The sequence below is a fragment of the Mesorhizobium sp. YM1C-6-2 genome, assembly GCF_003666685.1.
In the GTDB taxonomy this organism is placed as follows: Bacteria; Pseudomonadota; Alphaproteobacteria; order Rhizobiales; family Rhizobiaceae; genus Mesorhizobium_K.
The window spans coordinates 220,357-611,849 of record NZ_RCIZ01000003.1; the positions used below are offsets into that span (position 1 = coordinate 220,357).

At 64.6% G+C, this 391,493-nt stretch carries 424 protein-coding genes, 3 tRNA genes, 1 pseudogene and 1 riboswitch (1 of these 429 running past the window's edge); of the genes and pseudogenes, 208 read left to right on the forward strand and 220 right to left on the reverse strand.

What is annotated here, in order from left to right:
- The 3 genes from glmM to D8676_RS09730 form a co-directional block, all read left to right on the forward strand.
- A protein-coding gene (gene glmM, locus D8676_RS09720; RefSeq protein WP_121580677.1) for a phosphoglucosamine mutase crosses the window boundary here: on the forward strand, positions 1–865 show its 3' portion. The gene continues 488 nt to the left of window position 1, outside the view; the window shows 865 of its 1,353 coding nt (coding positions 489–1,353); the start codon falls outside the window, past its left edge; its stop codon occupies positions 863–865.
- A 71-nt stretch (positions 866–936) separates the two neighbouring features.
- Positions 937–1,338 (forward strand): peptide-methionine (R)-S-oxide reductase MsrB, encoded by a 402-nt coding sequence (gene msrB, locus D8676_RS09725; protein ID WP_121580678.1) that lies wholly within the window; start codon positions 937–939, stop codon positions 1,336–1,338.
- A gap of 54 nt (positions 1,339–1,392) precedes the next feature.
- On the forward strand, positions 1,393–3,030 hold the full coding sequence (locus D8676_RS09730; RefSeq protein WP_121580679.1) for a GMC family oxidoreductase N-terminal domain-containing protein: 1,638 nt from the start codon (positions 1,393–1,395) through the stop codon (positions 3,028–3,030).
- 3 nt (positions 3,031–3,033) lie between these two features.
- On the opposite strand, the gene D8676_RS09735 is transcribed toward D8676_RS09730, so the two are convergent.
- Together D8676_RS09735 and D8676_RS09740 are read right to left on the reverse strand one after the other, a co-directional pair.
- Complete coding sequence (locus D8676_RS09735; RefSeq protein ID WP_121580680.1) at positions 3,034–3,990, reverse strand: hydroxymethylglutaryl-CoA lyase; 957 nt, start codon at positions 3,988–3,990, stop codon at positions 3,034–3,036.
- Between the two features lie 101 nt (positions 3,991–4,091).
- The gene (locus D8676_RS09740) at positions 4,092–5,108 is read right to left on the reverse strand and encodes a Gfo/Idh/MocA family oxidoreductase (RefSeq protein ID WP_121580681.1); all 1,017 of its coding nucleotides are present in this window, start codon (positions 5,106–5,108) and stop codon (positions 4,092–4,094) included.
- Positions 5,109–5,233: 125 nt separating this feature from the next.
- Here D8676_RS09740 and uxaC point away from each other — a divergent pair, with 125 nt between their 5' ends.
- From uxaC to uxuA, 10 genes are all read left to right on the forward strand, one after another.
- A complete protein-coding gene (uxaC, locus tag D8676_RS09745; RefSeq protein WP_121580682.1) occupies positions 5,234–6,643 on the forward strand; it encodes a glucuronate isomerase in 1,410 nt (469 codons plus the stop codon).
- 37 nt (positions 6,644–6,680) lie between these two features.
- Positions 6,681–7,658, forward strand: coding sequence for a TRAP transporter substrate-binding protein (locus tag D8676_RS09750; protein ID WP_121580683.1), 978 nt, complete (start codon positions 6,681–6,683; stop codon positions 7,656–7,658).
- A gap of 127 nt (positions 7,659–7,785) precedes the next feature.
- Positions 7,786–8,322 (forward strand): TRAP transporter small permease, encoded by a 537-nt coding sequence (locus tag D8676_RS09755; protein WP_121580684.1) that lies wholly within the window; start codon positions 7,786–7,788, stop codon positions 8,320–8,322.
- A gap of 1 nt (position 8,323) precedes the next feature.
- Entirely contained in the window at positions 8,324–9,604 is a 1,281-nt protein-coding gene (locus tag D8676_RS09760; RefSeq protein WP_121580685.1) for a TRAP transporter large permease, read from the forward strand.
- A gap of 9 nt (positions 9,605–9,613) precedes the next feature.
- Positions 9,614–10,381 carry a FadR/GntR family transcriptional regulator gene (locus D8676_RS09765; protein ID WP_121580686.1) on the forward strand — a complete coding sequence of 256 codons (768 nt, stop codon included), beginning with the start codon at positions 9,614–9,616 and terminating at the stop codon, positions 10,379–10,381.
- A 26-nt stretch (positions 10,382–10,407) separates the two neighbouring features.
- A complete protein-coding gene (gene kduI, locus D8676_RS09770; RefSeq protein WP_121580687.1) occupies positions 10,408–11,256 on the forward strand; it encodes a 5-dehydro-4-deoxy-D-glucuronate isomerase in 849 nt (282 codons plus the stop codon).
- Positions 11,253–12,017: a 2-dehydro-3-deoxy-D-gluconate 5-dehydrogenase KduD gene (kduD, locus tag D8676_RS09775; RefSeq protein WP_121580688.1), complete on the forward strand. Its 765-nt coding sequence runs from the start codon at positions 11,253–11,255 to the stop codon at positions 12,015–12,017. Before kduI ends, kduD begins: the two co-directional genes overlap by 4 nt.
- An 11-nt stretch (positions 12,018–12,028) precedes the next feature.
- Positions 12,029–12,364 carry a cupin domain-containing protein gene (locus D8676_RS09780; RefSeq protein WP_245426691.1) on the forward strand — a complete coding sequence of 112 codons (336 nt, stop codon included), beginning with the start codon at positions 12,029–12,031 and terminating at the stop codon, positions 12,362–12,364.
- 5 nt (positions 12,365–12,369) lie between these two features.
- Positions 12,370–13,833: a mannitol dehydrogenase family protein gene (locus tag D8676_RS09785; RefSeq protein ID WP_121580689.1), complete on the forward strand. Its 1,464-nt coding sequence runs from the start codon at positions 12,370–12,372 to the stop codon at positions 13,831–13,833.
- A gap of 12 nt (positions 13,834–13,845) precedes the next feature.
- Positions 13,846–15,024 (forward strand): mannonate dehydratase, encoded by a 1,179-nt coding sequence (uxuA, locus tag D8676_RS09790; RefSeq protein WP_121580690.1) that lies wholly within the window; start codon positions 13,846–13,848, stop codon positions 15,022–15,024.
- A gap of 8 nt (positions 15,025–15,032) precedes the next feature.
- On the opposite strand, the gene D8676_RS09795 is transcribed toward uxuA, so the two are convergent.
- Both D8676_RS09795 and D8676_RS09800 read right to left on the reverse strand, forming a co-directional pair.
- Entirely contained in the window at positions 15,033–15,974 is a 942-nt protein-coding gene (locus tag D8676_RS09795; RefSeq protein ID WP_183097048.1) for an ROK family protein, read from the reverse strand.
- Entirely contained in the window at positions 15,967–16,752 is a 786-nt protein-coding gene (locus D8676_RS09800) for a 6-phosphogluconolactonase (protein WP_121580692.1), read from the reverse strand. The genes D8676_RS09795 and D8676_RS09800 overlap by 8 nt, the downstream gene beginning before the upstream one ends.
- A 130-nt stretch (positions 16,753–16,882) precedes the next feature.
- Between D8676_RS09800 and D8676_RS27910 the strand changes: the two genes are divergently transcribed.
- Positions 16,883–17,170, forward strand: coding sequence for a KGG domain-containing protein (locus tag D8676_RS27910; protein ID WP_348629009.1), 288 nt, complete (start codon positions 16,883–16,885; stop codon positions 17,168–17,170).
- Between the two features lie 114 nt (positions 17,171–17,284).
- Here D8676_RS27910 and D8676_RS09810 read toward each other — a convergent pair whose 3' ends face one another.
- Entirely contained in the window at positions 17,285–18,304 is a 1,020-nt protein-coding gene (locus D8676_RS09810) for an LLM class flavin-dependent oxidoreductase (protein ID WP_121580694.1), read from the reverse strand.
- A gap of 175 nt (positions 18,305–18,479) precedes the next feature.
- Here D8676_RS09810 and D8676_RS09815 point away from each other — a divergent pair, with 175 nt between their 5' ends.
- Positions 18,480–19,511 carry a histone deacetylase family protein gene (locus tag D8676_RS09815; protein WP_121580695.1) on the forward strand — a complete coding sequence of 344 codons (1,032 nt, stop codon included), beginning with the start codon at positions 18,480–18,482 and terminating at the stop codon, positions 19,509–19,511.
- Positions 19,512–19,846: 335 nt separating this feature from the next.
- Here D8676_RS09815 and D8676_RS09820 read toward each other — a convergent pair whose 3' ends face one another.
- From D8676_RS09820 to D8676_RS09840, 5 genes are all read right to left on the reverse strand, one after another.
- Positions 19,847–20,359 (reverse strand): prepilin peptidase, encoded by a 513-nt coding sequence (locus D8676_RS09820; protein ID WP_121580696.1) that lies wholly within the window; start codon positions 20,357–20,359, stop codon positions 19,847–19,849.
- Positions 20,356–20,898, reverse strand: coding sequence for a tetratricopeptide repeat protein (locus D8676_RS09825; RefSeq protein ID WP_121580697.1), 543 nt, complete (start codon positions 20,896–20,898; stop codon positions 20,356–20,358). The genes D8676_RS09820 and D8676_RS09825 overlap by 4 nt, the downstream gene beginning before the upstream one ends.
- Positions 20,899–20,988: 90 nt before the next feature.
- On the reverse strand, positions 20,989–21,921 hold the full coding sequence (locus tag D8676_RS09830) for a type II secretion system F family protein (RefSeq protein WP_348629010.1): 933 nt from the start codon (positions 21,919–21,921) through the stop codon (positions 20,989–20,991).
- Positions 21,922–21,949: 28 nt separating this feature from the next.
- The gene (locus D8676_RS09835) at positions 21,950–22,921 is read right to left on the reverse strand and encodes a type II secretion system F family protein (RefSeq protein ID WP_121580698.1); all 972 of its coding nucleotides are present in this window, start codon (positions 22,919–22,921) and stop codon (positions 21,950–21,952) included.
- Positions 22,921–24,300, reverse strand: a complete 1,380-nt coding sequence (locus D8676_RS09840; RefSeq protein ID WP_121580699.1) for a CpaF family protein — start codon at positions 24,298–24,300, stop codon at positions 22,921–22,923. Before D8676_RS09840 ends, D8676_RS09835 begins: the two co-directional genes overlap by 1 nt.
- A gap of 217 nt (positions 24,301–24,517) precedes the next feature.
- On the opposite strand from D8676_RS09840, the gene D8676_RS09845 reads away from it, so the two are divergent.
- The 11 genes from D8676_RS09845 (at position 24,518) to D8676_RS09895 (ending at position 33,742) form a co-directional block, all read left to right on the forward strand.
- Positions 24,518–25,516: an acyltransferase gene (locus D8676_RS09845; RefSeq protein ID WP_121580700.1), complete on the forward strand. Its 999-nt coding sequence runs from the start codon at positions 24,518–24,520 to the stop codon at positions 25,514–25,516.
- A 365-nt stretch (positions 25,517–25,881) separates the two neighbouring features.
- Complete coding sequence (locus D8676_RS09850) at positions 25,882–26,058, forward strand: Flp family type IVb pilin (protein WP_121581072.1); 177 nt, start codon at positions 25,882–25,884, stop codon at positions 26,056–26,058.
- 74 nt (positions 26,059–26,132) lie between these two features.
- Complete coding sequence (gene cpaB / locus D8676_RS09855) at positions 26,133–26,999, forward strand: Flp pilus assembly protein CpaB (protein WP_121580701.1); 867 nt, start codon at positions 26,133–26,135, stop codon at positions 26,997–26,999.
- A gap of 30 nt (positions 27,000–27,029) precedes the next feature.
- On the forward strand, positions 27,030–28,505 hold the full coding sequence (locus D8676_RS09860; RefSeq protein ID WP_121580702.1) for a type II and III secretion system protein family protein: 1,476 nt from the start codon (positions 27,030–27,032) through the stop codon (positions 28,503–28,505).
- Positions 28,492–28,788, forward strand: coding sequence for a hypothetical protein (locus D8676_RS09865; protein WP_121580703.1), 297 nt, complete (start codon positions 28,492–28,494; stop codon positions 28,786–28,788). Before D8676_RS09860 ends, D8676_RS09865 begins: the two co-directional genes overlap by 14 nt.
- A 51-nt stretch (positions 28,789–28,839) precedes the next feature.
- Positions 28,840–30,288: a pilus assembly protein TadG-related protein gene (locus D8676_RS09870; RefSeq protein ID WP_121580704.1), complete on the forward strand. Its 1,449-nt coding sequence runs from the start codon at positions 28,840–28,842 to the stop codon at positions 30,286–30,288.
- Between the two features lie 4 nt (positions 30,289–30,292).
- On the forward strand, positions 30,293–30,820 hold the full coding sequence (locus D8676_RS09875; RefSeq protein WP_121580705.1) for a TadE/TadG family type IV pilus assembly protein: 528 nt from the start codon (positions 30,293–30,295) through the stop codon (positions 30,818–30,820).
- A 46-nt stretch (positions 30,821–30,866) separates the two neighbouring features.
- Positions 30,867–31,454, forward strand: coding sequence for a TadE/TadG family type IV pilus assembly protein (locus tag D8676_RS09880; protein WP_245426692.1), 588 nt, complete (start codon positions 30,867–30,869; stop codon positions 31,452–31,454).
- Complete coding sequence (locus D8676_RS09885) at positions 31,451–32,608, forward strand: response regulator/pilus assembly protein (RefSeq protein WP_121580706.1); 1,158 nt, start codon at positions 31,451–31,453, stop codon at positions 32,606–32,608. The genes D8676_RS09880 and D8676_RS09885 overlap by 4 nt, the downstream gene beginning before the upstream one ends.
- Positions 32,609–32,621: 13 nt before the next feature.
- Entirely contained in the window at positions 32,622–33,188 is a 567-nt protein-coding gene (locus D8676_RS09890) for a L,D-transpeptidase (protein ID WP_245426693.1), read from the forward strand.
- Positions 33,185–33,742 carry a hypothetical protein gene (locus tag D8676_RS09895; protein ID WP_121580708.1) on the forward strand — a complete coding sequence of 186 codons (558 nt, stop codon included), beginning with the start codon at positions 33,185–33,187 and terminating at the stop codon, positions 33,740–33,742. Before D8676_RS09890 ends, D8676_RS09895 begins: the two co-directional genes overlap by 4 nt.
- A 335-nt stretch (positions 33,743–34,077) precedes the next feature.
- On the opposite strand, the gene D8676_RS09900 is transcribed toward D8676_RS09895, so the two are convergent.
- On the reverse strand, positions 34,078–34,641 hold the full coding sequence (locus tag D8676_RS09900) for a hypothetical protein (RefSeq protein ID WP_121580709.1): 564 nt from the start codon (positions 34,639–34,641) through the stop codon (positions 34,078–34,080).
- A gap of 392 nt (positions 34,642–35,033) precedes the next feature.
- Between D8676_RS09900 and D8676_RS09905 the strand changes: the two genes are divergently transcribed.
- Together D8676_RS09905 and D8676_RS27020 are read left to right on the forward strand one after the other, a co-directional pair.
- Positions 35,034–35,189, forward strand: coding sequence for a DUF1778 domain-containing protein (locus D8676_RS09905; protein WP_121580710.1), 156 nt, complete (start codon positions 35,034–35,036; stop codon positions 35,187–35,189).
- 255 nt (positions 35,190–35,444) lie between these two features.
- Positions 35,445–35,738 (forward strand): hypothetical protein, encoded by a 294-nt coding sequence (locus D8676_RS27020; protein WP_147448181.1) that lies wholly within the window; start codon positions 35,445–35,447, stop codon positions 35,736–35,738.
- A 14-nt stretch (positions 35,739–35,752) separates the two neighbouring features.
- Here D8676_RS27020 and D8676_RS09910 read toward each other — a convergent pair.
- Positions 35,753–35,828: transfer RNA gene (locus tag D8676_RS09910), tRNA-Ala, on the reverse strand.
- Between the two features lie 299 nt (positions 35,829–36,127).
- Between D8676_RS09910 and D8676_RS09915 the strand changes: the two genes are divergently transcribed.
- Both D8676_RS09915 and D8676_RS09920 read left to right on the forward strand, forming a co-directional pair.
- On the forward strand, positions 36,128–36,418 hold the full coding sequence (locus D8676_RS09915) for a YggT family protein (RefSeq protein ID WP_121580711.1): 291 nt from the start codon (positions 36,128–36,130) through the stop codon (positions 36,416–36,418).
- 2 nt (positions 36,419–36,420) lie between these two features.
- Entirely contained in the window at positions 36,421–36,756 is a 336-nt protein-coding gene (locus tag D8676_RS09920) for a DUF167 family protein (RefSeq protein ID WP_121580712.1), read from the forward strand.
- A 632-nt stretch (positions 36,757–37,388) separates the two neighbouring features.
- On the opposite strand, the gene ppa is transcribed toward D8676_RS09920, so the two are convergent.
- Positions 37,389–37,916, reverse strand: a complete 528-nt coding sequence (gene ppa, locus D8676_RS09930) for an inorganic diphosphatase (protein ID WP_121580713.1) — start codon at positions 37,914–37,916, stop codon at positions 37,389–37,391.
- A gap of 230 nt (positions 37,917–38,146) precedes the next feature.
- Here ppa and D8676_RS09935 point away from each other — a divergent pair, with 230 nt between their 5' ends.
- The gene (locus D8676_RS09935) at positions 38,147–38,830 is read left to right on the forward strand and encodes a ceramidase domain-containing protein (RefSeq protein WP_121580714.1); all 684 of its coding nucleotides are present in this window, start codon (positions 38,147–38,149) and stop codon (positions 38,828–38,830) included.
- A gap of 16 nt (positions 38,831–38,846) precedes the next feature.
- Here the strand turns inward: D8676_RS09935 and D8676_RS09940 are convergent, their stop codons facing one another.
- The 4 genes from D8676_RS09940 to D8676_RS09955 all read right to left on the reverse strand — a co-directional run bounded on the left by D8676_RS09940 (position 38,847) and on the right by D8676_RS09955 (position 41,662).
- Positions 38,847–39,353 (reverse strand): GNAT family N-acetyltransferase, encoded by a 507-nt coding sequence (locus tag D8676_RS09940; protein ID WP_121580715.1) that lies wholly within the window; start codon positions 39,351–39,353, stop codon positions 38,847–38,849.
- A 148-nt stretch (positions 39,354–39,501) separates the two neighbouring features.
- The gene (locus tag D8676_RS09945) at positions 39,502–40,140 is read right to left on the reverse strand and encodes a TPM domain-containing protein (RefSeq protein ID WP_121580716.1); all 639 of its coding nucleotides are present in this window, start codon (positions 40,138–40,140) and stop codon (positions 39,502–39,504) included.
- A complete protein-coding gene (locus D8676_RS09950; protein ID WP_121580717.1) occupies positions 40,141–41,007 on the reverse strand; it encodes a YgcG family protein in 867 nt (288 codons plus the stop codon).
- 22 nt (positions 41,008–41,029) lie between these two features.
- Positions 41,030–41,662: a LemA family protein gene (locus D8676_RS09955; protein WP_121580718.1), complete on the reverse strand. Its 633-nt coding sequence runs from the start codon at positions 41,660–41,662 to the stop codon at positions 41,030–41,032.
- Between the two features lie 130 nt (positions 41,663–41,792).
- Between D8676_RS09955 and D8676_RS09960 the strand changes: the two genes are divergently transcribed.
- From D8676_RS09960 to D8676_RS09980, 5 genes are all read left to right on the forward strand, one after another.
- Positions 41,793–42,068, forward strand: a complete 276-nt coding sequence (locus tag D8676_RS09960; RefSeq protein WP_245426695.1) for a hypothetical protein — start codon at positions 41,793–41,795, stop codon at positions 42,066–42,068.
- Positions 42,069–42,113: 45 nt separating this feature from the next.
- Entirely contained in the window at positions 42,114–42,998 is an 885-nt protein-coding gene (gene pdxY, locus D8676_RS09965) for a pyridoxal kinase PdxY (protein ID WP_121580719.1), read from the forward strand.
- 1 nt (position 42,999) lies between these two features.
- The gene (locus D8676_RS09970) at positions 43,000–43,758 is read left to right on the forward strand and encodes a DUF429 domain-containing protein (protein ID WP_121580720.1); all 759 of its coding nucleotides are present in this window, start codon (positions 43,000–43,002) and stop codon (positions 43,756–43,758) included.
- A 50-nt stretch (positions 43,759–43,808) separates the two neighbouring features.
- Positions 43,809–44,465, forward strand: a complete 657-nt coding sequence (locus tag D8676_RS09975) for a carbonic anhydrase (RefSeq protein WP_121580721.1) — start codon at positions 43,809–43,811, stop codon at positions 44,463–44,465.
- A gap of 87 nt (positions 44,466–44,552) precedes the next feature.
- Positions 44,553–46,601 (forward strand): M3 family metallopeptidase, encoded by a 2,049-nt coding sequence (locus D8676_RS09980; protein WP_121580722.1) that lies wholly within the window; start codon positions 44,553–44,555, stop codon positions 46,599–46,601.
- 6 nt (positions 46,602–46,607) lie between these two features.
- On the opposite strand, the gene D8676_RS09985 is transcribed toward D8676_RS09980, so the two are convergent.
- Complete coding sequence (locus tag D8676_RS09985; RefSeq protein ID WP_121580723.1) at positions 46,608–47,144, reverse strand: helix-turn-helix domain-containing protein; 537 nt, start codon at positions 47,142–47,144, stop codon at positions 46,608–46,610.
- An 85-nt stretch (positions 47,145–47,229) separates the two neighbouring features.
- On the opposite strand from D8676_RS09985, the gene D8676_RS09990 reads away from it, so the two are divergent.
- Positions 47,230–47,907 carry an alpha/beta hydrolase gene (locus D8676_RS09990; protein ID WP_121580724.1) on the forward strand — a complete coding sequence of 226 codons (678 nt, stop codon included), beginning with the start codon at positions 47,230–47,232 and terminating at the stop codon, positions 47,905–47,907.
- Here the strand turns inward: D8676_RS09990 and D8676_RS09995 are convergent.
- Positions 47,904–48,212, reverse strand: coding sequence for a hypothetical protein (locus D8676_RS09995; RefSeq protein WP_245426697.1), 309 nt, complete (start codon positions 48,210–48,212; stop codon positions 47,904–47,906). The two genes, D8676_RS09990 and D8676_RS09995, sit on opposite strands and share 4 nt — an antisense overlap.
- 170 nt (positions 48,213–48,382) lie before the next feature.
- Here D8676_RS09995 and typA point away from each other — a divergent pair, with 170 nt between their 5' ends.
- The 6 genes from typA to D8676_RS10025 all read left to right on the forward strand — a co-directional run bounded on the left by typA (position 48,383) and on the right by D8676_RS10025 (position 58,650).
- The gene (gene typA / locus D8676_RS10000; protein WP_121580726.1) at positions 48,383–50,209 is read left to right on the forward strand and encodes a translational GTPase TypA; all 1,827 of its coding nucleotides are present in this window, start codon (positions 48,383–48,385) and stop codon (positions 50,207–50,209) included.
- A gap of 61 nt (positions 50,210–50,270) precedes the next feature.
- Positions 50,271–50,630: a hypothetical protein gene (locus D8676_RS10005; protein ID WP_121580727.1), complete on the forward strand. Its 360-nt coding sequence runs from the start codon at positions 50,271–50,273 to the stop codon at positions 50,628–50,630.
- A 123-nt stretch (positions 50,631–50,753) separates the two neighbouring features.
- Complete coding sequence (locus tag D8676_RS10010; protein ID WP_121580728.1) at positions 50,754–51,368, forward strand: LysE family translocator; 615 nt, start codon at positions 50,754–50,756, stop codon at positions 51,366–51,368.
- Between the two features lie 154 nt (positions 51,369–51,522).
- Positions 51,523–56,298, forward strand: a complete 4,776-nt coding sequence (locus D8676_RS10015; RefSeq protein WP_121580729.1) for an NAD-glutamate dehydrogenase — start codon at positions 51,523–51,525, stop codon at positions 56,296–56,298.
- The gene (locus D8676_RS10020) at positions 56,298–57,200 is read left to right on the forward strand and encodes a serine hydrolase domain-containing protein (RefSeq protein WP_121580730.1); all 903 of its coding nucleotides are present in this window, start codon (positions 56,298–56,300) and stop codon (positions 57,198–57,200) included. The genes D8676_RS10015 and D8676_RS10020 overlap by 1 nt, the downstream gene beginning before the upstream one ends.
- A 70-nt stretch (positions 57,201–57,270) precedes the next feature.
- Positions 57,271–58,650: an MFS transporter gene (locus tag D8676_RS10025; RefSeq protein WP_121580731.1), complete on the forward strand. Its 1,380-nt coding sequence runs from the start codon at positions 57,271–57,273 to the stop codon at positions 58,648–58,650.
- Here D8676_RS10025 and purH read toward each other — a convergent pair.
- From purH to htpX, 4 genes are all read right to left on the reverse strand, one after another.
- A complete protein-coding gene (gene purH, locus D8676_RS10030; protein ID WP_121580732.1) occupies positions 58,647–60,263 on the reverse strand; it encodes a bifunctional phosphoribosylaminoimidazolecarboxamide formyltransferase/IMP cyclohydrolase in 1,617 nt (538 codons plus the stop codon). The genes D8676_RS10025 and purH overlap by 4 nt on opposite strands.
- A 117-nt stretch (positions 60,264–60,380) precedes the next feature.
- Positions 60,381–62,090 carry a heparinase II/III family protein gene (locus D8676_RS10035; protein WP_121580733.1) on the reverse strand — a complete coding sequence of 570 codons (1,710 nt, stop codon included), beginning with the start codon at positions 62,088–62,090 and terminating at the stop codon, positions 60,381–60,383.
- A gap of 136 nt (positions 62,091–62,226) precedes the next feature.
- Entirely contained in the window at positions 62,227–63,615 is a 1,389-nt protein-coding gene (locus D8676_RS10040) for an RsmB/NOP family class I SAM-dependent RNA methyltransferase (protein ID WP_245426698.1), read from the reverse strand.
- Positions 63,612–64,619, reverse strand: coding sequence for a zinc metalloprotease HtpX (htpX, locus tag D8676_RS10045; RefSeq protein WP_121580735.1), 1,008 nt, complete (start codon positions 64,617–64,619; stop codon positions 63,612–63,614). Before htpX ends, D8676_RS10040 begins: the two co-directional genes overlap by 4 nt.
- Before the next feature lie 104 nt (positions 64,620–64,723).
- On the opposite strand from htpX, the gene D8676_RS10050 reads away from it, so the two are divergent.
- The 5 genes from D8676_RS10050 (at position 64,724) to D8676_RS10070 (ending at position 69,759) form a co-directional block, all read left to right on the forward strand.
- The gene (locus D8676_RS10050; RefSeq protein WP_121580736.1) at positions 64,724–64,939 is read left to right on the forward strand and encodes a DUF1674 domain-containing protein; all 216 of its coding nucleotides are present in this window, start codon (positions 64,724–64,726) and stop codon (positions 64,937–64,939) included.
- A 99-nt stretch (positions 64,940–65,038) separates the two neighbouring features.
- Positions 65,039–65,908 (forward strand): transglutaminase family protein, encoded by an 870-nt coding sequence (locus tag D8676_RS10055; RefSeq protein WP_121580737.1) that lies wholly within the window; start codon positions 65,039–65,041, stop codon positions 65,906–65,908.
- Positions 65,909–65,964: 56 nt separating this feature from the next.
- Entirely contained in the window at positions 65,965–66,408 is a 444-nt protein-coding gene (locus tag D8676_RS10060) for a thermonuclease family protein (protein WP_121580738.1), read from the forward strand.
- A gap of 328 nt (positions 66,409–66,736) precedes the next feature.
- The gene (locus D8676_RS10065; protein WP_245426700.1) at positions 66,737–68,140 is read left to right on the forward strand and encodes a TadE/TadG family type IV pilus assembly protein; all 1,404 of its coding nucleotides are present in this window, start codon (positions 66,737–66,739) and stop codon (positions 68,138–68,140) included.
- A gap of 350 nt (positions 68,141–68,490) precedes the next feature.
- Positions 68,491–69,759 (forward strand): cyclopropane-fatty-acyl-phospholipid synthase family protein, encoded by a 1,269-nt coding sequence (locus D8676_RS10070; protein WP_121581075.1) that lies wholly within the window; start codon positions 68,491–68,493, stop codon positions 69,757–69,759.
- Positions 69,760–69,845: 86 nt separating this feature from the next.
- Here the strand turns inward: D8676_RS10070 and D8676_RS10075 are convergent, their stop codons facing one another.
- Entirely contained in the window at positions 69,846–70,598 is a 753-nt protein-coding gene (locus tag D8676_RS10075) for an MOSC domain-containing protein (RefSeq protein WP_121580740.1), read from the reverse strand.
- The gene (acs, locus tag D8676_RS10080) at positions 70,595–72,550 is read right to left on the reverse strand and encodes an acetate--CoA ligase (protein WP_121580741.1); all 1,956 of its coding nucleotides are present in this window, start codon (positions 72,548–72,550) and stop codon (positions 70,595–70,597) included. The genes D8676_RS10075 and acs overlap by 4 nt, the downstream gene beginning before the upstream one ends.
- Before the next feature lie 288 nt (positions 72,551–72,838).
- On the opposite strand from acs, the gene D8676_RS10085 reads away from it, so the two are divergent.
- The 3 genes from D8676_RS10085 to D8676_RS10095 all read left to right on the forward strand — a co-directional run bounded on the left by D8676_RS10085 (position 72,839) and on the right by D8676_RS10095 (position 74,975).
- Positions 72,839–73,111: an aspartate-semialdehyde dehydrogenase gene (locus D8676_RS10085; RefSeq protein WP_121580742.1), complete on the forward strand. Its 273-nt coding sequence runs from the start codon at positions 72,839–72,841 to the stop codon at positions 73,109–73,111.
- A 126-nt stretch (positions 73,112–73,237) separates the two neighbouring features.
- Complete coding sequence (locus D8676_RS10090; protein ID WP_121580743.1) at positions 73,238–73,708, forward strand: hypothetical protein; 471 nt, start codon at positions 73,238–73,240, stop codon at positions 73,706–73,708.
- Positions 73,709–73,868: 160 nt separating this feature from the next.
- Positions 73,869–74,975 (forward strand): ABC transporter substrate-binding protein, encoded by a 1,107-nt coding sequence (locus D8676_RS10095; RefSeq protein ID WP_121580744.1) that lies wholly within the window; start codon positions 73,869–73,871, stop codon positions 74,973–74,975.
- A 78-nt stretch (positions 74,976–75,053) separates the two neighbouring features.
- Here D8676_RS10095 and D8676_RS10100 read toward each other — a convergent pair whose 3' ends face one another.
- Positions 75,054–75,713 carry a YggS family pyridoxal phosphate-dependent enzyme gene (locus D8676_RS10100; protein ID WP_121580745.1) on the reverse strand — a complete coding sequence of 220 codons (660 nt, stop codon included), beginning with the start codon at positions 75,711–75,713 and terminating at the stop codon, positions 75,054–75,056.
- 146 nt (positions 75,714–75,859) lie between these two features.
- On the opposite strand from D8676_RS10100, the gene leuS reads away from it, so the two are divergent.
- The 3 genes from leuS to D8676_RS10115 are packed head-to-tail and all read left to right on the forward strand — an operon-like array spanning position 75,860 to position 80,011.
- Complete coding sequence (gene leuS, locus D8676_RS10105) at positions 75,860–78,490, forward strand: leucine--tRNA ligase (protein ID WP_121580746.1); 2,631 nt, start codon at positions 75,860–75,862, stop codon at positions 78,488–78,490.
- Complete coding sequence (gene lptE / locus D8676_RS10110; RefSeq protein WP_121580747.1) at positions 78,477–79,025, forward strand: LPS assembly lipoprotein LptE; 549 nt, start codon at positions 78,477–78,479, stop codon at positions 79,023–79,025. The genes leuS and lptE overlap by 14 nt, the downstream gene beginning before the upstream one ends.
- A gap of 17 nt (positions 79,026–79,042) precedes the next feature.
- A complete protein-coding gene (locus D8676_RS10115) occupies positions 79,043–80,011 on the forward strand; it encodes a tripartite tricarboxylate transporter substrate binding protein (RefSeq protein ID WP_121580748.1) in 969 nt (322 codons plus the stop codon).
- 16 nt (positions 80,012–80,027) lie between these two features.
- Here D8676_RS10115 and D8676_RS10120 read toward each other — a convergent pair whose 3' ends face one another.
- A complete protein-coding gene (locus D8676_RS10120) occupies positions 80,028–80,834 on the reverse strand; it encodes a fumarylacetoacetate hydrolase family protein (RefSeq protein ID WP_245426703.1) in 807 nt (268 codons plus the stop codon).
- Positions 80,835–80,842: 8 nt separating this feature from the next.
- Positions 80,843–81,499, reverse strand: a complete 657-nt coding sequence (fsa, locus tag D8676_RS10125) for a fructose-6-phosphate aldolase (protein WP_121580750.1) — start codon at positions 81,497–81,499, stop codon at positions 80,843–80,845.
- Positions 81,500–81,591: 92 nt separating this feature from the next.
- Between fsa and D8676_RS10130 the strand changes: the two genes are divergently transcribed.
- Positions 81,592–83,787: a primosomal protein N' gene (locus D8676_RS10130; protein ID WP_121580751.1), complete on the forward strand. Its 2,196-nt coding sequence runs from the start codon at positions 81,592–81,594 to the stop codon at positions 83,785–83,787.
- Between the two features lie 4 nt (positions 83,788–83,791).
- On the opposite strand, the gene D8676_RS10135 is transcribed toward D8676_RS10130, so the two are convergent.
- Positions 83,792–84,313 (reverse strand): class I SAM-dependent methyltransferase, encoded by a 522-nt coding sequence (locus D8676_RS10135; protein WP_183097050.1) that lies wholly within the window; start codon positions 84,311–84,313, stop codon positions 83,792–83,794.
- A 135-nt stretch (positions 84,314–84,448) separates the two neighbouring features.
- Between D8676_RS10135 and D8676_RS10140 the strand changes: the two genes are divergently transcribed.
- The 7 genes from D8676_RS10140 to D8676_RS10170 all read left to right on the forward strand — a co-directional run bounded on the left by D8676_RS10140 (position 84,449) and on the right by D8676_RS10170 (position 90,249).
- Positions 84,449–84,844: a DUF4345 family protein gene (locus D8676_RS10140; protein ID WP_121580753.1), complete on the forward strand. Its 396-nt coding sequence runs from the start codon at positions 84,449–84,451 to the stop codon at positions 84,842–84,844.
- Positions 84,845–85,079: 235 nt separating this feature from the next.
- Positions 85,080–85,640, forward strand: a complete 561-nt coding sequence (locus D8676_RS10145) for a F0F1 ATP synthase subunit delta (RefSeq protein ID WP_121580754.1) — start codon at positions 85,080–85,082, stop codon at positions 85,638–85,640.
- Positions 85,640–87,169: a F0F1 ATP synthase subunit alpha gene (gene atpA / locus D8676_RS10150; RefSeq protein ID WP_121580755.1), complete on the forward strand. Its 1,530-nt coding sequence runs from the start codon at positions 85,640–85,642 to the stop codon at positions 87,167–87,169. The genes D8676_RS10145 and atpA overlap by 1 nt, the downstream gene beginning before the upstream one ends.
- A 15-nt stretch (positions 87,170–87,184) precedes the next feature.
- Positions 87,185–88,069 carry a F0F1 ATP synthase subunit gamma gene (locus D8676_RS10155; RefSeq protein WP_121580756.1) on the forward strand — a complete coding sequence of 295 codons (885 nt, stop codon included), beginning with the start codon at positions 87,185–87,187 and terminating at the stop codon, positions 88,067–88,069.
- A gap of 57 nt (positions 88,070–88,126) precedes the next feature.
- On the forward strand, positions 88,127–89,599 hold the full coding sequence (atpD, locus tag D8676_RS10160; protein ID WP_121580757.1) for a F0F1 ATP synthase subunit beta: 1,473 nt from the start codon (positions 88,127–88,129) through the stop codon (positions 89,597–89,599).
- A gap of 6 nt (positions 89,600–89,605) precedes the next feature.
- Positions 89,606–89,854 (forward strand): hypothetical protein, encoded by a 249-nt coding sequence (locus D8676_RS10165; protein WP_121580758.1) that lies wholly within the window; start codon positions 89,606–89,608, stop codon positions 89,852–89,854.
- Positions 89,851–90,249: a F0F1 ATP synthase subunit epsilon gene (locus tag D8676_RS10170; protein WP_121580759.1), complete on the forward strand. Its 399-nt coding sequence runs from the start codon at positions 89,851–89,853 to the stop codon at positions 90,247–90,249. Before D8676_RS10165 ends, D8676_RS10170 begins: the two co-directional genes overlap by 4 nt.
- Positions 90,250–90,400: 151 nt before the next feature.
- Here D8676_RS10170 and D8676_RS10175 read toward each other — a convergent pair whose 3' ends face one another.
- Genes D8676_RS10175 through D8676_RS10205 form a run of 7 tightly spaced genes read right to left on the reverse strand, consistent with a single transcriptional unit; the run spans position 90,401 to position 97,007 of the window.
- Positions 90,401–91,384, reverse strand: a complete 984-nt coding sequence (locus D8676_RS10175) for a 2-dehydropantoate 2-reductase (protein ID WP_121580760.1) — start codon at positions 91,382–91,384, stop codon at positions 90,401–90,403.
- On the reverse strand, positions 91,384–92,904 hold the full coding sequence (locus D8676_RS10180; RefSeq protein WP_245426705.1) for an acyl--CoA ligase: 1,521 nt from the start codon (positions 92,902–92,904) through the stop codon (positions 91,384–91,386). Before D8676_RS10180 ends, D8676_RS10175 begins: the two co-directional genes overlap by 1 nt.
- Positions 92,897–93,601: a fumarylacetoacetate hydrolase family protein gene (locus D8676_RS10185; protein ID WP_121580762.1), complete on the reverse strand. Its 705-nt coding sequence runs from the start codon at positions 93,599–93,601 to the stop codon at positions 92,897–92,899. The genes D8676_RS10180 and D8676_RS10185 overlap by 8 nt, the downstream gene beginning before the upstream one ends.
- Positions 93,602–94,354 carry an ABC transporter permease subunit gene (locus D8676_RS10190; protein WP_121580763.1) on the reverse strand — a complete coding sequence of 251 codons (753 nt, stop codon included), beginning with the start codon at positions 94,352–94,354 and terminating at the stop codon, positions 93,602–93,604. It abuts the gene before it with no gap.
- 24 nt (positions 94,355–94,378) lie between these two features.
- The gene (locus tag D8676_RS10195; RefSeq protein WP_121580764.1) at positions 94,379–95,182 is read right to left on the reverse strand and encodes an ABC transporter ATP-binding protein; all 804 of its coding nucleotides are present in this window, start codon (positions 95,180–95,182) and stop codon (positions 94,379–94,381) included.
- A gap of 1 nt (position 95,183) precedes the next feature.
- Complete coding sequence (locus D8676_RS10200; protein ID WP_121580765.1) at positions 95,184–96,008, reverse strand: ABC transporter permease subunit; 825 nt, start codon at positions 96,006–96,008, stop codon at positions 95,184–95,186.
- Between the two features lie 3 nt (positions 96,009–96,011).
- Positions 96,012–97,007 carry an ABC transporter substrate-binding protein gene (locus D8676_RS10205; RefSeq protein WP_121580766.1) on the reverse strand — a complete coding sequence of 332 codons (996 nt, stop codon included), beginning with the start codon at positions 97,005–97,007 and terminating at the stop codon, positions 96,012–96,014.
- A gap of 163 nt (positions 97,008–97,170) precedes the next feature.
- Here D8676_RS10205 and D8676_RS10210 point away from each other — a divergent pair, with 163 nt between their 5' ends.
- Both D8676_RS10210 and D8676_RS10215 read left to right on the forward strand, forming a co-directional pair.
- Positions 97,171–97,863: an FCD domain-containing protein gene (locus tag D8676_RS10210; RefSeq protein WP_121580767.1), complete on the forward strand. Its 693-nt coding sequence runs from the start codon at positions 97,171–97,173 to the stop codon at positions 97,861–97,863.
- A gap of 123 nt (positions 97,864–97,986) precedes the next feature.
- Positions 97,987–99,228: an MFS transporter gene (locus tag D8676_RS10215; protein WP_121580768.1), complete on the forward strand. Its 1,242-nt coding sequence runs from the start codon at positions 97,987–97,989 to the stop codon at positions 99,226–99,228.
- Here the strand turns inward: D8676_RS10215 and D8676_RS10220 are convergent, their stop codons facing one another.
- The 6 genes from D8676_RS10220 to hemC all read right to left on the reverse strand — a co-directional run bounded on the left by D8676_RS10220 (position 99,229) and on the right by hemC (position 105,217).
- Positions 99,229–99,954 (reverse strand): glutamine amidotransferase, encoded by a 726-nt coding sequence (locus D8676_RS10220; RefSeq protein ID WP_121580769.1) that lies wholly within the window; start codon positions 99,952–99,954, stop codon positions 99,229–99,231.
- Positions 99,954–100,442, reverse strand: coding sequence for a TerB family tellurite resistance protein (locus D8676_RS10225; RefSeq protein WP_121580770.1), 489 nt, complete (start codon positions 100,440–100,442; stop codon positions 99,954–99,956). Before D8676_RS10225 ends, D8676_RS10220 begins: the two co-directional genes overlap by 1 nt.
- 25 nt (positions 100,443–100,467) lie before the next feature.
- Entirely contained in the window at positions 100,468–102,036 is a 1,569-nt protein-coding gene (locus tag D8676_RS10230; protein ID WP_121580771.1) for a heme biosynthesis protein HemY, read from the reverse strand.
- A 9-nt stretch (positions 102,037–102,045) separates the two neighbouring features.
- Positions 102,046–103,458, reverse strand: a complete 1,413-nt coding sequence (locus tag D8676_RS10235) for a mitofilin family membrane protein (RefSeq protein WP_121580772.1) — start codon at positions 103,456–103,458, stop codon at positions 102,046–102,048.
- 86 nt (positions 103,459–103,544) lie between these two features.
- Positions 103,545–104,282 (reverse strand): uroporphyrinogen-III synthase, encoded by a 738-nt coding sequence (locus tag D8676_RS10240; protein WP_121580773.1) that lies wholly within the window; start codon positions 104,280–104,282, stop codon positions 103,545–103,547.
- 5 nt (positions 104,283–104,287) lie between these two features.
- On the reverse strand, positions 104,288–105,217 hold the full coding sequence (gene hemC / locus D8676_RS10245; RefSeq protein ID WP_121580774.1) for a hydroxymethylbilane synthase: 930 nt from the start codon (positions 105,215–105,217) through the stop codon (positions 104,288–104,290).
- A 115-nt stretch (positions 105,218–105,332) separates the two neighbouring features.
- Between hemC and tsaD the strand changes: the two genes are divergently transcribed.
- The 5 genes from tsaD (at position 105,333) to D8676_RS10270 (ending at position 108,892) form a co-directional block, all read left to right on the forward strand.
- Positions 105,333–106,418, forward strand: coding sequence for a tRNA (adenosine(37)-N6)-threonylcarbamoyltransferase complex transferase subunit TsaD (gene tsaD / locus D8676_RS10250; protein ID WP_183097076.1), 1,086 nt, complete (start codon positions 105,333–105,335; stop codon positions 106,416–106,418).
- On the forward strand, positions 106,415–107,395 hold the full coding sequence (locus tag D8676_RS10255) for an NAD(P)H-dependent glycerol-3-phosphate dehydrogenase (protein ID WP_121580775.1): 981 nt from the start codon (positions 106,415–106,417) through the stop codon (positions 107,393–107,395). Before tsaD ends, D8676_RS10255 begins: the two co-directional genes overlap by 4 nt.
- A 22-nt stretch (positions 107,396–107,417) precedes the next feature.
- Complete coding sequence (locus D8676_RS10260; protein WP_121580776.1) at positions 107,418–107,723, forward strand: YciI-like protein; 306 nt, start codon at positions 107,418–107,420, stop codon at positions 107,721–107,723.
- A gap of 71 nt (positions 107,724–107,794) precedes the next feature.
- Positions 107,795–108,220: an EVE domain-containing protein gene (locus tag D8676_RS10265; protein WP_121580777.1), complete on the forward strand. Its 426-nt coding sequence runs from the start codon at positions 107,795–107,797 to the stop codon at positions 108,218–108,220.
- 18 nt (positions 108,221–108,238) lie between these two features.
- Positions 108,239–108,892, forward strand: a complete 654-nt coding sequence (locus D8676_RS10270; RefSeq protein ID WP_121580778.1) for a methyltransferase — start codon at positions 108,239–108,241, stop codon at positions 108,890–108,892.
- 950 nt (positions 108,893–109,842) lie between these two features.
- Here D8676_RS10270 and gcvA read toward each other — a convergent pair.
- Positions 109,843–110,763, reverse strand: a complete 921-nt coding sequence (gene gcvA, locus D8676_RS10275; RefSeq protein WP_121581077.1) for a transcriptional regulator GcvA — start codon at positions 110,761–110,763, stop codon at positions 109,843–109,845.
- 129 nt (positions 110,764–110,892) lie between these two features.
- Here gcvA and D8676_RS10280 point away from each other — a divergent pair, with 129 nt between their 5' ends.
- On the forward strand, positions 110,893–111,120 hold the full coding sequence (locus tag D8676_RS10280; protein WP_121580779.1) for a hypothetical protein: 228 nt from the start codon (positions 110,893–110,895) through the stop codon (positions 111,118–111,120).
- A 106-nt stretch (positions 111,121–111,226) separates the two neighbouring features.
- Here the strand turns inward: D8676_RS10280 and D8676_RS10285 are convergent, their stop codons facing one another.
- On the reverse strand, positions 111,227–111,832 hold the full coding sequence (locus D8676_RS10285) for a L,D-transpeptidase family protein (RefSeq protein ID WP_121580780.1): 606 nt from the start codon (positions 111,830–111,832) through the stop codon (positions 111,227–111,229).
- A 97-nt stretch (positions 111,833–111,929) separates the two neighbouring features.
- On the opposite strand from D8676_RS10285, the gene D8676_RS10290 reads away from it, so the two are divergent.
- Together D8676_RS10290 and D8676_RS10295 are read left to right on the forward strand one after the other, a co-directional pair.
- Positions 111,930–112,613, forward strand: a complete 684-nt coding sequence (locus D8676_RS10290; protein ID WP_121580781.1) for a response regulator transcription factor — start codon at positions 111,930–111,932, stop codon at positions 112,611–112,613.
- A 169-nt stretch (positions 112,614–112,782) separates the two neighbouring features.
- Complete coding sequence (locus tag D8676_RS10295) at positions 112,783–113,235, forward strand: cyclic nucleotide-binding domain-containing protein (RefSeq protein WP_121580782.1); 453 nt, start codon at positions 112,783–112,785, stop codon at positions 113,233–113,235.
- Positions 113,236–113,390: 155 nt separating this feature from the next.
- On the opposite strand, the gene D8676_RS10300 is transcribed toward D8676_RS10295, so the two are convergent.
- The 5 genes from D8676_RS10300 to rpsU all read right to left on the reverse strand — a co-directional run bounded on the left by D8676_RS10300 (position 113,391) and on the right by rpsU (position 120,828).
- A complete protein-coding gene (locus tag D8676_RS10300; protein ID WP_121580783.1) occupies positions 113,391–114,197 on the reverse strand; it encodes an exodeoxyribonuclease III in 807 nt (268 codons plus the stop codon).
- A gap of 104 nt (positions 114,198–114,301) precedes the next feature.
- A complete protein-coding gene (locus D8676_RS10305; RefSeq protein ID WP_245426741.1) occupies positions 114,302–114,886 on the reverse strand; it encodes an outer membrane lipoprotein carrier protein LolA in 585 nt (194 codons plus the stop codon).
- A gap of 319 nt (positions 114,887–115,205) precedes the next feature.
- Positions 115,206–117,866: a DNA translocase FtsK gene (locus tag D8676_RS10310; protein WP_121580784.1), complete on the reverse strand. Its 2,661-nt coding sequence runs from the start codon at positions 117,864–117,866 to the stop codon at positions 115,206–115,208.
- A 152-nt stretch (positions 117,867–118,018) separates the two neighbouring features.
- Complete coding sequence (locus D8676_RS10315) at positions 118,019–119,983, reverse strand: autotransporter domain-containing protein (RefSeq protein WP_183097051.1); 1,965 nt, start codon at positions 119,981–119,983, stop codon at positions 118,019–118,021.
- A 584-nt stretch (positions 119,984–120,567) separates the two neighbouring features.
- Positions 120,568–120,828: a 30S ribosomal protein S21 gene (gene rpsU / locus D8676_RS10320; protein ID WP_121580786.1), complete on the reverse strand. Its 261-nt coding sequence runs from the start codon at positions 120,826–120,828 to the stop codon at positions 120,568–120,570.
- A 422-nt stretch (positions 120,829–121,250) separates the two neighbouring features.
- On the opposite strand from rpsU, the gene D8676_RS10325 reads away from it, so the two are divergent.
- Positions 121,251–121,556, forward strand: coding sequence for a hypothetical protein (locus D8676_RS10325; RefSeq protein WP_121581079.1), 306 nt, complete (start codon positions 121,251–121,253; stop codon positions 121,554–121,556).
- Between the two features lie 130 nt (positions 121,557–121,686).
- Here D8676_RS10325 and D8676_RS10330 read toward each other — a convergent pair whose 3' ends face one another.
- The 3 genes from D8676_RS10330 to D8676_RS10340 form a co-directional block, all read right to left on the reverse strand.
- Positions 121,687–123,069 carry an ammonium transporter gene (locus D8676_RS10330; protein WP_121580787.1) on the reverse strand — a complete coding sequence of 461 codons (1,383 nt, stop codon included), beginning with the start codon at positions 123,067–123,069 and terminating at the stop codon, positions 121,687–121,689.
- A gap of 31 nt (positions 123,070–123,100) precedes the next feature.
- On the reverse strand, positions 123,101–123,439 hold the full coding sequence (locus D8676_RS10335; protein ID WP_121580788.1) for a P-II family nitrogen regulator: 339 nt from the start codon (positions 123,437–123,439) through the stop codon (positions 123,101–123,103).
- 221 nt (positions 123,440–123,660) lie between these two features.
- Positions 123,661–124,536 (reverse strand): acyl-CoA thioesterase II, encoded by an 876-nt coding sequence (locus D8676_RS10340; RefSeq protein WP_121580789.1) that lies wholly within the window; start codon positions 124,534–124,536, stop codon positions 123,661–123,663.
- Between the two features lie 80 nt (positions 124,537–124,616).
- On the opposite strand from D8676_RS10340, the gene D8676_RS10345 reads away from it, so the two are divergent.
- Positions 124,617–125,873 carry a ubiquinone biosynthesis hydroxylase gene (locus tag D8676_RS10345; protein WP_121581080.1) on the forward strand — a complete coding sequence of 419 codons (1,257 nt, stop codon included), beginning with the start codon at positions 124,617–124,619 and terminating at the stop codon, positions 125,871–125,873.
- Positions 125,874–125,986: 113 nt separating this feature from the next.
- Positions 125,987–126,916 carry a TIR domain-containing protein gene (locus D8676_RS10350; protein ID WP_121580790.1) on the forward strand — a complete coding sequence of 310 codons (930 nt, stop codon included), beginning with the start codon at positions 125,987–125,989 and terminating at the stop codon, positions 126,914–126,916.
- A 126-nt stretch (positions 126,917–127,042) separates the two neighbouring features.
- Here the strand turns inward: D8676_RS10350 and D8676_RS10355 are convergent, their stop codons facing one another.
- Complete coding sequence (locus D8676_RS10355; RefSeq protein WP_121580791.1) at positions 127,043–127,399, reverse strand: YciI family protein; 357 nt, start codon at positions 127,397–127,399, stop codon at positions 127,043–127,045.
- Between the two features lie 191 nt (positions 127,400–127,590).
- On the opposite strand from D8676_RS10355, the gene D8676_RS10360 reads away from it, so the two are divergent.
- Positions 127,591–128,016: an OsmC family protein gene (locus tag D8676_RS10360; RefSeq protein ID WP_121581081.1), complete on the forward strand. Its 426-nt coding sequence runs from the start codon at positions 127,591–127,593 to the stop codon at positions 128,014–128,016.
- A 115-nt stretch (positions 128,017–128,131) separates the two neighbouring features.
- Positions 128,132–128,719 carry an MgtC/SapB family protein gene (locus D8676_RS10365; RefSeq protein WP_121580792.1) on the forward strand — a complete coding sequence of 196 codons (588 nt, stop codon included), beginning with the start codon at positions 128,132–128,134 and terminating at the stop codon, positions 128,717–128,719.
- A 19-nt stretch (positions 128,720–128,738) separates the two neighbouring features.
- Here D8676_RS10365 and D8676_RS10370 read toward each other — a convergent pair whose 3' ends face one another.
- Positions 128,739–129,056 carry a hypothetical protein gene (locus D8676_RS10370; RefSeq protein WP_245426708.1) on the reverse strand — a complete coding sequence of 106 codons (318 nt, stop codon included), beginning with the start codon at positions 129,054–129,056 and terminating at the stop codon, positions 128,739–128,741.
- Between the two features lie 9 nt (positions 129,057–129,065).
- On the opposite strand from D8676_RS10370, the gene D8676_RS10375 reads away from it, so the two are divergent.
- The 3 genes from D8676_RS10375 (at position 129,066) to leuC (ending at position 131,863) form a co-directional block, all read left to right on the forward strand.
- Positions 129,066–129,632, forward strand: coding sequence for a MarR family transcriptional regulator (locus D8676_RS10375; protein ID WP_245426709.1), 567 nt, complete (start codon positions 129,066–129,068; stop codon positions 129,630–129,632).
- 64 nt (positions 129,633–129,696) lie between these two features.
- A complete protein-coding gene (locus D8676_RS10380; RefSeq protein ID WP_121580793.1) occupies positions 129,697–130,191 on the forward strand; it encodes a redoxin domain-containing protein in 495 nt (164 codons plus the stop codon).
- 259 nt (positions 130,192–130,450) lie between these two features.
- Positions 130,451–131,863, forward strand: a complete 1,413-nt coding sequence (gene leuC / locus D8676_RS10390) for a 3-isopropylmalate dehydratase large subunit (protein ID WP_121580795.1) — start codon at positions 130,451–130,453, stop codon at positions 131,861–131,863.
- 62 nt (positions 131,864–131,925) lie between these two features.
- On the opposite strand, the gene D8676_RS10395 is transcribed toward leuC, so the two are convergent.
- Positions 131,926–132,237, reverse strand: a complete 312-nt coding sequence (locus D8676_RS10395; protein ID WP_121580796.1) for a hypothetical protein — start codon at positions 132,235–132,237, stop codon at positions 131,926–131,928.
- A 147-nt stretch (positions 132,238–132,384) separates the two neighbouring features.
- Here D8676_RS10395 and D8676_RS10400 point away from each other — a divergent pair, with 147 nt between their 5' ends.
- Together D8676_RS10400 and D8676_RS10405 are read left to right on the forward strand one after the other, a co-directional pair.
- Complete coding sequence (locus D8676_RS10400) at positions 132,385–133,584, forward strand: GGDEF domain-containing protein (RefSeq protein WP_121580797.1); 1,200 nt, start codon at positions 132,385–132,387, stop codon at positions 133,582–133,584.
- A 120-nt stretch (positions 133,585–133,704) separates the two neighbouring features.
- Positions 133,705–134,910 (forward strand): GGDEF domain-containing protein, encoded by a 1,206-nt coding sequence (locus D8676_RS10405; protein WP_121580798.1) that lies wholly within the window; start codon positions 133,705–133,707, stop codon positions 134,908–134,910.
- Here D8676_RS10405 and D8676_RS10410 read toward each other — a convergent pair.
- Genes D8676_RS10410 through D8676_RS10420 form a run of 3 tightly spaced genes read right to left on the reverse strand, consistent with a single transcriptional unit; the run spans position 134,897 to position 137,596 of the window.
- Positions 134,897–135,808: a hypothetical protein gene (locus tag D8676_RS10410; RefSeq protein ID WP_245426711.1), complete on the reverse strand. Its 912-nt coding sequence runs from the start codon at positions 135,806–135,808 to the stop codon at positions 134,897–134,899. The genes D8676_RS10405 and D8676_RS10410 overlap by 14 nt on opposite strands.
- Positions 135,805–137,124 (reverse strand): hypothetical protein, encoded by a 1,320-nt coding sequence (locus D8676_RS10415; protein ID WP_121580799.1) that lies wholly within the window; start codon positions 137,122–137,124, stop codon positions 135,805–135,807. Before D8676_RS10415 ends, D8676_RS10410 begins: the two co-directional genes overlap by 4 nt.
- Before the next feature lie 55 nt (positions 137,125–137,179).
- Positions 137,180–137,596, reverse strand: a complete 417-nt coding sequence (locus D8676_RS10420; protein ID WP_121581084.1) for a hypothetical protein — start codon at positions 137,594–137,596, stop codon at positions 137,180–137,182.
- Between the two features lie 399 nt (positions 137,597–137,995).
- Between D8676_RS10420 and sdhC the strand changes: the two genes are divergently transcribed.
- From sdhC to D8676_RS10445, 5 genes are read left to right on the forward strand one after another with little or no spacing between them, the layout of a single operon-like run.
- Entirely contained in the window at positions 137,996–138,394 is a 399-nt protein-coding gene (sdhC, locus tag D8676_RS10425; RefSeq protein ID WP_121580800.1) for a succinate dehydrogenase, cytochrome b556 subunit, read from the forward strand.
- Entirely contained in the window at positions 138,391–138,783 is a 393-nt protein-coding gene (gene sdhD, locus D8676_RS10430) for a succinate dehydrogenase, hydrophobic membrane anchor protein (protein ID WP_183097052.1), read from the forward strand. Before sdhC ends, sdhD begins: the two co-directional genes overlap by 4 nt.
- A gap of 1 nt (position 138,784) precedes the next feature.
- Positions 138,785–140,617, forward strand: a complete 1,833-nt coding sequence (gene sdhA, locus D8676_RS10435; RefSeq protein ID WP_121580802.1) for a succinate dehydrogenase flavoprotein subunit — start codon at positions 138,785–138,787, stop codon at positions 140,615–140,617.
- 16 nt (positions 140,618–140,633) lie between these two features.
- A complete protein-coding gene (locus D8676_RS10440) occupies positions 140,634–141,413 on the forward strand; it encodes a succinate dehydrogenase iron-sulfur subunit (protein WP_121580803.1) in 780 nt (259 codons plus the stop codon).
- A 2-nt stretch (positions 141,414–141,415) separates the two neighbouring features.
- On the forward strand, positions 141,416–142,048 hold the full coding sequence (locus D8676_RS10445) for a DUF480 domain-containing protein (RefSeq protein ID WP_121580804.1): 633 nt from the start codon (positions 141,416–141,418) through the stop codon (positions 142,046–142,048).
- Positions 142,049–142,060: 12 nt separating this feature from the next.
- Here D8676_RS10445 and D8676_RS10450 read toward each other — a convergent pair whose 3' ends face one another.
- From D8676_RS10450 to rplS, 5 genes are all read right to left on the reverse strand, one after another.
- Complete coding sequence (locus D8676_RS10450) at positions 142,061–142,690, reverse strand: class I SAM-dependent methyltransferase (RefSeq protein ID WP_121580805.1); 630 nt, start codon at positions 142,688–142,690, stop codon at positions 142,061–142,063.
- Entirely contained in the window at positions 142,687–143,511 is an 825-nt protein-coding gene (locus D8676_RS10455; RefSeq protein WP_121580806.1) for an amino acid ABC transporter permease, read from the reverse strand. Before D8676_RS10455 ends, D8676_RS10450 begins: the two co-directional genes overlap by 4 nt.
- A gap of 2 nt (positions 143,512–143,513) precedes the next feature.
- On the reverse strand, positions 143,514–144,056 hold the full coding sequence (locus D8676_RS10460) for a GNAT family N-acetyltransferase (RefSeq protein WP_245426713.1): 543 nt from the start codon (positions 144,054–144,056) through the stop codon (positions 143,514–143,516).
- Positions 144,037–144,828, reverse strand: a complete 792-nt coding sequence (locus D8676_RS10465) for a transporter substrate-binding domain-containing protein (protein ID WP_121580807.1) — start codon at positions 144,826–144,828, stop codon at positions 144,037–144,039. Before D8676_RS10465 ends, D8676_RS10460 begins: the two co-directional genes overlap by 20 nt.
- A gap of 218 nt (positions 144,829–145,046) precedes the next feature.
- Positions 145,047–145,571 carry a 50S ribosomal protein L19 gene (rplS, locus tag D8676_RS10470; protein WP_121580808.1) on the reverse strand — a complete coding sequence of 175 codons (525 nt, stop codon included), beginning with the start codon at positions 145,569–145,571 and terminating at the stop codon, positions 145,047–145,049.
- Between the two features lie 331 nt (positions 145,572–145,902).
- On the opposite strand from rplS, the gene D8676_RS10475 reads away from it, so the two are divergent.
- The gene (locus D8676_RS10475; protein ID WP_121580809.1) at positions 145,903–146,658 is read left to right on the forward strand and encodes a sulfite exporter TauE/SafE family protein; all 756 of its coding nucleotides are present in this window, start codon (positions 145,903–145,905) and stop codon (positions 146,656–146,658) included.
- On the opposite strand, the gene trmD is transcribed toward D8676_RS10475, so the two are convergent.
- Positions 146,640–147,341, reverse strand: a complete 702-nt coding sequence (gene trmD, locus D8676_RS10480; RefSeq protein ID WP_121580810.1) for a tRNA (guanosine(37)-N1)-methyltransferase TrmD — start codon at positions 147,339–147,341, stop codon at positions 146,640–146,642. The two genes, D8676_RS10475 and trmD, sit on opposite strands and share 19 nt — an antisense overlap.
- Positions 147,338–147,940, reverse strand: coding sequence for a ribosome maturation factor RimM (gene rimM, locus D8676_RS10485; RefSeq protein ID WP_121580811.1), 603 nt, complete (start codon positions 147,938–147,940; stop codon positions 147,338–147,340). Before rimM ends, trmD begins: the two co-directional genes overlap by 4 nt.
- A 74-nt stretch (positions 147,941–148,014) precedes the next feature.
- Here rimM and D8676_RS10490 point away from each other — a divergent pair, with 74 nt between their 5' ends.
- The 3 genes from D8676_RS10490 (at position 148,015) to D8676_RS10495 (ending at position 149,802) form a co-directional block, all read left to right on the forward strand.
- Positions 148,015–148,947: a tyrosine recombinase XerC gene (locus D8676_RS10490; RefSeq protein ID WP_121580812.1), complete on the forward strand. Its 933-nt coding sequence runs from the start codon at positions 148,015–148,017 to the stop codon at positions 148,945–148,947.
- Between the two features lie 122 nt (positions 148,948–149,069).
- Positions 149,070–149,207 (forward strand): hypothetical protein, encoded by a 138-nt coding sequence (locus D8676_RS27270; protein WP_183097053.1) that lies wholly within the window; start codon positions 149,070–149,072, stop codon positions 149,205–149,207.
- A 109-nt stretch (positions 149,208–149,316) separates the two neighbouring features.
- Positions 149,317–149,802 carry a class I SAM-dependent methyltransferase gene (locus D8676_RS10495; RefSeq protein WP_121580813.1) on the forward strand — a complete coding sequence of 162 codons (486 nt, stop codon included), beginning with the start codon at positions 149,317–149,319 and terminating at the stop codon, positions 149,800–149,802.
- 10 nt (positions 149,803–149,812) lie between these two features.
- Here the strand turns inward: D8676_RS10495 and D8676_RS10500 are convergent, their stop codons facing one another.
- The 4 genes from D8676_RS10500 to D8676_RS10515 form a co-directional block, all read right to left on the reverse strand.
- Positions 149,813–151,651: a mechanosensitive ion channel domain-containing protein gene (locus D8676_RS10500; protein WP_121580814.1), complete on the reverse strand. Its 1,839-nt coding sequence runs from the start codon at positions 151,649–151,651 to the stop codon at positions 149,813–149,815.
- Positions 151,652–151,761: 110 nt separating this feature from the next.
- Positions 151,762–152,022, reverse strand: a complete 261-nt coding sequence (locus D8676_RS10505; RefSeq protein ID WP_121580815.1) for a DUF2312 domain-containing protein — start codon at positions 152,020–152,022, stop codon at positions 151,762–151,764.
- A gap of 123 nt (positions 152,023–152,145) precedes the next feature.
- Positions 152,146–152,454 carry a DUF1244 domain-containing protein gene (locus D8676_RS10510; RefSeq protein WP_121580816.1) on the reverse strand — a complete coding sequence of 103 codons (309 nt, stop codon included), beginning with the start codon at positions 152,452–152,454 and terminating at the stop codon, positions 152,146–152,148.
- A 15-nt stretch (positions 152,455–152,469) separates the two neighbouring features.
- Positions 152,470–153,276: an N-formylglutamate amidohydrolase gene (locus D8676_RS10515; RefSeq protein ID WP_121580817.1), complete on the reverse strand. Its 807-nt coding sequence runs from the start codon at positions 153,274–153,276 to the stop codon at positions 152,470–152,472.
- A 286-nt stretch (positions 153,277–153,562) separates the two neighbouring features.
- Here D8676_RS10515 and D8676_RS10520 point away from each other — a divergent pair, with 286 nt between their 5' ends.
- The gene (locus tag D8676_RS10520) at positions 153,563–153,988 is read left to right on the forward strand and encodes a DUF1036 domain-containing protein (RefSeq protein WP_245426743.1); all 426 of its coding nucleotides are present in this window, start codon (positions 153,563–153,565) and stop codon (positions 153,986–153,988) included.
- Positions 153,985–155,460: a pyruvate kinase gene (gene pyk, locus D8676_RS10525; RefSeq protein ID WP_121580819.1), complete on the forward strand. Its 1,476-nt coding sequence runs from the start codon at positions 153,985–153,987 to the stop codon at positions 155,458–155,460. Before D8676_RS10520 ends, pyk begins: the two co-directional genes overlap by 4 nt.
- Here pyk and D8676_RS10530 read toward each other — a convergent pair.
- The 3 genes from D8676_RS10530 to ykgO all read right to left on the reverse strand — a co-directional run bounded on the left by D8676_RS10530 (position 155,435) and on the right by ykgO (position 157,356).
- On the reverse strand, positions 155,435–156,493 hold the full coding sequence (locus D8676_RS10530) for an alpha/beta hydrolase (protein ID WP_121580820.1): 1,059 nt from the start codon (positions 156,491–156,493) through the stop codon (positions 155,435–155,437). The two genes, pyk and D8676_RS10530, sit on opposite strands and share 26 nt — an antisense overlap.
- 52 nt (positions 156,494–156,545) lie before the next feature.
- The gene (locus tag D8676_RS10535; protein ID WP_121580821.1) at positions 156,546–157,151 is read right to left on the reverse strand and encodes a hypothetical protein; all 606 of its coding nucleotides are present in this window, start codon (positions 157,149–157,151) and stop codon (positions 156,546–156,548) included.
- A 79-nt stretch (positions 157,152–157,230) separates the two neighbouring features.
- Complete coding sequence (ykgO, locus tag D8676_RS10540; protein WP_121580822.1) at positions 157,231–157,356, reverse strand: type B 50S ribosomal protein L36; 126 nt, start codon at positions 157,354–157,356, stop codon at positions 157,231–157,233.
- Positions 157,357–157,539: 183 nt separating this feature from the next.
- Here ykgO and D8676_RS10545 point away from each other — a divergent pair, with 183 nt between their 5' ends.
- Positions 157,540–157,950 (forward strand): lysozyme inhibitor LprI family protein, encoded by a 411-nt coding sequence (locus D8676_RS10545; RefSeq protein WP_121580823.1) that lies wholly within the window; start codon positions 157,540–157,542, stop codon positions 157,948–157,950.
- Positions 157,951–158,007: 57 nt separating this feature from the next.
- Here the strand turns inward: D8676_RS10545 and D8676_RS10550 are convergent, their stop codons facing one another.
- The 3 genes from D8676_RS10550 to D8676_RS10560 all read right to left on the reverse strand — a co-directional run bounded on the left by D8676_RS10550 (position 158,008) and on the right by D8676_RS10560 (position 159,867).
- Positions 158,008–159,096 (reverse strand): 5-(carboxyamino)imidazole ribonucleotide synthase, encoded by a 1,089-nt coding sequence (locus D8676_RS10550; protein WP_121580824.1) that lies wholly within the window; start codon positions 159,094–159,096, stop codon positions 158,008–158,010.
- The gene (purE, locus tag D8676_RS10555; protein ID WP_121580825.1) at positions 159,093–159,590 is read right to left on the reverse strand and encodes a 5-(carboxyamino)imidazole ribonucleotide mutase; all 498 of its coding nucleotides are present in this window, start codon (positions 159,588–159,590) and stop codon (positions 159,093–159,095) included. The genes D8676_RS10550 and purE overlap by 4 nt, the downstream gene beginning before the upstream one ends.
- Positions 159,591–159,663: 73 nt before the next feature.
- Complete coding sequence (locus tag D8676_RS10560) at positions 159,664–159,867, reverse strand: YdcH family protein (protein WP_121580826.1); 204 nt, start codon at positions 159,865–159,867, stop codon at positions 159,664–159,666.
- Positions 159,868–160,107: 240 nt separating this feature from the next.
- Here D8676_RS10560 and D8676_RS10565 point away from each other — a divergent pair, with 240 nt between their 5' ends.
- Positions 160,108–160,287, forward strand: a complete 180-nt coding sequence (locus tag D8676_RS10565; protein WP_121580827.1) for a DUF465 domain-containing protein — start codon at positions 160,108–160,110, stop codon at positions 160,285–160,287.
- 149 nt (positions 160,288–160,436) lie between these two features.
- On the opposite strand, the gene D8676_RS10570 is transcribed toward D8676_RS10565, so the two are convergent.
- From D8676_RS10570 to D8676_RS10580, 3 genes are all read right to left on the reverse strand, one after another.
- On the reverse strand, positions 160,437–161,156 hold the full coding sequence (locus D8676_RS10570) for a pentapeptide repeat-containing protein (RefSeq protein WP_121580828.1): 720 nt from the start codon (positions 161,154–161,156) through the stop codon (positions 160,437–160,439).
- Between the two features lie 68 nt (positions 161,157–161,224).
- A complete protein-coding gene (locus D8676_RS10575; RefSeq protein ID WP_121580829.1) occupies positions 161,225–162,493 on the reverse strand; it encodes an MFS transporter in 1,269 nt (422 codons plus the stop codon).
- Positions 162,494–162,588: 95 nt separating this feature from the next.
- On the reverse strand, positions 162,589–162,783 hold the full coding sequence (locus tag D8676_RS10580; protein ID WP_121580830.1) for a DUF1192 domain-containing protein: 195 nt from the start codon (positions 162,781–162,783) through the stop codon (positions 162,589–162,591).
- 104 nt (positions 162,784–162,887) lie between these two features.
- Between D8676_RS10580 and D8676_RS10585 the strand changes: the two genes are divergently transcribed.
- A complete protein-coding gene (locus tag D8676_RS10585; RefSeq protein WP_121580831.1) occupies positions 162,888–163,901 on the forward strand; it encodes an NAD(P)H-quinone oxidoreductase in 1,014 nt (337 codons plus the stop codon).
- 85 nt (positions 163,902–163,986) lie between these two features.
- Here D8676_RS10585 and D8676_RS10590 read toward each other — a convergent pair whose 3' ends face one another.
- On the reverse strand, positions 163,987–165,144 hold the full coding sequence (locus tag D8676_RS10590) for an acyl-CoA dehydrogenase family protein (protein WP_245426716.1): 1,158 nt from the start codon (positions 165,142–165,144) through the stop codon (positions 163,987–163,989).
- A 206-nt stretch (positions 165,145–165,350) separates the two neighbouring features.
- Between D8676_RS10590 and D8676_RS10595 the strand changes: the two genes are divergently transcribed.
- A complete protein-coding gene (locus tag D8676_RS10595) occupies positions 165,351–166,046 on the forward strand; it encodes a helix-turn-helix domain-containing protein (RefSeq protein ID WP_121580832.1) in 696 nt (231 codons plus the stop codon).
- Here D8676_RS10595 and fliQ read toward each other — a convergent pair.
- The 30 genes from fliQ to D8676_RS10745 form a co-directional block, all read right to left on the reverse strand.
- A complete protein-coding gene (gene fliQ, locus D8676_RS10600) occupies positions 166,043–166,309 on the reverse strand; it encodes a flagellar biosynthesis protein FliQ (RefSeq protein WP_121580833.1) in 267 nt (88 codons plus the stop codon). The genes D8676_RS10595 and fliQ overlap by 4 nt on opposite strands.
- Before the next feature lie 34 nt (positions 166,310–166,343).
- Positions 166,344–166,742, reverse strand: a complete 399-nt coding sequence (flgD, locus tag D8676_RS10605; RefSeq protein WP_121580834.1) for a flagellar hook assembly protein FlgD — start codon at positions 166,740–166,742, stop codon at positions 166,344–166,346.
- Entirely contained in the window at positions 166,739–167,221 is a 483-nt protein-coding gene (flbT, locus tag D8676_RS10610) for a flagellar biosynthesis repressor FlbT (protein ID WP_121580835.1), read from the reverse strand. The genes flgD and flbT overlap by 4 nt, the downstream gene beginning before the upstream one ends.
- A complete protein-coding gene (flaF, locus tag D8676_RS10615; RefSeq protein ID WP_121580836.1) occupies positions 167,218–167,565 on the reverse strand; it encodes a flagellar biosynthesis regulator FlaF in 348 nt (115 codons plus the stop codon). Before flaF ends, flbT begins: the two co-directional genes overlap by 4 nt.
- A gap of 23 nt (positions 167,566–167,588) precedes the next feature.
- Positions 167,589–168,635, reverse strand: coding sequence for a flagellar hook-associated family protein (locus tag D8676_RS10620; protein WP_121580837.1), 1,047 nt, complete (start codon positions 168,633–168,635; stop codon positions 167,589–167,591).
- Positions 168,636–168,639: 4 nt separating this feature from the next.
- Entirely contained in the window at positions 168,640–170,097 is a 1,458-nt protein-coding gene (flgK, locus tag D8676_RS10625; protein ID WP_121580838.1) for a flagellar hook-associated protein FlgK, read from the reverse strand.
- 37 nt (positions 170,098–170,134) lie between these two features.
- Entirely contained in the window at positions 170,135–171,394 is a 1,260-nt protein-coding gene (locus D8676_RS10630) for a flagellar hook protein FlgE (protein ID WP_121580839.1), read from the reverse strand.
- Between the two features lie 190 nt (positions 171,395–171,584).
- Positions 171,585–172,253, reverse strand: coding sequence for a response regulator transcription factor (locus D8676_RS10635; RefSeq protein ID WP_121580840.1), 669 nt, complete (start codon positions 172,251–172,253; stop codon positions 171,585–171,587).
- Positions 172,254–172,498: 245 nt separating this feature from the next.
- Positions 172,499–173,839: a flagellar hook-length control protein FliK gene (locus tag D8676_RS10640; protein ID WP_183097054.1), complete on the reverse strand. Its 1,341-nt coding sequence runs from the start codon at positions 173,837–173,839 to the stop codon at positions 172,499–172,501.
- A gap of 8 nt (positions 173,840–173,847) precedes the next feature.
- Complete coding sequence (locus D8676_RS10645; protein WP_121580842.1) at positions 173,848–175,134, reverse strand: chemotaxis protein MotC; 1,287 nt, start codon at positions 175,132–175,134, stop codon at positions 173,848–173,850.
- Positions 175,131–176,345 carry a MotB family protein gene (locus tag D8676_RS10650; protein WP_121580843.1) on the reverse strand — a complete coding sequence of 405 codons (1,215 nt, stop codon included), beginning with the start codon at positions 176,343–176,345 and terminating at the stop codon, positions 175,131–175,133. Before D8676_RS10650 ends, D8676_RS10645 begins: the two co-directional genes overlap by 4 nt.
- Positions 176,342–176,962 carry a hypothetical protein gene (locus D8676_RS10655; protein WP_121580844.1) on the reverse strand — a complete coding sequence of 207 codons (621 nt, stop codon included), beginning with the start codon at positions 176,960–176,962 and terminating at the stop codon, positions 176,342–176,344. The genes D8676_RS10650 and D8676_RS10655 overlap by 4 nt, the downstream gene beginning before the upstream one ends.
- The gene (gene fliF / locus D8676_RS10660; protein ID WP_121580845.1) at positions 176,959–178,596 is read right to left on the reverse strand and encodes a flagellar basal-body MS-ring/collar protein FliF; all 1,638 of its coding nucleotides are present in this window, start codon (positions 178,594–178,596) and stop codon (positions 176,959–176,961) included. The genes D8676_RS10655 and fliF overlap by 4 nt, the downstream gene beginning before the upstream one ends.
- A gap of 294 nt (positions 178,597–178,890) precedes the next feature.
- Complete coding sequence (locus tag D8676_RS10665) at positions 178,891–179,886, reverse strand: flagellin (RefSeq protein WP_121580846.1); 996 nt, start codon at positions 179,884–179,886, stop codon at positions 178,891–178,893.
- 399 nt (positions 179,887–180,285) lie between these two features.
- The gene (locus D8676_RS10670; protein WP_121580847.1) at positions 180,286–181,275 is read right to left on the reverse strand and encodes a flagellin; all 990 of its coding nucleotides are present in this window, start codon (positions 181,273–181,275) and stop codon (positions 180,286–180,288) included.
- A gap of 278 nt (positions 181,276–181,553) precedes the next feature.
- Positions 181,554–182,645: a flagellin gene (locus D8676_RS10675; protein WP_121580848.1), complete on the reverse strand. Its 1,092-nt coding sequence runs from the start codon at positions 182,643–182,645 to the stop codon at positions 181,554–181,556.
- A 193-nt stretch (positions 182,646–182,838) separates the two neighbouring features.
- The gene (fliP, locus tag D8676_RS10680; protein WP_121580849.1) at positions 182,839–183,570 is read right to left on the reverse strand and encodes a flagellar type III secretion system pore protein FliP; all 732 of its coding nucleotides are present in this window, start codon (positions 183,568–183,570) and stop codon (positions 182,839–182,841) included.
- Positions 183,567–184,085, reverse strand: a complete 519-nt coding sequence (locus D8676_RS10685) for a flagellar basal body-associated FliL family protein (protein ID WP_121580850.1) — start codon at positions 184,083–184,085, stop codon at positions 183,567–183,569. The genes fliP and D8676_RS10685 overlap by 4 nt, the downstream gene beginning before the upstream one ends.
- Entirely contained in the window at positions 184,085–184,801 is a 717-nt protein-coding gene (gene flgH / locus D8676_RS10690) for a flagellar basal body L-ring protein FlgH (protein WP_121580851.1), read from the reverse strand. The genes D8676_RS10685 and flgH overlap by 1 nt, the downstream gene beginning before the upstream one ends.
- Positions 184,798–185,394: a MotE family protein gene (locus D8676_RS10695; RefSeq protein ID WP_121581087.1), complete on the reverse strand. Its 597-nt coding sequence runs from the start codon at positions 185,392–185,394 to the stop codon at positions 184,798–184,800. The genes flgH and D8676_RS10695 overlap by 4 nt, the downstream gene beginning before the upstream one ends.
- Before the next feature lie 8 nt (positions 185,395–185,402).
- Positions 185,403–186,671, reverse strand: a complete 1,269-nt coding sequence (locus D8676_RS10700; protein WP_183097055.1) for a flagellar basal body P-ring protein FlgI — start codon at positions 186,669–186,671, stop codon at positions 185,403–185,405.
- On the reverse strand, positions 186,668–187,138 hold the full coding sequence (flgA, locus tag D8676_RS10705) for a flagellar basal body P-ring formation chaperone FlgA (RefSeq protein ID WP_121580852.1): 471 nt from the start codon (positions 187,136–187,138) through the stop codon (positions 186,668–186,670). Before flgA ends, D8676_RS10700 begins: the two co-directional genes overlap by 4 nt.
- A gap of 4 nt (positions 187,139–187,142) precedes the next feature.
- Positions 187,143–187,931 carry a flagellar basal-body rod protein FlgG gene (flgG, locus tag D8676_RS10710; protein ID WP_121580853.1) on the reverse strand — a complete coding sequence of 263 codons (789 nt, stop codon included), beginning with the start codon at positions 187,929–187,931 and terminating at the stop codon, positions 187,143–187,145.
- 27 nt (positions 187,932–187,958) lie between these two features.
- Positions 187,959–188,279 carry a flagellar hook-basal body complex protein FliE gene (locus tag D8676_RS10715; RefSeq protein ID WP_245426718.1) on the reverse strand — a complete coding sequence of 107 codons (321 nt, stop codon included), beginning with the start codon at positions 188,277–188,279 and terminating at the stop codon, positions 187,959–187,961.
- Complete coding sequence (gene flgC / locus D8676_RS10720) at positions 188,276–188,692, reverse strand: flagellar basal body rod protein FlgC (RefSeq protein WP_121580855.1); 417 nt, start codon at positions 188,690–188,692, stop codon at positions 188,276–188,278. The genes D8676_RS10715 and flgC overlap by 4 nt, the downstream gene beginning before the upstream one ends.
- A 2-nt stretch (positions 188,693–188,694) precedes the next feature.
- The gene (gene flgB, locus D8676_RS10725; protein ID WP_121580856.1) at positions 188,695–189,075 is read right to left on the reverse strand and encodes a flagellar basal body rod protein FlgB; all 381 of its coding nucleotides are present in this window, start codon (positions 189,073–189,075) and stop codon (positions 188,695–188,697) included.
- A 63-nt stretch (positions 189,076–189,138) separates the two neighbouring features.
- Complete coding sequence (locus D8676_RS10730; RefSeq protein WP_121580857.1) at positions 189,139–189,795, reverse strand: hypothetical protein; 657 nt, start codon at positions 189,793–189,795, stop codon at positions 189,139–189,141.
- A complete protein-coding gene (fliI, locus tag D8676_RS10735; protein WP_121580858.1) occupies positions 189,773–191,176 on the reverse strand; it encodes a flagellar protein export ATPase FliI in 1,404 nt (467 codons plus the stop codon). Before fliI ends, D8676_RS10730 begins: the two co-directional genes overlap by 23 nt.
- 10 nt (positions 191,177–191,186) lie before the next feature.
- On the reverse strand, positions 191,187–191,909 hold the full coding sequence (flgF, locus tag D8676_RS10740; protein WP_121580859.1) for a flagellar basal-body rod protein FlgF: 723 nt from the start codon (positions 191,907–191,909) through the stop codon (positions 191,187–191,189).
- A gap of 5 nt (positions 191,910–191,914) precedes the next feature.
- A complete protein-coding gene (locus tag D8676_RS10745) occupies positions 191,915–193,723 on the reverse strand; it encodes a DUF1217 domain-containing protein (RefSeq protein ID WP_121580860.1) in 1,809 nt (602 codons plus the stop codon).
- Between the two features lie 160 nt (positions 193,724–193,883).
- Here D8676_RS10745 and motA point away from each other — a divergent pair, with 160 nt between their 5' ends.
- From motA to D8676_RS10775, 6 genes are read left to right on the forward strand one after another with little or no spacing between them, the layout of a single operon-like run.
- On the forward strand, positions 193,884–194,759 hold the full coding sequence (gene motA / locus D8676_RS10750) for a flagellar motor stator protein MotA (protein ID WP_121580861.1): 876 nt from the start codon (positions 193,884–193,886) through the stop codon (positions 194,757–194,759).
- Positions 194,760–194,766: 7 nt separating this feature from the next.
- Complete coding sequence (locus tag D8676_RS10755) at positions 194,767–195,699, forward strand: FliM/FliN family flagellar motor switch protein (protein ID WP_121580862.1); 933 nt, start codon at positions 194,767–194,769, stop codon at positions 195,697–195,699.
- Between the two features lie 30 nt (positions 195,700–195,729).
- Complete coding sequence (fliN, locus tag D8676_RS10760) at positions 195,730–196,119, forward strand: flagellar motor switch protein FliN (RefSeq protein ID WP_121580863.1); 390 nt, start codon at positions 195,730–195,732, stop codon at positions 196,117–196,119.
- Positions 196,120–196,144: 25 nt separating this feature from the next.
- The gene (locus tag D8676_RS10765; RefSeq protein ID WP_121580864.1) at positions 196,145–197,158 is read left to right on the forward strand and encodes a flagellar motor switch protein FliG; all 1,014 of its coding nucleotides are present in this window, start codon (positions 196,145–196,147) and stop codon (positions 197,156–197,158) included.
- 14 nt (positions 197,159–197,172) lie between these two features.
- The gene (flhB, locus tag D8676_RS10770) at positions 197,173–198,252 is read left to right on the forward strand and encodes a flagellar biosynthesis protein FlhB (protein ID WP_121580865.1); all 1,080 of its coding nucleotides are present in this window, start codon (positions 197,173–197,175) and stop codon (positions 198,250–198,252) included.
- Entirely contained in the window at positions 198,249–198,698 is a 450-nt protein-coding gene (locus D8676_RS10775; protein ID WP_121580866.1) for a hypothetical protein, read from the forward strand. Before flhB ends, D8676_RS10775 begins: the two co-directional genes overlap by 4 nt.
- Before the next feature lie 33 nt (positions 198,699–198,731).
- Here D8676_RS10775 and D8676_RS10780 read toward each other — a convergent pair whose 3' ends face one another.
- Both D8676_RS10780 and D8676_RS10785 read right to left on the reverse strand, forming a co-directional pair.
- Complete coding sequence (locus tag D8676_RS10780; protein WP_121580867.1) at positions 198,732–199,511, reverse strand: LuxR C-terminal-related transcriptional regulator; 780 nt, start codon at positions 199,509–199,511, stop codon at positions 198,732–198,734.
- Positions 199,508–200,215, reverse strand: coding sequence for a helix-turn-helix transcriptional regulator (locus D8676_RS10785; protein ID WP_121580868.1), 708 nt, complete (start codon positions 200,213–200,215; stop codon positions 199,508–199,510). Before D8676_RS10785 ends, D8676_RS10780 begins: the two co-directional genes overlap by 4 nt.
- A 391-nt stretch (positions 200,216–200,606) precedes the next feature.
- Here D8676_RS10785 and D8676_RS10790 point away from each other — a divergent pair, with 391 nt between their 5' ends.
- The gene (locus D8676_RS10790) at positions 200,607–201,290 is read left to right on the forward strand and encodes a D-lyxose/D-mannose family sugar isomerase (protein ID WP_121581089.1); all 684 of its coding nucleotides are present in this window, start codon (positions 200,607–200,609) and stop codon (positions 201,288–201,290) included.
- 93 nt (positions 201,291–201,383) lie between these two features.
- On the opposite strand, the gene D8676_RS10795 is transcribed toward D8676_RS10790, so the two are convergent.
- Positions 201,384–201,971 (reverse strand): hypothetical protein, encoded by a 588-nt coding sequence (locus D8676_RS10795; protein WP_121580869.1) that lies wholly within the window; start codon positions 201,969–201,971, stop codon positions 201,384–201,386.
- A gap of 165 nt (positions 201,972–202,136) precedes the next feature.
- Complete coding sequence (locus D8676_RS10800; RefSeq protein ID WP_121581090.1) at positions 202,137–202,697, reverse strand: hypothetical protein; 561 nt, start codon at positions 202,695–202,697, stop codon at positions 202,137–202,139.
- Between the two features lie 40 nt (positions 202,698–202,737).
- Between D8676_RS10800 and D8676_RS27025 the strand changes: the two genes are divergently transcribed.
- The 8 genes from D8676_RS27025 (at position 202,738) to D8676_RS10835 (ending at position 210,716) form a co-directional block, all read left to right on the forward strand.
- Complete coding sequence (locus D8676_RS27025) at positions 202,738–203,139, forward strand: hypothetical protein (protein WP_147448182.1); 402 nt, start codon at positions 202,738–202,740, stop codon at positions 203,137–203,139.
- Positions 203,140–203,308: 169 nt separating this feature from the next.
- The gene (locus tag D8676_RS10805; RefSeq protein ID WP_210210721.1) at positions 203,309–205,084 is read left to right on the forward strand and encodes a peroxidase family protein; all 1,776 of its coding nucleotides are present in this window, start codon (positions 203,309–203,311) and stop codon (positions 205,082–205,084) included.
- On the forward strand, positions 205,081–205,977 hold the full coding sequence (locus D8676_RS10810) for a hypothetical protein (RefSeq protein ID WP_121580871.1): 897 nt from the start codon (positions 205,081–205,083) through the stop codon (positions 205,975–205,977). Before D8676_RS10805 ends, D8676_RS10810 begins: the two co-directional genes overlap by 4 nt.
- Positions 205,974–207,314, forward strand: coding sequence for an NADH:flavin oxidoreductase (locus D8676_RS10815; RefSeq protein ID WP_121580872.1), 1,341 nt, complete (start codon positions 205,974–205,976; stop codon positions 207,312–207,314). Before D8676_RS10810 ends, D8676_RS10815 begins: the two co-directional genes overlap by 4 nt.
- On the forward strand, positions 207,315–208,862 hold the full coding sequence (locus tag D8676_RS10820) for a hypothetical protein (protein WP_121580873.1): 1,548 nt from the start codon (positions 207,315–207,317) through the stop codon (positions 208,860–208,862).
- Positions 208,863–208,875: 13 nt separating this feature from the next.
- Positions 208,876–209,298 (forward strand): hypothetical protein, encoded by a 423-nt coding sequence (locus D8676_RS10825; protein ID WP_121580874.1) that lies wholly within the window; start codon positions 208,876–208,878, stop codon positions 209,296–209,298.
- 296 nt (positions 209,299–209,594) lie between these two features.
- Entirely contained in the window at positions 209,595–210,026 is a 432-nt protein-coding gene (rnk, locus tag D8676_RS10830; RefSeq protein WP_245426721.1) for a nucleoside diphosphate kinase regulator, read from the forward strand.
- A gap of 141 nt (positions 210,027–210,167) precedes the next feature.
- Positions 210,168–210,716 carry a nucleoside-diphosphate kinase gene (locus tag D8676_RS10835; protein ID WP_245426722.1) on the forward strand — a complete coding sequence of 183 codons (549 nt, stop codon included), beginning with the start codon at positions 210,168–210,170 and terminating at the stop codon, positions 210,714–210,716.
- A gap of 54 nt (positions 210,717–210,770) precedes the next feature.
- Here D8676_RS10835 and D8676_RS10840 read toward each other — a convergent pair whose 3' ends face one another.
- The gene (locus tag D8676_RS10840) at positions 210,771–211,094 is read right to left on the reverse strand and encodes a protamine-2 (modular protein) (protein ID WP_245426724.1); all 324 of its coding nucleotides are present in this window, start codon (positions 211,092–211,094) and stop codon (positions 210,771–210,773) included.
- A gap of 268 nt (positions 211,095–211,362) precedes the next feature.
- A tRNA-Met gene (locus D8676_RS10845) sits at positions 211,363–211,439 on the reverse strand.
- 293 nt (positions 211,440–211,732) lie between these two features.
- Between D8676_RS10845 and D8676_RS10850 the strand changes: the two genes are divergently transcribed.
- Positions 211,733–212,686: a Gfo/Idh/MocA family oxidoreductase gene (locus D8676_RS10850; protein ID WP_121581093.1), complete on the forward strand. Its 954-nt coding sequence runs from the start codon at positions 211,733–211,735 to the stop codon at positions 212,684–212,686.
- 2 nt (positions 212,687–212,688) lie between these two features.
- Here D8676_RS10850 and D8676_RS10855 read toward each other — a convergent pair whose 3' ends face one another.
- Both D8676_RS10855 and mnmA read right to left on the reverse strand, forming a co-directional pair.
- The gene (locus tag D8676_RS10855) at positions 212,689–213,069 is read right to left on the reverse strand and encodes a DUF1232 domain-containing protein (RefSeq protein WP_121580876.1); all 381 of its coding nucleotides are present in this window, start codon (positions 213,067–213,069) and stop codon (positions 212,689–212,691) included.
- 10 nt (positions 213,070–213,079) lie between these two features.
- Positions 213,080–214,282, reverse strand: coding sequence for a tRNA 2-thiouridine(34) synthase MnmA (gene mnmA, locus D8676_RS10860; protein WP_121580877.1), 1,203 nt, complete (start codon positions 214,280–214,282; stop codon positions 213,080–213,082).
- 259 nt (positions 214,283–214,541) lie between these two features.
- On the opposite strand from mnmA, the gene D8676_RS10865 reads away from it, so the two are divergent.
- Positions 214,542–214,817 carry a DUF1153 domain-containing protein gene (locus D8676_RS10865; protein ID WP_121580878.1) on the forward strand — a complete coding sequence of 92 codons (276 nt, stop codon included), beginning with the start codon at positions 214,542–214,544 and terminating at the stop codon, positions 214,815–214,817.
- 106 nt (positions 214,818–214,923) lie between these two features.
- On the opposite strand, the gene D8676_RS10870 is transcribed toward D8676_RS10865, so the two are convergent.
- Positions 214,924–215,367 (reverse strand): paraquat-inducible protein A, encoded by a 444-nt coding sequence (locus D8676_RS10870; RefSeq protein ID WP_121580879.1) that lies wholly within the window; start codon positions 215,365–215,367, stop codon positions 214,924–214,926.
- Positions 215,368–215,422: 55 nt separating this feature from the next.
- Positions 215,423–215,800, reverse strand: a complete 378-nt coding sequence (locus D8676_RS10875) for a flagellar export protein FliJ (RefSeq protein WP_121580880.1) — start codon at positions 215,798–215,800, stop codon at positions 215,423–215,425.
- Positions 215,801–216,231: 431 nt separating this feature from the next.
- On the opposite strand from D8676_RS10875, the gene ctrA reads away from it, so the two are divergent.
- Positions 216,232–216,927 (forward strand): cell cycle two-component system response regulator CtrA, encoded by a 696-nt coding sequence (gene ctrA / locus D8676_RS10880; RefSeq protein WP_121580881.1) that lies wholly within the window; start codon positions 216,232–216,234, stop codon positions 216,925–216,927.
- A gap of 81 nt (positions 216,928–217,008) precedes the next feature.
- On the opposite strand, the gene D8676_RS10885 is transcribed toward ctrA, so the two are convergent.
- Together D8676_RS10885 and D8676_RS10890 are read right to left on the reverse strand one after the other, a co-directional pair.
- Positions 217,009–217,377: a response regulator gene (locus D8676_RS10885; protein WP_121580882.1), complete on the reverse strand. Its 369-nt coding sequence runs from the start codon at positions 217,375–217,377 to the stop codon at positions 217,009–217,011.
- Between the two features lie 210 nt (positions 217,378–217,587).
- A complete protein-coding gene (locus D8676_RS10890) occupies positions 217,588–218,217 on the reverse strand; it encodes a histidine phosphotransferase family protein (RefSeq protein ID WP_121580883.1) in 630 nt (209 codons plus the stop codon).
- A gap of 300 nt (positions 218,218–218,517) precedes the next feature.
- On the opposite strand from D8676_RS10890, the gene D8676_RS10895 reads away from it, so the two are divergent.
- Both D8676_RS10895 and D8676_RS10900 read left to right on the forward strand, forming a co-directional pair.
- Entirely contained in the window at positions 218,518–219,099 is a 582-nt protein-coding gene (locus tag D8676_RS10895) for an EipA family protein (protein ID WP_121580884.1), read from the forward strand.
- A 188-nt stretch (positions 219,100–219,287) separates the two neighbouring features.
- Complete coding sequence (locus D8676_RS10900) at positions 219,288–220,526, forward strand: hypothetical protein (RefSeq protein ID WP_121580885.1); 1,239 nt, start codon at positions 219,288–219,290, stop codon at positions 220,524–220,526.
- Here D8676_RS10900 and D8676_RS10905 read toward each other — a convergent pair whose 3' ends face one another.
- The 4 genes from D8676_RS10905 to D8676_RS10920 all read right to left on the reverse strand — a co-directional run bounded on the left by D8676_RS10905 (position 220,527) and on the right by D8676_RS10920 (position 223,320).
- Entirely contained in the window at positions 220,527–221,327 is an 801-nt protein-coding gene (locus D8676_RS10905; RefSeq protein ID WP_121580886.1) for an RNA methyltransferase, read from the reverse strand. It abuts the gene before it with no gap.
- Between the two features lie 114 nt (positions 221,328–221,441).
- Positions 221,442–221,738, reverse strand: coding sequence for a metalloregulator ArsR/SmtB family transcription factor (locus tag D8676_RS10910; protein WP_121580887.1), 297 nt, complete (start codon positions 221,736–221,738; stop codon positions 221,442–221,444).
- 164 nt (positions 221,739–221,902) lie between these two features.
- On the reverse strand, positions 221,903–222,676 hold the full coding sequence (locus tag D8676_RS10915) for a HugZ family protein (protein ID WP_121580888.1): 774 nt from the start codon (positions 222,674–222,676) through the stop codon (positions 221,903–221,905).
- A 107-nt stretch (positions 222,677–222,783) separates the two neighbouring features.
- Positions 222,784–223,320 (reverse strand): N-acetyltransferase, encoded by a 537-nt coding sequence (locus D8676_RS10920; protein ID WP_121581094.1) that lies wholly within the window; start codon positions 223,318–223,320, stop codon positions 222,784–222,786.
- A 273-nt stretch (positions 223,321–223,593) separates the two neighbouring features.
- Here D8676_RS10920 and D8676_RS10925 point away from each other — a divergent pair, with 273 nt between their 5' ends.
- The gene (locus D8676_RS10925; RefSeq protein WP_121580889.1) at positions 223,594–224,586 is read left to right on the forward strand and encodes a glutathione S-transferase family protein; all 993 of its coding nucleotides are present in this window, start codon (positions 223,594–223,596) and stop codon (positions 224,584–224,586) included.
- A 12-nt stretch (positions 224,587–224,598) separates the two neighbouring features.
- Here D8676_RS10925 and D8676_RS10930 read toward each other — a convergent pair whose 3' ends face one another.
- The gene (locus D8676_RS10930; RefSeq protein ID WP_245426726.1) at positions 224,599–225,102 is read right to left on the reverse strand and encodes an NUDIX domain-containing protein; all 504 of its coding nucleotides are present in this window, start codon (positions 225,100–225,102) and stop codon (positions 224,599–224,601) included.
- Positions 225,103–225,164: 62 nt separating this feature from the next.
- Between D8676_RS10930 and D8676_RS10935 the strand changes: the two genes are divergently transcribed.
- On the forward strand, positions 225,165–226,139 hold the full coding sequence (locus tag D8676_RS10935) for a metallophosphoesterase (protein ID WP_121580890.1): 975 nt from the start codon (positions 225,165–225,167) through the stop codon (positions 226,137–226,139).
- Between the two features lie 9 nt (positions 226,140–226,148).
- Here the strand turns inward: D8676_RS10935 and D8676_RS10940 are convergent, their stop codons facing one another.
- The 5 genes from D8676_RS10940 to D8676_RS10960 form a co-directional block, all read right to left on the reverse strand.
- The gene (locus D8676_RS10940; RefSeq protein WP_121580891.1) at positions 226,149–226,757 is read right to left on the reverse strand and encodes a hypothetical protein; all 609 of its coding nucleotides are present in this window, start codon (positions 226,755–226,757) and stop codon (positions 226,149–226,151) included.
- A 140-nt stretch (positions 226,758–226,897) separates the two neighbouring features.
- On the reverse strand, positions 226,898–228,568 hold the full coding sequence (leuA, locus tag D8676_RS10945; RefSeq protein ID WP_183097078.1) for a 2-isopropylmalate synthase: 1,671 nt from the start codon (positions 228,566–228,568) through the stop codon (positions 226,898–226,900).
- A gap of 315 nt (positions 228,569–228,883) precedes the next feature.
- Positions 228,884–229,966: an AbrB family transcriptional regulator gene (locus tag D8676_RS10950; RefSeq protein WP_121580893.1), complete on the reverse strand. Its 1,083-nt coding sequence runs from the start codon at positions 229,964–229,966 to the stop codon at positions 228,884–228,886.
- Between the two features lie 67 nt (positions 229,967–230,033).
- Entirely contained in the window at positions 230,034–230,936 is a 903-nt protein-coding gene (locus D8676_RS10955; protein ID WP_183097079.1) for a cation diffusion facilitator family transporter, read from the reverse strand.
- A 28-nt stretch (positions 230,937–230,964) separates the two neighbouring features.
- Positions 230,965–233,154, reverse strand: coding sequence for an anthranilate synthase (locus D8676_RS10960; RefSeq protein WP_121580895.1), 2,190 nt, complete (start codon positions 233,152–233,154; stop codon positions 230,965–230,967).
- A gap of 402 nt (positions 233,155–233,556) precedes the next feature.
- On the opposite strand from D8676_RS10960, the gene D8676_RS10965 reads away from it, so the two are divergent.
- A complete protein-coding gene (locus tag D8676_RS10965; protein WP_121580896.1) occupies positions 233,557–235,272 on the forward strand; it encodes an APC family permease in 1,716 nt (571 codons plus the stop codon).
- Between the two features lie 59 nt (positions 235,273–235,331).
- Here the strand turns inward: D8676_RS10965 and D8676_RS10970 are convergent, their stop codons facing one another.
- On the reverse strand, positions 235,332–236,390 hold the full coding sequence (locus tag D8676_RS10970; RefSeq protein ID WP_121580897.1) for a succinylglutamate desuccinylase/aspartoacylase family protein: 1,059 nt from the start codon (positions 236,388–236,390) through the stop codon (positions 235,332–235,334).
- Between the two features lie 558 nt (positions 236,391–236,948).
- Between D8676_RS10970 and D8676_RS10975 the strand changes: the two genes are divergently transcribed.
- The 6 genes from D8676_RS10975 to D8676_RS11000 all read left to right on the forward strand — a co-directional run bounded on the left by D8676_RS10975 (position 236,949) and on the right by D8676_RS11000 (position 239,606).
- Entirely contained in the window at positions 236,949–237,272 is a 324-nt protein-coding gene (locus D8676_RS10975) for a metalloregulator ArsR/SmtB family transcription factor (protein ID WP_121580898.1), read from the forward strand.
- Positions 237,269–237,700: an SRPBCC domain-containing protein gene (locus D8676_RS10980; RefSeq protein WP_121580899.1), complete on the forward strand. Its 432-nt coding sequence runs from the start codon at positions 237,269–237,271 to the stop codon at positions 237,698–237,700. Before D8676_RS10975 ends, D8676_RS10980 begins: the two co-directional genes overlap by 4 nt.
- A gap of 91 nt (positions 237,701–237,791) precedes the next feature.
- Positions 237,792–238,157 (forward strand): DoxX family protein, encoded by a 366-nt coding sequence (locus D8676_RS10985; protein WP_121580900.1) that lies wholly within the window; start codon positions 237,792–237,794, stop codon positions 238,155–238,157.
- Between the two features lie 72 nt (positions 238,158–238,229).
- On the forward strand, positions 238,230–238,691 hold the full coding sequence (locus tag D8676_RS10990) for a DUF1801 domain-containing protein (RefSeq protein WP_183097056.1): 462 nt from the start codon (positions 238,230–238,232) through the stop codon (positions 238,689–238,691).
- Positions 238,692–238,762: 71 nt separating this feature from the next.
- Complete coding sequence (locus D8676_RS10995; protein ID WP_121580901.1) at positions 238,763–239,149, forward strand: VOC family protein; 387 nt, start codon at positions 238,763–238,765, stop codon at positions 239,147–239,149.
- A 43-nt stretch (positions 239,150–239,192) separates the two neighbouring features.
- Positions 239,193–239,606 carry a DUF1801 domain-containing protein gene (locus tag D8676_RS11000; protein ID WP_121581097.1) on the forward strand — a complete coding sequence of 138 codons (414 nt, stop codon included), beginning with the start codon at positions 239,193–239,195 and terminating at the stop codon, positions 239,604–239,606.
- Positions 239,607–239,759: 153 nt separating this feature from the next.
- Here the strand turns inward: D8676_RS11000 and D8676_RS11005 are convergent, their stop codons facing one another.
- From D8676_RS11005 to epmA, 9 genes are all read right to left on the reverse strand, one after another.
- A complete protein-coding gene (locus tag D8676_RS11005) occupies positions 239,760–240,653 on the reverse strand; it encodes a carbohydrate ABC transporter permease (RefSeq protein ID WP_121580902.1) in 894 nt (297 codons plus the stop codon).
- Between the two features lies 1 nt (position 240,654).
- Complete coding sequence (locus D8676_RS11010) at positions 240,655–241,506, reverse strand: sugar ABC transporter permease (protein ID WP_245426745.1); 852 nt, start codon at positions 241,504–241,506, stop codon at positions 240,655–240,657.
- Positions 241,507–241,761: 255 nt separating this feature from the next.
- Entirely contained in the window at positions 241,762–243,081 is a 1,320-nt protein-coding gene (locus D8676_RS11015) for an ABC transporter substrate-binding protein (protein WP_121580904.1), read from the reverse strand.
- A 72-nt stretch (positions 243,082–243,153) separates the two neighbouring features.
- Positions 243,154–244,218: a sn-glycerol-3-phosphate ABC transporter ATP-binding protein UgpC gene (gene ugpC / locus D8676_RS11020; protein WP_121580905.1), complete on the reverse strand. Its 1,065-nt coding sequence runs from the start codon at positions 244,216–244,218 to the stop codon at positions 243,154–243,156.
- 321 nt (positions 244,219–244,539) lie between these two features.
- On the reverse strand, positions 244,540–245,940 hold the full coding sequence (locus tag D8676_RS11025) for a patatin-like phospholipase family protein (protein ID WP_121580906.1): 1,401 nt from the start codon (positions 245,938–245,940) through the stop codon (positions 244,540–244,542).
- 103 nt (positions 245,941–246,043) lie between these two features.
- On the reverse strand, positions 246,044–246,532 hold the full coding sequence (locus D8676_RS11030; protein WP_121580907.1) for a GNAT family N-acetyltransferase: 489 nt from the start codon (positions 246,530–246,532) through the stop codon (positions 246,044–246,046).
- Positions 246,533–246,746: 214 nt separating this feature from the next.
- The gene (locus D8676_RS11035; RefSeq protein ID WP_121580908.1) at positions 246,747–248,126 is read right to left on the reverse strand and encodes an FAD-containing oxidoreductase; all 1,380 of its coding nucleotides are present in this window, start codon (positions 248,124–248,126) and stop codon (positions 246,747–246,749) included.
- Positions 248,123–248,584 (reverse strand): DUF4126 family protein, encoded by a 462-nt coding sequence (locus tag D8676_RS11040; protein WP_121580909.1) that lies wholly within the window; start codon positions 248,582–248,584, stop codon positions 248,123–248,125. The genes D8676_RS11035 and D8676_RS11040 overlap by 4 nt, the downstream gene beginning before the upstream one ends.
- Positions 248,585–248,698: 114 nt before the next feature.
- The gene (gene epmA, locus D8676_RS11045; protein WP_121580910.1) at positions 248,699–249,751 is read right to left on the reverse strand and encodes an EF-P lysine aminoacylase EpmA; all 1,053 of its coding nucleotides are present in this window, start codon (positions 249,749–249,751) and stop codon (positions 248,699–248,701) included.
- Positions 249,752–249,985: 234 nt separating this feature from the next.
- Here epmA and efp point away from each other — a divergent pair, with 234 nt between their 5' ends.
- The 6 genes from efp (at position 249,986) to D8676_RS11075 (ending at position 254,676) form a co-directional block, all read left to right on the forward strand.
- Positions 249,986–250,552: an elongation factor P gene (gene efp, locus D8676_RS11050; protein WP_121580911.1), complete on the forward strand. Its 567-nt coding sequence runs from the start codon at positions 249,986–249,988 to the stop codon at positions 250,550–250,552.
- Between the two features lie 155 nt (positions 250,553–250,707).
- Positions 250,708–251,343: a type B chloramphenicol O-acetyltransferase gene (gene catB / locus D8676_RS11055; RefSeq protein WP_121580912.1), complete on the forward strand. Its 636-nt coding sequence runs from the start codon at positions 250,708–250,710 to the stop codon at positions 251,341–251,343.
- Between the two features lie 119 nt (positions 251,344–251,462).
- A riboswitch (TPP riboswitch) is annotated at positions 251,463–251,573 on the forward strand.
- Entirely contained in the window at positions 251,563–252,174 is a 612-nt protein-coding gene (locus D8676_RS11060; RefSeq protein WP_121580913.1) for a YkoF family thiamine/hydroxymethylpyrimidine-binding protein, read from the forward strand. Its footprint overlaps the riboswitch before it by 11 nt.
- Positions 252,175–252,210: 36 nt before the next feature.
- Positions 252,211–252,972, forward strand: a complete 762-nt coding sequence (locus tag D8676_RS11065; RefSeq protein WP_121580914.1) for an ABC transporter permease — start codon at positions 252,211–252,213, stop codon at positions 252,970–252,972.
- Positions 252,959–253,699, forward strand: a complete 741-nt coding sequence (locus D8676_RS11070; RefSeq protein WP_121580915.1) for an ABC transporter ATP-binding protein — start codon at positions 252,959–252,961, stop codon at positions 253,697–253,699. Before D8676_RS11065 ends, D8676_RS11070 begins: the two co-directional genes overlap by 14 nt.
- Positions 253,696–254,676: an ABC transporter substrate-binding protein gene (locus D8676_RS11075; RefSeq protein ID WP_121580916.1), complete on the forward strand. Its 981-nt coding sequence runs from the start codon at positions 253,696–253,698 to the stop codon at positions 254,674–254,676. Before D8676_RS11070 ends, D8676_RS11075 begins: the two co-directional genes overlap by 4 nt.
- Before the next feature lie 78 nt (positions 254,677–254,754).
- Here the strand turns inward: D8676_RS11075 and D8676_RS11080 are convergent, their stop codons facing one another.
- The 7 genes from D8676_RS11080 to D8676_RS11110 form a co-directional block, all read right to left on the reverse strand.
- On the reverse strand, positions 254,755–256,434 hold the full coding sequence (locus D8676_RS11080; RefSeq protein ID WP_121580917.1) for a formate--tetrahydrofolate ligase: 1,680 nt from the start codon (positions 256,432–256,434) through the stop codon (positions 254,755–254,757).
- Between the two features lie 362 nt (positions 256,435–256,796).
- Positions 256,797–257,993, reverse strand: a complete 1,197-nt coding sequence (locus tag D8676_RS11085; RefSeq protein WP_121580918.1) for a DUF2333 family protein — start codon at positions 257,991–257,993, stop codon at positions 256,797–256,799.
- A gap of 39 nt (positions 257,994–258,032) precedes the next feature.
- Positions 258,033–259,319 carry a DUF6638 family protein gene (locus tag D8676_RS11090; protein WP_121580919.1) on the reverse strand — a complete coding sequence of 429 codons (1,287 nt, stop codon included), beginning with the start codon at positions 259,317–259,319 and terminating at the stop codon, positions 258,033–258,035.
- Positions 259,320–259,383: 64 nt separating this feature from the next.
- Complete coding sequence (locus D8676_RS11095) at positions 259,384–259,800, reverse strand: DUF559 domain-containing protein (RefSeq protein ID WP_121581098.1); 417 nt, start codon at positions 259,798–259,800, stop codon at positions 259,384–259,386.
- A 58-nt stretch (positions 259,801–259,858) separates the two neighbouring features.
- Positions 259,859–261,769: an AAA family ATPase gene (locus tag D8676_RS11100; RefSeq protein WP_121580920.1), complete on the reverse strand. Its 1,911-nt coding sequence runs from the start codon at positions 261,767–261,769 to the stop codon at positions 259,859–259,861.
- Between the two features lie 51 nt (positions 261,770–261,820).
- A complete protein-coding gene (locus tag D8676_RS11105) occupies positions 261,821–262,969 on the reverse strand; it encodes a hypothetical protein (protein ID WP_183097057.1) in 1,149 nt (382 codons plus the stop codon).
- A gap of 51 nt (positions 262,970–263,020) precedes the next feature.
- Positions 263,021–264,109, reverse strand: coding sequence for a hypothetical protein (locus tag D8676_RS11110; RefSeq protein ID WP_121580921.1), 1,089 nt, complete (start codon positions 264,107–264,109; stop codon positions 263,021–263,023).
- A gap of 284 nt (positions 264,110–264,393) precedes the next feature.
- On the opposite strand from D8676_RS11110, the gene D8676_RS11115 reads away from it, so the two are divergent.
- The 5 genes from D8676_RS11115 to D8676_RS11135 all read left to right on the forward strand — a co-directional run bounded on the left by D8676_RS11115 (position 264,394) and on the right by D8676_RS11135 (position 268,368).
- Positions 264,394–265,338, forward strand: a complete 945-nt coding sequence (locus tag D8676_RS11115) for a choline ABC transporter substrate-binding protein (RefSeq protein WP_121580922.1) — start codon at positions 264,394–264,396, stop codon at positions 265,336–265,338.
- Between the two features lie 189 nt (positions 265,339–265,527).
- Positions 265,528–266,376, forward strand: a complete 849-nt coding sequence (gene choW / locus D8676_RS11120; protein WP_121580923.1) for a choline ABC transporter permease subunit — start codon at positions 265,528–265,530, stop codon at positions 266,374–266,376.
- A complete protein-coding gene (gene choV / locus D8676_RS11125; protein WP_121580924.1) occupies positions 266,373–267,554 on the forward strand; it encodes a choline ABC transporter ATP-binding protein in 1,182 nt (393 codons plus the stop codon). The genes choW and choV overlap by 4 nt, the downstream gene beginning before the upstream one ends.
- Before the next feature lie 53 nt (positions 267,555–267,607).
- The gene (locus tag D8676_RS11130) at positions 267,608–267,922 is read left to right on the forward strand and encodes an antibiotic biosynthesis monooxygenase (protein WP_121580925.1); all 315 of its coding nucleotides are present in this window, start codon (positions 267,608–267,610) and stop codon (positions 267,920–267,922) included.
- Between the two features lie 20 nt (positions 267,923–267,942).
- A complete protein-coding gene (locus D8676_RS11135; RefSeq protein WP_121580926.1) occupies positions 267,943–268,368 on the forward strand; it encodes a DUF1810 domain-containing protein in 426 nt (141 codons plus the stop codon).
- Positions 268,369–268,374: 6 nt separating this feature from the next.
- Here D8676_RS11135 and D8676_RS11140 read toward each other — a convergent pair whose 3' ends face one another.
- The 3 genes from D8676_RS11140 to D8676_RS11150 all read right to left on the reverse strand — a co-directional run bounded on the left by D8676_RS11140 (position 268,375) and on the right by D8676_RS11150 (position 270,346).
- Positions 268,375–268,890: a hypothetical protein gene (locus tag D8676_RS11140; RefSeq protein ID WP_121580927.1), complete on the reverse strand. Its 516-nt coding sequence runs from the start codon at positions 268,888–268,890 to the stop codon at positions 268,375–268,377.
- Complete coding sequence (locus tag D8676_RS11145; protein ID WP_147448183.1) at positions 268,887–269,222, reverse strand: hypothetical protein; 336 nt, start codon at positions 269,220–269,222, stop codon at positions 268,887–268,889. The genes D8676_RS11140 and D8676_RS11145 overlap by 4 nt, the downstream gene beginning before the upstream one ends.
- Before the next feature lie 179 nt (positions 269,223–269,401).
- Complete coding sequence (locus D8676_RS11150; RefSeq protein ID WP_121580929.1) at positions 269,402–270,346, reverse strand: AraC family transcriptional regulator; 945 nt, start codon at positions 270,344–270,346, stop codon at positions 269,402–269,404.
- Between the two features lie 232 nt (positions 270,347–270,578).
- Here D8676_RS11150 and clpS point away from each other — a divergent pair, with 232 nt between their 5' ends.
- On the forward strand, positions 270,579–270,884 hold the full coding sequence (clpS, locus tag D8676_RS11155; RefSeq protein ID WP_121580930.1) for an ATP-dependent Clp protease adapter ClpS: 306 nt from the start codon (positions 270,579–270,581) through the stop codon (positions 270,882–270,884).
- Between the two features lie 102 nt (positions 270,885–270,986).
- On the opposite strand, the gene betC is transcribed toward clpS, so the two are convergent.
- The 6 genes from betC to D8676_RS11185 form a co-directional block, all read right to left on the reverse strand.
- Entirely contained in the window at positions 270,987–272,501 is a 1,515-nt protein-coding gene (betC, locus tag D8676_RS11160; protein ID WP_121580931.1) for a choline-sulfatase, read from the reverse strand.
- 230 nt (positions 272,502–272,731) lie between these two features.
- Complete coding sequence (locus D8676_RS11165) at positions 272,732–273,100, reverse strand: DUF2019 domain-containing protein (RefSeq protein WP_121580932.1); 369 nt, start codon at positions 273,098–273,100, stop codon at positions 272,732–272,734.
- A gap of 488 nt (positions 273,101–273,588) precedes the next feature.
- A complete protein-coding gene (locus tag D8676_RS11170) occupies positions 273,589–275,655 on the reverse strand; it encodes a hypothetical protein (protein WP_121580933.1) in 2,067 nt (688 codons plus the stop codon).
- Positions 275,656–278,481 (reverse strand): DUF4159 domain-containing protein, encoded by a 2,826-nt coding sequence (locus D8676_RS11175; RefSeq protein ID WP_121580934.1) that lies wholly within the window; start codon positions 278,479–278,481, stop codon positions 275,656–275,658.
- On the reverse strand, positions 278,481–279,395 hold the full coding sequence (locus tag D8676_RS11180; RefSeq protein ID WP_121580935.1) for a DUF58 domain-containing protein: 915 nt from the start codon (positions 279,393–279,395) through the stop codon (positions 278,481–278,483). Before D8676_RS11180 ends, D8676_RS11175 begins: the two co-directional genes overlap by 1 nt.
- Positions 279,396–279,426: 31 nt before the next feature.
- The gene (locus tag D8676_RS11185) at positions 279,427–280,434 is read right to left on the reverse strand and encodes a MoxR family ATPase (protein WP_121580936.1); all 1,008 of its coding nucleotides are present in this window, start codon (positions 280,432–280,434) and stop codon (positions 279,427–279,429) included.
- 147 nt (positions 280,435–280,581) lie between these two features.
- Between D8676_RS11185 and D8676_RS11190 the strand changes: the two genes are divergently transcribed.
- From D8676_RS11190 to D8676_RS11200, 3 genes are read left to right on the forward strand one after another with little or no spacing between them, the layout of a single operon-like run.
- The gene (locus tag D8676_RS11190; RefSeq protein ID WP_121580937.1) at positions 280,582–281,223 is read left to right on the forward strand and encodes a DUF1285 domain-containing protein; all 642 of its coding nucleotides are present in this window, start codon (positions 280,582–280,584) and stop codon (positions 281,221–281,223) included.
- Positions 281,220–281,855 carry a CoA pyrophosphatase gene (locus tag D8676_RS11195; protein ID WP_121580938.1) on the forward strand — a complete coding sequence of 212 codons (636 nt, stop codon included), beginning with the start codon at positions 281,220–281,222 and terminating at the stop codon, positions 281,853–281,855. Before D8676_RS11190 ends, D8676_RS11195 begins: the two co-directional genes overlap by 4 nt.
- Positions 281,852–283,117: a CCA tRNA nucleotidyltransferase gene (locus D8676_RS11200; protein WP_121580939.1), complete on the forward strand. Its 1,266-nt coding sequence runs from the start codon at positions 281,852–281,854 to the stop codon at positions 283,115–283,117. The genes D8676_RS11195 and D8676_RS11200 overlap by 4 nt, the downstream gene beginning before the upstream one ends.
- Positions 283,118–283,192: 75 nt before the next feature.
- On the opposite strand, the gene D8676_RS11205 is transcribed toward D8676_RS11200, so the two are convergent.
- From D8676_RS11205 to hemF, 4 genes are all read right to left on the reverse strand, one after another.
- Positions 283,193–283,378, reverse strand: coding sequence for a DUF1059 domain-containing protein (locus D8676_RS11205; RefSeq protein ID WP_121580940.1), 186 nt, complete (start codon positions 283,376–283,378; stop codon positions 283,193–283,195).
- Positions 283,379–283,516: 138 nt separating this feature from the next.
- Positions 283,517–283,780: a DUF1344 domain-containing protein gene (locus tag D8676_RS11210; protein WP_121580941.1), complete on the reverse strand. Its 264-nt coding sequence runs from the start codon at positions 283,778–283,780 to the stop codon at positions 283,517–283,519.
- 287 nt (positions 283,781–284,067) lie between these two features.
- Positions 284,068–285,846, reverse strand: a complete 1,779-nt coding sequence (locus D8676_RS11215) for a DEAD/DEAH box helicase (RefSeq protein WP_121580942.1) — start codon at positions 285,844–285,846, stop codon at positions 284,068–284,070.
- Between the two features lie 151 nt (positions 285,847–285,997).
- Positions 285,998–286,912 carry an oxygen-dependent coproporphyrinogen oxidase gene (hemF, locus tag D8676_RS11220; protein WP_121580943.1) on the reverse strand — a complete coding sequence of 305 codons (915 nt, stop codon included), beginning with the start codon at positions 286,910–286,912 and terminating at the stop codon, positions 285,998–286,000.
- A gap of 109 nt (positions 286,913–287,021) precedes the next feature.
- On the opposite strand from hemF, the gene D8676_RS11225 reads away from it, so the two are divergent.
- The gene (locus D8676_RS11225; protein ID WP_121580944.1) at positions 287,022–287,279 is read left to right on the forward strand and encodes a hypothetical protein; all 258 of its coding nucleotides are present in this window, start codon (positions 287,022–287,024) and stop codon (positions 287,277–287,279) included.
- A 27-nt stretch (positions 287,280–287,306) separates the two neighbouring features.
- Here the strand turns inward: D8676_RS11225 and soxR are convergent, their stop codons facing one another.
- Positions 287,307–287,792: a redox-sensitive transcriptional activator SoxR gene (soxR, locus tag D8676_RS11230; protein ID WP_121580945.1), complete on the reverse strand. Its 486-nt coding sequence runs from the start codon at positions 287,790–287,792 to the stop codon at positions 287,307–287,309.
- A 158-nt stretch (positions 287,793–287,950) separates the two neighbouring features.
- On the reverse strand, positions 287,951–288,406 hold the full coding sequence (locus tag D8676_RS11235) for a tRNA (cytidine(34)-2'-O)-methyltransferase (protein WP_121580946.1): 456 nt from the start codon (positions 288,404–288,406) through the stop codon (positions 287,951–287,953).
- Between the two features lie 284 nt (positions 288,407–288,690).
- Here D8676_RS11235 and D8676_RS11240 point away from each other — a divergent pair, with 284 nt between their 5' ends.
- The 8 genes from D8676_RS11240 to D8676_RS11275 all read left to right on the forward strand — a co-directional run bounded on the left by D8676_RS11240 (position 288,691) and on the right by D8676_RS11275 (position 296,913).
- A complete protein-coding gene (locus tag D8676_RS11240) occupies positions 288,691–289,119 on the forward strand; it encodes a hypothetical protein (protein ID WP_121580947.1) in 429 nt (142 codons plus the stop codon).
- Between the two features lie 39 nt (positions 289,120–289,158).
- Positions 289,159–291,030 (forward strand): ABC transporter ATP-binding protein, encoded by a 1,872-nt coding sequence (locus D8676_RS11245; protein WP_121580948.1) that lies wholly within the window; start codon positions 289,159–289,161, stop codon positions 291,028–291,030.
- Positions 291,027–292,895 carry an ABC transporter ATP-binding protein gene (locus tag D8676_RS11250; RefSeq protein WP_121580949.1) on the forward strand — a complete coding sequence of 623 codons (1,869 nt, stop codon included), beginning with the start codon at positions 291,027–291,029 and terminating at the stop codon, positions 292,893–292,895. The genes D8676_RS11245 and D8676_RS11250 overlap by 4 nt, the downstream gene beginning before the upstream one ends.
- A gap of 25 nt (positions 292,896–292,920) precedes the next feature.
- Positions 292,921–293,220, forward strand: coding sequence for a DUF6665 family protein (locus D8676_RS11255; protein ID WP_121580950.1), 300 nt, complete (start codon positions 292,921–292,923; stop codon positions 293,218–293,220).
- 296 nt (positions 293,221–293,516) lie between these two features.
- The gene (gene petA, locus D8676_RS11260) at positions 293,517–294,080 is read left to right on the forward strand and encodes a ubiquinol-cytochrome c reductase iron-sulfur subunit (RefSeq protein WP_281034280.1); all 564 of its coding nucleotides are present in this window, start codon (positions 293,517–293,519) and stop codon (positions 294,078–294,080) included.
- A 13-nt stretch (positions 294,081–294,093) separates the two neighbouring features.
- Positions 294,094–295,395, forward strand: a complete 1,302-nt coding sequence (locus tag D8676_RS11265; RefSeq protein WP_121580952.1) for a cytochrome b N-terminal domain-containing protein — start codon at positions 294,094–294,096, stop codon at positions 295,393–295,395.
- A 13-nt stretch (positions 295,396–295,408) separates the two neighbouring features.
- Complete coding sequence (locus D8676_RS11270) at positions 295,409–296,272, forward strand: cytochrome c1 (protein WP_121580953.1); 864 nt, start codon at positions 295,409–295,411, stop codon at positions 296,270–296,272.
- A 95-nt stretch (positions 296,273–296,367) separates the two neighbouring features.
- Positions 296,368–296,913, forward strand: a complete 546-nt coding sequence (locus D8676_RS11275) for an adenine phosphoribosyltransferase (protein WP_121580954.1) — start codon at positions 296,368–296,370, stop codon at positions 296,911–296,913.
- Positions 296,914–296,956: 43 nt separating this feature from the next.
- On the opposite strand, the gene D8676_RS11280 is transcribed toward D8676_RS11275, so the two are convergent.
- The 7 genes from D8676_RS11280 to D8676_RS11310 form a co-directional block, all read right to left on the reverse strand.
- On the reverse strand, positions 296,957–297,427 hold the full coding sequence (locus D8676_RS11280) for a MaoC family dehydratase (protein WP_121580955.1): 471 nt from the start codon (positions 297,425–297,427) through the stop codon (positions 296,957–296,959).
- Positions 297,424–297,885 (reverse strand): MaoC family dehydratase, encoded by a 462-nt coding sequence (locus D8676_RS11285; RefSeq protein ID WP_121580956.1) that lies wholly within the window; start codon positions 297,883–297,885, stop codon positions 297,424–297,426. The genes D8676_RS11280 and D8676_RS11285 overlap by 4 nt, the downstream gene beginning before the upstream one ends.
- A gap of 84 nt (positions 297,886–297,969) precedes the next feature.
- A complete protein-coding gene (corA, locus tag D8676_RS11290) occupies positions 297,970–298,944 on the reverse strand; it encodes a magnesium/cobalt transporter CorA (protein ID WP_121580957.1) in 975 nt (324 codons plus the stop codon).
- A 164-nt stretch (positions 298,945–299,108) separates the two neighbouring features.
- The gene (locus D8676_RS11295) at positions 299,109–300,731 is read right to left on the reverse strand and encodes a heme peroxidase family protein (RefSeq protein WP_121580958.1); all 1,623 of its coding nucleotides are present in this window, start codon (positions 300,729–300,731) and stop codon (positions 299,109–299,111) included.
- Between the two features lie 385 nt (positions 300,732–301,116).
- Positions 301,117–302,220 (reverse strand): redox-regulated ATPase YchF, encoded by a 1,104-nt coding sequence (gene ychF / locus D8676_RS11300; protein ID WP_121580959.1) that lies wholly within the window; start codon positions 302,218–302,220, stop codon positions 301,117–301,119.
- Positions 302,221–302,298: 78 nt separating this feature from the next.
- Positions 302,299–303,027, reverse strand: coding sequence for an aminoacyl-tRNA hydrolase (pth, locus tag D8676_RS11305; protein ID WP_121580960.1), 729 nt, complete (start codon positions 303,025–303,027; stop codon positions 302,299–302,301).
- Positions 303,028–303,051: 24 nt separating this feature from the next.
- A complete protein-coding gene (locus tag D8676_RS11310) occupies positions 303,052–303,699 on the reverse strand; it encodes a 50S ribosomal protein L25/general stress protein Ctc (RefSeq protein WP_121580961.1) in 648 nt (215 codons plus the stop codon).
- A 317-nt stretch (positions 303,700–304,016) separates the two neighbouring features.
- Here D8676_RS11310 and D8676_RS11315 point away from each other — a divergent pair, with 317 nt between their 5' ends.
- The gene (locus tag D8676_RS11315; RefSeq protein ID WP_121580962.1) at positions 304,017–304,781 is read left to right on the forward strand and encodes a sulfite exporter TauE/SafE family protein; all 765 of its coding nucleotides are present in this window, start codon (positions 304,017–304,019) and stop codon (positions 304,779–304,781) included.
- 44 nt (positions 304,782–304,825) lie between these two features.
- Here D8676_RS11315 and D8676_RS11320 read toward each other — a convergent pair whose 3' ends face one another.
- From D8676_RS11320 to lgt, 6 genes are all read right to left on the reverse strand, one after another.
- Positions 304,826–305,761, reverse strand: coding sequence for a ribose-phosphate pyrophosphokinase (locus tag D8676_RS11320; protein ID WP_121580963.1), 936 nt, complete (start codon positions 305,759–305,761; stop codon positions 304,826–304,828).
- 115 nt (positions 305,762–305,876) lie between these two features.
- Entirely contained in the window at positions 305,877–306,446 is a 570-nt protein-coding gene (locus tag D8676_RS11325; RefSeq protein WP_121580964.1) for a hypothetical protein, read from the reverse strand.
- Positions 306,447–306,556: 110 nt separating this feature from the next.
- Entirely contained in the window at positions 306,557–307,708 is a 1,152-nt protein-coding gene (locus D8676_RS11330) for a Xaa-Pro peptidase family protein (RefSeq protein WP_121580965.1), read from the reverse strand.
- Positions 307,708–308,496 carry a peptidoglycan editing factor PgeF gene (pgeF, locus tag D8676_RS11335; RefSeq protein WP_121580966.1) on the reverse strand — a complete coding sequence of 263 codons (789 nt, stop codon included), beginning with the start codon at positions 308,494–308,496 and terminating at the stop codon, positions 307,708–307,710. Before pgeF ends, D8676_RS11330 begins: the two co-directional genes overlap by 1 nt.
- 89 nt (positions 308,497–308,585) lie before the next feature.
- The gene (locus tag D8676_RS11340) at positions 308,586–309,674 is read right to left on the reverse strand and encodes a class I SAM-dependent methyltransferase (protein WP_121580967.1); all 1,089 of its coding nucleotides are present in this window, start codon (positions 309,672–309,674) and stop codon (positions 308,586–308,588) included.
- Positions 309,671–310,525, reverse strand: a complete 855-nt coding sequence (gene lgt / locus D8676_RS11345; protein WP_183097058.1) for a prolipoprotein diacylglyceryl transferase — start codon at positions 310,523–310,525, stop codon at positions 309,671–309,673. The genes D8676_RS11340 and lgt overlap by 4 nt, the downstream gene beginning before the upstream one ends.
- A 137-nt stretch (positions 310,526–310,662) precedes the next feature.
- Between lgt and D8676_RS11350 the strand changes: the two genes are divergently transcribed.
- From D8676_RS11350 to D8676_RS11360, 3 genes are all read left to right on the forward strand, one after another.
- Positions 310,663–310,977, forward strand: a complete 315-nt coding sequence (locus D8676_RS11350; RefSeq protein ID WP_121580968.1) for an accessory factor UbiK family protein — start codon at positions 310,663–310,665, stop codon at positions 310,975–310,977.
- Between the two features lie 313 nt (positions 310,978–311,290).
- Positions 311,291–311,791, forward strand: coding sequence for a YbjN domain-containing protein (locus D8676_RS11355; RefSeq protein ID WP_121580969.1), 501 nt, complete (start codon positions 311,291–311,293; stop codon positions 311,789–311,791).
- Positions 311,792–311,798: 7 nt separating this feature from the next.
- Entirely contained in the window at positions 311,799–312,158 is a 360-nt protein-coding gene (locus D8676_RS11360; protein ID WP_121580970.1) for a tRNA-binding protein, read from the forward strand.
- Here the strand turns inward: D8676_RS11360 and D8676_RS11365 are convergent.
- The 3 genes from D8676_RS11365 to D8676_RS11375 all read right to left on the reverse strand — a co-directional run bounded on the left by D8676_RS11365 (position 312,155) and on the right by D8676_RS11375 (position 316,591).
- The gene (locus tag D8676_RS11365; RefSeq protein ID WP_121581101.1) at positions 312,155–313,162 is read right to left on the reverse strand and encodes a glycosyltransferase family 1 protein; all 1,008 of its coding nucleotides are present in this window, start codon (positions 313,160–313,162) and stop codon (positions 312,155–312,157) included. The two genes, D8676_RS11360 and D8676_RS11365, sit on opposite strands and share 4 nt — an antisense overlap.
- A 176-nt stretch (positions 313,163–313,338) precedes the next feature.
- Positions 313,339–315,138 carry an NAD(P)/FAD-dependent oxidoreductase gene (locus D8676_RS11370; protein ID WP_121580971.1) on the reverse strand — a complete coding sequence of 600 codons (1,800 nt, stop codon included), beginning with the start codon at positions 315,136–315,138 and terminating at the stop codon, positions 313,339–313,341.
- Between the two features lie 157 nt (positions 315,139–315,295).
- Positions 315,296–316,591: an ATP-binding protein gene (locus D8676_RS11375; protein ID WP_245426749.1), complete on the reverse strand. Its 1,296-nt coding sequence runs from the start codon at positions 316,589–316,591 to the stop codon at positions 315,296–315,298.
- A gap of 306 nt (positions 316,592–316,897) precedes the next feature.
- On the opposite strand from D8676_RS11375, the gene cls reads away from it, so the two are divergent.
- A complete protein-coding gene (cls, locus tag D8676_RS11380; protein WP_121580973.1) occupies positions 316,898–318,337 on the forward strand; it encodes a cardiolipin synthase in 1,440 nt (479 codons plus the stop codon).
- Positions 318,338–318,362: 25 nt separating this feature from the next.
- Here the strand turns inward: cls and D8676_RS11385 are convergent, their stop codons facing one another.
- Positions 318,363–319,082, reverse strand: a complete 720-nt coding sequence (locus D8676_RS11385) for a response regulator transcription factor (RefSeq protein WP_121580974.1) — start codon at positions 319,080–319,082, stop codon at positions 318,363–318,365.
- Positions 319,069–319,608 carry a MarR family transcriptional regulator gene (locus D8676_RS11390; protein WP_121580975.1) on the reverse strand — a complete coding sequence of 180 codons (540 nt, stop codon included), beginning with the start codon at positions 319,606–319,608 and terminating at the stop codon, positions 319,069–319,071. Before D8676_RS11390 ends, D8676_RS11385 begins: the two co-directional genes overlap by 14 nt.
- A 250-nt stretch (positions 319,609–319,858) precedes the next feature.
- Between D8676_RS11390 and D8676_RS11395 the strand changes: the two genes are divergently transcribed.
- Both D8676_RS11395 and D8676_RS11400 read left to right on the forward strand, forming a co-directional pair.
- Complete coding sequence (locus D8676_RS11395; RefSeq protein ID WP_121580976.1) at positions 319,859–320,752, forward strand: branched-chain amino acid aminotransferase; 894 nt, start codon at positions 319,859–319,861, stop codon at positions 320,750–320,752.
- 143 nt (positions 320,753–320,895) lie between these two features.
- The gene (locus D8676_RS11400; protein WP_121580977.1) at positions 320,896–321,180 is read left to right on the forward strand and encodes a hypothetical protein; all 285 of its coding nucleotides are present in this window, start codon (positions 320,896–320,898) and stop codon (positions 321,178–321,180) included.
- A 77-nt stretch (positions 321,181–321,257) separates the two neighbouring features.
- Here D8676_RS11400 and D8676_RS11405 read toward each other — a convergent pair whose 3' ends face one another.
- The gene (locus D8676_RS11405; protein ID WP_183097059.1) at positions 321,258–322,250 is read right to left on the reverse strand and encodes a pyridoxal-phosphate dependent enzyme; all 993 of its coding nucleotides are present in this window, start codon (positions 322,248–322,250) and stop codon (positions 321,258–321,260) included.
- Between the two features lie 125 nt (positions 322,251–322,375).
- Here D8676_RS11405 and D8676_RS11410 point away from each other — a divergent pair, with 125 nt between their 5' ends.
- Together D8676_RS11410 and D8676_RS11415 are read left to right on the forward strand one after the other, a co-directional pair.
- Entirely contained in the window at positions 322,376–322,864 is a 489-nt protein-coding gene (locus D8676_RS11410) for an Lrp/AsnC family transcriptional regulator (protein ID WP_121580979.1), read from the forward strand.
- 90 nt (positions 322,865–322,954) lie between these two features.
- Positions 322,955–323,596, forward strand: coding sequence for an MBL fold metallo-hydrolase (locus D8676_RS11415; RefSeq protein ID WP_121580980.1), 642 nt, complete (start codon positions 322,955–322,957; stop codon positions 323,594–323,596).
- A 62-nt stretch (positions 323,597–323,658) separates the two neighbouring features.
- Here the strand turns inward: D8676_RS11415 and D8676_RS11420 are convergent, their stop codons facing one another.
- From D8676_RS11420 to D8676_RS11435, 4 genes are all read right to left on the reverse strand, one after another.
- Positions 323,659–324,063 carry a BA14K family protein gene (locus D8676_RS11420; RefSeq protein WP_121580981.1) on the reverse strand — a complete coding sequence of 135 codons (405 nt, stop codon included), beginning with the start codon at positions 324,061–324,063 and terminating at the stop codon, positions 323,659–323,661.
- 175 nt (positions 324,064–324,238) lie between these two features.
- Positions 324,239–324,451 carry a cold-shock protein gene (locus D8676_RS11425; RefSeq protein WP_121581102.1) on the reverse strand — a complete coding sequence of 71 codons (213 nt, stop codon included), beginning with the start codon at positions 324,449–324,451 and terminating at the stop codon, positions 324,239–324,241.
- Between the two features lie 395 nt (positions 324,452–324,846).
- The gene (locus tag D8676_RS11430; RefSeq protein ID WP_121580982.1) at positions 324,847–325,260 is read right to left on the reverse strand and encodes a hypothetical protein; all 414 of its coding nucleotides are present in this window, start codon (positions 325,258–325,260) and stop codon (positions 324,847–324,849) included.
- A gap of 161 nt (positions 325,261–325,421) precedes the next feature.
- Positions 325,422–325,634, reverse strand: a complete 213-nt coding sequence (locus D8676_RS11435; RefSeq protein ID WP_121580983.1) for a cold-shock protein — start codon at positions 325,632–325,634, stop codon at positions 325,422–325,424.
- Between the two features lie 384 nt (positions 325,635–326,018).
- Between D8676_RS11435 and D8676_RS11440 the strand changes: the two genes are divergently transcribed.
- On the forward strand, positions 326,019–326,417 hold the full coding sequence (locus tag D8676_RS11440) for a Kazal-type serine protease inhibitor domain-containing protein (RefSeq protein WP_121580984.1): 399 nt from the start codon (positions 326,019–326,021) through the stop codon (positions 326,415–326,417).
- Between the two features lie 59 nt (positions 326,418–326,476).
- On the opposite strand, the gene D8676_RS11445 is transcribed toward D8676_RS11440, so the two are convergent.
- Positions 326,477–328,675, reverse strand: coding sequence for an esterase-like activity of phytase family protein (locus D8676_RS11445; RefSeq protein WP_121580985.1), 2,199 nt, complete (start codon positions 328,673–328,675; stop codon positions 326,477–326,479).
- A gap of 305 nt (positions 328,676–328,980) precedes the next feature.
- Between D8676_RS11445 and D8676_RS11450 the strand changes: the two genes are divergently transcribed.
- Positions 328,981–329,676 (forward strand): DUF1013 domain-containing protein, encoded by a 696-nt coding sequence (locus D8676_RS11450; RefSeq protein ID WP_121580986.1) that lies wholly within the window; start codon positions 328,981–328,983, stop codon positions 329,674–329,676.
- A gap of 79 nt (positions 329,677–329,755) precedes the next feature.
- Here the strand turns inward: D8676_RS11450 and D8676_RS11455 are convergent, their stop codons facing one another.
- The 4 genes from D8676_RS11455 to D8676_RS11465 form a co-directional block, all read right to left on the reverse strand.
- A complete protein-coding gene (locus tag D8676_RS11455) occupies positions 329,756–330,178 on the reverse strand; it encodes a GFA family protein (RefSeq protein WP_121580987.1) in 423 nt (140 codons plus the stop codon).
- Positions 330,179–330,263: 85 nt separating this feature from the next.
- On the reverse strand, positions 330,264–330,983 hold the full coding sequence (locus D8676_RS11460; protein WP_121580988.1) for a YafY family protein: 720 nt from the start codon (positions 330,981–330,983) through the stop codon (positions 330,264–330,266).
- A gap of 179 nt (positions 330,984–331,162) precedes the next feature.
- Positions 331,163–331,336 (reverse strand): hypothetical protein, encoded by a 174-nt coding sequence (locus D8676_RS27275; protein WP_183097060.1) that lies wholly within the window; start codon positions 331,334–331,336, stop codon positions 331,163–331,165.
- 108 nt (positions 331,337–331,444) lie between these two features.
- Positions 331,445–332,230: a glucose 1-dehydrogenase gene (locus D8676_RS11465; protein ID WP_121580989.1), complete on the reverse strand. Its 786-nt coding sequence runs from the start codon at positions 332,228–332,230 to the stop codon at positions 331,445–331,447.
- Between the two features lie 174 nt (positions 332,231–332,404).
- Between D8676_RS11465 and D8676_RS11470 the strand changes: the two genes are divergently transcribed.
- The 4 genes from D8676_RS11470 (at position 332,405) to D8676_RS27280 (ending at position 334,970) form a co-directional block, all read left to right on the forward strand.
- Positions 332,405–332,704: a hypothetical protein gene (locus D8676_RS11470; protein ID WP_121580990.1), complete on the forward strand. Its 300-nt coding sequence runs from the start codon at positions 332,405–332,407 to the stop codon at positions 332,702–332,704.
- Positions 332,705–332,988: 284 nt separating this feature from the next.
- Positions 332,989–333,648 (forward strand): peroxiredoxin, encoded by a 660-nt coding sequence (locus tag D8676_RS11475; protein WP_121580991.1) that lies wholly within the window; start codon positions 332,989–332,991, stop codon positions 333,646–333,648.
- Between the two features lie 75 nt (positions 333,649–333,723).
- Positions 333,724–334,755 carry an MBL fold metallo-hydrolase gene (locus D8676_RS11480; RefSeq protein ID WP_121580992.1) on the forward strand — a complete coding sequence of 344 codons (1,032 nt, stop codon included), beginning with the start codon at positions 333,724–333,726 and terminating at the stop codon, positions 334,753–334,755.
- Positions 334,756–334,808: 53 nt separating this feature from the next.
- Positions 334,809–334,970, forward strand: a complete 162-nt coding sequence (locus D8676_RS27280; protein WP_183097061.1) for a hypothetical protein — start codon at positions 334,809–334,811, stop codon at positions 334,968–334,970.
- 57 nt (positions 334,971–335,027) lie between these two features.
- On the opposite strand, the gene D8676_RS11485 is transcribed toward D8676_RS27280, so the two are convergent.
- From D8676_RS11485 to D8676_RS11515, 7 genes are all read right to left on the reverse strand, one after another.
- Entirely contained in the window at positions 335,028–335,927 is a 900-nt protein-coding gene (locus tag D8676_RS11485) for a fructose bisphosphate aldolase (protein ID WP_121580993.1), read from the reverse strand.
- 128 nt (positions 335,928–336,055) lie between these two features.
- The gene (locus tag D8676_RS11490; protein WP_121580994.1) at positions 336,056–337,252 is read right to left on the reverse strand and encodes a phosphoglycerate kinase; all 1,197 of its coding nucleotides are present in this window, start codon (positions 337,250–337,252) and stop codon (positions 336,056–336,058) included.
- A gap of 109 nt (positions 337,253–337,361) precedes the next feature.
- A complete protein-coding gene (locus D8676_RS11495; protein ID WP_121580995.1) occupies positions 337,362–339,218 on the reverse strand; it encodes a potassium/proton antiporter in 1,857 nt (618 codons plus the stop codon).
- Positions 339,219–339,376: 158 nt separating this feature from the next.
- Positions 339,377–340,282, reverse strand: coding sequence for a bestrophin family ion channel (locus tag D8676_RS11500; protein WP_121580996.1), 906 nt, complete (start codon positions 340,280–340,282; stop codon positions 339,377–339,379).
- 110 nt (positions 340,283–340,392) lie between these two features.
- On the reverse strand, positions 340,393–341,403 hold the full coding sequence (gene gap / locus D8676_RS11505) for a type I glyceraldehyde-3-phosphate dehydrogenase (protein WP_121580997.1): 1,011 nt from the start codon (positions 341,401–341,403) through the stop codon (positions 340,393–340,395).
- A gap of 150 nt (positions 341,404–341,553) precedes the next feature.
- The gene (gene tkt, locus D8676_RS11510; protein ID WP_121580998.1) at positions 341,554–343,605 is read right to left on the reverse strand and encodes a transketolase; all 2,052 of its coding nucleotides are present in this window, start codon (positions 343,603–343,605) and stop codon (positions 341,554–341,556) included.
- Positions 343,606–343,708: 103 nt separating this feature from the next.
- The gene (locus D8676_RS11515) at positions 343,709–344,608 is read right to left on the reverse strand and encodes a LysR family transcriptional regulator (protein ID WP_121580999.1); all 900 of its coding nucleotides are present in this window, start codon (positions 344,606–344,608) and stop codon (positions 343,709–343,711) included.
- Between the two features lie 99 nt (positions 344,609–344,707).
- Here D8676_RS11515 and D8676_RS11520 point away from each other — a divergent pair, with 99 nt between their 5' ends.
- From D8676_RS11520 to D8676_RS11545, 6 genes are all read left to right on the forward strand, one after another.
- Positions 344,708–345,700 carry an aldo/keto reductase gene (locus tag D8676_RS11520; RefSeq protein ID WP_121581000.1) on the forward strand — a complete coding sequence of 331 codons (993 nt, stop codon included), beginning with the start codon at positions 344,708–344,710 and terminating at the stop codon, positions 345,698–345,700.
- A gap of 183 nt (positions 345,701–345,883) precedes the next feature.
- Entirely contained in the window at positions 345,884–346,156 is a 273-nt protein-coding gene (locus tag D8676_RS11525; RefSeq protein ID WP_121581001.1) for a DUF4164 domain-containing protein, read from the forward strand.
- Positions 346,157–346,160: 4 nt separating this feature from the next.
- Entirely contained in the window at positions 346,161–346,529 is a 369-nt protein-coding gene (locus D8676_RS11530; protein WP_121581002.1) for a cell division protein ZapA, read from the forward strand.
- 137 nt (positions 346,530–346,666) lie between these two features.
- On the forward strand, positions 346,667–347,311 hold the full coding sequence (locus D8676_RS11535) for a bifunctional DNA primase/polymerase (RefSeq protein WP_245426728.1): 645 nt from the start codon (positions 346,667–346,669) through the stop codon (positions 347,309–347,311).
- A 6-nt stretch (positions 347,312–347,317) separates the two neighbouring features.
- A complete protein-coding gene (locus D8676_RS11540; protein WP_121581003.1) occupies positions 347,318–349,453 on the forward strand; it encodes a glycosyltransferase in 2,136 nt (711 codons plus the stop codon).
- A 64-nt stretch (positions 349,454–349,517) separates the two neighbouring features.
- On the forward strand, positions 349,518–351,092 hold the full coding sequence (locus D8676_RS11545) for a glycosyltransferase (protein WP_121581004.1): 1,575 nt from the start codon (positions 349,518–349,520) through the stop codon (positions 351,090–351,092).
- Positions 351,093–351,166: 74 nt separating this feature from the next.
- On the opposite strand, the gene rpoH is transcribed toward D8676_RS11545, so the two are convergent.
- Together rpoH and D8676_RS11555 are read right to left on the reverse strand one after the other, a co-directional pair.
- Entirely contained in the window at positions 351,167–352,078 is a 912-nt protein-coding gene (gene rpoH / locus D8676_RS11550) for an RNA polymerase sigma factor RpoH (protein ID WP_121581005.1), read from the reverse strand.
- A gap of 204 nt (positions 352,079–352,282) precedes the next feature.
- Positions 352,283–353,323 carry an RluA family pseudouridine synthase gene (locus D8676_RS11555; protein WP_121581006.1) on the reverse strand — a complete coding sequence of 347 codons (1,041 nt, stop codon included), beginning with the start codon at positions 353,321–353,323 and terminating at the stop codon, positions 352,283–352,285.
- Between the two features lie 20 nt (positions 353,324–353,343).
- On the opposite strand from D8676_RS11555, the gene D8676_RS11560 reads away from it, so the two are divergent.
- The 4 genes from D8676_RS11560 to D8676_RS27030 all read left to right on the forward strand — a co-directional run bounded on the left by D8676_RS11560 (position 353,344) and on the right by D8676_RS27030 (position 354,754).
- A complete protein-coding gene (locus D8676_RS11560) occupies positions 353,344–353,724 on the forward strand; it encodes a fimbrial protein (RefSeq protein ID WP_121581007.1) in 381 nt (126 codons plus the stop codon).
- Between the two features lie 10 nt (positions 353,725–353,734).
- Positions 353,735–354,127: a VOC family protein gene (locus D8676_RS11565; RefSeq protein WP_121581008.1), complete on the forward strand. Its 393-nt coding sequence runs from the start codon at positions 353,735–353,737 to the stop codon at positions 354,125–354,127.
- A gap of 90 nt (positions 354,128–354,217) precedes the next feature.
- Positions 354,218–354,292 (forward strand) — tRNA-Glu (locus D8676_RS11570).
- A 204-nt stretch (positions 354,293–354,496) separates the two neighbouring features.
- Positions 354,497–354,754, forward strand: coding sequence for a hypothetical protein (locus D8676_RS27030; protein ID WP_147448184.1), 258 nt, complete (start codon positions 354,497–354,499; stop codon positions 354,752–354,754).
- A gap of 55 nt (positions 354,755–354,809) precedes the next feature.
- Here the strand turns inward: D8676_RS27030 and D8676_RS11575 are convergent, their stop codons facing one another.
- Positions 354,810–355,391 carry a cupin domain-containing protein gene (locus D8676_RS11575; protein WP_121581104.1) on the reverse strand — a complete coding sequence of 194 codons (582 nt, stop codon included), beginning with the start codon at positions 355,389–355,391 and terminating at the stop codon, positions 354,810–354,812.
- 155 nt (positions 355,392–355,546) lie between these two features.
- Here D8676_RS11575 and D8676_RS11580 point away from each other — a divergent pair, with 155 nt between their 5' ends.
- From D8676_RS11580 to D8676_RS11600, 5 genes are all read left to right on the forward strand, one after another.
- Positions 355,547–356,029, forward strand: a complete 483-nt coding sequence (locus D8676_RS11580) for a fasciclin domain-containing protein (protein WP_121581105.1) — start codon at positions 355,547–355,549, stop codon at positions 356,027–356,029.
- Positions 356,030–356,056: 27 nt separating this feature from the next.
- Positions 356,057–356,278 (forward strand): DUF378 domain-containing protein, encoded by a 222-nt coding sequence (locus D8676_RS11585; protein ID WP_121581009.1) that lies wholly within the window; start codon positions 356,057–356,059, stop codon positions 356,276–356,278.
- Between the two features lie 59 nt (positions 356,279–356,337).
- Positions 356,338–356,820: a TspO/MBR family protein gene (locus D8676_RS11590; RefSeq protein WP_121581010.1), complete on the forward strand. Its 483-nt coding sequence runs from the start codon at positions 356,338–356,340 to the stop codon at positions 356,818–356,820.
- Positions 356,817–357,326 (forward strand): hypothetical protein, encoded by a 510-nt coding sequence (locus D8676_RS11595; RefSeq protein WP_121581011.1) that lies wholly within the window; start codon positions 356,817–356,819, stop codon positions 357,324–357,326. Before D8676_RS11590 ends, D8676_RS11595 begins: the two co-directional genes overlap by 4 nt.
- 268 nt (positions 357,327–357,594) lie before the next feature.
- Positions 357,595–359,139, forward strand: coding sequence for a cache domain-containing protein (locus D8676_RS11600; RefSeq protein ID WP_121581012.1), 1,545 nt, complete (start codon positions 357,595–357,597; stop codon positions 359,137–359,139).
- Positions 359,140–359,779: 640 nt separating this feature from the next.
- Here D8676_RS11600 and D8676_RS27285 read toward each other — a convergent pair.
- Positions 359,780–359,947 carry a hypothetical protein gene (locus D8676_RS27285; RefSeq protein WP_183097062.1) on the reverse strand — a complete coding sequence of 56 codons (168 nt, stop codon included), beginning with the start codon at positions 359,945–359,947 and terminating at the stop codon, positions 359,780–359,782.
- A 105-nt stretch (positions 359,948–360,052) separates the two neighbouring features.
- On the opposite strand from D8676_RS27285, the gene D8676_RS27035 reads away from it, so the two are divergent.
- From D8676_RS27035 to D8676_RS27290, 3 genes are all read left to right on the forward strand, one after another.
- Positions 360,053–360,400: a hypothetical protein gene (locus tag D8676_RS27035; protein ID WP_147448185.1), complete on the forward strand. Its 348-nt coding sequence runs from the start codon at positions 360,053–360,055 to the stop codon at positions 360,398–360,400.
- Positions 360,401–360,426: 26 nt separating this feature from the next.
- Positions 360,427–360,957 carry a DUF488 domain-containing protein gene (locus D8676_RS11610; RefSeq protein ID WP_121581106.1) on the forward strand — a complete coding sequence of 177 codons (531 nt, stop codon included), beginning with the start codon at positions 360,427–360,429 and terminating at the stop codon, positions 360,955–360,957.
- A 138-nt stretch (positions 360,958–361,095) separates the two neighbouring features.
- Complete coding sequence (locus tag D8676_RS27290) at positions 361,096–361,263, forward strand: hypothetical protein (RefSeq protein WP_183097063.1); 168 nt, start codon at positions 361,096–361,098, stop codon at positions 361,261–361,263.
- Between the two features lie 15 nt (positions 361,264–361,278).
- On the opposite strand, the gene D8676_RS11615 is transcribed toward D8676_RS27290, so the two are convergent.
- Positions 361,279–361,518, reverse strand: a complete 240-nt coding sequence (locus tag D8676_RS11615) for a hypothetical protein (protein ID WP_121581014.1) — start codon at positions 361,516–361,518, stop codon at positions 361,279–361,281.
- A gap of 241 nt (positions 361,519–361,759) precedes the next feature.
- Here D8676_RS11615 and D8676_RS11620 point away from each other — a divergent pair, with 241 nt between their 5' ends.
- Positions 361,760–362,056 carry a hypothetical protein gene (locus D8676_RS11620; protein ID WP_121581015.1) on the forward strand — a complete coding sequence of 99 codons (297 nt, stop codon included), beginning with the start codon at positions 361,760–361,762 and terminating at the stop codon, positions 362,054–362,056.
- A gap of 684 nt (positions 362,057–362,740) precedes the next feature.
- Positions 362,741–363,151 (forward strand): GFA family protein, encoded by a 411-nt coding sequence (locus D8676_RS11625; RefSeq protein WP_121581016.1) that lies wholly within the window; start codon positions 362,741–362,743, stop codon positions 363,149–363,151.
- Positions 363,152–363,258: 107 nt separating this feature from the next.
- Here D8676_RS11625 and D8676_RS11630 read toward each other — a convergent pair whose 3' ends face one another.
- Both D8676_RS11630 and D8676_RS11635 read right to left on the reverse strand, forming a co-directional pair.
- The gene (locus D8676_RS11630; protein WP_121581017.1) at positions 363,259–363,540 is read right to left on the reverse strand and encodes a hypothetical protein; all 282 of its coding nucleotides are present in this window, start codon (positions 363,538–363,540) and stop codon (positions 363,259–363,261) included.
- Between the two features lie 210 nt (positions 363,541–363,750).
- Entirely contained in the window at positions 363,751–364,008 is a 258-nt protein-coding gene (locus D8676_RS11635) for a hypothetical protein (protein ID WP_121581018.1), read from the reverse strand.
- Between the two features lie 167 nt (positions 364,009–364,175).
- On the opposite strand from D8676_RS11635, the gene D8676_RS11640 reads away from it, so the two are divergent.
- Positions 364,176–364,472 (forward strand): hypothetical protein, encoded by a 297-nt coding sequence (locus D8676_RS11640; protein ID WP_147448186.1) that lies wholly within the window; start codon positions 364,176–364,178, stop codon positions 364,470–364,472.
- Positions 364,473–364,893: 421 nt separating this feature from the next.
- On the opposite strand, the gene D8676_RS11645 is transcribed toward D8676_RS11640, so the two are convergent.
- Positions 364,894–365,202, reverse strand: coding sequence for a hypothetical protein (locus D8676_RS11645; protein ID WP_121581020.1), 309 nt, complete (start codon positions 365,200–365,202; stop codon positions 364,894–364,896).
- Between the two features lie 130 nt (positions 365,203–365,332).
- On the opposite strand from D8676_RS11645, the gene D8676_RS11650 reads away from it, so the two are divergent.
- From D8676_RS11650 to D8676_RS11670, 5 genes are all read left to right on the forward strand, one after another.
- Positions 365,333–365,911 carry a hypothetical protein gene (locus tag D8676_RS11650; protein ID WP_147448187.1) on the forward strand — a complete coding sequence of 193 codons (579 nt, stop codon included), beginning with the start codon at positions 365,333–365,335 and terminating at the stop codon, positions 365,909–365,911.
- A 1-nt stretch (position 365,912) separates the two neighbouring features.
- The gene (locus D8676_RS11655; RefSeq protein ID WP_121581022.1) at positions 365,913–366,605 is read left to right on the forward strand and encodes an SOS response-associated peptidase; all 693 of its coding nucleotides are present in this window, start codon (positions 365,913–365,915) and stop codon (positions 366,603–366,605) included.
- Positions 366,602–366,865, forward strand: coding sequence for a hypothetical protein (locus D8676_RS11660; protein ID WP_121581023.1), 264 nt, complete (start codon positions 366,602–366,604; stop codon positions 366,863–366,865). Before D8676_RS11655 ends, D8676_RS11660 begins: the two co-directional genes overlap by 4 nt.
- On the forward strand, positions 366,866–367,048 hold the full coding sequence (locus tag D8676_RS11665) for a hypothetical protein (protein ID WP_121581024.1): 183 nt from the start codon (positions 366,866–366,868) through the stop codon (positions 367,046–367,048).
- 147 nt (positions 367,049–367,195) lie between these two features.
- Complete coding sequence (locus D8676_RS11670) at positions 367,196–367,468, forward strand: hypothetical protein (RefSeq protein WP_121581025.1); 273 nt, start codon at positions 367,196–367,198, stop codon at positions 367,466–367,468.
- Positions 367,469–367,567: 99 nt separating this feature from the next.
- On the opposite strand, the gene D8676_RS11675 is transcribed toward D8676_RS11670, so the two are convergent.
- On the reverse strand, positions 367,568–368,425 hold the full coding sequence (locus D8676_RS11675; protein ID WP_147448188.1) for an RNA ligase family protein: 858 nt from the start codon (positions 368,423–368,425) through the stop codon (positions 367,568–367,570).
- Positions 368,426–368,530: 105 nt separating this feature from the next.
- Here D8676_RS11675 and D8676_RS11680 point away from each other — a divergent pair, with 105 nt between their 5' ends.
- Positions 368,531–368,746 carry a DUF3606 domain-containing protein gene (locus D8676_RS11680; protein WP_121581107.1) on the forward strand — a complete coding sequence of 72 codons (216 nt, stop codon included), beginning with the start codon at positions 368,531–368,533 and terminating at the stop codon, positions 368,744–368,746.
- Positions 368,747–369,436: 690 nt separating this feature from the next.
- Here the strand turns inward: D8676_RS11680 and D8676_RS11695 are convergent.
- Both D8676_RS11695 and D8676_RS11700 read right to left on the reverse strand, forming a co-directional pair.
- Positions 369,437–370,180: a DUF1236 domain-containing protein gene (locus D8676_RS11695; RefSeq protein WP_121581029.1), complete on the reverse strand. Its 744-nt coding sequence runs from the start codon at positions 370,178–370,180 to the stop codon at positions 369,437–369,439.
- A 54-nt stretch (positions 370,181–370,234) separates the two neighbouring features.
- The gene (locus D8676_RS11700; protein ID WP_121581030.1) at positions 370,235–370,540 is read right to left on the reverse strand and encodes a DUF1236 domain-containing protein; all 306 of its coding nucleotides are present in this window, start codon (positions 370,538–370,540) and stop codon (positions 370,235–370,237) included.
- A 427-nt stretch (positions 370,541–370,967) separates the two neighbouring features.
- Between D8676_RS11700 and D8676_RS11705 the strand changes: the two genes are divergently transcribed.
- From D8676_RS11705 to D8676_RS11720, 4 genes are all read left to right on the forward strand, one after another.
- Entirely contained in the window at positions 370,968–371,438 is a 471-nt protein-coding gene (locus D8676_RS11705) for a hypothetical protein (RefSeq protein WP_121581031.1), read from the forward strand.
- Between the two features lie 68 nt (positions 371,439–371,506).
- A complete protein-coding gene (locus D8676_RS11710) occupies positions 371,507–371,734 on the forward strand; it encodes a hypothetical protein (protein WP_121581032.1) in 228 nt (75 codons plus the stop codon).
- Positions 371,735–371,809: 75 nt separating this feature from the next.
- Positions 371,810–372,010, forward strand: a complete 201-nt coding sequence (locus tag D8676_RS11715) for a hypothetical protein (RefSeq protein ID WP_121581033.1) — start codon at positions 371,810–371,812, stop codon at positions 372,008–372,010.
- Positions 372,011–372,211: 201 nt separating this feature from the next.
- Positions 372,212–372,439, forward strand: a complete 228-nt coding sequence (locus D8676_RS11720; protein WP_121581034.1) for a hypothetical protein — start codon at positions 372,212–372,214, stop codon at positions 372,437–372,439.
- A 765-nt stretch (positions 372,440–373,204) separates the two neighbouring features.
- Here D8676_RS11720 and D8676_RS27295 read toward each other — a convergent pair.
- The 3 genes from D8676_RS27295 to D8676_RS11740 form a co-directional block, all read right to left on the reverse strand.
- A complete protein-coding gene (locus D8676_RS27295) occupies positions 373,205–373,369 on the reverse strand; it encodes a hypothetical protein (RefSeq protein WP_183097064.1) in 165 nt (54 codons plus the stop codon).
- 810 nt (positions 373,370–374,179) lie between these two features.
- Positions 374,180–374,695, reverse strand: a complete 516-nt coding sequence (locus D8676_RS11735) for an Hsp20/alpha crystallin family protein (protein ID WP_121581037.1) — start codon at positions 374,693–374,695, stop codon at positions 374,180–374,182.
- A gap of 95 nt (positions 374,696–374,790) precedes the next feature.
- A complete protein-coding gene (locus D8676_RS11740; protein ID WP_121581038.1) occupies positions 374,791–375,267 on the reverse strand; it encodes an Hsp20 family protein in 477 nt (158 codons plus the stop codon).
- Between the two features lie 229 nt (positions 375,268–375,496).
- Between D8676_RS11740 and D8676_RS11745 the strand changes: the two genes are divergently transcribed.
- Entirely contained in the window at positions 375,497–375,715 is a 219-nt protein-coding gene (locus tag D8676_RS11745) for a hypothetical protein (protein ID WP_121581039.1), read from the forward strand.
- A gap of 189 nt (positions 375,716–375,904) precedes the next feature.
- Here D8676_RS11745 and D8676_RS11750 read toward each other — a convergent pair whose 3' ends face one another.
- On the reverse strand, positions 375,905–376,183 hold the full coding sequence (locus D8676_RS11750) for an usg protein (RefSeq protein ID WP_121581040.1): 279 nt from the start codon (positions 376,181–376,183) through the stop codon (positions 375,905–375,907).
- A gap of 14 nt (positions 376,184–376,197) precedes the next feature.
- Entirely contained in the window at positions 376,198–376,548 is a 351-nt protein-coding gene (locus D8676_RS11755; protein WP_245426730.1) for a hypothetical protein, read from the reverse strand.
- Positions 376,549–376,891: 343 nt separating this feature from the next.
- Between D8676_RS11755 and groES the strand changes: the two genes are divergently transcribed.
- The 4 genes from groES (at position 376,892) to D8676_RS11780 (ending at position 380,820) form a co-directional block, all read left to right on the forward strand.
- Complete coding sequence (gene groES / locus D8676_RS11760) at positions 376,892–377,206, forward strand: co-chaperone GroES (RefSeq protein ID WP_121581041.1); 315 nt, start codon at positions 376,892–376,894, stop codon at positions 377,204–377,206.
- 55 nt (positions 377,207–377,261) lie between these two features.
- On the forward strand, positions 377,262–378,890 hold the full coding sequence (groL, locus tag D8676_RS11765; RefSeq protein WP_121581042.1) for a chaperonin GroEL: 1,629 nt from the start codon (positions 377,262–377,264) through the stop codon (positions 378,888–378,890).
- A 76-nt stretch (positions 378,891–378,966) separates the two neighbouring features.
- Positions 378,967–379,191: a hypothetical protein gene (locus D8676_RS11770; RefSeq protein WP_245426732.1), complete on the forward strand. Its 225-nt coding sequence runs from the start codon at positions 378,967–378,969 to the stop codon at positions 379,189–379,191.
- A gap of 963 nt (positions 379,192–380,154) precedes the next feature.
- The gene (locus tag D8676_RS11780; protein WP_183097066.1) at positions 380,155–380,820 is read left to right on the forward strand and encodes an outer membrane protein; all 666 of its coding nucleotides are present in this window, start codon (positions 380,155–380,157) and stop codon (positions 380,818–380,820) included.
- Between the two features lie 718 nt (positions 380,821–381,538).
- Here D8676_RS11780 and D8676_RS27305 read toward each other — a convergent pair.
- Positions 381,539–381,862 (reverse strand): hypothetical protein, encoded by a 324-nt coding sequence (locus D8676_RS27305; RefSeq protein WP_183097067.1) that lies wholly within the window; start codon positions 381,860–381,862, stop codon positions 381,539–381,541.
- 356 nt (positions 381,863–382,218) lie between these two features.
- Here D8676_RS27305 and D8676_RS11790 point away from each other — a divergent pair, with 356 nt between their 5' ends.
- The gene (locus tag D8676_RS11790) at positions 382,219–382,401 is read left to right on the forward strand and encodes a hypothetical protein (protein ID WP_121581046.1); all 183 of its coding nucleotides are present in this window, start codon (positions 382,219–382,221) and stop codon (positions 382,399–382,401) included.
- 136 nt (positions 382,402–382,537) lie between these two features.
- Here D8676_RS11790 and D8676_RS27310 read toward each other — a convergent pair whose 3' ends face one another.
- Both D8676_RS27310 and D8676_RS11800 read right to left on the reverse strand, forming a co-directional pair.
- The gene (locus tag D8676_RS27310) at positions 382,538–382,750 is read right to left on the reverse strand and encodes a hypothetical protein (RefSeq protein ID WP_183097068.1); all 213 of its coding nucleotides are present in this window, start codon (positions 382,748–382,750) and stop codon (positions 382,538–382,540) included.
- Positions 382,751–383,043: 293 nt separating this feature from the next.
- Entirely contained in the window at positions 383,044–383,337 is a 294-nt protein-coding gene (locus D8676_RS11800) for a hypothetical protein (protein WP_121581047.1), read from the reverse strand.
- Between the two features lie 331 nt (positions 383,338–383,668).
- Between D8676_RS11800 and D8676_RS11805 the strand changes: the two genes are divergently transcribed.
- Both D8676_RS11805 and D8676_RS11810 read left to right on the forward strand, forming a co-directional pair.
- Complete coding sequence (locus tag D8676_RS11805; protein ID WP_121581048.1) at positions 383,669–383,953, forward strand: PRC-barrel domain containing protein; 285 nt, start codon at positions 383,669–383,671, stop codon at positions 383,951–383,953.
- 59 nt (positions 383,954–384,012) lie between these two features.
- Positions 384,013–384,294, forward strand: coding sequence for a hypothetical protein (locus D8676_RS11810; RefSeq protein WP_121581049.1), 282 nt, complete (start codon positions 384,013–384,015; stop codon positions 384,292–384,294).
- A gap of 456 nt (positions 384,295–384,750) precedes the next feature.
- Here D8676_RS11810 and D8676_RS27315 read toward each other — a convergent pair whose 3' ends face one another.
- The gene (locus tag D8676_RS27315) at positions 384,751–384,903 is read right to left on the reverse strand and encodes a hypothetical protein (RefSeq protein ID WP_183097069.1); all 153 of its coding nucleotides are present in this window, start codon (positions 384,901–384,903) and stop codon (positions 384,751–384,753) included.
- Positions 384,904–385,882: 979 nt separating this feature from the next.
- Between D8676_RS27315 and D8676_RS11815 the strand changes: the two genes are divergently transcribed.
- Complete coding sequence (locus tag D8676_RS11815; RefSeq protein WP_121581050.1) at positions 385,883–387,994, forward strand: catalase; 2,112 nt, start codon at positions 385,883–385,885, stop codon at positions 387,992–387,994.
- Positions 387,995–387,997: 3 nt separating this feature from the next.
- The gene (locus D8676_RS11820; RefSeq protein ID WP_183097070.1) at positions 387,998–388,606 is read left to right on the forward strand and encodes an isochorismatase family cysteine hydrolase; all 609 of its coding nucleotides are present in this window, start codon (positions 387,998–388,000) and stop codon (positions 388,604–388,606) included.
- A gap of 46 nt (positions 388,607–388,652) precedes the next feature.
- On the opposite strand, the gene D8676_RS11825 is transcribed toward D8676_RS11820, so the two are convergent.
- Entirely contained in the window at positions 388,653–389,567 is a 915-nt protein-coding gene (locus D8676_RS11825; protein ID WP_121581052.1) for a hypothetical protein, read from the reverse strand.
- A 149-nt stretch (positions 389,568–389,716) separates the two neighbouring features.
- The gene (locus D8676_RS11830; protein WP_121581053.1) at positions 389,717–390,214 is read right to left on the reverse strand and encodes a ferritin-like domain-containing protein; all 498 of its coding nucleotides are present in this window, start codon (positions 390,212–390,214) and stop codon (positions 389,717–389,719) included.
- A gap of 395 nt (positions 390,215–390,609) precedes the next feature.
- Between D8676_RS11830 and D8676_RS11835 the strand changes: the two genes are divergently transcribed.
- Positions 390,610–391,077: a hypothetical protein gene (locus D8676_RS11835; RefSeq protein ID WP_348629011.1), complete on the forward strand. Its 468-nt coding sequence runs from the start codon at positions 390,610–390,612 to the stop codon at positions 391,075–391,077.
- Between the two features lie 160 nt (positions 391,078–391,237).
- Positions 391,238–391,420: pseudogene (locus D8676_RS11840) on the forward strand (ATP-dependent DNA ligase); the annotation flags it as partial.
- Between the last annotated feature and the right edge of the window lie 73 nt (positions 391,421–391,493).

Sequence of the window (391,493 nt, forward strand, 5' to 3'; positions counted from 1 at the left end):
CGCCAAGCGCACGCTGCCCAAGTCGATGTCGCTGGCGGGACTCAGGGTCGTCGTCGACTGCGCCAACGGGGCCGCCTACAAGGTGGCGCCGGAAGCACTCTGGGAACTCGGCGCTGAGGTCGTTTCGATCAATGTCGAGCCCAACGGCTTCAACATCAACCATGAGTGCGGCTCCACCCATCCGGAAGGCTTGTCGAAGAAGGTGCACGAGGTGCGCGCCGACATCGGCATCGCGCTCGACGGCGACGCCGATCGCGTCGTCATCGTCGACGAGAACGGCGAGGTCATCGACGGCGACCAGATCATGGCGCTGGTGGCGGAAGCCTGGCACAAGTCGGGCAAGCTCGCCGGCGGAGCTGTGGCGGCGACGGTCATGTCGAATCTCGGCCTCGAACGCTTCCTCTCCGGCATCGGGCTGGAACTGCACCGCACCAAGGTCGGCGACCGCTATGTCGTCGAGCACATGCGCGCGCATGGGCTGAATGTCGGCGGCGAGCAGTCCGGCCATATCGTGCTTTCCGACTTCTCCACCACTGGCGACGGTCTGGTGTCGGCGCTGCAGGTGCTCGCCTGCATCAAGCGGCAGGGCAAGCCCGTCAGCGAGGTCGCCAAGAAATTCGAGCCGGTGCCGCAGCTTCTGAAGAATGTCCGCTTCTCCGGCGGCAAGCCGCTTGAAGAGGCGCGGGTCAAGGCGGCGATCGAGGAGGCGCGCAACCTTCTCGGCCAGTCGGGCCGGCTGGTGATCCGCCCTTCCGGAACAGAACCGCTGATCCGCGTGATGGCGGAGGGCGACGATCCAGGCCTGGTCAGGCGCGTGGTCGACGACATCGTCGGCGTCATCTCCGAGACGCGCAGCGCCGCCTAGCCGCGGGCATTCCTGCTTTGCAGAACCGCCGTCTGCGCCCTACATTGGGCGCAGCACGAAGGGAGCACGCCATGGATGCGAAAACCTATCCCGTCACTCATACGGATGCCGAATGGCGCGCCAGGCTGACGCCGGAACAGTACCAGGTGATGCGCAACCACGGCACCGAGCGGCCCGGAAGCTGCGCGCTGCTTCACGAGAAGCGGGCCGGCACGTTCAGTTGCGCCGGCTGCGACCAGCCGCTGTTCGAATCCAAGCTGAAGTTCGAAAGCGGCACCGGCTGGCCGAGCTTCAACGACCCGGTCCCCGGCTCCGTCGAGACCACGACCGACCGCAGCTATGGCATGGTCCGTACCGAGGTTCATTGCGCGCGCTGCGGCAGCCATCTCGGCCACGTCTTCGAGGACGGCCCGCCGCCGACCTATCTGCGCTACTGCATCAACGGCGTCGCGCTGAACTTTCAGGCGACCTGAGCATGCCGGGGAGGGTGGGGGCCGACGCGATCACGCTGCCAAGGGTGGGCTAGCATGCCCCGTCTTGCAGGCGTCGATGCTGACGTCGAATACGATTATGTCGTGGTCGGCGCGGGTTCCGCCGGCTGCATCCTGGCGAACCGGCTTTCGGCCGATCCGAAGAACCGCGTCCTCGTGCTGGAGGCGGGCGGGCGCGACAATTGGGTGTGGTTCCATATCCCCGCCGGCTATCTCTTCGCCATCGGCAATCCGCGCGCCGACTGGTGCTTCCGCACCGAGGCGGAGCCCGGCCTCAATGGCCGCAGCCTCGCCTATCCGCGCGGCAAGGTGATCGGCGGCTCGTCGGCCATCAACGCGATGATCTACATGCGCGGCCAGGCCGGCGACTACGACCACTGGCGGCAGCTCGGCCTCACCGGCTGGGGCTGGGACGACGTGCTGCCCTATTTCAAGAAGCACGAGGACCATTTCCTCGGCGCGAGCGACGCGCACGCCGTCGGCGGCGAGCTGCGGATCGAGCCGCCGCGCGTGAAGTGGGAGATATTGGAGGCCTATCGGGAAGCGGCGGCAGAACGCGGGATAGCTGCGATCGACGACTTCAACTGCGGCGACAATGCCGGCTCCTGCTACTTCCACGTCAACCAGCGGCGCGGGCTGCGCTGGTCTTCCGCGACCGCCTTCCTGAAGCCTGTGCTGTCGCGACCGAACCTTCATCTCCTCACCGAATGCCATGTCGAGAAACTGGCCTTCGAGGGGACACGCGCCAGCGGCGTCACCGTCCGGCACAAGGGAGCGACGCATACCGTCAGATGCCGCGGCGAGGTCACCCTCTCGTCCGGCTCGATCGGCTCCGTGGAGATCTTGCAGCGGTCGGGCATCGGCCCCGCCGACGTCCTGCGACAGGCCGGCGTCGAAGTGCTCAGGGAGATGCCGGGCGTCGGCGCCAATCTGCAGGATCATCTTCAGCTTCGCATCATCTACAAGCTTTCCAACGCCCGCACGATGAACGAGACCTATCACTCGCTCGTGCGCCGCGGGTGGATGGGCGTCGAATATGCGCTGTTCCGGCGCGGGCCGCTGACCATGGCGCCGTCGCAACTCGGCGTCTTCGTGCGCTCGGAGCCCGAGCGCGAGCGGGCCAACCTGCAGTTCCACATCCAGCCGCTGTCGCTCGACAAGTTCGGGGATCCTCTGCATCGGTTCCCCGGCCTCACCACCAGCGTCTGTAACCTGCAACCGGAGAGCCGCGGCATGGTGCGCATCCGTTCCGCGGATCTCCACGACAAGCCGTTCATCGCGCCGAACTATCTGTCGACGGAGGAGGACCGGCGCGTCGCGGCGCAGTCGATCCGCATCGCACGGCAGATCGCCAGGGCGCCGGCGCTCGATCGCTACAGGCCGGAGGAGTTCCTGCCCGGCCCCGGCGTACCCGACGAGGACGAGGCATTGGCGAAGGCGGCGGGTGACATCGGCACGACGATCTTCCATCCGGTCGGGACGGCGAAGATGGGACTGGCGAGCGATCGTGGCGCGGTCGTCGACGAGCGCCTCAGGGTGATCGGGCTCGGCGGCTTGCGCGTGGTCGACGCGTCGGTGATGCCGACGATCACCTCGGGCAACACCAATTCGCCGACGATGATGATCGCCGAGAAGGGCGCGTCGATGATCCTGGAAGACGCGCGCCAGGCCTGACCGTCAGGAAGCCACCTTCTGCTGGCGCTCGGGCGCAGGCAGGAGCACGTTGCCGCGGCCGGCGCGCAACAGCGCGCTGTCGAGCGCATGCGGGATGAACTCCTTGTGCACCCTGGCCACGTCGAGCAGCTTGTCGAGATCGATGCCCGTCTCGATGCCCATGCCGTGCAGCATGTTCACCATGTCCTCGGTCGCGATGTTGCCGGTTGCGCCCGGCGCGTAGGGACAGCCGCCCAGCCCGGCGACGCCTCCGTCGAAGCGGCTGACGCCCGCCTCCAGCGCGGCAAGCGTGTTCGCCAGAGCCATGTCGCGGGTGTTGTGGAGGTGCATGTTGAACGCCACCTCCGGATATCTCGCGACCATGTGCGAAACGACGTCGTGGACCAGCTTCGGGTTGGCGACGCCGATCGTGTCGGCGATCGAGATTTTGCGGACGCCAAGCTCGACGTAGCGGGCGGCGATGCGATCAAGCTGGTCCAGTCCCACCTGCCCTTCGAAGGGGCAGCCGAGCGCGCAGATCATGCTACCGTAGATCGTGAAGCCGTCTTCGGCCGCCAGCCTGGCCATGCCGGCGATCTCCTCGAGCGTCTGGTCGATCGACCGGTTGCCGTTGGCGCGGTTGTGGGATTCCGTCACCGACAGCATGAAGGAAACGCCGTCGATGCGGTCGCGGAAGCGGCGGGCGCGCTCCAGCCCGCGCATGTTCGGCACCAGCGCGCGATAGCTGACGCCGGGCACGATATCGATGCCGGCGACCACATCCTCCGCGTCCACGAATTGCGGGATGGCCTTCGGGTGCACGAAGGACGTCACCTGGATCGCCGGCAGGCCGGTGCGCGACAGCGCGTTGATGACCCTGATCTTGGTCTCGGTCGGGACGAACTGTTTTTCGGACTGGAAGCCGTCGCGCGGACCGACCTCCATGAGGTGGACCTTCTTGACCTTGTCCGTCGCAAGCATCGTCAGAACTCCCGACACGTCTCTGTTCCGGTCATATGGTGTCGAGCGCAGCGATGCAAAGGCGTGTTGCCGGAAGATCGACCGGCTGTCGGGGCCCAGCGTCAGACCTCGGCGCGTTCGCCCGTCTCGGACGAACGCAATATCGCGGCGATCAGGCGGTGCACCTTCAGCGCTTCGCGGCCGGTGACGGCGGGGTCGCGATCCCCTTCGATGGCGTCGAGGAAATCTTCGATAACGGCCCGGTGGTGATGATGCGGAAAGGCCATCGGGTCCGCGCCGGCGCCGCCGCCGAGCGCGCCGTCGTTGACGATCTCCTCGGTGCCGTCGTGGAAATGGGCGATCATCTTCGCGCCCTCGATGCGCGCCATGCCCTTGGTGCCGATGATGTCGACCGCGTCGGGAATGCCGGGATAGGCCGAGGTCGTTGCGCTGATCGCGCCGATGCCGCCATCCTCAAATCGGGTCGCGGCAAAGGCGAGGTCTTCCGTCTCCATCCTGTGCACCGGGCTGGTCGCGGCATAGCCGGTCACCTCGACCGGCAGGCCGGCCAGCGAGATCATCAGGTCGAGCGTGTGGATCGCCTGGGTGAGCAGCACGCCGCCACCGTCGCGCGCTCGCGTGCCGCGGCCGGGCTGATCGTAATAACTCTGCGGGCGCCAGTTGTAGAGCCGCGCCGAGGCGCTGACGATGTCGCCGAGGCGGCCCTCGCGGATGAGGCCGGCAAGTGCCGTGCTGATCGGGCGGAAGCGGTGCTGCAGAACGACGCCGAGCTTCACGCCGGCGTTTTCGGCAACGGCGACGAGGTCCTCGGCACGCTTGAGGCTGATCTCCAGCGGTTTTTCCAGCAGAACATGTTTGCCGGCTAGGGCCGCGCGGCGGACGAGATCGAGATGCGTGTTCGGCGGCGTCAGCAGCAGCACGGCGTCGATGGAAGCATCGGAGAAGATGGCGTCGGCGCTGTCGGCGAGAGCGAAGCCGTAGGTCTCAGCGAAGGCCTTCCGGCGCTGGGCACTTGGACTAAAGGCTGCCTTGACCTGGACGCGTTCTTTCAGATCCTGAAGGCTCCTCGCATGGGGCGCCGACGCCATGCCGAGCCCGATGATGCCGATCTTCCTCATGCGATGTTCCTCCGAGGCCGGCACGATAGCTTCCCGAAAGTCATCATACAACCTTGTGATTTTTGTATGTTGACATTGCCGTAAGCTCGCCAATACGGTTGCGCCCGGGGAGGAAGTCTGGACCGATGGGCGCATTGATCGCCGACGATCTTCTGTTTCCGGCCGAAGCGGGCCCGCGCCAGGTGGCGCGCGATCTCTACGCCGCGGTCAGGAATCTGCCGATCGTCAGTCCGCACGGCCACACCGATCCCAGCTGGTATGCGCTCGACGAGCCTTTTCCGGATCCGGCGCAGCTTCTGATCGTGCCCGATCACTACATTTTCCGCATGCTGTTCAGCCAAGGCATCCGGCTGGAGGACCTTGGCGTGCCGACGCTGGACGGCTCGCCGGTAGAGACGGACGGCCGCACCATCTGGCGGCGTTTCGCCGAGAACTATTTTCTCTTTCGCGGCACGCCGACCCGGCTCTGGTTCGACTACACGCTGGAGCATCTCTTCGGCATCGCGGAGCCGCTGTCGGCCGCCACCGCGGACGCGCACTACGACAGGATCGCGGCGCTGCTTGCGACCGACGACTATCGTCCGCGCGCTTTGTTCAAGCGCTTCAACATCGAGGCGATCGCCACCACCGAGGGCGCGCTCGACGATTTGAAATGGCATCGGATGATCCGCGACAGCGGCTGGGACGGGCGCGTGGTGACGGCCTACCGGCCCGATGCCGTGGTCGATCCTGATTTCGAAGGTTTTGCCGCCAATCTCGACAGGCTCGGCGAGATCACCGGCTCCGACACCGGCACATGGTCGGGCTATCTTGATGCCCACCGACGGCGGCGCGCCTATTTCAAGGAGTTCGGCGCGACGTCGTCGGATCACGGCCATCTGACAGCAGAGACGGCGAACCTGTCCGACGCAGCAGCGGCGGAACTGTTCAACCGCATCCGGCGCGGCTCGGAAGACGAGCGCGAGCGGCGGCTCTTCCGCGCACAGATGCTGACCGAGATGGCGAAGATGAGCCTCGACGACGGGCTGGTCCTGCAGATCCATCCGGGCTCCTGGCGCAACCATTCGCCGGCGATGATGCAGAGGTTCGGACGCGACAAGGGTTTCGACATACCGACGCGTACCGACTACGTCGCGGCGCTGAAGCCGCTGCTCGACGCGGTCGGCACGGAGCCCCGCCTTTCCGTCATCGTCTTCACGCTGGACGAGACGAGCTATGCGCGCGAACTCGCTCCGCTCGCCGGCGTCTATCCGGCGCTGAGGCTCGGGCCCGCATGGTGGTTCCACGACAGCCCCGAGGGCATGCGCCGCTTCCGCGAGATGACGACGGAGACGGCGGGTTTCTACAACACCGTCGGCTTCAACGACGACACTCGCGCCTTTCCATCCATACCGGCCCGTCACGACGTGGCGCGCCGGGTCGATTGCGCATTTCTCGCACGCCTCGTCTCGGAGCATCGGCTGAGGGAGGACGAGGCGCACGAGCTTGCGCAGGAACTGGCCTATACGCTGGCGAAGAAGGCGTACCGGCTCTAGCGGGCAATGGCGCCCGACATGCAAACGGGAGGAGACCATGTTGCATTTCACGAAACTGGCAGGGACGGCGCTTGCCGCCGCGACCTTGCTGGTCGGGGCGGCCAATGCCCAGACGGTGCTGCGTTCGTCCGACACGCATCCCGACGGCTATCCGACCGTCGAGGCGGTGAAGTATTTCGGCGACCTGATCAAGGAGCGGACCGACGGCCGCTATTCGGTCGAGGTCTATCACTCGGCTCAGCTCGGTCAGGAGGCCGACACGATCGAGCAGGTGCGCTCGGGCGTCATCGACCTCAACCGCGTCTCGATGGCGCCTTGGAACAGCCTGGTGCCGCTGACCATGATCCCGTCGCTGCCCTATCTCTTTACCTCGCCGGACCATGCACGCAAGGTGATGGCGAGCGAGATCGGCGACGAGATCGCCAAGGGTTTCGAGCAGCACGGCGTGGTCGTCATCGCCTATTATGACGGCGGCTCGCGCTCCTTCTACAACTCGAAGAAACCGGTCAACACCGTTGCCGATCTGGCCGGCCTGAAGTTCCGCGTCATCCAGTCGGACGTCTTCGTCGACATGGTCGGCGCGCTCGGCGCCACCGCCACGCCGATGCCTTATGGCGAGGTCTATTCCTCGATCGAGACGGGCGTCATCGACGGCGCGGAGAACAACTTCCCGAGCTACGAGTCGGCGAAGCATTTCGAGGTTGCGAAGAACTATTCGCTCGACGAGCATACCATCGTGCCGGAGGTGTTCGTGATGTCGAAGATGGCATGGGACAAGCTCAGCGACGAGGATAAGGCGATCTTCCGGCAGGCCGGCAAGGAGTCCATGGAGAAGCAGTGGGAGCTGTGGGACGCCCGCGTCGCCGAATCCCGCAAGATCGTCGAGGATGCCGGTTCGCAGATCACCACCCCGGACAAGCAGCCCTTCATCGACGCGATGAAGCCGGTCTACGAAAAGTACGTCAACACGCCGGAGCTGAAGGATCTCGTCGCCCGCATCCAGGCGGTGAAATAGTACCGGAAAGGTCCGGGCCCCGGGTGGAAATCCTGGCCCGGACCTTTCTTCCGTCCACGTTTCCAGGAGCGGACCAGTGCAAGAACCGATCAGCGCAGCCGAGCCGGACTTGACCCAGCGCCCACGCATGGCCGCCGTCGGCCGCACTCTGACCTTCCTGTCCAACGCGGCGCTCTATGCCGCCGGCGCCGGGCTCGTCGCCATGACGCTGATCGTCGGCTGGCAGGTCTTCCTGCGCTACGTGCTGAACTGGAGCAATGCCTGGACCGAGCTCTCGTCGATCATCATCATGAGCTGGTTCATCTTCCTCGGCGCGGCTGTCGGCGTGCGCGAGAACTACCATCTCGGCTTCGATGTGCTGCTCTATGTGCTGCCGCCCGGCTCGAAGAAGGTGTTGCGCACCCTGTCCGACCTCGTCGTGTTTGCCTTCGCCTTCGGCATGATCTGGTACGGCATCGTGCTGATGCGGCTGCAGTGGGAGGAGGTCATGCCCGGCCTCGGCATATCGGGCTCGTTCAAATACATGCCGCTGACGGGGGGCGGCGTGCTGATCCTGTTGTTCTCGCTGGAGCGGATCGTGCTGCGCTGGTCCGGGGTGGATGTCGACCACGACGCCGAAGCGGACGACGAAGTGCCCTCGCTGGCCCAGGTCAAGGAGGCCTGAGATGGCGTCGCTCATCCTGTTCGGCGTCTTCACGCTCTTGATGCTGATCGGCACGCCGATCGCCTTCTGCCTGGGCGCCGCCAGCTTCGCGGCGATCCTCTATATGGGCCTGCCGCCGCTGGTCATCTTCCAGCAGATGAATTCGGGCATGAGCGTCTTCACGCTGCTTGCCATCCCCTTCTTCATCTATGCCGGCGACCTGATGGTGCGCGGTGGCATCGCCCAGCGCATCGTCGCCTTCGCCGGTTCGCTCGTCGGGCATCTGCGCGGCGGGCTCGGCCAGGTGAACATCGCGGCGTCCACCCTGTTCGGTGGCATCTCCGGCTCGGCCGTGGCGGAGGCGGCCGCCGTCGGCGGGCTGATGATTCCGCAGATGAAGGCGCGTGGGTATGGAGCCGACTACGCGGTCAACGTCACCTCGATGGCGGCGCTGATCGCACTCCTGCTGCCGCCCTCGCACAACATGATCATCTATTCGATCTCGGCGGGCGGAAAAATCTCGATCGCCGACCTCTTCACCGCCGGCATCATCCCTGGCCTGCTGCTTGCGGCTTCGCTGATGGTGACAGCCTACGTCGTCGCCCGCAGGCGCGGCTATCCGACCGAAGCCTTTCCAGGCTTTGCGCGGGTTGGCTGGTTCCTGCTCAATTCGCTGCCGGGACTGCTGCTGATTGGCATCATCTTCGGCGGCGTCCGCTCGGGCATCTTCACGGCGACGGAAAGCTCCTGCATCGCGGTCTTCTACGCGGTGCTGGTCACGATCACCGTCTACCGCTCGCTCGGCTGGCGCAATTTCGTCGACGCCACGCTGGGCGCCGTGCGCACCACGGCGATGATCCTGCTGATCATCGGAACGGCGGCGTCCTTCGCCTGGTTGATGGCCTATCTCAGGATACCCGCCCTGCTGATCGACTGGATGGGTACGATCTCGGAAAATCCGCTGGTCGTCCTGCTCCTGATCAACGTCATCCTGCTCCTGCTCGGCACCTTCATGGACATGGGGCCGACGATCATCATCGCGACGCCGATCTTTCTGCCGGTCGCCGCGCATTACGGCATCGACCCGGTGCATTTCGGCGTCATCCTGATCCTCAATCTCGGCATCGGCCTGAACACGCCGCCGGTGGGTGCGGTGCAGTTCGTCGCCTGCGCGGTCGGAAAGATCACGGTCTGGGAAGCGATGCGCTCGATCTGGCCGTTCTACGCGGCGGGAATCGTGGTACTCGGGCTCGTCACCTACATCCCGGCGCTGTCGCTCTGGCTGCCCGGCGTGTTCAAATAGGAGACGGACATGGCCGACGCCGCCCCGGAGATCCGGATCGAACGCAAGCCCAAGCTCTCGGAGCATGTGGTGTCGGCGCTGCGCGACCAGATCTTGGGCGGGCAGATCCAGCCGGGGCAGAAACTGCCGACCGAGGGCCAGATGACCGAAACCTTCGGGGTCAGCCGCACCGTGATCCGTGAGGCGATGGCAAGCCTTGCCGCGGACGGGTTGGTGGAGTCGCGGCAAGGGGCCGGCGTGTTCGTGCTTGAACATCCGACCCTGGCCTTCGGCTCGTTCAACCAGGATATCAGGAAGGTCAGCCAGGCGATCAACGTGCTTGAAGTGCGCATGGGCATCGAGATAGAGAGCGCCGGACTGGCGGCACAGCGCCACAACGCCGCGCAGGAGGCCCGCATCCAGGAGGCCTTCTTCGAATTCGAGCGGCTGCTCAATCTCGGCGAACCGACCGGGAAGGCCGATTTCGCCTTCCACCGCGAGATCGCATCGGCGACCAACAATCCTTTCTATGTCGAGATAATCGATGCGCTCGGCGACCGCACCATACCCTGCGACCGGAATTCGCCCTGGTATTCGGTGGAGGTGCTTTCGACCGAATATCTGACCGGCCTGCAGAGGGAACATCTGCTGATCCTCAAGGCGATCTCGGCGAGCGACGCCGACGCAGCCCGCGCGGCCATGCGCGCGCATCTCGTCGCCGCGCAGCACCGCTACCGGCAACGGCTGACCAGCCAGCAGGCGGAATATCTGGCCGCCATGCGGACCAAGGCGATCTGACAAGCAAGGAAAGCAACACCAGCGACATGCCAGACCACACCGACTACACCTCCCGCTACGCCATTGATCCGCAGGCCGGAGCCGCCATGGCGACCGACGAACTGCGCAGCAACTTCCACATCGGCGACCTGTTCCAGCCGGGGTGCGTGAGCCTGACCTATACGCATTACGACCGGATGATCGTTGGCGGCGCGATGCCGGCCGGCGAGACGCTGGAGCTTGCAGCGATCAAGCCCACCGGCACGAAGAACTTCCTCGACCGACGCGAGCTGATCGCGGTCAATATCGGCGGGGCCGGTACCGTAGAGGCCGGCGGCGAGACACACCGTCTTGCCGCGCGCGACATGATCTATGTCGGCATGGGTACGGAGGCGGTGCTCTTCTCTTCCGACGAGGCGTCGTCGCCGGCGAAGTTCTATCTGCTCAGCGCGCCGGCCCACCAGGCGCATCCGACAAAGGTCATCCGGATCGGCGACGCCAAGCGGCTCGACCTCGGCAGCCAGAAGACCTCGAACGAGCGCTCGATCTTCCAGTTCATCCATGCTGAGGGGGTAAAAACCTGCCAGCTCGTCGTCGGCATGACGCAGCTTGCCGAGGGGTCGGTCTGGAACACGATGCCGGCGCATGTGCACGACCGCCGCATGGAGGTCTATCTCTACTTCGACCTGCCGGATGCGTCGCGCGTCTTCCATCTCATGGGGGAACCCGACGAGACGCGCCATCTCGTCATGAAGAACGAGGAGGCGGTGCTGTCGCCGCCCTGGTCGATCCATTCCGGGGCCGGCACGTCGAATTACGCCTTCATCTGGGCGATGGCCGGCGACAATGTCGACTACACGGATGTCGACCCGGTGCCGCTGGAAATGCTGCGATGACCGATCTGTCGGCCTTCGGCCTTACCGGTAGGCGCATCGTCGTCACCGGGGCCAACACCGGCATCGGGCAAGGCATATCGCTTGCGGTGGCGCGAGCGGGCGGCGCCGTGGTCGGCGTTGGCCGTTCATCCATGGCGGAGACGGCGGCGCTGGTGGAAGCAAAGGGCGGCGTCTTCACACCCGTCTCCTGTGACCTCGGCGATCATGCCGCGGCAGGTGCGATGCTCGACGAGGTCTGGCAAACGGCCGGCCCGGTCGACGGGCTTGTCAACAATGCCGGCATCATCCGCCGCGCCGACGCCGTGGATTTTTCCGAAACGGATTGGGACGACGTCATGGACGTCAACCTGAAGTCGCTGTTCTTCCTTTGCCAGGCTTTCGCGCGAAAGGTGCTGGCGGCCGGACGCGAGGGGCGCATCGTCAACATCGCCTCGGTGCTTTCATTCCAGGGCGGCATTCGCGTAGCATCCTACACGGCGTCCAAGCATGGCGTGGTCGGCATCACGCGGCTGCTGGCTTGCGAATGGGCGGCTAACGGCATCAACGTCAATGCGATCGCGCCCGGCTATGTGGTCAGCAACAACACCGAGGCGCTGCGCAACGACCCCGACCGCAGCGCGGCGATCCTCGGCCGCATCCCGGCGGCCCGCTGGGGCAGGCCCGAGGATATCGGCGACGCGGCGGTCTTCCTGCTGGCGCCGGCCTCGGCTTACATGCACGGGGCGGTGGTGCCTGTCGACGGCGGCTGGCTGGCCAGATAGGAGTTCTTGACGTGACCGAGCCGACGCTCTTCTCCCAGCCTGACGCAAAACCGTGGACGCCGACGCCGGACGGCAACCGCCGACGGGTGATCCTGCACACGGAAGAGCTGATGATGGTCGAGTTCGATTTCGACAAGGGCGGCGTCGGCGCGCTGCATTCGCATCCGCATGTCCAGTCGAGCTATGTCGCGGAGGGGCGCTTCGAGGTGACGATCGACGGCAAGTCCGACATCGTGGAAAAAGGCGGCGCCTACATCGTTCCGTCGGGTCTGGTGCATGGCGTCAAGGCGCTGGAGGCCGGCCGGCTCGTCGACACCTTCACGCCGCACCGCGCCGATTTTCTGTAGCCACCATGTCCGAACGCCTGTCAGACAAGACGCTGAAGAGGCTGCCGTCGTCGGCGGCGGTCCCAGCCTATGACCGCGCCGCGGTAACGCCCGGCATCGTGCATCTCGGCGTCGGCGCCTTCCACCGCGCCCACCAAGCGGCCTATGTCGACGACTGCCTCGCCGCCGGCGAAACGAACTGGGGCATCGTCGGCGCCTCGCTGCAGAGCGCCTCGACCCATGATGCGCTGGAGCCGCAGGACGGTCTCTACACGCTGGCCGAGCGCGGCAGCGCCGACGAGAAGCTGCGCGTCATCGGCTCGATCGGAACGGTCCTCGTCGCGCCGCGCGATCCGGCGAGATTGCTCGACGCGCTGACCGATCCCGACATCCGCATCGTCACGTTGACGATTACGGAAAAAGCCTATCTGCGCGGCGCGTCGGGCAGGCTCGATGAGAACCATCCCAGCATCGTCGCCGACCTCGCCGACCCTGCGCGGCCACAGACAGCGCATGGTTTCCTGGTCGAAGCGCTGGCGCGCCGGCGGGCGGCCGGTACAAGACCTTTCACAATCCTGTCCTGCGACAACCTTCCGTCCAACGGCAAGACGCTGCACCGGCTGCTGGTGCGGTTCGCGGCGTTGCGCGAGGCCAAGCTCGCCAGCCATGTCGAAAGCGTGTCCTGCCCGTCGAGCATGGTCGACCGCATCGTGCCGGCCACCACCGATGCCGACCGAGCCCGTATCTCGGCGACGCTCGGCGTCGGGGACGCCTGGCCTGTGATGACCGAGCCGTTCAGCCAATGGGTGATCGAGGACGATTTTTCGGCCGGGCGGCCGGACTGGGAAAAGTTCGGCGTCGAGATGGTGCGCGACGTCCGTCCCTTCGAGGAGATGAAGCTGCGCCTGCTCAACGGCGCGCATTCCTCCATCGCCTATCTCGGCCTGCTTGCCGGTCACGACACGGTGGCAAAATCCTTCGGCGATCCGGCCATCCGCCGCTTCGTGCAGGCGCTGTGGGCGGAAGCCGCACCGACGCTTCCCGGGGATGCCGGCCTCGACCCGAAGAGCTACGCGGCGGCGCTCACCGACCGCTTCGACAACACCGCGCTTCAGCACCGTACGGCGCAGATCGCCAATGACGGCAGCCAGAAGCTGCCGCAGCGGATCATCGGTTCGGCGCTCGACCGGCTGGCCGCCGGCACCGGTGCCAATCATCTGATGCTGACTGTCGCGGCATGGATCCGCGCGGCGGAACTGCGCGGCACGACGCTTCCGTCGGGCCATTTCACCGATCCGCTCGATGCAAAGCTCGCCGAGATCGCCGCCGCGAAGCAGCCGCCCGCAGACACCGTGGCGGCCATCTTCGACCTTGCGGGTCTTGCCAGCGGCAGTCCCCACCGCGCCGCGCTCGAAGCATTGGCGTCCCGGCATCTCGACAAGCTGCGCGGCGGCGACGTAAGAGCCGCGCTCGCAGCGTTCCAGATTTGAAGGAAGATCCGCTTGAAACAGACTTGGCGCTGGTTCGGTCCAGACGATTCCGTTCTCCTCTCGCATGTGCGACAGGCCGGTGCGACTGGCGTGGTGACGGCGCTCCATCATCTCAATGACGGCCGCGCCTGGCCGGAGGACGAGATCGCCAAGCGCAAGGCCGAGATCGAGGCCGCGGGGCTGGTTTGGTCGGTGGTCGAAAGCGTCATCGTGCATGAGGACGTGAAGACCCGCAGCGGACGCCACCGCGAGCTTATCGACAACTACAAAACCTCGATCCGCAACCTGGCACGGGCTGGCATTAAAACGATCTGCTACAATTTCATGGCGATCACCGACTGGACGCGCACCGACCTCGACTATCGGATGTGGCATGGCGGCACGGCGCTGCGTTTCGACATCGTCGATTTCTGTGCCTATGACGTGCTTGTGCTGAAACGCGCCGGTGCGGAGGCCGAGCATCCACCCGAACACATCGAAGCTGCGAAGGTTCGACTGGCGGCGATGAGCGTGAGCGATCTCGCGCGGCTCGAGGCGAACCTTATCGGCTGGGTGCCAGCACGCGAATTCATCTTCGACCGCGAAAGCTTCCGGCGCGCGCTCGACGTCTATAGGGAGATCGCGGTCGAGGATTTCAGGCAGAACCTCTTTGCGTTCCTGCGCGAGATCGTGCCGGTCGCGCAGGAGGAAGGGGTCAGGATGGCGATCCATCCCGACGATCCGCCTTTCCCGATCTTCGGTCTGCCGCGGGTGGTCAAGGATGCCGACGATGCGGCGGCGCTGCTCGCCGCCGTCCCATCTCCGTCGAACGGGCTGACGCTCTGCACCGGCTCCTACGGTGCGAACCCGCGCAACGATCTGCCGGCGATGGCACGGCGCTTTGCCTCAGACATCCACTTCGCCCATCTGCGTAACGTGACCAAGGAGGCCGATGGCTCCTTCCACGAGGCCGAGCATCTCGAAGGCGACACCGACATGGTCGCGGTGGTCGACGCGCTGCTTGCGGAGGAGCGGCGGCGCAAGGCGGAAGGCAGGGCGGACTGGGAAATCCCGATGCGGCCCGACCACGGCCACGCCATCGTCGACGACATCGGCAAACAAGTGAACCCGGGCTATTCCTGCATCGGCCGCCTGAAGGGGCTGGCCGAGCTTCGCGGCATCATGCGCACGCTGGAGACGCTGCGGGCCTGAGTCCCTGCTCAGGATCTGACGGGCGCGGCCCGGTGGGCCAGGGCAGCAACGCCGATCGCGCAGGCCTTGTCGCCGAGCATGGCCGGCACGATGGGCAGGTCGCGCGCAAGGTCGGCGAAGATGAAAGGCCGCGTCAGCTCGCCGAGCCGTTCGTTGATCTCAGGGTTGCTGCCGATGCCGCCGCCGATCACCATGAGTGACGGGTCGAGTATGTTGACGAGCTGGCCGAGATAAGAGGCGATCGACAGCAGCGAATTCTCCAGCAGCCTTTCCGCGCGCGGATCGGCGGCCGCTGCCTCGATGAGCTGGCGCGCCGTAGCGTTTCGGTCGCCGACAAGCACGCCGTAGCGCTCGCCCAGGCCCTTGCCGCTGGCGAAGACTTCGATGTTCTGGCGGACCTCTATGTCCTGGTCCGGGCCGCTCCATGCCACCAGCTCGGCGCCGGCGAAGTGGATGGCGAAGCCGCGTGCGCCGCCATAAGGCTTTCCGCCGATGACGAGCGTATGCGACATGCCGGTCGACAGGGTGACGTAGACGAAGATGTCGGCATTGCCGCCGGCGCCGATCCAGCCTTCGGCAAAGGCTGCGGCTCGCACGTCGCTCTCGAGATAGACCGGGCCGAAGGCAGACAGCGGCGTGCGGTAGTCGAGACCGCGCCATTCGAAATTCCACGCCGATTCCGGCTCGCCCTCATTGCTGACCAGTTCGGGCAGGCAGACGCCGACCGGGCAGGCCTCGCCGCGCGTCAGCTCGCCGGCCTCGCGCTGCGTCTCGGCCGCCATCGCGACGACGAGGTCCAGCACGGCGGCCCCGCCTTCCGCGCAAGGTGTCGTCCGCGTCTTCTCGATCAGCACCGCTCCGTCGGCGATGCGGACGAGGCAGGCCTTCGTCTTGGTCCCGCCTACATCGACGCCGATCGCCCAGGCATCGCCCGGAGAAAGGTCAGCCATAGGCGGCGGCCCTGTCCGCATGGAACTCGGCCTGCCGACATTCGACCACGATCGTCGCCGGCCAGGATGGATCGTAGAATCTGGCGTCGGCGATGCGCCTGTAGGCGGTGCGCTTGGCTTCGCCCCAGACGATCATGGCGACAGACTTCGACAGCTCGGCGATGGAGCCGATGCCGATGGTGACGCCGTGCGTCGGCACTTCGTCGAGCGATCCGAAGTCGGGGAAGGTAGCGAGGTTGTCGCGGCGTGTCTGTTCGGCGAGCTTGACGATGCGGCTGCGGCTGTCGCGGGCGGAGCCCGGCGGGTTGAAGGCGATATGGCCGTCGCCGGCGCCGGAAGCGAGCAGGAAGAGATCGACGCCGCCGGCGTCGGCGAGGCGCAGATCGTAATTCGCAGCATCCGCAGGATCGGGCGTCCAGAAATTCCGTGCCTGGATGCGCAAGGCCTCCGGCAGGCCGGCATTGATGCGCTCCAGAATCTCGCGCTCGCCGAAACCGCGGCAGGAATAGTGCGCCGATGCATCGGGCGGCGAGAGGGCGCCGCCGGGCCCGGCAAGCAGATATTCGTCCATCATGGCGATGACGAGATGCGAGCAGTCGACTGACTGGTCGGCGAGCCTTGCCGCGAGCGCCTCGTAGACCGGCATGGCGCTGCGCCCGCCCGGACAGCCCAGCACATAAGGGCGGCCGGCGTCGCCGGCGTCGCGGATGCCGGCGTCGATCCGCTCGGCAAGGTGCGCCCCGATGCCTGCCGGCGTCTCGTGTATATAAGTCTTCATAGGAACTCGCGTCGCCCCTCCACACGCCTGCTATAGCGGGAGACGGCAGCCGCGCCAACCTTGCTGCCGGCATCGCCGACCCGGTCGCAAGCCGCCCGCGAAGACGGACGGCAGCCGGAACGTGCAGAACATGAGTTTCATCCGGAACACATTGCATCCCGAGGAGTTGGATTCGTGGACGCGGGGCGAAGACCCTAGGAGAAAGACAATGCCCCACAAAGGCGGAAATCAGGATCGCAACGACAAATCACGCCAGCAGGGCGGCGGCCACATGGATGACGACAAGCGCCGCAGCTCGCAGCAGCAGGCGGAAGGCGGCGCAAGCCGCCAGCAGGGTGGCCATCGCGGCGGCAGCGGGAACTTTGCCGAGGATCGCGAACGGGCATCCGAGACCGGACGCAAAGGCGGCCAGCGTTGAGTGCCAGCGTTGAAAGACGTCGGGCCCTGAAGACATCAGGGCCCGACGTCTTTATGTCCGAAAATGCCGCGCGAATTGAGGGACGCTCTGCTTGAGCGCCCGACCTCTGTTCCGTCAGCGCCAGCCCAGGCCGGGCGCGACGTGGGTCAGAATGGCTTCCATGACATGCGCGTTATAGTCGACGCCTAGCTGGTTGGGCACGGTGAGGAGCAGCGTGTCGGCTTCGGCGATGGCCTCGTCGCCCTTCAACTGCTCGATCAGAACGTCGGGCTCCGCGGCGTAGCTGCGACCGAACACAGCGAGTTTTTCCGGCTCTATGTAGCCGAAATGATCGACGCTCTCGTCGCGCCCGAAATAGGCGCGGTCACGGTCGTCCACCAGCGCGAAGATGCTGCGGCTGACCGAGACGCGCGGCTCGCGCGCATGGCCGGCTTCCTTCCATGCCTTGCGGAAGAGGCGGATTTGCTCGGCCTGCTGGATGTGGAAGGGCTGACCGCTCTCGTCGAACTTCAGCGTCGAGCTCTGCAGGTTCATTCCGAGCTTGGCCGCCCATTCGGCGGTGGCATTGGTGGCTGCGCCCCACCAGATGCGTTCGCGCAGGCCCGCCGAATATGGCTCGACGCGCAGCAGGCCGGGCGGGTTCGGGAACATCGGCCTTGGATTGGGCTCGGCAAAACCCTCGCCTTTCAACACCTCCAAAAATACTTCCGCGTGGCGGCGGGCCATGTCAGCGTCGCTTTGGCCCTCCGGCGGGGCGTAGCCGAAATAGCGCCAGCCATCGATGACCTGCTCGGGCGAGCCGCGGCTGATGCCGAGCTGCAGACGCCCGCCGGCGATGAGGTCGGCCGCGCCGGCGTCCTCCGCCATGTAGAGCGGGTTCTCGTAACGCATGTCGATGACGGCCGTGCCGATCTCGATGCGGCTCGTCCTGGCTCCCACCGCCGCCAACAGCGGGAACGGCGAGCCGAGCTGGCGGGCAAAGTGATGCACGCGGAAATAGGCTCCGTCCGCGCCGAGCTCCTCGGCGGCGACGGAGAGCTCGATCGACTGCAGCAGCGCGTCGGATGCCGAGCGCGTCTGCGACTGGGATGAGGGCGACCAGTGGCCGAACGACAGGAAACCAATCTTTTTCATGAAAAAAGCTTGGCACGGACAGCCTGTGCCGCACAACATCGGCGATAGCCGTGACCGGTGAAGGCACCGTCAACGGGCCGGATACGCCGGATCGGTCGTCGTATCCGCGAGACGCGCTTGCACATTCCTTGCCGGCGTGGCTTAGGGTCCCCAGCCATTACGGGAACGGGACTTCATGAAGACGATCTACTCGCCGCTGCACGCCGGTCATTCGGGCACGATGGAATTGGTGGGCGGGTCGATCGTGCCCGGCTTCGAGATGCCGTCGCGCGCCGAATACATTCGCGCGCGGGCAGAAAGCGAGCGCCTCGGCCCCATCCTGCCGCCGGCGGAGCACGGCATGGAAGCCGCCGCCCGCGTCCATGCGCGGGACTATCTCGATTTCCTGCCGACCGTCTGGCGGCTCTGGACCGAATCGGGACGGGAGGGTTCGGCGCTGCCCTACACCTGGCCGATCCGGGGCCTGCGCGCCGATGTCCGGCCGCAGACGATCGACGCGCTGCTGGGCTTCTATTCCTTCGACGGCGGCGCGCCTTTCGTGGGGGGCACGTGGACGGCGATCAAATCGTCCTACGACGTTGCGCTGACGGCGGCTGCCCTCGTCCAGGGCGGCGAACGCTCGGCCTTCGCGCTCTGCCGGCCGCCGGGGCACCATGCCGGCGACCGCTTCATGGGCGGCTATTGCTACATCAACAACGCGGCCGTCGCGGCACAGTGGTATCGCGACCAGGGTGCAAAACGCGTCTCGATCCTCGACGTCGACTACCACCACGGCAACGGGACCCAGCAGATTTTCTACGCGCGCGGCGACGTGCAGGTGCTGAACCTGCATGGCGACCCGATGACCGAATATCCGTTCTTCCTTGGCCATGCCGACGAGACGGGCGAAGGCGAAGGCGCCGGCGTCAACGTCAACTATCCGATGCCCCTGGACACCGGTTGGGACCGTTGGAGCGCGGCGCTCGAGGACGCCTGCCGGAAACTCGCCGCCTATCGGCCGGAAGTCGTCGTCGTCTCGCTCGGCGTCGACACGTTCGAGAAGGATCCGATCAGCAAGTTCAAGCTGAAGACCGAGGATTATCCCAAAATCGGCCAGCGCATCGCCGCGCTCGGGCTGCCGACGCTCTTCGTCATGGAGGGCGGCTATGCGGTCGAGGAAATCGGCGTCAACGCGGTCAACGTCCTGACCGGGTTCGAAGGCGACTAGGCCGGAGGCCCATGGAGCCATCAAACCATGGATGACGCACCCGGCTGCGCACCTCGTCGCCTCCAACGGCCCGCATGTGATATGAGCAGCTTCGAACCCTGGCGCAGAAGCGGACGGCTGCGTTGCGCCGTCATTTCGGCCGGTACGGCGGCATTAAGTGCTTTCCTGAGCGGACATATTCAGACAGGGAGGAGGCACGATCACTCTGATGTCGTACAGTAATGTCGCTCCACGTACCTGATACTGGAATGCGCTCAATCGGTCGGCCGTCGCCTTCAAAATCCTCTTCGAGCCGCCGACATGCCGCGAATTGGTCTTGATGACTTTGGAGGTTTTCAAACCATCGCCGATCCGGCGCGCACGATCTGCAGCGCCAGAACAACGATCAGGCTCACCGAAATTGGCACTCCGAATGGCACCACCTGGTTGCGATCGAAAAACTGGATGTATCGGCGGAACACGCCTTCCGGCAGAAGGACCGGGTTCTTGATGATCAACGCCGTCACGGCGGCCGCGACCAGGAGCACGACAGAAAACAGAAGAAGGTCGCCGCCCCCGATCAGGATGGGCGAGACTGCCAGGAACTTTACGTCGCCCGCCCCTATCTTTCCCGCCATCCAGAACGGCATCAACAGGCAAAACAGAACAAGCGCGGCGATGATGCCAAGGCCGACGAGCCAAGGATCCGCACCCCCGAGCCAGCCCACGACGATTGTCAGAATTCCGAGAGCCAGCATAGCGAGAACGTCGTCGTTGCCGATCTTCTGCCGAGTGAAGTCGATCACGGCGATCTTGCAGAGCAGCGCGATCAGCACGAGCTTCGTACAGATGAGGAACGCCAGCATCATCCCTGGCGTTCTATGTTGTTTACGGAGGAGGCAAGGAGCTCGAGATTGTTCTTTACCGTCGGGTCGTTGGGCGCGAGTTCATAGGCCTTGAGGAAGTTCTTCCTCGCATCCTGCAGCTTGCCGCGCAGCAGATAGGAATAGCCGAGGTTGTTGTAGTATTCCGGCGTCGCGCCAATATAGCGGAAGGCCTGCCGGTAGGCCTTCTCGGACAGGTCGAAGCGGCCGATCCGGTCGCAGGAGGCGGCGAGCCCGAGCCATGCGACGCCGTCATTGGGCGCCAGCTGTACCGCCTTGTAGAAGAGCGCTCCCGAGTTGCCGTAATTCTCCGAGCGGAACTGGTTCTTCGCTTCGGCGACAGCCTGGTCGGAGGCGTAGTATTCGACCGGCGCGATGGTCTGCAGCCCCGCGAAGGTGTCGCCGAACGCGGTCATTTCCGACGGGCTCGGTTCATTGGTGCGCACGATGCCGTCGCCGGCACCCCCCGTCTGGCAACCGGCAAGCGCTATGGCCAACATCAGCGTCGGCAGCAACTTGCGCATAAGAACCGGACCGGTTCGACCGGACCTCTCCCCCTTCTGCCGTTTCATAGCGCCACATCCCCTCGTGACTGTCTAGAACTAGAAGAAAACCTAGAAGAAAACGCCCTTCATCCTCAGGATCACCGGCAGCATGACGATCATCAGGACGACGGGAAAGACACAGAGCCCCAGCGGCAGCACCATCTTGACCGGCAGCGCATTCGCCTTCTCCTCGGCCCGCAAGATGCGTTGCGTGCGCATCTCGTCGGAATAGACGCGCAGCGCCTCCGTCAGGCTGGTGCCAAGCTCCTCAGACTGCCGGAACAGGACGGCCAGCGAGCGCGCCTCGTCGATGCCGATGCGGTCGGCGAGTTCGCGCAGGGCATCGCGAAGCGGCTTACCCGCGCGCATCTGCAGCGTCATAATCGCCAGCTGTATTCCCAGCACCTTGTGCGTGCCGGCAAGCTCGTTGCTGACCCGCTCGACCGAGGCTTCCAGACTCATGCCGGCGTCAGCGCAAGTGAGCATCATGTCCATGAAGTCGGGAAAGCCGCGCCGGTACCTCTGCTTCTGGGCGTTCTCGAAGCGGTCGAGCGCGATGCTCGGGATGACGATGCAAGCCAGCCCGAACAGGAAGGCGCCGGCGAAAGGAAGGAAGGCCGGCAATTGCGGCGGCAGCACTCGAGACAGGATGAAATAGGCCAGGACAAAGCCGAGCGCGACGGAGCCGATGCGGATCACCGCATAGAAAGCCGGCGCGCTCTGCTGGTGGAAGCCGGCGCGGAACAGCTTGGCCTCGAGAGCGTCGGGCTGGCCTGTCTCCAGCGCCTTGAAGTAGGCGTCGACCGGCCGACGTGCGGCGATTTTCGTCAGTTCGGTCCGCGCCTCCAGCGAGCGCCGGTTCCGGATACCCTCGGCATGCAGTTGGTCGGCAATCCGGCGCCTGGTCTGAACTGCCGGCAGTATCACCGTCGCGACCGCGACAACCATCAGCGCGGTGGCGCTGAAAATCGCCGCCGAAAACAGGAAGCCGGAACCCAGCAATGAAGACAGCGTTTCGATCTCGCCTCTCCTAGAAATCGAAGTTTACCATCCGGTACATGATGAAGTCGCCAAGCAGCGCCCAGATGCCGAAGATCGTGAACACCGGGAAGATCAGCGGGTTTCCCCAGACTTCGCCGTAATAGGAAGGGGCGATAAGGGCCAGAATTCCGAACATGACGAGCGGGAAAAGCGAGATCATGATCGCGGACAGGCGCCCTTCGGCCGACAGCGACCGGATCTTCAGGCGCAGCTTGCGCCGCTCGCGCAGAACCTTGGCCAGATTGTCCAGGATTTCGGTCAGGTTGCCGCCGGTCTTGGCCTGGATCGAAAGCGAGACAGAGAGCAGGTTGAGGCCTTCGAAGCCTACGCGCTCGGACAGCTTGCGGGCAGCCTGCTCTAGGCTGAGGCCGAAGGTTATCTCGTCCGAGACGATGCCGAATTCGGTACCGATGGGGTCGGGCATTTCCCGCGCCACCAGCGCAATGGCAACGGTTGCAGGATGCCCGGCGCGCAGCGAGCGCACGATCATGTCGAGCGCATCGGGAAGCTGACCCTCGAACTTCCTGACGCGACGATTGCGCGCGCGTCGAAGCCACAGCAGCGGAATAGCGCAAGCAACGACCAGGAAGATAGCGACGACGACCGTGAGCGAAAAGGAGAACAGAACGCGCATCGCAACGGCGATCAAGGCGCCCGCCGCGACGAAGACCAGCGCAAAGGCCATCGGACTGCCGGTGACGCCCGACTGCGTGTAGAGCTGGTTCAGCCACACTATGCCGAACGCGAAGTCTCCGTCAGCCGTCAGGCCCCGCTCTCGCAGCAGGTTCTGCAGCGTCTGCTCGGCGGGCGTCTCATCGGCAAGCTGGCGCACGCGGCGGTTGATCGTTCCGATTTTCGCCCGGCGGCCCGCATAGCCGAGATAGAGGGCCTCGATCGCCAGGATTGCCGATGCCGCCGCCATGGCGAGCACCAGGTAGAAGAGCGCCTGACCGGAGATCATCACAAAGCGACCTGCGGATTGAAGGCATCCCGCGCGAAGTGATGCCCCAGGATAGCGGCCTCCTGGGCAAAGCGGGGACGCACGCCGGTCGCCCGGAACTCGCCGATGATGACGCCCTCCTCGGTCACGTCGCGGCGGATGAAGTGATAGATCTCCTGCAACTGGATGACCGACCCTTCCATGCCTGTGAGCTCCGAAATCGACACGACGCGTCGGCCGCCGTCGGAGAGGCGCTGGGTCTGCACGATGACGTCGATCGCCGAGGCGATCTGCGCGCGGATAGACTCCTGGCTCATCGCCGTGCCGGCCATGCCCACCATCTGCTCCAGGCGTGACAGCGCATCGCGCGGCGCGTTCGCGTGGATCGTCGTCATCGAGCCTTCGTGGCCGGTGTTCATGGCCTGCAGCATGTCGAAGGCTTCCTCGCCGCGTACCTCGCCGACGATGATGCGGTCGGGGCGCATGCGCAGCGCGTTCTTGAGCAGCTCGCGCTGGCGCACCTCGCCCTTGCCCTCGACGTTGGGCGGGCGGGTCTCGAGACGCCCGACATGCGGCTGCTGCAACTGCAGTTCGGCAGCGTCCTCGATGGTGATCAGCCTCTCCTTGGGCGAGATGTAGCTGGAGAGAGCGTTGAGCAATGTCGTCTTGCCGCTGCCGGTGCCGCCCGACACCAGGATCGATTTCTTCGACCGCACCGCTATGCGCAGCATCTCGATCATAGGCGGCCTGATCGAATTGAACTCGACGAGCCTCTCCAGCGAATAGGGGCGGCGTGAGAACTTGCGGATGGAAACCAGCGGCCCGTCGATCGACACGGGACGCACGGCGACGTTGACGCGGGAGCCGTCGGCGAGGCGTGCGTCGACCATCGGCGCGGATTCGTCGACACGTCGCCCGACTGCCGCCACGATCTTGTTGACGACCCTCAGCAGATGCGCCTCGTCGCGGAAGCGGATGCCGGTTTCCTCCAGCACGCCGCGCCGTTCGACGAAGACGCGCCGGTGAGTGTTGATGAGGATGTCGGCGATCGAGTCGTCCTTGAGCAGCGGTTCTATCGGCCCGAGCCCAAGCATCTCGTCCGCCGTGTCGGTTGTCAGCTGATCGAGCTCGCGGGCATTGAGGGCGACGGCGGCAGCGCGCACGAAATCGCGCACTATGGGCCGGATCTCGTTCAGGATCTGGTCGCGCGTGGCCGTTTCAAGGATCGCCAGGTTGAAGCGGTCAATCAGGTGCCCATGCAACTCCACCTTCAGGTGGAGCAGCGGATCCTCGGCGAGGTCTTCCCGCAGATCGTGATGGACTTGAGGCGCAGCAGCAACAGCGTCAACGTGCGGCTCGGTCCGCACATCCACCTGACCCCTGGTAAATCTCCCAAACATTTGCGCAGCCACCCAGACGCGCTTACCCCGCAGGCAGCCTCATGCATTTTGCCACCGGCTGCAAGGATTTGTTAACGGTAAAGTTAACTTGTCTCTTCTTGCATCGCTAGGAATACACTGCAGGGCACTTGTTGCGGCATCGGCGAACTTGTGGGAGACTTAAGAATTGGGGATTGGGGGATGTGCCGATGACTTTCGTCATCGCCTCCGTGAGGGCATGATCTGGTCGCTGCAGACGCTGCGTTTCGCCGCCGCTCTGATGGTCGTCTATGTCCACGCCGCACAGACCGCGTTTGCGGCTACCGGCTCGAATGGTTTTCTGCCTCAGGAATTTCAGATTGCCGGGCGGGCCGGCGTGGATATCTTCTTCGTCATTTCCGGTGTCATCATCACCCGGACGGCCCTTGGCCTGACCTGGCAGTCGTTTGCGTGGAAGCGGGTAAGGCGCATCATACCGATCTACTTTCTGGCTTGCATCCCGGCAATGTTTATCGCCGGCCGTTCAGGCATCGAGTGGCGGGAACTGATCGCGACTTTCCTGCTATGGCCGGCCACGGACGTGATGACCGTGCCAATCCTGCCGGTGGCATGGACATTGTGTTTCGAGGCGCTGTTTTATATCGCATTCGCAATTGTCTTGTTTGATGGGCGATTGCTTTATGCCGTGCTCGGCATTTTCGCCGGATCAATGCTGCTCAGACCTTACGGCCCCGTGTTCCAGTTCCTCGGCAACCCTCTCATCTTGGAGTTTATGATGGGCATGGCATTGGCCTATCTGCCGATGAAGCGAGCCGCCATTTGGGGCATTCCCATCGGAGCAATCCTGCTTGTGGCCGTGGGCTTTGCAGGAGTTGCGCCAACCGGCGGAACCATGGAATTTCTCGTCGGCGAGGACGGCTTTCAGAGGGTGCTGGTCTATGGCATTCCGTCGGCCATGATCGTCTGTGGCGTAATGCAGGTCGAGACGAAGGAGAGTTTCTGGACCGAAATGGGCGACGCGTCCTATTCCTTGTACCTCACACATACTTTTCTGGTCAGCGCGCTTCTGACTCTATGGATGACCTATCCGTTGCCGCCCGACCTGATCATCGGCTTCGTCGTGCTAGTGTGCGTAGTTTTCGGGTGGAGGGTGCATGTGAGATTCGAGGCACCCCTCATGCTCCTGCTCAAGCCGGGCACCGCGGTCGCGTCCGAAACCCCACAAGCCGCACACTAGCGTGTGTATGGCGGCGGCGAACGACAAGAAATTTACAGCCATCCACGAACTAAAAGTGATCTCTAGGTGCACGTTAACCGACGACGTTCTTGGCGACGAGATCTCGATTACTGCATCTTCTTTCCATTAATAGCCGATACATACCTCTTTTTGGGGTCTGATGTGACATTTTGGTTAAAGCGACAGAATCCAGAAGCAATTCATTAACTTACGGGCAAAGGCAACTTGTCCGCAGCCGGCAGCGACGCTGCACAAAAGACTTAAGCAATCGTTAAATTATTGACTTCTGATTAAAACCGCGTCCACGATTTGGGCTGGGACGAGGTGGTCCCGTCTGTGTTCAAGTGGGTGAAAGGGGAATGGGCATGCGTAAGGTCATGGAAATCGCCAAGCGGTTCCGTCGCGAAGAAGACGGCGCCGCGATGATCGAATACACGGTTCTGCTAGGCATCATCACCGTCGCCGTCATCGCGACGATCATTCTCGTCGGCACCTGGGTGTCGGGGGAATGGACGGATCTTGAGGCCGCCCTTCCGGCCTGAATTCAACGTGCCGAGCCCGGATTTGGTTCGGGCTCGGCCAACGAAAAAATCGGGTCATCCCCAGGGGGCTAGGGATGCGTGCCAACACAATCATCATGATCGTACTCGCCGGCGTGTTCGGCGTGCTTGCGGTCGTTCTCGCCAACATGTGGCTGGCCGACCAGCGCGTCGCTGCCGCGGCAACCGCGCCCGACGCGCAGCGCGACACCATCGTGGTCGCCCGCGTCGCGCTGAAGTTCGGCGATGCGCTGACATCGGACAATCTGCGTGAAATCGCCTGGCCGTCCGGCGCCTTGCCGGTCGGCGCCTTCCGGACCCGCGACGAGGCGCTCGCCGGCGAGGGACAGCGCCAGGTGCTGACGCCTATCGGCGTCAATGAACCCGTGCTGACCTCGAAGATCACCGGGCCGGGCCAGCGCGCGACGCTGTCGGCCGTGCTGGCCGACGGCATGAAGGCGATGTCCATCCGCGTGAACGACGTTCTTGGCGTCGCCGGCTTCGTGCTGCCGGGCGACCGCGTGGACATCCTGCTCACGCGCAATATCCGCAACGTGCAGGGCGGCGAGGAAGCCTTCGTCGACGTGCTGCTGCAGGGTGTCAGGGTGCTGGCGATCGATCAGGTGGCGGACGAGAGCGAGGAGAACCCGACGGTCGCCAAGGCGGTCACGCTCGAAGTCTCGACCAAGGATGCGCAGAAGCTGACGCTTGCGGCCGGAATCGGACAATTGTCGCTGGCCCTGCGCGAGGTGGCATCCGACAAGGGAGAAGAAACCGACCGCATCACCACCGCCGACTTGGTGAGCGCCATGCGCTTGGAGCCGGTGGCGGCGCCCGCGGAACCGGTCGACGTGGTGAAGGTGCAGGAGCCGCCGTCGCGCGCCAGCGTCAGCGTCTACCGGGGCATCGAGGTCGAAGTCTATGAGGTTCCCAGGACAAGATAACGAGGCGGGAAAACGGCGGGGGTCGGAACTATGGATACGGGCAGTAAGGGTGGATCGCTTCCCAGGCCAGGCTGGATCTTCGCCGCCTGCGTGTTTGTGCTGCTGGCGCTGGCGGGCAATGTCCAGGCCGCCGACCGCAAGATCGACGTGTCCTCGCCGAAGGTCCACCGGCTATTCATCCCGATGTCGCAGTCGGTCACCGTGGAACTCAACCGCAATCTCGGCGACATGGTCGTCGCCGACGCCAAGATTGCTGATGCGCAGCCGATGACGGACCGCGTTCTCTACGTCATCGGCAAAGGCGCCGGCACCACGACCGTCAACCTGTTTTCGGACGAGAAACGCTCGCTTGGGGTGCTGGAGATCGAAGTCGGCGTCGATGTGGACGACATGGCGCAGGCAATCAGGCAGGTGGCGCCCAGATCGAAGGTCACGGTCGGATCGGTGAATGGCAAGGTCCGCCTCGGCGGCCGGGTCAAGGACGGCGCGACGCTGGCCGCCATCCTCGACGTCGCCAACCAGTACGGTCCCGACGCAGTCATCAATTCGGTGACGGTGGAGGACAGCCAGCAGGTGAACCTGGAGGTGCGCGTTCTGGAGGTGGCCAGGAACGCCGGGCGTGAGGTCGGCGTCGGATGGCGGTTCGGCAGGAAACTCACCGACTCCGAAACCGGGATTACGGTGCCTGATCCTAGTTTCGGTCAGCCGGCACAGGGCTCAATAGGATTGAGCGACCTGTTCGCCACGTCCAATGCGCCGTTCGCTACAATCATCGCCAACGTGATCGACGCGGGTGTAAATGTCGATGTCATCATCAAGGCACTTGAAGACAAGCGATTGGCACGTCGGCTGGCCGAGCCAAACCTGACTGCGCTTTCAGGCGAGACGGCGAGCTTTCTGGCCGGTGGCGAAGTGCCTATTCCTGTGGCGCAAGAAGACAACGAGATCAGCATCGAGTTCAAGGAATACGGTGTGAAACTCAACTTCACGCCAGTAGTGCTCGAAGACAGCAAGATCAACCTACGACTGAACCCTGAGGTCAGCGAGGTCGACCCAACCGTCACCATCCGCGCCGATCGCATTGAAATCCCTGCCTTCACGACGCGTAAGGCTTCGACTGTGGTCGAGCTGCGCGACGGGCAGAGCTTCGCCATTGCCGGCCTGCTGCAGTCGCATAACCGCAAGCTGCAGAGCCAAATCCCCTGGCTCGGCCAGATCCCGGTGCTCGGCGCCCTCTTCCGTTCGTCGAGCTACATCAAGAACGAGACGGACCTCGTCATCATCGTGACGCCGAGGCTGGTGCGTCCTGCCGGACCTGGCGAACAGCTCGCGACGCCGCTCGACAAGACGAGGCCGGCCAACGACCCCGAATATTTCCTGCTCGGCGAGCTCGAGGTGACCAAGGACATGGTGCGCTCCTACCAGCAGGGCAAGGGCGTGGTGGGGCCGTACGGGCACATGCTCGACGTTCGGTCGAAGGACAAGATGATCTATGCCAAGGAATAGCGCACTCCCGATCCTGATCGGCATAGGCCTGCTTTCGGGCTGCGCCGACTATCTCAACCGCTACGATACGGTGACGCTGGCGGCGGGCGACGCGCAGAAGCACAATTTCATGATGCAGACAAAGGATCCGTTCAATCCGGCATCGAACGACACGGCGATCCCGACCGACGGCGAGCGCGCCAGCGATGCCGTCAACCACAGATACAAGAGGATGCTGCAGCCGGGGGCGGCGCCACCGCCGGTAAGCATCATCGTCAATACGGGTCAGGACAGCGCGAACTGAGAAAGAAATTCGGACGACCGGGTGGGGCTCCGGTCCGAATGGGTGGTAGCCATGCTGAGGGTGGTCAACAGGTTCTGGCGGGACGAGCGCGGCATTGCGCTCATCCTGGTCAGCATCATGCTGCCGGCGATCGTCGGCTTCGCGCTGCTGGCGATCGACATGAGCCGGGCGAACAATCTGCACAACGATCTGCAGAAGGCGGCGGATGCGTTCGCGCTTGCGGCGGCCGCGGAGCTGGATGGACAGTCGGACGCACATACTCGGGCCGAACTGGCTTTGGCGACATTGGTCGACAATACACACCGCTTCTCGACGACCAACACGCAGACGCCCCTCACATCCGACAACATCTCCTGGGTCTTCCTGAAGAACATCCCGGCCAATGACGCGACCTTCCTGAACCCTACAACCGGTGTCGACGGGAACGGCGTGAACCACAAATCCTCCGGCCCCGACGAAACACGATTTATTCTCGTGAACGTCAACCCGACCGACTTTGCGAGCATCTTTCCCGCTTCTTTCCTCACCAACGATGTGAATTCCAACGCCATGGAGATTGGCGCGACTGCCGTCGCGGGCTTCGGGAGCTCGGTGTGCGAATACACACCGATGTTCATTTGCAATCCCTATAACGACATGGACAAGCTTGCCGAAGCCATGGGTGGGGACGAGCGTGACATGATGATCCTCAAGAAGCAAAACGGTGGCAACAACGCACAGTATGGGCCGGGCAACTACGGATTTCTCAAGACGCCCGACGGCAGCGGCGCCACGCCGGACATTACCGAGATGTTCGCGTCGACTAGGCCCGAGGTATGTTACGCACAGAATGGCGTTGAAACCAGCCCCGGCAACGTGCCCCCGGTCAACGATGGCATCAACGTGCGGTTCGACATCTATCCGAATGGGAACAAGTACGACCCGGCCATCTACCCGCCGGCGCCGAACGTCATAAAGGGCATGTCCGTCAAGAAATCCGGCAAGAATTGCAGCTACGAGACGCCGAAAGGTGCGGACGCTTCGAAATACATGGCAATGCCGCGCGACACCTGCCTGATTGGAGGCACATGCGCAGCCACCGGTAGCGACCGGCTGGGCGACGGAGCCTGGAACCGAAGTGCCTATTGGTCGGTCAATCATCCGTCGACCGCTTGGCCCGGTGAGCTTTCCGCGAACGCCAGCAGGTATCAAGTCTACCAGTGGGAGGTTGGCCACCCCACCAGCCACGGCACGGAAGCAACTCAGCCGCAATGCAATTCCCCTACAACCGACGTCAGGCGGCGGCTGATTTACGTCGCCGTTATCGACTGCAAGGCAAATCCTGTCGGAGGCGGCAGTACGGCCGTTCCCGTCGAAGCTTTTGCCAGCTTCTTTCTCACGGAGCCGGCCGGCGGGCCTCCGAATGCAGACATCTATGGCGAGATCGTCGATATAACAACATTCGGCAATGGACAGACTCTCGCAAACTTCCAGCGGGACGATGTGCAGCTTTACAGGTGACCGCATGAGAACGGTCCTGCAGCATTTGAGTATTTTCGGACGGGAAGAACGAGGCGCCGTCCTCGTCGAGATGACGCTGATCACCCCGCTCATGATCGCGCTGTCCGCCGGGGTGTTCGAATTCGGCAATCTCATTCATCAAAAGCTGCTGATCGAAACTGGCTTGAACGATGGTGCCCGATATGCGGCCCGCTGCAATCCCGACTTCTACGAAGCCAAGGTCGGCGAGACGATCTTCTCCTGCGAGCAGATAGCCGCAAACATAGCCTCCACAGGAACATGGGATGGAAGTGGTGGCTCGCGCGTTGCTGGCTGGACCGCTGCAGATGTTTCCGTCGACAGAGATTATCTGGATATCCCGGTGACCACAGATGCAGCCGGAAACCAGAACTACCGAAGCGCAACGGCGAGCGTCCGCACGGTGCGCGTTAGCACATCTTTTGAGTACGAGGGCACATCGCTCCTTTCGTACTTAGGCCTCAATCCGATCACGCTCACCGGCGCTCACGAAGAAAGGGTGATTGGGTGGTGAGATGAATTTGCTTGTCCGGTTTCAAAGGGATGAATGTGGGGCCGCCATGGTCGAGATGACCATCGCGATTGTCTTGCTCCTAACGCTCACACTTGGCTTCGTGGATCTCGGCAACGCCTACTATCAATGGAACGCGGCGACGAAGGCCGTTCAGGCCGGCGCCAGGATGGCGTCGATCTCGAACCCGATCGCGCCCGCTATCTCACAAGCTGGACCGATTGCCGTTGCAGGGGGGACAATTCCTGTCGGTTCCTACGACTACGTCTGCGATGGATCGACTTCGACCTGTGCGTGCACCGGAGTCAGCTGCGTCAACGGCGCCTGGGTAGCAGCCAATTTCAACCGCATCTATGCCGGTGACGACGGCGCTTGCGGCCCGGTTGCCGGCAACCGTCCTGGCATGTGCGACTTCTATCCGTTTCTCCAGCCCGCGAATGTGGTGGTTCGCTACACTGCGACGGGCCTCGGCTACCAGACGCGCCCCAACGGCTCGATACCGAGCATCACGGTCAGCCTGCAGAACGTGAATTTCCGTTTCTTCTTCCTGAGCGGACTGCTCGGGTTCAACACCATCACCATGCCGGCGATGCTGAGCACCGTGACAGGCGAAGACATGAGAAGCACCGCTCCATGAATGCGATCAGCCAGAAAGTCCTGCCGACCCGCCGGAAGCGGATCGCGCTCTATTCGTCGGATACGCAGTTCCGCCGAGAGGTGGCCGTGCGCCTGGAGTCGCTGGCGATCTACGATGTGCAGGTCGCCGACGCGACAGCGTTCCTGCGCGGCGCCGCTCCAGACGCCAAGCCGACCGTGATCATCCTGGATGTCGGCGACGGCGAGATCCTCCTGGAGCCGGCGCTGTCGACGGCTCGGGCAAGCTGGGCGTCGATCCCGCTGATCGCGGTTTCGGCGGAACTCGCGCCCGACCGCATGCGCAACCTGGTGCGGATCAACGCCTCGGACTGGCTGCACAAGCCGCTCGACGGCAAGGACCTGCTCAACGCGGTCACCTTCCACGACAGCGGCAGCCACGCATCCAGAAGCAGGGTGGTGACGTTCGTCTCGGCCAGCGGCGGAGCAGGCGCCACGACCCTGGCGCTTTCAGCGGCCAAGCATATCGGCGATAAGTCCGCACAGCATGCCGCCGGCACATGCCTGGTCGACCTCGATTTCCAGAGCGCCAGCTGTGGTGCCTACCTCAACCTGTCCAATCAGTTCGACATCGAGGGCATCATCGGCCAGCCCGACCGGCTCGACGTCGAGTTGATGGACGTGATCAAGCTGACGCGCCAGCCCGGCTTCACCATCTATTCGTTTGAGCGGCCGAGTCTGCCGTTCGAGCCGACCGGCCGCGATTTCGTGCTCAAGCTTCTCGACCTGGTCGCCTACCGTTTCGAAAACGTGATTGTCGACCTGCCCAACCTCGAGACGCCTTGGCAAAGTTCCGTCTTGTCGACGAGCGACGAGATCTTCGTCGTCTTCGAACTCAACGTTGCGTCGCTGCGCCAAGCCAAGAGGCTCTACACCAGAATCCGCGAGATCAAGGGCAATACCGCTTCCGTCACGCTCGTGGCGAACAAGCACAAGCGCAAGCTGTTCGGGAACCATTTCTCGAAGGGCGAGCTCGAGAAGATTTTCGCCGCCAAGCACATCAAGACGGTGGCATTCGATCCCGACCTGATGTCGGATGCCCTGAACCGGGCAATGCTGCCGGTCGAAATACACCGGCGGGCAAGGCTCAACCGCGATCTCAAGCGCATCTTCGAGGAGCGCGTGGATGCTTCCTAGGAGACGCCATTACTTGGCCGCCGTCTTGCCGTGCGTCTTCTGGATGTGGCCTGCCGCGCTGGCCTCCGCGGTCGAGTTGAAACCAGTTCTTGCCGCGGCCAAGTCGCGGCCGAAACTGCCGGGTATGGGTCCGAGCTTCCGGCAACAGGTCGAGTTCCCCACCGGCGAGGCGGCAGGGACGATCGTCATCCGCAAGAACGCCAGGGCGCTCTATCTGGTCACGGGAGCCAATCGCGCCTTGAGATACAGGATCAGTGTCGGACGGGAAGGCTTCCTCTGGACAGGCGTCGTCAAGGTGGGGGCAAAGCAGGAATGGCCGGAATGGCGACCGCCGCTTGAGATGCGCGATCGGCAGCCGGGCCTGCCGGAAATGGTGCCGTCAGGTCCATACAATCCCCTCGGAGCGCGGGCGCTCTATCTGCATGACAAGGGTAGAGACACGCTCTACCGGATTCACGGGACCAACGATCCGAAGGGGGTCGGCTTCGACGGCACCTCGGGATGTTTCCGGCTGACCAATACCGACATACTGGATCTCTATCGGCGCGTGGAAGTCGGAGCCAAGGTTGTGGTGGAATGACGACCATTTCGGACAGCCCGACCCCGCGGATCGACGAACCTCGCGTCATCAGGCACAGGGCCTACGTCACGCCGGCGGTGGTGATCCTGCTCGTGGCAGCAACGCTGACGTTCCTCAACCTTGCGGCCGCGGTCTATACGTTCCGATCGACCGGCGACCTCATCGCGATCGAGAACCGCCTCGACGAGTTGAAGGCGTTCGAAGACCGCATCGCCGGCCAGCTGGACCGGATGAATTCCGGCATCCAGGCTAGGCTGGAGATGCTGCAAAGCGATTTTCGAGGCGAGCTCGGGGGCTTGCGGGACGAGGCCAGCCGCCTCGCCACCATTCCTCTGGTTTCCGACCAGACCGAAGAAGCCATCCAGAGCGATCTGCCGGAGATAGCACCCGCGCCGGTCCTGGAACAGGCAGCTGAGATCGAGCAGGAGGCTGTCGCCGAGGCTCCGGCGCCACAGCCCAAGCGCGCGGCACGCATGAGCACGGCAGAGAAACCGCCGGCCTATGAACGGATCCAGTCCCAGGACGGAAAGGTCTATTATCGCAAAGTGCAGTGAACAAAGCCTGGGCTGGAAGCGTGCGACCAGCGTCGCGATCGTTGCGGTGGCGCTGTCGGCGGCGAGCGCGCCGGCTGTTGCCGAGCCGCATTGTCTGCGCGTCGTGAACGTGGACTTCTGGGATGTCCTCTACATACGCGCGAAGGATTCCCACCGGTCGAAAGCGGTCGGCGCGATAGCTCCGGATCACGACGGGACAATTGAGCTCACCGGCCCCTGCATGCCGCAGGGCCAGTCGCCGGAACGGCAATGGTGTCCCGTCCACTATTATCCGCTGCCGTCGGTCCGAATATCGGGCTACGTGAAGGCCTATTTCACGACGGCCACGGCGTGTCCTAAAGGTTTTTCTGGAGCATCCTGACGCGCAGAGAAACCGCTGCGGAACGTTCGTTCAGGTGCTTCAGGACCGCCAGGTGGCACAGCACGCAGCTGGCGATACCGCCGCACAGAAGCAGGAGCTGGACGGGCGAAAACTGCGCTATCCAGGTGACCGCCCAGTTTCCTGATGAGGCGGGCACTGCGGCAAGGCTCGACACTTTCGCCTGGCTTGCCATCACGAAAGACGCAACAGCCACCAAAAGCGCGATGTGATTGCTGAGGAACGAGTAGGACCGCCACCTGCGTGACCAAGCAACCAGCACCACGATTGCGGCGATGAGGAGAAGTGCGAGAAAGTGGCTGGAGATGGACCCGCCGATGCTTGTTTCGACGGTCTGCCACATTCTGCCGAAGGCGGCACGCATTTTCAGCCAGACTTCCCATGCCAGGGGGCTTGCGGGATCCGTGCCCAGCCACAGCAGCGCACATCTTTCCGCCGCCAGCACACCAACCAGCGTAAGCGGAAAAATCGACAAGAGAATCCGAGTGGCCTGCATGATGGCAGATTGCGCGATTGGCATTAAATAAATGCTAATGACTTATTCTGTGTCCTTCCGCACGGAGTTGCCCGTTGCGAACTGAAACGGGCACGACTGGCTTTACCTTGTGCCGGCGTCAGTTCCAACCTGAAGCGGAAACGAGCGAGAGCTTATCTCGCCAAGGACCTGCCGGGGGCTTCCAGCATAACATGATCTTATTCCCTACAGGATAGCGGCCCATTAACCGATGTCCGCTAACCGGTGTCGGCCATTTTCATCTTTCCGCCAGAAGCCGCCGTTTCTCCAACGGCCCCACTTCCGACACCTCAACATCTAGCGCTTTTGCGGACGATGCGGCACATCGCCGAAGATGCGGAGCGTCAGCAAGAGCATGTGTTTGATAGATTTCTCCCGAGTGAACACGGGAGATCGCCATGCGCCTCGCAACCGCAATGATCGAGGACATCAAGGTTCGGGTTTCGGCTGAACAGAAGCGGGCGCTGCGGGCCGCCGCGGTGAAGCAGGGCCTGACCCTGTCACAGTATGTCCGCGAGGTGGCGACCAAGGCTGCGGCGAGGGCTGCAGCGTGAGCCACGACCTAACCCTTATGGCACTCTGGTGTCGTCACAAAGCCGACTGCCGTCCGATCAGCGGCACCGTCGCCGATGCTCGCGCCGGCCGCCTGCCTGGCGTCGAACCCCTTCCCACAGGCTTCGGCCATCGTATTGTCGATAAGGCTGTCGCGCTCTCGGCTATGCATAGGAGGGCCGCCTGATGGCTTTCATCTTCAACGCTATGAAGGGCGAGACACCTGCGCCAGGAGACGAGCAATTGTCGACTCGCTCATGACGCCCGATCCTGGCGTGCCGCGCAATGTCGGCGAGGGCATTGCCGCAATTGGAAAGGCGCTGAGCGGATATTTCGCGAACAAGGCTCTCCACAAGAAGGAGATGGAACTGCAGTCCGGAGCGGATGCGCGCTGGAACGAGATGGTGGCGGCCTTGCAGGGACCGTCAGCCTTTCCGTCAGCGCCTGGCTCGCCGACTTCCACGCCGTCACCGCAAACAGGCAATGCCTCCAGCCCTGCTGCGCAGGCGCCTGGGGGACTTCCAGGGCAACGGCGTCTTCAAAAACAATGACTAGATACCGCCGTTGGTGGAGCTGAGGGGGATCGAACCCCTGACCTCGTCATTGCGAACGACGCGCTCTCCCAGCTGAGCTACAGCCCCGTCCGACGGATGGCGCATTTATCGACCGGCCTCCCCGCCTGTCAAGCATTGCTCGTGCTCCAGCGATGGTCAGGTGTATCGATCCGATGGAGCCGGTGCGAAACTTGGAAGCGGCTTCGGGCTTCCAGCCCTTGCCGCTTCGCCGGGCAATGGCTAAATGTCGCGGGTCCCAGGGTATGATCCCGAAGGGCCGCGTTGGCGAAACGCCAGGACCGGCTTTCCGGGGGATCATGCCGATCCAACCGATTTGCCGCATTTGTGCTGCGCGGCCTCGCTGCAAGATGCTCTAGGAGACCGGCATGCTCGCCCTCATCAAGACGATCGATCTGGCGCTCTATCTCTACTGGTGGATCATCATCGCCTCGGCGATCTTCTCCTGGCTCTACGCCTTCAACGTGGTCAATCCACGCAACCAGTTCGTCGGTTCGGTTGGCAACATGCTGTTCCGCCTGACCGAGCCGGCATTGCGGCCGATCCGCCGCTACATGCCTGATCTCGGCGGCATCGACATCTCGCCGATCGTGCTGCTGCTCATCATCTACTTCGTTCGCGAACTGCTCTGGTCGACGATCGCGCCGCTCTTCGTCTGAGCGTGACCGCCTGCTATCGGACGCGGCCGGACGGCCTCGACCTTTTCGTGCGGCTGACGCCGAAATCCTCGGTCGAGGCAATCGACGGCTTGCAGGAGACCGCGGATGGCGCGACCCATCTTGCGGTGAGGGTGCGCCCGGTGCCGGAAAAGGGGGCGGCCAACGCGGCGTTGGAGAAGCTCCTCGCCAAGCGTCTCGGACTTCCGAAACGGGCGGTCAGCGTCGTCGCCGGATCGACGTCGCGGCTGAAAACCGTTCGCCTGACGGGAGATGCGGCAGAGCTCGCAGAGGCGGTGGACGCAGCGATCCGGCTGGCGGAGCAAGGAAAGGGACGCTAGCCTTGTCCGGTCGCTGACGCGAAAGCGAGGTGCCCCCGATGACCAGAACAGGGATTGCAGCCGGCCTTCTCGCCGGTCTTTGCCAGGCTGCGTTGGCCGGCGAGATATCGAACGCCTACACGGACATAGACGTCGAAAAAGGCTGCTCGGTCTTCGCCGCAAGCGAGGAAGAAGGCCCGTTCGCCAATCTCATCTGCAACGGCTGGCAGGGCTATCCGGTGCTGATCTTCTCCGGCGACCTGCGCGAATCCGTGTTTTATGGCTTTCCGCCCGGCACCGATCTGCCCTGGGAGAGTTTTTCGGCCTTCAACTCCACCGGCGGCAGGATCGAATGGCGGATAGAGAAGGACGGCCAGCGCTCGGTTCCCTTCGCGACGATCCACCGCTGGTTCGTCAATGCCGATCCGGAGAACCCCGACAGGCGGACCGAGGTGCTCGTCGTCGAAAAAGTCGGCCAGGTCGACAAGCGTGACGGATGCGCGGTTGGGCTGGTGCTCGCCACCGGCAACCCGCAGGCCAACGAGGCGGCGCGCAGGATCGCCGACGAGCGGGCGCGGCATTTCGACTGCGGGACCGACAAGCCGGCGGTGGTCGGCGCCGGCGTGCCGGACTTCACCAGCAGCGGGAACGGATTATTTCTTGGCCCGTTCGATCGCGTCGGTGATCATCTTCTTGGCGTGCGTGCTGTCGTACCAGCCGCCGATCTTCACCCATTTGCCGGGCTCGAGATCCTTGTAGTGCTCGAAGAAGTGCTGCACCTGCTGCAGGGTGATGTCGGGAAGGTGCGTGTATTCGGTGACATTCTCGTAACGCAGCGTGAGCTTCGGTGACGGCACGGCGATCACCTTCTCGTCCTCGCCGGCATTGTCCTCCATGATCAGCACGCCGATCGGCCGCACATTGATGACGCAGCCCGGCACCAGCGCGCGCGTGTTGCAGACCAGCACGTCGATCGGGTCGCCATCGCCCGACAGGGTGTGCGGCACGAAACCGTAATTGCCGGGATAGCGCATGGAAGTGTGCAGGAAGCGGTCGACGAACAGCGTGCCGGCCGCCTTGTCCATCTCGTATTTGATCGGCTCGCCGCCGATCGGGACCTCGATGATGACGTTGACGTCGTCCGGCGGGTTCTTGCCGCTGGGGATCGCTTCGATGCGCATGCGTTGTGCCTCACTTGATGGCGGATGGATACAGGCAGGCCGTGCCGAGCGCAATGCAGCTTGCTGCACTGCGAAACGGCGAAAGGTCGCGTCTCCCGTAAGAATGCGGCGCTATTCAGGCCTTCCCTCGCGTCATTCTTCAAGCCGGCTTGGAGGCAGCTCGGGCATGGCCGAATCGCGTTTAAAGTGTATCACTTTCCGGTCTGAGCCACGCCATCGGGGAGCCTGGAATGGACCGGTTGTTCGCGACGCTGGATATCTATTGCGAGCGCACGGAGGCAGGCCTGTGGGCGGAGCCGGTCAATGCGCTCACCAATCTCCTGATTCTCGGCGGCGGCTTCTTCGGCTTGGCGCAGGTGCGTTCGAGGCAGGCCGGCATCTACGCCGAAATCCTCTGCTGGTGGGTCGTCGCGATCGGGCTCGGCTCGTTTCTCTTCCATACCACGGCGATCGAACTGACCAAATGGGCAGACATCATTCCGATCGCCACGTTCACGCTCGCCATGGCGATCTTTTGTCTACGCCGTTTCGCCGGCCTGAGCGCGCCGAAGACCGTGGTCTATTTCGTCTCGTATTTTGCGGTCATCTCAGTCGTCACCTGGCTCATCCCCGCATGGGTGAGCGAGGCCACCAACGGCACGATCGCCTATCTCCCCGCGCTGGCCGGCTACGCCTTCTTCGGCGTCGTGGCGCTCCTCCACGGCAGCCCGGCCGGATGGTATTGCATCGCCTGCGCGGTGATCCTTTTCGCCGGTTTCGTCTTCCGCGCGATCGATCAGGACATCTGCCAGGCGTTCCCGCTCGGCACGCATTTCATGTGGCACGTCCTCATCGCCCTGATGCTGTCCGTGAACCTCATGGCGGTCGCGAAGTACGGCGCGCCGCGCAGGCCGGCGGCAGGCGATCGCAGGTAGGAAGGGCGGCCGGGGCTCAATCCCAGACGAAGGCGACCTTCTTCAGCGCCTTCTGGTCGAAGACCTCCACGCCTTCGGCGATGTCGCGGCCGCCGGCGCCCTCGTAGAAGGAAAGCGCGCCGACATTTTCCTCCAGCGCCCAGACCACCAGTCCGCGCAGGCCGGAATCGGCGAGCTTCTTGCGCGCCGTGGCGAACAGCCGGCTGCCCAGCCCGATGCCCTGGTATTCGGGGCGAAGATAGAGCTCGTAGATCTCGCCCTGCTGCGACAATTCGCGGGCGCGGTTCCTGCCGATGGTGGCGTAGCCGGCGAGCTTGCCGCCGATCTCGACGACCAGCACGGTGGCCGAACGGCGTATCGCGTTCGCCCACCAGTCGGGCCCGCGGCGGTTGATCATCCTGGTCAGCGCGCGATGCGGGATGATGCCGCTGTAGGCGCCGCGCCATGCATCCTGGTGCACGTCGGCGATCGCCGCAGCGTCATTCGGTTCGGCCTTCCTGATGTCGATCGTCAACGTCTTCATGATTTGTTAACCATAAACGCTGCCTCGACTCCCTGGCAAGCGGCTAGAGAGCGATCCCCTAAAAGCGGAAACGGTTCTCGAAGCGGATCGCTGCTCCGCGGAGGGAAGCCTGCCCGCCAGCCTGCGCCGGAAAACGCCGGATGGGAAATCAGATTTCGACGAGATGGTCGTCGAGTTCGTTGACGTCGCCCGGCCGTATCGGGAAATGCTCGGCGAGCAGGGCGCCGACGGCGGTCACGGCGGTGACGAAACCGTCGGCAAGCCTGCCGTTCCTTGCGTCGTCGACCAGGCCGGCGACGATCGAATCCCACATGTCCTGCGGCACCTTGGCGTCGATGCCGGCGTCCGCCACGATCTCGGCATAGCGTTCCGCCAGCGAGACGAAGATCAGCACGCCGGTCCGCTCGGCGGTCAGGTGCACGTTGCGTGCGAGGAACTGCTTCAGCGCGTTTTCATGTGCGCGTCCGTATTGCCAGCGCCGCGGCGCCAGCCGGATGCGCAGGCCGGGCAGGATATAGATGAGCGCCAGCGCTGCCGCGAGCGCCAGGAGCTGGGCGCTGACGAAGATCGGCAGGCGCATGGAAAACCACCAGGTCTCCAGGAGGAAGGCGACGGCCAGGCTGATCACCAGGATAGACACGGTGACCAGCATCGCCGCCGAAAAGAAATAGCCGTCGCTGCGGCGCGCCACGACGCAGTAGATCTCGCCCGCAGTGGAGGCCTCCGCGATGCGGATCGCCTCGGCGATGCGGGCGTGTTCCTCTTTGGTCATGGTCTCGTCAGCCATCTACCAGCTCCCTGACGATCCACCGCCGCCAGACGATCCGCCGCCACCTGAAAATCCGCCACCCGACGATCCGCCCGACCAGCCGCCGCCGCCCGAATATCCGCCTCCCGACCAGCCTCCGCGCGACGCGCGACGTCCGCTCGAATTGTAGTTGAAGGTCATGCCGAGCCATTCGTAGCGGCCGGGACCGATCTTGCGGCCGAACATGCGGGGCAGGATCGCCATGGCGAAACCGCCAAAAAAGATCGTCGCCCAGACGATGAAGAACAGCACGACGATGATCGTGTCCGGGTCCCATCCCGCTGTCTGCTGATTGCGCTCGGCGCGCGCTTCGAGCTCGGCCGCATTGCCTTCGAGCACCATGATGATGTCGTCGACCGCCTTCGAGATGCCGCCGGAAAAGTCGCCGGCGCGGAAGGCCGGCACCATCGTGTTCTCGATGATGAGCTTGGAATGAAGGTCGGTCAGCGTGCCTTCCAGCCCGTAGCCGACCTCGATGCGCATTTTCCGATCGTCGCGGGCCACGAGCAGCAGGATGCCGTTGTCCTCGCCCGCCTGGCCGAGGCGCCAGGCGCGGAAGAGGCGGTTGGCGTAGGGTTCGATCGCCTCGCCGCCGAGGCTCGGAATGGTGGCGACCACGATCTGGTCCGACGACTTCTGCTCGAACGCCTGGAGCTTCTGGACGAGCGCCGTTTCGGCGACAGGATCGATCAGCCCGGCGTCGTCGACGACGCGTCCGGTCAGCGCCGGCAGGTCCTGGGCAAAGGCCGCGAGAGGCAGGAAGAGCAAGGCAAGCAGCGCAAAGCCCAAGGCGCTGAGCCTGCCTGCCGTGCGCTGCGCCCGGACGCTGGATGCCGCCGAATTCATGGCTGGCTTCGCCGCCTAAGGCTCACCCGCCCTGCTGCTGGGTTCCGAAATCCACCTTCGGCGGCTGCATGGCGTCGTCGGAGACGGTGAAGTTCTGGAAAGGCTCGTTGCCGAACCAGAGCGTGTTCCAGAGGATCGACGGGAAGGTCCTGAGCGACGTGTTGTAGACCCGGACCGCCTCGATGTAGTCGCGCCGCGCCACCGCGATGCGGTTCTCGGTGCCTTCGAGCTGCGCCTGCAGGGCGAGGAAGTTCTGGTTCGCCTTGAGGTCGGGATAATTCTCAACCACGGCCAGCAGCCGCGACAGCGCGCTCGTCAGGCCCGACTGGCTGTCCTGGAAAGCCTTGAAGGCCTCCGGATCGGACAGCATTTCGGGCGAGACCGTCACCTGCGTCGCCTTGGCGCGCGCCTCGACGACGCTCTCCAGCACTTCCCGCTCGTGCGAGGCATAACCCTTTACCGTCTCGACCAGGTTGGGGATGAGATCGGCGCGGCGCTGGTACTGGTTCAGCACCTCGCTCCACGCGGCCTTGGCCTGCTCTTCCAAGGTGGGAATGGTGTTGTAGCCGCAGGCGGACAGCAGCGGCAACGCGAAGGCCAGGACGAAGATGGCCGGCAGCAGGCGCAGGGGGGATGATGTCTGGGGGGCAAGCATGGGGTTCCCTCGGGTTGCAATCGAACCGGCAACACGTTTAGCACGACCACCGGCCCGAATGACAGTTGCACAAACCGACGGTTGCACTGTCCCCGGCACTGTGAATGCTAGGCCTCATGCGGCAAAACCGATGAAAGAGGGACCCGGCATGGCGAAGGACCGCGACAGCGAGCAAACGGCCGAATCGCGGCGCATCCTGGACCGCGTCTCGCGCGAGGCGGAAAGCGGCGGCCGCTCGGTGATCGACCGTGCGGCGCGGAGGGCGCGCGATCATGTCACCGCCGCCGATGTGGACCACGAGGATTGGGTGGAATATTGGGGGACGCGGATCGGCAGGATACTCGGCCTCGTCCTGCTCGTCGGACTGATCGTGTGGCTTGTGCTTTATCTTGCGCAAGGTGAGTAGCTTGGGGCGAATGGCCGACGGCGAGTAGTTGGGGCGGATGGCGCAATGAACGGCAGTGCAGTCGAGACGCCGCGGGCGGTGATTGTCGTTTCGAGCCATGTGGCGCGCGGCTCTGTCGGCAACCGGGCGGCGGTCTTCGCGCTGGAGACGCTCGGGCACCCGGTCTGGGCTGTGCCGACCGTCGTGCTGCCCTGGCATCCCGGCCACGGCCCGGCGACGCGCATCGTACCCGATGCGGACCAGTTCTCGGCCTTCATGAAGGATCTCGAACGCGCACCGTGGCTGGGCGAGGTCGCGGCAGTGCTCTCCGGCTATCTCGGCGATGCCAGACAGGCTGCAGACGTCGCCGCCCTCGTGCGTCGGGTCAAGGCGGGGAACCCGAACGCGCTCTACATCTGCGACCCGGTGATGGGCGACGCCGGCGGGCTCTACGTGCCGCAAGCGACCGCGGAGGCGATGCGCGACCTCCTGTTGCCGCTTGCCGACATCGCCACGCCCAACCGCTACGAACTCGAATGGGTCGCGGGGGCGAAGCTGGAAGATCTGTCTTCCGCCATCGCCGCCGCGCTCGATCTTGGCCCGCCGCGCATGCTGGTCACCTCGGCGCCGGCGCTGATGGCGGGCGGCATCGGCAATCTGCTGGTCACCCCGGACGAGGCGCTGCTCGCCGAACACCGCCAGATTCCCGGTCCGCCCAACGGGCTAGGCGACCTCACCGCCGCCGTGTTCCTGGCACGGCTGATGGCAGGCCAGCCCGACGCCAAGGCGCTGCAGACGACGACGGCCGCCGTCTATGAGATCCTTGCCCGTACGGCCAAGCGCGGCGGTGACGAGTTGCAACTCGAGACCGACGCGCGCAGCCTGTCGCAACCGATGGCGATGGTGCAGCTCCGCCATCTCACCCACCCCGGCGCGAACAGGCGGGCGTGATATGTCCTGCTGCGTCGGGGTAGACGGCTGTCCCGGCGGCTGGATCGCGGTCTGGAGGCCGGATGGCGGCGAGGCGGCGGTGCGGGTGTTTCCGGCCTTCGCCGATCTGATCGCCTGCGTTGCGGGCGACGCGACCATCGCCGTCGACATGCCGATCGGCCTGCCGGAGTTTTCGCGGCGGGGCGGACGCGGACCGGAGGCGCAGGTGCGGCCGCTGCTCGGGCAACGGCAGTCGAGCGTCTTTTCCATCCCGTCGCGCGCCGCCGTCTATGCGGAGACGGCTCCGTTCACCACGGTCGCGGCATCGTATGCCGCGCATCGGCGGGCGAGCGAGGTCGCCCGCCGCACCTCCGATCCGCCGCGCGGCGTCTCGATCCAGGCCTTCGGCATCTTTTCCAAGATCCGCGAGGTGGATGCATTGCTGCGTGAGCGCCCCGATTTGCGCGAACGCATCTTCGAATCGCATCCCGAAGTCGCCTTCATGCGCCTGAATGGCGGCATTCCCATGCGGTTGCCCAAGAAGATCAAGGGGATGGTCAATCCTGATGGCATGGAGGAGCGCAAGGCGCTGCTTTGCAGCCTCGGCTACCAGCGAACGTTTCTGGACGGGCGGCCGCCCCCCGGCGCGAAACCCGACGATTTCCTCGACGCGGCCTGCATGATGCTGGTCGCAGGCCGCATCAGGCGCGGCGAAGCCGTGTCATTCCCGGATCCTCCGCAGGGCGACGCGCTCGGCATTCCCGTTGCGATCCGCGCGTGACCTGCACTTTTTGTTGCAGTGCGAAAAGAATTGGCGTTTAAGTGCGGTTCATGGCTCATCTCCCCGACCATCTGCTCGCCGGCTACCGCAGCTTCATGAACGGGCGCTATGCCGCCGAGAGTGGGCGCTATCGCTCGCTCGCCCGCGACGGCCAGACGCCGGAAACGATGGTGATCGCCTGCTGCGACTCGCGCTCGGCGCCGGAGGTGATCTTCGATGCCGGACCGGGCGAGCTTTTCGTGCTGCGCAACGTCGCCAACCTCGTGCCTCCCTATGAGCCGGACGGCGAGTTCCACTCCACGTCCGCAGCGCTGGAATTCGCCGTACAGAGCCTCAAGGTGAAGAACGTCGTGGTGATGGGGCACGGCCGCTGTGGCGGCATCAAGGCTGCGCTCGAGTCCTCCGCCGGGCCGCTGTCGCCGGGCGACTTCATCGGCAAGTGGATGAGCCTGATCGGCCCGGCGGCCGAAACGGTCGCGAGCAGCACGCTGATGACCCAGACAGAACGCCAGACCGCGCTCGAGCGCATTTCGGTCCGCTATTCGCTCGCCAATCTCAGAACCTTTCCCTACGTCAAAGCGCTGGAAAGCGAGGGAAAGCTGACGCTTTTCGGCGCCTGGTTCGACATCTCGGCCGGCGAACTCTGGGCGATGAACCGCGAGACCGGCGATTTCGAGCGGCCGGACGAGGCCCGGGACGGGATCTGAGACGAGCCTGGGAGCCGCCACCGGTTGCGGCGCACGGCAGGCGCGCCTACATCGGTGTCCGTTCCTCGCAGTTCGGAAGACCTCTCCATGACCAAGATCGTCGATCTCGACCGTCATCCGCTCACCCATTGGGAGGGCCCGCTCGGCCTGCCCGATTTCCCTGGCATCGACGATGATGGTTTCGGTCCGGTCTTCGACGCTGCGCTTGCCGCGCATCAGGCCGACATCGATTCGATCGCGGGCAATCCCGAAACGCCGACGATCGAAAACACCTTCGCCGCCATCGAGCTTGCCGGCGATCCGCTCGATCGCGTCTCGTCGATCTTCTGGTGCAAGGCCGGCGCCAACACCAATGACGCGATCCAGGCGATGGAGCGCGAGATCTCGCCGAAGATGTCCAGGCATTTCTCGGCGATCTCGATGAACGAGAAACTGTTCGCGCGCATCGACGACCTCTATCAGCGCCGCGCCGCGCTGGATCTGAATCCCGAGACGCTGCGGCTGGTCGAAAAGAGCTGGAAGCGCTTCGTCAAGTCGGGCGCCAAGCTCGACCCGGAAGGCAAGAAGCGGCTTGCGGCGATCAATGAGGAGCTCTCCTCGCTCGGCACCACCTTCAGCCAGAACGTGCTCGCCGACGAAAAGGAATGGGTGATGTTCCTCGGCGCGGACGACCTCGCCGGCCTGCCCGATTTCCTGAAGAGCGCCATGGCGGGCGCAGCCGAGACGCGCGGCCGCAAGGGCGAGTACGCCGTCACGCTTTCGCGCTCGATCTACGAGCCGTTCACCACCTTCTCCGAACGTCGCGATCTCAGGGAGAAGGCGTTCAAGGCCTTCGCGGGCCGCGGCGAGACGGGCGGGGCGACCGACAATGCAGCCGTCGTCAGGAAGATGCTGGCGTTGCGGGCGGAGAAGGCGAAGCTGCTCGGCTATGACAGCTTCGCCGCACTGAAGCTCGACGACACCATGGCCAAAACGCCGAAGGCCGTCTTCGATCTGCTCGAACCCGTCTGGGAGAAGGCGCGCGAGAAGGCGGCGGCCGACGAGGCCGAGCTGCAGCGTCTCGCCGTGGCAGCCGGCAGCAACGAAAAGCTCGCCGCCTGGGACTGGCGTTTCTACCAGGAGCGGCTGCGCGCCGAGAAATACGCCTTCGACGAGGCCGAGCTGAAGCCCTATCTGCAGCTCGAAAAGATCATGGAAGCGTGCTTCGACGTGGCGACGCGCCTCTTCGGGGTCAGCTTCGCCGAAAAGGAAGGCGTTCCCGCCTGGCATCCCGATGTCCGCGTCTTCGAGGTGCTGAATGCCGACGGCTCGCGCCGCGGGCTGTTCCTCGCCGACTATTTCGCGCGGCCCTCGAAGCGTTCCGGCGCCTGGATGAGTTCGCTGCAGTCCGGCTACAAGCTCGGCCACGGCTCGACGCCGATCATCTACAACATCATGAATTTCGCAAAGCCGCGGGAAGGCGAGCCGGCGCTGCTCTCGCTCGACGAGGCAAAGACGCTCTTCCACGAGTTCGGCCATGCGCTGCACGGCATGCTGACCGACGCATATTGGCCCTCGCAGTCGGGCACGTCGGTGTCGCGCGACTTCGTCGAACTTCCCTCGCAGCTCTATGAGCACTGGCTGACGGTGCCCGCGGTGCTCGAAAAATATGCACGCCACTACAAGACAGGCGAGGCGATGCCCAAGGCGCTGCTCGACAAGATGCTCGCCGCCACCACTTTCGACGCCGGCTTCCGCACCGTCGAGTTCATCTCCTCGGCGCTGGTCGACATGGCCTACCATTCGCAGAAGGAAGCGCCCGCCGACCCCCAGCAATTCGAGGCCGAGACGCTGAAGAAGCTCGGCATGCCGGATGCGATCGTGATGCGCCACCGCACCCCGCACTTCGGCCATGTCTTCTCGGGCGACGGCTACTCGGCCGGCTACTATTCCTACATGTGGTCGGAAGTGCTCGACGCCGATGCTTTCTCGGCCTTCGAGGAGACGGGCGATCCGTTCAATCCCGATCTCGCCGACAGGCTGAAGAAGAACATTTACGCGTCAGGCGGTTCGGCTGATCCGGAAGTGCTTTACACAGCCTTCCGCGGCAAGATGCCGACGCCCGACGCGATGATGGTCAAGCGCGGCTTGGCCTGAGCAGCGTTACTGGCCGTCGGCAGGCGCAGCCTGCCTGGCCAGTACTTCCTCGTAGGCTGCCCGCAGGCCGGCGCGGACCGAGCCCGGCCGTAGCGGATCGAGCGATCCGGTCGGGTGGTCGAGATGTTCCTCGCGCAGCTCGGCCATGAACTTTTCCCACAGTTCCGGGCCGCCCGCCTCCATGAGCTGGGCGCGGATGGACAGCGGCTCGCTCGCCGGCAGCCATTTGCGGCCCCAGGCGCCGAGATGCGCCATGATCGGCACCAGGGCGATCGCCATTTCGGTCAGGCTGTAGACGGCCTTCTGCTTGTGGGTCGGGTCGTCCATCTTGGTCAGCAGGCCGAGTTCCACCAGCGTCTTCAGCCGGTCAGCCAACATGTTCGATGCGATGCCTTCCTCCGAGCGCAGCAGGAGTTCGCGAAAATGCCGGCGTCCGCCGAAGATCATGTCGCGCAGGATCACCAGGGACCATTTGTCCCCAAAAACCTCGACCGCGAGATTGATGGGGCAGCCCGATCGATGGGCGTCGTTCGATTTTTTCATATGCGCGCAATAACCGGTTGCAAATCCTAATCACCGATATAATAATCGAACTGGTTACAAAATGCAATCAGATTGAGGAGCGAAGATGGCGACATTTGTCGTGGCGCATGGTGCCTGGGCGGGCAGCTGGGCGTGGATGCGCGTGGCGGACCGTCTCCATGCAAGGGGACATCGCGTGTTTGTCCCGACACTGAGCGGGCTCGGCGAACGGTCGCATCTCCCCGCAAGCTCCATCAATCTCACGACCCATATCGGCGACGTGGTCAACGAGATCCGCTGGAAGGACCTCGACGGCGTGGTGCTGGTCGGCCATTCCTATGGCGGCTTCGTGATCACCGGCGTGGCGGAGGAGATAGCCGGGCGCATCGCGTCGATCGTCTATGTCGACGCCTTCATTCCCGGTAATGGCCAGGCCTTCGCGGATTTTTCGCCGGAATGGAACCTTCCGCCGGACGCGCTGATTCCTGCGCCACCGGCCGTCATCGGCGATTATCGCGACGAGGCCGATCTTCTGTGGGTGAACGAGAAGGCGACGCCACAGCCGGCAGGAACCTTCACGGAGCGTGCCCGCGTCACCGGCGCCTATAAAACCATTCCCAGCAAGACCTTCGTTCAGGCGACCGGCTGGGACAGCCCGTTCAGGGAGGCCGTCGAGGCGTTTCGCGCGGACGCCGGCTGGCGCGTCCATGAGGTGGCATGCGGCCACGACATCGCGATCGAGGAGCCCGACGAACTGACCGGAATCCTGGAGAGGTCCGCCTAGCGCTTCGGATAGCAGGCGAGTGGGATGTCGGGCCAGACGGCCTTGTCGCAGCCGGCATCAGCCTGCTGCTGCTTGAACGACGCGCTGGTCGGCCCGGTCACCATGGGGTCCACGCCGTAAGGCGCGTCGGAAAAAGCTTCCTCGGCCGGGGTCAATTGCGTCAGGCCCGCCGGGGCGTCGATATATCTCGTGCCGGTGGAATGCGCGACGCCTGCCGCGAGCAGCACGGCCAAGGTCGCCGTCGCCGCGGTCGCCCTGAAAATCCTGGAAAACGCCATGGTCATGCCCGTTAACTTTTCCAGCATCGAAACGATCCGCATCGGTTAGCTTTTTATTATCGTCGCCAAATGGCTAATTTTCGGTAACCACCAGCCTTAACCAGGGCCCTTTCGCATCTGCGAAAAAACCTGTATGAGCCGCCCAACCAAACTCGCGGCGCAGGAAGCATGCGCTGCCTCGCTCCCGAGACCACAACATGAATCTTAGAAACATCGCGATCATCGCGCATGTCGACCATGGCAAGACGACGCTGGTTGACGCGCTCCTGAAACAATCCGGCTCTGTCCGCGAAAACCAGCGCGTCAATGAACGCGCCATGGACTCGGGCGACATCGAAAAGGAACGCGGCATCACCATCCTCGCCAAGGCGACCTCGGTCGACTGGAAGGACACCCGCGTCAATATCGTCGACACGCCGGGCCACGCCGATTTCGGCGGTGAGGTCGAGCGTATCCTCAACATGGTGGACGGCGCCATCGTGCTGGTCGATGCCGCCGAAGGCCCGATGCCGCAGACCAAGTTCGTGGTCGGCAAGGCGCTCAAGGTCGGCTTGAAGCCGATCGTCGCCATCAACAAGATCGACCGGCCCGACGCGCGCCATGTCGAGGTCATCAACGAGGTGTTCGACCTCTTCGCAGCCCTCGACGCCACCGACGACCAGCTCGATTTTCCGATCCTCTACGGCTCAGGCCGCGACGGCTGGATGGCCGAAAGCCCTGAAGGACCCAAGGACCAGGGCCTCGCGCCGCTGTTCGATCTCGTGCTCAAGCACGTGCCCAAGCCCAAAGTGGAGCCCGGTCCCTTCCGCATGATCGGCACCATTCTGGAAGCCAATCCGTTCCTCGGCCGCATCATCACCGGGCGCATCGCCTCCGGTTCGCTGAAGCCGAACCAGGCGGTCAAGGTGCTGCATCATGACGGCACGCTCCTGGAAAACGGCCGCGTCTCCAAGATCCTTGCCTTCCGCGGGTTGGAACGCCAGCCGATCGACGAGGCCCAGGCCGGCGACATTGTCGCCATTGCCGGGCTGCAGAAAGGCACCGTCGCGGACACGTTCTGCGATCCCGCTGTGACCGAGCCGCTGGAGGCGCAGCCGATCGACCCGCCGACCGTCACCATGTCGTTCATCGTCAACGACAGCCCGCTTGCCGGCACCGAAGGCGACAAGGTGACCAGCCGCGTCATCCGCGACCGGCTGCTGCGCGAAGCCGAAGGCAATGTCGCCCTGAAGATCGAGGAATCGGCGGACAAGGACAGCTTCTACGTCTCCGGCCGCGGCGAGTTGCAGCTTGCCGTGCTGATCGAGACCATGCGCCGCGAAGGCTTCGAGCTTGCCGTTTCGCGCCCGCGCGTCGTCATGCAGAAGAGCGAGAACGGCGAACTGCTGGAGCCCGTCGAGGAGGTCGTCATCGACGTCGACGAGGAGCATGCCGGCGTCGTCGTGCAGAAGATGAGCGAGCGCAAGGCCGAGATGGTCGAGCTGCGTCCTTCCGGCGGCAACCGCCAGCGGCTTGTCTTCCATGCGCCGACGCGCGGTCTGATCGGCTACCAGTCCGAGCTCCTGACCGATACCCGCGGCACGGCGGTTATGAACCGGCTGTTCCACGCCTATGAGCCTTACAAGGGCGAGTTGCCCGGCCGCACCAATGGCGTGCTCATCTCCAACGAGCAGGGCGAATCCGTCGCCTATGCGATGTGGAACCTCGAAGATCGCGGCCCGATGATCATCGACGCTGGCGTCAAGGTGTATCAGGGCATGATCATCGGCATCCATTCGAGGGACAACGACCTCGAAGTGAACGTGCTGAAGGGCAAGAAGCTCACCAATATCCGCGCTGCCGGCAAGGACGAGGCGGTGCGCCTGACGCCGCCGGTGCGCATGACGCTGGAGCGCGCGCTCGCTTGGATCCAGGACGACGAACTGGTCGAGGTGACGCCGAAGACCATCCGCCTGCGCAAGCTCTATCTCGATCCCAACGAGCGTAAGCGCTTCGAGAAGCAGAAGATCAGCGGCGCGGCCTGACCTTCACAGGGAACGCGACATGACTTAACTCCGTTCGGCGGGCGCCGAACGGAGTTTTTTCATGCCCAGCCCCACCTACGAATTGTTCGCCGAGGCGATGGCGGCGCGAAGGCCAGTGGTCTGCATGTACCAGGGCCATCCCCGCGCGATCTGCCCGATCATCCTCGGCCATACCGACGGAGCCGAGAAGGCGCTGACCTGGCAGTTCGAGGGAAGCGGCAGTGGCGGATCAGTGCGCGGGCAGTGGAAATGCCTGTCCCTGGCGGCGGTGAGCAAGGCCGAGATCGCCGATGGTCCCTGGCGTTCCGGTCGCGAGCACGGCCAAAGGCAGAGCTGCGTCAAGGACGTCGATCTCGACGTCAATCCGGACAGCCCCTACGAGCCGAAGCGACGGCTGCCAAGGATGCGCGTGGTCAAATAGGCGCCTGGCGTTGTCCCCAATGCGCCGGCAGCGCAATCGTCTCCGCTGGCCCGTGCGACGCGGCCAGGCTGCGCCCTTGGCCGCGAATGAAAAGCAGCTAGGATGGAAGAAGGAGGACACCCGATGGCGTTTAGCTCGCTTCTCATCTTCGCCGGCGCGCTGCTCGTCGCGGCCGGCTCGCCCGGTCCGTCGATCGCAGCGCTCGTCGCCCGCGTGATCTCGAAGGGTTTTCGCGACGTCTTCCCGTTTCTCGCCGCCATGTGGATCGGCGAGGCCATCTGGCTCTCCATGGCGGTGTTCGGCCTCGCCTTCGTGGCGCAGACCTTCCATCTCGCCTTCGTCGTCGTGAAATGGGCGGGCGTCGCCTATCTCGTCTATCTCGCCTGGAAGATGTGGACCGCACCGGTCGCCGTCGGCGACGCCGACATGCCTCGCGAGGATTCGTCGGCCAGGCTTTTTCTCGCCGGTATGGCCGTCACGCTCGGCAATCCGAAGATCATGATGTTCTACCTGGCGCTCCTGCCAACCATCATCGACCTGGGCGCGGTCACCCTGCTCGGCTGGGCCGAACTGACGCTGACGATGGCCATCGTGCTGATCGCCATCGATCTCACCTGGGTGCTTGCGGCGGCGCAGGCGCGCAAGCTTCTGCGGAGCAAGCGTGCCATGCTGATCGCCAACCGCATCAGCGCCGCGACCATGGGCGGAGCGGCGGCCGCGATAGCCGCGCGTTCGTGAGGCCATGAAGCAGCCGTCATAACCGGTTCATCTGCCATCTGCATTTTCGAGCCGCCGGCGCGTCCGGCCGAATTCGCGGCTGCATTTGGCTTTAGCCAGTCGCCAAAAGTCCGCCTTCTGCTACGATGACGGGAAAAGCATTTCGGAGGATTCGATGGACACCGTTCGCGCCAAACCGGCAGCCGCAACCCTGAAGGCCGCGAGGTCCTCCAGGGCAGGCGGCCTTGCCGCCTATCTGCTTGCGCGCGCGCCTGCCGAAGACGCCGCCGCCTATGAGCCGAAGGTGCTGGCCAGGGCGATGGCGCTTGCCGAGAAGGCGGTGCTTTCCCATCGCCGGGGCGAAAGCGTGATCGCCATCGATACCGATCCGGGCATCGTGCGCAACGACCGCCCGCTCACTGCCATTACCGTCGTCAACGACAACATGCCGTTCCTGTTCGATTCGGTGCTCGGCGAGATAACCGACACCGCCGGCGAGCCGACCTTCGTGATCCATCCGGTGGTCGGCGTCCGCCATGCCAAGCAAGGCGTCAGCGAAATCATCGCCGATGGTCCCCGGGACAAGGATGTCGACCGCGTCAGCGTCATCCATATCCATATCGGCGCGCTGTCGGCCGACGAGGCGGAGGGCCTGAAGGAGCGTCTCGGCCGGGTGCTGACCCAGGTGCGCGCCGCAGTCGGCGACTGGAAGCCGATGCTTGCGCGGCTCGACCGCGCCATCTCGGAATTCCGCTACCAGCCGATCCCGCTCGCCAAGGATGACGTCGCCGAAGCGATCGCCTTTCTCGAATGGCTGCGCGACGACAATTTCACCTTCCTCGGCATGCGCGAGTTCCGCTATTCGGGCGGCGAGAAGAGCGGCACGCTGGCGCGCTCGACGAGTCCGGGCCTCGGCATTCTCGCCGATCCTGACGTGCGGGTGCTGCGCCGCGCCGAGGGAGAAGCCACCACGGCCGAGATCCGCGCCTTCCTGCACGGTCCCGATCCGCTGATCGTCACCAAGGCCAACGCCAAGTCGATCGTCCACCGCCGCGCCTATCTCGACTACATCGGCATCAAGACTTTCGACAGGAAGGGCGCGCTCACCGGCGAGTTGCGCGTCGTCGGCCTGTTCACCTCGACCGCCTACACGCGTTCGGTGATGAAGATCCCCTATCTGCGTTCCAAAGCCGAGGCCGTGATCAAGAAATCCGGCTTCGACCCGCACGATCATTCCGGCAAGGCGCTGATCAACGTCCTCGAAAGCTACCCGCGCGACGAGCTTTTCCAGGTCTCCGTGCCGACGCTGCGCAAGCATGCCGAAGCCATCCTCGGCCTCGTAGAGCGCCCGCGCGTCAGGGCGCTCTACCGGATCGACCAGTTCGACCGTTTCGTCTCGGTCATCGTCTTCGTGCCGCGCGATCGCTACGATTCGGTCGCCCGCGAGAAGATCGGCGCCTATCTCAAGACGGTCTTCGAAGGGCGTCTCTCCGCCTACTATCCGGCCTTTCCCGAAGGCGGCCTGGCGCGCGTCCATTTCATTATCGGCCGCTCCGGAGGTAAGACGCCCAAGGTCGAGCCGGAGGTCATCGAGGAGGCTATCCGCGACATCGTCCGGACCTGGGAGGACGCAGTGCGCGAGGCGGCGCTCGGTTCGGGCGCCGACCTGTCGCTGCTCGCAACTGCGGGGCGGTTTCCCGAGAGCTATCGCGGTTCGTTCACAGCAAGCGAGGCGCTCGCCGATTCGCGGCGCGTCGCTTCAATAGGTCCGCAGCAGCCGATCGCCATCGACTATTATCGCGAACCAGGCCATCCGCCCGAACAGGCCTCGCTGAAGATCTACCATCACGGCAAACCGGTCTCGCTGTCGCGACGCGTGCCGGTGCTGGAAAACATCGGCTTCAAGGTCATCAGCGAGCGCACCTTCGAGATCGCCGGAGGTCCGGACGGGCCGGTCTTCATCCACGACATGGAGCTCAAAAACGCTTTTGGCGGACCGATCGACCTTTCCGACGGCGGCAAGCTCTTCGAGCAGGTGTTCCTGTCGGTCTGGCGGGGCGAGGCCGACAACGACAGCTACAATTCACTCGCCCAGACCGCCGGCCTCGGCGCCTCGGCGATCGGCGTGCTGCGTGCCTATGGCCGCTATCTCCAGCAGGCGGGCATCCCGCAGAGCCAGGGGTTCATCGCCGCGGTGCTCAACCGCTATCCCGACATCGCACGCGGTCTCCACGGGCTCTTCGTCGCCCTGCTCGACCCGGCGGCCGGCAAGGAGGGCGGGGTGACGGCGAGGCACCTCAAGGCCAAGATCAAGGACGCGCTGGAAGACGTACCCAACATCGACGACGATACGATCATCCGCCGCTACCTCAATCTCATCGAGGCTTCGCTGCGCACCAACCACTTCGTGCCCGGCCTGCGTGAAAAGGGCCAGTCGCTGGCGATCAAGTTCGACTCGCGCGCGATCGACGGCCTGCCCGAGCCGCGGCCGTGGCGCGAGATCTTCGTCTACGGCTCCGACGTCGAAGGCGTGCATCTGCGCTTCGGATCGGTCGCCCGCGGCGGCCTGCGCTGGTCGGACCGCGCCCAGGACTACCGCACCGAGGTGCTAGGCCTCGTCAAGGCGCAGCAGGTGAAGAACGCCGTCATCGTGCCGGTCGGCGCCAAGGGCGGCTTCTATCCGAAGCGCCCGACCGCCGGCCTTTCGCGCGACCAAGTCTTCGAGGCCGGCCGCAACGCCTACGTCAACTTCATCTCCAGCCTGCTTTCGGTGACCGACAACATAGAGGGCAGCGAGGTGGCGCCGCCAGAGGATGTCGTGCGCCGCGACCCCGACGATCCCTATTTCGTCGTCGCCGCCGACAAGGGCACGGCGACCTTCTCGGACACCGCCAACGCCATCAGCCAGAAGCACGGCTTCTGGCTCGACGACGCCTTCGCGTCAGGCGGCTCGGCCGGCTACGACCACAAGGGCATGGGCATCACCGCCAAGGGCGCGTGGGAGGCCGTGAAGCGGCATTTCCGCGAGATGAACCGCGACATCCAGACGTCGCCCTTCACCGCCGTCGGCGTCGGCGACATGTCGGGCGACGTGTTCGGCAACGGCATGATGCTGTCCGACCAGACGCGCCTGATCGCCGCCTTCGACCATCGCGACATCTTCATCGACCCCGATCCCGACCCGGCGGTCTCCATCGCGGAGCGCCGGCGCCTGTTTGCGCTGCCGAGATCGTCCTGGCAGGACTACGACAAGTCGAAGCTCTCCCCGGATGGCGTCGTCGTCTCGCGCAGCCAGAAGTCGGTGACGCTGCCGGCCGCCGCCGCAGCGGCGATCGGCCTCGAAAAGACGGTTGCCTCGCCGGTCGAGATCATGAAGGCCATCCTTCAGGCGCCTGTCGATCTCCTCTGGTTCGGCGGCATCGGCACCTATGTGCGCGCCTCCACCGAGACCAACCAGGACGCCGGCGACCGCGCCAACGACGCGATCCGCGTCACCGCCGCCGAGGTCCGCGCCAAGGTGATCGGCGAGGGCGCCAATCTCGGCGTCACCCAGCGCGCCCGCATCCAGTTCGGCCTGCTCGGCGGCGCCTGCAATTCCGACGCCATCGACAATTCGGGCGGCGTCAACTGCTCGGACGTCGAGGTCAACATCAAGATCGCGCTGGCCTCGGCCATGCGCAGGAACGCGCTGGCGCGCCCGGCGCGCGACAAGCTGCTTGCCGACATGACCGGCGAGGTATCGCGGCTGGTGCTTTCCAACAACTACCAGCAGACGCTCGCGGTCTCCGTCGCACGCAAGGCCGGCATGGCCGATTTCCCGCACCATGCCCGCTTCATGACGACGCTCGAGGCGCGCGGCCTGCTCGATCGCACGGTCGAGACCCTGCCGTCGCCGGCCGCGCTCGCCGAACGCGAGGCTCGCCGCGAGCCGCTGACGCGCGCCGAACTCGGCGTGCTGCTCGCCTACGGCAAGATCGTGCTCTTCTCCGACATCGTCGCCAGCGACGTGCCCGACGATCCGCATTTCGAGCGTGATCTGCTCGCCTATTTCCCCGACCGCATGGAGAAGAAGTTCGCCGCCGACATCGCCTCGCACCGGCTGCGCCGCGAGATCATCGCGCGGGTCGTCGCCAACGATCTCATCAACCGCGGCGGGCCCTCCTTCGTCACGCGGCTCATGGATGCGACCGGGCGCGGTGCGCGCGAGGTCGTCCGCGCCTTCGCGGTCGTGCGTGACGGCTTCGGGCTGCCGGCGCTCTATCGCGAGATCGACGCGCTGGACAATAAGATCGACGGCCAGATGCAGCTCGACCTCTATGCCGCCGTCGGGCGGTTGGTGCTGACGGCCAGCGCCTGGGACCTCAAGAACGGCGACGGCAGCGCAGCGCTCGGCACGCAGATCGCAGCGCTCGGCCAGGCTCGCAAGCAGCTCGAGCCGAAGCTCCTCTCGCTGCTGCCTGAGTTCACCAGGGACCGCGTCACCGCGCGCCGGCTGACGCTCGTCGAGGCCGGCACTCCGGAGGAGCTTGCCGGGCGACTGGCGCTGCTCGACGCATCGGCCCTGATCCCCGATATCGCGCTGGTCGCGGAGCAGGCGAAGTCCGATCTGGCCGCTGCCGCCAAGGCTTTCTTCGCGATCACCGACGCCTTCCGCATCAGCCGCATCGAGGACGCTGCCGCCGACATCTCCACGTCCGACTATTATGAAGGCATGGCGTTGTCGCGCGCCGGAGACACGATCGGCGCGGCCCGCCGCGGCATGGCCGTCGCCGCGCTCACCGGCTTCGGCAAGAAGGGCGATCCGGTTGCCGCCTGGCTCGAAGCGGGCGGCGAGCGCATCGCCAAGGCGCGGGAGCGGCTGGTGGCCCTCACCGAAGGTGGCGATATCACCGTGTCGCGGCTGACCGTCGCGTCCGGCTTGATGAGCGATCTGGCCGAGCCGCGAGGCTGATGAACGGCAAGCAGAGCTTGCATTCGGCCTGGATCGGAAGCGACGGTCCGGTGGGTGTCGCCGGATCGGCCACGTCGCTGTTTCCGTGGTGGAGCTTCACCAAGACCGTGCTTGCCATCGCCGCGCTCCGGCTGGTCGAGCAGGGGCGCCTCGATCTCGATCTGCCGCGGCCGGGAAAGCCATACACGCTGCGCCAGCTCCTGCAGCACCGTGCAGGCGTCCCGGACTACGCTTCGCTGGCGGTCTATCAGGAGGCGGTTGCGCGGGAGGAAACCGCCTGGTCCCGCGACCGGATGCTGGCGGAAGCCGGCGCGGCCCGGCTGGAGTTTCAGCCGGGTATGGGCTGGGCCTACAGCAATATAGGCTACATGCTCGTCTGCGACGCGATCGAAGAGGCAAGCGGTCTTCCGCTTGCGACCGCTCTTTCGGAACTCGTGCTCGATGTGCTCGTGCTGCCGTCCGTCAGGCTTGCGGACGCGCCCGGTGATTTCGAGGATGTGTTCTGGCCGGAATTGCGCCGCTATGACCCGCGCTGGGTCTATCACGGCTGCCTGATCGGAACACCGGTCGACGCAGCCCGGCTGCTCCACGGCCTGTTTTCCGGACGGCTCCTGCGCTCCGATACGCTGGACCAGATGACGAAGCGCCATCCCCTCGGCGGGGCCTTGCCAGGGCGGCCTTGGACCGATCGCGGTTACGGGCTGGGCGTGATGTCGGGGCAGGTCGGCGGTGCGGGCAGCGCCGTCGGGCATTCCGGCAGCGGGCCGTTCAGCGCCAACGCCGTCTATCATTTCCCTGATGGCCCCCAGGCCGTCTCGGTTGCGACCTTCACGCATGGTTCCGATGAAGGTCCCGCTGAATTCGAGGCGGTTTCAAACGCGCTTCGCCGATCACAGCAATAGCCGTTCATTTGCGCCGTTCCAAAAAACATGCAGACATGCCGCGGGTCGCTGGCGGGCGGCAGGAGGGACGATGACCGATACGACTGTGCAGCACGCCTCGCGGCGCGGCATCTGGGGCTGGATGTTCTTCGACTGGGCGGCGCAGCCATTCTTCACGGTCGTGACCACCTTCATCTTCGGTCCCTATTTCGTCTCGCGCATGGCGAGCGATCCGGCCGCCGGCCAGGCCGCCTGGGGCTACGGCATCGCGGCCGCCGGCTTCGCCATCGCCATCCTGTCGCCAGTGCTCGGCTCGATCGCCGACCAGACCGGCCCCCGCAAGCCGTGGATCGGCTTCTTCGCGGCGGTCAAGATATTCAGCCTGTGCATGCTCTGGTTCGCCGCGCCGGGCTCCAGCCTGTTCTGGGTAGTCTTCTTCTTCTCGCTCGCTTCGGTCGCGGCGGAGTTCTCGACCGTCTTCAACGATTCCATGATGCCGCGTCTGGTGCCGAAGGCCGAGATCGGCCGCATCTCGAACATCGCCTGGGGGCTCGGCTATCTCGGCGGCATGATCGTGCTGATCTTCGTGGTTGCCTTCATGGCAGCCTCACCGGAGACCGGCAGGACCATCATCGGCGCCGCTCCCGTCTTCGGCCTCGACCCTGTCCTCGGCGAGGACGCGCGCGCCACCGGGCCGCTGTCGGCGGCCTGGTATCTGATCTTCATCCTGCCGATGTTCCTCTTCACGCCGGATGGCATGAAAGGCATACCGATTCGAGCCGCCGTGCGCGCCGGCCTCGCCGAACTCGCCTCGACCATCGGCGAGGTGCGCCGGCGCAGCGGCATATTGAGGTTCCTCATCGCCAGGATGATCTACCAGGACGGCGTCGCGGCGCTGCTGGCGCTCGGCGGCGTGTTTGCTGCGGCCATGTTCGGCTGGTCGATCACCGAGATCGGCATTTTTGGCATCATCCTGAACGTCGTCGCCATCTTCGGCTGTCTGGTCGCCAGCCGGCTCGACACCGCGCTCGGTTCCAAGCACGTCGTGGTGACGTCGCTCGTGATGCTCATCATAGCCACGCTCGGCGTCGTCTCGACCGGCCCGGGCTTCACGCTGTTCGGCGCCTTGCCGCTTCCGGGGGCCGACTCCGGCGGTCTGTTCGGCACGCCGGCGGAAAAGGCCTACATCCTCTACGGTCTGCTCATCGGCCTTGCCTTCGGCCCGGTGCAGGCCTCGTCACGCTCCTATCTGGCACGCAGCGTTACTGCCGCCGAGGCCGGCCGCTATTTCGGCATCTACGCGCTCGCCGGCCGCGCCACAAGCTTCCTGGCGCCCTTCATGGTTGCGACCGTCACGGCGCTGACGAACTCGCCGCGCCTAGGCATGGCGATGATCCTGCTGTTCCTTCTTGGAGGGTTGGCCGTGCTCTGGCCGACGCCTTATCCGGCGGACAAGGTGAGGGACAACTAGTGCCTGAAATGCCTGGTCCCGGTGAACACCATGGCGATGCCATGTTCGTCCGCCGCGGCGATCACCTCGTCGTCGCGCATGGAACCGCCCGGCTGGATCACCGCCGTCGCGCCTGCCTCAACCGCTGACAGCAGCCCGTCAGCGAAGGGAAAGAAGGCGTCCGACGCGACCACCGAGCCCCTGGTCAGCGGTTCGGCCAGCCCGGCGGCCTCCGCCGCGTCGAGCGCCTTGCGCGCCGCGATGCGCGACGAATCCACCCGGCTCATCTGGCCGGCACCGATACCGACGGTCGCCAGGTCCTTGGCATAGACGATTGCATTCGACTTCACGTGCTTGGCCACGCGGAAGGCGAATTTCAGGTCGGCCATCTCTCTGTCGGTAGGCGCGCGCCTGGTCACCACCTTCAGCTCGAGGTCGTCGACCACGGCGTTGTCTCGGCCCTGCACCAGCAGTCCGCCCGCCACCGACTTCACGCCGATGCCCGCCGCGCGTGGGTCGGGCAGCCCGCCCGTCACCAGCAGCCGCAGGTTCTTCTTTGCGGCGACGATGCCTCTCGCCTCCTCGCTTGCGTCCGGCGCGATGATCACCTCGGTGAAGGTCTTCACGATCTCCTCCGCCGCCTCGGCATCGAGCAGCCGGTTCAGCGCGACGATGCCGCCAAAGGCCGAGACCGGGTCGCAGGCGAGCGCCTTGAGATAGGCCTCCTTCAGGCTGGCGCCCTCGGCGACGCCGCAGGGATTGGCGTGCTTGATGATCGCCACCGCCGCCGTGCGCTTCGGGTCGAACTCGCCGGCCAGCTCGAAAGCGGCGTCGGTGTCGTTGATGTTGTTGTAGGAGAGCTGCTTGCCCTGCAACTGCCGCGCCGTCGCCACGCCCGGCCGCTTCTCGCCAGTGACGTAGAATCCCGCCTGCTGGTGCGGGTTCTCGCCATAGCGCATGACGCTGTCCAGCCTGCCGCCGAAGGCGCGCCAGGTCGGATGCTCGACCGCGAGTTCGTCGGCGAACCAGCCCGAGATGGCCGCGTCATAGGCGGCCGTGCGCGCGAAGGCCTTCGCCGCCAGCCTCTGGCGGAATTCCAGCGACAGGCTGCCGAAATTCATCTCCAGCGCATTGAGCACCGAGGCGTAGTCCTCGGGGTCGGTCACGATCGCGACATAGGCGTGGTTCTTGGCCGAGGCGCGCACCATGGCCGGTCCGCCTATGTCGATGTTCTCGACAACGGAGGCATAGTCGGCGCCGGACTGCCTGACTTCCTCGAACGGGTAGAGATTGACCACGACGAGATCGATAGGCTCGATGCGGTGTGCCTTCATGGCCTCCGCGTGTTCCGGATCGTCGCGTATGCCGAGCAGGGCACCGTGCACGGAAGGATGCAGCGTCTTCACGCGACCGTCCATGATCTCGGGAAAGCCGGTTATATCAGACACGTCGCGCACGGCGATGCCCGCCGCCTGGATCGCCTTTGCCGTGCCGCCCGTCGACACCAGCTCGATGCCAGCCTTTGCCAGCGCCGCGGCGAATTCCGTCAGTCCTGTCTTGTCCGAGACGGACAGAAGCGCGCGGCGCACCGGAACGAGATCGGGTGCGGGAATCTTCTTCGAGGCGACCGCCATGCCGGGCCTTTCAGGCTGCTGCCGTAAAAATGGTTCGTCTGTAACCAGAATGGTGCGCCTACCGGCTCGGAGCGCGGAAATCAAGGAGCAGGCGCCGAGCGGTCGGGTGTTCTGCCGCTATCCCGCCATATGCGTTCGGGTAAGCTGCCAATGCACCTCCTGCAGGTCGGACGCCTTGAAGGCGAGGACGAGCTGGCGGCTGTGCCTGGGGCCGCCGAGACCGGCGAAATAGATCGATTCCTCGATCTCGGGCGCGATCTCGCCGCAGGACATGACCCAGCGATCGGCGTTCGGCGCGGTCAGCACCAGGCGCTCTTCCTCGTCATGGAACAGCTCGACATCCGGATGCAGATGGAAGCGTATCGTCACGAAGTCGCGGCCGTTGTTGCGGGCCGTCGCGCCGCCGCTGCGCAGGAAGCGGTCGATGCCGGCCAGCACATTGCCGTCGGAAGACAGCGAAAGCTCGCGCTCGTGATAGAGCGAGAAGCGGGCGACATAGCCGTCGTGGCTGGCGATGAAGCCCTGCATGCCGGGCTGGTCGGTGCGCCGGCAGGGCACCTGCCGCGGTCCGCCGATCAGCGGCGGGCTCTCCACGTCGTTGATGCGCAGCGAATGGTTGAAGCGCGCCGAGGAGGTGTCGTTGAGCGTCGCCGTGGAATGCGCCGCGGTGGCGCGCGCCAACGGCCGGAATTCCGCGGCGCCATAGGTGTCGACGCCGCAATTGACGACGAAATGCTGCCGCCCCGACGACATCTCGAAGGACAGGCATCCGGCATGCGCAGCGTTGGAGACGTCGACCGGCGGCGGCGGTCCCGTGTCGGCGATGACAGTCGTGCCGCCCATCGACAGCCGCTCGTAGCCGGAATGCGGCGCATGCAGCAGCGGCGCGCCCTCGGTGTCGTCGTGGCGCAGGATCGCAGCGATGCGGTCGTGGATCGTGGCGCCCATGCCGTTGAAGCGGGCAAGCGCGCCGTCCTCGTGGCGGAAGAAGCGCAGCGCCGGCAACATTCGGTCGACCGCATTTATAAGTGCCGCAGGCGGTGTCTCGGCCTGGTTGGCGTAGGTGTAGCGTAGCGGCAGCAGGTCGGCGAGCAGCTCCATCAGGGTCAGCGGGTTGCGGGAGATGTGCCCGCCGTCGGGCAGGATCTGGCGGTCGAGCTCCTCGGCGAGGTGACGCGTCGCGTTGCGCAGCGCAGAAGCCGGGGCCGGCAGTGACAGGGCTGAGAAGGCGAGCGCGATCCTGGCGCGCAGCCTGTCCTTGCCGTCCGGCATCTCCTTCGTGACCGAGCGGAGGTAGCGGATCTGCATGGCGAGCGATTTCAGATAGGCGCGGTAGAACGGGAACTCGGCGCCCTGCAGCACGACCGAGGAATGCTGCAGCCAGGCGATGATGCGTTTTGCCGTCGTCGCCGGCTCCCAGGCGACGCCGGTGATGCTGTTGCCATGGATGGCGATCCAGTCGGCCACCAGCGCGCGCGCATTGGCCGCCGCCAGTTCGGTGCCGGCCGCGCGCATGTGCCGCAACCAGCGGAAGCCGTGCAGCGTTTTCAGCCAGCCGCGGTTCTGCACCTCGATCTGGAAGGGCGAACGTCCGCCTGTCTCCACTAGATGGCCGGACAGCGGGAAGCGGCCGTAGTAGATTTCCAGCGCGATCTGCGGATCGGCGAGACGCAGGTCCGGCGGTGCGATCAGCACCCGCTCGGGCGTGCGGCCCGAATAGCGCCAGCGATAGATCGGGCCGGCGCGTAGGCGCCGGCGCGCCTTTCGCCACACCTCCTTTGCGACGAGCGTCCATAGACGCGTCGTGCTGCCCGCCGCAGTTGCCAAGAAACGTTCTCCCGCTTGTCCCGCTAGCCGCCATCCGGCCCAAGCTCCCGAATGACTAGTCGATTCAGCAGTTTATACGAGAGTGAAATTTACGTGAAGGCAACGAGGCCTTTTTCGGCCAAATCCGCCCGATTGCTCACATGACACGCCGGAATCGGGCGGCGAAGAAGCCGTCGAGACCGGAAATGCCCGGTGTTGCGAGCTGCATGTCCGCCGGCGTTGTCCTCAACATGCCTTCCGCGGTCAGGAATTCGTCCGCTCCGGCGATTTCTCCCGGCAGGACCGGATCGTGCTCGACATTGGCGGTCCCGGCCAGGAAGGCCCGGTAGAGGTCCTCGCCCTCGGCCGGGTCGAGCGAACAGTTGGAGAAGACGACGCGGCCCCCTGGTCTCACCAGCCCGGCCGCCGCGGTGAGCATCGCCGACTGCAGTGAAGCGAGCTTCTCGATGTCTGCCGGCGATTTCGTCCAGGGCACGTCAGGGTGCCGGCGCACCGTTCCTGTCGACGAGCAGGGCGCGTCAAGCAGGATGGCGTCGAAAGGCGTTTTGGGTTGGTAGGTCAGGAGGTCAGCCTGCACGACGGTCGCCGGCAGCCGCAACCGCTCCAGATTGCGCGCTAGGCGCGCCAGCCGGTTCTTCGAGGCATCGATGGCGGTGACATCGGCGCCGGCCAGCACAAGTTGCGCAGTTTTGCCGCCAGGCGCGGCGCAGAGGTCGGCGACCCGCATGCCGGCAACGTCGCCGAAGAGCCGTGCCGGCAGGGCGGCGGCGGCGTCCTGCACCCACCATTCGCCTTCGGCGAAGCCCGGCAGTTCGGAAACGTTCGCGCTCAGCCGCTCGACCCGTACGCCGCCTGTCGGCAGCACGATGCCGCCAAACCGCTCCGCCCACAGCTCGGGATTGCCCTTCACCGAAAAATCGACCGGCGCCTCGATCCGGTGAGCGGCGAGGATCGCGGCGGCCTTGTCCTTGCCGTAGGCTGCCGTCAGCCGCTCGGCGAACCAATCAGGCGCGTCCAGCGTAGCGGCGAGCATCGGCTGGAGTTCGGCGTCCTTTCCGCGCGCTAGCGAGCGCAGCACGCCGTTGACGAGTGCGGCGAAACGGGCCGTGCGTGGATCGGATTTCGCATGGGTGACGGCGAGGTCGACCGCTGCGCTGTCGGGAACGTCGAGGAACAGGATCTGCGCCGCTGCGACGTGCAGTATATGCGTGAGCGCCGTGGCGTTGGGCGGCAGCGGCCGCTCCAGCCGCCTGGAGATCAGCTTGCCGATGGTGACACGATAGCGCAGCGCCGTGGTCAGGATGGCCCGCACAAGGCCTCGGTCACGCGGATCGAGCGCCAGATAATGGGGGTGGCCGTTGTCGTTGTCGGTCAGCCCGTCGAGCGGTGTCCTCGCGTCGATTACCACCGCCAGCAGTTTTGCGGCTGTCTTGCGCGCGGCAAGGCCGGGAACGTGCCTGTCCGCGGCCTCTGGCTTGTGTCCGGTCCCGCGTTGCCTGACGCTCCGCCCCGCCGGGCGGTTCACGACCGGCGGCCTCGCGGTCCGGTCGGGTTGCGGCCCCACGGGTTCGGCTTGGGCTGCTCGGGCTCGGCCGGCGTTTCCGCCTGCCTGCCGCGCGTCCACGGGCCGGCCTCATCAGGCGCTTGCTCCGGCTCGGCCTGCGGCGCGTAGCCGGCTGGCTCGAACCCTTCATTAGCCAACGCCTGCAGCGCGCGGATGCGGTTCTCGGTCGCCGGGTGGGTCGAGAACAGATTATCCATGCGTTCGCCCGACAGCGGGTTGATGATGAACATGTGCGCCGTCGCCGGGTTGCGCTCGGCGTCCGGGTTGTGGATGCGCTCGGCGCTCTTGGCGATCTTGTTCAGCGCCGAGGCCAGCCAGAGCGGCTGGCCGCAGATCTCGGCGCCGCGCCGGTCGGCCGAATATTCTCGCGTACGGCTGATCGCCATCTGCACCATGGCGGCCGCCAGTGGTGCGACGACCATCGCCACCAGCACGCCGATCATGCCGAGACCGTTGTTGTTGTTTCGATTGCCACCGAAGAAGAAGGCGAAGTTGCCGAGCATGGAGATCGCGCCGGCCAGCGTCGCGGTGATCGTCATGGTCAGCGTGTCGCGGTTCTGCACATGCGCCAGTTCGTGCGCCATCACACCCGCCACCTCCTCGTAGGAGAGGCGCTCGAGCAGCCCGGTCGTCGCCGCCACCGCCGCATTCTGGGGGTTGCGGCCGGTCGCGAAGGCGTTCGGCTGCGGGTTCTGGATCAGGTAGGTCTTGGGCATCGGCAGGCCGGCGCGCGCGGAAAGATCGCGCACGATGCCGTAATATTCCGGCGCGTTGCGCTCGTCGACCTCGACGGCATGGTGCATCCTCAGCACCATCTTGTCGGCGTTCCAGTAGCCGAAGAAGTTCATGCCGGCGGCGATCAGGAACGCGATCATCATGCCGCCGCTGCCTCCGATGAGGTAGCCGACCGCCATGAACAGGGCGGTCATGAAAGCCAGAAGCATGGCCGTGCGAAGGATGTTCATGACGGTCTCCGTTGGAGGCTGTCGAAAAGCGTTCGATCCAGCCGCGACTTGCCACTATATGATGGGAAAGACTTTGTCGCGTTTCAACGATTCCTGCCCAGGCCATGACCAAAAACGACCCGGAAACATCTGCATCCGATACGTCTTCTGGCGAGCGGCTCACGCCGGTGGCCAGACGCGCCCTGGCCGAAGCCGAAACACGCCGGCAGGCCTATCGCGAGAACGAGGCCGCGCAGCCCACGGAATTTGGCGGGCGCGGCGGCAAGGAACCGGTCCGCTACGGCGACTGGGAAGTGAAGGGTCTCGCCTCGGACTTCTGAGCCTGCCGGATTCTTTGCGGCCCGCCGGAACAAGCTGGCTGCGAGCGCGTTGGTTTTCCAACTGTTTTCCCGGAAATGCCAACGCTGCGAGGTTAGGCCATGCTCATTCGGCTCGGCTACGAGATTGCCATTGAATGCCGACAGCGGACCCCGGTCGTTTCCCTTCTCGAAATACACAAGGACAGGCAGCCCGACATCAAGCGCCAGACGCGCGTGCTGACCGCTCCCTCCGTGCCGAGTTCCGTCTATCAGGACCGCTACGGCAATGCCTGCCGCCGTCTCGTCGCGCCCGAAGGAAGCTTCCGTATCCTCTACGATGCGGTGGTCGAGGATTCCGGCGAGCCGGACGAGGTGAATATGCTGGCGGGCGAGACGCCGGTCGAGGAATTGCCCGACGATGTGCTCGGCTATCTGCTTGGCAGCCGCTACTGCGAGACCGATCATCTGAGCGACCTCGCATGGAGCCTGTTCGGCCACATGCCGTCAGGGTGGGCGCGCGTCCAGGCAATCGTCGACTACGTGCACAACCGGCTGTCCTTCGGCTACGGCTACGCCCGCTCGACGCGCACCGCCGCCCAGGCGCATGACGAGCGGGTCGGCGTCTGCCGCGACTTCGCACATCTCGCCATCACGCTCTGCCGCTGCATGAACATCCCGGCCCGCTACGTGAACGGCTATCTCGGCGACATCGGCGTGCCGGTCGATCCGGCGCCGATGGATTTCTCGGCCTGGATGGAGGTCTTCCTCGACGGCAAATGGTACCCGTTCGATCCGCGCCATAACATTCCGCGCATCGGTCGCGTGGTGATCGCGCGCGGCCGCGACGCGACCGACGTGCCGCTGCTGCACAGTTTCGGCCCGCACCGGCTCGTCTTCTTCAAGGTGTGGACCTACGAGCAGGAAGGCCATCCCGCCCGGCCGCCCCACCATCGGGTCGACCGCACCGCCGACGTGCAGATGCTGGCCTGATCCCGTCAACCTGAAATTGCTTGCGGCTTTCCATTTATGGGAATAAAATCCTATAAATGGATTCGCGCCTGACATTCGTCCTCCTCGGAGCGGCCGCGCTTGCGCTGGCGGGCAAGCCTGCCTCGGCGGCCAAGCTGTTCCACGGTCCGGTCGAAGCCGCCGTGCTCGAAGTACTCGACGGCGACACTTTCCTCGCCGAGGCTCTCGTCTGGCCGGGCCATGCCGTGCGGGTGAATGTCCGCATCCGCGGCATCGATGCGCCCGAGATGAAGGCGCGCTGTCGAGCCGAGCGAGCGGCGGCGGAAAGGGCGCGCGACGCGCTCGCGGTGCTTTTCGGCGACGGCCCGGTCGCCATCTCCAACATAGCGGGCGCGAAATATTACGGGCGCGTGCTCGCCGACGTCACCACTGCGGACGGCCAGGGCGTGGCCTCGGTCTTGCTTGGTGAAGAACTGGTCCGCCCCTATGGCGGCGGCCGGCGCGCGGGCTGGTGCGGATGACCCGCTCCGGTACAGGCTTCCTGTCCCGACTTGATACGCTTCCGGTGGCAGCCCCCGCCTGCGGCGCGACCCGAGGTTAACAGGCGGTTAGCGTTTCGCCGTTTCCGCGGATTTCTTAACCCGCCATTTACCATAACTGGCGGCTGCATCGTTTGATATCAATGACTTGGCCTGGTGGCGCAGCCAAAAGGACTGCCGGCTCGGGTCTGGCCGGATTCCTGCTCTGTCCGCAGCAGATGCGCGGATGGAGGCTAAAATGCATTATGGTTCAGCGGTAGCCCGGCGGGTCGGCTTATTCGGAAGGGATCGGTCGGGCAGCTTTGCGATAATGACGGCGATGGTGGCCGCCGTGATCACCCTGTCGGCGGGTTTCGCGGTCAACCTCGCCCAGCTCTACAATGTGCGTTCGAGCCTCAGGCAGGCGCTGGACTCCGCCGTCACCTCGACCGCGCGCGATATCACGACCGGTAAGATCAAGACCGAAGACGCCCGCGACTGGGTCGAACGCTTTCTCAAGGCAAACGGCGACCCGACATTCATGTCCGGCGACCGCTTGGTGCTCGACAGGCTCACCATCGACAAAGCCAGGAACACGATCGAGGTCGCGGGATATGTCGACGTCGATATCTACTTCCCGCTCTTCGGTCTTTCCAAACAGCGTCGGGTGACCAATGTCTCGGCCGCCATTTACGCCGACAAGGATATCGAAGTGGCCATGATGCTGGACGTGACGGGTTCCATGGGGGCGATCCGCACCACCGACAAGATCGGTGACCTGAAGATGGCTGCAGAGAATGCGGTCAAGACGATGCTGCAGTACCAGGACCCGAAGAATCCTCGCGTCAGAGTTGCGCTCGTGCCCTATGCGTCGGGGGTAAATGTTGGCGATCTCGCGGACAGCATCTATGCCGAACGGTCGAGCAAGTCCGACCTTCCGCCTGCCGCCGACGATCCCGTTATCGGGGGCAAGAAGGGAAGCACCGAATTGCCGGCCTTCGGTAAGTACGTTTCCATGGTCAATTCGGCCTTCCCACGTGAGGACAACTGCGCGACGGAGCGCAAGGACAAGAACGGGAGCGCGGATTTCACCGACGACAGTCCGGACACGATCCGCATCAACAAGCAGAACAAGAAATATTATGCGCTGGTGAATCGCGATGACAATCTGAGCGGATCGGGGATGAACAAGTGCCCGGATGCCAAAATCGTCCCGATGACGGCCGATCAGGACGTGTTGCTAGAGTCCATCGGGAAATTCAAGGCGAGCGGTTACACGGCAGGCGCGATCGCCGTCCAGTGGACCTACTACATGCTGTCACCGAAATGGCGGAACACGATCAAAAACGCCGGCCTTGGCAACGGTCCGGCGAATCATGACAAGCGCAAGGTCTCCAAGGTGGCCATCCTGATGACGGATGGACAGTTCAACACCGCTTTTGCCGGCGTCAGCAGCGGTTTCAACAGGCAGGATTCGAAGACGCGGCAGAACGCCGAATCGATCTGCAAGAACATGAAGGACGACGGTATCGAGATCTATACAATCGGCTTTGACCTCAACAACAGGGACATGTCCAGGGAAGAGCGCGAGGCGGCGAAAGGCGTGCTCAAGAACTGTGCGACGGCCGACAGCTCCGCCATCAAGCATTATTTCGAGGCGTCGACCGGCGAGGAACTCGACGCCGCCTTCAGGGAAATCATCGCCAACACCGAGCGTCTGGCGCTGACCCAGTAGCAGGCAAATCCTGTTCAAAAAGCAAGGGCCGCCTCTGGGAGGCGGCCCCGTGCTTTCGTCCGTGGCGCGGCTCGTGGCCGTAGCGAGACTAACGGCCGCGCTTCATGCCGCTGTCAGGAAGGCTGCTTCCCGAAAGGGCAATCCGCACGAGCCACGCTCTGGAAACCGAAACCACTCGACATCGGATCACCTCCTTTCGTTTCGTTGAACACCCCTTCATGATGGGGTCGCCTTCCCGAAATGACAAGGGTGCTGACGAAAATTCGCGGGCTCATGCCGCCCGCGGCCATTGTGGCGGGAAAGCTTAGCGGCCATCATGCAGCGTCGCTGGCAATGGCATGGTGATCGGGATGAAGAGCGAGGAGAGGGCCGCCCGGATCGTCCGGACCGTGGTCGAGGAATTGCAGCCGGGCTTCGCGGTGCGGTTGTGGAACGGCGAGCGCATCGGGCCGGCAGATGGGCCCGTTCTGGTCATCAACGACAGCGGCATCGTCGGCCGCATCCTGCGGCGGCCGGTGTTCATCACCTTCGTCGAACTCTGGGTCTCGAAGGCGATCGACGTCGAGAACGGCTCGCTGTTCGACATCGCCGAGCGCAGCCCCCGCAGCAAGGTCAAGGCGAAGCTCCGCCAGATGCCGAGATGGAAGCTGCTGCGCGACCTTCCCGCGCTCTTCCTTTCCAGGGGCGGCGGTTCTTCGGTCGACAGCCTGGCCGGGCGCAACCCCTATGTCAGCGGTTCCAACAAGGAGGCGATCACCCACCACTACGACATCTCGAACGCCTTCTATCGGCTCTTCCTCGACGAGCGCATGGTCTACAGTTGCGGCTACTTCAAGGATTTCGGGAACGGCATCGACCAGGCGCAGTTCGACAAGCTCGACCACATCTGCCGCAAGCTGCGCTTGAAAGCCGGCGAGACGCTGCTCGACATCGGCTGCGGCTGGGGCGCCATGCTGATCCACGCCGCCAAGCACTACGGCGTCATCGGTCACGGTGTCTCATTGTCGGAAGCCCAGACGGCGCTGGCACGCGAGCGCATCCGCGCCGAAGGGCTGGAGGACCGGATCACCATCGAGGTGAAGCCCTATTCCGAACTCACCGGAAAGTTCGACAAGATCTCGTCGATCGGCATGTTCGAGCATCTCGGCCTCGCCAATCACGAGGCCTATTTCCTCGCGGTCGGCAAGCTGCTGAAGCCCGGCGGCATCTATCTGCATCACGCGATCACCCGGCGCATGAAGCGCGACCGCCGCGCGTGGCGGCGCAAGGCGCCGGCCTACAAGGCGCTGATCAAGTACATCTTCCCCGGTGGCGAGGTCGACCATATCGGCATGACGCTGGAGAATCTCGAGGCCTACGGTTTCGAGGTGCACGACGTCGAGGATCTGCGCGAGCACTATGCCCGCACCTGCCGGCTTTGGGCCGAACGGCTGCATGCCTGCTTCGACGAGGCGATCGCCGAGGTCGGCGAAGCCAAGGCGCGGTTGTGGCTGCTGTACCTGACCGGCTGTTCGCTCGGCTTCGACGGCGGTTCAGTGCTGATCTACCAGACCGTTGCGACGAGGCGGGCGCGCGGGCGCAGCGGGCTGCCGCCGACGCGCGCCGATCTCTACCGGTAACGCGCGGCGGGCCGCCGAGGCGTCAGTATTTTTTGGTACAGGTGCCGTTGGTCAACCAAAAATTGCAACAGCAGTTGATGCAACTCTTACGCGATAAGCCGCATCGCGTCACCCATCCTGACCCTGCCCGGCCGCGTGACCGTGCAATAGACGCCGAGATTGTGCGCGTTCTTCCTGACCAGCGTGCGCAGGATGTCGGGGTCGTTGGCGAACCCCTCCTGCGCGATTATGGTGAAGCCGCAGCGGCGGCACGGGTCCGCGATGGCAAGCTCCAGTTCGCCGATCGCGATCTTCCGTCCGAGCCACTCGGTCTCGGGAAAGTGTCCCGCCACCGGCGGCATGTCGACCAAAATGTTGGGACGGAAGCGGCGCGGGTCGGGATCGCCGGCAGGATGCTGCGCTTTCAGTTCGGCCAGCGACGCCGTGGTCAAAAGATGGATGGGCGCCTTCTGGTAGCGCGGCGAAAACGGCACCCCGTCCCCGTCGGCCCCTGGGCCCCGGAACGGCCGGATCGACGCATCGAAGCCGAGGAAGGCGCTCGCCGCGCGGTCGGCCGCTTCGCCGGGCGCTGCCAGCCAGTCGCCGCCGGGCGTCCTGATCTCCAGCCTGCCGTCGCCGACGAGCCGCCCCGCGATGCGCGGCACGCCGTGCCATTTCTGGTTGGTGTCAGGTCTGGCGATCTCGCCGGTCCCGATGTCGACAAGGCCGAACAGGCGGTCGCCATCCGCGCCTTCCGTTCCGACCGCCAGCTCGCTCAGGCTTTCGCCGCCGAGCGAGCTTGCCGGGTAGCGCCAGAGGCCGGCGACCCGGCCGGCCCCGTCCTGTCGGGCCTCGTTCACCCCCGCTTGTTCTGGCGGTTTGCGATGAGGTCGTCGACGACGGTCGGATCGGCGAGGGTGGAAGTGTCGCCGAGCGAGCCGAAGTCGTCCTCGGCAATCTTGCGCAGGATGCGGCGCATGATCTTGGCCGAGCGCGTCTTCGGCAGGCCCGGCGCGAACTGGATCTTGTCGGGCGTGGCGATCGCGCCGATCTCCTTGCGCACATGCTGGATCAGCTCGCTGCGCAGGGTCTCGCTCGCCGTCTCGCCTTCTGCCAGCGTGACATAGCAGTAGATGCCCTGGCCCTTGATGTCGTGCGGATAGCCGACGACGGCCGCCTCCGACACCTTGTCGTGCGCCACCAGCGCCGATTCCACCTCGGCCGTGCCCATGCGGTGGCCCGACACGTTGATGACGTCGTCGACACGCCCGGTGATCCAGTAATAGCCGTCCTCGTCGCGGCGGCAGCCGTCGCCGGTGAAGTACTTCCCCTTGTAGGTGGAGAAGTAGGTCTGCACGAAGCGCTCATGGTCGCCGAACACGGTGCGCATCATGCCCGGCCACGGCTCCTTGATGCACAGATTGCCGCTGCCCTCGCCCTCGATGGTCTTGCCGTCGCCGTCGACGATCTCGGGGACGACGCCGAACAGCGGCCGCGTCGCCGAACCGGCCTTCAACTCGGTGGCGCCCGGCAACGGCGCGATCAGGATGCCGCCATTCTCGGTCTGCCACCAGGTGTCGACGACCGGGCACTTCTTCTCGCCGACGACGTTGAAATACCACTCCCAGGCTTCCGGGTTGATCGGCTCGCCGACCGAGCCGAGCACGCGCAGCGTCTTGCGCGAGGTCTTCTCCACCCATTCGTCGCCGGCGCCCCTGAGTGCGCGGATGGCGGTGGGCGCGGTGTAGAAGATGTTGACCTTGTGCTTGTCGACCACCTCCCAGAAGCGCGAAGGCGTTGGATAGTTCGGAACGCCCTCGAACATCAGCGTGGTGGCGCCGTTGGCGAGTGGCCCGTAGAGAATGTAGCTGTGGCCCGTCACCCAGCCGACATCGGCAGTGCACCAGTAGATGTCGCCGTCATGGTAGTCGAAGACGTACTGGTGGGTCATCGAGACATAGACGAGATAGCCGCCGGTGGTGTGGAGAACGCCCTTCGGCTTGCCGGTCGAGCCGGAGGTGTAGAGGATGAACAGCGGGTCTTCCGCCTTCATCTTCTCGGGCGGGCAGACCGGTTTCACCGAGGCGGCTTCCTCGTGCAGCCACAGGTCGCGGCCCTCGGTCCAGTCGATCTTGCCGCCGGTGCGGCGCACCACGACCACCTTGTCGACCTTGACCCCGCCCTTGGCGGCGATCTCGATCGACCGGTCGGTGTTGTCCTTCAGCGGGATCTTCTTGCCTGCGCGCACGCCTTCGTCGGCGGTGATGACGAAGTTCGACTGGCAGTCGACGATGCGGCCGGCCAGCGCCTCCGGCGAGAAGCCGCCGAACACCACCGAATGGATGGCACCGATCCGGGTGCAGGCGAACATCGCATAGGCCGCCTCCAGAATCATCGGCATGTAGATGGTGACGCGGTCGCCCTTCTTGACGCCGTGCTTCTTCAGCACATTGGCGAAGCGGCAGACATGCTCGTGCAGCTCGTTGTAGGTGACCTTCTTCTCGTCATAGGGATTGTCGCCTTCCCAGATGATGGCGACCTGGTCGCCGCGCTTCTTCAGGTGCCGGTCGATGCAGTTGTAGGAGACGTTGGTGACGCCGTCCTCGAACCATTTGATCGAGACATTGCCCTTGAACGAGGCGTTCCTCACCTTGGTGTAAGGCTTGAACCAGTCGATCCGCTTGCCATGCTTGCCCCAGAACTTGTCCGGGTTCTTCACGCTGTCCGCGTACCATTTGAGATAGGTCTCGTTATCGATCAGCGCACGCTTCTTCCACGACGCCTGGACCTTGTGGACATGTACCTCGGACATTCATTCCCTCCGCGAAACTTTCAGCCACTCATGCGGCGGCGGCCGTCGCCGCGCAAGCCTTCGAATGCGCGGCATTTATTATCAGTTCGGCCCCAGGGGCAACATTAGACGTTTGGCAGGCGCGGCAGCTTGTCTCACCGGTCTGTCAGCACTCTTTCCGTTTGGCTGCTAAGTGATTGATTCCACGTGTTGAATCCGATTGCATTCGCGCGGATTTCAAGAGACGGTTAAGAATCGTTCTCCACAATTCAACGCCGGGAGGACGAGACAACGCCTGGAGGACGGGCCATGCGCGATCATTCCCAACTCGAACTCTTGCTCAAGGGCTACGGGCTGACCACGGCCCGCATCCTCTATCACCTGCCGGACCATCCGCATCTCCTACAGACCTATGTCTGGCAGGACTACGACATCGCGCCGCGCTTTCCGGTGCTGATCGGCTTCATCGCGTTCTGGAAAGCCAGGCTGGAGGGGCCGCTGCACTCGGTCGAATACACGCACAGCAGGCTGATTGCGCCCAACGAGTGGCGGAAGGTCGACGGCGAGCTGATGCTGCACTGACGCCCCGGCTGCCGGCGGCGCCGATCGGTCGGGCGCGGCCGGTCGGAGGTTGACCTTCGTGCCTGGCGCGTTACCTCGCGTGAAGGCGGGATGTCGGCGACAAGAATTCGGGACGTTTTTGGAGCGATGATTTTTACACGACGGGAAGCGCTGGTCTTCCTGATGATTGCCTCGGCCATGCTCAATGCCTGTGTGGCTCCCGACGATATCAAATCCGTAGCCGGCGAACATTCGACGGTGGCGGCCGCGCGAACCGAGATGGTGGGGCTCACCGAGGCCGAACTCAGGATGTGCGCGGGCTTCCCGGACGAAACGTCCGACAGCGGCCAGGAGGGGCAGATCTGGAGCTTCCGGCGTTCGGCCCAACGCGGTAACACCAATCTGGTCGTGCCGGCGACGACGGTCGGCATGCTTCCGGCCGTCGGCGGCGCCATAAACATTGCGCCGAGCGGTTATTGCCATACCCAGGTCCGCCTCGTTGAACGTAAGGTCGCCGAGGTCGAATTCTCCGGCGACAACAACCGCCCGAGCGGCCGCAACGCTCTTTGCGCGACCATGGTCGATTCCTGCGTCGCCTACGCCCGCCGCAAGGGATAGCGGCCACGCACCCATCCTCGCGATACCGGCGCTGTTCAGGGGGGCGGTGAGCCAAGCAGTGGCCGGCATTGGCTGTTGCAGCGCCCTGCGGCTGGAGCTAAGGCGATAGCCACGCCATGCCGCTGCTCACCTTCGGGGGCGGCCAATAAGGAGATGCGTCATGAACAGGAAGACAGTTGCGGGCTTGGCCTCGCTTGCAATGCTCGGCTTCGCCACCGCTGCCCACGCAGACATCACCATCGGCCTCGTCGCCCCGGTGACGGGCCCGGTCGCCGCCTATGGCGATCAGGTCCGGAACGGCGCCCAGGCCGCCGTCGACGTGATCAACGCCGCGGGCGGCATTCTCGGTGAAAAGGTCGTGCTGCAGGTCGCCGACGATGCCGGCGATCCCAAGCAGGGCGTTTCCAGCGCCAACCTGCTCGTCGGCGAAGGCGTGCGTTATGTGGTCGGGCCGGTTACCTCCGGTGTCGCGATCCCCGCCTCGGACGTCTTTGCGGAGAACGGCGTGCTCATGGTGACGCCGACCGCGACCGCTCCGGAACTGACGGCCCGCGGCCTCACCAACGTGCTGCGCACCTGCGGCCGCGACGACCAGCAGGCCGAGGTCGCGGCGGCCTATGTGCTCAAGAACATGAAGGACAAGCGCATCGCCGTCATCCATGACAAGGGCACCTACGGCCAGGGCCTCGCCGATGCGTTCAAGGCGGCGATCAACGCCGGCGGCATCCAGGAGGTCGAATACAACTCCCTGACCCCCGGCGAAAAGGATCTGTCGGCGCTCGTCACCCGCCTGAAGGCGGCCAATGTCGAGGTCATCTATTTCGGCGGCTATCACCCGGAAGGCGGCCTGCTCGCACGCCAGCTCGGCGATGCCGGCGTCAAGGCGACGATCATCGGCGGCGAGGGCCTGTCCAACACCGAATACTGGGCGATCGGCAATGAAGCCGCGGCCGGCACGCTGTTCACCAACGCGTCCGACGCGCTGAAGAACCCGGCCTCTGCCGACGCCGTCAAGGCGCTCAATGAGCGCGGCATCCCGCCGGAGGCCTTCACTCTCAACGCCTATGCGGCGGTCGAAGTGCTCAAGGCAGGCATCGAGAAGGCCGGCAGCGCCGAGGACGCGGCTGCGGTCGGTGCGGCGCTCAAGTCCGGCGAGCCGGTCGCCACCGCCATCGGCGCGCTGACCTACGGCGAAAGTGGCGACCTCACCTCGCCGAGCTTCTCGCTGTTCAAGTGGGAAGACGGCAAGATCGTATCGGTCGAATAAACTGCAGGCCTGGCGGGCGGGGCGACAGTCCCGCTCGTCAGCACCCAGTACCGTCTCATCGAAGCGTCACCGAATTCCTTAGCGCGCGCCGAAGATCGCACTGCCGACCCTGACGCTGGTCGCGCCAAAGGCGACCGCCAGTTCGTAGTCGCCCGACATCCCCATCGACAGCTTGTCGACGCCGGCCTCCTTCGCCAGCTTGGCGAGCAGCGCGAAATGCGGCCCCGGATTCTCGTCCAGCGGCGGGATGCACATCAGTCCTTCGATCGCCAGCCCGTGCGTCTCGCGGCAGCGCCTGACGAAAGCCACGGCTTCGCGCGGCTCGATGCCCGCCTTCTGCGGTTCCGAGCCGGTGTTGACCTGCACGTAGAGCTTCGGCATCCGGCCCTGTCTGGCGATCTCCTTGGCCAGCTCGGCTGCGATCTTCTCGCGGTCGACCGTCTCGATCGCGTCGAAAAGCGCCACCGCCTCCTTGGCCTTGTTGGACTGCAGCGGGCCGATCAGATGCAGCTCGATGTCGGGGAATTCCGCCTTCAGCGCGGGCCATTTGCCCTGCGCCTCCTGCACGCGGTTCTCGCCGAAGACGCGCTGGCCTGCCTCGATCACGGGCCTGATCGCATCAGCGTCGAAGGTCTTCGACACCGCGACCAGCGTCGCCGATCCCGTCGGCCGCTTCGCCTCGCGCTCCGCCGCGGCGATCTTCTCCTTCACGATAGCCAGTTGTTCGACCGCGTTCATTGCCGTTTTCGCCTCGTTTCAGGCCCCTGCCGCCGCCCGCGCAGTTGACGCTTCAGGCAATACATGGTGAAGGTCCGCCCCGATATTTCCCGATCCGCGGGCCTGGCCGGCGGAATCGCCCGCTCTTCATAAGTGAAATACCGGTCATGGCAACCGAACGATACAACGCGCGAGCTTCCGAACCCAAATGGCAGAAGGCCTGGGACGAAGCAAAACTCTTCGAGACGAAGAACGACGACCCGCGCCAGAAATATTACGTGCTCGAGATGTTCCCCTATCCGTCGGGGCGCATCCACATGGGCCATGTCCGCAACTACGCGATGGGCGACGTTGTCGCCCGCCACCGGCGCGCCATGGGTTACAACGTCCTGCACCCGATGGGCTGGGATGCCTTCGGCCTGCCAGCGGAGAACGCGGCGCGCGACCGCGGCGTCAACCCGCGCTCGTGGACTTATCAGAACATCGAGGCGATGAAGGCCCAGCTCAAGGTCATGGGCCTGTCGCTCGACTGGGCGCGCGAGATCGCGACCTGCGACCCCAGCTACTACAAGCACCAGCAGAAGATGTTCCTCGACTTCTGGAAGGCGGGGCTCGCCGAGCGCAAGTCGGCCAAGGTCAACTGGGATCCCGAGGACATGACCGTGCTCGCCAACGAGCAGGTCATCGACGGGCGCGGCTGGCGCTCCGGCGCATTGGTAGAACAGCGCGACCTGACGCAGTGGTTCTTCAAGATCACCTCGATGTCGCAGGATCTGCTGGACAGCCTGGATACGCTTCCGAAGTGGCCCGAGAAGGTCAAGCTGATGCAGGCCAACTGGATTGGCCGCTCGGAGGGCCTGCTGATCCGATGGGAGATCGCCGATCCGGCCGCCGCCGGCGCCGCCGAACTCGAAGTCTACACGACCCGCCCCGACACCATCTTCGGCGCCTCCTTCATGGCGATCGCCGCCGACCACCCGCTGGCCAGGAAAGCCGCGGCGGGTAATCCCGAGCTCGCGGCCTTTATCGAGGATATCGGCCATCGCGGCACGTCGGTCGCCGATATCGAGACCGCCGAGAAGAAGGGGTTCGACACCGGCATCCGCGTCGTCCATCCCTTCGACCCGGAATGGACGCTGCCGGTCTACGTCGCGAACTTCGTCCTGATGGACTACGGCACGGGGGCCATCTTCGGCTGCCCGTCGGGCGACCAGCGCGACCTCGACTTCGCCAACAAATACGGACTGCCGGTCGTCCCGGTGGTCATGCCGGAAGGCGCTGACGCCGCGACGTTCCGCATCCTCGAAGAGGCCTATGTCGACGACGGCGTGATGATCAATTCGCGCTTCCTCGACGGCATGAAGCCCGCGCAGGCTTTCGACGAGGTCGCCACGCGCCTCTCCGGCGTCGCCGTCAGCGGCCGGCCGCAGGGCGAGCGCAAGGTGCAGTTCCGCCTGCGCGACTGGCTGATCTCGCGCCAGCGCTACTGGGGCTGCCCGATCCCGGTTGTCCATTGCGAATCCTGCGGCGCGGTGCCGGTGCCGGAATCGGCGCTGCCGGTCGAGCTGCCGATCGACGTCACCTTCGACAAGCCGGGCAATCCGCTCGACCACCATCCGACCTGGAAGCATGTCGAATGCCCGCAATGCGGCAGGGATGCGCGGCGCGATACCGACACGATGGACACTTTCGTCGATTCGTCCTGGTATTTCGCCCGCTTCACCGATCCGTGGAACGAGAACGCGCCGACCACGCTGTCGGTCGTCGACGGCGACAAGGGCTGGCTGCCGGTGCAGCAATATATCGGCGGCATCGAGCACGCGATCCTGCATCTGCTTTATTCGCGCTTCTTCGCCCGCGCCATGAAGGCGACGGGCCACCTGAACAGCGTCAAGGAGCCGTTCGAGGGTCTCTTCACCCAGGGCATGGTGGTGCACGAGACCTACAAGGGTCCGCAGGGCTGGGTCACGCCCGCCGAGGTCAAGGTCGAGGACTTCGACGGCTCGCGCAAGGCGTTCCTGCTCACCGACGGCACCCCGATCGAGATCGGTTCGATCGAGAAGATGTCGAAGTCGAAGAAGAACGTGGTCGACCCCGACGATATCATCGGCAGCTACGGCGCTGATACCGCCCGCTGGTTCATGCTCAGCGATTCGCCGCCCGAGCGCGACGTGATCTGGACCGAAGCCGGCGTCGAGGGCGCGCACCGCTTCGTGCAGCGTCTGTGGCGTCTGGTGTCCGAATCGGCCGCCACGCTTTCGTCGGTCGAGCCGAAGGCCGCCCGCGAGGGCGAGGCCGCTTCCATATCCAAGGCCGCGCACAAGGCGGTGAAGGCGGTCGGCGAGGAGATCGAGCGGCTGGGCTTCAACAAGGCCGTCGCCCGCATCTACGAACTCACCAACGTGCTGCAGACGCCGATCTCCGACATCGCTGCCGGCAAGGCGTCGCCGGAGATGAAGGCCGCGGTCCGCGAGGCGCTCGACATGCTGATCGTGCTGATCGCGCCGATGATGCCGCACCTGGCGGAAGAGTGCTTCGCCGCGCTCGGCGGCTCGGGCCTGGTCGCGGACAAGCCGTGGCCGGCTTTCGACCCGGCGCTGACTGTGGATAGCGAGATCGTCATGCCGGTCCAGATCAACGGCAAGAAGCGGGGGGATTTGACAATCGCCCGCGACGCGGATCAAGTTGCGGTCGAGAAAGCCGCGCTCGCACTCGATGTCGTGCAGAAGGCTCTCGAGGGGAAGCAGCCGCGCAAGGTGATCGTGGTGCCGCAGAGGATCGTCAATGTCGTCGTCTGATTGGTCCTTCACGGCTTTTCGCCGCGCCGCCGCTCTTTCGCTCGTCTTTGCACTTCCTTTGGCCTCGGCCTGCACCGTCAAGCCGCTCTATTCCAATCCGGCGTCCGACGGCACGCAGGCCGGAGTCACCGCCGACCTGTCGTCGATCGCCATCAAGCCGGTCGAGCAGCGCTATGCGCAGCAGGTGCGCAATCACCTGATCTTCCTGTTCAACCGTGGTGCCGGCCAGCCAGCGGCCGCCGCCTATACGATGACGCTCGTTGTCACCGCGGTGCATGAATCGGCCGCCGTCGTGCAGGTCGGCGACGACAACGAGCCGACCGCCGGCACGGTCACGCTGACCGGCCGTTATTCGCTGGCCGGCTCGACGAGCGGCACGGTCGTCGCCAGCGGCACCCGCCGGATCACGTCTTCCTATGACGTCCCGCGCCAGGAATTCGCGGCCTATCGCGCTCGCCTCGACGCCGAGAACCGCGCCGCCCGCGAGCTTGCCGAACTGCTGAACCTCGCGATCGCGCAGCAATTGTCCAAATAAACGGCGCGGCCGCGACGATGAAACGGGTCGCGGCAGCCCTGGCCTTCGGCCTGCTGGCGCTCACAGCGCCGGCTATCGCCCAGGACGCCTACCCGTCCAGGCCGATCACCCTGATCGTGCCTTTCGCGCCGGGCGGTTCGACCGACGCGATCGGCCGCATTGTCGCCGAGGGGCTGCGCCAGGCGCTCGGCCAGACCGTGGTGGTGGAGAATCGCGCCGGCGCCGGCGGCTCGATGGGCACGGCGGCGATCGCACAGGCGGAGCCGGACGGCTACACGATCGGCATCGGCACGGCGTCTACGCTTGCCATCAATCCCGCCGTCTACAGAAACCTTTCCTTCGACGTGCTGACGGACCTCGTGCCGATCGGCGGCATCGCCGAGGTGCCGAACATCATGTCGGTCAATCCGTCGGTCCAGGCCACCGACATGGCTGCCTTCATTGCGCTCGCCCGCGCGCATCCCGGTGAATTTTCCTACGCTTCGGCCGGTAACGGCTCGGTCAGCCACCTGCTCGGCGAGCAGTTCAAACTCGCCACGGGAACCGACCTCGTCCACGTCCCCTACAAGGGTGTGGGTCCGGCGCTGATCGACGCCGTCGGCGGCCAGGTGGAGGTGATGTACGACAATCTGCCCACCTCGCTGCCGCTCGTGCATGAAGGACGGCTGCGGGCGCTCGCCGTCTCAGGCGCGGCGCGCCTGCCGGCCCTGCCCGACGTGCCGACCTTCGCCGAGGCCGGGCTGGAAGACATGAATTGGATGGCGTTCTTCGGGCTGGTCGCGCCGAAAGGCACGCCGGAGCCGATCGTCAGAAGGCTGAGCGAAGCGCTCGGGCAAGCGCTCGCCTCGCCTGATGTCCGCGACAAGCTCGTTGCCCAGCAGGCCGTCGTCGCCGCTAGTTCTCCGGCGGAATTCATGGCGGAGATCGAACGCGAACTGAAACGCATGCAGGACGCTGCTGCCGCCGCCAGCATCCGGCTCGAATAATTGCTGCAGGCGGGAGCTAGACGATCTCCACCGACAGGCCGGGGAGGTCGAAGCCGCCAATCTCCGTCGACCAGCGCTCGCCGGCAACCACCGGAAACGCCCGTGTCAGCGTGCCCGTCGTGACGATCTCGCCGGCGCGAAGCGGCGGGTTCAGCCTGTCCTTTCCGAGCACCGCCGCCAGATGCGCCAGCGCCTGTATTGGTCCGTCGAGCACGTTCGCGCCCGATCCCGTATCGGCCGGTTCGCCGTTGCGGCTCAGCCTGATCGTCAGCGCGGAGAGGTCCGAGGCGAGGGTGGAGCGCTCTCTCTCGGACAGGTCCCGCCTCGGCCCGATGAACAGCCGGCCATGCAGCCCGCCATCCGCCACGCAGTCGGCGACCTGGAAACGCCAGCCGGGGAAGATCGACTGGACGAACTCGAAACCGTGCGCCACCCAGCCGATCGACCGGGAAATTTCGTCGACGCCCATGTCCGGCATCACGTCGCGTGCGAGCCCGAGGATGATTTCCGGCTCTATGCGCGGTTCCGGCAGTTGCGAGACCTGCACGCGGTCGCCGGGCGAGACATCTAGCGCGGTGGTGTCGTAGACGTCGCCCCAGATCGGCTGGAAGACGCCGTATTCGTCCCAGATGTTGCGGTTGGTGAAGCCGATCTTGCGGCCGACCGGCCTTTCGCCGCGCGCCACTCTCAGTGCGCGCAGCTCGGCGGTCACGGCGTAGGCGTCGGCCTCGGAGAAGTCGCTGCCGTTCGCCGTGAAGGGCTCGATCTGGCCGCCGCCGTCGGTCGCCGCGAGAATGGTTCTGGCGATGGCGGCAGCGTCCATGTCGAAGCTCAGGCGATCTTCTGGCCGGTCTTCGCCCAGTCGGCGATGAAAGCCGCGAGGCCCTTGTCGGTAAGCGGATGGCTGACCAGCGCGCGCAGAGTCGCCGGCGGCGCCGTGATGACGTCGGCGCCGATCAGGGCGGCCTGCTTCACATGATTCACCGTGCGTACCGAGGCGGTCAGGATCTCGGTCGGGTAGTCGTAATTGTCGTAGATCTGCCTGATCTCCGAGATCAGCTCCATGCCGTCCGAGCCGGTGTCGTCGATGCGGCCGACGAAGGGCGAGATGAACGACGCGCCGGCCTTGGCGGCGAGCAGCGCCTGGTTGGCCGAGAAGCAGAGCGTCACATTGACCATGCGGCCGAGGTCATTGCGGATCGCCCGGCAGGCTCTCAGGCCGTCGAGCGTCAGCGGGACCTTGATGCAGACATTCTTGGCGATCTTCGCCAGAACCTTGGCTTCCTTGATCATCTGGGGGAATTCGGTCGCCACGACTTCCGCCGAAACCGGACCCTCGACGATATCGCAGATCTGCTTGGTCACCTCGGTGATCTTCCCGCCCGACTTCAGGATCAGCGACGGATTGGTGGTCACGCCGTCCACCAGGCCGAGCTGGTGAAGCTCCTTGATTTCCTTCACGTCCGCCGTATCGACAAAGAATTTCATGACATGCTCCTCAATCGCTTGAGCCTCGCATCGGGCCCGGCATCTATGCTCGGCCTTTGCTCTAGCCGAAACTCGGGGCAAGGTCACGCGCCATGAAGGACGATTCGCATCCCACCGGGGCACGGGGGCGCGCGGCGCCGGTGCTGGTGCCGATGCCAGCCGAGCGGCCCTATACCTATGCTGTGCCCGACGACATGCAGGTCGTGCCGGGCTCGATCGTGCGCGTGCCGCTCGGTCCCCGCGAGGTTGCAGGCGTCGTCTGGGACGCCGAGACCAATCCTGTCGACCCGAAGAAGCTGAAGCCCATTTCCGAGGTTTTCGATTGCCCGCCGATCGACGCGGAGACGCGCCGCTTCGTCGACTGGATTTCCGCCTACACGCTTGCCGCTCCGGGCATGGTGGCTCGCATGCTCCTGCGCGCCCCTGCCGCCTTCGACCCCGAGCCCTGGACCGAAGGCCTGCAGCGCACCGAGGCGGTGCCCGACCGGATGACCGCCGCCCGCGCCCGCGTGCTTGAGGCCTCGAACGACGGTTTTGCCTGGACGCGTTCGGGGCTTGCCCATGCGGCCGGCGTCTCCTCGACCGTCATCGACGGGCTCAGGGACCAGGGCGTCTTCGAGACGGTGATGATCCCGCCGCGTCCCGTCGTTGCTCCGCCCGATACCGGCTACGCCCAGCCGGAGCTGTCGCCGGACCAGAAGGCCGTCGCCGACACGCTGCGCGCCGCCGTGGAAAAGGGCGGGGCGGGTGTCACGCTGATCGATGGCGTCACGGGTTCCGGCAAGACGGAAGTCTATTTCGAAGCCGTCGCCGCCGCGCTCGACAGGAACAGGCAAGTGTTGATCCTCTTGCCCGAAATCGCGCTTACCCACGCCTTTCTCGAACGCTTCCAGGACCGTTTCGGCACAAAACCCGCCGAATGGCACTCGGACCTTCCGCCCCGGATGCGCGAGCGCGTCTGGCGGCAGGTCGCCGAAGGCCGCATCCGCGTCGTCGCCGGGGCGCGCTCGGCGCTCTTCCTGCCGTTCCAGGAACTGGGGCTGATCGTCGTCGACGAGGAGCACGACCCCGCCTACAAGCAGGAGGACCGCGTCTCCTACAATGCCCGCGACATGGCCGTGGTGCGCGGCCGCATCGGCGGCTTTCCGGTCGTGCTCGCCTCGGCAACCCCGTCGATCGAAAGCCGTGTCAACGCCGACCAGGGGCGCTATGCGCGCGCGGTGCTGTCGGCCCGCTTCGCCGAGGCCTCGCTGCCCGATCTAAAATCGATCGACCTCCGCCGTTCTCCACCCGCCCGCGGCGGTTTCTTGTCCCCCGCCCTGCTGGCAGAGGTTCGCAACACGCTGGAGCGCGGCGAGCAGTCGCTGCTCTTCCTCAATCGCCGCGGCTATGCACCGCTGACGCTCTGCCGTGTCTGCGGCCACCGCTTCCAGTGCCCGGACTGTTCGAGCTGGCTTGTCGAGCACCGCTTTCGCGGCCAGCTAGTGTGCCATCATTGCGGCCATCACGAAAAACGTCCCGACGCCTGCCCGGAATGCGGCACCTTCGACCATCTCGTCGCCTGCGGGCCGGGCGTCGAGCGTGTCGCGGAAGAGGTTGTCGGCCATTTCCCCGATGCCCGCACCATCGTGCTTTCCTCCGACCTGCTCGGCGGCGTGAAGCGGTTGCGGCTGGAACTGGAGGCCATTGCCAATGGCGAGGCCGACATCGTCATAGGCACGCAGCTCGTCGCCAAGGGCCACAATTTCCCGAACATGACGCTGGTCGGCATCGTCGACGCCGATCTCGGCCTTGCCAATGGCGATCCGCGCGCCGCCGAGCGCACCTTTCAGCTCTTGAGCCAGGTCACCGGCCGGGCCGGGCGCACCGGCAAGAAGAGCCTCGGTCTGCTGCAGACCTACCAGCCCGATCATCCCGTCATGCGCGCCATCGTCTCCGGCGATGCCGAGGCTTTCTACCGGCGCGAAATCGCGGAGCGGGAGAGGGCGGGCCTGCCGCCGTTCGGCCGGCTTGCCGGCATCATCGTCAGCGCCGCCACCCGCGCCGAGGCGGAAGCCCACGCGCGCGGGCTGCGCCGCGCCGCGCCCGCCTCGTCCGACATCCAGGTGCTCGGCCCGGCTGAGGCGCCGCTTGCGCTGATCGCCGGCCGCCACCGCTTCCGCCTGCTCGTCCATGGTGAGCGCCGCTCCGACATGCAGGGCTATATCCGCGCCCTCCTCGCAGCCGGTCCGAAAATTCGTGGCTCCGTCCGCGTCGCCGTCGACATCGACCCGCAGAGCTTTTTGTAGCCGGCTACCGGCCGCCAACCCGCGCAACGACCGCAAGCAGGCTCGATCGGTCCGGCGCTTCGGTCTCCAGCACCTCGAAGCCGCCGGCCGCGAGTTTCTCTGGCAGTATCTCCGCGATCTTCGCCCGCTGGCCGGGCGAAGGCGCTTCGTAGAACAGGAAAAGCCGGCCGTTCCCCGCGAGTAGCCTCCGAACCGCTTCCAGCCCGCGCTTTGCATCCAGCCAGAACAGATTCACATTAACCGCGAAGATCGTCTCGAACGGGCCGGCCTCTCCGTCGAACGTCTCGATCGCCGCCTGACGGAAGATCGCCTTGCCTGCGGCGACCAGCGCCGCGTTCCGCTCCGTGGCGGCCTTGATCGCCGTCGCCGAGCGGTCGATTCCCGTGATCGTCCCGCCGTTCAGGAGCGGGCAGGCCAGCGAAACTGCGACGCCTCTGCCGCAGCCGATCTCGAGAATCGCCTCGTCACCGGACAGGCCCAGTCTCCCGACCGCCCATGTCAGCCGCTCCGGCGTCCTCTCCGCCATGCCGTGCTCCCCTGTTGCCTCCGCCCATCTGGCGAAGCGACGCCGAGTCGCTAATATGGCGCCCACGAAAACATCGGTCCGGGCAGCGCGCAAGAAGAGACGGCGCCATGCCGGGCGGCAGTGAGGGGACATTTTATGGAGTTCACATTTCCGTGGCCTGTGACGCAGGGCGAATGGCTCGCCTGGGTCAGCGCCGCCGTCACCGTGCTCCTCGGCGCCGTGCTCCTCTTCGCGCCGGGCCTCTCCTTCAGGCTGTTCAGGCTGCCGCCGAAGCCCGAGCGTCCGGAAGCGTATGCCGCCGCCCGCGCCAACATGGCGGGCTTCTATCTCGGCCTAGGCCTCTCGGCGCTACTGCTCGCCCAGCCGCTGCTCTACATGGCGCTCGGCTTCTCCTGGCTGTTCACCGCCTTCGGCCGAATCGTCTCGATGATGTCCGATCGCGGCACCGGTCTCGCCAACTGGCTCTGGCTCGCTTTCGACCTTGTGCTTTCGGCGCTGGCGCTCGCCTTCGCGCTGGGCTTCGTTTCCTGATTCCGGCAGGCCTAGCGGGGCAGTTCTCCACACTGCGACAAAAGTGTCGGAAAAGCCCGTCCGCCAACGTGTTGCGGACTTGGAAAGCCTGTGCTAGACGGCATTCGACTTCCGGCAGGGGATGCCGAGCGCGTGCGCTCATGTCGGGGAAAATCCAACAAGGCCAGGGACTTAGCCGGCGTTAGCGCTAGCCCCGAAAAGTCCGCGGCCGGGCCAGACAGAGAAAAGACGATCAGTGGCACAGTCCAGTTCGCCAGTCTCCGGTATTGCCGAACGTTATGCGGGCTCGCTTTATGAGCTCGCCGTCCAGTCCAGCACAGTCGACAAGGTCGAGGCCGATCTGTCCCGCTTCGAGGGGCTGCTCTCCGAAAGTGACGACCTCGCTCGCATGATCAAGAGCCCGGTCTTCTCGGCCGAAGAGCAGTTCAAGGCGATCGTTGCCATCGCCGACAAGGCTGGCATTTCGGGCCTCGTCGGCAATTTCCTGCGCGTCGTCGCGCAGAACCGCCGGCTCTTCGCCGTACCCTCCATGATCAAGGCGTTCCGCGCCATCGCCGCCGAAGCGCGCGGCGAGGTCTCGGCGGACGTCACCTCCGCGCATCCGCTTTCGGCCGCGCAGCAGGATGAACTCAAGGCGACGCTCAAGGGCGTCACCGGCAAGGACGTTGCGATCAACGCCGTCGTCGACCCGTCGCTGCTCGGCGGGCTCGTCGTCAAGGTCGGCTCCCGCCAGATCGACACGTCGCTCAGGACAAAACTCAATTCGCTCAAGCTTGCACTGAAAGAGGTCGGCTGATGGACATCCGCGCCGCGGAAATCTCCGCAATCCTTAAGGACCAGATCAAGAACTTCGGCAAGGAAGCCGAGGTCTCCGAGGTTGGTCAGGTTCTCTCCGTCGGCGACGGCATCGCTCGCGTCTATGGCCTCGACAACGTCCAGGCCGGCGAGATGGTCGAGTTCCCCGGCGGCATCCGCGGCATGGCGCTGAACCTCGAAGAGGACAATGTCGGCGTCGTCATCTTCGGTGCTGACCGCGACATCAAGGAAGGCGACATCGTCAAGCGCACCGGCGCCATCGTCGACGTGCCGGTCGGCAAGGGCCTGCTCGGCCGCGTCGTCGACGCGCTCGGCAACCCGATCGACGGCAAGGGCCCGATCGAGGCGACTGAGCGTCGCCGCGTCGACGTCAAGGCGCCCGGCATCATCCCGCGCAAGTCGGTGCACGAGCCGATGTCGACCGGCCTCAAGGCCATCGACGCGCTGATCCCGATCGGCCGCGGCCAGCGCGAGCTCGTCATCGGCGACCGCCAGACCGGCAAGACCGCCATCATCCTCGACACCTTCCTCAACCAGAAGCCGCTCAACGAAGGCGACGACGAGAGCCAGAAGCTCTACTGCGTCTACGTCGCCGTCGGCCAGAAGCGCTCCACCGTCGCGCAGTTCGTGAAGGTGCTCGAAGAGCGCGGCGCGCTCGAATATTCGATCGTGATTGCCGCCACCGCGTCCGACGCGGCGCCGATGCAGTTCCTGGCGCCGTTCGCCGGCTGCGCCATGGGCGAATATTTCCGCGACAACGGCATGCACGCCGTGATCGCCTATGACGACCTCTCCAAGCAGGCCGTCGCCTACCGCCAGATGTCGCTGCTCCTGCGTCGTCCGCCGGGCCGCGAAGCCTATCCGGGCGACGTCTTCTACCTGCATTCCCGCCTGCTCGAGCGCGCGGCGAAGCTGAACGACGAGAACGGCAAGGGCTCGCTCACCGCGCTCCCGGTCATCGAGACGCAGGCCAACGACGTGTCGGCCTACATCCCGACCAACGTGATCTCGATCACCGACGGCCAGATCTTCCTCGAGACCAACCTCTTCTTCCAGGGCATCCGTCCGGCCGTGAACGTCGGCCTGTCGGTGTCGCGCGTCGGCTCCTCGGCGCAGATCAAGGCGATGAAGCAGGTCGCCGGCTCGATCAAGGGCGAGCTCGCGCAGTATCGCGAGATGGCCGCGTTCGCGCAGTTCGGCTCCGACCTCGACGCCGCCACGCAGCGCCTCTTGAACCGCGGCGCGCGCCTGACCGAGCTCCTGAAGCAGCCGCAGTTCTCGCCGCTGAAGACGGAAGAGCAGGTCGCGGTGATCTTCGCCGGAGTCAACGGCTACCTCGACAAGCTCACCGTCGCCCAGGTCGGCAGGTTCGAGCAGGGCCTGCTCGCCCACATGCGCTCAGACGGCAAGGCCGTGCTCGACACGATCCGCACCGAGAAGCAGATCAGCGACGACACCAGGGCCAAGCTCAAGGAGCATATCGACGCCTTCGCGAAGAACTTCGCCTGAGCTGACGGATAAGGCATGGCCTCGCTAAAAGACCTCCGTAACCGGATCGCCTCGGTCAAGGCGACGCAGAAGATCACCAAGGCGATGCAGATGGTCGCCGCGGCGAAGCTGCGCCGCGCGCAGGAGGCCGCCGAGGCCGCGCGTCCCTATTCGCAGCGCATGGGCGCCGTGCTCTCCAACATCGCCCAGGCCGTCGGCTCGGCCGGCGATGCGCCGGCGCTGATGACCGGCACCGGCAAGGACGACGTGCATCTGCTCGTCGTCGCGACCGCCGAGCGCGGCCTGTGCGGCGGCTTCAACAGCCAGATCGCGCGTTTCGCGCGCGACCACATCCGCCGCCTGCAGGGCGAGGGCAAGACGGTCAAGATCATCACCGTCGGCAAGAAGGGTTTCGACATCCTTCGCCGCGACTTCGCCTCGCTGATCATCGACCGCGTCGACCTGCGTGAGGTCAAGACGTTGAACTTCACCCATGCCGACGCGATCGGCCGGAAGGTCATCCAGCTCTTCAACGAAGGCCAGTTCGACGTCTGCACGCTGTTCTATTCCGAGTTCAAGTCGGTGATCAGCCAGATCCCGACGGCGCAGCAGATCATTCCGGCGGCAGCGCCGGTCGCTGCGAACGAGCCGGAATCCGGCGGCGCGGCCGTCTACGAATACGAGCCGGAGCCGGGCGAGATCCTCTCCGACCTCATTCCGCGCAACATTTCCGTCCAGATCTTCCGCGCGCTTCTCGAGAACGCGGCCGGCGAGATGGGCGCCAAGATGAGCGCGATGGACAATGCGACGCGCAACGCCGGCGAGATGATCGGCAAGCTGACGATCACCTACAACCGTCAGCGCCAGGCGCAGATCACCAAGGAACTCATCGAGATCATTTCGGGCGCTGAAGCGCTCTAGGACGCCGTCAGGAAATCGACGGGCTCCGGAACCAGGACAAAGACGAGAGGCACGAAAATGGCTAAAGCAGCTACCACCAAGAAGGCCGACGCGGCCGCCGGAAAGGCCGGCCGTGTCGCGCAGGTCATTGGCGCCGTTGTCGACGTTCATTTCGACGGCGAATTGCCGAAGATCCTGAACGCGCTCGAGACGCAGAACGGCGACAACAAGCTGATCCTCGAGGTTGCCCAGCACCTCGGCGAGAACACCGTGCGCTGCATCGCCATGGACATCTCCGAAGGCCTGGTGCGCGGCCAGCCGGTCACCGACACCGGCGGTCCGATCACCGTGCCGGTCGGCGACGAGACGCTCGGCCGCATCATGAACGTCATCGGCGAGCCGGTCGACGAAGCCGGCCCGGTCAAGACCAAGTCGCGCCGCGGCATCCATCAGGACGCGCCTCCCTATGTCGACCAGTCGACGGAAGCGCAGATCCTCGTCACCGGCATCAAGGTCGTTGATCTTCTCGCGCCCTACGCCCGCGGCGGCAAGATCGGCCTGTTCGGCGGCGCCGGCGTCGGCAAGACCGTTCTGATCCAGGAACTCATCAACAACGTCGCCAAGGCGCATGGCGGTTACTCGGTGTTCGCCGGTGTCGGCGAGCGCACCCGCGAGGGCAACGACCTCTATCACGAGATGATCGAGTCGGGCGTTAACAAGGACCCGCACGAGAACAACGGCTCGACCGAAGGTTCCAAGTGCGCGCTGGTGTTCGGCCAGATGAACGAGCCTCCGGGCGCCCGCGCCCGCGTCGCGCTGACCGGCCTCACCATCGCCGAGCACTTCCGCGACCAGGGCCAGGACGTGCTGTTCTTCGTCGACAACATCTTCCGCTTCACCCAGGCCGGCTCGGAAGTGTCGGCTCTGCTCGGCCGCATCCCCTCGGCGGTGGGCTATCAGCCGACGCTGGCCACCGACATGGGCGCCATGCAGGAGCGCATCACCACCACCAACAAGGGCTCGATCACCTCGGTGCAGGCCATCTACGTGCCGGCCGACGACCTGACCGACCCGGCGCCGGCGACCTCGTTCGCCCACCTCGACGCGACGACGGTTCTCAACCGCGCCATCTCGGAAAAGGGCATCTACCCGGCGGTCGATCCGCTCGACTCCACCTCGCGCATGCTCGACCCGATGATCGTCGGCGAGGAGCACTACACGGTTGCCCGTAAGGTCCAGGAGACGCTGCAGCGCTACAAGTCGCTGCAGGACATCATCGCCATCCTGGGCATGGACGAGCTCTCGGAAGAGGACAAGGTGACCGTGGCCCGCGCGCGCAAGATCGAGCGCTTCCTGTCGCAGCCCTTCTTCGTCGCCGAGGTGTTCACCGGTTCGCCGGGCCAGCTCGTGCCGCTCGAAGACACGATCAAGAGCTTCAAGGGCCTGGTCGAGGGCGAGTACGATCACCTGCCGGAAGCTGCCTTCTACATGGTAGGCGGCATCGACATGGCGATCGCCAAGGCGCAGAAGCTCGCTGCCGAAGCGGCGTAATCAACGATGGCCGAACCTGACTATCGCGAGGGCGATCGGGTTCGGCTTCTGAAACTCAGCGACGAGTTCCTCTCAGGCTTGCCGAAGGAAGATGTCGAGGAGTTGGTCTCGCTGATTGGGCGGGAATGGACTGTGGACGAATGGCATGCTGACATCCAGCAAGTCGAGCTGACTTTTTGGATTCATGACGCGCCGAAAAAGTCACGAAGCCATTCGATTTGGGTACCGCCGGACTGGATTGAACGGATAAACTGATGGCTAGCTTCAAGTTCGAACTCGTCAGCCCCGAACGGCTCCTCGTTTCTGAAGAAGTCGAATCGGTCGTCATTCCGGGCGCGGAAGGCGAGATGACGGTGCTTGCCAACCACGCGCCGGTTATGACCACGATCAAGCCGGGCGTCGTCACGGTGAAGACCGCTGCCGGCGCCACCGAGCGCTATTGCGTGTTCGGCGGTTTCGCCGACATCCTGCCGGACGGCTGCACGCTGCTCGCCGAATCGGCTGTCGCGACCGACGCGATCGATCGCGACGATCTCGCCAAGCGCATCCAGGATGCGCGCGAGGATGTCGCCGACGCCAAAGACCATCAGAGCCGCAGCAAGGCCGAGCAGTATCTCAGCAACCTCACCACGCTCGAGGCGGCGATCTGATCCACGCCGAATGCGGGCATGAAATCGAAAGCGAGGCTTCGGCCTCGCTTTTTTGTTTCGGCGGCAGCCGCGCATAGTCGCTTTTGCGACTGGATCCCAGGAGGAGGTGGCGAAGACAGGGACGTGAGCCGCCTCCTGAAGGCGGCGGCCGCTACCCCGGATAGCAGCCGCGCTCGATCGCCAGCCGCCGCACCAGCGGCAGCACCGCGTCGATCGTCGGCGTCGCTTTGCCGGTCAGCCGGCCGAGCTCCTGCACCGCCGTCACCAGTGCGTCGATCTCCATCGGCCTGCCGCGCTCCAGATCCTGCAGCATGGAGGTCTTGTGCGCGCCGACATCGCCCGCCCCTTTGATGCGTTGGTCGACAGGGACGGGAAACGACACGCCGAGCGCCTCGGCAATCGTCTGCGCCTCCAGCATCATGTTCCTCGCCAGCGTCCGAGTGCCTTCGTCTGAAACGATTGCCGCGAGCGTGCTGCCGGTCAGCGCCGAGATCGGATTGAAGGAAAGATTGCCCCAGAGTTTCAGCCAGATCTCGCTGCGGATGTCCTGGCGCACAGGCGCCTGCAGGCCAGCCGCGATAAATTCCTCGGCAAGGCGCGTGATCCGTTCGCTCTTCTCGCCGCTTGGCTCGCCGAGCGAAAAGCGCCTGCCGTCGATATGACGGATCAGGCCGGGCGCATCGACCTCCGCCGCCGGATAGACCACCGAGCCGATGACGCGCTGCGACCCGATCGCGTCCCAGATCGTGCCGCCGGGATCGACGGCTTCGATGCGTCGCCCCTCGAACGGCCCCTTGAGCCGGTAAAAATACCACCAGGGCACGCCGTTCTGCATGGTGACGACGGCCGTGTTCTCGCCGATCAGCGGCGCGAACTGGGAGAGCGCCGGCCCCACCGAATGGGCCTTCAGCGCCAGCACCACGTAGTCCTGCGTTCCGAGTTCATCGGCGTCTGACGCGGCCTTCACAGGCACCGTCTTCTCGACGCCGTCCTCGATGAGCCTCAGGCCGCTGCCGCGCATCGCGTCGAGATGCGCTCCGCGCGCCAGCACGGAGAGGTCGACCCGGCCAGCCGCCGCGAGCTTGGCCGCGACGTAGCCGCCGATCGCGCCGGCGCCGAAGATCGCGATCTTCATCAGCCCAGCCCGAGTTTCGCCGCCAGTCCGATCCGCTGCAGCTTGCCGGTTGCGCCTTTCGGGATCTCGTCGAGGATGACGATCCTGCGTGGCACCTTGAAGTCGGCGAGCCTGCCCGACGCAAAGGTCCTGATCTCGCTTTCGCTTGCCGAGCGCCCCTCGCGCAGCACGATCGCGGCTGCCACCTCCTCGCCAAGCTTGTCGTGCGGCATGGCGAAGGTGACGCATTGGGCGATGTCGGGATGGTCCATCAGCACGTCGTCCACCTCGAGCGGCGAGATCTTCTCGCCGCCGCGGTTGATGATCTCCTTCAGTCGGCCGGTGACGCGCAGATAGCCGTCCTCGTCGAGTACGCCCTGATCGCCGGTGTGGAACCAGCCGAAAGCGAAGGCTGCCGCATTGGCCTCCGGGTTCTTTGCGTAGCCGGCGGTGACGTTCGGACCGCGGATGACGATCTCGCCCTGCGCGCCAGCCTGGAGAAGCGTGCCGTCCGGCGCCATGACGGCGAGATCCGGACCTGCGGACGCGCCCACGCTGCCCGCCTTGCGCTGGCCGGGCGGCAGCCGGTTCGAGGCCATCTGATGCGCGGCCTCGGTCATGCCGTAGGCTTCGATCACCGGGCAGCGGAAAGTGGCTTCGAGTTCGGCCATGACCTGCGCGGGGAGCGATGCCGAGGACGAGCGGATGAAGCGCAGCTTCGCGGCGGCAAGCGCTTCTTCGTTGCGGGCCGCGCGCGCCAGTATCGCTTGGTGCATGGTCGGCACCGCCGTGTACCAGCTCGGCTTCGCTTCGGTCAGCCACTGGAAGAACCGCAGCGCGTTGAAGCCCGGCGTACAGAAGACGCTGCTGCCCGCCGCCAGCGAGGAAAGCACCGCCGCGATCAGCCCATGGATGTGGAACAGCGGCATGATGTTCAGGCAACGGTCTCCGGGCGTCAGTGCCAGCGTCGCGCCGATATGCCTTGCCGATGCGGCGAGGTTGGCATGGCTGAGCGGCACGAGTTTCGGCCGCGACGTCGTGCCGGATGTGTGCAGCAGCAGCGCGATGTCGCTCGGCTGGGCCAGTTCGGATGCAGCCGCCGGACCGATTGCCCCGCCCTCGATGCGAAAACTGCCGGCCGGCGCGTCCGCCAGCGCGACCAGCCTCAGCACGCCGATCCCGAGTTTTCCGGCGACCTCGACGGCCGGCCCGGTTTCGCCCTCGGCGACGAGGATCGCCTTAGCCCCGATGTCGGAGAGATAGAAGTCGAGCTCTTCGGCGCGGTAGGCCGGGTTGAGCGGGGCGGTGGAGGCGCAGGCCGCGACCGACAGGAAGGCCGTCGCCATCTCCGGCCCGTTCGGCAGCACGATGGCGACGCGGTCGTTGCGGCCGAGGCCGAGCGCATGCAGTTGCTCTGCCGCCGCCCTTATCTGCCGGCGCAGCGCGCCATGCGAAAGCGCTGCCCGCTCCGGCGCCAGAACGGCCGGCGCGTCGTCGGCGCCGGCTGCGAGGCGTTCTATGATTGATGAGGCTTCAGACAACGCGGACCTCGAGATCGCCGACGCCCTCGACATGGCCCTTGAGCACGTCGCCGCGCTGCACCGGGCCGACGCCCGACGGCGTGCCCGACATGATGATGTCGCCGGGTGCTAGCTCGAACAGGCCGGAGAGGTAGCTGATCATCTCGGGCACCTTCCAGATCATCTGGTTGAGGTCGCCGGTCTGCTTGCGCTCGCCGTTCACGTCCAGCCAGACTGCGCCTTGCGTCGGATGGCCGATCTTCGATGCCGGCACCAGCGCCGTGCAGGGCGCCGACTGCTCGAAGGCCTTGCCGACTTCCCACGGCCTGCCCATGTCCTTCGCCTTGCCCTGCAGATCGCGCCGCGTCATGTCGAGGCCGACGCCATAGCCCCAGACGCAGTCGAGCGCCTTTTCGACCGGGATGTCGATGCCGCCGCTCTTCAGCGCTACGATCATCTCGATCTCGTGATGCACGTCGTTGGAAGCCGAGGGGTAGGGAAAACTGCCGCTCGTATCGAGGTTGTCGGCATTCTTCTGGAAGAAGAAGGGCGGCTCCTTGTTCGGGTCGTGTCCCATCTCGACTGCGTGGGCGGCGTAGTTCCGCCCGACGCAATAGACGCGATGCACCGGGAAAAGCTGGTCGGAACCGGCGATGGGAATGGCCGGGATGGCGGCCGGTTCGATGACGTAGCTGGAGGCCGAGGCCTTGATGTTCATTTATCTTGCTCCTGCGTAGAATTCGACCTTCGCCTCCAGCCGCTCGATCAATTCGGAGATGAGCAGCGCGAAGGCGAAGAGGATGATGGTGAGGGCCCAGAACTCGGCCATGCGGAAATTGCGCGAGAAGGTCTCGAAAAGGGCCCCGTACCCGACGATGGCGACCAGCAACTGGCCGATGACGACGCCCTTCACGCCGCGAATTAGCCCGAGCCGTATGCCGGCGAGGATTTCGGGGAGCGCCGCCCAGAGGATGATCTTCACGTAGAGAGCCCGCTTCGTGGCGCCATAGGACTTCGCCATCTCGATCAGCGAGGGCGAGATATGGCGGACGCCGGCGCGTGTGTCGAGCACGATGATCCAGATCGCAAACAGAAAGACGGCGGCAATGATCGTCTTCTCGCCGAAGCCGAACAGGATCATCAGCACCGGCACCAGTGCCGACAGCGGCGCCGAGGAGAAGATGCTGACCCACATGCCGAGCAGTTCGTCGGCGAGCTTGATGCGGCCCATCAATATGCCGAGCGGCACGCCGACGACGATGGACAGCGCCATGCCGATGGCGAAAGCGCGCAGAGTCGTCACGGTCGCGCTCTGCCAGGACGGCGTCTGCACGAGATCGACGGCTGCCCGCAGCACTTCGCTGAAGGGCGGCACCATGATCATGAGGTCGAGCCGGCCGACGATCTCCCAGGCGACGCACCAGACAAGCAGCGACGCCATCATTGGTATGCGGTAGCCGAATATCGTCATGGCCGAATCTCTGCCAGCATCGCCTCAGTCGACATATTGCTTCAGCCCCTGCCAGATCTCCTCGACCGTATCGAGATAGTGCTTGTCGCGATGGATGCGGTCGGGATCGACCGAGCGATCGATCTCGGGCTCGATGATCTGCGAGATACGGCCCGGCCGCGGCGACAGGAGCACGATGCGGTCGGAGATGTAGACCGCCTCCTCGATCGAGTGGGTCACGAAGATGAAGGTCTTGTTCTGGGTAGTGCGGAGCCGGATAAGGTCTTCCTGGAATTTCCGGCGGTTCTGCTCGTCGACGGCGGAGAAGGGCTCGTCGAGAAGCAGCACGTCGGCATCGACCGAAAGCGCGCGGGCAAGGCCGACGCGCTGACGCATGCCGCCGGAAAGCTCGTGCGGATATTTGTCCTCGAAGCCGGCCAACCCGACTTCGCCGATATAGTGCCGCGCAATCTTCTCGCGCTCGGCGGCCGCCTTGCCGCGCAGTTCCAGCCCGAAAGCGACGTTGCGCAGCACTGTCGCCCACGGCAGCAGCGCGAAATCCTGGAACACAAAGGCGCGCTCCGGCCCGGGCTTGCTCACTGTGCGGCCGTTGACCGAGATGGTGCCGGCGTCGGCGTTGACCAGCCCGGCGATGATCTTCAGGAGCGTCGTCTTCCCGCAGCCGCTGGGTCCCAGCAGGCTGGTCAGCTTGCCGCGCGGGAAGTCGAGATCGATGCCGCGCAGCGCCTCGACATTGCCGTAGCTCTTGGAGACGCCGCGCACCTCGACGATCGCGTCGACCGGTTCGGGCATCAGGGTCGGTCCTTTTCTCAAGGTTGCGTTGCGCATTTCAGGCGCCTCTTTTCTCGGGCCTGAACATGCGCGTCTCGACCCACTCGAGCGCGACGAGCGTCAGGGTCGAAAGAGCGATGATCGAGGCGATTGTCGCATACATCGCGGCATAGTTGGCGCGCGAGCGGTGGAAGGTGATGAGGTCGCCGATGCCGGTCGGCGTGATGAGCAGTTCGGCAAGCACGACGCCGACGAAGCCGGCGGCGACGCCAAGCCTCAGGCCCGCGAAGATGACCGGGCTGGCGTCCGGCAGGATGATCCTCGACACCACCTGCCAGCGCGTTCCGAGGAAGGATTGGCACATGGCGATCAGCGAGACGTTGACGTTGCGCACCGCCTTGTAGGTGTTGAGCACGATGACGGGCAGCGCAAGGATCATGACAGCCAGCGTCTTTGCGGTCATGCCGATGCCGTAGATGAAGGTCACCATCGGGATGAAGGCCGCAACGGGTGCTGCCTGCAGCACGATGAAGATCGGGATGAACAGCCATTCGCCGGTCCGCCACAACCCGCAGAGCGTGCCGACCCCGACGCCAAGAAAGGTCGACAGCACGACGCCGAGGATCAGCGGCTGCAGCGTCGACAGATAGGCCTTCGGCAGGCTGCCGTCGGCGATCATGCCGAGGAAAGCGGTGAAGGTGTCGACGAAGGTCGGGAAGGCAAAGCTTACCGGGATCATGCCGGCGATCTGCCAGATGCCGGCGAAGAGCACGACCGAGAGGACGCGGAGCAGCGTCGGATTGTCCTGCCATCTTCCGGCATCGCTTCGCCCTGTCGAGGGAGCGAGGCTGATCGCCCCGCCCTCTGTTCCCACGCCGGCCATCGCCTACTTCTTCCCCAGCTTTGCGGTCGCGCGGTCGATGGCGGAAACGTCCCAGAAATCCTCGACCTTGAGCGACGCCGGGTCGCCCTCGATCTGGCCCGCGGCGCTGAAGAAGGCGAAGTCGCCGGTCGCCGCCTCGGCGCCGCCGCCGTTCAGCGCCAGGGCGCCGGCTTCGGCGGTCTCCTTGTAGTATTCGGTGATCTCGGTGTCGGCTTCGGCGCCGAGATCGGGCAGCAGCTTGTACTTGTTACGGAGTTCCACGGCGACGGCGGGGTTCTCCGTGATCTCGCGGCCGGTCTTCATCAGTTCCTCGACCAGTATGTCGACATCGGCCGCATTGTTCTTGAGGTAGTCCGCCGTGGCGAAAACCGTTTCGTCCGATGCGTTGACGCCCTCGACCGGCAGCACGATGAACTTGCCGGGCGCCTCGGTTTCCAGCGCGCGGCGATTGGCGGCGTCGACGATCGACGCCTTGATCGTGCCCTGGATCAGTGCATTGCGGCGGACTTCGGAGCCAGGCACATAGCTGATCGTGCCGAGCGTGATGCCGTTGTTCTTCGCCATCAGCAGCATGACCGCCTCGGTGCCGGAACCGCGCGCCTGTACGGCGACTTCCTGCCCGTCAAGGTCCTTCCATGTCTTGTAGGACTCGGCGTTGACGACCGGGAAGAAGCGCTGGGTCGAGATCTGCGCGAAAATGCGAATCGGCACGCCGACCTTCTGGATCAGCGTATAGGGGGCGCCGATGCCGACATCCGCCTGGCCGCCGACGACGGCCTGCGTCGCCAGGTCCTCGTCGTTGAGGATGATGAGCTCGACATTGACGCCACGCTCCTTGGTGCGCTCGATCGCCGCCAGTGTCTGGATGGATTCGATGCCGGGCAAATCGCCAAAGGCGATCCTCATGTCGCCGGCATTAGCACCGGGCGCGGCCAAGGCAACGCCCGCGAAGGCGGCAAAGGCGGTTGCCAAGAGGGTGCGTCTCGAAAGGCTGGTCATTGCTTCCTCCCACTTTTCTTGTAACCAATATTATGATTGGTTAAGACCAGATGGCATATTGGTCAAGAACTTTGTGCCCAACCCGACTGCCATGTGCGATTGACCGAGCTCAAGGTTCGTCCTAGTACGCGCGTGGGACAGGGATTCTCGATTGGCTGAACCAATGGACAGGATTGGCAACGGCGGACACGCAGCGCTCGTACAGCTTCAGGCCTATCTCGCGCAGATAGATCTGCCGAGCGATGGCCGCCTGCCGCCGGAGCGTGAACTCTGCGACACGCTCGGCGTGTCGCGCGGTGACCTACGCAAGGCACTGGACGTGCTCGAACGGGACGGCCACATCTGGCGGCATGTCGGCAAGGGCACTTTCGTCGGAAGCGGTCCAATCGAGGAGGCAATCGGGATATCGGAGATCGCCGGCAGCTCCAGCCCCGCCGACGTGATGCGAGCCCGCCTCATCATCGAGCCTGAGATATCCCGCGAGGCGGCGCTGCATGCGACAGCTGCCGACATTGCCGCCATGCGGCAGTCGCTGGCGCAGACCAGGGATGCCGCGACCTGGCGCCAGTACGAGAACGCCGACAATCTGCTCCACCGTCAGATCGCGCAGGCGAGCCGCAACAATGTGCTCCTCGGCCTGTTCGATGTGCTGAACGCGGTACGCCGCACGGTGGTCTGGGGAAGGCTGCGTTCCGACAGCGCGCGGCCGCCGGCCGACCATCATAGCTTTGCCGACCACGAGCGGATCGTCTCGGCGATCGCCGACCGTGACCTCGGCGGCGCCGCAGCGGCGATGCGGCTCCATCTGCAGCAGGTCGGCAGCCGCCTCATTCCGCTCAACGAGGCGGCCGAGTAGGTCATTGTCCGCGACGACCGGCGCAGCATCCGCCTACCTACGAAATCGCGAGCCAAACAGCCGCCGCTGCGCTATGTAGCCGTCCGTCGGGCAGCATGACCCGCCGAGCCGATGCCCGCCCGAATGAGTCCAGACGCCTCGACCACGACCGATCAGCGCTACGCGGCTTTTCGCCATAGCGCCTTCCTGCGCTTCTGGCTGGCGCGGTTCCTGGCGACGTTCGCGACCCAGATCGTATCGGTCGCCGTCGGCTGGCAGGTCTACGACCTGACGCGCGATCCGTTCGACCTCGGCCTGGTCGGCATCGTCCAGTTCATGCCGTCGCTGCTTCTGGTGCTGGTCACCGGCGCGGCGTCCGACCGCTTCGGGCGACGGCTGATCATGGGGCTTGCGACCGGCATCGAGGCGCTGTGTGCCTTGGCGCTGCTCTGGTTCGCACTCCGCGGACTGACCGGCGTCGGCCCGATCTTCGGGGTGCTTGCCATCTTCGGCGTCGCCCGTGCCTTTCTCGGACCCGCCGCCGCTTCCCTCGTCGCCAATCTGGTGCCAAAGGAGGATTTCCCCAACGCAGTCGCCTGGAACTCTTCCGCCTGGCAGACGGCGAACATCGTCGGCCCGGTGGCGGGCGGCCTGCTCTATGGCGTATCCGCGGAAGCGGCCTATGGCATAGCCACGGCCTTGATGGCTGCCGCAACGCTGCTTGCTTTCTCGATCCCGAAGCCTGCCCAGCGACAGGCCAGCGAGAAGCCGAGCATGGAGACGCTGTTCGCCGGCTTCCGCTATATCTGGCACGAGAAGGTGGTGCTGGGGGCGATCTCGCTCGACCTGTTCGCGGTGCTGCTCTCGGGCGCCGTGGCGCTGCTGCCCGTCTATGCGCGCGACATATTGGAGCTCGGCCCGTGGGGACTGGGATTGCTGCGCGCAGCGCCGGGTATTGGCGCGCTCGTCGTCGCCTTCTGGCTGGCCGGCCACCCGATCCGCAACCATGCCGGCGTCATCATGCTTGCCTTCGTCGCGCTGTTCGGCGTCGTCACCGTCATGTTCGGCGTCTCGACTATGCCCTGGTTCTCTATCGCCGCACTCGCTCTGCTCGGCGCGACCGACATGGTCAGCGTCTATGTGCGCGAGACGCTGATCCAGCTGTGGACGCCGGACGAGGTGCGCGGCCGCGTCAACGCCGTCAACATGGTGTTCGTCGGCGCGTCCAACGAGCTTGGCGAGTTCCGCGCCGGCACGATGGCGGCGCTGATCGGCACGGTCCCGGCAGTGGTCTTCGGCGGTGTCGGGGCGGTCGCCGTGGCGGGATTGTGGGCGGTGATCTTCCCGCAGTTGCGGCGGGTCCGCCACCTGCAGGGACGGGGATGATTATCGGGTCCTGGCTTCGGCCGGCCTGCCGAAGATCGTTTCCAGGAATTCGTGCAGCCAGCGCTTGAGGTGGATATCCCAGATCAGCCGGCCGCCGAGGTGATCGCGGCCGGGCTGCGCGCCCGGCAGCTCGAAGCGGTGCGCGCCATGCACCACCCAGCGATGCATCATCAGCTGCGTCAGCTCGGCATGGAACTGGATGCCCCAGGCGTTCGCGCCGTAGCGGAACGCTTGGTTGGGATAGGTCTCGGAGGTGGCGAGCAGGGTCGCGTCCTTGGGCAGTGAAAAGCCTTCGCGGTGAAACTGGTAGACCATCTCCGGCCACTGCATCAGCGCCGCGCCATCCTCGGTCGCCTTGATGGGATACCAGCCGATCTCGACCAGCCCGTCGCCATGGCTTTCGACCTTGCCGCCGAGATGGTTGACCAGCATCTGCGCGCCGAGGCAGATGCCGAGCAGCGGGCGGCCTTCGCCGAGCGGCACTTTCAGCCATTCGGTCTCGCGCCGCACGAATTCGTCGCCGTCATTGGCGCTCATCGGCCCGCCGAAGACGACCGCGCCGGCATGATGATCGAGCGTTTCGGGCAGCTCGTCGCCGAGCGGCGGCCGGCGGATGTCGAGGTCGAAGCCGGCCTCGATCAGCTGGTGGCCCACGCGCCCTGCGCTCGACCTCTCCTGGTGCAGCACGACCAGGACCTTTTCCCTCGGCCGTTCCCGTCGCGGCATCAGTCTTCCATGGATTTCCCGGTCGCGCCCGGCGCCTGGGCCTGCGCCTTCTGCCGTTGCAGCACGCGTTCGCGCCGGTCGACCCCGATCAGCTCGGCGATGCGCCAGATCGTATGGTCCTCGAGTTCGTGCAGCTCGCCGTCAGCAAAGACGATCTCCCACATCAGGCCGACGAACTCGATCCGGGCGGTTTCGTCGAGATGCCGCTTCAATACGCTGGTGAAGGAATAGAGATCGACCGCGGCGTCGTCAGCCGCGCCGCCGGCGGCCACCAGCCTGTCCAGCGCCTCGCCACTGAGGTCGTAGGCTTCGGCGAGGAGCTCCTTCATGCGCTCCCATTCGGCGTCATGGCGCACGCCGTCGGCATCCATGACGTGGTACATCAATGCCGCGACCGCGACGCGCGGGTCGTCGGCGCCAAGCGACTTCTGTCTGCCGGCCTCGCCGGACGGCAGTTCCTTCAGAAAGGTGATTATCCGATCGAACATGCTGCTCCCCATCCGGCGCGCCGCCTCAGAAAAGACGGAACCGGCGTTCCGATTGTTCCTGTTCCTGGGATGGATCGACGCCCGGGTCGTCCGGAAGACGCGCGGGCTCCGGCGGTCGCGGCGCCGTCTCTTCGATGATTTCCGCCTCGGACACGTCGCTCGCAGGCTCGGCGGTGATCACCTCCGTACCGTCGATTGGCTTGGCGTCGTCTTCGGTCTCCGCGTCTTCGGCGGCGGCCGGTTGCGGCCGCGGCGGCGCAAGCGACGGGTGCCTGGCCTGGTCGTCCTGTTCTATCAACTGCCCGAGGCGCTCGACCGGCACGCGCCATTCGAAGGCGTCGAGCTTGCCGGTGACCGGCGAAACCGGCGCCCAGCGTTCCGACACCAGGCCGTCGGCCACCCAGGCCGGATCGCGCGGAGCGCGCACCGCCTTGGCGAGATATTGCCGCACGCGACCCTCGTCGCCGGTCTCAGCCTCCTCAATGTCCGCGAGCAGGAGGTAGGCGCCCTCGCGCGGCTGCATGCGGATCGCCGCTTCGGCGGCTTCCCGCGCCGTCCTGAACTCATGCGCGTCGAGCGCCGCGCGGGCGACGGCGAGCGAGGACTCGACATTGTTCGTCCTCAGCGATTCCAGCTTCTGCGCGCGCGACAGCCGATCGAGCACCGCATCGGCCGGGCGGGCATGGACATAGAGGTCGGCGATCGCGGGATGCGGCTCGGCCTTCCAGGCGGCCTCGAGTATCTTCGAGCCCTTGCGTATGTCGTTCTGGCGAAACAGCGTCTTGGCCGCGACCACGGCGGCCGGCGGGAAGTCGGGCGCCAGCCTGTTCGCCTCGATCGCGGCTGCCTTGGCGGCGGTCAGGTCCGTGTCCAGCAGGTCCTGCGCCTTGGCCGTCAGCAGCACCGCGCGGCGGCGGTTGATGACGTCCTTTTCCACCTGGCGCGTCGATTTCTGCGCATCGATCAGCGCCAGCGCGCCGTCCCAGTCGCCGCCCGCCGTCTTTTCCTCCAGCGTCGAATCGATCGCCCAGCCGAGTTGCGGCGCGATGTCGGCGGCGCGGCCGGCATAATGGCGGGCGGCCGCGCGATCACCCAGCCTCTCCGCCTCGAGGTAGAGTCCGCGCAGGCCGAGCAGCCGCATTTCCGGATCGTCCAGCATGCGCTCGAATTTTTCCCGCGCCGAATCATGGTCGCCTTCGAGCAACGAGGCCTGCGCGTCGAGCAGGTTGATCAGCGGCTCGGTGTCGGATCGGATGAGCTTCGCCGCCTGCTTGTTCATCCTGCGCGCAAGCGCCGCGTCGCCCGCCCCCGCCGCGATCATGCCGGTGGACAGCGCCTGGTAGCCGCGGTCGCGCTGCCGCACGCGGAAATAGCGCGCGATCGTGTAGGGGCTGTTCCAGATCGACTTGACCAGCCACCAAGTGATCATGACCGCGGCCACGATCACGGTGATCGCCACTGCCGCCACCATCAGGCTCACCTGATACTGGTAGCCGGCGAAGGTCACGACCATCTCGCCCGGCCGGTCTGCAAGCCAGGCGAAGCCCAGCCCGAGCGCGAAGACGACGAGGAGGAAGAGCAGGATCCGGATCATGGGGCTTCCTTACGGCGCCTGCATCGCCGAGGCGATGGCTTGATCGGCAAGCTGCTCGACGGCCAGCCGCGCCCTGATCTTGTCGGCAAACGCGGCGCCGGCGGTCTTGGCGGGCTCCGGCAGCGTGTCGAATTCGGCGATCGCCTTGGCGAGGTCGCCGGCCTTCAGCGCCACTTCCATGCGCGCCACGGTCTCGGGCACGCCCGGTCCTTCGACCGCACCGATCGGCCGCACTGTCACCAGCGATTCGGCGCTGGAGAGCAGCCGTTCGAAGTAGCCCGCGTCCTCGGACGGCGGTCTGGCCGCAGCGATGATGGCGGCGGCAGCGGCGTCGGTCTCGGCGACGATCTCGGCGCGCGTCGCTATGCCCTTTTCCGCATAGGGGCGCAGTTCGCCAAGGCCCGGAGCCTGGGGCGCGACCGCCGCCAGCGTTTCGAGTTCCGGCTCGAAGGGCGATCCGCGTTCGACCGCCGCCTTGAGCGCCGATGCGGCGATCGCCAGCGCGACCTTGGGCTGCTGCGCCTGCGAATCGACCTTGCCGGTCAACGCGGCAATACTCTGTTCCAGAGCGCCGAGGCGATTGTTGATGGACGAATCGGCCTCGCCGGCTGCCCTGGCCAGCGCCTCGACGCCGGCGATCTTGTCGTTCAGCGCGGCGATGTCTTCCCGCGTCGCGCCGTCCGGGCTGGGGCCGATAGCATTGATCCGGGTCTCGATCTCGGCGATCTTGGCGTTTATCGCCTCCGATCCGGCCGTTTCCCCCGAGTTCCCCGATTCGACTGCCTGCCTCAGCGAGGCGACATCGGCCTTCACCTGGTCGAGCGCCTGCGAGAGGGCGTCCACCCTCCCCGAAACGTCGCCGGTATCGCCGGGGGCTGCCTTCAGGCCTTCGACGTCGGATTTCAGAGTAGCAATGTCGGTTTCCACGGATGCGGGAATGCCGGCAGGCGAATCGGGCGCACCCGGCGTGCCGAGTATTCCCGCGAATTGCAGCAATCCACCACCGACGAGCACGATCAGGCCACCCGCGAGACCGGCGGCCAGCCCTGCTCCGCTGCGCGAGCGAGGCGGCGGCGGGACGGCCGGGGCGTCGGTCCAGGCAGAAGGCCGTTCCGCAGTCTCACTGGCATCGACCCGGTCAGCGGCAGGCCTCGGCTCCTCGTCGACGGGCATGCTCGCTTCCCGCACCGCTTCGTCGGCCGGTGTTCCTGTGGTCGGGCGAGCGTCACCGGCATGATCCGTCGGCTCGGTACCCGTTTCAGACGCTGCGATGTCCTCTTTCACGGTTTCGGCCCCCGGCTCCATATCTGTCGGAGACGCCTCGGCTTCCGTTGAAACCCGCGAAACTTCGTCCGGCCCGAGCTCGATGGTCATCGGCTCGCGTTCCGCGTTCGAATGCCGTGTCCTGGGTGTCTTGACCATTACGGCCTCCGCGCGGGGGTTGAGTATCCGGAAGGGTGAAGTGTGCCGATCACTATCATAGCCGTGCCCTGAGAAAAGGGGCAGGGTTATGACGCCGGCCTCACGGCGCCATGAAGCACCTTAAGCATTGCGGTTTCGTTCGGTTCCTCGGCCACCAGAATTTTGCGCCCCGCACCGGCAAGCTCCTTCGAAACGCGATCCGATATGCAGAGGAAGATGGTGCCGTCGAACCTGTCCTGCAAATCCGATGCCTGCACGATTTCCGCCAGCCTTGCTGCGGCGTTGGCGGAATAGACGAGGGCGCAATCGACCGCGCTCTTTCCGATGCCGCTGGATATCGCCCCGGTATCCAGCTCCAGCATCAATGTATCATAGGTTTCGAGGGTGAGGACCGGAACGCCGGCTTTTCTCAGCGTGCTTTCGAAAAGCGGCCGTCTCACTTTGCCGCAGAGATAGGCAACCCTTCCGGCAGGCGCATCGGAGATGACCAGATCGGCAAGCGATTCCGCGTCTCCTTGCGCTACGATCACATGCGCGAAACCGGCTGCCCGCGCCACCTGCGCCGTTGCTTCGCCGACGGCAAAGCACGGCAGGCCGGACCATTGCCGGAGGAGATCGTCCGGTGCATGCCTGACCGCGCTGGCGCTCGGGACGGCAACGGCAACGACGCCGTGCAATAGCGCCGCAGTCAACGCGACCGGTTCCGGTCGGGTTTCCTGCAAGGGCAGCCTGATCGGATCGAAACCGAGCGATTCGAGTCGCTGCGTTGTCTCGGACGCACCGGGCTCCGGACGCGTCACGAGAACGCGTATCCTGCCGGGCATGCGGCCTAGCTCCAACCGTCGAAGAAGCGTGGGCCGGCGTTGCGGCGCAGTTTCTCGCCGGCCGCTCGGCCTATTTCTGCAGCGTCGGCAACGGGTCCGCCCGCCGAGATATCGTGCGACTTCTTTCCGTCGGGCGTGAGAATCACGCCGCTGAATGTCAGTTCGTTGCCGTCGATCGTCGCATGTCCCGCGATAGGCATGCGGCATGACCCGTCGAGCGCGGCGAGGAAAGCGCGTTCGCAGGCGAGCGCCTGCGCGGTCGGCGCGTGGTTGATCGGGGCCAGCATTTCGACCACGCGGCGGTCGCCGATCCGGCTCTCGATGCAGATCGCGCCCTGACCCGGCGCCGGCGGGAACGTCTCGAGCGGCATCAGGTCGGTGGCGATGCTCTGCAGGCCCAGCCGCTTCAGCCCAGCCAGCGCCAGGATCGTGCCGTCGGCGACGCCGTCATGCAGCTTGCGCAACCTGGTCTGCACATTGCCGCGAAACGTCGCGACGTTGAGATCGGGCCGCATGCGGAGAATCAGCGCCTGCCGGCGAAGCGACGACGAGCCGACGGTCACGCCGCGCGGCAAGTCGATGATCGACTTGGCGGAAGTGCCTATGAAGGCATCGCGCGGGTCCTCGCGCGGCAGGAATGCCGAGAGTTCCAGCCCGTCCGGCAGAACGGTCGGCATGTCCTTCGACGAATGCACGGCGATGTCGATGCGGCCGGCAAGCAGCGCTTCCTCGAGTTCCTTGGTGAACAGGCCCTTGCCGCCGGCTTCCGTAAGCGGACGGTCCTGGATGCGGTCGCCGGTCGTGGTGATCGCCTCGATCGAAAAGGCCTCTTCCGGCAGATTATGCGCAGCCATCAGCCTGGCCCGCGCCTCGTGCGCCTGCGCCAGGGCAAGCGGGCTGCCGCGGCTTCCGATCTTCAGCACGGTTGTTTGCATGGCACCGTCCGTGATACGCCCCGGTTCTAATGACATTCGGCAAACCCGGGTTTGCCAGCAACCTCCTATCCCAGGACCCGCCAGGCCGGCAATGATCGAACGGCGCGACAAGATGATCCGCGTTCTCGGTATCGAGACGAGTTGCGACGAGACCGCCGCCAGCGTCGTCGCGCTGCGCGAGGGTGCGGAGCCTGAAATCCTGTCGAACGTGGTGCTCAGCCAGATCGAGGAGCACGCGGCTTTCGGCGGCGTGGTGCCGGAGATCGCCGCGCGCGCCCATGTCGAGGCGCTGGACGGTATCGTCGAGGCGGCGCTTGCCGATTCCGGCACCGATCTCGCCGAAGTCGACGCGATCGCGGCAACCGCCGGTCCGGGCCTCGTCGGCGGCCTGATCGTCGGGCTGATGACGGCGAAGGCCATCGCCAGTGCCGTCGGCAAGCCGCTGCTCGCGGTCAACCATCTCGAAGGCCATGCGCTGACCGCCCGGCTGACCGACGGGCTGGAGTTCCCCTATCTCCTGCTGCTGGTCTCCGGCGGACATACCCAGATCGTGCTGGTGCGTGGCGTCGGCGCATATCAGCGCTGGGCGACGACGATCGACGACGCGCTGGGCGAGGCCTTCGACAAGACGGCCAAGATGCTCGGCCTGCCCTATCCGGGCGGACCGAATGTCGAGAAGGCGGCGAAGGACGGTGATCCCAAACGCTTCGCCTTCCCGCGGCCGATGAAAGGTTCGGCGCAGCCGGACTTTTCCTTTGCCGGCTTGAAGACCGCGGTGCGGCAGGCGGCGACCGCCGCGGCTCCGCTGTCGGACAAGGACGTCGCGGATATCTGCGCCTCCTTCCAGGCGGCGGTGTCGGATGCGCTGGCCGACCGCGTCGGACGCTGCCTGGCGCGCTTTCGCGCTGAATATCCCGATATCGCCTCGCCGGCGCTGGTGGTGGCGGGCGGCGTGGCTGCCAACAGGGAAATCCGCGCGGCGCTCGAAGCGCAATGCGCAAAAAGCGGTTTTCGCTTCATCGCGCCGCCGCATGAACTCTGCACCGACAATGCGGCGATGATCGCCTGGGCGGGCATCGAGCGCATTCGTGCGGGGCTGGGCAGGGACGACGCCTTTTCCTTCGTGCCGCGCTCGCGCTGGCCTCTCGACGAGGTGTCGGCGCCGGTGGTTGGCTCGGGGCGGCGGGGAGCCAAGGCATGAACCTTCCTGTAGCCGTGCTGGGCGGAGGCGCGTGGGGCACTGCGCTCGCCATGCAGATGCGTCGCGCCGGGCACGATGTCAGGCTGTGGATGCGAGACGCGGAGATGGCCGCCGCGATCAGGCGGGGCGAGAACCCGCGCTATCTGCCTGATGTGGCGATCGACGTCGGCATCGAGGCGACCACCGACCATGCCGAGGCGCTCGACGGGGCGGCCTGCGTGCTTGCGGTGACGCCGGCGCAGGTGCTGCGCGACGTGCTTGCAGGCGTCGGCGGCGCTGTGCCGCCGGGCGTGCCGCTTGTGCTCTGCGCGAAAGGCATTGAGCACGAGACAGGGCTGCTTCTGTCGCAGATCGCCGGCGACTTGCTGCCGGGCAACCCGGTCGCAGCGCTGTCCGGTCCGAGCTTCGCGGCCGACCTTGCAAGAGAGCTTCCGACCGCCGTGGTGATCGCCGCGCAGGAAGCGGAGCTTGCGGCCTCGCTGGCGCAATCCTTCTCGACCGAGCGCTTCCGTTGTTATTCGACCGGCGACCTTGTCGGCGTCGAGATCGGCGGTGCGCTGAAGAACGTCTTTGCAATCGCCGCCGGCGCCGTCACCGGGGCAGGGCTGGGCGCCAGCGCGCAGGCCGCCATGGTGACGCGCGGCTTCGTCGAACTGCGCCGCATCGCCCAGGCATTCGGCGCCGAGCCGGAGACCGTCATGGGCCTCTCCGGCCTCGGCGACCTGCTGCTTACCTGTTCTTCCGCGCAGTCGCGCAACTTCGCCTACGGGCTGGCGCTGGGGCGCGGCGAGAGCCTCACGGGCCGGCCGCTTGCCGAAGGCGTGGCGACGGCGGGCATCGCGGCGAAGATCGCCCGCGAGCGCGACATCGATGCGCCGATCATCTCGGCGGTGGCCGCGATCCTCGCCGGCAGGATCACGATCAACGAGGCGGTCTCGGCGCTGATGACGCGGCCGCTGCGCGCCGAAGCCGGCTAAGGTTTAGAGAGGAGTTTTCGCCATGCTGTTTGCGCTGACCTGCAAGGACAAGCCGGGCCACCTTCAGGTGCGGCTCGACAACCGTCCCGCCCACCTCGACTTCCTGAGAAAGCTCAACGAAGCCGGCACGCTGAAGTTTGCCGGCCCGTTCCTGGACGATGACGGCAAGCCGACCGGCAGCCTCGTGGTGATCGAGGCGGCCGACAAGAACGAGGCGACGAAAATCGGCGCCGACGATCCCTATGCCAAGGCGGGTCTCTTCGAAAGCGTCAGGATCCGCGCCTGGAACTGGGTCTTCAACAACCCGGCCAATCCGTCGAACCCATAAGTTATTGTTATCGCCATTCCAGACGGAAAACCGGTATCCACTTTTCCTGGAATTGCTTTGAGGAGCGCGCCATGAACTACTGGCTGTTCAAGTCGGAACCCTTCAAGTTCTCCTTCGACGACCTCAAGAAGAAGGGGAAGGCCGGCACGCAATGGGACGGCGTGCGCAACTACGCGGCGCGCAACAACATGAAGGCGATGAAGATCGGCGATCTCGGCTTCTTCTACCATTCGAACGAGGGGCTCAACATCGTCGGCATCGCCGAGGTCTCTGCGCTCGCCCACCCGGACACCACGACCGACGATCCGCGCTGGGAGTGCGTCGACATCCGCGCGGTGAAGGATGTGCCGAAGCCGCCGACGCTTGCCGACATCAAGGCCAATCCAAAATTGTCCGAAATGGCGCTGGTTCGCCTCGGAAGGCTGTCGGTTCAGCCGGTCACGCCCGCCGAGTGGGCGGAAGTCTGCCGCATGGGCGGGCTCGATCCCGCCAAGTAGTTGACTTCTCTCGCTAAGATGCGGTGCGCGCCGGACAGGTTCGAGGATTTTATCCACGCCAACACGGCTTTCGCCGCGCCGCCGCACGTGCCGGAGATCGGGCTCCACCTCGCCGACGAGGCGCACGAACTCTGGCATCGCACCGAGGAGGAACTGGCCGAGATCGGCCTGCCGCCGCCTTTCTGGGCCTTCGCCTGGGCCGGCGGCCAAGGGCTGGCGCGCTACCTGCTCGACAATCCAGAGACGGTGCGCGGCAAGCATGTGCTCGACTTCGCGACAGGCTCGGGGCTGGTCGCCATCGCAGCGATGAAGGTCGGGGCCGCCAGCGTCACGGCCTGTGACATCGACGCTTTCTGCGAGGCGGCCGTTCGTCTGAACGCTGCGGCGAACGGCGTCACGGTCGCATTCGAAGACCGCGATCTCATCGGCGAGGATATCGACGCCGACGTTCTGCTTGCCGGGGACGTGTTCTACGACAACGGCTTCGCCGGGAGACTGGTCCCCTGGTTCGCGCGACTGGCGGAAGGCGGGACCTCGGTCCTGGTCGGCGACCCCGGCCGCTCCTATCTGCCGCGCGAAAAGCTGACCAAGCTTGCCGAATACCAGGTGCCGGTCACGCGCGCGCTGGAGGACGCCGAAGTGAAGCGGACGACGGTGTGGCGGTGGACGTGATCCTTACCTCCCCTTGAGGCGGGCTACCCGCGCGTTTCGCCATTGCCACGCCCTGCTTTCGCAGTCTGGCTATTTCAAAGAACGCTGCCCGCCCCTTCGTAAGGGAAGAGCAGAAGTCGGGAAGCGGGGCGCGAGGGCCGAGCCTTCCTGACTTATTCACATGGCGCAGCTTCCCGCGCCCCGCCGGCGTTCTTTGGCCGCTCCATTCCCTGCCTGGGACCTGCCGGCTGCATGCTCACGCCTGGTCTTGCCGAATAGTCCCGGGACCAGGTCTCAGCCGGTGGTTTACGACGCGCCGACGCGTGGACATACCCGCGTCTTGTCCCCGACGCTCGCGCGCGGGGAGCCTGGGAACTCCGGAGCGACCCTCGACCTCGACGGCCACGTTAGCCGCTTCACCCGAGCGCCGGTTCCTCCCCGCAGACCACCGTCATGATCGGCGTTCCCGCAGGAGAAACTGGTCGCATTGTGCGGCAGGCTGGAGGGGCGTGAGTGCAGTTGCGACGACTTTTTCGGGAGCAGCACGGGATGCGTCTCCCGCGCCGCCCTGAAGGCAAGCGATTTCAACGGCTTGGCCAGAGAGTGCCTGCCGGGAGCAAAAACCCAGTTGCAAAAGATGGGAAGGTTTTATCCACGGGCGCTGCCCGCCCCGCGGCATGAAAGGAAGAGCGCCACCGGCTGCACCGGCTCCGGCGTCATCTGCATCCGAAGCATGGGTTCCCGGCACTCTCCGCTTCGCGGAGCCTGTCCCCCTGCTTGCCGAAGGCAAGATCCGGGGCTCTCGCTCACGAAATCTGGAATAACGGACTGCTGCAAGCTGTCGAGCGGGTTGCCGACGTCGGCGATCGGCGGAATGCATGTAAGCTGTCGAGTTGATCGCTGATGTCGGCGGAAGGTGACAGAAGAGTTATTCCCGCGCCAGCGCGCGAGCGGAGCGAGGGAAAGGCGGCTCAGGTGCGCGTCTTCCCCGCTTCCTCCAGAATCCAGTCGCGGAAAGCGACGATGCGCGGGTCGTAGGCGCTCGCCTGCGGGTAGACGAGGAAATAGGCGTATTCGGCGGCCATGCGGACGCCGAGCTCGAAGGGCTGCACCAGGCGGCCCTCGGAAAGATCATGGGCCACCATGGCGAAGTCGGCGAGCGCCACCGCGCTGCCGTCGATCGCCGCCTGGATGCAATCGGATGACGTGCCGAACACCATCGTGCGGCTGTCGTCGAAATCATCGACCCCGGCAGCCGCCATCCACATCTGCCAGTTGGGCCAGGTAACCCCCTGCCGCGACCACTCGATATGCACGAGGCGATGGTTGAAGAGGTCGCGCGGCGTCCGCAGCGGCGGGCCGTTGCGCAGCAGGGCCGGGCTGCAGACCGGCACGATGACGTTGTCGAACAGGCGGTCGGCGGCGAGGCCGGGATATTTGCCGGCACCGAAGCGGATGCCGACGTCGACGTCGTCACGGTCGAAGTCGCGGACTTCGTAGGAGATATCGAAGCGAAGCTCGATGTCGGGCTTCAGCGCGCGGAAACCGTCGACGCGCCGCATCAGCCATTTCGCCGCGAAATGGGCATCCGCCGTCACCTTCAGCAGCGACTGGCCGCGTGCAAGCTTCTGTGCCCGCGACACCGCCCGGTTGAGGAGGTCGATGGCGTCGGCCGAGGCTTCGGACAGGACCGCGCCGGCCGCCGTCAGCCGCACGGTACGGCTGGTGCGGGCAAACAGTGTCAGGCCAAGCTGATCCTCGAATTCCTTGATCTGATGGCTGACCGCCGCCGGCGTCAGGCCGAGTTCGTCGGCGGCGCGCGTGAAATTCAGGTGCCTGGCCGCCGCTTCCAGCGTGCGCAAGGCGCGGGTACCGGGCACGAAACGAGCCATCATCTTCAAGAAAAGTTTTATGAACCGATGAAAACTACTCGTTTCCGCTTTTTCTTTCAATGGATCAGGATGGCTCCAGCAAAGAAATCATAAAACCGGACTTAGGCTCCGGAGAACTGGAAAATCCAGATGTCCATCTTCGTCGATTCGACCCCCGGCGCCGGCTGGCCGCGCCAGGCCGCCGACTGGCTGCGCGAAGCCAGGGCCGCCCTCGTCCATCCCTCCGTGCGTATATCGGGCCTGTCCGACAAGGAACTGCGCGATATCGGCCTGAAGCCGCGCTCGCTTTCCAGCACCGTCTATCGCGAGATCGGCAAGCCGGGTCTCGTCGACTTCGGCTGGCGACTGGGACGGTAGGCCGCAGCGCCTGACGGAAGGCTGCCAACGAACTCCCTCTCCGTCCCTGGTCCTGCGGACTGACCGCCTCTCTCCCCGCTTCGGCGGGGAGAGAGGGACCTTGTCCTTATCGCACTACCTGCAGCACCGTGCGGTCGGAGAGGTATGGCAGAAGCCTTGCCATCACCTTAGCCGTCACCGCCACGCATCCTTGCGTCGGCGTGAAGCCGGGACGGGCGAGGTGGAAGAAGATGGCGCTGCCGCGGCCGCGCCGGCGCGGTGAGATGTTCCAGTCGAGCACCAGGCAGCAATCGTAGAGCCGGTCGGCGCGGCGCATCGTCTCATGGCTCGCCCCGTAGGGGATCTTCACCGGCCGGTTGTAGTTGCGGTCGCCGGGCACCTCGCACCAGCCGAGATCGTCCGAAATCGGCGTCATGCGCAGCCGCGTGCGACGCGCGGCCACGTGGTCCGCCCGGAAATAACCCGAGAGGATGCGCATGGCGGCAAGCGGCGTGGCGCCGTCGCCCTCGCGCTTGCCGGCCGAGATGCCGCCCCTTCCGAGCGCACAGGGGAAAACCATGTTGCCGGCGACGAGCAGGCCCTGCGTCGGCTTGCCGGGGCGGGCGCGGACGATGAGGCGGGCAAGGCCCGGCTTTGGCCCGGCATGCCCGCCCGGCCGGTATTTTGCATTACCGGACTTACACTTATATTCTTTGCTGTATGATCTCGACATGCCAAATCACCCGGCCCGGATTTTCCGACGTTCCGCACAAACGAGGCTCCGGGTCAACCGATCAACCGGCTCCCCGCCGCCGCACATGGATTGAAGCATGACCTCACGCACCATTCTCATCGTGGACGACGACGACGACCTGCGCTCGACGCTGGTCGAACAATTGTCGCTCTACGAGGAATTCGAGGTCCTGCAGGAAGCCACCGCCGGCAAGGGCGTGGCGGCGGCGCGGGCCGGAGTGGTCGACCTCCTGATCATGGATGTCGGGCTGCCCGACATGGACGGGCGCGAGGCGGTCAAGCTGCTGCGCAAGGGCGGCTACAAGGCGCCGATCATCATGCTGACCGGGCAGGATACCGATTCCGACACGATCCTGGGGCTGGAAGCCGGTGCCAACGACTATGTGACGAAGCCGTTCCGCTTCGCCGTGCTGCTCGCCCGCATCCGCGCGCAGCTCAGGCAGCACGAGCAGAGCGAGGACGCGACCTTCTCGGTCGGGCCGTATACGTTCAAGCCGAGCCAGAAGCTGCTGATCGACCAGCGCGGCGGCAAGGTGAGGCTGACCGAGAAGGAGGCCTCGATCATCAAATATCTCTACAGGGCCGACCAGAAGGTGGTTACCCGCGACGTGCTGCTGGAGGAGGTATGGGGCTACAATTCGGGCGTCACCACGCACACGCTCGAAACGCATGTCTACCGGTTGCGCCAGAAGATCGAGCGCGATCCTTCCAATGCCGAAATTCTTGTGACAGAAAGCGGCGGTTACAAGCTCGTTCCCTAGGTCGGCTCGTCGCTTCACGGAGGCGGCGATCCGATCTAACTCATTGTTTTGGCGCAATTCCGGTCGGAATGCCGGTTTTCATTTCCCATGGAATTGCTCTAGCGTGAATTTTGCGGATAGGTAGGGGAGCATCGCAGGAGGAGCGCCAGACTGACTTTCCGGGGACACCATGGCGCTGGATGATCACATCCGCATCCTGTCCGGCGTGGGGCTGTTCGAGGGCTTCACGCAGGAACAGTTGCGCCTGCTCGCCTTCGGCGCGGAGGCGATGCATCTGTCGGCGGGGAAAAAGCTGTACCGCGAGGACGACGACGCCGATTCCGCCTATGTCGTGGTGCGCGGCCGGATAAAACTCTTCCGCGAGAACGAGGACAAACTGGCAGATGTCGGCATGGCCGAGCCCGGCGCTACGCTGGGCGAGATGGCTCTGATCGCCGACTCCCGCCGGCTGACCAGCGCCGAGGCGGCGACCGACACAGAAGTGCTGCGCATAAACCGCTCCATGTTCCGCCGCATATTGGAGGAATATCCCGAAACCGCCGAGGCGCTGCGGCAGCGGATCATCGAGGATCTGCAGGCGCTGATCAGGCGGATCGAGCAGGTGGGCGAGCGGCTGGGCTAGGCACTTTCCCTCGCCCTTGAGGGGAGGGTCGATCCGCGCAGCGGGTCGGGGTGGGGGCCGTGGTGACATGCTCAATGCGAATCTTGCGCCGCCGTGATGACCCCCTCTGCCCGCTTCGCGGGCATCTCCCCCTCAAGGGGGGAGAAAGGTCGGCGTCAGTCGAAATCGAAGCGGGCGATGACGGGCACGTGGTCGGACGGGCGCTCCCAGCCGCGCGCGTGGCGCAATATGTCGATGTCCTTCAGGCCGGGCACCAGGTTTTCCGACGACCAGATATGATCGAGGCGGCGGCCGCGGTCCGACGCCGCCCAGTCGGCGGCGCGATAGCTCCACCAGGTGTAGAGCTTCTGCTCGGCGGGCACGTTCAGCCGCATCAGATCGACCCAGCCGCCGGCCTTGCGCATCGCCTCGAAGCTTTCCGTCTCGACCGGCGTATGGCTGACCACCTTCAGGAGCTGCTTGTGCGACCAGACGTCGTGCTCCAGCGGCGCGATGTTGAGGTCGCCGACCAGGATCGAGCCGGAACGGTCGTCGAACTCGGCGGGCACGGCGTTCATCTCGGACACGAAACCGAGCTTGTGGCGGAATTTCGGATTGATGTCGGGGTCGGGCTCGTCGCCGCCGGCCGGGACGTAGAAATTATGGACCAGGATGGAGCGGCCGCCGGCCTCGACGCGGACTGAAAGGTGGCGGCAGTCGGCGATGTCGCAGAAGCGGCGGCGCTCGACCACCTCAAGGGGGCGGCGCGAGACGGTGGCGACGCCGTGATAGCCCTTCTGGCCGTGGATCTCTACATGCCGGTAGCCGAGCGCATGGAAGCGGTCGAACGGGAAGAGCTCGTCGGGGCACTTCGTCTCCTGCAGGCAGAGCACGTCCGGCGCACGCTCCAGGAGCAGGCGCTCGACGAGCGGCATGCGCAGCCGCACCGAATTGATGTTCCAGGTCGCTACAGAGAAGGGCATGGGCAGGTCCGGCCGAGAATCGAAGGCCGGAACTTACAGCCGCAGCAGAAAACGACAAGGCCGCGCGGGTGCGCGGCCTTGGGGAGAATGCCGTGTGGCTGCGATCAGCGGTTGTTGTTGTTGGCGCCCGGCTTGTTGAGCTTGTAGTTGCGCTTGTAGTCGATCGCGAACAGGTCCTGGTCGATCTTCACGCCCTGCTTGACGTTGAAGATCATCACCGTCGTGTCCTTGCCCTGCGGGTCGGTGATCGTCCACTGGCGAAGGTCGTAGGATTTCGGATCGAACATCATGGTGATGGTCGAGTTGCCGAAGACCTGGCGGTCGGAGAGCTGGATGGTGGTGAGATCGGCCTCTTCCTTGACGCTCTTCACCGTCCTGCCGGAGAGGTCGATGCGCTTGTCGAGCAGAAGCTTCAGCGGCGTCTTCGACAGCGGATAGAGGTCCATCGTGTTGAGCTTGGTGTTGTCGATGACGACCGACTTGCCGTCGGAGATGACGCGGTAGCCGGACGGCGGCTCGTAGTTGAAGCGGATCTTGCCGGGGCGCTGGATGTAGAACTTGCCGCCGGTCTGCTCGCCGCGCGGGCCGAACTGGACGAACTCGCCGCTCATGGTGGAGACGCTGGAGAAATGATCGGCGATCCTCTGCGCGGCGTCGGAGGCGGCGATCGCCGGCGTCGCGATGCCCATGCCGGAAACGGCGGCGACTGCCGTGGCGGCAGCCGCACCGGCGGCGAGGCGGAGCAAGCCACGGCGCGTGGCGGCGAATCGGTCGGTCGGGAAACGGGTTTTCATGGCGGTCGCTTTCGTCATGGTGGTATCGATTTGTTCGTCAGTCGCATCGATGGTTAGGCAGGCAGTGGGGCCTAAGTTTGGCAAGGGAACCGCCGGTTTTCCGGGGCAGGCGCGGAATTCTCCCAAAACCGCGCCGCACTTGGGGTCCGATGCCTAAAACCCGGCAGAAGGGGCGAAGTTCCCGAAATCCGCCGGAGGCTGCCCGTCATAACGGCTAGAGCTTGTCCTCCTCGGTCGGAACCAGGATTTCGCGTTTTCCTGCATGGTTGGCCGGGCCGACGATGCCCTCCTTCTCCATCTTCTCGATGATCGAGGCGGCGCGGTTGTAACCGATGCCGAGGCGCCGCTGTATATAACTGGTGGACGCCTTGCCGTCGCGCAAGACCACGGCGACCGCCTGGTCGTAGGGATCGTCGGATTCGTCGAACACGCCCGACGCGCCGCCGCCGCCCTTGCCGGAGGGCTGGTCGTCCTCCTCCTCGTCGTCCTCGGTGATGGCGTCGAGATATTCGGGCACGCCCTGGAGCTTGAGATGGGCGACGACCTTCTCGACCTCGTCGTCGGAGACGAAGGGGCCGTGGACGCGCTGGATGCGGCCGCCGCCGGCCATGTAGAGCATGTCGCCCATGCCGAGCAGCTGTTCGGCGCCCTGCTCGCCCAGAATGGTGCGGCTGTCGATCTTCGAGGTGACCTGGAAGGACATGCGGGTCGGGAAGTTCGCCTTGATGGTGCCGGTGATGACGTCGACGGACGGGCGCTGCGTCGCCATGATGACGTGGATGCCGGCGGCGCGCGCCATCTGGGCAAGGCGCTGGACGGCGCCTTCGATGTCCTTGCCGGCCACCATCATCAGGTCGGCCATTTCGTCGATGATGACGACGATGTAGGGCATGACCTCGAGATCGAGGTCCTCGGTCTCGTAGATCGCCTCGCCGGTCTGACGGTCGAAGCCGGTCTGCACGGTGCGCGAGATCTTCTCGCCCTTCTTGTCGGCTGCCGACACGCGGGCGTTGAAGCCGTCGATGTTGCGCACGCCGACCTTCGACATCTTGCGGTAGCGGTCCTCCATCTCGCGGACCGTCCACTTCAGCGCCACGACCGCCTTCTTCGGGTCGGTCACGACGGGGGTCAGCAGATGCGGGATGCCATCGTAGACGGAAAGCTCGAGCATCTTGGGGTCGATCATGATCAGGCGGCACTCGGCCGGCGTCATGCGGTAGAGCAGCGACAGGATCATGGTGTTGATGGCGACCGACTTGCCCGAGCCGGTGGTGCCGGCGACCAGCACGTGCGGCATCTTGGCGATGTCGACGATGACGGCCTCGCCGTTGATCGACTTGCCGAGCGCCAGCGCCAGCTTCGCCTTGGTCTCCTCGAAGTCGCGGCTGGCGAGGATTTCCCGGAGATAGACGGTCTCGCGGCGGGCGTTTGGCAGCTCGATGCCGATGGCGTTGCGGCCAGGCACGACGGCGACGCGGGCGGCGATCGCGCTCATCGAGCGGGCGATGTCGTCGGCAAGGCCGATGACGCGGGACGACTTGATGCCCGGCGCCGGCTCCAGCTCGTAAAGGGTGACGACCGGGCCGGGGCGGACATGGATGATCTCGCCCTTGACGCCGAAATCCTCGAGCACGCCTTCGAGCAGGCGGGCGTTCTGCTCCAGTGCGTCCTTGGACACCGTGTTGTCGCGGACGACATTCTTCGGCTCCGACAGGAAATGCAGCGTCGGCATCTCGAACTTGTCCGAGCCGATCAGCGAGGTCTGCGCCTCGCGCTGGGTGCGTGCGCCGGGAGCGGGACGCGGGGCGGGAGCCTCGACGCGGGTGGCGGCGTCGGAGCGGAAGGCCCGCACCTGCGCGGCCGAAGGCGAAGGACGCGGGCTTTCCAGTTCGTCCTCGTCATCCTCGACAGTGAAGCCGCCGTCGATGTCGTCGTCGACGTCGACCGGATCGACGGTCGCGGTACGGTCCGACACCATGGCGGCAAAGAATTCGGGTTCGACCCGGGCGCGGCCATCGGCGCTGAAACGGGCTTCGGCGCGTTCGGCCGATTCCACGCGCTCGGCGGCGCGGCGCCAGCCGCTGGCGCGGTCGCGCTCGTCGATCTCGAACTCGTCGTGTCGACGGAACCGCGCGGTGGCGCGGCGCAGGAAGGCGCGCGATGACAACCACCAATGGGTGATGGCGCCGAGCGCGAGCATGCCGCCGCCATCCTCCTCTTCGTCCTCATCGAAGGCAGTCGGCTCCTCGGCGGCCTTCGGTTTCGGCTTGGCGGGAATGAGGACGGCAAAGCCGTTCTTGCGGGCATGGAGGCCGGAGCCATAGGCGAAGAGGTAGAGGGCGGGTGCGACCAGAAGCACCGCAAGCAGGGTCGCGAGGAAACCGGTCGGATAGCCGCCGCCGGTGAAGACGGCGGGGATCTTGAGCATCATGTCGCCGAAGACGCCGCCGAGCCCGGAGGGCAGCGGCCAGGTGGCGGGCGGCGTGGCGCAGCCGGCGATCGCCGCGAAGCACAGGGCGGCGCCAAACCAGGCGGCCGCCCGCTTGGGCAGGCTGTCGACGCCGCGGGCGGTGGCGAAAAGGAAGCCCCAGATCACGGCTGGCACGAGAGCGGCGACCGAAGAGAGGCCGAAGAACTGCATTGCCAGGTCAGCAAAGACGGCGCCGGGATACCCCATCGCGTTGGACACGGGCGCGTCGGTGGCATGGCTGAAGGAGGGGTCGGCGACGTTCCAGGTGCCGAGGCTGGCGAGGCCGAAGGCGACGAAGGCGAACAGTCCCAGGCCGGCCACGCGCCCGGCCTGCCGGCGCAGGAAGGCCTGAAAGCCATGCGCCGTATCTTCCAGCGCCAGCGGAACTGTTACCCCAGAACGCATGTCGGTCCCCGTCATCCCATACGAAAGCATGCGCGAAGGGCGCATTGCAGCAGACAGGGGGAGCCTATCGGCGGGAGGTTAAGACCGCATTAACCAACAATTTTTTCAGTGCCTGGCGCTGCGGGGATTTGCATCTCGCACGTTCTGCATACCTAGAACGCGGAGCTCACACCGACGCGGCCTAGCAGCGTGTCGCTGCCTTCGCCGAACAGCCCCGCGGTGACTGAGCCCGTCAACCGCACGTCGTGCCCGACCGGCAAGCTGATGCCCACGGCCGCTTCCATCCAGTCCGAGGCCCCGACAGGCGCTGAGCCCGAGACGCCGAAGAGGTCGATAAACTGTATGGCGAGATCCACGCCGGAATCGTCGAACCGATGCGCCCATGCCGCCAAACCCCAGACCCACGCATCCGGCCGGAAGCGGTGCCTGAGTTCCGCGCCGAGACGGCCGATCTGGTCGGTTTGGGACATCTTGCTGATCTCGGCAGGGAAAGGACCGCCCTTTTCGGAATAGGCGTCCAGCCTGCTGTGGATCGCCTCGTACTGCGCGAAGGGTTCAAGGCGGTTCCTGTCGTCAAGCGCGAAGGCATAGCCGGCCCGTACGAGGCCGCCATAGCCGGCGCCGTCCGTCTCGCCGGAAGACGACGTCTCGCCCGCTCCATTCATGTATCCGCGGTGGATATCCGCGTCGAACCCGGCAACCGAACCCGCAGCAAGGAACTGCAAGCCGGTCTCTGGCGTGGAGGCGATGAACATAGTTGCCGACGGGCCGCGGATGGTGACCTCGCCGCCCATGTCCATGTCGCTGCGCACGGCACCGTAGCCAACGCTGCCGCCCACCACGAGATGGTCCGTCACCGCTACGGAGGCGCCGATCAGCGCTGCGCCGCTCGTGCCGTCGGGGTCGAAGGCCGCGCCGCCGAGGCCATATCCAAAGACCCGCAGCGAACGAGGGGGCACCATGGCGGCAACGCCCGAATCGCCTTCCTCGCCGTAAGCAAGCGGCTGGACAGGCGGCGTGCTCACATCGGTGGAATGCTGGCGGGCGTATTCGCTGTTGGTCGCGAGGACATTGAGCACGAAATTCGAGGCGACGTTGGGCACCTGGCCGAGCGTGAGCAGCGAATTCAATGCAGCCTCGCGCGTTGTCACGCCCGGCGTCGGGCCCAGCCGCGCGATCCAAAGCTCGGACCCCGGGCTCCCGTTGCCGCCCGATCCGACGATTGTCTTTCCGTCCGCTGAAACGCCCGTAGCCCATTGCAATTGCCAGCCGGCCACATCAACGCCAGCATCGGCCAGCATGTCGACAAGCGACACCATTTCGGTTTCCGGTGTCCAAATAAATGCGGTGTCTTCCAGGGAGGAATCGAATGCCCTCCCCACGATGACGGTGCCGTCGCCATTCACCGATAGCGCCCCGCTACCGCCGCCGGGCGACAAGTAGCCAAGCCCCTGCATGAGACCGGAAGGACTTCCGTCGTCAACCCAACGGAAAGCCTCGCTGGTGGAGCCGTTCCAGCTGCCACCCACAATCACCGTTCCATCGCGGTTCACAGCAGTGGCGCTGCCATTTCCACCAGGAGAGAGGGCACCAAGGCTTAAAATAAGCCCGGTCGACGTCCCGTTCTCGATCCACCGAACGGGCACATTATAGTTCCCGTCGTTCGAGAAACCCACGACAACCGTTGCGTCCGAACTGATGCCTAAGGCTGCGCTGGAATTGCCTCCAGGAAGAAAGCCCAACCCTGTCATGTCCGAGCTTTCGGTCCAGCGGAAGGCTTCGTAGTTCGAGCCGTTCCACGAACTTCCGACAACCGTAGCTCCAGTTGCACTGACGGCAAGCGCCTCGCTCTGCTGATATCCCGGTTCGCTGGAAAGGAAGCCTAAGCCAACCAATGCTCCGGTTGGGGTGCCGTCATCTACCCAGCGAAAGGCCTCGGCTTTCCCGCCATCATCCGCGACGCCTACGATTATGCGGCCATCGGAATTTACAGCGTTGGCTGCACCCCACTGAAGCGGCGCGATTCGCACCATGCCCGTGTCGTCTGTCCAACGAAAAGCGCGCGCCGTGCCGTTGTCGTTGAATTGCCCGACCACCACCCGGCCATCGGCGCTCACCCCAGAAACCTTGGGCGAAGGCCCTGGTCCTGACCCGGGGCCACCGTCGGAAGGATATCCCAGACCTTGAAGTGATTGCGCCGAAGATTCACTGGCTGCAATCAGCATTCCAACACTGAACGCCCCGGCAGCAAGGCGGCCATATTTCCCCATCACCCGACCCCAATGTCCATTGCTCAGGGACGATAATGAACGGTCTGTTTTCCGGAACCCCCAAATGGGGGTTACCCTTCGGGGTGTGTCGTTGGCCGTAGCGGAGCCGGCCCGGCCTGCCCAGCGACATCGCGGACAGTCGTGGCTGCGGCGGTGACCGCATCGAGTACGTTCGAGGGATCAAGTGCAAGGATGCGGGGCGCTTATCGGAACCTCGGGTTCTCCGACATGGGTCGCGCGCACAACCGGTCGCCCCCCGCTGGCTACCCCCTGTCGGTGATAGCCAGCGCGGGTTCAGGACCACAAATAGGGGGCGATATAAAAACTAGGCGGGCTTTCCGATGCGACGCCGCATGAGACCAAGGCAGCCTGTCGTCTTCGACCGGCTGCCTGCGGCGCGCGCCTCGACAGGAGGCCTGGCCTTGCGAATGCTAGGGTCGGGCCGGAGCCGGCCTGCGGGCAGCGGGAACGCGCGGCTTGGGGGCGGGCAGGAGCCCTTCGCGCTGCGCCTGCTTGCGAGCGGCCTTGCGCGCCCGCCTGATCGCCTCGGCCTTTTCCCGGGCACGCTTCTCCGAGGGCTTCTCATAGGCGCGGCGCGCCTTCAGTTCACGGAGAATGCCTTCGCGCTGCATCTTCTTCTTCAGCACGCGAAGCGCCTGGTCGACATTGTTATCCCTGACTAGAACCTGCATATGAATCCTAACTCTTGAGTGCTTGAAAACTTCCGATCAACGGATTGGTCTTCGGTCCGGCAAAAAAGCGTGCTTCCTGCGAGGCACTGCAGCCTGCCATCAAGTCCGCATCGCAAATCTGGAAGAGAGCGGCGGGTCGAAGTTTCCGACACCGCATCGAGCCATATAGGGCCCAACTCACGACAATACACCCCCTAGCAGCCGATTGCGTCCGCGGCAAGGCCGGGCCGGGATGGAGCGCCGCCCAAGGAACTTCTTCTGGTCTGCCGAGTCATATCTCCAGCGCCGGCCACTATGGGGAGGATGTAGCCGGCCAATGTGTTCATATGACGCGGACTGGCGACAGGTGGCGGCAAGACCGCTAGTATCGAAGATGGAGAGGGCTACGTGTAGCCAGCCGAAAAACCGTCGAGTGGATGTTGATGAAGAAATACCTCATTGCCGCAGCGATCTCCCTTGTCACATCGAATGCGCTTGCCGTGTCCCGCTACGAAATCACCAATGTGACCTGCGAGACGGTGCAGGCGCTGATCCGCACCGAGGGAGAGGTCATACTGGTCTATCGCTCGAGCGGGATCCTCGGGCTGCCGATCTACGACCGCTATGTGCTTGGCCAGCAATATTGCATGAGCGGAGAGGTTGCCCGCGGCGCCGGCGTTCCGACCGTCGACAAGAAATACTGCCCGGTGAGGAAATGCGTCGAGAGCGAGATTTTTCGGGCGAGGTAGGGAGTAGGGGCTGCGCTCGACAAGTCTTGAAACTGTGCCTGACCGTTGACGGCGTCAGGCGGTCTCCAAGAAAAAAGGACCCGGCCGAAGCCGGGTCAAAGTGCGGGAGAAAAAGAATCTCCCGACGGGATCAGTTGTAGGCGCGTTCGCCGTGGGTGGTGATGTCGAGGCCCTCGCGCTCCTCGGCCTCGGTCGGACGCAGGCCCATCACCGCCTTGACGATGTAAAGCGCGATCGCCGAGACGACCGCCGACCAGACGATGGCGATGACCACTGCGGTTACCTGCGTGCCGAGCTGGCCGCCGATGGCATATTCCGCGCCGCCGGGACCAAAGCCGCCGAGCGCGGGGGCCGCCACGATCGCCGTGCCGATGGCGCCGACGATGCCGCCGACGCCATGGACGCCGAACACGTCGAGCGAGTCGTCGTATTTCAGCATCGGCTTCAGCGTGACGACTGCCCACAGGCAGACGAAACCGGCGACGGCGCCGAGGAAGATCGCGCCGACCGTGCCGGCGAGACCGGCGGTGGGCGTGATGGCAACGAGGCCGGCGACGGCGCCGGAGATGGCGCCGAGCAGGCTGGCGTGGCCGCGCGCGATCTTCTCGCCGAGTGACCAGGCGAGCGCCGCGGCGGCCGTCGCGGTGATCGTGTTCAGCACCGCCTGGGCGGTGAGCCCGTTGGCCTCCAGGTTCGAACCGGCGTTGAAGCCGAACCAGCCGACCCACAGCAGGCAGGCGCCGATGAAGGCGAAGGTCAGGTTGTGCGGAGCCATGTTCTCGCGGAGGAAGCCGACGCGCGGGCCGATGATGATCGCCGCCACCAGTCCGGCGACGCCGGCATTGATGTGGACGACGGTGCCGCCGGCGAAGTCGAGCGCGCCCATCTCGAAGAGAAGGCCGCCGCCTGCCCATACCATGTGGGCGAGCGGCAGATAGGAGAAGGTGAACCAGAGCACGATGAAGAGCATCACCGAGCCGAACTTGATGCGCTCTGCGATGGCGCCGATGATCAGCGCCGGCGTGATGGCCGCGAAGGTCAACTGGAAGACGACGAAGGTGAGTTCCGGAATGACGACGCCCTCCGAGAAGGTCGCCGCCGTGCTGTCGGGCGTCACGCCGGCAAGGAACAGCTTGTCGAAACCGCCGAAGAAGGCGCCCGAGCCGTCGCCGCCGAAGGCGACCGAATAGCCGTAGACGACCCAGAGCAGCGCCATGATCGAGAAGCCGGCGAGCACCTGCATCAGCACCGACAGTACGTTCTTGGAGCGGACCAGGCCGCCATAGAAGAGGGCGAGGCCGGGAATGGTCATGGCGATGACCAGCACGGTCGAGACCAGCATCCAGGTGGTGTCGCCCTTGTCCGGCACGGGCACCGGCGCAGTTGCGGCAGCATCAGCGGCGGCGGGCGCGGCCTCCTGGGCGAAGGCCGCGACGGCTCCGATGGCGCCGAATGCCAGCGCGCCCGCCAGCGCGGTGCGGGCCGTGTTCTTCAGACTGGTTGGGATGTTCATTGAAATCTCCATGGAACAGGATGCGGCTCGCCTAGAGCGCGTCGGCGTCGGTTTCGCCGGTGCGGATGCGCACGGCATGGTCGAGCGGGAAGACGAAGACCTTTCCGTCACCGATCTGCCCCGTCTTGGCGGCGCCGACGACGGCTTCGACCGCCTTGTCGACAGTGTCGGTGGCGACCGCCACCTCGATCTTGATCTTCGGCAGGAAGCTGACGGCGTATTCCGCGCCACGGTAGATTTCCGTATGCCCCTTCTGACGCCCGTAGCCTTTGACTTCGGTGACGGTCAGGCCCTGTATGCCGACGGCGGTGAGCGCTTCGCGCACCTCGTCGAGCTTGAACGGCTTGATGATTGCCATCACGATTTTCATAAGGTTTCACCCTTCGCTGATTGCGGGTCTCCCGCGTTACGTGACTCTCCGGAGACCTTGCGGAGCCCGGGCAGCGCGAAAGGCAAATCAAGCTCCGTGCCAGTTGCGGCGGGAGCCTGTTAACCCGTTGGAAAAGAATGAATATCGCAACCGGAGACCATGCAGCCGGCGCAAAGGCGCGAGGCTGTCTGCCTATTTTGCAGGCATCTTTTTACGATTGCCTATCCGTTAGGCTGGTGACGGAGCCGGATCAGCCCTTCCTGCGCCACCGAGGCGACCAGGGTGCCGTCCTCGGCATAGATCGCGCCGCGCGTGAAGCCGCGCCCGCCCTGCGTCGAGGGACTGTCCTGGGTGTAGAGGAGCCAGCCGTCGAGCTTGTGGGGACGGTGGAACCACATGGCGTGGTCGATGCTCGCCGCCTGGATGTCGGGATCGAACACGGCGCGGCCATGCGCGAAGGTCGAGGTGTCGAGCAGCGTCATGTCCGAGAGGTAGGCGAGCACGGCGGTCTGAAGAGCCCGGTCGGCCGGGACCGGGCCGGTGGTGCGGATCCAGATGTTCTGGTGCGGCTCCAGCTTCTCGCGGCTGGTATAGTGCTTCAGCATGACCGGCTTCATCTCGACCGGCCGGTCGCGCTCCCAGTAGCGCCGGATGCCGTAGGGCACGTCGTCGCCGAATTCCTCGATCAACTGGCGCTGGTCGCGCAGCGTCTCGGGGCCCGGCACGTCGAGCGGCATCGGCACCTGGTGCTCCAGCCCGTCCTCCTCGACCTGGAACGAGGCTTCGAGCGAGAAGATCGCATGGCCGTGCTGGATGGCGACGACGCGGCGGGTGGTGAAGCTGCCGCCGTCGCGGATGCGATCGACCTCGTAGACGATCGGCAGCTTGGTGTCGCCCGGACGCATGAAATAGCCGTGCAGCGAGTGGACGAAGCGGTCGGGCTCGACGGTGCGCTGGGCGGCGACGAGCGCCTGGGCGATGGTCTGGCCGCCGAACACGCGCTGCCAGTCGAGTTTGGGGCTGCGACCGCGAAACAGATTGTGCTCCAGCCGTTCGAGGTCGAGAATGGCCAGGAGTTCCTGCATGGCAGCCGACATTATTTCGCGCCCTTCGTGGAACAGGATAGATGCGGCCGGTTTTCATCAGGGCGGCAGGCAAGTCAAGCGGAGCAGAAAAGATGACCACGACGCAAAGCCACGAGGACAGACCGCTCGACGTGCTGGTGGCCGGGGCAGGCTATGTCGGGCTCGCCACCGCGGTTTCGCTGAAGCAGGCGCGGCCGAACCTCTCGGTGGCGGTGGTCGACGCGGCGCCCGCCGGCGTCTGGCAGAAGGACACGCGGGCCTCGGCGATCGCGGCGGCGGCGAGCCGCATGCTCGACCGGCTGGGCTGCTGGGAAGAGATACTGCCGCAGGCGCAGGCGATGACGGAGATGGTCATCACCGATTCGCGCACGACGGATCCGGTGCGGCCGGTGTTCCTGACCTTCGACGGCGAGATCGCGCCGGGCGAACCTTTCGCCCACATGGTCGCCAACAAGGTGCTGAACGGCGCGCTGCGGCGGCGCGCGGCGGAGCTCGGCATCGACATCATCGAGGGCGTCGCGGTGTCCTCCTTCGAGGCGGGACCGGCGATCATGAAGGTGCATCTGGCCGACGGCGTGTCGGTCGAGACGCGGCTGCTTGCGGCGGCCGACGGCGTGAAGTCGAAACTGCGCGACATGGCCGGCATCAAGACGGTGACCTGGGAGTACGGCCAGTCGGGGATCGTCTGCACGGTGGGCCACGAGCGGCCGCACAACGGCCGCGCCGAGGAGCATTTTTTCCCCGCAGGGCCTTTCGCCGTCCTGCCGCTGAAGCCTGGAGAGGACGGCTCGAACCGCTCGTCGATCGTGTGGACGGAACGGACGGCGGACGCCGAGAAACTGGTTTCGGGCGACGAGCTGGTGTTCGAGGTCGAGCTGGAGCAGCGTTTCGGGCTGAAGCTCGGCGAAATCCGTGTCGAGGGCAAGCCGCGGGCATGGCCGCTCGGACTGACGCTGGCGCGCGCTTTCGTGGCGCATCGTTTCGCGCTGGTGGGTGATGCCGCGCACGGCATCCATCCGATCGCCGGGCAGGGGCTCAATCTCGGCTTCAAGGATGCGGCGGCGCTCGCCGAGACGGTGGTCGAGGCGGATCGGCTCGGCCAGGACATAGGCACTCTCGACGTGCTGGAGCGCTACCAGATCTGGCGGCGCTTCGACACGGTGCAGATGGGGGTCACGACGGACGTGCTGAACCGCATGTTCTCCAGCGATTTCGCCCCGCTGAGGCAGGTGCGAGACATCGGGCTCGGCCTCGTCGACCGCATGCCGCGGCTGAAGGAGTTTTTCATCCGCCAGGCGTCGGGGCTTGCCGGCGACACGCCGCGGCTGCTGAAGGGCGAGGCGATCTAGCCGATCCCGGTGTGCCGAGGTCCGTCCGAACGCAATGGACTCGGCCCGCCCGGAGGCTCATAACGCGCAGGCAGCCGGCGATGCCGGCACTCGTCCGCCGCGGAGGGAAGCAAATGGACAAGCCGCGTATCTTTCTCGGTTCTTCGGGAAAGCAGGAAAGGCTGCTGGATGATTTGACGAGCGGCCTCTCCGATATTGCGCATGTCGATCCGTGGACGACGTCGTTCAACCCCGGGACGACCACGCTGGAGCGCCTGGTCGAGCTTGCCCATGAAGTGGATTTCGCAGCGTTCGTGTTCGCCAAGGACGACTGGACGGCTGCAAGTACGTCCGGGCCGGCGTCGCCGGATGCCGGCCAGGCCTCACCGCGCGACAATGTCGTGTTCGAAGCGGGACTTTTCGGCGGCGTCCTCGGGATGCGGCGCACCTTCATCCTTCATTCGAGAGGGGCGAAGCTTCCGACCGATCTTCTCGGACTCACGTCTATACGCTACGGCGATGCGGACACCGCCGACGAGATACAGATCATAGTCGACAAGCTGCGCAAGGCGATCGAGAACGAAGGACGGATGGCCGACATAGAGGGCCTGTGGTGGCAGTTTTCGCTGTCGGAGCGCAGCCAGAAGGAACCCTCGGCGGTCAGCCTCCTGCGCATATCGCGAGACCGCAAGGGCGCGCTGGAGATAAACGGGCGTTCCTGGCAGGAGGACGGCCGGCTCTCGGCGAGGTACTGGAGCGAAGCGGCAAAGGAGAGGCGGGAGCCTTCCGGACTGTTCTACTACTGGAACGGCGAAAGGCCCCTGGACCCCAACGCCCCGCATCTGGAGGGGACAGGCGAGATCCGCCTGGAGTCGGCAGACCGGGCGAACGGCTATTTCACGACCCGCTCCGATGGGCGCCAGAAAGTGAATGCGCGGACATCGGGCATCTATGTCCGCGCCGGCTCCGAGGACCTGAAAACCCTGGACGGCTCGGACAACGCCCAGCGCGCGAAGCTGATCGCGGACATGCTGTCCCATTGGAAGGCCACGATCAGCACGTGAGACGCGTGCCCTAAGCTTCACCGCAGGGCAGGCAATAGTCCGACCACGCCGAAGGGCTTCAGGCGACCCAGGTTCCTTGGAGCGTCTCTGGACGCAAAACCGCTGCGCACTTTTGCCGGAATCGGCCTAGCTGCCGGGAATGTCGTAGACCGCCCTGACCTCGATCGTGCCCCATTCGGCGATCGGGATCTCGCTTGCGATCTCGAGCGCTTCCTCGCGGCTGTCTGTATCGATCATGACGAAGCCGAGCAGTTGCTCCCGGGTTTCGGCGAAAGGACCGTCCATCATGACGACCTTGCCGCTTCGCTTGCGGATGGTGGTGGACGTGCTCGTCGACTGCAGGGCCTGGGCGACGACCAGCTTGCCGGCTTCCTCGATCGATTTGTCATGGGCGGTCGAACGGCGGTCTAGCTCCGCCAGCCCCTCCTTGCTCAGGGCCTGCAGATATTTCTCTTCGCCGTAGACGAGACAGACATAGTTCATCGCTTGCTCCTTTCAGTCTGTTGGGCGGTGGTTCGAGCGGAGGACGGACGCGAACAGCGAAGGCCGACATTTTTCAGGCGGTTCTTTTGAGGGATTTTCGAGTCGAAGCATGCCGGGGTCCCGCGTATAGTGCCCGCCGTGCCGTGAAATTTCCGTCCGGCCTACCGTTTCAACCCCAGGAGAAGATGATCATGGACCGTCATGCCACAGCCGTCTGGAGCGGCACGCTGAAGGAAGGCAAGGGCACCGTAGACACGCAAAGCGGGGCGCTGAAGAGCGTCGGCTATTCCTTCAAGGGCCGGTTCGAGGACGAAAGCGGCAAGTCGGGCACAAATCCGGAAGAGCTCCTGGCCGCCGCGCATGCCGGCTGCTTCGCCATGCAGCTCTCGCATTTCCTCGCCGAGAACGGCACCCCGGCGGAAAAGCTCGACGCCAAGGCCGTGGTGACGCTGGTGCCGGGCACCGGCATCACCGGCAGCGCGCTGACGCTCACCGGCACGGTTCCCGGCATCGACGCCGCCAAATTCAAGGAACTGGCCGACAAGGCGAAGGCCGAATGCCCGGTGTCGCGCGCGCTCGGCGCCATCAACGTCTCTCTCGACGCCAAGCTCGGCTGAGCCGCCACGGCGCGGAGGCGACGGCCTCCGCGCCAGCCGACGAGCCTCTCCCGGGCAGCGCCCGGAACCTGCGCCCCCATTGCGCGTTCTTGCCGACCGGCATCTGAGGGGCGTCATGGAACAGCTCGTCGAAGAATTCGCGCATCCTACCTACACGTCGTTTCCGGTGATCGTGGCGCGGCTGCTGCTCGCGGCCATCTTCGGCGCGGCGATCGGCTTCGAGCGGGAATGGCGCAACCGGCCGGCTGGCCTGCGCACGCATGTGCTGGTCTGCGTGGCGGCGGCGACCTTCGCTATCCTGACCATCGAGATCATCCACGCCCCGATGTTCACCGCCGATGCGCTGGGCGATGCGGTCAAGGTCGATCCGATCCGCGTCGTCGAGGCGGTGACGGCCGGCGTGGCGTTTCTCGCCGCGGGCGTCGTCATCTTCACGCGCGGCCAGGTGCACGGGCTGACGACGGGCGCCGGCATGTGGCTCGCCGGTGCGATCGGCGTCGCCTGTGGCCTTGGTCTCTGGCAGATCGCCCTTTTCGCGACCGTTCTGGCGCTGGCCGTGCTCGTCCTGCTCTATGCGTTCGAGAATGAGATGGACATGAACAAGGGCGAGGATTTCGACCTGCCGGAGGGCGGCGGCGATGCCCGGCGCGCAACGAAGCCCAAGGCGGACGATCCGACACATTCGGAACCGCGCAAGGAGTGATCCTGCGCCGGGCAGCCGGTCACTTCTTCGGCACGACCTTGCCCGGCATGGACAGGTCTCCCGAGGCGATGTCATGGACGCCGGTCACGCAAAGCAGCGGCGCCTTGCCCTCGCCGTTGACCTGCAACTCGGCCGTCACCGCGTCGAACGAGGCCTGTTCGCCGCCCTTTACCGGTACGGTTACGCGGGCGGTCTTGCCTGAAAGCTGCGGCGACATGCCGGGGCTGTCCAGCGCCAGCGGCAACATGGGCGCGGTGGCAGGCAGGACGTCGACGCCGGGCGAAACGTCGAGCACCTTCAGGCCGGCGCCGCAGGCGGCGTCCTTGCCGAGCACCACCCAGTGGGAGTGCCAGGAAGCGCCGTCATCGGACGGGTCGCCGTTGGCGTTCTCGTCGAACAGCGGCGTATCGTCGAAATCGGGATGGGCGGTGATGGCAAGCGCAAGAATGCCCGACTTTTCGGCAAAGCCGGCGGTGGCGGGATCGAGTCACGCACGCCAGGCGCGCTTACGGCGTATCTGGGGGTAACGAAAGGAACCGTCTCGCAGACGCTAATGTCGCTCGAGCGGGCAGGGCTGGTGTCCAAGACGATTGACGCGGCCGATCGGCGATCGGTGAAGCTGGAGCTTACCGATGCAGGCCGCGACCGGTTGCGCCGGGACGAGATCGCGAGGGTCCAGGCGATGGTCGACGCGATGCTCGAACTGGACCGCCTTCGGCTCGACGACGCGCTGCGGCAATTGCTGAAGACGCGTCTCGAACTCGAGGGCGGCCGCGCCTTCGGCCTGTGCCGGACCTGCCGTCATTTCGCGGCCGATGCGCGAGGTCCGGCCAAGCATCATTGCCGGTTGCTGGATGAGCCCCTGGCCGACGCGGAGGCGGACGAGATTTGTTACGAGCAGGAAGCCGCGTGATGCGCAGACAATCCCATGGCTCAGCCGCACCAGCGGCGGCTGACGACGAGAACCGGGGCGAGCCATGAGCACGGGTGCAGGCGATATCGACCTGGCGCCGCCGCTCCAGGTCGCGCAATGGCTGAACACGGACGTCCCGCTCGACCTCGCGTCGTTGCGCGGCAAGGTGGTCCTGATCGTCGCGTTCCAGCTTCTGTGCCCTGGCTGCGTCAGCCAGGGCCTGCCGCAGGCGAACCGGATCCATCAGAGTTTCGGTCCGTCGGACCTTCAGGTGCTTGGGCTGCACAGCGTCTTCGAGCACCACGATGCGCAAGGTCCGGTCACCCTGGCCGCCTTCCTGCACGAGAACCGTATCCGGTTCCCGGTCGCCGTCGACGCTCCCGCGGACAACGGGCCGATTCCCCGCACGATGCAGGATTACCGGCTTCAGGGTACGCCGAGCTTCATGCTGATCGGGCGCGATGGTGGGCTGAAGGCGGTCCGGTTCGGCCATGTTCCCGACCTTCAGATGGGCGCCGAAATCGCGCAGTTGCTGCTGGAACGCCGGCCTGACGTTTGAGGCAATGGCCGCTCCGCTCGGCAATTGCCGATGGCGAGCTTTGTTGGTATGAAGGCCGCCGATGGAAGAGCTGTTCGGAGATTCGGCCTACAAGGGCTTCGTGCTGCAGGACAAGAAGCGCCTGCCGGCGCGCTTCTTTGCGTGCGTCACGGGCGCGCTTACGAGCCGACTCCGCTAGCCCCGACTTCGGCCGATTGGCCCGTCCGGCGCGGCCGGAACCTTTCCTGACATTTCTTCGACAATCGACGGATTTACGCACATGAGCGCACCGCGCACCCTCTACGACAAGATCTTCGACGACCATATCGTCCAGCGCGACGAGGACGGCACCTGCCTGCTCTACATCGACCGCCATCTCGTTCACGAAGTGACCAGCCCTCAGGCTTTCGAAGGGCTGCGGATGACGGGTCGTCAGGTCCGCCATCCGGAAAAGACGCTCGCCGTGGTCGACCACAACGTCTCGACCTCGCCTGACCGCAAGCTCGGCATCAACAAGAGCGAGGAAAGCCGCATCCAGATCGCGGCGCTGGCGCAGAACGCCGCCGATTTCGGCCTCGAATATTATTCCGAGAACGACGTCCGCCAGGGCATCGTCCACATCATCGGCCCCGAGCAGGGCTTTACGCTGCCCGGCATGACGATCGTCTGCGGCGACAGCCATACCTCGACGCATGGCGCGTTCGGCGCGCTGGCGCACGGCATCGGCACCTCGGAGGTCGAGCATGTGCTCGCCACCCAGACGCTTATCCAGAAGAAGGCCAAGAACATGCTGGTGCGCGTCGACGGCCAACTGCCGGAGGGCGTCACCGCCAAGGACATCATCCTCGCCATCATCGGCGAGATCGGCACGGCGGGCGGCACCGGCTACGTCATCGAATATGCGGGCGAGGCGATCCGCGCGCTGTCGATGGAAGGCCGCATGACGATCTGCAACATGTCGATCGAAGGCGGCGCCCGCGCCGGCCTCATCGCGCCCGACGAGACGACCTTCGCCTACGTCAAGGACAAGCCGCGCGCGCCGAAGGGCAAGGCCTGGGACATGGCGCTCGACTACTGGAAGACGCTAAAGACCGACGAGGGCGCCCATTTCGACAAGGTCGTCGTGCTCGACGCGGCCAAGTTGCCGCCGATCGTGACCTGGGGCTCGTCGCCGGAGGATGTCGCCTCGGTCACCGGAGCGGTGCCCGATCCTGCCGGGATCGAGGACGAGAACAAGCGCAACTCCAAGAAGCGCGCGCTGGAATATATGGGCCTGGAGCCGGGCACCAAGATGACCGACATCACGCTCGACCGCGTCTTCATCGGCTCCTGCACCAACGGCCGCATTGAGGATCTGCGCGCCGTCGCCAAGGTCGTCGAAGGCAAGAAGGTTGCCGCGAGCGTCAACGCCATGATCGTGCCGGGCTCAGGCCTGGTGAAGGAGCAGGCGGAGAAGGAAGGCCTCGACAAGATATTCATCGAGGCGGGCTTCGACTGGCGCGAGCCGGGCTGCTCGATGTGCCTTGCGATGAACGACGACCGGCTGAGCCCCTACGAGCGCTGCGCCTCGACCTCGAACCGCAACTTCGAGGGCCGCCAGGGCTTCAAGGGCCGCACCCACCTGGTGTCGCCGGCAATGGCGGCGGCGGCGGCGATCGCCGGGCATTTCGTCGACATTCGCGACTGGAACTGAGGCCGGCCAGCCAGCGAGGACTACTCAACGGCGCCCCTCGGGGCGCCGTTTTCGCAGACGGGTCAGTCGGACCGCCTGACGAACTGGTGGTAGTTGTCGCGGCGGCCGGGAACCTCCTCCTCGACTACCAGCGCCAGCCTGTTCTCGTCGAACACCTTGAACCACTCGTCCCATTCGACGAGCTCATAGCCGCCGGCGTTCGTCGGCCGGTCGGCCCGATCCTGGTCCTGATAGGCGGCCTGGTCGAAGACGAGCCGCAGCATGGGCTGGGTGCCGCCCGCCGGCGAGATGTCGACGATGGCGGGAAAGCCCGAGCGGGCGGCGGCCCAGTCACGGACTGCCTGATGGTCGGTGATGAGGATTGTCTCGGCCATCTCAAATCTCCTTTGCGGTTGCCAGAACGCTGGAGCGGAAGGCGGGTTCCGCGCGCCCTTGCTTCAAATCGGCTCGCCTAACTTAACGGTATCTTTGCGCCTCGCGGGTTAAGTGTCGAGCCCGGACCGCATGGGGGCGGCGCGTTATTGGACAACCAACTCTTCATAGCGCTGCTGAACCCGGCGATCTCGCTGACGCTCGCCGCAGCGTTTCTTCTCCTCTGGCTTTACCGGAGGCGGCGCTCGCATCTCCTGATGGTCGCGGTCGCCTTCACCGGCTCGGCCATAGGGTTCATGCTGCAGTACTTCGTTCTGCCGGTCGGCCTGCCGGTGAGCCGGCTATTGTCCACCCTGTCGTTCACCATTGCGGTGCTGGCGCTGGCCGGCGCGGTGATCGCGCGCTACGGGCGGACGCCGCCATGGGGCCAGATGGGCCTCCTGGCCCTGGGCGGATTGGCCGGCTTTGCCTGGTTCATGTTCGTCGAGCAGCATCTGACCTGGCGCGTTTTCTCGATCAATTTCGCGTTCGGGGGCATATGCCTCGTCGTTGCGGCTGAGCTGAAGGCCATTTCCGGAAGGGGGGCGATCGAGCGCATGATGATCGCGCTTGCCCTGCTGTCCGCCGCGAACTTCCTGATCCGGCCGGTGGCCGCCATGGCGCTCTACGGCTCGTACCAGTCCTATGACGGGTTTTACTCCTCGTTCTACTGGACGACGGCCGTGCTGTCGCATGCGGTGTTTTCGCTGCTCATCGCGCTTTCGCTGTTCACCGACGAAGCGTTGGTGATGATGCACAAACTGCATTCGGATTCGCTGACCGACCCGTTGTCCGGGCTGCTCAACCGGCGCGGTTTCGAGGCGAAGGCTTCGGCTCTGCTGGAGACATGCGCACGCATGAACCTGCCCGCCGCGCTGATCGCCGCCGATCTCGACCGCTTCAAGGCGCTGAACGACCGCTACGGACACGCCGCCGGCGACCGCGTGATCGTGGAATTCGCGGCGCGCCTGCGGATGGCCGCCGGCACGCGCGCCGTGGCCGGCAGGCTCGGCGGCGAGGAATTCGCCGTGCTGCTGCCGATGACCGACCTGGCGGCCGCCAGGCTGTTCGCCGACGCGGTCCGCACCGTGTTCTCGAGCGCCGAGATAGACGGGCTGCCGCCCGAAACGAGGGTGACGGCCAGCTTCGGCATCGCCGCGCGCGCCGGAGACGAAAGCCTCGCCGAACTTACGCACCGGGCCGACGAGGCGCTCTATCACGTCAAGCGGGGAGGACGCGACGGCGTGCGCGTCTCCTATCAGCACGTGCCCGAAGACCTGCCGTCCATGGTGATGCTTCGGCCGGCGTGAGGCGCCTCGATTTCGAGCGTGCGCAACCAGACGTTGATGACTTATCGGTTTCGATGTCAGATATTAACGGCTTCTTTGTCGGCGCGTGATCCAATGGGCTGAAAGAATGTATCGCTGATCATGACGGGCGCGGGTTTCATTCTCACCATCAACATGTTCGTCGCGGGGCTGCTCGCCGCGGCGTTCATGGCGATCGCCGCCTACGACCGACGACGGGAATCCGCGCGATGGCTGGCCCTCGGTTACGCGATCGGGGTGGCGAACTTCCTGCTCGAACTGGTTATCGCGACCGTCGGCACCTCGACGGTGCTCGTGCTTGCCTCCTACGCCGCGCTGCTCGCCGCCTTCACGGCGTTCAACGTCGGCATCGCCCGAAAATATGCGGTGCCGGTGCCGTGGACGATCATGGCGGTCATCTTCGTCGCGTCGCTCGTCGGCTGTTACTTCCTGCAGGACATGCCGCGCGAGTCCTTCGTGCGGATGCTGCTCTACCAGTCGCCCTATTTCATCATGCAGGCCATCGCGACGGGGATCGTCGCACAAGCCAAGATCCGCGCGCCGGTCGACAACGTGCTCATGGTCCTGCTGGCAGGAAGCGCGCTGCAGTTCCTGTCGAAGCCTTTCCTCCTGGCGAGCTTCGGCGGCACAGGGGCCAGCCCCGACCAGTATGTGAGGACCGATTACGCGCTGTTCTCCCAGTCGATGGGCACGATCTTCGCCATAGCCGTCGCGCTGATGCTGCTCGTCATCCTCGTTCGCGACGTGCTGGCCGAGGCCGACACGCGATCGCAGACCGATACGCTGTCGGGGCTGCTCAACCGGGGAGGCTTCGAAACCCGTGCGGCGAGAGCGCTGCTGGAAGCCGACAGGCTGGGCGTGCCGGTCTCGCTGGTGATCTCCGATCTCGATCATTTCAAGTCGATCAACGACAGCTTCGGCCATGCGGCCGGCGACGCGGTTATCGTGACCTTTGCGGGATTCCTGCGCTCTGCCATGGCCGAGCACCATGTGGCGGGGCGGGTCGGCGGCGAGGAATTCGCCGTTCTGCTGCCCGGCACCAATCTTGTCGCGGCACGGCTTTTCGCCGAGGGCACGAGGAATGCCTTCGGCGGACTGATGGTGGAGGGCCTGCCGGCGACGAAACGCTTCACGGCGAGTTTCGGGGTCGCCGAGCGCGCAAAGGGCGAGACGATCTCCGACCTCATGGGGCGTGCCGACAAGGCGCTCTATCTGGCGAAGAACAGCGGCCGCGACTGCGTGAAGATCGCACCGAGGCCAAGCGGCCGGCGCGGCGACGACAAGGGCGCGGCGATCAGCCTGGTGTGAGGCCCGGCTTGGTCGCGGAGCCGGTTTCGGCTTTTCCCGGCGCCACCTTCTGGGCAGTGGCTATAGGTGTGGTGACCAGCCGGTACTTCGCAAGCTCCTCCGGCGAAAAATAGTAGAGCGCCTGCGGCGGCGTATCGAGCGCGTGCAGCCAGAGCGTCGGGTCGATGCCCATGTCGATGAGATGGCGGGAGATGCGCGCGGTCGTCGCCTGCGCATCCGCCATGGCCTGGGCCGGCGCGGTCGTAGCTTGCGAGGCTGCGTAGAACTGGTGCACGCCGACCGCCGCCATCGGCCCGGCGGTCCGCGTCAGGCCGCCGGCGAGGAGGAGCGGGCAGGACGAGGCGCAGATGGCGCCGTCGGCGACCTGCGTCGCGATGCCCCTGCCGCGCACCAGCCTGGCCATCGCCATGGCGTCGTCGAGTGCACCGCCGGGCGAGTTCAGCGAGACGGTCTTCACGTATTCGCCGCGCGCCTCGATCTCGGCGGCGAAACGGGCGGCGGCGCCCTGATCGATGCTGCCTTCGGCGGCGAGCACGCCGTCGCCCTGCAGCGTGAAGGTCATCGGGCGGGCAAGAATCTCCTCGCCGGTGGTGACGAAGCGGCGCGGATCGCCGGACGGCAGCGGCGTGTCGGTCTGCACGACCGGCGGCAGGATCGGATCGGAAGGCGCGGCGGGCATTGAGGCTTCGGGAGCCCACCAGCCGTTCTCGCGCGACAGTTCGTTGAGGTCGAGCGCCAGCACGCCGATGGCACCGAGAAGCATGCCGCGGAAGACCCAGCGCACGACCTCGCCGTCATCGAAGCGCGCAAAATAGCGGACGATGGGGTTGCGCCGCCGCCGCGGCGCACCGTCCAGGGAAGCAGGCAAGGCCCCGGGAAGCGGCTGGACTTCGCTCATGGATCGCTCCGCTTGCGCTCGCCGAGCGTCAGCGGCGTGACGTTCTCGGCGGATGGCGGGACAGGTTCGGCGGAAGCCGCGGGCTGCTGCTGTTCCTGGGCGGCCTCCAGCCTTGCGGCAGCCTGTCTCCGGGCGAGCAGAGCTTCATGCAGATCGAGCGAGCGCATCATGTCGCCGGCGGTGATGCGGTCGGCCTCCTCGATATCGTCCTCGCCGCGCCGCATGGCCGCATGCACGACGCACATCACGCCGACCAGCACGGCGGGCAGCAGGTCGATGGAGATCGCGCCGGCCCAGCTCGGGATGAAGTCGGCGGCATAGCGGATGACGGCTTCAGCCGAGGTCAGGGGCACATAGCGGCGTTCGGGCACCTTCGGCTGGGCGAGGATTTCGCCGGCGGCGTCGGCGAGCGCCTTGGACTGTGCTTCCACCGAGGTGCGGATGGTCGCCATGACCAGGTCCTGGCGGCCTGCGAGATCGCCGGTCGAGCCGTCCGCGACCGGGGCGATGAAGCCCACCGAGAGGTCGGCCGCGGCGCGCATCACCGACGGCGCGATCGATGTCTGCTCCAGCGCCGCGATGACGCCGGTGAGCTTGACGGCCTCGGCCGCGAACTGATCCGAGCGCTGGTCGATCGGACCCGGCGCCGATACGAGGCCGCGCATGGTCGCAAGATGTGACTGGCCCTCGGTGAAACCGTTCTGCACCGTCTCGCGCGAAGCTTCGATGGTCGCGGCGAGCTCGTTCATCTGCGCCGACATCTGGGTGAGCAACTGCACGACGCTGCCCGATCCCGACGTGCCGGTCAGCGCGCCCGTCGCCTGCTCGTCGGCGGCAAGCCTGGCAAAACGCTCCGACGCGCGTTGGATGTCGGGCAGCAGGGACAGTGCGCCGAGCGCATTGCCATGGGCCTGGTCGAGATCCGCCGTGTAGTCCTCAAGGGTGACGGCGAGATGCTGTTCCACGGCCGCAGAGCCGGCGAGCGCGGCGGCGTTCAGCCAGGACGACATGGCGACGATCATGGCGCAGCCGACCGCCATGATGCCGACCAGCGCCAGGCGCGATCCGCCGTCCCGCATCTCGGGAAGGAAGCGGATCAGGTAGATCCAGAAGCCGTACATGGCGACCGAGACCGACACCGAGTAGATGACGGCGGCGAAGAAGACGAGGGTCGCGGAACCGTCGAGCAGCGAGCGGACGCCGAGATAGGTGTAGACGCCGCTGCCAAGCGCCAGCGTCGCCAGCACGAAACGCGTCATCGTTTCGAGGGACGCAATATGCTCCTTCAGGCGGCGTGTCTGAACGGCGCGGCTCATCTGTCCTCAACTCTCACGCGTGCGCCCCGCAACGGGACGCAGAAAGATGACCAAATCAGGGCTGGACGCGTCTGATCGCGGCGCCGGGCGCGGCGTGTTCGCGGCCGCCGCACCACTTGCCGGGGAGATCCGGCAGCTCGCCGTCTTCGAGGCCGTACATGTAGCTGCGGCCCTTGAGCAGGACGGCCGGCCTCCAGCACTCGTAGGGCACGGCCTCGTCGTCGTTGTAATAGACGACGCCGTCCGGGCTGGCGGCTCCTTCGTAGCTGGCGAGTTCCCGGGCAAGATGGCCCTGGCCGACGACGATGCGCTTGTAGCCGCTGCGGCTGTGGACGACGAGATTGCCGAAGCTGTCGGCATAGATCCGGTCGTGGTAGGGGCCGCCGCCGGCATAGGCGGGAACGGCGAGCCCGCCGGCCACCAGGGCAAGGGCGAGCGGCAGGAAGCTCAGTCCACTCAGTCTCGAACGCATGCGCGTCATCCTTCGTGCGGGTCAGGGCAATCGCCCTTCGCCTCCTCGCCGACAAGTTAACCTTTTCTTAAGCTTTGTTAATAGCTCAAGGCCGGATGCCGGTCACGGCTTCGGCAAACATGGTTAATATCGACGGAGCGGTGTTGCGGCGGCGGAAGCTGATTCGACCTCTCCGGCTCATTTTGCGCTGCAACAGACGGGCCGCCCGGTTCAAATCGATTGAAGCAGGCGATCCATCCTCGCGCATGGGGCTGTCGGGGCTAAATATCCGCGCCGGAACGGTTTTCGCACTTTGACGCGGTGCAAAAAGAGTTTTAGGGAAGCGGGCAGCAAACGTCGCAAACCGCGCCCGTCATGTTTATCCGGAAGGGCAGCGATAGGCGCCTATCTGGGGGAGCCATGAGCAAGGCCGCAGCCACCCGAGCAAGACCGCTTTCACCGCATCTGACGGTCTATCGCTGGCCCATCACCATGACGATGTCGATCCTGCACCGCATCACCGGCGGTGCGCTGTATGTCGGCACGCTGCTGGTCGCCTGGTGGCTGATCGCCGCGGCGACGTCGGAGAGCTATTTCAGCTTCGTCGACGGCCTGGTCGGATCGTGGTTCGGGCTGCTCGTGCTGTTCGGCTACACGTGGGCGCTGTTCCTGCATCTCCTAGGCGGGGTAAGGCACCTGATCTGGGACACCGGCGTCGGCCTCGAGAAGCACACGGCATCGCAGCTCGGGTGGGCGACGCTGATCGGCTCGGTGGTGCTGACGCTTGCCCTCTGGGCCCTTTATTTCACGGCCGGGTGACGAAGATGAGCGACATGCGAACCCCTCTGGGCCGAGTGCGCGGCCTCGGCTCCGCCAAGGAAGGCACCGACCATTTCTGGCTGATCCGCCTGTCGGCGATCGCGCTGGTCCCGCTCGCCTTTTTCGTGATTGGCTGGATCGTGTCGTTGCGCGGCGCGGACTCCGCCCAGATCAAGGCGTCGCTTTCATATCCGCCCACGACTTTCGTCGTCGGGCTGTTCGTGCTGATCAGCCTCTATCACATGCGGCTCGGCATGCAGCTCATCATCGAGGACTATGCGCACAACGAGCTGAACAAGCTGGTGCTCTTGATCCTCAACACCTTCTTCACGATCCTGATCGGCGCAGCCTCGCTGTTTGCCCTTCTGAAAATTGCATTCGGGGGCTGATGTGACCGCGTCTTCGACAAGCACGAAGCCTGCCTACACCTATATCGACCATACGTTCGACGTCGTCGTGGTGGGCGCCGGCGGCGCCGGGCTTCGCGCCACGCTCGGCATGGCCGAGCAGGGACTGAAAACCGCCTGCATCACCAAGGTCTTCCCGACGCGCTCGCATACGGTGGCGGCGCAGGGCGGCATCGCCGCCTCGCTGCAGAACATGGGCCCCGACAGCTGGCAGTGGCACATGTACGACACCGTCAAGGGGTCGGACTGGCTGGGCGACACCGACGCGCAGGAATACATGGTGCGCGAGGCGCCGGCGGCGGTCTACGAACTCGAGCACTACGGCGTGCCCTTCTCGCGCACCGAGGAAGGAAAGATCTACCAGCGGCCGTTCGGTGGCCACATGATGAACTATGGCGACGGACCGCCGGTGCAGCGCACCTGCGCGGCGGCCGACCGCACCGGCCATGCGATCCTGCACACGCTCTACGGCCAGTCGCTGAAGCACAATGCGCAATTCTTCATCGAATATTTCGCGCTCGACCTGATCATGGAGCCGGACGGGCGCTGCACCGGCGTCGTCGCCTGGAACCTAGACGACGGCACCATCCACCGCTTTTCCGCCAAGATGGTCGTGCTCGCCACCGGCGGTTACGGCCGCGCCTATTTCTCGGCGACGTCGGCGCATACCTGCACCGGCGACGGCGGCGGCATGGTGGCGCGGGCCGGGCTTCCCCTCCAGGACATGGAGTTCGTCCAGTTCCATCCCACCGGTATCTACGGCGCCGGCTGCCTGATCACCGAGGGCGCGCGCGGCGAGGGCGGCTATCTCGTCAATTCGGAAGGCGAGCGCTTCATGGAGCGCTATGCCCCCTCCGCCAAGGACCTTGCGAGCCGCGACGTCGTCTCGCGCTGCATGACGATGGAAATCCGCGAAGGCCGCGGCGTCGGCAGGAACAAGGACCACATCTTCCTGCATCTCGACCATCTCGATCCGGCCGTGCTGCACGAGCGACTGCCGGGCATTTCGGAGTCGGCCAAGATCTTTGCCGGCGTCGACGTGACCCGCGAACCGATCCCGGTGCTGCCGACGGTCCACTACAACATGGGCGGCATCCCGACCAATTATTGGGGCGAAGTGCTGAACCCGACCGCCGACAACCCCGACCGCGTGTCGCCCGGCCTGATGGCGGTGGGCGAGGCGGGCTGCGCCTCGGTGCACGGCGCCAACCGGCTGGGCTCCAACTCGCTGATCGACCTGGTCGTCTTCGGTCGCGCCGCGGCGATCCGCGCCGGCCAGGTCGTCGACCGCGAAGCGCCGGCGCCCGCGATCAACCACGCTGCGGTGGAGAAGATCATGGAGCGCTTCGATCGGCTGCGCCATGCCAGCGGCGGTTCGCCGACCGCTGTGGTGCGCGAAAAGATGCAGCGCGCCATGCAGGAGGACGCGGCGGTGTTCCGCACGCAGGAATCGCTGGAGAACGGCTGCAAGCGCATATCGGAGATCTGGGGCGAGCTGAAGGACCTGCACGTCACCGACCGCTCGATGATCTGGAACTCCGACCTCGTCGAGACGCTGGAGCTTGAAAACCTGATGGCCAACGCCATCGCCACCGTCCACGGCGCCGAGGCGCGCAAGGAGAGCCGGGGCGCGCACGCCCGCGAGGATTTCTCCGACCGCGACGACGCGAACTGGCGCAAGCACACGCTGGCGCATGTGGCGCCCGACGGCAAGGTGACGCTCAGCTACCGGCCGGTGCACACCGAAACCATGCTGCCCTACGACCAGGGCGGCATCGACCCGGCCAAGATCGCGCCCAAGGCGCGGGTGTATTGAGAAGGGACGGCTTCGAATGGTTGAACTAACCCTTCCCAAGAACTCGCAGATCAAGCAGGGCAAAACCTGGCCGAAGCCGGAAGGCGCGACCAATCTGCGCGAATACCGGATCTATCGCTGGAACCCCGACGAAGGCGGCAATCCGAGCGTCGACACCTATTTCGTCGACATGGACGATTGCGGGCCGATGGTGCTCGACGCGCTTTTGTGGATCAAGAACAAGATCGACCCGACGCTGACGCTGCGCCGCTCCTGCCGCGAGGGCATCTGCGGCTCCTGCGCGATGAACATCGACGGCTCGAACACGCTGGCCTGCACCAAGGGTGCCGACGACATCAAGGGCGCGGTCAAGGTCTATCCGCTGCCGCACATGCAGGTGGTGAAGGACCTCGTGCCCGACCTCACCACCTTCTACGCCCAGCACGCCTCGATCCAGCCCTATCTGCAGACCGTGTCGCCCGAGCCGGCCAAGGAATGGCGGCAGAGCCACGAGGACCGGCAGAAGCTCGACGGGCTCTACGAGTGCATCCTCTGCGCCTGCTGCTCGACCGCCTGCCCGAGCTACTGGTGGAACGGCGAGCGCTATCTCGGACCTGCCGTGCTCCTGCAGGCCTACCGCTGGCTGATCGATTCGAGAGACGAGGCAACCGGCGAGCGGCTTGACAATCTGGAGGATCCGTTCCGCCTCTACCGCTGCCACACCATCATGAACTGCACGCAGACCTGCCCGAAGGGATTGAACCCGGCCAAGGCGATCGCGGAGATCAAGAAGATGATGGTGGAGAGAAGGGTCTGATCTTGTCGGACGACCTTCCCATCCTCAATCCTGCTGAAGCCCGCATACTCGGTTCGCTGATCGAGAAGAAGGAGCTGACGCCCGACGTCTATCCGCTGACAGTGAACGGCGCGCTCGCGGCGGCCAACCAGAAGACGGCGCGCGAGCCGGTGATGGAGCTCGCCCAGACCGAGGTCTACCGCGCGCTGAAGATGCTCATCGAGAAAGGGCTGGTACGCCAACTTTCGGCGACGCGGGTCGAGCGTTACGAGCATGTTCTGCCGCAGAAATTCTCGCTCACCCAGCCGCAGATCGCCATCATCGGCCTGCTTCTCCTGCGCGGACCGCAGACGGCGCACGAGCTGATGGCGCGCTCGGAGCGCATGGCGCGTTTCCAGTCGGTCGATCAGCTGCGCGGGGACCTCGACCTTCTGATCGGCCGGCGGCCGCCGCTGCTGCAACTGATCGAACGCGGCCCCGGCCAGCGCGAGGACCGCTACGCACAGCTTCTCACCGGACCGGTGCAGGCAACGGCCGCCCCTGCTTCGGGCGCTGTCGCATCATCCTATTCGTCGGATCTGGAAGGACGCGTCGAAGCGCTGGAGCGGCAGGTGGCCGAGCTGACGGAGAAGCTGCGCATCCTCGCCGGCGACTGACCGCCGCCGGCGTCAGAGGATCTCGAACACGAACGCCTTCACCAGCACGTCCGGCTCGGCGATGGCGAAGGCCCGGAAAGGCGGGCTTTCCTCCATGGGCCGCCAGCGTCCAGCCTGTTCAAGCCGGCTAAAGACGTCCAGGAACCCGTCCCTTTCGAGCACGCTGTCGCGAACGGTGAAAATGGCATGGCCGCCGGGTCGCGCGATGCGCACAAGTTCGTCGAGGCTGGATGCCGGGGCGTGTCCTTCGGTGAACACGCCGGTCGACAGGAACGCCGTGAAGTAGTCGTCCGGCCAGGGCAGCGTCTCGCCAAGCGTCGCGCGCTTCAGGGCGCTGTAAGCGTTTCGCCGTCGCGCGAGGCCAAGCATCTCCTCCGAGAAGTCGAGCCCCTCGATCGCGTCGTAGCCGAGCGCCCGGAGATAGGGACCGGACAATCCGGTTCCGCAGCCGGCGTCGAGCAAGGGGGCGTTCCTGACCGGCACGTAACGCGCCACCCAGCCGGCGATGATGAAGGGCAGGCAGTAGCCGAGCTCCACCGTCTGGCGGTCGTAGCCGCTCGACCATTTCGCGTAGGCCGACGCGAGTTCCCCGGCGGAGTTCGCCGCATAGACCTCTTCCAGCGCGGATTTCTCCGGATTCATCCGCTTCCTCCTCCCCTTTGGCGCATCCGCCGCTCGAGCGCGCGCAGCGCGATCGACAGGCCGACCGTCAGGATAAGATAGATATAGGCGACGATCGAATAGGTTTCGAAGAAGCGGAATGAGCCGGCGGCGTAGATCTTGCCCATCTGGGTGATGTCGGCGACGCCGAGCACGGAGACAAGGGAACTGTCCTTGACCAGCGCGATGAAGTCGTTGCCGAGCGGCGGCAGGATGGTGCGGATCGCCTGCGGCATGACGATGTGGCGAAAGCGGCGATAGCGCGACAGGCCGAGAGCCTTGGCCGCCTCTATCTGGCCGGCGCCAACGGACTGGATGCCGGCGCGGAAGACCTCGGCGATGAAGGGCGAATAGCCGATCATCAACGCAAGCACGGCGCGCCACAGCAGCGGCACGTCGCGCACCTGCAGCTCGCCCGCGATACCCGCCTGCTGCAACGGGGCGGTGACGAAATTCCAGCCGGCGACGAAGGCCGGCACGCCGGCGAAGGCGATCCAGAAGAGCAGCACCAGGATGGGGATGCCGCGGATGATTTCCACATAGAAACGCGCGGTCTGCCGGAGCACGGACGAGCCCGACAGCGCCATGAGCGCGATGCCGAGGCCGATCGCGGACGCCGCGGCGAAGGAGACAAGCGTGACGGCGATGGTGATGCCGATCCCCTTGGCGACGGTGGCGAAGACCTGGCTGTAGAGATCGCTGGTGAAGATCGCGACGGCGGCGGCTGCCGCCAGGACGAGGGCCGCCACCAGCCACCACGGAAACTCGGCCCTGCCCCTCCGGTCCGGCGAACCCTCCGGCATGATCAGCGGCGGACCGGCAAAAGACGCTCGAAAATCTGCTCGGTGACGCCGCCGCTCCACTGGTCGGTCTCGGTCTCGCCGGTCAGCGAGAAGCCGAAGCGTTCATAGAGGCTGCGTGCGGCGTCGAGGCCGGCGAAGGTGGTGAGCCAGATGCGCTCGTAGCCGCGCTCGTCGCAGAAACCGACCGCGCGGCCGAGAAGATCGGCGCCGAGCCCCTTGCCCTGCATCTGCTCGCCGACGATGAACCATCTGAGATGCGCGCCCTGAGAGCCGCCGCCGGTCTGGTCGATGATGACCGAGCCGACGGCATCGCCATCCAGATAGGCGACGAGGAAAAGATCGCGTTCGGCGTCGTGGCGCGCCAGGAACTCGGCAAGCTCGGCGCCGACCTTGGTCTCGAAGGGCAGGCCGAAATTCCAGTGCCGCGCATAGTAGCCGGCATGCAGCCCGACGATGGCCGCGAGCGCTCCCGGCCGGTATCCTGCGATCTCGTATCTTACCGTTTCGGCAGCCATCAGCAGCGGGTCACGGCCTGTAGTCGACAAACCATTTCTGGGTGAGCTTGTCGAAAGTGCCGTCGGACTTGAGCGCGGCGATGCCGGCGTTGATCGGCGCAACCAGTTCGGAGCCCTTCGGGAAGATGAAGCCGAATTCCTCCGCCTGCAGCGGCTCGCCGATCATCTTCAGCGCGCCGCCCGAGCCGTCGGCGATGAACTTGCCGGCCGCGCTGTCGGTCAGCACGAGGTCGACGTCGCCGACCTTCAGCGCCTCGACGGTCGCCGCAAATGTCTCCATCAGCTTGATGCGCGGGTTGGCCTCGTTGCCGTCGAGCACATTGTAGACGGCGACGTAGAAGGGCGAGGTGCCGGCCTGCGCGCCGACCAACAGCTTCTCGTCGGCGGCAAAACTCTTGGCGTCGGTGAAGCGTTTTTCGTCGCCGCGCACCAGCATGAAGATCTCGGACTTCATGTAGGGATCGGAGAAGTCGACCTTCTCCTTGCGGTCGTCCTTGATGGTGATGCCGGTCATGCCGATGTCGTACTGCTTGTCCGAAACGGCCTGGATCATCGCATCCCAGGAGGTGTTCTGGTACTCGACCTTGAAGTTCAGCCGCTTGGCGAGCTCAGCCATCGCATCATATTCCCAACCGACCGGCTGACCGGTCTTCTGGTCGACGAACTGGAGCGGGAAATAGGCGTTCTCGGTGACCACCACGACGGTCTTGCCGCCGAGGTCGGGCAGCGCCTGGGCGCCGGCCGCGCCGGCCAGGAAAGCGCCGGCGACGAGACCGGCGAGCGCTGCAACTAGTTTCCTCATGTTCCGCTCCTCAAACCAAACCCCTGCCGCCAGCAAGCAGCCTTCGGCCAGACTGTAGCGGGACGGCGCGCGCGCTTGCAAGCGGCGGCAGTGCATCCCGGGAGCCGAATCGAGAACCGTTTTGCCGGAGACGCTGCGTGCGAGGAATGCAGCGCCGGCGCGATGACCAAAGAAAAAGGCGGCCGGAGCCGCCTTTTCGCTTGAACATGCAGCCAGCCTTATTCGGCGGCGTCAGCCTTCTCGGCAGCCGCTGCCTTCTCGGCGGCTTCCTGCGCTGCCTTCTCGGCGGCCAGGGCCTCTGCAGCGGCGACCTTCTCGGCCTCGAGCTTCGCCTTCTCGGCCAGCAGCGCGTCGCGCTCGGCGTCGTTCAGCTTGCGGGCGCGCACGCCGGTGTTCTCGGAGATGCGGGCCGACTTGCCGCGGCGGTCGCGCAGGTAATAGAGCTTGGCGCGGCGAACCTTGCCGCGACGGACGATCTCGACGGCCTCGACCAGCGGCGAATAGACCGGGAACACGCGCTCCACGCCTTCGCCGTAGGAGATCTTGCGGACGGTGAAGTTCTCGTTGAGGCCGGCGCCGGAGCGGGCGATGACGACGCCCTCATAGGCCTGGACGCGGGTGCGCGATCCTTCGGTGACGCGCACCTGGACGCGGACGGTGTCGCCCGGCTGGAATTCGGGAAGCTTGCGCTTGGCTTCGATCTTGGCGGCCTGCTCGGCCTCTAGCTGACGGATGATGTCCATCGGATGTACCTTTCTTGCTTCTCGACAGCCAGAGCGCCCGACGCTCGCCTTGCAGTCTCGGATCTTCCGATCCCGGCCGCTCGGCTATGCATTTCCCGCCAGACGGCCGGAAGAAGCAGGGGCGAATTCACCGTCCTTATGACGGGTCCGGAGGAAAGCTCCTCAGGTTCGGGCGGGGCGATACACCAAAAGTTCGGCGTTGTCACGTCCCGTAGCACATTTTTGCCGTTTCGGCAGCGCCGGCAAGATCACTCCTGCTAGAGGCTTCAATATAGGCAAGAACCGGGCTATGCGATCCCTGCGGCCCCGTTTGCCGCCAACGGGGCCAGCCTTGACGCTTTCGACCATCCTTCTGCTCTTTGTTGCCGGCCTGCTTTCGGGCATCGTCAACGCCATCGCCGGCGGCGGCACTTTCCTCACCTTCGGGGCGCTGACATTCGCCGGCCTGCCGCCGATCTCCGCCAACGCCACCTCGGCCATCGGGCAGATTCCGGGCTACATCACCTCCACGCTGGCCTATTGGGCAGACATCCGCCAGAGCTGGAGGAGCGCGGTGGCGCTGGCCGTGATTTCGGTGATCGGCGCCAGCATCGGGTCGCTGATCCTGCTGTCGCTCGACAATCCCGCTTTCGCCACGCTGGTCCCATGGCTGCTCCTGGCCGCCACAGCGCTGTTTGCGGCAGGCCCCTGGCTGAAGCCCGCCGGCGTCGAGGAGCGGCCGCAAAGCGGCGGCTCGACCATGACCAGCAAGATCACGCAGTTCGTCACCTCGATCTATGGCGGCTTTTTCGGCGCCGGCATGGGCGTGATGATGCTGGCGACGCTGGGGCTGACCGAGGGCGGCGGCTATCACCGGTTGAATGCGCTGAAGAACATGCTGTCGATCGTGATCGCCGCCGTGGCCATCGTGATCTTCGCCTCGGGCGGCGTCGTCGCCTGGCTTGAAGCGGCAGCTATGGTGCCGGGCGTCGCGATCGGCGGCTGGCTGGGCGTTTGGACGGCCAGGCGCGTGCCGCAGGGGGCGGTGCGGGCCTTCGTCGTGGCGGTCGGCCTTTTCCTCGCCGGCTACTATTTCATGCGCGGCTGAGAAGCGGCGAGCAGGTCCGGCCGCCGCTCGGCGGTCAGACGCCCGGCTTCGTCGCGCCGCCATCTGGCGATCCTGCCGTGATTGCCTGAGGTCAGCACGTCGGGGATGGGCAGCCCTTCCCATTCCTGCGGCCTTGTGTAGTGCGGGTGTTCGAGGAGCCCGTTCTCGAAGCTCTCCTCCTCGCCGGACGCCTCGTTGCCCATGACGCCGGGCAGGAGCCGCACGACGGCGTCGAGAAGCACCAGCGCGGCCGGCTCGCCGCCGGACAGGATGAAGTCGCCGATTGACACTTCCTCGAGGCCGCGGGCGTCGATGACACGTTGGTCGACGCCTTCGAAACGGCCGCAGAGAATCACCGCGCCGGGACCGGCGGCGAGATCGCGCACCTTGGCCTGGGTGAGCGGCTTGCCGCGCGGGCTCATGAGCAGACGCGGACGCGGATCGCCCTGCGGCGACGCGTGGTCGATCGCCCTTGCCAGAATGTCGGCGCGCATCACCATGCCGGCGCCGCCGCCGGCAGGCGTGTCGTCCACGGTGCGATGCCGGTCGGCAGCGAAGTCGCGAATCTGGACGGTTTCCAGCGACCAGTCGCCGCGCTCCAGCGCGCGGCCGGCGAGCGACAGGCCGAGCGCGCCCGGGAACATCTCGGGATAGAGGGTGAGGACGGTGGCGCGGAAGCTCATCGGTTGCCGCCCGCCTCCCGGGGCCCGCGCGGCCGTGCGTTCGGATTGAACCGGCCGGGCTCGTCAGGTTCCCCGTCGCCGTCGGCGTCCTCGACCAGGCCGGCGGCGGCCGGGTCGACACGGATGAAGCCCGCGCCGACGTCGACCTCCGGCACGGCGGCCTGCGAGAAGGGGATGAGCAGACCCTTGCGTCCGCGCCAGGCGATTTCGAGGATGTCGCCGCCGCCATAATTCTGCACGGCGGTCACGCGGCCGGCCTCGACGCCTGTCTCGTCGCGCACGGCAAGCCCGACCAGGTCGGCGTGATAGAATTCATCCTCCTCCTCGGCGGGCAGAACCGACCGGTCGACGAACAATTCGGTGCCTGTCAGCCGCTCCGCTGTCGTGCGGTCGCCGACGGCCTTGAAACGGACGACCACCACTTCGCCGGCCGGCCGGATCGTTTCCACCTCGAAGGCGCGCCCGTCCCTGGCATAGAGCGGGCCGTAGTCGGCAAGCGCCAGCGGATCGCCGGTGAAGGTTTTCACGCGCAGCTCGCCCTTGATGCCGTGGGCGGCACCGATGACGGCCATCTGGACGGGGTTCTTAGGTTTCATCAGAATAGGCAGAGCTTCACAGGTTGCTAACTTCGTTAAGTCAACACTGACTTAGTCCAACCGGATGCAGACTGCCAATGCAGGAATTCCTGATCTCCGCGAAAGCCGACCTGCAGCAGGCGCGCCAGCACTGGCTGGAGGCCCTGGCGAAAGAACGCCGGCTGTCGCCGGAGACGGTCGAAGCCTATGAGCGCGACAGCCGGCAGTTCCTGCAGTTCCTGACCGGGCACAATAGCGGACCTCCCGGACTTAAAGACATCGCGGCGCTGCGCACGGCAGACCTGCGCGGTTTCCTCGCCCACAGGCGCTCGGCGGGCGCCGGCGCGCGCACGCTGGGCCGCGGGCTTGCCGGCATCCGCTCGCTGCTGCGCTTCCTGGAGCGGCGTGGCCTTGCCAATGCGGCCGGCGCGACGGCGCTGCGCGCGCCGAGGCAGCCGAAATCGCTGCCGAAGCCGCTGACGGCCGACGACGCGCGACGCGTCGTTTCGTTGAGCGAGCAGCTTGCCGAAGAGCCGTGGATCGCGGCCCGCAACGCGGCAGTACTGACGCTGCTTTACGGCTCCGGACTGCGTATCTCCGAGGCGCTGGCGGTCAAGGCCGGCGAGATGCCTGGCGCCGGCGTGCTGCGCGTCACGGGCAAGGGCGGCAAGACGCGGCTGGCGCCTGTGCTGCCGCTCGCGCAGAAGGCGGTCGCCGAATATCGCAGGCTTTGCCCGTTTCATCTCGATCCGGACGGGCTGCTTTTTCGCGGCGCGCGCGGCGGCCCGCTCAACCCCGCGATCATCCAGCGCGAGATGCGGAAGCTGCGCTCCGCGCTCAACCTGCCCGACACGGCGACGCCGCATGCGCTGCGCCATTCCTTCGCCACGCATCTGCTGGGACGCGGCGGAGACCTGCGCACCATCCAGGAACTGCTCGGCCATGCCAGCCTGTCGACGACGCAGGTCTACACCGGCGTCGACACGGCGCGGCTGCTCGAAATCTACGATTCAGCACATCCGCGGGCATGATCCTTCCGTCCGTGTTGTTGCCGCATTCCACACGGAAACCGAGGCTTACGTTCCTGGAATTGCTTAGGGTTTTCGGAAGCCCGTTAACGGTTTCTAGCGCAATTGCCGGCTAGCATCCGCCCATGAACCGAAAGCGCGCCATCGCCATAGCCGACCGTGCAGCGCCGCTTGCGCTGAAGCTGATCGCAGGCGGAAACCTGCTGTTTCTCGGCGTGTTCCTGGCGACCCTCATTGCCGCAGCGGGCCATATCCAGTTCTGAACTTCCGCTCACCGAGGGTTCGGCATGTGGCCGGGATTGCCGCGCGTGAATTGCGCCGGTATCAGGTGCTGTCTCCAGTGGCAGCCGCCGTCAGCCCCGAAAGCCTTCCATGAGCCGCCTTGAAAGTTTTATCCGCCGCCTGACGGCGCAGCGCGACATACTCGACATGATCTGCAAGGACATGACGCTTGGCGACGGACCGGTGATCGAGCTGGGGCTCGGCAACGGCCGCACCTACGATCACCTGCGCGAAAGGCTGCCGGACCGGCGCATCATCGCCTTCGACCGGGTCAACGCGGCCAATCTCAGGTCGTTGCCTCCCGAGGGCGACCTGATCCTCGGCGAGATCAGCGAAACCGCCCGGTCCTTCGCAGGCATCGGCGCCGCGCTGGTGCATGCCGACATCGGCAGCGGCTATGACGATCTCGACGAAATGAACCTGCGCTGGCTGCCTGAACTGGCTGTCAGCCTGCTCGCCCCGGACGGAATCGCGGCGAGCGGCGTCCCCCTGGATCATCCAGAACTCGCACCGCTCGCTCTTCCCGAGGGCGTCCGCCCGGGCCGTTATTTCCTCTACCGGCGAACCGGCAGCTAGCCGGCACGCTTCATACAGCCGCGACGGGATCGCCCGTCAGGGGCTTAGGCACGGCGCGGATGTTGTTCTCGCGGAAGGCCTGGAGCACGGCCTTGAGCACAGCGCGGCGGATAAGCGTCTGGCTGCCGGGCTTGGCGACAAACTTGCCGCGCACGACCAGCGTGCCGTCCTCGACGTTGGATATGCCCTGGCTCTTGAAGGTCTCGAGCAGGCCCGGCGCCAGTTCCGGATCCTCGAGAAGATCCTGGCCGATCTTCTTGAACAGCTTGCGCAGCAGCTCGACGTCGGTGTCGATGGCGACGCGGAACTGGATCTTCTCGATGGCCCAGTCGCGGCTGAAGTTCACGACCTTGCTGATCTGGCCATAGGGCACCGTGGCCACCGGTCCGCGCGGATTGCGGAGCGTGACCGAACGCACGGAGATCTTCTCGACCGTGCCCTTGGCGCCCGACGTCTCGATGTACTCGCCGATCCGGAACGCATCGTCGGCCAGGAAGAATAGGCCCGAGACGATGTCCTTCACCAGCGTCTGCGAGCCGAAGCCGATCGCCAGGCCGAAGACGCTGAGGCCGGTGATGAGCGGCCAGACGTTGACGCCCAGCGACACCAGCACGGAGAGAAGCGCCAGCGTGACGATGGCCGACTTGCCGACGAGAGAGAGCAGCGGCACCAGCGTGCCCAGGCGCGAGCGCGGGGAAGCGGCCGCCGTACCGTGCGCGTCATGTCTGTCGCGCTGCGCGATACGGGCCATCGCGGTGACCAGCAGGCTCCACAGGAACGCCGCCGCCGTGGCGATCAGCGCAACATGGAAGGCCTCCGTGGTGATGCTGCGAAGGTTGATACCGAAGCCGGATGCGAGCGGCGAGGCCCATATGGCGCCGAGCATCGTGAACATGACGATGAGCACGGCGAAGCGCACCGTCTGTCGCAAGGCCACACCGATGATCGAGGCGCTCTCGGCTTCCAGTGCCAGATTGGCCCTGCTGGCGATCAGCGCGTCGAGATGCGGCATCAGCAGCAAGATCACGACTGTGAAGAGAACCGTGCCGCCCGGCAGCGGAACGCCCAGCGTCAGCGCGATCTCAGTCGTGAGGAACGTCACGATCAGGAAGCCGATGACCAGCCCCGGCCAAATGCGCGCGAGCCAGCCGCGCCACCGGCTGCGAGGCTTAACTCCGGCGACTGCGGCCGCGAGGGTCTTGCGGTGACGCCAGACCGTCCAGATGAAGAGGGCGAACGCGGGCAGAGCCAGCATCAGGCTGGAGAAAACGTCGCGAAGTCCGAGACCGGCGCCCCACAACCTCAGCGTGGCCATGACGGCCATGCCGAAGAAGCTCCAGCCCAAGGCGACCGAGAGATCGCGCGCAAGCCATCCCAATCGCCCGGCCTGATGGGAGCCCGATTTCGTGAGCAGCGCCCGGATCGTGAATATGGCCAGCATGCCGGCCGCGGTGACAACTATCCAGATTCGCAACGTGCGCACCGCCAGCCCTTCCGCTGGAAGCAGCCGCTGCGCGACCACGCCGGCGACGACGGCGACAATGGCCGCAGCGAGTATGGAGAAAAGGCGTCGCCACGCCCCCGCATCGTCGCGCCGGAACCAGCGCCGGCAGAGCAGGAAGACGCCGGCGGTGACGACCACCACGACGAATATCTTGAGGAACAGGGCGGCCGCACTCGTGCCGCCGGCCGCGAAGGAGGCATGCAGCGCTCCGAGTTCCCGGCTTGTGCCTGCGAGCGCGCTCACGCGCGCGTCGAGACCGCTGACGAAGCGGCCCATGACCTGCTCGGCTCCGGCTATGATGGATGTGACGTCAGCCGATGCTGGCGCTGCTGCCTGTTCTGCCATGTTCCCCTCGAAGCTGGCTTTCCCCCAACTGCCCGCTGAAGGGACTATAGGGGGAATTGTCCGGGAACAACATGCAGTAGGCGACCCCGCGCCAATTCTTGCGGGGAGGGTTAAGTCATTCCGAGCGCGGCCATGTAGAGGTCGAGGATCGCCTCCGCTTCCTGCCGCTCGGCCTGGTCCTGCTTGCGCAGGCGAATAATCTGTCGCACGGCCTTGGTGTCGAAGCCGGTGCCCTTCATCTCGGCATAGACTTCCTTGATGTCGTCGGCGATCGTCTTCTTCTCTTCCTCCAGGCGCTCGATGCGCTCGATGAAGGCGCGCAACTGGCCGGCGGCCACGGTCTGGCTGGTCTCGGTGATCTCGTCGGCCATCAAATACTCCTGGCTATATATCGGCGCGCGACTCGTACAGCGCGGCAGGCAGCGGTTCGATGCCTGAAGCGGATCGGAGGGTCAAGTGGCCAGATGTTTCCCTTCCGGGAGCGCCAGGTGCGCTCAGTGATCCCTGGGGCGATTGATCTCGAAGGCCGCCTTCTTCGCGTCGGAAGCCTCCGTCTGGTACTTCTGCTGCCATTCGGCATAGGGCATCCCATAGACGATCTGCCGCGATTCGTCCTTGGAGAGCGACACGCCTTCCGCCTCGGCCGCTTCGCGATACCAGTTGGACAGGCAGTTGCGGCAGAAGCCGGCGAGGTTCATCAGGTCGATGTTCTGAACGTCGGTGCGTTCGCGCAGATGCTCGACCAGGCGGCGGAAGGCGGCAGCCTCGAAATCGCGCTGCTGGGTCTCGGTGGGGTCGGCCATGGCGACGATCCTTCCCTAAATCAATGTCAGCGGCCCGGTCCGCGAGCCGTATTGCCTGACCTCATGTATATCGGGCCGGCGGTTGAGCGCGTCAACGATGGGGGCGAGGCGGCCGGCCCATTCCTCGGCCCCGCCGTCGTCGGCGATCAGGTCCTGCCTGATCTCGAGCAGCGCATGAGCGAAACCGTTGACGATGGCGTGGCGGTACATGGTGTCGCCGCGCAGCGCGCCGTCATAAGGTTCATTGTCGCCCACGATAAGCAGCGGGTCGGCGGCGAGCGCGTCGATCAGCGGGTGCGCCACGCGGTCGTCGAGGTCCCAGAGGACGCCTGCATGCCAGGGCCGGACGAAGCCCTGGAAAATCGGGGTGAAGGAGTGCACCGAGAAGATGAAGGGTGCCTTGCCCGAGGCCGCGGCGACAGACGCGACCATCGCGCCTACCGCGTCGTGATAGGGCCGGTAGAAAAGGTCGAGCCGCCGCTCCCGCTCCTCCGGCGCCATAGGGTAGTTCGCCGGCACGACGGTGCCGTCATAGAGCTGGCGGATCAGCGTCGGATCGTCCTCGCCGCGGTTGGGGTCGATCAGGAGCCGCGAGAAGCCGGCGATCACCGCCGGTGCGCCGGTCAGCGCGGCCAGCTTCCGCGTCACCATCTCGACGCCGATGTCATAGGCGATGTGCCTGTCGAACTCGTTGGCCGGCAGGCCGAGATCGCCATATTCCTCCGGCAGGTCGCGGCGGGCGTGGTCGGCGACGAGCACAAGGCCGCTGGCGCGGTCGCCTTCAACGATTTCAAAAGGGGCAAAGACAGCCGTGCGGGTCATGGATTCACAATATGGAGCGGGAGCCGTGAACTTAGGGGTGGATCACCGCCACAATGCCGTTGTTTGGCCAAGCTTTTCAAGGAATTCTGAGGGGGGCGTCAAGATGCGCCGCGTGGGCATACTAATCGATTGGATACGGGTGGCTGCGCGCGTTGACATGCGACCCGACTTTGCCGAAAAGGGGCGCCTGACGATGCTTCTGAAACGAATAAGGGGTTCGAGGATGGCTTGTGCCGGTGGGCAACGCATTCGATTTGCGTCGTCCCTGCCGTTGCTTTTCCTCGCGATGATCGGCTTCTCGGCGATGGGTACGACAGAGACACGCGCGGATTTCCGCGTCTGCAACGCGACGCAGAATCTCGTCGGCGTCGGCATCGGCTATCGGGCCAAGGCGGGCTGGGTCACCGAAGGCTGGTGGCACATCGAGGGATCGAGCTGCAAGACGCTGATCGAGGGCCCGCTGTCATCCAGATTTTATTATCTTTATGCAGAAGACGCCGAGCGCGGTGGTCGCTGGGACGGCCCGATCAACATGTGCGTGGCCGAAAAAGAGTTCAAGATCGCCGGCGTCAACGACTGCTTCGCGCGCGGATTCCAGCGCGCCGGCTTCCAGGAATACGACACGGGTGAGCAGGCAAGCTGGATGGTTCAGCTGACCGACGAGCCCGCAACGGACGGCGAAGCCGCCGCCACGGGACAGACTACTCCATGAGACGAACCCGCAACGTCAAGATACTCGCAACGATAGGCCCGGCCTCCTCCGAAGAGGCCATGCTGAAAAGGCTGTTCGAAGCGGGCGCCGACGTCTTCCGCATCAATATGAGCCATACCGATCACGAGCTGATGCGCACGCTTGTTGCGCGTATCCGCTCGGTGGAGGAGGCGGTCGGCCGGCCGATCGGCATATTGGCCGACCTGCAGGGCCCCAAGCTGCGCGTCGGCAAATTCGCCAACGGCCGCGAAACGCTGAAACCCGGCCAGACGTTCACGCTGGACGACAATCCTGAGCCCGGCGACGCCTCGCGCGTCTACCTGCCGCATCCCGAAATCCTGCGCTCGGTCGAGCCGGGGCACCGGCTGCTGATCGACGACGGCAAGCTCGAACTGAGGGCTGTGACCTGCGACGGCAAGTCGATCGTGACGACGGTGGTGGCGGGAACGTCGATCTCGGACAAGAAGGGCGTCAGCCTGCCGGACACCGACCTGCCTGTCGGCGCGCTGACCGAGAAGGACAGGGCGGACCTCGACGCGGTGCTTGAAGCCGGCGTCGACTGGGTGGCGCTCTCCTTCATCCAGCGTCCCGACGACCTTGCCGAGGCGCGCAAGATCGCGCGTGGCCGGGCGCTGCTGATGTCGAAGATCGAGAAGCCGCAGGCGGTGGCCCGGCTGGCCGAGATCATCGATCTCTCCGACGCGCTGATGGTGGCGCGGGGCGACCTCGGCGTCGAGATGCCGCTCGAGGCGGTGCCGGGTATCCAGAAGCAGATCACGCGCGCTGCCCGCCGCGCCGGCAAGCCGGTCGTGGTGGCGACGCAGATGCTCGAATCGATGATAACCGCGCCGGTGCCGACGCGCGCCGAAGTGTCCGACGTGTCGATCGCCGTCTTCGAGGGCGCCGACGCAGTCATGCTGTCGGCCGAATCCGCCGCCGGCGCCTATCCGGTCGAAGCGGTGGCGACGATGGACAAGATAGCCACCAAGGTGGAGACCGATCCGCTCTATGCAGGCATCATAAACGCGCAGCGCTCCAAGCCGGAAGCGACGGGCGCCGACGCCATCTCGCTGGCGGCGCGGGAAATCGCAGAGACGCTGAAGCTGTCGGCGATCGTCACCTACACGGCTTCCGGTACGACGGGCCTGCGCGCCGCCCGCGAACGGCCGCAGGTGCCGATCATCGCCCTGTCGCCGATCGTCAATACGGCGCGGCGCATGTCGCTTCTGTGGGGTACGCATTGCGTCGTGTCGCCGGACGCCCGCGATCTCGACGACATGGTCGACCGGGCGTGCCGGATCGCGCATGAGGAGAATTTCGGCAAGAAGGGCGACCGCATCATCATCACCGCGGGTGTGCCGCTGCGGACGCCGGGCTCCACCAACATGCTGCGCATCGCCTATATCGGCATCGACGAGGGCTCGGTCGATCCCGAGCGCGGCAAGATCACGCCACAGAAAGCTCCCCGCTAGGTTCCGTCGCCGCGCAGCCAGCGCCGAACCGGTCGTCGGCGATACGCGCTTCGACGGTCCTGCCCATCGACTGAAGGTCATGCGGCCGGCCGGCGAGTTTCTCGATCGCCGAGACGACGAGGTCGGGCGCTATCCAGTCCGGCTTGTGGCCGAGATTCTCGATCCAGACCAGCTCCGCGCCGGAAATGTCGCGCGCCAGCCCGAGCGAATGGACTTCCTCATAGACCACCGTGTCGGCATCGCCAGAGATCACCACGGTCGGCGCGGCGATCTCGCGGTAGCGCGGGGCATTGGCGAGCGCGAAACGGTAGAGGCCATCGACATCCGCGGCGTTGGCCCGGAACGCCCGCGGCCTGAGCACCAACGGAATCTGGGCGCGCGACAGGTAGTTTTCGGGCACCGCATTGGGCGCGAAGACACAGGTGACGGCGGGCCCGATGCGCGTTGAGCCGGCGAGGCTGGCGGCAGTTTCGGAAAACAGCCAGCCGAGAACCGGCAACATGGTCAGGTGATAATACCAGGAGGTCTTCCCGCCGGGCCAGGGATGGGTCGCGGCCGACAGAAACAGCAGGCCCTTCGTCCTTTCCGGATAGGCGAGCGCGAACGCAGCGGCGACCGAGCCGCCGAAGGAATGGCCGACGACGATGGCGGGGCCGACGCCCAGCCGATCCATCAGGCCGGCGATCAGGGCGGCCTGTTCGAATTGTTCCTCATGGCCCTTGCTGCGCCCCGACCAGCCATGGCCGGGGCGGTCGACGAAAAGCATCTCCGCCTTGCCCTCCAGAAGCGGCCTCAGGGGTACCATCTGGTCGTTGAGGTTGGCGCTCGCGCCATGGATGAAGACCACCGGCGGAAGTTCCGATCCTTCGGGCGCCGGGACATGAACATGGTGCAGCAGCACGCCTTCCACCTCGGCAAAGCCGCCGACGGGTGGGTGGCGCCGCTCGATCAGCCAGGCGTTGACGCGCGTCATGGTGGCTAGCAGCAGGAGCAGCGCGATCAGAAGCGCGAACGCGACGACGAGGAGATGCATGGAGGCCGGGCAGAATCCTTGAGACGACGATACCGGTCGCGGTGGGGCGCGGTCAGATGCCTTCGCCGGCGAGTTCTTCCGACAGCGTCGCCACTTCGTCCTGGGCGCTGCGCATCATCGGGTAGATATCGAGCACGCGCTGCCATGCCTGCAGCGCGAGCTCGTCGCGGCCGGTGTTCTTCATGATCTGCCCCATGCCCGACAGCGCGCCGAAGTGGCGGGGCTCAAGCTGCAGCGTATGGCTGATGTCGGCCATCGACTTGGCGTAGTTCTGCATCATGAAATGCACGGTGGCGCGGCGGTTCCATCCCTCGGCATAGGTCGGCTCCATGGTCACCACCTGGTCGAGGAAATCGAGCGCAACGTCGAACTTCTTGCCCTCCATCGCCGTCTGCGACCAGGTCATCATCAGGTCGATGGAAGCGCTGCCGGAGTGGTTCCATTCCTCGGAGATGCGGGAGGCGATGCGCTCGGCAGCCTTTTCGTTGCGCTCGCGCTTGAGCTGACCGAACAGCGCGTCGAGGCGGTTTCCGGTCGCGGCTTCCGTGGTCGCGGCGGCAGCCGGCTTTTCCGAGGCGGCGTCCGGTTCGGCGGCAAGAGCCGGGGAAAGGGTGGCGGCTGTCAGGGCAGCGGCGCAAAAGGCAGAAAAAATCCGCATGCGCGAGAATCTATTCCCGCGCATGGAAACGTCAAACTGAATTTTTTGTGTGACCGCAGTCGAAGGACCGCGCTCCCGATCAGCCCTGGCGCGCCTTGTAGCGCGGAGCGGTCTTGTTGATCAGGTAGATGCGGCCCTTGCGGCGAACCAGCTGGTTGTCGCGATGGCGAGCCTTGAGGGCCTTGAGCGAATTCTTGATCTTCATGGTTCTGGCCTGTCGAATGGGCCCAAATCCGGGCCGAACATAAAGGCGCGCCCAAGAGCGCGCCCTGAATTTGCGAAAGGCTCATAAACGAGGAGTATCGCCTGTGTCAACCGCGCGGCCTTCGTGGGCGCTTGCCGGCCCGTGATGCCGGCCATAACCTGATGTCCTTGCTGGAGAAACGAGATGCGCGCGATCTTCCTTGCCTTCCTCCTGTCCGTCCTCGGCCAATCCGTCCAGGCCATGGCGCAGGAATGCGACCCTTCCGACGAGAGCCAGGCCGGCATGAATATCTGCGCCAATGCCGAATACCGGGCGGCCGACGCCAAGCTGAACAAGGCGTATGGGGAGATCATCAGGCGGCTGGCCGAGGATGCTGGAGCCAAGAAGCTGCTGCAGAAGGCGCAGCGCGACTGGATCGCCTTCCGCGACGCGGAATGCGCCTTCTCGACCGACGGCAGCAAGGATGGGTCGATCTACCCCATGCTGAAGTCGCAATGCCTTGCCGGACTGACGACCGCCAGGACGGAACAGCTTTCCGGCTACCTGAATTGCGAGGAAGGCGATCTGAGCTGCCCGGTGCCGCCGGCGCAATAGGCGCGTTTTCGCCTCTCCGTCTGCGAAGCCGCTGCGCCTTTCCTGGAATCGCTATGGTCAGGCGCGGGGACGGATGCGGGTGAAATGGCCCATCTTGCGACCGGGCCGGGCCTCGGCCTTGCCGTAGAGGTGGAGCAGGAGATCCGGCTCGGCCAGCAGGGCGAGCGCGCGCGTCACATCGTCGCCGATGAGATTCTCCATCACGCTATCGGAGTGGCGTGCGCCGTCGCCGAGCGGCAGACCGGCGATTGCGCGGATATGCTGCTCGAATTGCGAGACGGCGCAGGCAGCCTCTGTCCAATGGCCGGAATTGTGGACACGCGGCGCGATCTCGTTGACCAGAAGCGAGCCGTCGGCCAGCGCGAAAAACTCGACGCCGATGACGCCGACATAGTCGAGCGCCTCGAGGATGGCGAAGGCGTTGCGGCCGGCCAGCTCGGCGGTTGCCGGCGAGACGGCGGCAGGCACGGTGGACGAGTGCAGGATGCCGTCGCGGTGGACGTTCTCGGCCGGATCGTAGGCGGCGAGCGATCCATCCCTGCCGCGCGCCGCGATGACGGAAATCTCGCGCTCGAAGGATACCAGCGATTCGAGGATCAGCGGCACGCCGCCCATCGCGGCATAGGCTCCGTCGACGTCGCCGGCGAAATCCCGGAACAGGCGCTGGCCCTTGCCGTCATAGCCGAGGCGACAGGTCTTCAGCACGCCGCTGCCCCCGAAATCGGAAAGGGCCGAGGCAAGGTCGGCATCGCTGTCCACAGGGACAAAATCGGCGGTGGATATGCCGATGCCGTTCAGGAAGCGCTTCTCCACCAGCCTGTCCTGGCTGACTTCAAGCGCTTTCGGCGGCGGGAAGACCGCAACCTGCCGGGCCAGCCGGTCGGCTGCCGCGACCGGCACGTTCTCGAATTCATAGGTGACGACGGCAGACAGGCCGGCCAGTTCGGCCAAAGCCGCGGGGTCGTCATAGGCGGCGACGATCTGGCGGTTGGCAAGCTGTGCGGCGGGGCAGTCCGCCTGCGGCTCCAGCACCGCCGTACGGTAGCCCAGCCTGGCGGCGGCCATCGCCAGCATGCGCCCGAGCTGGCCGCCGCCGATGATGCCGATGGTCGAGCCTGTCGGGAGCGGGCCGGGGGTGCTGGTCATTGCGCGTCGGAGGGAGCGTCGGCGACCTTGGCCGTCTGCGCCGCGCGGAACGAATCAAGCCGCCTGGCAAGCGCCGAATCAGAGAGCGCGAGCACGGCCGCGGCCAAAAGAGCCGCGTTGACCGCGCCGGCCCGCCCGATGGCGAGCGTGCCGACCGGGATGCCGGCCGGCATCTGGACGATGGAAAGCAGCGAGTCCTGGCCGGAAAGCGCCTTTGATTCGACCGGCACGCCGAACACCGGAAGCGGCGTCAGCGCCGCCGTCATGCCAGGCAGATGGGCGGCGCCGCCGGCGCCGGCTATGATGACGCTGTAGCCTGCGGCCTTGGCGCCCTTGGCGAACTCGTAGAGCCGGTCCGGCGTGCGGTGCGCCGAGACGATCTTCCGGTCATGGCTGATGCCAAGCGCGGCGAGAGTCTCGGCGGCATGGCGCATGGTCGCCCAGTCGGACTGGCTGCCCATGATGATGGCGACGTCGGCACGCTTGTCGTTCAACGGAAATCCCCCGGCAACGGTCGCGGATTAGTTCAATTCGCCCGGTATCGCAAGAATCTCGGCAAGCCGCGAATCAGGCGATGATGTCGGGGATGATCCTGTCTTCCAGGTTCTTCATCCTGTCTTTGACGGCGAGCTTCTTCTTCTTCATGCGCTGGATCTGCAGCGGATCGCAACCGGTGGCGATCATGGCGTTGATCGCCGCGTCGAAGTCGGTGTGATCCTGCTTGAGCTTGGCGTATTCCAGGCGAATTTCGGTCTGTTCCTGGTCCGACATGGCTACCATTCTGCGGGGTTTCGGGCGCGATAGGCGCCAATCCGGGAAGGTCCGGAAGCGAAGAGCACCGGCGCGCAGCGCCATAGCACATTTCGGTGCTCACGTGAATGCTACCATGTCGCGTTCGACACCGAAGCCATAAGGTGGCAAAATGTCTTCGTACCGTCATAGGCGGAACCAGCGGTGGATGCCGTCTGTTGCGGTTTGCAATCGAGGAAATCATGAAAGGGAGAACCAATCATGTCTCTTGCCAACCATCTTGAAGAGCTGCAGCGGAAGCACGGCGATATCGAGCGCGAGATTGACGAAGCATTGCTTCATCCGTCAGTCGACGATCTCGAAATCGCCAATCTCAAGCGGCGCAAGCTGGCCATCAAGGACGAGATTGAAAAATTGAAGGCACATCCCACGAAACACTGACAAACAGCTATCGGCACATAATCTGTCCGCCGGCGGCGTGCCCGCGTCGCCGGACAAGCATCTCGATTTTGATCTGTGGAGCCGCTGCGGAGCGACGCATCCAGATCATCGAACCTTCGATTGCAGAACGCTCGATCCAGCGAGCGCGGTCAGTCGAATTGGCAGGGCCAGTTCTTGGAGACCGCGAGCCCCGCCGGCAGCTTGGTATTGGCGTCACCACAGGACATGTCGATCTGCCACTGCGCCAGCCCGGTGGCGGCCGAGAGGTCGAGGCCCTCGATCCTCGTCAGGTAGAGGAACGAACTGGCGAAATCGATCGATCCACTGAACTTCGCCTTGCTGAGGTCGGCGCGCGAAAGGTTGGCGAGCGCAAACTTGGTGCCCGTGATGTCGGCACCGGTGAAGTCGGCGCGGCCAAGCTCGGCCTTGGTGAAGTCGACATTGATCAGAGTCGCGTTGGTGAAGTTCGAGCGCTGCATCTCGGCGCTGGCAAAGGTCGCGCCCTGCGCACGCATGTCGCTGAAGTTGGTGCGATAGGCTTCGATGCGGTCGAATTTCGCGCCTTCGGCCTTCGAGCCGGCAAGCGAGGCGCGCACCAGAGTCGCCTTTTCGAGATTGGCGGCCATCAGGTTGGTGTCGCGCAGATCGGTCGAGGTGAAGTCGACCCCGACCAACGTGGCGCCGTTGAGATCGCTACCCGACAGGATGATCACCTTCTTGACGCATTCGGTCCAGTCGACCCCGGGCGCCGCCGCGGCAGAACAGCCGGCAGCCGCCGCGATCCGGAGGGGGAAGGCCGAAAGCGCGGCAACGACAACGGCCGCGAGGCCTATGCTGCGCAGAGGAAACGTCGGATTTCGGGATACCATAAGCTGAACCTCTTTCTGGCCTGATCCTGGCTTCCTCTGTGACAGCCTAGCAACTCGTCCGTTTCCCGTCATCTCATCATATCGTTGCCGCCATCCTCCGGCGGCGTGCGGGGGTCGAGGCGGGCGGCTTCCGGCGTCGCGCCGCGCTCCACCGGCATCGTCTTGAAGGCTTCGCGCTCTTCCAGCGGGACCGGAGCGCGGCGGCGGATGCGCAGGATGCTGAAGCCGACAAGCGCGAAATGCGCGAACGCCGTCGCCAGGAACAGGCTTTCGGGCCGCATCGAGCCCATCAACGCGGCGCCGATGACCGGGCCGATCATGGTGCCGAAACCGTAGAGCAGGAGAAGCCCGCCCGACACCTTCACGAAATCCTCCGCGTTGGCGTGGTCGTTGGCATGCGCGACCGCCAGCGAATAGAGCGTGTAGGCAAAGGCGCCGTAGGCGGCGGTCATAGTGAGGACGAAGGCGCCGGAGCGCGGCGTGGCGACGAAGATCAGCACGCCGACGATCGCGCTGGCGAGCGAGGCGCCGATCAGCACGTAGCGGCGGTCGGTCTTGTCGGAGAGCCGGCCGACCGGCATCTGCAGCGCCGCGCCCGCGACGACCACGAGGCTCATCATCAGCGCGATCTCGGCCGTCGAGATGCCGATCCTGGCGCCGTAGACCGCGCCGAGCGTGCCCCATGCGCCATTGGCGACGCCGATGAGCAGGCAAGCCCCCGCCGACACCGGCGAGGTCGCATAGAGGCGCTTCAGGTCGAGCGACACGTCCTGGAGCGGCGTCGGATGGGCGGCGGTCGAGACCGCGGTCGGCAGCAAGGCAAGGCAGAAGAAGATGCCGGTGACCATGAAGAGCGATTGGGTGCCGACGTCGCCCGCCGCGACCATCATCTGGCCGGCCATGATCGAAGCGTAGGTGACCATCATGTAGAGGCCGAAGACGGTGCCGCGGTTCTCGTTGCTGGCGCGTTCGTTGAGCCAGCTTTCGATGACCATGAAGGCGCCTGCCATGACGAAGCCGGTGAAGGCGCGCAGCACGATCCATGCATAGGGGTCGATCATCAGCCCGGTCAAAAGCGCGATGATGGCGCCCGACGCGGCGAAGGCGCCGAAGGCGCGCACATGGCCGGCGCGGCGCACGATACGCGGCGCGAAGAAGCAGCCGGTGACGAAGCCGCCCGCCCATGCCGTGCCCATCAGGCCGAGGGCCGCGGTGGAAAAACCTTCGAGCTGACCGCGCAGCGGCAGCAGCAGGCCATGCAGGCCGGATGCCGCAAGCAGGAAGGCGGTGCCGCGCAGCAGCGAGAAGATCGGTCGGTAGGCGGCGAAATTCAGCATCTCTGCGTCAGCTCATCGAATCAGGGAACACTAGGCGAGGACAAGGATTTCCAGGCGCTTTTGCGGCGTGCCGTGAGGTTTCCCGCCGGGCAGGGTCACGGCCGGCGGAAAAGCGACTCCGCGGCGCTCTTGGTGGCGCCCTTCGCCTGGAGTTCGGCCTCCAGCCTTTCGATCTCGGCCTTGAGCAGCGCGATGCGCTCATCCAGCTCTCCGACGGAGAGGAGCGAAAGATCCTGTCCGATCTCGTGCTGCTTCGGCTTCTTCCGCGGCTCGTCGTCGAAAAGCGCCATGGTGTCCTCCGCTTTGCATGGTCGGCTGCAGAGAATACATAGGCGGATCACAAGTACCAACCAGTGGCAGCAACAGAGGGCGCCGTCAGGCGTGGAACAAGAAAATGGCCAAGGCTTCGAGCATTCCCGCCAAGATGACGGTCATTGCGATCCCCGAACCTGGCGGGCCGCGCGCCCTGAAGCCGGAGCAGCGCGACGTGCCGCGACCGGGCGAGGGGGAAATCCTGATCCGCGTGCGCGCCGCCGGCGTGAACCGGCCGGACGTTCAGCAGCGCAAAGGGCTCTATCCGCCGCCGCCCGGCGCCTCGGACCTGCCCGGGCTGGAGGTGGCCGGCGAGGTCGCCGCCGTCGGCGCGGGCGTGAAGCGCTGGCACGGCGGCGATCAGGTGACGGCGCTCACGCCGGGCGGCGGCTATGCCGAATATGTCGCGGTGCACGAGAGCAACGCGCTGCCGCTGCCGGCGGGCTACACGTTCACGGAAGCCGCGGCGCTACCGGAAAACTACTTCACCGTCTGGCACAACCTCTTCCAGCGTGGCGGGCTGAAGGCCGGCGAGACGGTGCTGGTGCATGGCGGCTCGTCCGGCATCGGCACGACGGCGATCCAACTGGCTTCGGCGTTCGGCGCGCATGTGGTCACGACGGCGGGCTCGGCGGAGAAATGCGCCGCCTGCGTGAAGCTCGGCGCGGAGCGGGCGGTGAACTACAAGGAGGAGGATTTCGTCGCGGCGGTGAAGAACGCGACCGACGGCAAGGGCGCCGACGTCATCCTCGACATGGTGGGCGGCGACTACGTCATGCGCAACTACCATGCGGCGGCGGTCGACGGGAGAATCGTGCAGATCGGGACGCAGGCAGGCGCGGTGGCGAGCGCCGATTTCGCCCGGCTGATGGTGAAGCGCCTCACCCATACCGGTTCGACGCTGAGGCCCCGCAGCGTCGAATTCAAGGGCGAGATCGCAGCCGCGCTCGAGGCGCAGGTCTGGCCGCTGCTCGCCACACGCAGGATCGCGCCGGTGATGGACATGATCTTCCCGCTGACGGAAGCCTGGCGCGCGCATGAGCGGATGGAGGAGGGAGAGCATATCGGCAAGATCATGCTCGATGTAGGGGAGTAGGGGAGCGCCGCTTCCTCTCCTAGGTCGGGAGCCGTCGCGGAAAGGCTGGTCTCCCCCGCATTAGGGGAGACCAGGGTCCGGAGGATCAGAACACCTTGTCGACGGGGAGGCCGAGCGCCATCGAGCCAGCATAGGTCGCCTGCGGTCCCTGCTGCAGCGGATGGAAGCGCGCCCCCTGGACATCGCGGAAGCGGCGCTCCAGACCTGCGGCGCGGTAGAAGCCGGCGCCGCCGGCAAGCTCCATCGCGAGCTCGACCGCCTCGATGGCGTGTTTCGCCACCAGAGCGCGGCTGATCATCGTCTCGTTGACTGAAGCGGCCGACGGCGCGTTCTTCTCTGTCGTTGCAACCATGTGGCGGTGGGCGAGCTGCGCGGCGCGCAGGCTGGTGTCCATGCGGCCGGCGAGGCTTACCGCGTACGGATTGGCAGGCTTCTTCTTCGCAAGCTCGATGGCGATGTCGCGGGCGCTTTCGGCGACGCCGAGATAGGCGGCGTAGATGAGCGGGAAGGCGATGATCGAAATGACCTGGAAGAGCGGATGCCATTCGCCGGCATTGCGCGCCAAGGCGACATTCGCCTCCGGGATGACTAGTCCATCGACGACGACGTCGTTGGAGCCGGTGCCGCGCATGCCGAGCGTACGCCAGGTGTCGACGATCGATACTTCGGGCGCTTTCATGGGGACGCCGAAATGCAGGACCTTGGCGGGCTCGCCGTCGAGGATGGCGCCGGTCATCAAGAGGTCGCCGGCTTCCGCGCCCGAGGTGAAGACCTTCCGCGCGGTGATCCTGTAGCCGCCGTCGACCTTCTCGGCTTTGCCGGAGCCGCCGATCCAGTCCGAGCCGCCGCTCGACAGCAGCACGATCTTTTCCGCCGCGATGCGCTTCAGGAGCGGCTCGACGGCGGTGGCCTTCTGGTGGCGCCAGCGCCAGGCGGGGATGGCGACCTGGTGCGTGTGCATGGAGAAGGCCAAGCCAGTCGAACCGCAGCTTCCGGCGATGATGCGGATCATGTCGCAGAGTTCGGCGATTTCGGCGCCACGTCCGCCGAGCTCGACCGGGACAGCGGCCTCCACGAGGCCGACCGCTTTCAGGGCATCGTAATTGTCGGCGACGAAACGGTCGCCTTCGTCGGCCTTTGCGGCGTTGGCCGCGAAGCCGGGTGCAAGCCGGGCGGCGATCTCGGCGACGGTTTCCGTGCCGTTATTTGCCGCGGACATCTTGAGTGCGTTGCTGGCAGTCATTTGTCTGCTCCCTTGTCGTTGAGGGTCGCGAAAATCGTATCGAGCCGGCCCGAGGTCCAGTTCCAGAACTGTACCGCGATGCTGCGGCCGACTTCCTACGGCTCAGCCATGTAGTCGTTGCCGGTAACGGCGATGCCGCTCCGGCGGCAAAAAATGGAAACCGGGGGGTTTCAAAGTGCAGGTGCGGGGAAGAGGGATGGTGACCTATGCCTGAGCGCAATGGCTATGGACAATTCTGTCCGGTTTCGATGGCGGCCGAGGTCTTCTGCTCGCGCTGGACGCCGCTTATCCTTCGCGAGCTGCTGGCCGGAACATCGCGCTTCAACGACCTCAGACGCGGTGTGCCGCGGATGTCGCCGGCACTGCTTTCCAAGCGATTGAAGGATCTGGAGAAGGCAGGGATCATCACGGTGGCGCGGGGCAAGGTAGGCGCTGTCGAGTACAGCCTGACGCCTGCCGGCCGGGATCTCAAGGATGTGGTGGTGGGGCTCGGCCTGTGGGGCTCGCGCTGGGTCGAATCGCAGTTGTCGCTGCGCAACCTCGACCCGACGCTGCTGATGTGGGACATGCGCCGCAGGCTCGTGCCGGAGCCGCTGCCGCCGCGCCGCTGCACGATACAGTTCCAGTATCCCGAGCTTGCATCGACCAAGCAGAATTACTGGCTGGTGGTAGACGGCGGCGTGGTGGACCTCTGCTACAGCGATCCCGGTTTCGAGGTGGACCTGCTGGTGCGCTCGCCGCTGCGAACCATGACCGCGGTGTGGATGGGGGTGGCGCGGCTGAGGCAGGAGCTCGATACCGGCGCGATCGAGGTCGATGGCGATCCGGCGCTCGCAGGCGCGATCCAGCAATGGCTGGGGCTGAGCCCGTTCGCGCGCGAGCAGGCAAAGGCCGCTGCCTAGAATCCCGTCTCGATGCGTTCGAAGATGACGTTGGTGAAGGCTGAAATCTGCGCTCCGATGAAGGGGCCGGTGAAGGCGACGACCAGCATGATCGCGACGATCTTCGGGACGAAGGTGAGCGTGATTTCCTGAATCTGCGTCAGCGCCTGGACGAGCGCGATGCCGACACCGACCAGCATGGCGGCCGCCACCGACGGGCCGGAGGCCATGAGAACCGTCCAGATCGCGTACTGGACGATGTCGAGCGCGTCGGCCTCATTCATCTTCTGTACCCTTGGCCATCCCAGGTCCGACGGATCAGGAAATCTTCACGCCCGGCCCCATGGTGATCTCCTTGCCGCCTTCGAGAACGGCGACGATGCCGTTGGAGATCAGCCGCACCTCCGCGACCTTGCCTGACGTCTCGCCATCGGCCGAGGTGACGGTCCGGCCGATGATTGCGTCCGCCTGAGCCAAGGTAGAGGATTGCAGCATCTGGTCGAGCTTGGTGTTCATCTGCACCGACTGCTCGACCTGGCTGAAGGCGGCGAGCTGGGCCATGTACTGGGTGGAGTCCATGGGGTTGGTCGGATCCTGGTTCTTCATCTGTGCGACGAGGAGCTTCAGGAAGGACTGGTAGTCGACCTGGGTCTTCGAGACGGCATCCGACTGGTTCGAATAGGTGGACGCGCCGGTTGCCGGAACGGTCATGCTCATCGTGCGGCTCCCGCTGTTGCACGGCGTTGCTCGGCCTGGCGCTCCCGGGAATGCCCGACCTCAGGCTGCGCCGACGGCGCATCGTCGTTTTCCCCGAGTGCCTTGCGCTCCAGCGGATAGAGGCCGCGGATCGCCTTCAGCGCTTCGTAGACATGGCCTTCGCCGACCATGCGGTCGATATGCTTCAGCGTGCCCGTGATCTCGGGATCGCTGAAGCTCGCGATCATCAGCGGCAGCGAGCGGCGGAACATCTCGTAGGCATCGCCGGCGCCGGTCGGGTTCATCAGCATGACCTGCAGGATGAAATAGAGCTGGCGCAGCGGCGTCGAGGCCTCGTCGATCTGCAGCACGTGGCTTTCGAGCAGGAACTGCACGTCGTTCAGCAGTTCGAGGGTGACCTTGCGGTCGACCTTGATGACGGCGCCGTTGAGATAGATCTTCTCGTTCGGCTTCAGCGAGATTTTCAGCGTGTTCTTCATTGGATCCCATCGCGGATGATCTGGGAGACCTCGATGAGGCCGTCGAAATTGTCGGAGCGGCCCTGGCGCACGTCCTCGGCCTCGCGCAGCAGCCAGAGCCCGATCGAGATAAGATTGGCGCGCAGCTCTTTCGGCAGTGCATTCTCGGGGCTGCCGAGGTCCTCGACAAGCGAGGTCCAGACTCGGTTGAGGAAGTGGAGCGCCTCGATCGCTTCCATCGACTGGGTGCCGACGGCGCGCGCGGCCACCAGAAGATCGATCGAGCGGGTGAGCAACTGGCGCTCGCGGTCCTTGGCGTCGGCCACCGAGTCGGTCTGGATGTCGGCGTAGGAAAATTGGTACATTTGTCGCCCGTGTTTGCCGCCTGTTAGCCCAAGAATCTCAGCAGGCTGATCTGCTGGATGCGCGCGGTCAGCGCGTAGGAAGTCTCGATATGCGCAAGCAGGTCCTTGACGCGGTTGGCCGCCTCGTAGGGATCGACGCCCTCCGTCTCGATGATGGAGCGCTCGAACAGGTCCGCCTGCATCTTCATGCGGTCGCTGGCGGCGGTGACGCGCTGCTCGACCACGCCGGTCTGCGACTGAAGCTCGCCGAGTGCGCCGAGCGCCTCGCCGACAAGGCTCACGGCGCGATTGACCAGCGCCTCCTTGCCGGCGACGCCGAGATTGCTGTCGAAGAGGTCGCTTATCGCGGCCGCGGCCATGGCGAGCTTCTGCAAGCTTTCATTGTTGGCGCTGACCGACGTCTCCGTGGTTTCGTTCAGCGCGATGCGGCTGACGATCTTCTGGTCGGTGGCGTTCGACCAATTGGCCTGCCAGCCGGCGCCGAGGAATTGCGGCTCGAGCGCCGCCGTCATGAAGCCGTCCATATCAGCGGTGGTTATGTTCGCAGCCTGCGGATCGTTCTGCGCGAAGCCGAAATGCGTCTGAAAGGCGGCGTCGAACGCCGTCTTGGCCGGCGAGCCCGCGGCAAAGCCCTCGAACGGCTTCACGTCGGTGTTGATGCCGGCGAAGATGTATTCCCCGTTGAACGAGGTGTTGAGGATCGACGTCAGCATGCCGAGCGCGGCACGGCCGCTGTCGCGGGTGACGGATGCCGTCGTGTCGCCGGAGACGCTGGCCGTCAGCACGCCCAGAAAATCCTGGGCGGCGCTGGTGATGTTGCCGAGTGCCTCCTGCGTCGCCTTGAGGCGCGCCGAGACGAGCCCGTTGGAATCGACGATGCCGTTCAGCCGCTCGAGGTCGCGGGCGAAAGTGACGGTCTGGGCGGTGCGGGCGCCAAGCGCCAGACCGGCGTCGAAGACCTTGCCGGTGTCCTGCTCCTTCAGCGCCTTCGCGAGGTCTCCCTGGGTGCGCATCGTCGAATAGCGCATCGCCTGCGACATAGAGAGCGAGGAGACGAAGGAGGCTTTCATCGGCTTACCTCACCGCGGCGAGAAGAGCGGCGAGCATTTCGTCTACGGCACGGAGCAGCCGCGCGGAAGCTTCGTAGGAATGTTCGAGGTCGAGCAGCAGCGACATTTCCATGTCGACGTTGACGCCGGTCTCGTTTGAAAGCGCCTCGGCGGTGCGCACGGCGAGCGCCTCCTTGGCATCGGCGGCGTTCGAGGCCTCCTTGCGCATGCCGTCGAACCAGCCGATCGAGGCGGTGGAATAATCGCTGAGGCTGGCGGAAGAAACGATGCCTGCGCCGGGGTCGAAGGCGATCGGCGCGTTCATGCGGTCGCCAAAGGAGATCAGCAGGCCGGAATATGACGCGTTGTTGCCGGTGTTGTGGACATAGCCGGCGCCGTTGGCGCCGCCATCGCGCAGCAGTTCGGGATTGCCGCCCTGGGCCGAATCGATCGCGGGGTTGAGCTTGATCTGGCCGGCGAGGCCGGTGACCAGCGTGCCGGCGGCGGGAACCGCCGGCGCACCGAGCCAGGTGAAGAGGCCGGCGGCGGCCGGAAGGGCATTGGTGGGCGAGGTTTCGGCGAAGGCGGTGATCAGCCCGCGCGCGATCTCGTCGAGCTGGCCCTGCATGGTGACGGTGACGCCGTCACGCAACTGGATCATGCCCGCGATGCGGCCGGATGCGCTGGTGTTGCCGCCGGACGCGAGATCGATCGGAACGCCGTCGACGAAGACCTTTCCGCCCGACGTGCCGGGGGAGTAGACGCCGGTCGGCGTGAAACTGACCTTGCGCGGCACCGTCTCGAAAAGCGTCGAGCCGTCCTTGGTCAGCACGACCATGTCGTTGTCGCTGCGGGTATAGGTGGAGATCGGCACGTATTCGGCGATCTTCTTCAGCGTCGCGTCGCGCTGGTCGAGCGCGTCGGAGATGTCGCGGCCGGCACGCGTGCCGGAGATGACCGCGTTGTTGGCCTTCTCCAGATCGGCGAGCAGGTTGTTCAGCTCTCCGACGGCGGTCGAAATCTCCTGGTCGGCGACGGCGCGGAAAGACTGGATCGCGCTGGTGCCGTCGTTCAGCGTGCGCACCACCTGGCGCGCGGCGTCGAGCGTGTTCTCGGCGAGATTGCGATTGGACGGCGAGGCCGAATAGAGCTGCAGCGCCTCCTGCAGCTTGCCGAGCGCGGTGGCCGGCGAGGTGGCGTTCTCGATGCCGTTGATCGAAAGGTTCAGCCGCTCCATGCCGTTGAAGAGCGTGCTCTGCCCGTTGAAGGCGGAGAGCGCCGTCAAGTTCTGGCGGAAGAGCTGCTCGTTGGCGGCGCGCTGGATCTCGATGGCGCGCGCGCCAGGCGTGTTGGTGAGGACGGCGGAGCGCCGGCTGTAGTCCGGGTTGTTAGCTTCCAGGACGTTGCGGGAAACGATGCTGGTCTGCCGGGCAGTGTTCCTGATCGACGATTGCGCGATGCTGAGGGCAGATGACAGCGACATGCTAGCTTTCAGAAGCCTTTAGGTTCCGTAACCCTGGCTACCTCTTGAGGTTGACGAGGATGTCCATCAGGTCGGCGCCGGTCTGGAACACCTTTGAGTTGGCGGTGTAGCTGCGCTGCGACTCGATCATGTTGGTGAGTTCCTCGGCGATATCGACGTTGGAGTTCTCCAGCGCGCCCGAGATCATGGCGCCGAGCCCTCCCGAACCGGGGAACCCCATCTGCAGATCGCCGGAGTCGGCGCTCGGCGTGTAGACGTTGCCGGGAAGCGAGTTCAGCCTGTCGGGGCTCTGAACATTGGCGAGCGGGATGCGATAGAGCTCGCGGAAGGAGCCGTTCTCGTACTGCGCGTACATGGTGCCGTCGGAGCCGATCTCGATGCTCTCGATGCCGGATGGCGCGTTGCCGTTAGCCTCGACCCTGAGCTCGGTATATTCCATGCCGAGCTGCGTCAGGCCCGAGATATCAAGATTGAAGGTGCCGCCATTGGGCACCGCGACGTTGACGCCGCCGGTCGGCGCGGTGAGCTTGCCGGTGGTGGCGTCGAAGGTCAGGCTGGCGGTGGTGAGCAGCGAGCCGGGCGCATAGGGGAAGGGTGCGCCGGGAGCCGCGCCCGCCTGATTGAAGACCGCGACCTCCCAGGTGTTCGGACCGGTCTTGGTGTAGTGGATGTCGAGCATCACCTCGGAGCCGAGATTGTCGTAGACGACGAGCGAGGTCTTCTGCGTGGGGGTAGCATTGGCGGCGTTCTGCGACGGGCGCTGCGCCAGCGGCACATCGTCGGCGCCGACCGGCAGGTTGGCGACGAAGAGGCCCTGTGTGGAAGGAACCGCGAGCAACTGGTTCTGCGCGATCGAGACCCGCTCGAGGCCGCCGAAACCGTTCGCCGTGGCGGCGGGCGGACCAGCGGCGAAGCTGTAGCCCATCAGGTAGAAGCCTGCGGCGTTGACCAGATTGCCCTGGCCGTCGGGGACGAAGGAGCCGGCGCGGGTGAGATAAGGGGTGCCGCTCGAATTCTGCACGACGAAGAAGCCGTCGCCGTTGATCGCGAGGTCGCTGCCGGAGCTGGTGTATCTGAGATCGCCCTGCTGCGAGATCGACGTGCGGATCGTGGTGGTGACGCCACCGGACGTGTAGTTGCCGGAGGTCGAGGGGATGATGAGCGAAGAGAACTCGGTGGAAGAGCGCTTGTAGCCGGTGGTTCCGGAATTGGCGATGTTGTCGGCGACGGTAGACAGGCGATTGGCCTGCGCGTTCATGCCGGACACGCCGGTCCGCATCATTCCATAAAGACTCATCGTGGCTTCTCCCCACCTTCACTTCACCAGGGGGACACATTAGGTCACTGGACTTGCGCGAAACTGGCGCTGCGACAGGCGGCCGACCTGGCCATCGGCGCAGCGACGACGAAGCCGCCTACGCCGCCCCGGTCACTCCCCTGGGCTTTGGATTCATCCGAAAACCGCCGGGTACTTTTCGATGCGCTGGCTAGCCGACGAGCCGGTAGCCGAGGAACCGCTTGGAATCGATCGGGTCGAAGCCAAGCTTTTCGCGCAGCTTCTTGCGCAACTTGGAGATGTGGCTTTCGACCACGTTCTCCTCGACCTCTTCATCGAAGATGCCGTAGATCGCGTTGAAGACCTGGGACTTGGTGACGCGGCGGCCGCGATTGGCCGCAAGATATTCAAGGATGCGGCGTTCGCGGCGCGGCAGTGGCAGCGGCTCGCCGTCGATCTCGGGCTCACGCCCGTCCATGAAGATGCGCATGGCGCCGATGTCGGTGTATTGCTGCTCCTCCTGCACGCGACGGCGGATCGCCGTGATGCGCGCCAGGATCTCGCGGATGTGGACCGGCTTGCGAATGACGTCGTCGACGCCGGACTCGAAGAGCATCAGCGTGTTCTCGAGCGAATGATGATCGCTGAGCGCGATGACCGGCGCGCCGGTTCGATCACGGATCTTCTTGGGCGACACCGCCGCCTTGTCGCAGTCGCCGATCAGGAACGCCCGGACCGACTTCAGGTCCTCGTCCGCCGCGCTCGAAACCCACTCGCCGAATGCGTTGGAACCGAACGATGCGGTCGCCACGCCCTCACGGTCAAAAAGTGAATTATATCCCTCTTGTACGAGCTCTCGCTCGTCTACGATCACTATCATCGGCCCGCCCTCCGAATCAGGTTTTTTCTCTGACGGGAAAGGCGTACCGTTTGTCGGGAATCCTGCCTAACCCACAATTCTTGTGCCCCTTTTTTGAGGGGTCAAAAAATCACGGGTCGGATGGCTGCCGGAGATGCCCGTCGTGCCTGGGGTGAGCAGCTAACTGGAGGGGCGGCTGGAATCCCGAACGTCTTCAGGTTGCAGGATGGAACAACGGGGATCGGACTGCCGCCCGGAGCAGCAGGTCAGATATAGAGGCCGTTGCCCTGCTGCTCGCGCGGCGCTGCGGGACCGTGCCACCCGCTGCGGCCTGAATTCCCGTCTTCTCCGGGCTGCCGGCCTCCCGATCCGCCATTGCCGTCACCGGTTGCGCCGAAGCCGGACTGTTCGGGTGCGCGGCCCTGTCCGGACGGCATCGATGCGCCGTTGTCCGGACGCCCGGCCGACGTCGTTGCAAGCGTCGGTTGCAGGACGGTGACGCGATCGACGTCGTAGCCGAGGTCGCGCAGCGACTTCACGATGGCGTCGCCGTCGCTCGACAGATGGCGGTAGGCGTCGTGAGTCTCGACCTGCAATTCGATCGACAGCTGCTCTCCTGCAAAACGCAGCGTGGCCGTCACCATGCCGAGCTCGGCGGGATGCAACTGGATCTTGAGCGAGCGAGCCGAAGCATGCGTCGCGGAAGCGTGAATCGCATCGAGCGCAGACGTCTTCCTGGCCGGTTCGAGGAGGTCGCTCGTCGCAATGGATTCGACCAGGACGAAAGCGGTCGAGGGCGGCGGTGCCGGGATCGACTGTTGCGCGACGATGGTGATGCGCGGGGCCGCTTTCGCGGGCTCGGCGGGGGGCTCCGACAAGGCGTCCTTCGCGCGTGTCCGGGCAGTGGGGGTTTGTTCCGCGGAGGCAGCTGCGGGACCAGCAGCCGGTTCGTAACGGACGGGTGCGGACGGCTCGCCGCGCGCCATGGACATGAAGACAGGCGCGGCGGAGTCCTGCTTCCGAACGGGCTCGGCGGGGACGGGTGGAGCGGCCCTGGTCTTCTCCGAAGCGGTCCAGTCGAGCAGCGCTGGCGTTTCCTCGCGTGCGGGGGCCGCATCGGGCAGGGGATCTGTTTCGGCTTGGCCCGTCACCATTGCCGAAGTGGGTGAGGCAGCGGGGATTGGCGGAAAGGCCGAGATCGCGGCGGGCTGCGTGGTCTCGGCCGCCTGGCGCGCCGCTGGTGGTCCGTCCAACTCGTCGCTTTCCTGACGGTGCTCGCCAGCCTTTCCTGCATGATGCTTGCCCACGGCATCGTCGTCAGCCGTCTTTTTCAAGCCGGGGTCTTTCGGCGAGGTTACGGTCTCCGGTTCCGCGGCGACCTCCTGCGAACGACCGGTTGCGGTCTCGAGTTTTTCCGCCAGCCGCTGCCATAGAGATTTTGCCTCGATGTCATGGAGGTCGGTCCTGGCGTTGCCCGAGTTGGGCTGCTTCGAAAGCTTACCGATGCCGAGCGCCTCGGCGAAATCCGCTTGGGGCATGCGGTTGCGGACGGGCTTGCCTTCGGCGCCGGTCTTCGGCGCCAGAACCGGCGGCAAGGACTGTTTCACTCCACTCGTCATTCCGGCCTGCCTTTCAGCAATCTGTCTATGTCAGCGAGTTTTGCCCGCGTATCGGCAACCATCGCCTCGGCCCGATCCACGGTCGTGTCGACGCTTTTGCCTGCATCGCGGCGCGCTGGGGCGGCAACCGGCACGGCTTGCGCCTGGGCGGGCTGCGCCGCGTCGTGTCCGGAGGTCCCAATGCGCGCTGCCGTGGCAACCGGTTCCGGCGCGACGGAACGAACCGCAGGCGCGGGCTCGGGCTTTTCTTGCGGGAGCGTCGACCCGGCCGGTGCGACACTCATTTCCCTAGCGACGGCGCTCGCGGCATCGAGAAGCTGGCGGTCGCTTTCCGACAGCCGGCTGCGGTCTATCTGGGAAAGCCGGTGCAGCACGTCCTCGACCGAGCCCGATGTCATCGACGACAGGCTGGAATAGAGTTTGGCGCGTGGATCGTCCTCGACGCTTTCGGCACGTGTGGCGGCGAAAGCCGCGAAATCGATCAGCCCGTCGATGGCGGCGCGTCGCGCGATGCGAAGGTAGATGACCTTCTCCTGCTCGGGTTCCATCAGGGCGGCGATGTCGGTCACGGCCTGGCGGTCGACGGTGGCGTTGAGCGCGACGACGCCGGCGACGAAGGCGTCGGCGAACTGGCTGGCATAGGGCGAGCGCAGATAGGCGCGGACATATTGCTCCGACAGCCGCAGGAAACGTTCGGCGTCGCCGAGCTTGGCCGCGACAGCGACCGAACGACGGAGCGCGGCCTCCTCGACAAGCGTGCCAGGAGCGAGAAGCCGAGCGCGGTCGAGCAGCGCCAGCGCCTGCGCGGGTTCGGTCTCGGTAAGGATGGAGCCCTTCACCAGGGCAAGGTACATGGCGATGTCTGCCGAGTAGGCCATCGGATCGACGGTGGCGAAAGCGTCGATTGCCTGCTTGGGCTTGCCGTTGACGTAGAAGAGGATGCTCTCGCCGAGCTTGCGGCTCGGATCGTCCCGACCGAGGCGGGCGAGCGCTGCCTCGACCGTGACCGGATTACCGCCGCTCATCGCATAGACCAGAAGCGCGCGCCGGTTGAGCTCGTTCTCGAAGCGCGATCCCTCCCTGGTCGCGAAGCGCGCGTCGATCATTTCAAGGAGCCTGCGCTGCATCGGCTGTGAGGCGTGGTCGCCGCCTGCGAGACGGTCCTGCACCCGCTCGAGCGAACGCACGATCTGGTAGGGCTGGAGGCCCACAGGCACGTCGTCGGCGACGGCGGGAAACGCCGCGCCGATCACCAGCAAGCCTGCGAGGCCGGACCTGATCATCCGCCGACGTCCAGCAGAATCTCGATGCGCCGGTTGGAGGCGGCGAGCGGATCGGCCTTGTCCTTGAGGCTGCGCGCCGCATGGCCGGCGACGGTGGTGATGCGGTTCTCGTCGAGGCCGCCGCGCACCAGCATGTAGTAGGCCGAGTGGGCGCGCGCGGTGGAGAGACGCCAGTTGTCATAGGTCTCGTTGCGGAACGGGCGCGCGTCGGTATGGCCGTCGATGGTGAGCGTGCCCTTCTGCCCGGCGAGGATCCTGCCGATCTTCTCCATGGCGAGGACGAGTTCGCGGCGCGGCACGGCGGAGCCGACCTCGAACATGCCGAAGTCGAACTGATCGGTGACGGAGATGGTGACGCCGTTTTCGCCGGCGACCACGGTCAGGCCTTCGGCGAGCTTGCTGTCCGGCCCGAGCGACTGCGCGAGTTGCTTGCGGATGGCGTCAGCGGCCTCGATGGCAGCCGGATCTGGTTTGCCCTGGACTGGCTCGGCCTTAGCCGTTTCCGCCGGCGCGGCCTTGGCGAGCGGCTCCAGCGGCGCACTATCGGCGGGGGCCTCGGCGTTCGGCGCGCTTCGTTTTTCGGGGTTTGCCGGCAGACCGGTTCCGGAAGGCTTTTCGCCTTCAGCCGTCTCGCCTCGGCTCACCACCTGCTGAGTCCAGAAATCGGGCGCGAAGGGATCGCGATAGGCTTCGCCGCCCTGCGCGCCGGTCGACGGCCCGGAAACCTGCGCGCCGCCGTCGCCTTGCGTGCTGACATTCTGCAGCATGCCGGTTTCCTCTGCGATCTCGGCAAGCACGGCATAGGGATTGGAGAAGAGATACTTGTCCGAATGGAGCCGGCTGCTGTCGTCAACGGTCTGCTCGGAGGTTTCCTTCGCCTCGCCGGCGCCCGCGCCTGCAGCGCTGGCCTGGTCGGCCTGCTCGACCGAGCGGCCAGCTGAATTCGGATTCTCGCCGAGGTCGCCCAAGCCCTTCTTCGACGAGTTGCGGTCGATCAGCTTGACGGGATTGAAATAGCTGGCGACCGCGGCCTTGGTCTGCTCGTTGGCGGCGTTGATGAGCCACATGACCAGGAAGAAGCACATCATGGCCGTCATGAAGTCGGCGAAGGCGATCTTCCAGACGCCGCCATGGTGACCCTCGTCGTGGTCGTGGTTGCGGCGGACGATGATGATCTCCTGCCGCGGCTCTTCGCCTGCCGATACATTCATTCGAGGATTTCCGAGAGGACCGCCGACCATTCGGACAGGCGCGTTTCGAACAGATTGCCGTCGATGCTGACGGAGAGGTCGAAGCCGGGCGCCTCGACGTAGCCGAAATTGCCGGCCTGGTCGCCGAGCGCTTTCCGCAGCGCCTCGTAGAGCGACTGCGGCCCGCGTATGTCGATGCGGAAGCTCTCGCGTTCCTCGACGGCAGCGCGGATCGAGCGCGCGAGACTTTCCATCGAGCGTTTCTGCAACTCCTCACTGAGGAAGGAGCCGAGGATGCGGGCGGCGGCGGTGGCAGCCTGATGGCCGATGCGGTCCTCCATCTCGCCGAGACGGAGCGCGATGGTCTCGCCTGCGGTCTCGCCGATGGCGCGGAAAATCTCGTCGACCTGGGCGGCGTGCTCCTGGCGCAGTGCATCGAGTTCCGCGGCGTGAGCGAGCGCCAGGCGTTCCTCCATCGCCGCCTCCGCCCTGGCTACCTCGGCGCGGACGATCTCCTCGACGCTCGGCTGCGGCGGCGCCGACGGTTCAACATAAGCCTGCGCCGAAAAAGCGGCCGCGGCCGCAGGAGGCCGCGGCCCGAAATCCTTGAGGACGTCGAATAGTGCGGGCGCCGTCACGCGGCCTCCTCCCGGTGCGCCCATTTGCGCAGGATTTGCGCGGTGCGTTCCTCATTGAGGTCGACCATGCGGGCGAGGCGGTCCTGCGGGGCCGGACGCAGCTTCTGACGCAGCTCGTCGAGCGGCGTCTGGCCTGGACGTCCGCTGGTGAGCGCGGCCTGTGCCTCAGCCGCGGCGTCCGGGCCGGGCAGCGAGCGCTGCACCTCGTCGAAGCTTGGGCCGGCGGCGATCGCCGGCGTGGCTGGCTTGCCGATGGCGGCGACCATCGGCCGGAGGCCGAAGAAGGCAACGAGGAAGACGACGACGATGAAGGCGGCGGCGTTGATCATCGTGCCGGCATGCCTGCCGACAGAGGCCATGATGCCGGGCGCCTCGATCGGCTCGCCGTCCAGGCCGTCGATGAATTCAACCGCAGAAACGTCGATCACGTCGCCGCGCGCTTCGCTGAGGCCGGTGGCCGACGAGACGAGCTTCTGGATCTCGGCGACACGCTCGGCGATCTTCTCGGGCGTAGCTTCTTCGCCGAGGATGGTGCTCAACCGCTCGCGGTTGACGACAACGGCGATCGACATCTTGGTCACCGTATAGCCGTTGCTGACGGTGGCGATGCGCTTCGAGTTCATCTCGTAGTTGGTAGTCTCCTCCTTGCGCTCGCTCTGCTCGGAGGATTGCGGGCCGTCGGTCGGCGTAAGGTCCGCCTCGGGCAGGTTCTGCTCGACGCTCGCCGGCGTGCCGGCCGCCTTCTGGCTGTTGTTCTCGTGGGCGCGGACGATCTGGACGGAACGCTCCACGCGCGATTCCGGATCGAAGATCGTCTCTTCGGTCTGGCGGGTGTCGGTGTTGACCTCCGCCTTTACGCTGGCGCGGAAATTGTCCGGTCCGAGATAGGGCGCGAGGGCGCGGCGGATATTGTCCTCGATCTGGGTCTCGACGGTGCGCTCGACGCCGAGCGAACGGCTGACGCTGGTGTTGTTCGGATCGTCGCCGGCGGCAAGCAGCGTGCCGGAGGAATCGAGCACGGTGACATCCTCGGCGTCGAGGCCCGGCACCGCAGCGGCGACCAGGTAGCGGATCGACGAGGCGGCACGCGCGGCGTCCATCCCGGAAGAGCGGATGACGACGGAGGCGGACGGCTTCTCCGCGTCGCGGCGGAAATTGGCGCGCTCCGACATGACGATGTGGACACGCGCGGCGCGGATGCCAGCGATCGACTGGATGGTGCGGGCGATCTCGCCCTCGAGCGCGCGCACGCGGGTGATCTGCTGCATGAAGGAGGTGAGGCCGAGCGAGCCGACATTGTCGAAGAGTTCGTAGCCGGCATTGGCGCTGGTCGGCAGGCCCTTCTCGGCAAGCAGCATGCGCGCCTGCGCGGTCTTGCCTGCCGGCACCATTACGGTGGTGCCGTCGGCGGCGACGTCGAAGCCGATGCCGCTCTCGCCGAGCACCAGGCCGATCTGGTTCACGTCGGATCGTTCGAGGCCGACATAGAGCGTCTCGTAGGCCGGACGGTTGAGGTAGACGGAAGCGACGCCGATGACGATGAGCACCAGGGCGACGACGCCACCCATGAGGGCCAGTCGGCGGGGACCGAAATCGCGCAGGTTCTGGACGACGGCGTTCAACTGTTCGGGCAACTATCCTGCTCCGCATCCTCTTTCGGGGCATCCGGCCGACCGAAACGCCGCACGATTCACGGGCCGATTCAGGGAGCTGATGCTTCGACCGGTCCAGGCTATGGTCCGAAGCTTGTGCGAGGATGAAACCGGACGCGATCCGGCCAAGAAAATGCGGTTATGCAATCGCCGAAAAGAGCAGTCCAAACAAAAGGCTAGGGCCTGGTCCGCTCCCTTGCGGGAAGCGGACCAGGCCCTTCTCAAGCTTACCGGTGTGACGAATGGCCGGAGCTTAATTCAGTGCCGCTCCGGAGCCTAACGCTGGAAGAGGGAGAGGATCGACTGCGCGTTGCCGTTGGCGATCTGCAGCGACTGGATGCCAAGCTGCTGCTGCACCTGCAGGGCCTGCAGACGGGTCGATTCCTTGTTCATGTCGGCGTCGACGAGCTGGCCGACGCCGCGGTCGATCGAGTCCATCAGGCTGGTGGTGAATTCCTTCTGGAGGTCGATCTGCTTCTTGGCCGCGCCGAGCATGGTGGCTGCGTCGGCGATCTCGGCGAGCGTCTGGTCGGCGACGGCGATCATCTGGGTGATCTGGGCATCGGTGAAGCCGACGACGGTGAGCGTCGACACCGCATAGCCGTCAGTCGCAGCGATGGTGCCGGCGACGCCGGCGGTCGCTGTGTCCTCACGCGCGCCGGAGGTGGCGAGCCGCAGGCCCTCGACGATGCCGCGCGTCTCGGCCGTGGTCGCAGCCGAATCGTAGAGCTTGATCGACTGCACGTTGATCTTGATCTTCGACAGCACGACGTTGCCGGCGGCGTCGCGGGTAAAGGAAGAGACGATCTCGGCGTCGGCATGGGTACCGGCAGCCGGGTTGCCGGCGGCGACGGTGGAAGCGACCGAGAGCCAGTTGGTGCCGGAGAAGCTCGCCGAATCAGCGAAGCTCTTCAGCTGCGCCTGGAGGGCGGCGATCTCCGACTGGATCTTGTCCTTGTTGTCGGCGCTGGCGCCGACAGAAGCGACCAGCTTGACCTTGATCTCGTCCACACGCTCCATGACCTTGTTCATGGCGGTGTAGGCGGTGTCGACCTTGGATGCACCGAGGCCCAGCGCGTCCTGGACGACCGAGAGAGCCTTGTTGTCGGACCGCATCGTGGTGGCGATCGACCAATAAGCGGCGTTGTCCTTCGCTTCGGAAACCCGATAGCCGGTGGAAATCCGGTTCTGCGTGGTCTCCAGCGCCTTGTTGGTCGCGCTGAGACTCTGAAGCGCCGTCATCGCCGAAGCGTTCGTCATGATGCTTGACACGATTACTCACCCCTTCTTCGAAGCCCGCCCGGCCCGTGAGCCGGCTCAATCGCCTGAAGGTGGCATCCATGTCGGTCGCGGCCTCATGCCGCCGGTCCACCATGGTCAACCCGCCATAAGCGATGGTTAACCATGACTACATGCATATGGTTAACAGCGAATTAAGCGGATGAACGTGCCGTGGCGGCAGGGGAGACATGCGGAGCGGCGCAGCAGAGTGCGGGAAAGCGGCCTGCGACGCATGTGCGGCAGGGCCGAAACATAGGCTGCCTGATGCGAAAACGGGCCGCGCTTGGCGCGGCCCGTTCCGGCGAAATCCCCAGTTTCGCAGTTTAGCCTGAGACGGCTCTCCCCCCAAGCGTCGGCTTGCCCCCAAGCCGACGCCATTTCTGTCCGCGTTTAGCGGAAGAGCGAGAGGATCGACTGCGAGTTGCCGTTGGCGATCGACAGCGCCTGGATGCCGAGCTGCTGCTGGACCTGCAGGGCCTGGAGACGGGTCGATTCCTTGTTCATGTCGGCATCGACGAGCTGGCCGACGCCGCGCTCGATGGAGTCCATCAGGCTGGTGGTGAAGGTCTTCTGCAGGTCGATGCGGCTCTTGGCGGCGCCGAGATTGGTGGCGGCGTTGGTCATCTCTTTGAGCGCTGCCTCGACGACGGCGATCTGCTTGGTAATCTGCGCGTCCGAGAAGCCCTTAACAGACATGCTCGACACGGTGTAGGTGTCGCCAGCGGCGTCGGTGCCGGCGACAACAGTCGCGCCAGCGGCGATACGGGCGCCGGTGGTGCCGAGGCGATGCGCGTCGAGGATACCGTCCGTCAGGCCGGTCGCCGCCGAAGCGTTGTCGTACAGCTTGATGTCCTGGACCTTGACGTCGATGGTGCCGAGCGAGACGCTGCCCGCGGCGTTACGGTTGAACGAGGCAACGATCTTGACGTCGTCGAAGGTGCCGGCAGCGGCGTGGCCGGAGGTCGTGTCGACCGACAGCCAGTTGGCACCAGAGAAGGTGGCGGCGTCGGCGTAGCTCTTCAGCTGGCCCTGGAGCGCCTTGATCTCGACGTCGATCTTTTCCTTGTCGGCAGCGCTGGCGCCGTTGGCGGCGACGAGCTTGACCTTGATCTCGTTGACCGTGTCGATCGCCTTCTGCATGCCGGTGTAGGCGGTGTCGACCTTGGAGGCGCCGAGGCCGAGCGAATCCTGGACGGTGGAAAGAGCCTTGTGGTCCGAGCGCATCGTCGTGGCGATCGACCAGTAGGCGGCGTTATCGGATGCCTCAGCGACGCGATAGCCGGTGGAGATGCGCGACTGCGTGACAGCGAGCGACTTGTTGGTGGCGTTCAAAGTCTGGAGAGCCGTCAACGCCGAAGCGTTGGTCATGATGCTGGCCATGATACCCGTACCTTTTACAAGATTTTTTTTGCATACCGGCCCGACCGGTATGACGGTGCGGCATCATGCCAATGATCGCGTCCCCCGAGATCAACCCGCCATATGTGGACACTATCGCAGGCAGTCCCTGCGAATTGGATAAGCAGTGTGGTTAACGGATTATTTTTGCTGGTTTTTTGGAGTTGGCGCAGGTGAAAGGCGAGGAGGAACATTCAACGCAAAAGGGCCGCGCTGAAGCGCGGCCCTTTCCAGTCTGGAAGTAAATGTCGAGCCGGCGATCAGCCGCGGAAGAGCGAGAGGATCGACTGCGAGTTGCCGTTGGCGATCGACAGCGCCTGGATGCCGAGCTGCTGCTGGACCTGCAGGGCCTGGAGACGGGTCGATTCCTTGTTCATGTCGGCATCGACGAGCTGGCCGACGCCGCGCTCGATGGAGTCCATCAGGCTGGTGGTGAAGGTCTTCTGCAGATCGATGCGGTTCTTGGCCGCGCCAAGGTTGGTGGCGGCGTTGGTCATGTCCTTCAGCGCGCCTTCCACCTTGGCGATCATGCTGGTGATGAAGCCGTCCGTCACGCCGCTCGCGGTGATGTCGAGGTTGTGGACGGAAATGCCGGCGATCGACGTCGCGGTGTTGTCAGCCGTTCCGGCGGCGGTCGCCGCAGCGGTATGCGCAGCGGTGTCGGTACCGCCACCAGCCACGGTCGTGGCGTAGGTGGTGTCGTAAGCCGCCTGGGCCGCCGTCGAGCTCCAGATCGAGGTCGTACGGTCGAGAATGCCGTCGTTCTTGACTGCGGCGGCAGCGCCATTGTCGAAAAGCTTGATGCCTTCGATCTTGACGTCGATCGTGCCGAGCGAGACCGAACCTGAAGCCGACCGGTTGAAGGAAGCGACGATCTTGATGTCCTGCTGGACCGCGTCGGCGGTGCCGGCGGCCGCGCCGGCCGCGGTCTTGTCGGAGGTGACCGAGAGGAAGTTGGCGCCGGAGAAGGTGGCGGCGTCGGCGTAGCTCTTCAGCTGGCCCTGCAGCGCCTTGATCTCGACCTGGATCTTGGCCTTGTCGGCCGCGCTGGCGCCGTTGGCGGCCACGAGCTTGACCTTGATGTCGTTGACGATGTCGATCGCCTTGTTCATGCCGGTATAGGCGGTGTCGACCTTGGAGGCGCCGAGGCCGAGTGAATCCTGGACGGTCGAGAGCGCCTTGTGGTCCGAACGCATGGTCGTTGCGATCGACCAGTAGGCGGCGTTGTCGGATGCCTCGGCGACGCGGTAGCCCGTCGAGATGCGCGCCTGCGTGACGGCAAGTGTCTTGTTGGTGGCGTTCAAAGTCTGGAGAGCCGTCAACGCCGAAGCGTTGGTCATGATGCTGGCCATGGTACCCGTACCCTAAATTCTACAGGAAAATTGCATACCGGCCCAACCGGTATGACGGTACGGCATCATGCCAATGATCGCGTCCCCGGGATCACCCGCCATAGTCGCGCCGGACTATGGGGGCGGAAGCCTGCGAAAAGCATAACCGATATGGTTAACGCTTTCTGATCGGCAAAAAATATCGGGATGGTCGCTAGCTGAACGAGCGGACCAGACTGCCGACGAGCAGGTTCCAGCCGTCGATCAGCACGAAGAACAATATCTTGAACGGCAGCGAGACGACGGTCGGCGGCAGCATCATCATACCCATCGCCATGGTGATGGTGGCGACGATGAGGTCGATGACGAGAAACGGCAGGACGATGAGGAAGCCGATCTCGAAGCCGCGCCGGATCTCGGAGATCATGAAGGCGGGAACGAGCACGCGCAGGTCGACGGTTTCCCGTTCGACCGTGTCGCCGCGCTCGCGGGCAAGGTCGGCGAAGAGATTGAAATCCTCCTCGCGGACATTCCTGACCATGAAGGCGCGGAACGGATCGGAGATGCGCTGGAAGGCTTCGGTCTCGTCGATCTGGTTGTCCATCAGCGGACGCACGCCATTGTTCCAGGCCTGATCGAAAGTCGGCGCCATGACGTAGAAGGTCATGAAGAGCGACAGGCTGATGATGACCAGGTTGGCGGGCGTGGTCTGCAGGCCGATGCCGGCGCGCAGGATGGAGAAGGCGATGACGAAGCGGGTGAAGCTCGTCACCATGATCAGGAGGCCGGGCGCCACCGAGAGGATGGTGAGCAGGCCGAACATCTGGATGATGCGGCCGATGGTGGCGCCGTCGGCCTGGCCGATGGCACCGAGGTCTAGCTGCTGTGCGGCGGCGGCCGAGGCGCCAGCCAGAAGCAGAAGGAGGGCGAGGCCGAGGCGCTTCATTCGAACAGCAACGTCCTGATGAGAACCTGCTTCACGTGGCCGTCACTGCGGATGGCGGCGCGCTCCTCCAGACTCTGCTTGAGATGACGGAAGCCGCTTGCGCCTTCGATTTCGTGCATCTTCACGGTGCGGATATAGGCCAGGAGATCCTGCTGGATGACGCCGGGCAATTCCTCGCCCTGCGGCTTGTCGAGCACGATCGATACTTCCATACGCACCCAGACGTCGCTCGGAGAGGCGATGCTGGTGGTTATGGCGCCGAGCGGGACGACAGTTTCACTGGCTGGAGGGGCGTCGCCATGCCCGCCGCTCTTTGCTTCGTGGGCACCTGCCGGAGCATGCCCTGCTGCCTCAGCGCCCGACTTTCCTGGATTCATGAAGCCGCCGGACACCCAGCCCATGCCGGCGGCGGCAAGGGTCATGACGACCAGCGCGCCAAGCTGGACGACGAGCGAGGGGCCGCTCTTCGGCGCCAGCGCGGCGGCTGCCGCCGCATCTTTGGGCGCCGCCGCCATTAGAAGGGCAGTACCTGGTCGAGGATCTGCTGGCCGTAAGGCGGCTGCTGGACCTCTGTCAGGCGACCGCGGCCGCCGTAAGAAATGCGCGCTTCGGCGATGCGCTCGTAGGAGATCGTGTTCTGGGGCCCGATGTCGGTCGGGCGCACGATGCCGCCGATGGTGAGGACGCGAAGCTCCGCGTTGACGCGCACCTCCTGCGAGCCCTGGATGACGAGATTGCCGTTGCCCAGCACCTCGACGACCACCGCTGCGATGGAAAGCTCCAGGTCCTCGGAACGCTTGGTCTCGCCGTCGCCTGCCGATGCGGTCGCCGAGTTGATCTTGCCGTCGAGACTGCCGCCCGAGCCGACGCCGTCCCACTCATAGTCCAGAGCCGCGCCGAGCGAGCGGCTAGCGATGCGCTTGCGGTCGGACTCGTTCTTGAAGCGGGCGCGGTCGTTGATGTTGATCCTCACCGTCAGGAGGTCGCCGGGCGACAGAGCGCGCGGATCGGTGAAAAGCCTGCTCTGGCGGTCGTTCCAGAGCGAGAAGCGCTTCTGCGGTGGCGCGGGGTAACCGGCATATTGGACGGGCGGCGGCGGGACGCCGTCCAGGCCGGCTCCAACGGGAGAGAGCGCCGGCTCGACGCCGACCTCGCGCAGGCTGTTGCCACAGCCGGCGAGAAGCAATGCGAGGACGACAAGGGTAGGGGTGGCGAACGGGGCGCGGATCATGTCGGATCGTTTCTCCGCGACGCAGCAGCCATGACGCCGGTCAGCATCGCTGCCGCCTTGCGCTCCATCTCGTTGAGGATGACGCCTGCCTTGCGCGCCTCGAGCTTCATCAGGATGCCCGCAGCAAGCGCCGCATCCATCTCGGCCAGGCGCTCGGCCGCCGCATCGGGCCGCATGCCGGAATAGATCTTGACGACACCGTCTTCCGCCTTGGCAAGGAACTCCTCGCGGCGCTTCAGCCATGCCTCGTATTCGGCGCGTTTCTCCTCGAGCAGCTTTATGTGTTTGTCGACTTCCTGCTGCAGCGCCTGCAACTCCTCGGTCTGGAGCGCGTAGCGGCGGTCGCGTGCGGCGTCGGCGATGTTGGAGCAGAAGCGCTCCACCTCGGTGCCGCTCTCCTGCGGAATGCGCACGGGTTTCACCGCGCCCGTCGAATCGGCGTCGGTGGCGACGGTTTCCTGTTCGAGCAGGCCGGGCTCATCGATGTGGTCAACGACCATGTCGGTGGCGCCGAGAATGCCGGCCGAGGCGAGCAAGGCAGCCGAGACGAGGAGGGCGGCTCGGCTGCCTTGCATGATACGGGAGAATTTCATCAGGGAACTCATTGGAGCACCAGGTCGGCCTGCATCGCGCCGGCGGACTTGATGCCCTGCAGGATCGCGATGATGCCATCCGGCTTGACGCCGAGCCGGTTCAGGCCAGAGACCAGCGTTTCGAGATCGGGTCCGTCCAGCACCGCGACCTTGGCGTCGGGCTGGGTGGCGTCGATCACCGTATAAGGCTCGACCGCAGTCTCGCCGTCGGAGAAGGGCTCGGGCTGCACGACACGCGGCGCCTCGGAGATGCGCACCGTGAGCGTGCCGTGGCTGATGGCGACGCGCGAAATGCGCACGTCGCTGCCGATGACGATGGTGCCGGTTCGCTCGTCGACGACGACGCGCGCCGGCGCATCCGCCTCGACCACGAGGTTCTCGAGTTCGGCGAAGAAGCGTGCGGGCGAGATGTTGTCCGGCCGCTTGATGATGATGGTCCGCGAATCCTGCTCATGCGCGACACGCTTGCCAAAGCGCTGGGCGGTGTAAGCGTTGATGGCGTCGGCGACCTTGACGGCGGTGGAGAAGTCGGCGTTGCGCAATTGCAGGACGAGGTTCGACTGATTGGCGAAGCTGGCCTCGACCTCGCGCTCGATGATAGCGCCGTTCGGGATGCGGCCGGCGGTCGGCACGCCCTGGGTGAGCGTTTCCGCCTCGCCTTGGGCGCTGAAGCCGGAGATGAACACCGGTCCCTGCGCGACGGCATAGATCTCGCCGTCGGCGGCCTTGAGCGGCGTCATCACCAGCGTGCCGCCTGCAAGCGAGGTGGCGTCGCCGAGCGAGGACACGCCGACATCTATACGCGCGCCCGACTTGACGAAGGGCGGCAGGTTGGCGGTCACGATGACAGCGGCGACGTTGCGGGCACGGGCGCGGCCACCTTCGCCGGCGATGCCGAGGTTCTCCAGCATGGCGCGAATCGACTGTTCGGTGAAAGGCGAATTGCGCAGGCTGTCGCCCGATCCCTGCAGACCGATGACGAGGCCGTAGCCGACGAGCTGGTTGTCGCGGGCGCTCTGCAACTGGGCGATGTCCTTGATGCGCGCCGCTGCGCCGTGCGACGGCAGCTGGCTGCTCGCCGGCGGGAATTTCGCATAGGCGCCGGCACCTTCCTGACCGAGCGGCACGCCGGCCATGGGCGGCGGGAAACGAGCGTCGACGAAGACGCCGTCACCGGGCACCACGGGTTGGACGGCCTCAAGCATATCGGCGCCGGCCGCAGGGGAAGCAACCAGCGCGAATGCCAGCAGGAATGCCGTCGTATGCCTGCCGATCATGAAGCGCCTACCCGGATCGAGCCGTCGGCCATGACCGTGCCGGAGAAGATCTTGCCGCTGTCGATGTTGCGCACCTTGACGAAATCGCCGGCGGCGCCCGGCTGCAAGGTGACCGCGGAGGCGGAAATGGTGAGCGAGCCGGACACGAACACCACCTGCACCGGAACGCCCTGCTCGACCAGCCAGGCCTCGCGCAGGGCGGCGGCCGGGATGTAGCGGCCGGGCAGCAGGGTGCGCTTGGCGACCTTTCCCTCGATTTCGCGAACGCGGAACGCGACCGCCGGCGGAATGACCTTGCCGGGCTTCAGCGTGACTTCCCTGAGAGCGGCGAGGTCGATCGCCTCGCCCGGATAGATCACGCGGTTGGGGATCAGCACGACCTCCTGCGCGCGCGCCGGCAGCACGCCGACGAACAGCGCGAGCGCGACGATCGCGAATGAAGCCTTGCCCGGAAGCCACCTAGCCATAAAATCACCGGATGTTCTTGGAGACCACGGCGGCCATCTCGTCAGCAGCCTGGATGACCTTGGAGTTCATCTCGTAGGCGCGCTGGGCCGAGATCAGCTCGGTGATCTCCTTCACCGGGTCCACGTTGGAGTTTTCCAGATAGCCCTGCTCGATGGTCGCGTAGCCCGGATCGCCGGGGACGCCGATGGTCGCGGGGCCGGAGGCGGCGGTCTCCTGGAAGAGATTATCGCCGAGCGGCGCGAGCCCGGCCTCGTTGGCGAAGCGGGCGAGTGTCAGCTGACCAAGCTCCTGGAGGTCGGTCTGACCGTCGATGCGGGCAAAGACCTGGCCAGTCTTGTTGACGACGATATCAAGCGCATCGGGCGGCACGGTGATCGCCGGGATGACGTTGAAGCCGTCGACGGTGACAAGCTGGCCGGTCGCGTTGGTGTTGAACGAGCCAGCGCGGGTATAGAGCGTCTGGCCCTCGGCGCCCTCGATCTGGAACCAGCCATTGCCGGTGATGGCGAGATCGAGATTGTTGCCGGTGTTGGTGAGGCCGCCCTGCACGTGGACGTTGCGGACGGCGGAGGTCTTCACGCCCAGCCCGATCGAGACACCTTCCGGCACCAGACTTGAGTTGGCGCGGGACGGCACGCCCTGCATGCGGTCCACCTGGTAGAGAAGGTCGGAGAACTCCGCACGCGCGCGCTTGAAGCCGGTAGTGTTGATGTTGGCGATATTGTTGGCGATGACCTCGAGATTGGTCTGCTGGGCGTTCATGCCCGTGGCGGCGATGGCGAGTGCTTTCATGACTGCTTACCCTTCTGCACGGCGCGCTCAGATCGACATCCGGCTGATTTCCATGTAGGCGCTGACGATCTTGTCGCGGATGGCGACCGCCGCCGACAGCGCCTGCTCGGCGCTCATTACCGCGTCGGCCACCTCACGCGTGTCGGCCTGGCCCTGCAGGCCCTGTGCGGAGACCTGCTCGGCATGCTCGAGCGTGTCGACGGTGCGGGTCGCAAGATCGGAAAGCACGGCGGCGAAGGAGCCGGCAGCATCCGTCGCCCCGGCCGCAGTCGTGGCGCCGCCCTGGCCGAGGCCGCCCGCGCCGCCGATATTCCGGAAGTCGAGTGGGCCGATGCCTGAGATCATCACTGGCTCCGCATCAGGTCGATGGTCATGGAAATGAGTTCGCGCGCCTGCTTGATGACCTGCAGGTTGGCCTCATAGGAGCGGTTGGCCTCGCTCATGTCGGCCATTTCGAGCAGCACGTTGACGTTGGGCATCTTGACGTAGCCCCTGTCGTCCGCGGCCTCGTGGCCGGGAATGAACTCGACCGGGAAATCGCCGAGGTCGCGGCCGATCTCATTCACTTCGACAAGCGCGCCGCCGGTGGCCCGGTCGAGCTCGGCGGCAAAGCTGATCGTCTTGCGGCGATAGGGCTCGGAACCCGGAGTGGAGCCGGTGGACTGGGCGTTGGCGAGGTTCTCCGAGACGACGCGAAGCCGCTCCGACTGCGCGCCGAGGCCGGAAGCTGCGACTTTCAGGGCGGCTGCGAGCGGGTCCATGATCAGCCTTTGGAGGTCAGCATGAGCATGCGGTGGAAGGCCTTCACGATCGCCGTGTTGAGTTCGAACTGACGGCCGATCTCGCCGGCCTTGAGCAGCTCGTTCTCCAGCACTACGGAGTTACCGGAAGGCAGAAGCGAAGGGTCGCGCGCCTCCTCGCGGACGGCGAAACCGGATTCCGTCGCCTGACCGGTGAGATGACCGGCCTGCGTGGCGGCCATCTTCACACCGGTGTTGTCCAGGACCTTCTCGAACGGCTCGACGTCGACCGCGACATAGCCCGGCGTGTTGACGTTGGCGACGTTCCCCGCAACCGCCGACTGGCGCACCGCAAGCCACCGCGACTGCTGCGTAGCAAGGGCGAAAAGGTTGACGGACTCCATGAGAATCTCCGGGCAGATTTCCGGAGACTAGGCCGTCAGTCTTGCGCGGGCCTTGCGGGAAACTTATTCGGAGATTTCCAGCACCGTTCCCGAATCGGTAACCAGCACCGGGCGGCCGTCGCGCTGCTCGATCGCCTTGACGCGGGTGCTGTCGGGAAGCGCCGAGCCGGCCTGCACGACGAAGAGGCCGGTGTCGTCCTCGATCATGGCGCGGCCGTTGGCGATCTGGACGAGACGGAACGAAGCGACCGGCACGGGGAAAGGCTGCTCGGCCAGGCCAAGCGTGTCTTCATCGTCCTCCTCCGCGCGATCGCTTGTGGCGGTGCCGGTTGTGCGCAGATCCAGCTCGATCAGGGGAGGCTCCTGGATCGCGACGGGCGCGCCGACGCGCTCCGGCTGGGCGCCGAGCACGATCGGCTCGGTTCCGCCGCCGCTGCCGCCGAAGCGCATGGCGCGCACGCCGAACTCGTCCGGATTGAAGAAGATGTACCAGGGGAACAGCGCACAGATCAGGCCGAGCGTGACGCCGAGCGCGGCAAGGGTCAGATCGCTGCGACGGTCGCGGCGCCCGGCTTCCTGGGCGGGTGTGGTCGTCTCCGCGGCGGCGCCGAACAATTTTGACCGCTTCGGCGGCGCAATGTTCGCGCCTTCGTTGACGACAAGCTTGTTCTCGCGGATCATGTCCTCGATCAGACGGTCAGCCTTGCGGCGGGGCCACATGCGGCTTCTCCCTCGATTTCAGATGACGGGCGAGATCGGCGAAGGCGTCGGCGGACGGCCTGTCACGCGGCGTCTGCGTCATCGCCTCGTAGATCAGCGGCACCTGTCTGACGGCTGAATCCAGATCCGCGTCGGCGCCGGGCTGGTAGGCGCCAAGCAGACGGATATCGCGCGTCGATTCGAAGCGCGAGATCATTGCCTTCAGCCTGGTAACGAGCGTGCGCTGGTCTTCGCTCCAGGCCTTTGGGGCCAGGCGCGAGATGGAGGAAAGCGGATTGACCGGCGGATAACGGCCTTGCTCGGCGATGGCGCGGTCGAGGACGACATGGCCATCCAGAATGCCACGCACGGAATCGGCGATGGGATCGTTGTGGTCGTCGCCGTCGATCAGCACGGAAATGATGGCGGTGATCGAGCCCGAGCCCTCGACGCCGGGGCCGGCGCGCTCCAGGAGCTTCGGCAATTCGGTGAAGACGGAAGCTGGATAGCCGCGCGCGACCGGAGGCTCGCCTGTGCCGGTGGCGACCTCGCGCAGGGCGTGGGCGAAGCGCGTGATCGAATCGAGAATGAGCAGCACGCGATCACCCTTCAGGCGAAAGTGCTCGGCGACGCGCATGGCGGTGTCGGGCGCACGGCGGCGCATCATGGCGCTCTCGTCGCTGGTCGAGACGACGGCAACGGTTTTCGCCATGCATTCGGGGCCGATCGTGTCCTCCAGGAACTCGCGCACCTCGCGGCCGCGCTCGCCGACCAGCGCCACGACCACCGTATCGAAAGCGGAGGCGGCGGCGAGCATGGCGAGCAGCGTCGACTTGCCGACGCCGGACCCTGCGAAGATGCCGAGGCGCTGGCCGAAGCAGATCGGCGTGAAGATATCGATGACCTTGACGCCGGTGGCGAACCCGTCGCCGACACGCTGGCGCGCCAGCGCGGGAGGCTGTGCGATCAGCGCCGCCTCGTCCGGGTCCCCCTGGGCGAGCGGCGAACCTCCGTCTATCGGATGGCCGAGCGCGTCGATGGCGCGTCCACGCCAGGAATCATGCGGCAGGATCGAGAAGGGACCGAGATCGATGACGGCGTCGCCCACGCCTGCATCGCCGGCGCGCTCGAACGGTGCGATCAGCACCTCGTCGGGAGAAATCTGCACGACCTCGCCATGACGCAGGCCAGCGCGGCTGCGGTGTTCGACCATGTCGCCCAGCCGTGCGACGTCCGACAGGCCGCGTACCCGGAAATGAGTCGGCGAAACCTCGGTGATGCGGCCGCCCCGGCGCACAAGCGTGTGCTCGCCGGCGACGCGCCGCCAGGCGCGGTCGAGCGCTTCCAGCGGGCTGTCCTGTGCCGGGAGAGCAAAGCGCGAAGGCGGCAGCGAAAGGGTCATCTACAGAGCGCTATTTCGAGCCGAGGGTCTTGATCGCTTCGCCATAGGAGGATTCGGTGGCGCGGATCATCGCCGCGCCGTTCTCGAAAGCGCGCTGCACCATGATCAGGCGGGTGATCTCCAGCATCGGGTTGACGTTCGATTCTTCCAGGAAGCCTTGCGCCACGCCGGCGTCGATCCGGTCGACGACGGGCTCTGGCTCGCCGTTCGGCACAATGCCGGAATTGCCGAAACGGACAAAATTGGCGCCGGGATCGAAATTGTAGAGGCCGAGAGCGCCGACCAGGTTGTCACCCTGGCGCAGCGATCCGTCGGCGCCGGCGCGCGGCGGTCCGTTGCGCGGATCAAGCTGGATCGGCGCGCCGCCGGCGTCGAGCACCGGATAGCCTTCGATCGACACAAGCTCGCCATTCTCGGTGAGGCTGAAGCGCCCGTCGCGGGTCATGACCACGCCCGCCGGCGTCTCGATGCCGAACCAGGCGTCGCCCTTGATGGCGAAGTCGAAGGGGTTGCCCGTCTCGCGTAGCGGGCCACTGGCATTCGACATATATGTGTCGCCCGAGGAGACGAAGGAAAGCGACTTGTCGCCCAGGCCCGTCACGACATCCTCGAACCTAACGCCGGTTGCCCGGTAGCCGATGGTCGAGGCGTTGGCGACGTTGTCGGCGATGGTGTTCAGCCGTTTCTCCAGCGCGATCTGGGAAGAGAGCGCGACGTAAAGGCCGTTCTGCATGGCGGCTACCGCCTCATCGACTGGATAGCGAAGAGCGCATCGGTGGAGATGCCGAACTCGACGGGCTGGCTGAACAGGACGCTGATCTGCGCCTGCGCGGGGGCCGTGGGATTGTTGATCTCCCATAGGCTGGTGAAGCGGGTGAGGAACTTCTCCAGCCTCGCCGGATCGGTGAAGTCCTCGATGTCGAGCTTCTCCTCGAAGAGCTTGACCTGGCGGTCGATGTCGGCCGAGGCAAAGGAATCCGGCAGGCTGAGCGCGGTGCGCACGACCTTGGCGAGCGCCGGATCGGCGAGAATCTCGTAGAAGTTGGTCAGCGTGGATGCCTTGCGCTCGAAATAGAGGGCAAGCCGCACGCCTTCATTCTCCTTGCCGGCGTTCTGCTCCAGCGTCTGGCGCAGGAACTTGTCGATGGAGGGCAGCTGGGCCGGCGTGCGCGTCGTCGTCGCCTCGCCGTATTCGGCGAAATTGAAGGCGGTGACGAACGCGACATAGGCCTTGTCGGTGAGCTGGTTGGCCGGGCTTTTGGGATCGGCGATGCCGCCTTCGAGCATCTGCCGGATCCGCGCCGGCGGTTCCAGCGAGGGATCGAGGCCATAGGCGGTCAGCGCAAAGTTCAGCAGGCGCTTGTCGGCCATCAGATCGTCTATCGACTGGATGTCGCCGACCTTGGAGAGATAGTAGCTGGTCTCCACGTCGATGAAGTATTTGCTCGACGCGACCAGGCCGGATTCGGTCTTCACCGCGTAGAGCTTCAACGTGTCCTTCTGAACCGCGTCGCGCGTGGTCGTACCGGCGCCGTGTTCGGCGAAATTGAAGGCGGCGACGAAATTGGCGTAGCTCTTGTCCTCCAGCTTGTTCGCGGGGCTGTCGGGGTCGCTCACCCCGCCGGTCAGCATCGCGCGGATCTGCCTCGGCTCTTCCGTGTCGGCGTTGAGGCCATAGGCGCTCATTGCGATCCTGAGGAGGCGCTGGTTGCCGAGGAGGTCGTCTATCGACTTCACCTTGCCGATATTCGCCTTGTAGTAATCCGTCTCGGCTTTCACGAACTCGGCGCTAGGCTTGACGACGGCCAGGCCCGTGGCGAACACGAACTGTTTCGGCGCGTTCTGGACCACGTCGCGGGCGGTGGTAGCGTCTCCATGCGCGGCGAAGTCGAACGCCGCGACGAAGTTGGCGTAACGCTTGTCAGCGAGCTTGTTGGCCGGACTGTCGGGATCGGCAACGCCGCCTTCCAGCATCTCGCGGATGCGCTCTGGCGTTTCGAGGGTCGAGTCGAGGCCGAAGGCGCCCATGGCGACGTAGAGCAGGCGGCTGTCGGCCATCAGGTCGTCGATCGATTTGACGTTCGAGATGTTGGAAACGTAGTAGCCGACCTCGTCCTCGACGAAACCGAATCCGCCGTCCAGCGTGCCGATCACGACGTTGGAGGCGAAGTTCGTCGGCGCGTCGTGCTGCACGCGGTTGTAGGTGGTGGCCTTTTCCCCGTATCGCTCGAAATTGTAGGTGGTGACGAACTCGGCGTAGCGCTTGTCCTGAAGCTTATTGGCGAAGCTGTCGGGGTCGCGCACGCCCTCCTTCAGCGCCTTGACCATGAAGGCCTTGGCGTAGGTCATGTCCTCCAGCCCGTGCGCCTTCATGGCATAGCGGAACAGGCGGTCGTCCTTGACGAACTCGTCGATGGTTTTCACCTTCGAGATGTTCTCGAGATAATATTTCGTCTCGCGGTCCACCATTGGCTCCCGCTCGACGCGGTCCATCGCTCTAGGCATGTCCCGGGTAATGAGCTGATAGCTGAGATAGGTGCTGAGCAAGGCGGGCCTCCGGCCGAAGCTTGTCCGGCGAGACTAGGGCGGCTTGCTTGCGCGAGGCTGAAGGGGTCTCGCGAACTTTGTTCCGGTCATCGCGATTCAAGCCTCACACAAGGCACGGCCTGTACTCCTGAAACGTCATTGCATTCGCGAAGGACGTGCCGTGGGAATTCTGATCGGGCTGGTGGTGACGCTGGGCTGCGTGCTGGGCGGGTTCATGGCCATGGGCGGCCATATCGAAGTGCTGATCCAACCGTGGGAAGTGGTCATCATCTGCGGCGCGGCCCTCGGCTCCTTCCTCATCGCCAATCCGATGAAGGTGGTGAAGGACACCGGCAAGGCCTGCATGGAGGCCTTCAAGCAGGCGGTGCCAAAGGAGCGGGACTATCTCGAAGTGCTCGGCGTGCTGCACTCGCTGATGCGCGAACTGAAGTCGAAGTCACGCAGCGAGGTTGAGGCGCATATCGACAATCCCGAGGAGTCGGCGATCTTCCAGGCCTTCCCGACGGTCCTGAAGAACCACGACCTGACCCACTTCATCTGCGACTACTGCCGCATCATCATCATCGGCAATGCCAGGCCGCATGAGATCGAGGCGCTGATGGACGAGGAGATCCAGACGATCCGCGCCGACAAGCTGAAGGCCTATCATGCGCTCACGGTGGTGAGCGACGGCTTCCCGGCGATAGGCATCGTGGCGGCGGTGCTGGGTGTGGTAAAGGCTATGGGCGCGCTCGACCAGTCGCCTGAAATCCTCGGTGGCCTGATCGGCGCGGCGCTCGTCGGTACTTTCCTCGGCATCTTCATGTCCTACTGCGTGGTCGGGCCGATAGCCGGCAAGATCAAGGTTGTGCGCGAGAAGAAGAACCGGCTCTACATCATCGTGAAGCAGACGCTGCTCGCCTACATGAACGGCTCGCTGCCGCAGGTGGCGATCGAGTTCGGCCGCAAGACCATCTCCGTCTACGAGCGGCCGTCGATCGACGCCGTCGAGCAGAGCACGATGAACACCGGCGCCGCCGAGAGGAAGGCAGCGTGAGACTGCGATGAGCAAGGCGGTCCCCTCCAGCCCGGCAGAGATGCGGGCCTATATAATCGAGCGGCTGGTCGGCGAGACGGGCGAGCCCGAACGCGTGACCGATGCGGCGCGGGCGCTGATCGAGCGGGCGGTTCCCGCCATCAGGGATGGACTGAAGCAGAACCTCGCCCTCGACCTTGCCTTGGAACCGGCGGGGGTCGAACTTGCGCGCATGGCAGATGCGAAGCCGGACGGCGACGGCCATGCCATGACGGTTGCGGCGTCGCCGTCGTCTCCCGATGCACTTGTCCTGACGATGGACTCGGACGCGGTGGCGCTCGTCGTGAGCGCCCTCTTCGGCGGCGATCCCGGTATTGCTATCGCTCCCATCAGCCGCGATCTGTCGCCGACCGAGACCGTGGTGGCGTCACGGGTGTTCGACGAGATCGCAAGGGGACTTGGGGCTTCCGGCGACAAATCGCTCGAACCGGCCGTGCCGCTGCCCCAGGCGATCAGCGGAGGCGAGCTGAAGAAGCAGGTGCTGCGCGACGGGCCGGGCGTACGCGTCCTGCTCGCCATTTCGACGCCGGCCGGCGCCGGCAAGATCGTGCTGACCATGCCGCAGCGCCTACTGCTAAAGGGTTCAGCCGACAAATCGCAGCCACAGGGGCCGTCGGGGCAATGGCGCCAGCGCTTCAGCGAAGAGGTGATGCGGTCGGGCGTGGAGCTGCAGGCGACCATGCCGCTTGCCCGCATGACGCTCGGCCAGATCGCCGGGCTGCGTGTCGGGCAGGTCATCGAGTTCGAAGGCGACGCACAATCGCAAGCGAAGCTGTCGGCGCGCCAGAAGACCCTGTTCGTCTGCGAATTCGGCAAGCTGGGACAGAACTACACGGTCCGCGTCAAGCATCCCTTCGACGCCGGGCAGGACATCATGGAAGGGCTGGTCGCCAGCCGGTAGCCGGCAGCGGCGAGAGATTGGAGAAGCACGATGACGCAAGCGGCACTGAACCAGGGCGCTTCGCAGGAACAGCTCAACCGGGCGATCGAGGAACTGCGCGATGTGCTGCAGGAAGAGGAGCAGCAGCGGCCGCAGCCGCAGTCGCAATCAAGCGCTGTGCCGACGGGCCCGAACTCCTCGCTGATCATGGACATACCCGTCGAGGTCCAGATAGTCCTCGGCACCACCGAGATGGCCGTCTCCGACCTGATGGGGCTGCAGAAGGGCTCGACCGTCGCCTTGAACCGCCGCATAGGAGAGCCGGTCGACGTCGTCGTCAACGGACGCCGGATCGCGCGCGGCGAGATCACCGTGCTCGACAACGATCCCTCGCGCTTCGGCATCAAGCTGACCGAGGTAAGCGCGGCGAAGCCGGCCTGATGAGGGGCGGTCGGAGAGCGCCCGCATGAGCACGGCGGAGGAAATGACGCGGACGCAGAAGGCCGCGGCTATCCTGGTGGCGATGGGCAAGCCTTCGGCCAGCAAGCTCCTGAAATTCTTCAAGCAGGAGGAACTGAAGGCCTTGGTCGAGGGGGCGCGGCTGTTGCGCACCATCAGCCAGGCCGACCTGGAGAAGATCGTCGCCGAGTTCGAGGCCGAGTTCACAGAAGGCGCCGGCCTGCTCGATTCCGGCGACCGCATGGATACGATCCTCAACGAGGCGCTGAGCCCGGAGGAGGTCAACGCCCTGATGGGCGTCGAGCAGCCCACGCCAATACAGGAAGGGCCGGCGCCGGTCTGGCCGGACATCGAGAAGCTCGATCCCGCCCGATTGGGCGCGTTCCTGACCGAGGAACATCCGCAAACGGCGGCGCTGGTGCTGTCGAAGCTGTCACCGTCGGCCGCGGCAAACGCGCTGCTGTCGCTCGACAAGGACGTGCGCAACGAAGTGGTCAAGCGCATGATGTCGATGGCGGCGATCCCGGAAGTCGCCACGGGCATCATCGAGGACCAGTTGCGCGGCCGGCTGCTCGCCGAGAGCGCGAGCCGCGACACGTCGGCCGGCCAGATCCGCGTCGCCAGCGTGCTCAACGAGATGGACAAGGAGAAGCTCGACGAGGTGATACAGGACCTCGAGCGCTCGGGCGCGCCCGACATGCAGTCGCTCAGGTCGCGGCTCTTCGCCTTCGAGGATGTGATCCAGCTCACCCAGAAGGCGCGCGTCGCACTGTTCGACAGCATCTCGACCGAGCTGGTCACGCTGGCGCTGCGCGATGCGCCGGCCGCGCTGACCGAGGCGGTGCTCTCCTCGATCGGCGCGCGGGCGCGGCGCATGATCGAATCGGAACTCAGCCAGGGCTCGGAAGGGGTCGCCGCCGCCGATGTCGTGCGGGCGCGCAAGGCGATCGCGGCCGGCGCAATCCGCATGGCTCGCGAAGGCGCGTTCGAACTGCCGAGCGCGCAGAGCGCGGCCGCGTAAGGTCCTGAACCGCGATGGCAGAGGGCGTCGACAAGGAGAGTAAAACCGAAGAGGCCACGGAGAAGAAAATCCGTGACACGATCGAGAAGGGCCAACTGCCGCACTCGCGCGAGACCGGGATCCTCGCCTCCTTCGTCGCCATCCTCGTCTTCATCGTCTTCTTCGCCGGCTCCTCGATCATGGAGCTCGGCGGGTTCCTCTCCATTTTCCTCGAAAAGCCCGACGCCTGGCAGCTGAATACGGCCAACGACGTGGTGGCGCTGTCGCGCCTGGTCACCTTGGAGATCGGCAAGACTGTCGCCAGCCTGATGGTGCTGCTGGTGGTAGCGGGAGTGGGCGCGTCGGCCTTCCAGAACATGCCCCAGTTCGTCGGCGAGCGAATCCGCCCGCAGGCCTCGCGCATATCCCTGTCAAAGGGCTGGAAGCGGCTGTTCGGCGTGCAGGGCTTCGTCGAGTTCCTGAAGTCGCTGGGCAAGCTCGGCTTCGTGGTGGCGGTGCTGTCCTTCGTCCTGTCGGACAGCCTGCGCCAGTTCCTCGCCGGCATGCTGACGCAGACACCCGATTTCACGCTGGTCATCCGCGACATGGCGATCAACATATTGATCTCGATCGTGGTGGTGATGGCACTGATCGCCAGCGTCGACCTCGTCTGGTCCCGCTTCCACTGGCGGCAGGATCTCAGGATGACCAAGCAGGAGGTCAAGGACGAGCTGAAGCAGTCGGAAGGCGACCCCATCGTCAAGTCGCGCCTGCGCTCGCTGGCGCGCGACCGGGCGCGCCGCCGGATGATGACCGCGGTGCCGCGGGCTACCCTGGTGATCGCCAACCCCACCCACTATTCGATCGCGCTGAAATATGTGCGCGACGAGGACAGCGCGCCGGTGGTTCTCGCCAAAGGTCAGGACCTGGTGGCGCTGAAGATCCGCGAGATCGCGGAAGCCAACAATATCCCGGTGTTCGAGGACGTGGCCCTGGCGCGCTCCATGTACAAGCAAGTTTCGGTGGATAGCGTGATCCCACAACAGTTCTACCAGGCAGTCGCCGAACTGATACGGGTCGTCTACGCAAGCAAGGCCAAGCGCAAAACCCAATGAACCGACAGCCGCATGCAGCATGCCGCGAGGCGATCGTCGCGGAGGCCATCAAGGACGTAGTCGGCGAACTGCGCCTAGTCGACGTCGCCGACTACATCGCCTTTATCCGGCTCGAGCATTTCGCCACAGTAGCGGACATCGTGGATTCGGCAGCCGAGATGTTCTTCATGCCCGGCACCGTCAGGCTGGGTCATGGCGGCGAGGCACATGTGGACTGGTCCGAGCCGCCGCGCATCGTGCTCGACCTCGAACTCAGGCCGGCGGGTGCGACGGTCTATTTCGCGCTCAGCCTCGAGGACGAGGCGGCGTCGGTCGAGGTCCACTATGTCGCCTTCGACAGGCCGGACCCGGACCCGCAGCACAATACGGCTTTCCTCATCGACGCAATTGACCGGGCGCGCATTCGCAAGGCCGAGCGGTCGGCGGATGCTGATCTGGAGGCCTGAGCCGTCCGAAACCCGCAGCTTTCGGGATCGCGCTTATTCTATCAGCCCCATGCGCAGCGCTTTGGCGACCGCATGCATGCGGTTCACGGCGTCCAGCTTCTGCACCGTGTTGGTGAGGTACTGGTTAGCGGTGTGCACCGAAAGCTTCAGCAGACGCGCGATCTCGTCGCTGGTGTAGCCGTTTGCGGTCAGCTTGAGGCATTCCAGCTCGCGTTTCGAGATTGACGGGTATTTCCCGCCTTCGCCCGGCCTGATCCTGACGACGGCGTCGAACAGCGAGAAGCAGCGCGCGTGGATGTCGAACATCCCTTCCGGCGTCAGCGCGATCTCGGCGCCGAGAAAGACAATCAGGCCGCATTGCCCGCGGTCCGCATGTACGGGGAAGGCGAGGCCCGACGTGCCGCCGACCGGTGGCTCGATTTTCGCGGCCCAGCCGAGGGTCCGGAACGAAACGGCCGAAATCGAATCCTCGCCATCGTCCCACAGGCAAGGCACGCTGGAGGTGCGACTGTGCCGGGCGATGGCCGAGCGGTCGCCGCCGGCGATCCGCCTCGTGGTCTCGGCGACGCCCGGGTAACTGGAATCGAAGCACGGCACCAAGCGCGGCCGCTCGGTCGACGGACCTGCAAAGAACAGGGCGAAAGCCGAGGCGTTGACGTCGACCGCCATCCAGCGGCATCGGCGCACGGCGTCGGGAATCGTAACCGTGCGCTGCGTCTCGGGGCGGAGAGGAAAATCCCCGAAAAGCGTTCTGCGCTCGCCAAAGGGCGACTGGGCGATTTCGTCGTCCCGGACTTCGGCGGCGTCGGTCAAATGATGCCGTTCCTGATCGCGGTTGCGATCGCCATCGCGCGATTGCTGGCCGAAAGCTTCTGTATTGCGTGGGTGACGTAGCTGTTCACCGTATTGGCGGAGACGCCGAGGATCAGGGCCACCTCGTCGGTGGTCTTGCCTTCCGACACCCATGCCAGACATTCGCGCTCGCGGTCCGACAGAGGATCCTGCGCGGCTGCCTGGCGGAGCATTTCCGGAATCTGCGACAGAGCATAGCAGCAGCGCATCTGCGCTCCGATCAGAGCGCCCTGGTCGATCTTGTCGATCCGCTCGGCTGAGAAAAGCACGAAATAGCGGTTGCGGCCGGCCTGCACGCTCAACGGACAGATCTCGCGATGGCCGAGCACGTCCAGAAGCGCTGCTTCCTCGCCGTTCAGCACGCCCGGCAGTTCCGGCGCTTGCGAGGCGAGCAGGCTGCGCGGCCGTGCGCCCGGGGCAGTCGCCGGCGTCTGCGCCAGACTGGCGATCAGGGGGCGGCCGACCAGTTCGATCGCATCATGAATCCAGTTGGAGGCGAGGATGCGCGCGGTGTTACGGTCCTCTTCGTGGACGATCGCCACCAGCATATAGGCATCAGCGCCGATCTCGGCGGTGAGATCCATAAGGAAGGCGGTCAGGTCGCCGCGCGTCGCCAGCCTCACGGAGAGGCTGCTCGAATCCGAAAGAGCGGCGAGGCTGTTCATCGATGGTTTGGCCGGAATCGTCCTTTGTCCGACACTGGCGTCGCCAGAGACCGGGTAGGTACACGTCCACTTGAAGGAAGACACAGATACTGACGCGATAAGCGCGATCCGCCGAATCAGGACAGCTTGCGCTACCTGCCGCGCCCCTGCACCGGCCAAAGCCGGGACGTCAGAGATCTGGTGGTTCGCCGGCCCCCCTAGGACGGCTGATTCGCCATTAATCTAACGGCAGACGAATCCGACATCAAACGCCGATTGACAAAAGCTTGGAACACGACTTCGCGAGGAGGCTCCAGATCCCAGGCGTGGGCGAGCATTGGTTGCCTTGCTTGCCAAGGCGAGCGTTCGGATGCACGCTCTGATGCCGTGGCAGAACGACAGGGAGAAGAAGATGAAAAGGTCGCGCATCAACGAGATCATCCGCGAGGGCGACGCCTTCATCCGCTCGTTCGGCTACATAATGCCGCCTTTCGCCTACTGGTCGCCCGACGAACTCAAGTCGAAGCGTCCGGCCGGCATCGTCGACGCACGGCTCGGCTGGGACATCACGGATTACGGCGAGGAGAAGTTCGATGAGATGGGATTGTTCCTGTTCACCGTGCGCAACGGACGCTCCGAGGACCTGTCGCGCGGCAAGGGCATGCTCTACGCCGAGAAGATCATGATTTCGCGCAAGGATCAGTATTCGCCGATGCACCGGCACGTGGTGAAGGCGGAAGACATCATCAATCGCGGCGGCGGCAAGCTGGTGCTCGAACTGTTCATGCCGGATGCCGAAGGCGGCATCGACCGCCAGGCGGAGGTGACGGTGCCTACCGACGGCGTCGTACGCAAGCTGCCGGCGGGCGGGCTGCTGAAGCTCGAGCCGGGCGAGAGCGTGACGCTGCTGCCCGGTGTGTGGCACGCCTTCTGGGGCGAGGGCGGCGACGTTCTGATCGGCGAGGTGTCGACGGTGAACGACGACCTGACCGACAACATCTTCGAAAAGCCGATCGGCCGCTTCTCGAACATAGAGGAAAACGAGGCGCCGCTGCACCTACTGGTGTCGGACTACGACAGGTGGATCAAAGGCTAGGCTGAACCCGCCACTTTATGGTGTCGCTTGCTCAGCAGGCATGACCGAAAGCGGCCTCCCGTGGAATTTGCTGGCGTCGATATCGGTCAATACCTAGGCAACGTGCCTGCGGCGGCCCTGCCGATCGGTAGCGCCGTTTTCGGACAGCCGCTCGTCCTCCCGGCCGATGTCCTCGTCCCAGATATCCTTGGCAACGAAGCCGTCCCAGCCGTCCGTCGCGTATTCGCCGCGCCTGGCATTGGTATCGATCGCGCCGCATCGGAGCAGGACGGCCCTGGCTTCGCCGACCTCGTCGTCGTGGACGCGGGCGACCAGCAAGGTGCTGCCGCGCCGAGTGCGTTGTGAGCAAGGGGACGTGGTTTCGATGCCGGTGCCGCTTTTCGAACCGACGAGGCCTCCTGCAATGCCGCCCACGGCGGCGCCGATCAGGAGCGGAATGAGCCAGACCGGTCCGAACAGCCATTCCCGGCCTGACAGGACGATCATGCCGAAGCCGACGAGAAGTCCTGCGACGCCGCCGATGGCCGCGCCGAGTCCTGCGCCCTCGACGACCCTGGCCCTGGCGTGGCGACGGCGCGAAACCACGGTGATCTCGCTGCACGCCACACCCATTTCGGCCAAGCCATCGACTGCCGAACTCACTTCGTCATAGGTGTCAAAGGATGCGCTGACGGTCCTCACGCTTCACCTCGCCGGCTGGGCTTTTACAACAACCGCCGAAATGCCGATGAGTTCCAGCAATGCGCCGAAATCGGTGCCCGGCTTGAAGTTCCGCAGCGGAATCGCCTTGCCAGGATTGGCAAGCCCGGCGTGGCGCCGGGCTTCCGAGTTGGCATGTCGATGCCGTCAGCGGCTCGCGCTCTGGACCAGGGAGCAGAGCGCGACCAGATCGCGGTCGAAGCTCGTCCTGTCGGATAACACCTGGCGGCATTGCTTCCTTGCGCGTGCAAGCTGTCCGGGTGACATGTTCGAGACAACTCCGGGGATGCCCGGTGCGCCGGGTGTGCCCGGATTACCGGGAGTGCCCGGCGTGCCGGGATTGGACGGCCCGCCTATGCCGACGCCGACACCCACGCCGACGCCGTCACCGACACCGGCGCCAACCCCGGCATTGACGCCCCCGCTTCCGCCTATCGAAGCCGTGGCGCCCGCGTTGACACCACCCGAACCTCCAATGTTGGCACCGGCGCCGGCGTTGACGCCGTTACCACCGCCGACGCTTGCGCCCAGCCCGGCGCTGATGCCGCGGCTCCCGCCCGCGCTCGCACCGAGGCCAGCGCTGACGCCGCTACGCCCGCCGATCGATACGCCTGCGCCGACATCGATCGCGCTCGCTGGCGTTGACAATGCCGCTATGACCACACCGGTCGCCAGGGTGGCTGAGATCTTCCAGATATTCTTGGCCATGATACCCATCCTCGTCGGTTTCCAGCACGCCTGAGATGGCTTGCTCCGCTTATACGAAGCAGGCTGGCGTTTGGTTGCCAGTCCTTCGGGGGAAGAGGCACTCGTTGGTTATCAATATACCAGAGCGTGGCAGGCAAAATTTCTGAACCTTTTAAGCAATTTCAGCGGATCGGGCATCGGAGCCGTCGATGTGCCGGCTGCTAAACACGACCCAGAGAGCCGGATTCCGGGCGGCGTAGCTTGCGGCGGCGAAACGCAGTGTCACCGGACCGATGTGGTTGAAAAACGCAGGCGAATAGCTTCCGCCAAGCCAAGCATAACAGAGACTTTTTTCCCTTTTTCTGCCGCGTACAAAGTCCCTCTTCAATCTATAGATTTTGAAGACATTTTTCTCGGCGCCCTGTTTCTCCAGATGGAGGAATCGATATGTAAAGGCAAATAGAGGTCATTGTTTTGGGACTATACTAGTCAAATGGAATTGATATCATGGCCCCCGAAATCTGTTTACGAGGGAACAGATGTCAGGCTCAATATTGGAGCGTTTGCTCGGTCGTTTTGCGGATCTGACAAGTAGAGGGCGACCATGGTATCGCTGGCCATTCCTGGTAGCGATGCCGACGCTGGTGGGATTGCGCGTCAACATGCGTGCGCGCAACCTGTTCGACACGGAATCGGACCCCCAGCCGGTGGTGCCGGAACCTAAGGTGGACGTCCGCAACCAGCGGACCATTGACGGCAGCCACAACGATCTCGGCAAACCCTGGATGGGCATGGCCGGCAGCCGCTTCGGCCGCAACGTGCCGATACCGGACAGTTTCGGCGAGGAAGAGCCCGGAATCTACGATCCCAATCCGCGGCTGGTCAGCATAAAGCTGCTGCAGCGCCGGGAATTCGTGCCGGTGCCGCATCTCAACCTGCTTGCTCCCGCCTGGCTGCAATTCATGGTGCATGACTGGCTGAGCCACGGCGACAACGATCCGGCGGTGAAGCACGAATTCCCCGTTCCGGAGGGTGACGACTGGCCCGACGGCCGCATGTCGATCCTCAAGACCACGCCCGACGCCCGGCGTCCGGGCGAGGACGGCAGGCCCGCCGCTTATGTGAACCGGGAGACGCATTGGTGGGACGGGTCGCAGGTCTACGGCTCGTTTCCGGCGCGCCAGCTCCTGGTGCGCAGCGATCCGGAGACGGGCGCGCTGCTCGCCGACGGCAAGGTGGCGGTTCTGCCCAATGGGCTCCTGCCCCTGCACAAGGGGCACAAGACGCCGGGCCAGGAGCTCGCCGGCGTGAACGGCAATTGGTGGCTCGGCCTGTCGATCATGCACACGATTTTCGCGCGTGAGCACAATTCGATCGTCGACCGGCTGCGCATAGACCATCCCGCGGCCGACGGAGAATGGCTCTTCCAGAAGGCGCGTCTGGTCAACGCGGCGCTGATGGCGAAGATCCACACGACGGAGTGGACGCCGGCGCTGATGAATTCGCCGGCAGGCCGCCTGGCGATGCGCGGCAACTGGTGGGGCCTGCTCGGCGAGCATTATGGCCGCGCCTATGGCCGGCTGGGCGAGGGCGAGGTTCTGTCGGGTATTCCGGGCTCGCCGGCCGACCACCACGGAGCGCCCTATGCGATCACCGAGGAGTTCACCGCCGTCTATCGCATGCACAGCCTGATCCCGGACGAGTTCTCCCTGCGCCGGCATGAGACGGACGAGGAGGTGCTGCGCACCGATTTCTTCGGTGTGACGCGCGGCAAGGTGCGGACCGAGATCTACGCAAAGCTGCCATTCGAGGACGCGCTCTATTCCTTCGCGACCAGCAATCCGGGCGCGCTGGTGCTGCACAATTTTCCAAACGGGCTGCGCAAGATGCCCGAGGCTCCGCTGAAGCAGCCCGAGCATGCCGAGGACGCTTCCGTCTTCATCGACCTTGCCGCCACCGACATTCTGCGCGATCGCGAGCGGGGCGTTCCCCGCTACTGTGCGTTCAGGCGGCATCTCGGCATGTTCGTGCCGAAGAACTTCGAGGAGTTGACCGACGACAAGGAGTGGCAGGCGCAGTTGCGCGATGTCTATGGCGAGGTCGAGAAGGTCGACCTCCTTGTCGGAACGCTCGCGGAAAGCAAATCGAGCCACAACGGCACGCCGCCCGGCTTCGGCTTCTCGGACACGGCGTTCCGCATCTTCATCCTGCTCGCTTCGCGCAGGCTGAAGAGCGACCGTTTCTTCACCGAGGATTTCCGTCCCGAGGTTTACACGCGCGCCGGTTTCGACTGGATACGCGACAACAACTTCAAATCGGTGCTCGATCGACATTTCCCTGACCTGGCGGTGCATTTCGCCGAGGCGCGGAATGTGTTCTTCCCCTGGCGCAGGGGATCGGCGAGATGACCCGCCGGCTGCGCATCCCCGGCTTGGTCGACCTGATCAGGATCGACGATCCGGCCGTGATTGCCGCAGCTTCCGCAGACGCCAGGCTCGACCGGGATTTTTCCGGTGGCGGGCCGTTGATCAACCGCTGGATCGCCGGACGAATCCGCCGCAGCCTGCGGACACCGACCGCGCCGCTGCCTTCGGTCTCCCCGCGCGACCATCCCGGCCGCGCCGAACAACAGGCGGCGTTGCAAAGCCGACTTGGCGCACTGGTCTCCAAGGGCGCAGTCGCAACGGATCATGTCGCCGAACTGGCGGCCTATGTGCGCGGCGAGCGGCCGGAGAGCGCCGTCGGCCCACTCGTGCAGGAGGCGATCGGACGGCTCTTCGCCGACCGCTATAGCAGCAGCGACCATACATGGCGGGCGGCCTGCGTGCTCGATGCCGCGCCGAGGAACATGAACCCGCTGCGCGCGCTCTGGTGGGCCGTGACGGGCGCGTTGCGGCGAGCGCAACATGTCCTGTCGGATGCCGCCGGCGGTGATTCCGCCGGCGTCCATGCGACCGCGGTCGCCGTGCACAGCCTGGTGCGCAGCCTGCGACAGATGCGGCGATTGTGGCTGGAGCCCGGTCTTCGCGACAGGATCACCACCGATGCGGCAGTGATGCGCTCGCTGCGGGCGCCGGAGAGCGTACCACGCCGCTGGTCGGCGCCGGCGAGCACCATCTGGGGAAACCTGCCCGCCGGCACGCTGGCGTTGTTCGAACTGGACGCCGCCCGCGCGCGCGACCCCGACGCCGACATCATCTTCATGGCGGCGAGCTGGAGCCGATGCCCGGCCGCCGCGTGGACGACGGCGCTGCTGAAGGATGTCTGGAAACGCGCTCAATCCGGCGAGACGGCGCTATGAACGACCCGATCTTCCAGGAGCTCAGATTCCGCAATCTGACGGTCAAGAACCGCGTCTTCCGTTCCAACATTTCCGGCCGCTTCGACAATGAGGACGGCTCACTCACCCAGACGCGTATCAACTGGGAATGCAAGTTCGCGAAAGGCGGCGTCGGCGCGATCATTTCCTCCTACGTGCCGGTGCTGATGGAAGGCCGCATCATCGCCGGCTACGCGACGGTGCACCGTGACGACTTCATTCCGCTCTGGGCGAAGCTCGGCGAGGCGGTGCACAGTTTCGACGCGAAGTTCATCATGCAGCTCAGCCATTCGGGCCGGCAGATGGATCTGCCCGGAATCCACAACCAGCACAGGCCGACGCTCTCTTCCACCAGCCGCAAGGAGCCGCTGCACGGCTTCCTCTGCCAGGCCATGACGAAGGCCGACATAGAACGGACGGTCAGGGCCTTCGCGCACGGGGCATGGCGTGCACGCGAGGCGGGTCTCGACGGCGTCGAACTGCATGCGGCCAACGGCTATCTGTTCACGCAGTTCCTGAGCTCGGGGATAAACGACCGCACCGACGACTATGGCGGATCGCTCGCCAACCGGGCGCGCTTCCTGCTCGAGGTGATCGCGGCGATCAGGGACGCGGTCGGACGCGACTTCCATCTGCAGGTCAAGCTCAGTGCGATCGAGCGCAACAACGTCATTCCATGGGAGGGAAAGGGCAACACGCTGGCGGATTCGGTTCAGGTCGCCAAATGGTGCGAGCAGGCAGGGGTCGACGCGCTGCACGTCTCCACGGGCTCGCTGTTCCCGCATCCGCTCAATCCGCCGGGCGACCTGCCGATCGACGTGCTGGCGGCCACCTACGACGTGCTGATCAGCTCCGGCGTCTATGGCTTCCGCAACTTCCTGCTGTTCCGCTACCCGCTGCTCCGGCCGATCTTCCGCTGGATCTGGTTCCGCATGAAGAAGGGGTTGCCCTTCGAGGCGATCAGCATCGAGGAGGCGCGCGCCATCAAGGCGACCGTGCGAATCCCCGTTATCAACACCGGCGGCTATCAGACCGCGTCGGTCGTCCGCGAAGGGCTGGAGTCGGGCGCCTTCGACGCGGTGGCGATCGCGCGCTCGCTGGTCGCCAATCCCGATCTCGTCGAGCAGTGGCGCGACGGTTCGGACCGGCCGGCCGTACCCTGCACGTATTGCAACAAATGCCTGGTCAATGCGCCGGAAAACCCGATGGGCTGCTACGAGCAGGCGCGCTTCCCGTCCCGCGACGCGATGATCGAGCAACTCATGAGCATCTACCGGGCGAAGCCGCACCTCACCATACCCTCGCCGGCAGAGGTCTAGATGACGAGCGAACCGGTCACGGCGGTCGAGGCGTGGCGCCTGCGGCGCAACTGGAAGATCAACCTGCTCGCGCTGCTGGCCGCCATCCTGCTCGTGCTGTTCCTGGCCGCGCTGGTCGTCGGCATCATCGTGCTGAGGCGCATCTCCGACAACAGCACGCCGCATTACGCCGACATCGTCGAGCATTTCAAATACGGCTCCATCGGAGCGGAGCCCAGCAGCGGCATACCTTATGCGATCTGGAAAGTGCTGCCGGCGCTTTACCCCGACGAGTTCGAGGGGCGCGACGACTATTCTGCCTTCGGTTTCCTTTACGAGGAAGACGAAGCGGGTAGGCGACGCGACCTGCCCGTCGGCATCTCGCAAAGGAAGGTGCGCGGCGTCGAGGTCGTCTGGCTGAACTGCGCGACCTGCCACACCGGAACCTGGCGCGCCGAGGCCGGCGACGCCGCCAAGATCACCGCTGCGATGCCTTCCAACAATCTCGACTTCGGCCGCTTCGTGCGCATGGTGTTCCGACTCTCCACCGATCCGCGCCTGGCGCCGGACCGGCTGTTCGAGGTGATGGAGGAGCAAGGCATCGAACTCGACGCGCTGGACCGGCTGATATGGCGCATCGGCGTCCTGCCGATCTTCCGCGAAGGCCTGCTGCAGACGCGCGCAAGCCTGCTGCCGCTGATGGACATGCAGCCGTCCTGGGGGCCGGGCCGGGTGGACACGTTCAACCCGTACAAGCTGCTGCAGTTCGGCGTCGAGGCCTCGGCGCTGACGCCCGAGGAGCGGATAGGCGTCGCGGACCTGCCGGCTGTCTTCGACCAGCGTCCGCGGGAAGGCATGAACCTCCACTGGGACGGCAACAATGCGAGCCTCTCAGAGCGCAACCTGTCGGCGGCGATCGGCGCCGGCGTCACTGTGGAATCGGTCGATCACGAGGCGATAGAGCGCGTCGCCGACTGGCTGGGCGACCTGAAGCCGCCGGCCAGTCCTCACAAGCCGGATCCATCAGCGGTTGAGCGCGGCAAGGTCATCTACATGGCCGGCTGCGCCTCGTGCCACGGCTACCAGGATGGCGATGTCTATGTTTTCGACGGACAGCACATCGGAGTGGTCGAGCCGATTGCGAGGCTCGGAACGGACAGGGCTCGACTCGATTCCTATACGGAGACGTTCAGGGCACAGCAGCTCGAGAAGCTGTTCGCGGGCACACCCTATCAGTTCAAAAACTTCAAGAAGACCGACGGCTATGCCAACCTGCCGCTCGACGGGCTGTGGCTGCGCGGGCCCTATCTGCACAACGGTTCGGTGCCGACGCTGGCTGCGCTCCTTCAGGCGCCGGAACAGCGGCTGAAGGCGTTCGTCCGCGGAATGGACGTGCTCGATCCGGACGGCGGCTTCGTCGCGCCTGGCTGCGCTCCCGCCGAGCCGCCCGCGAAAGGCTACTGCTTCGATACCTCGCTGCCGGGCAACGGCTCCGGCGGCCATGCCTACGGCGTCGACCTTCCCGAGGCCGAAAAGGCCGATCTCCTGGCTTATCTGCTGACCTTCTGAGCGGAGCGATGACATGACGGACTCATTGATGACGGGCTGGTCGGAAGCGCAGGCTGCGGGGAGCATGGCGCTCTACCGGCGCGTGCTGGGGCTGAACCTGATCCTGCATCTGCTGATCGGCCTTTCCTGCATATTCCTGCCCCACTGGTTCTCCGATCTGGTCGGGCTGCCGGAGCCGTTTCCGGTCGGCTGGGTGAGGGGGTGGGGCGCAACGCTGATCCTCGTCACGGCGCTTTATATCCCGGGATACATCCATCCGGGTTTTCGGCGGGCGCCCAACGTCATCGGAATCCTCGGCAGGCTCTGGATGGCGATCGTTTGGACGTTCTGCGGCGGCGGTTTCCTCTGGCTCGCGCTGTTCGACTTCGTGTTCTTCCTGATCCTCGCCTTCCTCTATCTGAGGTTCCTGCAAGCCACGTTGATGAGCAGGCCGTAAGATCGGCAGCCCGAAGGGCTGGGCTGTTACGCGGCATGCTCAAGCAGCCGCATCGCCGATGCTTGACAGGACCAGTAATTTTTCCCAAGTCTTGGCGATGAACCGCGCCGACTGCATCGTCCGGATTTTGAACAAGGTCTGCCCGATCGCGGGCAATTGACCCCGGCCTGGCCATGTCGCGCCCGGCCGAGGGCGCGGATTTCCCTACGGGGAAAAGGCCACCGAAGCGACAACCCGAATTTTTCATTTTTTCTGCTCTCGCGCCGCGGGGGCGCACGCACCACAAGGAGGGCAATGTGGCCCCCGCAGACAGCAAGCGGCGCAAGCCGGCGATCACCATCTCCAGATCGGACCACGAGACGCTTGCGCGGCTCGCGGATGTGATCGCCGAGCGCAATCCCGCAGTGGCTGAAGAACTGACGGCCGAACTCGACAGGGCGCGCGTCGTCGCCGACGCCAGCATGCGCGACGATGTCGTGCGCATGGGGTCGACGCTCAGCTACGCGACCGATACCGGCGAGACCCGCACGGTGACGCTAGTCTTCCCTGCCGAGGCCGACATCTCCGCAGGCCGGGTGTCCATCCTGACGCCGATCGGCGCCGCCCTGATCGGGCTGTCTCCCGGCCAGTCGATCGACTGGGAGGCGCGTGACGGCCGCGTCCATCGGCTGACCGTGGAGAGCGTCGAGCGCCCCGCCGGTGCCGGTGGCTTGCAGCAGGCGTCGTGAGCAGGCCCTCGCGTCTCGCCCTCTTCGGAGGTTGTCTCATCGCAGGCTCGTGAGCCCTGCGCCGCGCTCGCGCGGGCAGGGTTTCTCCTCATTCTTCGCCAGAAAACCGGCCCGTTTGCGCGGGTACGATGGAGAATCACGGTGCCGCACGAGACATGCATCCTTACCGCCAAGGATTTCACCATATTGGAGGTCATGCTCGACCGCTGCCAGGGGACTGACGATCCAATGAGGGTGCTGCTCAGCCGCAAGATCGAAGCGGCAAGCGTGGTGTTCCGAGACGACATTTCGCCTGATGTGGCGACGCTGAGCAGCCGGGTGACCTTCAGCGTCGACGGTCGCGAGCCCGACACGCGTATCCTCTCGCATGACCGCCTGAGTTCGCCACCAGGCATCTTCCTGCCGATCACCACCGCGCGCGGGCTCGCTTTGCTGGGCTTGTCTGCGGGCCAGGCACTCAGCCTGCCGAAGCCGGACGGCGGCGAGGAGCGCATTGTGCTCGAGGCGGTGCTTTACCAGCCGGAAGCGGCCAAAAGGGAGAAGGACTTGCTGGCTAGGCTGGCGACGCCAGCCGCACGGAGAGCGTCACTGCGTGTCATCGCGGGGGGAAACAGCGGACAGCTTGCAGGGTCTGGAGCCCGGACCTTGGCAGCGGACGGTTTCGACGATCCTGGCCCCTCGGCCGCCTGAACCTCGGGCCAAGCCGGAGCCTTGCCCGGCAACTAGCCCAAGCTTGCTGATTCCTCAGTAATACGACCAGTACCAGACCCATACCCGCCTGCGGCGGCAGCGCCGGCGCCAACGGCCATGATACCACTCACGGCGGCAATACCGTCTCCAGACCCGCCGTCTGCGGCGCCGACGGCGACGATGGTGCCCGCGACGGTGATTGATCGGTTCGGCTTCAAGATTTCCTTCCAGCTCTTCCGCGGGTGCATCCAATTCATCGAGAATTCCCCTGCCGGTCGGAATCCCCGCCTGGGCGCTGTCCGTCATGACCACGCTCGATAGCGCGGTCGCGCCCGCCAGGCCGAGCATTCCGGTAAGGAACAATCGCCGATCCATCATGACATCTCCCGCTCCATAGCTTCGTGCATGCGGCAAGGCCGCAGGGCCATCCTGGGACCACGCAGCCATGTTCACGAACGTCAGTCGCCGCGGACGGTTCCGCGATCGGCGCACCGACGGGTATCGCGAGATTGGTTTGAAGGCGCCGCAGCGTTGCAACGCTAACGACGACAAATGTATGATCGACGCAGAGTTAAGTCATTGAGCTGACTGGTTGCGACGGGCTATCTGGCCAGACCCACCATAAAAAAGACTGGGGCGATTGGGGTGGTAGCGGAGGAGGGATTTGAACCCCCGACACAAGGATTATGATTCCTCTGCTCTAACCAACTGAGCTACTCCGCCGAGTAGACGGGACTTCGACAGCCGCAAGGCTTGCCGAGGCATCCGCCAAGGTCGCGCGGATATAAGGTTCGACCGGCGAGGCTGTCAAGCTTGCAAAAGCCGTGGATCATGCGTCTTTTCAGGGTCGCAGCTAGCCAGGAAAGCGGGATAATCCTCCGGCTGTCCCGACGGCGGGGTTGAAGAAGAGCCGTTCGCGGCAAATCGTCCGGCGTCCGGCCGTGAATGGCTGGCGGCTTGAGTTCGTTCCGGTGCGCCGTTATGTGTCCGTCACATTCTTCCTGAGCTGGCAAGTGATGAAACCGCGCATAGCAGTCCTTGGATGCGGATACTGGGGCTCGAACCACATCCGCACGCTGAAGGCGCTGGGTGCGCTGCACGCCGTGTCCGACGCCAACCGCGCCCGGGCCGAAGGCTTCGCCAGCGAGCAGGACTGCCTTGCGATCGATCCGGACGCCCTGTTTGCCCGTGACGACGTCGACGGCATCGTCATGGCGCTGCCGCCGCAGTTTCACGCCGATGCCGCCGTGCGCGCGGTCGAAGCGGGCAAGGACGTGCTGGTCGAGAAGCCGATCGCGCTGACCGTCGCCGATGGCGAGCGGGCCGTGGCGGCTGCCGCTGACCACGGTCGCATTTTCATGGTCGGCCATGTGCTGCGCTTCCACCCTGCCTTCGAGAAGCTAAAGGAGCTGATCGACGCCGGTGAACTCGGCGAGGTGAAATATATCCATTCGCACCGGCTGGGACTCGGCAAGTTCCATACCGAGAACGATGCGCTGTGGGATCTGGCGCCGCACGATTTGTCGATGATCCTTGCCATCACGGGCGCCGCGCCGGTCGAAGTGCGCGGCGAGGGAGCGGCGCTTCTCGACCGTCTCAGCGATTTCGCGCATGTGCACATGCGTTTCCCGAACGGCCTGCGCAGCCATCTCTTTGCGTCGCGGCTCAATCCCTATCGCGAGCGCCGGCTGACGGTGGTGGGCACCAAGGCGATGGCTGTGTTTGACGATGTCGAGCCGTGGGAGAGGAAACTCGCCGTCTACCGGCATGCGGTGTGGCAGGACAGCGGCCAGTGGGCCTTCACCGCCAACGAGCCGTCCTATGTGGCGGTGGAGCAGGGCATGCCGCTGACGCGCGAGCTCGAGCATTTTCTCCATTGCATCGAGACGCGCGAGGCGCCGCGCACCAGCGGCGAGGAGGCGATCACTGTGCTCAGGATTTTGACGGCAGGCACGGTCGTTCACGTCTAGAATTAGGTGGCGGGCCTGGGCCAGAACCACCACACAAGCAGGCCGGCCGAGACGATCCACAACAAGATGATGGCAAGCGCGCCGGCGCGGCTGACCGGCCTGGCCTCCATCCGTGCGGCTTCGGCCCGGAACTCCTGCATGAGGCTGGACGGTACCAGCCTGACCACGATCCAGATGCCCAGCGGGACGATGACAAGGTCGTCGAGATAGCCGAGGACCGGGATGAAATCCGGAATGAGATCGATGGGGCTGAGCGCATAGGCGGCAACCAGAGCCGCCATCGCCTTGGCGTACCAAGGCGTCCGTGGATCGCGCGCGGCAAGAAACAGGGCGATGGCGTCGCGCTTGATCGTCCTTGCCCAGCCCTTGAGACGGGCAAGCATGGCCTGGACGCTATTCGGCCGGGATATGCGCCGGCATCGAGGCGAGGCGCGACAGCATGGCTTCGGCCTCCTTGCCGCGCTCGGAGCGCTCTATGAAGCCGCCGCCATAGACACGGGCGTCGTTGCCGTCGTCGCTGTAGAGCACACAGGCCTGGCCGGGCGCGATGCCGGATTCACCCTCGCCAAGCTCGACCCAGACCGCGCCGTCGCCGTGATGCAGCATCGCCGGGCGCGGAGGCCGCGTCGAACGGACCTTGGCGTAGAGCTCTATGCCCTCGGGCGGAACGTCGGACAGCGGATCGTCGCCCAGCCAGTTGACGTCGCGCAGGTAGATCTTGTGCGTCTCCAGCGCCTCGCGCGGGCCGACGATGACACGCGCCCGGTCGGCGTCGAGATGGACGACATAAAGGGGTTCGCCCGAAGCGACGCCGATGCCGCGGCGCTGCCCGATCGTGTAGCGCAGGATACCGTCGTGACGGCCGAGCACGCGACCGTCGATGTGGACGATGTCGCCGGGATTGGCCGCTGCGGGCCTGAGCTTGGCGATGATGTCGGAATACTTGCCCTGCGGCACGAAGCAGATGTCCTGGCTGTCGGCCTTGGCGGCGACGGTGAGGCCCATCTCCTCAGCCATCGCGCGGACTGCCGGCTTCGGCATGCTACCGAGCGGAAAGCGCAGATAGTCGATCTGCGCCTGGGTGGTGGCGAAGAGGAAGTAGCTCTGGTCGCGCTCGGCGTCGACCGGCCGGTAGAGGGCGCGGTGAGCGCCCCCAGGACCGGCACCTGCACGGCTGCGGATGTAGTGGCCGGTGGCGAGCGCATCGGCGCCGAGTTCCTGCGCCGTCGCCAGAAGATCGGCGAACTTGACGGTCTGGTTGCAGGATACGCAGGGGATCGGGGTCTCGCCGGCGACGTAGCTCGCGGCGAAGGGATCGATCACCGCCTTGCGGAAACGCTCCTCGTAGTTCAGCACGTAATGCGGGATGCCGAGCGTCTCGGCGACGCGGCGCGCATCGTCGATGTCCTGTCCCGCGCAGCAGGAGCCGGTGCGGTGCACGGCGGCGCCGTGGTCATAGAGCTGAAGCGTCATGCCGATGACGTCGTAGCCCTCGCGCTTCAGGAGGCCGGCGACGACGGACGAATCGACGCCGCCCGACATCGCCACCACGACGCGGGTTTCTTCGGGCCTTCCGGGAAGGTCGAGGCTGTTCATCGAATTGCTGTTCCGTTGCGCGACGGGCAGGCGCCTATGGAGCGAATATAGGTCAAGCTTATCCGGCTCGCCAATACAACCGCCGCTCTATGCCGTTCTCACGGCGGACAGGCACGTTCCGTCAAATCCAACCGAAATCCCTAACGGTCGATTCAGGAACGTTACTTACCCATTAGGGAGAGCTTAGGCAATTTTTAAAGCTGTGGCGTTATTGTGACCGTGATTGCGTCGTAGCGTTTGTGGTTGTGTAGAGAGTAAGATGACCGATCTGATTAGACCGCGCGTCAAATATGTGATTGGCCCGGACGGCAGTCCGTTGACCATCGCAGATCTCCCGCCGTCGAATACGAGGCGTTGGGTCATCCGGCGCAAGGCCGAGGTCGTTGCGGCGGTTCGCGGCGGCCTGCTCAGCCTCGACGAAGCATGCCAGCGCTACAAGCTTACGACCGAGGAATTCCTGTCCTGGCAGGCCTCGATCGACGAATACGGCCTTGCCGGGCTGCGTACGACACGCATCCAGCAGTACCGGCACTAGCCGACAGAGCGGCGGATCCGCCCGGGTCGCCGATGCCGCTCACCATCTCCCTGCCTTCGCTTGTCTGTCCCTGCGGGAAGACCTTCCGCTTGTAACGCGATGTCGTTCAGGCTTCGCGCTTGACGAGCGCGGATGCCGTGGCGGTCAGCAGGGCCGAAGCGGCGAAGAACCACAATCCAGACTGGCTGAGAGCCGTGGCGAGGCCGCTGGTCTTGGCCGCGAAGATCACCAGCGCCACCAGCACGACGTCGAGCATCGACCAATTGGACAGGGCCCGCAGCCATGCGGGAACGCCATGGTGAGCATCGCGTTCGCCATAAGCTGCGACGTGCAGCAGGCCGAGCTTCAGGCAAGGCAAGACGATCGAGAACAGCGCGATCACGGTCGACAGCAGCATCTCACCCTCCCACCACAGTCCGGAGACGATGGCGAGAAGTGACGGTTCGTCGGTGAAGAGGAGCAGGCGGTCTATGCGGATGAGCGGCAGGACCAGGCCGAGGCCCAGCGACAGCGTCGATGCAAAAAGGACAATCGGGAGGAAGAGGCGCATCGCCGAGCCATAGCCGAAGGCGCAGGCCGGCGGAAGGAGGGTGCCAGGGCCGGGATTACCCGATCATTGCGCTGCGCAGCGGCACTTCGGCGTCGCGGCTCCGGGCGTCCCGGGATTCGAGCGCCTCGGCCTTGGAAAGCTCCGCTTCAGCTTCGGCGAGTAATGATTCTGCCGTGGTTCGCTGCTGCAGGAGATCCTGCTGCGAATTCATCAGATTGTCGCGGCGGAGCCGGGCTGCCTTGGCGAAGGTCGGATAGGCGAAATGGTTGATGTCGGTGATGCCGGCCTTCTTCTCCTCGGCGGCGATCTGGAGTTCCAGCTCGCTGGCCATGCGCTCGAACTCGGCGATCATCATGTCGAGCTGCAGCAGCTGCCGGCGCTTGTCGCTCACCTGAAACTGCTTCAGCCGAACGAGGTTCTCACGTGCCTTCATAATCCGAAACTCCCGGAAACACTGACGCCCTTAACCACAAAGCTCCCGCGCATACGAAGGCCCCCGCGCCGCACGATAGGAAACAAATTCCTAAGATATTTCGCCGGCGGTAACCATTCGTTTACGCGCATTGTTAATCATACGGGTCAGGACTTAAGGCAGGGTAAAAATCCATTCTCGCATCTGCATGGAATCACGACATTCGTACGGCAGGCTTACGGACTGCTATTAATGCAGAACGTTAAGAATTCCGCACACAGATTCAGCTTTAGATTCAATATGGTGTATTCGCAGGCTAAAGGACGGATTTTCACTTGCCAGACCGAATTAGGTTTTGTTAACCATTCGGTGGCAGCTTCTGATTCAGGCACACACTGCTCCGATACCGGGTGCCCGCATGAGACGGTCCGGCAGCAGAAAAGGGGAATAGAATGCGCGTTCTGCTGATAGAAGACGACAGTGCAACCGCACAGAGCATCGAGTTGATGCTGAAGTCGGAAAGCTTCAACGTCTACACCACCGACCTCGGTGAAGAAGGCGTCGATCTCGGTAAGCTTTACGACTACGACATCATTCTTCTCGACCTCAACCTCCCCGACATGTCGGGTTATGAAGTCTTGAGAACACTTCGCCTTTCCAAGGTGAAGACGCCGATCCTCATCCTCTCCGGCATGGCCGGCATCGAGGACAAGGTCCGCGGCCTCGGCTTCGGCGCCGACGACTACATGACCAAGCCGTTCCATAAGGACGAGCTGGTGGCGCGAATCCACGCGATCGTGCGCCGCTCGAAGGGACATGCCCAGTCGGTCATCACCACGGGCGATCTGGTGGTTAACCTCGACGCCAAGACGGTCGAGGTCGGGGGCCAGCGCGTGCACCTGACCGGCAAGGAATACCAGATGCTGGAGCTGCTCTCGCTGCGCAAGGGCACCACGCTCACCAAGGAAATGTTCCTCAACCACCTTTATGGCGGCATGGACGAGCCGGAGCTGAAGATCATCGACGTCTTCATCTGCAAGTTGCGCAAGAAGCTCGATGCGGCGTCCGGCGGGCAGAACTATATCGAGACGGTATGGGGCCGCGGCTATGTGCTGCGCGAGCCCGAAGATATCCGCGAGAGCGCTTGAGCGTTTCGCTATGGCAGAACGAAGACCCGGCCTTGCCGGGTCTTTTGCTTTTCAGGCTATTGAAAACGCTGGTTTTTTGCCTCAGGCCGCAGTCTGGAACACGCGAAAACGGTCCAGCAGCTGAGGTCGGTTGAAGGGCTTCAGCAGATATCCTTGGGCGCCGGCGCGTTTCGCCCGCATGATGGCGGCGATGTCGACCTCGGCCAGACACACCGCGATCTGCGGCTTGACCGGGCTGTCGATGCCGCGCACGCGGCGGATGAATTCCACAGCTGTCATGTCGGGCAATCCGCCGTCCACGACGATGATGTCGGGCATATCGCCGACGCAGATGGAGATCGCGTCGAAGCCCGTTGACGCCTCCATGACCTGGAGATCCGGGCCGCCGAGAATGCGCTTCGCCACTTTCCGGACCACGGCTGAATCATCAACGAAAAGGCAGCGCTTCATGTCCCGGTCCCTGCATGCGACTGCCGGGATGTGGGCAGCCGGCGTCGTCTGCGACCATAGCCGGGCTGCGTAAACAAGCGGAAAAGCAGTTAGGTAAAATTTTGGAAAATGCCGGCAAGGGCGGAGTTTTTCTTTGCCTTGCCGGATCAATACTTGGTTCGTCAGTGTTCGTGGCTGGCCCACAAAGACGGACTGCCAAGGGGAATCCCGTCAAGCGGCGGTCAGCACCACCTCTTCGGCGTTGGCATGGATCGAGATCGTCATGCCCGCCTCGCGCGCCAGCAGAAGCGTGTAATAGGGCTGTACGGAATGCGCGTCGATCGGTTCTTCCGGCTTGCGCCCCGAGTGCAGCTCGAGGAATTTCGGCGGCACGCGCAGCATCGGTCCACTCGAAGCGAGGGTGAATTTCGGCTGGCTGTGGACGTCGTCGAGCGTAACCACGATCTTGCCGCCGCGAGGGATTGCCGCCAGCGCCACCAAAACGAGGTTGAGGAGCAGCTTCACCTGATTCTTCGGAAGCAGGGCACGGCCGCCGCTCCAGACGAGCTCCGGCTTCTCATTCGCCAGGAACGCCGTGGTCACGGCCTCGGCGTCGCCGGTATCGATCTGCATGCCGGCCGAGCCCGCCGCTCCAAAGGCGATACGGGCGAACTGGAGGCGGGCCGAAGCATTCTTCGCGCTCTGCCGGATGAGGTTCATGGCGTCCTCGTCGGCACCGCCCTCATCGAGCAGTTCGAGCCCGTTGTTGATCGCTCCCACCGGTGAAATGATGTCGTGGCATACGCGGCTGCACAAAAGCGCCGCCAGATCCGGCGCGGAAAGCGTAAAAAGTTCAGACATCTATCGGATTATCCCCTGAAATCGACAGGTCAGCTTCGCCGCCCGCTGCGAATCACGTCCGCGCCCCGGCAAGCATAGGTATACGCCAAGCCTGACAGCGGCAACATTTTGCGGAAGTCGAGCACGCGCGGTCGGCACCGAGGCGACGCGGACGGCCTTCGATCCGCCATCTTCGCCATGCTTAACAGTTGGAAAAGGAATGGGGCATAGTTTGTCCGTGATTCCCATCAAGCGGCCGTGACAAGAGCCGCAGCGGGGCAAGGCGTCGGCGAAGAAGGCTCCCGGACGGAGATTGGAAGCATGTTTTCCCGACTGAAGAACCGGATCTCGCTCCGGATCATCGCATCCCTGTTTGCACTGTCGTGCATCATCGCGTTCTCGGCTACTCCGTCGCGGGCGCAGGAATACACGGCCGATGAAATCGTCGAATCGGGTCACCGGTTCTTTGGGGCGACATCGGGCGGCCTGGCGAGCGTCGTCGAGCATATCTTCGCGTCCTACGGCCTGCCGAACGGCTACGTTCTCGGCGAGGAAGGCTCCGGTGCGATCATCGGCGGCCTGACCTATGGCGAGGGCACGCTCTACACCAAGAATGCCGGCGACCATAAGGTGTTCTGGCAGGGACCTTCGCTCGGCTGGGATTTCGGCGGCCAGGGGTCTCGCACGATGATGCTGGTCTACAACCTCGACGACGTGCCCAATCTCTACAACCGTTTCGCCGGCGTCGCGGGTTCCGCCTATGTGGTGGCCGGCCTAGGCTTCAACGTGCTGAAGAACGGCAACATCATGCTGGTGCCGGTGCGTACCGGCGTCGGCGCCCGCCTCGGCGTCAATGTAGGCTATCTGAAGCTGACCGACCGGCCGACCTGGAATCCGTTCTGATCTCAGTATAGTCCGGGCAGGCATGTTCCACGGGCGGCCCTCGGGCCGCCCGTGCCATGTCGAGGGGCACCAGTCCGGCGGTACGGTGCGCGTACCGGCATTAATTCTCGCGGCAGTACTGGATTTCGCCCCTCGCACCGTGGCAAAAGCGGTACCGGCCGGCGTTGCCCGCGAGCACGGAAGAAACCATGCAGTCCAGCCTTGTCTTCGTCCTCGGCTTTCTGTCAGCCGGCTTCATCGCGCTGATCGTGGCGCCGATGGTCTGGCGCCGGGCCGTCGCGCTGACGCGCCGGCGCATCGAGGCATCGGTGCCGCTGACGCTGACCGAGATCCAGGCCGACAAGGACCGCATGCGCGCCGAATTCGCAATGGCGACACGGCGGCTGGAGATCAATTTCAAGAACTTCCGCGAGAAGGCGGCGGCGCAGATCGTCGAGATCAACCGCAACCGCGAAGAGCTGAAGCAGCTGATGTCGGAGCGCCAGGAGCGTCACGAGGCGCTGACGCGGCTGGAGGTGCAGGCGGGTGAGATACGTTCGGAGCTTCGCCGCCGCGAGGACGAGCTGCAGGTGCTGACCGAAAAGCTCGAGGAGGCGGAGAACCTCCTGGAGCGGCGAGCCACCGAGATCGAGAAGCTCGGCCGGATGTACGACGATGCGAGCTTCACCGCCTCCAACCGGCAGGTCGAGATCACGGCGCGGGAAGGCGAAATCGAAAAGCTCAACAACGACATGGCGACGCTGCGCAGCGAACGGCGCGAGATCGATCGCCGCAGTCAGGAAATCGGCGCCGAGAGCCAGGCCGGCCGCGAGGCGCTGAAGGCCGAGCAGGAAAGGGCGCTCGCGCTGGAGGCGCGCATCGAGCGGCTGCTGGCGACCATCGCCGACCGCGACGAGAAGATCGATCGCGGCGAGCGCGAGGTCACGCGCATGCGCGACAGCGTCAAGGCAAGCACCGGTGCTGAAGGTGAATTCCAGGCGCAGATTGCGGCGCTGCAAGCCGAGAAGGCGAAGCTCGAAAGCGAAAAGGCCGAGACTGCCGACCAACTCGCGACTTACGCGACCGGCGCGAAGCAGAAGGAGATGGAGAAGCTGATGGCCAAGCTGTCGGCCGATCGCGATCTCCTCGAAGAGCGCTTGAAGGTGCTGACGCGGGAGAACCGGAAGCTGAAGGTGGACGTCGCCGTCCACGAGCGGACGAAATCCGAGGAATGGAATGGCGGACGGCGGCAGAGCGCGGTCCTGCGCGAGCAGATGAACGAACTCGCGGCCGAGGTGGTCAAGCTCACCGCCGCGCTGGAGGGACCGAACTCGCCGATCGACAAGGCGCTGGGTCCGGCCGGCGAGGCCGACAACGACGCCGACGGGAAGATCACCAGCCTCGCCGACAAGGTGCGTGCGCTGCAGAAGGCAGCCGCGACCGGCTGACTATTTCGCGTCGCCGAAGCGGTGGAGCGCGACCGCAGACGCCGCCGCGACGTTCAGACTGTCGAAACCTTCAACGATGGGGATGCGGACCGTCCGAAGCCGCGACAGCAGATCGTCGGGAAGTCCGTCGCCCTCCGTACCCAGATAGAGCGCCATGCGGTCGGGCCGCGAGGCGACACGTATGTCGGTCGTCCCCGAAGGCGAGAGCGCGGCCTGTCCGAAACCCGCCTTGTCCAGAAGCGCGACGATCGAGCCCGCATCGGAGCCGGTGGCGAAGGGGACCTTGAGCACCGCTCCGACCGACACGCGAATCGCCTTGCGGTAGAGAGGATCGCAGCAGGTTGCGTCGAGAAGCACGGCGTCGGCGCCAAAGGCCGCTGCATTGCGGAAGATGGCGCCGACATTGTCGTGGTTCGAGAGACCGACCGTCACGACGACAAGTGCGCGCTCAGGCAACGAGGCGAGAAGTTCTTCCGGGCTATCGGCCTCACGCTTGCGGCCAACGGCCAAGATTCCGCGATGGATGTGAAAGCCCGCGATGGCATCCATGACCGGCTGCGACGCAGTATAGACCGGCAACGACGATGGTGCGCGCCGGAGCGTGTCGGCGAGGCCCGGCAGTCTGTTCTCCAGCACCAGCACCGATTCCGCTACGAAGCGCGCCGCCGAGAAAAGCACATTGAGCACGACCTTGCCCTCGGCGATGAAGCGGCCCTGACGGCCGGCAAGGTCGCGTTCGCGAACCGACAGATAGGGGGCGACGCGCGGATCGGCAGGATCGTCGATGCGGATGGTTTCCATGGTCAGCCGTCTGACAGGCTTCCGGCACATCGGCAAGACCGGTAACCTCGGCGGTAACCGGGGAAGATCTCGACGGGCGGCCGCGAAACTGGGATAGCCGGACCGGCGTGTCCGTTATGCCTCGCCGAAGATGCCGTCCAGCGTGCGCAGCACCTGCCTGACGGCGTCGGAATTGCAGGAGTAGTAGATCATCTGCCGGTCGCGGCGCGTCTCGACGAGGTCGAGGCCCCTCAGTTTGGCCAGATGCTGCGACAGCGCCGACTGGCTGAGCGAAATCCTGTCGGCGATCGAGCCCACTGTCATTTCGCCATGCAGCAGGAGCGCAAGTATCTCCAGGCGCTTCTCATTACTGATGAGAGTGAGAAATTCCGCTGCGGCTTCGGAATTGTCCAACAGTTTCTTTGAAACCATTCTTCCCCCTACGCCGATATTTCGTCCGGACGCCGAGGGCGACACTTCCGAATTCCAGGCACTTTATTCCTGGCGGAGGCGACAGAGTCGTTCCGCATCTCGATGCAACCTAACGTAAAGGACTCAAATCTCAAGACTCGAAAATGCACGGCAGGGACGTAATCTCAAACCTGTGATGTCAGCGCCTCGCGGGCTTCCTTGGCCATCTCCACCAGCGCGATCCGCATCTCCTGGGCATCCTTCAGGGGGGAAGGGAAAAACACGCGCCGTCGATCATCGCCCGCTGCAAGGTCGATCCCGTCCACATCGATGCCGGTGATGATCCAGCCGCCGCCGTCCGCCTTGGCGAAATGACGGGCGTAGTTGGCGATGGCATCGAGGTGATCGTCGTTCATGTGGTCGACAGCCCGCTGCTCGGATTCGGCCAGCGCTTCCACCACCGGCCCATCGACGACGATGTCGTCGCGGCTGAGCAGATAGGCCTTGCCGAAGCCGCCGTTGAGACTGGCGCGCTCGACCTCCAGCCGGAAAAACGAGAAGTCGCCGAGACCTACATAAAGCTTCGCCTTGGGGTTGCTGTTGAGGTAGCGCCGCTCGGCGCGGGCGCGTTCGGGTGTTCCGGGCTCAAGCTTCCTGGCGCGGCAAACCACCGTGATGCGCGGATAGGCGAGGGGATCGCCCTTGCCTGGCTCGCCGACGAGCAGCGAGCAGCGCGGATCGGCAAGGATCGCCTTCGTGTGGGCAGAAAGCTGCGAGACGAGGATGAGCGGCGTGCCGTCCGCATCGGTCGCCACCCCCACCCTGCTTGCCAGCGGCACGCCAGTGTCCGGATCGAGGACCCCGAGCGCGCCAAAGCGGGCCGTGCGGGTGAGGGTCTTTGCGAGTCTCACCGCCTCGGCGTCGGTTTCGCGGATCACGTCCTTGGGCTTGTCGTTCATTTCTCACGTCAAAAGTGGATGATAATTATCCAGTTATTGCGTGATGCGTCTCAGCTTACAAGGCAAATTGTGGCGCGAAAGGATGACGGGAGCAATGTCCCGGCCGCTCATACCGTCGCCAGGCAGCGTTCCTCGACCGTTGCGTGGTCGGCATGGCAGACCTCACCCGTGAGCCGGGCAAGTGCATCAGGCCTGATCTCCACGGCAAGGAGACGGTCAAGGTCGACGGGTCGCGGCATGGAGATCTGGCCGCGCGGAATGCGCTTGAAGCCGAGCGGGCCGTAGTAAGGCTCGTCACCGACGAGGACGACCGCTTCCGCGCCCGCCTTTCCGGCGGCCTCCAGCGCGATCGCCACGAGGCGGCGGCCGATGCCGAGATTCTTGAAGGCCGGGCGCACCGCAAGCGGCCCAAGCAGCAGGGCGCGGCCCTCGCCGGCGGCGATGCGGGTCATGCGGACCGAGGCGATCACGATGCCGTCATGCGTCGCGACGAAGGAGAGCGTCCGCTCATGCGGGCCGCCTTCGCGGATCTTGTAGGCCGCGCGGGCGAAGCGTCCCGGACCGAAGGCCTCTTCGTTGATGTGGTCGATTTCGGCATCATGCGCCGGAGTTTCCGGCAGGTAGGTCACGTCGGGAGCGTTCATGGTCTCGTCCGGTCGAGGAGGAAGGAATGCCGCGAAGGCGCGGCGGGCCATCGGCGCCTTAGGCGCGGGCTTCCATTCGTCGTCGGTTGATCCGGATATTGAGCATGAGGCGCCCGCTAACATCATTTTGCGGGCGCGTCTACGGATATTCGCCCGATCCCGTCTTTGCCGGGGTTCGTGACCGGTTTTAGGTGACGGACCGTCACTGCGTGCGCCCTGTCACCTGCTGGCACGCCGCACTAGATGTCTATGGCAAGCAGGAAAGGATATGCCATGGGACTGCTGGTCGAAGGCAAGTGGGTCGATCGCTGGTACGAAACCAAGGAGACCGGCGGAAAGTTCGTTCGTCAGGATGCGAAGTGGCGCGACCGGGTGACCGCCGACGGCAAGCCCGCCGAAGGCCGCACGCGCGGCTTCAAGGCAGAGCCGGGCCGCTATCACCTCTATGTCTCGCTCGCCTGCCCCTGGGCGCACCGGACCCTGATCTTTCGCAAGCTGAAGAAGCTCGAGGACGTCATCTCGGTTTCGGTCGTGCACCATTATATGGGCAAGGACGGCTGGACCTTCCTAGCCGAGGACGGCGCGACCGGCGACACGCTCTACGGCTTCGACTTCCTGCGCCAGATCTACACCAAGGCCGATCCGGCCTATACGGGCCGCGTCACCGTGCCGGTGCTTTGGGATAAGAAGGAGCAGACGATCGTTTCCAACGAATCGTCGGAGATCATCCGCATGCTGAACTCCGCCTTCGACGCGTGGGGCGACGCATCGCTGGACCTCTATCCGAAGGCGCTGCGCGAGGAGATCGACGGCGTCAATGCCCTCGTCTACCCCTCGATCAACAACGGCGTCTACCGGGCCGGCTTCGCGACCACGCAGGAAGCCTATGAAGAGGCGTTCCGGGAGCTCTTCGCAGTGCTCGACCAGCTCGACCATCGCCTGTCAAAGCAGCGCTACCTGGTGGGCGACCGCATCACCGAGGCAGACTGGCGGCTCTTCACCACGCTCGTCCGCTTCGATCCGGTCTATGTCGGGCATTTCAAATGCAATCTCAGGCAGATCGCGGACTATCCGAACCTGTCCAACTATCTGCGCGATCTCTACCAGGTGCAGGGTGTGTCCGAGACGGTCAACATGCATCATATCAAGGCGCATTATTACGGCAGCCATACCACCATCAACCCGACGCGCATCGTACCTGTCGGGCCGGCCATCGACTATCTCGAGCCGCACGACCGGGGCCGCTTCTCCAAGGCCGCCGCCTAGCCGCATCGTGCTTTACCAGTCCGGCGATGCCGGCGCACCGCCAAAAACTTCGGCGATGCGCCGTCGCGTCGCCGGAGTAGTCATGTCCGGCAGGCGGTCGAGCGGGAAGAAGCCGCCCTCGGCGATTTCCCTGTCGGGAAGCTTGGGCGCTGTCTGCCGGTAGCTCTCGACAAGGTAGAGGGCGACATGGTCGCGGCGGCTGGCCTGGCGGTTGAAATGGATCGATTTCAGGAGGGGAGAGCCGGCGATCTCGATATTGCCCTCCTCGAAAAGCTCGCGCTGCAGCGCCTCGATCGCCGTCTCGCCAACTTCGACGCCGCCGCCCGGAAGCTGCCATCCCGGCACATAGGTGTGGCGGATCAGGAACACGGAAGTCTGATCGGCGTCGTAAACAAGTCCGCGCACGCCGAAGGTCATCGGCCGCTTCAGCCGGAAATAGAAGTGGAACAGCCTTCCGCGCAGGCGGGACCAGCCGGTCTGTCGGAGCCGATCGGCAGTCGCAGTTGCCTTCGTCACAATGATGTTCCTGCGGTGATGCGCGGGTGGAAAGCCTTCGCGGCGTAGCCTAGAAAGGCACGATGTTCAGGCTCGCCCATGTCTCCGACGTCCATCTTGGTCCGCTTCCCGATGTAACCTATCGGGACCTCGCGTCCAAGCGCATGGTCGGCTACGTCAACTGGCAGCGCAACCGACGTCATATCATGCAGGACGGCGTGATCGGCTCGATCACGGCCGACATCAAGGCCGTCGGCGTCGATCATCTCGCGGTCACCGGCGACCTCGTCAATCTGGCGCTCGACGGCGAGATCGAGCTGGCACGGCTCTGGCTGGAGACGCTCGGCCCCCCCGAAGAGGTGTCGGTCGTTCCAGGCAACCATGATGCCTATGTGCCCGGCGCCTTCGACAAGGTCTGCCGCTTCTGGGGCCCCTGGATGACGGGAGACGGCCGGAACGCGCCATCCGACCGGCACGCCTTCCCCTATATGCGCGTCAGGGACAAGGTGGCGCTGATCGGCGTCTCTTCGGCGCGCGCCACCGCCCCCTTCATGGCCAACGGCTTCTTCCGCGAGGATCAGTCGCACCGCCTCGGCGGGCTGCTCGACGAGGCGGGCAGACAAGGCCTTTTCCGCGTGGTCATGATCCATCATCCTCCGGTTCGAGGCGCCGTGACGCAGCACAAAAGGCTGTTCGGCATCGGCAATTTCCAGAAGACGATCCTGCGCCACGGAGCGGAGCTCATCCTGCACGGCCATTCGCATGAGCCGACGCTCTACTGGATCGACGGCAAGAACAAGCAGAACGTGCCGGTCGTCGGCGTTGCGGCAGGCGGCCAGGCGATCGGCGGCTCGCATCCCGCGGCGCAATGGAACCTGCTCGAGATATCCGGCGAGCCGGAGGCGTGGATGCTGCGGCTCACACGCCGCGGTCTGTCGGGCCCGACCTTGCCGGTGGGCGAACTGTCGGCGACGGATCTGATCGGCGGACCGGATGCGGCTGTTGCCGTCGTCACTGCGGGACGGGTGGGGGTAACCGGAACAGGCAGCCGACCGTAGCGCGTTCCGTCAGGGCGCGGAACCGAAGCTCGTCATCAGCCGGTCCCAGAGGGCCATCACCGAAGCGATGAGGCCGACCAGTGCGCCGGCCGCGACAAGGCCGAGGCCCGACAGGAAGGCTGGCCAGCCGCCGCGCCGGACGATCGTGGTTTCCTCCTCGCCTTCGCGCATGTTCAGGCCGGGGATGGCCGGTTCGGCGCTACCCTCCATCAGGCGCTCGCGCTCGATCATCCGCTCGGCGACATAGCGGGCGACCTGGTCGGCGACCGGTTTGATGGCGGTGTCCTCGGCCAGCACCACGCGGCCGGCGCGCGTGTCCTTGACGAAGCGATAGGTGCGGCGGTCGCGCGCCATGGCGACATGGCTGATCGCATCGATCCAGAGGCGCGGCTGCAGCCCCGAGGAAATGGTGAAGTCGAAGAGGTCCATGTCGGCGGGAACCTGCGCGAAGAACGGTGCAAGTTCCGCCGCCATCAGCTCCAGCCGCGTGTGGCTTGCCTCGCGCAGCTCGACGACGACGTCGTCGCGGTCGGCCGCCGCGTTCTTCACCTCGCGGATGATCTCGGTGAGCCTGCGCGCCTGCGCGGCCGATTCCTGACTCTCAGCCTTTTCGCTCATCGCGGCGGTCCCAGCGCAGTCAACGTGGTTAACAAACCGCTAACATAGACTTTTTTCCGGCAAAAGTCCCGAGCGGCACGGCAATCCGCGCCGCTCGACACGAACCGGCTGCGGGCGGGTGACCGCCCGCTTGGTCGAAGCTACTTCGCCTCGATGATCCGGTTTGCCGCCGACACCACGGCCTCGAGCGAGGCGGCCACGATATTGGTGTTGATGCCGGCCCCGAAGATGATGCCGCCGGGGTACTCCATCTCGACATAGCTGATCGCTGCGGCGTTCGAGCCGTGCTGTATCGAATGCTCGGAATAGTCGCGCACGGAAAGCTCGACGCCGATATGACGGGAGAGCGCATCGACGAAGCCGTCGACCGGCCCGTTGCCGGTGCCGTTGATCACGAGCTCCCTGCCATTGTCGAGGATGGTCGCCTCGACGATGCGCCGCCCCTTGACCCCCGTGTCGGGAAAGGTCTGGTGGTCGAGGAATTTCAGCCGACCGCTCGGCTGGTCGACATAGACCTCCCGGAAGCGCTCGTAGATGCGCTTCGATGAAAGCTCCTTGCCTTCGGCGTCGGTGATGGCCTGGATGTCCTTGGAGAACTCGACCTGCAGGCTGCGCGGCAGGTTGAGGCCGTAGTCCGCCTGCAGGACATAGGCGATGCCGCCCTTGCCCGACTGCGAGTTGATGCGGATGATCGCCTCGTAGGTGCGGCCGACATCCTGCGGGTCGATCGGCAGATAGGGCACCTCCCAAAGCGGCTTGTTGGCGACCTTCAGCGCCTTCATGCCCTTGTTGATCGCATCCTGATGCGAGCCGGAAAATGCCGTGTAGACCAGCTCGCCGACATAGGGATGGCGCTCGGGAATCCTGAGCTGGTTCGAATATTCGTAGACGTCCTTCATCCGCGGGATGTCGGAGCAGTCCAATTGCGGATCGAAGCCCTGGGTGAACATATTCAGGGCCAGCGTCACGATGTCGACATTGCCGGTGCGCTCGCCATTGCCGAACAGCGTGCCCTCGACGCGGTCGGCGCCGGCCATCAGGCCGAGTTCGGTCGCGGCGATCCCGGTGCCGCGGTCATTGTGCGGATGCAGAGAGACGATGATGTTGTCGCGATCGTCGAGCTGCCGGCACATCCATTCGATCTGGTCGGCATAGATGTTGGGCGTCGACATCTCGACGGTCGCCGGCAGGTTGATGATCAGCTTGTTGTCGGGCGTCGGCCGGACGATCTCGGTGACAGCGTTGCAGATCTCCAGCGCCACCTCCAGCTCGGTGCCGGTGAAGCTCTCCGGCGAATACTGGAATCGGTAGCCGCCGCCGGCCTTGGCGGCCATGTCGGTGATCATCTTCGCGGCATCGGTGGCGATCTGCTTGATGCCGGCGACATCCTTGGCGAAGACGACGCGGCGCTGCAATTCGCTGGTCGAGTTGTAGAAGTGCACGATCGGGTTCTTGGCGCCTTCGAGCGACTCGAAGGTGCGCGTGATGAGCTCGGGCCGGCACTGCACCAGCGCCTGCAGAGAAACGTCGTCGGGCGTGCCACCCTCCTCGATCGCCCAGCGGGCGAAGTCGAAATCGGTCTGCGAGGCAGACGGGAAGCCGATCTCGATCTCCTTGAACCCCATGTCGAGCAGCAGGGCGAACATGCGCGCCTTGCGCTCGTGGCCCATCGGATCGATCAGCGCCTGGTTGCCGTCCCGCAGGTCGACCGAGCACCAGATCGGCGCCTTTTCGATGCGCTTCGAGGGCCATGTCCGGTCGGTGAGGCCGATCATCGGATAGGGTTCGTATTTGCGGGCCGCTTCTGGCATGCCCTTGACGGTCGAGGCTTCAGTCTTAGCGTCCATCTTGTTGCTCCCGGCGGCTGCGTCTCAACGCAGGCGTCGCCTAACGATTGTTCATGCGTGAATTGGCAAGGAGCTTGCAGCGCGAGGCGTCACGATCGACCGCCGGGCGCTCCTTCAGCGGACCCGGCGATCGCCGATAAGGCCGAGAAGCAGCAGAGCCGAAGAAAGCGCGCGAAAAGTCTCAGCCGCGAAAGCGGGCTGGCTGGACTTGGCTGTTGCCGGGCGCGTGGACATGACGGCCCTAATATAGCAGCCGCGGCTGTGTGGCAAGGCTGCCGCTCATGGCTTCGTCCAGCGGGAGACCAGACGGGCCAGCGAGGGGCCGAGCGCCAGCACGAAAAGCAATCGGGCGCTCTGCAGCGCCATGACGAAGGAAATGTCCACGCTGTCAGAGGCCGCGGCGATGATGGCGACGGAATCGAGACCGCCAGGACTCGTCGCGAGATAGGCCGTCAGAGGGTCGACACCGAGTTCGTAGCTGATCAGCATGGCGAGCCCGCCGCAGAAGGCCATCAGCGCGACGATCGAGCCGACTATCTGGGGAAGGGCGCGTACGGCGTGGCGCAGGATGCTGCTGGTGAAGTTCAGTCCGATCGCCCAGCCGATCAGCACATAGGAGGCCGCGAGCAGCCATTCCGGAATCTGCAGCGGAGCGCCGAGACCGAGATGAAGCACCGATCCCAGGATGACGGCGCCGAGGAAATAGGGCGAGGGCAGGCGGAGCAGGTGCCCAAGATAGGCTCCGACGACGGCAATCGCGATCATGGAGCCGAAAGCCACCCAGTCAATTGCCGGAAACCAGATATGGACCGGTCCCTCGACGCCTGACGTGTCGACCCAGAGCCGGGCGATGAAGGCCGCAGCGATCGAGACCATGATGACGCGCATATACTGCATGAAGGCGACGAGCCGGGCATCCGCCCCGAAGGCGCCGGCCATCAGCACCATGGCGGTGGCGCCGCCGGGCGCGGACCCCCAGACGGCGGTCGGCCCCCGCAGCGGCTCGAAGCGGCTGATGAACCAGCCGAGGAAGCTCGAGGCGGCAAGCGTCGCCACGACCACGCCGGTGAAGAGCGGCCAGTCGTCGACGAAGGTGGACACGATGTCGGGCGAGATCGAGCTTGCGACGAGACAGCCGACGACCGCCTGCGCGCCCCAGAAACCAAGCCGTGGCACGCGCACGGTCGCACCGTTGGCGCCGGCGATGATGGCAGCCAGCATCGGCCCGATCAGCAGCGCCGCCGGCAGGTGCGCCATCTCCAATGCGCCTGCGAAAAGCAGCGAAATGAGCAGCAGCACCGTCCATTGCACGCCGCTATGCAGTCGCTCGAGGCGCTGGAGCCGAGGGGCGGGAGCTTCCATCGCCCGGTCATAGACCCTGACCGGGCGAATTGGCAGTCCTGAAAGGCAAAAATCCCGGCAGGGTCGTTCAGGCGAAGGGCACCGCGCTCGTTCCCGGCGGCAGCTTGGCCTCGTCGTCGGGCTCGACATGGATGGTGATGCGAACGCTCGGGATCTCGGCCTTCAGCGCTTCCTCGATGCGGTCGCAGATCACGTGGCTCTCGCGCACGCTCATGTCACCGTCGACGATCAGGTGGAACTCGATGAAGGTGGCGCGCCCGGCAATGCGCGTCTTCAGGTCGTGCACCTCGATGGCGCCCCTGGAGTGATTGGAGATGATGTCACGGATCTGGATGTGCTCTTCCGTGCTGACCGCCTTGTCCATCAGGCCGCTCAGCGACTCGCCCATGATCTTCCAGCCCTGGATCAGGATATTGATCGCGACCAGCGCGGCGAGCAGCGGATCGAGGATCGTCCAGCCCGTGAGGACCGCCAGGATCAGTCCGGCGATGACGCCGCCCGAGGTCATCACGTCCGTCATCAGATGGTGGCCATCGGCTTCGAGCGCCGGCGATTTCGCACTGCGTCCCTGGCGGATGAGGACGAAGGCCCAGATCGCATTCAGGACGGCCGCGAAGCCGTTCACGGCAAGGCCTTCCCAAGGCTGTTCGAGCGGGCTCGGATTGCTCAGCGTCCGAAACACCTGCGACATGATCAGCAGGGCGGCGACGATGATCATCGCGCCTTCCAGCACGGCCGCGAAATATTCCGCCTTGTGGTGACCATGCTGGTGGTCGCGGTCGGCCGGCCTGTGGCTGACCCGGATCGCCCAAAGCGCTGCGATCGCCGTCACCACGTTGACGATCGATTCCAGCGCGTCGGAATAGAGTGCGACCGAGCCGGTGATCCACCAGGCGAACGTCTTCAGGCCCAGCACCACGAAGGCGACGACAATCGACCAGAAGGCCAGCCGGGCGACCTTCTGCTTGATCGCCGCCGAAGGAGATACTGCGTTCAATTCAGGCCGCCTTCACTTTTGCCTTGCGCGGCAGATGGGCGACGACGTTCTCGATCATGCGCATGCCGGCGTTCTGGCCGAGCGTCATGATCGATTCGGGATGGAACTGCACGGCGGCGACCGGCTCCTTGCGGTGCTCGAATGCCATGATGACCCCATCCTCGGTCTCGGCGGTGACGAGGAATTCGTCGGGCAGGCGCACCGGATCGGCGAAGATCGAGTGATAACGGCCGACGGTGACCTCCTTGGGCAGGCCGGCGAAGATCACGCCGGGCTTCGAGACGCGGATGCGCGACGGCTTGCCGTGCATCGGGATATGCAACTGGCGCAGTTCGCCGCCATAGGCTTCGGCGAGCGCCTGCAGCCCGAGGCAGACGCCGAAGATAGGCAGGTCGCGCTGGCGGGACTTCCTGATGGTCGCGGCGCAGTCGAAGTCCTTCGGCATGCCGGGACCGGGCGACAGCACGACGAGATCGGGCTTCAACCGGTCGAACACCTCGTCGGCAACCGGCGAGCGCACTGTCGAGACGTTGGCGCCGGTCTGGCGGAAATAGTTCGCCAGAGTGTGGACGAAGCTGTCCTCGTGGTCGACGAGCAGGATGTTGACGCCGTCGCCGACCTTGGCGGCCGGCCGTTCGGCGGCTGCGGAATTGCCTGCCTTGGCGTCTCGGATGGCGGAGATCATGGCCGATGCCTTCAGTTCGGTTTCTGCTTCTTCTTCCTCGGGCACGCTATCATAAAGAAGCGTCGCGCCTGCACGCACTTCGGCGATGCCGTCCTTGACGCGGATGGTTCTCAGCGTCAGGCCGGTGTTCAGGTCGCCGTTGAAATGGACCATGCCGATCGCGCCGCCATACCAGGCGCGCGGGCTTTTCTCGTTCTGCTCGATGAAACGCATCGCCCACAATTTCGGCGCGCCGGTGACGGTTACCGCCCAGGCATGGCTGAGGAACGCGTCGAAGGCATCCATACCTTCGCGCAGGCGTCCCTCGATATGGTCGACCGTGTGGATGAGGCGCGAATACATCTCGATCTGGCGCCGGCCTATGACGCGCACCGAGCCGGGCTCGCAGACCCTGGACTTGTCGTTGCGGTCGACGTCCGAGCACATTGTGAGTTCGGACTCGTCCTTCTTGGAGTTCAGGAGCTTCAGGATCTGTTCCGAATCCGAGATCGCGTCGTCGCCGCGCTTGATGGTGCCTGAGATCGGGCAGGTCTCGATGCGTCTGCCATTGACGCGCACGAACATCTCGGGCGAGGCGCCGATCAGGTATTCGCCCTCGCCGAGATTGATGAAGAAGGAATAGGGCGACGGGTTGATCTGCTTCAGCCGGCGGCTGATCTCGGAGGGGGCCGTCTCGCAGCGTTCGTAGAACATCTGGCCTGGCACGACCTCGAACAGGTCGCCGCGGCGGAAGCTTTCCATCGCCTTGGTGACGAGTCTGGCATATTCGCCCGGCTCATGGTCGCCGCGCGGCGGAATACGGTCGGACGGCCTGAACGGCTTCACCTCGCCGTCGCGCGGCAGGCCCTCGGTCGAGAAGCCGCTGCCGGAATAGTCGTAGCGGTCGTGCCAGGCCTTGGCCTGGTGGTGGTCGACGACGAGGATCTCGTCGGGGAGGTAGAGCACAAGATCGCGCTGGCTCTCGGCGCGCTTCAGCGAATAGTCGACCGGATCGAACTGGAAGGCGAGGTCGTAGCCGAATGCGCCGTAAAGGCCGAGATTGGCATCCTGCTCGGTGCGGAAGAGCGCGGTGACGGCGCGCAGCACGGTGAAGACCGACGGGACGCGGCTGCGCTCCTCTTCGGTGAAGACGCGGCCGGGCTCGGCGACGGTCAGCGCCAGCCGCTGCTTCGAGGTCTGGGTAAGCGTCACCTCCTTCAGCGCCGAGATCGCCTTGCCGATGATCGGTAGCAATATCTCGCCGCGACGGTTCAGGGCCTCGATGCGCATGGCGCGTCCGCGCGCCGAAATGACGACCGGCGGATCGATGATCGCAGTGTCCCAGCGGGTGTAGCGGCCGGGATATTCGTAGTTCGAGGAAAAGACAGCGCCGCGGCGACTGTTGAGGCCGTCGAGATAGGCTTCGATGGCGCCGGCATAAGGCGTATCGTGGCGTTCCCTGGTGATCGCCACGCCGCCGGCGGTGACAAATCTTTCCGCCCCGTTTTCAAGCACTTCCAAGGTCATTCCCCGTCTCCGTTTTCCCTGCCGGACCCGGAAAGCACCTGAAAAACAAATGGCCGCCCGGGTTTTCCCTGCGGCCACCATTTTCTCGCGCGCACGCGCCGTCAGGCCGCTGTCAGCAGGCCCACCACCAGAGCATCGCGTTCGAAAGCTTCGACATGAATTTCCCATAGCGGCGAACCGCGGGCCACGCAACCGGATTCGCGCTGTCGGCAGAGGACGGTTGACGACCGGGTGCGGCCTCTTGACGCGGACGCTGGCTGTGTCAATCTTCACTGGGAAGAAAAAAAGAAAACTGACCGGAAAACAGCAGCCGCCGTACAGGTGCGTGAACGGGACAGTCCCGCCCCTGGCGAAGAACAAACAACCGGCGCCGCGAACGCGCCTTGGAGAGGGGACTTCAGCATGACTTCCGTAACGACGGATGCCGTTGCGCCGCACAGCGGCCAACTGCACAGGACCATCAACTGGCAGGGCGCCTTCTGGGTCGCCAGCGGCGTGCCGGCGCTGGTGCTTTTCTCGATTGGCGGCATCGCCGGAACGACCGGCAACCTGGCCTTCGCCATCTGGACCGCCTCGGTGATCCTCGGCCTCATCCAGTCCTTCACCTATGCCGAGATCGCCGGCCTGTTCCCGTCCAAATCCGGCGGCGCGTCGGTCTATGGCGCGACGGCCTGGCTGCGCTATTCGAAATTCATCGCGCCGCTGTCGGTGTGGTGCAACTGGCTCGCCTGGACACCGGTTCTGTCGCTCGGCTGCTCGATCGCGGCGGCTTACATCCTCAGCGCGCTGGCGCCGATCCCGGGCTTCAGCGAGGCCTCGCCCGAAGTGGCGGCCTGGCTCGCCGATCCGGCCAATGCCGGCAAGGCTGCCGCCGACGCGATCGCCGCGCTGACCGCGGCAGGCACGCCGGCGATCCGCGACTGGACGCTCTACAGCGGCACGCTCGGCCCGGTCAGCTTCTCGCTGAACGCGATCTTCTGGATCGGCGTCATCCTGATGCTGATCGTCTTCTCGATCCAGCATCGGGGCATTCTCGGCACGGCCAACGTGCAGAAGATCGTCGGCCTCATCGTCATCATCCCGATGCTGATCGTCGGCATCGTTCCGATCCTGACCGGCCAGATCAACTGGGACAATTATTCGCCCTTCGTGCCGCTCGCGACCGCCTATGCGCCGGAGCCCGGCGAATGGAACATCGCCGGCTGGACGCTGGTGTTCGGCGGCATGTTCATCGCGGCATGGTCGGCCTATGCCTTCGAGACCTCGATATGCTTCACCAGCGAGTTCAAGAACCCGCAGCGCGACACGGTGCGGGCGATCCTCTATTCCGGCCTGCTCTGCCTGGTGCTCTACAGCCTGGTGCCCTTCACCTTCCAGGGCGTGCTCGGCCTGGAAGGCATGCTGGCGACGCCGATCGTCGACGGCTCGGGCGTCGGCCACGCGATGGCCGAGATGGTCGGCGGTGCAGGCATCATCACCTCGATCATGATCATGCTGATGATCCTGGCGCTGATGCTGGCGATCATGACGGCGATGGCCGGCTCCTCGCGCACGCTCTACCAGGGCTCGGTCGACGGCTGGCTGCCGAAGTACCTCAGCCACGTCAACCCGCATGGCGCGCCGACGGCGGCGATGTGGACCGACCTCGTCTTCAACCTCTTCCTGCTGGCGATCGCGGCGGCGGATGCGACGAGCTACTTCTTCATCCTCGCCGTGTCGAACTGCGGCTACATCATCTTCAACTTCCTCAACCTCAATGCCGGCTGGATCCACCGCATCGACAACGGCCACATCCCGCGGCCGTGGCGGGCGCCGACGATCTTCATCGCGGCGGGCTGCGTGCTCTCCTTCGTCAACGCCATGTTCATGGGCGCCGGCGCCAAGGTGTGGAACCCGTGGGCGCTGTGGGCGGGCGTCATCGCTGCCGCGCTCATCATCCCGGTGTTCTGCTTCCGCCACTATGTGCAGGACGGCGGCAAGTTTCCGCCGCACATGCTCGCCGACCTCGGTCTCAAGGATTCCGACCTCGCCGTGCGCAAGGCGGGCATGCTGCCTTACCTGGCGCTGGCGGGCGGCGTGGCCGTCGTGCTGCTGGCGAACTGGATTTTTGTCATCTGAGGGCAAGATCCTGACGACAGCGCGAGAGCCCGGACCAGCAACTCCGGGCTCTTTCAGTTTCAGTCCTCCAGCGCGCCCTGCCTGGCCTTGACGCTGCGGACCTCGCCAACCAGCTTGATGATGTCGTCGCCGGCGCGGCCGGAACGGTGGGCGCTGCGGGTGAGGATATAGCCTGCCTGCGGCGCATGGAGGTCGATGGCGCCGTCCTCGTCGCCGGGCGTGTGCACGATGGTGGCGAGCTTCGCGCCTTTCCTGACGCGGTCGCCCGGCGCGACGTGGAACAGGATGGCGCCGCCGCGCGGCATGGAGATCAGCTCGACATTGCCGATCGGGGCGGCGATGCCGGCGAACTTCTTCGGCTTCGCCGCCTTCCCGTCGGCGATGACGCCGCGGACGGAAAGCAGCCGGTAGATGCCCTCGGCGTCTGATTTCGCCAGGGACGTCTCGACGTCGCGCAGGCCGCGATATTCGACTGTGGTGACGACGCGGCGGTCGAGCCCTGCCTTCTCGGGCGGCACCTGCAGCCAGGGGTGGATCGCCGCCTCCTCGAAGGCGGCGCCGGATTCGCCCTCCCAGAGGATCACCGCCTCGACGCCGAGTGCTGCCGCGCAGTCCTGCATGGCGGGCCAAAGCTGGGTGGGCACGTAGAGGTAGGACACGCTCTCGAAGTCGCAATGCAGGTCGAGCACTATGTCGTGGCCGATGGAAAGCCCGACCAGCAGACGCTTCAGGCGCACATCGACGGTGGACGCGGGCGTGACAGGGGGAAGGGCGCTCCTGTCGGGCCGGTCCAGCAGCGGAAAGTCGCGGTTGAAATTGGTGCGGGTGCCGAGATGGAAGCGGCCCTGCACCTCGCCGAAATGATATTGCGCGCGGCCGACCGGGTTGGCAGCGGGCACGATGGTGATGTCGCCGAGGATGCGGCCCTCGGCTTCGGCGGCGCGCAGCTTAGGCATCAGGGCATGGATGGCGACGACGCCGGGCAGCTCGCCGGCATGAAGCGCGGCCTGGATGTAGGCAGTCGGCGCCGTCTTCGACGACCCCTTGAACCGGTAGACGGCGAGTTCATAGGACACGCCCTCGGTGTCGCCCGCCAGCTTCTCGATCGTCGTCTTCATGGAGGCCTCCTGTCCGGTCGTGGACCATGCCTGTTGCGGGGAACGGGTGCAACGGGGCGAGGAAAGAACCTCGCGTGCTTCATCATCGCCACGCCCTGCTTTCGCAGTCTGGCCTTTTCAAAGAACGCTCCCTGCCACGGAGGGAGAAGTCGGGAAGCGGGGCACGGGGCCTGGCCTCTCAATAGTATTACGTGGCCGGTTTCCCGCACCCCGCCGGCGTTCTTGCCCTACCTGGAGGGGACGCAGAATCGTTTCACCGCGCGACCTCGGTCAGGGCCCGGTCCTCGGGGCTCATCACCCAGCCGCGCCACCTCCGCGCGACCGAACCGGTACCGCCGCCCTCCCCTGATCCCTGGTCCGGACCAGGGTTCCCGCGAGGGCGATGCGAGGAGTATCGCTCAGGCGGGAGCGACGTGGATAAACAGCCGCTGAATTTTCTTGTGATCGTGGGAAATCAATGGGTTGGCGGAGAAAACCATCCACGCAGAAGCGGCCAGCTTGACGACCCATAGCCCGCTGGTTATATATAAATCATAACTGCAGAGTTATCGATCCCGAATGACCGACGCCCACGACATGCTTTTCAGGACGCTCGCCGACCCGACGCGGCGGGCGATCTTCGAGCGGCTCTGCCGCGAGGGAGAGCAGACGGTCGGGGCGCTGACGGCAACGGCGGGGGTGTCGCAGCCGGCGGTATCAAAGCATCTCGGCGTGCTGAAGCAGGCCGGGTTGGTGCGTGACCGCCATGCCGGCCGCCAGACGCATTACAGCGCGCAGCCGGGCTCGCTCGCTCCGCTCATCGACTGGACGAAGGAGATGGGCGGGTTCTGGGAGAAGAAGTTCGACGGCCTCGAAGACCTGCTGCAAAGGATGGACCAATGAACGACAGGGCGACCGAAACGCGATCCGTCGCGGTCGAGCGGGAAATCCCGCATCCGCCGGAAAAGATGTGGCGCGCGCTCACCCAGCCGCATCTGATCGAGGAGTGGCTGATGAAGAACGATTTCAGGCCGGAGGTCGGCCATCGCTTCAACCTGACAGGCGAATGGGGCGGCGTGCTGGACTGCGAGGTGCTTGCCGTCGAGCCGAACAGGACGCTCACCTACAAATGGGATTTTTCGCATGAGGACGCGGCCTACGACCTCAGGAGCGTGGTGACCTTCACGCTGGTACCGACCGGGACAGGAACGCTCCTGCGCGTCGAGCAGTCGGGCTTCCGGCCGGACCAGAAGCAGGCTTTCGGCGGGGCGAAGGCGGGGTGGCGGGAATTCCTCGCGAAACTGGAAGAGGTGCTGGGGCGGACGGACTGACGTTTCGCCGGCCGACGCCTGGAAATCACCTTGCCGGAGCGCGGGCCGCACACCGGCAGGCCATCCACATTCAAGCCAAGAGGCATCCCCCGTGAACATTCTCCTTTGGGTCCTGCAAATCCTTCTCGCCCTGCACACCGCCGTCGGCGCCGGCTGGAAGTTCTTCAATTCCGAGCAGGCGGTGCCGTCGCTCAGCGCCATCCCGCATGGGGCCTGGCTGGCGATCAGCGTCTTCGAACTCGCCTGCGTCGCCGGCCTGCTGATCCCGGCGGTCTACAGGCCGCTCGGCATCCTGGCCCCGCTGGCGGCGGTCGGCATCGCTGCGATCATGCTTCTCTACTGCGTGCTGCATCTCGCCTCGGGCGATCCGAACCACGGCCAGTTGATCTACTGGCTTGTCGTGGCGGCCATATGCGCGTTCATTGCGTATGGCAGGTTCGTGCTGAAGCCTCTTTAGAGATTCAGGTGAGGCCGGCCTGACCTGAATCTCAACGACCTCGATAGTTTCATCGCTTTGGAGATGCCCAGCATGGCCGGCAAGACAGATACCAAGACATCCGACGCGACCAAGGGCAAAGCTCCTGGCGCGAAGCCGGTCTTGCTGTCGGGCGGCAATCCGCAGATAGCGAAAGGCTATGGCGACGAACCGGTACAGGCCTATATCGCGGCGATGCCGGGCTGGAAGAGCGAGGTCGGCAGCCAACTCGACGCGATCATTTCGCGGAGCGTGCCCGGCGTGAGGAAAGCGGTGAAGTGGAACTCGCCGCTCTATGGCATGGAGGAGCAGCACTGGTTCCTCGGCGTCCATGTCTTTGCGAAATACATCAAGGTGGCGTTCTTCCGCGGCGCGCAGCTCAAACCGCTTCCGCCGGTCGCGTCGAAGCAGAAGGACGTGCGCTATTTCCACATCCACGAGGACGACGAGCTTGACGAGAAGCAGTTCGCCGACTGGGTCAAGCAGGCGAGCAAGCTGCCGGGCGAGAAGATGTGAGAAAGGCCACGTCAGGGAACGCGGACGCGCCGGATCGGTTAGTGGCGGGGGCTTCTGAACGGGAGGTTCATATGGCCCAGGAACAGGTCAATGTCCGCTACATGGTCAGCGACGTGCAGGCGTCGGTGGACTGGTATGTGGCGCATCTCGGATTCGAGCAGATATCCAACGCCGCACCCGCCTTCGCCGATATGAAGCGCGGGGCGCTCCGGCTGCTGCTGAGCGGAGAGAAAAGTTCCGCCGGGCGGCCGATGCCGGACGGGCGACGTCCGGAGCCGGGCGGCTGGAACCGTTTCGAACTGGTGGTGGCCGATCTCGCGGCCGAGGTCGACAGGCTGCGGTCGCGCGGGCTGACGTTCCGGAACGATATTGTCACAGGTCCCGGCGGATCGCAGATATTGCTGGAAGACCCGTCCGGCAATGTGATCGAACTGTTTCAGCCTGCCGGAAGTCGGTGAGGGATTGCTCGAGTAAGGCGGCGAGAGGAGACGCATGGCGAATATGAAGAAGGGTGACGCTGAGCAGGACGATGCGGCTTCTGCTTCGCAGTTGATCGACGCCAAGATCGCGGAACTTGGCGGCTGGCGCGGCGAGATGCTCGCGAAGCTGCGGGCGCTGATCCGGGAGGCCGATCCTGAGGTGGTCGAGACGGTGAAGTGGCGCAAGCCGTCGAACCCGTCGGGCGTTCCGGTGTGGGAGCACGCCGGCATCATCTGCACCGGCGAGACCTACAAGGACAAGGTGAAGCTGACCTTCGAAAGGGGTGCCTCGCTCCCCGATCCGAAAGGACTGTTCAATTCGAGCCTCGACGGCAACCGGCGGCGGGCGATCGACTTTTTTGAGGGCGGCAAGGTCGACGGGGCAGCGCTGAAGGTGCTGGTGCGGGCGGCGGTGAAGGAGAATGTGGGGGCGTAGGTGCAAGGCCCCCTCATCCGACCTCATCTTCGCTTCGCTACGGTTCGGCCACCTTCTCCTTCAAGGGAAGGGACGTCGCGTGCTACGGCCAACGACCCCACCCGGCTCGCTTCGCGAGCCGACCTCCCCTCAAGGGGGAGGTGGACGGCCGCGCTATTCCTTCACGGCGCCCGTCATCGACGAGACGTAGTGCTCGACGAAGAAGGAATAGAGGATGACGACCGGCAGCGAGCCGATCAGGGCGCCGGCCATCAGCGCGCCCCATTCGTAGACGTCGGAGCGGACGAGCTCGGTGAGCACGCCGACCGGTACGGTCTTGTTCTCCGACGACTGGATGAAGGTCAGCGCGTAGATGAACTCGTTCCAGGACAGCGTGAAGGCGAAGATGCCGGCCGAGATAAGGCCCGGCACCGACAGCGGCAGGATGATCTTGGTGAGAATCTGCCAGCGGCTGGCGCCGTCGATCAGCGCGCATTCCTCGAGCTCGTAGGGGATGGAACGGAAATAACCCATCAGCAGCCAGGTGCAGAAGGGCACGAGGAAGGTCGGGTATGTCAGGATCAGCGCAAACGGCGTGTCGTAGAGGCCGAGCTGGAAGACCATCACCGAGAGCGGGATGAAGAGGATCGACGGCGGCACCAGATAGGCGAGGAAGATCGCCAGGCCGGTCTGGCGCGAGCCGGAGAAGCGCAGCCGCTCGATGGCGTATGCCGCGAAGACGGCGGCGAGCAGCGACAGGAAGGTCGAGGCGACCGAGATGAGGACAGTGTTCCAGAGCCAGCCGGGATAGGAGGTCTCGAAGAGCAGATAGCGGATGTGCTGCAGCGTCGGCTCGACCACCCAGAACGGGCTGAAGTCGTTGAAGTTGGTCATCTCGTTGTTCGGCTTCACCGCGGTGATCGCCATCCAGTAGAACGGGAAGAGCAGCACGAAGACGAAGACGAGCAGCGGCAGCCAGATGGTGACGATGCGGCGCGGCACGCTCTGCAGGTAGCCCATGCCGCCTTCGTCGCCGGTCGCGGTGTTGCGGGTTTCGACAGCGCTCATGTCAGTCGCCTCCGCCCTGCTGCCATTTGCGGCGCTGCAGCCCGAAATAAGAGAACAGGATGGCGGCGAGCAGGAAGGGGATCATGGCCACCGCGATCGCCGCGCCCTCGCCGAGCAGGCCGCCCGAGATGCCGCGCTGGAAGGAGAGCGTCGCCATCAGATGGGTGGCGTTGACCGGGCCGCCGCGCGTCAGCACGTAGATGAGCTGGAAATCGGTGAAGGTGAAGAGCACCGAGAAGGTCATGGTGATGGCGATTATCGGGGTGAGCAGCGGCAGCGTGACATAGCGGAAGAGCTGCCAGCGGCTGGCGCCATCGAGCGTCGCCGCCTCGTAGAGCGACTGCGGGATGGTCTGCAGGCCGGCGAGCAGGGTGATCGCGACGAATGGGATGCCGCGCCAGACGTTTGCTGCGATGACCGAGGCGCGCGCATTGGTGGGGTCGCCGAGGAAGTTGATGCGGTGGTCGATTATGCCCATCTCGATCAGCGCCCAGGAGATGATCGAGAACTGGGAATCGTAGATCCACCAGAAGGCGATTGCCGACAGCACGGTGGGCACCACCCAGGGCAGGAGCACGACCGCGCGGAAGAAGGATTTCAGCGGCAGGTTCTCGTTGAGCAGCAGCGCCAGCCAGAGGCCGAGCATGAATTTCAGGATCGAGGCCGAGACCGTGTAGAGCAGCGTGTTGAAGACGGAGAGCCAGAAGACGCTGTCGTCCCAGAGATATTCGTAGTTCTCCAGCCCGATGAAGATGCCGGGACGGCCGATCCTGGCATCGGTAAAGCCGAGCCAGACGCCGAGGCCCAGCGGATAGGTGAGGAAGACGAGGAGCAGCAGCGCCGCCGGCAGCATGAAACCGAAGGAGAGAAAGCCGCGGCTCTCCTGGAGGCGCTTGGCAAGCGGCGGGCGGGGCGGGGCTTCGGCGACGGTCGTGGAGGCCATTCGTTTTTCCTTGGTAGGCGCCCCCTCCACCATGCTTCGCATGGTCCCCCTCCCCCGCTTCGCAGGGGAGGAACCGGCAGTGCCGCCGGCTCGCCCTGGATCCTCCCCCGTTTACGGGAGGAGGGGGACCGCCGGAGGCGGTGGAGGGGGCGTTCGTTCTTGCAGCTACACCCGATAGTAGCGGTTGGCGCGCTTCTCGGCCTCCTCGATCGCCTCCTGCGGCGTCGCCTGGCCGGTGACCGCCTTGGCGAACATGTCGACCAGCACGTAGTCGGCCATGGTGGCGGCCGACGCGTAGCCGAGCGGGCCGGCATAGCCGTTCGGACGCAGCGTGTCGGAGGCCCGCGCATAGGCCGCGTTGTTCGGGTCGGCCTTCCAGATCGGGTTCTCGGCATAGGCCTTGAGCGACTGGCAGCAATAGCCGGCCGACTTCTCGATCCAGTCGTTCATCTGCTCGGCCTCGAACATGAACTGCAGATAGGCCTTCGCGGCGTTCGGGTAGGGCGTGTAGTTGAAGATCACCGCGGTGGTGGTCTGGTGCAGCTCCACCGACTGGCCGACCGGGCCGATCGGCAGGTTGGTGGTGCGGATGTCCTTGGCGATCTCCTGCAGCTTCGGATCGTCGCTGGTCTTGGCCGAGTTGTAGGCGGAGATGCCGTTGGCGATGACGCCGAGCTCGCCGGCCAGGAAGGCGCGGTTGTTGTTGACGTCGAGCCAGCTCTCGGTGCCCGGGATGAAGGTCTTGTAGAGCTCCATCGCATATTCGATGGACTTCATCGTCTCGGGGCTGTTGATGACGACCTTGCCTCCCTCGTCGACCATCTTGCCGCCGTGGCTCCACAGCAGCCAGTGGGCGTAGTTGTTGCCGTCGCCGACGCCGTGGCCGTGGGTGAAGCCGGCCGGATGGCCGGTCTTCTGCAGCGCCTTGCAGAGCTCGAGGAAGCCCGCCGTGTCTTTCGGGAATTCGGAGAAGCCGGCTTCCTTGACCCAGGAGTCGCGGTAGACGATGGCGTTGCCGATCGCCGCCAGCGGCAGGCCGATGAACTTGCCGTCCTTGGTCGCGTAGCCCTTGCCGCCGTCGTACCAGCCGCCATACTTGCCGCCGAGATAGTCGGCGAGGTCGGTGACGTCGAGCAGCTTGTCGGGATACTGGTGGGCGTCGTCGAACCAGACCCACATGATGTCGGGGCCGGAGCCGACATTGGCAGCCACTGCGGCCTTCGGACGGATGTCCTCCCAGCTCTCCTTGTCGATGCGGACCTGGACGCCGGTGGCGTCGGTGAAGCGCTTGGTGTTGACGATCCACTGTTCCTCGTCGGCCGGCACGAAGGGCGACCAGCGCAGCACGCGCAGCGTCGCGCCCTCCTCGGGCGTGTAGGTCGGGGCGCTCTGGGCATAGGCCGGTGAACCGATCAGCCGGCTGCCGACCACGCCCGCCGCGGCCGCGGCGCCGGTGCGGATCACGTCACGTCTGGTGAATTTCATCGTCACTTCCTCCTTGTGCGATAGTCCAGTTGTTAGTCGCGTATGCGTCCGGTCGAGCGGCCAAGGCAGAAATCACAGCCGCTTTCCGGTTTCTCCGTTGAAGAGGTGAATGAGGTTCGGCTCGACGGTGAGCTTCACCGTCTGGCCGGGTTCGAAGGCATGGCGCTCGCGGAAATTGGCGACGATCTCCTCGCCGCCCGGCGTGCGCCCGATGATCTGGATCTCCGAGCCGGTGGGTTCGACGACGACGATCTCGACCGGAAAGCCGTCGTCGGAGAGCTTCAGGTGCTCAGGCCGCGCGCCGAGCACGACCGGCGTGCCGCCGCCGGCCCCGGCCGCGCCGTTCAGCGGCACCGAAACACCGCCCTTGCCGTGGAAGGCCGGGCCGCCGTCGCTACCGATCTCGCCGTGCAGGAAATTCATCGCCGGCGAGCCGATGAAGCTGGCAACGAAGAGATTGTCGGGGCGGTCGTAGAGGTCGAGCGGGCGGCCGATCTGCTCGACGATGCCGTCATGCATGACGACGATCTTGTCGGCCATGGTCATCGCCTCGATCTGGTCGTGGGTGACGTAGACGGTGGTGGTCTTGAGGCGCTGGTGCAGCTCCTTGATCTCGGCGCGCATGGCGACGCGCAGCTTGGCGTCGAGATTGGACAGCGGCTCGTCGAACAGGAAGACCTGCGGGTCGCGCACGATGGCGCGGCCCATGGCGACGCGCTGGCGCTGGCCGCCCGAGAGCTGGCGCGGATAGCGCGACAGCAGCGGCACGAGGCCGAGGATCTCGGCGGCGCGCTGCACGCGCGCTTCGGTCTCCGCCTTGGCCGCGTTCTTCAGCTTCAGCGAGAAAGCCATGTTCTCCGCGACGGTCATGTGCGGGTAGAGCGCATAGTTCTGGAAGACCATGGCAATGTCGCGCTCCTTGGGCGCGACATTGTTGACGACCCGCTCGCCGATCGAAATCTGGCCGCTGGTGACGCCCTCCAGCCCGGCGATCATTCTGAGCAGGGTGGACTTGCCGCAGCCCGAGGGGCCGACAAGGGTGACGAATTCGCCATCGACGATATCGATGCTCACGCCGTGCAGAATTTCAGTTGAACCAAACGACTTGCGGACTTCGCGAATTCCGACAGACGCCATCGTTCCTCCCGAACGGCTGACCTATGACGCCCTTCGAGAGAAAGCGCCGGTTGTCTAGATCAATTCATCACTTCGTGGGCCGATGAATGATCTAACTCCTTGTTTTCGCAATTCCGAAAGGAAAACCGGTTCCTTTTTTCCTGGAATTGCTTTTCAGCGCCGCCTGCTTTCCTCGCAAATCTCGCGCAATGAGGATGGTAGCGCTACCCAAACCTTGGTGTAAAGTCATTCTTATGTCCAATATGCCGCCACGCCTGCAGGCCGGCAAGCAGGCTGCGGACGTGCCGGCCCCGAGAGTGTTTCCGTCTTGCTGGAATTGCTCTAGTCGGCCGAGGCGGTGAGCGGAGTGACGCCGGCGCGGCGGCGCACAGCGTCGAAGGCCTGCTGCAGGCGCACATTCGACTGGACCGCTTCACGGCCCGCCGAGATCAACAGGTCGACCTGATCGGCCGGGAGCTTGAGGCGCGTCTCGATGGCGTTGAGCCGGGCGCGTTGCTCGAGCGGAAAATCCTCGAAGGTGACGTCCTCCACCACGAAGCTCACATCGCGGCAATCCCAGCCGGCAAGCGTGCCGCGCAGCCGGAGCACGGTTTCGCGCGGCAGGCCGCAGCGCCAGCCGACGAGCTGGCGCTGCCAGAGCTCGGTGGACAGCGTCAACGCATCGAACTCGTCGCGCACCGAGGAGCGGATGCTGGTGTTGGAGGCGGCGCCGGTCAACTGGGGGAGCTTCGGCCCGGCGAGCGTCTTCACCCAGTCCCCCTCGGTCTCGACGCTGGAATCGACGACGATGAAGACGAAGTTCCTGAGCTTCACGGCCTCGGCCGGGGACAGGGGGCCATGAGGCGCCTTCGCCGCGGCGCGTTCCATGGCGAAGCCGGTGATGCCGATATTGTCCGTCAGGCCGCCGTCGAGGAGCTTGATGTAGTCGACATCGGGATTGTCCTGGTAGGTCCGGAGCGACCGCGCATAGGCCTTGAGGCGCACCGAGGCGGCAGGGTCCGCGAGCGCGCGGGTCAACCATTCCGGCTGCCGGTAGTTGCATTTCGGCGCGGTGGCCGCCGTCGACACGACGACGGGCTTGAAGACGACCGGAAAGGCGGCTGACGCGGCGACGGCGTCGGCGATCCGCACCTTGTCGAGATCACTGCAGAGTGCCGCGAAGGTATCGTAGGTGAAGTCGAAGGGCGTCCCGTTGTAGATGTCGGAGGCGTTTATCCAGACGATCGGCGCATCGCTCCGGCGGAAGGCGGCGTAGGTGGCGCCGTCGAAGACGTTGCGGTCGAGCCAGGCGGCGAAGGTCGAGAGGTCGTTGGCGCCGCCTTCATAGATGCGGACCAGATTGGCGGGCGAATATTTCGCGAGGTTCAGATCCTCCTCGGCGTCGGCGAGAAGGAACCGCTCGCGCAGATCGGCATAGCCGTCGCCTCGGTAGCCGAAATAGGCGGCGGTCACCGCGCCGCCCGACGTGCCCGAGATCATGCGGATGTCGTCGACTACGGTGCGCCGCTTCGGACGCTGGTCGACCACGATCTGGTCCAACCCCGTCAGGACGCCGTAACCGAAGGCGGCGGCGCGCGTGCCGCCGCCGGAAATGGCGAGGCCGACGACCATCGAGCCGTCATCCGCCGGGTCGGGCACGAATTCCGGCGAGGCGCGGCCTGCATCGACGACATGGGTGTTGATGGGGCCGACGTCGGGCGTGGCGCAGGCCGAAAGCGCCATTCCCGCAAAAACAATACAAGCAAGTCTATGCGCCCGAGATGCCGGCACCACGACCCTCCTACCGGGCCGCGATCCTGCCGCAGCGAGCGAACCCGCGCAACTGCTACAGGAAACGATGCATCACGAACGCGTCGACCAAACCGAAACGTGGGTGATCGAAGGCCTTGGGGATCGTCCCGACGATCTCAAAACCGAAGCGCCGCCAAAGATCGACGGCTCGTCGATTAGTGCTGATCACAAAATTGAACTGCATGGCGAGAAAGCCGAGGGAAGATGCGATCTGCAGGGAGTGCTCACACATGACCGATGCCACGCCCTGCCCTTGCGCCCGGAACGCAGTGGCGTAGCCGCAATTGGCCACATGGGCGCCGCCGCCCTGCTGATTGGCATGCAGGAAGTATGTCCCCATCACCTCGTCAGCCCGCACCGCGACGAAGACCGTGTTACCGGGCCTGAACCAGAAGGAGATCGCCTGCTCCTCTGCCCAATCCATGGGAAGCGCGTATGTCTCGCCGGCTCGAAGGATAGGCTCCAGAATCGACCAGATGGCGCCCTGGTCCGACGGCAGCGCTTCGCGGATGAGGAGGCTCATGTCACCAGACCGACGAGCAGGACGAGCACAATGACAAAGCCGGCGAAGACAATAACGGGGAGAGCAGTCGGGCTATGCTCGACCGCAGGCCGAACCGGTCGAAACGGCTGCATGAAACCGTCGAACATGGAAGCAGGATAGCACGGCCGCGCGGGAACGGCTAACCATCCTGCTCCAAAGGGGGCAGATGCCGGCAACGAGGCGGTCGTGGGCCTCAGACAGGCTTCATCTCCGCAATGACGGTCGGCAGAAGCTCCGACACGGTCGGGTGGATCGGCACCATGCGCTGCATGACGGTGTAGGGCGCCCTGGCGTAGATCATGTCGAGGATGCCGTGCACGACCTCGTCGCCGCTGGCGCCGAGGAACGCCGCGCCGAGCAATTCCTGGGTGTCCGCGTCGGCCACGATCTTCAGGAAACCCTTCGTCTCGCCGCGCTCGACCGCACGGCCGACCCTGGTCATCGGCCGCGTGCCGACGAGGATTTTTCGGCCCGACTTCCGCGCCTCGGTCTCGGTCATGCCGGCGCGGCCGAGCGGCGGGTCGATATAGAGCGCGTAGGCGGTCTCGCGGTCGCTGAGGCGACGGCTCTCGTTGTCGAGCAGGTTCGCCGCGACGATCTCGAAGTCGTTGTAGGCGGTGTGGGTGAAGGCGCCGCGCCCATTGCAGTCGCCGAGCGCGAAAATATGCGGCTGGCTGGTGCGCAGCTCGTCGTCGACGGTGATGTAGCCGCGTTCGTCGATCTTCACGCCGGCCTTGTCGAGGCCGAGATCGCCGGTGTTGGGGACGCGGCCGATGGCGAGCAGCACATGCGTGCCGACGACGGCGCGGTCGCCATAGTCGCAATCGACGCCGACCGACACGCCCTTGTCGTGCGGCGCGAAGGAGATGCACTCGGCCTTCAAACGGAAGGCGATGCCTTCCTCCTCGAGGATCGTCTTGATGGCGTCCGAAACCTCGGGATCCTCGCGGCCGATCAGACGCGGTCCCTTCTCGACGACGGTGACCCTGCTGCCGAAGCGGCGGAACATTTGCGCGAATTCCAGCCCGATATAGCTGCCACCAACGATGACGAGATGCTCGGGCAGGAAATCGACATCCATCATGGTCGAGTTGGTGAGATAGCTGACCTTGTCGATGCCGGGCATGGCGGGGACGTTGGCGCGGCCACCGACATTGATAAAAATGCGGTCGGCGGAGATTGTCTCGCCGTTGACGCTGACTGCATGCGGCGAAAGAAACGCGGCGTGGCCACGGAAGACGGTGCAGCGCTCCATGCCGGCGAGCCAGTCCTCCACGCCGGAGCGGGAATCCATGATCACCCTGTCCTTGCGCGCCGCGACAGCCTTCATGTTGGCCGTGACGTCGCCGCCGATCGTGAAACCATAGTCGGCGGCGCGGCGCGCCATGAACATGGCGTAGGCGCTGGCGACCATCGTCTTGGTCGGCTTGCAGCCGGTGTTGACGCAGGTGCCGCCGAAGAATTTGCGCTCGATCAGGGCGACGGTCTGGCCGGCGGCGGTCAGCCGGCCGACGAGGGGAGGGCCGGCTTGGCCGGCGCCGATCACGATGGCGTCGAATTTCATTGCGGTCATGAGACGGCCGAGACGACGAGGAAGGCAAGCAGGATGGCGACGGCGTCCTCGATGAGGGCGGCGGGCAGGTCGCGACCGAAGGCGCCGGCGAGCCGTGAGCGGACTTCGGCGCCGCCATAGGTGCCGATCGCCGCGCCGACGATGCCGGCCACCAGGCCGGCAATCAGCGCGCCGCCAGCCGTGCCGATGATGGCGCCGACGAAGGCGCCGCTGACCAGCCGCGTGCCGAACTGGACGGGCACCTTGCGGCTCGGGGTCGAGGGGAGCTGGTCGCCGACGAGTTCGACCAGCGCGAGCACGGTGAAGATCGCGACCGCGATCCAGTGACCCATGAAGCCGGCCCATGTGCCCGACAGCGGCAACCAGCCGAGATAGGCGCCCCAGGCGACCGCGGCAGGCGCTGTCATGGCGCGCAGGCCGGCGACGACGCCGATCAGCAATGCAAGCAGATAAAGCATGGATTCCCCTCTGATCTCGGTATCGGCGGGCAGGTCCGCGGGCCGTTGCGGGCCTGTGCGGGTTGCCGTAACGGTAACCGAGAAGGGAAAGCCGCGCCAGACGGGCGTTCTTCGTCAGTAGTCGCCGCCGGCGACCGGCGTCCAGATGATGTCGTCGATGCGCTGGGCTCCGGTGGCGAGCATGACGAGGCGGTCGAAACCCAGGGCCGAGCCGGAGGCCTCCGGCATGATCTTCAGCGCGGCGAGAAAATCCTCGTCGACCGGGTAACGCTCGCCGTAGATTTTTTCCTTCTCGTTCATGTCGGCCTCGAAGCGGCGGCGCTGCTCGTCGGGATCGGTCAGTTCGCCGAAGGCGTTGGCGAGCTCGACGCCGCAGCAATAGAGCTCGAAGCGTTCGGCGACGCGGCCGTCGCGCGGGCTGGGGCGGGCAAGCGCTGCTTCCGAGATCGGATATTCGTAGAGGACGGTCGCGCGGCCCGTGCCGAGATTGGGCTCGATGCGCTCGACCATGACGCGGCTGAAAAGGTCGGTCCAGGTGTCGTCGGGGGCGGTGCGCAGGCCGGCGGCGTTCAGGGCGGCGTGGAGCATGTCGCGGTCGGTGGCGCCGTCGGTCGCGACCGTGGCGAGGAGGTCGATGCCGGCGTGGCGGGAGTATGCTTCGGCGACGGAGAGCCGCTCCGGCTCGGCGAAGGGATCGGCCTCACGGCCGCGGAAGGCAAACCGTTTCGCGCCGGCTTTCTCGGCGGCGAGGGAGAGCAGCGCTGCGCAGTCCTCCATCAGGCTGCCATAGGTCTCGCCGGCGCGGTACCATTCGAGCATGGTGAATTCGGGATGATGCAGCGGCCCGCGCTCGCGGTTGCGCCAGACCGGGCCGAAGCTGAAGATTTTTTCTTCGCCCGCGGCGAGCAGCTTCTTGCAGGCGAATTCCGGCGAGGTGTGGAGATAGAGCGGCGAGCGGGACGTGTCGGGCAGGACGGCCTCGGTGGCGAAGGCCGAGAGATGTGTCTCGTTGCCGGGGGAGATCTGCAGGGCGGCGGTCTGGACCTCGACGAAGTCGCGGCGCGCGAACCAGTCGCGGATGGCCGCGGCGATGGCGTTGCGGGCGAGGAGGCGCGGCCGGCGGTCGGCGTGGCGATGGGGCGCCCACCAGGGCGAGGCAGTGGTCATCGAGGCTCCGGGTAATGATCGACGGCGTCCTTACCCATTCCTGCCGCTGTGGGAAAGGGCGGCGTGGCGGAGGACCCCATCCTGCAGATTGGTTCCTCGATCTGCGAGCCTCCGCCCGAGGGGAGAGAAAGGGCGCGGGGCTGGCGGTGGCCGATAAGATAGGGTAAGCGGCGTTCGACGGCTCTTTCGGGCCATGAAAACACGAAAATTCGCTCGTTTCAGGAAAGTCAGCCCGTGAAGGTCATCGCCAGTTCGCTCCGCAAGGGCAACGTCGTCGACAAGGATGGCAAGCTCTACGTCATCCTGTTCGCCGAGAACATCCATCCCGGCAAGGGCACGCCGGTGACGCAGCTCGACATGCGCCGCATCTCCGACGGCGTGAAGGTGTCGGAGCGCTACCGCACCACCGAGCAGGTCGAGCGCGCCCATGTCGAGGATCGCGAGCACACCTTCCTCTACGCCGACGGCGAGGGCTTCCACTTCATGAATCCCGAGACCTACGACCAGATCGCGGTCGCGGAGGACGTGGTGGGCGACGCGGCTCCGTACCTGATCGAGGGAATGGCCGTTTCGCTTTCGGTGCATGAGGGCGTCGGCATCGCCATCGTGCTGCCGCAGCGCGCGACCTTCGAGGTGGTGGAGACCGAGCCGGTGACCAAGGGCCAGACGGCGTCGTCCTCCTACAAGCCGGCGCTGCTGTCCAATGGCGTGAAGACGGCGGTGCCGCCGCACATCGTGACCGGTACGCGCGTCGTCGTGATGACGGCCGACGGGTCGTATGTGGAACGCGCGAAGGACTGAGCCGGCTGTCGCCGGCAAGAAATCATGAAGGCTGCACCGCGAACGATCTGAATGACCCCCGCGCAGGATGCGGGACCGGGCGCGGGACCTAGCGGTCCCCGCGCACCCTTGGCCTGCGCGTGCAGGCCCGGAACAACTCATTCAGAGAACGTCAGATGCAAAACTTCTTCGAAAGCCCGTTCAAGGGCATTACGCTCGACGAGCAGGTCACCAACCCGAACATCGTCGTCGGCCGCTACAGCTACTATTCCGGCTATTATCACGGGCACAGTTTTGACGACTGCGCCCGCTACCTCATTCCGGATGAAGGCGCCGACCGCCTCGTTATCGGCAGCTTCTGCTCGATCGGCTCGGGGGCGGCCTTCATCATGGCCGGGAACCAGGGTCACCGGAACGACTGGGCAAGCACGTTTCCCTTCTTCTGGATGCCCGAGGTCGCGGCCTTTGCCGGGGCTGAAAACGGCTTTCGGCCGGCGGGCGACACCGTGATCGGGAACGACGTGTGGATCGGCTCGGAGGCGATCGTCATGCCGGGAATCAGGATCGGCGACGGCGCGGTGATCGGCACGCGGGCGCTGGTTACCCGCGACGTCGAGCCCTACGCGATCGTGGGCGGGAACCCGGCGAAGACGATCCGCAAGCGTTTCGACGACAGGCAGATCGGCCTGCTGGTCGAAATGAAGTGGTGGGAGTGGCCGGGCGAAAAATTGTCCGGCGCCATGCCGCTGCTCACCAGCGGCAATATAGAAGAACTGCACCGCTACTGGGCGACGACGGTTCGCCCCGTATAACGGCGAGAGCACCCGCCGAGCTCGTCGGCGGGTGCTCTTGCTTTTCGGCGCGTCGAAGGGTGGTCGCGGTTAGGCGATCGACGCGGTTGACACGCCGGCGTCGTTCGGCCAATTGTTCGCCGCATAACCAGGGGTGCTCTCCTTTCGGAGGGCTGAGATGCGCTTCTACGCGCGAACCCTTCAAAGCTGATCTGGGTAATGCCAGCGGAGCGAGGGACCATGTTCATAGGCGCGCAAGTGTCGTTGTATCCGATGACGTCGGATTTCGTCGACGTCATCCTGTCGGGGCTGGAAGCCCTGTCGCCCCATCGCGAAAAACTGCGGATCGAGACGGACGACGTCTCGACGCTGATGGTCGGTGCGCCGGAGCCGCTGTTCGACGCGATCCGCGATCTGTTCGCCAGGGCGGCGAAAGGGCCGGCGCATGTCACGCTGCACGCGACGATCTCGCGCGGCTGCCCGGGCGAGCCCGACGACGAGCTTTGCCGCTGCGAGGCGCTCACCGTCGGCCAGTCGCTGCCGCTCGAGGAGCGCCGAGCACTTGCCGCCGCGGCTGTGAAGCAGGCGCCGGTGCTCGGGGTCGAGATCGACGTCCAGTTCTCGCTCTACGTGCTCGGCCAGGACCGTCACATGGACGAGATTTATGGCTGCATCGACTTCCTGAAAACCTCCGGCACGTTCCTGAAGTCGAAGAATTTCTGCACGCGGCTCAGCGGTGACGCCGGCCCGGTGTTCGAGACGGTGCGGCAGGCCTTCCTGCGTTTCGGGCCGGCCGAGGGGCATGTGACGATCGACCTGACGGCTTCGGCCAACAGCCCGAGCAAGCGCTGACGCGCCTTCGCCTGCTTTCCAGTCAGGACGCCGTCCATGCAGCCGCTCCGGCGCATTCTCCCTGCCATTTTAATTGCGCTCGCCATCCTGGCGGTGTGGGAGCTCTATTGCGCCTGGGCAGATGTCTCGCCGCTGATCCTGCCCGCGCCGAGCGACGTCGCGCGTGCGCTCGGCACTGAGCGCGCGGTGATCTCGGAACATGCGGCGAGCACGCTTTCGGTCGCCGCGCTCGGCTTCTCCACATCGGTGGCATTCGCCTTCCTGATCTCCGTCGCACTGCACTTCCTTCCGCCGCTGGAGCGCGGACTGATGCCGCTCTTCGTCGTCAGCCAGACCGTGCCGCTGATCGCGCTCGCACCGCTTATGATCCTGTGGTTCGGCTTCGGCCTGCTGCCGAAGATGCTGCTCGTCATCCTCGTCACATTCTTTCCGATGCTGGTGAGCCTGCTGTCGGGCTACGCGCGGGCCTCCAGGGACCATCTCGATCTGCTGGCGTCCATGGGCGCGGGGAAGGCGACGCTGTTTCGGCGCGTGCGGCTACCATCCGCGCGGGCTGCCTTCTTCGCCGGCCTCAGGATTTCCGCGACCTATGCCATCGTCGCCACCATCTTTGCCGAATATGCCGGCGCGCGGCGCGGCATCGGCATCTTCATCCTCTCGGCCAAGAATAATTTTCGCGCCGATCTCGTGCTGGCGGCGGTCGTGGTGTCGGCGACGCTGACGCTCCTCCTTCTTGGCGCCGTGCGGCTGGTCGAGCGATTCTCCGACCGCAGGCGAGGCCATCATGCTGCGCATTGAGGCGCTTACCGTCGCCAGTCGGGAGCGGGCGCTGGTCGAGCACCTGTCGCTCGACCTGGCGGCGGGACAGATCACCTGCCTGATCGGCCCGTCGGGGTGCGGCAAGACGTCGGTCATCAAATGGCTCGCCGGCATCCTGCCTGCCGGCTTGACGGCGACGGGCAGGCTGACGATCGACGGCGGGGAGAGGACGCGCCCCGATCCAGCCATCAGCTACCAGCCGCAGAGCGATGCGCTTTTTCCGTGGCTCACCGTCGCCGAAAACGCGGCGCTCGGGCTCGAAGTCGCCGGCGTGCCGCACGCGACCGCGAAGGCGCGCATCGCTCCGCTGCTTTCGGCCTTCGGCCTTGCCGGCAACGAAAGACTGTTCCCGGACCAGTTGTCCGGCGGCATGCGCCAGCGCGTCGCGTTCCTGCGCACCATCGTCCAGGAAAGCAGCTTCATCCTGCTCGACGAGCCGTTCTCCGCCCTCGACGCGGTGACGCGGATGCGCATGCAGGCCTGGCTGGTCGCACGGCTTCAGGAAGTGCGGCGCGGCGTTCTGATGGTCACGCACGATCTGCGCGAGGCGACAGAGATCGCCGACCGCGTGCTGGTGATGGCGGCCAGTCCGGGCCGTATCGTTGCCGACATAAAAATCGACACGCCTCGCGAGGCGCGCGGCGAAGCGGCGCTCGCCGACCTCAGGGAAACCCTCAAATCCATGTTGCTGGAGGACTTTTCATGATCCGTGCTTTCATCCTCGTTCTTTCGCTGCTGCTGCCGTTCGGCGCGCAGGCCGCAGAAAAGGTATCGGTGGCGCTCGACTGGTCGCTGAACACCAACCATGTCGGCCTCGTCGTTGCGCGCGACCGCGGCTTCTACGCAGATGCCGGGCTCGATGTGGAACTCCTGCCGTTCTCGGATACGAGCTCGGCCGCGCTGCTCGCCGGCGGCTTGGCCGACTTCGCCTACGTGCCGTCACTGGGCTTCATGAGCGCGCGCGCCGCGGGCGCCGACATCACCGCATTGTGGGTGACGATGCAGCGCGAGACGGGACGGCTGGTCTACAATGCCGCCAATTCCGAGATCAGCCGCCCTGCCGACCTGTCTGGCAAGACCTATGCCGGCTTCGGCAGCGCATGGGAGGCGGCGCTGATCGGCACCATGATCCGCAACGACGGCGGCACGCCGCAATGGGATACGGTGACGCTCGGCAGCGGCGCGTATGAGGCGCTGGCCTCGGGTGCGGTGGACTTCACGCTGGAGGTGGCGACGTGGGAGGGCGTGAACAGCGAACTCTTGCAGCGCAACCAGGCCTCCTTCGCCTATGGCGACTACGGCGTTCCCGACCAGCAGAACGGCTTCATCGCTACGCGCGGCGCGTCGATCGGGGAACGGTCGGAAACCGTCGCGTCGTTCATGCGCGCCACGCTTGCCGGCTACGAATGGGCGGCCGCCAATCCTGATGAGGCGGCCGAGATCATGATCGCGGCTGGCGACTTCCCCAATCCCGATCTCGTGCGCGGCTCGATGAAGCTCATCGCGGAAGGTGGATTCCTGGGGGGCGGCGATACGCCTGTCGGGAAAATCGACGGCATGCGCCTCCAGCGCATGGCGCAGTTCCTGGCCGACAACGGCGTCCTGAAGGACGGCACCGGCAATACGCTCAGTGCGCCGGGCGACGTGTCCGGATGGTTCGACGAAAGCTGGCGCGGGCAGTGACCGCGGATCGGATCGCCTGATGCAAGAAGGGCCGGCAAGAATGCCGGCCCTTCCCTGAATGGAAAGCCGTGTCGAAGCTCAGAACAGGCCTTCGATCTGGCCCTGCTCGTTGAGGAAGATCTTCTCCGAGGACGGCGACTTGGGCAAGCCCGGCATGGTCATGATCTCGCCGCAGATGACGACGACGAAGCCGGCGCCGGCCGACAGCCTGACCTCGCGCACCGGCACGACATGGCCGGTCGGCGCGCCGCGCAGGTTCGGATCGGTCGAGAAGGAATACTGGGTCTTGGCCATGCAGACCGGGAGATTGCCGTAGCCGGCCTGCTCCCAGGCGTGAAGCTGGTCGCGCACCGCCTTGTCGGCGATCGCCTCCGAGCCGCGATAGATACGCTGCACGATGGTGTTAACCTTCTCGAAGAGCGGCAGCTCGTCGGGATAGAGCGGGGCGAACTGCGAAGAGCCGGATTCGGCGAGCGCGGCGACCTTGTGCGCCAGCTCCTCGATGCCGGCCGAACCGTCGGCCCAGTGCTTGCAGACGATCGCCTCCTCGCCCATCGACGCCACGTAGTCCTTCAGCGCCTGGATCTCGGCGTCGGTGTCGGAATAGAAGTGGTTGATGGCGACGACCGCTGGCACGCCGAACTGCTTCACGTTCTCGATGTGGCGGCCGAGATTGGCGCAGCCCTTCTTCACCGCCTCGACGTTCTCCTTGCCGAGGTCTTCCTTCTTGACGCCGCCGTTCATCTTCATGGCGCGGACAGTCGCGACGATGACGGCGGCCGCAGGCTTCAGGCCCGCCTTGCGGCACTTGATGTCGAAGAATTTCTCGGCACCGAGATCGGCGCCGAAGCCGGCTTCGGTGACGACGTAGTCGGCGAGCTTCAGCGCGGTGGTGGTGGCGACCACCGAGTTGCAGCCATGCGCGATGTTGGCGAAGGGGCCGCCATGCACGAAGGCGGGGTTGTTCTCCAGCGTTTGCACGAGATTGGGCTGCATCGCGTCCTTGAGCAGGACGGCCATGGCGCCCGGAGCCTTGAGGTCGCGGGCGTAGACGGGGGTCTTGTCGCGGCGATAGGCGACGATGATGTCGCCGAGGCGCTTCTCGAGATCCTTGAGATCGGCGGCGAGGCAGAGGATCGCCATGACTTCCGACGCCACGGTGATGTCGAAGCCGGCCTCGCGCGGGAAGCCGTTGGCGACGCCGCCGAGCGACGCGGTGATCTCGCGCAGGGCGCGGTCGTTCATGTCCATGACCCGGCGCCAGACGACGCGGCGGGTGTCGATGCCGAGCTCGTTGCCCCAGTAGATGTGGTTGTCGATCAGCGCCGCGAGCAGATTGTGCGCGGTGGTGATGGCGTGGAAGTCGCCGGTGAAGTGGAGGTTCATGTCCTCCATCGGCACGACCTGGGCGTTGCCGCCGCCGGCGGCGCCGCCTTTCATGCCGAAGTTCGGTCCGAGCGACGCCTCGCGGATGCAGACGACCGCCTTCTTGCCGATGCGGTTCAGGCCGTCGCCAAGGCCGACCGTAGTGGTCGTCTTGCCTTCGCCGGCCGGCGTCGGGTTGATGGCGGTGACCAGGATGAGCTTGCCGTCCTTGGCGCCTCGCTTCGAGGCGATGAACTCGGCCGACACCTTGGCCTTGTCGTGGCCGTAGGGAAGCAGATGCTCGGGCGGGATGCCGAGCTTGGCGCCGATCTCCATGATCGGCTTCTTCTTCGCCGCGCGGGCGATTTCGATGTCGGTCTTCACTGCGGCCATGGCGACGTTCCCTCGGACTGGATGGTTGTGGCTGTGAATCAGGTTGCGGCTTCTGACGGTCGCTGCGCCGACGGCGCGGCGCGCGAAATTGCGCGGCGATCTAAGCTTCCCGCGTCGGCGTCGTCAACCAGCATGCAAAATTGTTTCCCTGGAAGAAACTGGGCGCAGAGCGCGGCACGGACCGTCTTGCGGATGCGAGACCGCCGCATAGAGCCCGAGCGCCGGCGACCGCGCCGTCCCAAAACAGGCGCGGAATGCGCGAAAAACGACAGACGGCGGAGCGGCCCGCATTCCCGGAATCCGGAAGACCTTGCTCGCACGATTCAACTGCGAACCGCCATGCGCTTCCTCCCGCGACGCTCCTATCGGTCGAGGACCGAACGGATCTCCACGATCTGCGAGCGGGCCCGCAGCAGGTTGAAGCCCATCGTGGCGAGGTGGGAGGGGAAGATGAAGCTCGACTCGTTGCCGTTGGAGATCAGCCAGGGCTGCATGTTGAGGGCATCGCGCATCTGGGTGGTCAAGGTTTCCCAGAGCACCGTGATGTTGCGTTCCCTGACCACGGCGGAGAAGTCCGAGCGGGCAGCGGTCAGGATGCCGTAATAGGCGTAAAGCTGGCCGTAGGCGAACCAGAAGCGGTCGTCGGCGCGCGGATCGAACCATCCGGCATCGGAATATTCGATCTGACCGCGCAGGATGTCCGAGGTGGAGCCCATGTCGCCGGCGATGCGGTCGAGGAACAGAAGCAGGTTGTCGGCGCGTGCGTCGAAGGTGACCTGGCATTGCGTCAGGCTGGAGTTGTAGGCGCGCAGTTTCCTGATCGCGTCGCGGTAGACGCTCGGCGTCGGGCGGGTCGGACCGCGCAGTCCGATGTACCAGGCGTCCTCGTCCCAGGCGAGCGCGGTGCGGGCGTCCTGCAGGTTCTGGTCGATGCGCGAGGTGCCGCGGGCGCGGCCGAGCGTATCGACCAGCTCGGTGGTCGTGCGCCGCATCACCTGGTTGATGCCGAGCTGGAAGGCGGCCTTGTTGTCGAAGAACGGCGTGTTGCGCCACGGAATGCCGAAAAAGCCGAGCTTGGACGCCAGCATGGAGGAAATCCATGCGTTGCGGTTGACGTTGAAGTCGACGAGATAGGCCGTCATTTCCGCGATTTCGGAGCGCTTGCAGGTCTGCTGGCCGGGTTCGGCGGGGGCCGCCGGCTGTGTCGCGGTTCCGCCTTCGGGCTGCTGCGTGCCGGTTGCGGTCGCCTGCGAAGGCGAGGCGATCGGATCGCCGGCGAGGACGTTGGCGGCCTGCGGGGCGGCGGAGGCGGCCGCGACGGCGTCGGGATAGTCGGGATCGAAATCGTTCCAGAACTGGGTGACGTAGAAGAAATAGGCGTAGGCGACGACGATGCCGGCGAGGATGAGGCCGAGAACGGCCTTCAGGATCCAGCCGCGCTGCGTGTACCAGCGGCCCGCCCACATGAAGGGCCACAGGATGATGCCGATGACGAAGCCGATGCCGCGGCCGATCCACTGGAAAACCCGGGTGAAGAAATTCACGATCGGATCGAGCATTCCGGCGTCCCCTTGGTTTCCGGGCCTGTGTGGGATGGTCTAGTCGACCAGCCCGTAGAGGCGCGCGCGATAGCCCGCCTCGTCTCTCAGATATGTGGTTTTCAGCGTGTCCACAACATGGGCGCGCCAGAGTTCCGGCCAGCCCTCGTAATCCTTGTAGAAACCCTGCTTGTTGAAGATGTAGCGCGAGATGAAGTCGGACGGCACGAAATCCGAGATCAGCCGGTTGGTCAGCCAGGCGTCCGGGTGGTCGGGCTTGGCGCGCACCACCAGGAAGCGGTGGAGCGGAAACACCTCCTCCAGCTTCAGCTGGCCGTACTGGGCGATCTCGCGCTTGGCCGCATTGAGGAAGGGGAAGGTGCCCTCGCTGGCGATCTCGGCGGCGTTGGAATGGATCCAGGTCTGCAGCCAGACCTTGTCGACTTCGCGCAAATCCCGCTTCGGCTCGGCTTCGCGGATAAGGTTCCGGATCGCCATCTCGGCGCGGTGCTCGAGATAGCCCGATGTTTCCAGCCATGAGGCGCGCGGCAGCTCGATGCGGCCGGTCGAGGCGAGGAAGCGGAAGACGCGGTCGGCGTCGCGGATGGACAGATAGCTGACCTGCCAGGGGCGCGAGCGGCGGAAGCCTGGAGCGGCCGGATCGGAGATGACGGTGGTGATGTCGGGATCGACGAAGACGTAAAGCCCGCCGAAATGGCTGGTCCAGTAGGCGTTGTGGCGGAAGATGACCTGGTCCGGCACCAGCGCGTTCTCGCGGATATCGCCGGTGACCTTCGCCAGTTCCACCATGCGGTCGAGCATGCGGTCGTCGCGCCAGGCGTCGGGCTCCTGCTTCAGCCGGTCGACGAGACGGCCGAGCTCGGAGGCCTTGCCGAGCACGTCCTCCGCCGACAGCACACGGAACTCGACCTGGTTGATCGAGAGCAGGTCCTCGATGTCCTCGACCCTGGAGACGGAGTCCTCGATCTCGCCGTAGATCACATCCTTGATGGTCAGCGCGTCGATGGCGCGGGCGTTCTTCGCGAAGAACTCGTAGACGAGCTGCGAGGTGTTGGAGAAGGCGGTGTGGACGACCGGCAGGTCCTGCTGCGACGGCGTGAGGATGATGAAGCGGCGGTTGACCTCGTTGGGATCGAGATGCTGGTAGTCGCCGAGCTCCTCGGCCACCTGAGGCGAGAAGCCGGTGCGGTCGATCTCGAAGGATTTGAGCGCCGTCGGCTTCAGGCCAAAGGCGACGAGCGCCTTGTTGTAGCGCTCGATGAGATGCGGTTCCTCGACAGGGAGGAGGCGGCCGTAGATGAGTTCGTTGTCGCGCAGGAGGTCCATTATTCCTTCTCCCCGTTCACGGGGAGAAGGTGCCCGAAGGGCGGATGAGGGGCAGCGAGAGCTTTCAAGATCTTGCTCCGTCCTCATTGATTGCCGGCAGGAATTTCATTTCGTTCGAGATCATCTTCCGATCAAGCCGCCCATCCAGTGTTGCGACGACCACTTCCAGCGCACCTTGCAGGTCTCGCATGACATCCGCGTGCCAAAGCCTCAGTACGGACCAGCCGTTCCGATTCATCGTATCATCGCGAAACCGATCACGCGCACTTCCGGCGTGTTGGCTTCCATCTATCTCAACAACCACGTTCTTTTCGCGGCAGGCAAAATCGGCGAAGAACGGCCCTATCGGAAGCTGGCGGACGAATTTGTAGCCGTTCAGTCGACGGCCGCGCAGTTCCTGCCACATCAATTCCTCCGCTGCGTTCTCGACTTTGCGAAGCTGTCGTGCACGTCCGATTTTGTTCAGATTTCCTCCACGCATGGCGCTGCCCCTCATCCGCCCTTCGGGCACCTTCTCCCCGTAAACGGGGAGAAGGAAACTACGCATTCCACAGCCCCTTCTGCTTCAGTTCCTCCATCTCGCGCGCGGCGCGTTCGCGCAGGCGGGCGTCGCGCAGGAGCTTTTCGACCGCCGCGTCATCGGCACGGTCGGAGTAGCGGAACTCGCTGTCGGCGTAGCGGTTGATCTCCTGCATGACCATCGCCATGTCGAAGGGACCGCGCAGCTCCTCGATCATCGCCTTCTTCTCGTCGTAGCCCTTGTGCATGAAGGTCTCGGGCTTCTCGAACCAGTCGTCGGGCAGCTCGATGTCCATGGCGCGCATCTTGATGGCGTCGGTGACGTTCTTGATGGCGCGGCCGGTGAAGCGCGGCTCGGCCTCCTTGATCCTATGCAGATAGGCGCCGACATCGGCCATGGTCTTCGGCTGGCCGTTCTCCTTCATGAAGCGCTCGTAGACCTGCATCAGGCCATCCTCATGCGGCTTCGAATGGCTTTCATAGGCGGTGTCGACGGCGCGCTGGATCTCCTGCGCCGCGTAGAGCCGGTGCTCGCCGAGCGGTATCTCGTGGTTCTTGCCGGCGAGGAGGACAAAAATGTCGATGTAGTCGTCGCGCGTCTGCGGCCCGTCGACCAGCCAGCGGGCGCCGGCGCGCTGGCGGAGCGCATCGTCGACATTCTCGGGATAGTTGGAGAACATGCCGAAGGTCGAGTTGCCGCGGATGACTGTCATCGCGCCGGAGAAGGCCGCCATCAAGACGCCGGTGATCTCGTGCTGGCCGGCGGAGGCGCGGTCGTCGGAACGCTTCGCCGCCACCTGGTCGATGTCGTCGATGGTGCCGAAGCCGATGGCGCGCGGGTTGAGCACGTTGTCGATGAAGGCGCGGCAGTTCTGGCCCGACTTGCCCTGGTAGGACGAGATCTGGTCGACGCCGAAATTCTCGTAGTGGAAGGGGTAGCCGGCAACCTGGCAGTAGCCGTTGACGAGGCCGGCGATCATCTGGATCAGCGTCGTCTTGCCGGTGCCCGGCGCGCCGTCGCCGATAAAGGTGAAGAGGAAGCCGCCAAGCTCGACGAAGGGGTTCATCTGGCGGTCGAAGTCGTAGGCCATCAGCATCTTGGCGAGCTTGACCGACTGGTACTTGGCGATGTGGTTGCCGACGACCTCTTCGGGCTTCTTGAAGGTCATCTCCAGCGGCTTGGATCGCTTGCCGGGCGCGACGTCGAAGCCGTCGAGGGTAAAATCGTCGGCGTCGATGCGGATGTGGGCGTCCTCGAAGGCGCCCAGCCCGTCAAAGCGGCCTTTTCGAGTCAGAAGACCGTCTATTGCAACGCGAGCGAAACTCTTGGCGCGCAGTGCGAGGTCGGAGTCGGCCTTGGCGCCCGACAGAGCGCCGTCCAGCCCGGCGACCATCGATTTCAGCGCGTCCTGCGGCGTGTCGAAGAGGAAATCGGGCTCCTCGACGTCGTTGGGTGCCTCGCCGTCGGCGTCTATGAGCTGGAGGAGGTAGGAGGCAAAGGCGAAGGCCGAAACGTAGGCCGATGCCGAGAGCAGCTTCTTGAAGCGCGTCGCGTCGTCGCCTTCGAGCGGCGCCCGGGCGTTCTTGGCCTGCAGGCTCTCCAGCTCGCCGGCGCGGGCGAAGACGTCGGAGATGGCGAGGGCAATCGAGAGGCCGCGCCGCGCGCGGTAGAGCAGCGTGTGCTGGGCGATCGAGAGAAGCTGGTCGTCCGGCTTCACCGACGCCACGGTCTTCGCCAGCTCGACCTCGCGCGTCTTGCGCACCGAGCCGGTCGAGACGGTGGAGACGAAGCGCCGGTTGGTGCCGGCAAGCGCGGTGCCGGATTCGCGCGACGAATCCTCCAGCACGACGACGCGGGTGATCATCGACTGCGCAGTGGCACGTTGCTTCTCGATGTCGGCTTCGGGGATGGTGGTCAGGCCGGTGTCCATGAAGCGTTCCTGATTTTGGCGGTTGTGTGCCGCCGGGTCGACGACAAGCGATCACACATCCGAGATCACCTGTCCCTTCGACAGGATGTGAACCTTGTAGCCGGAGAAGATCTTCTGTGCCTCGCCGGCGGCGTAGAGCGCCTGGTAAGCCTCGTGCGGGATCAGCGCGTGCTTCTCATAGCTCGACACACCCTGGCGCGCGGCTTCGAGGTCGTCGGTGTTGATGTAGAATTCCTCGGACGGCTGCTCGCTGGAGAACAGGCCCTTGCGGCCGGGCCGCTCGGCCTTCGAATAGATCTCCTGGATCGTCCAGGTCAGCAGCCACGCGTTCTCGGCCTTGCGCACCTTGGAGAGCACTTCCGACACGGTCGAATTGTGCTCGGTGATGCCGGCCGAATAGAAGGGGCCGAGCACGACGCGCCGGAGCTGCTTGGGATGCAGCGTCGGGAAATCCTTGTCGAGATTGCCGGCGATGGTGGCCGGCGAAAGCGTGTAGGCCGAGTTCTTCTCGGTGAAGTCGTCGAAGCGGTGGGCGAGCTCGGGATTGAGCAGGCCTTCGACGGGAAGCGGGATCTCGACCTTCTCGTTGAGCTTGCCGTTGTCGGTGACGAGCTGACGAACCATCGCCTCCGAGGAATCCTCGACGGTGGCCATGTAGATCAGCGGCAGGTTGGCGGTGCCGTCGAACGCTGCCCAGTGCACGAGGTAGAAGGGCCGCATCGCCTTGGGATTGACCGAGACCTTGACCGTCCTGGCGAGCGAGAAGGGCCCGAATATGTCGCCGTCCTTCACGTCCTCCAGATAGAGCCTTTCGGCCATCGACTTCTGCAGCGCCGCCGGGAACTCCTTGTGGCGCAGGATGAAGTCGGCCATCTCGGCGCGCAGTTCGTCGGGCGCCGGGATGTTGGTTAGCCGCTGCTCGGCCTGACGGCGGTCGTTCTCCAGCTCGAGCAGGTTCTGGAAGACCGGGAAGCCGCTCTCCGCGCGGGAAATGCGGAAGCTGTCCATGAAGCCCAGCCGGTTCCTCCAGCAGGCGAAGGATGTCTCCAGCCGGGTGATGTACTCGGCGACGACCCGGGCGACGATGCCGTGCCGGTAGAGCGGCGAGCGGTCGTCGCGCATGAATATCTCGAGGCCGCCGAGCGCTGCCGCGATGGCATCGAAATAGCGGACCGCCGGATCGTCGACTGAGGTGATCATGCGCGGCCTTCCGGGAGCACCAGCAAATTCAAACCAGCAACCTGGCTCCGGCTACGCCTGCACGTAGTCCGACGCGTTATGCTTGCGCATGACCTCGTCGAAGCGGCGGGCAAAGGCGTCGTCGGCGAGCTTCTTGCGGCGCTGGATGTCGGCCGTCGAGACCATGTTCTTCTCGTGCAGCTCCAGGAGGTCGCCGATATGCTTCTGGGCGGCGGCGCCGATGCCGGCCATCGTCTCCTCGGCCGTGTTGTCGACCCGGCTGCCCAGCGTGTTGATCTTGTGCGCGACCTCCTGCTGGGCGGCGGTCTTCAGCGAATCCTCCAGCGCCTTGTAGAGCACGATGCGCTGCTCGGTATCGATCGACAGCTTGTTGATCAGCGTGTTCTGCGCGGCGATCTGGTTGTTGAGCGAATCGACGAAGGTCTGGAACATGGAGGTGTAGCGCTCCAGCGTCTGGCTCTCGGCGAGCAGTTCCTGCTCCTTGGCCTGCTTCTCATTATATTCGGTGGCGAGTTTCGAGCGTTCGCCCTCGAGCTGGGTGCGCTCGGTCTGGTTGGTGGAGGCGGCGATCCTGTTCTCGATGTCGAGGAGCAGCGGATTGATCTCCTCGATGCGCTTCTGCACCGCCGTCAGGTTCTCGATGGTTGCCTTGCGGCGCTCGATTACCTGGGCGAGGCTGGTCTCGGAGGTGGCGTAGCGCTGTTCCAGCACCTGCTTTTGCGCCTTCAGGATGCCGACGATGGTGTCCGACTTCGACAGCAGTTCCTGCAGATTGCCCGACAGGGAGGTGTTGCGAACCCGCTCGGTGCGCATGCGCTGCTTCGATTCGGCGGAGAATATGCCGATGAAGGTCTCCCAGCCGGTGAAGCTCTTCATGTTCTCGAACTCGGTGCCGAAGACGTTGGTGGCGTCCTCGAGCCCGATGATCAGGTCGGCGATGTTGGCCTCCATCACCTTCTGCTGATTGATCACGTCCTCGATGCGGGCGTTCTCGATGTCGAAGTCGGTCGCGCCGATCTTCTGGTCGGACTGGGCGAGCCTGTCGAGCATTGTGCCGGACTGGTCGATCTTGGAGCGCATCTCCTCCACGACCTCCCTGGTCTTGGCAATCTCGGCATCGAAGTTCTGCAGTGTCGCCATCTAGATGTCTCCCGGCTTCGCTTGACGCGTGCGGAATATATGAGGGGCTGGTATCGATTAAAAGACGGGAACGCAGCGGCCGGGACGATTCCCGGGTCGCGGGCGGAGGCGCCGGCCACGGGTTTCGGCTGTCGCAAAATGCCCGCCTATGTCGCAGGCGGATCAACAGGCGACGCCAGACGCTGCGTCATGCCGCTTGAATCCATATGAAAATGGTGTTTGGCTTGGGGAACAGGGGCGGAGCGGCAGCCGCCGCCCCGTTCGGGCAAAAATGGGAGAAATTCATGTCGCATTTCAAGTCGTTCGCGGCCGGCCTCGGGCTGGCTGCAATGCTTTCCACGGGGGCTTTCGCGGCCGACCCTGAAAGCTGCAAGGCGGTCAAGTTCGCCGATGTCGGCTGGACCGACATCACCGCCACCACCGCGACCGCCTCCGTGATTCTCGAAGCGCTCGGCTATGCGCCGGAGGTGCAGGTGCTTTCGGTGCCGGTCACCTACACCTCGCTTTCGTCCAAGGACATCGACGTCTTTCTCGGCAACTGGATGCCGACCATGGAAGCCGACATCAAGCCTTATCTCGAAGACAAGTCGGTCGAGTCGATCAAGATGAACCTGGAAGGCGCGAAGTACACGCTCGCCGTGCCGAAATACACCTACGAGGCCGGGCTCAAGAGTTTCGAGGACATCGCCAAGTTCAAGGACAAGCTCGGCAACAAGATATACGGCATCGAAGCCGGCAATGACGGCAACCGGCTCATCCTCGACATGATCTCGGCCAACCAGTTCGGCCTCGAAGGTTTCGAGCTGGTCGAGAGCTCGGAGGCCGGCATGCTGGCCGCCGTGCAGAAGGCCGCCGGCTCCAAGCAGGACGTCGTGTTCCTCGGCTGGGAGCCGCATCCGATGAACGCCAATATCGAGATGGAATACCTGTCGGGCGGTGACGACGTGTTCGGCCCCAACTTCGGCGGCGCCACCGTGCACACCAATGTGCGCGCCGGCTATGTCGGCGAATGCCCGAATGTCGGCAAGTTCGTCTCCAACCTCGTCTTCTCCCTGGAGATGGAGAACGAGATCATGGGCGCGATCCTCAACGACAGCAAGGACCCGAAGGCCGCCGCCACCGAGTGGCTGCAGGCCAATCCTGATACGGTCACCCCCTGGCTCGAAGGCGTGACCACCATTGACGGCGGCGACGCAGCGGCGGCGGTGAAGTCGGCGCTCGGTGCGTGATACGCTTCCCTCCCCCTTTCGGGGAGGGTCGGTCCGCGTGAGCGGATCGGGGTGGGGTCTGGAGGGGCCGCGCTCGGCGTTTTCCTTGCGCCGTGTCCTTACCAGGCCACCCCACTCGTCCGACCGCCTGCGGCGGTTGCCTGTCCTCCCCTCGCCGGGGAGGGAAATTCCTGAAGGAGGGGCCCGCGCGTGGATCCGATATCCGAGCTCGTAAGGAGCGCAAAGATACCCATAGGCCGCTGGGGCAAGTCCTTCTTCGATTTCCTGACCACCAACTTCGAGTGGTTCTTCGATTCGATCGCCGACGCGCTGACGGTGGTGCTCGACGGGCTGGTGGATCTCCTGCTGATCGTCCCTCCGGTGGTTCTCGTCGCGGTGATCGCGGCACTTGCCTGGTGGCTGCAGAAATCCTGGAAGCTGGCGCTCGGCGTCGCCGTCGGCCTCCTCTTCATCATCAACCAGAATCTCTGGAAGGAGACGGTCGAGACGCTTGTGCTGGTGGTGGCGGCCGCCGCCGCCTCGATGGCGATCGGCGTGCCGATCGGCATATGGGCCGCGCATAACGAGCGCGGCTATCGCTGGCTGCAGCCGATCCTCGACCTGATGCAGACGATGCCGACCTTCGTCTACCTGATCCCGGTGCTGATCCTGTTCGGCCTGGGCATCGCGCCGGGCCTGATCGTGACGGTGATCTTCGCCTCGCCCGCGCCTATCCGCCTTACCTATCTCGGCATCACCTCGGTGCCGAAGCCGATGATCGAGGCCGGCGAGGCTTTCGGCGCGACCAAACGGCAATTGTTGTGGAAGGTCGAGTTGCCGGCGGCGCTGCCGACCATCATGGCGGGCCTCACCCAATGCATCATGCTGTGCCTGTCGATGGTGGTCATCGCGGCGCTGATTGGCGCCAACGGGCTCGGCAAGCCGGTGGTCAGGGCGCTGAACTCGGTCAACATCCCGCTCGGGCTCGAGGCGGGCCTCGCCATCGTCATACTCGCCATCATCCTCGACCGCATGAGCCGCATCGGAGCCGCGAAATGAACGCCGCGGTCGAATTCAAGGACGTTGACATCGTCTTCGGCAGCGAGCGCGATGCCGCGCTCGCCATGATCGACAAGGGCGCCACGCGGCAGGAGATCCTCGAGAAGACCGGCGCGGTGCTCGGCTGCGCCGGGGCGAACCTCACCGTCAACGAGGGCGAGATATCGGTGCTGATGGGCCTGTCGGGCTCGGGCAAGTCGACGCTGCTCCGCGCCGTCAACCGGCTGAACGTGCCGGCGCGCGGCAGCGTCTTTGTCAGGTCGGGCGACCGGAAGGTCGATGTCGCCAGCTGCGACGCCGAGACGTTGCGCGGCATCCGCCAGAAGCAGGTCGCCATGGTGTTCCAGCAGTTCGCGCTGCTGCCCTGGCGCACCGTCGAGCAGAATGTCGGGCTGGGGCTGGAGCTTGCCGGCGTGCCGGAGGCCGAGCGCAAGGTGAGGGTAGACAAGCAGCTGAAGCTGGTCGGCCTCGACCAGTGGGCGAAGAAATACGCGCATGAGCTGTCGGGCGGCATGCAGCAGCGCGTCGGCCTGGCGCGCGCCTTCGCCACCGACGCGCCGATCCTGTTGATGGACGAGCCGTTCTCGGCGCTCGATCCGCTGATCCGCACCAAGCTGCAGGACGAGCTGCTGCAGCTTCAGGCGACGCTCAAGAAGACGATCATCTTCGTGAGCCACGACTTGGAGGAGGCGCTGAAGATCGGCAGCCACATCACCATCATGGAAGGCGGGCGCATCGTGCAGACCGGCGCGCCTGAGGACATCGTGCTCAGGCCCGCCAACGACTATGTGCGCGACTTCATCGCCAACGTGAATCCGCTGTCGGTGCTCACCGCATGGAACGTCATGCGCGACCGCCGCGATCTCGAACCGGCCGGCGACGGCTGGCTCTGGCTCGACCGGCGGCAGACGACGCGCTTCAAGATCGACGAGCAGGGGCTGGTCGTGGCGGCCGAACGCCAGGGGCAGCCCTCGGTCTGGATCTCCTGCGACGACATGGAGAAGCTGCCGGACGATGCGCCGCATGTCTTCTGGGCCCGGCCGGGCACCTCGCTGAAGACCGTCATGCTGGCCATGCACCGCTCGCAGACCGCGCCTGTGGCGCTGTTCGACGACCAGTCGCGCTTCGTCGGCGCCATCGGGGTCAGGGATGTCCTGAGCGCGGTGTTGAGGAGGTAGCCGGACCCATCGCTTCCGCCGCAGTCTTTTGCCGTCACCGAGGGGAGGGGAAGATGACAGCGTTCAACATAGTCCGCATGCGCGTGAAGCCCGGTTTCGAAGAGGAGTTCAGGAAGGTCGGCAGCGCGCAGCGGCGCGACCATCTGGAAGGGCTGCGCAGCGCCCATCTGGTCAAGACCGGCGAGCGCACCTACCACTTCATCGGCGAGTGGGACAGCATGGAGCAGCTCGTCGCGGCGCGACCTCTGATGATCAAGAACCTCGATGCGTCGCGTCCGTTCCTGGAAGATCTCGGCGAGGAGAAGGGCGTGACCGACGCCGTCTCGGGCGAGGAGGTCGTGGAGCTTTTCCGCCGGCTTCCAGGCTAGAGCAGCGGAGGCCAGGTTCCATGGCCGAGCGCTTCGATCTCGACCGTTTCGTGCGGGCGCAAGAGCCTGTCATCGCGAAGGTCCGCGCCGAGCTGAAGGCCGGGCGCAAGACCTCGCACTGGATGTGGTTCATCTTTCCGCAGCTGGCGGGTCTCGGCCTCAGCCAGCGCGCCCAGTTCTACGGCATCGCTTCGCTGGAAGAGGCGCGGGCCTATCTCGGGCATGCCGTGCTCGGCCCGCGTCTCGTCGAATGCACCGGTCTCGTCAACGCAGTTCAGGGCCGGACGGCACATGACATATTCGGCAGCCCCGACGACCTGAAATTCCGGTCGTCGATGACGCTGTTTGCGCTGGCCGGCCCGGACGCGCCGGCGTTCGGTGCGGCTCTCGGAAAATATTTCGAGGGCCGCAAGGATCCGCGCACGCTGGAACTGCTCGGCGTCTGAGCAATTTCAGTCGCCGACGCCGAGGCCGGTGTCGAACGCCGCTTCGACCTTGGCGGCATAGGGCGCGACGGCCTTGGCATATGCAGCGCCTTCGGCGCGCAGCAATTGGATCTCGGCGATCTTCTCCTCGATCAGCGGCCGCACCTCGGCCTTCTGTTCCGCCGACAGATGGGACATGGACTCGAAGCCCTGCAGTCCCTCCGTCAGACGGGCGGAAAAGGCGTCGTTCGGGATGGTCGCGAGATAGCCGCGGAAGACAGCGTCGACGGCTTCCTTCCACTCTTCCCGGTCGAAGCCGGCTGCCTTGATCTGGCCGTTCGACGCCTCGTCCTCGTCAAAGATGCGGTCGGCCTCCTCCTCGTCATAGGCGAAGTCGCCGAGTTCCGCCGACAGTTCGGCCAGCAGCGCCGCAACCTTGCCGGCCTCGTCGGCGGTGAGGCTGTTGGCGGGAAACGTCAGGCCGAGGGCGAGGCCGATCCCGGCGATGGCGGCCATCAGGCTCTGGCGGAGCAGCCTCCTCACGACAGGCACTCCTCTTCCATCACGCCCTGGGCATCGTTCTGCGCCTTGGCCTGAACCAGCGAGCCGCCGACGGAGACGGCCTGGCCGGCGATGGCGCCGCCGCGGCCGGCAAAGCCGGCGACACCGCCGACCATTGAAAGGGCGCCGCCGAGCATCGCGGCGTTGGTGGCCTGCTGCTGCATCTTCTGCGCAGCCTCGGCGCAGCGTGTGGCCGCGGTCTGCTGGGCCTTAGGCTTCGCGGCCGATCGGGCCGTGGCGTTGGCGGTTTCATTTGTGTTGGTCTGGCTGCATGCGGCGAGCGCGCCGCAGAGCAGGACTGCAATCATTCTCATCGTCTTTCCTCGATCCGGATTTGCGGTTCGCGGATGCGCGAGGCCGCCAATGGCAAGCCGGCTGCCCGCGCCATTCGGTGCGGGTCAGCGGCTCGTGGCCGGGGTCTAGGACGAAGCGAGGCTATCAGTCTTGGCGCCAGGCGAACGGATCGGGCGGTAGGCGAACATGAGGGGTGAAGCTATTGCAGCTTGCGCAGGGCGGCCGCCTTGATGTCGCTCGGGGTTGCGCCGAAGCGGCTGCGGAAAGCCTTGTTGAAATGCGACAGATCGCCGAAACCGCAATCGAAGGCGATGGCCGAGACCGTGCCGGCGCCCGACTCCAGCGCGGCGTGCGCGAGGTCGAGCCGCGCGTCTCGCAGGAAATGGCCGAAGGTGGTTCCCTCGCGCTCGAACAGGCGCTGGATGTAGCGCGGCGTGACGCCCTGCCGGCGCGCGACTGTTGCTATGTCGAGTTCGGGATCGGTGAGGCTGCGCGCTATCTCCTGCTTGACCAGCGCCAAACGCGCGCCGCCGATGCCCGGCAGCTCCGACGGGGTGCGGGTTTCCCCCGCGCCGAGCGCGAGCGCTGCAAGCTGGTGGAGATGGTCGCCGGCAAGCCGCGCGCCCGCGTCGTCGAGCGCCGGGTTGCCGAGCAGAAGTCCGGCATAGCCGGTGACGAGCGCCGTGCCGGGACTGGCGGCCGGCACATGATGGATGGCGCGGGCGCGGATAGCCGGCGCCAGATCGGCCATCCGCCGCTCCTCAAGGACGATCGCCAGAAGCCGGGTATGCGGCATGGTGAAGGCCTGCCGCAGGCTTTCGTTGACGATCACGATGTCGCCCTTCGACACGTCGAGCCTGCCGCCGCCCTTCACGTCGACCTCGTAGTCGGATTCGTGAACGGTGAGCATATAGTTGCTGCGGCCGTCGGCAGTCAGTTCGCGGGTGCGTTCGCCCTGGACGGCCGAATAGCGCGCCGAGCCCACCACGGTGCCGTCTGCCAGAGGCCGGCAGGTGAGGTCGAACTCGAAATCCGCCTCGTCGCAGGGTGTGAATTGCAGGCCGGCGACGCAGCGCGCCACGAAATCATGCAGGAATGGCAGCCGGTCGCGCTCCGGCACGTCGCGGTTGGAAAGCCTGAGCATGCGGGATTACCGGGCGGCGACTGTCGTGGGGAAGACGGCGATTGGCAGGTTGCCGGCGGCGGGAAAAATCATGCGATGCTCCATGCGATGGGGCGGCACTCTGCGAGGCGAGCGTATCGAATGGATGACGCCCTGCAGCCGGCATGTAACCGGCCGCTGCCCCGAACTCATAGTGGATTGCGCCACAATGTCGTGCCAAAACGACCCCGACAGCCGAAGCGGGTCCGACACGATGTCCGACAGCCTCACGAAACCGCGTGTGAAGACCAGGGTCAAAACCGAACGGCCGAAGCTTCACAAGGTGATCCTGATCAATGACGACTTCACGCCGCGCGAATTCGTGGTGACGGTGCTGAAGGGCGAATTCCACATGAGCGAGGACCAGGCCTATCGCGTGATGATCACCGCGCACCGGCGCGGCGTCTGCGTGGTCGCGGTATTCACCAAGGACGTCGCCGAAACCAAGGCCACCCGCGCAACCGAGGCAGGGAAGGCCAAGGGCTATCCGCTGATGTTCACCACCGAGCCCGAAGAATAAGCGGGACCGGTTCATCGTTTCATTGAAACGGCGAACCGATGCTGCCTTGTTTCTTGTCGCAATTCCGGACGGAAAACCGGCCTCCACTTTTCCTGGAATTGCTCACTCTCCGCGCGGGAAGCGTTGCGCCTCTTCCAGCACGTTGAGGTCCATATGGTTGCGCATGTAGCGCTCGGAAGCGCGCTGCAGCGGCTGGTGGTCCCACGGATAATAGGCGCCGTTGCGCAACGCCTCGTAGACCACGTGGCGTCGGGCCTGGCTGGCGCGCACCCCGGCGTCGAAGCGGGAGAGATCCCAGCGGGCCTTCGCGGTGGCCGCCATCGCATCGAGCACGGCGGCATGTCGGGGATCGGCGGCGAGGTTCTTCAACTCGTGCGGGTCGGCCTCGAGATCGAAGAGCAGCGGCTCGTCGGCGGCGCAGAGCACCAGCTTGAAGCGGCCGTCGCGCAGGCCGACCATTGGCGTGACTGAGCCTTCGGCGGCATATTCCATCGGCACCGGGCCACGGCCGCCCGTGCCGTTGGCGAGGCCGACGAGGCTTTCGCCGTCCGTCCACGGCAGGACTTCGCCGAGGTCGATGCCGGCGAGATCGGCGAGGGTCGGCGTGACGTCGAGGGTGGAGACGGGCGCATCGACGCGGCCGGCGGCCAGGCCGGGAGCCGCGATCATCAGCGGCACGCGGGCGGAGCCCTCGAAGAAGCTCATCTTGAACCACATGCCGCGCTCGCCGAGCATGTCGCCGTGGTCGGAGAGGAACACGACGATGGTGTCCTCCTGCTGCCGCGTGGCCTTCAGCACGTCGAGGATCTCGCCGATCTTCTCGTCGATGTAGGAGATGTTGGCGAAATAGGCACGGCGCGAGCGGCGGACGTCCTCGGGCGCGATCGGATAGTTCTTGTAGTCGCTGGCCAGCATCAGGCGCTTCGAATGAGCATCCTGCTCGTCGAAGGGCATCGGCGCGACGGCAGGCTCGAGTTCGGCGCAGTCCTCGTAGAGGTCCCAGAAACGCCGGCGGGCGACATAGGGGTCGTGCGGGTGGGTGAAGGAGACGGTCAGGCACCAGGGGCGCTGATCGTGGCCGCGCGCCAGATCGTAGAGTTTCCTGGTCGCGTGATAGGCGACCTCGTCGTCGTATTCGAGCTGGTTGGTGATCTCGGCAACGCCGGCGCCCTTCACCGAGCCGAGGTTATGATACCACCAGTCGATGCGCTCGCCGGGTTTGGTGTAGTCGGGCGTCCAGCCGAAATCGGCCGGGTAGATGTCGGTGGTCAGGCGCTCCTCGTAGCCGTGGAGCTGGTCGGGGCCGACGAAATGCATCTTGCCCGACAGCGCGGTCTGGTAGCCGGCGCGGCGCAGATGATGCGCGTAGGTCGGGATGTCGGAGGCGAATTCGGCGGCGTTGTCGTAGACGCGAGTGCGCGACGGCAGCAGTCCCGACATGAAGGAGGCGCGGGCCGGGGCGCAGAGCGGACTTGCTGTGTAGGCGTTGGCGAAACGGGCCGAACGGGCGGCCAGCGCGGCGAGGTTCGGTGCGTGCAGGAACGGGGCCGGACCGTCCGGGAAAAGCGTCCCGTTCAGCTGGTCGACCATCAGGATGAGGATGTTGGGGCGCTTCATGCTCTGCTCGGACGGAGGGGCGGCGGAAGGCCGCCATCATGAGGCACCCACAGTCCGCCGGGAGCGCCGGCTGCGTCAAGTCATGGCGTGGGCGAGCAAGGCAAATCCCGACGAAGGAGCCGAGGCCGGCGGCGAGTCTTTTCGAAGCTTCGTGTCGTGGCGAGTGGATGCGTTATGCGATGCGCCACCGGCGGCTAATGCCGTCGGTGGCGCCGTAATGAGGATACAGCCTAGTCGAGCTTGCCGATACCTTCATCGAGAGCCCAGAGCGTCATGCCGGCACTGCCCGCCCATGGCGAGATCTTCGAATCGGCGATCGCCTGTATGACAGCCCGGGCACCAGCAGCGTTCAGCGCATATGTCGATTTCGCGGCGTTTAGACGGACCTGGATGTTCGGATGGTCATAGAGAGCGATAAGTATCCTCCGCTGGTCGTTGTCGCGGTGCTTTAGTTCGTCGAGGATTCTGCTTTCCCGATCGAACAGGCGATTGAATGCACCTGTTCGAAATTCCTCCGCCGCCTCACCTTGTGCAATACCTATCTCCACGAAAGACGAGAGCAGCTCCTCCAAGGGCATTTTTTTCACCTGTTTGATCATGGCTTCAGCACTCCATGGGTTCTGAGGGCCTCTAACCCAACTGCGCGCCTTGCCTCCCAAGGTTGTCCGCGAAGAAACTCCCGCGGCGAGAGGTTACCAAACTCCCTATTTTTCTTCGCATACCAGCCGGTGATTTCCCACGCGAGGCTGATTGGGCCGAAAGCCAGCCTTTACAGCTAAGGAACGCAGGCGCTTTGCTTGTGTAAGAAGCGTATGCCCGATGATGTCGCCGTGTAACCTGCGCAGTTTGGTCAGAAGTGCCGTATTGCTGCTGTACATGTTTTTCTCGTCACTTGTTGCGGACGAGAATTCTCACGGCAGTTGTAGAGGCGTGAAAAAGAAAGCTCCTAGCTTTCCGCGAAGAGTAGAAGAAATTTCGTTATTTCAGACGCTTAAGAGTCGTCGAGTCGAACTTGGTCGCCCAATTTTATGCCAATTGTATCGTTGCCGATCTGGCTGGTGGCTCATGGTAGGTGGATGCAGCCGGTCTATCGACCTTCCCGGTACCACATCGAGCCGAGCGCGAGCAGCAAGAGTCCGAGGCCGAAGAAGCCGCCGAAGAGCGGCACGCGGCTGACCGACTTCAGCACGCTGTCGTCGGTGGTCCTGAGCCCGATCCAGTCGTTGCCAGACGCGTTGGCCGAGCCGCGCACCGGCACGATGCTGGGCAGCGAGACGCCTGTGAGCGAGGCGATGCGGCGCACCGACCCGCCCGAGGCTTCCGCGGGAGGGCTCAGTATGTCCTCGGTCGAGATGGTGTCGGCGAATTCCGGCGCGTTGACCGGGCCGACATGCGCCAGCGCCGACAGATCGCCGTTGCCGACCTGGTAGAGGCCGATCTCCTCGACCTCGGCCGAGCCGGTGAAGACGCCGGGCTGCGAGGAGGCGAGCGGCAGCGTCATCGTCTTGCCGGAAGGGGATATGACGGTCGCCGGGCCGGGATCGTCCTGCATGGTCTGCCTGATGACGTCGAGCGTCATGCCGCGGCCGTTGGCGACGAGACGCTCCTCCTCGAGTTCAGGCTCCTTCATCAGCCAGTGCGCGATGCGGCGGTAGAGCGCGACGTGGGGTCCGCCGCCTTCGAAGCCGCGCGCCCAGAGCCAGCCCTGGTCGGACAGAAGCATGCCGACGCGGCCCTCGCCCTTGCGGTCGAGCAGAAGCAGCGGACGTTCGTCGGGACCCTTCATGACGACCTCGCCCTCGGGACGCTCGATGCCGACGAGGCGGAACCAGCGGCTCCAGTGCGGCGGCTCGCTGGCCGAACCTTCAAGACCGCGGGTGACGGGGTGGCGCTGGCCGAGCTCGGTGAGGCGGGGATAGAAGGGCTGGTCGATCACCTGTCCGGACGGCATGCCCGGAAGCGCCGACATCAGCGGCGTGCGTGCGATCGACTGGTCGCCGGCATATTCGGGACCGGCGGCGATCAAGAGTGCGCCGCCCTTTTCGACATATTCGGCGATGTAGTCGTAATAGAGGATCGGCAGCACGTCGCGGTGCTGGTAGCGGTCGAAGATGATCAGGTCGAAGTCGTCGATCTTCTCCACGAACAGCTCGCGCGTCGGGAAGGCAATCAGCGACAGCTCGTTGATCGGCGTGCCGTCCTGCTTCTCCGGCGGGCGCAGGATGGTGAAGTGGACGAGGTCGACGGAGGCGTCGGACTTCAGGAGGTTGCGCCAGGTGCGCTCGCCGGCATGCGGCTCGCCGGAGACGAGCAGAACGCGCAGGTTCTCGCGGATGCCGTCGAGGATGGCGATGGCACGGTTGTTGGTGTCGGTGATCTCGCCGTCGGCCTCGGGGATCGACAGTTCGACGATGTTGCGGCCCGCGTTCGGGATGACGATGTCGAGCAGCATCGGCTGGCCGATCACCGCGCGCTCGGTGGAAACGGGCTCGCCGTTGATGGAGACGCGGACGTCGACCTCGCCTTCGCCGCCATTGGTGGAGATGACGCGGTAGCTCATCTGGAGCGGCTTGCCGACGAGGCCGAAGCGGGGCGCGTTCTCGAAGCGGATGCGGCGGTCGCGCTCGCCTTCGTCGCCGGTGATCAGCGCATGCAGCGGAGCCTGGAAAGCCGGCGCGCCTGCCGGCACGTCGTGCACCTGCCCGTCGGTGATCATGACGGCGCCTGCGATGCGCGACGGCGGCACGTCGCGGAAGGCGCTGTCGAGAGCGCCGAAGAGGCGGGTCTCGGTGCGCTCCTCGGCGGCGTCGGCGCGGCCCGCCTCGACGACGCGCACCTCGAATTGCGGGAAGCGGGCGAGCCGCTGCTGCAGGCCTTCCAGCGCCGCACTCGTCTCGGCCTGGCGGTCGCCTATGTCCTGGCTCTGGCTGCGGTCGACGACAAGGGCGACGACGCTTTTCAGCGGTTCGCGCTCCTCGTCGAGCAGAACCGGGTTGACGAGGGCGGCGGCGAGCGCGACGAGCGCGGCGAAGCGAAGCCAAGCCCCGCGCTGGCGGAAGAACAGGCCGGCCAGCGCCAATAGCGCGATCGGCACCAGAATGACCGTGAGCCAGGCCCAGGACAGCAGCGGTTCGAAGGCGAGCGACCAGTCCATCTACTGCCCCAGCCGCTCGAGCAGGATGGGCACATGCACCTGATCGGATTTGTAGTTGCCGGTCAGCATGTACATCATGATGTTGACGCCGGAGCGCAGCGCGTAGACGCGCTGCATCGGGTCGGACGGCACGGTCGGCAGCATCGGGCTGCCGCTGGCGTCGATCGCCCAGGCGCCGGCGAAGTCGTTGGCGGTGATCATGATCGGGGAAACGCCGTCGCCGGTGCGGACGGGGCGGTTGTCGACGTTCTGCGCGTCGAACGATGCCTCGACCCAGAGCGGGCTGCCGTTGAAACGGCCGGGGAACTCCGGAAGGATGAAGAAGGATTTCGTCAGCACGTGGTCCTCGGGGACCGGCTCCAGCGGCGGCACGTTGAGGTTGGCGAGGATGTCGCGCAGGCGTTCGGTGGCGGGGCTCGCCGAGCCGGCGTCGATGCCGGTCGAGAACTGGTCGCGGGTGTCGAAGAGCACGGTGCCGCCGCCCTGCATGTAAGCGTCGACGCGGGCGATCGCCTCTTCGCTGGGCATCGCGGCATTGGCGTCGATCGGCCAGTAGATGAGCGGGTAGAAGGAGAGCTCGTCCTTCGCGATGTCGACGCCGGCCGGCTCGCCGGGCTCCAGCGCGGTCTTCTCGACGAGGAAGCGCGCCAGGCCGTTGAGGCCGGCGCGGCTGATCGAATCGATGGCGGAATCGCCGGTGACGACATAGGCCATGCGCGTGGTGGAGACCGCCGCCATGGCCTCTTCGTCGCCGGGCTTCGCATCCTGCTGCGCCCGGGCGGCGTCGGGAGCGAAAGCAAGGCCGGCAGCCACGAGAATTGCGGCGGCCATGCCGGCGGGGCGCGGCGGAATGCGCCGGCGGCGCGCGAGCAGCCCGCCCATCCAGAAGACGGCGAGCGTGTCGAGCACCATGAGCGCCAGAGCGGCAGCCACGAGCGGCCCCTTCAGATCACGCGATTCGTCGAGAGCATAGCGCAGTTCGGTCACCGACGCAGTCACGGCCGGGCGGGCCAGTGGCGCGAAGGCGGCATCGGCCTTGAGCAGGTTGTGGGCGAGCACGCCCTCCTCGGTCCCGTAGAGGCCGGGCGGATTCTCGATGGTGACCGGGACGTCGCCGGCGCCGGTGGGGAGCGGGCGGGCATCCGGCGTCGGTGGCACCAGTGCGCCGTCGGCGGCGATCATGCGATACGGCGCGAGCGAGCCGGCCTGGCCCTCGGCGTTGGCGGCGATGGCGCCCTGATTGCGCGACAGTTGCACGATGCGGCGCAGCATCTCGACGAAGCTGCCGGAGATCGGCAGGTTCGACCAGGTCGCTTCCGGGGTGATGTGGAAGAGAACCAGTGTGCCCTTCTCCCGCCGCGCGCCGGTGACAAGCGGCGTGCCGTCGGCGAGGCTCGCCCAGGTCCGCTCGACGATGTCGGAGGTAGGCTCGGCGAGCACCTGCCGGGTGACCGTGACCTCGCTCGGCGGGGCGAGATCGGCGAAGGGGCCTGTCGGGGGAAATTCGGTGACGGGTTGCGGCGTCGTCCAGGACAGCGCGCCGCCCATCGAGCGCTCGCCGAGACGCAGGCGGACCGGCAGCAGCTCCTCGTCATTGCCGGCGGCGGCGAGGCGCGAGCCGGCGAAACGCACCAGCGTGCCGCCGTCGCGGACCCAGTCGATCAGTTGCTGGCGCGCCGCGTCGGGGATGGTGCCGACGTCGGCCATGACGATCATCGCCGGCTTCTGCTCGAGGATCTGAGGGATCGCCTCGGCGAGGTCCTGGCTCGTCGGCTCGACGAGGTCAGCGAAGGGGGCAAGCGCGCGGGTGATGTAATAGAGCGGCGAAAGCAGCGGCTGCGCCTGGTCGGCCTCGGTCTGCGAGAGGAGGCCGACACGGCGGCGCTTGGCGTTGTCGTCGAGCACGCGCACGGCCGCCGCCTGCTGTTCGCCGTCGATGGCGATCGAGGCGAAGTCGTTGCGCAGTTCGAAGGGCACGGTCATCTCGCCGGTGCCGGTCGCCTGGCCGGCGCCGAAGCTGATGACGGCGTCGGCGATGCGGCGGCCTTTCTCGTCGAACGCCCCGGCCGTGACCCGGCGCGGTGCGGGATCGCCCGGCGCGCGGACGGCGGAAAGAGTGAAGCCCGAAACCTCGTTCTCGGCGGCGGTCAGGCCGACCATGTCGAGGCGATCGGGAACCGCCCAGAAGACATGCGCCGGATTGTGGCCGAGGAGGGCGGAGAAGGCGGCATCGTCGCCGGGTGCTGCGAGCCCGTCGGCAAGCACGGCGACCGAGGCGCCGGGCAGTTGGTCGAGCGCTGCGGCGACCCGCGCATAGATCGCCTGCCGGTCGACTGGCACCGGGCGCGGCTCGACGACGTTTAGCTTGTCGCGCGCAGCCGCGGCATCGAAGGGGCCGATGTCCTCGTTCGGCTTCTCGGCGGTGAAGGCGAGGACGACCGGCGAGCCGGTGGCGTCGGCATCGGCGATCAGCCGCTCGGCGGTGGCGACCCGGCGTTCCCAGTCGCGCGCGCTGGCCCAGCCATTGTCGATGACCAGCGCCAGCGCCGAACCCTCCGTCGGCAGCCGCTCGCGCGGATTCCAGATCGGCTCGGCCAGCGCCAGCACGACGAGCGCGGCCATCAGCAGCCTGAGCAGCGTCAGCCACCACGGGCTCTGGTGCGGCGTCTCTTCCTTGCGCAGGACGCGCGCCAGGATCTTCAGCGGCGGGAACACCTCCGTCTGCGGCTTGGGCGGGGTCAGCCTGAGCAGCCACCAGATGACCGGCAAGGCGAGCAGGCCCCACAGGATGGCGGGAAAGCCGAAGCTGAGCGGAAGCCAGCTCATCAGCGCACACCCGCGGCGTAGCTGCTGTCGGCGGTCATCGCCATGTGCACGCGCACCAGCGCCTCGGAGGCCAGGCGGTCGGTGTGGTTGACCGTGTAGCTCCAGCCGAGCCGCTTGCACCAGCGCACCAGCTCCTCGCGGCGCGCGGAATAGGCGAGGCGGTAGTCGTCACGCAGGGTTTCGGCGCGGCCTGCAGTCAGCTTCTCGCCCGTTTCGGGGTCGGCGAACTCGGTGCGCCCGGCATAGGGGAAGACCTCCTCCGCCGGATCGGCCACTTCGATCAGATGGGCGCGCACGCCGTGGCGCGCGATGACGTCGAGCCAGGCCATGATCTCGTCCGCCGGGTCGAGAAAATCGCTGGCGAGGATGATATCGGAGAAACGGCGGATGTTCGAGAGGTCGGGCCTCGCCGGCAAGTCGGCGGCATGGGAGAGGCGGGAGGCGAGGCGCTCGGCGCCGTTGCGGGCGGTGAAGGGATCGGTGAGGCCGGGCCAGGCGATGCGTTCGCCGCTGCGGGACAGGAGTTCTGCGAGGGCAAGGACAAGCACCAGCGCGCGCGATTCCTTGGAAACCAGGGCGCCTGACGATTTGTAGAGCATCGACGGCGACGGGTCGGCCCAGAGCCACACGGTGTGGGCCGCCTCCCATTCGCGGTCGCGGACATAGGTGTGGTCGTCGCGGGCGGAGCGGCGCCAGTCGATGCGCGACATCGCCTCGCCTTCGACATAGGGCCGGAACTGCCAGAAATTCTCGCCGATGCCGCGCTTGCGGCGGCCGTGCCAGCCGCCGATGACTGTGTTGACGATGCGGCGCGCCTCGACCAGCAGGTCGGGCACGAGCGAGGCGCGCATGCGCCCGCGGGCTAGGGCGTCGCGTGTCGATACCGGGGCTGAGATTTCGCCGATACGCGCCATCACATCTTCCTCGGCGAGAGGACGACCACAGTCACCCCTGCTCTTTGACCAGCCTGGCCACCACGTCGCGAACAGTCACGCCCTCGGCGCGGGCGGCGAAGGTGAGCGCCATGCGGTGCTGCAGGACCGGCTCGGCGAGCGCGTGGACGTCGTCGATGGAGGGCGCCAGGCGGCCGTCGTAGAGGGCGCGGGCGCGGGCGCAGAGCGTGAGCGCCTGGCTGGCGCGCGGGCCAGGGCCCCAGGCGACGTTCCTGTCGGTCTCGGCATTGCCCTGTCCCGGGCGGGCCGAGCGGACCAGCTTCAGGATCGCCTCGACGACGCTTTCGGGCACCGGCATGCGGCGGATCAGCGTCTGGATCTCCTTCAGCCTGGCAGGGTTGAGCACGTTCTCGGCCCTGGCGTCCTCGACGCCGGTCGTCTCGATAAGGATGCGGCGCTCCGCGTCGATCTCCGGGTAAAGGATGTCGATCTGCATCAGGAAGCGGTCGAGCTGGGCTTCGGGCAGCGGGTAGGTGCCTTCCTGCTCGAGCGGGTTCTGGGTCGCCAGCACATGGAAGGGCGAGGGCAGGTCGTGGCGGGCGCCGGCGATGGTGACGTGATACTCCTGCATCGACTGCAGGAGCGCCGACTGCGTGCGCGGGCTGGCGCGGTTGATCTCGTCGGCCATCAGGAGCTGGGCGAAGATCGGGCCGGAGATGAAGCGGAAGGAGCGCTTGCCGGTGTCGTCCTGCTCCATGACCTCGGAGCCGAGGATGTCGGAGGGCATCAGGTCCGGCGTGAACTGGATGCGGCTGGTGTCGAGGCCGAGCACGATGCCCAGCGTCTCGACCAGCTTGGTCTTGGCGAGGCCGGGCACGCCGACCAGCAGCGCGTGTCCGCCGGCCAGCAGCGCGACCAGCGTGCGTTCCACAACGCTTTCCTGACCGAAGATGACCTTGCCGACACCTTGCCTGATGCGGGAAATGTCGGCCAGCGCCTTTTCGGCCTCGGCAACCATCTCCTGCTCGCTTAGCGGCGTCTGCTTGATCATGATGCTCATGCGGAACTCCTAGGGTCGGCCGGGCGATCTGTCCAGAATGCCGACGCCCGCAGAGGCACCGTGACACGTGCCCTGCGGCTCGTACAGAGCGAACTTAAATCACCAGACCCGGCTGACAAGCGAAACAACAGTGACTATTTCGTGACCATGGCCGATCACAACTCTTCCATCGACAGCGGCGGACCAGCGGGTCTGGCGGCAGCCGCCGACACCGCGGGACTGTCCGCGCTCATCTCCCGCGCCACCCGCGCCGGCAAGGGCCTGCCGCCGGTCGAGAAGTGGAATCCTGATTTCTGCGGCGACCTCGACATGGAGATCAGGCCCGACGGGACATGGTTCTATCTCGGCACGCCGATCGGCCGCATGCCGCTGGTGCAGCTCTTCTCGACGGTGCTGCGCAAGGACGCCGACGGCAGGACCTATCTGGTGACGCCGGTCGAGAAGGTGGGGATAAGGGTGGTCGATGCGCCTTTCGTAGCGGTCGAGATGAACGTGTCCGGCGAGGGAGACGGGCGGGTGATCACCTTCCGCACCAATGTCGGCGATGTGGTGGAGGCGGGGCCGGACCACCCGCTGCGCTTCGTCGACGAGGACGCAACCGGCGGGCTGAAGCCCTATGTGCTGGTGCGCGGCCGGCTGGAGGCGCTTGTGGCGCGGCCGGTGATGTACGAACTCGTCAACCACGGCGAGGAGATCGAGGTCGAGGGCCGGACGATGTTCGCCGTCCGCTCCAAGGGGGTGACCTACCCGATCATGCCCGCTGAGACACTGAAGCGGCTCTCCGCATGAGGGGTGACCTGAAAGCGCCGCCCTTCTCGGCCGAGGATTTCCGGTTGCGCGCGTCAATCGATCGCGGCCCGCACGAGAATTTCGACTATGGCGATCACAGCTTCAATCCGGGCCATCCGCGCGTCACCGGCGTGCGGCGGCTGCGCGACGCGGCGGTGTTGATCCCGGTTGTCGACCACGGGGCGGAGGCGAGCGTCATCCTGACCAAGCGCGCCGAGACGCTGACCGACCATTCGGGTCAGGTGGCGTTTCCGGGCGGTCGCATCGACCCGACCGACGCCTCGCCAGAGCAGGCGGCGCTGCGCGAGGCCGAAGAGGAGATCGGGCTCGATGCCGGCCATGTGGAGGTGGTCGGGCGAATGCCGGACTATGTGTCGGGCAGCGGCTATCGCATCGCGCCGGTGCTCTCCATCGTGAAGCCGGGCTTCCATCTGACGATCAACGAGCATGAGGTGGACGCCGCCTTCGAGGTGCCGCTGCGATTCCTGATGGATCCGGTCAACCACACGCAGAACAGCCGTGAGTTCAACAAGCAGCTCTGGGTCTATTACGACATGCCCTATGGCGGACAGCGCATCTGGGGGGTGACCGCCGGCATCATCCGCACGCTCTACGAAAGGTTCTACCTGTGAGCGGCGCGTCGGTCGCGGGCGCGCAGTGGCTGGAGGTCGCCGGCCTGCAGCGGTTGCTGGCAGCGCTGAACGCTGATGGCGAGCAGGCGCGCGTCGCCGGCGGGGCGGTGCGCAACGCCCTGCTCGGCGAGGCCGTGGCGGATGTCGATATCGCCACGACGACGCTGCCGGACGAGACGATCCGCCGCGCCGAGAAGGCCGGCTTCAAGGCCATCCCAACCGGCATCGAGCACGGCACGGTCACGGTGATCGCCGAAGGCACAGGCTACGAGGTCACCACGCTGCGCGCCGATGTCGAGACGGACGGGCGGCGGGCGAAGGTCGCCTTCGGCCGCGACTGGAAGGCCGATGCCGGACGGCGCGACTTCACCATCAATGCGCTCTACGCCGAGGCGGATGGGACGATCGTCGACTTCGTCGGCGGGCTCGCCGACCTCGAAAGCCGGACGCTGCGCTTCATCGGCGACGCCGAGGCGCGCATCCGCGAAGATTATCTGCGCATCCTGCGCTTCTTCCGCTTCTTCGCCTGGTATGGCGCCGGCCGTCCGGATGCCGAGGGTCTAAAGGCCTGCGCCCGGCTGAAGGACGGGCTGGAGCAACTGTCGGCCGAGCGCGTGTGGGCGGAACTCAGGAAGCTGCTTTCGGCGCCCGACCTTTCGCGCGCGCTGCTGTGGATGCGACAGGCTGGCGTGCTGACCAAGGCGCTTCCGGAAAGCGAGAAATGGGGCATCGACGCGATCCACGGCCTGGTCGCCGCCGAACGCGATCTCGGCTGGGCGGCGGACGCGCTGCTCAGGCTGGAGGCGATGGTGCCGCCGGACGCGGCGCGCATGCGCACGCTCGCCGAGCGGCTGAAGCTGTCGAATGCGGAAGCCGGGCGGCTGAAAGCCTGGGCGCTGGCGCCGGCCGTCGAGTCACGCGGTACCGAAAGCGAACTGGCGAAAAAGCTGTACCGCAGCGGACCGCAGCCGATAATTGACCGGCTGAGGCTGTCGCTGGCCTCGGCGCGGACGCGCGCCGTGACCGACAATGACGCCCTGATCGAGGCGGGCGGCTATTCGCGGCTCCTGAAATTCGCGGAAAAATGGACGGCGCCCAAATTCCCCATCAAGGGCGCCGACCTGCAGACGATCGGCGTGCCCGACGGACCCGAGATGGGAAAGCTGCTGAAGCGGCTGGAAGAAGAGTGGATCGAGGCCGATTTCAGGCCAGACCGCGACGCCCTGCTCGAACGCGCCGCCCGCTATGCGGCGGGAGAATAGAACTCAGGGAAACGGAGACGCAATCACATAGCTGCCGGACAGGCGAAGACGTTGCCGGCGATGGCTACGGGGCTTCTAGGCGGCGCTGCGGACCTTGTCGATGCGGGAGCGGATGGCCTCGATCATCGTCTCGCGGATGATCGTCTCGCCATGGGTCTCGCGCATGTGCTCGACGGCGCGGCGCATGATCTCGGCCTCTTCCTCATGGCGCGTATGCCATTCGCAGCCGGGGACCAGAGAGCCGCAGAAAAATTCCTTCATCGGTTCCTCCTTGAATTCTTCTTGTTGCCGAGGTGAGGACAATAACACGGAACCGGGCAAAAGGTTGCGGCAATCTTCGCCGGATGGCGGAAAGCAGGACGCGTCCGCCCCGCCTTCCGCCAGGGAGTCAGCGGAATGTCACTTGGCAATCGTGACCTGGTCGGCGGTTCTGCTGGTGCCCTTCATCTCCCAGTTGATCGAGACCTTTTCGCCGGCCTTCAGGCCCGGGTTCTTGAAGGTCTTCGGCAGCATGTAGACGGAGCCATCGGCGAGGGTCAGCGTCTGGGCCTTGGCGTCATAGGCCTTGACGGTTCCGGTCGCGTGCTGCTGCGTGGCGGCAAAGGACAGAGCTGAGGTGGCGAGAAGGGCAGCGGCTGCTGCCGGGACAAGAAGCTTGCGCATGGCAGGCTCTCCTGGATTGGCGGGACGTCGGATGCCGAAATCCCGCGCCGGTATAGGACCGTCTGAACACGTCGCGTCGCGGCTTCCTGGGGCAAATGCCGCCGGCGTGTTCCGGTCTGGTGCTGGAAGATAGGCCTGCCGCAGAGGCTGGCTATTAGACGAAAAAGAAAGTGCCGGCCGGCGTTCTCGACACAATCGCACCCGGCGTGACTCCATTTCGCCCCGACCGTGGCAAAGCAGGCTTGCGGCTATCCGCCGCAGCGCCGGCGGGCGCAGTGCCACGCCCGCTATGTCTTGGCCGGGGGCTTCTTCGGCTTGAACTTTTTCGGCTTGAATTTGCCCGGCCTCGACTTCTCTCCGGGCCGATCTTTCGGGGCGCCATCGTGGCCGGGCCTCGGCGCATGGCTCGAAGGCCCCTTGCGATGCGGTTTCTTGGCCCAGGAGCCGGCTGGCCTCTCCGGCTTCCCGACAGCTTCGGCGCGCTGGATGACGACGCCCTTTTCGCCGGTGCCCTGCCGGACGGCCGCAGCGAAGCCGTCGGCCCGGTCGGCGACGATCTCGAAGCGGGATTCGGTGTCGAGGATGCGGATCGATCCGATCTCGCGCTTGGTGACGTTGCCGGCCTTGCATATCAGCGGCAGCAGCCAGCGCGGTTCGGCGCGGTGTTTCCGGCCAAGCGATATGCTGAACCAGACGCCATTCTCGAAGCGCGTGTCGGGACGTTCGCCCTTCGATGCGTCGAAAACCGGCGGCGCGCCTTCGGAAAGCTCTTCGGCGGCGGGACGCGAGGCAAGCTGCTGGCGCACGAAGGCCACCGCGATCTGCTCGGCGCTATAGGCAGCGAGGAGTTCGCTTGCAAAGCTGCTTTCGTCTTCGCCGGCCGCCTCGGACAAGGACGGATCGGCCAGGATGCGCTCGTGGTTTTTCCTGTCGATCTCGGCGGGGCCGGGCGCGGGCTGGGACGTCGCTTCGAGCTTGGCCAGCTTGAGCAGGCGGGCGGCACTGCCGCGCCGATGATACGGAACGATCAGCGCGCAGATGCCCTTGCGGCCCGCGCGGCCGGTGCGGCCGCTGCGATGGAGCAGGGTCTCCGGATTGCTCGGCAGATCGGCGTGGATGACGAGGTCGAGATTGGGCAGGTCGATGCCGCGCGCTGCGACATCGGTGGCAACGCAGACGCGGGCGCGGCCGTCGCGCATCGCCTGCAGCGCGTTGGTGCGCTCGGCCTGGCTGAGCTCGCCCGACAGCGACACAACGGAAAAGCCGCGATTGGCGAGACGGCTGGCGAGATGGCGGACAGCCTCGCGGGTGGCGCAGAAGACCAGCGTGTTCTGCGCATCGAAATAGAGCAGCGAGTTGATGATGGCGTTTTCGCGGTCCGACGGCGCCACCAGGATCGTGCGGTATTCGATGTCGTCGTGCTGGTCGTTCTCGCTGGTTGCGGTGATGCGCAAGGCATCGCGCTGGAAGCGCTTCGCAAGGGCGGCGATGGGCTTCGGCACCGTCGCCGAGAACAGCAACGTCCGGCGTTCGGCGGGCGCCGCGGCCAGGATGAATTCGAGATCCTCGCGAAAGCCGAGGTCGAGCATCTCGTCGGCCTCGTCGAGGACGACAGCGCGCAATTGCGAGATGTCGAGCGAGCCGCGCGTGATGTGGTCCCGCAGCCGGCCCGGCGTGCCGACGACGATATGCGCTCCCTGCTCCAGCGCGCGGCGCTCCTGGCGCATGTCCATGCCGCCGACACAGGAGCCGATGCGTGCGCCGGTGTCCCGGTAGAGCCATTCGAATTCGCGGCGGACCTGCACGGCGAGCTCGCGCGTCGGCGCGATGACCAGCGCGACGGGTGCGCCGGCGGCCTCGAAGCGGTCCACGCCGCCAAGCAGGGTCGGCGCGATTGCGATGCCGAACGCAACCGTCTTGCCGGAACCGGTCTGGGCGGAGACCAGGAGGTCGACGCCGGCAGCTTCCGGCGCAAGGACAGCCGTCTGGACCGCAGTCAGCGTGTCATAGCCACGCGCTGCAAGCGCCCCGGCCAACGCCGGAACAATATTCGTGGAGATAGTCACGGGAGTTCTTTCTTTGGGACGCTCGGGCGGCTGCAATGCATGGGCGGCCGCGCATCAACGATGCCGCATTCCCTAAACGGCACCAGCCGCCGGGTCAATGCGAGGTGTCAATGCCAGAGGCGGCAGGCCGGCGAAAAGAGGCCCCGACGTTTCAGGGCCATTTCACCGTCGGCGGCAGGCTGGAGAGGATCGAGAGGACGTTGCCGCCGGTCTTCAGGCCGAAGATCGTGCCGCGATCGTAGAGCAGGTTGAACTCGGCATAGCGGCCGCGGCGGACGAGCTGCTCCTCGCGGTCGGCCTCGGTCCAGGCGTGATCGAAGTTGCGGCGGACGAGCCGGTCGTAGATCGAAAGGAAGGAACGGCCGACATCCTGCACGAAGGCGAAGTCGGCCTCCCAGCCGCCCTTTTCCTCGGGCGAATGCTGCCAGTCGAAGAAAGTGCCGCCGATGCCGCGCGCCTCGTTGCGGTGCGGCAGGAAGAAATATTCGTCGCACCACGCCTTCTGGCGCGCGTAGTCCGCGACCTCGGGGTGGCGTTCGCAGCTTTCGCGCATGGCATCGTGGAAGGCGATCGTATCGGGATCGTCCTGCGTGCGGCGGCGATCGAGCACCGGCGTGAGGTCGGCGCCGCCACCGAACCACCAGCGCGTGGTGACGACCATGCGGGTGTTCATGTGGACTGCCGGCACGTTCGGGTTCCAGGGATGGACGATCAGCGAGATGCCCGACGCCCAGAAGCGCGGGTCTTCCTCGGCGCCTGGGATCTGCTTGCGGAATTCGGGCGAGAACTCGCCATGGACGGTGGAGGTGTGGACGCCGGCCTTCTCGAAGACGCGGCCGTGCAGGATGGACATGGTCCCGCCGCCACCCTTGCCCTCGTCGCGCAGCCAGGGCGTGCGCTCGAAGCGGCCGGGCTGGTGTTCGGCGCCTGAACCTATGACATCGTCCTCGATCTTCTCGAAGCCGGCGCAGATGGTGTCGCGCAGCGTCTCGAACCAGGCGCGGGCGCGGTCCTTGCGATCGTCGATGTCGGCTGGCAGGCCGATGGGTATTTCCGGGCGTTCCATGCTGGCGTGGCTCCCTATTGGGCGGAGCGAGATAGGACTCGTAATTTCAGACTCGTAATTTCCGGGGCGATCCCTAATCTCTTCCCCGGAAGGGTCAAGGAGTTCGTGCATGCGTACCCCGGCAAGACCGCCTCTCGACGGACTGAAGAAGCGGCTCGAGCGCTCGCGCGCCGAGCGGGAGCGGATGCCACGCGACGGGTTCCTGCGCGAGACCTTCGTGTTGCCGCGCAGCGACGCGCGCAACAAGGCCAAGGAGTGGTTCGACCGCTGGCCCAAACAGGCCTACTGGACCGAGATCGAAAGCTGGTTCGAACGGCCGGGCGACGTGATCGAGTTCACCATCCGGAGGCTGCCGGCGGCGGATTGATCTGCCGGGACGTGAAGACTTCATTCGTCAGGACTGCCTCTCATCCGCCCTTCGGGCACCTTCTCCCCGTGAACGTGGAGAAGGAAGAAGCCGCCGGGCGCCCGGGCCCTGCCTCGCCAGCCGGTCGTCCGGGTTCCGCAGCGGACACCTGTCGATCGACATGCAGCCGCAGCCGATGCAGTCGGTCAGCCCGTCGCGCAGCCTGGTCAGTTGCTCGATGCGGCGGTCCAGATCGTCACGCCAGGCGGTTGAGAGCCTGGACCAGTCGTCGCGGGTCGGCGTGCGGCCCTCAGGCAGGGAATCGAGTGCGGCGGCGATGTCGGCGAGCGGGACGCCGACTTCCTGCGCGACGCGGATGACAGCGATACGGCGTAGCACGTCGCGGCCATAACGGCGCTGGTTGCCTCTGGTGCGGTTCGACTGGATCAGCCCGCGCTGCTCGTAGAAATGCAGCGCCGAAACCGCGACGCCGCTGCGTCTCGCCACCTCGCCGACCGACAGTTCCTTCTGCATCGCTTGACCTCAAGTTTAGTTGAGGTTGTAGCAAGCTCTCCTTCGACAGGCAAACGATGGAGAGAAAAATGACGCGAGACGACCGCAATCCCTTGACCGCCATGCTGTTGCTCGCACGGCTGGAAGCATTTGCCGGGTTTGTCCGCGAGGCGCGCGAGCTAGCCGAGCTGCCGCGTGGCTTCGCCGGCGGCCATGGCGACGGACAGCGCGATATTGAGACTGCGGCCGCCACCCTTCATCGGGATCAGAAGCCGCGCGTCGGCCCGGTCGTGGACATGGTCCGGCACGCCGGCCGATTCACGGCCGAAGAGAAGCACGTCCCCATCCGCATAGGCGAAGTCCGTGTAGGGCTGGGCGGCTTTGGTCGAGAAGAGCACAAGCCTGCGGCCCTCGCCGCGCCGCCACTGCTCGAAGCGGTCGAAGTCGACATGCCGGGTGAGCGCCGCCATTTCGAGATAGTCCATGCCGGCCCGCCGGAGGTTGCGGTCGGAGAGGTCGAAACCGGCAGGCTCGATGATGTCGACGGCGACGCCGAGGCAGGCGGCGAGCCGCAGGATGGTTCCCGTGTTGCCGGCGATGTCGGGCTGGTAGAGGGCGATGCGGAAGGAGGCCAAGAGACTGATCGGGATCAGAGTTGCACGATGGCCACAGTTGTCGGGAGAGCAATGGCGGCCGGACGTTCCGGGGTGGCTTTCGCAGCGGAATGCGACTATAGCGGCGCCATTGTCAACTCGAACCAGCGGAGGCGGATATGGAATTGATGACGACCGTATATGCACACCGCCCCATGCGATGGGGTTTCGCCTGAAGGCGGAATCGGTTCGACGCTTTAGACACTTCTGAAAAAGCTGATCGCGATTCCGCCGGAACCAGTTCCGGTTCTCCAAGGATTCTCGCGATGTTTTTCAGTTCCAAGCGCCTGGTGCGCGACCCGTACAGCCTTTCGACATACGAAGCGGAGCAGCCGATCCGTCTCGACGACGCGCGTCTGGATGCCTGGGCTTTGTCGCTCGGCCAGCGGCGCGAGGCCTATCAGCCGAAACGCAATCCGCACCGCGGCATGTTGCCGGACGTCGATCTTTCCCGGACGGTTCCGGTCGCGAGCAGGCCAGGCTGGGTGGCGCGGGCGTTCAACCGGCTTGCGGGCAAGCGGCCGGACGCGGCTCTGCCAGCAGACATGTCTGGCGAAACGACCGTCCGGGCCGTGGCTCTCGGCGAGAGCAGGCGGAAGCCCTATGTCTGGCTGGTCGAAGCGGACGCCTCCGAGCCGGAGAAGAACGCACCGAGCGTGCCGGCCACAAAATACAATGGGAGCCGGGCCGCCTGACCGGGCCGGCTCCGTGCTCCAAGCTTGAAAGACCTTTGCATGTTCCGCTGGTTTGAAAATCGCCTAGACCCGTTTCCGGCCGAGGATCCCGTCGAGCCGCCGAAGACGCTGGTCGCCTTCTGCCTGCACTATACGCGCGGCGCGTGGCCCTACATCGCCGCCGCCGGGCTGCTGATCACAGCGATCGCGCTCGCCGAAGTGTGGATGTTCGGCTTCCTCGGCAGCATCGTCGACTGGCTGTCGGCGCAGAACCGTGAGACGTTCCTCCAGACCGAGGGCTGGAAGCTCGCCGGAATGGCGTTCGTCGTGGTGTTCCTGTTGCCCGGCATGGCCATTTTGCAGTCGCTGTTCCACCAGCAGACCCTGATGGGGAACTATCCGATGCGCATCCGCTGGGACGTGCATCGATACCTGCTCAAGCAGTCGATGACCTTCTACCAGGACGAGTTCGCCGGCCGCATCGCGACCAAGCTGATGCAGACGGCACTGGCCGTGCGCGAATGCGTCATCAAGCTGATCGACGTCCTCAACTACGTCATCGTCTATTTCCTCGGCATGCTCTACATCGTCGGCTCGTCCGACTGGCGGCTCGCGACGCCGCTGGTCGCCTGGCTCATCGGCTATGTGTTCCTGCTTCGCTACTTCATCCCGCGCCTCGGCAAGGTCTCGGCGGAGCAGGCGGACGCGCGCTCGATGATGACCGGCCGCGTGGTCGACAGCTACACCAACATCCAGACGGTGAAGCTGTTCAGCCACGCCCAGCGCGAAGCGGGCTACGCCCGCGAGGGGATGGGCGATTTCCTGGAGACGGTGCATCGCTCGATGCGGCTCGTCACCGGCCTCTACGGCATGCTCTATCTGATGAATTCGCTGCTGCTGTTCTCGGTCAGCGCGCTGTCGATCTGGCTGTGGCTCGGAGACGCCGTCACCATCGGCGCGGTGGCTGTGGTCATCGGACTGGTGCTCCGGCTCTGGGGCATGTCGCAGTGGATCATGTGGGAAGTGTCGGCGCTGTTCGAGAACATCGGCACGGTGCAGGACGGCATCGGCTCGATCTCGCTGCCGCGGCTGGTCGAGGACAGGCCGGGTGCCAAGGAGATCGTGGTGACCGAGGGCGACATCGTCTTCGACCGCATTGGTTTCCATTACGGCAAGGGCGAGGGCGTCATCGAGAACCTGTCGCTCACCGTCAGGCCCGGCGAGAAGGTCGGCATCGTCGGGCGCTCGGGCGCCGGCAAGTCGACGCTGGTCAACCTGCTGCTGCGCTTCTACGACCTCGAAAAGGGCAGCATCCGGATCGACGGGCAGGAGATCGGCGCGGTGACGCAGGACAGCCTGCGCGCGCAGATCGGCATGGTGACGCAGGACACCTCGCTGCTGCATCGCTCGGTGCGCGAGAACATCCTCTACGGCCGGCCCGACGCAACCGAAGAGATGATGATCGAGGCGGCGCGGCGCGCCGAGGCGCTCGACTTCATCGACGGCCTGGCCGATCCCAAGGGGCGCAGGGGCCTCGACGCCCATGTCGGCGAGCGCGGTGTGAAGCTCTCCGGCGGCCAGCGGCAGCGCGTCGCGATCGCCCGTGTCATGCTGAAGGATGCCCCGATCCTGATCCTCGACGAGGCGACCTCGGCGCTCGACTCGGAGGCCGAGGCGGCGATCCAGGAGAACCTGTATAAGCTGATGCAGGGCAAGACGGTGATCGCCATCGCCCACCGGCTGTCGACCATCGCGGCAATGGACAGGCTGGTCGTCATGGACGGTGGCCGCATCGTCGAGGAGGGACCGCATGAGGCGCTGGTCGCCAGGGGCGGCCTCTATGCCCAATTGTGGCAGAGGCAGTCGGGCGGCTTCCTGATCGACGAGGCGGTTTCGGAACCGAAGGAGGCCGAAGAGATTGCTGCGGAATGAGTGACGGAGATTTTCGGGAACGGCTCTGGCGGCGGTTCGAGGGCGCGATCGACGCGTTCCACGACACCGATCGCGAGGTGCTGCCGGACACCGCCTGGCAGTTCATCCTCTACTTCGCGCGCCAGGCGAAAGGGCCGTTCCTGCTCCTGCTCGTCGTCGGCGGGCTGGCAGGCGCCGTCGACGCCGCGCTCTACTGGTCGGTCGGCTGGCTGATCGACCTGCTTGACAAGTCCAGTCCGCAGACGCTGCTTGCCGAGCACTGGGTGGAACTGGTCGGGCTGCTGGCATTGCTGCTCGTCGTTCGCACGCTGGTGATGATCGGCTCGGCGGTGGTCGAGCAGCAGGTCATCGTGCCTGGCTTCTACTCGATGGTGCGCTGGCAGTCGTTCCGCCGCGTGATCGAGCAGCCCTACGCCTTCTACCAGAACGACTTCGCAGGCCGCATCGCCACCAAGATCATGCAGGGCGGCGAGGCCGTCGGCGACTTCATCGTCAACATGCTGCAGACCCTGTGGTCGTTCCTGACCTTCATGGTGCTCGCGCTCACCATCCTGATCTCGGTCGATCCCTGGATGGGGCTGGTCGTGGCGCTCTGGTTCCTCGGCTATGTCGGCATCATCTGGTTCCTGCTGCCGGAGATGCGGCGTGCCGGTCGCGCGACCGCCGACGAACGCTCGGTCTTCAACGGCAGGCTGGTCGACGCCTTCACCAACATCATGTCGGTAAAGCTGTTCGACAGCGGCAGGCGCGAGCATGCCTATGTGCGCGACGGGCTGGAGAGCTTCCTCGCCGCCGTCGTGCGGCTGACGCGCGCCATCACCACCGTGCGCTCGGCGATCGCCCTGCTCAACGGCGTCATGATGAGCACGGTCGCCGCGATCTGCGTGATGAAATGGACCGGCGGCGGCATCTCGACCGGCGCGATCGCGGCAGCGCTCGGGCTGGTGTTCCGGCTGAACCAGATGTCCGGCTGGATGATGTTCAACATCAACGGGCTGGTGCGCAACTACGCCACAGTGCAGGACGCGACCCGCACGATCTCGGTGCGGCCGGCGATCCAGGATGCGCCTGACGCCAAGTTGCTGACGCGCGCGGAGGGCGACATCCGCTTCGAGGACGTCACCTTCCACTACGGCAAGGGCGAGGGCGTCATCGAGAAGCTGAACCTGCACATCAGGCCCGGCGAGCGGGTGGCGCTGATCGGCCCGTCCGGAGCCGGTAAGACGACCGTCGTCAACCTGATCCTCAGACTGTTCGACGTCGAGGAGGGCCGTATCCTGATCGACGGACAGGACGTGCGGTCGGTGACGCAGGCGTCGCTCAGGCAGCAGTTCGGAGTGGTCAGCCAGGACGCGGTGCTGATGCACCGGGCGATCAGCGAGAATATCGGCTACGGCAGGGCCGACGCCAGCCAGGCCGAGATCGAGGACGCGGCCCGGCGGGCGGCCGCGCACGACTTCATCGTCGATGTCGCCGATCCCAGGGGGCGCAAAGGCTATGACGCGCAGGTCGGCGAGCGCGGCGTGAAACTGTCGGGCGGACAGCGGCAGCGCATCGCGATCGCGCGCATGATGCTGAAGGACGCGCCGATCCTGATCCTCGACGAGGCGACCTCGGCGCTGGATTCAGAGGTCGAGGCGGCGATCCAGGACAATCTCTACCGGCTGATGGAAGGCAAGACGGTGATCGCCATTGCGCACCGGCTGTCGACCATAGCCGCGCTCGACCGGCTGATCGTGCTCGACGAGGGCAGGATCGTCGAGGAAGGCACGCATGAGAGCCTGCTTGAACGCGGCGGCCTCTATGCGCAATTGTGGAAGCGGCAGTCGGGCGGCTTTTTGGGCGACCGGCTGGCCGCGGAATAGAACGGGAAAAGCGTTGTCGCAACGCATGTCGACCATGTGGCCGGGCCTGCCGGCCGATTCGGGGCTCGATCTTCTCGGCCACGAGATCCTTGCCGAGAAGGCGGCGGCGCTCGGCAAGGCCGGCGAAAAGGCGCGTCTGGCGCTGGCGGGGCTCAAGGCGCATCCCGAAGGGGCCGAAGGACGCGAGGCGCTGCTCAAGGCGGCGGCGGAGGCGGTGCATGCCTATTTCATCCAGCGCGAACTCTGCGGCTTTCGCCGGCATGACGCGATCATCCGCGAATATGAGATCCCGCGGGCCGTGCTGGCGAGGCTGGGAGCGAAATAGCCGGCTCGATACTGGCAGCAGTGCCATCGGCCAACCAGCCCGAGCCTTTCCCCCAGAAATTTGGTCCTAAGGTATGGGTCAAACTACCGAAATGTCGCGCTTTTCCGGTACTCCGCGACAATCTGCCCTGCCCCTTGGTGGCGACTGGACAAAGTGGGGCTTCACGCATAAACCAAACCTCGAAAAATGCCGGAGGAATCTCGCTAGCTCGTCGCCATGCGCTGACGGGCCGGCGCGTGATGAGCGAGGGGAATGGCTCCGCCGCCGGCGATCATGTGACGAAAGGACCGAGTCCCGTGAGCGCGACCGACACCCACGATCCCACACGCCGTGATTTCCTTTATGTCGCCACCGGCATGGCGGGAGCCGTAGGCGCCGCGGCGTTCGCGTGGCCCTTCATCGACCAGATGCGTCCCGACGCCTCGACGCTGGCGCTGGCCTCCATTGAGGTCGACGTCACGCAGCTGGAGCCGGGCATGTCGCTGACGGTCAAGTGGCGCGGCAAGCCGGTGTTCATCCGCAACCGCACGCCCGAAGAGATCGAAGCCGCGAAGAGCGTGCCGATGGCCGACCTCAAGGACCCGGTGGCGCGCAACGCCAACCTTGCGTCCGACGCGCCGGCGACCGACGAGGACCGCGCGGCGGGCGAAGGCAAGGAAAACTGGCTGGTCATGGTCGGCGTCTGCACGCATCTCGGCTGCGTGCCGCTCGGCCAGTCCGGCGATTTCGGCGGCTGGTTCTGCCCGTGCCACGGTTCGCACTACGATACGGCGGGACGCATCCGCAAAGGCCCGGCGCCGGAGAACCTCGCCGTGCCGACTTTCGCATTCATATCCGATACCCGGATCCGGATCGGTTGAGGGGGCATATCCAATGAGCGGTGGACACTCGACCTACACGCCTAATTCCGGCATCGGACGCTGGGTTGACGCACGCATGCCGCTGCCGCGGCTGGTGCACGACTCGTTCGTTTCCTATCCCGTGCCGCGCAACCTGAACTACGCCTATGCGTTCGGCGGCATCCTCTCGATCATGCTGGTCGCGCAGATCCTGACCGGCGTGGTGCTCGCCATGCACTACACGGCCAACACCGGCCTGGCCTTCCAGTCGGTCGAGCACATCATGCGCAACGTGAATTCCGGCTGGCTGCTGCGCTACCTGCATTCCAACGGCGCGTCGATGTTCTTCATCGCCGTCTACATCCACATCTTCCGCGGCCTCTACTACGGCTCCTACAAGGCGCCGCGCGAGCTGCTCTGGATCCTCGGCTGCATCATCTATCTCCTGATGATGGCGACGGGCTTCATGGGCTACGTGCTGCCGTGGGGACAGATGAGCTTCTGGGGCGCTACCGTCATCACCGGCTTCTTCACCGCCATCCCGCTGGTCGGCGACTGGATCCAGCAGCTGCTGCTCGGCGGCTTCGCGGTCGACAATCCGACCCTCAACCGCTTCTTCTCGCTGCACTATTTGCTGCCCTTCATGATCGCCGGCGTGGTGATCCTGCACATCTGGGCGCTGCACGTCGTCGGCCAGACCAACCCGACCGGCATCGAGGTGAAGTCGAAGACCGACACGGTCGCCTTCACGCCCTACGCGACCATCAAGGACGCGCTGGCGATGGTGGTGTTCTTCATCATGTTCGCCTGGTTCGTGTTCTACATCCCGAACTATCTCGGCCATCCCGACAACTACATCGTCGCCGACCCGCTGAAGACACCGGCGCACATCGTGCCCGAATGGTACTACCTGCCGTTCTACGCGATCCTGCGCGCCATCACCTTCAACATCGGGCCGATCGACTCCAAGCTCGGCGGCGTGCTCGCCATGTTCGGCTCGATCGCGGTGCTGTTCATCGTGCCGTGGCTTGACACCTCAAAGGTGCGCTCGGCCGTCTACCGCCCGTGGTACAAGTTCTTCTTCTGGCTTTTCGCCGCGAACGCCATCTTCCTGGGCTGGCTGGGCTCCAAGCCGGCGGAGGGCTGGTATATCCCCGCGATGCAGGTGTCGACGCTCTACTACTTCGCCTTCTTCCTGGTCATCATGCCGCTGCTCGGGCTGATCGAGACGCCGCGCCGGCTGCCCAATTCGATCACGGAGGCGGTGCTGGAGAAGAACAAGGGCGGGGCCGGCCACCCGGCAGGCGCGACGGCCGCGCCGGAAACCAAGGGCTGAGAGGGACATTTCGATGAGCAGGATTCTCAGCGTTCTGGCGGCTGCCGGCCTGGTGATGGCCGGCGCGACGGGCATCGCCGCGGCGCAGGAAGCGGGCCATAACGAGGCCGAGCCGACGCATTTCCCGATCCTCCAGCCGACGCAGGAGGACTGGACGTTCGCCGGCCCGTTCGGCACCTATGACCGCGGGCAGCTGCAGCGCGGCCTCAAGGTGTACAAGGAGGTCTGCTCGGCCTGTCACTCGATGGACCTGGTGGCGTTCCGCACCCTGGGGGACCTCGGCTATTCCGAGGCGCAGGTGAAGGCGTTCGCGGCCGAATACACGGTGCAGGACGGTCCGAATGCCGATGGCGAGATGTTCGAGCGCCCGGGCATTCCTTCCGACCACTTCCCGTCGCCGTTCCCGAATCACGAAGCCGCCGCAGCCGCCAACAACGGCGCCGCTCCGCCGGACTTCTCGCTGATCGCCAAGGCGCGTGGCGTGACCCGCGGCTTCCCGACCTTCGTGTTCGATATCTTCACGCAGTATGCCGAGAACGGTCCGGACTACATCCACTCGCTGCTGACCGGCTACGACCACGAGCCGCCGGCCGGCATGCAAATCGCCGACGGCACGCACTACAATCCCTATTTCATCGCGGGCAAGTCGCTGGCCATGGCGGCGCCGCTCTCGGACGACCAGGTGACCTATGACGACGGCAGTCCGCAGACGGTCGACCAGTATTCGCGCGACGTCGCGGCCTTCCTGATGTGGGCGGCGGAGCCGCATCTCGAGGCGCGCAAGCAGACCGGCTTCAGCGTCATGGTCTTCCTGGTGCTCTTCGCCGGGCTGGTCTACCTGACCAAACGCAAGGTCTGGGCGAAGGTCGCGCACTGAACGACCGGCAGGAACGTTGACAGAAAAGGGCGCAGCAGCGCCCTTTTCTTTTGCCCGCCAAACCGGCACAACTAGAGAGCAATGGGGCTACGCGCGTGAAGACCACTCTCGAAGACACGCTGCTTTCGTCGATCCGGACCATCAAGGACTATCCCAAGCCGGGCATATTGTTCCGGGACATCACCACGCTGCTCGGCGATGCGCGCGCCTTCCGGCGGGCGATCGACGAGCTGGTTTATCCGTACGCGGGACTGAAGGTGGACAAGATCGCCGGCATCGAGGCGCGCGGCTTCATCCTTGGCGGCGCCATCGCGCACCAGCTTTCCGCCGGCTTCGTGCCTATCCGCAAGAAGGGCAAGCTGCCGCACGAGACGGTCAGGGTCGCCTACAGCCTGGAATACGGGCTAGACGAGATGGAGATGCACAAGGATGCGGTGCAGCCGGGCGAGAAGGTCATCCTCGTCGACGACCTGATCGCGACCGGCGGGACTGCCGAAGGCGCCGTGAAGCTGCTCACCCAGATGGGCGCCGACATCGTCGCTGCGTGCTTCGTCATCGACCTGCCCGATCTCGGCGGACGCAGGAAGCTCGAAAACCTCGGCGTGACGGTGAGGACGCTGATCGCCTTCGAGGGACACTGAGGGCGGAGATGCTTCCCGGCAAAGGGAAGGCAGCTCTCCGGCGCTATTCCACCTTCACAAGCACGGCGCTGTCGAATTCGATGACCTTTGCACCGGTGGAATCAACGCCTTCGGCGCGGACCGTCAGAACGCGCCAGCCGGGACGGGACCCCATCGCCCGGTGCGACAGGGCGGTGCGGCTGTAGGCGACGGTCTCGCCGGCAAAGACGGGTTTCAGCCACTTCAGGTTCGTTATGCCCGGCGAGGGGCCGAAAACGGGAGCAGAGCCTGTTCCGGTCCAATGCTTGCCCGGGGTGGCGAGATTGCGTTTCATCCAGGCGGCTGCCGTATGCCAGCCGGACGCGCAAAGGCCGCCGAAGACGCTGTCCTTCGCCGCCTGTTCGTCGATGTGAAACGGCTGCGGGTCGTATTTCCTGGCGAAGGTTTTGATGCTTTCGGCGTCGAATGTGTGGGCCCCGAGCGGGACGGCGACGCCGATCTCGAAGAACGCGTCGAGCGAGGGATCATGCGTCATATGGCGGCCCCGCGCTTCAGGAACATCCCGGTATTTTCGAGCTGCAGGACGGTTTCGCCGCGCTGGTTGAACAGTTCGGAACGGAGCGTCACGAGGCCAAGGGATGGGCGCGACTTCGACGGACGGCTGGCGACGACGACGGTATGCCCGGTCAGCCGGTCGCCCGCCAGCACCGGCCTCCTCCATTTGATGTGATCGACGCCTGGCGCGCCCTGCGAAGTCGAATCGAGCAGGATTGCGTCGCAGAACAGCCGCATGAACATCGAGCACGTATGCCAGCCTGAGGCGGACAGCCCGCCGAGGATGCTTGCCTGGCCGGCCGTCTCGTCCAGGTGCATCGGCTGCGGATCGAATTCGCTGGCGAACTCGACGATCTCGGCCGCGGTGACGTCCTTGGCGCCGAGGTCGATCGACATGCCTTCGACGAAATCCTCAAAGGCCCAGGTCTTGCCGGTCATGCTGATCCTTTTGAGATGGGCCTTTATGCCAGGAAGGGCGTCGGATGCGGCTGGAAGCCGTTGCGGTGATAAGGGATTGCGGCCTCAGAGCCAACCCTTGCGGCGGAAGAACCAGAAGGGCAGCACGGCCGACACGACCATCAGGGCGAGCGCCAGGGGGTAGCCGAAAAACCATTTGAGCTCGGGCATCACGTCGAAATTCATGCCGTACACCGAGGCGACCAGCGTCGGCGGCAGGAACACCACGGCAGCGACCGAGACGATCTTGATGATGGCGTTCTGCTGGATGTTGATCATCCCCAGCGTCGCGTCGAGCAGGAAGGTGATCTTCTGCGTCTGGAACGAGGCGTGGTCGGAGAGCGAGGTCACGTCGCGCGACAGCGTCTTGACGCGGGCACGGATCTCCTTGTCGCCCGGGTCGCGGCCGACGAAATTGGCGAGGAAGCCGGACAGGCGCTGCAGGGTGAGCAGGCTGTCCTGGATCTTCGAGACGAGATCCTCCTTGCTGCCGATGCGGTGCAGGATCTCCTGGAAGTCGCGGTCGCGGTCGGAGACCTTCTTCTCCTTCGAATGAAAGATGTCCTGCGATATGTCGATGACCTCACGGCTGCCGCGTTCGAGCACATCGGCCAGCCGGTCGACGATCGCTTCGAGCAAAGAGACCAGGATGGTGTCGCCGCTGGTGCAGCCGAGGTCTGCCTTCTCGGCGCGCATCGGGAAGGTTTGGAAGGCGCGCGGCTCGTGGTAGCGGATGGTGACCAGCCGGTGGCCGGCGAGCACGAAGGTGACGGGCAGCATTTCGGGCCTGTCGCCGTCGGCATGCGCCGGCAGCGTCGCGGTCATGACAAAGGCGCCGTCCTCTACGTAGAGGCGCGAGGATATCTCGATCTCCTCCATCTCCTCTCGGGTGGGGATGCCGATGCCGATCAGCCGCTCGACGGCATCTTCCTCGTCCTTCGTCGGCCCGAGAAGGTCGATCCAGACGACCCGGTCCTTTTCGGCGGCAAGGTCGCCAACAAGGCGCAGACGATCGTTTTCAGCGACGAAAGCCTTGATCATCGCCGTACTCCCCTGATTTTCGACAGAAGCGGACGCTACGGGCCGTGGTTCACCGGGCGCTTAGACCGGGGGGAGGGCAGCGTCAAGACCGCTCGGGGAGGCGTCGGCTCAGGGGAGTTGCGGCGGACGGGCATGTCCGCCGCAACAGGCGCGTCAGCAAGGTATCAATCGCCGAGGGGATTGATGTCGTTCACGAAGCGCAACAGGTCGGCGAAGGTGAAATTTCCCGCCTTCGCGGAGGGCAGGGTGGGCTTCCAGTTCTTCTGCTGCCAGATGAACGAGTTGTGGTCGCCGTGGACGAGGCCGACAAAGACCTCGGATATGATGACCGAGCCGACCGGGCCGAGGCGCTCGCCATTGTTGCGGACCTTGGCCTCCTTGAGGATGTAGTACCAGAGCGGCGTTGCCGTATGGAGGCCCTGCGCCTTGGCCGTGGCGCCATCCGTCGAACCGTTGCTGTCGGAGGCGATCTCGGCCGAAGTGAGCGGGTTCTTGACCTTCAGATGCTTGGCCACGGCCTGGCCCGACGGCAGGCCGAGATTGACGCCGCGCTTCAAGTTGCGGAAGGCGAGATTGCCGCCCCCGCCGGGCAGGTTGTGGAGCGCCGAAACCAGGTAGGGGTCGAGCTTGCGCGATGGCGCCATCGGGACGGGCGCCCCGCCGCTGTCGCCGAGCTCATGGAACCGCCGCCAGTCGATGATCCAGTTGGACGGCAGTGTCGGGAAGCCGCTGCCGCCGGCCGACAGGTCGCCGATGATGTCGCCGGACAGCCCGCTGAACAGGAAGAACAGGCTGAAGTCCTGCGGCGTGTTGAACACCCGGTTGTGGGAGTAGCGCTGACGCACCATGGAGTGCCCCAGGCGGTAGGCGGCGGCGGAAAACTCCACCGGCATATAGGGCACCTTCTTGAAGCGGTAGAATTTGCGGCCGTCCTTGAGGATCCTGGCGACGATCCCCTTTTCGGTCAGCCGCTCCACCCAGTCGTGGAGCACGATCCACTGATAGTGCCAGGTGACGATCCGGCGGGCTTCCTTGAATATGTCGGGCGGCGGGTTGGCGCCGGTCGACAGCATGTCGCAGACGGCGTTGTGGAACTTCAGCATGGCCAGATGCGTCTGCGCCACCAGCAGGTTCTCGTCGTTGCGATGGTCGCCGATCAGCGCGAAGCCTTCGGGGCTGCGCGGCAGGTCGTTGCGGAAGTCGCCCTCGCCGGTGTTGAGGTTCTTGCCGATCAGCAGCTTCGGCCCATGCTTGTTGCCGGCGGCCGGATTGCGCGCATAGAGATGCGGGCTGCCGTCGGGACCCAGGCCGTAGACACAGTCGAGGTCGACGCTCGGCGTGCGGAAATTCTCGATGCCGAGCGGGTCCTTCTCCTTGTCGCCGAGCGAGGTCAGGTCGAGCGTGATGTCGTGATCGACGAACTGGCCGAAATAGGTGAAGCCGGCCGGTATGTTCGGATTGTTGCCGGCCGGGTCGCCGGCATTGCTGTCGACCATCGCCGCGGCAAGGGCCTGCAGCTTGGCGTCTGAGACGTCGAGCGGCGGCAGCGTCGGGAACATCCGGCCGAACATGCCGGGATCCTTGTGGCCCGACAGCGCATCGAGCAGCGCCCTGGTCGGGTGCCGGCCGGCCACGCCGTGACCGGGCGTCGTCTTCACCGCATTGTTGGCTGTCGTCGTCTCCAGCTTCAGCTTGGCGATCGTCAGAGCGAGATCTGCCGCGCTTCTGGCTGACCTGGGCTTGGAGGCAGTCTTGGGTTTAGGCGCAGTCTTGAGTTTAAGGGACATGACAAGCTCCTACTTTCGTACCGGGGCTCTTGCCCTCGATACTTTGGGTTTTCTCCCCATCGCCCGCGCAGGAGGTCTATGATTCAATAACAGCCTGAATCTCCGGCTATTTTCTCCTCCGATACTTCAATAGCGACACCCCGTTACCCCTTGGGGTGATTCATTTTATGAACTGCAACACGAAATGTTAGTATAACGCAATTGTCGTGACAATAGTCATAAAAGGACTTGTGTCATTCGGGAATTTTCTACTGCAATATCAACGCATGTTTTTCCAAGCTTATGGGCCTGAAAACAATGCGTTTTCTGGATGAAAAGACATGCGGTCGATCCCCTGTCCTTGGAGGGTCGACTCTCGATTGTGCAGCGACGCGGGAGAAAGTCGTCAGGTATTGAACTTGAAGAGCATGATGTCGCCGTCCTGGACGACATATTCCTTGCCTTCGTCGCGCGCCTTGCCCGCCTCCTTGGCGGCGACCTCGCCGCCCAGCGTGACGAAGTCGTTGTAGGCGATCGTCTGCGCGCGGATGAAGCCGCGCTCGAAGTCGGTATGGATGACCCCGGCGGCCTGTGGCGCCTTGGTGCCCCGCTGGATCGTCCAGGCGCGGGTCTCCTTGGGACCGGCGGTGAAATAGGTGATCAGGTCGAGCAGTTCGTAGCCGGCGCGGATGAGCTTGTCCAAGCCCGGCTCCTCGAGGCCCATGGAGGTGAGGAACTCCATCTCCTCGTCGTCGGGAAGCTGCGCGACCTCGGCCTCGATCGCCGCCGAGATGACGACGGTGCGGGCGCCCTGCGCCTCGGCCATCTTCTCCACCGCGTTGGTGTGCTCGTTGCCGGTCGCGGCATCCTTCTCCGCGACGTTGCAGACGTAGAGGACAGGGTGCGAGGTCAGCAGGTTGAGACCCTGAAGGATGCGAAGGTCCTCCGCGGCGATGCCCTTCAGCATGATGCGCGCCGGCTTGCCGTCCTGCAGAAGCTCCAGCGCCTTCTCCATGACCGGCAGCACCGTCATGGACTCCTTGTCCTTGGCCTGGGCGCGCTTCCTCACATTGACGATGCGCCGCTCCAGACTGTCGAGGTCGGCGAGCATCAGCTCGGTTTCGACGGTTTCGGCGTCGGCCACCGGATCGATGCGGCCTTCGACATGGGTGATGTCGTCATCCTCGAAGCAGCGCAGCACATGCACGATGGCGTCGACTTCGCGGATGTTGGCGAGGAACTGATTGCCGAGCCCTTCTCCCTTGGAGGCGCCGCGCACCAGGCCGGCGATGTCGACGAAGGAGATGCGGGTCGGGATGATCTCCTTGGAGCCCGCGGCCTTCGCGATCTTCTTCAGCCTGGGATCAGGCACCGCCACCTCGCCGGTATTCGGCTCGATGGTGCAGAAGGGATAGTTTGCGGCCTGCGCGGCCGCCGTGCGCGTCAGCGCGTTGAAAAGCGTCGACTTGCCAACGTTGGGCAGCCCAACGATGCCGCATTTGAAACCCATGATGGTCCAGTCCTATCGGGAAGTCAGAATTTGCTCAGGGCTATGGGCGAAAGGATCAACGATCGTCAAGTCTCGACCTCAACCCTTGCCGAGAAGCTTCTTCAGCATGGCAGCCATGGGCCCGGTTTCCGGCACCTTGACGGCCGGCTGCTGAGGCCTTGCCTGGCGGATGTGGCTCTGCGCCTTGGCCTTGGGCGCCTTCGGCGGCGGACGGTCATCCTCGCCGGTCGGCTGAAGCCTGTTGCGCAGCGCCAGCGTGATCCTGTTCATGAAGCCGCTCTCGTCGCCTTTCGCCACGAGGTCCGCGTTGTCGGCGATGGCGTCGAGCAGGACGTCGAGCCATTCGCGGTCGGTCTTGGCGAAGTCGCCGAGTACGTGACCGTGCACCATCTCCCGGACGCCCGGATGGCCGACGCCGATCCTGACGCGGCGATAGTCCTTGCCGAGATGCTGGTCGAGAGAGCGGATGCCGTTGTGGCCGGCCGAACCGCCGCCTGTCTTGACCCGCACCTTGCCGGCGGGCAGTTCGATCTCGTCGTAGAAGACCGTCACAGCGGACGGTTCGAGCTTGTAGAAGCGCAGCGCCTCGCCGACGGCCTGGCCGGACAGGTTCATGAAAGTCTGCGGCTTGATGAGCAGCACTTTTTCGCCGCCGATCCTGCCCTCGGCGATCTCAGCCTTGAACTTTTTCGTCCAGGGCGAAAAGGAATGGCGGCGGGCGATCGCGTCCGCCGCCATGAAGCCGACATTGTGCCGGTTGTTGGCGTATTTCTCGCCCGGATTGCCGAGACCTGCAAAGAGCAGCATCGAACCGGCCCTCCGGACCCGAACTTACTTCTCTTCGGACGGCTCTTCGGCCGCCTCAGGAGCCTCGGCGGCTTCCGGAGCCTCGGTCGTCTCCGGCTTCATCGCGGAAGAGCCGGCGACGGTCGCGATGGTGAAGTCGCGGTCGGCGATGACCGGCTTGACGCCGGCCGGCAGCTTCACGGCCGAGATGTGGATCGAGTCGCCGATCTCGGCGCCGGTGAGGTCGATCGTGATCGCATCCGGGATCGCATCGGCCGGGCAGTGGAACTCCACCTCGTGGCGCACGATGTTCAGGACGCCGCCGCGCTTGATGCCTGGCGACTTCTCTTCATTGATGAAGTGTACCGGAACGTTGACGTTGACCTCGGTGTTCTTGCCGACGCGCAGGAAGTCGACATGCAGCGGGAAGTCCTTGACGGGATCCAGCTGATAGTCCTTCGGCAGGACACGGATCTTCTTGCCGCCGACGTCGATCGTGGCGATCGTGGTCAGAAACCCGCCGCCGTGGATCTTGTAGAAAATGTCCTTGTAGGACAGGGCGATAGCCAGGGGAGGCTGTTTGTCGCCATAAATGACTGCAGGCACTTTGCCGTTGCGGCGAACTGCACGGGCGGACCCCTTACCGACCTGTTCGCGCGCTTCGGCCGTGAGCTCGTACGTATCGTGGCTCATGGCTTTTCCTTTCGCGTTGCTGGAGCATCTTCGAATTCCGCCGCGGCGGCTGCCGAAAATGTCGAAAGCCGCGCTTTGCGCATGATCTGATCCGAAAACCGGATTCCACTTTTCGGGATCATGCGAGCCGCGGCTCTCATCCGCGTTGCCTCCAAGGGTGTCTACGCGGGTGGCGGTCCTATAGCGGAAGGCGATAAATGACGCAAGCCAAGCACTGCATGGCCTGGACATGCACCAAATCCGCACTGGCAGATCACAGATACGCCGCTCCCGCGTATACCGCAGCCTTGCTCAGTCCATCCACGGCTCACCCCGGTATGAATGAATTCCTTTCCGTCGATCTTTCCACCGGCGGCATCGTTGTCCTTGTGGTCGTCGCGCTGGTGGCGGGATGCGCGCGCGGCTTCTCCGGGTTCGGAGGCGCGCTGATCTTCGTGCCCGTCGCCAGTGCGCTGGTCGGGGCGAAGCTTGCGGTTCCCCTGCTGCTGATCGTCGACATCGTCCTGACGCCGGGATTGATTCCGAAGGCGTGGCGGAACGCAGACAGACCGAATGTCGGCACGATGGCGACTGGTGCGGTGCTGGGCGTGCCGCTCGGCACCTATCTGCTCACCCACATGGAAGGCACCACGATCCGTTGGGGCATCGTCGGCATAGTGGTCGTTCTTCTCGCCCTGCTGATGTCCGGTTGGCGCTACCACGGTCGCCCGCATGCAAGCCTGACTGCCGCCGTCGGGCTGACGTCCGGACTGTTTTCCGGCGCCGCGCAGGTCGGCGGCCCGCCAGTGGTGGCGTACTGGCTGGGCGGCAATTTCACGCCGCAGACCGTGCGTGCCAACATAGTGCTCTATTTCGCGATATCTAGCGTCCTGTCGGTCGCCAGCTATCTGATCGCAGGCATCCTCACCTGGGAAACCGTGGAACTGTCGCTGATGATCGGCCCGGCTTTCGCGCTCGGCCTGTTCAGCGGAGCCCGCCTGTTCACCCTTGCGAACGAGATCGTCTTCCGGCGCATCTGCTACGGACTGATCGCTGGCGCGGCGATCATCGGCCTGCCGCTCCTGGACGGCGTGCTGCGCTGAGGGCGGTCGCAGGACGGGCGGCAGACTGCTGCCGATCGTCCGATCTAGTCGAACAGGCTGGAGACGGACTCTTCCTGGGCCGTGCGCGAGATGGCCTCGCCGATCAGGTCGGCAATGGAGACGACGCGGACGTTCGGCGCCGAAGCGATGCTGGAGGTCGGCTGGATCGAGTCGGTGATGACGAGTTCCTGCAGCTGGGAGCCGGCGATGCGCGCGATCGCGCCGCCCGAAAGCACGCCATGGGTGATGTAGGCGGTGACACTGGTGGCGCCGTTGGCCAGCAGTGCGTCGGCCGCGTTGCAGAGCGTGCCGCCGGAATCGACGATGTCGTCGATCAGCAGGCAATCCTTGCCGTGCACGTCGCCGATGATGTTCATCACTTCCGACTCACCGGGCCGCTCTCGGCGCTTGTCGACGATGGCAAGCTGCGCGTCGATGCGCTTGGCGAGCGCGCGGGCGCGCACCACGCCGCCGACATCTGGCGACACGACCACGACGTTGCCGAGCTGCTTGTATTTCGCCTTGATGTCGCGCGACATGACCGGCACCGAGAACAGGTTGTCGGTCGGGATATCGAAGAAACCCTGGATCTGGCCGGCGTGGAGGTCGAGGGTGAGCACCCGGTTGGCCCCGGCGCGGGCGATCATGTTGGCGACCAGCTTGGCCGAGATCGGCGTGCGGCCGGAAGCGCGGCGGTCCTGGCGGGCATAGCCGAAATAGGGAATCACCGCGGTGATGCGCCGCGCCGAGGAGCGCATGAACGCATCGATCATGATCAGGAGTTCCATCAGGTGGTCGTTCGTCGGGAACGAGGTGGACTGGAGGACGAATACGTCCTCGCCGCGCACGTTTTCCTGGATCTCGACGAAGATTTCCTGATCCGCGAAGCGCCTGACGCTGGCCTTTCCGATCGGTATGTTCAGGTAACGCGCGACGGCTTCGGCCAGCGCCCGGTTCGAATTACCCGCGAAAAGTTTCATGCAGCGTCTCGGCGTGTGTGGAGGACAGGCCTGGATATGATCGGGGCTTTTAGCGTCAAGCGCCGCCATTGCAAGCGCTAGCGACGATTATTCCAAAGATTCGGTGCAAGCCGGGTCATCCCGTGCTGCTGGCAAGCCATGATGCGAGCTGGTCGACGGTGGAATCGGCGATCGCCTGCATGGCGGCCGGCGGCACAGCGCCCCAGCCGTCGCCTTTGCCCGCCTTCTGCTGGCCATTTATGCGATGGAGCCGGTTGCCGGCCGGGTCGTAGACGTCCCAGACATAGATGATCGTGGTCTGCCCGCCTTCGGTAAGCGTCGAGAAATAGCCTTTCAGGATATGCGTCGTCGCAGGGTCGGCGTTGCCGGCGAGGGTGATTCCGCGCGCCCGGGCGCGCTGGGCGAGCCGCTCGGTCAAAGGCGTCGCAACGTCGACGGTGGCGCCGACGATCGGATCGAAGCGCAAGCGGGTGCGCGCCGCAATGCCCGGATTGAGCGCTGCCGACGTGTTTGTCGAAGCGGGCTGCATCGGAACGGCGCCGGCCCCGGTTTCGGACTGGAGGGCTCCGGGCGCGGGCGGCGAGGCGGCGATCGCCGACGGCTCCAGCACATCCTGGGTGCTGTTGCAGGCGGACACGGCAAACGCAGCAAGCAACGATCCGGCCAGGAACGGCAATCGTTTCATGCCCTCAATCTCCGTGTTACGCGATACTTACACTTTTGCCCGGGCACCGGATTCGTCCCAAACCGCTCCCCCCGTCGGTCCGGTGCCTGGCTGGCGACCAAGTCCTATCGTCACTGCACGATCAAGTCGAGATCATGGCGGGAAAGCGCCCTCGGCTGTGATTCGGTGGTCAGATAGGTGCGGCCGAGCGTCATTGCTGTCTCGGTTTCCGAATCCATGATGATCATATGGGCAAACAGCGTCATGTTCGGCGCGATGGGCTCGGAATTGCCCTGGTAGAACATGGGCATGTCCATCCAGGACGGCGAGAAGCGGGCGCCGAGCGAATAGCCGCAGGCATTGAGGCGGTGCTTGGTCAGCCCGTGCGCTTCGAGGATCCGGGCGTGGGCATCGAACACGTCGCCGAAGCTGTTGCCCGGTGTCATCGCCTTCTCGACGGCGAGAAGCGCGTCGCGGGCCGCCTCGAACAGCTCCAGGTGGCGCTTCGTCGGCTTGCCGGTGAGCACCGTGCGCATCATGGCGGCGTGGTAGTGATGGAAAACGCCGGCCCATTCGAGCGTCAGCTGGTCGTTCTTCGTCAGTTTGCGCCGGCCTGCCTTGTAGCGGCAGAGCAGGGCGTCGGGCCCGGAGCCGATGATGAACTCGTTGGCCGGGTAGTCGCCGCCGCCTGCGAAGACCGCTCCCTGCATGGCGGCAAGGATAGCAGCCTCGTCGCCACCCTGCTTGATCAAGGGAAGGGCGGCGTCCAGCGCGTCGTCGGCGAGGGCTGCGGCTTTCTCCGCCTTGGCGATCTCCGCCGGGCTCTTGAAGAGCCTGAGGCGGCCGACGATCCCGGACGCGTCGGCGATCTGGCCGAAAGTCTGGAGCTGCTCGTCGAGCCGGCGGCCATTGAAGGCGGTCAGTCCATGCGTGTCGTATTCGACGCCGATGCGTTTCCCGAGAAGGTCGAGATCGTTCAGAAGGTTGCGCAGGTCGACGGCCGGGTTGGCGCCCTCGCGGTCGGTCCACAGCACGATATTCTCGATGATCGAGGTCTGGCGCGCCTGGCGCAGGTCCGCCGAGCGGGTGAGCAGCACCATCGATCCATCGGACTTCACCACCAGAGACTGGAAGAAGCAGAAGCCGAACGTGTCGTAACCGGTCAGCCAGTACATGCTTTCCTGGGCAAAGAGCAGCACGGCGTCGAGCTTTTTTTCGGTCATCTCGACGAGCAGCCGGTCGCGGCGCGCGTCGAATTCGGAACGGTCAAAGTGCAGAGCCATCAAATACGCTCCAGGGCAATTGCTGAAACATGGCGCCCGTAATCCGCCTCGGAGCGGTGCGTGGCGCGGCGGTAGGAATAAAACAGATCCTCCTCGGCATAGGTGCAGCGGTAAAGGGCGTCGGCGGTAACGCCTGCCGCGGTCAGCCGGTCGACCGTATAGCGGTTGAGATCGAACATGGCGTGGCCCGGCCGGCCGGAAGGCGTGAAATACCGGTCGTTGGCGGGGTTGGCGGCGGCGAATCGGTCGATGAATTCCGGGCCGACCTCGTAGTTGCTGGCGCCGATCGACGGTCCCAGCACGGCGACGATGTTCTCGCGGCGGGCGCCGAGGCCTTCCATCGTGGCGATCGTATTCTCCAGCACGCCGGTGAAGGCGCCCTTCCAGCCTGCGTGGGCGGCACCCACGACGCGTGCTTGCGGGTCGGCGAACAGCACGGGTCCGCAATCGGCGGAGGAAGCTCCGACAGCGATTCCGGGACGATCGGTCACGATGGCGTCCACCTTGGGCCGTTCGCCGGAAAAGGGTTCGCGCGCGACGATCACGTCGGGAGAATGGACCTGGTACGCGGTCAGCAGGTGATCGGCCGGAACGCCCATCCACTCGGCGACGCGGCGGCGGTTTTCCGCCACGAGCGCCTGGTCGTCGGCGGAACCGGTGCCGATGTTCAGGCTGCCGTAAATGCCGGTGGACACACCGCCGGCGCGAGTGAAATAGCCATGCCTGATGCCTGCGAGCCTGTCGAGCAAGGTCGAACGGAGCGGCTCCGGTCTGGTCTGGGTCAGCATCGCCGCCTTTTGTGTTCGGAAACCGATTTCGTCAATACGGGATGTCGCCCGCGCGAGCGGCGGAGAGTGCGGCAAGGGGGGCGGTCAAGTCAACTCGCGTCGCGGAAGGGCGGCACCGAAACGCCTGGTGGCAGAAGCGCCAGAACCTTGAACAATTCGCCCATCTGGTCGGGTCCGGCGAGGCGCTCGACATCGGCGGTAATTTTTTCGTGCACAGCCGAATCGCCCGCCTGTCCGAGGCGGCCGGCGCGCTCCAGAAGCCCCATGCCGAGCAGGAATTCGGCCTGCGTCGCCTTGCGCGCCGCAAGGCCATGCGATGTGGCGACCGCCTCGAGAGCGGAGAAATCGACATGCGAGGTCAGGTCGGCCTCGCCCGGATTGTCGAACACGCCTTCGCTGCGGTGTTTGCGGACCGCCTGGAACGTGTCGCCCAATCCCGGCTCGAGGTGGCCGTAGTCGAAGAAGATGCCGGCGCCGCCGCGCGCGGCGATGCGTTGGGCGAGCGCCGACATCAGCGCTTCGCGCGCCGGCGCGATCTCGAAGATGCTGCCGTCCGGAGCATTCCTCGCGGTAGTAGGAAGCTGTTCCGCCGCGAGGGAGGCGGTGCCGATGCCGAACCGGAAGCTGCCGTCGGCGTCGAGGCCGATGGCGCGTTCCATCCATTTGCCGTCATGGCGGACGAACTGGCGGAAAGGCAGCGCATCGAATATCTCATTGCCGACAATGAGCAAGGGCTGGTCGGGCAGCGTGTCGGGCGTCGCATGCCAGGCAAAAGCAGGCCCGCTGTCGCTGAGCGTGTCGCGCTGGACCGCCGTCAGCCGGGGGCTTGCCTCGACGAGGGCGAAATCGGCCCCGGCGGCGAGACGCGGCGCGATGCGGCGCAGGGTGCGGACCATGTCCTTCATCAGCGTGCCGCGGCCGGGTCCTATCTCGGCGATGGTCAGGGGCAGGGGAGCGCCGACGGCCGACCAGGCCTCGGCCAGCCAGACGGCAACCAGTTCGCCGAACATCTGGCTGACCTCAGGCGCCGTGACGAAGTCGCCCGCCGCGCCGAAGGGCTCGCGCGTGGTGTAGTAGCCATATTCGGGATCGAACAGGCAGATCGCCATGTAGTCGGCGACCGAGATCGGACCGGCAGCGCCGATGAGCGCGGCGATCTTCTCGCCCAGGCGGTTCATGCTGCAGCGGATTGCGCCACCTGCGACCTCGCCCGCCAGATGGCCCACAGGCCGAAGAGCACCATGGGCGTCGAGAGTATCATGCCCATGGTCAGCCAGCCGCCGGCGAGATAGCCGATATGCGCGTCGGGCACGCGGAAGAACTCCACGAAGATGCGCGAGAGGCCGTAGCCGGCAAGGAACGCACCGGAGACGGTGCCGGGGTTTTTCAGCTTCAGGAGCCCGTGGGTGAGAAGCCTCAGCACGAGGAAGAGGACGAGCCCTTCGAGCGCGGCCTCGTAAAGCTGGCTCGGGTGGCGCGGCTCCGGGCCGCCGGTCGGGAAGACGAAGGCCCAGGGCACGTCGGAAGGGCGGCCCCAGAGCTCGGAATTGATGAAGTTGGTGACGCGCACGAGCCCGAGCCCGACCGGCACGCCGGCCGATATCACGTCGAACATCGTCCAGATGCCGATTCCGCGCGAGCGGGCGAAGAGGATCATGGCGACGGTGACGCCGGCGAAGCCGCCATGGAAGGACATGCCGCCCTGCCAGACCGCGAAGATGTCGAGCGGATTGGCGATGTAGCGGGCGAGATCGTAGAACAGTATGTACCCGACGCGGCCGCCGAGCACGACGCCGATCGCCGCCCAGACCAGGAAATCGTCGATGTCCTCCGGCCGCATCGGCTTGACGCCGGCAGGCCACAGACGCTCATTGGCGACCAGCCGCTTGGCGTACCACCACGCAAACAGGATGCCGACGACGTAACCGACGCCGTACCAATGTATGGCGAGCGGACCGATCTGGACGATCACCGGATCGATGTCGGGGAAGGGAAGGACCGCCAGCGGCAGCATCAGATAGTCGGTCACGTGAAGCTCCGGCTCGTCAATCGGCGCGGACCATGCGGCAGCGCTTTGGTCGGGTCAAGGCGAAGGTGGCCGTGCCGGCGCTTGCAATCCTGGCTGCACACCACTAGGTCAAATCTGAGGGCGCCAGGAGATCTGCCATGTCCAACGGTCCGAACCGCATTCTCGACGAATTCGCCAAGCTGCTGACGGACGCCGCGGGCGCCGCGCAGGGGGTCCGCCGCGAGGTGGAAACCGCCTTCAAGGCACAAGCCGAGAAGGTCATGAATTCGATGGACATGGTGCAGCGCGAAGAGTTCGAGGCTATGCGCGAGATGGCCGTGAAGGCGCGGGCGGAGAACAAGGCGCTAGCCACCCGCATCGCCGCGCTGGAGGCGAGGATCGCCGAACTTTCCGGCGAAAAGCCTGCCGAAGCCACCGCCGAGGCTCCTGCCAAGCCTCGCGCAAAAAAATAATTCGTTAACCTTTTCCACAAAGCCCGGCCGCGAAAAGCGTTGTCTCCTGAATCGCTTAACGGACGTGCGTGGCTCTTTCCTGCGACCGGTTTCCACACCCTTGCGCCGCGCTGCGGTAAAAAGGGGCTGGTCACGCGACTCGGCATCAATACACTGAATTTGTTGCATGATTCGGAAACGGGTCGTGCGCCGGTAGTGGGGCCCGGCAGAGGGGGTCGTTGCGTCCTGCCAGCCTGAGTTCGAAGAATTTGTTCGTCGTGTGTGCCCTCTGGCGGAGCGCCTGGGCGCTCCCGCAACGACAGGAAGCATTTGCATGGAACTGATCGAACTCGATATCGCCCGCGAGATCCACCCTGTGGATGTGATCGAGCAGGTGGCGCACAGCAACGACTGGGCCTTCGAACGGACCGGCGACGACGAGATCTCCATCTCGGTCGCCGGCAACTGGACCGACTATCACGTCTCTTTCTCCTGGATGGAGGATTTCGAGGCGCTGCACCTCGCCTGCGCCTTCGACATCAAGGTGCCGGAGGCTCGCACGCTCGAGGTGATGCGGCTGTTGTCGCTGATCAACGAACAGATGCTGTTCGGGCATTTCGATCTGTGGGAGCAGGAAGGCGCGATCATGTTCCGCCAGTCGCTCCTGCTTGCCGGCGGCGCCGAGCCGACCAGCCAGCAGGTCGAGGTGCTGCTCTCTTCGGCGCTGGAGGCCTGCGAGTGCTACTTCCAGTCCTTCCAGTTCGTTGTCTGGTCCGGCACCTCAGCAAAGGACGCGCTCTCCAGCGTGCTCTTCGAAACGCAGGGCAACGCCTGATCGCATCATGAGTTCAGGACCAGAGAAGAAGCCGGAGATCAGCTTCGCGGATTTCGACCGAGTCGACATCCGCGCCGGCACGATCGTCGAGGCCGAGCCGTTCCCCGAGGCGCGCAAGCCGGCCTTCAAGCTGAAGATCGACTTCGGCGCGCCGATCGGCGTGAAGAAGTCCTCCGCGCAGATCACCAAATATTATTCGCCGGAGACGCTGGTCGGCCGTCAGGTCTTCGCGGTGGTCAACTTCCCGCCGCGGCAGATCGGGCCGTTCATGTCCGAGGTGCTGACGCTCGGTTTCCCCGACGAAGCGGGCGACGTCGTGCTTGGCGCGATCGAACGCAAGGTGCCCGACGGCGGCCGACTGTTCTAGGTCGCCGCAGGCACCGACGCCCGCGCGGCGCGGATATTGTCCATGTACATCTCCGCGCAGGCGGTCCAGGTGTAGCGCATCGCGCGCTCACGCGCCGTGGCGCGGTCGATATCGAGCGCGTCAAGGGCCGCCTGCCGCAAATCTTCCGAGACGGCGCCGCCGATGCCGTCGCCGACGATGTCGATCGGCCCGGTGACCGGGAAGCCGGCCACCGGCGTGCCGCTCGCCAGCGCCTCGATGATCACATTGCCGAACGTGTCGGTGCGGCTCGGGAAGACGAAGACGTCGGCCGAGGCGTAGATGCGGGCGAGCTCGTTGTTAGGCCTGTGGCCAAGGAAATGGGCGTCAGGATATCTCGCCTTCAGCCTGGCGAATTCCGGCCCCTCGCCGACGATCAGCTTGCTGCCGGGCAGGTCGAGATCGAGGAAGGCCGGGAGGTTTTTCTCCACGGCGACGCGGCCGACGCAGAGGAAGACCGGCCTGGGGAAATCGAGCTCGCCACGCTTGTCCGGATTGAAGTGCTCGACATCGACGCCGCGGGTCCAGGGCTGCAGCTTGTCGAAGCCGCGCGCCTCGAGGTCACGCGCCATCGATTGTGTCGCCACCATCGTGCCCTGGCCGGAATTGTGGAAGTTCCTCAGCCAGCCATAGGTCCAGTCTTCCGGAATCGGCAGGCGCGCCGTGACATATTCCGGAAAGCGCGTGTGATAGCTGGTGGTGAAGGGCTGCTTCTCGTTCAGGCAGAAACGCCGCGCCATCAGGCCGAGCGGCCCCTCGGTGACGATGTGGATGTGGTCTGCCTTGCTGTCCTCGATCAGCTTGCGCACGTGGCCCGGCGTGGTCAGCGCCAGCCTGATGTCGGGATAGGTCGGCATCGGCAGCGTCCGGAAGAGGTTCGGCGTCAGGAACCGCACCTCGACGCCAAACGCCTTCAGCGTCTCGGTCAGCCGCTCCAGCGTGTGGACGACGCCGTTGACCTGCGGCCGCCAGGCGTCGGTGACCATGAGGATGCGCTTCGGGCCGTCGCGGCGCGCTGCCGCGAGGCCGTCGGGGGCCTCGTAAAACGAGCCTGCATCGGCGCTGATTCGGGCATGACGCATGCCGCGCCTTTGACCATCGTTTCATGACAGCCGCATGAATCGATGTCGTCGCCAAACGCCAAGGTCGATGACCTGCCGGATCAGTTCAGGTGATGGACCTCCTGAAGCCCGTAGACCGGTGTCGGGATGCCCTCCATGCGCGCCTTCAGCTGCAGGGCCAGAAACAGCGAATTGTGGCGCGACTGGTGCAGGTTGCCGCCGTGGAACCACAAGCTTTCCTGCTGGGTCGGCTTCCACATGTTGCGCGGTTCGCCCTCCCACGGCCCGGGGTCCTTGGTGGTGCCCGAGCCCAGTCCCCAGACCCTGCCGACGCGGTCGGCGACTTCCTGGCTGACCAGTTCTGCGACCCAGCCGTTCATCGAGCCGAAGCCGGTGGCATAGACGACCAGGTCGGCGGGCAGGGCGGTGCCATCGGCCAGGACAACCGATGTCTCGGTCAAATGGTCGACCTGGCCGACCTTCAGCTTGATCTTGCCGTCGATGATCATCTGGCTGGCGCCGACGTCGATGTAATAGCCCGAGCCGCGGCGCATGTATTTCATGAACAGGCCGGATTCGTCGTCGCCCCAATCGAGCAGGAAGCCGCTTCCCTCGAGCGCGGTATAGAAGTCGGCGTCCAGCGCGCGGATATTGTCGTAGATCGGCTTCTGGAACTCAGCCATCAGCCTGTAGGGGACCGACGCCGAGATGAGATCGGCCCTTTCGGTGGTGATCCCGGCGGCCAGCGCCTTTTCCGAGTAGAGAATGCCGGTGGCAAGCTCGGTCAGCGGCTCGGACCGGATGACATGGGTGGCCGAGCGCTGGACCATCGTCACATCGGCGCCGGCCGACCAAAGTGCCGCGCAGATGTCGTGGGCCGACGTGTTCGAGCCGATCACTACGGCGCGCTTCCCCGCATAGCCGTCCGGCCCCGGATGCCGCGAGGAATGGTGCAGGTCGCCCTTGAAGATATCCTGACCCGGGAATTCAGGGACGACAGGCTTGCTGGCCATGCCGGTAGCAAAGACCAGTTGTTTCGGCCACAGCGTGACCGTCTCGCCGGCCCTGTCGACGACGACAGTCCATTCGCCTTTCTTTTCGTCGTAGGTGGCGCTCTTCGCTTCGGTCGAACCCCAGTAGTTGAGTTCCATGACCTTGGCGTACATTTCGAGCCAGTCGCCGATCTTGTCCTTGGGTGAAAACACCGGCCAATTCGGCGGAAACGGCAGATAGGGCATATGGTCGTACCAGACCGGATCATGCAGGCAGAGCGACTTGTAGCGCTTGCGCCAGCTGTCTCCGGGACGCTCGTTCTTTTCGACGATGATCGTCGGCACGCCGAGCTGCCTGAGACGCGCGCCGAGCCCGATGGCGCCCTGGCCGCCGCCGATGATGAGGCAATAGGGCTGCCGCGAACGGCCGAGTTCGGCGGCCTCCGCCTCGCGCTCCTCCCTCCAGCTCACGGCATCCATCGCGGAACGATGCGGGACGCCAAGAGGACGTGCAGTACCGAGCGGCTCTTCATGGCCCTTGAGTTCGACCATGGTGGTGAGCAGGGTCCAGATCAGGCCGTTCTTCAGCCTTATGTGGCCGAAGCCACGCGCCACCCCGGTTTCGAAGGTGAACCAGCCCTCAAGCAAACCATTCTTTTCGGTGGCATCCTCGCCCGCCGCGACAGCCCAGCCGGAAGGTTTGGTGGCGTCGAGCTGGCTTTCCAGCATGCCCCGGATGTCGTCCTTGCCTTCGAGCGTCTTGATGTTCCAAGTGAACGTCACGAGGTCACGCCAATAACAGTCGTCCTGAAACAGGCCCAGCGCTGCATCGATGTCGCGCGCCGCAAGCGTGCCGCCGAAGCGGTCTAGGAATTCGGACAATTTCCCGTTCGCGGTCTTTTCGAGCATGTTTCCTCCAAGGCCCTGGATATTGCCCGCTTCCCGGCTCCTCCCGGACAGCGCGCGCCTGGTCAGTATCGGCAAAGACTGTCGTCTGCGCCAGACAGATGTTGACGATGGCGCCATCACAGATGGAGGAGCGGCCGGCCCGAGTGAAAATTCCGGTCTAGGCTGGAACGCGGACGATCACCCGCAGGCCGCCCATCGGGCTGTCGTCCAGCGTGATGTCGCCGCCATGGCTGCGGGCGATGTCGCGGGCGATGGAAAGCCCGAGCCCGGTGCCGCTTGCATCGAGGTTGCGGGCTTCGTCCAGCCGCACGAAAGGCTTGAAGACTTCCTCGCGGCTCTCCGGGGGAATGCCAGGGCCGTCGTCGTCGATGAGGACGGTGAGCGAGCCCTTCGTGTGGATCGCTTCCACCTTGACGTTCCTGGCGTAGCGCAGCGCGTTGCCGACGATGTTGGAAAGCAGGCGGGTGAAAGCCTTCGGACGGACGTGGATCGTCGGGTCGCCGGTCAGCGACGTCGTCACGGCGCGCTTGCGGAGCTTGGCCTCCTCGGCAAGCGTCTCGAAATAGCCGGCGAGGTCGAAGCGGCCGGGATCTTCCGCGGCCTCGCCGCGGGCGAAGTCGAGATAGCCTTCCAGCATCGACTGCATGTCGTCGATGTCGCGGTTGAGCGACTCGCGGTCGGGCTTCGATCCGGAGAGCGCCAGCTGCAGCTTGAAACGGGTGAGGATGGTTCTGAGGTCGTGGCTGACGCCGGACAGCATCGCCGTGCGCTGCTCGATCTGCCGCTCGATGCGCTCGCGCATCTGGATGAAGGCGAGGCCGGCGCGCCGCACCTCCTCGGCGCCGCGCGGCCGGAAGTCGGGCGGCATCGGCCGGCCCTTGCCAAAACTCTCCGCCGCCTCGGCGAGCTTGAGGATCGGCTTGATCTGGTTGCGCAGGAAAGGGATGGCGATCATCAAAAGCACGAGCGACGTGCCGACCATCCAGACGATGAAGATATGCGTATTCGAAGCGTAGGCCTGGCTGCGCCGGATGAAGGCGCGCAGCACCTTGCCCTCGAGCTGGATGCGGACCTCGAGCACGTCGGAATCGCCGACCGTGTCGATCCAGAACGGCCGGTTGATCTGCTTGGTGATCTGGGCGGAGAGGATCTGGTCGAGGATGGAGAAGAACGGCTTGCGGCCCGGCGGCGGCAGCGGTTCGGGTGGCAATATGTCGATCTTCATCGACAGGCGTTCCTGCGCGATGCGGATGACGTTCGAATAGTCCGCGTCGCCGGGATAGGTTTCGATCATGTCGACGATCGCGGCAAGGTCGCGGGTCGTCGCCGTCGACAGGCGCTGCGTGACCTGCTGCCAGTGGCGTTCCATGAAGACCAGCGTCACCACCGACTGCAGCAGGATCATCGGGGTGATGACGATGAGCAGCGAGCGGGCATAGAGCCGCTTCGGCATGTAGACGCCGACCACTCGCCAGAAACGGTTCCAGCGCGACGAAACGAAGCCCGCGGCATGGCGAACCCGGGTGATGACACGGCTGCCCTGCTGCCGGCGCTCGGCCTCTGCCTCGGTGGTCGCCATCGTTCTCCCGTCTGCTGTGGGCCACTCGTCGGCCGTCGCGTCATTCTAGGGCACATGGGACGGTTCGGAAACCTTCAGCCCGGTTCCGTCCGCTATCACGAACGGATCTAGTGTCTTTCGGGCCAAACTATGCGCAAATGCCGGCCGATTCCGCTGCGATGGTTCCGGTCAAGCTTTTAAATGCTCATTCTCGATCACGATTGGCTCAGCATCTACCCCGGGCTCAGCATCGCCCTGACGCTGGCCGTGATGGCGCGGATCCTGCTCAGGCCGAACCGGGTGCCGGCCTCGCGCATCGCCTGGCTGGTGGTGGTGGGAGCCCTGCCGCTGGTCGGTATCGTCGCCTATCTCTTGCTTGGCGAGGTGAATATCGGCAGGCGCCGCGTGGCGCGCGTGCGGGCGGTGCTGGCGCAATTGCCGAAATATGTCGGCGAGGGGAGCGACGAGATCGTTCCGGAGAAGTTCCGGAACCTCTTCCGGCTCGGCCGTTCGGTGAGCGGCTTCTGGCCGGTCGGGGGAAACACCGGCCGGCTGCTGGCGGATTCCAATGCGGCGATCGACGCCATGGTCGCCGACATCGACGCCTCGAAGGATCACGTCCACCTGCTCTTCTACATCTGGCTGGCCGACAACAATGGCTGCAAGGTGATCGAGGCGCTGAAGCGGGCCGCGGCGCGCGGGGTCACGTGCCGCGCCATGGTCGATGACATCGGATCGCGGTCGCTGGTGCGCTCGCCGCACTGGCAGACAATGCGCGAGGCCGGCATCAAGGTGGCGAGCGGGCTGGCGGTCGGCAACCCGCTGCTCAGGATGCTGACCAGCCGCATCGATCTCAGGAACCATCGCAAGATCGTCGTCATCGACGGCACGATCACCTATTGCGGCAGCCAGAACTGCGCCGATCCCGAATTCCTGGTCAAGGCGCGTTATGCGCCGTGGGTGGACGCCATGGTGCGCTTCGAAGGCCCGATCGCGCATCAGAACCAGCTGCTTTTCGCCGGCGACTGGATGGCGGGGGTCAGGGAGGATCTCGGCGACCTGCTGAAGCCACCCGTGGCGCGCGGCGCAAGCGACATGCCAGCCCAAGTCATCGGCACCGGGCCGACGGTGCGCTATTCGGCCATGCAGGAGGTGTTCCAGTCGCTGCTGTTCGCCGCCCGCCGGGAGATCGTGGTCACCACGCCCTACTACGTTCCGGACGACTCGCTGCAGACCGCGCTCTGCGCCAGCGCCTATCGCGGCGTCGACACGACCATCATCTTCCCGGCGCGCAACGATTCCTGGATCGTCGGCTGGGCGAGCCGCAGCTATTACGCCGACCTGCTCGCCGCCGGCGTGAAGATCTACGAATATGAGGGCGGTCTGCTACACACCAAGTCACTGACGATCGACGGCGAGCTGCTGCTGATCGGCTCCGCCAACATGGATCGCCGCAGCCTCGAGCTGAACTACGAGAACAACATCCTCGTCCACGATCCCGACCTGACCGAAGCCATGCGCACCCGCCAGCGCGAATATATCGAACGGTCGAAGGAGATAACCGTCGGTCAGGTCGCGCGCTGGTCGATGCCGCGCCGGCTGGTGAACAACACGGCGGCCATCCTCGGCCCGCTGTTCTGACCGGGAACGGCGACTACTTAGCCGGCTATTCGATGCTCAGCCGGTAGCCGATGCCGCGCACCGTCTGCAGCCAGACCGGGTTGGACGGATCGCGTTCGATCTTGCGGCGCAGCCGGTTGATCTGGACGTCGATGGTGCGTTCGCCGACGTCGGATTCGCCGGCGACGAGCTCGTGGCGGGGGATCGTCTCGCCGGCGCGGCCGGCGAAGATCGCCAGGATTTCCTGCTCGCGGTCGGTGAGCTTCAGTGGCTCGCCGCCGCGCTTGAGCTCGCGGCGCGCGATCTGGAAGGTGTAGGGACCGAAAACCAGCTGCTCGACCTTCGGCGTGGCGGCCGGCCCGCCGCGGCGCAGTATGTTGTTGATGCGCAGGATGAGCTCGCGCGGATCGAAGGGTTTCGGCAGATAGTCGTCGGCGCCCGCCTCCAGGCCGGCGATGCGGCTGTCGGTCTCCGACAGCGCCGTCAGCATCAGGATCGGCACGTCCTTCTGCGCGCGCAGCGCCTTCGTCAGGTCGACGCCGTTCTCGCCGGGCATCATGACGTCGATGACGAGGAGATCGAAGTCGAGCCCTTCCAGCCTGCGGCGCGCCTCGGCGGCGTTGCCGGCCACCGTCACGCGAAAACCGTTCTCGGTGAGGTACTGCTTCAGAAGGTTGCGGATGCGGGTGTCGTCGTCGACGACCAGCAGATGCGGCGCGTCGTCGCCCGGTGCTGCCGGGAGGTTCGTCCTGTCACTGGTCTCCATTGCCTTTTCCTGCGATTTTTCCGGCGCCGTTCGCCGGCAGATTGTCGATCTGCGTCCTGAGTTCCGGGTTGACCATCGCCTTCAGGAACCGCTCAACCGCCGATCGGTCCCCGGCGCTCGCCCCTTCCAATGCATCATGGATGCGGCGCGACTGTGGCCTTGCGAGGGCAAGCGCCAGCGCGCGGCCCTTGGCCGTCGGGTACAGTTCGCGCTGCCTGCGGTCGCGCGGACCCTGGACCTGGACGATATGGCCGGTGTCGATCAGCTGCTTGAGCACCCGCGCGAGGCTCTGCTTGGTGATCTTCAGCACGTCGAGGAGTTCCGCCACCGTCAGGCCGGGCATGCGGTTGACGAAGTGCAGAACGCGATGGTGCGCGCGGCCGAAACCATAGTCGGCAAGGATCTGGTCCGGGTCCGAGGTGAAGTCCCGATAGGCGAAAAAGAACAGCTCGATGATCGAAAGATCGATCCCGTCATCGCTTGTGATGGCTGTCCTGATGGGTTTTTCGGCGCCGCCGTCAGCCATTCCGAATCCTGTGCTCTCCAAAAATACGTCAGCACTGTTGACATAGTTTTGGCCCAATGATAATTTTTGCCAAGCTTTTCGGCGGATTGCGAACGAAAAGGCAAGCCAGCTCCGGTTTTTCCGGAACTTCCTTCAATTTGCCTTCAAGTCCCTATGCGCCTAGGTTTGGCCTCGCATTTGAGCTATGTGCCCGGCTGGAATCGATAGATCAACGACAGAGTGGGCGCCGTCCCACGGGAGGTTTTACCCTATGGCATCCGTTTCCTTCGACAAGCTCGACGGGTTCATCTGGATGAACGGCGAATTCGTCAACTGGGCCGACGCTAAGGTTCACGTTCTGACGCACGGGCTTCACTATGCCAGCGCCGTGTTCGAAGGCGAGCGCGCCTATGGCGGCGAGATATTCAAGCTCACCGAGCACACCGAGCGACTGCACGAATCCGCCCGCATCCTCGGCTTCAAGATTCCCTACAGCGTGGCCGAGCTCGACGATGCGTGCCGCGAGCTGCTCAAGAAGCAGGGCTTCAAGGACGCCTATGTGCGCCCGATCGCCTGGCGCGGCAGCGAGCAGATGGGCGTGTCGGCGCAGAACAACCGCATCAATTGCGCGATCGCCATCTGGCAGTGGCCGAGCTACTTCGACCCGGCGCAGAAGCTGAAGGGCATCCGCCTCGACATCGCCGAGTACCGCCGGCCCGATCCGCGCACGGCGCCGTCGAAATCGAAGGCCGCCGGCCTCTACATGATCTGCACCATCTCCAAGCATGCGGCGGAAGCGAAGGGCTATGCCGACGCGCTGATGTACGACTGGCGCGGCCAGATCGCCGAGGCGACCGGCGCCAACGTGTTCTTCGTCAAGGACGGCAAGATCCACACGCCGAAGCCCGACTGCTTCCTCGACGGCATCACCCGCCGCACCGCGATCGACCTCGCCAAGCGGCGCGGCATCGAGGTCATCGAACGGGCGATCATGCCGGAGGAGATGGAAGGCTTTGAACAGTGCTTCCTGACCGGCACCGCCGCCGAGGTGACCCCGGTCTCCGAGATCGGTCCGTACAAGTTCACGGTCGGCAAGATCGCCGAGACGCTGATGAACGACTATTCGGCCGAAGTGCAGCCGAAGCACGCGATCGCAGCCGAATAGGTTTTTCCTTCGGACGCAGCGGATTGCAGGCGGCCAACGGCCGCCTGTTTCCTTTACGGCATCTCTGTTTGACTTTCGCTGGAATGGGCGTCTGATTGACGAGCCGATTCGTACGAGGTCGGCTTCCTTGGAGGGAAACACAGATGGAAACTCTTCTTCCGATCATTGTGCAGGTGATCACCGGCGTCATCGGCGGCCAGGCGGTGGGCGCGGCGCTCAAAAACGCGGCCATGGGCCAGTTGCCCAAGATCCTCAGCGGCGCGGTCGGCGGTCTGGCCGGCGGCCAGATCCTGGGAAGCCTGATGGGTGACCCCGCCACCGCCGGCGCGCTTGGCGGAATGCTCGGCGATGCGGTGGGCGGCGTCGGCGGCGGCGCCATCCTGACGGCGATCGTCGGTGCGGTCATGGGCGCGATGAAGAAGGCGTAGCCGGCGGCCACCCGGTTCCGAACGGGCGGCCTTGTGCCGCCCGTTTCGTTTTTGCAGCGACGCGGCTTCCGTGCCCGCTAGGCGACGATCTCCGGTTTGTCTCCATGCACCCGCTTTTTGGCCCGCGCTGCCGCTTCCGCCAGCAATTCGGGCCTTGTATTGCCGCCGGTGATGATCGTCGCGACCTTGAGGGTGCGAAACATCTCTCCATTGCGCAGGATAGCGGCAACACCTGCCGCGCCGGAGGGTTCGGCCACCAGACTCGCTTCCCGCAGCAGCAATGCCATCGCGTCGACCAGCGCATCCTCTTCGACCTCGATGATGTCGTCGATAACCGCCGCGACGGCGTTGATGGACGACGCGATCGGCGTGTCGATCGCCATGCCGTCAGCGATCGTCCGTGGCGTGGCGCTCACCGGTTTGCGCTGGGCGAGCGACTTACGCATCGCCGGAGCGCTTTTCGCCGTCACGCCGATCACCCGGGTACCCGGCGAGGTTGCCTTGATCCAGGACCCGATACCGGTGATCAGCGCCCCATCGCCGATCTGCACCAGCACCGCGTCGAGCACCCCGGCTTGCCTGATGATCTCCATGCCGATCGTGCCGGCCCCCGCGGCGATTTCCGGATGGTCGCCGTCCTCGATGTAGAACGCGCCCATCGCGACCGCTGCCTGCCGCGCCGCCGCCTTGAAATCCTCGCCGACCGGCACCAGCCGCACCTCGGCGCCAAGCCGTTGCATCGCGGCCAGCTTGCCTGGGTTGATGTCGTCCGCTGAAAAGATCGTCGAGCGGATGCCGCGCCTGGTCGCCGCGCGGGCAACGCCCTGGCCGAAATTGCCGCTGGACGTGGTGACCACATGCGCGGGCTTGCTGTGCAGCGAAGCCATCAGCGCTTCGGTGCCGCGTCCCTTGAACGAGCGTATCGGGTTCAGCGTCTCGACCTTCAGCGCGACCTTGCAGCCGAGCTGTTCGTCGATGGTCTCCTGTTGCACCAGCGGCGAGTCGAGGAAGACGGGGTCGATGAGGGCGCGGGCTCCGGCGATGTCGGCTTCTATTATTGGCGTGGTCACGGCGTTGCTCCGCGGTGGTGTCTGGGATGACGCTGTTGTAGCCTCCTTGATGCGCGGCCGGGCGGCGTCTTTCGATCGTTTGCCGCCTTTTTGTTGCGCAATCGCGCCCTCTCACGCGAGTTCTTATGATTATTAAGGCCACCCTCGATTCCACCGATCGCATCCTGCTTGACGCGCTGCAGCGCGATGCAAGGGTCAAGATGGAGGCGCTTGCGGAACAGGTCGGATTGTCCGCCTCGGCGGTCCAGCGCCGCATTGTGCGCCTGCGCGAAACTGGCGTGATCGCCGGGGAATCCGTCGTTCTCGATCCGAAAGCGGCCGGCAACCGGGTCACCGTCATCGTCGAGCTGATGCTGGAACGCGAGCGGTCGGCATTGACGGAAGGGCTGATGCGCTGGCTCGTGGCTGCGCAGGAGGTGCAATCGGCCTGGGGCGTCACCGGCGATACCGATTTCGTCCTGGTGGTCACCGCGCCGGACCTCGAAAGCTACGAGCGATTCACCCGGCGGATGATGGACGAGAACGAAGTCATCCGCGAATTCCGCAGCAGCGTCGCGCTCAACAGGCTGAAGCATTCGCTGTTCGTGCCGATGCTGGCTGGGGACGCTGACTGAGTGGTCGCAGCCCACGCGCATCGCGTGGGTGGACGCGGCAGTTGACCGCCTCTATGTGACAGCCGACACGACAGACGAGGCAAGGTGGTCATGGGCGAACTCAATGCCGGCATAGTTCCGGTCACCCCGTTCCAGCAGAACTGCACGATCCTGTTCGACACGGACGACAGGACCGGCGTGGTGGTCGATCCCGGCGGCGATGTCGACCAGATCCTCGCTGTGCTTGAGAAGAACAGCATCAAGCCGACGGCGATCTGGCTGACGCATGGCCATATCGACCACGCCGGCGGCGCCATGGAATTGAAGGAAGCGCTCGGCGTCGAGATCATCGGCCCGCACGAGGCCGACAAGCCGCTGCTCGACAACATCGAAAACCAGGCGAAGCGCTTCGGCGTGGCCGACGCGGTGCGCAACTGCGTCCCCGACCGGTTCCTCGTCGAGGGCGACACGGTGTCGTTCGGAGGGCATGTGTTCGAGGTGCTGCATTGCCCCGGCCATGCGCCGGGCCATGTCGTGTACTACAACCGCGCCGCCCAGTTCGCGCATGTCGGCGACGTGCTGTTCCACGGCTCGATCGGGCGCACCGATCTGCCGGGCGGCGACCATCAAGCGCTCATCCGCTCGATCAAGGAAAAGCTGCTGCCGCTCGGCGACGAGATCGGCTTCATCTGCGGCCACGGACCGGGCGGCCGTTTCGGCGAAGAGCGCCGCAGCAATCCCTTTCTCGTCTGACGGCCGAAAAGAGAAGCGGCGCGAGCCTTTCGGGCCCGCGCCGCGCGATATGGTGCCGGCAATCAGTTGGCGACGCAGAAGCGCTCCTGCCCGTCATAGCCGACGAAGGTGCCGGAACGCGGGTTGAAGCTGCGGTAGCGGTTGGAGCAGTAATCGTACCATTCCGCGCTCCACGGCTCGAAGCCGCCGGCGTATTCGTCATACACCCTTCTTGGATACGCGCGCACGGGCTCGCGGTAGGGCGGGTCGTAGTAGACCGGCTCGGACCGTGAGGTGAGGCCGACCGCGAGGGCGCCTGCCGCGAGGCCAAGCACGCCTGCAGCCACCAGGTCGCCGCTGTTGGAATAGTGGCGATCGTAATGCCGGTGCCGCCAGTAGCGGTCGCCGGCATTGGCGGCGGGCAGGGTTGCCAGCGTCGTGGCGGCGACAGCAGCCGACAGGACCGCCGTCTTGAGATATCGGTTCATCTTCGTCTCCTTCGCGCCGGCCCGCCTCGAAAGCAGAGCTGGTCATTGCGAAGAGAATAGGGCGGTGGCGATGAACGCTGGCTGAACGCCGGCAGGACGGCGCAGCAACGCAAGGAGCGTTGTCCTTGCGCAGTCCTTCCAAACGCCGGCCGTGAGACGGCGGGCGTCGCGGAGATCAGAGTACGGTGAGATTCACCGCTTTCGGGCCCTTGCCCCGCTTGTCCGGTTCGGTGTCGAAACTGACTTTCTGTCCGTCCTCGAGCCCGGGAAGGCCAGAAGCCTGCACCGCTGAAATATGGACGAATACGTCTTTCTCTCCGCCTTCCGGCGTGATGAAGCCGAAGCCCTTTGCGTGGTTGAAGAACTTGACTGTGCCGGTCTGCGGCATGGGAAACTCCTCTATCCCATATTCATGCTTGCCAGCCGGACCCCTCATCCAGACTGGCTCGGCGTTTGCCGCAGGAAAAAGAGGTTGTTCCGCGTGGGATATTCTATCCTCTTGCCGCGGTACGCCCGGAACCCCTATTTGCCGGGCGCAGTCCCCTACCGTCTCCGGGCCGGCAAATGCCCGAAGCCAAATTGTTCCTTTTTTTTAGGCCACGGGCAAGTGGAAACTTATTTCAGCCAAAGCTGCCGGCTCCTTGCGCAGAGCCCCCGCAGCAGCATTTGCTTGCGCGGAAACATCGGGACGACGAGGGCGGCAGCGGCATCGCCTCGCCGCCCCATCTCTTTGTCCGAACTTCGGATGCGCCCAAAAGCGCGGCGGCCTTTTCGGACGATTTTCTAGTCTTCGCAGACGGTGATCGGGCCGATCCGCATGCAGTTTCCGCCGCGGTATCCATCGTCGCGCGGATGGTAAACCCTGACCCTGCAATATTCGCCGACATGCTTGTGATAGAGGCTGCGACCATATTCGGGCAGGTAGTGACGGCGCACGTCGCGGTGGCAATCCCGCGGGCGGTCGTCGAAATCCGGGTCGGCGAGGATCACCCTGCAGTTCGACTGCCGATGCCGGTGCCAGACCCTGCGGCCGTATTCGGGTAGGTAATGACGGCGCACGTCGCGGTGGCAGTCGACCTGGACCCTGGTGACGAGGCCATCTCCCTCCGTAACCGGCGCCTGCGGCAGCGCCGCGGCGGTTCCCGTGCCGATGCCCAGTGCGAGCAGCGCCGCGCCGACATATCCGATTGATTTCATTCGCGTTCCCTCTCCAGGGTTGATTGCCCGAAAAAAGCGGGTCCCAACCCGTTGCGGCTTGGAACCCGGTGCTCGACGAAGTCGGGACTATAAGAAAAGGGCATGGCGCTCGCGCCATGCCCTCAGATATCGCTCATGCCGCCGATGGCGGCATGATGATTTCACTCGGCGCGCAGGTTGACCGCCTTCGGGCCCTTGCCCATGCGATCGGGCTCGACGTCGAAGGTGACCTTCTGGCCGTCGACGAGCGTGCGCAGGCCTGAAGCCTCGATCGCCGAGATGTGCACGAACACATCCTTCGCGCCGCCGTCAGGCGTGATGAAGCCAAAACCTTTGGTCGTGTTGAAGAACTTTACGGTACCGGTCTGGGACATGGGAGAACTCCTTCGCCCGTTGCTTGTCTGGTCCCTGATCCGCCGCTTCGCCCGGCGGGCAGGTCCGATTGTGTCTTGGCGGTCATGCATTCACGCACGAATTGCCCCCCGCCAAAGCGGGGCCGTCAGATATTCACAGCTTCGGGGAAAGGGTCGATCAAACGTTCCAGTCTCCGGGTCAGCAAACGCCCGAACGGCGGTTTTTATGGCACGGAACCGCGGTTCTGACAAGATGTCGCACCTGGAGTTGTCGTCCGAGGCAGCTTCATCGGCCCTCCGCGGGAGGGAACGATGTCATGCGGATGGGCTTGCAATCGGCAGATTTGCCGGGGAGGATCGGAGCCGGCAACTGCGCCGGGGGCGGGTGGATACGGAGGAGAATCGATGCGTTTTGCAACCTATCTGCAGGGCCTCGCGGCGATGCTTGCCGGCCTGATCGTGCTGTCGGCCTGTACGGTCGCCGTCGAGGACGGACACCGACCGGGCCCCGGGCCGTGGCCAGGCCCCGGGCAAGGGTCCGGCTTCTGCACACGCGAGTTCCAGCCGGTCTGCGCGCGCCGCCATGGCGAGGAGCGCACTTTCGCAAATCCCTGCCTTGCCGACCGCGCCGGCTTCCGCATCCTCCACCGTGGCGAGTGCAGCCGGCGTGATGACCGACCGCGTGCCTGCACCATGGAGTACCGGCCGGTTTGCGCAACGCGCCGCGGCAACTTCCGGACCTTCGGCAATGCCTGCCAGGCCGACGCGGAAGGTTGGCGCATAGTCCGCAACAGGCCGTGCTGATCTGACCACGGCATTCCGTCTCCCCCGAAACGGGGAGACGGAACCTGCATCATGCAGTGTCAGTTCACGGCGCTGATGTTGCCGAGACGAATGAACAGCGTCTCGCCGGAGGAATTGTCGACGCCGTCATTGTCGGTGACGACGTAGGCGTCGCCGTTCCCGTCGATGGCGAAACCCTCGACCTTGTCGACGACATAGCCGTTGGCGGCCGACTTGAGATCGGCCATCAGGTCGCGCGCAAGCGTCTTCTCGACAACCGGCAGCTCACCGCCCAGGGCAGCTGGCTTGAAACCATCCAGCGATACCGCATAGACGCGCTTCACCTTGGCCTCGGCGCCGATCAGATTATCGCGCTCGATGACATAGAGCTTGCCGTCATGGGCGGTGATCTCGGAGAGACCGATCCAGCCGGTTTCGGTCGCTTCGAGCGGATAACGCACCGCCGACCATTCCTCGGTCCCGGGTTTGTAGGCGAGCAGCTTGGTCTGACCCTTCGGGTCGTCGCCCCATTCGCGCTGCACGGCCATGACCAGGGTGAGGTCGTCGCCTTCGCCTGTCGTGGTGATGCCTTCCAGGCCGAAGCGGGTCTGGCCGGCGAGCAGTTCGACGGGCAGGCTGACCTCCTCCTTGATCCGTCCCTTGTCGTCGACATGGATGAGCGCATGCGGGACGAGCTTTGCCGCGTCGCCCTCGTTGGCGAGCCAGAAGCCGCCTTCGCCATCGCCGACCAGGCCTTCGATGTCTAGCTTCTGGGCGGGATCGCCGTTGCGGGTGACAACGATCTTGCCGGTGATAAGCGCAGGCGTCTGCGTGGCGTCGATCATGAAGATCGAGGGCTGGCCGGAATAGGCGGAGTCGGACGCGGCGAAGAGCTTGCCGGCCTCGTCGGCCGCAGCGAGCGCCGAGAGGGCGCCCCAGCCGAGCGGCGTGCCTTCGTCGGTCAGCCCGGCGGCAATCATCGGGTAGGCCGCCGGGCCTTCGCCGCGCTCGAAGATCATGACATGCGAGCGAGCGAGGCCATCCTCGACGAGGTCTGTCTCGTTGGCGGTTACGAAGAGGTTGCGCGAGGGGATGGCGATCAGGCCCTCCGGACCGATGCCAGAGGGCAGCGCCTGGATGAACTCAGGCTCTGCGCCGCTGTCCTTGTAGACGCCGACCAGCAAGCCGCGCTCCGAGCCGACGAAGATCAGCCTGTCGTCGCCGAAGGTTCCGGTGGCGAGGCCTTCCGGCTCGACGCCCTTCTTGTTGCGGTGCTCCGGATAGTGGCCGAGGTTCGCCACTTCGTATTCGAAGGACGGCCCGGATTCGTAGAGCACCTCGCCAGTCTTTGAGAAGATGGTGAAGCCGCGCGCGCCGCCCTTCCAGTCGCCCTCGTTGGCGACGACGAAGCGGTTGTCGTCAAGCCATTTGGCCGAGTCCGGTTCGCGCAGCACATTCTCCTGAGTACCGGTGAAGGAGAGCTTGCCGTCCTTCTTGGTGTCCACCTTGTCGAGCGTGACGGCGCCGGCGGGGAAGTGCGAGACGACATTGCCGGTCTTGCCGTCGACAATGGCGATGTGGTTGTTCTCCTGCAGCGTGACGACGATCTCGCCCTGGCCGTTGATGTCGACGAATTCCGGCTCGGCGTCTTCAGGAACGATCGCGGCGAGGCCGTTGAGCTCGACGGTCCTGATCGCGGCGCAGTCCGGCACGCCATCGGCGAGCGGGACGATCTTCAGATTGCCGGACGGCATCTGCGGGATGGCGCCGTCGTTCACGTCCTCGTCGCGCTCGTTCTCGATGGCGACGGCGAGGAAGCTCTTGTCGCTGCTGAGTGCGACCGAGTCGGGCTGGCCGCCAAGATCGCAGGAATTCTCGATCGCCTTCGATGCGAGATCGATCACCGTGAGATTGCCCGATGGACTTGTGTAGCTTTCGGAGGTGTTGACTGCTGCCAGCACCTTGCCCCCGGCGACGACAACCGAAGTCGGCTCGCCTTCGATCTTGACGATGCCGCCCGCCTTGGGGGCCTTCGGATCGGTGATGTCGATGAAGCCGACCGCACCGAGCGGGCTGTCGGAATAGACCAGCGTGTTGCCGTCCTCGCTCGCGGTGATGATCTCGGAGGAGGTGGGCGTGGCTTTCTCGATATCGGCGGGCAGATTGTCCGCCACCGCGAAGCTCGCGATGCGGTTGAACATCATCTCGGCGTGTGCGGGCAGCGAAACGGAGGCAGCCAGGGCTGCGGTCAGAGCGAATAGTGGCGATTTGCGGTGCATGGCGGCGTCTCCCTCATGAATGAAGCGGCCATGCTTTGGAACCGGTAGATTTCAGCCCGATGACGATGGAATGACAATTCCGTGACATGCGCCGGACACCGTCGATATGGCGGTGATGGCAGCACTCCAGGCAGCGGTTTCCCGCATTTTTCGATAGTCTCGCCGGCGGTCGGGCGGGTCCCACCAGGCAATGAATCCTTGCTCACAATGGCGAAGATCGCTATATACGCCGCGATTTTCCCAAAAATTCGGTGGTCTGACCACCGCCCGCGAAAGGGACGCGGGCGAACGAGAGGATTTTATCAATGGCAAATACGCTTCTGATGCCCAAGGCGACCGCGGTCTGGCTGGTCGACAACACCGCGCTCTCCTTCGACCAGATCGCCCAGTTCTGCGGCCTGCATCCGCTCGAGGTGAAGGCGATCGCCGACGGCGAATCCGCGCAGGGCATCAAGGGCATGGACCCGATCATCACCGGCCAGCTCACGCGCGACGAGATCAAGAAGGGCGAAGCCGACCAGAACTATCGCCTGCATCTTTCCGAGCCGAAGGTCCGCGTGCCGGAATCCAAGCGCAAGGCGCCGCGCTACACGCCGCTGTCGAAGCGCCAGGACCGGCCGAACGCGATCCTCTGGCTGGTGCGCAACCACCCGGAACTCAAGGACGCTCAGATCTCGCGGCTGGTCGGCACGACCAAGTCGACCATCGAGCAGATCCGTGAGCGTCGGCACTGGAACGCTTCCAACCTGGTGCCGATGGACCCGGTGACGCTTGGGCTGTGCTCGCAGATCGACCTCGACCTCGAGGTGAACCGCGCCTCCAAGGGCCGCGAGCAGGCGCCGCCTACCGGCGACACGCTGCTGCCGGCGGCGCTCACCGAGCGGCTGCAGCCGGAACAGCCGGCTCAGAAGTCGGAGGACGCCGAGCTCGACGCGGACGCGGTCTTCGCCAAGCTTTCGGCGCTGAAGGGTACGCAGACCGAAGAAGAAGACGAAAAATAGTTTTCTGTACTGAGCATTCAAAAGGCCCGCGAAAGCGGGCCTTTTTGTTGATCCGGGTTTGCGCGCCCGCTGCCGGGTCCTAGCCGGCGGCCACGAAGCTGAGTCTGCCGGCGATGCGCGGCGGCGCTCCGTCGGAAGGATGGTTGACGCCATCGGTGACGAGGATCTCGGCGAAGTCGAAGGGACTCAAGCCCTCGAGGATGGCGACGTTCACGCCGTATTCGTTCGGATTCGAGCGGCGCTGGTGATGGGTGTAGATGCCGCATTTCGAGCAGAAATAGTGCTTCGCCGTGCCGGTGTTGAACTGGTAGGTGGTGAGCGCTTCGCGACCTGAGACCACATCGACATCTCCGAGCCGGGCAGTGACGGCGACAGCGCCGCGCATTCGGCAGTAGGAGCAATTGCAGCGGCGGGCCGAGCGCAACCCGTCCGCCAGCCGCACGCGCAGGCGAACCGCGCCGCAATGGCACGCGCCGTCGATCTCCTCGATATCCATGTCCATCGGCGAGAACTCCTTCGGCTAGGAACTCAAGGCTGAGCGCCGCTCGGCAAGCAATGGGTCGCCGGTCACCGCGGGGAATAGACAGTCAGTATCCGCTGGCGCGGCCTGGAGTGTCGCCGGCCCGTTCGCCGCGTTCCATGGAGCGGTAGAAGTCAGCGAGCTGCTTGCCGCGCTCTGGCTTGTAGTTGCGTCCCGTCGGCATGATGGTCGCGATGCGGTCGATGCGGAAGGCGCGGAAATCCGAGCGCATCTCGCACCAGGCGACCAGCGTCCAGACCTTGCCCCAGAACCACAGGCCGAGCGGGCGCACGTCGCGGGCGGAGGGCCGGCCTGCCTCGTCGCGATAGTCGAGCGTCAGCACCTCGCGCTTCTCGACCGCACGCTCGATACGGTCGATATGGGCGCGGTCGGCGTCGCTCACCACCCACATCGGCGCGTGGATCTCGGTGCGGGCGATGCGGTCCTTCTCGGCGTCGGGCAGAACCGCGCCGATCTTGACCAGCGCTTCTTCCGCCGCGCGCGCCATGGTGGCGCCGCCGAAGGCCCTGACCATGCGGGCGCCGGCGACCAGCGCGACGATCTCGTCACGCGTGAACATCAGCGGCGGAAGGTCGAAACCCTCCCTCATCATGTAGCCGACGCCGGCTTCCCCATCGATCGGCACGCCGGTCGACTGCAAATCCGCGATGTCGCGGTAGATGGTCCGCTCGGAAACCTCGAGCCATTCGCCCAGTTTCTGCGCGGTGACCAGCCGGCCACCCCGGAAATGCTGGACGATCTGGAATAGCCGATCCGCTCGCCGCATGGTTCGCTCCTGCTGTCGTATGCTGTGCCTGCGACACCGTCCTGACGGTGCGCTCGGCCGTTCCGGGGCGCGCAAACTGCCACAAGGCTCCTGACAGCATATTGTCAGGAGCCTTCAGCATAGACGTGTCCGCGGGCGCGCGAAACCGGAACATTGACGGCTTCATCCGGGCGGCCGGATCAGCGTCCGCGCGTGCAGCGGCCGCCGTTGAAGTCGGGCCAGCCGATGTCCTTGCGCAGGTCTTCCGGCAGCGAATACATGAAGTGCGCCATGCGGAACTCTTCATGCGCAGCCTTCAACCTGCCGGCATAGCGGCGGACGGTATGATAGAGCTTCGGTGCGATCGGGGTCATGACGAATCCTCCTTGCTTGATGGAGGCACTATCGCACACCCCTCCTGACAGCGGTCCGTCAGGAGTCGGACGGCCGGTTTCGGGTGGTTTTCGGGAACCGCGGAAAACTCAGCTTTTCACCGGCACGACATAGTTCAGGGGCAGGCGCCCGCCGTCGGCATATATGGTCTGGCCGGTGACGTAGCTCGCCTCGTCCGAGGCCAGAAAGGCCGCAATTGCGGCGATTTCGGCGGGTTCTCCGATGCGGCCGAGCGGAGTGCGCGAAAGCAGGCGGTTCTTTGCCGCCGGATCGTCGTTCACGCTGGCCAGCATATCGGTCCTGATCGAGCCCGGGCCGATTGCATTGACGCGGATGCCATAGGGCGCGAGGCCCAGCGACATCACCTTTGTCAGTTGGCTGATGCCGCCCTTGGAGATCGAATAGGGCACCTGGTTGGCGATTGCGAAGACGGCGTTGACCGACGACATGTTGACGATCGCGCCGGGCTTTTCGCCTGCCTTGACGCGCTCGACCATGTGGCGCGCCACTGCCTGGCCGGCTAGGAAGGAGCCCTTCAGGTTGACGCCGAGCACGCGGTCGAAATCCTCCTCCGTGAGGTCGAGGAAATCGGCGGCGTGAACGATGCCGGCATTGTTGACCAGCACGTCGATCCTGCCAAATGCCTCGATCGCGGCCGCGACCATGCCTTCGACATCTGCCCGACTGGCGACATTGGTCCTGTGGAATTTCACCTCGCCACGCTCCGAAAGGGTCGCGGCGGCTTTTGCGCCGCGGGCTTCATCGACGTCGGCAATCATGACTTTTGCGCCTTCGGTCGTGAAACGTTCAGCGATCGCATAGCCGATGCCGCCCGCGCCGCCGGTCACGATGGTCGCCTTGCCGCTGAGATTCATGGGAGTTTTCCTGTCGTTCTGCCTGTTTCCCGGCATTCCAGCCACGGATGCTGGCGGCAAGGGACAGGAAGGTCAACCGGAAGGGCCAGCGGCGGCGAGCCGAAAAACCGCCAAGCGCCTGTCGGTACCGACGCAGGCCGCACGTCCTCTGGAGGCAAGAGAGGAGAAACCAGCATGAGCAAGCCCGCCGCAAAGATCAGGATCGAGAATGTCCTGCAGCCCGGGAAGACCTATTCCGCTGATCCCGCCAAATACGAGGCGATGAAGAAGGCGGTACTCGCCGTATTGCCCAAGGCATCGCCCGGCCTGACGGTCGCCGAGGTGCAGGACAGGGTTGTGGCGCATCTGCCGGAGGATCTGTTTCCGGGCGGGGCGAAGTCAGGCTGGTGGATGAAGGCGGTCCAGCTCGACCTCGAGGCAAAGGGCGTGATCGCGCGGACGAAGAGCTCGCCGCTTCGGCTCCACCGGAGTTGATGCACCTTCGGCGGAGCGGGCTGCGCGCCCTGCCGCGGAGCAAAAAATCCTACCGAAGGCGGCGGGTCGAGGGCGCTATGCTCCCTGCGGTGCCGCCGCGGCAACGGCGGCGCTTGCCGATGGTGCAATCACTGTCCTAAACTGGGTTTGGTGGCTGCGCCATTTCCGCGGTCGGTTTCCTATTGGCCCGCAAAGGCGAGCACAAACGACATCACAGCGCCACGTCGGATCGCCTGTCTGGGGGCTGGGCGCAATCGCATGCATTCAGGCGAAGGAGGCAAGGGATGGCACTGACGATCAACGATACTGCGCCGGATTTCGAGGCGAACACGACCGAGGGCCCGATCCGCTTTCATGAATGGCTTGGCGACAGCTGGGGGGTGATTTTCTCGCATCCCAAGGATTTCACACCGGTCTGCACGACCGAACTCGGCCGCATGGCGGCGCTGAAGCCCGAATTCGACAAGCGGGGCGTCAAGGTGATCGGCCTTTCGGTCGATCCCGTCGAAAACCACAAGAAGTGGTCGATCGACATCGCCGAAACGCAAGGGACCGCTCCGAACTACCCGATGATCGGCGACACAGAGCTCAAGGTGTCGAAGCTCTACGGCATGCTGCCGGCCGGGGCGGGCGAGACCTCCGAAGGACGCACGCCGGCCGACAACGCCACCGTGCGCGCTGTCTTCATCATCGGACCGGACAAGAAGATCAAGCTGGCGCTCATCTATCCGATGAGCACGGGGCGCAACTTCGACGAGATCCTGCGCACGATCGACTCGCTCCAGCTTACCGCCAAGCACAAGGTGGCGACGCCGGTCGACTGGAAGCAGGGCGACGACGTCATCATCCTGGGCTCGGTTTCCGACGAGGATGCGAAGAAGCAGTATCCCGGCGGCTGGAAGGCGCCGCGGCCCTACATGCGCATCGTGCCGCAGCCGAACTGAAATTTACGGACTGATCCGACCGGCTTGTGCTAATTTCCCATCGGCCGCCTGGCGGCGGCCGATGGGAGGCAAGCCATGATCTTTCGCCAACTCTTCGATTCGACGTCGAGCACCTACAGCTATCTGATCGCCAGCCGGAAGGGCGCCGAGGCGCTGATCATCGACCCGGTGCTGGAGAAGGTCGACCGCTACATCAAGCTGCTCAACGAACTCGATCTCAGGCTGGTCAAGGCGGTCGACACGCATCTCCATGCCGACCACATCACCGGGCTGGCCGAACTGCGCGACCGCACCCACTGCATCACCGCGATGGGCGAGCAGACCAAGGCCGACGTGGTGTCGATGCGGCTTGCCGACGGCGACAAGCTGTCAATCGAAGGCGTCAGCCTCGACGTCATCTACACGCCCGGCCACACCGACGATTCCTATTCCTTCGCCATGGAAGACAGGGTCTTCACCGGCGACACACTGCTCATCCGCGGCACCGGCCGCACCGACTTCCAGAACGGCGACCCGCGCCAGCAGTACGATTCCATCTTCAACCGGCTCCTGAAGCTGCACGACGACACCAAGGTCTATCCGGCGCACGACTACAAGGGGGACACGGTGAGCACGATCGGCGAGGAGCGGCGCAACAATCCGCGCCTGCAGGTGCCGTCCGTCGACGCCTATGTCGAGCTGATGAACAACCTCAACCTGCCCAACCCGAAGATGATGGACGTGGCGGTGCCGGCGAACATGCACATCGGCCTGCACCAGGAGGAGGTCGCCAAGAAGGGCTGGTCGGTGTCGGCGGACGCGGCGCTGAAACTTATCGGCCGGCCGGATGTGGCTCTGGTCGATCTCAGGGAGAAGAACGAGCGTGAACGGCACGGTACGATCCCCGGCGCACTGCACCTGCCCTATACGGAGATCGACGACAACGTGAAGCCGGGAGGCATACTGCATCAGCTAGGCTCGATGCAGAGGCTCGCCTTCTTCTGCGCCTTCGGCGAGCGCTCGGCGATGGCGGTGACCGCGGCGCAGGGAGCCGGCATCGGATCGGCCTGCCACATCGAGGGCGGCATAGCGGCCTGGAAGAAGGCCGGCGGTCCGGTGGAGCATTAAGCCGAGCTCGGCTGCCGCTTTGACAGCGGGAAGCCCGCCTGCTCAAAGACGGTATGTCAAAAGTCCTCGCCCTCGTGATCGTCGCCATGATGGTCATCCAGATCATCAAGCCGCTCGGCCTGCCGGGGCTGAGGCAACGGCGTGACTCCTGGAAGCTGGCAGTGGCGGCGCTCGCGGCGATCTCGCTGACCGTGCTGCTCAGTCACGGGCGGTAGCTTACAAGAAAAAGCCCCGCCGGAGCGGGGCCTTCGTTTCAGCGAAACGTCGAGATGCTACGCAGCAGCCTTGACGCTGGACGCCTGGAAGATGCTGTCGATCGCAGAAGCCAGCGCCGCGTCGAATTCCGCGTCGCTCTGGCCTGCCGACAGACCCTCGGTCAGCGCACGCGAGAAGCTGGCGATCATGCCGACATTCTGCTTCAGCTTCGCATTGGCGTCGTCGCGCGAATAACCGCCCGAGAGAGCCACCACGCGCATGACGCGCGGATCGTCGATCAGCGGCTTGTAGAGGTTAGCCTTCGTCGGCAGGGTCAGCTTCAGCATGACCTGCTTGCCTTCAGGCACGTCGTCGAGATGCTTCTTGATCTCGGCGAGGAGAATGTCCTCGGCTTGCGCCTTGTCGGCGATCGAAATGGTGACCTCCGGCTCGATGATCGGAACGAGGCCGTGCGCCAGGATCTGCTTGCCGACCTCGAACTGCTGGTCGACGACGGCAGCGATGCCCTTCGGGTTCGCCGCGTCGATCACCGAACGCATCTTGGTACCGAATATTCCCTTCGCCACGGCACGCTTCAGGAGCGCGTCGAGATCCGGCATGGGCTTCATCAGCTTGACGCCGTCGGTGGCCTCCGCCAGCCCCTTGTCGACCTTCAGGAACGGCACCACATGGCGCTTTTCCCAGAGATATTGCGCCGTCGGGATGCCGTCGATGTCGCGGTCCATGGTCTGCTCGAACAGGATGGCGCCCATCACCTTGTCGCCGGTGAAGGCGGGCGACTTGATGATCCGCGCACGCATCTGGTGAACCAGGTCGAACATCTCAGCTTCATTCGACCAGGCGCTTTCGTCGACACCGTAAAGCTTGAGCGCCTTGGGCGTCGAGCCACCCGACTGATCGAGCGCTGCAATGAAGCCGTCCTTGTTCGCGGCTTGCGCGGCCATTTTCTCGTTCATCTATTTCTCCTAAGTCGAGCGATTTCCGGAACTCAATACGTCAAGCCGCCTGGCAACGCCACCGCCGCACCGCCACGCCCGGCGATCTCAATCGATTCAATAGGCAGCCGCCACATCATGCGCAGGTCCTACTTGTGCTTAAGCACCTCGACGCCCGGCAGTTCCTTGCCTTCCATCCATTCGAGGAAGGCGCCGCCGGCGGTCGAGACATAGGTGAAGTCGTCGGCGACGCTGGCATGGTTGAGGGCCGCCACAGTGTCGCCGCCGCCGGCGACCGAAAGCAGTTCGTCGGCTTTGGTTCGCTTGGCGGCATGTTTCGCGACGGCCACCGTCGCCTTGTCGAAGGGGGCGATCTCGAAGGCGCCGAGCGGGCCGTTCCAGACCAGCGTGTTGGCGCGATCGATCCAGTCGTTGATCGTCTCGACGGTTTTCGGACCGGCGTCGAGGATCATGGCGTCGGCGGGCACGTTGCCGACGGGCACCACTTCGTTCGCCGCGCCGCTCTTGAATTCCTTCGCCACCACGGCATCCGATGGCAGGATGATGGCGCATCCGGCGGTGGCCGCCTCGATCATGATCTGCCGCGCCGTCTGGGCGAGGTCGTGCTCGCAGAGCGACTTGCCGACATCCTCGCCGCGCGCGGCAAGGAAGGTGTTGGCCATGCCGCCGCCGATGACCAGCGCGTCGACCTTCTTCACCAGGTTCATCAGGAGGTCGAGCTTGGTCGAGATCTTGGCGCCGCCGACAATCGCGACCACCGGCCGCTCCGGATCGCCGAGGCCCTTCTCCAGCGCCTCCAGTTCGGCCTCCATGGTGCGGCCGGCATAGGCGGGCAGCAGGCTGGCGAGGCCCTCGGTCGAGCAATGGGCGCGGTGGGCGGCCGAAAAGGCGTCGTTGACGAAGATGTCGCCGTTGGCCGCCAGCTTTTCGGTGAAGGCGCGGTCGTTCTTCTCCTCGCCGGCGTGAAAGCGGGTATTTTCAAGCAGCGCGATGTCGCCCGGCATCATGGCGAAGATCGCGCCTTCGACCATTTTGCCCACGCACTCGGGGATGAATGTGACCTTGCGGCCGATGACATCGGACGTGGCGCGGGCAACCGGCTCCAGGGACAGTTCGGGATCTGGACCCTTCGGGCGGCCGAAATGAGCGAGCAGCACCACCTTGGCGCCCTTGTCGGAGAGTTCGAGGATGGTCGGCGCCACGCGCTCGATGCGGGTCTTGTCGGTGACCTTGCCGTCCGACATGGGCACGTTGAGGTCGACCCTGACGAGGACGCGCTTGCCCTTGATGTCGCCGAGATCATCGAGGGTGCGGAAATGTGCCATGGTCGTGCTCCTTCGGAATTGCCTAAACTATAAAGCCGCCGGACATTATCGCCATGCGACATGGATGCAAGAAAAGTTGGCAGGTTTCGGGTGGTCCGTAGCAGGCTTTTCAGGCGCCGGTATGCTCGGCCGGCTTGGCGACGGGCGTTCCTTCCGAAACCTGCGGCGCCGGACGCCTGAACATGGCGCGGATGCGGTCGATCAGCTCGGCCGGGCTCAGGAACGCCGGAATGTTGGTGACGGCGGGCGCCGGCTCGAGCGACAGGCCGACCGAGACGATCTTGCCGTCGTCATCGACATCGCGAACGATCAGTTCGATCGTTCCGAGCGGCAGGCGGTCGGCATATTCGGCATGGCCGCCGAGGCGCTGGCGCATGAGCTGTCCGATGGTGAGCCGCTTTTCCGCCTCGCTGACCCCCGCGCCGTAATTCGCCTCGAGCTCGGCGGCCGAGCCGCGGGGATCGACGGTGAATTCGCCGAAGAAATCCGCGTCGTCGGGACTGACTTCGGTGCGGCTGGCAAAGAGCCGGTCGAGCAGGCGCGGGTATCGGTCGGAGACGAAGATGTAGACATGGTCGCCGGCGATCAGCCGTCCGGTTTCCTGATACTTCATCGAGCGGCCGCCGCGGACGACGAGCGAGGGCCGCGCCCAGCGCGGTATGCGTTCTCCGCGCGCCACCGGGCTGCCGGCGACGACGGTGTAGGCGAGCAGGTCGTGATGGGCGGAACCGGGCAGTTCGAGCTCGACCTTCTCCAGCGGGCCGATGCGCTGCGGTACGATGAGGCCGAGCCGGCGGGCCAGAGGGCCGACCGTCCAGCCCTGCACGACCAGCGAGACCAGCACCACGATGAAGGCGGTGTTGAAGATGGCGCGGCCGTCCTCCAGCCCGCCGAGCAGAGGGGTGATCGCGAGCAGGATAGAGACCGCGCCGCGCAGGCCGACCCAGGAGACGAAGGCGGTTTCCTGGCGCGGGAAGTGAAAGGGGATGAGGCAGAGCCACACCGCGACCGGCCGCGCAACGAAGATGAGAAAAAGCCCAAGTGCGACCGAGGCCGGCAATATCGGGAGGAATTGCGACGGCGTGGCGAAGAGGCCGAGGACCAGGAACATGATGATCTGCGCGAGCCAGGCGACGCCTTCCTGGAAACGCTTGAGCGAGGCGGCGGACCGTATGCTGGAATTGCCGGCGACCAGCCCGGCCAGGTAGACGGCAAGGAAGCCGGAGCCGCCGAAGGCACCGCCCGCCGCGAAAACGAGCAACGACAAGGTCAGCACGAAAATCGGTAGCAAGCCATGGTCGAGGTTGAGGCGGCCGACGAGGCGCACGATCGCCACGCCGCCGACCAGGCCGATGATGGCTCCGACACCCATATGCATGACGAAGCCGGCGACCAGGTCGAGCAGCAGCACTTCGGCATCGGGATCGGCGCCGGCGGCGATGACCTCGACCAGGGTGATTGTCAGGAAGATGGCGATCGGGTCGTTGGAGCCGGACTCGATCTCCAGCGTCGATCTCACGCGGTCGCGCAGCTGCAGGTTCCCGGCACGCAGCAGGAAGAACACGGCAGCGGCGTCGGTCGACGCGACGGCGGCGCCGAGCAGGAAGGATTCAAGCCAGCCGAAGCCGGTCAGGTAGCGTCCGGCTACGCCGAACAGGAGGGTGGTGATCACCACGCCCAGGGTCGCCAGCGAAAGCGCGGCGGGCGCGGCCTGGCGCAACGCCGTCAGCGGCGTGCCGAATCCCGATTCGAACAGGATGACGGCCAGCGCCAGGGCGCCGACGAAATAGGCGAGGCGGGCATTGTCGAAGTCGATGCCGAGCCCGTCAGTGCCGGCAGCAAGCCCGAGGCCGAGGAAGAGAAGCAGCAGGGGAGCGCCGAAGCGGAAGGCGATCAGGCTCGAAAACGCCGCGGCCAGCACCAGCGCCGTGCCCATCAGCGTCACGAGATAAACCGACTGATCCATATATGGGCCTGCCCTCCGCCCTCCCTTCGTGGCTTAACGCAGAGTGAGGCGAAGACATGGCGAGGCGCAAGGGCAAGGCGGTTATAACCTGCCGGGAGCGCGATTTTTTCGGTCGGAAGGCGGCAGCTTGGACCGCTCGCCCGTCGCGTCTACCCTGATCAGGAGTAGTAGAACCGCTCGGCCGGCAGCGGTGCAGGCGCCGGCTCGCCAAGCGCCTCGAAGACCGAAACCTCGCAGACGCGGCAGAGGCTGTCGAGCGCCAGGTCGTTGGCTTCGGTGCCGAACGGGTCCTCCAGCTCTTCGGAGAGGGCGTCGAGACCGAAGAAAGTGTAGGCGATCAGCGCCGTGAACAGCGGTGTTGCCAGGCCGGTCGTGCTGGCGAGGCCGAAGGGCAGGAGCAGGCAGACGATGTAGGCGGTGCGCTGCAGGAGCAGCGTATAGGCGAAGGGCAGCGGCGTGCCGGCGATGCGCTCGCAGCCGGCCTGGACGGCCGACATCGCCGCGAGGCGCTCGTCGAGGATGCGGAAGCCGATGGCATCGATCGTGCCGGAGCGGTGCAGGGCGGCGATCCGCATGCCCATGCGCCGCACCATCTCGTCCGGCCTGTTGGCGAAGGCTGCGACCGGAGCGGCCTGCTCACCGACCAGGTCCTTCACCTTGTCCATCGCGTCGACGCTGCGCAACTGGGCGCGCAGGAGATGGCAGAAGGCGAGCGCCTCCATCAGCAGCGCTCGCCACTCGGTCCTTTCCGCGATCAGGCCGCCGCTGGCGCGCGCGAGATTGCGGATTTCGTAGACGAGCTGGCCCCAGAGCTTGCGTGCCTCCCACCAGCGGTCATAGGCGGCATTGTTGCGGAAGCCGAGATAGATGGAGAGCGTGATCGCGATCAGCCCGAACGGCGCGATGTTGAAGTCCTCGAGGGAGACGCCGGTCACCTGCACCACGGCGACGATCGCCGCCGCATAGATCGCGAAGCCGATGATCTGCGGCAGGATGCGCGGCACGACCGAGCCGCGCATGACGAAGAAGAGTTTCAGAAGATTCGGCCTGGGGCGGATGATCATGGCTGATCTCTCGCGGACTGCCGGCGGGTCGGGCCGCCGCCCTGCGCGTCAAGCAAAAACGCCCGGGCGGGCCCGGGCGTTTTGGGAAGCGATCGTCGTGAGAGGCCCAATCAGGCGAGGGTCTTGGCAAAGGCCGCGGTGACGTCGGCCATGCGGTTGGAGAAACCCCATTCATTGTCGTACCAGCCGAGGATGTTGACGAAGTTGCCATCCATCACCTTGGTCTGGTCGAGCAGGATCGTCGCCGAATGCGGGTCGTGGTTGAGGTCGGACGACACCAGCGGTTCGTTGGTGAAGGTCATCACGCCCTTGAGCTTGCCGTTTGAGGCGGCGACCAGCGCGTCGTTGACCTCCTGCACTGACGTCGAGCGCTTGGCGACGAACTTCAGGTCGACAAGCGAAACGTTCGGGGTAGGCACGCGGATCGAGATGCCGTCGAGCTTGCCCTTGAGCTCGGGCATGACCAGACCGATCGCCTTCGCAGCGCCCGTCGAGGTCGGGATCTGCGACAGCGCGGCGGCGCGGGCGCGGTAGAGGTCCTTGTGCATCGTGTCCAGCGTCGGCTGGTCGCCGGTGTAGGAATGAATCGTCGTCATCATGCCTTTTTCGATGCCGGCGAGCTCGTTCATCACCAGCGCCATCGGCGCCAGGCAGTTGGTCGTGCAGGAGCCGTTCGAGATGACGACGTGGTCCTTGGTCAGCTTGTCGTGGTTGATGCCGTAGACGACGGTGTAGTCGGCGCCGTCTGCGGGGGCCGAGACGATCACCTTCTTGGCGCCGGCGGTCAGGTGGGCCGCCGCCTTGTCGCGGGCGGTGAAGATGCCGGTGCATTCGAGCGCGATGTCGACGCCGAGATCCTTCCAGGGAAGCTGGGCCGGATCCTTGATCGCGGTGACCTTGAACTTCTCCTTGCCGATGGCGATCGTATCGCCTTCCACCGTCACTTCATGCGGGAAGCGGCCATGCACGCTGTCGTAGCGCAACAGATGCGCGTTGGTCTCGACGGGGCCGAGATCGTTGACGGCGACCACGTCGATGTCCTTGCGTCCGGACTCGTAGATGGCGCGCACGATGTTGCGGCCGATGCGGCCGAATCCGTTGATTGCAACTCTGACAGCCATGTCGTTCTCCTGCAGCGCTTGGGAAGGTGCCGCCGTTTCAATAAAGGCGCCGGGCGAAAGAATCCAGATCGCCGGGACCAAATTTAAATCGATTAGGCCCTTTCGCCCGCACAATTCCGCGGTGGGCTATTCGTCGCAGTGCGGCGCGCCTCAGGGATGAGGGCGCGCCGGCTCGCTTTCGGGAATGGCGCGTGCGTCCTCGCCCTTCGGCACGCCGTTCTTGACGCGCTCGCCGGCGATCTTGGCCACGGCCTCGGCGGTGATGCCGAAATATTTGTAGAGATCCTCGGCCGGCGCGCTGGCGCCGAAGCCGGTCATGCCGACAAAGGCGCCGTCCGAGCCGACGAAACGATCCCAGCCGAGGCGGATGGCGGCTTCGACGGCGATCTTCACCGGCGCGTTGCCGAGCACCTTCTCGCGATAGGCCTTGTCCTGTTCCTCGAAGAGTTCGAAGCAGGGGACCGAGACGACGCGCGTGGGCGTGCCGTCCTTCTGCAGCAGGTCGCGCGCGTCGAGCGCGATCTCGACCTCCGAGCCGCTGGCGAAGATCGTCACCTTCGCGTCGCCGCCCTCGGCAGCCGCGATCTCGTAGGCGCCTTTAGCCGAGAGGTTCTCCGCCACGTATTCGGTGCGCACGGCGCGCAGGTTCTGGCGGGTGAGCACCAGCGTGGAGGGAGCCTTGGTGGACTTCAGCGCAGCCTGCCAGCACTCGGCGGTTTCCGTCGAATCCGCCGGGCGGAAGACAAGGTGGTTGGGGATGGCGCGCATGGCGGCGAGGTGCTCGACCGGCTGGTGCGTCGGGCCGTCTTCGCCGAGCCCGATGGAATCGTGCGTCATGACGAAGAGCGAGCGGATGCCCATCAGCGAGGAGAGCCGCAAAGCTGGGCGCGCATAGTCGGTGAAGCAGAAGAAGGTGCCGCCGTAGGGGATCAGCCCGCCATGCAGCGCGATGCCGTTGATGGCGGCGGCCATGGCGTGCTCGCGGATGCCGTAATGGACGTAACGGTTTCCATAGTTGCCGGCGGTCAGTTCGAGCGTCTGGCTGGTCTTGGTGTTGTTGGACGGCGTCAGGTCGGCGGAGCCGCCGATCGTTTCGGCAAGCGCGCCGTTGATGACTTCCAGCGCCATCTCGGACGATTTGCGGGTCGCGACCTTCGGCTTGTCGGCCGCGAGCTTCTGCTTGTAGGCGGCGATGGCGTCGTCGAAGCCGGCCGTCAGCTTGCCGGCGATGCGGCGCTCGAACTCGGCGCGGCGGTCGCCGGATGCGGCAAGCCGCTTCTCCCAGTCCGCGCGCGGGGCGTCGCCGCGCGTGCCCGCCTCGCGCCATGCCGAGAGGATGTCGTCGGGGATGACGAAGGGCGGAGAATCCCAGTTCAGCGCCTTGCGTGCGCCGGCGATCTCCTCCTTGCCGAGCGGCGAGCCGTGCACGGCCTTGGTGCCGGCCTTGGTCGGCGCGCCGAAGCCGATCGTCGTCTTGGCGGCGATCAGCGTGGGCTTGTCCGATTTCTGCGCCTTCTCGATGGCGGCGGCGATGGCGTCCGGATCGTGGCCGTCAATGTGGAAGGCGTTCCAGCCGGAAGCCTGGAAGCGCGCGACCTGGTCGGTCGAGTCGGACAGAGACACCGGGCCGTCGATCGAGATGTTGTTGTTGTCCCAGAAGACGATCAGCTTGTTGAGCTTCAGGTGACCCGCGAGCGCGATGGCCTCCTGGCTGATGCCTTCCATCAGGCAGCCGTCTCCGGCGATGACATAGGTGTAGTGGTCGACGAGATCGTCGCCGAACTGTGCGTTCAACACACGCTCGGCAAGCGCCATGCCGACGGAATTGGCGATGCCCTGGCCGAGCGGGCCCGTGGTCGTCTCAATGCCGGAGGCAAAGCCGTATTCGGGGTGGCCGGCGGTCTTGGAGCCCAACTGACGGAAACGCTCGATCTGGTCGATCGTCATGTCCGCGTAGCCGGTCAGGTAAAGGCAGGAATAGAGCAGCATCGAGCCGTGGCCGGCCGACAGCACGAAACGGTCGCGATCCGGCCATTTCGGGTTCTTCGGATCGAATTTCAGGTAGCGGGTGAACAGGACCGTGGCGATGTCGGCGCAGCCCATCGGCAGGCCCGGATGGCCGGAGTTGGCTTTCTCGACGGCATCCATGGAAAGGAAGCGGATGGCGTTAGCCATACGGTCATGCTTGTCGCGCGAGGCCATGGTTCCTCCGTGGCGGGTTGGGAAAAGGGAGCCGGAAAGGTCGCGCGACACATAGCAGGCACGGCTTCGGAGTCAACAAAATGAAGGGCCCGTGGCGGGTTGTTCAGGCTTTCGGCCGGCGCTTCAGGAAGTCGACGAATGCGCGAAGCGGTCCAGGCATGTGGCGGCGGCTGTGATAATAGAGAAAAGGACCCGAGAAAGGCGGCAGCCAGTCGTCGAGCACGCTTTCGAGCGCACCGCTCGCAAGAGGCGCTGCGAGGAATTCCTCGAAGGTCGCGATGAGGCCCAACCCCTCGATGGCTGCGGCGACCTCGATCTCGATAGCATTGCTGACCAGCCGGCCTTCCGGCACGACGCGGACGATCTCGCCGTCCTTCTCGAATTCGAGCGGATGGGAGACGCCGCTCGCGAAGCGGTGGCGGATCACGGAGTGGTCGAGCACCTCGGAGGGATGTTTCGGCCTGCCGTGGGCTGCGAAATAGGACGGCGCCCCGGCAAGCAAGAAACGCTGCTGGCGGGGGCCGAGAGGCACGGCGATCATGTCCCGCTCCAGCCGCTCGTCGTAACGCACGCCGGCGTCGAAGCCGGCGGCGAGTACGTCGATGAAGGTATCCTCGGCCGTGACTTCCACGGTAACGCCGGGATGCTCGTGCAGGAACCGGCTGACCAGCGGCGGCAGGATGACCCGAGCGACGATTGTCGGCACATTGAGCCTGAGCGTGCCGACCGGGCTGTCGCGAAAGGAGTTCACCGCATCGAGCGCGGCGCTGACCTCGCCAAGCGCCGGCGCCAGCCGTTCGTAAAGCTGCGCGCCTGCGTCGGTCAGCGTCATCGCGCGCGTGGTGCGATTGATCAACCGCACGCCGAGCTTCGCCTCGAGGCGGCGCAAGGCTTCGCTCAGCGCCGAGGCCGACACGCCTCGCCTCGCGGCGGCGATACGGAAGCCGCCGGCGCGCACGATGGCGGCGAATGCATCGAGATCGTCGAGGTCAGGAGCGGCCATTGTACGAATTTCCGCACGGCTTGTTTGGATTGTGGCGGATTATCGCACGAAAGCTATGGGTCCATATAGGTCCCATCGTCTCAGCGAAGGAGAAAAACGATGGAAAAGCGCAAGCTCGGGAAGACCGGCCCGGAAAGCTCGGCTCTGGGTCTCGGCTGCATGGGCATGTCGGATCTCTATGGTCCGGCCGACCGGAGCGAAAGCATCGCGACCATACATGCCGCCCTGGAGGCAGGCGTCACCCTGCTCGACACCGGCGATTTCTATGGCATGGGCCATAACGAGATGCTGATCGCCGAAGCGCTGAAGGGCGGTCGCCGCGACCAGGCGCTGGTCAGCGTGAAATTCGGCGGCATGCGCGGTCCGTCCGGAAGCTGGATCGGCTACGATGCACGGCCGGCGGCGGTGAAGAATTTCGCCGCCTATTCGCTGAAGCGGCTGGGCACCGACCATATCGACATCTACCGGCCGGCGAGGCTCGATCCCGACGTGCCGATCGAGGAGACGGTCGGCGCCATCGCCGATCTGGTGAAGGAAGGGCACGTCCGGCACATAGGCCTCTCCGAAGTCGGCGCCGAAACACTGAGGCGCGCCGCCGCCGTCCACCCGATCGTCGATCTGCAGATCGAATATTCGCTTGTTTCGCGCGGCATCGAGGAGGCGATTCTGCCCACCTGCCGCGAGCTTGGCATCGGTATCACCGCCTATGGGGTGCTGTCGCGCGGCCTGATCAGCGGTCACTGGACCAGGGCTCCCGTCGGCCAGACGGACTTCCGCGGCATGAGCCCGCGTTTCCAGGGCGAGAACCTCGACCGCAACCTCATGCTGGTCGAGGCGCTGCGCAAGGTTGCCGAAAGGAAGGGCGTGACCGTCGCGCAGATCGCCATCGCCTGGGTGGCCGCGCAGGGCAGGGACATCGTGCCCCTGGTCGGGGCACGCCGCCGCGACCGTCTCGCCGAGGCCCTGGCCGCGCTGGACGTCGCTCTCGATGCCGCCGATTTCGCGGCAATAGAGCAGGCGGTGCCGAAAGGCGCTGCGTCCGGCGAACGCTACAATGCCCACCAGATGGCAGCCCTCGACAGTGAGCGGTGAACGATTTGCCGGCGGCGGCCAGGCTGCCGCCGGCAATTTCGCCGCAATTTTGCGGCTTTGGCGTTTGCGGGGGACAGCGCAGAGACCTTTATTGACGGCCAATTCACACGGTGCCTAATGTTTCCCGAGTAAATCGTTCTGAATGCGGACGATTCGGTGATGGGCGGGTTGGACACGGGAGCCATGACCGGGGAAGCCACGTTGAAAGAGGTGATCGCCCGTCTGGGAAGGGCGATGGATGCGCTGGAGAATTCAGTCGGCGCACGGCTCGAACACGAGCAGGATTATTCAGAAGCCGAAGCCGAAGTGCAGCGCATGAACGCCGACCGCGCGCGTCTGGCGCAGGAGCTCGACAATTCCGAGGCGCGCGGCGAGCGGCTGGAGGAGGCGAACAAGGAGGTTTCGCGCCGGCTGGTGACGGCGATGGAAACCATACGCGCGGTGCTGGACAGGTAGGGCCATGGCACAGGTTACGGTGACGATCGACGGCAAGGCCTATCGGATGGCCTGCGACGAAGGCCAGGAAGAGCATTTGATGAGCCTGGCGCAGCGTTTCGACCGCTATGTCTCGCATCTGAAGGATTCGTTCGGCGAGATCGGCGACCAGCGGCTGACCGTCATGGCCGGCATCATGGTGATGGACGAGCTGTCGGAACTGCAGAAGCGCGTCATGGGCATGGAGAGCGAAGTGGTCACGCTGCGCAAGACCCGCGACGACGCGCTGACCAAAGCCGACAAGAGCGACGCCGCCCTCACCGGGGCGCTGAGCGGGCTCGCCCAGCGCATGGAAGCGCTCGCCGAAAGAATGGCCCCGAAGCCGGCAGACTGATTTTCGCCATTTTTCCTGACGCATACCAGGCGCGGGGAGCGCTTCTCCCCGCCATCGCCTCAAGCCTTGCTCATCCGCTATCGCGTACCTGATCGCATGCCAAGTCTCCTGCCATACTGCGGAAAAAAGGAGACGAGTTGAAAGAGCACCTGGACTATGCGCTGCGGCTTTTCGACCGGGGCATGATCTGCCTGCCTCTCTGTCCGGGTGGCAAGCATCTCGATCTCGCAGCCATGGGTTACGACCCGGTGCACAAGCGGACAAGACGCAAAAATCTGAAGGAGCTTGCCTTCACCGGCATCACCTTCCACCTTTCCCAAAAGTCCCCCTCGCGGGAAACGGTTGCCGGCTGGTTCGCCGGGTTTTCAGGCAATGTCGGCATACTCGGAGGATACGGCGATCTTCTGATCCTGGACTTCGACGACGAACCGAACTTCGAGCGATGGCGCAAAGGTCGCGACGCCCTGATACGTTCGACGCCGGCCGCCAAATCGCCCTCCGGTTTCCACGTCTACCTGAAATCCACGGAGCCGATCGTGTCGTCGAGCCTGCATTTCGGCCTGCGGCGGGTGGGGCATGCCAAGGCGCTTGGCGGCTACACCGTCGCCAGCCCGTCGATCCTCGCGGATGGCCCGGAATACAGATGGTTGCCGGGACAAAGTCCTTTCGACCTCGAGCCCGCCAGGGTCGACAACCTTGCGGCGATTTCCCTGCTTCCGGTGTCGCCTCTCAAGCTTGCCTATGACCGGCTGCTGGGGCGGGGCTATTTCGATGACGACTGAGCATCGATGATATCCGTCATCATTCCTGCCAGGAATGCAGCAGGCACGATAGGCTCGGCTCTGGCCAGTCTTGCCGCCGATCGAGTGCTGATCGACGAGATTCTGCTCGTCGATGACGGGTCGGACGACGGCACGGCCGAGGCGGCCAGGGAGGCCGCGTTCCGTCATTCCCTGCCACTGACGGTGATCGCGGGAAGTTTCGGCGGAGCGGGTTCCGCGCGAAACGCCGGCCTCGCCGCAGGCAGCGGCCAGCACATATTCTATCTCGATGCCGACGACGTGGTGGTTTCCGGAGGGCTGGCGGTGCTTCATGGAGCGCTGTCCCGCGATCCGGGCGCCGGAATCGCGATCGGCGCGGCCGTGCGCAAGACGCCGGGGCGTGCGGACAAGACGCGGCTTCCGCATGGCTACGGCGCGGACCCGTCGGACAATGCCCGGCGCTATCTTCGCAACGGCATGCCGCCGATTGCCATGGGAAGCGCATTGTTCGCGGCGGCGGAAGTGGGCGACATCCGGTTCCCCACATCGATAGGGCTGGACGAAGATACCTGCTACTGGGCAGCCCTGCTTTCGCGGCTTCGCGTGGTTGCCCTCAGCGAGCCGGTGCTTCTCTACCACCTCGACGAGGAGCGGATGACGAGGCGGTTCATCGCCGCGCCGCGCCCGGTGCTGCTCGGGATTTCGCTTGAATTCAACAGGCTTGCCGCTCTCGGAATGGGGCGCGAGGTCCTGCAATGGCGCAAGGCCTGGGTTGCGCTGCGCATCGCACGGCTGCTGATCATGCACCGCCGGTACCGGGAGGCCCGCAGCATCCTGCGGATGGCACGGGCGCATCCCGAATACCGTTCCGGCTGGAAGTCGATCCAGTATCGCACCCGTATCGCGGCAGGCCTCGCCAGCCAGGCGGTCGGCCTGCGCAGGCCGATTGCGCCGCCGCGATCCTCTGCCGCGCAGCAATTGAAGCCGCGGCGAACGATGATCCTGACCGCCGATCCCGCTTTTCCCCCCATATCGGGAGCGGATCTCAGGAACTACCAGAACGCCGAGGCGGCGGCGCAGTTCGGACCCGTGCTTCTCGTTTCGGTGAGGCCGCTCGGCGGGAGCAACCCCGAAGACGGGAGGATTGCGATCGCCGCGCTATCGCGGGAGGGCGCCCCCCGTAAGGAGCCGCTTGCCCATCGGCGTACCGGCGTCGAGGTGCGCGTTCCGTACACTGCGCTTCCGCGGCTTCTCCGGCTGGTTCGCGAGTTCGAGCCGGACGCGATCATCGTGGAGGGCATTCCGCTCTTTGCCCTGCTGGCGCATCTGCGGCCATTGGCGCGCAGGCTGGTCCTCGACATGCACAATATAGAATCGCTTCTGTTCGCGCAGACACGTCCGCCCGGCTTAGCCGAACGGCTGCTGCCGTTTCGATTTCGCGCGCAGGGTCGCATCCAGCGACAAGAGGAAACCGCCGTGGCGATCGTCGACCGCGTCTGGGTCTGTTCGGATGCGGATCGAGAGCGGCTCGTCCATCTGTTCGGATCGAAGACCCCGATCGACGTGGTGCCGAACGGCATACCGCGCATCGACGAGGCGCCTGCCTGTCTTCGGCCGCAGGCGGCGAGGGACGCCGGATGGCCGGTGCTGCTGTTCGTCGGGCACCTGGGCTACATGCCGAACGTCGTTGCGGGGGAGAGGCTGGCCCGCAACATCCTTCCCCTGGTCAGGCGGACACTTCCCTCGGCGCGCCTGATCCTTGCCGGCCGCTACCCGAAGCCTGCTGTCCAGAACCTCGCAGCGCTGCCCGGCGTGGAACTCGTGGCCGATCCCGAAGACCTGTCGCCGTTGCTCGCGCGCAGCCACATCAGCGTCATGCCCCTCAGTGAGGGGGGCGGGACCAGGATCAAGATACTGGAGGCCATGGCGTGGGGTCTGCCCGTGATTGCGACCTCCATCGCCGCCGAGGGCCAGCAATTCAAGGACGGCGACGAGATCCTGATCGCGGAAACGGACGCGGAGCTCGCCGAGGCCGTCACGGCGCTCTGCGCCGAACCGTGCCGGCTGGAGCGCCAGCGTCGTCTGGCGTATGAGACTGTAATGCTCCGGCATGGGCCATCGGCAATACGGGAGGCCGTCCGGAAAGGGCTTGGAAAAGTTTGATGCGGGAACATGAAAGGCGCCGTCGGCGCTCCACCAAGGGAGGCTTCGCCAGGGGGCGCACCCGATGATCCCGCCCATCCTGCACCAGACCTGGAAGACCGACAGCGTTCCCGAACGCTTTCAAGCCTGGGCCGAAAGCTGGACCCGTCACAATCCCGGCTGGACCCGCATGTTCTGGAACGACCGGACCCTGCTCGAATTCGTCGCCCGGCATTATCCGGATTTTCTCTCGACCTTCTGCAGCTACAGCAAGGGGGTTCAGCGCGCCGACGCCGGCCGCTACCTGCTGCTGCATCATTTCGGCGGTGTCTATGCCGATCTCGACTGCGAATGCGTGGCGCCCTTCGCGCCGCTCATGGCCGAGAACCGCGTCGTGCTCAGCAAGGAGCCGCCGTCGCATTTCGCCGGCGAGGCAGCGTTTCGGGGGCTTCCCTATCTGCTTTTCAACGGGACGATGGCGAGCCCGCCGGGGCATCCCTTCTGGCCGCATCTCCTGTCCTACCTGCCGACGCTCGCCTGGGCGAAGGAGACCATCGACGCGACGGGCCCCGCGGTGCTGACGTCGGCGCAGCTCAGTTTTCCGGACCAGGCCTCGCTGGCCATCCATCCCTACCGGCTCTTCACGCCGCTCGATCGTGACGGCAAGCAGGGAGGGAGCGCGGACATGGAATCCGAAACCCTGTCCGTGCATCACTGGGCGGGGACATGGTGGACGCCGCAGCCGAAGGAGAGCCTGCGGAACGCATTCCGGCGGCGACTTCACCGGGGCCTGTATCTGTTGACGCGCGGCAGGCAACTCGATCCGCTGCAGGCAAGGCGCAGTGTGGATCCCGCCGTTCTGACCAGGCCGCCGCCCGAAGGAAAAAACGTCGCTGTGCTGGTGCCGGTCCGCGACGCCGCCGAGCACATCGTTCCATTCCTCTCCGCCATTCAGGCGCTCGACTATCCCGCGGAGCGCATCAAGCTCGTTTTCTGCGAGGGAGACAGCGAGGACCGGAGCTGGGACGTGCTGAAGGCGGCGGTAGCCCCGCTCAGGTCCACATTCCGCGACATCGTGCTTCTGCAGTTGCGGGTAGGCACGAAATTCGACCGTGAAAAGCGCGCCAGGCCCAGGCTGCAGCGAAGACGGCGCTCCGGACTGGCAAAGGTCAGGAACCATCTGATCCGGCACGGGCTCGATTCCAGCGACGACTGGGTGCTGTGGGTCGATGCCGACGTGTGGAAGTTCCCGTCCGACATCGTGCGGACGCTGATGACGGCGGGCGAGCGGATCGTGGTTCCGAACTGCGTTCTGGCGCCAGGCGGGGGTTCCTTCGACCTCAACAGCTTCGTGACGATCCGGCCGCAGCGGGACCATCGCTACTATCGCTCCGTGGTCCGTGGCCTCTACCAGCCGCCGCCGGATTTCGCCGGCCGTCTACATCTGTCCGACGTCCGCCACCTCGAAAAGATCGCGTTGGACGGGGTCGGCGGCACGATGCTCCTGGTCGACGCATCCCTGCACCGCGGGGGTCTCGTCTTTCCGGAGTTGCCGTATCGGGATCATATCGAGACGGAGGGTTTCGGCATCCTCGCCAAGGATCTCGGCGTGCCGCCGGTCGGGTTGCCGCGCGTGGAGATATTCCACGTCCCCTGGTGAGGCATACCATCCGCAAACAAAAAAACCGCGCCGGTCTCCGGCGCGGTTTTGTTTTCGATGAGGCCGCGAGGGCCTTAAGCAGCGGGCTGCGCTTCGATCGTTCTCAGCGACTGGGCCTGGCGCTTGGCTGCCGCCTTGACGGCGTCCTGCACCTTCTCGAAGGCGCGCACCTCGATCTGGCGCACGCGCTCGCGGCTGATGTCGAACTCGCCCGACAGCTCTTCCAGCGTCATCGGCTCCTCGGCGAGGCGGCGCGCCTCGAAGATACGCCGCTCGCGGTCGTTGAGCACGTCGAGCGCACCGGCCAGCATGCCGCGGCGGTTCTCGAGTTCGTCCTGCTCGACCAGGATCTGCTCGGCATTGTCGCTGTCGTCGACCAGCCAGTCCTGCCATTCGCCGGACTCGCCCTCGGACGCGCGGATCGGCGCGTTGAGCGAGGCGTCGCCGGACAGGCGCCGGTTCATAGACACGACCTCCTCTTCCGAGACGTTCAGCCTGGTCGCGATCTCGGCGATCTGGTCGGGCCTGAGGTCGCCATCGTCGAGCGCCTGGATCTTGCCCTTCACCTTGCGCAGGTTGAAGAACAGCCGCTTCTGGTTGGCGGTCGTGCCCATCTTGACCAGGCTCCACGAGCGCAGGATGTATTCCTGGATCGAGGCCTTGATCCACCACATGGCATAAGTGGCCAGCCGGAAGCCGCGCTCCGGCTCGAATTTCTTGACGGCCTGCATCAGGCCGACATTGCCCTCGGAGATCACCTCGCCGATCGGCAGGCCGTAGCCGCGATAGCCCATGGCGATCTTGGCCACGAGCCTGAGGTGGCTGGTGACCAGCTTGTGGGCGGCGTTGGTGTCCTCATGCTCCTGGTACCGCTTGGCGAGCATGTACTCTTCCTGCGGCTGAAGCATCGGGAAACGACGGATTTCCTCGAGGTAGCGGGAAAGCCCGCCCTCTCCGGAAACCATACTGGGTAGTGACTGGGCCATGAGTTGCGCCCTCCTCTCTCTTAGATTGCCCCCTGAACAAGGCGGGCATTAGGCACGGCCGCATTTGCGCGCATCCGAGCCAACCGACATATATAGGAACAAAACCGGAAAATACAGGGATTTGTTCAATCCTAAACAGATTGTAATGTTCCGGTGAACAGCGCCAGCGCGATAAATTGAGGCTCGGTTCAGCGTTTCTGAAGCTCAGAGCTCCCGGAACCCTGCGACCAGGGCCGCCATGTCGGCGGGCATCGGGGCTTCGAAACGCATCGTCTCACCCGTGGCCGGATGGGAGAAGGCAAGAAGTTTCGCGTGGAGCGCCTGGCGTGGAAAATCCTTCGTCATGGTGCGCAGCGGTTCCGGCAGACGGTTCGCCTTGGTGCGGAACGCCTGGCCGTAGTCGGGATCGCCGACGACCGGATGGCCGGCATGCGCCATGTGGACGCGGATCTGATGGGTGCGGCCGGTCTCCAGCCGGCATTCGACCAGCGAAGCGGCGCCGCCGTCCTTACCGCGTCCGAAGCCTTCGAGCACGGTATAGTGCGTCACCGCATGCCTCGCGTCGGCACGGCCCGGTGGCACAACCGCCCGGCGCACGCGGTCGGCGGCACGTCCCAGCGGCGCATCGATCTTGCCGGCAGCTCTCTCAGGAATTCCCCACACCAACGCTATATAGGAACGCTCGAGCCCGCTTTCCAGGCCATGATCGGCAAAGGCCTCAGACAGCGCCCGATGGGCACGGTCGGTCTTGGCGGCGACCATGACGCCGGACGTGTCCTTGTCCAGCCGGTGCACGATGCCCGGCCTTCTCACCCCGCCGATGCCTGACAGGCTGTCGCCGCAATGATGGATCAGCGCGTTGACCAGCGTGCCGGTCCAGTTGCCGGCGCCCGGATGGACGACCAGCCCCGCGGGCTTGTTGATGACGATGAGGTCGGCGTCCTCGTAGAGGATGTCGAGCGGAATGTCCTCGCCGACGGGCTCGGCCGGCTCAGGCTCGGGCAGGCTCACCGCGGCGGTGTCGCCCGGCTTCAGCTTGCGGCCCGGGTCCGAAACGCCTGTTCCGTTGAGGCTCACGGCGCCCTGGCGGATCAGCGCCTGGACGCGGCTGCGCGAGAATTCGGCGCCGAGCCTTTGGGTCAGCCATTGGTCGAGCCGTACGCCGGCGGCCTCCGGCCCTACCTCGAATGCGACCTTGGCGGCCTCTATCAATTCCGAAGGCTCTTCGCTATCAGGGTCGCGCATCTGGCATCCGGAACTCGATCATGGCGCGGCCGGCATCCGACGAAGAGGAAAAACCGCTGGACCCGGCGGTCGAGAATGTGCGCAGGAAGCTCGTCCGCTTCGTCGCCATCAATCTCGGCCTGCTGTTCATCGCCCTTATGGCGGTGGTGGGCGCGCTTGTCTACAAGTCGGTCACGGTGACGCCGCCGGCCGACAGCGCCGCCGGAATCGAGGTGCCGTCGCCGGAAGGCGTGATCGAAGGGCAGATCCCGGTGCCATCAGGGGCGAGGATCGTTTCGCAGTCGCTCTCCGGCAACCGCATCTCGCTGTCGCTCGAACTGCCCGATGGCAGCCGCGCCGTCCATGTCTACGACATGACGTCGAAGCGGATCGTCGGCCGCTTCGCGATCGTCCAGGAATAGCGGACGGGGAATGAGCGAGCGTCGCATCGCGACCGTTGCGCTCGTCGTTGACGATTATGACGAGGCGATCGCCTGGTACTCGGAAAAGCTCGGCTTCACGCTCGCCGAGGACGTAGATCTCGGCGGCGGCAAGCGCTGGGTGATCCTGTCGCCGGGACAAGGCGGCGCGCGGCTGCTCCTCGCCAAGGCAGACGGCGAGCGCCAGTCCGCACGTGTCGGCGACCAGACCGGCGGCCGCGTCTTCCTGTTCCTGGAGACGGATGATTTCGCCCGCGACCATCAGGCGATGCTGGCGAAGGGCGTCTCCTTCCGCGAAGAACCTCGCCACGAAGCCTACGGCACGGTTGCCGTGTTTTCCGATCTCTACGGCAATCTCTGGGATCTGATCGAGCCACGCCGCTGACTTTGGCGGCGATTTCAAGGAGGGATTTTAAAACGATCGCTCCCCATGTTGCTTTTTGCAAAAGGCCAGCCTATATCGCGGCTTCTGCACGCGCCCATCGTCTAGCGGTCAGGACGGCGCCCTCTCACGGCGCAAACCGGGGTTCGATTCCCCGTGGGCGTACCAACAAATCAATAACTTAGTAGCTGTCGCGGCCCTTGGTGTCCAGAAACTGTCCAATATCGCCTGGGCAACTGAATGTGCATTCCTGCCCTTCAGTCATTTTCTCGAAATTTTTGTTCTTGCGGCGAGCTAACACCGCCGAGCATCTTTATAGGACAAGACTCGGAGCGGGCTCGAGACCGACGCAAGCCTGATGAGGAAAGGTGGATGGGCAAGCCAATCATCCACGAACTTGCCGATTTCGTGAATGAGCTCCGCCTCTCGCCCGGCAAGCATGCGCCGCAATGTGGTTCGCCAGTCATCAAGAAGAGGTCTTCAAGGGGCCGGTTCGATCGCGCCCTTACACGGCATGCGCTGAGGCTGCAGCCGGTGCTGCCTTCCAGGCGCACCTCCGGATCGACAATGATCGCTGCACAGCGCGGCGCGTTCGCACCACCCTATCAAGCAGGATGGGTTCAAACATAGGGCACTTCTCGTGAACACCCCACAACACCAGATAGCCCTCAAGGGGGTCAACAGCTTACGCGGTTACAACGAGAGCAGCACACGTTCCCTTTCCGTCGCACCTGTAGCTGTGTGCGCTGCTTGCATCGAAGTACATCGCGTCGCCGGCATGCAGCAGGCGTTCTCGCCCTTCTAAATCTACCCAGAGTCGTCCCCTGAGAACGTAGATAAACTCCGCGCTCCCGTGTCGATGCGGCTCAGAGGCAGGCGCCCCAACGGCAAACTCAGCGTAGAATGCTTCCATACGACGGTTGGGAGCGGGATAGTCCAAACTCTCGAACAGATACGTGGGATTGCTTTCGAGGGGATCGCTTGGAAGCAGCAGACGCTCCGACTTTCGCACAACCGTAACGACTGGCTCTTCCTCGTTTGCTCTGAAAAAATGATCGAGGCCAACACCGAAAACCATCGCGATCCTAAGCAAGGTCGGCAGTGTCGGGATCATTTGCCCGCGCTCGATCTTTGACAGCATTGCAGGCGAGAGGCCGGTGTGGCTGGCCAGCCGAACGAGCGCCAACTTTTTCTTCAGTCGGAGCGCCTTTACGCGGGTGCCTATCGCATAACGCTGGAGCTCGTTCGAGAGCGTATCGGAGATCAAAATCAAACTCCTTTTCCTCCAGCGAAATTATTATAGGGAGATTTTCGTCACAAGATAATATTTTGTCCTGTAACGAAAATTTGACTGGCAGGAAAAGTGAATTTGCCCAAATGACAGATGCGCAACAGAACCAACAGCGCCGAGAGGAGATCATTATGAGCTTTAAAAGTATCGTGTTGGCCGCTTCGATGGCTTTCGCCGCAAACACCGCGGTCTTCGCCGCAGACAAGGACATCGTCGAGACTGCCGTCGGGGCTGGTCAGTTCAAAACGTTGGCAGCGGCACTCGACGCTGCTGGGCTGGTGGAGACTCTTAAAGGCGCTGGACCATTCACCGTCTTCGCACCAACTGACGCAGCGTTCGCCGCTCTGCCAGCAGGTACCGTGGAGAAACTGCTGAAGCCGGAGAATAAATCCAAGCTTGCAGAAATCCTCACCTACCATGTTGTGTCGGGCAAGGTCATGGCGGGAGATCTGAGGGACGACATGAAAGCTGCTACTGTAGAAGGTGCCGACATTACCATCGACCTTGATAATGGACCGATGGTGAACGACGCCAAAGTCGTGACTGCAGATGTCGCAGCGTCAAACGGGGTTATTCACGTCATCGACAAGGTGATGATGCCGCCAAACGGCTGATAGACGTCTTGCCAGGAGACCCGACCAATGAAGTTCATCAACATTCTAACACTCGTCCTTCTCATCGTTGGAGGCTTGAACTGGGGGCTCGTCGGCGTTTTTAACCTCGACCTGGTAGCTGCGATCTTCGGGAGTGGTTCTGCGCTGGCAAGGACTGTCTATACCTTGGTCGGCTTATCGGCAGTCTGGCAGGTTAACCAGCTGGTTTCTGCAAGCGGCTCTAGCAAACCGGCAATACATCGAAACTGATATGCCTTCCGTGGGGCTGCCGGCTTTGTCGGCGGTCCCACTGATGTGCGTCTAGAGACATGCATTCCACCATCATTCTGATAGCCTTTTTGATAGCCAGTTTCGCCGCCGCTGCGACTGGGGCGGTCTTTCGGCCGGGCGACTGGTATCGGCAGTTGGACAAGCCTAAGTGGCGGCCGCCGGATTGGTTGTTCGCACCAGTTTGGACTGTTCTTTATACATTGATAGCCTTCTCTGGCTGGCTGGTCTGGCGTCAAGCAGGCTTTGTCGGCGCAGCTCTTCCTCTAACCATTTATGCAGCTCAGCTTTTTCTCAACGCAGCATGGACGCCGATCTTTTTTGGCCTCCACCGAGTTGGTCTGGCATTGGCCGAAATTCTCATGCTTTGGGCGTCTATCATGGTGACGATTATTCTTTTTTACCTGGTCAACTCAGCCGCGGCATTTATTCTGATGCCTTACCTTGCTTGGGTATCCTTCGCGTCAGTGCTGACTTTTTCCATATGGCGACGCAACCGCGCTACTTCGACGAAGTTCGCATGAAACCACGGTGGATCGAAGTCAACGACCGAATGCAGCGTGGCTACCGCTACGCCCGCGTTGCTTCTCCGGGCCGTAACTTTCATCCGGATTTCAACCCGGACCTGACCCCTTCCGAAATGCTAAAACTTGGCGTGTTCGGCGGTAAATATATAAATGATTGCACTGCAGAGTTTCCGAAAAGTTGGTTTGCGAACGCGAAGCTGTCGCCGAACCACAAAAAGCCATCTCTAAATTGGTTCGGCGTTGATGCGAGCCAGCCGCTGAGCGTGTGGCGTGCCAAGGGCTGGATACATCCCGATGACCCGCGTGGATGGTTCCAATGGTACTGCCGTTATTATCAAGGGCGTCGGTTATTTGGAGAGGACGAGAGGCAGATCGCTCGCTGGCAGGCTATTCGTCGACACGTTTCTCAGCTTGTCGGCGCCTGCCACCCAGGTGATCTAAGGTGCCGCCCGCGCCAGCGGCAAGCTCTACTGCACTGGGCTTATGATAGTCGCTCTATGTAAATTTCGCGCACCTAGTGCCAATAGACATTCGCAGACAGTGGGCACGCAGGTTGACGAGCGTCAGGAAATATCGGCGCACATCGGATAGAGAGACAATCTGTCCTTCGCACCTGCCGGAATCGCGTAGAGCCGCCAGATGACGCACCCGCGGTTCCCCTCCGCGCCAAGTGGCGAATCGGAGAGGAGCCCTTGTCCGCCCTTCCGTGATGACACTGTGAACACCATGCTCTAACCTTGATTGGTATGCATTCGATGGGGTGAGAGGGACATGATCGGTGGAGTCACACGCCCGCGTCGGTTGGCTGGCGTTACAACACCCTTTGCTACTGTTGCATTCGCAATCCTTACGCTGGCTGTGCTTGCCGGACTGGCCATGCTGATGATTTGGCAGAACTACCGAACTGCTGTAGAAAGTGGCGAAGCACGCGCTTTATCGTCCGCTCAGGTGGTCGCAGCGCACATCGAATGGATGATGGAAGCCAGCGACCAGGCTCTCAGGCGCATCGATGCCGCGCTCAGTAATTACCCGGTCAGCACTTCGGCTGACAGTATCGCCGACATCCGCAAAGCCGTCGGTGATTTGCCTGAAGGCTTCCAGTATTCCGTCTACGATGAGACGGGCCATCTCAGATATTCAAGCGTCCCGGAAGCGATCGGTATTCAGGTTTCCGATAGAGAATATTTTAAGAGAATCCGCGATGGCGAACAGGTTGTTGTCTCGCCACAGCTTAAGGAGCGTCTCAGCGACGAACAAGTGTTTGTCGTTGCGCGAAGGATTTCGCGCGGGGGACGTTTCAACGGGGCTGCCAGTATTGCAATTCCGACGACCGCAATGGACGAGTTCTGGATGCTGCTGGAGCTTGGGCCACATTCCACTGTTTCTGTTGTCCGCGAAGATGGCTGGCTTGTTGCCCGTCATCCCCAGCTTCCGGAAACAATAAATCTAAACGCGTCGCCGTTGTTCAACGACTATCTTCCAAAAGCTCCGAGTGGCTTCTACCATAACGCGGCATCGGTAGCAGACGGCGTGTCGCGGATCGTCGGATATCGCAAGGTCGATCTCTGGCCGTTGGTTGCCATAACAGGGATCGAACGTGGCGAGGCACTCCAGTTCTTCTGGGGTAGCCTTCGCGATGGCCTCTTGATCGGCGTCCCAGTGATTATTCTGCTTGCTGGCGGCATGTTTTGGATATTGCGCCTTCTTCGGGGGGACGCGGGAAGACGTCTGGCGCTTGAACAAGCTCTCGAGCGCAACAACTTCCTCATGCGCGAAATCCACCATCGCGTGAAGAACAACCTTCAAGCGGTCTCATCGCTCGTGCGGTTGCAGCCGCTTCCCCAGGACCGAAAAGACGACCTCTCCGCGCGTATCGCCGCAATGGTCGCCGTGCACGAGCATATTTACGGATCTGACCAGTTCGAGGAGGTCGAGGTTGCCTCGTATATCGGACGCATCGTCAAGGATTCAGCCGAAGGCTTTCGCGGCCATGTTACTATCGAAACGCAGATTGAGCCTTTGAGGCTTGGGTCAGCCCGTGCCATGCCGCTGGGCTTGCTCGTCAACGAACTAGTCACAAACGCCTTCAAACATGCGTGGGTGAACAGAATTGATGGTCGCCTCGCCGTCAGGCTGACTGTCTTAAACGGGAAAGCGGAGCTTATAGTCGAAGATGATGGACTAGGCTATTCGCACGATCGCCGTACTGGAATGGGAAGCAGATTGATCGAAGGCTTCGTGATGCAACTGGGAGGCACGATCAAGGTCGATGTCTCGGCCGGAACCCGAGTCATTGTGTCGTTTTTAGTGCACTGATAATTGCTTGGCGAAGGCTCACAAAGTTTGGCGACACCAGCCTCGACGAGACAATGTGCAATGCGCACAGGATGGTGTCGCATGATAACCGCGCTGCGGTCCCGTCTCAGCCTGTCTGTGCAAGCAAGCATTGACGTTTCCCGGTCGCTTGCCGCTACGTACTACGAGACGCATCTCCTTGGTTGGGGCGTAGCTGAAACCGGCGCTTGAGGACCAGCGACCATGCTTCTCTGTCCTCGGGGCGTACCGGCCCGTACAATTACGGGTGTGTGCCTTGCAAGCGAACTTGCTAGGCCAGGTTTTTCGACGAAGACTCCAACCCTGGAGTGCTCTCGTGCTCGCCGCAAAGGCCGGACAAGGAATTTGAGCTTAAGGGTCGAAATCCGTCGAAGCAGGCATTCGCTTTCGTAGGCAGCAGCTCCGAAGAAGTCGACAAAGGTTTCCAGGTTTTCGGCGGACATCCCAACGAAAACGCTGCATTGACATAGGCCGGCCACTGCATACCATCCTGCCACTGCATACCATCCTTCTGATGGAACCGTGCTAGGACTGTTCGGTCGTGTTGCCGTCCGGGCCGCACTTCGATGACCCCGATTTACATCAGGCCATGCTGTCAGCGTTGTTCCTGGGCTTTCCGGACTTACACGGCAAATTCCTGATAATCACAAATCCCGATCTGACCGCTCGTGATTCTGCCCGCGTTGAATACGATCCCGCCACCCGGCGAAGTCGCCGCCAAGATGGAAATCCATGCGTTGAAAGATTCCACGAGTTCCTGGATCTCGAATTCGTCGAGCCAACGGCTCATCGCCGGTTCCCGATAGACAGGTGGCGCCGGCCCTACTTCGGCTGCTCGAGCGTCGCGGAACTAATAGAGCTGCCTTCGGTTTGATAACGAATTGGAGGATCAGCCATGATCAAGAAGCCAGCTTATGAACACGGCGCGCGCGAACTTAAGCCACGCCAGGGTCCAGATCCCAGCGACGACTTTTCCCAAAAGGCTGCCGAAAACAAGAAGCCGCCGCTGGGCATAGGCTTGACCGAAGCGACTCATGAACGCAGCGAAAACGATAAATCCGACTTGCGAGATGGGGATCGAGGCAATCCGGAGACCGACGCGCAAGGTCAATCTGAGAAGAAGCATGCCGGCGGCAGAAATAACGGCGTGTCCAGTGCAAACCCACGTGTTTTGTCCAAGGACGATGATGGGGACGCCACCTTCCCTCACACGGCAGCCCGAGGCGAAGACAGCAACAGCTGAAGCCTCGTGTTTCATTGATCAAGGCAATGGCGGCATTTCTGACCGTTGGGCATTCCAATCGATCGATCGAAGAATTCATCGGCATGCTGCGCGAGGCGCGGGTAAGCCTGCTGATCGACGTCCGCTCTTTCCCGCGATCTCGTACAAATCCCGCTTTCAACATAGACCGACTTCCGGCCGAGCTTGCGAAGGTGCAGATCGGCTACCGGCACTGCCCCGCGTTGGGAGGCCGGCGAAAGAAGCAGCCCGAAACGGACAAGAACGTCAATGCACTATGGCGAGTTCAGAGCTTCCACAACTACGCCGATTATGCCTTGAGCGACGCTTTCGCCGAAGCCCTGGCCGAGGTCATCGAACTCGGCCGCCATGGTCGAGTGACATTGATGTGCTCGGAGGCAGTCTGGTGGCGGTGTCACCGCAGAATCATCGCTGACTATTTGTTGTTGAGCGGTCATCCGGTCGACCATCTAATGTCACCAGGGCGCGACGAGCACGCCCGGCCCACTCCAGGGGCGATTAGGGCGCCCGGCGGCAAGGTGAATTACCCGTCCGTCTAGCAGTGGCTGGATGATGCTGCGGGCCTTTGCCCAGCGCCGTTTTGCTGCTCGGTGGAGTTGTTTTGATCCGCCACTAGCCAACGGAACTCAACATCGCCGCCCCGCATTATAGCCACCCTCGCCAATACGGAGAGTGATGTGGCAAAGTTCACGACATCCCAAGAGCGGCGACAGCGTTTCGAGCGAACGCAAGCGGAGGCCAAGGCTGCCATTCAAGCCGAACGCGCCGCCCGCCTCGCCAAGTCGGCAAAGTTGCGCGAGGCACGCCTAGCGGCTGAGCAGGACAAGAAGCAGAAGGCGAAATAGAAGCCTTTCCCGGACCTAGTCCGCCTGTCCCTCATCGCCATTGGGCTTTTTAGTTTCCAGAATTCCGAAATCGCTGGAATGGCTGCCTTCATGGGCGAGCGGGAATCCTTCGGCAGCAAGGCCGCGCCGAAGCAATTCCCGCACCGCGGCGGCCCGGCTCGGCATTCGTTTTTCGAAGCGCCAGTCATCCAGCGCTCGAAACTCGTCCGGGCTTAACATCACCTGCAAACGGTCTGGACGCTCTAACCCCGCCACGGGAGCCTCCCGAATGAGTAACTGTCTAAACTGGTATGGAGATAGCAATTGTCTAAAAAGTTGCAAGAGCCGCTGACTACCCTGCCGGCTTCCTATGTGTGCACCGACCATTGTTACAAGGACGATTACCTTACTAACTAATTGAATTTCTTGAGATATTATTCTTGCTTCCATTGCCTCGGCAGCACAAGGAGAGTATGGTTGTGATGAGGGGCAATCCTGTCCGCGAGCGGAGGATGCCATGAAGTTCAATAACAACCCTGCTTTTTATACTGCGGTGAGCCATCAGGTGAGCCGGGCGCTTCACGAGTTTGGAATCGTCAACGTCGCGGCCATAGCCGCCAGCCTCAGACGACAGACCCCGTCGGAGAATGTGTACGACATCGAGCGCGCGGTGTTGGGATACGCAAACCTGATCGGCGCGCCCATACTGTTTGATAGGGCTTTGGGAGGCGGATTTGACAAACCTGGCCGGGGAGAAAGTCGCGGCCTTCTCGTTGAGTTCTTTGAAGGAGATCCGGACGCCCTGAATGATTAAGGGTGTTTGCCCTGGCACTAAATCCTGTCCCGAAGCTTAGGAGCGGGCAATTTTAGGCGGCCGAACTTGGTGAGTGCGGTCGATGGGACGCTGAAGGCGTCGAAGCCCCCTACAAATTTGTCCGGAACAATCTTCCCTTTCGCGCTTTGCCTGCGCGAGCAGTGCGCATGTCGCGCGCTCCGAAACGGCTCTGGCGCGGACGGGTCGGGGCGAAGCGGGCGTTTCGTTCCTCGACGTTGGAGGCATCACGATGAACTGGTTGTTTGGCATAGCCGATGAACTTTTTGGGAAATGGCATCAGCGTCGACAACTCCGCCGTCGGCTGCGAAATCGGCAAGCCGCCAGCGCCGCCAGGTTCAAGGCTCTGCAACGATTCCGACCCGCGGGGTGAAAAGGAATGCTGTCATGCCCGACCATCCAATCATTGACACGGTGAGCCCATTTCCCGAACGCGATGGTGAGACCGATCGCGCGACGCGCATCCGTCGGCGTTCGTATGGGATGCGGGCCGCAAGCACCGACGCGGAGCAATTCATTGACGATGAGCACGCGGCTCCCAAGACAGTTGGAACCTCTGAACCGGCTCCCGACACGTCCAAGAGCACAGTCGCGAACCGCGACGTTGACGGTCCACGCAAGGCCAGCACAACGCCTCGGCCAACCTCCAAGCCATTGGCGTGACACATGGAGCGGCAAGGCGGATGCCAATGTGGTGCTGTTCGCTACAAGGTGAGCGACGAGCCGCTGCGGGTGGGCCTTTGCCACTGTACGGATTGTCGACAAACGAGCGGGTCCGCTTTCACCATGTTCGCGGTATGGCCCCGCGCCTCATTTCGCTCGACGTCCGTCGTCACCACCTATCGCGGACGCTCTTTCTGCCCGGATTGTGGATCCCGCTTATTCTCGCTCAGGCCCGACGAAGCAGAGATCATGGTCGGCTCTCTCGATGACGCACCTTCCGGGCTGGTGCCACGGTACGAGATTTGGGTACCTCGGCGGGAAAGCTGGCTCCACGGTCTGCCATGGGCTGATCAGCACGCCGGGGATCGTGTCGACGAAACGGAAACCGAGCGGGATGGGATAAATCTGGAATGACAGCATCATTCAGTCCCTTCACGAACTGGTGGCCGACGGCGACTCGCGCTCGAGGACCGGGGGCGACGAGATCGCAGAGTGCTGATTGAGCCCGGCTTTTATGTCCGCTAGGTGTCGGGCAGTCCTCCGGAGAACCTGGGTGAGTACGGCGCTCCCTCATCGCGACGCACCTCCTGGCCGTTGGCACGCCGATTGTCCGCCTGCCGCTTGAGACCTTCAAGCGCCTCAATGTCGTCGGCATAAGACGATTGGCCTGGGTGCAATTTAGCTTGCCGACGATAGAAGGCGATCCACTTTGGCAAATCCGTCAGGGGATAGGAGTTCGCCCATGCGCCCCGCGCCATGGTGAAGCTGGTGCCATCGGGATCGAGGGTCGCTGTGGTCTTCACGATCTGGGATGTTTTCAGGAATCGTCGGAGAATAAGATTTCGACGCTATACGCTTCGGCATAAACTACAAATTCTGGTTCAGCTCCAGCTTCGAGAAGAGCCCAGCCATTGCGCCGGGCCCTTTTGTTTGAGCGCCACCTGATGACGCCGCCGCTGCGGGCTCGAAGAGCGCTTACATACCCCCAACGTTTGTGCAAAACGGATTGTAACTCACATCCCGATTCGCTGAGCACGCCTGCTTGACGTCAGCCGGTCGGTATCGTTCATCTTGTCCCAGACCTGCTTGAACTCAGCCGGCGAACGAACATTGGTCCGGGATTCGTCGGTGTAGAAATCCTGGGTTTTCGGCCCCTTCAGATAATTGCCGGGGTCGGTGTCGCGGCCTTGTGTATTGGACGACTTGTCCTGCGCATAGACCGTACCCGACGTTAGAAGAATGGCAGCTGCGGCTGCTAGAACGAGTTTCATGGGGGTCTCCTTCTTGGTGAAGAGCTGCCCTCAAACGGCTCTGCGCTTCAACCGCCGCCCATAAAAATCGTTCCATCTCCGATGGCATCTTCGGCCAGTGTCCGGGCGTCCAATTGACTATTCGCATGACCCGCAAGCTAATGGACGCCGGGGATGGGAGCGGCTCAATGAGCGACGGGCAGTTCGAGGTCCTTGGCGGATTGTTCATGATCGAACGCGGCATAAACAGGGTTTTCCTGAAAATGCTGCTTCACCATCTTGCGACCGACCTTCCTGCATTCCGTTTGGACCGGCTGCTGGACGAGATGTATGTCATGCAGGAAAACATGCCGATGTCAGAAGCGGGCACAGGCAGCGATGAAGGCGATCGACAAGGCGTTGGGCTAGCGTTTTGGGGAGAACTCATCACCATGGTTGAAGATGCTCGAAACGTTGCGCGAGAGCGCCTGAAGGACATCTTTTAGGCCTCACGCCAAGGCTGCACGTGCCGCGCGCTTGATGAAGACCAAGAAGCTGCGCGAGGCACGGCTGGCGGCCAAGAAGCAAGAAGCAGAAGCCAAAATAAAAAAGCCCCGCCGCGCCTGAGGGTTAAGCGCGACGGGTAGTTTAAGCGGCCGAATTGGGGGTCGGTGGGGCGCCGGCCGCTCGAGTACATTAGCAGGTCCAGACGGAGAGACCCGGGCAATTTAGGATTATACTCGATGGTTTCAACTGGAGTTCTCGGTACCATGTGCACGCTCGCACAAAAAGAAGCCCGCCGCTTCGAAAGGCCGTAAGCAGCGGGCCTAGGATCGCCGTCTCGGGGGAAGCAAGGTGGTGATCCAACCTTCAAATTTCTAGCCGCGTCGGAAGTTCCACCTGCGGACTACGAAAGACCGAAGACTCTCAGGCTCCATCTTCGCCTTGAGGTGCGCGCCCCGACTCTCGACACTTCCGCTCGAACTCATTGTGCCAGGCGACCTGTTCAGGCGACATATGGCCGTTGTGGCGGGAATAGTCAGCCGGCCGGTTGTTGAGCAGGTTGACCGCGGTATGTAGATTCCTGCGGAGCTGCATCAGCGCCTCGCCGTGCGGGCAAAATGCGGATAGCCTTAGAAAGGTGTCGCCAGCGACCCTGTCCAAAACCGAGACCTGCCGTTCGATCTTCTGGAGATCGTATTCCCGAATCGTGTCGTGGCGCTTGCGGCGCGGCATGTGCGTTGCTCCTCAAGCCCCTGAGGTTTCAGCTACGCCCCAATGAGGGAGATGCCTCTCTCATTGTCTCCCGTCAATGCCGGATTGACTCTTTTGTTCCATTTTTGTTCACTGCGGAACGGAGGGCAGCTTGGAGTATTCCGCCATGGAAAGTTTGCCGATCAAGGTGTCGGTAGCGACCGCTACAAAGGACGAACTCGACCGAGCTTTGGCAGCCGCTACCGCCGTGTTTGTCAAAGGTGGAATCGATCCTGAAACTGCTGCGACCGGACTTTTTGAGCTCGAAGGGTTTGATATGCGCGGCTTCAAGGGGAAGCTTTCACCCGATGCGTGCGACGCGGCCTTTGTATGGATGGAGGCGGAGAGTGCTGCAGGCGAAGCAGCCAGCGCCAATTGGAGCGAGGATCGCTTGCCGCCCGACGTCAACCTGGCGCTGCTGATTGATCCGGAATCACAGTTGGCGGACCGACCGAAGGCGCTGGAGATGCTGCGGGAGATCGCTGCCAAGGGCAAAAGGAACGACCGGGACGGTACGCTTGCCTGGATCGTCGTCGACCATCTCAAGGACAGGTGGAAGGCGAAGGAACTCGTCGACAATCTGACGGTCGCGTTCTCGACACTGGCGGGAGCGAGCTACTATCCCGACGAACCCGTGGAGCCGAAGCGTCAGGCTGCGCTCGATGCCGTCGACGCACTCGAGGCGGCCTAGCATGTGCGGCCGCTTCACCCGCTTCCACTCCTGGGCGGACATCCACGAGATGTATCGCCTGCTGCCGTCGACCGAAACCGGCCGAAACACCGAGGCGCGCTACAACATCGCCCCGACCGAGGACGTCTATTTCGTCACCGCTGACGAGGACGGCGGCCAGAAGGTCCGCCAAGGCCGCTGGTGGCTGGTGCCATGGTGGGCGAAGGAAATGCCGAAGGGCGCGATGTTCAACGCCCGCATCGAGACGGCCGACACATCCAGCGCCTTCAAGGATGCATGGAAATCGAAGCGCTGCCTGATCCCGGCCGACGGCTTCTACGAGTGGACGAAGAACGCCGAGGATGGCGGCCGAGATCCTTGGTTCATCCATCTGGCCGGGACGCGGCCGTTCAGCTTCGCCGGTCTGTGGGCGCACAACAGCAAGCTCGACGTGACGAGCTGCACCATCATCACCATGCCGGCGGCGGAGCCGATGACCCAGTTGCATGATCGCCAGCCGGCCATCCTGGCGCCGGAGGCCTATGACGCCTGGATGGACCCGGCGACGCCTGCGGCCGATGTGAAGCCGCTGCTTGCCAATAATCTGGATGGCGATCTGCAGTTCCATCGCGTCGACCGCAGCGTGAACGCGTCCAGCAAGACGGACAAGCCGAACGACGACGCCTCCATGATTGGACCGATCAGCCCGCTATGAGCAACGGTCTGCTGCCTCAACAGAAGATGCCGAAGCTGATCGTCGCGGCAGCATTCGACCGCGGCGACGATGGCGAACTATTCCCCGTTTACGGCCCCGTCGAACAGCAGAGCGAAGAGCGTGCGGTGCGGGTTGCCAAATCGCTCGCGACGAAGCATGCCGGCGTCATCGCCTGGAGCCGCGAAGCAAACCCGGCGATCGGTGAATATGGACCCCCAACAACGCTGTTTCAGGCGGGCGAAGTGCCGGAGATGGAATAGATGAGCGACGAACTGCGGCCTGGCGAGACGCCTGCGTCAGCGCCGAGTGGCATCTTCGTGCACTACTGCGAGCGGGAGGGCAGCTCAGCCTGGGGCGGCTGGCGCTATTCCCGCACGAAGCAGGAAACGCGCTGGTTCTGCTTCGGGCATCGCGACCACGGCGAGCGCCTGCTCGGGCGCTGATGGCGCGAGCAATCCGGCCCGGAACTTTTTCGAATTGCCGAGGTTGCTAAGCGTCGGCGCCATGCCGACCTGTGGGCTCCTGCCCAAATAGGCCCGCTGTCTGTTCCCTCGCAGGCGGCGGGCTTGGGCTTTCCGAGGTAGGCTGAAATGTCATTTGATAATGTTGCGCGGATCGCTGGATTTACCGGGGCCGACCTCAGTGCGCTTTTGGCGGTATTTGCCAAGGCAAGCGCGAACATCGACCCGACCCATCATGATGAACTTGGCCGACGCCTTATCAAATTGTATCGCGCGGGGGTGCGAGACCCTGACATGCTGGAGAGCTTCGCCGCTGACGCCCTGAAGCCCTCGCGACGCAAGCGGGAGGTCCCTCGCACGCTTTATGGGGAGGCCGGCATCATCAACGTCTGCGACATGTAGCATGCAACTCACCCCTCACGCGTTCTCCGCGGTGGCAGCTCTCGTGATCGTTCTGGCCTTGATCGCTATCTACCACCTCGTTTAGGCGGGGGTCAGCTCTTAGGCCCGCTCGACGGACTCTATTGAAGCATGCCGCAGATCCTCCTCGCCGCGCAGATGGCGTACCGTTGCCATAACGCCCGGTTCCAGCCATTTGGCATCAGGCTTTGCTTCCATCCCTTTCGGCAATGGCACTCGCTTCGCCCTGACGCGGGAGAGCAATCTCTCCTTGATCCCGCGGTTGGTGATGAACGCGCCGCCCCGGTAGTTGTTTTGTCGATCCACCATCAGGGCCATTGTCGGCTTGCCGCGGCCTTCCAGGACACCAGCTACCTCCAGCTCGGATATCGCGTAGCTCTTGATTTTCAGCCAGGCGCGGGTGCGACCGCCGATATAGGAGGCCTTCGCACGCTTCGAAACGATGCCTTCGAGCCCCATCGCGTCAGCGGCCTGATAGAAAGCCTTGCCGCCACCCTGTACAGCCTCCGAAAACTGGATTGCTGTGGGAGGCTCATCCAGCACGATCTGGAGCCGCTCCCGCCGCTCGATCGTCGTCTCGCCACGGATGTCTTTGCCGTCGATCATGAGCATATCGAAGGCGATAAAGACCAGCCGACCGGGACTGCTTTTGATAGCTGTCTTGAGCGCCCGGTAATCCGATCTGCCATCCGCGTTCAGGACCGTCATCTCGCCATCGAGAATGGCGGAGTGAACCGGCAATCCCCCGACCTCCCGAACCGCGGCGCCGTACTTCGCCGTCCAGTCGGCCCCGCGGCGGGTGAAGCCCTGGACCTTACCATCCTCCAAGGCGAGCAGCGTCCGGTAGCCGTCGTGCTTGATCTCGTGAATCCATTCCTCACCGTCGGGCGGCTGCTCGACGAGGGAGGCAAGCATAGGCTCTATGAACTGGGCACTCATGAACAGCACTCGACAGACGCGATTCAATCCGGCCGAACGGATTCCGTTCCCCGGAACTGCACGACGTTATCTGTGTTGTAGAATTTTCTAATGGGAGGCAGCATCATGGCTGACGATAAGTCGAAAACCGGCCAGCAAGATCGTGACCGTGTTGCGGGCGGCCAGGACTACGAGGTGCAGCATCTGGCTAAGGAAACAGGCGTTACGCTCGAACAGGCTCTTCAACTCATCAGAGCCTATGGCAACGACCGGGAGAAGCTGATGAAGGCGGCCAAGGGGCTTGCAAACAACAAGCCGAGCCCCCGCTCATCGCGCCTGTGATGGTCGGCAAATTGTCGGGCACCTGCCCACTGTGCCATGACGCGCGCTTTGTTTGCGAGGATCATCCGCGCCTGGCGTGGCCTGACGAGTGCAATTGCGGCGCCCCTGGTAAGCCATGCCCGGTTTGCAACGCGGCGCCAGGCAGGCCGCGACTTCGAGACGGCTTCGTAATCGACGAAGAGGTCGACGAGGAGTTGCCCGGAGAGAACCGGTGAAGCGGGACGTGCTGTTTTGTGGGCGGCTTTGGTTGCATCGCCTTCAGCATCTTCATCGCCGTCTGGCTGATTGGCGGTTCTTTCTCCCCTGCCTGCCCTCCGTCACGGTCACCTAGCGGTCGGAAAAGTTTGTCGATCGTGCTTCAACGTATGCAATGGCCAGGTCAATCTGGCCTTGGGAGGGTTCTATCTCAAGAAACCCCTCGCGATTTCGAGCTCCAACGATGCGGCCAATTCGGCCTTGGTGTGCGCTCCGCGCTGAACGAGCATCTCAAGCAGACCTGTGAGACGATCGCGCTCTTCTGCCTCAGCCACCGAGAATGCAATTGAGTACGCCTCCGCGACCTCGGAGATCAACGCAAGGTGCTGAGGTGGCATCGGGGTGTTGGAAAGTGGCATATTTCCCTCGGGGGGCTTAATTGAAAATCGGCAGAAGACCGGAGGAGTTGTGTGTCGGTCTTCTGCCGCTCGAAGGTCACACTACCAGGATGTAGACGACCTTTAGCGTGGCCGGCTCGACGATCACGATGCGGCCGTCGGCGAGCACGAAGTACTCGTAATCGCGGTAGGCCGGCACGATCTCCACTACGCGGGGCGGAAGCCGATGGAGGGTGACCGTCCGCGGAACGACAACGCCGACATTGACGTCGATATCGATGTCCACCGGCTCGGACTTGACCTCCCGGAAGACCCGCGTGATCTCGGTCTTCTGCTCAGCCTTGATGTCGATGCTGCCTGTCGTCTCTGTCGACGGCTTTGTCTCGTCGGTGGCCTGGTCCTCCTTCGTCTGACCAGGAGCAGCTTCCTTGGCAGTCGTCTCGCCGGACTTTTGCTTTTGGCCCGGAGCTTCCCCATGGGCTGTGCTCTCGTCGCTCTTCTGCTTCTGACCCGGGCCACCTTCAGCAGCCGACTCGTTGGTCTTGGGCTGCTCCTCGCCGGTTGCCTGATCCTGTTTCTTCACCTGGCCGGGAGCGGCTTCCTTTGCATCCACTTCGCCGGTCTGCTGCTTCTGACCCGGCGCGGCTTCCGTAGCGCTGCTGGCCTCACCGCTCTTCTGCTCCTGCCCGGGCGCCGCCTCGGTTGCGGAATTGGCGTTGGGTGTCTTGATGATTTCTTCCTGAGAACCTTCGGTCCCCTGCGTCTCCTGAGCCTGGAGGGTGGCAATGGCCGTGCCCGCAAGGAAGGCTGCACTGGCCGCCGTCACGATTAGTTTGCGCATGATCGTTTCCTGTTCGTCTGGTTGCTGGGGGTGGGCTCCCGCTCACCGTTGCGTTCAGTCGAGGATCTTCACGATCTTGCGCGTTCCGGGCTCGACCACATAGGTGCGGCCACCGACGACCGTGTAGCTGTAGGTCACGTCCGGAGCGTCGATCTTGTGAATTTCGACGGTATCCGGAACCGTCGAACCGATGTTCAACTCGACGCCGGGAAGGTCGATCGAGGCGATCGGCTGTTTCTTCACATACTCGCGAATGACCGTCTCCTGCTCGGGAGCGATGACGATCGTCTCGGCCGCCGCGATATGGACGCCACCCAACAGAGCGATACCTACGAGCAATGCCTGAACCTGCGATTTCATGGAAAATCTCCGTGTGTCGTTGAAAACGGCGTGACCGGTTGGTCCTGCCGCCTGCCCAACGGCAATTGGCCTCGGGCGTTCCAATGGCGGACCTTTGCCGCAATCGCAGGGACTAAAGTCCATGAGGCTGGGACTTTGGGCCCAAGTCGTCATCGCAAAGGTCCCCGGCTTCCCTGAAGAGGAAACCGGCGCCCTCTATCGTCGTTTATCGGCGAGATTTTTTTCGGGGTGACTGCAATGGACAACAGCATCTACCAAGCACGCTGGCTTCTGGCGCCCGTGTTCACCCTAGCCGTTATCATGACAACCTTGGGGGTGATCGCATCCTAGCTTCCCGGTCAGTCAACGTCCCTTCCTGCCGGGTCGGCCCGCCGCTTACCATCGGGCGGCGGGCTTACTGATCAAGCCGGAGGACGATGGAGTTAACATGCTCTCACGCCGCATTTTCCTCTACACGCTCTCCGCCGCTTTCATCACGGCGCTGCCCCGTCGAGGCAAAGCCGCAGGCAAGGGCAACGGGAACGGTAACGGCGGCGGCAACGGGAATGGCGGGGGCAGCGGAAATGGCGGCGGCAGCGGAAATGGCGGCGGCGGCAAAGGGAATGGCGGGGGCAACGGAAACGGCGACGGCCAAGGTAGTGGCAACGGCAACGGTCAAGGGAATGGCCAAGGGGGCGGCAAAAACAAAGCGGATGCTAACCAGAAAAGTGCCACACGAAACGTGATCGGCATCGGAAATCCCGCCAAGGCAAAAGTGCGGGTCCGGCACTGGAACGGCTTCGAGGAAACGCTCCGCGCCGGTCGCTACGAGATGAAGGACAATCGCGGGCGCACGATTGTGAATAGACCTGCAACGCGCAAGGACGTGGCTCGGCTACGGCAGCTCACAGGAAACTGAAACAGGAACTTGCGTGACTTAACTGACGTTCGACACGCGAAGGGACCGATTTAAAAAGGAGATAGGTTATGGCTGACGGACCTACAGTCGTAAACAGCGGCGGTGGCGGAGGCGGCGCAGTCGCCGCCGTTGTTGCGATTATCGGCCTGGTGATTGTCCTGTTCTTCACAGGCGTTATCGATTTCGGCGGTACCGGGGGCACGCGAAACGTCGACGTGGATTTCAATTTGCCGAAGGTGGAGTCTCCGAGTACGCCTGCGCCGGCAGCGCCGAGCGCGCCGGCTGATGGCGGCTAATTAGATTTGGGCCCGCCGGTCTCTTCGGTGGGCCCTTTCTCTTGGGCGCGATCGGATTTCCAGAGGAAGCGGAGCATGGCGGACGCCGCGAACTACGTATTTGACGAAGGTCTCACGCTCTGGTCGATTACTCAGACTGGGCAGCACCCCAAACTGCAGAATTCGCGCCTCGTGCTTGACCTCAAAGCAGGCTCGACAAGAGAAGATGCTGAGGAATTGGCTACGCTGCTTGACAAACTGGTCACCGGGTACAGGCTACGCTTTGCTTTGCCCTGAGCATCGCCGTTGGAGCGTGGCTCATCGCTGGTTTTTTGCTTCCATACCGGCGCGTGGACGAGACCAACGGTCGGCCCCACCGATTAGTTTGCCTTTTCCCAGCAGCGGCCTAGATTCCTTTGATCGTCGGCGCGCCTTAAGCCACGACGACTGCCGGAAGAGATCGCAGATGCTTCGCCCCGAAACAAGAGGAGAGCGTCGATGTACTCTAATGTAATCCCGATCCAGAAGAATCTGCTTCGACGTGCTGTTGACGATTATTGTAGCACCTGCGGTATCGTCGACAGTAACGAAAGAATGTACGTAGCCGGGCTCGTCGGTGCGTTTTTCAGCACGGGCTTGATCAGCATGAAGGACCTGCATCGCGGCTTGAGTGACGCCATGGGTCCGTGGGAAACGGCGCTGATCGTGCTGCAGCGCCTCCAATAACCGTTCACGCAGCATTCAGGAACGACACAATAAATTCCATGCTTTCTCCATGGCTTGGGGTTCGCAGACGTGTCTCAGGAACTCGACCCGCTCACGAAGCGGGCCAGGATTGCCCTTTATGCCAGTCTGGCTATCGGGTCTGGCCTCATGGCCGCACTGGTCATTTTCTTGATGGCATACGAAGGATAGCGGAGCCTGAGCGGGCCACTGCCGGCGGTGTGGTGGCGTCTTGGCCGGCTTCTCGAAAGGCAAATGAGATAATGTTGGGAGCGGCGCTATGTGCTGCAGCACGGCGGCGGGTCATCCAGTTCTAGTCCACCACCATCAAACCAAAACCCGGCCATCGCTCTGGGCTTAGGTATCTCTTCGATTCCGGGCGAGGCCTCCACCTAGTGACGCGTTGGCTTATGACACGGGCCCATCGCATCTTCGAGACCTTGCCGCAGATGGGCCAAGTCGAGCGCGCCTAGCGCTACCAGCGCACTTACGAGTTCGGCTACGTATACTCGTTCATCGGTGTCTGTGATGCCGAAGTCGTGGCAATACTCTTCGACCGCCTGGGTCAGAATCTGCAATTGTTCTGGAGAGGCCTTCAAGGGCACAGCGCTCCTCCCGCAATGTGGGCGAAAGCATCTGTGGTCACTCCCAGTCGTCGACGCCCATTCGGTGGGCGACGATGTTTTATAACGGTCGGTGGCGATTACGGTTGCATTCACGATTTGCTGCTAACCCCTGGCCAGGGCCGTTTCTAAGAGCGCTGCCTGGCTAATGTACCTGGCGCAGCCGGATCACCTCGGCGAGCAGAGTCTCTTCGTCGCGGATGCCGTTATCAAAGATGACTAAAATCTCGAAGGCAAGTTCGTCGCGCTCTGTTGCGTCCTCGGGCACCGCGAAGCGGACGCAATATGCCTCCATGACCCGAGCCATCATCGCCAATTGCTGTCTGTTTGCTACGCCACGCCGCCGCATGTTCATTCGCTCGATGGCGGTGCTACGTAAAGGCTATGCGGCTAACCGCATGGAAAGCACTGTTACCGCCAGCACCGCACCAACGGCGCACGCAACGCCCACCCAGAGCCAAAGTCTGCTTTCCGGCACGCACAGCCATCCAACTGCTCTGGGACGCAATGATAATGATAAGGTGCCGGAGAAGACGCCGCTATGCGATCCTTGCCAAGCGCCACGACGAGGCACTCGATTTTCTCGATAAATGGCCCCGCAATCGACGTGGGCCGATTTATGAAATTGCATTGCGTGCTTGTCGCGGGGCCTATAGCCACGATGTGCCGCTGGATGTCGCCAGGAGCGCCTTCGTCGGATTCGCCAGATCAGCGGGAATTCATGAGAAGTAGACACACTTCTTCCCTTCCCGATGATTGCAGCAAAAGCCGGCCGTGGTGGCGTGCCTGCGTAGGGTCTCTGTGATGTTGATCAAAGAGCCGTCTATCGCTCAACCAATAAGCCCTTCAGATCGTGTGCGCTATGACAACGAATGTCGAGAAACTCTAAAACCACGCCTTCATGCGATCATCGATCAGCTGCAAAATCGGGATGGGACCGCAATACAGCAGCTTTCACTATGATGACCCTTGCGGCCAGATATCCGAGGGAAGGCGCGAGCCGGCCGTGACCGGTAGCAAAGAAGGGCCCGCCGATTTGAAGCGGCGGGCTCTATTGGACCGGCCTCCTTGGCGTGGTTTTGCTCGCCAGGTCATCGCCTTTCCCTCACGCAGCACCTTCTCAGTTGCCGCCGTTGATGGCGATACGCTTGGCCTTCGCTTGTGCTCGCTCGGTCTTGGGCAGGGAGACAGTCAACACGCCGTTTTTGAAATCGGCGTTGACCCTGTCGTCTTCGACCTCGTAGCCGAGCGGTATGCGGCGCTCGAAGCGACCGTAGACGCGTTCCGAGAACTTCCGATCCTCGTCTTCGGTTTCAGAGCGTTTCTCGCCCCTGAGCGTCAGCACGCCGTCTTCCAGCAGCACCTCGATGTCTTTTTCTTCGAGGCCGGGAACCTCGGCTGTGACGCGGATCTCCTTCTTGCCGTCGGAGATTTCCACGCTCGGCCAACGTCCCCCGAAGGAAGACGGGCTAGCAAAGGCCGGCAAACGGCTGTCGAGGCCGCGGAAGACATCGTCGAACAGCTGGTTCACCTGCCGGTGCAGCGACAGGAACGGGTCGCGCTCGCGGTCACCGAATATCGTGGGAGTCCTCTTGCCGTTGTCGCGGCCCCAAGGGACCAGATCACGTACACTCATCATTTTTCTCCTTTCATCTCTTTATGGCTGCCTTCAGAACAAGCTCCGCGGGGGAGCCGGATGCGAACGCCCGGCTCCAAGTCGTTACGACTGCTTCAGGCCGCTTGCTTTTCGGCCTCGATCTTGCGCTGTTCGACCTTCGGCGTGGCCGCGGTGCTGCCGATCTCGATCCGGCGCGGCTTCATCTCTTCGGGAATCTCGCGCTTGAGATCGATCGTCAGCAGGCCGTTCTCCAGGCGGGCGCCAGTGACCCTGACGTGGTCGGCCAGTTGGAAGCGGCGTTGGAAGGTGCGCCCGGCAACTCCGCGATGCAGGTATTCGCCGATGTCTTCGCCAGACTTCTGACCTGACACGACGAGCATGTTCCGCTCCTGCGTCATCGACAGTTCGTCCCGGCTGAAGCCAGCCACCGCCATGGTTATGCGGTAGTCGTCCTCGCCGGTCCTGGCGATGTCGTAAGGTGGCCAATTGTCGATGGTGGTTGTCCGGCTCGCGTTTTCGAGCAACTCGAAGACGCGGTCGAAACCGATGCTCGACCTATAGAGCGGAGAAAAGTCAAAAGCGGTTCTCATAGCCATATCCTCCGTTGAGCAACATGGGTACGAGGAGCGCCAAGAAGCCGGCGCTCCCTGACCATGCCGGTCCGTTCAGCGACCGGCTCCATTGAGCTAGGAATCGTGTTTCGAGCCGTCAAGACCCTCCAGGACGAGTTCGAAATTTTGTCGCCGGAACGTCAATCGGTAACTGGCGTTTTCCGGACGTCACCTGCTCAGAACGGTCACAAATACTCGGAGGCTGGATATGGCGATTAGACGCGAAGAGATCGTATCGGTACTCGGCCCGGTCGACGATGAACTCGTCGCAGAACTGATGGAGATCGGAGCATCGGGCGCAGATCTTAGGGAGGCTTGGGGCTGGCTCCACAACGACGAGGCGCTGATGGGTGCGGGGCGCCCACTACCGGGAACACGTGTCGGCAAGCTGATCGAATTGTTGGCACCGGAAGAAGACGAGGCATAGCTCGTCCGGTCGTACCTTGAATCCGCGCTGACGGTGAACCATGTCGATGTCGAATGAAGCTGCGAGAGCGCGACGGAGCTTCGTTAAGGCTGCGGATCGGGCCGGATTATTGCTCGGCCGACGGCAGCCGAGTGCGCCGGTTCGCCGCGGGCCAGTATCCGGCAAGGCAAGTCTGGCAGCCGCCGCTGCTCAGTGAATCGCGATGATGCCGTCCACCGCCTTCCACTCGGAGGGCCGGATCAGGCGATGGTGGGCGACGCGCACCGAGTGGAGCGCGCCCTCCAGCGTTTCCTTCCAGTAGTCCAGGAAGCCGCGCAGTTCGGGAAAGTCTGGGGCCAGATCATATTCCTGCCAGACATAAAGTTGCAGGAGGCTCGGATGATCCGGCATGTGGTAGTGAATCTCGGCGGTCGTCAGGCCATAACCCTCCATCTGCATCCGGAACTCCCGGCTCACTCCACCAATCATTCTTTCACCCCTTCCTACTCACGCATCCAGTCGCTGCGGCCCCGACCGAGGCACGATTCGGTTGCCTTTACTGCTGTCGCGCCCCAGGCATCCAGGCGCTGCAGTGCGTCCATGATTGCGTCGAATGAGACCGGCTGCCCGGCGCCCAGCGGATGCCGAAGTGCCGGCATGGATTCGACCGCACAGGCATCAGACGCCCAGGATGAGAGAATTGCGCGTTTTTCGCCTGGATTCAGCGCGCTGTCGCTGAGGACGTGGTCCGGGTGCTTATAGTGGCGCGCCGGCGACAGCAGCCGGTCGAGCGCCGGGTCGTCGGTTTCGGGTCCCAGTGAAGGGATGATCGTCGAAAAGTCGGTTCGGCCCATCGATATCCTCCTTTCGGTTGCCGCTCCAAAGCTTCGTTTCGATCGTGGCTCCGGGAGCATCGATCCCGCAAGTGATGGTTGGATTTTGTTCGATCAGATGGAAATTTCAAGCCCCTAGCATCCAACAGTTGCGGCGAATTCGTCCACGATTCCATGCAGCTAGCACCCATTCGATGCGAGTGCTAAAATTTTTGTGCCGGCCTCTTGAAACCCGGAAATCGCGAAACTAGCTCGAAATGCGCGCGATGCCTGATGAAGGATCGCTGCGCCCCGCATCGGCCCGATATTGCCGGTCCGGTGTGGAGGAACCTCAAAATCTGTTTGTCCTTGAAGGAGAACGAAAATGGCGTTCCGTCCATTGCACGACCGTATCTTGGTCCGCCGCATCGAAGCTGACGAAAAAACGGCTGGCGGCATCATCATCCCCGACACCGCCAAGGAGAAGCCGCAAGAGGGCGAGGTCATCGCCGTCGGCCCCGGCGCGCGTGATGAGAGCGGCAAATTGGTCGAGCTTGACGTCAAGGTCGGCGACCGCATCCTGTTCGGCAAATGGTCCGGCACCGAGATCAAGCTCGAGGGCGAGGATCTGCTCATCATGAAGGAAAGCGATGTGATGGGCGTGATCGACCATAGCGTCGCGTTCAAGAAGGCCGCGTGATCGGGCCGACTACACGCAACAGTCAACGAAGCTGCCTACCGAAGGAGTGATTCCAATGGCTGCCAAAGAAGTCAAATTCCACGCCGAGGCCCGCGAAAAGATGCTGCGCGGCGTCGATATTCTTGCCAATGCGGTGAAAGTGACGCTCGGACCCAAGGGCCGCAACGTCGTCATCGACAAGTCGTTCGGCGCGCCGCGCATAACCAAGGATGGCGTCACCGTCGCCAAGGAAGTCGAGCTCGAGGACAAGTTTGAGAACATGGGCGCCCAGCTGGTGCGCGAAGTCGCTTCGAAGACCAACGATCTGGCCGGCGACGGCACCACGACCGCTACCGTTCTCGCCCAGGCAATCGTCAAGGAAGGCGCCAAGTCGGTTGCCGCCGGCATGAACCCGATGGATTTGAAGCGCGGCATCGACAAGGCGGTGGACGCCGTCGTCGCCGAACTGAAGGCCAATGCCCGCAAGGTGACGCAGAACAACGAGATCGCCCAGGTCGGCACCATCTCGGCCAACGGTGATGGCGAGATCGGCCGGTTCCTGGCGGAAGCCATGGAGAAGGTCGGTAACGAGGGCGTCATCACCGTCGAAGAAGCCAAGACCGCCGAGACCGAACTCGAGGTGGTCGAGGGTATGCAATTCGACCGCGGCTATCTCAGCCCGTACTTCATCACCAACCAGGACAAGATGAGGGTCGAACTGGAAGAGCCCTATGTGCTGATCCACGAGAAGAAGCTTGGCAATCTGCAGGCGATGCTTCCAGTTCTCGAAGCCGTGGTGCAGTCCGGCAAGCCGCTGCTCATCATCGCCGAGGATGTCGAGGGCGAGGCGCTGGCCACGCTTGTCGTCAATAAGCTGCGCGGCGGCCTTAAGGTTGCTGCCGTCAAGGCGCCGGGCTTCGGCGACCGCCGCAAGGCCATGCTAGAGGACATCGCCATCCTGACCGGCGGAACGGCGATCTCGGAAGATCTCGGCATCAAGCTGGAGAACGTCACTCTGCAGATGCTCGGCCGCGCCAAGAAGGTGGTCATCGAGAAGGAGAATACCACGATCGTCGACGGCGCGGGCTCGAAGGCCGAGATCGAAGGTCGGGTGAAGCAGATCAGGGCTCAGATCGAGGAGACTACCTCGGACTACGACCGCGAGAAGCTTCAGGAGCGGCTGGCCAAACTCGCAGGCGGCGTGGCGGTCATCCGCGTCGGCGGTTCGACCGAGGTCGAGGTCAAGGAGCGTAAGGACCGCGTCGACGACGCGCTGCATGCAACACGCGCGGCCGTCGAAGAAGGCATCCTGCCCGGCGGTGGCGTGGCGCTGCTGCGCGCGGCGAAGGCGCTGGATAACCTTCAGGTCGACAATGCGGACCAGAGAACCGGAGTCGAAATTGTTCGGCGGGCCATCGAGACGCCGGTAAGACAGATCGCCGAAAACGCCGGCGCCGAAGGCTCCATCATCGTCGGCAAGCTGCGCGAAAAAACCGACTTCGCTTATGGCTGGAACGCCCAGACCAATGAGTTCGGCAACCTCTACAGCCAAGGCGTCATCGACCCGGCCAAGGTGGTGCGCACGGCGCTGCAGGATGCTGCCTCGGTCGCCGGTCTCCTGGTGACCACGGAGGCAATGGTCGCCGAAAAGCCGAAGAAGGAGACTCCGGCGCCGGCGATGCCTGGCGGCGGCATGGATTTCTGAGGTAGCTGTGGCCCAGCCCGCTCCCGGCTCAGGGAGCGGGCAATTCTCTGGAGCATTTTTGGAGATTGCCGTGAATATGGTGACGACTGTCGGGATTGTTCCTCCGCCGGTTCATTCGGCGAAAGAATTTCTGGCCTATGAGACCGAGTGCAGGAGCGCGCTGAAGCCGCTGCTGGACAACCTGATCGACATGGCTGAATCGGCTGGTTGGTCCCGTCGGGCGACTGCCTCGACGCTGATGTTCCTGGCTGCGCAGCACCTGTCGGGATCGTCGGCGGCACCCGCAGACAGCGGATCGTGAACTTTGACCTCGGTCGCGCCTTTCAATCGTTCGAACTTCATTGACCGCTGTCGTGAGCGCCACTGATCGGCAACACCGCGCCAGACGGCCCCGTTTTCGGGGCGGCTTCGTGATTAACGAAGAGGCCGACGAGGAACTGAGGGAGAGAAGCGGTGAAACAGGACACATTATTTTTGGCTGGCGCTGCAGTCGTCGCGTTGAGCCTGATTGTGGCTGCTTGGCTCCTGCCCGGGTTTCTTCCCTGAAAACAAAAAAAGCCCCGCCGGCAGTGAGGCCAGCGGAGCAGTGGATCAGGGGTTTTGCGGGTCGAATTTAACCAATGGGCCCGCGGCGCGTCTAGATGGGTGTCAAGGCGGCGGCCGCCCGGAGAGCCACTTGTATGCGCCATCAGCCAGCCGGCGGCAGTGACCAAGGCAAATCCTAACCAGCCAGCGGCCGAGTGTGCCGGCTCCTAGCCTTGGTACGGAGAGTGGTCACCTCGATTGTGGCCTTCTCATGTGCCTCCACCTTGTTCTTGACCGCTTGGTCCCGCCTTTGAAGACGGTCCTCGATGCAATCCAGTTTGCCGAGGACAATGCCTAGAGCCCGTTCGATATTGCTTGTTTCCGGCATCCACCCTTCCCAGCCAGTGCCATGTGAGAATATGCGAACTGTTGGCTAATGGGCTACCCAGCCAACCGATACGCCCCCGCATAATCACCGTTGGTCAGGGTCGGGGTGCTGCGGCCCCCACACACCCCGACCCGCTCTACCGTCGGCCCTGATGGCCTGGACGGCGCAGACCGGAAGCACGTCGCCGGTGGGTGACGGTGTGCCGTTGCATAAATCGGCTGTGGTTGTTGCCACTCGGTAACACCACGTGCGCCGGCGTCATGCTATATCGTCTGGTGATTTCATGGGGGTATACTGGTGAGAAGCTGTCTACTTGCTGCAATGCTGTTGACCGGATCGTCTAGCTACGCCTTGGCCGCGGATGCGATAGTTGATGACGTGGTGATTGTAGAATCTAACTACGATTGGTCCGGCGTCTATCTCGGCGTGTTTGGGGGCTGGGCGCACAGCCGAACCAAGGCCACCGATATCACCGGTACGGATTTCGACGGGAATACGCCTGGCGCCACCCGCAGCATGTCTGACGACGGTTTCGTGGGCGGCATAACGGCCGGTTACAATTTTCAGAACGGATCGTGGGTGTTCGGCCCCGAGGTCGAACTCGGATGGGCCTCCAACGACAAGCTCGAATTCGCTCCGGATGACGGTGACGAGGGCCTATCGACTGAATACGGTTTCTACGGCGCCATCACCGGCAGGGTCGGGTTTGCCGCCAATCGCACCTTGTTCTACGCCAAAGGTGGCCTGGCCTTGGCGCAGATCGAAAACATTGCCGGCGACTATGATTCGGGCGAGCCCGATCCGGATGACGCAGCCGCGGGCGACGAATTGAGGGCCGGCTGGACGATTGGCGCCGGCGTCGAGCACGCCATCACGGACAGGTGGTCCATCAAGGGTGAATATCTGTACGCCGATTTCGGAAGCAAGACCTACGACACCCCTGAGAACACCGACGAACCCTTCAAGTTCGAGGACACGCTGCACACGGTGAAGATCGGACTGAATTATCAGTTCTAATTCACCACCATCAAACCAAAGCCCGGCCATCGCGCCGGGTTTTTGCGTCCCTCCAATTCTTGCTCCCGCGGCGCTTGCGTAAAATTCCATTGCTGAAAATCCCACGGCCGATCGTGCAGAACGTTCTCGGTGTGCGCTAGCTTACGAAGCTCGGCCAGGGTTGACGCGGCGTTTTCCCTCCAGTCGTATAGGAATGGCGACAATGGGGGGATTTGTATGAAATTGCATCTGCGTGGCGTCGAGCTTCTGAGGAGCTTTTGGACGCAGCCGACCATGTCGAGCGTATAAAGCCGAAAGAATTACGATCGTTGCTGAAGGAAACTGCGAGCGTCCTTGGCGATCTGTTAGCTAGAGACATCCCGCAAGATGACAAGAAGGGGTAACGATCCACTCTGAGCCCGCTACCCTTCCTGAACCCCGTGCGACGGGCGTCCTAGAGCCAGTGCGTTGGCGAGCGCTAACAATTCCGCTGCCCGCTCGGCTGACCAGCGCGGGGGAACAAAAAATTGACGGGCATGTTCATGATCGCCGTCCGCGGTTGAACCCCTTAGGGCGGCAGGCCCCGTTGCGACGCTGTATGTGACGCAGCGGGCTTTCCTTGGCGGAGGATACCCAGTGGCCAAAGATCCAGATCCGCCGACCGACGCCATGCGGAAAGCGACCATCCGGCGCCTGGTCAGCGAGATAGGGCTAAGCGAGTCTGAAGCAATCGACCTTGTCAGAGTGCTGGGGACGGATTGGTCTTCGCTTGTTCGCGAAGCGCGTCTTCTGCGGTCGAAGTGATAGTCAGCCGGCCATCTTCCTTGGCCGAGATATCGGCCAGTGCAGCGCTAATTTCTTCAGTAGTCGATAGGCCCCGATCGAACAATCGCAGGATTGACAAAGCGATCCGGTCGCGATCCTCCTGATCGGTGATGCCGCGGCCGGCGCAATACCGCTCAAGAACTTGCGAGAGCAGACCGAGTTGCTTTGAGTTGGCGATACCCTTGGGTCGCATAGCTTTCCCCTTCTGGTTAGGCGAAAGCGTGTTCGACTCTTCCAAGCGCCCGTTTGCCGTTGAAGATCAGGCGACTAAAATAGTCTACACGACCTGTCGCGAGGTGGCGATAACAAATGACAAGGTACAGCCGTCTTATTCGGTTCTTCGCACGTGCCGCGATGCAGGTCCTCGCCGGCCTGACGCTTCTTCTGCTCCTGATTACCAGCCAGTGCGTCTGGCGAACTCGTCAATTCACCGACCACGCGTATCGGATGTCCGGGCACGTAGTGCTGACTAAACTTTCAGCCGACCGCGCCTCAGCAACGCCCGCCGGGTGAAAAAGCCCGCCCTACTCGATTTCCTCCTGGGAACCTTGCCGTCGAAAATCAATTTTAGATCGGCGAAGATGGAGGATATTTATGAGCCACGGGACGAACAAGACGCCTCCACCATTGGTGGAAGCGAAGCTCAGTCGTGATCGCACCGAAGCAGCTATCTATTTTCCAGAGCCTGAGTATCTGATGACGGTGGATATGGCGGAAGTCGACAGGCTCGTTGCCACGCTGGTGAACATTCGTGGAAAGATGAAGCCGCACTCCTGAAGGGATTTGGCTCTACAGAAAACCCGCCGCGAGGAACGCGACGGGTTTGGTTGCCTGGGTGCCGCCCGATGCGACCGTAAAGACGGCAAATGGCTTTCGGCAAACGATCGATCTAGCAAATGGTTCCGACCCCTTTTCAGCGATGCGGTCGCCTCGAGACCACCTTTAGCAGATCCGCTTCATCGGTCGCGCCGCTACTGAATGCCCGGATAACCTCCGCTGCGAGTTCGTCACGTTGGACTTTGTCTTTCAGGGCTATGCGACGCTCCTCGCATACCGTGTCGAAGACCCGCCGCATGATCTCAAGATCAGCAGGACCGACCCTTCCCTGATATTTGGAAAGTGGCATGCCCGGCCCCCTCACGTAAACCGTTCGATGCCCCGTTCATAATCATTACACGACGCGATCGTGATGCAAAGTTTCTAAAGGTGCGCGATCACGTAATACCCGCTGCCCCGACGCCGTGCCCAAATGTCTCCCGGGCCGCAGCCACCCTCGGCCCGCACAGACCGGCGCCAGCACCCCAAGCCCCCAGCTTAATGGCGCCGGTCTATTCTTTTGACAGACAAACCGCTCCCGCCCTTGTTCGTGCCGTCTGCGTCTCCTCGACGAATAGACCTACTTCACGAAGAAGTTTGCAATCAGCCATCCAGCGACCCCGATGCGCTAGTAGCGGCCTGGTCGGGAATGTACCGGGCGTCGCCCGATGGAATTTTTGCCCCAAACGTCAGCGTGAACAGAAGTCGGTGATCGCTATCTGTGACGTGCATGTTCCATAGGCTCAAGTGATCCCAAAACGATTCCTGAGCCTCATCTATCATCTCGCCGGCGGCACGCACGGCCTCTCTTCTTGCGGCCTGAAGGTCGGGCAAGTCAGCTCCTGTCTCGTCTGGAATGAACTCACCATTATCGACGTGGAAGAAATAGCGGGGCATGTGTCGGCATCCTTAAACTCGCCATCAACGGCAATAATCTGATTTTGTTTCCTTAGTTCTGTTTTCATATTCGATGACGTTGGGATGAAAGCCGGCCGCAATTTATAGGCTTCGCTTGGATTGCCTCGTGGCCCGCGCCAATCACTAGCAGCAGCGCGGTCGCGTCGGCGCGCCGTCGGCATAGGCCCAGGATAATCGGGAGCTAACCAGCGGGCGAAATGCGCTGCGCATAGAAGCGACAGCGCGATCACGTTTCCCATCTGTCTCGCTTTCTTCGGAACGCAACGGCTGTTCGGCGATTAGCCACGATCCCACACGAAAGGAGACTCCCATGGACCATTCGAACCACGTGCGCCTGAGCCAAGCCGAGCTAACCCCCGATGTCCTCGAAGACGCCACGATCTACGGACCCGGCGACGAAAAGATCGGCTCGGTTGATCACGCCCACGGCACCCAGGTCGTTATCGATGTCGGCGGATTCCTCGGCATTGGCGCCAAGCCGGTTGCCGTTCCCATGAGCGAGTTGGAGTTCATGCGCGACGAGGACGGTGACGTTCACGCCGTGACGAGCTGGACTAAGGACCAGCTCAAGGAAATGCCGGAGCACACGGATTGAACAGAATGGCGGCTTCATGACGAAAGTGGAGCCGCCGTTCAGCACTCTGTGGTATCGAAATGAACTACATTTCCGTGATGGCAGTCACCGAAGAACGAGCCCGAGAGAAGGCGGTCGCGAGGACTGGCTATTCTCGTGAGAGCATCGGACCGGTTGTGACGGTCATTGACGAAGGCGATAACCTCCGCCAGCGGCCTTACATATTCGAGACATCCAACGACGTAACCGAGCATCCGCGGTATACAAAAGCCAAGCTGTCTAGCGCACTCCACTTCGTCGAACCAACGGTTGAAGATGGCCCGGTTTTGATGTTCGGTCCGGAAATCACGGTCGGGGGCTGAAACTCCTTTAACACCCCGAACCATTTCGAGCATGACGCGTTCAGTCCCTGCTGCGGGGCGTGTCAACCGGGCGCGACGGTACGGTGAACAGGAAGTCTTTTTCCCGGTTTCTCTTCCTGGCCAACGAAACGGCAGACGAGCACCTCGTCCCGTCCGACCTGCAGCGCCTTATGAGCGGAGCCTGTTTCAGCTGGAATTGAGAGGGGCCAACGCGAGAAGCCGAGCTGAAGCACCGCGCAGGTGTCGACCATGGGTAATGCTGCTGGATAAGTAGCTGGTGTTGAAACACGACTCTCGGGTGCGGTCGAAGAAGCCGAAGAGCCAACAATGACGGCGAGCTCATAGGCTCGACGGCGCTTCGCGAGGAGCCCGGCTGAGCCGCCTTCTTCCGTTTAATTTTCACTTCGTTTGTCACACTCAAAGTGCTGCAGATCGTAGGCCATCCAGTGGCTTGCCCTAATGGCGCGTTTGACGGCGCCGGATCATCTCTGCCAGCAAAGCTTCTTCGTCGCGTATGCCGTTGTCAAAGAGGACTAAAATCTCGAAGGCAAGTTTGTCGCGCTCAGTCTCGTCCTCGCGCACTGCGAAGCGCGCAAAATATGCCTCCATGACCCTAGCCATCAGCGCCAATTGCTGCCTGTTTGCTACGCGCCGCCGCATATTCATTCACTCGGAGGTGGTGCGACGTAAAGGCTAGGCGGCTACTGCATGGCAAGCGCTACTACCACCAGCACCGTACCGATACCGCAGAAACGCCCACTAAAAACGAAGCCTGTTATCCTGCACTTACCACCCGTCAAATGCCCCGACGACATGATATCACACTGAAAAAATCGCGCTATGCAATCTGTGCCAAGCGCGACGTAATCACGGCACGAGGAAGCCGCCGATCAGCCAGCCCGCCATGGCGATGTCAAGGACGACGCCTACGAAGCCTCTCCATTGAAGCAATCTAGACGCATACTCAATCATGCCGGCCGGTCCGCGGGTTTGGAAAGTAAGTTACAGTAGGAGCGCCCTTGAGGTGTGTGCCCAATATTGCCAACCGCGTTTGCTGAAATCACCATTTCCGCGGTGGTCTGCCGACTACCAGAGCCGGTGCGGTGCAGAGAACCCGAACCTCTTCGCGCTGGCTCGAGGGATTCATTCGCCGTTGACGACCCCTCACTACCGCGCTCGTAATACGAGTGATGACCTGCACGCTGGCTGCCGCAAAGTGCCTCAACCACGTGTGGTGGCGAGGGAGCCCGTCGTGCTTTAAGAAACGAAGGCACGGCGGGCTTTCTTGAGCCGGCCCGGCTGCAGAGCCCCAATCTCTCCCGCTCACGCCGGCTCGCCCATCACACTCCTATCATCCGTACCGCCCTCCCGTAGAAAACGCACCTGGAGCATCGCCGGGGAAGCGTGCGGCTCGCTCACTTAAACGAGCGGTTCCGGACCGCGTCTGATTAGAGACCTCCCGTAGGACGGCGCGCCGGGTCTAGTGCAGTGTGAGCGATCTTACCAAGATCGGCGCTCAGACCAGGAACATATGCCGCTGCAGCCGCATTAAGACGGATGCGCGACATCTCTATATAGGAAATCCAAAATGGCCAAGAGCCCCAGACAGTCGGTGGGTACACCCGCTACTATTCATGACCAAAAACTTAAACGGGGTGAGGGAGGTGAGCTGCACCAGATTGCCGAAGGCGACAGCAATGTCCTGACGACAGCTCAAGGCGGACCGGTAACCGATGACCAGAACACGCTTAAGGTTGGTCAACGGGGCCCAACGCTGATCGAGGACTTCCAATTCCGCGAGAAGATTTTTCATTTTGATCACGAGCGGATCCCCGAGCGGGTCGTGCACGCGCGCGGCTATGGCGCACACGGCTTTTTCGAGACCTATGAGTCTTTGGCGGCCTACACGCGCGCCGATATTTTTCAGCGTGCCGGCGAGAAGACTCCGGTGTTTGTCCGCTTCTCGACGGTTGCCGGTTCCAAAGGCTCCTTCGACCTCGCACGCGACGTTCGCGGCTTCGCCGTTAAGTTCTATACGAAGGAAGGCAATTGGGATCTTGTCGGCAACAACATCCCAGTCTTCTTCATCCAGGACGCAATCAAGTTTCCGGACATCATTCATTCGGTGAAGCCCGAGCCGGATCGGGCCTTCCCGCAGGCGCAGTCCGCGCACGACAATTTCTGGGACTTCATCAGCCTGACGCCGGAATCGATGCACATGATTATGTGGGTCATGTCGGACCGCGCCATTCCGCGCTCCTTCCGCTTCATGCAGGGTTTCGGCGTCCACACCTTCCGGCTGGTGAATGCCACGAACGAGTCCACCTTCGTCAAATTCATCTGGAAGCCGAAGCTTGGCATGCAATCGGTCGTCTGGAACGAGGCGGTCAAGATCAACGGCGCCGATCCGGACTTCCATCGACGCGATCTGTGGAACGCCATCCAGTCTGGGGATTTTCCCGAGTGGGAGCTGAACCTCCAGCTCTTCGACCAGGATTTCGCCGACAGCTTCGACTTCGACGTGCTCGATCCGACCAAGATCATTCCGGAAGAGATCCTGGCACCCGTACCAGTCGGACGTCTGGTGCTCGATCGCATGCCAGACAATTTCTTTGCTGAAACGGAGCAGGTCGCGTTCATGACGCAGAACGTGCCGCCCGGCATCGACTTCTCCAATGATCCGCTGCTGCAAGGGCGCAACTTCTCCTACCTCGACACGCAATTGAAGCGTCTTGGCAGTCCGAACTTCACCCACATTCCGATTAATGCGCCAAAGTGTCCCTTCGCACATTTCCAGCAGGACGGGCACATGGCGATGCGCAATCCCGCTGGCCGCGTGAACTATCAGCCGAACTCGTGGGGCGAAGGCCCGCGAGAAAGCCCGCAAAAGGGATTTCCGACATTTCCCAATCCCGAAGAGGGCCAGAAGGTTCGGCTTCGACCCGAGAGCTTTGCGGACCATTACAGCCAAGCGCGGCAGTTCTTCATCAGCCAGACCGCGACCGAACAGCGCCATATCGTCATGGCGCTGACCTTTGAACTCAGCAAATGCGAGAACCCCGTGATACGCGAGCGGATGGTCTCACATCTTCTCAACATCGATGAGACGCTTGGAGCAGCGGTAGCGGACAAGCTGGGTATCAAGAAGCTGCCGAAGCCCGCCGATGCCGCCGTTCCGCCTCGCGACGATCTCCCCGCCTCTCCGGCGCTCAGCATCATCGAGAATGGACCCGAAAGCTTCGCCGGCCGCAGGGTAGGCGTCCTAGTCTGCCCGGGCACCGACGCCGCCCTCCTGCAGAAGTTACAGGCGGCGATCGAAGAGGAAGGCGCCGTGATGGAGGTGATCGCCCCCAAGGTCGGCGGCGTCGAAGCCGCGGACGGAAGCTGGATCGGGGCAAAACACATGATCGACGGAGGCCCCTCAGTTCTGTTCGACGCGGTAGCGCTCGTCCTTTCCGAAGAAGGGGCTGGGCGCCTAGCAGGTGAGGCAGCCGCTCGCGATTTCGTGGCGGATGCGTTCGCCCATTGCAAGTTTATCGCATTTACCCCTGGCGCCCTTGCGCTGCTGCAGAAGGCAAGCGTCGATCCGGAGGCGGACGAAGGCATGATCAGTCTCGACAGTCCCAAGTCGATTGCCGGGTTTATCGAGTCTTGCCGTAAGCTTCGTCTCTGGGGCCGGGAATTGGCTGTCAAGTTGTAGCTAATGGCTGCTCAAGGTCTGGTTCATGGCCCTGTGGGGGAGAGCTGCCTCCATCTCTGCGTCGACATGCAGCGCTTGTTCGCGCCGGGCGGTCCTTGGCCTGTGCCGTGGGCGGAGAGGGTCCTCCCGGCTATCGAGGAACTGGTCGCAAGTCATCCACGACAGACGCTGTTCACGCGCTTCGTTCCCGCAGCTCGGCCTGGTGAAGCTCCGGGAGCGTGGGCGCGATACTATCGGCGATGGGCCAGTGTCACCCTTTCGAACATCGATCCGAACCTCGTTGAGCTGATGCCTTCGCTTGCGCGTTTCGTCCCGCCGGCGAAGTTGGTCGACAAGCGCGTCTATTCGCCTTGGACTGAAGGGCAACTCGACGCCCTGCTTGCTGGTTCGGACATCGATACACTGCTCATCACCGGCGGCGAGACCGATGTTTGCGTGCTCGCGACGGTGCTTGGGGCCATCGACCGCGGCTTTCGCGTCGTGCTTGTCACGGATGCCGTCTGCAGTTCCGCCGACCAAACGCATGATGCACTCATGGAACTCTACCGTTCGCGATTTAGTGAGCAGGTCGAAGCTGTCTCTTCAGCCGAGGTTCTTGCAAGCTGGTATTGATGGCCGTGGGCCGGCCGACACGGTTAGCCAGCCAGCGTAGACACGTTCAGCCGCGGTTAGTTCGATACAAGTTTTCTTCGTCGTCCCGCTGCATACCACCCAATGCCGCCGCCGCGCTCGCAATGAATGCGCCGATGACAAGAGACATGGCCGCGACCAGAGCGAAGGTAGCGCCGGCCTTTCGCGCCGCATCTGCAGCTTCCTGCGCGGTGACTTTTGCCTGTTCTATTTGGGCAAGCACGGCATCCACACGCGCCGTTGCATCTGCCTCGGACAATCCTGTTCGGGCGGCTACCAGTTGGCCGAGATAGGCTTTGTCTTCAGCCGAGACCTCGCCGGCAGCCGCACTGGCAACGAGAATGCGCGAGGCCTGCGCGACCGCCGCCGCATCGCCCTGCTCGCCGGGCGCTGTCAGCCTGGCGGGGTCGGTTGGACGGAACAGCGCGTCAACGTAATAGGACGTGACGTCGGTAGCATTGCCGTTCCCGGCTGTTGCGCTCGCAGAAACGCCCATCGCTGCTCCGGAAGCGACGGTGGATGCTGCCTGAACGCCTGTGCCGATCGCGGACGAAAGGGCGGACCCGAGTACAAAGACGACGAGTAGTGTCGCGAGAGCCCACGCCATGAAGCCGTGCGCTGTATCCCGGAAGAACGTTTCATCCGAGTGTACGCCTACCCATTTTGTGCGAAGCCGCCCGGTCAGGTAGCCGCCTAGGCCCGAAGATAACCATTGCACGATTACCAACCAGATTGCGGTGGAGACGGCGAAGGTCGTTATGGTTGCACTCTCGTTGGACCAAGGCGACACCATGGTGAGCCCGAGGCCAGAGCCCAGAAGCATCAGAATAAAGGTTAGTGTGGAGGCCGCGAAGGCGCCCGCAACGATTGGAGCCCAGTTGACGGCCGACGATGACGACTCCCCTGAACCTGAAACCTCGGTGGCAAGGACGGTTGATGCCATGAGTTTCTCCTATCGCATGAAAAGCATGAGGAGGATGATTATCGGAATGGGAATTCCGAGCAGCCAAAGCAAGATACCGCGACCCATGATTGTCTCCTTTCTTCATATGTTGTGAAGAACCGCCCCGAGCAATCGGGGCGGCTTTGCGGTCAGGCTGCCTTGGCCATTTCGTTTGCAGAGCTATCGGCCAGACCGGTTAGCGCCTCGTCGGTCGCGGACTCTTCCTTAAGTGTCTCGTCGAGCAGCTTGACCGCGTCGTTCTTTCCGAGAACCTCCGCCCAGCGCTTAAGCGTACCGTAGCGCGTGATCTCATAGTGCTCGACGGCCTGGGCAGCCGATATAAGGCCGGCATCAAGCGCGGGCGTCCCCTCGAATTCCTCCATGATCTCCTCGCCCTCCTCGATGATGCCGTCGATAGCGGGACAGGTCTTGCCCTGGGCGCGTTTACCGACAATCTCGAAGACCTGCTGCAGGCGCTCGACGTGGCTTTCCGTTTCGTCCTTGTGCTTTTCGAAAGCCGCCTTCAGGTCGGCGGACGACGCGGCACGGGCCATTTTGGGGAGTGCCTTCAGAATTTTCCTCTCGGCGTAGTAGATGTCTTTGAGAGTATCGAGAAATAGGTCGTCCAAAGTCTTTTCTTTTGCCATGGGGCGTTCCTCCGAAGCTTGGGGAAGCGTGCACATCCTGTGAAGCACGGAGCTACAAGCTCTGCCGTGTGGAAAGGTTCCGCGCTTCGAGTAAGACTTGGCACCTGCTATCGGCGGTAAGCAGCCAAGACCAAATAGACGGATCGACTGCTGCAACGGAACACCCAACGCACTCTTTGGCGCACCGATCATTTTGTTGCACCCATGCGATGCGAGGCCCATTTCAGGCTTATGCGCAATAGTCAAAAACCTGATGTAGCAGCGAAACTGACAAGGAGTGGAGGCTTCCTGCGACAGCTACACTTGGGTCGTCGGTCCGCACGAAGGGCATCTTTCTTGAAGTGCGCGCGCATCTCCCCTCAGAGACGAAGAAGCTGCTCCATGTGGAGACTGGGATGCTCACTTTGCGCCTGCTGGAAGGCTCCGAGGAGGGTCTCCAAAGTGCCTGTGGAATTGCTTCCAATATGTTGGAAGGCATCGAAGACCTACCCGTCATACCAAGAGAGGTGGAGGATATTCTGTCGATCACTGCGACAGAAAGGCATCGCTGGCTCAAGGACGGTCGCCTGCAAAGCGCCGGCACGCGCACCGTGAAACTTCGGGGGCGAGCCAGGAAAATAACTTTTCACGTTTTCGACCCAAGGCATATCGAGGACGTGCTCGATCGTGATCTGGTAACAGTTTGGCGCGAAGAAGATGCGGTCGCTGCAGCAGAGAACAGGCGCAGGGCCGCGGGGAGGGCAGCCCTAAAGCGCGCCATAAAAAGCGCTGCCGGCGCCGCGAGGAAGGATCCCCTCGATCAAGATTCGCGCCAAGACCTGCAGAACTGGGAAGAGTTTCTGAGCGACGGGCTTCTGCGCTAACCTCGCGACGCAAGCCTTGACTGCGCAATCAAGTCCGCCATCCACTTGTTCTGCTGGAACCGACCGCTGCTTTCACGCATTCATTCCGGCGGATCCCGAACGAGGAAGAGCGGTCATCTGAAGATGCTGTTCAAAGATCCGCCGGGCCGAGGCTTGACCGATGACGGCCGACGCAAAATTCCCCTTGCCGATCGACACAGTCCCAATGGAAGCGAAGCTTGCGGAGGCAATTCCGTCCGATGGGGGCGCCTGGCAATACGAACCGAAGTGGGATGGGTTTCGCTTTCTGGCGTTCAAATCTGGAAAGACAGTCGACATTCGAGGGAAGTCCGGCAAGCCTGTTGATTGCTGCTGAGAAGTGACCCGGGGTTTTCATCGAGAAGTGACCCACCGTGCGATTATGTTTCGGGTCTCAT

Excerpts from the sequence above, each read along its gene's own strand:
- msrB (WP_121580678.1), top strand. The coding sequence starts at position 937 with ATGGATGCGAAAACCTATCCCGTCACTCATACGGATGCCGAATGGCGC.
- D8676_RS09730 (WP_121580679.1), top strand. The coding sequence starts at position 1,393 with ATGCCCCGTCTTGCAGGCGTCGATGCTGACGTCGAATACGATTATGTC.
- D8676_RS09735 (WP_121580680.1), bottom strand. The coding sequence starts at position 3,990 with ATGCTTGCGACGGACAAGGTCAAGAAGGTCCACCTCATGGAGGTCGGT.
- D8676_RS09740 (WP_121580681.1), bottom strand. The coding sequence starts at position 5,108 with ATGAGGAAGATCGGCATCATCGGGCTCGGCATGGCGTCGGCGCCCCAT.
- uxaC (WP_121580682.1), top strand. The coding sequence starts at position 5,234 with ATGGGCGCATTGATCGCCGACGATCTTCTGTTTCCGGCCGAAGCGGGC.
- D8676_RS09750 (WP_121580683.1), top strand. The coding sequence starts at position 6,681 with ATGTTGCATTTCACGAAACTGGCAGGGACGGCGCTTGCCGCCGCGACC.
- D8676_RS09755 (WP_121580684.1), top strand. The coding sequence starts at position 7,786 with ATGGCCGCCGTCGGCCGCACTCTGACCTTCCTGTCCAACGCGGCGCTC.
- D8676_RS09760 (WP_121580685.1), top strand. The coding sequence starts at position 8,324 with ATGGCGTCGCTCATCCTGTTCGGCGTCTTCACGCTCTTGATGCTGATC.
- D8676_RS09765 (WP_121580686.1), top strand. The coding sequence starts at position 9,614 with ATGGCCGACGCCGCCCCGGAGATCCGGATCGAACGCAAGCCCAAGCTC.
- kduI (WP_121580687.1), top strand. The coding sequence starts at position 10,408 with ATGCCAGACCACACCGACTACACCTCCCGCTACGCCATTGATCCGCAG.
- kduD (WP_121580688.1), top strand. The coding sequence starts at position 11,253 with ATGACCGATCTGTCGGCCTTCGGCCTTACCGGTAGGCGCATCGTCGTC.
- D8676_RS09785 (WP_121580689.1), top strand. The coding sequence starts at position 12,370 with ATGTCCGAACGCCTGTCAGACAAGACGCTGAAGAGGCTGCCGTCGTCG.
- D8676_RS09795 (WP_183097048.1), bottom strand. The coding sequence starts at position 15,974 with ATGGCTGACCTTTCTCCGGGCGATGCCTGGGCGATCGGCGTCGATGTA.
- D8676_RS09800 (WP_121580692.1), bottom strand. The coding sequence starts at position 16,752 with ATGAAGACTTATATACACGAGACGCCGGCAGGCATCGGGGCGCACCTT.
- D8676_RS27910 (WP_348629009.1), top strand. The coding sequence starts at position 16,883 with ATGAGTTTCATCCGGAACACATTGCATCCCGAGGAGTTGGATTCGTGG.
- D8676_RS09810 (WP_121580694.1), bottom strand. The coding sequence starts at position 18,304 with ATGAAAAAGATTGGTTTCCTGTCGTTCGGCCACTGGTCGCCCTCATCC.
- D8676_RS09815 (WP_121580695.1), top strand. The coding sequence starts at position 18,480 with ATGAAGACGATCTACTCGCCGCTGCACGCCGGTCATTCGGGCACGATG.
- D8676_RS09820 (WP_121580696.1), bottom strand. The coding sequence starts at position 20,359 with ATGATGCTGGCGTTCCTCATCTGTACGAAGCTCGTGCTGATCGCGCTG.
- D8676_RS09825 (WP_121580697.1), bottom strand. The coding sequence starts at position 20,898 with ATGCGCAAGTTGCTGCCGACGCTGATGTTGGCCATAGCGCTTGCCGGT.
- D8676_RS09835 (WP_121580698.1), bottom strand. The coding sequence starts at position 22,921 with ATGATCTCCGGTCAGGCGCTCTTCTACCTGGTGCTCGCCATGGCGGCG.
- D8676_RS09840 (WP_121580699.1), bottom strand. The coding sequence starts at position 24,300 with ATGTTTGGGAGATTTACCAGGGGTCAGGTGGATGTGCGGACCGAGCCG.
- D8676_RS09845 (WP_121580700.1), top strand. The coding sequence starts at position 24,518 with ATGATCTGGTCGCTGCAGACGCTGCGTTTCGCCGCCGCTCTGATGGTC.
- D8676_RS09850 (WP_121581072.1), top strand. The coding sequence starts at position 25,882 with ATGCGTAAGGTCATGGAAATCGCCAAGCGGTTCCGTCGCGAAGAAGAC.
- cpaB (WP_121580701.1), top strand. The coding sequence starts at position 26,133 with ATGCGTGCCAACACAATCATCATGATCGTACTCGCCGGCGTGTTCGGC.
- D8676_RS09860 (WP_121580702.1), top strand. The coding sequence starts at position 27,030 with ATGGATACGGGCAGTAAGGGTGGATCGCTTCCCAGGCCAGGCTGGATC.
- D8676_RS09865 (WP_121580703.1), top strand. The coding sequence starts at position 28,492 with ATGCCAAGGAATAGCGCACTCCCGATCCTGATCGGCATAGGCCTGCTT.
- D8676_RS09870 (WP_121580704.1), top strand. The coding sequence starts at position 28,840 with ATGCTGAGGGTGGTCAACAGGTTCTGGCGGGACGAGCGCGGCATTGCG.
- D8676_RS09875 (WP_121580705.1), top strand. The coding sequence starts at position 30,293 with ATGAGAACGGTCCTGCAGCATTTGAGTATTTTCGGACGGGAAGAACGA.
- D8676_RS09880 (WP_245426692.1), top strand. The coding sequence starts at position 30,867 with ATGGTCGAGATGACCATCGCGATTGTCTTGCTCCTAACGCTCACACTT.
- D8676_RS09885 (WP_121580706.1), top strand. The coding sequence starts at position 31,451 with ATGAATGCGATCAGCCAGAAAGTCCTGCCGACCCGCCGGAAGCGGATC.
- D8676_RS09895 (WP_121580708.1), top strand. The coding sequence starts at position 33,185 with ATGACGACCATTTCGGACAGCCCGACCCCGCGGATCGACGAACCTCGC.
- D8676_RS09900 (WP_121580709.1), bottom strand. The coding sequence starts at position 34,641 with ATGCCAATCGCGCAATCTGCCATCATGCAGGCCACTCGGATTCTCTTG.
- D8676_RS09905 (WP_121580710.1), top strand. The coding sequence starts at position 35,034 with ATGCGCCTCGCAACCGCAATGATCGAGGACATCAAGGTTCGGGTTTCG.
- D8676_RS27020 (WP_147448181.1), top strand. The coding sequence starts at position 35,445 with ATGACGCCCGATCCTGGCGTGCCGCGCAATGTCGGCGAGGGCATTGCC.
- D8676_RS09915 (WP_121580711.1), top strand. The coding sequence starts at position 36,128 with ATGCTCGCCCTCATCAAGACGATCGATCTGGCGCTCTATCTCTACTGG.
- ppa (WP_121580713.1), bottom strand. The coding sequence starts at position 37,916 with ATGCGCATCGAAGCGATCCCCAGCGGCAAGAACCCGCCGGACGACGTC.
- D8676_RS09935 (WP_121580714.1), top strand. The coding sequence starts at position 38,147 with ATGGACCGGTTGTTCGCGACGCTGGATATCTATTGCGAGCGCACGGAG.
- D8676_RS09940 (WP_121580715.1), bottom strand. The coding sequence starts at position 39,353 with ATGAAGACGTTGACGATCGACATCAGGAAGGCCGAACCGAATGACGCT.
- D8676_RS09945 (WP_121580716.1), bottom strand. The coding sequence starts at position 40,140 with ATGGCTGACGAGACCATGACCAAAGAGGAACACGCCCGCATCGCCGAG.
- D8676_RS09950 (WP_121580717.1), bottom strand. The coding sequence starts at position 41,007 with ATGAATTCGGCGGCATCCAGCGTCCGGGCGCAGCGCACGGCAGGCAGG.
- D8676_RS09955 (WP_121580718.1), bottom strand. The coding sequence starts at position 41,662 with ATGCTTGCCCCCCAGACATCATCCCCCCTGCGCCTGCTGCCGGCCATC.
- D8676_RS09960 (WP_245426695.1), top strand. The coding sequence starts at position 41,793 with ATGAAAGAGGGACCCGGCATGGCGAAGGACCGCGACAGCGAGCAAACG.
- pdxY (WP_121580719.1), top strand. The coding sequence starts at position 42,114 with ATGAACGGCAGTGCAGTCGAGACGCCGCGGGCGGTGATTGTCGTTTCG.
- D8676_RS09970 (WP_121580720.1), top strand. The coding sequence starts at position 43,000 with ATGTCCTGCTGCGTCGGGGTAGACGGCTGTCCCGGCGGCTGGATCGCG.
- D8676_RS09975 (WP_121580721.1), top strand. The coding sequence starts at position 43,809 with ATGGCTCATCTCCCCGACCATCTGCTCGCCGGCTACCGCAGCTTCATG.
- D8676_RS09980 (WP_121580722.1), top strand. The coding sequence starts at position 44,553 with ATGACCAAGATCGTCGATCTCGACCGTCATCCGCTCACCCATTGGGAG.
- D8676_RS09985 (WP_121580723.1), bottom strand. The coding sequence starts at position 47,144 with ATGAAAAAATCGAACGACGCCCATCGATCGGGCTGCCCCATCAATCTC.
- D8676_RS09990 (WP_121580724.1), top strand. The coding sequence starts at position 47,230 with ATGGCGACATTTGTCGTGGCGCATGGTGCCTGGGCGGGCAGCTGGGCG.
- D8676_RS09995 (WP_245426697.1), bottom strand. The coding sequence starts at position 48,212 with ATGCTGGAAAAGTTAACGGGCATGACCATGGCGTTTTCCAGGATTTTC.
- typA (WP_121580726.1), top strand. The coding sequence starts at position 48,383 with ATGAATCTTAGAAACATCGCGATCATCGCGCATGTCGACCATGGCAAG.
- D8676_RS10005 (WP_121580727.1), top strand. The coding sequence starts at position 50,271 with ATGCCCAGCCCCACCTACGAATTGTTCGCCGAGGCGATGGCGGCGCGA.
- D8676_RS10010 (WP_121580728.1), top strand. The coding sequence starts at position 50,754 with ATGGCGTTTAGCTCGCTTCTCATCTTCGCCGGCGCGCTGCTCGTCGCG.
- D8676_RS10015 (WP_121580729.1), top strand. The coding sequence starts at position 51,523 with ATGGACACCGTTCGCGCCAAACCGGCAGCCGCAACCCTGAAGGCCGCG.
- D8676_RS10020 (WP_121580730.1), top strand. The coding sequence starts at position 56,298 with ATGAACGGCAAGCAGAGCTTGCATTCGGCCTGGATCGGAAGCGACGGT.
- D8676_RS10025 (WP_121580731.1), top strand. The coding sequence starts at position 57,271 with ATGACCGATACGACTGTGCAGCACGCCTCGCGGCGCGGCATCTGGGGC.
- purH (WP_121580732.1), bottom strand. The coding sequence starts at position 60,263 with ATGGCGGTCGCCTCGAAGAAGATTCCCGCACCCGATCTCGTTCCGGTG.
- htpX (WP_121580735.1), bottom strand. The coding sequence starts at position 64,619 with ATGAACATCCTTCGCACGGCCATGCTTCTGGCTTTCATGACCGCCCTG.
- D8676_RS10050 (WP_121580736.1), top strand. The coding sequence starts at position 64,724 with ATGACCAAAAACGACCCGGAAACATCTGCATCCGATACGTCTTCTGGC.
- D8676_RS10055 (WP_121580737.1), top strand. The coding sequence starts at position 65,039 with ATGCTCATTCGGCTCGGCTACGAGATTGCCATTGAATGCCGACAGCGG.
- D8676_RS10060 (WP_121580738.1), top strand. The coding sequence starts at position 65,965 with ATGGATTCGCGCCTGACATTCGTCCTCCTCGGAGCGGCCGCGCTTGCG.
- D8676_RS10065 (WP_245426700.1), top strand. The coding sequence starts at position 66,737 with ATGACGGCGATGGTGGCCGCCGTGATCACCCTGTCGGCGGGTTTCGCG.
- D8676_RS10070 (WP_121581075.1), top strand. The coding sequence starts at position 68,491 with ATGAAGAGCGAGGAGAGGGCCGCCCGGATCGTCCGGACCGTGGTCGAG.
- acs (WP_121580741.1), bottom strand. The coding sequence starts at position 72,550 with ATGTCCGAGGTACATGTCCACAAGGTCCAGGCGTCGTGGAAGAAGCGT.
- D8676_RS10085 (WP_121580742.1), top strand. The coding sequence starts at position 72,839 with ATGCGCGATCATTCCCAACTCGAACTCTTGCTCAAGGGCTACGGGCTG.
- D8676_RS10090 (WP_121580743.1), top strand. The coding sequence starts at position 73,238 with ATGATTTTTACACGACGGGAAGCGCTGGTCTTCCTGATGATTGCCTCG.
- D8676_RS10095 (WP_121580744.1), top strand. The coding sequence starts at position 73,869 with ATGAACAGGAAGACAGTTGCGGGCTTGGCCTCGCTTGCAATGCTCGGC.
- D8676_RS10100 (WP_121580745.1), bottom strand. The coding sequence starts at position 75,713 with ATGAACGCGGTCGAACAACTGGCTATCGTGAAGGAGAAGATCGCCGCG.
- leuS (WP_121580746.1), top strand. The coding sequence starts at position 75,860 with ATGGCAACCGAACGATACAACGCGCGAGCTTCCGAACCCAAATGGCAG.
- lptE (WP_121580747.1), top strand. The coding sequence starts at position 78,477 with ATGTCGTCGTCTGATTGGTCCTTCACGGCTTTTCGCCGCGCCGCCGCT.
- D8676_RS10115 (WP_121580748.1), top strand. The coding sequence starts at position 79,043 with ATGAAACGGGTCGCGGCAGCCCTGGCCTTCGGCCTGCTGGCGCTCACA.
- D8676_RS10120 (WP_245426703.1), bottom strand. The coding sequence starts at position 80,834 with ATGGACGCTGCCGCCATCGCCAGAACCATTCTCGCGGCGACCGACGGC.
- fsa (WP_121580750.1), bottom strand. The coding sequence starts at position 81,499 with ATGAAATTCTTTGTCGATACGGCGGACGTGAAGGAAATCAAGGAGCTT.
- D8676_RS10130 (WP_121580751.1), top strand. The coding sequence starts at position 81,592 with ATGAAGGACGATTCGCATCCCACCGGGGCACGGGGGCGCGCGGCGCCG.
- D8676_RS10135 (WP_183097050.1), bottom strand. The coding sequence starts at position 84,313 with ATGGCGGAGAGGACGCCGGAGCGGCTGACATGGGCGGTCGGGAGACTG.
- D8676_RS10140 (WP_121580753.1), top strand. The coding sequence starts at position 84,449 with ATGGAGTTCACATTTCCGTGGCCTGTGACGCAGGGCGAATGGCTCGCC.
- atpA (WP_121580755.1), top strand. The coding sequence starts at position 85,640 with ATGGACATCCGCGCCGCGGAAATCTCCGCAATCCTTAAGGACCAGATC.
- D8676_RS10155 (WP_121580756.1), top strand. The coding sequence starts at position 87,185 with ATGGCCTCGCTAAAAGACCTCCGTAACCGGATCGCCTCGGTCAAGGCG.
- atpD (WP_121580757.1), top strand. The coding sequence starts at position 88,127 with ATGGCTAAAGCAGCTACCACCAAGAAGGCCGACGCGGCCGCCGGAAAG.
- D8676_RS10165 (WP_121580758.1), top strand. The coding sequence starts at position 89,606 with ATGGCCGAACCTGACTATCGCGAGGGCGATCGGGTTCGGCTTCTGAAA.
- D8676_RS10175 (WP_121580760.1), bottom strand. The coding sequence starts at position 91,384 with ATGAAGATCGCGATCTTCGGCGCCGGCGCGATCGGCGGCTACGTCGCG.
- D8676_RS10185 (WP_121580762.1), bottom strand. The coding sequence starts at position 93,601 with ATGAACATCAAGGCCTCGGCCTCCAGCTACGTCATCGAACCGGCCGCC.
- D8676_RS10190 (WP_121580763.1), bottom strand. The coding sequence starts at position 94,354 with ATGACGATATTCGGCTACCGCATACCAATGATGGCGTCGCTGCTTGTC.
- D8676_RS10195 (WP_121580764.1), bottom strand. The coding sequence starts at position 95,182 with ATGCGCAACGCAACCTTGAGAAAAGGACCGACCCTGATGCCCGAACCG.
- D8676_RS10200 (WP_121580765.1), bottom strand. The coding sequence starts at position 96,008 with ATGGCCGGCGTGGGAACAGAGGGCGGGGCGATCAGCCTCGCTCCCTCG.
- D8676_RS10205 (WP_121580766.1), bottom strand. The coding sequence starts at position 97,007 with ATGACCAGCCTTTCGAGACGCACCCTCTTGGCAACCGCCTTTGCCGCC.
- D8676_RS10210 (WP_121580767.1), top strand. The coding sequence starts at position 97,171 with ATGGACAGGATTGGCAACGGCGGACACGCAGCGCTCGTACAGCTTCAG.
- D8676_RS10215 (WP_121580768.1), top strand. The coding sequence starts at position 97,987 with ATGAGTCCAGACGCCTCGACCACGACCGATCAGCGCTACGCGGCTTTT.
- D8676_RS10220 (WP_121580769.1), bottom strand. The coding sequence starts at position 99,954 with ATGCCGCGACGGGAACGGCCGAGGGAAAAGGTCCTGGTCGTGCTGCAC.
- D8676_RS10225 (WP_121580770.1), bottom strand. The coding sequence starts at position 100,442 with ATGTTCGATCGGATAATCACCTTTCTGAAGGAACTGCCGTCCGGCGAG.
- D8676_RS10230 (WP_121580771.1), bottom strand. The coding sequence starts at position 102,036 with ATGATCCGGATCCTGCTCTTCCTCCTCGTCGTCTTCGCGCTCGGGCTG.
- D8676_RS10235 (WP_121580772.1), bottom strand. The coding sequence starts at position 103,458 with ATGGTCAAGACACCCAGGACACGGCATTCGAACGCGGAACGCGAGCCG.
- D8676_RS10240 (WP_121580773.1), bottom strand. The coding sequence starts at position 104,282 with ATGCCCGGCAGGATACGCGTTCTCGTGACGCGTCCGGAGCCCGGTGCG.
- hemC (WP_121580774.1), bottom strand. The coding sequence starts at position 105,217 with ATGCAAACAACCGTGCTGAAGATCGGAAGCCGCGGCAGCCCGCTTGCC.
- D8676_RS10255 (WP_121580775.1), top strand. The coding sequence starts at position 106,415 with ATGAACCTTCCTGTAGCCGTGCTGGGCGGAGGCGCGTGGGGCACTGCG.
- D8676_RS10260 (WP_121580776.1), top strand. The coding sequence starts at position 107,418 with ATGCTGTTTGCGCTGACCTGCAAGGACAAGCCGGGCCACCTTCAGGTG.
- D8676_RS10265 (WP_121580777.1), top strand. The coding sequence starts at position 107,795 with ATGAACTACTGGCTGTTCAAGTCGGAACCCTTCAAGTTCTCCTTCGAC.
- D8676_RS10270 (WP_121580778.1), top strand. The coding sequence starts at position 108,239 with ATGCGGTGCGCGCCGGACAGGTTCGAGGATTTTATCCACGCCAACACG.
- gcvA (WP_121581077.1), bottom strand. The coding sequence starts at position 110,763 with ATGGCTCGTTTCGTGCCCGGTACCCGCGCCTTGCGCACGCTGGAAGCG.
- D8676_RS10280 (WP_121580779.1), top strand. The coding sequence starts at position 110,893 with ATGTCCATCTTCGTCGATTCGACCCCCGGCGCCGGCTGGCCGCGCCAG.
- D8676_RS10285 (WP_121580780.1), bottom strand. The coding sequence starts at position 111,832 with ATGTCGAGATCATACAGCAAAGAATATAAGTGTAAGTCCGGTAATGCA.
- D8676_RS10290 (WP_121580781.1), top strand. The coding sequence starts at position 111,930 with ATGACCTCACGCACCATTCTCATCGTGGACGACGACGACGACCTGCGC.
- D8676_RS10295 (WP_121580782.1), top strand. The coding sequence starts at position 112,783 with ATGGCGCTGGATGATCACATCCGCATCCTGTCCGGCGTGGGGCTGTTC.
- D8676_RS10300 (WP_121580783.1), bottom strand. The coding sequence starts at position 114,197 with ATGCCCTTCTCTGTAGCGACCTGGAACATCAATTCGGTGCGGCTGCGC.
- D8676_RS10305 (WP_245426741.1), bottom strand. The coding sequence starts at position 114,886 with ATGGGCATCGCGACGCCGGCGATCGCCGCCTCCGACGCCGCGCAGAGG.
- D8676_RS10310 (WP_121580784.1), bottom strand. The coding sequence starts at position 117,866 with ATGCGTTCTGGGGTAACAGTTCCGCTGGCGCTGGAAGATACGGCGCAT.
- rpsU (WP_121580786.1), bottom strand. The coding sequence starts at position 120,828 with ATGCAGGTTCTAGTCAGGGATAACAATGTCGACCAGGCGCTTCGCGTG.
- D8676_RS10325 (WP_121581079.1), top strand. The coding sequence starts at position 121,251 with ATGAAGAAATACCTCATTGCCGCAGCGATCTCCCTTGTCACATCGAAT.
- D8676_RS10330 (WP_121580787.1), bottom strand. The coding sequence starts at position 123,069 with ATGAACATCCCAACCAGTCTGAAGAACACGGCCCGCACCGCGCTGGCG.
- D8676_RS10335 (WP_121580788.1), bottom strand. The coding sequence starts at position 123,439 with ATGAAAATCGTGATGGCAATCATCAAGCCGTTCAAGCTCGACGAGGTG.
- D8676_RS10340 (WP_121580789.1), bottom strand. The coding sequence starts at position 124,536 with ATGTCGGCTGCCATGCAGGAACTCCTGGCCATTCTCGACCTCGAACGG.
- D8676_RS10345 (WP_121581080.1), top strand. The coding sequence starts at position 124,617 with ATGACCACGACGCAAAGCCACGAGGACAGACCGCTCGACGTGCTGGTG.
- D8676_RS10350 (WP_121580790.1), top strand. The coding sequence starts at position 125,987 with ATGGACAAGCCGCGTATCTTTCTCGGTTCTTCGGGAAAGCAGGAAAGG.
- D8676_RS10355 (WP_121580791.1), bottom strand. The coding sequence starts at position 127,399 with ATGAACTATGTCTGTCTCGTCTACGGCGAAGAGAAATATCTGCAGGCC.
- D8676_RS10360 (WP_121581081.1), top strand. The coding sequence starts at position 127,591 with ATGGACCGTCATGCCACAGCCGTCTGGAGCGGCACGCTGAAGGAAGGC.
- D8676_RS10365 (WP_121580792.1), top strand. The coding sequence starts at position 128,132 with ATGGAACAGCTCGTCGAAGAATTCGCGCATCCTACCTACACGTCGTTT.
- D8676_RS10380 (WP_121580793.1), top strand. The coding sequence starts at position 129,697 with ATGAGCACGGGTGCAGGCGATATCGACCTGGCGCCGCCGCTCCAGGTC.
- leuC (WP_121580795.1), top strand. The coding sequence starts at position 130,451 with ATGAGCGCACCGCGCACCCTCTACGACAAGATCTTCGACGACCATATC.
- D8676_RS10395 (WP_121580796.1), bottom strand. The coding sequence starts at position 132,237 with ATGGCCGAGACAATCCTCATCACCGACCATCAGGCAGTCCGTGACTGG.
- D8676_RS10405 (WP_121580798.1), top strand. The coding sequence starts at position 133,705 with ATGACGGGCGCGGGTTTCATTCTCACCATCAACATGTTCGTCGCGGGG.
- D8676_RS10410 (WP_245426711.1), bottom strand. The coding sequence starts at position 135,808 with ATGAGCGAAGTCCAGCCGCTTCCCGGGGCCTTGCCTGCTTCCCTGGAC.
- D8676_RS10415 (WP_121580799.1), bottom strand. The coding sequence starts at position 137,124 with ATGAGCCGCGCCGTTCAGACACGCCGCCTGAAGGAGCATATTGCGTCC.
- D8676_RS10420 (WP_121581084.1), bottom strand. The coding sequence starts at position 137,596 with ATGCGTTCGAGACTGAGTGGACTGAGCTTCCTGCCGCTCGCCCTTGCC.
- sdhC (WP_121580800.1), top strand. The coding sequence starts at position 137,996 with ATGAGCAAGGCCGCAGCCACCCGAGCAAGACCGCTTTCACCGCATCTG.
- D8676_RS10440 (WP_121580803.1), top strand. The coding sequence starts at position 140,634 with ATGGTTGAACTAACCCTTCCCAAGAACTCGCAGATCAAGCAGGGCAAA.
- D8676_RS10450 (WP_121580805.1), bottom strand. The coding sequence starts at position 142,690 with ATGAATCCGGAGAAATCCGCGCTGGAAGAGGTCTATGCGGCGAACTCC.
- D8676_RS10455 (WP_121580806.1), bottom strand. The coding sequence starts at position 143,511 with ATGCCGGAGGGTTCGCCGGACCGGAGGGGCAGGGCCGAGTTTCCGTGG.
- D8676_RS10465 (WP_121580807.1), bottom strand. The coding sequence starts at position 144,828 with ATGAGGAAACTAGTTGCAGCGCTCGCCGGTCTCGTCGCCGGCGCTTTC.
- rplS (WP_121580808.1), bottom strand. The coding sequence starts at position 145,571 with ATGGACATCATCCGTCAGCTAGAGGCCGAGCAGGCCGCCAAGATCGAA.
- trmD (WP_121580810.1), bottom strand. The coding sequence starts at position 147,341 with ATGAGCTTCCGCGCCACCGTCCTCACCCTCTATCCCGAGATGTTCCCG.
- D8676_RS10490 (WP_121580812.1), top strand. The coding sequence starts at position 148,015 with ATGCAGGAATTCCTGATCTCCGCGAAAGCCGACCTGCAGCAGGCGCGC.
- D8676_RS27270 (WP_183097053.1), top strand. The coding sequence starts at position 149,070 with ATGAACCGAAAGCGCGCCATCGCCATAGCCGACCGTGCAGCGCCGCTT.
- D8676_RS10495 (WP_121580813.1), top strand. The coding sequence starts at position 149,317 with ATGAGCCGCCTTGAAAGTTTTATCCGCCGCCTGACGGCGCAGCGCGAC.
- D8676_RS10500 (WP_121580814.1), bottom strand. The coding sequence starts at position 151,651 with ATGGCAGAACAGGCAGCAGCGCCAGCATCGGCTGACGTCACATCCATC.
- D8676_RS10505 (WP_121580815.1), bottom strand. The coding sequence starts at position 152,022 with ATGGCCGACGAGATCACCGAGACCAGCCAGACCGTGGCCGCCGGCCAG.
- D8676_RS10510 (WP_121580816.1), bottom strand. The coding sequence starts at position 152,454 with ATGGCCGACCCCACCGAGACCCAGCAGCGCGATTTCGAGGCTGCCGCC.
- D8676_RS10515 (WP_121580817.1), bottom strand. The coding sequence starts at position 153,276 with ATGACCCGCACGGCTGTCTTTGCCCCTTTTGAAATCGTTGAAGGCGAC.
- D8676_RS10520 (WP_245426743.1), top strand. The coding sequence starts at position 153,563 with ATGATCGGCTTCTCGGCGATGGGTACGACAGAGACACGCGCGGATTTC.
- pyk (WP_121580819.1), top strand. The coding sequence starts at position 153,985 with ATGAGACGAACCCGCAACGTCAAGATACTCGCAACGATAGGCCCGGCC.
- D8676_RS10530 (WP_121580820.1), bottom strand. The coding sequence starts at position 156,493 with ATGCATCTCCTCGTCGTCGCGTTCGCGCTTCTGATCGCGCTGCTCCTG.
- D8676_RS10535 (WP_121580821.1), bottom strand. The coding sequence starts at position 157,151 with ATGCGGATTTTTTCTGCCTTTTGCGCCGCTGCCCTGACAGCCGCCACC.
- ykgO (WP_121580822.1), bottom strand. The coding sequence starts at position 157,356 with ATGAAGATCAAGAATTCGCTCAAGGCCCTCAAGGCTCGCCATCGCGAC.
- D8676_RS10545 (WP_121580823.1), top strand. The coding sequence starts at position 157,540 with ATGCGCGCGATCTTCCTTGCCTTCCTCCTGTCCGTCCTCGGCCAATCC.
- D8676_RS10550 (WP_121580824.1), bottom strand. The coding sequence starts at position 159,096 with ATGACCAGCACCCCCGGCCCGCTCCCGACAGGCTCGACCATCGGCATC.
- D8676_RS10560 (WP_121580826.1), bottom strand. The coding sequence starts at position 159,867 with ATGTCGGACCAGGAACAGACCGAAATTCGCCTGGAATACGCCAAGCTC.
- D8676_RS10565 (WP_121580827.1), top strand. The coding sequence starts at position 160,108 with ATGTCTCTTGCCAACCATCTTGAAGAGCTGCAGCGGAAGCACGGCGAT.
- D8676_RS10570 (WP_121580828.1), bottom strand. The coding sequence starts at position 161,156 with ATGGTATCCCGAAATCCGACGTTTCCTCTGCGCAGCATAGGCCTCGCG.
- D8676_RS10575 (WP_121580829.1), bottom strand. The coding sequence starts at position 162,493 with ATGCTGAATTTCGCCGCCTACCGACCGATCTTCTCGCTGCTGCGCGGC.
- D8676_RS10580 (WP_121580830.1), bottom strand. The coding sequence starts at position 162,783 with ATGGCGCTTTTCGACGACGAGCCGCGGAAGAAGCCGAAGCAGCACGAG.
- D8676_RS10585 (WP_121580831.1), top strand. The coding sequence starts at position 162,888 with ATGGCCAAGGCTTCGAGCATTCCCGCCAAGATGACGGTCATTGCGATC.
- D8676_RS10590 (WP_245426716.1), bottom strand. The coding sequence starts at position 165,144 with ATGACTGCCAGCAACGCACTCAAGATGTCCGCGGCAAATAACGGCACG.
- D8676_RS10595 (WP_121580832.1), top strand. The coding sequence starts at position 165,351 with ATGCCTGAGCGCAATGGCTATGGACAATTCTGTCCGGTTTCGATGGCG.
- fliQ (WP_121580833.1), bottom strand. The coding sequence starts at position 166,309 with ATGAATGAGGCCGACGCGCTCGACATCGTCCAGTACGCGATCTGGACG.
- flgD (WP_121580834.1), bottom strand. The coding sequence starts at position 166,742 with ATGAGCATGACCGTTCCGGCAACCGGCGCGTCCACCTATTCGAACCAG.
- flbT (WP_121580835.1), bottom strand. The coding sequence starts at position 167,221 with ATGAAGAACACGCTGAAAATCTCGCTGAAGCCGAACGAGAAGATCTAT.
- flaF (WP_121580836.1), bottom strand. The coding sequence starts at position 167,565 with ATGTACCAATTTTCCTACGCCGACATCCAGACCGACTCGGTGGCCGAC.
- D8676_RS10620 (WP_121580837.1), bottom strand. The coding sequence starts at position 168,635 with ATGAAAGCCTCCTTCGTCTCCTCGCTCTCTATGTCGCAGGCGATGCGC.
- flgK (WP_121580838.1), bottom strand. The coding sequence starts at position 170,097 with ATGTCGCTGTCATCTGCCCTCAGCATCGCGCAATCGTCGATCAGGAAC.
- D8676_RS10630 (WP_121580839.1), bottom strand. The coding sequence starts at position 171,394 with ATGAGTCTTTATGGAATGATGCGGACCGGCGTGTCCGGCATGAACGCG.
- D8676_RS10635 (WP_121580840.1), bottom strand. The coding sequence starts at position 172,253 with ATGATAGTGATCGTAGACGAGCGAGAGCTCGTACAAGAGGGATATAAT.
- D8676_RS10645 (WP_121580842.1), bottom strand. The coding sequence starts at position 175,134 with ATGATCAGGTCCGGCCTCGCAGGCTTGCTGGTGATCGGCGCGGCGTTT.
- D8676_RS10650 (WP_121580843.1), bottom strand. The coding sequence starts at position 176,345 with ATGAATGTATCGGCAGGCGAAGAGCCGCGGCAGGAGATCATCATCGTC.
- D8676_RS10670 (WP_121580847.1), bottom strand. The coding sequence starts at position 181,275 with ATGGCCAGCATCATGACCAACGCTTCGGCGTTGACGGCTCTCCAGACT.
- D8676_RS10675 (WP_121580848.1), bottom strand. The coding sequence starts at position 182,645 with ATGGCCAGCATCATGACCAACGCTTCGGCGTTGACGGCTCTCCAGACT.
- fliP (WP_121580849.1), bottom strand. The coding sequence starts at position 183,570 with ATGAAGCGCCTCGGCCTCGCCCTCCTTCTGCTTCTGGCTGGCGCCTCG.
- D8676_RS10685 (WP_121580850.1), bottom strand. The coding sequence starts at position 184,085 with ATGGCGGCGGCGCCCAAAGATGCGGCGGCAGCCGCCGCGCTGGCGCCG.
- flgH (WP_121580851.1), bottom strand. The coding sequence starts at position 184,801 with ATGATCCGCGCCCCGTTCGCCACCCCTACCCTTGTCGTCCTCGCATTG.
- D8676_RS10695 (WP_121581087.1), bottom strand. The coding sequence starts at position 185,394 with ATGAAATTCTCCCGTATCATGCAAGGCAGCCGAGCCGCCCTCCTCGTC.
- D8676_RS10700 (WP_183097055.1), bottom strand. The coding sequence starts at position 186,671 with ATGATCGGCAGGCATACGACGGCATTCCTGCTGGCATTCGCGCTGGTT.
- flgA (WP_121580852.1), bottom strand. The coding sequence starts at position 187,138 with ATGGCTAGGTGGCTTCCGGGCAAGGCTTCATTCGCGATCGTCGCGCTC.
- flgG (WP_121580853.1), bottom strand. The coding sequence starts at position 187,931 with ATGAAAGCACTCGCCATCGCCGCCACGGGCATGAACGCCCAGCAGACC.
- flgC (WP_121580855.1), bottom strand. The coding sequence starts at position 188,692 with ATGGACCCGCTCGCAGCCGCCCTGAAAGTCGCAGCTTCCGGCCTCGGC.
- flgB (WP_121580856.1), bottom strand. The coding sequence starts at position 189,075 with ATGGAGTCCGTCAACCTTTTCGCCCTTGCTACGCAGCAGTCGCGGTGG.
- D8676_RS10730 (WP_121580857.1), bottom strand. The coding sequence starts at position 189,795 with ATGTGGCCCCGCCGCAAGGCTGACCGTCTGATCGAGGACATGATCCGC.
- fliI (WP_121580858.1), bottom strand. The coding sequence starts at position 191,176 with ATGACCCTTTCGCTGCCGCCTTCGCGCTTTGCTCTCCCGGCACAGGAC.
- flgF (WP_121580859.1), bottom strand. The coding sequence starts at position 191,909 with ATGCAGAACGGCCTTTACGTCGCGCTCTCTTCCCAGATCGCGCTGGAG.
- D8676_RS10755 (WP_121580862.1), top strand. The coding sequence starts at position 194,767 with ATGAGCAAGGCGGTCCCCTCCAGCCCGGCAGAGATGCGGGCCTATATA.
- fliN (WP_121580863.1), top strand. The coding sequence starts at position 195,730 with ATGACGCAAGCGGCACTGAACCAGGGCGCTTCGCAGGAACAGCTCAAC.
- D8676_RS10765 (WP_121580864.1), top strand. The coding sequence starts at position 196,145 with ATGAGCACGGCGGAGGAAATGACGCGGACGCAGAAGGCCGCGGCTATC.
- flhB (WP_121580865.1), top strand. The coding sequence starts at position 197,173 with ATGGCAGAGGGCGTCGACAAGGAGAGTAAAACCGAAGAGGCCACGGAG.
- D8676_RS10775 (WP_121580866.1), top strand. The coding sequence starts at position 198,249 with ATGAACCGACAGCCGCATGCAGCATGCCGCGAGGCGATCGTCGCGGAG.
- D8676_RS10785 (WP_121580868.1), bottom strand. The coding sequence starts at position 200,215 with ATGAACAGCCTCGCCGCTCTTTCGGATTCGAGCAGCCTCTCCGTGAGG.
- D8676_RS10790 (WP_121581089.1), top strand. The coding sequence starts at position 200,607 with ATGAAAAGGTCGCGCATCAACGAGATCATCCGCGAGGGCGACGCCTTC.
- D8676_RS10800 (WP_121581090.1), bottom strand. The coding sequence starts at position 202,697 with ATGGCCAAGAATATCTGGAAGATCTCAGCCACCCTGGCGACCGGTGTG.
- D8676_RS10805 (WP_210210721.1), top strand. The coding sequence starts at position 203,309 with ATGCCGACGCTGGTGGGATTGCGCGTCAACATGCGTGCGCGCAACCTG.
- D8676_RS10810 (WP_121580871.1), top strand. The coding sequence starts at position 205,081 with ATGACCCGCCGGCTGCGCATCCCCGGCTTGGTCGACCTGATCAGGATC.
- D8676_RS10815 (WP_121580872.1), top strand. The coding sequence starts at position 205,974 with ATGAACGACCCGATCTTCCAGGAGCTCAGATTCCGCAATCTGACGGTC.
- D8676_RS10820 (WP_121580873.1), top strand. The coding sequence starts at position 207,315 with ATGACGAGCGAACCGGTCACGGCGGTCGAGGCGTGGCGCCTGCGGCGC.
- D8676_RS10825 (WP_121580874.1), top strand. The coding sequence starts at position 208,876 with ATGACGGACTCATTGATGACGGGCTGGTCGGAAGCGCAGGCTGCGGGG.
- D8676_RS10840 (WP_245426724.1), bottom strand. The coding sequence starts at position 211,094 with ATGATGGATCGGCGATTGTTCCTTACCGGAATGCTCGGCCTGGCGGGC.
- D8676_RS10850 (WP_121581093.1), top strand. The coding sequence starts at position 211,733 with ATGAAACCGCGCATAGCAGTCCTTGGATGCGGATACTGGGGCTCGAAC.
- D8676_RS10855 (WP_121580876.1), bottom strand. The coding sequence starts at position 213,069 with ATGCTTGCCCGTCTCAAGGGCTGGGCAAGGACGATCAAGCGCGACGCC.
- mnmA (WP_121580877.1), bottom strand. The coding sequence starts at position 214,282 with ATGAACAGCCTCGACCTTCCCGGAAGGCCCGAAGAAACCCGCGTCGTG.
- D8676_RS10865 (WP_121580878.1), top strand. The coding sequence starts at position 214,542 with ATGACCGATCTGATTAGACCGCGCGTCAAATATGTGATTGGCCCGGAC.
- D8676_RS10870 (WP_121580879.1), bottom strand. The coding sequence starts at position 215,367 with ATGCGCCTCTTCCTCCCGATTGTCCTTTTTGCATCGACGCTGTCGCTG.
- D8676_RS10875 (WP_121580880.1), bottom strand. The coding sequence starts at position 215,800 with ATGAAGGCACGTGAGAACCTCGTTCGGCTGAAGCAGTTTCAGGTGAGC.
- ctrA (WP_121580881.1), top strand. The coding sequence starts at position 216,232 with ATGCGCGTTCTGCTGATAGAAGACGACAGTGCAACCGCACAGAGCATC.
- D8676_RS10885 (WP_121580882.1), bottom strand. The coding sequence starts at position 217,377 with ATGAAGCGCTGCCTTTTCGTTGATGATTCAGCCGTGGTCCGGAAAGTG.
- D8676_RS10890 (WP_121580883.1), bottom strand. The coding sequence starts at position 218,217 with ATGTCTGAACTTTTTACGCTTTCCGCGCCGGATCTGGCGGCGCTTTTG.
- D8676_RS10895 (WP_121580884.1), top strand. The coding sequence starts at position 218,518 with ATGTTTTCCCGACTGAAGAACCGGATCTCGCTCCGGATCATCGCATCC.
- D8676_RS10900 (WP_121580885.1), top strand. The coding sequence starts at position 219,288 with ATGCAGTCCAGCCTTGTCTTCGTCCTCGGCTTTCTGTCAGCCGGCTTC.
- D8676_RS10905 (WP_121580886.1), bottom strand. The coding sequence starts at position 221,327 with ATGGAAACCATCCGCATCGACGATCCTGCCGATCCGCGCGTCGCCCCC.
- D8676_RS10910 (WP_121580887.1), bottom strand. The coding sequence starts at position 221,738 with ATGGTTTCAAAGAAACTGTTGGACAATTCCGAAGCCGCAGCGGAATTT.
- D8676_RS10915 (WP_121580888.1), bottom strand. The coding sequence starts at position 222,676 with ATGAACGACAAGCCCAAGGACGTGATCCGCGAAACCGACGCCGAGGCG.
- D8676_RS10920 (WP_121581094.1), bottom strand. The coding sequence starts at position 223,320 with ATGAACGCTCCCGACGTGACCTACCTGCCGGAAACTCCGGCGCATGAT.
- D8676_RS10925 (WP_121580889.1), top strand. The coding sequence starts at position 223,594 with ATGGGACTGCTGGTCGAAGGCAAGTGGGTCGATCGCTGGTACGAAACC.
- D8676_RS10935 (WP_121580890.1), top strand. The coding sequence starts at position 225,165 with ATGTTCAGGCTCGCCCATGTCTCCGACGTCCATCTTGGTCCGCTTCCC.
- D8676_RS10940 (WP_121580891.1), bottom strand. The coding sequence starts at position 226,757 with ATGAGCGAAAAGGCTGAGAGTCAGGAATCGGCCGCGCAGGCGCGCAGG.
- leuA (WP_183097078.1), bottom strand. The coding sequence starts at position 228,568 with ATGCCAGAAGCGGCCCGCAAATACGAACCCTATCCGATGATCGGCCTC.
- D8676_RS10950 (WP_121580893.1), bottom strand. The coding sequence starts at position 229,966 with ATGGAAGCTCCCGCCCCTCGGCTCCAGCGCCTCGAGCGACTGCATAGC.
- D8676_RS10960 (WP_121580895.1), bottom strand. The coding sequence starts at position 233,154 with ATGACCTTGGAAGTGCTTGAAAACGGGGCGGAAAGATTTGTCACCGCC.
- D8676_RS10965 (WP_121580896.1), top strand. The coding sequence starts at position 233,557 with ATGACTTCCGTAACGACGGATGCCGTTGCGCCGCACAGCGGCCAACTG.
- D8676_RS10970 (WP_121580897.1), bottom strand. The coding sequence starts at position 236,390 with ATGAAGACGACGATCGAGAAGCTGGCGGGCGACACCGAGGGCGTGTCC.
- D8676_RS10975 (WP_121580898.1), top strand. The coding sequence starts at position 236,949 with ATGACCGACGCCCACGACATGCTTTTCAGGACGCTCGCCGACCCGACG.
- D8676_RS10980 (WP_121580899.1), top strand. The coding sequence starts at position 237,269 with ATGAACGACAGGGCGACCGAAACGCGATCCGTCGCGGTCGAGCGGGAA.
- D8676_RS10990 (WP_183097056.1), top strand. The coding sequence starts at position 238,230 with ATGGCCGGCAAGACAGATACCAAGACATCCGACGCGACCAAGGGCAAA.
- D8676_RS10995 (WP_121580901.1), top strand. The coding sequence starts at position 238,763 with ATGGCCCAGGAACAGGTCAATGTCCGCTACATGGTCAGCGACGTGCAG.
- D8676_RS11000 (WP_121581097.1), top strand. The coding sequence starts at position 239,193 with ATGAAGAAGGGTGACGCTGAGCAGGACGATGCGGCTTCTGCTTCGCAG.
- D8676_RS11005 (WP_121580902.1), bottom strand. The coding sequence starts at position 240,653 with ATGAGCGCTGTCGAAACCCGCAACACCGCGACCGGCGACGAAGGCGGC.
- D8676_RS11010 (WP_245426745.1), bottom strand. The coding sequence starts at position 241,506 with ATGCTGCCGGCGGCGCTGCTGCTCCTCGTCTTCCTCACCTATCCGCTG.
- D8676_RS11015 (WP_121580904.1), bottom strand. The coding sequence starts at position 243,081 with ATGAAATTCACCAGACGTGACGTGATCCGCACCGGCGCCGCGGCCGCG.
- ugpC (WP_121580905.1), bottom strand. The coding sequence starts at position 244,218 with ATGGCGTCTGTCGGAATTCGCGAAGTCCGCAAGTCGTTTGGTTCAACT.
- D8676_RS11025 (WP_121580906.1), bottom strand. The coding sequence starts at position 245,940 with ATGGCGCTTTCGGCCTGCGCCACGCCCGACGTCGGCCCCATCAACACC.
- D8676_RS11030 (WP_121580907.1), bottom strand. The coding sequence starts at position 246,532 with ATGAGCCTCCTCATCCGCGAAGCGCTGCCGTCGGACCAGGGCGCCATC.
- D8676_RS11035 (WP_121580908.1), bottom strand. The coding sequence starts at position 248,126 with ATGACCGCAATGAAATTCGACGCCATCGTGATCGGCGCCGGCCAAGCC.
- D8676_RS11040 (WP_121580909.1), bottom strand. The coding sequence starts at position 248,584 with ATGCTTTATCTGCTTGCATTGCTGATCGGCGTCGTCGCCGGCCTGCGC.
- epmA (WP_121580910.1), bottom strand. The coding sequence starts at position 249,751 with ATGACCACTGCCTCGCCCTGGTGGGCGCCCCATCGCCACGCCGACCGC.
- catB (WP_121580912.1), top strand. The coding sequence starts at position 250,708 with ATGCAAAACTTCTTCGAAAGCCCGTTCAAGGGCATTACGCTCGACGAG.
- D8676_RS11060 (WP_121580913.1), top strand. The coding sequence starts at position 251,563 with ATGTTCATAGGCGCGCAAGTGTCGTTGTATCCGATGACGTCGGATTTC.
- D8676_RS11065 (WP_121580914.1), top strand. The coding sequence starts at position 252,211 with ATGCAGCCGCTCCGGCGCATTCTCCCTGCCATTTTAATTGCGCTCGCC.
- D8676_RS11070 (WP_121580915.1), top strand. The coding sequence starts at position 252,959 with ATGCTGCGCATTGAGGCGCTTACCGTCGCCAGTCGGGAGCGGGCGCTG.
- D8676_RS11075 (WP_121580916.1), top strand. The coding sequence starts at position 253,696 with ATGATCCGTGCTTTCATCCTCGTTCTTTCGCTGCTGCTGCCGTTCGGC.
- D8676_RS11080 (WP_121580917.1), bottom strand. The coding sequence starts at position 256,434 with ATGGCCGCAGTGAAGACCGACATCGAAATCGCCCGCGCGGCGAAGAAG.
- D8676_RS11085 (WP_121580918.1), bottom strand. The coding sequence starts at position 257,993 with ATGCTCGATCCGATCGTGAATTTCTTCACCCGGGTTTTCCAGTGGATC.
- D8676_RS11090 (WP_121580919.1), bottom strand. The coding sequence starts at position 259,319 with ATGGACCTCCTGCGCGACAACGAACTCATCTACGGCCGCCTCCTCCCT.
- D8676_RS11095 (WP_121581098.1), bottom strand. The coding sequence starts at position 259,800 with ATGCGTGGAGGAAATCTGAACAAAATCGGACGTGCACGACAGCTTCGC.
- D8676_RS11100 (WP_121580920.1), bottom strand. The coding sequence starts at position 261,769 with ATGGACACCGGCCTGACCACCATCCCCGAAGCCGACATCGAGAAGCAA.
- D8676_RS11105 (WP_183097057.1), bottom strand. The coding sequence starts at position 262,969 with ATGATCACCTCAGTCGACGATCCGGCGGTCCGCTATTTCGATGCCATC.
- D8676_RS11110 (WP_121580921.1), bottom strand. The coding sequence starts at position 264,109 with ATGGCGACACTGCAGAACTTCGATGCCGAGATTGCCAAGACCAGGGAG.
- D8676_RS11115 (WP_121580922.1), top strand. The coding sequence starts at position 264,394 with ATGTCGCATTTCAAGTCGTTCGCGGCCGGCCTCGGGCTGGCTGCAATG.
- choV (WP_121580924.1), top strand. The coding sequence starts at position 266,373 with ATGAACGCCGCGGTCGAATTCAAGGACGTTGACATCGTCTTCGGCAGC.
- D8676_RS11130 (WP_121580925.1), top strand. The coding sequence starts at position 267,608 with ATGACAGCGTTCAACATAGTCCGCATGCGCGTGAAGCCCGGTTTCGAA.
- D8676_RS11135 (WP_121580926.1), top strand. The coding sequence starts at position 267,943 with ATGGCCGAGCGCTTCGATCTCGACCGTTTCGTGCGGGCGCAAGAGCCT.
- D8676_RS11145 (WP_147448183.1), bottom strand. The coding sequence starts at position 269,222 with ATGAGAATGATTGCAGTCCTGCTCTGCGGCGCGCTCGCCGCATGCAGC.
- D8676_RS11150 (WP_121580929.1), bottom strand. The coding sequence starts at position 270,346 with ATGCTCAGGCTTTCCAACCGCGACGTGCCGGAGCGCGACCGGCTGCCA.
- clpS (WP_121580930.1), top strand. The coding sequence starts at position 270,579 with ATGTCCGACAGCCTCACGAAACCGCGTGTGAAGACCAGGGTCAAAACC.
- betC (WP_121580931.1), bottom strand. The coding sequence starts at position 272,501 with ATGAAGCGCCCCAACATCCTCATCCTGATGGTCGACCAGCTGAACGGG.
- D8676_RS11165 (WP_121580932.1), bottom strand. The coding sequence starts at position 273,100 with ATGATCAAACAGGTGAAAAAAATGCCCTTGGAGGAGCTGCTCTCGTCT.
- D8676_RS11170 (WP_121580933.1), bottom strand. The coding sequence starts at position 275,655 with ATGGACTGGTCGCTCGCCTTCGAACCGCTGCTGTCCTGGGCCTGGCTC.
- D8676_RS11175 (WP_121580934.1), bottom strand. The coding sequence starts at position 278,481 with ATGAGCTGGCTTCCGCTCAGCTTCGGCTTTCCCGCCATCCTGTGGGGC.
- D8676_RS11180 (WP_121580935.1), bottom strand. The coding sequence starts at position 279,395 with ATGGCGCGTATCGGCGAAATCTCAGCCCCGGTATCGACACGCGACGCC.
- D8676_RS11185 (WP_121580936.1), bottom strand. The coding sequence starts at position 280,434 with ATGAGCATCATGATCAAGCAGACGCCGCTAAGCGAGCAGGAGATGGTT.
- D8676_RS11190 (WP_121580937.1), top strand. The coding sequence starts at position 280,582 with ATGGCCGATCACAACTCTTCCATCGACAGCGGCGGACCAGCGGGTCTG.
- D8676_RS11195 (WP_121580938.1), top strand. The coding sequence starts at position 281,220 with ATGAGGGGTGACCTGAAAGCGCCGCCCTTCTCGGCCGAGGATTTCCGG.
- D8676_RS11205 (WP_121580940.1), bottom strand. The coding sequence starts at position 283,378 with ATGAAGGAATTTTTCTGCGGCTCTCTGGTCCCCGGCTGCGAATGGCAT.
- D8676_RS11210 (WP_121580941.1), bottom strand. The coding sequence starts at position 283,780 with ATGCGCAAGCTTCTTGTCCCGGCAGCAGCCGCTGCCCTTCTCGCCACC.
- hemF (WP_121580943.1), bottom strand. The coding sequence starts at position 286,912 with ATGGAACGCCCGGAAATACCCATCGGCCTGCCAGCCGACATCGACGAT.
- D8676_RS11225 (WP_121580944.1), top strand. The coding sequence starts at position 287,022 with ATGCGTACCCCGGCAAGACCGCCTCTCGACGGACTGAAGAAGCGGCTC.
- soxR (WP_121580945.1), bottom strand. The coding sequence starts at position 287,792 with ATGCAGAAGGAACTGTCGGTCGGCGAGGTGGCGAGACGCAGCGGCGTC.
- D8676_RS11240 (WP_121580947.1), top strand. The coding sequence starts at position 288,691 with ATGTTTTTCAGTTCCAAGCGCCTGGTGCGCGACCCGTACAGCCTTTCG.
- D8676_RS11245 (WP_121580948.1), top strand. The coding sequence starts at position 289,159 with ATGTTCCGCTGGTTTGAAAATCGCCTAGACCCGTTTCCGGCCGAGGAT.
- D8676_RS11250 (WP_121580949.1), top strand. The coding sequence starts at position 291,027 with ATGAGTGACGGAGATTTTCGGGAACGGCTCTGGCGGCGGTTCGAGGGC.
- D8676_RS11255 (WP_121580950.1), top strand. The coding sequence starts at position 292,921 with ATGTCGACCATGTGGCCGGGCCTGCCGGCCGATTCGGGGCTCGATCTT.
- D8676_RS11265 (WP_121580952.1), top strand. The coding sequence starts at position 294,094 with ATGAGCGGTGGACACTCGACCTACACGCCTAATTCCGGCATCGGACGC.
- D8676_RS11270 (WP_121580953.1), top strand. The coding sequence starts at position 295,409 with ATGAGCAGGATTCTCAGCGTTCTGGCGGCTGCCGGCCTGGTGATGGCC.
- D8676_RS11280 (WP_121580955.1), bottom strand. The coding sequence starts at position 297,427 with ATGACGCATGATCCCTCGCTCGACGCGTTCTTCGAGATCGGCGTCGCC.
- D8676_RS11285 (WP_121580956.1), bottom strand. The coding sequence starts at position 297,885 with ATGACCGGCAAGACCTGGGCCTTTGAGGATTTCGTCGAAGGCATGTCG.
- corA (WP_121580957.1), bottom strand. The coding sequence starts at position 298,944 with ATGATCAAGGCTTTCGTCGCTGAAAACGATCGTCTGCGCCTTGTTGGC.
- D8676_RS11295 (WP_121580958.1), bottom strand. The coding sequence starts at position 300,731 with ATGTCCCTTAAACTCAAGACTGCGCCTAAACCCAAGACTGCCTCCAAG.
- ychF (WP_121580959.1), bottom strand. The coding sequence starts at position 302,220 with ATGGGTTTCAAATGCGGCATCGTTGGGCTGCCCAACGTTGGCAAGTCG.
- pth (WP_121580960.1), bottom strand. The coding sequence starts at position 303,027 with ATGCTGCTCTTTGCAGGTCTCGGCAATCCGGGCGAGAAATACGCCAAC.
- D8676_RS11310 (WP_121580961.1), bottom strand. The coding sequence starts at position 303,699 with ATGAGCCACGATACGTACGAGCTCACGGCCGAAGCGCGCGAACAGGTC.
- D8676_RS11315 (WP_121580962.1), top strand. The coding sequence starts at position 304,017 with ATGAATGAATTCCTTTCCGTCGATCTTTCCACCGGCGGCATCGTTGTC.
- D8676_RS11320 (WP_121580963.1), bottom strand. The coding sequence starts at position 305,761 with ATGAAACTTTTCGCGGGTAATTCGAACCGGGCGCTGGCCGAAGCCGTC.
- D8676_RS11325 (WP_121580964.1), bottom strand. The coding sequence starts at position 306,446 with ATGAAACGATTGCCGTTCCTGGCCGGATCGTTGCTTGCTGCGTTTGCC.
- D8676_RS11330 (WP_121580965.1), bottom strand. The coding sequence starts at position 307,708 with ATGGCTCTGCACTTTGACCGTTCCGAATTCGACGCGCGCCGCGACCGG.
- pgeF (WP_121580966.1), bottom strand. The coding sequence starts at position 308,496 with ATGCTGACCCAGACCAGACCGGAGCCGCTCCGTTCGACCTTGCTCGAC.
- D8676_RS11340 (WP_121580967.1), bottom strand. The coding sequence starts at position 309,674 with ATGAACCGCCTGGGCGAGAAGATCGCCGCGCTCATCGGCGCTGCCGGT.
- D8676_RS11350 (WP_121580968.1), top strand. The coding sequence starts at position 310,663 with ATGTCCAACGGTCCGAACCGCATTCTCGACGAATTCGCCAAGCTGCTG.
- D8676_RS11355 (WP_121580969.1), top strand. The coding sequence starts at position 311,291 with ATGGAACTGATCGAACTCGATATCGCCCGCGAGATCCACCCTGTGGAT.
- D8676_RS11360 (WP_121580970.1), top strand. The coding sequence starts at position 311,799 with ATGAGTTCAGGACCAGAGAAGAAGCCGGAGATCAGCTTCGCGGATTTC.
- D8676_RS11365 (WP_121581101.1), bottom strand. The coding sequence starts at position 313,162 with ATGGTCACCGACGCCTGGCGGCCGCAGGTCAACGGCGTCGTCCACACG.
- D8676_RS11370 (WP_121580971.1), bottom strand. The coding sequence starts at position 315,138 with ATGCTCGAAAAGACCGCGAACGGGAAATTGTCCGAATTCCTAGACCGC.
- D8676_RS11375 (WP_245426749.1), bottom strand. The coding sequence starts at position 316,591 with ATGCCGAAGCGGCTCTATGCCCGCTCGCTGCTCATCGTCATCACCCCG.
- cls (WP_121580973.1), top strand. The coding sequence starts at position 316,898 with ATGCTCATTCTCGATCACGATTGGCTCAGCATCTACCCCGGGCTCAGC.
- D8676_RS11385 (WP_121580974.1), bottom strand. The coding sequence starts at position 319,082 with ATGGAGACCAGTGACAGGACGAACCTCCCGGCAGCACCGGGCGACGAC.
- D8676_RS11390 (WP_121580975.1), bottom strand. The coding sequence starts at position 319,608 with ATGGCTGACGGCGGCGCCGAAAAACCCATCAGGACAGCCATCACAAGC.
- D8676_RS11395 (WP_121580976.1), top strand. The coding sequence starts at position 319,859 with ATGGCATCCGTTTCCTTCGACAAGCTCGACGGGTTCATCTGGATGAAC.
- D8676_RS11400 (WP_121580977.1), top strand. The coding sequence starts at position 320,896 with ATGGAAACTCTTCTTCCGATCATTGTGCAGGTGATCACCGGCGTCATC.
- D8676_RS11410 (WP_121580979.1), top strand. The coding sequence starts at position 322,376 with ATGATTATTAAGGCCACCCTCGATTCCACCGATCGCATCCTGCTTGAC.
- D8676_RS11415 (WP_121580980.1), top strand. The coding sequence starts at position 322,955 with ATGGGCGAACTCAATGCCGGCATAGTTCCGGTCACCCCGTTCCAGCAG.
- D8676_RS11420 (WP_121580981.1), bottom strand. The coding sequence starts at position 324,063 with ATGAACCGATATCTCAAGACGGCGGTCCTGTCGGCTGCTGTCGCCGCC.
- D8676_RS11425 (WP_121581102.1), bottom strand. The coding sequence starts at position 324,451 with ATGCCGCAGACCGGCACAGTCAAGTTCTTCAACCACGCAAAGGGCTTC.
- D8676_RS11430 (WP_121580982.1), bottom strand. The coding sequence starts at position 325,260 with ATGAAATCAATCGGATATGTCGGCGCGGCGCTGCTCGCACTGGGCATC.
- D8676_RS11435 (WP_121580983.1), bottom strand. The coding sequence starts at position 325,634 with ATGTCCCAGACCGGTACCGTAAAGTTCTTCAACACGACCAAAGGTTTT.
- D8676_RS11440 (WP_121580984.1), top strand. The coding sequence starts at position 326,019 with ATGCGTTTTGCAACCTATCTGCAGGGCCTCGCGGCGATGCTTGCCGGC.
- D8676_RS11445 (WP_121580985.1), bottom strand. The coding sequence starts at position 328,675 with ATGCACCGCAAATCGCCACTATTCGCTCTGACCGCAGCCCTGGCTGCC.
- D8676_RS11450 (WP_121580986.1), top strand. The coding sequence starts at position 328,981 with ATGGCAAATACGCTTCTGATGCCCAAGGCGACCGCGGTCTGGCTGGTC.
- D8676_RS11455 (WP_121580987.1), bottom strand. The coding sequence starts at position 330,178 with ATGGACATGGATATCGAGGAGATCGACGGCGCGTGCCATTGCGGCGCG.
- D8676_RS11460 (WP_121580988.1), bottom strand. The coding sequence starts at position 330,983 with ATGCGGCGAGCGGATCGGCTATTCCAGATCGTCCAGCATTTCCGGGGT.
- D8676_RS27275 (WP_183097060.1), bottom strand. The coding sequence starts at position 331,336 with ATGACCCCGATCGCACCGAAGCTCTATCATACCGTCCGCCGCTATGCC.
- D8676_RS11465 (WP_121580989.1), bottom strand. The coding sequence starts at position 332,230 with ATGAATCTCAGCGGCAAGGCGACCATCGTGACCGGCGGCGCGGGCGGC.
- D8676_RS11470 (WP_121580990.1), top strand. The coding sequence starts at position 332,405 with ATGAGCAAGCCCGCCGCAAAGATCAGGATCGAGAATGTCCTGCAGCCC.
- D8676_RS11475 (WP_121580991.1), top strand. The coding sequence starts at position 332,989 with ATGGCACTGACGATCAACGATACTGCGCCGGATTTCGAGGCGAACACG.
- D8676_RS11480 (WP_121580992.1), top strand. The coding sequence starts at position 333,724 with ATGATCTTTCGCCAACTCTTCGATTCGACGTCGAGCACCTACAGCTAT.
- D8676_RS27280 (WP_183097061.1), top strand. The coding sequence starts at position 334,809 with ATGTCAAAAGTCCTCGCCCTCGTGATCGTCGCCATGATGGTCATCCAG.
- D8676_RS11485 (WP_121580993.1), bottom strand. The coding sequence starts at position 335,927 with ATGAACGAGAAAATGGCCGCGCAAGCCGCGAACAAGGACGGCTTCATT.
- D8676_RS11490 (WP_121580994.1), bottom strand. The coding sequence starts at position 337,252 with ATGGCACATTTCCGCACCCTCGATGATCTCGGCGACATCAAGGGCAAG.
- D8676_RS11495 (WP_121580995.1), bottom strand. The coding sequence starts at position 339,218 with ATGGATCAGTCGGTTTATCTCGTGACGCTGATGGGCACGGCGCTGGTG.
- D8676_RS11500 (WP_121580996.1), bottom strand. The coding sequence starts at position 340,282 with ATGATCATCCGCCCCAGGCCGAATCTTCTGAAACTCTTCTTCGTCATG.
- gap (WP_121580997.1), bottom strand. The coding sequence starts at position 341,403 with ATGGCTGTCAGAGTTGCAATCAACGGATTCGGCCGCATCGGCCGCAAC.
- tkt (WP_121580998.1), bottom strand. The coding sequence starts at position 343,605 with ATGGCCTCGCGCGACAAGCATGACCGTATGGCTAACGCCATCCGCTTC.
- D8676_RS11515 (WP_121580999.1), bottom strand. The coding sequence starts at position 344,608 with ATGGCCGCTCCTGACCTCGACGATCTCGATGCATTCGCCGCCATCGTG.
- D8676_RS11520 (WP_121581000.1), top strand. The coding sequence starts at position 344,708 with ATGGAAAAGCGCAAGCTCGGGAAGACCGGCCCGGAAAGCTCGGCTCTG.
- D8676_RS11525 (WP_121581001.1), top strand. The coding sequence starts at position 345,884 with ATGACCGGGGAAGCCACGTTGAAAGAGGTGATCGCCCGTCTGGGAAGG.
- D8676_RS11530 (WP_121581002.1), top strand. The coding sequence starts at position 346,161 with ATGGCACAGGTTACGGTGACGATCGACGGCAAGGCCTATCGGATGGCC.
- D8676_RS11540 (WP_121581003.1), top strand. The coding sequence starts at position 347,318 with ATGATATCCGTCATCATTCCTGCCAGGAATGCAGCAGGCACGATAGGC.
- D8676_RS11545 (WP_121581004.1), top strand. The coding sequence starts at position 349,518 with ATGATCCCGCCCATCCTGCACCAGACCTGGAAGACCGACAGCGTTCCC.
- rpoH (WP_121581005.1), bottom strand. The coding sequence starts at position 352,078 with ATGGCCCAGTCACTACCCAGTATGGTTTCCGGAGAGGGCGGGCTTTCC.
- D8676_RS11555 (WP_121581006.1), bottom strand. The coding sequence starts at position 353,323 with ATGCGCGACCCTGATAGCGAAGAGCCTTCGGAATTGATAGAGGCCGCC.
- D8676_RS11560 (WP_121581007.1), top strand. The coding sequence starts at position 353,344 with ATGGCGCGGCCGGCATCCGACGAAGAGGAAAAACCGCTGGACCCGGCG.
- D8676_RS11565 (WP_121581008.1), top strand. The coding sequence starts at position 353,735 with ATGAGCGAGCGTCGCATCGCGACCGTTGCGCTCGTCGTTGACGATTAT.
- D8676_RS27030 (WP_147448184.1), top strand. The coding sequence starts at position 354,497 with ATGGGCAAGCCAATCATCCACGAACTTGCCGATTTCGTGAATGAGCTC.
- D8676_RS11580 (WP_121581105.1), top strand. The coding sequence starts at position 355,547 with ATGAGCTTTAAAAGTATCGTGTTGGCCGCTTCGATGGCTTTCGCCGCA.
- D8676_RS11585 (WP_121581009.1), top strand. The coding sequence starts at position 356,057 with ATGAAGTTCATCAACATTCTAACACTCGTCCTTCTCATCGTTGGAGGC.
- D8676_RS11590 (WP_121581010.1), top strand. The coding sequence starts at position 356,338 with ATGCATTCCACCATCATTCTGATAGCCTTTTTGATAGCCAGTTTCGCC.
- D8676_RS11595 (WP_121581011.1), top strand. The coding sequence starts at position 356,817 with ATGAAACCACGGTGGATCGAAGTCAACGACCGAATGCAGCGTGGCTAC.
- D8676_RS11600 (WP_121581012.1), top strand. The coding sequence starts at position 357,595 with ATGATCGGTGGAGTCACACGCCCGCGTCGGTTGGCTGGCGTTACAACA.
- D8676_RS27285 (WP_183097062.1), bottom strand. The coding sequence starts at position 359,947 with ATGAGCCGTTGGCTCGACGAATTCGAGATCCAGGAACTCGTGGAATCT.
- D8676_RS27035 (WP_147448185.1), top strand. The coding sequence starts at position 360,053 with ATGATCAAGAAGCCAGCTTATGAACACGGCGCGCGCGAACTTAAGCCA.
- D8676_RS11610 (WP_121581106.1), top strand. The coding sequence starts at position 360,427 with ATGGCGGCATTTCTGACCGTTGGGCATTCCAATCGATCGATCGAAGAA.
- D8676_RS11620 (WP_121581015.1), top strand. The coding sequence starts at position 361,760 with ATGAAGTTCAATAACAACCCTGCTTTTTATACTGCGGTGAGCCATCAG.
- D8676_RS11625 (WP_121581016.1), top strand. The coding sequence starts at position 362,741 with ATGGAGCGGCAAGGCGGATGCCAATGTGGTGCTGTTCGCTACAAGGTG.
- D8676_RS11635 (WP_121581018.1), bottom strand. The coding sequence starts at position 364,008 with ATGAAACTCGTTCTAGCAGCCGCAGCTGCCATTCTTCTAACGTCGGGT.
- D8676_RS11640 (WP_147448186.1), top strand. The coding sequence starts at position 364,176 with ATGAGCGACGGGCAGTTCGAGGTCCTTGGCGGATTGTTCATGATCGAA.
- D8676_RS11645 (WP_121581020.1), bottom strand. The coding sequence starts at position 365,202 with ATGCCGCGCCGCAAGCGCCACGACACGATTCGGGAATACGATCTCCAG.
- D8676_RS11655 (WP_121581022.1), top strand. The coding sequence starts at position 365,913 with ATGTGCGGCCGCTTCACCCGCTTCCACTCCTGGGCGGACATCCACGAG.
- D8676_RS11660 (WP_121581023.1), top strand. The coding sequence starts at position 366,602 with ATGAGCAACGGTCTGCTGCCTCAACAGAAGATGCCGAAGCTGATCGTC.
- D8676_RS11665 (WP_121581024.1), top strand. The coding sequence starts at position 366,866 with ATGAGCGACGAACTGCGGCCTGGCGAGACGCCTGCGTCAGCGCCGAGT.
- D8676_RS11670 (WP_121581025.1), top strand. The coding sequence starts at position 367,196 with ATGTCATTTGATAATGTTGCGCGGATCGCTGGATTTACCGGGGCCGAC.
- D8676_RS11675 (WP_147448188.1), bottom strand. The coding sequence starts at position 368,425 with ATGAGTGCCCAGTTCATAGAGCCTATGCTTGCCTCCCTCGTCGAGCAG.
- D8676_RS11680 (WP_121581107.1), top strand. The coding sequence starts at position 368,531 with ATGGCTGACGATAAGTCGAAAACCGGCCAGCAAGATCGTGACCGTGTT.
- D8676_RS11695 (WP_121581029.1), bottom strand. The coding sequence starts at position 370,180 with ATGCGCAAACTAATCGTGACGGCGGCCAGTGCAGCCTTCCTTGCGGGC.
- D8676_RS11700 (WP_121581030.1), bottom strand. The coding sequence starts at position 370,540 with ATGAAATCGCAGGTTCAGGCATTGCTCGTAGGTATCGCTCTGTTGGGT.
- D8676_RS11705 (WP_121581031.1), top strand. The coding sequence starts at position 370,968 with ATGCTCTCACGCCGCATTTTCCTCTACACGCTCTCCGCCGCTTTCATC.
- D8676_RS11710 (WP_121581032.1), top strand. The coding sequence starts at position 371,507 with ATGGCTGACGGACCTACAGTCGTAAACAGCGGCGGTGGCGGAGGCGGC.
- D8676_RS11715 (WP_121581033.1), top strand. The coding sequence starts at position 371,810 with ATGGCGGACGCCGCGAACTACGTATTTGACGAAGGTCTCACGCTCTGG.
- D8676_RS11720 (WP_121581034.1), top strand. The coding sequence starts at position 372,212 with ATGTACTCTAATGTAATCCCGATCCAGAAGAATCTGCTTCGACGTGCT.
- D8676_RS27295 (WP_183097064.1), bottom strand. The coding sequence starts at position 373,369 with ATGATGGCTCGGGTCATGGAGGCATATTGCGTCCGCTTCGCGGTGCCC.
- D8676_RS11735 (WP_121581037.1), bottom strand. The coding sequence starts at position 374,695 with ATGAGTGTACGTGATCTGGTCCCTTGGGGCCGCGACAACGGCAAGAGG.
- D8676_RS11740 (WP_121581038.1), bottom strand. The coding sequence starts at position 375,267 with ATGAGAACCGCTTTTGACTTTTCTCCGCTCTATAGGTCGAGCATCGGT.
- D8676_RS11745 (WP_121581039.1), top strand. The coding sequence starts at position 375,497 with ATGGCGATTAGACGCGAAGAGATCGTATCGGTACTCGGCCCGGTCGAC.
- D8676_RS11750 (WP_121581040.1), bottom strand. The coding sequence starts at position 376,183 with ATGATTGGTGGAGTGAGCCGGGAGTTCCGGATGCAGATGGAGGGTTAT.
- D8676_RS11755 (WP_245426730.1), bottom strand. The coding sequence starts at position 376,548 with ATGGGCCGAACCGACTTTTCGACGATCATCCCTTCACTGGGACCCGAA.
- groES (WP_121581041.1), top strand. The coding sequence starts at position 376,892 with ATGGCGTTCCGTCCATTGCACGACCGTATCTTGGTCCGCCGCATCGAA.
- groL (WP_121581042.1), top strand. The coding sequence starts at position 377,262 with ATGGCTGCCAAAGAAGTCAAATTCCACGCCGAGGCCCGCGAAAAGATG.
- D8676_RS11770 (WP_245426732.1), top strand. The coding sequence starts at position 378,967 with ATGGTGACGACTGTCGGGATTGTTCCTCCGCCGGTTCATTCGGCGAAA.
- D8676_RS11790 (WP_121581046.1), top strand. The coding sequence starts at position 382,219 with ATGAGCCACGGGACGAACAAGACGCCTCCACCATTGGTGGAAGCGAAG.
- D8676_RS27310 (WP_183097068.1), bottom strand. The coding sequence starts at position 382,750 with ATGCCACTTTCCAAATATCAGGGAAGGGTCGGTCCTGCTGATCTTGAG.
- D8676_RS11800 (WP_121581047.1), bottom strand. The coding sequence starts at position 383,337 with ATGCCCCGCTATTTCTTCCACGTCGATAATGGTGAGTTCATTCCAGAC.
- D8676_RS11805 (WP_121581048.1), top strand. The coding sequence starts at position 383,669 with ATGGACCATTCGAACCACGTGCGCCTGAGCCAAGCCGAGCTAACCCCC.
- D8676_RS11810 (WP_121581049.1), top strand. The coding sequence starts at position 384,013 with ATGAACTACATTTCCGTGATGGCAGTCACCGAAGAACGAGCCCGAGAG.
- D8676_RS27315 (WP_183097069.1), bottom strand. The coding sequence starts at position 384,903 with ATGGAGGCATATTTTGCGCGCTTCGCAGTGCGCGAGGACGAGACTGAG.
- D8676_RS11815 (WP_121581050.1), top strand. The coding sequence starts at position 385,883 with ATGGCCAAGAGCCCCAGACAGTCGGTGGGTACACCCGCTACTATTCAT.
- D8676_RS11820 (WP_183097070.1), top strand. The coding sequence starts at position 387,998 with ATGGCTGCTCAAGGTCTGGTTCATGGCCCTGTGGGGGAGAGCTGCCTC.
- D8676_RS11825 (WP_121581052.1), bottom strand. The coding sequence starts at position 389,567 with ATGGCATCAACCGTCCTTGCCACCGAGGTTTCAGGTTCAGGGGAGTCG.
- D8676_RS11830 (WP_121581053.1), bottom strand. The coding sequence starts at position 390,214 with ATGGCAAAAGAAAAGACTTTGGACGACCTATTTCTCGATACTCTCAAA.
- D8676_RS11835 (WP_348629011.1), top strand. The coding sequence starts at position 390,610 with ATGCTCACTTTGCGCCTGCTGGAAGGCTCCGAGGAGGGTCTCCAAAGT.